373 protein-coding genes, 2 tRNA genes and 1 pseudogene (2 of these 376 running past the window's edge) are annotated in these 461,373 nt (G+C 37.4%); 188 read left to right on the top strand and 188 right to left on the bottom strand.

Translation table 11 applies throughout. From position 1 onward, the window contains the following. The 3 genes from AADJ06_RS00245 to AADJ06_RS00255 form a co-directional block, all read right to left on the bottom strand. Positions 1-120, bottom strand: partial view of a DUF2200 domain-containing protein gene (locus AADJ06_RS00245; protein WP_341224374.1) — the 5' end (the start) only. 249 nt of this gene lie to the left of the window's left edge; the window shows 120 of its 369 coding nt (coding positions 1-120); the start codon lies at positions 118-120; its stop codon lies off the left edge, out of view. Between the two features lie 33 nt (positions 121-153). Beyond that, on the bottom strand, positions 154-1,095 hold the full coding sequence (locus AADJ06_RS00250; protein WP_341224375.1) for a hypothetical protein: 942 nt from the start codon (positions 1,093-1,095) through the stop codon (positions 154-156). A 304-nt stretch (positions 1,096-1,399) separates the two neighbouring features. Continuing rightward, positions 1,400-4,384, bottom strand: a complete 2,985-nt coding sequence (locus AADJ06_RS00255) for a 3-coathanger stack domain-containing protein (RefSeq protein WP_341224376.1) — start codon at positions 4,382-4,384, stop codon at positions 1,400-1,402. 190 nt (positions 4,385-4,574) lie between these two features. Here AADJ06_RS00255 and AADJ06_RS00260 point away from each other — a divergent pair, with 190 nt between their 5' ends. The 3 genes from AADJ06_RS00260 (at position 4,575) to AADJ06_RS00270 (ending at position 6,571) form a co-directional block, all read left to right on the top strand. After that, complete coding sequence (locus AADJ06_RS00260) at positions 4,575-5,138, top strand: TetR/AcrR family transcriptional regulator (protein ID WP_341224377.1); 564 nt, start codon at positions 4,575-4,577, stop codon at positions 5,136-5,138. Between the two features lie 54 nt (positions 5,139-5,192). After that, positions 5,193-5,762 (top strand): redoxin domain-containing protein, encoded by a 570-nt coding sequence (locus tag AADJ06_RS00265; protein ID WP_341224378.1) that lies wholly within the window; start codon positions 5,193-5,195, stop codon positions 5,760-5,762. An 83-nt stretch (positions 5,763-5,845) separates the two neighbouring features. Beyond that, the gene (locus AADJ06_RS00270) at positions 5,846-6,571 is read left to right on the top strand and encodes an SDR family oxidoreductase (protein WP_341224379.1); all 726 of its coding nucleotides are present in this window, start codon (positions 5,846-5,848) and stop codon (positions 6,569-6,571) included. 57 nt (positions 6,572-6,628) lie between these two features. On the opposite strand, the gene AADJ06_RS00275 is transcribed toward AADJ06_RS00270, so the two are convergent. Together AADJ06_RS00275 and AADJ06_RS00280 are read right to left on the bottom strand one after the other, a co-directional pair. Further along, on the bottom strand, positions 6,629-7,579 hold the full coding sequence (locus tag AADJ06_RS00275) for an aldo/keto reductase (RefSeq protein ID WP_341224380.1): 951 nt from the start codon (positions 7,577-7,579) through the stop codon (positions 6,629-6,631). A gap of 167 nt (positions 7,580-7,746) precedes the next feature. Further along, on the bottom strand, positions 7,747-8,880 hold the full coding sequence (locus tag AADJ06_RS00280; RefSeq protein WP_341224381.1) for a PatB family C-S lyase: 1,134 nt from the start codon (positions 8,878-8,880) through the stop codon (positions 7,747-7,749). 168 nt (positions 8,881-9,048) lie between these two features. On the opposite strand from AADJ06_RS00280, the gene AADJ06_RS00285 reads away from it, so the two are divergent. Then, positions 9,049-10,338, top strand: a complete 1,290-nt coding sequence (locus AADJ06_RS00285) for a Gfo/Idh/MocA family oxidoreductase (protein WP_341224382.1) — start codon at positions 9,049-9,051, stop codon at positions 10,336-10,338. A gap of 75 nt (positions 10,339-10,413) precedes the next feature. On the opposite strand, the gene AADJ06_RS00290 is transcribed toward AADJ06_RS00285, so the two are convergent. Continuing rightward, positions 10,414-10,938: an NADPH-dependent FMN reductase gene (locus tag AADJ06_RS00290; RefSeq protein WP_341224383.1), complete on the bottom strand. Its 525-nt coding sequence runs from the start codon at positions 10,936-10,938 to the stop codon at positions 10,414-10,416. Positions 10,939-10,964: 26 nt separating this feature from the next. Then, positions 10,965-12,413: a Mur ligase family protein gene (locus AADJ06_RS00295; RefSeq protein ID WP_341224384.1), complete on the bottom strand. Its 1,449-nt coding sequence runs from the start codon at positions 12,411-12,413 to the stop codon at positions 10,965-10,967. Between the two features lie 154 nt (positions 12,414-12,567). On the opposite strand from AADJ06_RS00295, the gene AADJ06_RS00300 reads away from it, so the two are divergent. Next, complete coding sequence (locus AADJ06_RS00300; RefSeq protein WP_341224385.1) at positions 12,568-14,007, top strand: arginine decarboxylase; 1,440 nt, start codon at positions 12,568-12,570, stop codon at positions 14,005-14,007. Positions 14,008-14,083: 76 nt separating this feature from the next. Then, positions 14,084-14,212, top strand: coding sequence for a hypothetical protein (locus AADJ06_RS00305; protein WP_341224386.1), 129 nt, complete (start codon positions 14,084-14,086; stop codon positions 14,210-14,212). A gap of 48 nt (positions 14,213-14,260) precedes the next feature. Here the strand turns inward: AADJ06_RS00305 and AADJ06_RS00310 are convergent, their stop codons facing one another. Then, positions 14,261-15,247 carry a Gfo/Idh/MocA family oxidoreductase gene (locus tag AADJ06_RS00310; RefSeq protein ID WP_341224387.1) on the bottom strand — a complete coding sequence of 329 codons (987 nt, stop codon included), beginning with the start codon at positions 15,245-15,247 and terminating at the stop codon, positions 14,261-14,263. 59 nt (positions 15,248-15,306) lie between these two features. Then, positions 15,307-16,176 (bottom strand): AraC family transcriptional regulator, encoded by an 870-nt coding sequence (locus AADJ06_RS00315; RefSeq protein WP_341224388.1) that lies wholly within the window; start codon positions 16,174-16,176, stop codon positions 15,307-15,309. Between the two features lie 140 nt (positions 16,177-16,316). Between AADJ06_RS00315 and AADJ06_RS00320 the strand changes: the two genes are divergently transcribed. The 4 genes from AADJ06_RS00320 (at position 16,317) to AADJ06_RS00335 (ending at position 24,418) form a co-directional block, all read left to right on the top strand. Continuing rightward, a complete protein-coding gene (locus AADJ06_RS00320) occupies positions 16,317-17,150 on the top strand; it encodes a sugar phosphate isomerase/epimerase (protein WP_341224389.1) in 834 nt (277 codons plus the stop codon). A gap of 193 nt (positions 17,151-17,343) precedes the next feature. After that, complete coding sequence (locus AADJ06_RS00325) at positions 17,344-18,465, top strand: Gfo/Idh/MocA family oxidoreductase (protein WP_341224390.1); 1,122 nt, start codon at positions 17,344-17,346, stop codon at positions 18,463-18,465. 30 nt (positions 18,466-18,495) lie between these two features. Further along, positions 18,496-22,116 (top strand): PVC-type heme-binding CxxCH protein, encoded by a 3,621-nt coding sequence (locus tag AADJ06_RS00330; RefSeq protein WP_341224391.1) that lies wholly within the window; start codon positions 18,496-18,498, stop codon positions 22,114-22,116. Between the two features lie 166 nt (positions 22,117-22,282). Next, positions 22,283-24,418, top strand: coding sequence for an alpha-galactosidase (locus tag AADJ06_RS00335; protein WP_341224392.1), 2,136 nt, complete (start codon positions 22,283-22,285; stop codon positions 24,416-24,418). A 78-nt stretch (positions 24,419-24,496) separates the two neighbouring features. On the opposite strand, the gene AADJ06_RS00340 is transcribed toward AADJ06_RS00335, so the two are convergent. From AADJ06_RS00340 to AADJ06_RS00350, 3 genes are all read right to left on the bottom strand, one after another. Further along, complete coding sequence (locus AADJ06_RS00340; RefSeq protein WP_341224393.1) at positions 24,497-34,222, bottom strand: 3-coathanger stack domain-containing protein; 9,726 nt, start codon at positions 34,220-34,222, stop codon at positions 24,497-24,499. A 58-nt stretch (positions 34,223-34,280) separates the two neighbouring features. Further along, positions 34,281-34,628, bottom strand: a complete 348-nt coding sequence (locus AADJ06_RS00345) for a LytTR family DNA-binding domain-containing protein (RefSeq protein ID WP_341224394.1) — start codon at positions 34,626-34,628, stop codon at positions 34,281-34,283. A gap of 421 nt (positions 34,629-35,049) precedes the next feature. Beyond that, the gene (locus AADJ06_RS00350; RefSeq protein ID WP_341224395.1) at positions 35,050-37,743 is read right to left on the bottom strand and encodes an ATP-binding protein; all 2,694 of its coding nucleotides are present in this window, start codon (positions 37,741-37,743) and stop codon (positions 35,050-35,052) included. A gap of 205 nt (positions 37,744-37,948) precedes the next feature. Here AADJ06_RS00350 and AADJ06_RS00355 point away from each other — a divergent pair, with 205 nt between their 5' ends. Beyond that, positions 37,949-40,726, top strand: coding sequence for a DUF5689 domain-containing protein (locus tag AADJ06_RS00355; RefSeq protein WP_341224396.1), 2,778 nt, complete (start codon positions 37,949-37,951; stop codon positions 40,724-40,726). A gap of 134 nt (positions 40,727-40,860) precedes the next feature. Next, positions 40,861-42,318, top strand: coding sequence for a Gfo/Idh/MocA family oxidoreductase (locus AADJ06_RS00360; protein WP_341224397.1), 1,458 nt, complete (start codon positions 40,861-40,863; stop codon positions 42,316-42,318). A gap of 260 nt (positions 42,319-42,578) precedes the next feature. On the opposite strand, the gene AADJ06_RS00365 is transcribed toward AADJ06_RS00360, so the two are convergent. Further along, on the bottom strand, positions 42,579-43,220 hold the full coding sequence (locus AADJ06_RS00365; RefSeq protein ID WP_341224398.1) for a response regulator transcription factor: 642 nt from the start codon (positions 43,218-43,220) through the stop codon (positions 42,579-42,581). A gap of 36 nt (positions 43,221-43,256) precedes the next feature. On the opposite strand from AADJ06_RS00365, the gene AADJ06_RS00370 reads away from it, so the two are divergent. The 7 genes from AADJ06_RS00370 (at position 43,257) to AADJ06_RS00400 (ending at position 57,024) form a co-directional block, all read left to right on the top strand. Then, positions 43,257-44,993, top strand: a complete 1,737-nt coding sequence (locus AADJ06_RS00370) for an ATP-binding protein (RefSeq protein ID WP_341224399.1) — start codon at positions 43,257-43,259, stop codon at positions 44,991-44,993. A 180-nt stretch (positions 44,994-45,173) separates the two neighbouring features. Further along, positions 45,174-48,395, top strand: a complete 3,222-nt coding sequence (locus AADJ06_RS00375; protein ID WP_341224400.1) for a TonB-dependent receptor — start codon at positions 45,174-45,176, stop codon at positions 48,393-48,395. Positions 48,396-48,427: 32 nt separating this feature from the next. Then, positions 48,428-50,068, top strand: a complete 1,641-nt coding sequence (locus tag AADJ06_RS00380; RefSeq protein WP_341224401.1) for a RagB/SusD family nutrient uptake outer membrane protein — start codon at positions 48,428-48,430, stop codon at positions 50,066-50,068. Positions 50,069-50,116: 48 nt separating this feature from the next. After that, positions 50,117-51,262 (top strand): cell shape determination protein CcmA, encoded by a 1,146-nt coding sequence (locus AADJ06_RS00385; RefSeq protein ID WP_341224402.1) that lies wholly within the window; start codon positions 50,117-50,119, stop codon positions 51,260-51,262. Between the two features lie 86 nt (positions 51,263-51,348). Beyond that, on the top strand, positions 51,349-54,888 hold the full coding sequence (locus AADJ06_RS00390) for a VCBS repeat-containing protein (protein WP_341224403.1): 3,540 nt from the start codon (positions 51,349-51,351) through the stop codon (positions 54,886-54,888). Between the two features lie 21 nt (positions 54,889-54,909). After that, positions 54,910-56,712: a hypothetical protein gene (locus AADJ06_RS00395; protein ID WP_341224404.1), complete on the top strand. Its 1,803-nt coding sequence runs from the start codon at positions 54,910-54,912 to the stop codon at positions 56,710-56,712. Between the two features lie 135 nt (positions 56,713-56,847). Beyond that, the gene (locus tag AADJ06_RS00400; RefSeq protein WP_341224405.1) at positions 56,848-57,024 is read left to right on the top strand and encodes a hypothetical protein; all 177 of its coding nucleotides are present in this window, start codon (positions 56,848-56,850) and stop codon (positions 57,022-57,024) included. Positions 57,025-57,224: 200 nt separating this feature from the next. On the opposite strand, the gene AADJ06_RS00405 is transcribed toward AADJ06_RS00400, so the two are convergent. Both AADJ06_RS00405 and AADJ06_RS00410 read right to left on the bottom strand, forming a co-directional pair. Further along, positions 57,225-57,767, bottom strand: a complete 543-nt coding sequence (locus AADJ06_RS00405) for a DNA-3-methyladenine glycosylase I (RefSeq protein ID WP_341224406.1) — start codon at positions 57,765-57,767, stop codon at positions 57,225-57,227. Positions 57,768-57,838: 71 nt separating this feature from the next. Further along, positions 57,839-58,513: a cyclase family protein gene (locus tag AADJ06_RS00410; RefSeq protein WP_341224407.1), complete on the bottom strand. Its 675-nt coding sequence runs from the start codon at positions 58,511-58,513 to the stop codon at positions 57,839-57,841. Positions 58,514-58,795: 282 nt separating this feature from the next. Here AADJ06_RS00410 and AADJ06_RS00415 point away from each other — a divergent pair, with 282 nt between their 5' ends. After that, positions 58,796-59,548: an OmpA family protein gene (locus AADJ06_RS00415; RefSeq protein WP_341224408.1), complete on the top strand. Its 753-nt coding sequence runs from the start codon at positions 58,796-58,798 to the stop codon at positions 59,546-59,548. Between the two features lie 43 nt (positions 59,549-59,591). On the opposite strand, the gene AADJ06_RS00420 is transcribed toward AADJ06_RS00415, so the two are convergent. Further along, the gene (locus AADJ06_RS00420; protein WP_341224409.1) at positions 59,592-60,329 is read right to left on the bottom strand and encodes an aspartyl/asparaginyl beta-hydroxylase domain-containing protein; all 738 of its coding nucleotides are present in this window, start codon (positions 60,327-60,329) and stop codon (positions 59,592-59,594) included. Beyond that, on the bottom strand, positions 60,317-62,497 hold the full coding sequence (locus AADJ06_RS00425; RefSeq protein ID WP_341224410.1) for a carbamoyltransferase C-terminal domain-containing protein: 2,181 nt from the start codon (positions 62,495-62,497) through the stop codon (positions 60,317-60,319). The genes AADJ06_RS00420 and AADJ06_RS00425 overlap by 13 nt, the downstream gene beginning before the upstream one ends. Before the next feature lie 489 nt (positions 62,498-62,986). Between AADJ06_RS00425 and AADJ06_RS00430 the strand changes: the two genes are divergently transcribed. Then, complete coding sequence (locus AADJ06_RS00430) at positions 62,987-65,509, top strand: metallophosphoesterase (RefSeq protein ID WP_341224411.1); 2,523 nt, start codon at positions 62,987-62,989, stop codon at positions 65,507-65,509. A 127-nt stretch (positions 65,510-65,636) separates the two neighbouring features. Here AADJ06_RS00430 and AADJ06_RS00435 read toward each other — a convergent pair whose 3' ends face one another. The 7 genes from AADJ06_RS00435 to AADJ06_RS00465 form a co-directional block, all read right to left on the bottom strand. After that, positions 65,637-66,008: a cupredoxin domain-containing protein gene (locus AADJ06_RS00435; RefSeq protein ID WP_341224412.1), complete on the bottom strand. Its 372-nt coding sequence runs from the start codon at positions 66,006-66,008 to the stop codon at positions 65,637-65,639. A gap of 176 nt (positions 66,009-66,184) precedes the next feature. Next, complete coding sequence (locus AADJ06_RS00440; protein ID WP_341224413.1) at positions 66,185-66,733, bottom strand: carboxymuconolactone decarboxylase family protein; 549 nt, start codon at positions 66,731-66,733, stop codon at positions 66,185-66,187. An 85-nt stretch (positions 66,734-66,818) separates the two neighbouring features. Next, positions 66,819-67,664 (bottom strand): helix-turn-helix transcriptional regulator, encoded by an 846-nt coding sequence (locus AADJ06_RS00445; RefSeq protein WP_341224414.1) that lies wholly within the window; start codon positions 67,662-67,664, stop codon positions 66,819-66,821. A gap of 217 nt (positions 67,665-67,881) precedes the next feature. Beyond that, positions 67,882-68,166 (bottom strand): hypothetical protein, encoded by a 285-nt coding sequence (locus AADJ06_RS00450; RefSeq protein ID WP_341224415.1) that lies wholly within the window; start codon positions 68,164-68,166, stop codon positions 67,882-67,884. A 46-nt stretch (positions 68,167-68,212) separates the two neighbouring features. Further along, on the bottom strand, positions 68,213-68,938 hold the full coding sequence (locus AADJ06_RS00455) for a phage Gp37/Gp68 family protein (protein WP_341224416.1): 726 nt from the start codon (positions 68,936-68,938) through the stop codon (positions 68,213-68,215). Then, positions 68,939-70,054, bottom strand: a complete 1,116-nt coding sequence (gene tcmP, locus AADJ06_RS00460) for a three-Cys-motif partner protein TcmP (protein WP_341224417.1) — start codon at positions 70,052-70,054, stop codon at positions 68,939-68,941. 559 nt (positions 70,055-70,613) lie between these two features. Then, entirely contained in the window at positions 70,614-71,339 is a 726-nt protein-coding gene (locus AADJ06_RS00465) for a TMEM175 family protein (RefSeq protein ID WP_341224418.1), read from the bottom strand. Between the two features lie 91 nt (positions 71,340-71,430). Here AADJ06_RS00465 and AADJ06_RS00470 point away from each other — a divergent pair, with 91 nt between their 5' ends. Further along, positions 71,431-71,556, top strand: coding sequence for a hypothetical protein (locus tag AADJ06_RS00470; RefSeq protein ID WP_341224419.1), 126 nt, complete (start codon positions 71,431-71,433; stop codon positions 71,554-71,556). 23 nt (positions 71,557-71,579) lie between these two features. Here the strand turns inward: AADJ06_RS00470 and AADJ06_RS00475 are convergent, their stop codons facing one another. The 4 genes from AADJ06_RS00475 to AADJ06_RS00490 form a co-directional block, all read right to left on the bottom strand. Next, positions 71,580-72,710: a TlpA disulfide reductase family protein gene (locus AADJ06_RS00475; RefSeq protein WP_341224420.1), complete on the bottom strand. Its 1,131-nt coding sequence runs from the start codon at positions 72,708-72,710 to the stop codon at positions 71,580-71,582. Positions 72,711-73,007: 297 nt separating this feature from the next. Then, a complete protein-coding gene (locus AADJ06_RS00480; protein WP_341224421.1) occupies positions 73,008-73,718 on the bottom strand; it encodes a hypothetical protein in 711 nt (236 codons plus the stop codon). A gap of 42 nt (positions 73,719-73,760) precedes the next feature. After that, on the bottom strand, positions 73,761-74,168 hold the full coding sequence (locus tag AADJ06_RS00485) for an OsmC family protein (RefSeq protein ID WP_341224422.1): 408 nt from the start codon (positions 74,166-74,168) through the stop codon (positions 73,761-73,763). 123 nt (positions 74,169-74,291) lie between these two features. After that, positions 74,292-75,158, bottom strand: a complete 867-nt coding sequence (locus tag AADJ06_RS00490; protein ID WP_341224423.1) for a LysR family transcriptional regulator — start codon at positions 75,156-75,158, stop codon at positions 74,292-74,294. 82 nt (positions 75,159-75,240) lie between these two features. On the opposite strand from AADJ06_RS00490, the gene AADJ06_RS00495 reads away from it, so the two are divergent. Further along, the gene (locus AADJ06_RS00495) at positions 75,241-75,855 is read left to right on the top strand and encodes an NAD(P)H-dependent oxidoreductase (RefSeq protein ID WP_341224424.1); all 615 of its coding nucleotides are present in this window, start codon (positions 75,241-75,243) and stop codon (positions 75,853-75,855) included. A 217-nt stretch (positions 75,856-76,072) separates the two neighbouring features. Here the strand turns inward: AADJ06_RS00495 and AADJ06_RS00500 are convergent, their stop codons facing one another. From AADJ06_RS00500 to AADJ06_RS00535, 8 genes are all read right to left on the bottom strand, one after another. After that, positions 76,073-76,615: a dihydrofolate reductase family protein gene (locus AADJ06_RS00500; RefSeq protein WP_341224425.1), complete on the bottom strand. Its 543-nt coding sequence runs from the start codon at positions 76,613-76,615 to the stop codon at positions 76,073-76,075. A 59-nt stretch (positions 76,616-76,674) separates the two neighbouring features. Continuing rightward, entirely contained in the window at positions 76,675-77,331 is a 657-nt protein-coding gene (locus AADJ06_RS00505) for an HAD-IA family hydrolase (RefSeq protein WP_341224426.1), read from the bottom strand. Next, entirely contained in the window at positions 77,328-78,248 is a 921-nt protein-coding gene (locus AADJ06_RS00510) for a 2-dehydropantoate 2-reductase (RefSeq protein ID WP_341224427.1), read from the bottom strand. The genes AADJ06_RS00505 and AADJ06_RS00510 overlap by 4 nt, the downstream gene beginning before the upstream one ends. A gap of 5 nt (positions 78,249-78,253) precedes the next feature. Then, positions 78,254-79,045, bottom strand: a complete 792-nt coding sequence (locus tag AADJ06_RS00515) for an MBL fold metallo-hydrolase (protein ID WP_341224428.1) — start codon at positions 79,043-79,045, stop codon at positions 78,254-78,256. A 48-nt stretch (positions 79,046-79,093) separates the two neighbouring features. After that, positions 79,094-79,957 carry an AraC family transcriptional regulator gene (locus tag AADJ06_RS00520; protein WP_341224429.1) on the bottom strand — a complete coding sequence of 288 codons (864 nt, stop codon included), beginning with the start codon at positions 79,955-79,957 and terminating at the stop codon, positions 79,094-79,096. Positions 79,958-80,064: 107 nt separating this feature from the next. Then, entirely contained in the window at positions 80,065-80,478 is a 414-nt protein-coding gene (locus tag AADJ06_RS00525; protein WP_341224430.1) for a hypothetical protein, read from the bottom strand. A gap of 4 nt (positions 80,479-80,482) precedes the next feature. After that, positions 80,483-81,694: a serine hydrolase domain-containing protein gene (locus AADJ06_RS00530; RefSeq protein WP_341224431.1), complete on the bottom strand. Its 1,212-nt coding sequence runs from the start codon at positions 81,692-81,694 to the stop codon at positions 80,483-80,485. 46 nt (positions 81,695-81,740) lie between these two features. Then, positions 81,741-82,328 (bottom strand): DUF6515 family protein, encoded by a 588-nt coding sequence (locus AADJ06_RS00535; RefSeq protein WP_341224432.1) that lies wholly within the window; start codon positions 82,326-82,328, stop codon positions 81,741-81,743. 558 nt (positions 82,329-82,886) lie between these two features. Here AADJ06_RS00535 and AADJ06_RS00540 point away from each other — a divergent pair. From AADJ06_RS00540 to AADJ06_RS00550, 3 genes are all read left to right on the top strand, one after another. Next, on the top strand, positions 82,887-83,750 hold the full coding sequence (locus AADJ06_RS00540) for a hypothetical protein (RefSeq protein ID WP_341224433.1): 864 nt from the start codon (positions 82,887-82,889) through the stop codon (positions 83,748-83,750). A gap of 768 nt (positions 83,751-84,518) precedes the next feature. Further along, positions 84,519-85,307: a hypothetical protein gene (locus tag AADJ06_RS00545; RefSeq protein WP_341224434.1), complete on the top strand. Its 789-nt coding sequence runs from the start codon at positions 84,519-84,521 to the stop codon at positions 85,305-85,307. Between the two features lie 19 nt (positions 85,308-85,326). Next, positions 85,327-87,339 (top strand): M13 family metallopeptidase, encoded by a 2,013-nt coding sequence (locus AADJ06_RS00550; protein WP_341224435.1) that lies wholly within the window; start codon positions 85,327-85,329, stop codon positions 87,337-87,339. Between the two features lie 120 nt (positions 87,340-87,459). Here AADJ06_RS00550 and AADJ06_RS00555 read toward each other — a convergent pair whose 3' ends face one another. The 5 genes from AADJ06_RS00555 to AADJ06_RS00575 form a co-directional block, all read right to left on the bottom strand. Then, positions 87,460-87,816 carry a DUF1801 domain-containing protein gene (locus AADJ06_RS00555; RefSeq protein WP_341224436.1) on the bottom strand — a complete coding sequence of 119 codons (357 nt, stop codon included), beginning with the start codon at positions 87,814-87,816 and terminating at the stop codon, positions 87,460-87,462. 54 nt (positions 87,817-87,870) lie between these two features. Then, positions 87,871-88,104 carry a DUF1272 domain-containing protein gene (locus AADJ06_RS00560; protein ID WP_341224437.1) on the bottom strand — a complete coding sequence of 78 codons (234 nt, stop codon included), beginning with the start codon at positions 88,102-88,104 and terminating at the stop codon, positions 87,871-87,873. Further along, positions 88,091-88,564 (bottom strand): OsmC family protein, encoded by a 474-nt coding sequence (locus AADJ06_RS00565; protein WP_341224438.1) that lies wholly within the window; start codon positions 88,562-88,564, stop codon positions 88,091-88,093. Before AADJ06_RS00565 ends, AADJ06_RS00560 begins: the two co-directional genes overlap by 14 nt. A gap of 5 nt (positions 88,565-88,569) precedes the next feature. After that, entirely contained in the window at positions 88,570-88,965 is a 396-nt protein-coding gene (locus tag AADJ06_RS00570; RefSeq protein ID WP_341224439.1) for a GNAT family N-acetyltransferase, read from the bottom strand. A gap of 612 nt (positions 88,966-89,577) precedes the next feature. Further along, entirely contained in the window at positions 89,578-90,210 is a 633-nt protein-coding gene (locus AADJ06_RS00575) for a pyridoxamine 5'-phosphate oxidase family protein (RefSeq protein WP_341224440.1), read from the bottom strand. Positions 90,211-90,293: 83 nt separating this feature from the next. On the opposite strand from AADJ06_RS00575, the gene AADJ06_RS00580 reads away from it, so the two are divergent. Beyond that, on the top strand, positions 90,294-91,736 hold the full coding sequence (locus tag AADJ06_RS00580) for a PLP-dependent aminotransferase family protein (protein WP_341224441.1): 1,443 nt from the start codon (positions 90,294-90,296) through the stop codon (positions 91,734-91,736). Here AADJ06_RS00580 and AADJ06_RS00585 read toward each other — a convergent pair. After that, positions 91,725-92,468 (bottom strand): hypothetical protein, encoded by a 744-nt coding sequence (locus tag AADJ06_RS00585; protein WP_341224442.1) that lies wholly within the window; start codon positions 92,466-92,468, stop codon positions 91,725-91,727. The two genes, AADJ06_RS00580 and AADJ06_RS00585, sit on opposite strands and share 12 nt — an antisense overlap. A 192-nt stretch (positions 92,469-92,660) precedes the next feature. On the opposite strand from AADJ06_RS00585, the gene AADJ06_RS00590 reads away from it, so the two are divergent. Then, on the top strand, positions 92,661-93,824 hold the full coding sequence (locus AADJ06_RS00590; RefSeq protein ID WP_341224443.1) for an iron-containing alcohol dehydrogenase: 1,164 nt from the start codon (positions 92,661-92,663) through the stop codon (positions 93,822-93,824). A gap of 91 nt (positions 93,825-93,915) precedes the next feature. Next, positions 93,916-96,165, top strand: a complete 2,250-nt coding sequence (locus AADJ06_RS00595) for a PQQ-dependent sugar dehydrogenase (RefSeq protein WP_341224444.1) — start codon at positions 93,916-93,918, stop codon at positions 96,163-96,165. Here the strand turns inward: AADJ06_RS00595 and AADJ06_RS00600 are convergent. Further along, positions 96,162-96,839, bottom strand: coding sequence for an NUDIX domain-containing protein (locus AADJ06_RS00600; protein ID WP_341224445.1), 678 nt, complete (start codon positions 96,837-96,839; stop codon positions 96,162-96,164). The two genes, AADJ06_RS00595 and AADJ06_RS00600, sit on opposite strands and share 4 nt — an antisense overlap. A gap of 36 nt (positions 96,840-96,875) precedes the next feature. Here AADJ06_RS00600 and AADJ06_RS00605 point away from each other — a divergent pair, with 36 nt between their 5' ends. Both AADJ06_RS00605 and AADJ06_RS00610 read left to right on the top strand, forming a co-directional pair. Further along, positions 96,876-97,925 (top strand): hypothetical protein, encoded by a 1,050-nt coding sequence (locus tag AADJ06_RS00605; RefSeq protein WP_341224446.1) that lies wholly within the window; start codon positions 96,876-96,878, stop codon positions 97,923-97,925. A gap of 121 nt (positions 97,926-98,046) precedes the next feature. Beyond that, on the top strand, positions 98,047-99,378 hold the full coding sequence (locus AADJ06_RS00610; protein WP_341224447.1) for a GntP family permease: 1,332 nt from the start codon (positions 98,047-98,049) through the stop codon (positions 99,376-99,378). A gap of 164 nt (positions 99,379-99,542) precedes the next feature. Here the strand turns inward: AADJ06_RS00610 and AADJ06_RS00615 are convergent, their stop codons facing one another. From AADJ06_RS00615 to AADJ06_RS00635, 5 genes are read right to left on the bottom strand one after another with little or no spacing between them, the layout of a single operon-like run. Next, complete coding sequence (locus AADJ06_RS00615) at positions 99,543-99,743, bottom strand: hypothetical protein (RefSeq protein WP_341224448.1); 201 nt, start codon at positions 99,741-99,743, stop codon at positions 99,543-99,545. Beyond that, positions 99,733-100,839, bottom strand: a complete 1,107-nt coding sequence (locus AADJ06_RS00620) for an acyltransferase (RefSeq protein WP_341224449.1) — start codon at positions 100,837-100,839, stop codon at positions 99,733-99,735. The genes AADJ06_RS00615 and AADJ06_RS00620 overlap by 11 nt, the downstream gene beginning before the upstream one ends. Positions 100,840-100,842: 3 nt before the next feature. Beyond that, on the bottom strand, positions 100,843-102,393 hold the full coding sequence (locus AADJ06_RS00625; RefSeq protein ID WP_341224450.1) for a hypothetical protein: 1,551 nt from the start codon (positions 102,391-102,393) through the stop codon (positions 100,843-100,845). Further along, positions 102,393-104,111: a glycosyltransferase family 39 protein gene (locus tag AADJ06_RS00630; RefSeq protein ID WP_341224451.1), complete on the bottom strand. Its 1,719-nt coding sequence runs from the start codon at positions 104,109-104,111 to the stop codon at positions 102,393-102,395. The genes AADJ06_RS00625 and AADJ06_RS00630 overlap by 1 nt, the downstream gene beginning before the upstream one ends. 46 nt (positions 104,112-104,157) lie before the next feature. Next, positions 104,158-106,041, bottom strand: coding sequence for an OmpA family protein (locus tag AADJ06_RS00635; protein ID WP_341224452.1), 1,884 nt, complete (start codon positions 106,039-106,041; stop codon positions 104,158-104,160). A gap of 380 nt (positions 106,042-106,421) precedes the next feature. Between AADJ06_RS00635 and AADJ06_RS00640 the strand changes: the two genes are divergently transcribed. Further along, positions 106,422-107,495 carry a hypothetical protein gene (locus tag AADJ06_RS00640; RefSeq protein WP_341224453.1) on the top strand — a complete coding sequence of 358 codons (1,074 nt, stop codon included), beginning with the start codon at positions 106,422-106,424 and terminating at the stop codon, positions 107,493-107,495. On the opposite strand, the gene AADJ06_RS00645 is transcribed toward AADJ06_RS00640, so the two are convergent. Beyond that, entirely contained in the window at positions 107,492-108,112 is a 621-nt protein-coding gene (locus AADJ06_RS00645; protein WP_341224454.1) for a polysaccharide deacetylase family protein, read from the bottom strand. The two genes, AADJ06_RS00640 and AADJ06_RS00645, sit on opposite strands and share 4 nt — an antisense overlap. Continuing rightward, positions 108,112-109,236: a glycosyltransferase gene (locus tag AADJ06_RS00650; protein WP_341224455.1), complete on the bottom strand. Its 1,125-nt coding sequence runs from the start codon at positions 109,234-109,236 to the stop codon at positions 108,112-108,114. The genes AADJ06_RS00645 and AADJ06_RS00650 overlap by 1 nt, the downstream gene beginning before the upstream one ends. 68 nt (positions 109,237-109,304) lie before the next feature. On the opposite strand from AADJ06_RS00650, the gene ruvC reads away from it, so the two are divergent. Beyond that, on the top strand, positions 109,305-109,874 hold the full coding sequence (ruvC, locus tag AADJ06_RS00655; RefSeq protein ID WP_341224456.1) for a crossover junction endodeoxyribonuclease RuvC: 570 nt from the start codon (positions 109,305-109,307) through the stop codon (positions 109,872-109,874). Between the two features lie 2 nt (positions 109,875-109,876). On the opposite strand, the gene rpe is transcribed toward ruvC, so the two are convergent. Then, positions 109,877-110,575 carry a ribulose-phosphate 3-epimerase gene (rpe, locus tag AADJ06_RS00660; protein WP_341224457.1) on the bottom strand — a complete coding sequence of 233 codons (699 nt, stop codon included), beginning with the start codon at positions 110,573-110,575 and terminating at the stop codon, positions 109,877-109,879. Between the two features lie 385 nt (positions 110,576-110,960). Here rpe and AADJ06_RS00665 point away from each other — a divergent pair, with 385 nt between their 5' ends. From AADJ06_RS00665 to AADJ06_RS00700, 8 genes are all read left to right on the top strand, one after another. Further along, the gene (locus tag AADJ06_RS00665; RefSeq protein ID WP_341224458.1) at positions 110,961-111,347 is read left to right on the top strand and encodes a LytTR family DNA-binding domain-containing protein; all 387 of its coding nucleotides are present in this window, start codon (positions 110,961-110,963) and stop codon (positions 111,345-111,347) included. A gap of 93 nt (positions 111,348-111,440) precedes the next feature. Further along, positions 111,441-112,514, top strand: coding sequence for a hypothetical protein (locus AADJ06_RS00670; protein ID WP_341224459.1), 1,074 nt, complete (start codon positions 111,441-111,443; stop codon positions 112,512-112,514). A gap of 372 nt (positions 112,515-112,886) precedes the next feature. Beyond that, positions 112,887-113,231, top strand: coding sequence for a LytTR family DNA-binding domain-containing protein (locus AADJ06_RS00675; RefSeq protein WP_341224460.1), 345 nt, complete (start codon positions 112,887-112,889; stop codon positions 113,229-113,231). Positions 113,232-113,306: 75 nt separating this feature from the next. Further along, positions 113,307-115,358 (top strand): NAD-dependent DNA ligase LigA, encoded by a 2,052-nt coding sequence (ligA, locus tag AADJ06_RS00680; protein ID WP_341224461.1) that lies wholly within the window; start codon positions 113,307-113,309, stop codon positions 115,356-115,358. Between the two features lie 153 nt (positions 115,359-115,511). Then, positions 115,512-119,195: a GEVED domain-containing protein gene (locus AADJ06_RS00685; protein ID WP_341224462.1), complete on the top strand. Its 3,684-nt coding sequence runs from the start codon at positions 115,512-115,514 to the stop codon at positions 119,193-119,195. A gap of 127 nt (positions 119,196-119,322) precedes the next feature. After that, entirely contained in the window at positions 119,323-121,074 is a 1,752-nt protein-coding gene (locus AADJ06_RS00690) for a M43 family zinc metalloprotease (RefSeq protein ID WP_341224463.1), read from the top strand. A gap of 111 nt (positions 121,075-121,185) precedes the next feature. Then, entirely contained in the window at positions 121,186-122,070 is an 885-nt protein-coding gene (gene dapA, locus AADJ06_RS00695; protein ID WP_341224464.1) for a 4-hydroxy-tetrahydrodipicolinate synthase, read from the top strand. A gap of 1 nt (position 122,071) precedes the next feature. After that, on the top strand, positions 122,072-122,650 hold the full coding sequence (locus AADJ06_RS00700; RefSeq protein ID WP_341224465.1) for a phosphatase PAP2 family protein: 579 nt from the start codon (positions 122,072-122,074) through the stop codon (positions 122,648-122,650). Between the two features lie 143 nt (positions 122,651-122,793). Here AADJ06_RS00700 and AADJ06_RS00705 read toward each other — a convergent pair whose 3' ends face one another. The 4 genes from AADJ06_RS00705 to thrA are packed head-to-tail and all read right to left on the bottom strand — an operon-like array spanning position 122,794 to position 127,823. Further along, on the bottom strand, positions 122,794-123,897 hold the full coding sequence (locus AADJ06_RS00705) for a Gfo/Idh/MocA family oxidoreductase (protein WP_341224466.1): 1,104 nt from the start codon (positions 123,895-123,897) through the stop codon (positions 122,794-122,796). Next, entirely contained in the window at positions 123,894-124,412 is a 519-nt protein-coding gene (locus AADJ06_RS00710; RefSeq protein WP_341224467.1) for a GNAT family N-acetyltransferase, read from the bottom strand. The genes AADJ06_RS00705 and AADJ06_RS00710 overlap by 4 nt, the downstream gene beginning before the upstream one ends. Positions 124,413-124,418: 6 nt before the next feature. Beyond that, complete coding sequence (locus tag AADJ06_RS00715) at positions 124,419-125,351, bottom strand: homoserine kinase (RefSeq protein WP_341224468.1); 933 nt, start codon at positions 125,349-125,351, stop codon at positions 124,419-124,421. A 12-nt stretch (positions 125,352-125,363) separates the two neighbouring features. Continuing rightward, complete coding sequence (thrA, locus tag AADJ06_RS00720) at positions 125,364-127,823, bottom strand: bifunctional aspartate kinase/homoserine dehydrogenase I (RefSeq protein ID WP_341224469.1); 2,460 nt, start codon at positions 127,821-127,823, stop codon at positions 125,364-125,366. Between the two features lie 221 nt (positions 127,824-128,044). On the opposite strand from thrA, the gene AADJ06_RS00725 reads away from it, so the two are divergent. After that, complete coding sequence (locus tag AADJ06_RS00725) at positions 128,045-128,350, top strand: autorepressor SdpR family transcription factor (protein WP_341224470.1); 306 nt, start codon at positions 128,045-128,047, stop codon at positions 128,348-128,350. On the opposite strand, the gene AADJ06_RS00730 is transcribed toward AADJ06_RS00725, so the two are convergent. Both AADJ06_RS00730 and AADJ06_RS00735 read right to left on the bottom strand, forming a co-directional pair. Then, positions 128,347-129,600 (bottom strand): aminotransferase class V-fold PLP-dependent enzyme, encoded by a 1,254-nt coding sequence (locus AADJ06_RS00730; RefSeq protein ID WP_341224471.1) that lies wholly within the window; start codon positions 129,598-129,600, stop codon positions 128,347-128,349. The two genes, AADJ06_RS00725 and AADJ06_RS00730, sit on opposite strands and share 4 nt — an antisense overlap. A 157-nt stretch (positions 129,601-129,757) precedes the next feature. Next, on the bottom strand, positions 129,758-132,283 hold the full coding sequence (locus tag AADJ06_RS00735; protein WP_341224472.1) for a BamA/TamA family outer membrane protein: 2,526 nt from the start codon (positions 132,281-132,283) through the stop codon (positions 129,758-129,760). An 80-nt stretch (positions 132,284-132,363) separates the two neighbouring features. Here AADJ06_RS00735 and AADJ06_RS00740 point away from each other — a divergent pair, with 80 nt between their 5' ends. Further along, positions 132,364-133,092 (top strand): RNA methyltransferase, encoded by a 729-nt coding sequence (locus AADJ06_RS00740; RefSeq protein ID WP_341224473.1) that lies wholly within the window; start codon positions 132,364-132,366, stop codon positions 133,090-133,092. Between the two features lies 1 nt (position 133,093). Here the strand turns inward: AADJ06_RS00740 and pdxH are convergent, their stop codons facing one another. Next, positions 133,094-133,753: a pyridoxamine 5'-phosphate oxidase gene (pdxH, locus tag AADJ06_RS00745; protein ID WP_341224474.1), complete on the bottom strand. Its 660-nt coding sequence runs from the start codon at positions 133,751-133,753 to the stop codon at positions 133,094-133,096. A gap of 68 nt (positions 133,754-133,821) precedes the next feature. On the opposite strand from pdxH, the gene AADJ06_RS00750 reads away from it, so the two are divergent. The 8 genes from AADJ06_RS00750 (at position 133,822) to AADJ06_RS00785 (ending at position 138,772) form a co-directional block, all read left to right on the top strand. After that, positions 133,822-135,942 carry a DUF349 domain-containing protein gene (locus AADJ06_RS00750; RefSeq protein ID WP_341224475.1) on the top strand — a complete coding sequence of 707 codons (2,121 nt, stop codon included), beginning with the start codon at positions 133,822-133,824 and terminating at the stop codon, positions 135,940-135,942. Between the two features lie 132 nt (positions 135,943-136,074). Further along, positions 136,075-136,147 (top strand) — tRNA-Thr (locus AADJ06_RS00755). Positions 136,148-136,369: 222 nt separating this feature from the next. Continuing rightward, the gene (locus tag AADJ06_RS00760) at positions 136,370-137,053 is read left to right on the top strand and encodes a hypothetical protein (RefSeq protein WP_341224476.1); all 684 of its coding nucleotides are present in this window, start codon (positions 136,370-136,372) and stop codon (positions 137,051-137,053) included. A 47-nt stretch (positions 137,054-137,100) separates the two neighbouring features. Beyond that, positions 137,101-137,415 (top strand): helix-turn-helix domain-containing protein, encoded by a 315-nt coding sequence (locus tag AADJ06_RS00765; RefSeq protein WP_341224477.1) that lies wholly within the window; start codon positions 137,101-137,103, stop codon positions 137,413-137,415. Positions 137,416-137,510: 95 nt separating this feature from the next. After that, a complete protein-coding gene (locus tag AADJ06_RS00770) occupies positions 137,511-137,870 on the top strand; it encodes a hypothetical protein (RefSeq protein WP_341224478.1) in 360 nt (119 codons plus the stop codon). Beyond that, the gene (locus AADJ06_RS00775) at positions 137,863-138,147 is read left to right on the top strand and encodes a hypothetical protein (RefSeq protein WP_341224479.1); all 285 of its coding nucleotides are present in this window, start codon (positions 137,863-137,865) and stop codon (positions 138,145-138,147) included. Before AADJ06_RS00770 ends, AADJ06_RS00775 begins: the two co-directional genes overlap by 8 nt. Before the next feature lie 53 nt (positions 138,148-138,200). Further along, positions 138,201-138,419 (top strand): hypothetical protein, encoded by a 219-nt coding sequence (locus AADJ06_RS00780; RefSeq protein WP_341224480.1) that lies wholly within the window; start codon positions 138,201-138,203, stop codon positions 138,417-138,419. A 20-nt stretch (positions 138,420-138,439) separates the two neighbouring features. Continuing rightward, complete coding sequence (locus AADJ06_RS00785) at positions 138,440-138,772, top strand: hypothetical protein (protein ID WP_341224481.1); 333 nt, start codon at positions 138,440-138,442, stop codon at positions 138,770-138,772. 10 nt (positions 138,773-138,782) lie between these two features. Here AADJ06_RS00785 and AADJ06_RS00790 read toward each other — a convergent pair whose 3' ends face one another. Genes AADJ06_RS00790 through kduI form a run of 3 tightly spaced genes read right to left on the bottom strand, consistent with a single transcriptional unit; the run spans position 138,783 to position 141,633 of the window. Beyond that, positions 138,783-139,961, bottom strand: coding sequence for a DUF4861 family protein (locus AADJ06_RS00790; RefSeq protein ID WP_341224482.1), 1,179 nt, complete (start codon positions 139,959-139,961; stop codon positions 138,783-138,785). Between the two features lie 16 nt (positions 139,962-139,977). Next, complete coding sequence (locus tag AADJ06_RS00795) at positions 139,978-140,769, bottom strand: gluconate 5-dehydrogenase (RefSeq protein ID WP_341224483.1); 792 nt, start codon at positions 140,767-140,769, stop codon at positions 139,978-139,980. A 21-nt stretch (positions 140,770-140,790) separates the two neighbouring features. Then, positions 140,791-141,633 (bottom strand): 5-dehydro-4-deoxy-D-glucuronate isomerase, encoded by an 843-nt coding sequence (gene kduI, locus AADJ06_RS00800; protein WP_341224484.1) that lies wholly within the window; start codon positions 141,631-141,633, stop codon positions 140,791-140,793. A 105-nt stretch (positions 141,634-141,738) separates the two neighbouring features. Between kduI and AADJ06_RS00805 the strand changes: the two genes are divergently transcribed. Continuing rightward, complete coding sequence (locus AADJ06_RS00805) at positions 141,739-142,758, top strand: LacI family DNA-binding transcriptional regulator (RefSeq protein WP_341224485.1); 1,020 nt, start codon at positions 141,739-141,741, stop codon at positions 142,756-142,758. Between the two features lie 93 nt (positions 142,759-142,851). Then, positions 142,852-147,045 (top strand): two-component regulator propeller domain-containing protein, encoded by a 4,194-nt coding sequence (locus AADJ06_RS00810; RefSeq protein ID WP_341224486.1) that lies wholly within the window; start codon positions 142,852-142,854, stop codon positions 147,043-147,045. Positions 147,046-147,058: 13 nt separating this feature from the next. On the opposite strand, the gene AADJ06_RS00815 is transcribed toward AADJ06_RS00810, so the two are convergent. From AADJ06_RS00815 to AADJ06_RS00830, 4 genes are read right to left on the bottom strand one after another with little or no spacing between them, the layout of a single operon-like run. After that, positions 147,059-148,447, bottom strand: coding sequence for a sulfatase (locus tag AADJ06_RS00815; protein ID WP_341224487.1), 1,389 nt, complete (start codon positions 148,445-148,447; stop codon positions 147,059-147,061). Next, on the bottom strand, positions 148,447-149,475 hold the full coding sequence (locus AADJ06_RS00820) for a family 43 glycosylhydrolase (RefSeq protein ID WP_341224488.1): 1,029 nt from the start codon (positions 149,473-149,475) through the stop codon (positions 148,447-148,449). Before AADJ06_RS00820 ends, AADJ06_RS00815 begins: the two co-directional genes overlap by 1 nt. 3 nt (positions 149,476-149,478) lie before the next feature. Then, the gene (locus tag AADJ06_RS00825) at positions 149,479-150,744 is read right to left on the bottom strand and encodes a DUF6786 family protein (RefSeq protein ID WP_341224489.1); all 1,266 of its coding nucleotides are present in this window, start codon (positions 150,742-150,744) and stop codon (positions 149,479-149,481) included. A 2-nt stretch (positions 150,745-150,746) separates the two neighbouring features. Further along, a complete protein-coding gene (locus tag AADJ06_RS00830; protein WP_341224490.1) occupies positions 150,747-152,642 on the bottom strand; it encodes a glycoside hydrolase family 97 catalytic domain-containing protein in 1,896 nt (631 codons plus the stop codon). A 424-nt stretch (positions 152,643-153,066) separates the two neighbouring features. On the opposite strand from AADJ06_RS00830, the pseudogene AADJ06_RS00835 reads away from it, so the two are divergent. From AADJ06_RS00835 to AADJ06_RS00930, 20 genes and pseudogenes are all read left to right on the top strand, one after another. Then, a pseudogene (locus tag AADJ06_RS00835) lies at positions 153,067-154,404 on the top strand (sugar porter family MFS transporter); the annotation flags it as partial. A 76-nt stretch (positions 154,405-154,480) separates the two neighbouring features. Next, positions 154,481-155,941: a sulfatase-like hydrolase/transferase gene (locus AADJ06_RS00840; protein WP_341224491.1), complete on the top strand. Its 1,461-nt coding sequence runs from the start codon at positions 154,481-154,483 to the stop codon at positions 155,939-155,941. A gap of 3 nt (positions 155,942-155,944) precedes the next feature. Then, positions 155,945-158,743, top strand: a complete 2,799-nt coding sequence (locus AADJ06_RS00845) for a heparinase II/III family protein (protein WP_341224492.1) — start codon at positions 155,945-155,947, stop codon at positions 158,741-158,743. After that, positions 158,743-160,725 (top strand): glycoside hydrolase family 97 N-terminal domain-containing protein, encoded by a 1,983-nt coding sequence (locus AADJ06_RS00850; RefSeq protein WP_341224493.1) that lies wholly within the window; start codon positions 158,743-158,745, stop codon positions 160,723-160,725. Before AADJ06_RS00845 ends, AADJ06_RS00850 begins: the two co-directional genes overlap by 1 nt. A 29-nt stretch (positions 160,726-160,754) precedes the next feature. Beyond that, entirely contained in the window at positions 160,755-163,538 is a 2,784-nt protein-coding gene (locus AADJ06_RS00855; RefSeq protein ID WP_341224494.1) for a heparinase II/III family protein, read from the top strand. A gap of 1 nt (position 163,539) precedes the next feature. Then, on the top strand, positions 163,540-164,391 hold the full coding sequence (locus tag AADJ06_RS00860; protein ID WP_341224495.1) for an alpha/beta hydrolase: 852 nt from the start codon (positions 163,540-163,542) through the stop codon (positions 164,389-164,391). Between the two features lie 6 nt (positions 164,392-164,397). Beyond that, entirely contained in the window at positions 164,398-166,764 is a 2,367-nt protein-coding gene (locus AADJ06_RS00865; RefSeq protein ID WP_341224496.1) for a PDZ domain-containing protein, read from the top strand. Positions 166,765-166,770: 6 nt separating this feature from the next. Further along, positions 166,771-168,138 carry an alpha-L-fucosidase gene (locus AADJ06_RS00870; RefSeq protein ID WP_341224497.1) on the top strand — a complete coding sequence of 456 codons (1,368 nt, stop codon included), beginning with the start codon at positions 166,771-166,773 and terminating at the stop codon, positions 168,136-168,138. 192 nt (positions 168,139-168,330) lie between these two features. Then, positions 168,331-170,832 carry a glycoside hydrolase family 95 protein gene (locus tag AADJ06_RS00875; RefSeq protein ID WP_341224498.1) on the top strand — a complete coding sequence of 834 codons (2,502 nt, stop codon included), beginning with the start codon at positions 168,331-168,333 and terminating at the stop codon, positions 170,830-170,832. A 21-nt stretch (positions 170,833-170,853) separates the two neighbouring features. Next, positions 170,854-171,270 carry a hypothetical protein gene (locus AADJ06_RS00880; protein ID WP_341224499.1) on the top strand — a complete coding sequence of 139 codons (417 nt, stop codon included), beginning with the start codon at positions 170,854-170,856 and terminating at the stop codon, positions 171,268-171,270. A gap of 492 nt (positions 171,271-171,762) precedes the next feature. Continuing rightward, positions 171,763-171,885 carry a hypothetical protein gene (locus tag AADJ06_RS00885; RefSeq protein WP_341224500.1) on the top strand — a complete coding sequence of 41 codons (123 nt, stop codon included), beginning with the start codon at positions 171,763-171,765 and terminating at the stop codon, positions 171,883-171,885. A 1,358-nt stretch (positions 171,886-173,243) separates the two neighbouring features. After that, positions 173,244-173,522 carry a hypothetical protein gene (locus AADJ06_RS00890; RefSeq protein WP_341224501.1) on the top strand — a complete coding sequence of 93 codons (279 nt, stop codon included), beginning with the start codon at positions 173,244-173,246 and terminating at the stop codon, positions 173,520-173,522. Positions 173,523-173,696: 174 nt separating this feature from the next. Further along, positions 173,697-175,991 (top strand): heparinase II/III family protein, encoded by a 2,295-nt coding sequence (locus AADJ06_RS00895; RefSeq protein WP_341224502.1) that lies wholly within the window; start codon positions 173,697-173,699, stop codon positions 175,989-175,991. A 19-nt stretch (positions 175,992-176,010) separates the two neighbouring features. After that, positions 176,011-178,134 carry a right-handed parallel beta-helix repeat-containing protein gene (locus AADJ06_RS00900; RefSeq protein ID WP_341224503.1) on the top strand — a complete coding sequence of 708 codons (2,124 nt, stop codon included), beginning with the start codon at positions 176,011-176,013 and terminating at the stop codon, positions 178,132-178,134. 294 nt (positions 178,135-178,428) lie between these two features. Then, the gene (locus tag AADJ06_RS00905) at positions 178,429-180,255 is read left to right on the top strand and encodes an arylsulfatase (RefSeq protein WP_341224504.1); all 1,827 of its coding nucleotides are present in this window, start codon (positions 178,429-178,431) and stop codon (positions 180,253-180,255) included. A gap of 3 nt (positions 180,256-180,258) precedes the next feature. Next, on the top strand, positions 180,259-182,484 hold the full coding sequence (locus AADJ06_RS00910) for a cytochrome C (RefSeq protein ID WP_341224505.1): 2,226 nt from the start codon (positions 180,259-180,261) through the stop codon (positions 182,482-182,484). A gap of 40 nt (positions 182,485-182,524) precedes the next feature. Beyond that, entirely contained in the window at positions 182,525-183,988 is a 1,464-nt protein-coding gene (locus AADJ06_RS00915) for a sulfatase-like hydrolase/transferase (protein WP_341224506.1), read from the top strand. A 4-nt stretch (positions 183,989-183,992) separates the two neighbouring features. Then, on the top strand, positions 183,993-184,733 hold the full coding sequence (locus tag AADJ06_RS00920) for a DUF6250 domain-containing protein (RefSeq protein ID WP_341224507.1): 741 nt from the start codon (positions 183,993-183,995) through the stop codon (positions 184,731-184,733). Positions 184,734-185,045: 312 nt separating this feature from the next. Further along, positions 185,046-185,738, top strand: a complete 693-nt coding sequence (locus AADJ06_RS00925) for a hypothetical protein (protein ID WP_341224508.1) — start codon at positions 185,046-185,048, stop codon at positions 185,736-185,738. A 33-nt stretch (positions 185,739-185,771) separates the two neighbouring features. Next, positions 185,772-186,104 carry a hypothetical protein gene (locus tag AADJ06_RS00930; protein WP_341224509.1) on the top strand — a complete coding sequence of 111 codons (333 nt, stop codon included), beginning with the start codon at positions 185,772-185,774 and terminating at the stop codon, positions 186,102-186,104. Between the two features lie 366 nt (positions 186,105-186,470). On the opposite strand, the gene AADJ06_RS00935 is transcribed toward AADJ06_RS00930, so the two are convergent. After that, on the bottom strand, positions 186,471-188,252 hold the full coding sequence (locus AADJ06_RS00935) for a RagB/SusD family nutrient uptake outer membrane protein (RefSeq protein ID WP_341224510.1): 1,782 nt from the start codon (positions 188,250-188,252) through the stop codon (positions 186,471-186,473). Between the two features lie 32 nt (positions 188,253-188,284). Continuing rightward, positions 188,285-191,500: a TonB-dependent receptor gene (locus tag AADJ06_RS00940; protein WP_341224511.1), complete on the bottom strand. Its 3,216-nt coding sequence runs from the start codon at positions 191,498-191,500 to the stop codon at positions 188,285-188,287. A 639-nt stretch (positions 191,501-192,139) separates the two neighbouring features. Between AADJ06_RS00940 and AADJ06_RS00945 the strand changes: the two genes are divergently transcribed. Both AADJ06_RS00945 and AADJ06_RS00950 read left to right on the top strand, forming a co-directional pair. Next, on the top strand, positions 192,140-193,339 hold the full coding sequence (locus tag AADJ06_RS00945) for a glycoside hydrolase family 88 protein (RefSeq protein ID WP_341224512.1): 1,200 nt from the start codon (positions 192,140-192,142) through the stop codon (positions 193,337-193,339). A 419-nt stretch (positions 193,340-193,758) separates the two neighbouring features. Next, positions 193,759-194,970, top strand: a complete 1,212-nt coding sequence (locus AADJ06_RS00950) for a saccharopine dehydrogenase family protein (RefSeq protein WP_341224513.1) — start codon at positions 193,759-193,761, stop codon at positions 194,968-194,970. A 125-nt stretch (positions 194,971-195,095) separates the two neighbouring features. Here the strand turns inward: AADJ06_RS00950 and AADJ06_RS00955 are convergent, their stop codons facing one another. Continuing rightward, positions 195,096-195,689 carry a DUF6331 family protein gene (locus AADJ06_RS00955; RefSeq protein ID WP_341224514.1) on the bottom strand — a complete coding sequence of 198 codons (594 nt, stop codon included), beginning with the start codon at positions 195,687-195,689 and terminating at the stop codon, positions 195,096-195,098. Positions 195,690-195,805: 116 nt separating this feature from the next. On the opposite strand from AADJ06_RS00955, the gene AADJ06_RS00960 reads away from it, so the two are divergent. Further along, positions 195,806-198,991: an amidohydrolase family protein gene (locus AADJ06_RS00960; RefSeq protein WP_341224515.1), complete on the top strand. Its 3,186-nt coding sequence runs from the start codon at positions 195,806-195,808 to the stop codon at positions 198,989-198,991. A 40-nt stretch (positions 198,992-199,031) separates the two neighbouring features. Here AADJ06_RS00960 and AADJ06_RS00965 read toward each other — a convergent pair whose 3' ends face one another. Continuing rightward, a complete protein-coding gene (locus tag AADJ06_RS00965; RefSeq protein ID WP_341224516.1) occupies positions 199,032-200,891 on the bottom strand; it encodes a tetratricopeptide repeat protein in 1,860 nt (619 codons plus the stop codon). A gap of 176 nt (positions 200,892-201,067) precedes the next feature. On the opposite strand from AADJ06_RS00965, the gene AADJ06_RS00970 reads away from it, so the two are divergent. The 3 genes from AADJ06_RS00970 to AADJ06_RS00980 all read left to right on the top strand — a co-directional run bounded on the left by AADJ06_RS00970 (position 201,068) and on the right by AADJ06_RS00980 (position 203,482). Continuing rightward, positions 201,068-201,697 carry a response regulator transcription factor gene (locus tag AADJ06_RS00970; RefSeq protein ID WP_341224517.1) on the top strand — a complete coding sequence of 210 codons (630 nt, stop codon included), beginning with the start codon at positions 201,068-201,070 and terminating at the stop codon, positions 201,695-201,697. Between the two features lie 207 nt (positions 201,698-201,904). Next, positions 201,905-202,231 carry a LytTR family DNA-binding domain-containing protein gene (locus tag AADJ06_RS00975; protein WP_341224518.1) on the top strand — a complete coding sequence of 109 codons (327 nt, stop codon included), beginning with the start codon at positions 201,905-201,907 and terminating at the stop codon, positions 202,229-202,231. Positions 202,232-202,246: 15 nt separating this feature from the next. Beyond that, a complete protein-coding gene (locus AADJ06_RS00980) occupies positions 202,247-203,482 on the top strand; it encodes a hypothetical protein (RefSeq protein WP_341224519.1) in 1,236 nt (411 codons plus the stop codon). A 137-nt stretch (positions 203,483-203,619) separates the two neighbouring features. Here AADJ06_RS00980 and AADJ06_RS00985 read toward each other — a convergent pair whose 3' ends face one another. Next, complete coding sequence (locus AADJ06_RS00985) at positions 203,620-203,790, bottom strand: hypothetical protein (protein WP_341224520.1); 171 nt, start codon at positions 203,788-203,790, stop codon at positions 203,620-203,622. A 480-nt stretch (positions 203,791-204,270) separates the two neighbouring features. Here AADJ06_RS00985 and AADJ06_RS00990 point away from each other — a divergent pair, with 480 nt between their 5' ends. The 7 genes from AADJ06_RS00990 to AADJ06_RS01020 all read left to right on the top strand — a co-directional run bounded on the left by AADJ06_RS00990 (position 204,271) and on the right by AADJ06_RS01020 (position 213,004). Further along, positions 204,271-205,107, top strand: a complete 837-nt coding sequence (locus AADJ06_RS00990; protein ID WP_341224521.1) for a TonB family protein — start codon at positions 204,271-204,273, stop codon at positions 205,105-205,107. 128 nt (positions 205,108-205,235) lie between these two features. Beyond that, positions 205,236-205,892 (top strand): MCP four helix bundle domain-containing protein, encoded by a 657-nt coding sequence (locus AADJ06_RS00995; protein ID WP_341224522.1) that lies wholly within the window; start codon positions 205,236-205,238, stop codon positions 205,890-205,892. A gap of 39 nt (positions 205,893-205,931) precedes the next feature. Beyond that, entirely contained in the window at positions 205,932-207,065 is a 1,134-nt protein-coding gene (gene nspC, locus AADJ06_RS01000; RefSeq protein WP_341224523.1) for a carboxynorspermidine decarboxylase, read from the top strand. Between the two features lie 100 nt (positions 207,066-207,165). Continuing rightward, positions 207,166-208,005, top strand: a complete 840-nt coding sequence (locus tag AADJ06_RS01005) for a Nif3-like dinuclear metal center hexameric protein (protein ID WP_341224524.1) — start codon at positions 207,166-207,168, stop codon at positions 208,003-208,005. Between the two features lie 146 nt (positions 208,006-208,151). Then, complete coding sequence (locus tag AADJ06_RS01010; protein ID WP_341224525.1) at positions 208,152-210,422, top strand: T9SS type A sorting domain-containing protein; 2,271 nt, start codon at positions 208,152-208,154, stop codon at positions 210,420-210,422. 66 nt (positions 210,423-210,488) lie between these two features. Next, complete coding sequence (locus AADJ06_RS01015; RefSeq protein WP_341224526.1) at positions 210,489-212,321, top strand: sodium:solute symporter family protein; 1,833 nt, start codon at positions 210,489-210,491, stop codon at positions 212,319-212,321. A 68-nt stretch (positions 212,322-212,389) separates the two neighbouring features. Continuing rightward, positions 212,390-213,004: a hypothetical protein gene (locus AADJ06_RS01020; RefSeq protein WP_341224527.1), complete on the top strand. Its 615-nt coding sequence runs from the start codon at positions 212,390-212,392 to the stop codon at positions 213,002-213,004. A 62-nt stretch (positions 213,005-213,066) separates the two neighbouring features. Here the strand turns inward: AADJ06_RS01020 and msrA are convergent, their stop codons facing one another. The 3 genes from msrA to AADJ06_RS01035 are packed head-to-tail and all read right to left on the bottom strand — an operon-like array spanning position 213,067 to position 215,670. Next, positions 213,067-213,702, bottom strand: a complete 636-nt coding sequence (gene msrA / locus AADJ06_RS01025; protein ID WP_341224528.1) for a peptide-methionine (S)-S-oxide reductase MsrA — start codon at positions 213,700-213,702, stop codon at positions 213,067-213,069. A 10-nt stretch (positions 213,703-213,712) separates the two neighbouring features. Continuing rightward, positions 213,713-214,981 carry a kynureninase gene (kynU, locus tag AADJ06_RS01030; protein WP_341224529.1) on the bottom strand — a complete coding sequence of 423 codons (1,269 nt, stop codon included), beginning with the start codon at positions 214,979-214,981 and terminating at the stop codon, positions 213,713-213,715. Then, entirely contained in the window at positions 214,981-215,670 is a 690-nt protein-coding gene (locus tag AADJ06_RS01035; RefSeq protein WP_341224530.1) for an SGNH/GDSL hydrolase family protein, read from the bottom strand. Before AADJ06_RS01035 ends, kynU begins: the two co-directional genes overlap by 1 nt. A gap of 190 nt (positions 215,671-215,860) precedes the next feature. On the opposite strand from AADJ06_RS01035, the gene AADJ06_RS01040 reads away from it, so the two are divergent. Beyond that, complete coding sequence (locus AADJ06_RS01040) at positions 215,861-216,433, top strand: DUF2911 domain-containing protein (protein ID WP_341224531.1); 573 nt, start codon at positions 215,861-215,863, stop codon at positions 216,431-216,433. Between the two features lie 71 nt (positions 216,434-216,504). Here AADJ06_RS01040 and AADJ06_RS01045 read toward each other — a convergent pair whose 3' ends face one another. The 3 genes from AADJ06_RS01045 to AADJ06_RS01055 all read right to left on the bottom strand — a co-directional run bounded on the left by AADJ06_RS01045 (position 216,505) and on the right by AADJ06_RS01055 (position 218,168). Continuing rightward, the gene (locus AADJ06_RS01045) at positions 216,505-216,951 is read right to left on the bottom strand and encodes a hypothetical protein (RefSeq protein ID WP_341224532.1); all 447 of its coding nucleotides are present in this window, start codon (positions 216,949-216,951) and stop codon (positions 216,505-216,507) included. A gap of 79 nt (positions 216,952-217,030) precedes the next feature. After that, positions 217,031-217,693, bottom strand: coding sequence for a hypothetical protein (locus AADJ06_RS01050; protein ID WP_341224533.1), 663 nt, complete (start codon positions 217,691-217,693; stop codon positions 217,031-217,033). Beyond that, complete coding sequence (locus tag AADJ06_RS01055; RefSeq protein WP_341224534.1) at positions 217,677-218,168, bottom strand: sigma-70 family RNA polymerase sigma factor; 492 nt, start codon at positions 218,166-218,168, stop codon at positions 217,677-217,679. The genes AADJ06_RS01050 and AADJ06_RS01055 overlap by 17 nt, the downstream gene beginning before the upstream one ends. 149 nt (positions 218,169-218,317) lie before the next feature. On the opposite strand from AADJ06_RS01055, the gene AADJ06_RS01060 reads away from it, so the two are divergent. Further along, the gene (locus AADJ06_RS01060; protein WP_341224535.1) at positions 218,318-218,893 is read left to right on the top strand and encodes a DUF2911 domain-containing protein; all 576 of its coding nucleotides are present in this window, start codon (positions 218,318-218,320) and stop codon (positions 218,891-218,893) included. Positions 218,894-218,935: 42 nt separating this feature from the next. Here AADJ06_RS01060 and AADJ06_RS01065 read toward each other — a convergent pair whose 3' ends face one another. From AADJ06_RS01065 to AADJ06_RS01080, 4 genes are all read right to left on the bottom strand, one after another. Beyond that, positions 218,936-219,802 carry a bile acid:sodium symporter family protein gene (locus tag AADJ06_RS01065; protein ID WP_341224536.1) on the bottom strand — a complete coding sequence of 289 codons (867 nt, stop codon included), beginning with the start codon at positions 219,800-219,802 and terminating at the stop codon, positions 218,936-218,938. Between the two features lie 97 nt (positions 219,803-219,899). After that, complete coding sequence (locus tag AADJ06_RS01070) at positions 219,900-220,358, bottom strand: hypothetical protein (protein ID WP_341224537.1); 459 nt, start codon at positions 220,356-220,358, stop codon at positions 219,900-219,902. A gap of 46 nt (positions 220,359-220,404) precedes the next feature. After that, positions 220,405-220,971: a Crp/Fnr family transcriptional regulator gene (locus AADJ06_RS01075; protein ID WP_341224538.1), complete on the bottom strand. Its 567-nt coding sequence runs from the start codon at positions 220,969-220,971 to the stop codon at positions 220,405-220,407. Positions 220,972-221,059: 88 nt separating this feature from the next. Next, on the bottom strand, positions 221,060-222,586 hold the full coding sequence (locus tag AADJ06_RS01080; protein WP_341224539.1) for a carbon-nitrogen hydrolase family protein: 1,527 nt from the start codon (positions 222,584-222,586) through the stop codon (positions 221,060-221,062). Positions 222,587-222,936: 350 nt separating this feature from the next. Here AADJ06_RS01080 and AADJ06_RS01085 point away from each other — a divergent pair, with 350 nt between their 5' ends. From AADJ06_RS01085 to AADJ06_RS01105, 5 genes are all read left to right on the top strand, one after another. Continuing rightward, entirely contained in the window at positions 222,937-223,914 is a 978-nt protein-coding gene (locus tag AADJ06_RS01085) for a pectinesterase family protein (protein ID WP_341224540.1), read from the top strand. Positions 223,915-224,094: 180 nt separating this feature from the next. Then, the gene (locus AADJ06_RS01090) at positions 224,095-224,424 is read left to right on the top strand and encodes a hypothetical protein (protein ID WP_341224541.1); all 330 of its coding nucleotides are present in this window, start codon (positions 224,095-224,097) and stop codon (positions 224,422-224,424) included. A gap of 103 nt (positions 224,425-224,527) precedes the next feature. Beyond that, on the top strand, positions 224,528-224,941 hold the full coding sequence (locus AADJ06_RS01095) for a hypothetical protein (RefSeq protein WP_341224542.1): 414 nt from the start codon (positions 224,528-224,530) through the stop codon (positions 224,939-224,941). A gap of 14 nt (positions 224,942-224,955) precedes the next feature. After that, positions 224,956-225,375, top strand: coding sequence for a hypothetical protein (locus tag AADJ06_RS01100; protein ID WP_341224543.1), 420 nt, complete (start codon positions 224,956-224,958; stop codon positions 225,373-225,375). Between the two features lie 139 nt (positions 225,376-225,514). Continuing rightward, a complete protein-coding gene (locus AADJ06_RS01105; RefSeq protein WP_341224544.1) occupies positions 225,515-226,438 on the top strand; it encodes a ThuA domain-containing protein in 924 nt (307 codons plus the stop codon). A 77-nt stretch (positions 226,439-226,515) separates the two neighbouring features. On the opposite strand, the gene AADJ06_RS01110 is transcribed toward AADJ06_RS01105, so the two are convergent. Both AADJ06_RS01110 and AADJ06_RS01115 read right to left on the bottom strand, forming a co-directional pair. Continuing rightward, positions 226,516-227,721 carry a VCBS repeat-containing protein gene (locus AADJ06_RS01110; protein WP_341224545.1) on the bottom strand — a complete coding sequence of 402 codons (1,206 nt, stop codon included), beginning with the start codon at positions 227,719-227,721 and terminating at the stop codon, positions 226,516-226,518. 127 nt (positions 227,722-227,848) lie between these two features. Then, entirely contained in the window at positions 227,849-228,970 is a 1,122-nt protein-coding gene (locus tag AADJ06_RS01115) for a VCBS repeat-containing protein (RefSeq protein WP_341225647.1), read from the bottom strand. A gap of 321 nt (positions 228,971-229,291) precedes the next feature. Here AADJ06_RS01115 and AADJ06_RS01120 point away from each other — a divergent pair, with 321 nt between their 5' ends. After that, a complete protein-coding gene (locus AADJ06_RS01120) occupies positions 229,292-231,928 on the top strand; it encodes a HEAT repeat domain-containing protein (protein WP_341224546.1) in 2,637 nt (878 codons plus the stop codon). Between the two features lie 119 nt (positions 231,929-232,047). Here AADJ06_RS01120 and AADJ06_RS01125 read toward each other — a convergent pair whose 3' ends face one another. The 4 genes from AADJ06_RS01125 to AADJ06_RS01140 all read right to left on the bottom strand — a co-directional run bounded on the left by AADJ06_RS01125 (position 232,048) and on the right by AADJ06_RS01140 (position 237,131). After that, complete coding sequence (locus tag AADJ06_RS01125; RefSeq protein WP_341224547.1) at positions 232,048-232,461, bottom strand: GxxExxY protein; 414 nt, start codon at positions 232,459-232,461, stop codon at positions 232,048-232,050. 39 nt (positions 232,462-232,500) lie between these two features. Further along, a complete protein-coding gene (locus AADJ06_RS01130; protein ID WP_341224548.1) occupies positions 232,501-233,295 on the bottom strand; it encodes a polysaccharide deacetylase family protein in 795 nt (264 codons plus the stop codon). Between the two features lie 46 nt (positions 233,296-233,341). Then, positions 233,342-236,164, bottom strand: a complete 2,823-nt coding sequence (locus tag AADJ06_RS01135) for a PVC-type heme-binding CxxCH protein (protein WP_341224549.1) — start codon at positions 236,162-236,164, stop codon at positions 233,342-233,344. A gap of 346 nt (positions 236,165-236,510) precedes the next feature. After that, positions 236,511-237,131, bottom strand: a complete 621-nt coding sequence (locus AADJ06_RS01140; RefSeq protein ID WP_341224550.1) for a DUF1080 domain-containing protein — start codon at positions 237,129-237,131, stop codon at positions 236,511-236,513. A gap of 125 nt (positions 237,132-237,256) precedes the next feature. Here AADJ06_RS01140 and AADJ06_RS01145 point away from each other — a divergent pair, with 125 nt between their 5' ends. After that, on the top strand, positions 237,257-238,108 hold the full coding sequence (locus AADJ06_RS01145; RefSeq protein WP_341224551.1) for an SPFH domain-containing protein: 852 nt from the start codon (positions 237,257-237,259) through the stop codon (positions 238,106-238,108). Between the two features lie 9 nt (positions 238,109-238,117). Further along, the gene (locus AADJ06_RS01150) at positions 238,118-238,297 is read left to right on the top strand and encodes an Arc family DNA binding domain-containing protein (protein ID WP_341224552.1); all 180 of its coding nucleotides are present in this window, start codon (positions 238,118-238,120) and stop codon (positions 238,295-238,297) included. A gap of 13 nt (positions 238,298-238,310) precedes the next feature. On the opposite strand, the gene AADJ06_RS01155 is transcribed toward AADJ06_RS01150, so the two are convergent. The 11 genes from AADJ06_RS01155 to AADJ06_RS01205 form a co-directional block, all read right to left on the bottom strand. After that, the gene (locus tag AADJ06_RS01155) at positions 238,311-239,627 is read right to left on the bottom strand and encodes a glycosyl hydrolase family 28 protein (RefSeq protein ID WP_341224553.1); all 1,317 of its coding nucleotides are present in this window, start codon (positions 239,625-239,627) and stop codon (positions 238,311-238,313) included. A 128-nt stretch (positions 239,628-239,755) separates the two neighbouring features. Continuing rightward, positions 239,756-241,294 carry an SDR family oxidoreductase gene (locus tag AADJ06_RS01160; RefSeq protein WP_341224554.1) on the bottom strand — a complete coding sequence of 513 codons (1,539 nt, stop codon included), beginning with the start codon at positions 241,292-241,294 and terminating at the stop codon, positions 239,756-239,758. Positions 241,295-241,361: 67 nt separating this feature from the next. Next, positions 241,362-243,065, bottom strand: coding sequence for a hypothetical protein (locus AADJ06_RS01165; RefSeq protein WP_341224555.1), 1,704 nt, complete (start codon positions 243,063-243,065; stop codon positions 241,362-241,364). A gap of 217 nt (positions 243,066-243,282) precedes the next feature. Continuing rightward, the gene (locus AADJ06_RS01170) at positions 243,283-243,867 is read right to left on the bottom strand and encodes a CHRD domain-containing protein (protein ID WP_341224556.1); all 585 of its coding nucleotides are present in this window, start codon (positions 243,865-243,867) and stop codon (positions 243,283-243,285) included. Positions 243,868-244,024: 157 nt separating this feature from the next. Then, on the bottom strand, positions 244,025-245,101 hold the full coding sequence (locus AADJ06_RS01175) for a hypothetical protein (protein ID WP_341224557.1): 1,077 nt from the start codon (positions 245,099-245,101) through the stop codon (positions 244,025-244,027). Between the two features lie 52 nt (positions 245,102-245,153). Beyond that, entirely contained in the window at positions 245,154-245,741 is a 588-nt protein-coding gene (locus AADJ06_RS01180; protein WP_341224558.1) for a hypothetical protein, read from the bottom strand. A 36-nt stretch (positions 245,742-245,777) separates the two neighbouring features. Continuing rightward, the gene (locus AADJ06_RS01185; RefSeq protein ID WP_341224559.1) at positions 245,778-246,803 is read right to left on the bottom strand and encodes a Gfo/Idh/MocA family oxidoreductase; all 1,026 of its coding nucleotides are present in this window, start codon (positions 246,801-246,803) and stop codon (positions 245,778-245,780) included. A gap of 14 nt (positions 246,804-246,817) precedes the next feature. Then, entirely contained in the window at positions 246,818-248,068 is a 1,251-nt protein-coding gene (locus AADJ06_RS01190; protein WP_341224560.1) for an MFS transporter, read from the bottom strand. Between the two features lie 2 nt (positions 248,069-248,070). Beyond that, on the bottom strand, positions 248,071-249,480 hold the full coding sequence (locus AADJ06_RS01195; RefSeq protein WP_341224561.1) for a four-carbon acid sugar kinase family protein: 1,410 nt from the start codon (positions 249,478-249,480) through the stop codon (positions 248,071-248,073). Continuing rightward, complete coding sequence (locus AADJ06_RS01200; RefSeq protein WP_341224562.1) at positions 249,467-250,117, bottom strand: cyclase family protein; 651 nt, start codon at positions 250,115-250,117, stop codon at positions 249,467-249,469. Before AADJ06_RS01200 ends, AADJ06_RS01195 begins: the two co-directional genes overlap by 14 nt. Continuing rightward, positions 250,118-251,176, bottom strand: a complete 1,059-nt coding sequence (locus AADJ06_RS01205; RefSeq protein ID WP_341224563.1) for a tartrate dehydrogenase — start codon at positions 251,174-251,176, stop codon at positions 250,118-250,120. Between the two features lie 153 nt (positions 251,177-251,329). Between AADJ06_RS01205 and AADJ06_RS01210 the strand changes: the two genes are divergently transcribed. Next, complete coding sequence (locus AADJ06_RS01210; RefSeq protein ID WP_341224564.1) at positions 251,330-251,965, top strand: GntR family transcriptional regulator; 636 nt, start codon at positions 251,330-251,332, stop codon at positions 251,963-251,965. A gap of 3 nt (positions 251,966-251,968) precedes the next feature. On the opposite strand, the gene AADJ06_RS01215 is transcribed toward AADJ06_RS01210, so the two are convergent. The 4 genes from AADJ06_RS01215 to alaS all read right to left on the bottom strand — a co-directional run bounded on the left by AADJ06_RS01215 (position 251,969) and on the right by alaS (position 256,466). After that, complete coding sequence (locus AADJ06_RS01215) at positions 251,969-252,379, bottom strand: PH domain-containing protein (protein WP_341224565.1); 411 nt, start codon at positions 252,377-252,379, stop codon at positions 251,969-251,971. A gap of 127 nt (positions 252,380-252,506) precedes the next feature. Continuing rightward, positions 252,507-253,310 carry a pyrroline-5-carboxylate reductase gene (gene proC, locus AADJ06_RS01220; protein ID WP_341224566.1) on the bottom strand — a complete coding sequence of 268 codons (804 nt, stop codon included), beginning with the start codon at positions 253,308-253,310 and terminating at the stop codon, positions 252,507-252,509. Positions 253,311-253,322: 12 nt separating this feature from the next. Next, positions 253,323-253,787: a GNAT family N-acetyltransferase gene (locus AADJ06_RS01225; RefSeq protein WP_341224567.1), complete on the bottom strand. Its 465-nt coding sequence runs from the start codon at positions 253,785-253,787 to the stop codon at positions 253,323-253,325. Positions 253,788-253,793: 6 nt separating this feature from the next. Continuing rightward, a complete protein-coding gene (gene alaS, locus AADJ06_RS01230) occupies positions 253,794-256,466 on the bottom strand; it encodes an alanine--tRNA ligase (protein WP_341224568.1) in 2,673 nt (890 codons plus the stop codon). A 226-nt stretch (positions 256,467-256,692) separates the two neighbouring features. On the opposite strand from alaS, the gene AADJ06_RS01235 reads away from it, so the two are divergent. The 3 genes from AADJ06_RS01235 (at position 256,693) to dprA (ending at position 259,587) form a co-directional block, all read left to right on the top strand. Further along, a complete protein-coding gene (locus tag AADJ06_RS01235; RefSeq protein ID WP_341224569.1) occupies positions 256,693-258,090 on the top strand; it encodes a hypothetical protein in 1,398 nt (465 codons plus the stop codon). A 75-nt stretch (positions 258,091-258,165) separates the two neighbouring features. After that, positions 258,166-258,474: a MerR family transcriptional regulator gene (locus AADJ06_RS01240; RefSeq protein WP_341224570.1), complete on the top strand. Its 309-nt coding sequence runs from the start codon at positions 258,166-258,168 to the stop codon at positions 258,472-258,474. A 3-nt stretch (positions 258,475-258,477) separates the two neighbouring features. Continuing rightward, positions 258,478-259,587 carry a DNA-processing protein DprA gene (dprA, locus tag AADJ06_RS01245; RefSeq protein ID WP_341224571.1) on the top strand — a complete coding sequence of 370 codons (1,110 nt, stop codon included), beginning with the start codon at positions 258,478-258,480 and terminating at the stop codon, positions 259,585-259,587. 1 nt (position 259,588) lies between these two features. On the opposite strand, the gene AADJ06_RS01250 is transcribed toward dprA, so the two are convergent. Then, complete coding sequence (locus AADJ06_RS01250) at positions 259,589-260,449, bottom strand: hypothetical protein (RefSeq protein WP_341224572.1); 861 nt, start codon at positions 260,447-260,449, stop codon at positions 259,589-259,591. A gap of 10 nt (positions 260,450-260,459) precedes the next feature. Then, on the bottom strand, positions 260,460-261,647 hold the full coding sequence (locus AADJ06_RS01255; RefSeq protein WP_341224573.1) for a hypothetical protein: 1,188 nt from the start codon (positions 261,645-261,647) through the stop codon (positions 260,460-260,462). A 23-nt stretch (positions 261,648-261,670) separates the two neighbouring features. On the opposite strand from AADJ06_RS01255, the gene AADJ06_RS01260 reads away from it, so the two are divergent. From AADJ06_RS01260 to AADJ06_RS01320, 13 genes are all read left to right on the top strand, one after another. Beyond that, positions 261,671-262,021: a hypothetical protein gene (locus tag AADJ06_RS01260; protein ID WP_341224574.1), complete on the top strand. Its 351-nt coding sequence runs from the start codon at positions 261,671-261,673 to the stop codon at positions 262,019-262,021. 80 nt (positions 262,022-262,101) lie between these two features. Further along, a complete protein-coding gene (locus AADJ06_RS01265; RefSeq protein ID WP_341224575.1) occupies positions 262,102-263,670 on the top strand; it encodes a solute carrier family 23 protein in 1,569 nt (522 codons plus the stop codon). A 25-nt stretch (positions 263,671-263,695) separates the two neighbouring features. Further along, positions 263,696-264,331, top strand: coding sequence for a carbonic anhydrase (locus tag AADJ06_RS01270; protein WP_341224576.1), 636 nt, complete (start codon positions 263,696-263,698; stop codon positions 264,329-264,331). Positions 264,332-265,059: 728 nt separating this feature from the next. Next, positions 265,060-268,050, top strand: coding sequence for a TonB-dependent receptor (locus AADJ06_RS01275; protein ID WP_341224577.1), 2,991 nt, complete (start codon positions 265,060-265,062; stop codon positions 268,048-268,050). An 84-nt stretch (positions 268,051-268,134) separates the two neighbouring features. Further along, positions 268,135-269,880: a RagB/SusD family nutrient uptake outer membrane protein gene (locus AADJ06_RS01280; RefSeq protein WP_341224578.1), complete on the top strand. Its 1,746-nt coding sequence runs from the start codon at positions 268,135-268,137 to the stop codon at positions 269,878-269,880. A gap of 196 nt (positions 269,881-270,076) precedes the next feature. Beyond that, positions 270,077-270,340, top strand: coding sequence for a DUF4212 domain-containing protein (locus AADJ06_RS01285; RefSeq protein ID WP_341224579.1), 264 nt, complete (start codon positions 270,077-270,079; stop codon positions 270,338-270,340). Between the two features lie 3 nt (positions 270,341-270,343). Then, positions 270,344-272,041, top strand: coding sequence for a sodium:solute symporter family protein (locus tag AADJ06_RS01290; protein ID WP_341224580.1), 1,698 nt, complete (start codon positions 270,344-270,346; stop codon positions 272,039-272,041). 342 nt (positions 272,042-272,383) lie between these two features. Beyond that, positions 272,384-275,131, top strand: coding sequence for a hypothetical protein (locus tag AADJ06_RS01295; RefSeq protein ID WP_341224581.1), 2,748 nt, complete (start codon positions 272,384-272,386; stop codon positions 275,129-275,131). A gap of 159 nt (positions 275,132-275,290) precedes the next feature. Then, positions 275,291-276,643, top strand: coding sequence for an ADP-ribosylglycohydrolase family protein (locus tag AADJ06_RS01300; protein WP_341224582.1), 1,353 nt, complete (start codon positions 275,291-275,293; stop codon positions 276,641-276,643). Positions 276,644-276,805: 162 nt separating this feature from the next. Beyond that, entirely contained in the window at positions 276,806-278,707 is a 1,902-nt protein-coding gene (gene acs / locus AADJ06_RS01305; protein ID WP_341224583.1) for an acetate--CoA ligase, read from the top strand. Positions 278,708-278,817: 110 nt separating this feature from the next. Further along, positions 278,818-279,561 (top strand): LytTR family DNA-binding domain-containing protein, encoded by a 744-nt coding sequence (locus AADJ06_RS01310; protein WP_341224584.1) that lies wholly within the window; start codon positions 278,818-278,820, stop codon positions 279,559-279,561. Continuing rightward, the gene (locus AADJ06_RS01315) at positions 279,561-281,498 is read left to right on the top strand and encodes a tetratricopeptide repeat protein (RefSeq protein ID WP_341224585.1); all 1,938 of its coding nucleotides are present in this window, start codon (positions 279,561-279,563) and stop codon (positions 281,496-281,498) included. Before AADJ06_RS01310 ends, AADJ06_RS01315 begins: the two co-directional genes overlap by 1 nt. Beyond that, the gene (locus AADJ06_RS01320; protein WP_341224586.1) at positions 281,495-281,926 is read left to right on the top strand and encodes a DUF6265 family protein; all 432 of its coding nucleotides are present in this window, start codon (positions 281,495-281,497) and stop codon (positions 281,924-281,926) included. The genes AADJ06_RS01315 and AADJ06_RS01320 overlap by 4 nt, the downstream gene beginning before the upstream one ends. A 4-nt stretch (positions 281,927-281,930) precedes the next feature. Here the strand turns inward: AADJ06_RS01320 and AADJ06_RS01325 are convergent, their stop codons facing one another. Beyond that, entirely contained in the window at positions 281,931-283,283 is a 1,353-nt protein-coding gene (locus AADJ06_RS01325) for a neutral/alkaline non-lysosomal ceramidase N-terminal domain-containing protein (RefSeq protein WP_341224587.1), read from the bottom strand. Between the two features lie 78 nt (positions 283,284-283,361). On the opposite strand from AADJ06_RS01325, the gene AADJ06_RS01330 reads away from it, so the two are divergent. After that, positions 283,362-284,183 (top strand): mechanosensitive ion channel, encoded by an 822-nt coding sequence (locus AADJ06_RS01330; RefSeq protein WP_341224588.1) that lies wholly within the window; start codon positions 283,362-283,364, stop codon positions 284,181-284,183. Here the strand turns inward: AADJ06_RS01330 and AADJ06_RS01335 are convergent. From AADJ06_RS01335 to AADJ06_RS01345, 3 genes are all read right to left on the bottom strand, one after another. Beyond that, a complete protein-coding gene (locus tag AADJ06_RS01335) occupies positions 284,180-286,798 on the bottom strand; it encodes a T9SS type A sorting domain-containing protein (RefSeq protein ID WP_341224589.1) in 2,619 nt (872 codons plus the stop codon). The two genes, AADJ06_RS01330 and AADJ06_RS01335, sit on opposite strands and share 4 nt — an antisense overlap. 407 nt (positions 286,799-287,205) lie before the next feature. After that, a complete protein-coding gene (locus AADJ06_RS01340; RefSeq protein WP_341224590.1) occupies positions 287,206-287,442 on the bottom strand; it encodes a DUF3850 domain-containing protein in 237 nt (78 codons plus the stop codon). A 214-nt stretch (positions 287,443-287,656) separates the two neighbouring features. Further along, positions 287,657-289,288 (bottom strand): CTP synthase, encoded by a 1,632-nt coding sequence (locus AADJ06_RS01345; RefSeq protein ID WP_341224591.1) that lies wholly within the window; start codon positions 289,286-289,288, stop codon positions 287,657-287,659. 974 nt (positions 289,289-290,262) lie between these two features. Between AADJ06_RS01345 and AADJ06_RS01350 the strand changes: the two genes are divergently transcribed. Next, entirely contained in the window at positions 290,263-291,723 is a 1,461-nt protein-coding gene (locus AADJ06_RS01350; protein ID WP_341224592.1) for a hypothetical protein, read from the top strand. Positions 291,724-291,809: 86 nt separating this feature from the next. After that, positions 291,810-294,713, top strand: a complete 2,904-nt coding sequence (locus tag AADJ06_RS01355) for a TonB-dependent receptor (RefSeq protein ID WP_341224593.1) — start codon at positions 291,810-291,812, stop codon at positions 294,711-294,713. A 400-nt stretch (positions 294,714-295,113) separates the two neighbouring features. Here AADJ06_RS01355 and AADJ06_RS01360 read toward each other — a convergent pair whose 3' ends face one another. From AADJ06_RS01360 to AADJ06_RS01375, 4 genes are all read right to left on the bottom strand, one after another. Then, entirely contained in the window at positions 295,114-296,217 is a 1,104-nt protein-coding gene (locus AADJ06_RS01360) for a glycosyltransferase family protein (protein ID WP_341224594.1), read from the bottom strand. 1 nt (position 296,218) lies between these two features. Next, positions 296,219-297,070: a UDP-2,3-diacylglucosamine diphosphatase gene (locus AADJ06_RS01365; RefSeq protein ID WP_341224595.1), complete on the bottom strand. Its 852-nt coding sequence runs from the start codon at positions 297,068-297,070 to the stop codon at positions 296,219-296,221. A 141-nt stretch (positions 297,071-297,211) separates the two neighbouring features. Further along, on the bottom strand, positions 297,212-297,832 hold the full coding sequence (locus AADJ06_RS01370; RefSeq protein WP_341224596.1) for a 50S ribosomal protein L25/general stress protein Ctc: 621 nt from the start codon (positions 297,830-297,832) through the stop codon (positions 297,212-297,214). 3 nt (positions 297,833-297,835) lie between these two features. Continuing rightward, positions 297,836-298,786, bottom strand: a complete 951-nt coding sequence (locus AADJ06_RS01375; protein ID WP_341224597.1) for a ribose-phosphate pyrophosphokinase — start codon at positions 298,784-298,786, stop codon at positions 297,836-297,838. A gap of 136 nt (positions 298,787-298,922) precedes the next feature. On the opposite strand from AADJ06_RS01375, the gene AADJ06_RS01380 reads away from it, so the two are divergent. The 4 genes from AADJ06_RS01380 to AADJ06_RS01395 all read left to right on the top strand — a co-directional run bounded on the left by AADJ06_RS01380 (position 298,923) and on the right by AADJ06_RS01395 (position 303,159). After that, positions 298,923-299,270, top strand: a complete 348-nt coding sequence (locus AADJ06_RS01380) for a hypothetical protein (protein WP_341224598.1) — start codon at positions 298,923-298,925, stop codon at positions 299,268-299,270. A 299-nt stretch (positions 299,271-299,569) separates the two neighbouring features. Beyond that, positions 299,570-302,047 carry a type I DNA topoisomerase gene (gene topA / locus AADJ06_RS01385; RefSeq protein ID WP_341224599.1) on the top strand — a complete coding sequence of 826 codons (2,478 nt, stop codon included), beginning with the start codon at positions 299,570-299,572 and terminating at the stop codon, positions 302,045-302,047. Further along, on the top strand, positions 302,048-302,446 hold the full coding sequence (locus tag AADJ06_RS01390; RefSeq protein WP_341224600.1) for an ACT domain-containing protein: 399 nt from the start codon (positions 302,048-302,050) through the stop codon (positions 302,444-302,446). Between the two features lie 14 nt (positions 302,447-302,460). Further along, positions 302,461-303,159 (top strand): NAD-dependent deacylase, encoded by a 699-nt coding sequence (locus AADJ06_RS01395; protein WP_341224601.1) that lies wholly within the window; start codon positions 302,461-302,463, stop codon positions 303,157-303,159. 43 nt (positions 303,160-303,202) lie between these two features. Here AADJ06_RS01395 and AADJ06_RS01400 read toward each other — a convergent pair whose 3' ends face one another. Further along, positions 303,203-303,439, bottom strand: coding sequence for a hypothetical protein (locus AADJ06_RS01400; protein WP_111370722.1), 237 nt, complete (start codon positions 303,437-303,439; stop codon positions 303,203-303,205). Positions 303,440-303,647: 208 nt separating this feature from the next. On the opposite strand from AADJ06_RS01400, the gene AADJ06_RS01405 reads away from it, so the two are divergent. Further along, positions 303,648-304,352, top strand: a complete 705-nt coding sequence (locus AADJ06_RS01405; RefSeq protein ID WP_341224602.1) for a hypothetical protein — start codon at positions 303,648-303,650, stop codon at positions 304,350-304,352. Between the two features lies 1 nt (position 304,353). On the opposite strand, the gene AADJ06_RS01410 is transcribed toward AADJ06_RS01405, so the two are convergent. Further along, on the bottom strand, positions 304,354-305,022 hold the full coding sequence (locus AADJ06_RS01410; RefSeq protein WP_341224603.1) for a DUF2461 domain-containing protein: 669 nt from the start codon (positions 305,020-305,022) through the stop codon (positions 304,354-304,356). Between the two features lie 52 nt (positions 305,023-305,074). Here AADJ06_RS01410 and trpS point away from each other — a divergent pair, with 52 nt between their 5' ends. Genes trpS through AADJ06_RS01425 form a run of 3 tightly spaced genes read left to right on the top strand, consistent with a single transcriptional unit; the run spans position 305,075 to position 307,075 of the window. Beyond that, on the top strand, positions 305,075-306,052 hold the full coding sequence (gene trpS, locus AADJ06_RS01415) for a tryptophan--tRNA ligase (protein WP_341224604.1): 978 nt from the start codon (positions 305,075-305,077) through the stop codon (positions 306,050-306,052). Between the two features lie 17 nt (positions 306,053-306,069). Then, positions 306,070-306,672: a phosphatase PAP2 family protein gene (locus AADJ06_RS01420; protein ID WP_341224605.1), complete on the top strand. Its 603-nt coding sequence runs from the start codon at positions 306,070-306,072 to the stop codon at positions 306,670-306,672. Next, a complete protein-coding gene (locus AADJ06_RS01425) occupies positions 306,647-307,075 on the top strand; it encodes a DUF2147 domain-containing protein (protein WP_341224606.1) in 429 nt (142 codons plus the stop codon). Before AADJ06_RS01420 ends, AADJ06_RS01425 begins: the two co-directional genes overlap by 26 nt. Positions 307,076-307,129: 54 nt before the next feature. On the opposite strand, the gene AADJ06_RS01430 is transcribed toward AADJ06_RS01425, so the two are convergent. The 4 genes from AADJ06_RS01430 to AADJ06_RS01445 form a co-directional block, all read right to left on the bottom strand. Further along, a complete protein-coding gene (locus AADJ06_RS01430) occupies positions 307,130-307,687 on the bottom strand; it encodes a DinB family protein (protein ID WP_341224607.1) in 558 nt (185 codons plus the stop codon). A 13-nt stretch (positions 307,688-307,700) separates the two neighbouring features. Beyond that, on the bottom strand, positions 307,701-308,162 hold the full coding sequence (locus AADJ06_RS01435) for a DinB family protein (RefSeq protein ID WP_341224608.1): 462 nt from the start codon (positions 308,160-308,162) through the stop codon (positions 307,701-307,703). Between the two features lie 120 nt (positions 308,163-308,282). Then, on the bottom strand, positions 308,283-309,353 hold the full coding sequence (locus AADJ06_RS01440; RefSeq protein ID WP_341224609.1) for a Gfo/Idh/MocA family oxidoreductase: 1,071 nt from the start codon (positions 309,351-309,353) through the stop codon (positions 308,283-308,285). A 110-nt stretch (positions 309,354-309,463) separates the two neighbouring features. Next, positions 309,464-310,447 carry a pyruvate dehydrogenase complex E1 component subunit beta gene (locus tag AADJ06_RS01445; RefSeq protein WP_341224610.1) on the bottom strand — a complete coding sequence of 328 codons (984 nt, stop codon included), beginning with the start codon at positions 310,445-310,447 and terminating at the stop codon, positions 309,464-309,466. A 171-nt stretch (positions 310,448-310,618) separates the two neighbouring features. Here AADJ06_RS01445 and AADJ06_RS01450 point away from each other — a divergent pair, with 171 nt between their 5' ends. The 5 genes from AADJ06_RS01450 to AADJ06_RS01470 are packed head-to-tail and all read left to right on the top strand — an operon-like array spanning position 310,619 to position 314,699. Then, positions 310,619-311,164, top strand: a complete 546-nt coding sequence (locus AADJ06_RS01450; RefSeq protein ID WP_341224611.1) for a sigma-70 family RNA polymerase sigma factor — start codon at positions 310,619-310,621, stop codon at positions 311,162-311,164. Further along, entirely contained in the window at positions 311,136-311,921 is a 786-nt protein-coding gene (locus AADJ06_RS01455) for a hypothetical protein (protein ID WP_341224612.1), read from the top strand. The genes AADJ06_RS01450 and AADJ06_RS01455 overlap by 29 nt, the downstream gene beginning before the upstream one ends. A 2-nt stretch (positions 311,922-311,923) precedes the next feature. Beyond that, entirely contained in the window at positions 311,924-313,036 is a 1,113-nt protein-coding gene (locus AADJ06_RS01460) for a hypothetical protein (protein ID WP_341224613.1), read from the top strand. 39 nt (positions 313,037-313,075) lie between these two features. Beyond that, positions 313,076-313,867 (top strand): MOSC N-terminal beta barrel domain-containing protein, encoded by a 792-nt coding sequence (locus AADJ06_RS01465; RefSeq protein ID WP_341224614.1) that lies wholly within the window; start codon positions 313,076-313,078, stop codon positions 313,865-313,867. A gap of 4 nt (positions 313,868-313,871) precedes the next feature. Then, positions 313,872-314,699: a hypothetical protein gene (locus AADJ06_RS01470; protein ID WP_341224615.1), complete on the top strand. Its 828-nt coding sequence runs from the start codon at positions 313,872-313,874 to the stop codon at positions 314,697-314,699. A gap of 5 nt (positions 314,700-314,704) precedes the next feature. Here the strand turns inward: AADJ06_RS01470 and AADJ06_RS01475 are convergent, their stop codons facing one another. After that, positions 314,705-314,965 carry a hypothetical protein gene (locus AADJ06_RS01475; protein WP_341224616.1) on the bottom strand — a complete coding sequence of 87 codons (261 nt, stop codon included), beginning with the start codon at positions 314,963-314,965 and terminating at the stop codon, positions 314,705-314,707. A gap of 13 nt (positions 314,966-314,978) precedes the next feature. Then, positions 314,979-315,218: a cytochrome b5 domain-containing protein gene (locus AADJ06_RS01480; protein ID WP_341224617.1), complete on the bottom strand. Its 240-nt coding sequence runs from the start codon at positions 315,216-315,218 to the stop codon at positions 314,979-314,981. 136 nt (positions 315,219-315,354) lie between these two features. Here AADJ06_RS01480 and AADJ06_RS01485 point away from each other — a divergent pair, with 136 nt between their 5' ends. The 5 genes from AADJ06_RS01485 (at position 315,355) to AADJ06_RS01505 (ending at position 322,456) form a co-directional block, all read left to right on the top strand. Then, positions 315,355-315,804: a hypothetical protein gene (locus tag AADJ06_RS01485; RefSeq protein ID WP_341224618.1), complete on the top strand. Its 450-nt coding sequence runs from the start codon at positions 315,355-315,357 to the stop codon at positions 315,802-315,804. A 64-nt stretch (positions 315,805-315,868) separates the two neighbouring features. Beyond that, the gene (thiL, locus tag AADJ06_RS01490) at positions 315,869-316,900 is read left to right on the top strand and encodes a thiamine-phosphate kinase (RefSeq protein ID WP_341224619.1); all 1,032 of its coding nucleotides are present in this window, start codon (positions 315,869-315,871) and stop codon (positions 316,898-316,900) included. Between the two features lie 92 nt (positions 316,901-316,992). Then, positions 316,993-318,015, top strand: coding sequence for a C40 family peptidase (locus AADJ06_RS01495; RefSeq protein WP_341224620.1), 1,023 nt, complete (start codon positions 316,993-316,995; stop codon positions 318,013-318,015). 1 nt (position 318,016) lies between these two features. Continuing rightward, on the top strand, positions 318,017-321,025 hold the full coding sequence (locus AADJ06_RS01500; RefSeq protein WP_341224621.1) for a PVC-type heme-binding CxxCH protein: 3,009 nt from the start codon (positions 318,017-318,019) through the stop codon (positions 321,023-321,025). Between the two features lie 27 nt (positions 321,026-321,052). Continuing rightward, on the top strand, positions 321,053-322,456 hold the full coding sequence (locus AADJ06_RS01505; protein WP_341224622.1) for a chloride channel protein: 1,404 nt from the start codon (positions 321,053-321,055) through the stop codon (positions 322,454-322,456). On the opposite strand, the gene AADJ06_RS01510 is transcribed toward AADJ06_RS01505, so the two are convergent. Beyond that, positions 322,445-323,818, bottom strand: a complete 1,374-nt coding sequence (locus AADJ06_RS01510; protein ID WP_341224623.1) for a cytochrome c peroxidase — start codon at positions 323,816-323,818, stop codon at positions 322,445-322,447. The two genes, AADJ06_RS01505 and AADJ06_RS01510, sit on opposite strands and share 12 nt — an antisense overlap. A 260-nt stretch (positions 323,819-324,078) precedes the next feature. Between AADJ06_RS01510 and AADJ06_RS01515 the strand changes: the two genes are divergently transcribed. From AADJ06_RS01515 to AADJ06_RS01530, 4 genes are all read left to right on the top strand, one after another. Further along, complete coding sequence (locus AADJ06_RS01515; protein ID WP_341224624.1) at positions 324,079-324,645, top strand: hypothetical protein; 567 nt, start codon at positions 324,079-324,081, stop codon at positions 324,643-324,645. Between the two features lie 75 nt (positions 324,646-324,720). Then, complete coding sequence (locus AADJ06_RS01520; protein ID WP_341224625.1) at positions 324,721-325,827, top strand: hypothetical protein; 1,107 nt, start codon at positions 324,721-324,723, stop codon at positions 325,825-325,827. An 18-nt stretch (positions 325,828-325,845) separates the two neighbouring features. After that, the gene (locus AADJ06_RS01525) at positions 325,846-328,257 is read left to right on the top strand and encodes a TonB-dependent receptor (protein ID WP_341224626.1); all 2,412 of its coding nucleotides are present in this window, start codon (positions 325,846-325,848) and stop codon (positions 328,255-328,257) included. A gap of 112 nt (positions 328,258-328,369) precedes the next feature. Further along, positions 328,370-328,846 (top strand): hypothetical protein, encoded by a 477-nt coding sequence (locus tag AADJ06_RS01530; protein ID WP_341224627.1) that lies wholly within the window; start codon positions 328,370-328,372, stop codon positions 328,844-328,846. Here AADJ06_RS01530 and AADJ06_RS01535 read toward each other — a convergent pair. Further along, positions 328,843-330,105, bottom strand: coding sequence for an asparagine synthetase B (locus tag AADJ06_RS01535; RefSeq protein ID WP_341224628.1), 1,263 nt, complete (start codon positions 330,103-330,105; stop codon positions 328,843-328,845). The two genes, AADJ06_RS01530 and AADJ06_RS01535, sit on opposite strands and share 4 nt — an antisense overlap. 104 nt (positions 330,106-330,209) lie before the next feature. On the opposite strand from AADJ06_RS01535, the gene AADJ06_RS01540 reads away from it, so the two are divergent. The 5 genes from AADJ06_RS01540 (at position 330,210) to AADJ06_RS01560 (ending at position 335,382) form a co-directional block, all read left to right on the top strand. Then, positions 330,210-331,448 (top strand): ABC transporter permease, encoded by a 1,239-nt coding sequence (locus AADJ06_RS01540; RefSeq protein ID WP_341224629.1) that lies wholly within the window; start codon positions 330,210-330,212, stop codon positions 331,446-331,448. A gap of 90 nt (positions 331,449-331,538) precedes the next feature. Further along, positions 331,539-331,622: transfer RNA gene (locus AADJ06_RS01545), tRNA-Leu, on the top strand. Positions 331,623-331,847: 225 nt separating this feature from the next. Continuing rightward, the gene (locus AADJ06_RS01550) at positions 331,848-331,994 is read left to right on the top strand and encodes a hypothetical protein (RefSeq protein WP_341224630.1); all 147 of its coding nucleotides are present in this window, start codon (positions 331,848-331,850) and stop codon (positions 331,992-331,994) included. 14 nt (positions 331,995-332,008) lie between these two features. Further along, positions 332,009-334,204 carry a hypothetical protein gene (locus AADJ06_RS01555; protein ID WP_341224631.1) on the top strand — a complete coding sequence of 732 codons (2,196 nt, stop codon included), beginning with the start codon at positions 332,009-332,011 and terminating at the stop codon, positions 334,202-334,204. A 215-nt stretch (positions 334,205-334,419) separates the two neighbouring features. Further along, entirely contained in the window at positions 334,420-335,382 is a 963-nt protein-coding gene (locus AADJ06_RS01560) for an alpha/beta fold hydrolase (RefSeq protein ID WP_341224632.1), read from the top strand. Between the two features lie 35 nt (positions 335,383-335,417). Here the strand turns inward: AADJ06_RS01560 and AADJ06_RS01565 are convergent, their stop codons facing one another. From AADJ06_RS01565 to AADJ06_RS01615, 11 genes are all read right to left on the bottom strand, one after another. Beyond that, positions 335,418-337,886 carry an outer membrane beta-barrel family protein gene (locus tag AADJ06_RS01565; RefSeq protein ID WP_341224633.1) on the bottom strand — a complete coding sequence of 823 codons (2,469 nt, stop codon included), beginning with the start codon at positions 337,884-337,886 and terminating at the stop codon, positions 335,418-335,420. A 312-nt stretch (positions 337,887-338,198) separates the two neighbouring features. Next, entirely contained in the window at positions 338,199-338,657 is a 459-nt protein-coding gene (locus AADJ06_RS01570) for a nuclear transport factor 2 family protein (RefSeq protein WP_341224634.1), read from the bottom strand. Positions 338,658-338,677: 20 nt separating this feature from the next. Further along, on the bottom strand, positions 338,678-339,151 hold the full coding sequence (locus AADJ06_RS01575; protein ID WP_341224635.1) for a hypothetical protein: 474 nt from the start codon (positions 339,149-339,151) through the stop codon (positions 338,678-338,680). A gap of 17 nt (positions 339,152-339,168) precedes the next feature. Further along, on the bottom strand, positions 339,169-340,080 hold the full coding sequence (locus AADJ06_RS01580) for an LD-carboxypeptidase (protein ID WP_341224636.1): 912 nt from the start codon (positions 340,078-340,080) through the stop codon (positions 339,169-339,171). A 2-nt stretch (positions 340,081-340,082) separates the two neighbouring features. Beyond that, a complete protein-coding gene (locus AADJ06_RS01585) occupies positions 340,083-340,535 on the bottom strand; it encodes a DUF1569 domain-containing protein (protein WP_341224637.1) in 453 nt (150 codons plus the stop codon). A 104-nt stretch (positions 340,536-340,639) separates the two neighbouring features. Next, positions 340,640-342,247: a sulfatase gene (locus AADJ06_RS01590; protein ID WP_341224638.1), complete on the bottom strand. Its 1,608-nt coding sequence runs from the start codon at positions 342,245-342,247 to the stop codon at positions 340,640-340,642. A gap of 2 nt (positions 342,248-342,249) precedes the next feature. Continuing rightward, positions 342,250-343,395 (bottom strand): Gfo/Idh/MocA family oxidoreductase, encoded by a 1,146-nt coding sequence (locus tag AADJ06_RS01595; RefSeq protein ID WP_341224639.1) that lies wholly within the window; start codon positions 343,393-343,395, stop codon positions 342,250-342,252. A 57-nt stretch (positions 343,396-343,452) separates the two neighbouring features. After that, the gene (locus AADJ06_RS01600) at positions 343,453-344,130 is read right to left on the bottom strand and encodes a DUF547 domain-containing protein (protein WP_341224640.1); all 678 of its coding nucleotides are present in this window, start codon (positions 344,128-344,130) and stop codon (positions 343,453-343,455) included. After that, on the bottom strand, positions 344,127-345,524 hold the full coding sequence (locus AADJ06_RS01605; protein WP_341224641.1) for an arylsulfatase: 1,398 nt from the start codon (positions 345,522-345,524) through the stop codon (positions 344,127-344,129). Before AADJ06_RS01605 ends, AADJ06_RS01600 begins: the two co-directional genes overlap by 4 nt. A gap of 119 nt (positions 345,525-345,643) precedes the next feature. Continuing rightward, complete coding sequence (locus AADJ06_RS01610) at positions 345,644-346,156, bottom strand: GNAT family N-acetyltransferase (RefSeq protein WP_341224642.1); 513 nt, start codon at positions 346,154-346,156, stop codon at positions 345,644-345,646. 300 nt (positions 346,157-346,456) lie between these two features. Then, positions 346,457-347,974 carry a peptidase gene (locus AADJ06_RS01615; RefSeq protein WP_341224643.1) on the bottom strand — a complete coding sequence of 506 codons (1,518 nt, stop codon included), beginning with the start codon at positions 347,972-347,974 and terminating at the stop codon, positions 346,457-346,459. 217 nt (positions 347,975-348,191) lie between these two features. Between AADJ06_RS01615 and AADJ06_RS01620 the strand changes: the two genes are divergently transcribed. The 3 genes from AADJ06_RS01620 to AADJ06_RS01630 are packed head-to-tail and all read left to right on the top strand — an operon-like array spanning position 348,192 to position 350,204. After that, the gene (locus AADJ06_RS01620) at positions 348,192-349,451 is read left to right on the top strand and encodes a TlpA disulfide reductase family protein (protein WP_341224644.1); all 1,260 of its coding nucleotides are present in this window, start codon (positions 348,192-348,194) and stop codon (positions 349,449-349,451) included. Positions 349,452-349,505: 54 nt separating this feature from the next. Then, positions 349,506-349,742, top strand: a complete 237-nt coding sequence (locus AADJ06_RS01625) for a DUF4834 domain-containing protein (RefSeq protein WP_341224645.1) — start codon at positions 349,506-349,508, stop codon at positions 349,740-349,742. Between the two features lie 39 nt (positions 349,743-349,781). Continuing rightward, positions 349,782-350,204, top strand: a complete 423-nt coding sequence (locus AADJ06_RS01630) for a DoxX family protein (protein WP_341224646.1) — start codon at positions 349,782-349,784, stop codon at positions 350,202-350,204. A gap of 16 nt (positions 350,205-350,220) precedes the next feature. On the opposite strand, the gene AADJ06_RS01635 is transcribed toward AADJ06_RS01630, so the two are convergent. The 3 genes from AADJ06_RS01635 to recA all read right to left on the bottom strand — a co-directional run bounded on the left by AADJ06_RS01635 (position 350,221) and on the right by recA (position 353,153). Then, positions 350,221-350,976, bottom strand: coding sequence for a DUF3108 domain-containing protein (locus AADJ06_RS01635; protein ID WP_341224647.1), 756 nt, complete (start codon positions 350,974-350,976; stop codon positions 350,221-350,223). A gap of 32 nt (positions 350,977-351,008) precedes the next feature. Continuing rightward, the gene (locus tag AADJ06_RS01640; RefSeq protein WP_341224648.1) at positions 351,009-352,043 is read right to left on the bottom strand and encodes an aminopeptidase; all 1,035 of its coding nucleotides are present in this window, start codon (positions 352,041-352,043) and stop codon (positions 351,009-351,011) included. A gap of 75 nt (positions 352,044-352,118) precedes the next feature. Continuing rightward, positions 352,119-353,153, bottom strand: coding sequence for a recombinase RecA (recA, locus tag AADJ06_RS01645; protein WP_341224649.1), 1,035 nt, complete (start codon positions 353,151-353,153; stop codon positions 352,119-352,121). A gap of 279 nt (positions 353,154-353,432) precedes the next feature. Here recA and AADJ06_RS01650 point away from each other — a divergent pair, with 279 nt between their 5' ends. From AADJ06_RS01650 to AADJ06_RS01680, 7 genes are all read left to right on the top strand, one after another. Continuing rightward, on the top strand, positions 353,433-353,807 hold the full coding sequence (locus AADJ06_RS01650; RefSeq protein ID WP_341224650.1) for a hypothetical protein: 375 nt from the start codon (positions 353,433-353,435) through the stop codon (positions 353,805-353,807). Positions 353,808-353,867: 60 nt separating this feature from the next. Beyond that, positions 353,868-356,291 (top strand): phenylalanine--tRNA ligase subunit beta, encoded by a 2,424-nt coding sequence (gene pheT / locus AADJ06_RS01655; RefSeq protein ID WP_341224651.1) that lies wholly within the window; start codon positions 353,868-353,870, stop codon positions 356,289-356,291. Positions 356,292-356,342: 51 nt separating this feature from the next. After that, complete coding sequence (locus AADJ06_RS01660; protein WP_341224652.1) at positions 356,343-356,726, top strand: hypothetical protein; 384 nt, start codon at positions 356,343-356,345, stop codon at positions 356,724-356,726. A 24-nt stretch (positions 356,727-356,750) separates the two neighbouring features. Next, complete coding sequence (locus AADJ06_RS01665; protein WP_341224653.1) at positions 356,751-357,038, top strand: cell division protein ZapA; 288 nt, start codon at positions 356,751-356,753, stop codon at positions 357,036-357,038. A 66-nt stretch (positions 357,039-357,104) separates the two neighbouring features. Next, positions 357,105-358,703, top strand: a complete 1,599-nt coding sequence (gene rny / locus AADJ06_RS01670) for a ribonuclease Y (RefSeq protein ID WP_341224654.1) — start codon at positions 357,105-357,107, stop codon at positions 358,701-358,703. A gap of 150 nt (positions 358,704-358,853) precedes the next feature. After that, complete coding sequence (locus AADJ06_RS01675; protein WP_341224655.1) at positions 358,854-359,417, top strand: hypothetical protein; 564 nt, start codon at positions 358,854-358,856, stop codon at positions 359,415-359,417. A gap of 102 nt (positions 359,418-359,519) precedes the next feature. Further along, positions 359,520-361,121: a CotH kinase family protein gene (locus tag AADJ06_RS01680; protein WP_341224656.1), complete on the top strand. Its 1,602-nt coding sequence runs from the start codon at positions 359,520-359,522 to the stop codon at positions 361,119-361,121. Between the two features lie 2 nt (positions 361,122-361,123). Here the strand turns inward: AADJ06_RS01680 and AADJ06_RS01685 are convergent, their stop codons facing one another. Genes AADJ06_RS01685 through AADJ06_RS01695 form a run of 3 tightly spaced genes read right to left on the bottom strand, consistent with a single transcriptional unit; the run spans position 361,124 to position 363,452 of the window. Continuing rightward, entirely contained in the window at positions 361,124-361,894 is a 771-nt protein-coding gene (locus tag AADJ06_RS01685; RefSeq protein WP_341224657.1) for a glucose 1-dehydrogenase, read from the bottom strand. Between the two features lie 53 nt (positions 361,895-361,947). After that, positions 361,948-362,691 (bottom strand): SDR family oxidoreductase, encoded by a 744-nt coding sequence (locus AADJ06_RS01690; RefSeq protein WP_341224658.1) that lies wholly within the window; start codon positions 362,689-362,691, stop codon positions 361,948-361,950. Beyond that, positions 362,688-363,452, bottom strand: a complete 765-nt coding sequence (locus AADJ06_RS01695) for a methyltransferase domain-containing protein (protein ID WP_341224659.1) — start codon at positions 363,450-363,452, stop codon at positions 362,688-362,690. Before AADJ06_RS01695 ends, AADJ06_RS01690 begins: the two co-directional genes overlap by 4 nt. A 60-nt stretch (positions 363,453-363,512) precedes the next feature. Here AADJ06_RS01695 and AADJ06_RS01700 point away from each other — a divergent pair, with 60 nt between their 5' ends. Beyond that, entirely contained in the window at positions 363,513-363,881 is a 369-nt protein-coding gene (locus AADJ06_RS01700) for a hypothetical protein (protein ID WP_341224660.1), read from the top strand. 163 nt (positions 363,882-364,044) lie between these two features. Here the strand turns inward: AADJ06_RS01700 and AADJ06_RS01705 are convergent, their stop codons facing one another. Then, positions 364,045-364,188 (bottom strand): hypothetical protein, encoded by a 144-nt coding sequence (locus AADJ06_RS01705; RefSeq protein WP_341224661.1) that lies wholly within the window; start codon positions 364,186-364,188, stop codon positions 364,045-364,047. Between the two features lie 128 nt (positions 364,189-364,316). Here AADJ06_RS01705 and hisS point away from each other — a divergent pair, with 128 nt between their 5' ends. The 9 genes from hisS to AADJ06_RS01750 all read left to right on the top strand — a co-directional run bounded on the left by hisS (position 364,317) and on the right by AADJ06_RS01750 (position 374,481). After that, on the top strand, positions 364,317-365,681 hold the full coding sequence (hisS, locus tag AADJ06_RS01710; protein WP_341224662.1) for a histidine--tRNA ligase: 1,365 nt from the start codon (positions 364,317-364,319) through the stop codon (positions 365,679-365,681). Next, a complete protein-coding gene (mltG, locus tag AADJ06_RS01715; protein ID WP_341224663.1) occupies positions 365,674-366,711 on the top strand; it encodes an endolytic transglycosylase MltG in 1,038 nt (345 codons plus the stop codon). The genes hisS and mltG overlap by 8 nt, the downstream gene beginning before the upstream one ends. After that, positions 366,711-367,124 carry a thioesterase family protein gene (locus AADJ06_RS01720; protein ID WP_341224664.1) on the top strand — a complete coding sequence of 138 codons (414 nt, stop codon included), beginning with the start codon at positions 366,711-366,713 and terminating at the stop codon, positions 367,122-367,124. The genes mltG and AADJ06_RS01720 overlap by 1 nt, the downstream gene beginning before the upstream one ends. Then, positions 367,121-368,038, top strand: a complete 918-nt coding sequence (locus AADJ06_RS01725; protein ID WP_341224665.1) for a YihY/virulence factor BrkB family protein — start codon at positions 367,121-367,123, stop codon at positions 368,036-368,038. Before AADJ06_RS01720 ends, AADJ06_RS01725 begins: the two co-directional genes overlap by 4 nt. Before the next feature lie 244 nt (positions 368,039-368,282). Then, positions 368,283-368,735, top strand: coding sequence for a GNAT family N-acetyltransferase (locus AADJ06_RS01730; protein WP_341224666.1), 453 nt, complete (start codon positions 368,283-368,285; stop codon positions 368,733-368,735). A gap of 58 nt (positions 368,736-368,793) precedes the next feature. After that, positions 368,794-369,651, top strand: coding sequence for a DUF72 domain-containing protein (locus tag AADJ06_RS01735; RefSeq protein ID WP_341224667.1), 858 nt, complete (start codon positions 368,794-368,796; stop codon positions 369,649-369,651). Beyond that, positions 369,651-370,166, top strand: a complete 516-nt coding sequence (locus AADJ06_RS01740) for a DUF1572 family protein (RefSeq protein ID WP_341224668.1) — start codon at positions 369,651-369,653, stop codon at positions 370,164-370,166. The genes AADJ06_RS01735 and AADJ06_RS01740 overlap by 1 nt, the downstream gene beginning before the upstream one ends. Positions 370,167-370,849: 683 nt before the next feature. After that, positions 370,850-372,904 (top strand): hypothetical protein, encoded by a 2,055-nt coding sequence (locus tag AADJ06_RS01745; protein WP_341224669.1) that lies wholly within the window; start codon positions 370,850-370,852, stop codon positions 372,902-372,904. 80 nt (positions 372,905-372,984) lie between these two features. Beyond that, positions 372,985-374,481: a hypothetical protein gene (locus tag AADJ06_RS01750; protein WP_341224670.1), complete on the top strand. Its 1,497-nt coding sequence runs from the start codon at positions 372,985-372,987 to the stop codon at positions 374,479-374,481. 78 nt (positions 374,482-374,559) lie between these two features. Here the strand turns inward: AADJ06_RS01750 and AADJ06_RS01755 are convergent, their stop codons facing one another. The 13 genes from AADJ06_RS01755 to carB form a co-directional block, all read right to left on the bottom strand. Beyond that, on the bottom strand, positions 374,560-375,321 hold the full coding sequence (locus AADJ06_RS01755; protein ID WP_341225648.1) for a glucose 1-dehydrogenase: 762 nt from the start codon (positions 375,319-375,321) through the stop codon (positions 374,560-374,562). A 95-nt stretch (positions 375,322-375,416) separates the two neighbouring features. Further along, positions 375,417-376,487 (bottom strand): TIM barrel protein, encoded by a 1,071-nt coding sequence (locus AADJ06_RS01760; RefSeq protein WP_341224671.1) that lies wholly within the window; start codon positions 376,485-376,487, stop codon positions 375,417-375,419. Positions 376,488-376,512: 25 nt separating this feature from the next. Continuing rightward, positions 376,513-378,960, bottom strand: coding sequence for a c-type cytochrome (locus AADJ06_RS01765; protein ID WP_341224672.1), 2,448 nt, complete (start codon positions 378,958-378,960; stop codon positions 376,513-376,515). An 848-nt stretch (positions 378,961-379,808) separates the two neighbouring features. Beyond that, positions 379,809-380,420, bottom strand: a complete 612-nt coding sequence (locus AADJ06_RS01770) for a flavin reductase (protein WP_341224673.1) — start codon at positions 380,418-380,420, stop codon at positions 379,809-379,811. Continuing rightward, the gene (locus tag AADJ06_RS01775) at positions 380,417-381,727 is read right to left on the bottom strand and encodes an AarF/ABC1/UbiB kinase family protein (RefSeq protein WP_341224674.1); all 1,311 of its coding nucleotides are present in this window, start codon (positions 381,725-381,727) and stop codon (positions 380,417-380,419) included. Before AADJ06_RS01775 ends, AADJ06_RS01770 begins: the two co-directional genes overlap by 4 nt. Position 381,728: 1 nt before the next feature. Further along, positions 381,729-382,367: a TetR family transcriptional regulator C-terminal domain-containing protein gene (locus tag AADJ06_RS01780; RefSeq protein ID WP_341224675.1), complete on the bottom strand. Its 639-nt coding sequence runs from the start codon at positions 382,365-382,367 to the stop codon at positions 381,729-381,731. Positions 382,368-382,459: 92 nt separating this feature from the next. Then, complete coding sequence (locus AADJ06_RS01785) at positions 382,460-383,749, bottom strand: hypothetical protein (protein WP_341224676.1); 1,290 nt, start codon at positions 383,747-383,749, stop codon at positions 382,460-382,462. 84 nt (positions 383,750-383,833) lie between these two features. Then, entirely contained in the window at positions 383,834-385,123 is a 1,290-nt protein-coding gene (locus tag AADJ06_RS01790; RefSeq protein ID WP_341224677.1) for a hypothetical protein, read from the bottom strand. Positions 385,124-385,151: 28 nt separating this feature from the next. Continuing rightward, positions 385,152-385,298 (bottom strand): hypothetical protein, encoded by a 147-nt coding sequence (locus AADJ06_RS01795; RefSeq protein WP_341224678.1) that lies wholly within the window; start codon positions 385,296-385,298, stop codon positions 385,152-385,154. A gap of 133 nt (positions 385,299-385,431) precedes the next feature. Next, complete coding sequence (locus tag AADJ06_RS01800) at positions 385,432-386,199, bottom strand: 3-ketoacyl-ACP reductase (RefSeq protein WP_341224679.1); 768 nt, start codon at positions 386,197-386,199, stop codon at positions 385,432-385,434. A gap of 216 nt (positions 386,200-386,415) precedes the next feature. Then, positions 386,416-387,864, bottom strand: a complete 1,449-nt coding sequence (locus tag AADJ06_RS01805) for an NADH:flavin oxidoreductase (RefSeq protein ID WP_341224680.1) — start codon at positions 387,862-387,864, stop codon at positions 386,416-386,418. Next, on the bottom strand, positions 387,861-389,234 hold the full coding sequence (locus AADJ06_RS01810) for a glycosyl hydrolase (protein ID WP_341224681.1): 1,374 nt from the start codon (positions 389,232-389,234) through the stop codon (positions 387,861-387,863). Before AADJ06_RS01810 ends, AADJ06_RS01805 begins: the two co-directional genes overlap by 4 nt. Before the next feature lie 264 nt (positions 389,235-389,498). Beyond that, positions 389,499-392,342 (bottom strand): carbamoyl-phosphate synthase large subunit, encoded by a 2,844-nt coding sequence (carB, locus tag AADJ06_RS01815; protein ID WP_341224682.1) that lies wholly within the window; start codon positions 392,340-392,342, stop codon positions 389,499-389,501. A gap of 182 nt (positions 392,343-392,524) precedes the next feature. Between carB and AADJ06_RS01820 the strand changes: the two genes are divergently transcribed. Continuing rightward, on the top strand, positions 392,525-392,995 hold the full coding sequence (locus AADJ06_RS01820) for a hypothetical protein (protein ID WP_341224683.1): 471 nt from the start codon (positions 392,525-392,527) through the stop codon (positions 392,993-392,995). Here the strand turns inward: AADJ06_RS01820 and AADJ06_RS01825 are convergent. From AADJ06_RS01825 to AADJ06_RS01850, 6 genes are read right to left on the bottom strand one after another with little or no spacing between them, the layout of a single operon-like run. After that, positions 392,992-394,494 carry an NFACT RNA binding domain-containing protein gene (locus tag AADJ06_RS01825; protein ID WP_341224684.1) on the bottom strand — a complete coding sequence of 501 codons (1,503 nt, stop codon included), beginning with the start codon at positions 394,492-394,494 and terminating at the stop codon, positions 392,992-392,994. The two genes, AADJ06_RS01820 and AADJ06_RS01825, sit on opposite strands and share 4 nt — an antisense overlap. 43 nt (positions 394,495-394,537) lie before the next feature. Beyond that, the gene (locus tag AADJ06_RS01830) at positions 394,538-395,455 is read right to left on the bottom strand and encodes a phosphatase (protein ID WP_341224685.1); all 918 of its coding nucleotides are present in this window, start codon (positions 395,453-395,455) and stop codon (positions 394,538-394,540) included. A gap of 60 nt (positions 395,456-395,515) precedes the next feature. Next, a complete protein-coding gene (locus tag AADJ06_RS01835; RefSeq protein ID WP_341224686.1) occupies positions 395,516-396,808 on the bottom strand; it encodes an aminopeptidase P N-terminal domain-containing protein in 1,293 nt (430 codons plus the stop codon). Positions 396,809-396,825: 17 nt separating this feature from the next. After that, entirely contained in the window at positions 396,826-397,218 is a 393-nt protein-coding gene (locus AADJ06_RS01840) for a type II toxin-antitoxin system VapC family toxin (protein ID WP_341224687.1), read from the bottom strand. Beyond that, a complete protein-coding gene (locus tag AADJ06_RS01845) occupies positions 397,218-397,424 on the bottom strand; it encodes a DUF2281 domain-containing protein (RefSeq protein WP_341224688.1) in 207 nt (68 codons plus the stop codon). The genes AADJ06_RS01840 and AADJ06_RS01845 overlap by 1 nt, the downstream gene beginning before the upstream one ends. Positions 397,425-397,472: 48 nt before the next feature. After that, entirely contained in the window at positions 397,473-398,306 is an 834-nt protein-coding gene (locus AADJ06_RS01850) for an N-acetylmuramoyl-L-alanine amidase-like domain-containing protein (RefSeq protein ID WP_341224689.1), read from the bottom strand. A 254-nt stretch (positions 398,307-398,560) separates the two neighbouring features. Here AADJ06_RS01850 and AADJ06_RS01855 point away from each other — a divergent pair, with 254 nt between their 5' ends. From AADJ06_RS01855 to AADJ06_RS01875, 5 genes are all read left to right on the top strand, one after another. Further along, positions 398,561-398,821 carry a hypothetical protein gene (locus AADJ06_RS01855; RefSeq protein ID WP_341224690.1) on the top strand — a complete coding sequence of 87 codons (261 nt, stop codon included), beginning with the start codon at positions 398,561-398,563 and terminating at the stop codon, positions 398,819-398,821. A gap of 2 nt (positions 398,822-398,823) precedes the next feature. Continuing rightward, the gene (locus AADJ06_RS01860; protein WP_341224691.1) at positions 398,824-400,227 is read left to right on the top strand and encodes an amidase family protein; all 1,404 of its coding nucleotides are present in this window, start codon (positions 398,824-398,826) and stop codon (positions 400,225-400,227) included. 76 nt (positions 400,228-400,303) lie between these two features. Next, positions 400,304-400,672 carry a four helix bundle protein gene (locus AADJ06_RS01865; RefSeq protein ID WP_341224692.1) on the top strand — a complete coding sequence of 123 codons (369 nt, stop codon included), beginning with the start codon at positions 400,304-400,306 and terminating at the stop codon, positions 400,670-400,672. A 73-nt stretch (positions 400,673-400,745) separates the two neighbouring features. Next, complete coding sequence (gene gatB/aspS / locus AADJ06_RS01870) at positions 400,746-404,057, top strand: bifunctional amidotransferase subunit GatB/aspartate--tRNA ligase AspS (protein WP_341224693.1); 3,312 nt, start codon at positions 400,746-400,748, stop codon at positions 404,055-404,057. A 477-nt stretch (positions 404,058-404,534) separates the two neighbouring features. Further along, positions 404,535-405,287, top strand: coding sequence for a class I SAM-dependent methyltransferase (locus AADJ06_RS01875; RefSeq protein WP_341224694.1), 753 nt, complete (start codon positions 404,535-404,537; stop codon positions 405,285-405,287). Between the two features lie 240 nt (positions 405,288-405,527). Here AADJ06_RS01875 and AADJ06_RS01880 read toward each other — a convergent pair whose 3' ends face one another. Both AADJ06_RS01880 and mscL read right to left on the bottom strand, forming a co-directional pair. After that, positions 405,528-406,835, bottom strand: a complete 1,308-nt coding sequence (locus tag AADJ06_RS01880) for a DUF2254 domain-containing protein (protein WP_341224695.1) — start codon at positions 406,833-406,835, stop codon at positions 405,528-405,530. A 38-nt stretch (positions 406,836-406,873) separates the two neighbouring features. Next, positions 406,874-407,320 (bottom strand): large conductance mechanosensitive channel protein MscL, encoded by a 447-nt coding sequence (gene mscL, locus AADJ06_RS01885; protein WP_341224696.1) that lies wholly within the window; start codon positions 407,318-407,320, stop codon positions 406,874-406,876. A 100-nt stretch (positions 407,321-407,420) separates the two neighbouring features. Here mscL and AADJ06_RS01890 point away from each other — a divergent pair, with 100 nt between their 5' ends. Beyond that, positions 407,421-407,915, top strand: a complete 495-nt coding sequence (locus tag AADJ06_RS01890) for a MepB family protein (RefSeq protein ID WP_341224697.1) — start codon at positions 407,421-407,423, stop codon at positions 407,913-407,915. A 32-nt stretch (positions 407,916-407,947) separates the two neighbouring features. Here AADJ06_RS01890 and AADJ06_RS01895 read toward each other — a convergent pair whose 3' ends face one another. The 4 genes from AADJ06_RS01895 to AADJ06_RS01910 all read right to left on the bottom strand — a co-directional run bounded on the left by AADJ06_RS01895 (position 407,948) and on the right by AADJ06_RS01910 (position 411,468). After that, positions 407,948-408,961 (bottom strand): glycoside hydrolase family 43 protein, encoded by a 1,014-nt coding sequence (locus tag AADJ06_RS01895; RefSeq protein WP_341224698.1) that lies wholly within the window; start codon positions 408,959-408,961, stop codon positions 407,948-407,950. A 250-nt stretch (positions 408,962-409,211) separates the two neighbouring features. Then, complete coding sequence (locus tag AADJ06_RS01900; RefSeq protein WP_341224699.1) at positions 409,212-409,712, bottom strand: hypothetical protein; 501 nt, start codon at positions 409,710-409,712, stop codon at positions 409,212-409,214. A gap of 8 nt (positions 409,713-409,720) precedes the next feature. After that, entirely contained in the window at positions 409,721-410,155 is a 435-nt protein-coding gene (locus tag AADJ06_RS01905; protein ID WP_341224700.1) for a hypothetical protein, read from the bottom strand. A 14-nt stretch (positions 410,156-410,169) separates the two neighbouring features. Continuing rightward, positions 410,170-411,468, bottom strand: coding sequence for a C10 family peptidase (locus AADJ06_RS01910; RefSeq protein ID WP_341224701.1), 1,299 nt, complete (start codon positions 411,466-411,468; stop codon positions 410,170-410,172). 723 nt (positions 411,469-412,191) lie between these two features. Between AADJ06_RS01910 and AADJ06_RS01915 the strand changes: the two genes are divergently transcribed. From AADJ06_RS01915 to AADJ06_RS01925, 3 genes are all read left to right on the top strand, one after another. Further along, positions 412,192-412,593 carry a hypothetical protein gene (locus tag AADJ06_RS01915; RefSeq protein ID WP_341224702.1) on the top strand — a complete coding sequence of 134 codons (402 nt, stop codon included), beginning with the start codon at positions 412,192-412,194 and terminating at the stop codon, positions 412,591-412,593. After that, the gene (locus tag AADJ06_RS01920) at positions 412,590-412,817 is read left to right on the top strand and encodes a hypothetical protein (RefSeq protein WP_341224703.1); all 228 of its coding nucleotides are present in this window, start codon (positions 412,590-412,592) and stop codon (positions 412,815-412,817) included. The genes AADJ06_RS01915 and AADJ06_RS01920 overlap by 4 nt, the downstream gene beginning before the upstream one ends. A gap of 94 nt (positions 412,818-412,911) precedes the next feature. Continuing rightward, complete coding sequence (locus AADJ06_RS01925; protein WP_341224704.1) at positions 412,912-413,325, top strand: hypothetical protein; 414 nt, start codon at positions 412,912-412,914, stop codon at positions 413,323-413,325. Between the two features lie 254 nt (positions 413,326-413,579). Here AADJ06_RS01925 and AADJ06_RS01930 read toward each other — a convergent pair whose 3' ends face one another. Both AADJ06_RS01930 and AADJ06_RS01935 read right to left on the bottom strand, forming a co-directional pair. Continuing rightward, positions 413,580-413,978, bottom strand: a complete 399-nt coding sequence (locus tag AADJ06_RS01930; protein WP_341224705.1) for a hypothetical protein — start codon at positions 413,976-413,978, stop codon at positions 413,580-413,582. A 185-nt stretch (positions 413,979-414,163) separates the two neighbouring features. Further along, the gene (locus tag AADJ06_RS01935) at positions 414,164-415,426 is read right to left on the bottom strand and encodes a dienelactone hydrolase family protein (RefSeq protein WP_341224706.1); all 1,263 of its coding nucleotides are present in this window, start codon (positions 415,424-415,426) and stop codon (positions 414,164-414,166) included. Positions 415,427-415,587: 161 nt separating this feature from the next. Here AADJ06_RS01935 and AADJ06_RS01940 point away from each other — a divergent pair, with 161 nt between their 5' ends. The 4 genes from AADJ06_RS01940 to AADJ06_RS01955 all read left to right on the top strand — a co-directional run bounded on the left by AADJ06_RS01940 (position 415,588) and on the right by AADJ06_RS01955 (position 422,003). Next, positions 415,588-416,835 carry a DUF819 family protein gene (locus tag AADJ06_RS01940; RefSeq protein WP_341224707.1) on the top strand — a complete coding sequence of 416 codons (1,248 nt, stop codon included), beginning with the start codon at positions 415,588-415,590 and terminating at the stop codon, positions 416,833-416,835. A 47-nt stretch (positions 416,836-416,882) separates the two neighbouring features. Beyond that, entirely contained in the window at positions 416,883-418,355 is a 1,473-nt protein-coding gene (locus AADJ06_RS01945; protein ID WP_341224708.1) for a capsule assembly Wzi family protein, read from the top strand. 142 nt (positions 418,356-418,497) lie between these two features. After that, positions 418,498-420,285 (top strand): translation elongation factor 4, encoded by a 1,788-nt coding sequence (lepA, locus tag AADJ06_RS01950; protein WP_341224709.1) that lies wholly within the window; start codon positions 418,498-418,500, stop codon positions 420,283-420,285. An 89-nt stretch (positions 420,286-420,374) separates the two neighbouring features. Further along, a complete protein-coding gene (locus tag AADJ06_RS01955) occupies positions 420,375-422,003 on the top strand; it encodes a 2-oxo acid dehydrogenase subunit E2 (protein WP_341224710.1) in 1,629 nt (542 codons plus the stop codon). Positions 422,004-422,149: 146 nt separating this feature from the next. Here the strand turns inward: AADJ06_RS01955 and AADJ06_RS01960 are convergent, their stop codons facing one another. The 5 genes from AADJ06_RS01960 to AADJ06_RS01980 all read right to left on the bottom strand — a co-directional run bounded on the left by AADJ06_RS01960 (position 422,150) and on the right by AADJ06_RS01980 (position 426,968). After that, positions 422,150-422,857, bottom strand: a complete 708-nt coding sequence (locus AADJ06_RS01960) for a hypothetical protein (RefSeq protein WP_341224711.1) — start codon at positions 422,855-422,857, stop codon at positions 422,150-422,152. A 230-nt stretch (positions 422,858-423,087) separates the two neighbouring features. Continuing rightward, the gene (locus AADJ06_RS01965) at positions 423,088-423,867 is read right to left on the bottom strand and encodes a hypothetical protein (protein ID WP_341224712.1); all 780 of its coding nucleotides are present in this window, start codon (positions 423,865-423,867) and stop codon (positions 423,088-423,090) included. A 164-nt stretch (positions 423,868-424,031) separates the two neighbouring features. After that, positions 424,032-424,514, bottom strand: coding sequence for a DDE-type integrase/transposase/recombinase (locus AADJ06_RS01970; RefSeq protein ID WP_341224713.1), 483 nt, complete (start codon positions 424,512-424,514; stop codon positions 424,032-424,034). Positions 424,515-424,837: 323 nt separating this feature from the next. Further along, positions 424,838-426,037 (bottom strand): tryptophan synthase subunit beta, encoded by a 1,200-nt coding sequence (trpB, locus tag AADJ06_RS01975; protein WP_341224714.1) that lies wholly within the window; start codon positions 426,035-426,037, stop codon positions 424,838-424,840. Between the two features lie 319 nt (positions 426,038-426,356). After that, positions 426,357-426,968, bottom strand: a complete 612-nt coding sequence (locus AADJ06_RS01980) for a DUF2306 domain-containing protein (RefSeq protein WP_341224715.1) — start codon at positions 426,966-426,968, stop codon at positions 426,357-426,359. Positions 426,969-427,241: 273 nt separating this feature from the next. On the opposite strand from AADJ06_RS01980, the gene AADJ06_RS01985 reads away from it, so the two are divergent. From AADJ06_RS01985 to AADJ06_RS02000, 4 genes are all read left to right on the top strand, one after another. Beyond that, positions 427,242-427,985, top strand: a complete 744-nt coding sequence (locus tag AADJ06_RS01985) for an alpha/beta hydrolase (RefSeq protein ID WP_341224716.1) — start codon at positions 427,242-427,244, stop codon at positions 427,983-427,985. Between the two features lie 162 nt (positions 427,986-428,147). Then, the gene (locus AADJ06_RS01990) at positions 428,148-429,131 is read left to right on the top strand and encodes an SH3 domain-containing protein (protein WP_341224717.1); all 984 of its coding nucleotides are present in this window, start codon (positions 428,148-428,150) and stop codon (positions 429,129-429,131) included. 151 nt (positions 429,132-429,282) lie between these two features. Further along, the gene (locus AADJ06_RS01995) at positions 429,283-429,747 is read left to right on the top strand and encodes a hypothetical protein (protein ID WP_341224718.1); all 465 of its coding nucleotides are present in this window, start codon (positions 429,283-429,285) and stop codon (positions 429,745-429,747) included. Further along, the gene (locus tag AADJ06_RS02000) at positions 429,744-430,451 is read left to right on the top strand and encodes a hypothetical protein (protein WP_341224719.1); all 708 of its coding nucleotides are present in this window, start codon (positions 429,744-429,746) and stop codon (positions 430,449-430,451) included. Before AADJ06_RS01995 ends, AADJ06_RS02000 begins: the two co-directional genes overlap by 4 nt. A gap of 11 nt (positions 430,452-430,462) precedes the next feature. On the opposite strand, the gene AADJ06_RS02005 is transcribed toward AADJ06_RS02000, so the two are convergent. After that, entirely contained in the window at positions 430,463-430,765 is a 303-nt protein-coding gene (locus AADJ06_RS02005) for an alpha/beta hydrolase (RefSeq protein ID WP_341224720.1), read from the bottom strand. Between AADJ06_RS02005 and AADJ06_RS02010 the strand changes: the two genes are divergently transcribed. Further along, the gene (locus tag AADJ06_RS02010) at positions 430,734-431,186 is read left to right on the top strand and encodes a hypothetical protein (RefSeq protein WP_341224721.1); all 453 of its coding nucleotides are present in this window, start codon (positions 430,734-430,736) and stop codon (positions 431,184-431,186) included. The genes AADJ06_RS02005 and AADJ06_RS02010 overlap by 32 nt on opposite strands. Further along, positions 431,131-431,688 carry a hypothetical protein gene (locus AADJ06_RS02015; protein WP_341224722.1) on the top strand — a complete coding sequence of 186 codons (558 nt, stop codon included), beginning with the start codon at positions 431,131-431,133 and terminating at the stop codon, positions 431,686-431,688. Before AADJ06_RS02010 ends, AADJ06_RS02015 begins: the two co-directional genes overlap by 56 nt. 47 nt (positions 431,689-431,735) lie before the next feature. Here the strand turns inward: AADJ06_RS02015 and AADJ06_RS02020 are convergent, their stop codons facing one another. The 4 genes from AADJ06_RS02020 to AADJ06_RS02035 form a co-directional block, all read right to left on the bottom strand. Next, positions 431,736-432,218, bottom strand: coding sequence for a hypothetical protein (locus AADJ06_RS02020; protein ID WP_341224723.1), 483 nt, complete (start codon positions 432,216-432,218; stop codon positions 431,736-431,738). Between the two features lie 216 nt (positions 432,219-432,434). Further along, positions 432,435-433,622, bottom strand: a complete 1,188-nt coding sequence (fabV, locus tag AADJ06_RS02025) for an enoyl-ACP reductase FabV (RefSeq protein WP_341224724.1) — start codon at positions 433,620-433,622, stop codon at positions 432,435-432,437. Positions 433,623-433,793: 171 nt separating this feature from the next. Next, the gene (locus tag AADJ06_RS02030; protein ID WP_341224725.1) at positions 433,794-436,235 is read right to left on the bottom strand and encodes a glycosyl hydrolase 115 family protein; all 2,442 of its coding nucleotides are present in this window, start codon (positions 436,233-436,235) and stop codon (positions 433,794-433,796) included. A gap of 74 nt (positions 436,236-436,309) precedes the next feature. Continuing rightward, positions 436,310-437,863 (bottom strand): glycosyl hydrolase family 28 protein, encoded by a 1,554-nt coding sequence (locus AADJ06_RS02035; protein WP_341224726.1) that lies wholly within the window; start codon positions 437,861-437,863, stop codon positions 436,310-436,312. Positions 437,864-438,133: 270 nt separating this feature from the next. Here AADJ06_RS02035 and AADJ06_RS02040 point away from each other — a divergent pair, with 270 nt between their 5' ends. Then, entirely contained in the window at positions 438,134-439,231 is a 1,098-nt protein-coding gene (locus tag AADJ06_RS02040; RefSeq protein WP_341224727.1) for a Gfo/Idh/MocA family oxidoreductase, read from the top strand. A 195-nt stretch (positions 439,232-439,426) separates the two neighbouring features. Here the strand turns inward: AADJ06_RS02040 and AADJ06_RS02045 are convergent, their stop codons facing one another. From AADJ06_RS02045 to AADJ06_RS02080, 8 genes are all read right to left on the bottom strand, one after another. Beyond that, complete coding sequence (locus tag AADJ06_RS02045; RefSeq protein WP_341224728.1) at positions 439,427-440,332, bottom strand: hypothetical protein; 906 nt, start codon at positions 440,330-440,332, stop codon at positions 439,427-439,429. Between the two features lie 665 nt (positions 440,333-440,997). Continuing rightward, a complete protein-coding gene (locus tag AADJ06_RS02050) occupies positions 440,998-443,745 on the bottom strand; it encodes a family 78 glycoside hydrolase catalytic domain (RefSeq protein ID WP_341224729.1) in 2,748 nt (915 codons plus the stop codon). Further along, positions 443,738-444,889, bottom strand: coding sequence for a cellulase family glycosylhydrolase (locus tag AADJ06_RS02055; protein ID WP_341224730.1), 1,152 nt, complete (start codon positions 444,887-444,889; stop codon positions 443,738-443,740). The genes AADJ06_RS02050 and AADJ06_RS02055 overlap by 8 nt, the downstream gene beginning before the upstream one ends. Before the next feature lie 292 nt (positions 444,890-445,181). Next, complete coding sequence (locus tag AADJ06_RS02060; protein WP_341224731.1) at positions 445,182-445,685, bottom strand: hypothetical protein; 504 nt, start codon at positions 445,683-445,685, stop codon at positions 445,182-445,184. Between the two features lie 319 nt (positions 445,686-446,004). Beyond that, positions 446,005-446,916: a helix-turn-helix transcriptional regulator gene (locus tag AADJ06_RS02065; RefSeq protein WP_341224732.1), complete on the bottom strand. Its 912-nt coding sequence runs from the start codon at positions 446,914-446,916 to the stop codon at positions 446,005-446,007. Between the two features lie 9 nt (positions 446,917-446,925). Continuing rightward, a complete protein-coding gene (locus AADJ06_RS02070; RefSeq protein ID WP_341224733.1) occupies positions 446,926-447,876 on the bottom strand; it encodes an SDR family oxidoreductase in 951 nt (316 codons plus the stop codon). A gap of 360 nt (positions 447,877-448,236) precedes the next feature. Further along, a complete protein-coding gene (locus tag AADJ06_RS02075; protein WP_341224734.1) occupies positions 448,237-449,115 on the bottom strand; it encodes a DUF5677 domain-containing protein in 879 nt (292 codons plus the stop codon). 191 nt (positions 449,116-449,306) lie between these two features. After that, positions 449,307-450,875 (bottom strand): solute:sodium symporter family transporter, encoded by a 1,569-nt coding sequence (locus tag AADJ06_RS02080; protein WP_341224735.1) that lies wholly within the window; start codon positions 450,873-450,875, stop codon positions 449,307-449,309. A 109-nt stretch (positions 450,876-450,984) separates the two neighbouring features. On the opposite strand from AADJ06_RS02080, the gene AADJ06_RS02085 reads away from it, so the two are divergent. Next, positions 450,985-451,854 carry an inositol oxygenase family protein gene (locus tag AADJ06_RS02085; RefSeq protein ID WP_341224736.1) on the top strand — a complete coding sequence of 290 codons (870 nt, stop codon included), beginning with the start codon at positions 450,985-450,987 and terminating at the stop codon, positions 451,852-451,854. Positions 451,855-451,929: 75 nt separating this feature from the next. Here AADJ06_RS02085 and AADJ06_RS02090 read toward each other — a convergent pair whose 3' ends face one another. After that, positions 451,930-453,639 carry a GMC family oxidoreductase gene (locus tag AADJ06_RS02090; protein WP_341224737.1) on the bottom strand — a complete coding sequence of 570 codons (1,710 nt, stop codon included), beginning with the start codon at positions 453,637-453,639 and terminating at the stop codon, positions 451,930-451,932. A 31-nt stretch (positions 453,640-453,670) separates the two neighbouring features. After that, positions 453,671-454,297, bottom strand: a complete 627-nt coding sequence (locus tag AADJ06_RS02095; RefSeq protein WP_341224738.1) for a gluconate 2-dehydrogenase subunit 3 family protein — start codon at positions 454,295-454,297, stop codon at positions 453,671-453,673. A gap of 442 nt (positions 454,298-454,739) precedes the next feature. Here AADJ06_RS02095 and AADJ06_RS02100 point away from each other — a divergent pair, with 442 nt between their 5' ends. From AADJ06_RS02100 to AADJ06_RS02110, 3 genes are all read left to right on the top strand, one after another. Next, positions 454,740-456,053, top strand: a complete 1,314-nt coding sequence (locus AADJ06_RS02100) for a UDP-glucose/GDP-mannose dehydrogenase family protein (protein WP_341224739.1) — start codon at positions 454,740-454,742, stop codon at positions 456,051-456,053. 9 nt (positions 456,054-456,062) lie between these two features. After that, a complete protein-coding gene (locus AADJ06_RS02105; RefSeq protein WP_341224740.1) occupies positions 456,063-457,034 on the top strand; it encodes a UDP-glucuronic acid decarboxylase family protein in 972 nt (323 codons plus the stop codon). Positions 457,035-457,157: 123 nt separating this feature from the next. Further along, a complete protein-coding gene (locus tag AADJ06_RS02110) occupies positions 457,158-458,495 on the top strand; it encodes a 7TM diverse intracellular signaling domain-containing protein (protein WP_341224741.1) in 1,338 nt (445 codons plus the stop codon). 302 nt (positions 458,496-458,797) lie between these two features. Here the strand turns inward: AADJ06_RS02110 and AADJ06_RS02115 are convergent, their stop codons facing one another. Then, positions 458,798-460,267, bottom strand: a complete 1,470-nt coding sequence (locus AADJ06_RS02115) for an aspartate aminotransferase family protein (RefSeq protein ID WP_341224742.1) — start codon at positions 460,265-460,267, stop codon at positions 458,798-458,800. Positions 460,268-460,433: 166 nt separating this feature from the next. Further along, positions 460,434-461,373, bottom strand: partial view of a sulfatase-like hydrolase/transferase gene (locus AADJ06_RS02120; RefSeq protein WP_341224743.1) — the 3' portion only. Its footprint extends 545 nt past the window's final position; only the last 940 of its 1,485 coding nucleotides appear in the window; its start codon lies beyond the right edge, outside the window; it ends in the stop codon at positions 460,434-460,436.

A 461,373-nucleotide genomic window follows, 5' to 3' on the forward strand; every position in this document is an offset into this window, starting at 1 on the left:
TTCATGTAACTCTCCTATAGTTCTGCCTTTCTTCTCTACTTTGGTTACATAGTGCGGGTAAACAGAGGAAAAGGTCATGGTCGCCATTCTTTCGTCATGTTCGGGTGTTGTATTAGGCATAATTTTTTTTAACGAATTTAAAGAATCATAAGTTTAGAATTTATTTACGAGAATCTTTTTTGAAGAAGTCTTTTCTGTTCCCCAAATATGTAGGTTGCCAGCTTGGTCAATTTGTAAACCAGCCGCTGCTCCAAATTCAAGTCCTTTTGAAGTCTTAAATCTTTTAGTAGATATCTTAAGCATTATAGGGTCGAAGGCATCTAACCTACTTACAAGAATTAAATCTGCCTGATTGTTTCGACCACCGCCATGAAACCCAATGGCATAAATAGCATTATCATCTTTAAGTAGGTTTATGGATTGATAGCCTGCCCAGTCGTCGGGTGCAGTAAATGAATGTAGAAGTTCTTGTTTTTGGCTTATCAAATTAACCCTGTAAAAATCCCAAATACGGCTATCCCAATTACTGACTACCACAAAGGAGTTTGATGAATTTAAAGCCATTATGCCTGTAGCTCCAGCGGTTTTCTCTTCTGGTTCGCCTTCTCTTTCAATGGTAAATCTTGGTAGCGGATTGGTCCGAGTATCGCTTTGGTGATTGTAAAAATTAACCTTTGAGGAGGTTTTGATAATATTATCTTCTATACCTATGGCTAAGTAGTCTTTACTGACCTGAAAACCACCTGCGTGCCTAAATGGGTCGCCCATGAGGTAAATTAGTTTTTCAGTTTTTTGCGAAGCCAAATCTGCCTGCAAAATGTAAGCGAGTTTAGACGAACTACCAGATATTAAAAGTTTCTCACTTCCATTTAGCTCAATGACCTGTACACCTTGAAAATGCCCATTCTTAACAGGAACGTCAATGTCGTTGTCCAAAACAAAAACTTCAGGCATAATATTTAGGTGAGCAAAGGCATCTGGAACGTTCTTTATTTGTTGTGCAAAGCTTGAAATTAGTTTTGATAACAAAAAAATGAATAGACAAAGGAATTTAAATATGGGTGCTGGTTTTGTGAATTTCAATATTTTGGGCATTAGCTAAGATTCTTTCTTTAAATCTAATTGATTTTTGAGAGGTTTGGAAATTATAAAAGATTGACCTTTGTAGCTAACAGCCGGGTAAAAATTTTAATTTGCCTTTGATAGATAAGTAGGGTCTTATATCATATTCAATGTGAAGGCTTGTTTAAGCCAGAGGTTTGATGGCATCACATCTGAACTACAAGCTTCGTTGAGTACAAAATTATAACTCGGGTTTAGCTATTTTTTCAGCGATTCTTCGTTCATTTCAATTGCTGTTAACTCATCTTCTTTTACTTGAGTAGATTCAACCACAATTCTAATCTGTTATACACCCATTTAGCTTTGTTTTGAATATTGCTCCCAAGTCTGTTTCAAAACCAGGATTCAATTCTATTGAATTCCCCGCGTCAAAAATAGCGACTCTATTCATGCTAATTTTACTAGTGGCTGTGATTGAATTTTGGGCGAGGTGTGCTCCATTTCGAATGTCAACAGTTTTTAAGTTTTTTGCTATTTCACAAAAGCTTTTGACATAGTAGTTGAAGCCATTCACTCCGTTGTTGGCAGTAAAATAGACTTTATCGTTATTGAAAAAGAACTGAGATATGTAAGAACGTAAATTGCTAATACCTGTTTGTCTAATGTCCATAGTTTGAAAAGTGCCATCATTCGTGCCATCCGTTTGCCAGAGATCTAAATCTTCCTGGCTGCTTAAAGAGGCTGGGAAATAGATTATGGAATCATTAATTACTATATTAAAATCATTAACAATTAATCCTGAATAGAAAACTGAAGTTCCATGTGATGTTCCATCAGTTTTCCAAAGCTTTGAATTATTAATATTTGTTGCTCTTGAAAAAATGTAATAATAGCCTTGGAGTGGCTCATCAAATATAAAATCTCCGGTGTATCCAGTTTGGTCAGATAAATCAATCAACATTTCAGTTTTTTCTGATGTACCATTTGTTTTCCAAAGAGCATAGCCTGTTACACCATCATTCGCAAGAAAAATAACGGTACTATCATTTATTTTTCTAATATCTCGTGGTATAGAGCCAGCATACTCGTTTGGATTGATGTCTTTTATCATAAATGTCCCTATTTGTGTACCATCACTAATCCACAATTCTTTTCCGGAATTTTGTTCTTCCGCAGAAAAAAATAGTTTGTCTCCTAAAGCAGCATGTTCTTCAGCATGTATTCCACTTCGAACTAAGTGGGTACCCGCTTCTGTTCCATCACTTTGCCACAAGCCTATAAGAGAGTTTTGATAGCTAGTGAAAAATAATTTACCGTTTGCATCGAAAAGGTCTAGAATAATAGTATTAAGCTTTTTTATTTCTCTAGGAGGTTCTGACCCATTATAACTCCAAAGTGTAGCTCCGTCATTCCAAAATAAGGTTTCATTTGAAATGCAAAATTTCCTTATATCAGTAAAGGTTTTCGAAGGACTAATATTTTTAAAAGGAACAATTCCATTACTTTTCCAAGTACCATATCTGTTTAGTAAAAAAATTTGATCCTTATAGGTTATTAAATCACTAATTTCACTATTAGCAGAATGAAAGCTAAACACGTCATTAATCTTTTCTGCAGGGTATGAGTTGGTGTCGAAAAACAGATTGGTACTTTCTTCATTTCCGTTTGTTTTCCATAATGCATTTCCATGCTCATTATCTGGAAAGGTAAAAAAGAACCCTTCTGAGTTACCTGTGGATAATATTGGAAAGAAGATAGACGGTGAACCAAATTCTTCTTTTACCAGATCGCCAAGAAAGCTAACTTGAGTTCCATCTGAAACGAAGAGTTCGTAACCAAATTCATCGTGGTAGGCCACAAAAAACATTTTATTGGAAGTTCCATAAAACGGATACGCATTTGAAAATGGAGCGTTTGACGGTAAATCATTTATGCTAGTCAGTTTGCCTATATTAGAATTATAATAATAAAGTTTACAGTTGTCCAAAGTATCGCCGGCTACAAAATATGGTCCTAAACCAGAATCTGTAATGTATCTATAAATCCCATCTTTACTTCCTTCTCCAAAATCTTTTACTATTTCAGTGCCAAGAGTAGTTCCGTCAGATTTCCAGAGTTCATTCCCGTGTATGCCGTCGTCTGCTATAAAAAGTATTGTATCTTGACTAGCGTAAATTGATATTTCGTTAAGTTGATTAACAAAAGCACTGCCAGTTTTATTTAAATCTACTACTAAATTGGTTCCAATCTTTGTCCCGTCAGTTTTCCATAACTCCTGACCATGAACTCCATCATTGGCCGTGAAAAAAAGTTGGTTGTTTGTTTTGATAAAATTGGAAGGTGAAGCGTTTTCTCCTGGTCTAATATACACTCTATCTGTAGTTCCTGTACTTTCTTGATATATCCAAATATCACCAGAAGCATTGATTATCAGATTGTCATTTAAAATTGCTAGGTCTTTAAAGTATGATGACTTTGAACCATAGCTAATATCCTTAATCAGAACTGTACCTTCCTGTGTTCCATCAGTTTTCCATAATTCCCTCCCTAAATCAGAAATAGCTGAAAAAAAGAGGTTCGATGATGAGCCAATTAAGTTTTCTGGGGAAGAGCTGCTTTGTCCTGAGTAGATATCTGAAACCAGTATAGTTCCAGTGGCAGTTCCGTCAGTTACCCATAACTCCGTACCATTAGCACTTTGGGCTGAGAAGTAAGTTTTACCCTGCCAATTAGTGAAATTGGCAGGGTAGGAGTTTGCAATTCCTGGATTAATGTCTTTTAGTAAGATAGTACCTGTCTCACTTCCATCCGTAACAAAAAGTTCTTTTCCACTGTTTTCAGTTTGGGCTACGAAGTATGCCTTATTTCCTGAAATATGAAAAGCTCTGAGGGTGTTGTTTTTTAGAAAAAGCGAGATTGAGTTTGCCCTTCCTGGTATAAGGTCGATAATTCTGTGCGTTCCATCAGGGCTACCATTCGATATCCAGGGTTCATTGCCATAATCGTATTCGTTTCCAATAAATATTATATTATCTCCAAAATTTTCCGCGTACTGAAGAAGGAAAGAGAAATTACTGCTGCGTTGAGGAAGATTCTTGCCTTTAACTAGGTTTGTGCTTTCTAGTGTTCCATTGGAAGTATAAAGGCCGCCTTGGGATAAATACGGTAAATTTTGTGTGTTAAAAAGAATGCTTCCATTCAACTCTATTGGTTGGCCAGGGTAAGAGCTTGAATTACTTGTAACAATATCTTTTAAAATAGTCTGACCAAAAAGCGAAATAAAGAAATTACAAAATAGAAGACTTAGCCCAACGACTTTCATAGTGGTGAAATTAGAGACTTAGATTATAAATCATACAAGTATAGCTAAAATTAAACTTTTATTCAATTCGCTTTTTAGACCATAATTAAAGGTTAATACTAATTTCAATTAGGAGCTATTCTTTCAATAAAGATATTTTTTTTACAATTACTTTTTTATTTCAAAGCACTTGCTTAGTTTTGTGTCATCAATGGGAAGACAAAAGGCATATTGTGAGGAGGAGGTGATAGAAAAAGCCATGGCGGTTTTCTGGAAAAATGGCTATGAAGCTACTTCTGTGCGTATGTTAGAGAAGGAAATGGGGATAAACCAGTTTTCTATTTATTCCAGTTTTGGCAATAAGCAAGGGGTCTTTTTAGAGAGTGTGAAGTGTTATAAGAAGAAGTTGAGTTGTATTACTGATAAACTAAAAGCTTCTCAAAACGGTATTGCTGGTATCAAAGAATACTTCTATGACTTCCAAGATTTTTCTGAAGCCAGCCATTTGAAAAAGGGCTGTATGGTGGCGAAGACCCTGGGCGAAACTTGCGACAAAACGGATTCAATTATCACGGAGGAATTGATGAAGTTTTCTAATAGTCTGAAGGAGCTTTTTAAAGTGAATTTGGCACAAGAACCAGGAAGAAGTGAAGCTGACATTGAGAAACAAGCCAACTATCTAATGATTTGTCTTCAAGGTTTGTCACAGGCATCAAGAATTTATACACAGGAGCAGCTGGAAGATTTTATTGAAACAACGTTTAAGAACTTATAGATTTTTTTTGAACCAAAACTAAGCAATTGCTTAGTAAATGTAAATAATGAAAAAATGAATGTAGCTAGACTTAAAGTGGGGGATAAAGCTCCCAATTTTACCACTAAAGATATTAGGAATCATAAAGTGACACCATTTCAGGCTAATAAATGGACTTTTATTTCTTTTCATCGTTTTGCGGCTTGCCCTTTTTGTGTTTTAAGAACTAATGAACTCATTCGTCGCTATGATGAGTTTGGCGAGAATGATATTGACATCATCAGTATTTGGCCATCAAGTGCAGAAAAAATGCTTAAAGTGGGTGAGCATGTTAGCACTCCTTTTCCATTGGTATCTGATGAAAAGAAAGTTCTCTTTGAAAAATTTGGGGTAACAGAATCTTCTAAGAGTTCAATGTTAAAGTTGTTTCTTCATCCAAAGCTTGTTTGGGAGGCCAATAAACTTTCTAAAACCTTAAAAGACGAAGAACCAGAATTAGACCATGCTTTACTTCCAGCAGAGTTTTTGGTTAATCCAAAAGGTGAAATAGTGTTCGCTCATTATGCCGAGCATTATGGAGACCATGTTTCTGTGGATAAATTATTGTCATTCAGAAAAGAAGTGCCCACTCTTGAATATGCCTAAAAGCGGGTCTAATTAAGAATTATACATATTTTTTATAACAAATCTAAGCGGTTGCTTAGTAAAATTTAATAACAAACATAATTATGAGCATTTCAATTAGCAATAAGGTAGCATTAGTAACCGGGGCAAATCGAGGAATAGGTAAAGCAATCACGGAATCTTTCCTTAATCATGGAGCCAGAAAAGTTTATTTGGCAGTACGTGATATTAATTCCACTAAGGCTTTAGAAGAAAAGTATGGCAACAAAGTGGTAACACTTCAGGCTGATTTGACTAATCAGGCTTCCATCAATGCATTAGCTGAAGCCGCAAAGGACGTTGAGATTGTGGTAAATAATGCGGGAATAGCAAAAATAGCCTCACCATTAAGCGAAGATGCAGAGGACACTTTAAAGCAAGAATTGGACGTAAATATTTTCGGTTTACTCCGTGTAGCGAATGCATTCGCTGGAACTTTAGAAAGCCACAAGGGAGCACTGGTACAGTTAAACTCTGTGGCTTCTATTAAAAACTTCCCAGATTTGTCGACCTATTCTGCTTCTAAAGCAGCAGCATATTCTTTAACACAAGGTTTGAAAGTGAAGTTGGGAGAGAGAGGTGTTAGTGTGTTGAGCGTTCATCCAGGGCCTATAGCCACAGATATGGGAGCAGCTGCTGGTTTTACTGAAGCGGCAGATGCTTCGGTGGTTTCTGAGGGTATAGTAAATTCACTTCAAGCAGGAGATTTTCATTTATTCCCAGACGAAGTAGCAAAGCAGTTTGAAGGTGTGTACCAGTCGTATTCTGATAACATGATTACAGCTGAATAATTGACATAAAAAAAGCGGCAATTTCTGAGAGTTGCCGCTTTCTTAGTAAAAACAATCCTAGCCCCAAAGGCTATCAAAAGTGTAATCAGAGCCCTCAATGCACCAGAAATCCCCTTTTATGAATCTAAAGTCTTGGTTTAAATCGTTTAAGGCTTTCATTTGAGTATTTGAAAGTTCTATATCGGCAGCTGCTAAATTTTCAGCCAAACGAGATTCATTTACAGATTTTGGTATAACTGTGGTTCCTCTAACCACCGCCCATGCCAGCATTACTTGTGCAGTTGAACAGTCTTTTTCTTTAGCAATCTCTTTTATAACCTCATTTTCAAAAAGCTTAGGTTCATCTGCCGATTTTCTCACCGCAGGTCTATCTGCCGAACCCAAAGGAGCATAAGCTGTTAATATTATATTTTTCTCATCACAATAGCTCTTTAGCTCGTTTTGTTGCAAGAAAAGGTGCATTTCAACCTGGTTTACCTCAGGAGTAACACCGGTTTTTTCAATAATCCCATCCATTTTACTTGGACTAAAATTAGAAACACCTATGTGTTTTGCTAAGCCAGCTTCCTTCATGGCTATCATGCCTTTCCATGTTTCTTCCAGTGGTGTAACCGAAAGGCTCACCATGTCAGCAGCAGTTTCAGGATACATGCTAGTATCTTTCAAAACCACGGGCCAGTGAATAAGGTAAAGGTCTAGGTAGTCTAACTGAAGATTCGCCAAGGTAAGCTTTAATGCAGGTTCTATTTGCTCTGTTCTGTGCGAGTTGTTCCAAAGTTTAGAAGTTATCCAAAGGTCTTCTCTTTTGGCTTCACCCGCTTTAAAAGAATCTGCGAAAGCTTCGCCAATTTCTTTTTCATTACCATAAACATGGGCACAGTCAAAGTGGGTATAACCCAAAGTGATGGCGGTTCTAACAGCCTTGTAAACATCTCCAGGAGCGGCTTTCCATGTTCCTAAGCCCAGAACGGGCATTTTGTCTTTATTTGATAGTTCTAAGTATTTCATGTTTTGTTTTATTGGCCATTAGCATTGGGCTTTTAGCTATCAGCTATTTTAGAAAATGTTTAATGGCTATTCGCTTTGAGCCCGTAGCCATTTGTATAGTATATTAAAAAAAGAACAAATATGAATGAGCAGGCCAGTATCGTAAAGTTAGCACCTAATATCAAAAATTAAGAAAATGCCTTTTTCAATCGCTCCACAGCTACTTCTAAATTTGCTCGCTGTGTTCCAAAATTTACTCTAAAATAACCTTTTCCTTTAAACTGATGTCCTCCAGAAACACCAAGACCGTGTTTGACAAGATAATCCTCCACATTTGGTATGTCTTCTCTGTCGCATTTTACCCATGCTAGGTAAGTAGCTTCTAATGGAGTCATAGTTAGTGAAGGAATTTTATTGATTTCTTCTAGCAGGTAATCGTGATTGCCTTTCAAATACGCAACTAATTCTTTTCGCCAAGGTTCGCCATGCTTATAAGCCGCTAGCATGGTTTGAGCCATGAAATAATTATTATGTGGCATAATTCCGAAGGCTGCATCTTGGAATTTCTTCCTTATTTGTGGGTTCGGGATAATGGCCATTGACCCTCCTAAACCAGCAATGTTAAAAGTCTTAGAAGGAGCTAATAGTGTTACACTATTTTGCTCTGTACGGCTATCCAGTGATGCTACAGATATATGTTTTGCATTGGAGTCTAATATCAAATCGCAGTGGATTTCATCAGATACAAGTACCAAATCATGTTTCTCGCAGAATTGCGTTAATGCTGTCAATTCAGCTTTGTCAAAGGCTCTCCCGTTAGGATTATGAGGATTGCAAAGCATGTACATTTTAGTATTCTCATTGACCTGCTTTTCCATTTCTTGGAAATCCATTTCCCATCTTTCATTTTGCCAAACAAAAGGAATTTCAGCGGTTTTTAAACCTATGGTTTTTCCTGCCAAACTTAAGTGATAGTAAACAGGAGTGGAGGTCATTATTTCTGCAGCAGCATCATTAAAAATACGGGCAGAAGCATGAAGACCAGGTACTAATCCTGGCAATAGCACTATCCAATCTTTTTCTACTTTCCAGTTATGACGGGTGGCCAAACGCCCCATGATAACTTCATAAAGTTCGTCTGAACCCATGGCATAACCATATATCTTATGGTCTACTATTTTCTGAAGGGCTTCTGTAATTTCCGCAGGACTTTCAAAGTCCATGTCGGCTACCCAAAGGGGCAAAACATCATCAGGGAATTTATCCCATTTGATACTTCCTGAGTTTTTTCTGTTGGTTGGTTTATCGAAATTGAATGGCATCGAAGGCGATTTTGGTTATAATTTAAATGATAATTTCTCACGAAAAGTTCGCCGAAAAGAGGTATTCTCAGGAATAGCCAAAACGATGAATCAATTCCTGTTTTGGTCTATTTTATGCTATGATTTAGTTGAAATAGCTTTAATTTTAAGCAACAAATTTCAACCATCATGAATCGAAATACATTTCTAAAAACCTCTGCCTTGGCATCTGCCGGAATACTTTCAAGGCCTTTTATCACTTATGCAAATGCATCAAAGTACCGTGTGGCACTAATAGGCTGCGGCTGGTGGGGTACTAATATTTTGAGAGAAGCCGTAGCTAGCGGTGTTGTAGAAGTGGTGGGACTTTGTGATGTACATGAAGCTCAAGTTACTACCTGTGAAAAAGAATTGAACACTTGGTGTACAGATAAGCCAAAGAAGTTTAAAGACTTTAGGGATTGTATCAAAAATGCAAAACCAGACATTGTTATCAATGCTACGCCAGACCATTGGCATGCTTTAATTGCTATTCATGCTCTAAATAATGGCTGCCATGTTTTTCTTGAAAAACCTATAGGGCATACCGTAAAAGAAGGTACCGCCATTCAAAAAGCCGCCAGAGCCAATAATAGAATATGTATAGTTGATTTCCATAGAAGGTATTCTCCGCATAATGTGAGCGGAATGGAGTTTTTGAAATCAGGGAAAGTGGGTCGAATTCAGGAAGTACGTGCTTTTGTGAATTATGCTGGCGGTGGAGGTAAGCAAAAACCTAGTGAACCTAAACCAGCGGATATGGACTGGGATATGTACTGTGGTCCAGCTAAATTAATAGACTACCATTCTAGTATTCACCCAAAAGCGTGGCGACGCCAAAGAGAGTTTGCTAATGGAACACTTGGCGACTGGGCACCACACTGGTTTGACCAAATTCTTTGGTGGACAGAAGAGAAGGCTCCAAAGAAAATATTCTCTACAAGTACGAAAAAGATACATGACAACATTCAAACGGTGCCAGAAAATCAATTGGTAACTTATGAGTTTGAGGACTTTATTTGTTTCTGGGAACACAGTATCAATAACAAACGCCCAGTACAACAAGGTGAAAATGTAGGAGCGTATTTCCATGGAACGGAGGGTACATTCCACATGGGTTGGCATGGTGGCTGGACGTTTTACCCACATAATAAAAACGCAAGTCAATTGCACGAAGAGCCGCAACTAGACTTACCAGACGGTCAAAATATCAAATTAGTGTGGGCCGATTTCTTAAACTCTATCAAAACGGGAGCATTACCTCATGCAGACATAGAACATGGCAGACAAGCCACCAATATGTCATTGTTAGGTATGCTGTCAAATAATTTAGGCAGAAGCATCATCTGGGACCATGAGAAGGATATGATAAAAGATGACCCTGAAGCTAACAAGCTTCTAAGCAGAGATTATAGAGGGGAGTGGGTTTATCCGAGTTAGAATTAGCAATAAGTGTTTGGACACGGGGAAATTAAAATCCGTGTCCAATCCCAGCCTGTCGGCTGGCGGTCTTGTTTATCCGTGTTCTATTTGAAGTAAAAAAGCGTCCATAAAAACATCTAACTCCTTTTGAAGTTCTCCGCTCATTGCAGGATTAACCTTCCCCTTAATTCCGGAAATTACCAACTGCGTTTCTGCACTAAGTTTGCACTGAATAGTGCTTAAAACCAAAACTAATTGTTCCATCGCTTTTTGACCAGAAGCCGCCCCTACAATTATCCCAACAGATTTATTGGTGAACACTCCAGTAGAAACACACCATTCCAATGCATTTTTAAGTACCGCTGGCATGCTGAAAACATATTCCGGCGTTGAGATTAAAATGGCGTCAGCAGATGCAATCGCTTTTCTAAAATTCATGATAGACTCAGGTAGTTCACCTTTGTCAAGCGTAGGATTAAAATGTGGCAAGCTATCTAAGCTTTGAGACAAAATTATGTTCGCCTCATTTGTGAATTCCTCTTTTAAATAACTCAATAGCTTATTATTGCTAGAGTTGGGTATCAAGCTTCCAGAAATAGCAAGGATATTAGGTTTCATTGAAGAATCATTTATGGCTCGATAATCTACCCCTTCTTCTTAAAAATCCCTTTCCAAGACTTCTTTTTAGGGGCACTCGCTCGTTCTTCTTTTTTAACTGGCAATTTCAGAATAGCTTCACTTAGCGTAGGTATATCTGTGCCGCCAAAAGTGCCTGACGACATCAATAATAGGTTTGACTGGTACCAGTTTATTCCTTTAAGGTAGGCGTCTAGCTCTTCTTTTGTGGTGAAAATTTTTAAGTCTTCTCTGCCAAAAGCTGCTTTGATTTCTTCTGGCGAAATGGATGGCATCTTTTTCATTTCCACCGTATGCGGGCTATAAAAAACCACTGCTTGGTCGGCTGCGTTTAACTTTTCGGCGTAATGCGGTAAGAAGTCTTTATTTAAGCTGCTATAAGTATGTAACTCATAGCAAGCCACTAATTGCCTTTCTGGGTATAGTTCTTTACCTGCAGCCGTGGTAGCACCCACTTTAGAAGGAGCATGAGCAAAGTCTCTATAAATAACCGTATTTTTATTTTCACCTAGCTTTTCTAATCTCTTTGCAGCTCCGCTGAAAGTTTGAATCGCCTCATAAAACATCTCCTCGGTAATGGCTATTTTTTCCAAAATCTCCTTAGCTCCCTGAAGATTTTTCATGTTATGCTCTCCAAATATTTTCAGAGGAACATTACCATTTTTAGTCTTTAAAGAAGTTTTACCATCTTTTACTTCATAAGGGTGAGCAGTATATGGAATTTGATTTACATCTTCTCTTACTTGCTTGCCTATTATGTTGGCTATATCATCTGTTTCGTCCCAAAGTAGCGTGCTTGCTTTAGGCATGCCATCGGCTAATTGTTCAAAAGCCTTTACATAATCCTCAAAAACAGGGAAGACATTAAAATGGTCCCAAGCAATTCCGGAAATTAGCGTAATATGCGGGTGATAGAAAAGGAACTTTGATTTCATCTCTAAGGCAGATGATAAGTATTCGTCAGCTTCAAGAATTATAACAGGAGCGTCATCAGTAAGCTTAACCATAAGGTCAAAACCTTCAATCTGAGCACCTACTAAGTAGTCAAAATTCCTATTATAATATTTCAATACATGTAGTATTATGCTAGTAATAGATGTTTTTCCATGACTTCCAGCTATGGCAATGCGTTGTTTGTTTTTTGTCTGTTCAAAAACATATTCTGGAAAAGAATATACTTTCAAGCCTAATTCTTCCGCCATCTTTAGTTCTGGATTATCTTTTCTGGCGTGCATCCCTAAAATCACCGCATCCAAGTCTTTTGTGATATTGTCTGTGTTCCAACCTATCTTTTCTGGAAGAATGCCAGCCTTTTCTAACCTTGATTTTGCGGGGTCGTAAATTTCATCATCTGAGCCAGTTACGTTGTAACCTTTCTGAAGTAATGCTAAAGCGAGGTTATGCATGATAGCTCCGCCAACAGCTATGAAGTGGATGTTTTTTATCGTTTTTGACATTGAAAAGAGTTTGGCTCTGTTATTAACAAATTATGATTTTGCTATGGAATTAAATTGCAATTTGTGAATTTTATATCACATTTGCACAAGGTTTTGCGGGTCCAGCCCTTTCTGGAATTAAAATTTTACAATACTGTAGGTCGAATAGCTTAGAATGAAAAGATACATTGATTTAATTCAGCAGACTTTTGAATTTCCAACAAGAGAGTTTGGGGTTGATGTGGATAATACCCTTCTTTTTAATAATGTACCCTTGATGGATATCATTGAGAAATACGGTACACCGCTAAAACTGACCTACTTACCTAAGATTTCGGAACATATTGAAAATGCTAGGCTTATTTTCAAAAATGCTATGAAAAAGTACAATTACTCTGGGTCATATACCTACTGTTATTGTACCAAATCCAGTCATTTCAAGTTTGTTCTTGAGGAAGCTTTAAAAAACAATATTCACTTAGAGACATCCTCTGCTTTTGATATGCCTATTATTCAGGCATTAGAAAAAGAAGGTAAAATTTCAAAAAACAATTACATTATATGTAATGGACACAAAAGACCGCAGTATTTAGAGTACATCTCTGAAATGCTTAATGATGGTTACAAAAACCTGATACCGGTTTTAGATAATTTAGATGAGATAGACCATTATTTAGAACATGCGGATAAAGCAAAAGAGGTTCAAATAGGGATAAGAATAGCAACGGACGAAGAGCCAAATTTTGCTTTTTATACGTCACGTTTGGGTATCCGTTATAAAGATGTGGACGAACTTTATTTAGAGAAAATAAAGCCAGACCCTCGCTTTAAGCTTAAAATGCTTCACTTTTTTATAAATTCAGGCATAAAAGATACTGCTTATTATTGGTCTGAACTTACTCGCTTTATGTTTAAATACTGCGAGATGAAAAAGATTTGCCCTGAGTTAGATAGCATTGATATTGGAGGAGGCTTACCTATACAGACTTCCGTGGTGTTTAATTATGATTATCAATCTATGATTGACGAAATTATAGAAAATATTCAGTGGATTTGTAATAAAAATGATGTGCCTGTTCCAAATATCTTCACCGAATTTGGTAGCTATACAGTAGGGGAGAGTGGGGCCACTATTTATAAGGTAATTGACATCAAACAGCAAAACGACCGTGAGTTTTGGTACATGATTGATGGCTCTTTCATTACGCAACTGCCTGATTCTTGGGGTATTGGGCAGAAATACATCATGTTGCCAGTTAATAATTGGGATGCACCATATACCAAGGTGAATTTAGGTGGTTTGACCTGTGATTCGGCAGATTATTATAACACGGAAGCACATTCAGAAGACCTTTATATGCCAATGTTTAATGAGGATAATGAAGAACAGTATATTGGCTTTTTCCATACTGGTGCGTACCAAGAATCACTTGGAGGTTATGGCGGTATTCAGCACTGTTTAATACCCTCTACTAAACACGTTTTGGTGAATTTGGACGAAGAGGGAAACCTGACAACAGAGCTTTTTGCTGAAGAGCAAGACTCAGAGTCTATGATGAAAATATTAGGCTATAGAACCGAAAGAGGCAAGGCTGAAAAGCTTGAGAAATCATAAATTGCCTCGCAAATTCAAATATCTAAGCAAGTGGTTCGTTTTTTGTAAGAATGCTTAGAAAAGACTTAAAAACAAGATGAAATTAAGATTATTTGCTTTTTTAATAATAGGAACATACATATTCTCTTCATGCGTTAAAAAGCAATGCCCGGCTTATGGCCAGGCAGAGCAGCCTGCCGCTGAAGTGGAGGTAGTTAATGTATAGGAATCAATAATTTCCATTATTGACTCCTATTTGGCGTTTCTGTTTTTTTCAATCTATTCTTTTACTGATTTGCTCTAGTGCCCAGTTTGTTCTAGCAGCAGATGTTCCGGTAGAAACACTTTCTCCTTTATTATTTAATTGGTTAACTATGCCTTGTATTAGTGGCTGCTGAATATGCTCGGGCATTTCAAAATTGAAGCTTTGTTTGGCTTTGCCGTCAATAAATAAATCAACGTTTGTTCCTTCAAAGAAAGGAAACGCTATACGTCCCTTAGAGCCATAAATGGTTGTCATTTCTAGTTCTGAGTTTTCAGAAGTTGCAAAACACCAACTTCCCATTCCCATAGCTCCGCTTTCAAAGGAAAAGGTGCCTAATGTGGTATCTTCTGCTTGGTATATTCCTCCAAAGTTTTTCGCTATTCCGGAAGCCTTAGTAATAGGGCCAAGAAGAAAATCTAGATAATCTAATTGGTGTGAAGCTAAATCGTAAAAATATCCCGCACCAGCTATTTCAGGGTTTGTACGCCAATTCTCATGATTGTCAGATTGACCAACAATATCTGGCTCTAATGATTTATGAACTTTCACATCCACAAAACGAATAGTACCAATACTACCTGAATCTACAAGTTCTTTGATTTTTAAGAAGTTTGGTAAAGCTCTTCTGTAATAAGCTACAAAAAGAGGCACGCCTGCCTTTTTACAAGTTTCTATCATGCTTAGGCACTCTGCATGATTTCTGGCCATTGGTTTTTCTACGTAAACGGGTTTTCCTGCAGCTGCAGCCATGGCGGCATAAGGTGCGTGACCATTTGGTGGAGTGGCTACATATATAGCATTGATTTCAGGGTCATTTATAAGTTTTTCGGCATCATCGTACCATTTAGGTACGCCATGTCTTTCGGCAAAGTCTTTTGCCTTGGCTCCTGTACGTCGCATAACTGCTACTAGTTCCGAGCCCTCAGCTTTTTGAAAAGCTGGTCCACTTTTCTTTTCACATACATCACCTACTCCTATAATGCCCCACTTTATCATTTTGTATCTTTTTAAGGTTGATTTTTTCGCAAGTTAATATTTAGAAAATAGTCACAAATCTATTTGCCAACTAATTCTCTTTTAAACTGGCTTGGCGTCTTACTTGTTACTTCTTTAAACTTTTTATTGAAGTTTGATAAGGTATTAAATCCACTTTCGTAGCATACTTCTGCCACACTATGTTTTTCGTTTTCTAGCATTTTACATGCATTTCCTATTCTAATTTCGGAGATAAAATCGGAGAAAGTTTTGTTAGAGCGTTTTTTAAAATACCTGCAAAACGCAGGAACGGTCATGTTTGCAAGATTTGCCACATCTTCTAGCTTTATGGCTTGTTTAAAATGTTTCATGGCATAATCATACACATTATGCATCCTTTCGGTTTCAGATTGTTTGTGAGTGTTGGTATAACCTAAACTCGCTATAAATGCAGTGTCAGAACTTTTTGATAAAGTATTAAGTAAAGACAGCAAAGTTAAAATGGCATCAAAGCCATCGGTTTGTGAAAGGCGTATTAGTTCCTCTTTTATTTTCAATCTAGATTTTCCGGTAAATTCAATTCCCCTGTAACTATCTTGAAGTAACTTATTCATTTTGATAGATTCTGGCAGGCTGCTCAGCGTGTTGTCTAAAAATTCCTGAGTGAAATAAACAACTATTCCCCTGGTTGATAATTCAGAGTTTGGTTCAAAATAGCTCTTGTTATTTCTCCAAAGGTGTGGTAAGTCAGGCCCCAAAAGCACGGTATCTCCTTTTTCAAAGTGCTGTATACTGTCGCCAATTAGCCGAGTTCCTTCACCTTCTAAAACTGTAAATAGTTGGTAATGAGGGTGGAAGTGCCAGTTTGGGTCAAAAAAAGGTTCCCTTAAATCTAAAACGGTAATGGAACTTAAAGGGCTATCAATATTTTTTTCTAATGGTGTTCTCAATCTACTGATTCTTTTATTTTGTCATTAAGTTAACCTATTTTGTAAATATAGGTTAAAAAACAGTCAGTAGTAGCAAATTTATAGGTAGTTAATTGTTATATTCCTTGATAATATTGTAAAATAAAAATGCGTATAGGAAGATGACTAATAAACTAGGAATGAATCTCTTACTCTGGGGAGTGGATATGACAGAGGAAATGTTTCCAACATTGGAACTGATAAAAGAGACTGGTTTTGACACCGTTGAAATTCCAATTATGGATACAAATCCCAAAAAGTGGGAACCATGGAAAACGAAACTAGACGAGCTAGGATTAACTGCGGTAGCAGAAACAATTAATGGTCCTGAGCACAATAGCATAGATAAGAGTGAATTTAAGAGAAAAGAAGCACTAGATTTTAATAAGGCTGTTTTAGACTGTGCGGATGTGCTAGGTGCTGAGCTTTTGATTGGACCTATTCATTCGGCTTTGGGAGTTTTTACGGGTCAACCAGCCACGGAAGAAGAAAAAAAATGGGGTGCTGAGGTACTTCATGACTTATCTGAACATGCTCAGAGGTATAATATCACTTTGGGCTTAGAATATCTGAACAGATTTGAGAGCTATTTAGTCTCCTGTACAGATGAGCTAGTAGAGCTTATGGGGAGAGTTAATCATCCTTCCTGTAAGCTCATGTTTGATACTTTTCATGCAAACATTGAAGAAAAAAGGTTGCCAGATGCCATCAGGAAGATGGGGGAACATTTGGTTCATGTTCAATTATCGGAAAACGATAGAGGAACATTAGGGCATGGCCATGTTAATTTTGAAGAAGTGATAAGCACTTTGAAAGAAATTGATTATAAAGGTGTGATAAGTGTGGAGGCTTTCAGCCAAAAGCTTGTAGCAGCTAATATCTGGAGAAAGCTATTTGAATCTGAGGAGCAACTGACCAAAGACAGTTATAAATATTTGAAGGTTTTGACAAGGTAGAGCTAGGAATGTACAATGCTCTAATGACAAATGATTGAATGCAGCTACCAGCTCAATCGTGTCCTTCTATCGGCGAATAAATTAGCAGAATGGAAGAACAGTCTCACAAGGAGCGAGGACATATCCTCAACTAAAAAAAAGAAATTAAAAAACGCTAATGGCCAAAAGCCTAAAGCTCAAAGCAAAAAAAAACATGAGTAAAAAGATAAACATCGCGATAGTAGGTTTAGGATTTGGAGCCGAATTTATTCCAATTTACCAGCGTCATCCAGATGCTAACATGTATGCTATTTGTCAGCGTAATGTGGAGAAGTTAAATGCCATTGGAGATGCCTTTGGTATTGAAAAAAGATACTCAGATTATGATGAGTTATTGAAAGACCCGGAAATTGACGCAGTACATATTAATTCGCCTATTCCTAATCATGCGGAGCAAACCTTAAAAGGGCTTTATGCAGGTAAAGATGTGGCCTGTACAGTACCTATGGCCACTTCTGTGGAAGACTGCATGAAGATAGTAAAGGCTTGTAAAGAGACAGGGAAGAAATACATGATGATGGAAACCGTGGTGTATGCCCGTGAGTTTCTATATGTAAAAGAGTTACATGAAAAAGGAGAGCTAGGAAAAGTGCAGTTTTTAAAAGCCACACACCAGCAAGACATGGACGGCTGGCCTGACTACTGGCCGGGCTTACCGCCTATGCACTATGCTACGCACTGTGTGGGGCCTGTTACGGGTTTATTAAAATTAGAAGCTGAATATGTGTCTTGTTTTGGTTCAGGAACCATCAGAAAAGAATTGGCAGATATTCATAATTCGCCTTTTGCGGTGGAGTCTGCTCATATTAAGTTTAAAGATTCAGACTTAAGTGCACATGTTTATCGTTCGCTTTTTGATGTAGCTCGTCAGTACCGTGAGAGTTTTGAAGTGTATGGTTCTAAGAAGTCTTTTGAGTGGTCTTTGATAGAAGATGAAGAGCATGTATTGCATACAGCCAAACTTCCAGAACCAGAAATTCCTTCAAAAGTTACTGTGCCAGATTATGCTCACCTTTTACCAGAAGAAATCAGAAGTTTTACTACTGCCGGCGTATATGACGTGGAAGAAAACGAGCATTTGAGTTTTGCTCAAGGTGGCGGTCATGGTGGTTCACATCCACATTTGGCTCATGAGTTTGTGATGGCTCTAAAAGAAGATAGAGAACCTTTTCCTAATGCCGTTCAATCTGCCAATTGGACATCAGTAGGTATTTTGGCACACGAATCAGCCTTAAAAGGAGGAGAGAAAATATACCTGCCAGATTTTAATAAATAAACCGATTGCCGAAAGGCATTGACATATACTATGAAGAAAATTATTGTTTTACTCTTGCTGTTTTCAAATAGCGTCTTGGCTCAAGACGGTAGAAGACTTGAAGTTCTTTTTCTAGGTGATAATGGACATCATAAACCAATAGAACGTATTCCAAGTTTGATGGAAGCCCTTGGTCCAAAAGGTATCAATTTTACCTATACCGATGATGTGGAGGATTTAAACCCAACAACATTGGCTCTTTATGATGCCTTGATGATTTATGCCAATATTGATGAAATAGCTCCTAGCCAAGAAAAAGCTTTATTGGATTTTGTAGCTTCTGGAAAAGGCTTCTTGCCTATTCACTGTGCCTCTTATTGTTTCAGAAATTCTGATGAATACATAAAACTGGTAGGTGGGCAGTTTTGGAGACATACCATGGACTCTATTTCTACCAATACTTTGCAGCCTAATCATCCTATCATGAAAGGGCTAAGTCCGTTTACGGCCTATGATGAAACATATCTTCACAGTCATTTAGGTGAAGATATCAATGTGTTGGCAAGCAGAGAAATCAAGGCTGACCAAGCAAAGGATAAACCAGGCGTAAAAACGGAGCCTTATACTTGGACTAGAACACATGGAAAAGGAAAGGTTTTTTATACAGCCTATGGGCATGATGACAGAACTTGGAGTAAAAAAGGTTTCCAAGACTTGATATATAATGGCATACTTTGGACTGTCAATGATGAGGCTTTGGCCGCCTTTAAGGCTAGAAATGCAGCTCTTTTCAAATATAGAGAGGCAAAACTGCCAAACTACGAGCAGCGTCCTGGTGTTCAGCTACAGCAATTAGCCATGACACCTGAAGAGTCAATGAAGCACATTCAAGTGCCGGTTGATTTTACTTTGGAATTGTTTGCGGCTGAACCAAATGTGATGCATCCTATTGCCATGACTTGGGATGAAAAAGGGAGACTCTTTGTGTTAATCACGAAAGATTACCCTAATGAGCGTAAACCAGAAGGCGGTAGTGATTATATCTTAATGTGTGAAGATACTGATGGCGATGGCAAAGCTGATAAATTTAGTAAATATGCCGATGGTCTAAGCATTCCTACAGGAATGGTTTTCGCTAATGGTGGTTTGGTGGTCACGCAGGCTCCAGATATTATTTATCTGAAAGATACCGATGGAGATGATAAAGCAGATTTCAAGAAAACGATTTACTCTGGTTTTGGCACTTTTGATACACACGCCGGTCCTTCAAACCTACATTATGGTTTTGATAACTGGATTTGGGGCTGTGTAGGTTATTCTGGATATGAAGGCAAAACTGCCGATGGAAAGGACTTAAAATTTGGTCAGGCGTTTTTTAGGTTCAAAGCTGATGGCTCTGACTTACAGTGGATGACTACTACGTCAAATAACACTTGGGGTTTTGCATTCAATGAAACGAACGACGTTTTTGGGTCAACGGCCAATAACTCTCATGGCTGGTACATGGCAATTCCGCATTCTTATTTTAATGCCACTAATCGTGTCAATAACGGAAGTAAAAGCACAGATACCCATAGAGATATGAAGCCTATTACGCCTAAAGTGCGTCAAGTGGATGTATTTGGTGGTTTTACGGCAGCTTCTGGTCATAACTTTTATACGGCCAGAGCTTTTCCAAAGAAGTATTGGAATAATATAGCATTTGTAACAGAGCCTACGGGGCACATTGTTCACCAAAATAACATGGTGAAAAACGGTACAGATTTTACAGACAAAGAGGCTTTTAACTTAATGGCGAGTGCCGATGAGTGGTTCTCACCCGTTTTTGCATCAACGGGTCCTGATGGAGCCGTTTGGGTAGCAGACTGGTATAGTTATATCATTCAGCATAATCCAAGACCTGATGGTTTTGAGATGGGAGAAGGTAATGCTTACGAAACAGATTTAAGAGATTTTACGCATGGTAGAATTTACCGTGTAGCGTATAAAAGAGCTAAAAAATATACGCCATTAAGTCTATCAAAAAGTAAACCTTTGGGTCTTTTGGCTGCTCTTAAAAGTGATAATATGTTCTGGCGTATGCAGGCTCAGCGATTATTAGTAGAGCGTGGCGAAAAAGATGTAGTACCTTCTTTGGTAGAGATTCTTAGAAGCACAGACACTGACGAAATTGGCTTAAATCCTGCGGCTATTCATGCTTTATGGACGCTAGAAGGTTTAGGTGCCATGAATCAGACGATTATTGAAATAGGTTTAGACCATCCAAATGCAGAGGTTAGAAAAAACACCTTAAAAGTGATGCCTTTTACGGCCGCCTCCGTAGATCAGATAGTTTCTAAAAACTTATTAAATGATGAAGAGCCATTAGTGGTTTTAAATTCCCTACTAGTATTTTCTAAATCGCCCTTAAATGCCAAAGCAGAGAAAGCTTTCTTTGATAAACTGACGGCTTCTGAAAAAGTGCAAGACAGGTGGTTGCCTGATGCTTTTGCCGTAGTGCTTACAGCAAATAATGGTAAACTGATGAAAGTGCACATGGCAAATCAGGCTAAAGTATCTTCAAAAGAGAAAAGCATTATGAATCATGACCATCACAAAATGATGGAAAAGACCGAGGAAAAAGAAGTTTCTGTCAAAGGCTTAGATTTAGTGGTAACTGGAATTAATATTTCACCTTCTACTCCTGCCGTGCAAGAGCGAGTAGAAGTGGCCGTAGAAATAAAAAATCAGGGAGACCAAGACTTGGCTGCTGGCACTTTTGTGCCGTTTGAAATAAGATTCCAAGGGAATGACGTGCTAAATGTTCAGACCAGTAGAAATTATTCAGATGGAATTAAGGCTGGAGAAACGGTGTCAATAACCGGAAACTTGAATGGCCCTTGGAAAGGAAATATTGCTTTCAGTACTGATATAGCAGGAGAATATAATGTGGAGGTAGATATTGATAAATATGGTGAACTTACTACAGAAGACGGCTCTAATAACCATAAGACTACAAAATTGACTTTTAGTCCGCCTCAAAATATGAGTGCTTATGTGCTTGAAAGAGCCATTAGGTCACAAACCTCAGTTTCAACGCCATCAGAGGTGGTAGAATTGATTAAATCAGCTCAAGAGTTTGGTGCTGCTGGCAGAAACTCAATTTATAAAGCTATCTCTCAGGGAATAGATTACCGTGCAAAGGATATTGTAATTAGTGATGCCGAGAAAGCTTATTTGATTGGACTTGATGATGCTGGTAATACCTATTTAAGCAAAGTGCTTAAAGCATGGAAGGTGGTAGTAAGAGACCCAAATGTGAAAGTGATTACTATTAAGGCCATAAGAGAGGCCATGAAATATGACCTTACAGAATTTAAAGTGAAAGCAGGAGAAACAGTAGAACTTGTATTTGTCAATCCAGATGCCATGCAGCACAATATTGTTATTACGGATATTGGTGCTAAAGAAAAAGTAGGAGCGGCAGCTGACAAAATGATGATGGATACTGACGCCATGAAGAAAAACTATGTTCCAGATATGCCAGAGGTTTTGTTCGCTAGCCCTCTGGTAAATCCGGAAGAAACTTTCAGCTTAACTTTCAAAGTACCTTCTAAGCCTGGTAAATATCCTTACGTATGTACCTTCCCGGGTCACTGGAGGCTTATGCAAGGGGTGATGATTGTGGAGTAGGTTTGACGTAAGTTATAAGAAAAATAAGAGTACACCGTGAGGTGTACTTTTTACTTATATGACGGTGCGGAATCGAATTGCTCTATTGGTTTTCTTTAAATCGAAGGATTAATTCTATGTTGTTTTTCAATGAATTATTTTAAATTTAAGAAATACAATGAACTCCATGAAATACCTTCTATTAGTATTCTTTCCCTTATTTTCTGTTGCTCAGGATGATGTCGATTGGCTGGTAAGCCCAATTGAAGAAAAAGCCGAAATTCTGGTTAGTAAGAATAATATCATTTTACGTAATGGTTTGCTCTCTCGCACCATAAATGTGGCTAAAAACGTATCGACCACCAGTTTTAAAAACCTTAGAACTGGTGACGAATTTATAAGGTCTCTTAGGCCAGAAGCGAGAATAGAGATAGACGGTGAAACGTATAATATAGGTGGACTTTATGGACAGAAAGAGCATGGCTACTTTTTAGAAGATTGGCTCTCTGGACTGTCGGCCAGTCAAAAGGATTTTCAATATGTCACTTATACCATTGACGATTTAAGTATACCATTTCCTACAAAAAACACCAATTGGACAAGCAGTGAAAACTTACCAAGTGGTAAAGAGTTGACCTTATTTTTTGACGCACCTAAAAGTGAGTTGAAAAATATTAAAGTGGCTATACATTATGCTATATACGATGGTGTTCCATTGATTTCTAAATGGCTGACTTTGGAGAATGTGGGGGAGCGTTCTGTGAAAATTGACCAAGTAGTAAGTGAGATTTTGGCAACTGTAGAAGAGGAATCTGCTGTCGTGGGAACACCAGAGCAAATGAAAACGCCTCAAAAACTCTACATAGAAAACAACTTCGCTTATAATAACGCCATGAAGTATCGCCTGAGCGACCAGGCCACCCATTGGAAGGTAGATTCCTCGTATACTTCTCAGGTAAATTATGCTTTGCAAACACCCTGCGTGGCGGAGGTTTATCCAGATTTGGGCGTTGGAATTAATCTGAAACCTAAGGAAACTTATACCTCTATTCGTTCCTATGAGCTTTTACATGATAATTATGATAAAGAGCGTCAGGGTTTAGCTATTAGGAAAATGTACCGCACCATAGCTCCATGGACTAATCAAAATCCAATTTTTATGCATCTTATCAGCACGGATGATAAGAAGGTTCGGGAGGTGATAGATCAATGTGCAGAAACGGGTTATGAAATGGTGATTCTGAGTTTTGGTAGTGGACTGAATATGGAAGATGCCTCTGACAAGAATATTGCAAAGTTTAAGAAACTAGCAGATTACGCCCACAGCAAAGGGATAAAGTTGGGAGGTTATTCGCTGTTTAGCAGCAGAAGTATTGATGACGAAAACGACGTGATTGACCCTGTGACAGGCTTACCAAATACAGGAGCCTTTTTTGGTCATGCACCTTGTTTAGCAAGTGAGTGGGGTTTGAACTACCTAAAAAGTATTAAAAAGTTTATAGTAGAAACTGGTTTTGACCTTTTAGAGCATGATGGACCATACCCAGGAGATGTTTGTGCATCTACTACGCACCCTGGCCATAAAGGCCTGGAAGATTCGCAATGGGAACAAATGAAACTTCAGAAAGAACTGTATCAATTTCTAAATGCCAGAGGTGTGTATATAAATTCACCAGATTGGTACTTTCTAGATGGTTCACATAAAATAGCTTTGGGTTATAGAGAGGTGAACTTTTCACTGTCCAGAGAGCAGCAAAAGATTCTTAATCGTCAGAATATTTATGACGGAACTTGGGAAAAAACGCCTTCTATGGGTTGGGGTTTTGTGCCATTGACCAAATATCAAGGTGGAGGACCAGAAGCAGTTTTAGAACCTTTGGCGGAGCATTTGACCGACTATAAACAACTGATGATGCAATATTATGGTGCTGGCATTCAGGCTTGTTATAGAGGACCAAGACTTTATGATACTGAAGAGACCAAGCAGGTAGTTAAAGAAACTATTACTTGGTATAAAAACTACCGCGAAATTCTAAATTCAGATATTATTCACCTCAGACGTGCGGACGGACGTGACTGGGATGGCATCATGCATGTCAATTCTCAATTGGCACAAAAGGGTTTGGTTATGCTCTATAATCCATTGCCGCGGGCTATAGAAAAAAACATCAATTTACCGCTGTATTATACGGGTTTGGTAGATAATGCCAAGGTGAAATTAAATGGGGGAGAGGCCACCTTTCATGCACTCAATAGAGATTACTCCATAGATTACAAAGTAACAATTCCTGCTCAGGCCTATGTTTGGTTGGTGATAGAGTAGGTTTAAAATAATAAAGCATGAGCCTCGGCTCATGCTTTGTGTTATGTTGATTTAGTAAATGTTGTAATAGGGGTTTAATTAGTCCACGCAAACATCTTCAATGTTTGCACTAAATACATTGCCAGCTGTAGCACTAAAGCCAGGAGCTAATAAAATGGCATTTCCGGCTGTGTACATTACGTCTGAATTACCATCTATTTTGTTTTCAGCATTGATACTTTGAATGGCCTGCTCTGTTTGTGTTTGGCTCAAAATATCGTTTGTTGGTGATAATAAATTAAGATTTGACGAGGTGATAGCCAAGCTTAAGGAACTCTCTGATGATACCACGGGCGAGCTAGAACGTATTTTTATTTTATAATTATTCCCACCAGCTATATTGTTTGGAATAGTACATGAAATACTTGCTGGGTTTGATGAACTGCCTATAAGTATTTGATTCTCAAAATTGCCATTTACGTCTGAAAGGTAAGCTTGATACATGTTACCCACATTAAAATTAGATACTCCAGAGGTGCTAGCCGAAATACTCAGGTTAGCTCCTGCACAAATCGCATTAGTAGAAAGTATAGGGCTACTGATTTCTCTATCTCCGGACACCACCCAAAAGCGAATTACATCAGGGCCTACCACTAAGCCCTGAGAGTTATCTTGTGCATAACCTCTAGCTATAAAAGTGTAGTAGTTAGTTTCAAATACATCGCCATAAATAGCTCCATTGTTTTCATAAAGTGAGTAAGGTGCCTCATTATCAACATAAAACTGGGTATTACCTGTTCCAGATAGCTGAAGTCTGGCACTTTCTATTAATGGCAATTCACAATTAGGGATAGCAAGTACGGTCATTCTTCTATTAGAAGCTTGTACTTCCATTTCGCTTACTAATGGTGAGAATACCTCAGGCACTGCACCATCACTGTATGCCAAAAAGTAGGACATGCCAGGCGTGCTACAGTTTACTACTACATTGGTGGTAGCGGTACCCGTACATAAACCATTTGTAACCGTAACGGTATAAATACCAGAGTTTGCAGGTGATGCATTTGCTATGCTCGGGTTTACTATGTTGCTAGTGAAACCATCGGGCCCTACCCAAGAATAGCTTGGTCCTCCGGTTGCCATTAAGTTAATGGTTTCTTGCTCTTCATAGGGACCATCATTTGAAGCAGTTACTACCAAATTATTGTCAAAAACAACTTCTGTGGTAGCTGTACTTGTACAGCCATTCGCTGTGGTTACTGTAACAGTGTACGTTCCTGTATTTGAAATAGTAACTGCGGCACTATTTCCTAAACCGTTTGACCATGCATAGCTTAAACCACCTGAAGCAGTTCGGTTTACGGTGTTTTGTGTACAGTTTAGGCTGTCCGTTCCAGTGATGTTTACCGTAGGCGGAGTATTGTCAATAGTGACTGCTGTGGTAGCTGTGGCCGAGCAGCCATTTGCTGCCGTAACAGTTACGGTGTAAGTTCCTGCCGTATTGATATTTGCAATGGCATTAGTTCCTAGTTCATTAGACCATGAATAGCTAGTTCCCCCAGATGCGGTCCTAGATACAGAAGTAATGTCACAGCTGAGATTTTCTGAGCCAGTGATGCTTGCAGTAGGAGGCGTATTGTCAATAGTTACTTCAGTAGTAGCGGTGCTTGAACAGCCATTAGCAGCAGTTACGGTTACGGTATAAGTTCCTGCTGCACTGATAGTGGCTTGTTCCGTAATATCGCCATTAGACCAAGAATAACTGTTTCCAACAGAGGCGGTTCTTGTTACAGAAGTAATGGCACAGCTAAGATTATCTGAACCAGTGATACTGGCCGTGGGAGGAGCGTTACAAAAACTATTACCTAGAATGGCGAAGGTATAAGGGCTCTCGTCAGCATCATCATTGGCAATGCTTATGGTGGCGTTTCTCTCTCCGAAAACTGAAGGGTCAAAAGTAATATCAAAATAAACACTATCTCCTGGAGCTATGGTAGTTTCACTTGGCTGAAGAATGGTAAAGTCAGCCGCATGAGGTCCAGATTTAGTAATAGGATTAGGGCCTAAAGTTAAAGTGGAAGTACCTTCATTTATAATCATAAAGATATTGGAAATAGTTCCAAAGTTTATACCCGCTACACCAAAGTCTGTCAAGTCTGAAACTGATGGGCTCATGTCTCCATTTGCTATGCTTACATAATTACCCCTGACGTCTATTTCTCTAAAGTTATCAAACAGGAATGGTACTACATAACTACATGCTCCGCCGTCAGGCGTTACTTTGGCATAGAGAGTCTGGCTGCCTAAAGGCAATGTATTATTTGGCACAAAAGCATTGGGTGGCATAAATGTACCCGCCAAAACTGTAGCTGCTTCATCTGTATAAACGCCATTTACCGTACCATTATAAGTACCGCCATAGGTGAATAAGGTAGAAGGCGTATTATTGACAATGATGGAAGAATTTGTTGAATTTATGATAGTGTTGCCCGTTTGTACACTATATTTTAATATGCCGTCATTGGTGAATGTGTCGTCATTTTTTAGGGTATCGACAACTAGAATATAGCCTGCATTTGTAATCGTTCCGGTAGCAGCACTAGTTTGATAATTTATCAAATTACCCTTGAAGATCTTAAGTTCAGCACAGGTAGTGTTTATTAAAGAGTTGATGCTACTTAAGCCATTTTCACCGACAGGAGCATTAGCTCCTATTGTAATCTTTCCAGAATTGGCGAAAGCTCCACTGTTTCTTAAGCCCGTCTCAGTGGAATTATCGATATGAATTTCGCCTCCAGTATTGTTGTCAAAAACGTTGCTATTTTGTATTCCATTTTGCCCTACGAGAGCATTAGCTCCTATTGTTATCTTAGCATAATTATTTATAGACCCTGAAGAAATACTTACAAGGCCACTCAGGCTTGACCTGTCAATTGAAATTTCGCCGCCAGTATTGTTATTTAAGCTAGCATTGAAGTTTCTAATTCCATATATTCCCACATTTGTGTTCGCCCCAATGGTTATTTTGGCACTGTTATTTAAAGTTGCACTACTATTTAGTATCCCATTTGAGTTGGTTCTATCTATCACGATGTCGCCACCTGTATTATTATTAAAATTCGATGTATTATAAAGCCCAAAGTTGCCCACGTTGCTACTAGCTCCTATAGTAATTTCTGCGGCATTAGTAAAAATGCCAGTTTCATTATAGAGTGCATAATCAGAAGTACTATCAATGCTTATTTCACCTCCTGTATTATTATTAAAAGCTGATAAATTGTATAAGCCAATCTCACCTATGCTAGCAAGATTACCCATTGTTAGTTTACCATTGTTATTTACAGTACCATCATTATAAAAAGCAATTGTTTTGCTCGCAATAGTCTTAGAATTGTTAATGGTAAGTTCTCCTTCAGTGGCTATGGTAAAGCTTGCTCCACTTCGTACTTCTACAGATTTTGCTACCGCTGTGTTTACACTTAGAGTAGGCTGGTTTGCAGGCCCGGCAGGAATAATTACATCATTGGTTGCAGTAGGAATACCAGCGGGTGCCCAGTTACATGCATTGTTCCATACGGTGTCTACTTCTCCTGTCCATGTGAGTGAGTCTGTGGCGGTGGCTACTACATTATTGTAAAGGAAAGGCACTGTAACTGGCGTGCTACATGAAGAAGATGTTATACTAGCATAAAGGGTTTGTGTACCACCAGGTAAATTGCAGGCTGGTTTAAAATCAACATCTCCATCTATTAGATAAGTCCCTGCGGAAACGGTAGCAGCTTCATTTGTGAAAATACCATTTACAGTACCATTATAAGTGCCTCCATAGTTAAAGATGGTAGAAAGCGTATCATTGATAATGATGGAAGAATCTGTGGCATTTATAATGGCATTGTTGGTTAGTACACCATACTTTAGAACGCCGTTATTGGTGAATGTACCTGCATTATTTATGGTGTCAGACACGTAGACATAGCCGATGTTATTGAGTAATGTCCCGTTATCATTTTTTAATTTACCATGTTCAATTTTAATAATTGCACAAGAGGTATTGTTAAAGCTTGAGAAATTATACAAACCATAATTACCTGTTTCAGCATTAGAGCCTATGGTAATATTAGCATCATTATTTATAGTTCCAATATTTAAAATGGCTGCTTCTGTACTTCTATCAATGATGACTTCGCCTCCCACATTATTGTTAAAGTGAGAATGATTCACCAAACCATAATCGTCAATAAAGTTTTCAATTCCGATAGCTAATGTGCCATGGTTTTCTACAGTGCCGTAATTAATGAAAGTGTGTGATTCAATATTAAAATTAGCTTTTGACCCATAAAGCTCCAGTTTACCGCTAGCTGCTATGGTAAATGTGGCACCAGATTGTACCAAGATACTCCCGGCTTTGGTATTGTCAGTAAAGATGGTAGGCTGGTTTGATAAACCTCCAGGTATCACCACATCATTTGTAGCAGTTGGTGTACCTTTAGGTGCCCAGTTACAGGCTTCATTCCAGTCGGTACTTACTGCACCTGTCCAGGTGAGTAAGTCTGTAGCGGTGGCCGCTGCATTATTGTAAAGAAGAGGTACTATCTGGGGTGTGCTGCAGCTAGAGGAAGTAATACTAGCATAAAGAGTTTGCAAACCCAGTGGTAAATGACATCTAGGAGTAAAACCATTTGGAGCTGTAAAATCACCTGCCGAAACTGAACCAGTCTCATCAGAAAAAATACCATTCACCGTACCATTATAAGTACCGCCATAGCTGAAGAAGTTAGACAGTGTATCATTGACAATGATGGAAGAATCTGTTGAGTTTACGACAGGGTTTCCAGTTTGTACACCATATTTTAAGATGCCATTGTTAGTAAATGTTCCTTCGTTTTCAAGCTCTTCTATTACATGGGTAAAACCTGTATTGGTGTAGGTATGACCAGAACTGTTCAATAGTTTACCCCGTTTCAAGAGTATTTTCCCGCAAGCATTGTTGTTAAATATACTTTTGTTCCAAAGACCTCCATTTCCAATTTCTCCAATAGTAATGGTGGCAGCATTTGTAAACTCACCATTTTGATTTATTATGCCAAACGTAGTTGAGTTGTCAATGTTAATATCTCCGCCCGTGATACTGTTAAATATTGCATCGTTAAATATTCCAAAAGCACCTACACTTGCATTTGACCCAATAGTTATCTTAGCGGCATTTGTAAACGAACCAGCTTGATTTAAAAGTCCAATATTACTTGAGCGGTCAATGCTAATATTCCCACCAGTATTATTATTGAAAGTAGCTTTGTTAAGAATACCGTTATCACCTATGCTGGTATTAGTTCCTATGATGATTTTTGCAGAATTAGTGAAAACACCAAGTTCATTTGTTAAACCGGCTGTATTGGTATTATCAATATTGATTTCACCTCCCGCATTGTTATTAAAAGTTGCAGTGTTTTGTAGACCGGAATTTCCGACAGAAGCAATGGATCCTATGGTAATTTTAGCTTGATTGGTGAAGGTGTTTGTAACATGCCATAAACCAATAGAAGATGTACTATCAATGGTGATTTCTCCGTCAGTATTATTATTAAAAATTCCTTCAGTATATAATCCTATATAGCCCGCAGGTGCATTGGCTCCAATGGTCAGTTTAGCAGAATTATTAACTGTTCCTGAAGTGCTTGAAAAGGCACGAGCACCTGAGTTGTCAATATTGATTTCACCTCCCGAATTGTTGTTGAAAATTGCAATATTAGATATACCATTTAAACCTACCGAAGCATTGGTGCCTATATTGATTTTTGCTGCATTAGTAAAGATGCCGCTTAAGGCTAATCTGTTTACAAGGCCCGTATTAGTAGTGCTGTCAATATTAATTTCTCCGCCAGCATTATTATTGAAAGTGGATTCATTCAGCAGTCCGTACTTACCTACTGATGCACTAGATCCTATGGTAATTTTAGAATAATTATGAAAAGGTTCTAATCCATAATGGAAAAGGCCTGCTTCAGTCGAATTGTCAATATTAATTTCACCTCCCAAATTGTTATTAAAAGCAGCATTATTTCGAATTCCATATTCACCAATACTTGCATTTGCTCCGATGCTTAGCTTAGCTTGATTACTAAAAGTACCAGACACATTAAAAAAGCCAATGCCTGATGAATTATCTATCTTAATATCTCCTCCTGCATTATTACTAAACGTGGCTCTATTAAAAATTCCATTAAATCCAGGGGAGGCTACGCTTCCTAAAGTAATCTTGGCTTCATTGGTAAAAACATCATCATTGATAGTTAAACCATCATCGCTTGCATTATCAATTTTAATATCTCCTCCTGTATTATTGTTGAAAGTAGCGGAACTATACAATCCATACTGGCCCACCGGCCCATTGGCACCTATCGTGATTTTAGCAGCATTTGTAAATATGCCATCTTCGTTAGATAAACCTCTCATCGTTGATTTATCAATATTGATTTCTGCTCCCGTATTGTTATTGAAGGTTGTCAAATTATGAATTCCATAATCTCCTCCTGAAGAATTGGCTCCTATGGTTATTTTATCAACGTTGGTGAAAGTTCCTCTTAGATTATATATACCATAGTTGATTACATTATCAACGCTTATTTCACCACCTGCATTATTGTTAAAAATGCCCTCATTCTTAATCCCATGTGGGCCAGTTGAATGATTTGCACCAATATTGATTTTACCTACATTAGTAAATATACCCACCAAATATTGATATAAGCCAGCATCAGAAGAATAGTCAAGATTGATTTCTCCGCCTGCGTTGTTGTTAAAAGTCGCAAAATTAGCCAGTGCGTTAGAACCTACCGAAGAATTAGCCCCTATGCCTATCTTGGCATCATTGGTAAAGTCTCCAGAACGGTTAAAAATACCCCAATCTGATGTACTATCAATGCTTATTTCTCCTCCGGTATTATTATTAAAAGTTGATAAATTGTATAAGCCAACCTTACCTATTCCAGCGAGGTTACCCATTGTTAGTTTACCATTGTTATTTACAGTACCATCATTATAAAAAGCAATGATTCTGCCCGCAATAGCCTTAGAATTATTAATGGTAAGTTCTCCGCCAACGGCTATCGTAAAGCTTGCTCCACTTCGCACTTCTACAGATTTTGCTACCGCTGTGTTTACGCTTAGCGTAGGTTGGTTTGCAGGTGCAGAAGGAATAATTACATCGTTAGTTGCTGTAGGAATGCCTGCGGGAGACCAGTTACAGGCTTCGTTCCAGGCGGTGCTTACCGCTCCTATCCATGTGAGTGAGTCTGTGGAGATGGCTAGTCCTGAACTAGCACCTTCATAGGCTCCCATGTCTATTCTATTATTTAAGACTCTGTCATTTCCAGCTAAATCCACCAAACCTATATTTAGGCCTGTGGTATCCGTAGTTCCTTTATCTATTGCTGGCGAGCAAGCCATTAATCTAAGGTCACTATTGGCAGCATCCACAAAAAGCGGATCTCCAGTAATACATCCTGTACCGCCAGCGTAGTTTTGTAATGAGGTATATGTAACTACAGGTGTAGATGAATATAAATTTTCTATATCTGCTCCAGCTACGGTAGTGCTTGTAACTTTCTTATTGTTCCAGAAAATACAATTAGTCACAGTTGGGGAAGAAAAATTGTTATACATCCCGCCGCCAACAGAACTCGCTATATTAGACGCAAAGGTAACATTGGTCAATTTTGCTGAAGAAGCAACATTAAATATCCCTCCACCGTAAGTCGCGGTATTGGCGGTGAATGTCAGATTGACCATTGAAGGGGAAGAAGTATTGTTATAAATCCCACCGCCCTCATCCGCCGTATTTGCCGAAAAGGTTACATTGGTCAATTTTAGGGAAGAATAAACATTATACATCCCACCCCCGTAAGTCGCCGTATTGGCAGTGAATGTCACATTGGTCAATTTTGGGGAAGAAGAATAATTATACATCCCACCGCCACTATACTGAAAAAAATGATAAGAACCATAAACTATGTAGCTGCTTCCATTTGCCTCACTAGCTGTGATGGTCACATTGTCTAGCACAGTAGCAAGGGTTAAGCCTGCAGTGATAAATACGTGATACGCACTATCTGTGGCTGTACCTGCTGTTACTAAGTCTCCACTTAGGATGGTGGCTGCTCCTATAGGTGTACCTGCACTAGCACTGTATCCACCGAGTATTACTACATTGCTATCTACCAAATAAAAGGCTCTATCTCTTGCATCTGTAGTAATGCCAACTGGGCTAGAGGTAGGATAGTACGTACCTTCTGCTACTAGTATGGTATCTACACCTGTGCAAGCCATTCGAGCATCTAATGCATCTTGTAGGTCAGTGTAGGCATTTGCCCAAGAAGTACCCGTACCATTGCCCGTGGCAGCTAAATCTACATATACTACTGATGCCGCAAATAAGCACGGATTGTATTCATACGCTCCGATGCTAGGAGGGCTAGGACGTGTATAGCCTGTAATGTCTTCTGACGGTGCTCCAGTAGCTGTTCCGGCACCTTTTAAAATAGAGTTACCTGTAATTATTAACCCATCATCTGCGGTCATCCATACATCATCAGGGCCGTCTAGGTCTGTGCTATCTACGATGATGTCTTTGTAGTATAATCCACTTAAGTCTACTGTTCGTGTGCCTGATATATTTGAGGCATCCGAGGCATTGTTAGAACTTTCAGAGGCAATAGAACTTGAAGATAAGTATACATCTGCTCCACTTGAAGCTGTATTCTTAAAGAATAGGGTATTGATTAACTTCGGACTAGAAGAAAAATTATACATTCCGCCACCGTTAGAGGTAGCCTCATTGGACGAAAACGTTACATTCTGCAATGTAGGACTAGAATAATAACTATTATACACCCCGCCACCGTTAGAAGTAGCCTCATTGGACGAGAAAGTCACATTCTGAAATGCAGGACTAGAAAAATTATTATTATAGACCCCGCCACCGTTAGTAGTAGCCTTATTGGACGTAAACGTTACATTCTGAAATGTAGGACTAGAATAATAACTATTACAGACCCCGCCACCACTATAAGCAGCCTCATTGGAGGTAAACATTACATTCCGAAATGTAGGATTAGAATAATTAAAATTATACACCCCGCCACCATCGCCACCTACGCCACCCGTAGAGGTAGCCTCATTGGACGAGAATATCACATGCTCCAATGTAGGACTAGAATAATAACTATTATACATCCCGCCACCATTAAAAGCCTCATTGGACAATAACGTCACATTCGTAAATGTAGGACTAGAAGAATAGTTATACATCCCGCCACCAGAATATGTATGAAATGATTGAGATGCGTAGGAAATAGTACTACTTCCATTCGCATTTCCATCTTGTACAGTAAAGCCATCAATAACGGCTGCACTGGTCAGGTTAGCTGTAATAAATACGTGGTAGCTATTGTCTGTGTTATTACCTTCGGTGCCTATGTCTCCACTTAGGATGGTAGCATTGTTAGTCCAGTCTCTTTGAGAGAGTGCAGTCTCTGTACCATCAAATCCACCATAAATTTTTATGTCTGTGCCTATGTGAAAACTTTTGTCACGAGGGTCGGTAGATATGTCGTCTGGGGAAGCCGAAGGAAAGTAAGTGCCTGCAGCTACCCAAATTTCTTGGTTTGCAGTAGTTGCGTCTATAGCATCTTGTAAACCTATGTAGGCATTGGTCCAAGAGCTTCCGTTATTGGCTCCACCAGCACTAGCGTCTACATAAATATCTTGTGCCAAACTTACAGAAGAGAAGCACAAAAAGGTAAGGATTAGATATAAAAGTTTTTTCATATTTATTGGTTTAAAAAGACGCAAGCAGTCGTATGCTGCTTCATCTTTTACAGGGGTTTTAATTATTCGGGTTAGTAAAGGCCAAAAAGGGGTTAATTCTACGTCGTGATATTTTTATCAATTGAGACTTGCCCGTTTTTGTAGTTTGCAGTATCAGGTTATTTGGTCCAGACTTAATAATGTGCTTTGTGTTAATGACAGTGGAGCGGTTAACTCTAAAAAAAGCATTGCCTGCTAGTCGTTTTTCTATAGTGCCCAAATTGGTAGAGCTTAATATCTTAGAACCATTTAAAAGAAACACTTCTGTATAGTTCTGGTCTGCTTTTAGCATTAAAATCTGCTGGGGTAGCACCTCTTTTCGTGCACCTATTTTTACGGGAATATGGAATTCAGACGTATTTTTCATAACATTTACTTTAAGCAAGTTTTGATAAGTCTCAAGCAATAAAAATGTGTCCAATAAAATTTTCAAAAAACCGATCTAGGACGAACACCCCTTTTTATTACCCGAAGGGTATGTTTTTCTTATCGAGCAAGTGGTTCGACTTTTAGGGCTATAGCTTTTGTCGGTTTATTTGTCTTCATGGCTATCAGTTGAGAAAGTAAATTATCCTAATGGTGAAGGTTTACACTTGGTGTTACTTATCACACGTTTTGTAAGAATTTTTTCCTGATTACAAAGGTATAAGTGCTTGATAGCGAGTGGTAGGACAAAATGCCCAAATAGTGGGACAAACTGTGTGTTTGACTGTTTTTAGGGAATGATCTTGAGAGAAGTGTTTGTTTTACTGCTTTTGATAGGGAGAATAAGAGCATCTGGTTTTATGCTAAGAACGCCATTCTTGGGGTGTTAAACCAAACTCTTTTTTGAAGATCCTGCTGAAATAGCCAGGGTCGCTAAAACCTGACTTAAAAGCAATTTGACTAATGTTTAATTCAGAATTTTGGAGTAGTTCTTTGCCTCTTTGAAGTTTAATTTGCCTGATTAATTTGTTTGGCGAAATACCCATGAGAGCCATGAGTTTTCGGTGCAGCTGGGAGTGCGATATTCCAATAAACTGACAAAGACTTTCTACATTAAAGGCATGCTGGAGTATGTTTTCTTCTATGATATCTTGAACTTTCGTAATGAACTCATTTTGCGGGTTTTCCTCCTTAATTTGGGTGGAGGTATTGGTGATTTGTGAAAGGTAAAAAGCCTGTAATGCTTTTCTTGATTCTAGTAATTTACTTATGCGTATCATCAGTTCTTCACTATGAAAAGGCTTCGCCAAATAGGCATCTGCTCCTTTATCAAAACCTTCTAGCCTGCTATGTAGGTCGGCTTTGGCAGTAAGTAAGATGATAGGAATATGGCTGGTTTTTACTTCATTTTTTAGTTCATGACATACTTCGTAACCATCTTTTTGGGGCATCATCACATCAGAAATAATTAAATCTGGTATGAACTCCATGGCCATATTAATGCCTTCTTGACCATTATTAGCCAGCCTTATTTCAAATGACTGAGATAGGCAAGAGACTATATAAGTTGCCATGTCTGGGCTATCTTCTACTAGTAGAATTTGTGGTAAGTTTTTTCTTGACCTTACATTTTTTTCAGTGATTTGAAGAACTGGTTTTGCTAAGGATTCTAACTCAGGTTCATGCACAATAGGAGCCTTATTAGTAACAGGGAGTTTTAATTTGATTCGCGTGCCATGGTTCAGTTTACTTTTTACCTGAATGCTTCCATCTATCAGCTGCACGAGCTCATTTACAAGTGCTAGTCCTATACCCGAGCCTCCAATTTTTCTAGTGCTGGAGTCGTCTACTTGATAAAATCTATTGAAAATATGTGGTATGTTTTCTTTTGAAATTCCTATGCCTGAGTCACTTACGCTAATACTAAGCGAGGGCTTTTGTTTAGTAAGTAGCTTGATACTGACTTTTATATTTCCATTTAGAGGTGTGAATTTGATGGCATTTGTAAGTAGATTAATCATAATCTGCTGGATTTTATCTTTATCAAAATCCATGATTATTTGTTCTTCCGTAGATTTGAAGTTTAGTTTAATACTTTTTACTTCTGCCAGAGAATGAATGCTTTCTGTTAGGTATTTTATATAAGAGACTATGTCTGATTGCTGGTTATTGAAGGCCATATTTCCGCTTTCCAGTTTGCTTAAATCTAGCATTTGATTTACCAGTGTTAAGAGGCTATCTGAATTCCTGTTTATCATCGGAATACCTTTCTTTAACCATTTTTTAGGATTAGTAGAAATCTGATTAGCCATACCCGAAATAACGGTCAATGGCGTACGAAACTCATGGGTGATATTGGTATAGAAGCGTGTTTTTACAGCTTCTAGTTCTTTGAGCTTTTGGGTTTGTTGTTCTGCTTTTTGTAAGTCTAAAAAACGGGTAAATAGCTGCTCAAAAACCTTCCCAGAGCGAATTAGTGTTTGTTTGTCAAAATCAGAAAAAGGCTTGCCCACATTATTAAGCATAAATATGCTCGTGTTTTTAGAAATAGTGGCTACTCGGGCATAGGGTCCAGGTAATGCCAGCATTTTTTTCTGTACTTCTTTTGGGCTTTTGTCCCAAGGATGATGCTTAAAAAGGTGTTTGAAAAACGCTATTTTATCTTTATTGCTGATTACTTCATCTATGAAAGGAGTTCTGCTAGTTATGGCCTGATGTAAATTTAAAAATATTGGATTATCCAGGTAGGGCACTGCGGCTTTTTGAACATACTCGGCTGCTCCACCAGAGCCCCATAAAGGCACGTCTTTGCCTATTTCCTGATTTATACAGATAAAAACACCTCCGTTAATATCAATTTGATGCTTTTTCAAATGAAGGGAGACTTCATTTACCAAGTCCTGCAACTCGGTGGTGTCTTTCATGGCCATTCCTTTGACCCGTACATTTTCTAAAGACGCTTCTATTTCAACATTTTTGATAAGCAATTCAGAATTTCTTAGTTCTATCAAGCGGAGGTAGGCGTCATTATAAACTTGACTAAAACGCTGAAGAATATCTGCTTCAAACGAGTTTGGAGAATCACTAAAAATTATGAGCCCTGTTTTTGAGGCAAAACTCATTGAAAGCTGCAAGTTTCTTGCAAGGTTTCGCTCTTGATTTAAATGCTTTGAGAGGCTATCTTTTGGGCTAATGGGTGTTTGCCAAAATGACTCATTCTTTAACCGTTTTTGATGTATAGTGTTAAACCAAATATTATCTTCATAAGATAGGTATACATCATTGACCGTAGGTTTGTCCGCATTTTTATGGACTTCCCAAAAGGATAAGTCCTTGGATTTTGATTCATTGAATTTATAAAAATGAGCCCTTTGGATGTTAGAATCAAAAGTTTGGAGTACCTGAAAAATGCTTAAAAGAACTTCATTAAAAGCAGAACTATGCTTTAAGCTTAAGATTTGTGACTGAACCTTTTCAATGGACTTTTCTAAGGCTAGAGCCTTTTTGAGCTGGTTTAGCTCTGTTTTTGATTCATTGATAATTTCCTGTTTTGCCATTAAAACCTAAATGCCGAATGTGAATATAAGCTTAAATGCACAAATCAGACCAAAGGGTATATAGAAAGGCGTGTTTATTAGTGTTGGCCTCTATTTTACTATTCTTGAAAATAGTATTTCCCAATTACATTATTCCATATTTAATCAGGTTCTTACTTAATATCAATAAATATATTCCCGAACTTTACGACTTAAACTTTATCGCTTGAAATATCTATTTTCTATCCTTTTTATCTTTTCCAGTTTTCTGGGGAAAAGCCAATTATTCACAGAGTCTTTTGCTTATCCTGAAGGCACACCTTTAAGCACTCTTTCATGGGAAGTGCATAGCGGAGGCGATACTAATCCCATTTTGATTTCAGACGGATTAACATTTGGCGGAGCCTCTAAAGATGGTTCTGTGCATTTATCTAACGGAGGTCAGGATATTCATCGCGGTTTTTCTGCTCAAAACTCTGGTGCTGTTTATGCTTCGGTTTTGGTAAATGTGGCAGAGGCCTCTTCTGACGGAGAGTATTTTCTTCACTTAGGGCCGGAGGATTTAGGCACAAATTTTAGAGGAAGGGTATTTGTCAAAGCTCAAGACGGTGGAATAGCTTTTGGCGTGAGCAAATCTTCAAGCTCGGCTAATTATGGAAGTAACACTTTTCAGTTTAATAGAACATATCAGTTAGTTCTTAAATATACTTTTCAAAATGCGAGCAGTTCAGATGATAGCGTAGAACTTTTTGTACTTGAAAATGAGACGAATAATGAGCCTAGTAGTTTAGTTTCTGCTAAAACAGGAGAACATGATTCGAATAATATCGGTAGTGTGGCTTTTCGTCAAGGAAGTGCTAGCAAAGCCGCTACTTTGAGTATAGATGAACTAAGAATAGCCTATAACTGGAAAGATGCAACATCTTTAAAAAGGGAACTCTCGGTAGAGCTAAGCTTGCCAGAAAAGCTCTATGCTTATTCTTCAAAATGTACTGACGAGCCTGTTTTTCCGGTGACTTTAAATGCCTACTGGCCAGAAACAGAACTTAGTGTGTGGTCGCCTTCTGTCAATGTTATGGAGTTTTCACTTGATGGTGAAAATTGGTCTGACCAGCTTACTTTCAGGTCTTCTAATAATGCTTATTATGAGCCTTTCTATGTCAAAATGCTGGCTAAGGAAGGTTTGTCTGAAGGAGAATTATCCATTAGTATTGATAACTATGGGGCGGAGGTTATTGACCATATTTCTGCAACATATCCTATTTTTAGCCTAAGGGATAATTGCAGTTTGACTGTGGCAGACGCCAAAAGAGTACAAGGAGGAGACTCCGTTTTGGTAGCTGGAATAATCACTGGGTCTGCAAATGAATTTGCGGATTTTAATTATATAGAAGATGAAACGAGCGGAATAAGAATTCAGGGCGATTTTGGTTTTGAAATAGGGGATAAGGTTCAGTTTTATGGTATACTTTCTGAGTTAAACCAAGAATTGGTTTTGGAAGAAAATAACCAAAGAGCATCAAGCGTAGCAGGAAGGGAGGCTAAAGAACCTATGCTAGTGGAGCTTTCGGAATTAGAAGATAATGCGGGTAAACTAGTCAAAGTAGAAAATGTTACTCTAAATGACCCAAATTTTGTTTTTCTGCCAAATGTGAATGAAAGCGTAAGTCAAGGAAATAGAGTAAGTCCTGCCAGAATATGGTCAAGTACCAAGATTGATGGGCATTTAAAACCGCAAGGAGAATTTGACATTACGGGTGTGGTGGGTCAATACCGCGACCAATTTCAGATTTACCCAAGAGTATTGTCGGACATTGAAAATTTGGGAGCTATTCCGGTAAGTGAGTTAAACATCTCTAAAGAATATACGTTTGATTTGGCGGCGTGGAATTTGGAATGGTTTGGTAGCGAGGGAAATGGTCCTCGTGATGAGCAGCTACAAATGGCCAATGCAGTACAAACTATGACAGAGATAGATGCGGATGTATTTATCTTAGAGGAAATTACCAGCTTAAACGCTTTTGATGATTTAGTTAGTTCTTTGGAAAACTATGAGGGTATTTGCTCTCCAGCTGTTTCTGGTAGCGGAGACCCAGAATATGCTCAACGAGTATGTTTTGTATATAAATATAACACTGTAGAAATGGTGGAGCTGAAGCCTTTATTGGGCGGTACTCCTAATATATCAGACTATCCTGATAGTTTTGATAAGTTTTGGGCCAGTGGCAGACTCCCAGCACTTTTTGTGTGTGATGTGGAGGTTGATGGTGTGAAAAGACGACTTCATATTATTGGTTTACATGCCAGGGCAAACAGAAATAATCCAGATGAGAGAGAACTGGTTTATAATATGAGGAGGCGTGATTTGGAGGTTTTGAAAGACTCTTTAGACCTACATTTTTCGTTAGCTTCTATAATAATGGCAGGCGATTACAATGACGATGTGGACGAAACCGTGGTAACGGGTTTTAGCGAATCTACTTATAGTCATTTCATGGCAGATGAGGCAAATTATAAGGTTTTAAGCAAGGTGTTAAGTGACAATAAAGAGAAATCTTATATAGGTTATGATAATGTGATTGACCATGTAATGGTTTCTGATGAGCTTTTTGATAGTGCTCTAGAAAACGGTACACAGCTACAATTATCTTTTGCCGATATTGATGGCTATCCTGATAATACATCTGACCATTTGCCCATTTTGAGTAGATTTATGCTGAGACCAGTGGTTACATCTAAAGCATATTCAGAGTTAGACTCAGTTTTGATTTATCCAAACCCTACTGGAGGAAATCTGAGAATAGGATATGAGAATAGCTCTAAAGAGATTTTGAAACTTGAACTTTATAATATAAACGGAGAATTGATTGATAGTTATGAAGATTATTTAAATAGAGTGGAGAGAAAACTGTCAAAGGTTTTGGCGAAGCAATCAAGCGGAGTTTATATCATAAAACTTCTGACAGAGGGAGCGGTCAAATCGTACAAGATTGTTAAGAATTAAGCCCATATTCGCTGTTGTCGAAGAAATTATACTTTAAGTAGGCGTATTTTACTAGCTTATACAGATAAGCTAGTTTAGAAGTTGATATCCTGTGAAAATTGAAATAGTTTTATAAAAAAAGAAAACCTATCCCTATGAAAACAAATACTAGAAGAGATTTTATTAAGAAAGGAGCCTTGGCCGCGGGGTCATTTTATATAGTGCCACGCCATGTCTTAGGCAAAGGCTTCAAAGCTCCAAGTGATAAGCTAAATATAGCGTCAATAGGTGCAGGAGGAAAAGGAAGAAGTGATATTAGCCACGCTTATAATAATGGATCTGAAAATGTAGTGGCACTGTGTGATGTGGACTTAAACGAGGCGGCTAGTTCTATTAAGAAATTTCCTAAAGCCAAGATTTACAGAGACTTTAGAGAAATGTTTGACAAGCAAAAAGACATTGATGCAGTCACTATTTCTACGCCAGACCATAATCATGGGGTAGCGGCTATGATGGCCATGCAAAACGATGTTCATGTATATGTGCAAAAACCACTTACGCATAATATTTATGAGGCCAGAATGCTGACTGAAGCTGCCAGGAAATATAAAATTGTTTCTCAAATGGGTAACCAGGGAGCATCTAATCCAGAGCAGCAGAAAATGATAGAGTGGTTTAAGGCTGGTTTAATAGGCGATGTGGATAAAGTACATATTTGGACCAATAGACCCGTTTGGCCACAAGGAATACCTGTACCATCAGGGAAAATGCCACTGCCAAAAAGTATGTCTGCCGAAGACTGGGACACTTGGATAGGACCTGCCGCTATGGTAGATTACCACCCGCTTTACCACCCATTCAAATGGCGTGGATGGTGGGATTTTGGAACAGGTGCTTTAGGAGACATGGGCTGTCACCTGATAGACCCGGCGTTTAGAGTTTTAGAATTAGGTTATCCTACAGAAGTAGAGTGTAGTGTAGGGCAAATTTTCTTAAAAGACTGGGAGGCGGAATATATTCCTGAGGGATGTCCTCCTTCTTCAAGTGTTCAAGTGAAGTTTCCAGCCACAGCGGCAAATAAGAAAGAAGTAACCATGAGATGGTCAGATGGTGGAATAAGACCTTTTCATCCTAATATTATTCCGGACGACCATAGTGTAGGTGATGAAGATAGTGCCAATGGCGTTATTATGGAAGGAGAAAAAGGAGTGATGGTATGTACATCTTATGGACAAAGAGCCAAGATTTACCTTAACACGGGTGAAATTATAGAAGTGCCAAAGGGTTATGATGCTGGTATGAAAAACGTTGGAATGTCAGAATATGGACACCATACTAGCTGGGTAGAGGCTGTTAAAGCAGGTTTTGGCAGTAAAGAACATAATGAACTGACATCATCTTTCGATTATTCTGGTCCATTAACCGAGACAGTGATTATGGGTAATTTAGCTATTAGAAGTTACCAAGAAAGAACTTCTGGTAAAGGAAGAGGTGCCAAGTTTGAAGGTCGTAAGAAACTGCTTTGGGATGGTGAAAATATGAAAATCACCAATTATGACGAAGCAAATAAATTTGTAGGTCGCAAGTACCGTGATGGCTGGAAATTGATATAAAAAATTTAGCAAAAGCCTCTTTCGAGAGGTTTTTGCTTTTGTCCCTTTAGGGACGACACCTAGGTAAAAAAAGAAAACGTAATTCGTAGAACTTGTGTCATGGTGACAAAACGTGGATAGAAAAAATAAAAGTTTCCAAGAACATATCCCTTTAGGGATTGCAGCTCGGTAGAAAAGGAAATTGAATTCGAAAACATGTCCCTTAGGGACAAAACATTATCGGTCTTTAGAATCTGATTTAGGAAAAATGATGGGCCTCCTTATTTTATATACCCATACTCCATAGCCAGCTTCAGCAGGCTAATCATATTTTTTACTTCAAATTTCGAAAGAAGGTTACTTCGGTGAGTTTCCACTGTTTTGATGCTAATGAAAAGTTCCGAAGCTATTTCTTTGGTGGTTTTACCTTTAGATACCAATTCTAAAACTTCTTTTTCTCTTCTGGTAAATCGTAAATCATATAGATTTTTCTCGGGTGCTTTTTGACGCGAAAGGCTGAGCATGATAATATCTGTCACCTCTTTGCTTTGGTAGTTTTCACCTTTATACACCGTACGCAATGCTTTTAGAAGTTCTTCGCCGCCCGTGTTTTTTAAAATATAGCCAGATGCACCATTTTTCATCATTTTAGTAATGAAGCTCTCATCATTATACATGGACATGGCTAAAACTTTAACCGCAGGGTGCTTTTCTACAATGTGCTTACATACGTTTAGGCCACTATCTTCACCTAGGTTTATGTCGAGCAGTACCACATCAATATCTTTATCTTTGAGCGTAGTTTTTACCTGAGCGGCGTTTTGACACTCGCCTATGACTTCAAAGTCGGGCTCATTATGTAGCAAGGAAGCCACACCTTCTGTGAAAATTTTATGGTCATCTACCAATAATACCCTTATCATTGTACTTTTTTAGTTTGAATCATTAGCGTAACCAATATGAGCAGGTCCTCAAAGATACTTCTACCATTTGTGTTTTTCATTGGTTTCTTTTGGCAGTTAAATGTTGTTGCACAAGATCAATATCCTGATTGGACTTTACTTTTTACTAAGGTACAACTTGATAGCTTGCTGCAAAAGTATGAAACCGAAAAAGATACACTAGGCTTAGCCTACACGTATTGGTCTTATGCTAAATATGAGGAGCATTCAAACATTCCAGACATATCTCCCATGGCTACACTTCATAAAAGTATGGAGTTCTTTCTGGTGGTGGGTGATTCAGTTAATTATTATAATATCCGTGGGGCTATTGGCTCCTATTATATGGATAGAGTTTATATCAAGAAATTTGCAAAAGAGTATATTGAAAGTTCGGTTAACTATTTCAGAATAAATGACTGGCCATCTTTAGAAATAGGTCATTTGGTAAATTTGGCTAATATAGATATTCATGAAAACAAGTTTGAGAATGTTTTAGACCGTCTTGAAAGAGCAGAAATGTTAGATAAAGAAGTGGATGATGAAGCTTTTACAGGTAGAATTCATTCTGCTTATGCTGATTATTATACACGAATTAGAGACTTTGAAAAGTCATTAGAGCATGCTGAAAAGAGTAGGGTGATAGGTGAGAAGCTTAAAATAGGATGGTTAGAGGCATTAGCATATTATTTAAAAGCAGCCAGTTACAGAGAGATGGGTTTTCAAGAAAAACGAATAGAGGCTTTACTGAAAAGCTTAGAAATAATAGAAAGCAATGAGATTCTTTACCAACTAAAAAAAGAGGTTTATGATAATATTCGAGATTACTATTTCTACAAAAAGGATTATCAGAATGCTTATAAATATGCCAACATAACGCTCAGGACAGTAGAGAAAATTTATACATCAAAAATAGAATCAGATTTACGCTCTTTTAGCGATTATAATTTGATAGAAAAACAAAGGATTACAGTAGCAAAGTTGGCTTTGGAGAAAAAGTTGGCAGAAAACGAAATTGAAAGGCTTGAAACCCGTCAACAGATGTATGTGGGTGTATTGTTTCTTACATTATTGATTTTGGTATTATTGGTGATTGCCTTTGTGAATAGACGTGCTATTAATCAACTAGAAATTAATCATGCAAATAAAAACAATCAGATTAACACCTTAAATGCACTAATAGAAGGCCAGGAGAAAGAGCGTGAGCGAATAGCTCAAGAACTACACGATGGTTTAGGTACCATGCTTTCTAGAATTAAAATTTTAATGGGCAGGGGTTTGACACAATCAAATACAGTTCAAATGCTAGATGATGCCTGCACTGAATTAAGAAACATTTCTAGCAATATGCAGCCAAGTAATCTTACCAACTTTGGTTTGGTTAAAGCTCTTCAGGATTTTGTTTTGAAACAGAATAGCAATGAACCAAGCATCATCTTTGAGCATTTTGGCGAAGCACACGATTTAGGGAAGAATAAAAATCTGATGATTTATAGAATTACACAGGAGCTTTTAACCAATTCTTTGAAGTATGCTAAAGCTAAAGAGATTTTAGTGCAAATTATCTTTTCAGACGAAACCGTCAATTTAACCGTAGAAGATGACGGGATTGGTTTTGACGAAACCAAAATTAAAGAAGGTTCCAGCGGCTGGAATAATATCCGTTCTAGGGTAGACTATTTAAAAGGGATGCTAAACCTGCATTCAGACCGTGAAACGGGCACTTCTATTACTATTTCTATTCCTTTGGCTTAGTTTTTTTTAGTATCACTATCAGAAAACAAGGGTTTACCCTTGTTTTTTAAATTGGGGGATTACCATTAATGATTTGGTATAAATAGGAGGTAAATTTGTACTTTCTTGACATGGGAGGAGGTATTTAACTTTCTGTTTTCACAACTGTCAAACCTTAATTTCAACCTTAATTTTAATTATATGCAAAAAAAACTACTGAGAAGTTATTTGCTGCGAGGGTTTAAAACAACCTGTTTATTAGTGATTGCTTCGCTAGTTTATCTTCTTCCAGCGGAGGGCTTTGGCCAAAGTTCCTTAAAAAAGATTTCTGGAAAAGTAACAAGTGAAGATGGAGAGGGTGTTCCGAGCACCAGTGTTTTAGTGAAAGGCACCAGTAGGGGTGCAATAACCAATATTGATGGAAACTTTAGCATAGAGGCAAGCAGTTCTGATGTTTTAGTTTTTACTTCTATTGGTTTTGATAAAGAGGAAGTTACTGTTGGAAATCAAAGTATCATAGATATTACCTTAAGAGAGAGTACCAACTCTTTAGATGAGATTGTGGTGGTAGGTTATGGTTCTTCTAGTAAGCGTTTACTTTCTGGAGCTCAAACTAACATTGGAGAGTCAGAGTTAAAAAAGACGGTAAATACAACTTTAGACCAAGCATTACAAGGAAGAGCACCTAACGTTTTTGTGGCAAGTAACTCTGGTAAGCCAGGTGGAGCTGCTGCAGTTTATATTAGAGGTTTGTCTACCATTAATGGTAATAACCAACCAATGTACGTGATTGATGGTGTTCAGATTATACCACAAGACGGTCCTACACAAGGCATAGGTTCTGACGGTCAGTCAAATATACTATCTACCATAAACCCAGATGATATTGCTTCTATGAACGTTTTGAGTGGTCCTTCTGCTCAATCGATTTATGGTTCTAAAGCATCAAATGGGGTGATTGTGATTACTACTAAGAAAGGTAAAGCTGGTGATGCTAAGGTCAATTTTACCACCATGTATAACTTTCAGACTCTTCCAGACCAACTTCCAATGATGAATTTGCAAGAGTATGCGGTTTATAGTAATGCATGGGCAGATGAGGTAGGCTACGGTCATAACATGGAGTTTGCAGACCCAACTATATTGGGGCAAGGTACTAACTGGCAGTCGGCTTTGTTTAATACAGCCGCCATGAAAAAACAGCAGTTTTCTATGAGTGGTGGTACTAACAAGTTAACGTATTACATTTCTACAGAGCTTATGAACCAAGAGGGTATTGCCCCTAATTCTGGTTTTAATAGAAAGTCTTTTAGAATAAACTTAGAAAGCCAAGCGAGAAAATACCTAAAAATAGGTACTAACCTTTCTCTTTCAGGAACGAACGAAAGTCTTTCTATAAACGAAGATAATGTAATTAGCACGGCTATTCGCCAATCGCCAAACGCACCTGTTTATAATGCTGATGGTACTTTTGGAGGACCTCAAGATGTGATTCCTGGGCAGTATTCTGCTAAGATAACTAATCCAGTAGCATTGGCTTATACGAATACGAATGAGTTTAAGCGTATGACTGCCTTTGGTACTATCTATGCCGATTTGAACTTTTTGAATGACTTCACTTTCCATGCTGAGTTTAATGGGAATTATGGCTCAGACGCTAGAGCAATTTTTAGACCCTCTTATTCTTTTGGTACAAATGAACTGACACAAGGTGCCGTTAATCCTATTTCTACATCAGAAAGATATAGTGGTAATAACTATTTCTGGAGTTCTAACCAAAGAATTCAATATGCCAAAACACTTTTAGAAAAACACAGTGTAAATGTAATAGCAGGTCATGAGGCACAGTACTCTTTTAATGAGCAGCTTTCTGGTAGAGTTACAGGTTTTACTAATAATGCATTATCTGAGTTAAGCCTGGGTGACCCTAAAACTTCTTTAAGTGGAAGTAGAAGAGATGATAACTCTCAGGAGTCATATTTTACAAGGTTAGGTTATGTGTATGACGATAAGTATATACTTCAGGGAACATTCAGAGCGGATGCTTCTTCTTACTTCGGACCAAATAACAGATGGGGTTTCTTCCCTTCAGTATCTGCGGCATGGAGAGTCTCAAAAGAAGGCTTTATGGAAAATGTGGACTTTATTAATGACCTTAAAATGAGGTTTGAGGTGGGTACCACGGGTAATCAGTATTGGGGAAAGAATACCTACGCTCCATTAAGTACTGCGGCCACGCAGTCAGGTCAAGGTTTCTTGGCAGCTAGATTTCCTAATCCAGATATTAAATGGGAAAACACCACTACCTACAATGTTGGTTTTGACATGAATATGTTGAACGACAGAGTTCAAGTAGTTTTTGATGCTTATTTAAGAAGAACTACCGATTTGATTACAGATTTGCCTTTACCAGCTTATGCAGGTACAGTAGGACAGGGTAGTATTGGAGCACCAGTAGTAAATATTGGTGACATGGAAAACAGAGGTTTTGGAATTGCACTGAATACTACTCCAATTAGAGGGCAAAAATCAAGTGACTTAACTTGGAGAAGTGATTTTAATATCTCTTTTGATAGAAATAAGTTATTGAAATTAAATACTGATAGAGCCATTATTGACAGATTCCCATGGTATACTAGAGTGATTTCTCGTTCTATTGTAGGGCAGCCTTTATTCCAGTTTTATGGCTACAGAGCTGATGGCCTAATAGAAGATTATAACGATTTAATTACGGCAGCACTTCCTACCGGAATTCACATTGACCCTGAGCAAGCTTGGGTGGGTGATGTGAAGTATGTAAACCTTGACGAAACGGAATACTACGACCCAGCTTTGGGAGAAAATATTCAGGTGATTGATGATAAAGACAGAACTTTTATTGGTAACCCATGGCCTAAGTTTACGTTCGGTTTTTCTAACTCATTATCTTATAAAGGATTTGAATTGAATGTGTTTACGCAAGGAGTTTACGGAAACCAAGTGTTCAATCAATTGAGATTTGACAACAGTTCTTTCAGAAACTACATACACGGAGCATACCAAGAGGCTGTGACGTTTGCAAGACCAAGCGGAACTGAATTAGACGAAACTTTGACCTTGTTAAATCCAGGAACTCAAGTTCCTAGAATCTCAGGAACTAGTTATGGTAACAGTGGCCGTGCTACAGACAGGTTTGTAGAAGATGGTTCTTATATAAGAATCAAAAACATACAGTTGAGCTATTTTGTGCCAAAGTCAGTAATGAAAAAGGTATTGCCATTTAATGGTGTAAAAGTGACGGCAGGTGTGCAGAATGCGTTTACGTTTACTAAGTACTCTGGTTATGACCCAGAGGTAGGTACTTCTGGTGGCGTTCCAGGTTTTGATAATGGGCGTTACCCATCTTCTAGAATGTACACCATGTCAGCTTCTTTTGATTTTTAATAGTACCATAGATAATTTTTAATATTCAGAAAATGAAAAGATATAATTTATTAAAACTCTTATTTGTTGGTCTAACGGTCTTTGGCTTTACTTCATGTAAAGAGTCGTTTTTAGAAACGCCTCCCTTAGATAATCTTACCGCTCCAGCATTTTTCAATACAGATGCCGAGTTAATGGCGGGTACGGCTGCACTTTATAATAAGGTTTGGTTTGGTTCAAACGGACAGGCTCTCCTTTCTTTTGGCGATGGCCGTGCGGGCAATATGCTTACACCCTATAACTCTAGCTGGGAGCAGTTTTATCAGTTTAATGTGTCAAACACAAACGGCGATTTAAGAAACTCATGGAACTCGTTTTTTACCATTGTGGCTCAGTGTAATGTTTTAATGTATAATGTGGAGACTTACGCAAAACCTGAGGTGAGTCAAGAAGCGAAAGATAGGGCTATTGGCGAAGCAAGGTATATGCGAGGTGTGGCGTATTATTATTTAGTACAAAACTGGGGTCCTGTGCCTATCATTACGGATAACCTTGCACAAGGTGCCGATACTACACTTGCTCGTAACACAGTGGAGAGTGTTTGGGAGTTTGCTATAAGAGATTTACAAGCGGCAGTGGAATTGCTTCCTGCTTCATCTCCATCAGGTAGTGGACGACTGAATTCTTATTCAGCAAAAGGAATGCTAGCAAGGTTTTATTTGACCAGAGCAGGACTAGGTTCTACCAACGGTCAAAGAGACCAAGGGTATTTAGATAAGGCCAAAGAATTAGCAAAAGATGTGATAGAAAACGGTCCTTTTCAGTTGATGGAAAACTATCCGGATTTGTTTTTAACCGCCAATAATAATAATCCTGAGCAGCTTTTTGGGCTGCAATGGGTGAGTAATGGAGGTTATGGTTCTGGAAATCAATTTCAATCTCAGTTTGCGGCCAATAGTCAGCTAACCGGATTCCAGGATGGATGGGGTGGAGGCCACGGAGCTTCTTATGATTACTTGGTAAATGCAGACCCAAAAGACTCTGTAAGAAGAAAAGCTACATTTATGCTTCCGGGAGACCATTATCCAGAATTGATAAAAGCCGATGGCGGATACAGAGTACCAATACCTGCAGATGATGCATGGACTACCTTTGCCAACTTTAAAAAATATGTAGTAGGTACGCCAGATGATAATGGCGGATTAGGACAGCAGCAAAATGCTCCTAATAATACCTACATGCAGCGTTTGGCAGATGTTTACTTTATTTATGCCGAAGCTATTTTAGGAAACAATGCATCTACCAGTGACCCTGAGGCCTTGAAATATTACAATGCCGTAAGAGAAAGAGCAACATTAGAGCCTGTAACATCATTTACATTAGATGACTTGTTACACGAAAGAAGGTATGAGTTTGCTGTAGAAGGTGATGCCTGGTATGATATGGTGAGACTTTATTACTATAACCCGCAGAAGGTGATAGATATGATAGGCAATCAAATACGTGGTATTTACACCATACGCATAGTGGAGGGAACAGGAACACCTCAAAAGAAAAGAGAATTTGAGTTTATAATTCGAAATGAGGAGAGTTTTACTTTAGTGCCTTCTAAGTTTTATCTGCCTATTCCAGATACAGAAACGGCTCAGGCTCCTAACCTTTTAAAAGACCCTGTTCCTTACGAGTTTAACTAAAATTATTTTTCAGAGAAACCCTTGTTTCTCAATATAAAGACAAGAAAAATGAAAAAAGAGAATCAATATTTATATAAGAAAATTTCGGGCATGGCCATATTGGTGATGTTAGCTGGGATTTCGTTTCTTTCCAGTTGCGAAAAAGACGATTCTGGTATACCGGGATTTAGCACGGGTACACCTGTCATAAGCGGTGTGTATCTTTTAGATACCATCAGTAGTTATAGCGATAGCGTCATTTTAGGTGCCGAGCCTTATGACCTTTTGGTAATAAAAGGAAGTAATATTGGTGGAGCCGTTTATGTCTATTTTAATGGATATCAAACGAGCTTTAACCCTACTTATAATACAGATGAAGCCATCATTATAAGACTTCCTGCAGAGGCTCCAACAGACGAAACGGCCACTAATCAAATCAAGATTGTGACTTCTCATGGTGAAGTGGTTCATGACTTTAAGATAATAGCTAAACCAGCTGTTTATTCGGCAGATAAAATCACTTTTGGCGAAGGACGTGGAAATATTACGCTAAAAGGTAAAAACTTTGCCGATGTAAGTTCTGTGGTGTTTACGGGTACAAATGAGGCTGTGGAAATAGTAGGAACCACTAAAGATAAGATTGGTAATGAAACCATGACACTTAAGTTCCCTCAAACTAGCCTTACTCAAGTAAGATTAGATATTACTAACAGCAGTGGAACCATCACTACCACAGGAAATGAGTTTGTAAATGCTGACGAGGCTTTCCAAATTTTCACAGATAGTATTGCAGATGGATTTGATAACGGTTCTTGGGGCGACCCACTTATTGTTAATACTGACGAAGCATTTGCAGGAGAAGCTTCTATGTCAAAAGTTTTTGCAGGCGGAAACTGGCATTTAGCTGCATTAGCTAACTGGTGGCCATCTGTAGAATATGATGCAGATTACAAGTATTTGACTTTTGCTATTAAAGGTGGTTCGGTACCAATGTCTCTTTGGATTCAGTCTGATGCATCTAATATTGGTTTTGGAGAGTTTGCTGACCAAAACAAAATTGATGTAGCTCCAGGCATTTGGAATTACTATAAAATAGCAATTGAAGACCTAGATTTCTGGTATCCAGGAACCACGCTTAAACAAATAGGCTGGAGGATTCAAGGACCAGACGAAAGTGAGACTTTCTATTTTGATGATGTAATGTTATTAAAGTAATGAGATAATTGAGTTTGATTTTAGATAGTAGTCAGCGTTTTGCCTGGCTACTATTTTTTTGCCTTGTTTTGAGAAATTAGTCTAAAATGAAATACATCAAAGCTAAAATTTGGATTGTTTTGATTGCTTTCCTTTCCCTTTCTTGCGGAAAAAAGCAAGAACCTCTTTTTGCTCTACTCTCGGCTGAGCAGTCAGGTATTACCTTTTCAAATGATATTACAGAGACCAACACGCGTAACGTTTTTAGTTTTGAATACCTCTATAATGGCGGCGGTGTAGCCCTCGCCGATTTCAATAACGACGGTCTTACCGATGTTTACTTTACAGGAAATCAGGTGAGTAATAAACTCTATCTTAATAAAGGTGGAGCATCCCTAAGTTTTGAAGATATTACAGAGAAAAGTGGTACAGCAACAGCTGATAAATGGTGCTCAGGAGCCACAGCCGTAGATATTAACAATGACGGCTTCATGGATATTTACGTTTCTGCTACCGTAAATGGGTCTAGAAGCAATGTCTTTTTTATTAACCAAGGACTTGATGAAACAGGAACTCCGGTTTTTAAAGATTTGGCAGAAGAATATGGTGTAGCAGATAACAGCCATACCACCAGTGCAGCCTTTTTTGATTATGACAATGACGGCGATTTAGACCTTTTTCTTTTGGTCAATGAATTGGAAAAACAAGGTTACCCAAATAAGTATGAGACAAAAGTGACCGATGGCTCTTCTAAAAGAACGGATAAGCTTTTCCAAAACGACGGCACTAATGAAAATCCACATTTTACTGACGTTTCAAAGAAAGCAGGAATCCTGAAAGATGGCTATGGATTAGGCATTAACATTACAGACATTAACCAAGATGGATGGAAAGATATTTTTATCACCAACGACTTTCTATCGGACGACATTCTATACATCAATAATCAAAACGGCACCTTTACAGACCAAGCTGCGGCTTATTTTAAGCACACCTCTTACTCTGCCATGGGTAATGATGTGGCCGATTTGAACAATGACGGTTTGGTAGATATAGTGGCATTAGACATGCTTCCGGAAGAAAACTATCGGAAGAAAATGATGGTGCCAGCCAATAATTATTCTACCTATCAGAATAATGAAAAGTATGGTTATAATTATCAATATGCCAGAAATACACTTCAGTTTAACGCTGGTGTCAATCCCTTGACCCAAAAACCGCTTTTTAGTGAAATAGGTCTGATGGCAGGCATAGCTGAAACGGACTGGAGTTGGTGTCCCATGCTTGCAGATTTTGATAATAATGGCTTTAAAGACATTATTATTACCAATGGTTTCCCAAAAGACATAACTGATTTAGACTATGTGGTGTATGGCTTTCAAGCGGCGGTACAAAGAAAAGCTCCTTTAGAAGAATTGTTAGGCCTTTTGCCTTCAAGAAAAGTGGCGAACAAAGCCTTTAGGAATACTGGAAACAAAGAAATACCAGCATTTGATGCTGTAGGCGAAGTATGGGGAATAGCTCAGCCAAGCTTTTCTAATGGAGCAGCCTATGCCGATTTTGATAATGATGGCGACCTAGATTATGTGGTCAACAACATCAATGAACCGGCTTTTGTTTACCTAAATAAAGGACAAGAAAATAGCTCTTTTCTAAGAGTTAAATGTGAAGGATTAGCCGATAATATTAACGGATTAGGAGCAGTTATTCAAATCAAATATGGTGAGAATGAAACTCAGACTTATGAAAATACGCCTTATAGAGGCTATTTGTCAACTGTAGAAAATGTAGCTCATTTTGGTTTAGGAAATATGGAGGAAATTAGGGAGCTGACTGTCATATGGCAGAGCGGAAAGGTTTCTAAATTACAGAATGTCAAAGCAAATCAAATAATAAAGGTTTCGGAAAAAGATGCGGTAAATCTAGAGGAGGTGAAGGTTTCAAGTCAAAGGCTTTTTGAAGAGATTACAGAAGAACTCAATATTGATTACATACATGAAGAAGAAGACTATATAGATTTTGATATTCAAAAACTGATTCCTCATAAGTTTTCACAATATGGACCAGCCTTGGCGGTGGGAGACATTAATGGCGATGACCTAGAAGATGTCTTTATAGCTGGAGCAGCCAATTATTCAGGCACTTTTTTAATTCAAAAAGAAGAAGGTGGTTTTGAAAAGAAAGCCTTTGATGATTCGCATAAAGCTTCAGAAGATGCTGGCGTACTATTTTTTGATGCAGATGGCGACCAAGACCTCGATTTATACATTGTGAGTGGAAGCAATGAATTCAAGTCGACCAGTGCCAATTATGAAGATAGACTCTATGAAAATGATGGGAAAGGAAACTTTACTTATCTGAAAGATGCTTTGCCTAAAAGAAGAAAAAGTGGTTCGGTGGTAAAGGCCGCCGATTTTGATAAAGATGGCGACCTAGACCTTTTTATTGGAACTAGGCATACCGTTAATGCTTACCCAGAAGCTGCTAGCAGCTTTATTTTAAGAAATGACTCTAAAAAGACCATCAAATTTAATGATATCACGGCAGGCTTAGCTCCTGATTTAGTGGATTTTGGTTTGGTTTCTGATGGTATCTGGACTGATTTTGATAATGACGGCTGGCAAGATTTAATAGTAGTGGGTGAAGCAATGCCCATCACTCTTTTCAAAAATGAAAGTGGTAAAAGCTTCAGGAGAGTTCAGAACAAAGTTTTAGAATCTAAATCGGGTTTTTGGAACAGCATAGCGGCAGGTGATTTTGATAATGATGGCGATATAGATTATGTAATAGGTAATCTTGGATGGAATAATAATTTCAAAATTTCAGAAGAAACGCCGCTTACCATTTATGCCAAAGATTTTGATAAAGATGGCGTTTATGATGCCATTCCTACCGTTTATTATTTAGGAAAAGAAAACGAGAAGGAAGAAGTGCCTTTTAATGTCAGAGACGATTTATTCAAGCAAATTAATGCCTTAAGGCAACGATTTGGTTCCTATGAGAAATATGCCAATTCGTCTATCTATGGCGTTTTTGCCAAAGATGATGTCAAAGATGCCTTGGTTTTAAATATCAATACGGTAACCACATCATACTTAGAAAATAAGGGAGATGGCGACTTTGAACTAAAAGCGATGCCTTTATTGGCTCAAACTGCACCCATTTTTGGAATGTTAGTAGAAGATTTTGACCAAGACGGTTTCTTAGATGTTTTGATGACGGGGAATGACTTTGGTAACGAAATTTCTGTAGGGCGTTTAGATGCCCAAAATGGACTTTTACTAAGAGGTGATGGAGAAGGTAGCTTTACGCCGAAAAGCATAAATAGTAGTGGTTTTGTAGCTGTTGGTGATACTAAATCATTAGTGAGGATTCAGAATGCCACTGGCCAAACCATGGTTTTGACCTCACAAAATAGAGGTGGCCTAGGTGCTTTTTTACTTTCTGGAGATAGGAAGAAAACGAAAGCAAAACTCAATGAAATATACGCCATAGAAAGTCTTAAAAATGGACAGGTAAGAAAGATAGAACTGCAGAATGGAAGTGCTTTTACTTCACAATCTTCACGGAGCCTACTGCTTTCAAAGCGAACGCTTTCTGTGCAGTTTTTTGATAAGAAAGGTGCTACACGAGAAATAAAGTATTAAAAGATTTTGACCCTAAATAATATGCTAATAATTAATGCCGTACAGTTTAAAGCTACTGCCCTTTTAAGTATTGTTTTCCTGCTATCGTGCTCTAAGAATTCTGTAGAACCTGCTATTGAAATGCCTGTTGAAATAGTGCCAATAGCACCAGCAGTAGACCCTGAATTGGCCACTTCCATTGGTTTCTTTTTAGATAATTGGCAGCCTAAAACATTTACCGCTCCTGACTTTATAGATGGCACAGCACCTTCTTCTATTACCCATACAGTAAGTATAGATGCTTCAGACATTGTTACCAAAATTCCGAATAAGATTTTTGGGCATAATGCCAATACTTGGATGGGCACTTTTGTGGATGAACCCGGTTTTTTAAAAGATGTGAGTAATCTTAATCCGCAGGTTATCAGATGGCCAGCAGGAAGTGGGAGTAACGTTTACTTCTGGAATACTTTCCCTGTAGACGACCCAAATGTGAGTGGTTTTAAAGAAACCCCACCAGCAGAATACATGGAGAAATGGGGTGTGCCTAGGCAGTTTATGAACGAAGATGGTTCATTTACGGATGCAAGCTTTTTCTATGGACAAACAAACGACAATTGGCGTGCTTCGTTGGAAAATTATTATGCCATGCTTGCCGCTACAGGAAATGAAGGAAGTATATGTGTGAACTATAGTTTTGCTAGATATGGAACCAGCAAAGACCCTGTGGCGATGGCAGCCAAACTAGCTGCAGACTGGGTACGATATGATAATGGACGAACGAAGCTATGGGAAGTAGGAAACGAAAATTATGGTACTTGGGAAAAAGGAAATAGAATAGATGTAAGTAAAAACCAAGATGGACAACCTGAGTTTTTGACTGGAGCACTATATGCCAAACACTTTAAGGTTTTTGCTGATTCTATGCGGAATGCTGCGGCTGAAATAGGCTCTCAAATTAAAATAGGGGCGGTTATGCAAGAGTCTGAAATACAAGACTGGCAATCTAATACCACTAAAACATGGAATGAGGGATTGATAAAGAATATTGATAATGAGGCCGATTTTTACATTGCTCATAATTATATAACACCCTATGATGAAAACTCAGAGGCAGTCAATATATTGAAAGACGCCATAGCTCTACCAGAAAAAATGATGCGTTTTATAAATGGTGAAATAAGTAAAAATGGGGGTCATGAGAAGCCAATAGCTTTCACCGAATGGAATATGTGGGCCAAAGATAGAATGCAGCAGGTTTCAAACACCAGTGGTGCTTTCTCTGTAATAGTGCAGGGAGAATCTATCAAAAATAAGTATGGAATGGCAGCCAGATGGGATTTGTATAACGGCTGGGAAAACGGAAACGACCATGGTCTGTTTAGTGATGGAGGTAGTTCAGAAGACCCAAGAATGAATGCAAGACCATCCTTTTATCACATGTATTATTTCCAGAAAACAATAGGAGATAGGTTAGTGAAATCTGCTGATAAAGCACTAGGAGCAATGCCAACTGCGGTGAAATCTTATGCTTCAACGTATAGTTCTGGAGAAGTGGCTGTGGCAGTAGTAAATACCTCTGGTTCACCACAAAACGTAGAAATAAAGACCACAAATTTTAATGCAGGAGAAAGGTATTATTGGTATAATTTAGCAGGCGGAGCAGATAATGGTGATTTCTCAAGAAAGGTGATAGTGAATGGAAACGCACCTTCAAATGGAGCCGGAGGACCTTCAAATTACGCAGATATAAAGGCAAAATCAGCAAAGACGAGTGGCGGTATTAAGATAACAGTACCTGCCTGGAGTTCTGTTTTTGTAATGATAGATAAGTTGGAGCAATAATGATGTAGATTTCTTTGTCACAATTTTTGAATGAAGGGCAAAAAAAACGCCAAAGAAGGTTTGTGATGTTAAGATGTTCTTTTATTCATCTTAAGCCCTTTCAGGGCTTCTGGAATCAAGAACGTCAGATATTCAATGTCTAACAAGTCCCGTGAGGGACGAAACCTCGGTAGGAAAAAGGAAGACCAAGAAGCTGCATTGTCGCTCTGGGGCCAACACTTCGGTAGAAAGAAGACAGACCAAGAAGCTGCATTGTTCCTTAGGGATAACACCTCGCTAAAAAAAACTAAAGCAATCGAACGTGTCCCTTAGGGACGTAACCTCGGTAGAAAAAAGGAGCAACAACGCCAAACACGTCCCGTGAGAGACGAAACCTCGGTAGAAAAAAAGAAGAAGAGTTTGCATAGTGTCCCGTTAGGGACAAAACCCGGTAGAAAAAAGCAGACCAAGAAGCTGCATTGTCCCTCTGGGGACAAAACATCCGTCGAACAAAACCTCCGACAAAACGAACATCAATATATCCCCATATCTTTCTTAGCCTTCTCTACCTTTTCATAAATAGGGCAGTCAGGGTCATGTGGTGTGGGTAAATAACCGGTACTTTGAAGAAACTCATTGATGATTTCTCCACCGACAAATTTGAAACGCTTTTTAAAAAGCTTGACCCATTCATCTTTGGTCAAAGGGTGATTTAGCTCAATCCACTTTTTAAAGCTTCCATGCTCTTTTTGAAGGTCTAAAATGACGTTGGCATTATGAATGGCAGCGTTGACTTTTAATTTATTTCTAATAATTCCTTTGTCAGAAAGTAGTCTTTCCCTTTCAGCTTCAGGGTAAGATGCTACTGTGGCTATGTCAAAACCATCAAAAGCTTTGAAAAAATTATCTTTTTTGACCAGAATGGTATTCCAAGAAAGCCCAGCTTGATTTATTTCTAAAACTAATCTTTCAAAAAGCTCATTGTCAGTTTCTAATGGGAAGCCATACTGGAAGTCGTGATAATATCTATGGACATTATCTTCAGGTAAGTCTTGACAAAATTTACAATAGGACATCGCTTTTTTGTTTAAAAGTAAGGAATTAGGCCTTAGTAATTTGCTAATAGATTTAGCTTTAGGGCTAGACTTTATTTCATTTTCACAAAAGCCCTCACGGGGAAAGTACCCACGCCTTTGAATTTTGGCGGAACCGCACTAAAAGTGAAGCCAGAGTCGGGAAGTAAATTTAAGTTACAGAGATGCTCCACTATAAGAATTTCCGCTCCCAAAAGAATGGTATGCACTGGTCTGCTTTTTCCTCTGGTGTCGTCTATATTATGAGAGTCTATTCCTACTAGCTTAACAGAGCAGTCTCTAAGGTAGGTGGCAGCCCCTTCGGTCAAATATGGATTGTTTTCAAAATATTGGTCAGTGTTCCAGTGTTTATCCCAGTCGGTTTGTATCAAAACTGCCTTGTTTTCTATTTCATAGTTTTTAAGATGTTCCTCCCTTATCTCAATGGTTTCAGAGAAAGGAACACGTATCACCACAGCATCAATATCCACAAAACGCTCCAATGCTATCTGTGAAAGATCTTTTCCGTCTTCATATCTATGAAAAGGACAATCTATATAAGTGCCGGTATTAGTCACCATTTCTATCTTACCTATTTGAAATTGTGTACCCTTCTCGTAAAATTGTTTGGAGTCATCGCGACTCATGTAGTCGCAAATAATAGGGGCCGGGAGACCTTTGTAGGTAATAAGACCATCTTCTATAGTGTGGCTTAAATCGATTAAGGAAGTGCTGGTCTTGTGTGTCATAGAAAGGATGATTTTTAATTTCTAATATTAAGGTTTCGTCTTAATATGAATGCTAGGTATCATAGTTTTTTCCTGAAATTGACTCTTCATGTGATACTAAATCGTGATTTTGGTCAATTTAGCAATAAGCGAAATGCTCTTAAGTATTGGTTTCGATATACCATGCCTTAGAAACTCCACCCATCGGGGCGACATTTCTACACATTCCGCAAAAGAAACTTCTGAAAAGATAAAGGAATAGCCTTTTTAGAAGATATCGTACAAATCAAAACTAATACAATTATGAAATACGCAAAAATACTTTTAGGCTCAATATTCGTTTCAACTTTCGTTTTCGGGTGTAATGAGAGTTCGGACTCCTCGGAAGATACTGCAATGAATGACTCAGCAGAAATGGAAATGATGGACAATACAGGAGATATGGAAATAGAGGCAGCTCCAGCCACCAATAACGCCATAGCAGAAGCCAATGTGATTTTTACGGATGAGGTTTATAATAATGAGGTTGCCTATAATTTCCCTTTGGCCGACACCATTTCAAAATACAGTACAGAAGGAAGAGCAGGAAGCTTAATGTCAGACTGGATGAAAACTTATGCTAAAGATTTAAATGCCAATTTAAATCAAGAAGCTACCGTGCTTCATTTTGGTGAAGGTGTGATAGTAGCACTAGATAAAGGCGACATGTATGGTGTTGAAGACTTCGTGCTTAACGAAGACGCTAAAGCGGCCTTAAGAAAATTAGCCTTTAACTTACAGCAAGAGCCAGATACATATGTTTTAGTAGCCGGACGTACGGATGCCTCAGGTTCTGCCGAGTTTAATGACAAATTAGCTTTCAGAAGAGCGGCTATTGCAGCTAATTACCTTAAAGGATGTGGAATAGACGAGAGTAGATTTTTTATAGACAGTTTTGGTGAGAAATATCCAGACTATCAGAATAGCTCTAAAATAAACAGAGACAGAAACAGACGAGTAGATTTCTTGATTCTCCCTTCAAACGAAATGAGAGAACAAGCCGCAGAAGCAGCATAGAAACAGGCTCATATTCATAAATGCAAAATGCCCCTTGGTGAAATCACCTTGGGGCATTTTTTATGCTAGATCTAAGCTTTTTTAGATCGACTTCAAGGTTCTTAACGAGTTCAGATTTTTTATCCAGCCCACTTCTTTTTAGCTCTTCTATGGTTCTTATGATTGTGTTTTCTGTCATTTTTGCAGGAGATTTTACAAAACTTTCTTTAGGAGCCTTACTAAAAAATAGTTGGTCAGACCATGCGTTTCTTTCACCGTCTATCACCAAATGTATCCTGGCTATATCGCCTTTGTTGCTTACGGAGTGGGTGTAATTTACATTGGTATACCAGCATTCGCCAGGTAACATGATAAGCCGCTCTCCATTTAAAATGAAACGGACATGTTCATTTGTGATTATTGGTATGTGAATTCTGAAATTATTATCCTCATAACCCAGTTCATGGTCTTGGTGTGGCTTAATATGGACCCCTACGCCTAGTTTAAGAATTCGAGCAGACAGAATCGGGAATTTAAAACTGTTAATCACTTCTTCCAAATACGGGCATTGACTTAAAAGTGGAGTAGGTTTTAAGGATTTGTCATTACCTAATGCAAAGATATTTTTTTGGTCACCATCAGGAGCATAAAGTGGAATAGCCTGCCATTCACCTTCATAATTGTTCTTGTTGAAGTGCGGAATCCAACTGTTTTCTAAGAGCACAGAAAGGTCTTTCTGAAGCTTCTCTTCGTCAAATTTTAAGTCAAATTTTATATGAGAGGTAAGCTTCATCTTTGCCATTTTATCATATTCGGAAACGCAGTTTCGGGTTTACTTTCGTCACAGAAACCCATCCATGAGAAAAGTGGTAGACCCATAAAATTTTTACTTCTAAATTGCTGTATTAGCCACTCGGAATCTCCCTTATAACCATCTTTATGAAAGACTATTTCCGCGTTAATTTGAAGATGTTCAATAGCTGCATAAGACCATAGGATACTAGCTATTTCATCACCATCACTCGGCCATTCTGCTGGCATTTTTTCAGAACCTATGAATGGTCGTAAAGCCTCTTCAGTTACCGCAATATGACCAGCTTCATGTAAAAGGTCTCCCGGATAAATCATTTTAGAAGAGTCCATCAAAATGCTATTTCCTTTAAGGAAAAGGCCGGGGAGGAAACATTGGTAGCCGTCAAGATTTGTCTCTATAACATCTATTCCTTTACTTTCAATGAAATTAATAATCAATGTTTTAGTATTGTCTTCTTGTTTTTCCAAGCTCATGTTTTCTAAAATTAGGATATCAATGGCAGTTTCTTCAAACAAATTTATTGCGTCTTCAGGTGTTTCTACCATGGGTGTACCTTTCCTGTTTAAGCTGGTGTTTAGAAGAATAGGTATTCCACTATGCTTTTCAAACTCTTGAATAAGTTTGGCATATCGAGGGTTCCAACTGGAGTCTACTGTTTGAACTCTGGAGGAGCCATCCTCATGTGTCACATTAAATAGGGTTTGGCGATATGCTGCTTTGGTTTTATCTACCAAAATCATGTAAGGACTAGACAGCCCCATCTCAAAATAATCTGCTACTCTTTCTTTAAGTACTGAGGGAGCAAAAGGGCGGAAGTCTTCTCTAAATTTGATGTTCTTATTGATGAGTTCTTTTAGCCCTTTTTTTCCGGGATGTGCCAAGATGCTTCTTCTGCCAAGTGCCCTTGGTCCAAATTCAGAGCCTCCATGAAACCAACCAACTATTTTACCTGTATTAATTTTTTGAGCTACGTAGTTTAATAGTTCATCTTCATTATTAAATTCGGTCTTTGACCAACTCTTATTTGAATGCTTCTTTATTGCATTTTTTATTCTGAAACCGTTATATGATTTACCAAAGCAGGTACTTTCATTATGCTTTTTCTTTGGCTTTTTTAGATGTGCTAGCCAGCCATAAAAAGCACAACCCAAAGCCAAACCATTATCTCCTGCGGCAGGTTCAAAATATATATTCTGTGCTAAGTTTTCCTTTACAAGTTTAGTATTGGCCACTGCGTTTAAGGCCACACCTCCTGTGTAACACAAGTTTTTGTGAGGGAAATGATTTAATCTTGTTTTTAGGCATGTCATTACAGCTTTTTCAATTTGCTCTTGAGCCCATTTTGCAACGTTGGCGTAGTATTCAAAATGGTCAGAAAAGTATTGATAGGATTTTGACGGCTGTGTTAATAGTTCTTTCCAGTCTTCTTGGAGGTATAAATTATCATTTTTAAACTCAAAAGCTTCCATTTTAAAAATACCTGATTTACCAAATGGAGCTAAACCCATAAGTTTTCCGAGGTCATTCATATCTCCAAAAACGTAAAGACTTATGGCATTATAAAAACCGCCAATAGAATGAAGCGTGGTAGGTAATGAAATGTTGCTCTTCTGATTAGGAGAAGACATAATGCTAAAGTCTTTCCAGATAGTTTTTAGATTTTGACCATCAAAATAGTAAAAACTATCCTTCTCGCATTGCATTTGACTCTCTTCAAGAATAGATGAACATACCAATGGTTTTTGCTCTGGATGTAGACTTAAGAATTGGTCTAAAGGACTACCACAACCATCTATTACCATCACCACAGATTCCTTAAATGGAGATGTGCCAATAGCACTATAAGCATGAGCCAAATGATGAGAAATATTAATAACTTCTAGCTCCGGGTGTTTTGATAAAATACGCTCTCCTTGGTAATACTTTCTGTCTGGAATTTCAAAGTTTGCAGATTGAACCACTAGATCAATATCTTCTAAAGTAATACCTTCTGCATCAAGACAGTACTGAATGGCAAGGTTGTCGTTCCCACCATCATGTTTTACTCGGCTTAGGCGTTCTTTTTCTATCCCAACACATACCTCTCCATTTTTTAACAATACAGCAGAGCCGTTGTGGGAAAGCCCAGTTCCTAGTACATAAATATTTGAAGTCATATTGGGTGTTCAAATATAGGAGAGGCATTAACTAAATCAACTTGTGATTTTATTTCTGATGGTAGCAGTGGCGTTTTTTTCATGGCTCTTTAAAAGTATTGAAGAAAAATAAGAAAAGCATACCGACTAGCACAGAAATGATTTTTTTCCTTTTAAGCGGTTCTTTATCCATTGACTAAATCTTCTGTGAAAAACTATTTTACGGGAAAAAGGAATTTAGTTTTTTGAAATAATCCGAGTTGTCAACTTCAATAGTTTTAAATAAAAATATTACTTGATTATGATACTTGAACAACTTCGGCTTTTGGTTTATTTGCTTAGCGTTCTTATTATAAGTGATTTATGTTGATGTTTGAAAAGCCATTTAATAAGGTTTTAGGGAATTGGATTAATTTTTCAATCATTACTCGTAATATGTATTTAAGAATTATTAGCCCCATAATAATTTTTTATTTTTTACATTTTTATAATTTATAACATGAAACTAATATGAAAAAACCTCCAGTTCGCGTACACCACATTCTGCTGTCTCAATGGCAGTCTAATATTAATGAAAATGCTACCGTTTTTTTTTCTGAAAAACCGGAATTGCTTCAGAAAATATTAGATGCAAATGATGCTTTTGTTCAGCATGCAGAGGAGATTTCGGATTACCCATTTACGAGTAGTCCAATTCTAGCGAAGGATTTTCCTGAATCTGAAATTCCTCTAGAGAAACTTCCTCACAAAGCGTTAAAAGCTCTCCTAGAACATTCCTTTTTAAAAACATATTTTTTCAAAACTAAGCCAGAAGGAGCGGATGATTATATGACACCACAAAGCCAGCAAGGCTCTCAAGGTGGGTCTTATCAAGCTCAGGCTAGCAGTACAGATGGTTATCCTGATAGGCCTTATAGTGATGAAGCCTGGGCAGAGTTTATAGGAAGCACGGTGGCTAATTATGAATATTCGTCTATAGCACATCCTTCTGGGAGAGATTATGCTTCTTGGAAAAACCACTCAATATCTTCTTTCGGAGTTATTCCTTGGCAAATCCCTCAAGGTTCTAAAGTAGCTATAATAGGAGACTGGGGCACGGGTATGGATGACTCCAAGGCAATGCTCAATGACTTGATTGTGAATCATAATCCCGCTGCAATTATTCATTTGGGTGACATTTATTATTCTGGTACAAGCACAGAATGCAGAAATAACTTTACAAATATTATAAATGAGGTATATCAAGCCAACAACGTAAATATTCCTTTTTTTACAATCCCAGGAAATCACGAATATTATAGTTATGGATATCCTTATTTTGAATTGCTACCTGGTTTAAACGCAAGCTTGGGAAGTAGCTACTTACAAGTAGCAAGTTTTTTCTGTTTGAGAGTTCAAAATAGCCAATGGCAATTTTTAGCCATGGATACTGGATATAATGATTTTGACCCTTATAATGCCATAAATACAACGGTCCAAGGCCCCAAATTAAGAAGCAGTGAGATAGAATGGCATAAAGACAAACTGGACAATTTTGACGGAAGCACCATCTTGCTATCTCATCATCAGCTTTTCTCTGCAAATGCTAAGATAAACGGCACACTTTCTTGGGATGGGATTTGGCACACTGAATATAAAAACATGGGACTTCATGATACTTTTCAGCCTTATTTTAAAGATAAGATTGCCGCATGGGTATGGGGTCACGAGCATAATTTTGCCTTATATCAAAATAATCTTGACGGACTAGCTAAAGGCAGATTATTGGGCTGTAGCTCTTATCAGGAGTCGCATGGAGATGATCCTTACAAGGTAAACTGTTCGGACTTCCCTTATTTAGACCCGTCAAGGTATCAGCTTTCTTATGAAAATGGATATTATAATCATGCTTATGGTATTTTAGATTTTTCAGGAGTTAATAATTCTAATGACCCCGTAGCTGCTTCTTATTATGAATTTCCTTCTTGGGGAAGCGATTCTCAGAAACCAGCCAACCCCGAATCAACATTGATTTATAGTGAGACTTATACTCGGCCGCAATCATTGCAGCAGCCTAAAATAGAATATGGAGATGTGGTTAAACTAAAAATAGATAGTAATTTTTTAAGTGGAGTATCTAGTAATGGGAAAGCTAGCTTAGAAAATTATCCTCAAAATTTAGTGTTTTCTGGCCATTCAGGCAGTATGAAAGATAGCGACCAGCTTTATATCCAAAATATATCTCCGCTGCTAGGTTCAAATAATTACCTAAAGGCACACGGTAGCTCATCAGACCTTACTTATGGTTCAAGATCCGATGCAGCTATATGGGTGGTTAAAAAACTTAATGGTAGCAGCGGAGATAACATACGATATGGAGATTCTATTCACTTTAAAAGTGCGGCTTACAATAATTTGGGGATGGATAAAGGGAATACTAATCCATCGCACTTGAACCTTAGTAATAGTAGTAGTACCTATATTTCATTTAATATATATTCTGGTATTTCTGTTCCTAGTTCACAGCCTTTTCCCGACGGCTCTAAGGTAAGATTAGCAGTAGCTTTTGAAGGGAATTGGTTTTACGTAGGCCCTTCGGATTCAACAGGAGCATCGGGGATTTCAATGCATGATATCGTGGCAAATGGCGGTACCGGTGATTATTCTTTAGGTGTACATAATAACACAGGAGGCGTCACATCTATTAGAACTGGGGGGATAACGGTTAATATTCCGAGACTTTTGACAAATAATGATCTGGTTTATTTACAGACTTTAAATGATATTAATGTTGGTTCAGGTTTGTATTTAACTATTAGTGGTACAAATGATTTGACTGCTTCATATAAAAAGGGAATAGAATCGGGATCATATTTTTTTGTTGAAAAATTAGATACAACAAATGGTAATTATGTTTATCAGAATGACTTGATCTATTTAAGATCTGGGGATGGAAATTATCTCGGAATAGTAATCAGCAATGGGAAAGCGTATTTGGCTTCATCAGAGAGTCCTGTTTTATGTAAGTTTGATTATCAAGAAGTAGGTTTTTAATCTATACCTAAATATCATATGATGCTGACAAATCGGAAGTCCGTATTTTATTTTTGACTTGTATTAAAAGAAAAACTGTCCCAGCAATATAGCTGAGGACAGTTTTTTTAACAATTTCCGTATTTCCTTATTTTACTACCAAAGTGTATTTTGGCGTAGGGTTTAGTGGGCAAAAGTACTCATATGTGCCTTTTTCTAGCGTTACCACTTTACTGCTAGAAGTCGCTCCTTTTTTGATAAGTTCGGTCACGTAAGCTTCTTTGATATGGTGAGCTTCACCAGATTTTCCTTGTGGTGCTAGTACAAAACCAAGGTCACGGTCTACACCTACATTGGCTACTTTAAATACATAAGTACCAGGCTCTAGTGTTAGGCTTTTCTGTGTAAACGCACCTTCGGTTTGTTCTAGTTCTACTACTGTGGCATCAGACTGAGCGTAAGTAGTTGTAGAAAACGTAAGAGCGAATGTTGCTACTAATGCAGCTAATAGATTTTTCATTGTATTTATTGTTTTGATTTTTAAGAATATGATTTTCGAATAAGAAATTGAGTGTTTTTAGTCCAAGGGAGCGTTTGTCATGATTTTGGCATTTCGGCCAAAATCACGCCAAACACATTCTATATTTATTCTTAGCTGTTGCTATTAATATATCGCTCCGATGGAGCTAAATAGTTTTAAACTAATTCAGCATTAAGTTCCTGAGCCAATGGGAAATCGATGGCGAAATCTGCTAGGTTATGAATGTAGTTACTGATGGTTTTATCACCGATAATAATCACCACATCTATCATGTTAGCTTCGGTATAGCCAGCTGCAAAGAATGCTTCTACGCTTTCTGCAGATGCTTTTCCTTTATTTGAGGCTGCTGAAAGAGTGAATTTTACTAAGGCGTCTGTTTTAGCATCAAAGCTGGCAGTGCCACCTCTTAGTTCTAAAATTTGCTCTTCAGAAAAACCGTTCATTCCACCTAATACCGTATGTGCACTCTGGCAATATTTACAGCCATTATACTCGCTCACTACTAAGTTTATAACTTCTCTTTCTTTGGCTTTTAGAGTAGACTTGCGATTTTGAAGAGCTAGGTAATCACCTAAGGCCGTTTCGTTTTTTGCGTAGTAAGCATAAAGGTTTGGTACAAAGCCTAAACCTTTTTCAAGGTTGTCGAAAATGGCTTGATTGTTTTCTGATACTTCTTCTCTTGTTGGAACACTAAATGTTGACATCGTATTGTTGTTTTAATTGTTATTATCAAAATGATGTTACAAAGGTGCAGCAATACGAGAAGGCCTAAATAGGCGGAAATTCCTTTTAAGTTGGCAATTTTTCCTTTTGCTCAGAATTCTTGAAGTCGTTGGGCGAAATACCCTCATTATTCTTAAAAAAACGGCTGAAAGCCTGCAAATCGGAGAAGCCAAGATGGAAAGCAATTTCGGAGATACTACGCTCGCTATACTTTAAAAGTCTTCTGGCTTCTAGCAGGCGTCTTTCTTGAATGTATTGAAGGGGCGTTTTACTGCCAATTTTCTTAAAGAGGTTAGAAAGGCTTTTGGGGCTAATGCTGAGTAGCTCGGCATAGTCTGCCACCCTATGTTTTTCTTTAAAGTGTTTTTCTACCAAAAAATTGAAAGTACGAAGGCTGTCAAAATGTTCGCCACCAGACACATCATATTTCAGTTGCTCCTTATATATACGCGTGCAGAGTATCAATATCCTCTTCAGCATCATCTGGAGCATTTCTAGCTGTAGGTTGTCACGAGACTCCATTTCTAGGCATAGCATTTTCCAGACGGTTTCTAGGGTGTCTAGTTCTTTGGCGTTTGGTCTTATGTGAGGTAGGGTGGCTGCACCAAAGTACAGAATCCCTCGGCAGCTAATCTCGCTGTCGTGGTCTAAGATGCAGTAAAAAGGCCTGTTAAATTTCAATAAGCGTAGTTTGTCCACTTTTATGGTTTCCACTTTATGAAACTCCGTAAGGGAAATTAGCTCATTGGTTTTGAAATGATGCTCAAGGCCATCTATTTTAAGAATGTTATGGTCGGAGTCAAACCAGAGTAAAGAAAGCTCAGAGTTTTTGGAGGCTTTTATCAAATGGCAGTTTTCACTGCTGATGTGTACTACTTCAAAATATTCCTCGTTTTGGCCGTCGTATCGCATGTGCTGTGTTAGGTAATGGTTTAGATACGGTGTTTTTTGGGGTGAGGTTTTAGGGCTTATTTGTCACACAAAGCTTTTTTTCGGCTTCTTTGCAGTGCTTATTCTTCTTTAACTGAAATTGTAGTTTTAGTTGAAATCATTTGTTTGCAATTACTGTACTCAAGGTCAAAACTGTGGGTGATGATCTAAAAAATAGAAGAGGACATAGTTTGATTTCTTATAGAATAACAATTGAATTATGATTCGGGACTGTTGCCAAAAAATTGTCATTTAAATTATAATTGTTCTGGATACATTCCCTGAATTGAACTCCAAAGTATATTCTAACACCTCCATTTGGATTATGAGTTCTGTTGATTGTAGAATTAAGAATTGTACCGTTTGGAAGTGTGGTATTCACTGGAGAGCCATGTACACCAAACATATTGTCTACTGCTATGCCAGGATTAATCAAACCTTGTCTGTAAGTAGCTATTCCAATAAATACATTGAATTCGTTCATATTTAATGATTTAGTTTTAAAGCTTAGTTTTTTTTACATCACAGAATTAGACGCTATGCTGTAACTCAATTTCGGGCATTTCGTCGTATGTTCTGCCGTTAAGAGTTCTACCATTTTTCTTTTTGTTTTTTCCGCCCCATTGTTTAAAAAAGAAAGCCACGTCTACTTTTTCACATTGCTCTTGAATATCAAGAACCCAACTTGCTTCCATTGGTCTTGGATTATGACCGCTTTCTCCTCCAACTATTACCCAATCCATATTTTCTAAATCAAGGTTTGGTAACTCTCCGATTAATGGTTCTAGTGAGAGGAATTTGACTCTGGCATTTGTCTTTCTTAAGAAGTCTATTCGGTCTTTTACCTTTTCTTCCTCTACAGAAACTCCCATCCAAATGTTATGGGTCCACTTAAATTCTTTATGAAGCTCAAACAGCCTCTCAGCTCTCTTTGTTAAAACCTGAAAAACGTGTTGCGGATTTTCATTCATAACCTTGAAAACTTTTTTAATGAATTCTAAAGGTATTTGTTCATGAAATAAATCACTCATTGAGTTTACAAAAACAACTTTGGACTTTTTCCAAGTATATGGTGTTTTCAAAGCATCTTCATGAGTTCTTACCTCAAAGTTATCCTTGTACTTCTCAATGCCCATAGCTTGCAGTCTTTTAGACATTATTTCTGCATAACAAAATTTACAGCCTTGGGAGACCTTTGTACAGCCAGTTGTTGGGTTCCAAGTCATTTCAGTCCATTCTATACTTGATTGTGCCATTTACCTGAGTTTAATAGTTACTTTGTCAAAGTAGTCTTTATAATCTTTATAATTAATGTAGAAAGCATTTTTTCTTATAGCGGAATCGTCTTTTTTTGCTAGTTCTAATCTATTTTCTGCTTGCAGTTTTGTTAGAACTTGCTTAGCATGTTTAGGCAAAAAGCCTTTTCTTAGAGTGAATTCAAATATTTCTCCATTTGTCTTCTTACTCTCTAAATAAACTGTCAATAAATCTTCAAGCTTATTAGTTTCTAAATCTGTGAAAAGAGTTATTTGATTAGTATTATACTTCCATCCTCTGCCTTGTTCATTGTCAATATCCCATTTGGTTTCTAACATTTTTTCGTATCCACGAATATGAGAGCTAAAGAAAAATAAACAAAATATGGTATTCTCCTCTTTCTTAAGTGTAAAGCTGTCAACAAAATAATCCGAACCAAGAAAGTTTTCAAAACCTTCTTTTAAAGCTCTAATATATTCCCACTCATTCAGTATATTTTTATTATTTATCCCTAGCTGCTGGTTGAAACTTTGCAAGACTTCAGGTGTTCCAGATTTTGAAAACCTATACATAAACTGAATTGGTAGCCATAGTAATACTTCAGATTTCCGGTTGCAGTTTAATAAATTTAAAATATGCTCAGCTCTTACATCCTTATACCCAAATGGGTCAATGAAAATAAACGCTTTTGAGTTTTTAAATTCCTTAAATTTAAGAGGTAACTCGTTAACGATTTGTGTGTAGTCCTTGTTGATTAAATTTAGCTCACCAAAATTGCTATAATGTAGTTTTTTATCTCTAATATGATTCTCTAACGATTCTAATCTAGCTAGATCTATGTCATTAAAGTGGCAATGTATTTTTGGCGATTTATTGGGACGTTTGTTGATGAATTGATAAAAGGTTTGTTTTATGTTTTTTAAGGCTATAATAGGGCTTCCTTCTCCTCCATTTTCATAAACCCCAGGCCCACAAAACAAGTCAATAATGTGTATCGATTCTGTATAATTATCATTGCATATGATATTGAGATACTTTTGAATATAGTCTCCAAACAATTTAACTTTTGCTTCCGAATGGTTTAATAAGTTTACTTGGGAATGTTTAATACTCATGGGTTATTGATAGTGGATATTGTAATAGTGGCTTTAGAGAATTTTATATCGTTTGTCTTGATCTATTGAACAATATAAGATAAAACCTTTTCAAAATAGGAAACGGGAAAAAAAGCAAGCCTTAAATTTATTATTCGGTAGGTTTTTAAGGATTTCTTAACAACGGCTTTGCGAATTCCCTCATGGCTATTGCACTATTTTTTGCCTCTAGCAGGGATTTGGAGGTCTTAAGGTATCGATGTTAAATCGTTCTTGAAAGACTATTCTCCCAGTCTGCCTATTTATCCGCCGAATGGAGGACAGGCAGGGTCTTCACTCAAACTGACAATTTTCGATTGTTTTTTCTATGTCAGTTCGAGCGATAGCCGAGAACCTCCATGCCCTTGAACCTACTAAACCAGAGCTTTGCTAAGACCCCACTTAAGCTGCGAGCTTCGTTGGACTGAGTTTTTATAGCTGTACTTCAACTATAATACAGGTAAGGGAATTATGCTACTTCCAGTAGATTTAAAGATAGCTTATCCTAAAATTTAGATAAGGCTAAGCAGTAGTTAGGGTTTTAATCAATCTCCAAAATAGTCTGACTTTTACGTTTGAAAAGTTTGCTCCAAAGTGTCATTAAAATGGGGTATAGGCCATAAGACATACCTCCTAATACACTGGCCCATAAAATAGATTTATCTTTTAAAAGAAACGAAATACTTAATGAGATAAAAGGCACCACAGCCATTACCAGCATTCTGTTTCGGTGTGCTTGGCTGTAGAATATTTCATATTTGCTCAGGGCTAATTTAGCTTTTTGTTTAAGTGCAGCCGTATAGAACAGGAAGAGTGTAAAATAGATAGAAAACGATATGACGCCATAGTAAATCATGAGTTCAGGTATTTCCTGAGCTTCTATGCGTAATTCCATGGAGAGTCCAAAGAGCATGTCAGTCAGTAACCTGGTAAGAAATCGTAATGGGTACACATAGAAGATAATGAGCGAGGTGAATATCACATTCAATAGTTGCAAACTAATGCCTTGAATGCCATATAAAACTGCAAAATACACATGTTCTTTCCACATGATATATAGAAAAGCAATGCTTACTAGCAAGGCTGGAAATGACTTTGCAAAGACAAGCAAATCTTTAAAGGAATCGGCATCAGAAACATTAAAAATAAGCAAGGTTAAGGCTATACCGAAGATGGCATCCGTAAGGCTATTTAACCTTGTGTTTGACTCACCTCGGTAGGTGAGGTTTTCGTCTTTGAGAGAGTTTTCAATATATGCGTTTCTCATTTACTTTTTGTGTTTTAAGATATGAAATTTATCTGTTAAACTCAGTCATTAAATAAAAGATGCCGTAAATTTCACCCAAATTAAAGCCTGAATGCCACAAAATAGCTCCACAGATAAACTTACTGCGTTTTCTCATTTGATAGATAACATACAGACTAAAAACATAGAAAGCGTTCAAAGTATGGCGGGAGTCAGTGTTTTTATCCGACCAGAATAGTAAACTATGAGGACTAAGTTACGCTACTCCTCCACGGTCTTTTTTACAATGTTAATTAAGCCTTCACTTTTGCTTTCTTCATAGCCATATTGTGAATATTTAACATAGCCATTTTTATCTATTAGGAATATCTGAGGAATGCCTGTTACATTAAACATGTCTATGATTTCTTGGCTGCCATAAACGTGCTTCCAGTCCATGTTATATTTATCAAGAGCCCTTTGATAGGGCGGATAGGTTTCATCTTTGGTAATTGAAATTATTTCAAGCTGCTCTATGGAAAACATTTCTCTGATTCTTTTCAGGGTAGGTATCTCGGCAATGCACGGGAGACACCAAGAAGCCCAGTAAACCAACAAAATAGATTTACCTCTCAGTTCTACCGAACTTATCTTGGTGGCATTAATGTCATTTACTTCAAAATTTGGGGCCAGCGTATTCTTTAAAATTGGTGTATTTTTTATGAGACTAAGGCTTCTTTCCCGCTCGAATTTATAAGGTGAATCTTTGAATATTTTTTGAGCGTAAGAAATCAGGCTATCTCTTGAGAGAGCAGGCGATACTGCAATGTTTTTATTGAAGTACCAAATTGAAAAATAGTCGGTTGGATTTTTTTCAATGTACTCTATCTGCTTTTTGGACAATGCAGCATACTTTTCATAAAATATCCGAGCCAAGGAGTCATTCTTTTTATAAGCATTTCCGTGCTCTTTAAAGAAGTTTTCATGGTCGGTGCTTTCAGTAGAAGTAAATGCGTCTAAAGCCCTCCCGCCTTCATTTGAAACTTCAAATGCGTTTATAAGTGATTTTGCCACTAATGGCGAATGGAAGGTAGGGTCTGTTTTTTCAATAGAAATGCTTGCTGGCTTTTCGCCAAGCCAAAAAGCTGAGTAATAATGTTTGGTTTCTTTATTGGTAGGATAATACAGCCATATTGTGGCATATTGTGAAGTGAAATTTCCAGTAAAAATGAGTTTGCTACCTTCTATTTCAGGCTTAATTGCTTTATAGGTTTCATTTCCATCATCTAAAGCATACTGTAATTTCGAGATAGAAAATTCATTCGAAAAGTTAAACTCAACGCTGATTTTTTTTTGTGCAATGGCATGAAATGATATTAGAAATAAAACGGACAGAATCAAAGTCTTTTGCATAGAAGGTGGATTAAAGTATTGAAAGAAAACATGGCTCAAAAGAATAATGAAGTTATCACTATTTTATTGTAATTAGATTTTTTCCATTAGAGTCTTTCAATATGCTAACAGGTAGGCTTTAGGAACCTTTAATCTTAAAGAGGCAAATCTTTAAGCCAACAAAAATTTATTATTCGGTCCTTTTTTTATTAGCTATATATTAGAGGAGATTTGACTTCAATTTTTTTAGAAAATGCTCCGGAAGAAAGCTTCTAATTAAACATTTATAGCAAGATGATATATTATTGATGGCGAGTTTTAAAGTCCTTTCCTCGTTCTGTTTTTCAATTTGGAAATTCGGTTTTCGTAATAAGTCTTTAGCTCATTTACAAAACTCAAAGGGTTTTCATTTTCAGTAAAGACTTTATAAAGTTGGTCGTTTTTAGCAAGATTGATAGCCTGCTCTAGCCGTTCTTTTTCTAGTTGAAGGTAGTTTTGGGTATTGGAGACTTTGACATTAACCGATGACTCACTTAGGATTAATTCCGTATTTCCTTCAAAAATGTGGGCGTGAAAGGCTTGTAAAGCCTCTAGGTTTTCATTTTTATAAATTTCTATAAGTTTAGCTGTGAGTTCTGTAGCTATATCCGTTTCGTTTTCTTTCATGAAAAACTTGTCGGGGTGCACATGGAGCATGGCTTCACGGTAAAGCCTTTTTTTCTCCTTTTGCTCTTCTAATGACGTAGCTAATTTTGTCTCTGTTTTTTTTGTGCTTAGTAAGCCATCAGGTTCTTTATAATTCTTACCTCGCTTTTTCTGTGCTAGTCTTTTTTCCTTTTTCTTCTTCTTAATCTCTTTGTATAGCACATAAAGCTCCTGTGCTTCTATTATCAGGTCACTTAAATGCGAACGAAGCGTTGTTTCAAAAGCATAGGTTTCTTTTTCTATAGCCGCTAGTTTAAGCTTGAGCTGTTCTATCTCCGCCTCTAGTTTTTTCTTGTCAATTTGGCTAAGCCTTGTTTCTGACATGGATTATTTTTAATTAAGACTAGCCAAAGTTAAGACAAGTAATCAAACATTTTCTAAGGTATTTACTGTACCTGAAATAGTGCAAGATAGCTTGGCTGTATTGTAAATAGTGCCAAATTTTTCAAGATTCTTCTTTAACAAGACTGGATTAAGGCTTTTGTCATCGCTATAAATAGTCAAACTGTAGTCTATGTTGTCCATTCTTGGCGGATTGGTAAGTCTTTTGGCATTTACCTCAAGGGTAGCTTTGGTGTAGCTGAATTTTAGCATATGCGAAAAACGCTCCACATTTTTCAGCATACAGGCCGCAAAAGAACCCAAGAAGAGTTCAGCAGGATTTGGTAAGCTTTCGGCTGATTTTGGCGTAGTGCCAAAATCAACATTGGACTCCTTTATATGAATGATAGCATCCTGATTTGAGGTGGAAGAAGCTTTGATTTGATAATTCATGATTTACTTTTTAATAGACTAAGCGTTTATTTCTTTGGTATGAAACTACTATAAGATGCTAAAACAAACTATGACCGTAGTCACCTTAATGGATAATTTTTTATGTTGATTACAGGTTAAAACTTAATTCAATTTTAATTCCATTTTCTCCATAAAAACCTTAACTGCTTCGGTATTACTGTTTTTTAGTTTGTAGGCGTAAAAACGCTTTTGCTCTATGGTGGCAGCTGCTTTAAAAGGCTGTTTTATTCCCTGGCATAAATGTTTAGGTGCTATGCTAAAGCCTGTGCTGTGCTTTAAAGCATCAATTATAGCCAAATAAGAAGGCAATATATAACGAGGTACTATTTTAGAGACACTATTAAATTCAGCTTTCCAGTACTTTTTTATGTCGGCTTGCTCATTGTCAAATGCAAACCATGTTTGTTTTTGTAACCATTTGATTCGCTCTTTTTCTTCGTGTAGTAGTTCCACAGGAATGCTTATGTTTTTGGAGCAAATTAAGACCAATTCCTCCTGTTTGAAGAAAGAAAATTCATGCTCATAGATGTGATGCTTTTTTATGCCAATGAGCAGCTGAACTTTGTCTGATTCTAGTGCTTCTACCAATTCTTTTTCGTTTCCAAAATGTGTGACAATGTACATGTCGAAGTGGTAAATCTTATGAATCAGTTCTTTCTTGAAAAAATCTGATGTGCAACCTATGGTAATGGCTAATCGCTCTTTTTTTGTCCTTTGGTTAGTGTAATGTTCTATTTTCTGTAGTACCTGAAGAGGATTATTGATTTGAGCATATAAGAACTTTCCGTATTCGGTAGGGGCCAGTTTACGTGTAGTTCTTTCAAAGAGTTTTTTGCCAATATGACTTTCTAGTGCGGCCAAATGCTTGCTAACACCAGGCTGAGTCATGTTAAGTTTTTTTGATGCTTCTGTAATATTGCGGCATTCATAAATAGAACCAAAAGTTCGGAGCCACTCTAAATTAATCATAACTGTGGTTATTAATAGGTTAATAAATGTAATTAAAATTATCAATAGGTGGTCAGTACTTTTGAGAAAAAAAACGGAAAATATGACGAACACATTAGTAATAAATTACACTGCGAGGCATGGCTCTTATTCTAAAATTCTTTTTGATGAATTTGTGAAACTTGCCGCAGGAAAAACGACACTTACACAGCTTGATTTGTCCGAAAATCCACCGGATTTATTGTTGCCAGAAAACCTTAATCTGGTTATGCAGTGGAATCACGGCAAACGAGATTTCTCCGAAACTGAACTTGCGGTTTTGGCAAACCATCATGCGTACATAGCTCAACTATTAAATGCAGATAACATAGTGTTGGCTTTTCCAATCTATAATTTTAGTATGCCAGCCACAGTAAAAGCCTGGATAGATGCGGTGGTGGTAAGCGATAAAACTTTTTCTTTTAGTCCAGAAACGGGTTTTAGTGGCTTATGTATGGGGAAAAGAGCCATGGCGATTGTAGTTAGCGGCTTTGACTATGATATGTCAAGTAGTGTGAAAGAGTATGCTTCAGCTACTTTAAAACAAAATTTTGATTTTATGGGAATCAAGTCGGAACAGATTTCAGCCTTCGGGCTTGACCAAAATAGAGATAAACTTGATGACATTTTAGACGCTGCCAAATTGGAAATAAAGGATTTAATAGAAAGGTGGTTTTAAGGGCTCTCTTTTCTTAGTGAGCTCTTCTTTTCAGAGCCTCATTTTCTGCTTTACGCAGTCTTTGAGGTTCTGTGGTATTGCACACTAATTGATAACATCTATCTACTTCATAGAACTTACTAAGTAGTAAAATGGCTTTACCTATGCATATAATCCTTCATAAATCTCATCGTTTTTTATGCAGTGCTTTGACTTTAGAGGCTTTGTCAATAAGCACCTATGACCTATCCCTTACAAAACGATTCTGAACCACCGTATCCAGATAGATTTTAGAATCTACACATGCAAAGTTTAATTTCTCTTCTAGCTCACCAAATAAGGAAACGCCACCGCCTAATAGCGTGGGAATTATGGTAATAGTCATTTCGTCTATCAAATCTTCTTTTAAGAAGTTTTGGATAGTGCTGCCACCATCAATGTATAAGCTGTAAAAGCCTTTGGCATGAATTCGTGCTAGAATCTGGTTAAGGGTTCCTTTTGTTAGTATCGCCTTGTCTTCGTATTGTGCTGGGATTTTTGTCAGGGTATTGCTTAGTACAAAAACTGGTTTCTGATAAGGCCAGTCTATGTCAAAACCACATACGGTTTCAAAGGTGGTTCGTCCCATGACTAGAGCATCTATGTTCGACATAAATTCGGTATAGCCCATGTCATTGTTTTCAGGATTAGGAATAGCGTGTAGCCAATCTATTTCTCCATTTATATCTGCAATGTATCCGTCTAAACTAGTGGCTATAAATACGCTGTTTTTCTTGTTCATGATTTTGAAACTGCTATAGTTAGGGTCAATAGAAGAATCTTTTGTGAAGAAAATGATACTTAATTTACTATCGAAAAATCAAATTCATTGTAATGATGGATTTGATGGTCGGCATATTCACTCTTTTTATTTTCAGAGCTTAAAGCTACAGTTTTCAAGCCAGCTCTTTTGGCAGCCATTAGTCCTGAGTTTGAATCTTCAATTGCAATACATTCCTTTGCATCAAGATTTAATTTTCGCAGGGCTGTCTTATAAACAGAGGGGTTTGGCTTTCCCACCAACTCAAATTCTGAAGATGCTATGACATCAAAATAGTTAGAAAGCTCTAACTTCTCTAAAACTACAGGAATCAGTATAGCTGGTGAGTTGGTGGCTAAACCAATTTTAAACCCAGCTAGCTTTATTCTTTTTATGAAATCCTTAACATCTTTAATGGCTTTTCCTTCTTTTTTAATAAGTTCCGATACTCGGTTGACCACACTGTTTTCAGTACTTTTTAAAGTTTTTCCTTCCCAAGGAAACTTCTCAAACCAAAATTTAGTAACCTCTGATGTGGTCATTCTTTCGGTGATTAGACATAGTTCTTCTGTCAGCTGTACGCCCAAAGAAGAGAAAACCTCCTTTTCGGCTTTTTTCCATAGAGGTTCGGAGTCTATAATAATTCCATCCATGTCAAAAATAAAGCCTTTCAAACCTTGATGCATTTTTGGAATCATATTTTTTGATTTATAAGAATCTCAGATTTCAGCTTTATTAATTTGCCCAATAGCGTAGTGGTTTGGACTATTTCGGGTTTTCCTAATTCATCTGCAAGTTTAGAAATTTCAAGATTTAAACTATCTATTTCTGTCCTTCTATTTTTCCTAATGTCTTCATATGTTGAAATAAGTTGCCCTTTTGCTCGATCGCTTATTTGCATTAGTTTTTTCTCAATTCCTTTGGCGTCAGTTTTTATACCATATTCACTAGCCAAATTTGAACACTCTAGAATAACTGTACGGGCTAGTTTTAAAGCTTCATTGTTATTTTTAAAAACACCATTGTCAACCTCAAGTAAAGGGCATATGGAATTAAAAGCACAATTTATTATGACTTTGTCCCAAACGTGTTTTAAAATGTCTGTTTCGGTTTCAAATACAAAATGAGAGGTATTAATTATACTTAGAATACGTCCTAGTGTATTTAAATTGCCATTTATTAGGCCTACTGGAGAAGGAGCCACCGTTTTAAAAGAGACCTCCTGGTTTTCTAAAACTTGGCTGGTGGAAAATAATACGCAACGGTACAGCTCTTTAAAATCACCGAACGGTTTTTCTATGTTTAAACCATTTTGTAATAAAATAATGGAGAAGTTACCTTTTTTCCCTTTGAGTTTATTCGCTATAAATGAGTTAGCAAATGTCTTCGTTGTGATTAACACTATACCATTAATTTCCGCTATTTGACTAAAGGTGGTAGTGCTTATGTTTTGTATAAAAACTTCTCCCTTTTGATTAAATACTTTAATAGTTTCTCTTTCTGTAGGGCAGTGGTCTACACTTCCTCTAATAATACTTACATCTTTATTTTCTTGTTGGAGAAAAACACTTAGAGCCTTTCCTATAGCTCCGGCTCCTACTATGTAAATTTTCATTTTACTTAATTTAGTTTAATGACTTCTCCGTCTTCTGGTACACGGAGTCTTTTCATGTCAATATTGCTAGCCTTAATAAATTCTTTCATTTGTTCTCTAGAGACTGTTTCATGGTCTAAAGCTCCCATATGGACAGTGATAACCGTCGTTTCATCTCTGTAATTCAAGAGCTCTAAAACCTGTTTTTCATCCATGATTACTTTATAAGAACGCTCTATGTCCAAGTAAGTTTTGAAAGGGTTACTCTCTGGGTAGAAACTGTTTCCGCCAGCGTTGCAAATGATAATGTCAGGTTGGAATTTATCTAGGTTATTTTTAACCGAATCACACCAAATAGTGTCTCCAGTGATATAAAGCGTTTGTTCTTGGTCTGCTTCTAGGATATAACCAGAAACATGCCCCATGACTTTTAAAATATCTCCTTCACCATGCTGAGCAGTTACCCTTGAGATTTTAATGGTATCAATAATGATTTCTTGGTCAATGCTTTTCACATTTTCAAAACCGAATGATTTTACCTCTTGAGCGTCGGCCGCTTGAACTATGAACGGTATAGTTTTAGGAATAAGCTCTTTCGCTTTCGAATCAAAATGGTCAGGATGGAGATGCGTTATCAAAACATAATCTACATCTTCTAAAATTTCAGAAATAGTGAAAGGTAAAGGTACTGTGGGGTTGTCAGATTTTCCAGCAAAGGGCGGAAGACTGTTTACATCACCCAAAAATGGGTCAATAAGCCAAGTTTTGTTGCCAAATTTAATTTTAACCGTGGCGTTTCTAATCAATTGAATTTCCATATTTACATTGTTTTTTGACAAATGTAAATTCAACCACGAGGCACAGGGCTATTCAAAATTGCTAATTTCTGTTCGAAACGTTTTAGGTGTTTTTTCTAGTTGTTTTTTGAGGATTGGAAATATTGCAGTGGCTTCTTTAAAGCCCACCAAAAAGGCAACTTCGTTGATAGGTACTGCTGTATCTTTAAGTAATTGCTTCGCCTTTGCTACTCTAACTGCCTTAATATATTGATATGGCGATATTTTATACATTTTGGTAAAAGTTCTTAAAAAATGAAAAGACGACATAGAAACCTCTTCCGCAAGCAATTTGACAGATAAATCGGCATTTGAATAATTACTGTAGATATAGTCTTTTGCTATATACATTCTTCTGGCAAGTTCTTTTTGTGTTGATTTTTTAGCCGCCGGAATTTGAAGTTGCTTTCTTTTTTCCTTTTGGTCTACGTGCAGACTCTTCGTTAATATTTGTGCCAGAAAGACTTCCTCCTCATCTTCATGATAAGACAGTATTATCCTTTTAAAATCAGGGGTTTTGACATGCAATTGATTCGTGAAAACATAGTCGGTGTTGCTATCAAAAGGCTTTTCTAAAAGCTGTTCATTTGAGTTTAGCGAGGCATAGAGAGCCTTGGCGTAAAAATTATAGTTAAGATGAATATTAAAGGTTTCAACAGATTCTTGTGAATCAATTTCATAGTTAAATGACTCGTATGGATTTGAAATATAAAAAGTTTGCTCGCAAATTTTAAGGTCTCTTTTATTGGAGTTTAACCTTAGGCTGCCTTTTTCATTTGTGAATATGCTAAATGAACTTTCATGTATGGCTTTTTCATACTTTGTATTCTTAGCGTTAACCACCGCATTAGGCCATTCTATATCAGTTACTTCAGAATGAACTATGTTCTTCATTCTATCAAGTATTTTCTGCTCAGGAAACTGGAATAGGTGCATTTCTTTTGGAATGTCTAGTAGTATATTTTACAATTATGTAATGCTTTAAGTTCTGGTTTTTGATGTTAATTATCAAACCCTAAACCTTTCGCCACCTTAATTTCAAATGCTGCAATACCCAGAACCACAATAACTTCCAGGATTATATATCCAAACCCAAACGATGTCATGGAGTCGGAATGGTAAACCATGAAACCTAAAGAGAGTACGCAATAGCCTATATTCATAAAAGCTATGGCAAGGAGGTGCTTGGCGGTGTTTTGACTATTTGTGCGGTAGCAATAAACGTCAAAAAGAATAAACAAACATGGGAGGAGAGCGAGAAAATAAAGTGTACCAAGAGGTATACCAAAAAGAGATTCAAATTCCACCAGTACTACGCCTAATAAAAAGGCAGATAGGCATGCCCCCAGTCCGTCAATCAGAAATAGCTTTTTGGGCCGCTGTAAAGCCCATTGTAGCGTTTGTTTTTGAGACATATTTTTAAAAGGATTTAGCATTTAATTTATCTTCAAATGCTATCAATTTATTCCAGATGTCAATGAATTCTTTAATTCCCTCTTTTTCTATGTCGGTATTTACAATCAGGATTTTACCAACTCCCGTTTCGGTATTGAAAAACATGTGGGTAACCACTCCTGGGTCGCCGCCTGTATGCCCCATTTGGCCTTTGGCAGACATGCCCATAAATATGCCCATGTTGTATTCGTCGTTATAGGTACTTTCGTTTCTTTCGTTATTGTTTTTACTGGTGAGTTGCGGTTTGAAAAGCTCTTTGAAACTCTCCTCAGTGAGTATTTTACCTTTTCCTTTAAAACCTGATATTAATTCGCTTAAGTATTTTCCTAAGTCTGCCGATGAGGTAATTAAGCCACCATCTGGATAATTTACCAATTGATAAAGTGCTAACTCGGTGTCTTTATCAGCATATAGTTTTGAGTGTTTTGAAAAGTCAATGTCTTCAAAGGCCCATCCAGAATTGGCCATTTTTAAAGGGTTGAAAATATACTGTTCTGTGAAATCTTTAAAAGACTGGCCTGTGGCGTTTTCTAAAACAAGAGCGGCTAGTCCAGCGGCTATGTTAGAATATTCGAAGGTTTGACCGGGTTGTGCTTTTAAGAAGTTTTTTTTCTTATACCATGCTCCATTTTTAGCTAATATTTTCTCCAAAAATTGGCTTTGAGGCATCATTTTATACGCCGCTTGGAAATTACGGTTTGCTTTCCCTTGCCCGAAGTCATCCTTTAAAACATAACCACTTTTTTCATACCTCGGCGGGTCTTTTATGCTAGATGTGTGTGTAGCTAGCTGCCGAATGGTGATTTGGATTTCAGGAAAATGAGGGTTTATTACCTCAAAAGACAAATATTGATTTATAGGGTCGTCAAGTTTAAGCTCTCCTAGTTCTTGAGCTTTTAAAAGAGCCACACCTATAAATGTTTTAGAAATGGATGCTATGTTTTGAACCGTGTGTTCGGTGTATTTTTTATTGGTCTTTTTATCGGCATAGCCATACCCTTTTTGGAATAGGGTACCATCTTGATTTACAATGCCTACAGAAAACCCTGTTATATGCTCTTGTGTGTAAATCTGTTCTAAATCTTCGCTTAGTTGTATTGAAAAAGAGTCATTTGTTTGACCATAAATTGGGTAAAACAAATGACTCCATAATGCTATAATTAGTAGTTTCTTCATGTAAGAGTTTAAGTACCAAATATAGGCTTTTCCTTTGATGTGGTTATTAGCCTTCTATAAACCCTACTACTTCATAAGCTCTTGTTCCTCTGCTTTCAATTCTTTCATAAAGTACGTTATTTGACTCATACAGAGCTCTGCCGCTTAAACTTACTCTTTCGGCTTCATCGGGAAGCTCATAAACAATGGTTCCTATTTCAGGATTAACTACTTCATAAAAATTATTAACTCTAACAAAGTAGATTCCGTTATGTAAGTAATAGTTTATACCTCTGTGCACAAACTTTTTATAACCGATAGGCAGTGTTCTTATTTGGAAACCAATACTTGGTACAGCGGGAATATATCTACCTCCATTTAGTCTGTAAAATCTACTGTTGTCATAGTAAAGCGAAACGTTGTTATGCCTAACTACAGTTGCTGGTTTAGGCAAGTTACGTACTGCCACCACTTTCTTTCGAGAGGTTTTATATTCCACATTTTTTCTTGGAACTACAGTCTTGGTCACTACTGTCTTTTTGGTAACCACGGTTTTGCTGGAAGCTACTTTCTTGTTATTTCTTTGAGAAAACCCGTTTATGGAGAAGCCAAGTAATAAGGTAAGTGCCAGGGTGATTTTGATTGTGTTTTTCATTTTCTTTTTGGTTTTAAGTTTGAATGCCTTTAAGACTATTTCCAAAAAGAAAGGTTTAAAACACTATGAAAAATTAACAGTATTTAGGAATTGGCTTAGAGTTATGCTTACCAATACTTCTTTCGAAAAGCTCACCTAATGAGTATTTTAATTGGGATATTGAGCCATGGAGGCCGTAAGACCAAAGACGCTTAAAAGTATAGTTAAAACACTGGCTTTTAGATGCTGAGTCATATTAGGTTTCTAGGCCAGCTGAATCTGGCGATAGGGTTGAGGTTAAAACGGATTGCGGTAAACCGACAATTGATAAGCTTAAATATAAAGGTTTGAATGAAATTATAAGGTCTAGAATGACCTTTTTGTCCTAGTATGGGAGCCTGTTTTTTGATGCTTTTTTTTAATCAGGCTTAATCGCTAATTGAATCAATGTTAAAAAGTGGCCTTGTCAATAAAAAGGTTTGACTGGAACGGAAAAGCTGTTAGATTAGTGTGAATATAGGTTGGGGTTTTGCACCTATAGTGTAGATTCTCAATTGTTTTATAGGCAATTAGAAGAAAATGAGTAAAGAAATAATAAAATCTATAGACCTTGATTTAACTGCTGACCTAGCAGATAGCTTGATAAATTGTGTCATCGACGGAGGTGTTTTTGAAGAAATTCCAGTTATTGGATCGGTGCTCAAAATATATAGAAGTGGAAGAACCATAAAAGAAAAAATATTTACTAAACAATTAGTTGCCTTTCTGAATCTTACGAACAACGTTGATAAGGATAAAAGAAAAGATTTTTTCGAGAAAATTAACGAAGAAGAAAAAGAAAAACTAGGTAGTAAAATACTGACTTTGCTTGAAAAGGAAGATGAAATACAGAAGTCGAAATGGTACGCTAACGCATTAAATTTACACATTGAAAATAAGATAGAATACGATGAGTTTTATGACTTACTGTATTCTATTGAAAGAGTCAAAGCTCACTATACAAGACACTTCTACGAATTAATTAAATTTGAATTACCTAATCTCGAAAGAGAAATGGTGGATCATTTTCATATCATAGGATTATTAAAATCAACAGACAAAACTAATAGTCTGCCATTCAGTAATGCTTTGGGGAGTTATGAATTGTCTAGAACTGGTAAATTGTTTTTAGACTTAATATATAGACCAAATAAGGAAGAAATTAAGAAGAGCTTTGTTAAGCGAGTTTTAAATGAAACAAAAGCAAAATCTGAGGACGACAATAGAGAGTTCGTCCTAGTTGAAACGACTGCTAAGGAAGTTCTTAAAAAGTATCTATTAAATCTCGGATTCAAAAAACTTATGGAATTAAAAATCACTGACATTGGAACTCAGATGGATCGATTCCATGAAATGTATATTTTTAGAGTAGATGACGGCTATGCAATTATGAAACGAAAATAAGTAACTTTTCATAAGAATTGGGTCTGCTTCACGAGGCTTTTTTGATCTCATTACAATGTCTTTGGGGCTTAAGACCACTAAAATGTTATGAAGTAAATGGCTACTTGGTTTAGAATAATGGATATTCTTTAATTGCTTTGGTTTTTGTTCCGGTTAAATTAGTGTAATTAATTGCTGCCATCATTTAGAGGACCAAAAGGCGTTTTACTCAAAAATTGATCAAATATGGAAATAGATAACATTTTAAAGCACTTAGATGATTCGATAAATCCCGCTCCGTGAGGCCTTTTTGACCTCGTGGTTATGTCATTCGGTCTTCACCGCTTGACTCTAAATGGTACTCTTGGTCTCTAATAATATATCATTCTTTCCTTTTTGTGTTTTTTGTTTCAGCTAATTTCGCAAAGTTAAATTTTAACTATCGGTCTGAAGACCGAAAGACATTTTACGCAAAGTCAGGCCTGCCTTTCGGCAGACAAGAAGACTTTGCGTAGCAAATAGTATTATAATTGGATTTGAAAATTCCACTGGCTCTGTAAGCTCTGCCTGTCCTCCATAATATTGGATAAATCAGCAAACGAGAAGACTTTGCATAGCTGGTTTTATACTAATGCAAGTGGTCAATTTGCATTCATAAAATACCCATTAAGAAAAAACTTGTTTAACTTGTTCACTATTGCAGCATTCAAGGCATTTCACGATGCGGTTTTTTATGAGCTGATTGTTGCTATCGCTATTGATTTTATTCGTTTTTGTTTATTATGATGCATGAGTTCAATTAACTTTTTAGGTAAGGGGTTTCTAAACTTTAAGGTACTGATAATCTGCTTTTCAGTCATTCAACACTTTAGCTTTGCCCAATCCGCTGAAGACTTAACTTCTCAACAAATCTTTGAAAAGGTTGTTAAATATTACGATGCAGATGGGATTTGGGATATATATTCTGGCAAAATGGATATGACTTCATTAAGGAATGGCATTCTTACTCCTCAAGAAATTTCTATCAATAACGCAACTGATGTGTACGAATGTATCAGAAATAGAGAAGATGGAGTTTTTGTAAAAGGAATAAAAGGGGGGGGATCTTTCTTTTCTATTGATGCTGAGGAATATAGTGCGGAAGAGGTACCAGAGAAGTATCAAAAATACCCTTACAGTCTGTCTGAGCACTATGTACAGACTTATAAAGAGCATCATACATTTCATTTTAGCATTCCATTAGCCTTAAAAAGGGCTGGGGCAAAACCGTTTGAAGGAGTAGCCAAGAAATACTTATTTGGTCGCCAGTGTAATGCCATTACATTTAAGGAATATCCAAACCATTTTGAGGGTGGTTATTATGGAATCCCAATCACTTTATATGTCTTACCTGAAGAGCAATTTAAAATCCATGCAGTACATTTTGATAATGGATGGGGTGAGGCTAAAGAAGGACTAATAGTGTTATTTGATGGAGAAATAAATGTGGAAGGAATAAAAGTACCCGCAAGTAAACTGACTTTTTATGCCGGTAGCCTTAAGTTTTTGATGGTAGATGCATTTCAAAACTCATTTTAAGAATTAACAAAAGTAACCTATGAAAAAACTAATTTATCTAGTTCTAGTATCATTCTTTTTCAATGCGTGTTCACAACCTGAATCTACGAAACAGAATAAATTTGAGTTTGAAGGAATTGATTTAAGCATAAAACCAGGTGATAATTTCTTTGAGCATGTTAATAAGAAATGGTTAGACTCCGCGGTCATCGCAGACGACCAGGTAGGTGTGGGCTCTTACAGGTTTTTGAATATTCCTCAGAAAAAGCTTTTGGAAGATATCTTGACTGAAGTATCATCCGGTAGCCATAAGAAAGGTAGTCCAGAACAGATGGTGGGAGACTTTTATAGTTCAGGGATGGATACAGTACGCATAAATAAAAGGGGTTTTGAACCTGTTGAGCCACTTCTTGAAAAAATTAATAGCATTGGTTCTGTTTCTGATGTGATGCAGTTTGTAATAGATGAATTTAAGTCTGGAAACTGGTCATTGATAGGGATGTGGGTTTCTCCAGATGATGAAAATAGTGATGTGAACATGTTGCATTTTAGTCAAACAGGTTTGGGTTTACCCGATAGAGATTATTATTTCAAAACAGACGAATCGACCCTGGAAATACAAAGTGCTTATAAATCCTATTTAACAAAACTCTTTGAACTAACTGGTTATGAGAATGCTGAAGCGAGTACAATGACCGCTTATGGTATTGAAAAACAGCTAGCTGAAGTTCATAAAACAAGAATTGAACGCCGTGATGTGAAGGCCAACTATAATAAATTGGCAGTGACCAATCTAAATAAGAAACAAGGCAATATCGGATGGGTTAATTTGCTGAAGAGCTTTGGTGCCGACGCAGATTCTGTGGATGTTAGTCAGCCCCTATATTATGAAAAATTAAATGACCTTCTAGGTGCTATTCCTTTAGAAAATTGGAAGACTTACCTACGAGCGAATGTATTGACAAATTATGCTGACATATTAAGTGAGCCATTTGAAACTGCTGCATTTGATTATTCAAAAGTTATATCAGGACAAGCCATTCAGAAATCTAGGGCTCAGCTGATGGTTCAAAAGGTGGATGCACAGTTGGGTTTTTCATTAGGTAAGTTATATGTAAAAAGGCATTTTAATGAAGCCTCCAAGAAGCGAGTATTGGATCTAGTTAATAACCTCCAAAAGGCTTTTGAGCATAGGATAGATAAATTGGACTGGATGAGTGATAGTACTAAACTTAAGGCAAAAGAGAAACTATATACCATTACCAAGAAAATTGGTTACCCAGATGTTTGGAGGGAGTATGGTGAAGTGAGAATTGACAAGGAAAAGTATTTTGAAAATGTGGTGGCGTTAAGGCAAAATGACTTTCAATTTAACCTCAAGAAACTAAATGAGGCACCAGATAAAACCGAGTGGCATACCACGCCTTCTACGGTCACAGCTTACTATAATCCTTCGATGAATGAAATAGTATTCCCGGCAGGAATATTACAGTTTCCTTACTTTGATTTGGATGCTGATGACGCCATAAATTATGGGGGCATTGGCATGGTGATAGGCCATGAATTAACGCATGCCTTTGATGACCAAGGGGCTCAGTTTGATAAAGATGGAAATGTGAAAAACTGGTGGACAGCTGAAGATTACACCAAGTTTAAGGCAAAGACACAGTTGATAATTGATAGATACAGTTCATTTACGGTACTAGACAGTTTGCATTTAAAGGGAGCTTTGACTGTGGGGGAGAATACAGCAGATAATGGCGGGATTTCCATTGCTTATGATGCTTTTAAGATGACTGAGCAGGGGCAAGACACCACAAGGATTAACGGTTATACACCAGACCAGCGTTTCTTTATGTCGATTGCAAGAATTTGGCGTGTAAAAACGAGAGACGAGTATTTACGCAATTATGTAAAAAATGACCCGCATTCTCCTCCGGTTTGGCGTGTAAATGGGCCTTTGATGAATTTTACGCCATTTTATGAATCTTTCAAGGTGCAACCAGGTGATCAAAATTATAAAGCGGAGGAAGATAGAATTAAGATTTGGTAAACAGAAGGGGGCTGTCTCAAAAGGGCAGTCTCTTTTTTACGGAAAATTGCCATCGTTGACGAGCCTCAAAGTCGGCTAATAAGTTAATTTAAACTCTGACTAAAAAACGGAAGACCACACTTATGAAGCCAAAACTTCCTCATACCTAAACTTGGTAATGGCTATTATTAAATCAACAGGAAGTGGCTGGTCTAATGGAAAACGTACAGTTCCTTTGGAAGGATTATAAGGAGCCAGCTCTTTGGCAAAAGCCGCTGTGCCGCTGGAGGTAGGGTAAAAGCCCAAATGCTTTTTGGTGACGGCATAGTAAACCAAAATCTTTTTGAATTTAAGAGCAGGCATATTATAGCTAATCACCTCTTCGGCTTCAGGGATAGTTTTGGCCAAAATAGCACGAATTTGATTTAGAATCGGCTGCAAGCTTTCTTCCTGCATGTCAATATATTCGTCGGTATTTTGATATTTATGTCCTTTCATCTTTTGCTGTTTAATAACAATGAAATTACATATTTATCTGGAATCTGAGCAAGTTTATTTATGAGGCTTATACACCACTTTGGTACTTGCAGGATGTTTTAAGAGCATATTTGCTGGGCGTATAGGTCTTTTTTCAAAACCACCACCACAGTTCGGGCATACAGACTTTAGTACGTTATTTACGCAGTTTGCACAGAAAGTACATTCATAAGTACATATCATGGCCTCTTGGCTATTTGGTGGCAGTGCTTTGTTGCAGTTTTCGCAGCTCGGTCTAAGTTCCAACATCGTATTTGGCTTTATGGTGAACTTTAAAATTTAAGGATTTCGCTATGAAACACATTTCGTTTGCCTTGGCGTGAAGAGTGTCCGCTTTGGCTTTCATGCTTTGGTTTTCTAAGGTGATACTTGGCTGCAATGTTATTTCCGTAAACTGGCCTGAGCCGTCTGGGTTTTCTAGCATGGTGCCTTTAGGCTCATCAGTATATGCTAAAACGTTGATTTTGTTTACCGTGCATAAATGCAAATACCATAACATGTGACATGAAGAAACAGACGCCAAGAGCAAGTCTTCAGGGTTATGTTTGCTTTGGTCACCTCTAAATGCGGGGTCGGAAGAACAGGCTAAATTAGCCTTGTTTTTCACTTTGACCTCATGACTTCTTTCGTAAGATTTATAGTCTTTCGTGCCTGAACCTGTATTTCCTGTCCAGGTTATTTCTAAGGTGTAATGATGCTCTTTAGCCATTTTTATTATGATTTTCTGTGTTTGATATAGCCTGCGGCAATTTTCTCAAAACCAATTTTCGGATAATAATCCACCGCACTTGGTGCTGCAATAAGTATTAAAGTCACCTTTTCTCCTAATTCTGTTTGGGTTACGTCTATCAGTTTCTTTCCAATTCCCTGATGTTGATAATCTTTTCTAATAGCTAAATCTGCCAAATAACAGCAATAGCTAAAGTCTGTTAAAGAGCGTGAAAGACCCACTAATTTATCACCATCCCAAGCGGAGGTTATCAAGTTGGAGTTGGCATACATTGCCGTAATTCTTTCAGCGTCATGGGTAGGTCTGTTAATGCCAGAGCTATCATACACGGCTATGATGTCTTCTGTTTTTGGTGTGATGTCTGTTTTATATGTTATCATATTTAGAGCTCCAACGGAGCGGAATATTTATAGGGAGGGGTAAAACCCCTTCCTAATGAGAGGTGATTTTATTTATTGGCGTTATGGAAGTCATGACAAATATTTGATTCTTATGTAATGTCTTCCGACCTTAAAAGGAGTTACCAAAAACTATTAACAACACTTTTGACTCCCTTTGAAAAAAAACACTTTTCTTCTGCTGGCTTTCCACCTGCCTGTCGGCAGACAGGGCCGGGAGTCCATTTTTGCGAGTCGTCGCACCGTTCAAAAAAAATAGACAAAAAAAACAGCCCGGCAGCGGCCGACCGCCTGTAAACTCGTACACTCAAAATTTTAATAATCAACTATATGTATTTCTAGCTATCAAACTAGAATCTGACCGTTCTCAGACAGCATAGGGCGATATTGGGAATTAATTTCGTTTATATTTTTTCTCGTATTACTGGAGGAACAAAAACTCGACAGTTTTTTATGTTATCATATTTTAAAGCTCCATAGGAGCGAAATACTAATAGGGAGAGGTGAAACCCCTCCACAAAAAGGATAATTTTAAATTCGTTTGGCGTGATTTTTTTCGTAAAAATCATGACAAACATAATCTTCTAACCCACATCATTTCAAATGTTCTGGCAAATCAATTTTGGCACCATGGCTATCAGGCACTGGCTTTTGACGGAGCGGTTTTATGGGAATTAAACCGGTCCAAATTGGCAAATCCATTTCGTGTTCTTCATGACTTGGGTCGCCTTGACGGATTTTGGCGGAAGCCTCTTCTAAAGAAAACCTGATGCCGGTGGTTTTATCTACTTCTTTTTTGCTCATCGGTTTTAGGTAATCCCAGCTGTTAGGTACCATTTTCTCTGTGAGAGCCTTAAAAGCATCATATTTATCCTCCTGAGATTCAAGTAATTCGCCTTTAGCAAAAATCACTACGGACCTATAATTTACAGAATGGTGGAAAGCTGTTTTGGCTATCACCAGTTCGTCGGCCAGCATTACTGTAATGCAAACAGACCTGCCGTCAGATAGCATTCGCATCAAATGGCTGCCCACCGAGCCATGTAAATAGACATGATTTTCCATCCTGACAAAAGACTGCGGAATGCTGAAAGGTTCATTGTTTTCGGCATAGCTAATGGTACAAAAGAGAGCTTCATCCAGAATGTCGTATATCTGTTGGTCGTCATAGTGTGCTCTTTGATTTGCCATTCTACTTGGCGTAGTTCTTTTGGTTTTTCTTTCCATATTCTTTGTAATTGGTATGACAAAACTAGACTTTTACTGGGTGGTGTAAATAGTCCAGAAGTTAGAAAGTAAATAGTCCGATTATGGTGGAGCTTATCAAAATTGACAAGGAAAACGAGAAGCCAGTTTTTAGGCAAATAGCCGACCAATTGATAGAAAACGTACAAGGTGGCACTATTAGGGCAGGGGCAAGGCTTCCTGGAAGCAGGAAACTTGCAGAACTTTGGGGTGTACACCGTAAAACTGTATTAGCTGCTTTAGAAGAGTTGATAAACCAGGGCTGGTTAGAAACCAAGCCGGGAAGCGGTACTTTCATTGCTACTAAGATTGAGGCTGATTCGCCACAAGAATTGGGTGTTACTGAAACTGAAAAGACGAGTGCCACTCAAATAGCTGTACCACAAATCTTAAAAAGAGATTTGCACCTCACGAAAGAAACCTATCATTTAGACGATGGACTTCCAGACCCAAGGTTGGCACCTGTGGCCGAATTAAGTAGAGCATATAAAACGGCTTTGACAGCAGGTAATCTTTATACCAAATATACTTATGCTGATACTAAAGGGCATTTGTACTTGAGAGAAGTATTGGCGGAATATTTATTGAAAACAAGGGCTTTGGATGTAAGTCCTGAGCAAATCATGATAACCAGAGGCGTTACACAGGCCTTTTATTTAGCCATTCAAACTTTTGTTTCAAGAGGTGATACTGTGGCTATGGCTGAATTGAATTGGTCTTCAGCAGAGATTAATTTCAAATACCATGGAGCCAATGTGGTCAATGTGCGAGTGGATAAAGAAGGTTTAGATGTGGAGCATTTGGAGGAACTTTGTCAAGTGCATGATTTCAAAATGCTTTATGTAACGCCGCATCATCAATACCCTACTACGGTTATCATGCCGGCATATAGGCGTGTCAAATTAGTACAGCTAGCCAGAAAGTACGGTTTCTACATTTTTGAGGACGATTACGACTATGACTTTCATTATACCAGTCATCCGATAATGCCGCTGGGGTCTACTAATCACGGCGATTTTGTTCTTTATACGGGTTCGTTTACCAAGTCTATCTCTCCAGTTTTTCGCTTAGGTTATTTGGTGGCTCATAAAGAGCAGATTGACCTTTTTTCTAGAATTAGGCGTTTAGTTGACCGTCAGGGAGATACACTCTTGGAATTGGCGGTAGCCGAATTATTAAAACTAGGCACAGTACAGCGATATTTGAGAAAGAACAAGAAGACTTATGAGCAAAGAAGAGACTACTTTGCCGACATACTTAAAGAAGAATTAGATACTTACCTAAATTTCGAAAAGCCTATGGGCGGCATGTCCATCTGGACCAAGTTTAATGATGATATTGATTTGATAAAGTTAGCTGAAAGAGCTTTAAAAAACGACTTATATTTCTCTGACGGAAACCAGCATTGCGGTAACTACCCAGGTTTAAATAGTACACGCTTAGGGTTTGCATCTTCTACGGAAGAAGAACTAGAAGAATCCGTCAAAATTATAAAGTCACTTATTTGAGAGGTGTGCTAGCAACATTTCAACGCTTTCTTGTTCTTTGAAATCGATGTTTTTTTCTTCCTTAAAGGTCTTTATTGCCTTTTTTGAGAAGCCAAATTGTTTATAGAAATAGTTTTTATCTTCTACTTTAAAGGCTTCACCGTCTTTAAAAATAAAGTACTCAGGCTTATCAATATACTCCGCTATATACTGTTTTGAGGTGATATTGTATGGGTCTAAAATGTCTTTATTAATGTCATTGGATTGAACCTTTCTGTTATCGCACAGTAAGTTAAATTGCCCTGCTTTTTCATAGGTGAAATATGCAAAAGCCATAAGACTAACGTCAGGGAAACTGGTGTAGGTGACATCGTTAATTATGAAAAATTCAGGCTCTACCAAAATTCTTTGATTGCTAAATGAATTTGGTTTAAAGTGCACACGCTGATGTACCATATTATAACTTAAATAACCCTCCACCACATCTTGACCAGGTAATTTTAAGCTCCCTTTGTGCCATTCTTGGTCATAGAGATAAGGAGTGCCAAGTGCATATTCTGTTTTCTCTATGGTACTTCCTTGGAAAAAGTATTTTGTGAAATGTAGAATTTCTGGTTTTGCGGTATCCCTTTTTATGATTTCATAGTATTCTTCTAAAATATAAGATGGATTTTCAGCCATTTCTCTGGGTAGGTTGTAGGCTTGACCTACACTAAGAAAGGGTAATATAAAAAGGACGATGATTTTTTTCATTGAGTAGAAATTGATACTTGAAGTTAATAAAAAACGGTTAATTACCAATTGTTTATAGCAAAGTTTGTGACTTTGGTCCGTCTTGATTTTTCGAATTTCTAAAACTTTGATTTGAGCAAACTTTATACACCCTTAATCTGTTAAGCTATCAAGAAAAGAAGACCTTATATTCATCAATAAAAAGAAAAAATTATGTTCAATAATTTTACACTTCATAACCCCGTAAAAATCATTTTTGGTAAAGGAACTATAGCTCAGTTGCCTAAAAATATTCCAGCAAATGCCAAAGTAATGCTGACTTACGGCGGGGGTAGTATTTTTTCAAATGGCGTGCATGAGCAGGTTATAAATGCTTTGACAGGTTACGATATCATTGAATTTGGAGGAATAGAGGCTAACCCTACTTTTGAAACCTTAATGGCGGGGGTAGAGGTTGCTCGAAAAGAAAACGTTAATTTTCTACTAGCTGTAGGCGGAGGTTCTGTTTTGGACGGGACTAAATTTATGGCAGCCGCCATTCCTTTTGAAGGTGGTGATGAATGGAACAATATTGTAAGAAAGCGGTCACAATTTTCAGCGGCATTGCCAATAGGTTCTGTTATGACCTTACCTGCCACGGGTTCTGAGATGAACTCCATTGCGGTTATCAGTAAAAAAGAAACCGACGAGAAATTTGGTATGGGCAATTCCTTCTTGTATCCTCAGTTTTCGGTTTTAGACCCTGAAACTACCTATTCTTTACCTAAAAGGCAGGTAGCTAATGGCGTGGCAGATGCTTTTACACATGTGATGGAGCAGTATTTGACCTACCCAGTAGGTGGCGAAATTCAAGATAGGTTTGCGGAAGGAATTCTTCAAACATTGGTTTCTGTGGGGCAAAGGACTATTGCAAATCCTGAGGACTATGAAGCTAGAGCTAATTTGGTTTGGGCGGCTACTGTTGCTCTTAATGGTTGGATAAAGGTAGGTGTGCCGCAAGATTGGGCAACACACCAAATAGGGCATGAATTAACAGCTTTACACGGAATAGATCATGCAAGGACTTTGGCTATTGTAATGCCTTATTTAATGCGATATAAGATGGAAGCCAAAAAAGATAAAATGATTCAATATGCTATGCGTGTATGGGAGCTTTCTGGAACCGACGAAGAATTAGTGGAAGGAGCTATTCAAAAGACCATTGATTTTTATGAGTCTCTTGGTATTCCTACTAGTGGAACTGCTTATGGTATTGGTGAGGCCACTATTACAGAAATTGCTAGGCGTTTTGAAGAGCGAGGAAACGCATTTGGAGAACATGCTGATATTGATGCAAAAGCAGCAAGTGATATTTTAGAAATGAGCATTGCAGAATAATTGTTTCGGGCAGGTGTTTAAAAATATTCCCCCGAAAACCAAACACCAAGAAAAGACTTACGTTCCTAATAAAGTACCCAAATCATACACAATGAAAAAACTCCTATTCCTTCTTCTTTGTAGCTTCTCTTTGTCGGCTCAGCCACCTGGTTTTGTGGATGAATTAGTTTCAGAAGATTATGTTTCTCCCACTGGTTTGACCTTTGATAAAAGTGGGCAAATGTATGCTTGGGAAAAGGGAGGGAATGTATTCAAAGTAGATAAAAATACAGGTGCTAAAACATTACTTTTAGATATTTCTGCAGAGGTTTATGATTATTTAGACCATGGGTTAAATGGGTTGGCTTTGCATCCAAACTTTCTAGAAAACGGCTATTTCTATCTCCTATATGCGGTTGATAGAAATTATCTTTATTATAAAGATTCTACTTTCTACAGTAGGGCAAATGACGATAACTTTTCAGCTTCTATAGGCAGAGTAACGCGTTATACGATCAATCGAGATTCTTTAAATAATAGTACGGTAGATTTAGATTCTAGAAAGGTTTTAATTGGCGAAACGCACACTACTGGTATCCCCGTTTTAATGGATAATCACGGCATGGGTTCCTTAGTTTTTGGAGCTGATACTAGCTTAATGGTGACCTCAGGAGATGCGGCCATAGCCAGAGACCCGCCTTTTCAAAACGGCGATGCTTTTTACTATGAGTTGGTTACGCTACCGCTAGAAGAAGGTATTATTACAGAAGACCAAAATATTGGACCTTATAGGGCTCAAAATCTCAATTCATTAAATGGGAAAATGCTGAGGATAAATCCTGAAAATGGAGATGGATATCCCTCAAATCCTTTTTATCAAACAGATGAACCACGCTCTGCGGAGTCAAGAATTTGGGCTTTTGGTCTCCGAAATCCTTTTAGGTTTAGTTTGAAACCAGAAACCGGAAGTACAGATGCGACATTGGGAGACCCAGGTACGTTTTATGTAGGTGATGTAGGTTGGGAAAATAGGGAAGAGGTAAATGTGATAGATTCGGGTGGGGGAAATTTCGGATGGCCATATTTTGAAGGTATTAGTTATCGGAATAATTTATTTAGCGACCCAAAGTACTTTCCGGAAAACGCCATTGCTCCTATTTTAGAATGGCGTGGCGATTTTGCTCAAGCTTTTGTAGATGGAGAAGCTTATGGCGTAGGTTCACCAGAGTTTTTAGGAGAGCCCTTTACTGGGAATTCTTCTATAGGCGGCTTGTGGCTAAGTACGGGCCATTTTAAGGGCTTTAAGGGAACTTACATTCAAGGAGATTATGAAGGATGGATTAAAATATTCAAGTTTGATTTTAGAGGAAATCCTTTTGAAGTATTAAGTATTTCTGAAAATGTGCATCCAGTTTGTTTTGCGGAAGACCCTACGGACGGTAGTATTTATTACATGAATTTCTTTTTTCCTGATACGCATGAAATCAGAAGAATTTATAACGAGCCTAATCCGAATTTTCCTCCAGTAACCGAAGCTTTTATTGACCCTATTTATGGTGCAGCTCCGCTCAATGTTAGGTTTGACGCCAGCAGTTCTTATGACCCTGAAGGTCAAAATTTGACTTACCTATGGGATTTTGGCAATGGCTTTACTTCTAATAATCAAATAACGGATTTTAGATATACAGACAGTGATGAAAAATTGCACAGACCTAGCCTTACTATCACAGATGAGGCAGGAAAATCAACGGTGAAGCAGTTTAAGGTGCATGTCAATAATTACCCACCAGAGATTATTTCAACTTCCGTACAAGATGTAGAGAAGTTTAAAAATGAGGATGGATTGACTTTGGATTTAAGTGCGGTAGTCCAGAACCACAATCCTCTTGAAGAGTTGTACTACACTTGGTCCGTTATCTTACACCATGAAGACCATTCACATCTTATTAGATCTTATAAATCTAAAGAAGCCACTACTTCGCTGGCTCCTATTCCATGCGATGAGCAAGAATATAGCTATGAGATAAAACTTTTTGTGCATGATAATACGGGCTTAGGACCTACCATTTCTAAATTTATAAAGCCTGTTTGTCCAGGAGATGAGGTGATTCTTGGTTTGGAGTTAAGCCCAAATCCGGTTGACTTAAAGATAAACCTTAGGGGAATTGATAGTTTAGATGAGATGGACTTGAACTACCATGTTTTCAATAATCATGGTCAACTGCTGAGAACGGACGCAGGAAAATGGAAAAATCTAAAAAGAAACTTGAATAAAGAGGTAGCTAAATATTCGCCAGGGATATATATTTTGAGAGTGAATATTGATGGTAGAAGCCAGTCGTTTAGGTTTGTTAAAATCTAGAGGCTTTTTAAAAGTTCAAAGTCTTGGACATGTTTCAGATATAAAAAATTAAGGAGCATTCCGTTGGTATTACTTATCAGCGAGTGCCCTTCTGAAAATGGGAAGATATGGGTAGTAATGCGTTCAAACTCATAGTCTGTTCCCATTTCTTTGTTTTCATAGGATTCAATTTGACTTTTACTCATTCTTAATTCTGCCGCAAAGAGGTACATAGATTCATCACTAGTACCAGTGCTAGGGAAAAGGCGTTTATCTGGCGAAAGGTTGATAAGCTGTTCTTCGGTTATTTTAATACCTGTTTCTTCTTTCACTTCCTGTATAGAAATAGCTTCTGGTGTTTGTGTGCCATCTACCATTCCTGCTGGATGCTCATAAGTGTAACCACCTTCAGCTATACGTCTTTGCTTTACTAGAATGAGGTATTTTTCTTCTGTTTCTTCATCAATCAAACAAATCAAGACACAAACCACTTCCCCTTTCAAAAAGCAAATAGGCGGAATTTTATCGCCTTCTGGTGTGCTGGCATCTAGCATCAAAGTAGAGAAAAGGACTTCGCCGTTATAACGTCTTTTGGTGTAAACTTCTTCCACGTCGTGAATTGTGAGCCCATTTTCTAATAAGTGACTTTTCCAAAGTTTAAACTTATGTGCGTCTTCCAGTTTTTCTTCTTGCATCTTATTTCTCTAACTTGTGTCTTCTATTAAAACATTATGAAAACAAAACTATTGACTTCTGGCTTTTTTGTACTGTTAGCAGCAGGATATTTTATGTTTCTTGAGACAGAAAAAGCCCCTTTTGTATTTAAAGGAGAAAAGATGAAGGGCTTATCCTTTGTGGCTCCTAATAAACCAATAGATTCTTCGCACTTTGAATCTACTGAACGTGTACATGCAGATTGGGCAGCACTTATGCCTTATGGTTTTGTGAAAGAAGGAGAGGCTACTTTTAGATATGCAAAAGTTACAGATGCCCCAAAAGAAGGACATCAATGGTGGGGAGAGCAGCCATCTGGTGTTATCAAATGCATAAGTTTAGCTCATGAAAATGGACAAAAAGTAATGCTAAAGCCACATATGTGGTACGGAAGGGGAAATTATACAGGAGAATTTACTTTAGATTCAGAAGAACAGTGGAAGGAATTTGAAGAGAGTTTTGGTGGATATATTCTTCAATACGCCAAAATAGCGGAGGAAAATGATGTAGAACTTTTTTGTATAGCTACCGAAATGGAAACCATGGTGGCAGAACGCCCGGCTTTTTGGTTAAAGCTTATTGCCGATATTCGTAAAGTATATAGTGGAGAATTAACGTATGCAGAAAACTGGGATTGTTATGATGATGTGCCATTTTGGGACAAATTGGATTATATCGGCGTTGACGGTTATTTCCCTTTGGCAAAAGAGAGAAGCCCGGATTTAGCAACCTTGAAATCTGGCTGGAAAAAGCATTTAAAGAAAATGAATAAAATAGCCTCAAAACATCAAAAGCCTATTCTGTTTACCGAATATGGATATAGGAGCTGTGATTTTTCCGCTGATAAACCATGGGAAACGGATTATTCTTTGCCTGATAACGAAGGATTACAAGCAAGAGCCTATCAATCCCTTTTTGATGAAGTTTGGAGGCAAGAATGGTTTGCAGGCGGTTTTGCTTGGAAATGGTTTCCTTTCAAAGACCCAAATAAAGCATCAAGAGATAAGTTTTGCCCACAGCATAAGGAAGCCGAGGCAGTATTAAAAGCTTTTTATAAGGAAGCTTGATATTACCTTTTTTCGATTGATTTAAAGCCTAAAGTAGGATGTTTTGTAGATTATATGGGAAGCGTTTTATTTAGCTGTGATTATTTGCTTATTTTCACAGCTTCAACCCTATATAAAATACATGTTAATTATTCTCCTTATCCTAGCTGTGGCCTTGATTGTCATTAGCACTACCAAATTTAAATTACATCCATTTCTAGCATTACTTTTTGTAGCTCTGCTCTTTGGGCTTACGGCAGGTGTTCCGCTACCTAAACTCATAGAGTCTATTAATGAGGGCTTTGGTAAAACACTCGGAAGCATTGGATTGGTGATTATTATTGGTGTAATGATTGGTGCATTTCTAGAAAACACCGGCGGAGCTGTAAGGCTTGCCAATGGCGTTTTAAAGCTAATCGGTAAGAAAAGAGTGCCAGAGGCCATGTCATTAGTAGGTTGGCTTATTTCTATCCCAGTTTTTGGAGATAGTGGTTTCGTTATTCTAAACTCACTCAATAAGGCATTGACAAAAAAGGCAGGGCTCTCTTTAACGGTTACCACTGTTTGTTTAGCCACTGGTCTTATGGCTACACATACCATGGTGCCTCCAACCCCAGGCCCTATTGCCACGGCGGCCATTGTAGGAGCAGACTTAGGTTTGGTGATAGCTTTTGGTGCAGTAATTAGTTTGATAGCTCTTATCCCACCAATAATCTTTGCAAAAACATATGCCTCAAAAACATGGCTAGACCCGGCTCCAGATTTAGGAGAAGGAGAATTTGATAAAAAACTGGCAGTTGCTCCAGGCTTTTTTCATTCTATCATTCCTGTGTTAATTCCTTTGCTTTTGATTGTTCTAAAATCCTTTAACGATTTGTATTCTATTATTGGAGAAGGAGGACTAAAAAGCGGTTTAGACTTTGTCGGAACTCCAATAATCGCTCTTATAATAGGTTTGTTAATAGCCTTTACTTTACCAAAAAAACTGGAACGCGATATGCTTTCAACCCAAGGTTGGGTAGGAAAAGCTCTTCTGGATTCTGCTTCCATAGTGATGATTACGGGTGCAGGTGGTGTTTTTGGTAAGGTGCTTCAAAACGCAGGTTTGGGGGATATGATTGCTCCTTTATTGGCAGATTATCCAATGGGTATCTTTTTACCTTTCCTAATATCTGCCGCCTTAAAAACTGCTCAAGGTTCATCCACAGTAGCTATGATTACTACGGCTTCCATTATTACGCCCTTGATTCCAGAGTTAGGCTTAGACACAGAAGTGTCAAAAGCTTTAGCTGTTTTGGCTATTGGAGCGGGTTCTGCCGTGGTCTCTCATGTAAGTGATAGCTTCTTTTGGTTGGTTACGCAAATGACAGGTATGACGATAAGTATGGGCTATAGAATTCACGCAGTAGCTACTGGTATTTTAGGCGTGTCATGTTTTATCCTGATATATATTGCTCAGATGATTTGGGGGTAAAGTTTTAATGAAATAAAACTAGTTTTTGTTGTCGAAAAGCCCCAGAGGGGCGTAATATTAATAGCGAGGGATGAAATCCCTCGTTAAAATATATGATTTGTTATTCGTTTGGCGGGATTTTGATCCAAAATCATGACAAACGCTTGCCTCAATTTGTAGTTAATTTAACCCTCCGTCAATAAATACTTTCTACGAATAGGATTCAGCAAAAACTTCTTTTGAGCCGTAAAACTATCAGGATGTACTTTTTTGAACATCGCCTCCCATTCAGCAAACATAGCGGGCTCTTCTTTTTGAAAGAGTGCAATGTCAATTTTCTTTGAAATTAGATAGTCATTAAAGCTTAATGTTATATCAGTAGCCATATTTATGCTTTAGTTTATTTATGGGCTTCTCTATCAAATACCAAGAGACCGTTGATATCAATATTACAGCGATATAAAGAAATAAAATCTTTACGGAAGTACCAGCAAAGCCATCACTTAAGACCGAAGTTATTTTGTTAGCAACTCTTACAAATGGGTTGTTTGGAGAGCTATGATAAGCATTATAAATGAAATTATGATAGATGTAAATTCCATAACTAATCTGCCCTATATATACCAAGGGCTGCCATTCAAAAATGCTGTGAAGTATACCTCTGGAGGTGTTGCTTCTGCATACTAGGTACCCAACTATGGCCACAGAAATAATGGATTCCGAAAGCCTAAGAAAAATGATAGAAACATAATTATGCCCTTCAGAAACGGCCTGGAGCCATAATACTGTCACCACATAAATAGCAGTACCAATAAGCAAGGTGGAAGTCTTTGAAAAGAAATTGACAAGTTTTTCTTTCTGATAATAAACGCCATAGCCTAAAAGGCCACCAAGTCCAAAGGCATCTAAACAGGTTGGCATAAGTACATAAGGCCTAATCCAAGAGGCACCAGACAGATAAAAATAGGCCCTCAGTAATACAGAAAGAACTATCAGGACTAACAGGGATTTTTGAATGTTTTTTAAAGGCAAGAATAATATAAGAAAAGGGAAGAAAAGGTAAAATTGTTCTTCTACCGCAAGCGACCAAAGATGGTCTACTGAGCCTAACCAATTATCTGTAATGGCTATATAATTATTACTCATATATGAGGCTAGCCAGCCTATTTTACTTCTAACTGGCTCCACATTCAAAATAAAGAGTATGGCAAGTGTTAGATAGTAAATAGGGAAAATTCGGATAGTTCTTCTGATATAAAATCGCTTTAAAGAAAACCCGTGACCTCTGTTGAGGTTAGTGTCTTTTTCTTTGGCTGCAAGCAAAATTCTGGTAATCAAGAAACCACTCAAAACAAAGAACATACAAACACCCAGATATGAAGCTGGGAAACCTAATCTGTCACCAGACCAATGGTCAAAAAGCACCATGCTTACCGCCAAAAAGCGAATTCCGTCCAGTGATTTAATGTAGTTAGTTTTCAATACTTACCAGTTTTTAGGTGCTTCGGTAAAAGGGATACCCTCTATTTTTAACGTTTTTACGGCGTCATACAGTGCAGTTTCATTTTCAGAAATCTCTAAGAGATAGGTTTGATAAAAATCCGTTTTGAAATTTCTTCTGTCTAAATAGGCAATGCCTTCTACAGTTCCAAAAAGAGAGCCTTTGACCAGTCTTAAAGGTAATAAATACTGGGAATCTTTACTTTTGAGCCAAATATAGTTTTCATGGAATTTATGAAGATTGTTTTCAAAGAAAAGTAAATCATTTCCGGAAAAAGCAATGCTGTCAATTTTGCTCGGGTCTACTTCTTTTTTTTCTGCTTGCAGGCTTTTTTCAAAATCAAATGTAGGCGGATTATAAGAGGTGTTATTGAAATCTGTTTCTGTGCTTTTTAGATTGATAACATCTGCTATGCGTTCCATGTGGGTACTTCTTATCAAACCAAGGTAAGACACCTCAGCATTCACAAAAAGGAAAAGAGCTACTGCCGTAAAAATGTATTTCCACTTCGGAGTTATTAGAAACTGTAAACAAAAAAGGATGTTTGTTCCAAAAATTAGAAAGGAATAAATCTTGTATTTACTGCTTAAAAGGGTAACTACCTGGTAATCGTTTCGGCCAATGGCTACCAGAGCCAATGTTCCTAAAAAGAAAGCCTGAATGGCTAAGAAATTAAGTGTTTTCTCATTGGTGTCTTTAGAAAAGAACAATCTAAATATAACCCAAAGGCCAAAAAGAATATTAAAAAAGCCGAGTATGTAGGCTAGTTTGGTGCTAAATACTGTATCCAAAATAGGATAGAAATGTGAGCCATTCAGTGCCAAAAAGTTTAGGAAGAAATCTTCAATATGAGGCCTTTCCGATACACTCTTTTCAAAACCTATAAAGTAGATAGCGAAAACTAAAGCATGTATTCCTAGCCAAATTAACATTTGTCTTTTGCGTCCTAAGAAAAACAAAATAGCCAAACCAATAGGGGCTATTAAAACGGCATTTCCAGAAGTGAGTAATGCCAATATAGAAAAAACTATGGCTCCAATAAATGAGACTTTTTCACTGAAATAAGAGGTAGATAATAAGCTAAGAGAACCTACAGCAAAAAAAAGGATACAGTGGTTTTGAATAGCGGCCATACCCCATAAACTGTTTTCAACTGTTGAGAAGTTGAAGATAAAAAGAGCTATAAATAAAAGGCCAAGACTATTTAACTTTAAGTGACGAACTAGAAGAATGTATAAAACCATCAGTCCGACTAAACCGAATTGACCAAAATACATCATGAATTTAAAATCGGTCTGGCCACTTATGCTTTTATAAATCAAAGTGACGGTTCTAGTAAGCCAGATGCGGTGTTCGTTATGAAACTTAAAAAGTCCACCTAATTTGTTCCAAGAAAAATTATCAATCAAAACACGAATTGCGTGGTCGTCCCAGTGTGGTACATTCACGCCAAACCGAACCACCATCCAAACGGACCCTAAAATAAGAAGGGCAATTATGGCATAAATCGCTCTATTTTTTGCGGTTTCGTTCATTAGTACCTTAGTTTTTTACCTTGGAAGTCAAATAATACTTTTCGCTCTCCATTTCCCTTTTTCAAAACCAAAAGATTCGGTTCCGTTACATCAATCTTTTCTATATAGTTAGCCTCTTTTGGTAAGTAAAGATTCAAATATTGAGCATCTAAAATATTCTTACTTTGTTTATCTCTAAACTCAGAATAAACATTCTCGCTATAAGAAGGAATGAAAAGCGTGTCTCCTTCACTGTAATTTTCTATGACCAATAGACTAGCTGCTCGGTATGGGTTTTCCTCTCTAGCCTCATTTCTGAAAGAATAGCGGGCTGAGTTGTCTTCTAAAATTGATTTGATTTCAGAACCAACAAAAAACAGTTGATACGCCAAAGGGATAATAGCTAAATACTTTAAGTTGTTCTTTTGATGGAATAGCCGGTAAAGACCAACGGCGTAAATAATTCCTAGAAAAGGTACACAAACACCGATGTATCTATGAGCTAGTGAAGTGGTATGTCCTGTTTTGAAAGCATCAAATATGACATAAAACAAAGGCAATAGCCCAGTTAAAAGAAGAATTAGCCGAAGTTCCTTTTCTACAGGATGCTTAAACCAATGATATAAAACCAGAAGCACAAATGCAGCTGAAATAAAAGCTAGTTTATAATGAGAAGAGAGCAGCACTAGACCTAAAATGAGCATAGCTGCAAGGAAGCCTAGCAGTAGTTTCTGCTTGTCAATTTTGGTAAACTTATAAGTTAAACCGAAAAGTATTGAAGCAAATATAAATAAAGCCAAGTTTAGAATGCCATGCAAAGAATGGTAAAGGTCAAAGCTTACCAAATTGCTATCAAAGAAAATATTAATTGCTTTTTGACTGACATTTTTTGCACTACTCGGGTCCACATTTCCGCTCATTGGATTTTGGTCGGCAGGCAAATTTGCCATCTTTAGATGAAGAGCATTCTTATCCTTAAGAAATTCCATAGACCATTGACCACCGCCGGCTGTCATCCAATAGCCCATAACCAGTAGTGTGAATGCACCGGCAGCCATTAATACAAGCCACTTTCGTTGACTTCTCAAATAAATGGCCGCTGTAATTACATGAGCCAGAAAAACAATGAAGTTCAGGTAATGGTTTAATAAGGCTGCCGCAGCTATTATTCCATAATAAATGCCAAGTTTTATAGTTTCTTTCTTATTCTCTGACTTTAATATTTTGTAAAAAAGAAAGGTGCCTAATACCACCAAAAGAAAGGACAAAGTATAACTTCTAGCAAAATGGCTCTGTGATATAAAAAGGGGGTCTAGAGCTAATATTGACATAGCAATTAGCCCAATATAGGTCGATTTTAAAAATGCTTTGCAAAGCCAAAAGACGAGGACTAAGGTCAATAGATTGAACAAAACGCTCAAGGTTCTCACCATGCCGTCTTTTAAACCAAATGCTTTTATCCAATACTTCAGAAACACATTATAAGTAAAATGTGTACCAAAGTCAGAACGGGCTATGGCCTGGTAATGGTCGTTTAAATCACGGTCTTTCCAGAATTCTTTTGGCGTGAAAGTATCCTTATCGGTAAGTTCGGGTTGATTATAACCTCCTACACATATTCCATGAACATTTAGTAAGGTGAATTTTTCATCTGTATATGGGCTATATGAGCCAATATGGTTAAATCTTAAAAATCCAGCGAAGCCTAAAATGATAAGAACCAGGATACGAGATGGCATGAAAAAATATCTTATTGGGAAGTCTTTCACAAAGAAACAAAAGTAATCACATTTTGAGGATTGTAAACTCCACACGACGGTTTTTCTTGCGGGTTTCTGGTGTAGAATTACTAGAAATTGGTTTAATAGGCCCCCATGATTTTGTGTCAATTCTAGAACCTGATATTTTACCTTTTTTTACAAGGTAGTTTCTAACTTCGTCCACTCGGTCTTTTGCTAGTTTTACGTTAAGTGTAAAATCTCCTTGGTTATCCGTGTGACCCTCCAGTAAAATCCTCATTTTAGGGTACTCCTTCATTATTTTGACCAGTTTTTCCAGTTCGTCATAAGAAGATGTTTCTATCTCATATTTACCTTGAGCAAATATCAAATTCTCCAAAACCATCTTGGAGCCCTCTCTAATAGGAGATAGGTGAAAGTTTTTTGTGATTTCTCGGTAGTTACCCTCACGGGTCAAATCAAGCGAATCTTGTAAACTCAAATAACCTTTCTCGTTTATGTCAAAATAGTATTTAAAACCTACGGGTAATATTACTTTGTAGGCTTTAGTATCTGGATTGATTTCAATATTAAATCCTTTTAGGTTTAGACTGTCACTATTTGATTTTAAGCCTAAAGGAGTATCAATAATGGTATTTACATCTTTTTCCATGATAGAACCATCTAAAATGGCCACTGCATCAGGTTTGATGGATTTGAAGAGGTTTATTCTGAAAATGTCTTCCCCTCCTAAAGAATTATTGTCTGAGCTTAAATAAGCAAATTCTCCTGAGGCAGGAATGGTGAAAAAAGCATCCCATCTTTCCGTGTTTATTTTTGGACCAAGATTAAGAGGTTCAGACCAGTTCGTCCAAGTTTCATCTAAACGTTTAGTCATGAAAATATCAGAGTCTCCAAAGCCAGGATGTCCCTTCGAATTAAAATAGAGCGTCTTATTGTCGGCAGAAAGAAAAGGAGAACCTTCATTGTCGGCCGTGTTTAGAATAGAACCCATGTTTTTAGGTCTAGAATAGGAGCCGTCTGCTTCTTTGAAAGAAACGTAGAGGTCATTGTTTCCAAAACTTGGTAAGCGATTAAGAGCCATTACCAGTATGTTTTCGTCATGGCTTATGGCGTATTCTGTGTTTGCCGCTTTGTCTTTTTCTGTTTTCTTAGCTTGAAAATCAGTAATTCTCACTTCTTCAGGGTAGCTCCATTTACCATCACTAAAGGTAGTTCTTGAAAGGCCTATTTCTTGTCTTCCGCCAGGTTTGTAAAGGTTTAAAACAAATAAACCCGAACCCGATGCAGAAGCGGTAGCTGCGGCATTTAAATTGGCATCATTTACAGGAGGCCCCAAATTTTCTGGTGGCATCCATACGCCAGCAATATTTCTTTTAGAAAACCAGATATCCTGTTTTATTTCGGCATCCTTATCATTTTCATCTCTAATATTGTCAGGATGGTTTAATCTTGTGAAATAAAGTGTATTACCGTCAGGAGTTATAATAGGAGCCACCTCGCCATATGGGGAATTCACTGTCGGACCTAAGTTTTCTTTTTGTAAGTCGTCTGGAATATCCTTTGCCACATTAATATTGAACTCAATAAAGTTTTGCGAATCAGAAATCGCAATGGCATCGTATTGTTTTCGTCCTTTTGATATTCTATGATTCACCACAATTTTTATGGCATTAATAGGCTGCTTCATAGGTTTAACAAATACCCTCCAAAAACGACTTTTTACAGTTGTTTTCTGTCCTGTGTTTTGATAAAGAAGATATTCTGTGCCAGCTTCATCATACCCAAAAATACGTGCAATTGCACCAGGATTTAGATTTTCAATTATCGCTATTTGTTGAACATCAATTGCTTTTGTGAAGCCCACTTTCACGTAATCTTCCCCATATTGAGAGCCATTAGGTTCCCATGCACAAGGAGAATCAGCCATTTGAGGGTATACACTGGGTGTTCCGAGTATTTGGACCGACCTATATTTAGGTGAATTAAAGACGTCTGATTTTTCTGAAGAATAACTAAGAACCTCTGAGGCCCATAATACCTCTTGACCTACCGTTTTTTGGAAACTTAGAATGAGAAAAAAAAGTGTAAAAATCCTTAGGGGCATTTTCCTGAATAAAGAGTACTGGTTTCAAACGAAATTACCTCATATTTATTGGTTTTCAATAAAATCAGACTGGATACTATACATTTCTGAGGTTTTCTGCTAAGAATATAGAAAATTTAGAAGAGCTCTACTGTTAATAGCTCGTTAACATCATTTCTTAGTCCAAATATCAGTTTATCTTTAGATTTTCGTTAAAACTTCTGATGTTAAGAAAAAGCCACTATTTATTTATTCTTTTGCTGCTTTCATGCATAGGGCTGAAAGCTCAAATGACGCTAAGTCTTAAAACAAAGGATTATGGTTTCGGAGAAAATGGCTATTACTATGGAGAGGTAATAGATAAGCGAGCCTCAAAATACTTTCTAGGAAAATTATATACGAGAAACGGTACCAAATCAGACTTAGAAATAAGAAGTGGTACAGAAAGAGCCTTCCTAAATCAAACAGAGGATAATTTCCAGAAACGTTCAAATGGGGTTGTTTTGATAGCGGAAATTACAGATTTGGCTTTTACAGAGACGAGAAATAATTCTGGTTTAATAAATGGAAGAGCCAACATGAATCTGAATATTTACTCGGTTCATGAAGGAGATACCTCATTACTTTGCAAGCCTTATAGCTCGTCAAGATATCAGCGTACGCTCAATAATTTAAAGGAAGAGTCTTTTGAACCCATTCTAAATCAAATGTGGTTTTCATGCCTAGAATTTGCAGACAATTATATCAAACTAAATAAAAGTAGGATAGAAGCTTTTAACGAAGGAGTTGATATTATAATCAAGCCTTACGAAACACGGAATAATAGAGATACGGTTCATTATAATTCTAGAAAAGTGACTTGGAATGATTTTAAAGCTCCTCCTAGAATGGGTTCTAGATACGCCGCTGCTATATTTCCTACTATAGCCTTAGGAAGTAAACTAACCATTAGGAATGGCCGACTTACGGCCATCATTAGTCCGCAGGTTTTTATGATTCAGAGTCAGTCTTGGGCAAAAGGAGAGGCAAAAAATAAAGAGTCTTTAGAGCATGAGCAAATTCATTTTGACATTACAAAAGTGGTAATGGATAGGCTTATAATGAAGCTCAGGAATATACAAGCCACCACCATGGATGACCTCAATAGTTACATTCAATACGAGTACTTGGAGGCTTTTAGAGAAATGAATAAGTTACAAGAAGCATATGATGCCGAGTCAAATCATAATCTGAATAAAGTAAAACAAGCCGAATGGGCTAGGAGAGTGAGCGGCTGGCTGTCAGAGCGTAACTTCTAAAGAGCCTTGAAATCATAGTCGGCAAAGGTTTCTAAGAATCTTGGCAAAGCATATCGCATGTTTTTCTCTGCTTTCAGGCTGTCGTGAAAAAGGATAATAGAACCCGTCTCTGTGGCCTGAATCGTATTCTTTAGACAATTTTCTGGAGAAATGTCGGCTCTATAATCTTGGCTTAAAGCTGTCCACATGATAATTTCATAGTCTTGACTTAGTTGCTTTATTTGACTACGTTTTATTCTGCCATAGGGCGGACGGAAAAGTCTTTTGCGGTTTCCTTTATAATTCTTCGCTATTTCCTCCTGACAGAGAGAGGTGTTTTCTAAGTAGGTACTAGTTTCTGTTTGCCAACCTTTTAAATGGTGCATAGTATGATTTCCGATAGCGTGCCCAGCTTCTACTATTTTTTGAAAAATGTTAGGATGTTTTATTATGTTATCACCAATACAAAAGAAACTAGCTTTAGCATTAAATATATCAAGTGTATCAAGAACAAATTCTGTCACTTCAGGAATAGGACCATCATCAAAAGTTAGATAGAGCTCTTTTTTCGTACTGTCTCGCTGCCAAGTAAGACTAGGGTAAAGGGCTTTTAATAATTTGGGTGTACGGTAAAACATTAGCTGAGTTTTCTATCTTTCCAAGTATAAGGTTTTTTCTTTAGCGACACCAATCCAAAAAGTAAGACGTAAAGTGGATAGATGATTTGAACAAGTGGGATGAAAATTAGTAAGAAAGGTCTTTTGAAGAAGACTAAAAGGCTGCCAAGAAATAGGAACTCGGGTACTATTTTGAGAGCTATGCTTGGAAGGTCAATACTTATCAATGTGTAAAGAAAAGCGGCATTCGCACTAAAAATAAAGATCGCCACAATTTTAGGACTCAAAAGTGTGTATTTGCTCCACTTTCCTGCCCAGCGTTTTCTTTGATTATAAAAACTTTGAAGGTCGTGTAAAGCTTCCGTTTTGACAATAGCGTCTTTCGACTTTAAATAATGCACCTTTTTAGGGAATGCTTTTGACATTTTATGCATCAAAAACTCATCGTCTCCACTTGCTACGTCTTCATTTCCTTCAAAGCCATGTACTTCTAAAAAAGCACTTTTAAGGTAAGCGATATTGGCTCCGCTACACATATTAGGGAAGTTCATTTTTATAGAAACCGCTCCAGAAACTATCAAACTAGCAAACTCAATCTGCTGAATTTTAGTCCAAATCCTTTGAATAATATTGGAGGAAACACTATCCAAAAAGAAAACAGGAGCACTTAAAAATACCACGTCTTTTTCTTCAAAATAATCTTTTATGCTGCTTAACCATTTGTCAGAAACGGTACAGTCACCATCTGTACATACTATAAGCGAGCCCGAAGCTTCTTCAATACAGTGTGTTATTGCCCTTTTTTTAGGCGAAGTATTAACCGCCTTGGGAGGCAAATTGACCAGTTTTAGGTCAAGTGTATTATGATTTTTAAAAGTCTTAACTAATTCTGAGGTATTATCTGTACTGTCGTCGTTTGCTATAATTACTTCAAAATACTTCTTGTCTAATGTTTGATTTTGTAGGTCTGTTAGAAGTCTTAGTATATTTTCAGCTTCGTTTCTAACAGGGATTATGAGGCTAATTTTATGAAAATGCCTTTTGGTTCCAGAAGGGCTATAGTTCTTCCAGGCCAACCAAGTGCCGAGCAACAGCAAACAAAATATGCCGTAAGTAAAGACCAGAACAGTGGCGATAATACTCAATAAACTGATTTCAATTTCTCAAAGATAAGCAAGTATGGGAGTATCAAAAAGCCTTACCTTTATGCCTGATGACTAAATCAGAGAAAATAATTTTAGGCGTAGACCCCGGCACTAATGTGATGGGTTATGGCTTGATAGAGGTGAAAGGCAGTAAGCTTAAGATTATACAGTATGGCGTACTCAGATTAGAGAAATTAGGCTCTCACGAGTTAAAATTGAAGAAGATTTTTGAACGCATGACGGGGATTATTGAAGAGTATTTGCCTGACGAAATGGCGATTGAAGCTCCTTTTTATGCAAAAAACGTTCAATCTATGCTTAAACTAGGCAGAGCTCAGGGTGTGGCCATGGCAGCGGCATTAGCAAAAGATATTAGTTTGGTAGAGTATCTTCCGAAGGTGGTTAAAAAAAGTGTGACAGGAAACGGGAATGCCAGCAAAGAACAGGTGGCTTTTATGCTTGAAAATCTCTTTGCTCAGAAACTAGAAACTAAGTTTTTAGATGCTACAGATGCTTTAGCTGTAGCGGTTTGTCATCACATGAATGCCAAAACTAAAGCGTTAACAGGCAATGCCTCAGGTAAAAAAGGCTGGGGTGCTTTTGTAAGTGAAAATAAAGGAAGAGTAAGCGGAGGCTGAAACTAAAGCTGCTTTAGTTTAGCTATAGTGGCCTTCGGGTCTTCGTTGCCAAAAACAAAACTTCCTGCTACTAAGGCATCTGCTCCTGCGTCTACAAGTAGTTTTCCTGTTTCAAGATTTACACCACCGTCTATTTCTATCATGGTGTCTAAGCCTTGCTCTTGAATCATAGCTTTAAGTTTCTTGACTTTGTCAATAGTCTTATAGATGAATTTTTGTCCGCCGTAACCTGGGTTTACAGACATGAGTAATACCATATCACAATCAATCAAAATATCTTCCAAAACTGAAACAGGTGTAGCAGGGTTTAAAACTACTCCAGCTTTGCAGCCCGCTTCTTTTATTTGAGCCAAAGTTCTGTGAAGATGTGTGCATGCCTCATGGTGCACTGTAATTATGTCAGCCCCTATTTTGGCAAATGTCTCAATGTACCTTTCAGGCTGTACTATCATCAAATGTACATCCATGGTCTTTTTTGCATGCTTTTTAATGGCTTGGATCACAGGCATACCGAATGAGATATTTGGTACAAAAACACCATCCATAACATCAATGTGAAACCAATCAGCTTGAGAAGCATTGACCATCTCAATGTCTCTTTGGAGGTTAGCGAAATCTGATGCAAGTAAAGAAGGAGCTATGATAGGCATTTGAAAGTATTTTTTTGCAAAAGTAAGAATTGCAGGGGAGGATAAAGACATACTGTCTTGATTTCTATCTATTGGAATTATAATAAAAGACCACCTTAATTAGATAGTTGAAGAATTACAATTGATACAGGATTTAGCACCAACTGCACTTAATAATTGTCTATCTGTACACAAAAAAAGTTTTATAGAATCTTAAATTTAAGGTTTAAATGTCATGTTATAAGTGCTTAATGGGTGCTTTTTTTAACTGAATTAATTATTGTAGTTTATACAAAGAATCGGCTGTTTTATTTAGAAAACTCTACCATCCATACAAAATAGGTAATTCCCTTTTATTTATTCTATACGTTTGATAATGAGTGACCTAATTGAGTTTGAACGATTGCGAAATCATTTTTCACTCATCTTATTAAAAAGTAGAACAAAAAAAACAGCCATGAAAATTTTCATTACAAAAACAGGAGTGCCATGTATTCTTTTGAATCATGGTAAACGGATGATTCACACACCTTCAATTAAGTATATTGAAGGAGATGGAAACTATAGCAATATAAATGTAGCCAATGGTGAGTCTTTAATCTCATCTTTCACACTTCGATTGTTTTCCGACCAACTTAAAGCTAATTCAAATTTTTTCTCACCAAGAAAGGGGCTTTTGGTCAATCTTAAATTTGTAAAAGAGGTTTTGACTAAGTCAGGAGCGTTGTTTGCCAGATTAGAAACAGGCGAAACTCTTCCACTTTCAAGAAGAAAAGGACGTGCTTTAATAGAATATATAAATGACAATGAGCTAAGTATTGAAATAAGAGAAGCCATAAAATAAAACCCTGAACCATTAGATAAAAACTTTCAAATTTTATTGAGTGGTCATTATAAATTTAGAAATCTTTTAAGCAAAACTCTAAATTAATCAATCATGAAAAAAATTATACTACTCTTATTGTTATCCTCTATTGTAAAAGTATCACTTGGGCAGTCCATAGTATTGGATCCTAGTTCAACGTCATTGATTCAAGGAACAAACACAAGTTCCTTTGTTAATCTTTATTCAACTTCGGCTTCTAGTCTAGCGGGGTTAAGGTTTTACGAAAATAATAGCTTTAGGGGAGCGTTATTTTACGATGAGATAAAGGACGGTTTTAATCTTTCACACAGCAGTCTTTCGGCAGGTTATTTTTGGGCTAGAAACGGCAGAGGGGGGATTGGGACTTTTGAACCAGAAGGCAAATTGCATATATATACTAATGGTACTACGGCCGTTCCTCAGTTAAGGCTTACTGAAAATAACAATGGTGACGGGGCTAGGATAACGTTTTCAAATTTCAGTTCTTCAAATGATTGGACACTATATGGTAAGACAAATGATGTTGCATCAAACGCCTATTTTAATATATTTAACTCTAGTGCAAGTGGTAATATCTTAACCGTTAGAGGTGATGGTAAAGTGGGTATCTTAAACAGTGATCCAACGCTTCCTTTTCATGTAAATTCGGGCATAGCATCAACAAGTTCTAGTACTGGTGCAGCTGCAATTGGTACTTTAACAGGTCTTCACTTAATATTTGATAATAATGAGATTAATGCTTACAATAATACTGCTGGAGCAACATTGATTTTGAATGATGAGTCAAATGGATTAGTAGTGGTAGGTGGTTCTGGGGCTAATGAATCTGACTTTAGAGTAGAAGGTTTTACTGAGTTGGGTGGAAGTGGGGCCCCCAGCATTAAAATGAAAAAACTTTCAGGTATTATCCCTTTATCAGCAACTAGCCACAGCGTGGCTCATGGCTTAACCAAAACCAAAATTTTAGGAGTACAATGTCTTGTAGAAAGTTCAGTGACCGGTAATAGGTACTTACCTAATGATGGTGCGGTAGGAAGTACGGTTCACTATGAAGTGCAAATTGATAATAGTAATATTGTTTTTCAAAGTATTGGATCGAATATGGATGGCGAGCCATTCTCCGTACTTATCACTTACGAAGAGTAGTATAGTTTTTTTACTTTTTTTAAGCCATATTTCAGTTTCTGGGATATGGCTTTTCTATATCCAAATATAATGCAAGGTTGTGATGAAAAGACCACACGCATTATTTTTTACGGTAAACCTTAGCAGGAGTATGACTCAAGTTGCCTTATTAAACGGGTACATAAAGAAATTTGCCAGTTATTTAGAAAAACCTACCATCTATACATAAAAGCCATCTGCTGTCTTTCTGCTTTATAAGTTTGAATCATAGAAAGCTCGTTTAAGCGATTTATGCTTAGGCTTTGTCCTTTATAGCCGTGATTGTCAGGCTTGAATTTGTCAGGACGCTAATTTGGAAATGGAAACTTTTAAATAACAAAAATTGACTTTGCCATGAAAACTTCAACATTAACCAGTAACTCTATTATTTTTGATTACGGAAAAAAGACGGTTCCTTTTGAAAGTATTACTCACTTTAAAAGTGAGTTTGGAAACTATACCAAGGTTTTTTTAAAGGAGCAAGCTAACTTTTTAACTGCGTTTACATTAAAGCACTATTCAGAAAAACTAAATGATAATGCTAGTTTCATAATTCCACGAAAAGGAGTGATGGTAAATAAAAGGCATGTGAAGTCTGTACTTAATCAAGAGCAGGAAGTTTATGTGGTATTAAACTCAGGAGAAAAGTTTAAAGTAAGTAGGCGAAGACGTGAGCAAATCTTACGTTCATTTATCTAATACATTAATTCTAGGCTGCAATTGTTTTGAAATTGACTCAGTTTGGTGAAATTTGTTACAAACAAATCTCTTTAAATGGAGCCTTTAGATAAAATTAACGCCCTCACCGACAAGCTAAACCATTACAACCTCAAATATTACCAAGAGGCTACTTCTGAAATTTCTGATCAGGAATTTGATTTGTTACTAAAAGAGCTTGAAAGTTTAGAACAAGCTCACCCTGAATTTGTAAGGGAAGATTCTCCTACCCACCGTGTAGGTGGTACTATTACTAAAGATTTTGAGACTGTTAAGCATAAATACCCAATGCTTTCGCTGTCAAATACATACAATGAGCAAGAGCTTATTGAGTGGGACGAAAGAATAAAAAAGACGCTCGGAGATGCACCTTACGAGTACATTTGCGAAATAAAATTTGATGGTATATCACTTTCCGTAACCTACGAAAATGGTATTTTAAAACAAGCCCTTACACGTGGAGATGGTACACAGGGAGATAATATTACTACCAATGTCAAAACTTTAAAGTCTTTGCCACTTCAAATTGGTGATTTCCAAAATAGAGAAACATTCGAAATTAGAGGAGAGGGCTTTATGCCAAATACTGAGTTTCATAGAATTAATGAAGAATTAGTAGCAGAAGGGAAAAATCCATTGGCTAATCCACGAAATTCTGCTGCAGGTACCTTTAAAATGCAGGATTCTGCGGTGGTAGCATCTCGTAATTTAGACTGTTATGTTTATCAATTTTTAAGCGACAATGATAGTTTTAAAACCCACGAGGAAAGTTTAGTTTCTTTAAAGAAAGTTGGATTTAATGTTTCTGATTCATGGCAAAAGGTGGCGAATATTCAAGAAGCTATAGCTTATGTGCATGCGTGGTCTGATAAAAGGCATAAGTTAGCATGTGCTACAGACGGCATTGTTATCAAAATAAATTCATACGCTCAGCGGGAAGATTTAGGCTTTACAGCCAAAAGTCCACGATGGGCCATTGCCTATAAATATAAGGCCGAGTCAAAATCAACACTTTTAAAAGGCGTTACCTACCAGGTAGGCAGAACCGGAGCAGTTACGCCTGTGGCCGAATTAGAGCCTGTAGAGCTTTCGATGACTACCGTAAGAAGAGCTACGCTACATAATGCAGACGAAATAGAACGTTTGGGCATTTGTCTGGGCGACTATGTTTTTGTAGAAAAAGCAGGTGAAATTATTCCTAAAATAACTGGAGTAGATAGCTCAAGGCCTAATGCTGATTTGTTCAAACCTAAAGTAGAGTTTATTAAAAACTGCCCTGCTTGCGGAACTGAATTAGTTAGAAATGAAGGGGAAGCCGCCTATTACTGTACCAATGAAAAAGCATGCCCGCCGCAGGTCAAAGGCAGAATAGAACATTTTATTCAAAGAAAAGCCTTAGATATTGACAGTTTAGGGGAAGGGAAAATTGAGATATTGATTGAAAACGGCCTCTTAAAAGATGCCTCTGATTTATATGCACTAAGTCATGACCAAATCTTAGGTTTAGAAAAAGTTCATACAGATGAATTAACGGGTAAGTCCAGAAGAGTTTCTTTCAAAGAAAAGACGGTTGAAAATATTTTAAATGGGGTAGAGGCCTCAAAAAAACAGCCCTTTGCAAAAGTATTGTTTGGTTTAGGAATAAGATTTGTAGGGCAAACAACTGCCGAAAAACTAGCCGATTATTTTAAGACAATTGAAGCTTTGGAAGAGGCAACGTTGGAAGAACTTTTAAATGTGCCAGATGTGGGAGAGAAAGTAGCATTGAGTATAAAAGACTATTTCTTTGATGAAGAGAATAGACTATTTATTCAAAAATTAAAAGATGTAGGTCTTCAGTTTGAAGCGGAGAATGTAGTATCAGAAATGGAAAGCATGGCTCTAGAAGGGATGGTTTTGCTTTACACAGGTACTTTTAAAAATTATTCAAGAGCAGAAATTGAACAGAAAATAGAAGCTAATGGTGGTAAATTAGTTAGTGGGGTTTCTAAGAAATTAACTTATCTAATTGTAGGCGAAGCAGCAGGTCCTTCAAAACTAGCCAAAGCTGAAAAACTAGGCGTTCCAATGATTTCTGAGGCGGAATTTCAAGCTTTTTTTGAGAAATAGAATAAATTAGCACTGTTAATTCATTGATAGATGTATGACTAATAAGCGTTTTCGTACATAACTGGATTCAGGGGCATTGTTTTTGTAGTTAATATTTTAGGTGTTGAAATCTATAAATTAAACGACAAATTTATTTGCAGACCCCCTTCTGATATGAATCTATTTTCTAAGAGTTTACTAATAGTTTGTTACGTTTTTTTTATTTCCAAGGTTTCATTTGGACAACAGTTAGCCCCACGAGAAGGAAAGATTATTGATTTCGATATTAAGGCATTAAATGTTTCGCTGATAAGTAATCCCTTAACTCCTCAATTAAAATTACCACTATATGATGGTGGGGTAGAGGTGGTTAATCTAAACTTTATAAAACTAGCCAACGGTTTTCAGCCAACTGACGTTCAGACTTTTGGAGGTGTTACAGAAAACAAGCAGTTTCCCATAAAATTGACAATAACGCCTTCAGGATTATCTGGTGTTTATAAGGCTTATGGAAAGTATGTGTTTTTTGAATCTTTAGATAAAACCAACGAAAAACTTCATTTATATACAATAAGCGATGTTGGAGGCTTAGGAGAAGCCGTTTGTAATGTATTAGAAGAGGGCGGTGTTGACATAAAGAATTTTCGGACTGCCTCAGAAGCCCCTTTTCCGGTAGGAACTAGTTTAAGAACCTATAGAATGGCTGCAGCTGCACCGGCAGAGATGTTTGGGGCACTAGGTACAAAAGCGGAGGTTAGAGACAAAATTGTGTCTATTGTAAATGCTGCCAATTTGATTTTTGAGATAGAAACAGCTATTAGTTTTCAATTAATTTCGGAGTCTATCACCACCATGACAATCATTTTTGATGATGTGAACATGGACCCGTATGATAATCCAGAGACATTTGCTAGTGCAATTAAATCTCAAACAGCTTTTAATGACATGGCCACAAATGGTTTGTTGGCAAAATCTAAATACGATGTCGGGCACACTTTTAATATAGTTCAGTCAGCATGTTATATCTGCGGACAGGCAGGTCCAGACCCTTGTTCAGATGCTTCTAAAGCAAGAGGTATGACACAGTTTATGGAAAGTGCCCCTGTTGGTTCTATTGCTGGTCTTTATGTACATGAAGTAGGTCATCAGTTTAGGGCATGGCACACTTTTAATGCCATGGGTGGCAGTACAGGCAGTCCGACTTTCTGTACCAGTGGTTGGAGCAATACCGCTGCAGTAGAGCCAGGGAGTGGAACTACTTTGATGGGTTATGGGAATAATTGTTCGTCCCCTACTAACTATGTGATTTCGGGGAATAATGAAGATGAGTATTTCCATGTTAAAAGCTTAGAACAGATTTTTAATAATATTTCAGGTGCCGCAGGAACATGTATAAGTTCGAGTGCTACCGGAAATACACCTCCTGTGGCAAGTGCAGGTTCGGATTATGTAATTCCTAAGGGTACACCATTTGAACTAACAGGAACAGCCACTGATGCAAATACACCTTACGGGAATCTTACATTTGTTTGGGAACAATTTGATGTAGCTAGCTCTAATGACCAAGGGGCATTGGGGAGTTCTATTCAAGGAGTAGGAGGTTATTCGGCCGTTAATAGTACCACAGCTCCTTTATTTAGGAGTAAACTCCCTTCTGTACATGAGAGCAGAACATTTCCGGATGTTTCTTATATTCTGGGTTCATCAAATAACCCTGACGACAATGTAGGTGAAGACTTAGCTCAAGTAGCAAGAGACATTAATTTCAGATTTACAGTAAGAGATAATGAGAGTGGTGGTGGTGGTATAGACTCTGATGGAATGGTGCTTACCGTTGCAGACTCAGGTCCGTTTCAGGTAAGCATAGGGAATACTCCCACTTTATGGTTTCAGGGGGAGACCAAAACCATAACTTGGGATGTGAATGGGACGGATGGAACTCCGGTTAATTGTAGTAATGTCAATATCTTAATAAGTACTGACGGAGGGATAAACTTCAGTTCTTTAGTAGCCAATACAGCAAATGATGGCTCTGAAAGTATTACTGTTCCTAGTATTGTTTCGTCTGAGGTTCGTTTTAAAGTAGAAGCTGTCAACAATATATTCTTTGATATTAATGACCAAAATATATCAATATCTGATGGCTCCTGTAACACTGCATCTAGCACTATTACACCTGATAATGTTGAGACTCATGTAGAAGGCTCTTCAAACTTAAACTTTGATTTAGCTGCTTATGGAAATGCTATTTCAGCATTTAGTGGAGTTTTAGAAAGTACAGACTCGCCATCCAACTTGTCATATAAAGATTCAGATGGGAGCTGTTCAGGACCATCAAACGCAAATTATTATGACGTTTATACTTTTTATGTTGAGCAGGCTGGTGATTATGAATTTACAATGGACGGAGATTTTGGTTTGTTAATGAACCTCTACAGCGGTTCGTTTAACGCATCGAGTGTTTGTTCAAATTGGTTGGCATCATCTGCCCAAGAGAACGCTAGTAATGGTTTGGTTGATCTAACTAGTACCATTTCAATAAATTTGGCTGTTGGAATCTATCAACTTACTCTTTCTAATTTCGGTAATAATTATCCAAACACTCCCACCTTACCTGCGGCTTATACTATAGATGTTACCCAAGGTACAGTTTATGCTCCAATTCCAGAGGCTGGTTCTCCTTATGATTATACCTATTTAGCTTATGATACAGGTAGTGGATTAATTAAAAGGTTTTCTGACGAAAGCGATTTTAGGAGTTTGTCTGTAGGAGACTTTAAGATTTATGGATTATACTTTGCTGGCGGTTCAGATTTGTCTATTTATTTGGAAGGAGCTTTTACTAGCCTTCAAAGTGATATTAGCAATGATATTTTGTGTGGAGAATTAAGTTTAAATAGTAAAGACCTAGGAATTACAAGTTGTGTTAATATTCCGGATGCTCCTACGGTGGCAGATATTACTATAGAGTATGGTGAAACTGGTACTTTAACTGCAAGTGGATGCTCTGGCACCGTGAATTGGTTTGAAGAAGAAATGGGTGGGAGTTCAATAGCTACTGGGAACAGTTTTACAAGTCCTGCTTTGACAGAGTCAAGAACTTATTACGTTAGCTGTACAGAAACCTGTGAGAGTATTAATAGAAGTGGTGCAGCTATAACTGTGAACCCATCTCCTTATTGCGATGTCTCTGGTTTAGACTGTAAATTTGGCGATGTGATAAATAATGTTTCTTTAAGTACAGTGACAGAAGAATTGTTAAATCAAACATCTGGCTGCAGTTCAAACGGTTTTACACTATATAATTCAGGACTAAGTTTAATAAGAGGGCAAACGTATACTTTATCTATCTCAAAAGGAATACTTTATGCTGACGCTCTTTCTGTATGGTTAGATTTTAACGCAAATGGTATTTTTGAGACTGATGAAAAGGTTTGGCAGGTTGCTGCAAATCAAATAGAAACTCAGTCAGAAGATATATTGATACCTGAGAATGCCACTTTAGGTTCTATTAGAATGCGTGTTAGATTAGAGGATAATTCTAATGAGTTAACAGCTTGCCATAGTGCAACTACAAGTCCTTATGGCGAAGTAGAAGACTACATTTTTACAATTATAGAAGATGAACCAGTAAGCCCATGTGAGTCAAATGTAACTTTGGTTAATCCTGATGATAATTTTACTTCAGGAGCGTCTCTCATTCAAACCTCCGATATAATCACTGGGACTAATCATATTTCTGGTGGTAATATTACCTATGATGCTGGTAATTCTGTGGTGCTTTTACCAGGATTTGTGATTAATCCAAGTCTAGAAGACGCAGCAGTCTTTCTAGCGAAAATTGGTGGATGCGAATAGTAAAGTCTTTTAATGAGAACTAATGCGTAATTGATATTTGTCAATAAAGTATTGATTGATAACGGTTTGTTGAGATTTACGGTTACTTTTGTGAAAACTGATAAAACTTAAGCTAACCGTTTACTCCATGAAGACATATTGGATTAGTGCCTTTATGGTGCTAATGGCTTCATATATTGATTCTTATTCCCAATCTCAGCCTTGTGCTACTGATTTTAAGCATATGGACTTGCTTAAAAGTTCAGTGTCTTATCGATCTAGCTTTGAATTAAATGAAATTCAAATAGACAACTTTATTCAAACTCAAAAAGGAGTCCGAGTTTCTTCTACTCCTGAAGTTACGTATAAAATTCCCCTAGTAGTACATGTATTAGAACCTGATGTTTCTGCATCCATCATGACTGATAAGGAAATTGAGGGGATGATTTCAAGACTAAATAATCAGTTAAGAGCGGGTGAAGGATACGGAGATAGTCAAAATATTAATATTGAGTTTGATCTAGTTCAAAGAGGTCCTGACTGTGAAGCCACCACAGGAATTGTTAGGGTTGATATGAGTACGGAGACATCGTATGTTGAGCATGGTGTAGCTTCTGCTACGGCAAATGGAATACCTGAATTGGTTGCAAAATCTAAATCTAACTGGGGAAATGTTAATTATTATAATCTTTGGATAGTAAATGAAATAGATAGTCAAAAAGGAAATGGTGTGATTGGTTTTGCATATTTTCCGGGTGCTGGAGCTGAGTTGGATGGAGCTCTTATGATAGCGGACCGATTAAAAAGTGAGAATAGTACACTGCTTGCTCATGAAATTGGCCATGCATTAGGTGTTTATCATACTTTTAATGGCTCTGGCGGTTCAGAGGAAGAGGGTTTTTCATGTACTTCTAACGCCAGCCCTACTATCCAAGGAGATAGATGTGCCGATACTGAACCAATGCATTATGGAGGTACCTATATCAGTAACGGGCTTTTTGATTGCACTAAAGGCTCTGACGAAATAAATCCTTGTACAGGAAATCCTTATGGAGATTTGTTTAGAAATATCATGAACTATGTTCCTGATGAGTGTGCAGTACTTTTCACGGCAGACCAAAAAGATAGAATGCGAGGGACTTTAATAAAAGCACGTAGTTCTTTGCTTAGGTCAAATGCACTGAAAGAGGCTCCAGTGGTAGCCATGGCAAAGGCTTGTTATCCAACAGTAGGAAATAAGGCTGACCGTTATTTCGGCATTACCTCGTTTGATTTTGATGAACAAATAGTTTCAGAGAGTGGCAGCGTTTCACAAGATGGCTATTTTAGCATAGATAATAGCTGCTATAAACAGGCGGAGGTTAGTCCAGATATTACTTATCCGGTGGTTATAAAGACTAAGAATTCTAATTACGTCAAGGTTTATATCGACTATAATAATGATGGCGACTTTGAAGATGTGGGAGAAGAAATAGGCAGTGGCTATAGTTATCCTAACAAAACCTTCGCGTTTGATTATACGGTGCCAGTTACCGGCGTTTTAACAAATCAAGAATTAAGAATGCGGGTAGTTTGTGACCCTTCGTCGCAATTAAGTGCTTGTAATTTGCCTGGAAATAGCCATAATGGTTCGGGTCAATCTGAAGATTATGGTATTAAGATAAATTACTCCGCAGCACGTACAGAACCTTGTCCAGCCAATATTAGCTTAAATGGGCCCGTAGATAACTTAAACTCAGGAACAAAATTATTTCAAAGTTCAGTCAGTATTACCGCTGTTAATAGAATTACAGGAGGGCGAACCATACTGGATGGTGGAGCTATGGTAGTTTTAAAACCAGGCTTTGAAGTAAGCGGAGGTGCAGTTTTTACGGCCCAAATTGAGGGTTGTGTGAATTAATTTGTTCTTGCACCTGTCAAAGCTGAACTTTTTTAAAAGCGTTTTCCTCTTTATTAAGTGCAATTAATTGACGTATTTTGCGGCTTCTAATTTTATAGGATTCGCAATTTTATGAGTAATAGTTTGAGAGGTGTTGGAGCTGCCCTAATCACTCCGTTTAAAGAAGATTTAAGCATTGATTTTGAATCTTATAAAAAATTGATAGCCTATGTTTCAGAGGAAGGTTGTGATTACCTAGTGGTAAATGGTACTACTGGCGAATCTGCAACTACTACACTTTCTGAAAAAACAGAACTATTAGCCTTTTCTAAGGCAAATAACCCTAATAACTTACCTATAGTATACGGTTTGGGTGGTAATAATACTGCTCAAGTTTTAGAAAACATATCAAAGACAAATTTTGATGATGTTGACGCTATTTTGTCGGTATGCCCATATTATAATAAACCTTCTCAGGCAGGTATTATAGCTCACTTTAAAGCCATTGCTGACGCTTGTCCTGTCCCTGTTATTCTATATAACGTGCCAGGTAGAACTGTTACGGCTATTGATGTAGATACTACTATTGCTTTAGCAGCTCATCCTAATATTATTGCTCTTAAAGATGCGTCTACTTCTATGGACCAAGCCATAGATTTAAGCAAAAGAGTACCAGCTGATTTCCTTCTTTTATCTGGAGATGATAATTTGGTTACACCACAAGTTTCTTTAGGCTACCAAGGTGTTATTTCTGTAATAGCAAATGGCTTTCCAAAAGAGTTTCATGAAATGACTTGGGCTGCTTTAAATAATAATTTTGAGGCTTCTGCGGCTTTACAAAGACGCTTTCATATTTTCGATGACTTACTTTATAGAGAGTCAAATCCCGTAGGAATAAAGAAAGTATGTGAGATAAGAGGCATTTCTCATGCTCGTGTAAGACTCCCTTTAGTAGAAGCGAGTGAAGGTTTAGGACAGCTTTTAGAAAAAGCAATGAAGTCTGAAGGATTTCTTTAAGATGAAATGGATTGCTTTTTCCTTTTTTCTTCTTTTCAATTTGAATGCTTTTGGGCAAAATATTGAAGAAAAGTGGGTGTTGAAATGGAATCAAGAACGAAATATAAGCAATGACGATTTTTTCTTAGGCCTATCGCAATCTGCAGATTATGTGGCTATTGCTACACCGATAAGTATTTTAACCGCAGGCTTTATTAAGCAAGATGATTATTTAAAACAAAAGGGTTTGCAGTCTGGGATTGCAGTACTGGGTACTTATGGAATAGGCTACATTCTAAAGAAAACTATCAAAAGAGAACGTCCTTTTAGTCAATTAGAAGGAATAAATCCTATTCAATACAAAGATGGTTTTTCTATGCCTTCAGGGAGCACTTCAGTTGCTTTTGCATCGGCTACTTCTCTTACGGTCACTTTTCCTAAATGGTATGTGGCTGTTCCTGCTTTTGGCTATGCTGGTGCCGTGGGTTATGCCAGAATTCGTTCGGGCGAACATTATCCTTCCGACGTTTTACTTGGAGCTGTTTTGGGAGCAGGTTCTGTATGGGTCTCAGGTAAGCTAATGAAGCTTATTAATAAATAAACTACCAACAATAATTCAGTATTGATACCCTGAAGGGGTATAAAATGAATAGAATTCATTGATAAGATTATTCAAGTAAATCTATTTGGCGGGGTTTTGGCCTAGAAAAGCCAAAATCATGACAAATGTTTAAATGACTCTCCCTACAGCTCAGAAAGTAAAATAGTCCTTCCTTCTTTAGCCGAAATCATAGCGGCTTGCAATATTTCCATCACAGTCATATTATTATCCAAACTTGATAAGTCCGACTTTGACATTTTTGCTTCATTCCTAATTACGGCGATCATATACGCGAAAGGGTCATTAAAAGGAGCTTTTCTTTCTTCTAGCATATATTCCTTTGAGCCGTCTTTCTCGTTCTTCATTATCTCTAGGTCATGCCTATTGTTAGCTTTTAAAAAGCCTTTTTCGGTATAAACTTCCATGTCTTTTCTGTTATAGTTCCAGTTCCAGCTCGCCTGAATAATACTTTGCGAATTAGGATAAGTAACTATAATGGTAGCTTCATCATCTACTAAAGGATAAATATGTGGTTTAAGCTGCTGAGTTACAGCGGTAACGCTAATTGGTTTTTCATTTGGGTGTAACCAAGTAGAAAGGTTTGCTCCGTAACAGCCAAAGTCTGTCAATGCTCCAGCACCATTATAGTAAGGGTCTGTTAACCATGCTAAAAACTCTATATTACATCCGATTTCCTGAGGACCAGGATGCCCGTCATGAATTACCATTTTTCTAATTTGACCGAAAATTTCTTTTTCATCAGTCAAAATTTCTTTGATTTTATGATTACTAGGATACCATGTAGTCTCATAATTTGTCAAAAGCTTAATTTGATACTGCTTAGCTAAAGCTTCCATTTTTCTGGCGTGGTCTAAATTCACTGCCAAAGGCTTTTCCACCATAACATGTATTCCTTTTGGGGCTGCTTTTTCTACCACTTCCAAATGCCCTCTAATGGTATTAAAAGCACAAATAGCTTCGGGGTTTGTGTTTTCCAGCATTGTGTCAATATCATCAAAAAGTATATCTAGCGGTAGATTATGCTGTTTGAAAAACCTTTCAGCGAGTTCTTTGTTTGGCTCGGCTACGCCAACTAAGTCAAAGTCACCGTCACTAGCTCTTTGCAATACCCAATGAACATGTGTATGCGTCAAACCTACTACGGCTATTTTCATTGGTTCTTTTTGAGCTATTGCCGTATTGAAACATACCGTTAGGAGTAGGAGGGCTATTACTTTATTTATCATAGGGTAGGTCTTTTATTCCAAGAAATTCTTTGTACTAAAATACTGTTTCCTTTCGGGAATTCCTCCATGTATTCTTCTTGAAAACTGCCACCTATTTTATAGTAGAAGCTCTTGGCTGGCTCATTTTTAGAAAGCACAGTTAGATAAAGTTGGTCTTCAGGAGTCATTTCAAATACCCAATCAAAAGACTTTTGCATTAATATCAGGCCTATTCCTTTTCCTTGGTGAGAACTTAATACATGTAAATTATCTAATAAAGCCCCATATCCTGATGAGTGATGAAGATAAATGCATGAAAATCCAATGATTTTATTTTGGTCAAGGGCGAGTATAATTCGCTGATTAGCATTACTTTTTTTTAACCTTTCTTTCCAAATCGCTAAACGGTCAATGTCAAGCTTCTCCGTCAATAAGTAATCGGGTACTATTCCCTTATAATGCTTTTTCCAGCTTGAAGCATGTATTCTGGCTATTTCTTTATAGTCATTTTTGGATGCTTCGCGGTATGTAATCATGAGATTTTAGTCCAGTATTTTAGGACCATTTTGGTTGACACCTGAGACAAATAGGTTGGTGTGTATTCCGGCAGCCGCAAATACAGCTTTCATAGCTTCCCCCACTTTATCTGCCATTTCTTTGCCTTGGCTAAAAGCAAAAATAGAAGGCCCAGCTCCAGAAATACTAGCCCCTAAGGCACCTGTTTCTAAAGCAGCTTGTTTTACCTCATTAAAGTAAGGTATAAGTATGGCTCTGTTGGGTTCCACCAAATAATCAGTCATAGAGCGACCTATCAGCCCATAATTAGAACTCATAAGTCCAGCCACCATTCCAGCCACATTTCCTGTTTGAGCTATTATCTTTTTCAAAATAGCTTCTTGCCTAAGAATAATACGAGCATCTTTAGTATTCACCTCCAAATCTGGATGAACGATACTGACGTAAAGCTCATCTGGCGTGTTGATTTTGATAAAATCTAAAGGCTCATAGCTTCTAATGATAACAAAACCACCTAATAGGGCAGGTGCTACATTATCGGCATGTGCCGCTCCACAAGCCACACGTTCACCTTCCATGCTAAATGGAAGTAAATCGCTTATGTTTAAAGGCTTATTTAATAATTCATTTGCCGCAAATACACCAGCCACAGAGCTGGCAGAGCTACTGCCTAAACCACTGCCCAGAGGCATTTTTTTATTCAAAACAATGTCAAAACCGGTCTTGTTTTGAATCTTATCTAAATATCTAAGTATAGGTACGGAAACAGTGTTTTTTTCTGGGTCGTACGTTAGTTTTCCTTCGTCACCAGTGATTTCTTGAATCACTATTTTGTCGTCACTCCTTTTGGTAAGAATAACTTCGTCGCCAGGATTGTCCACAGCTAATCCGAAAATATCGAAGCCACACGATACATTGGCCACAGTGGCAGGAGCGAATATTTTGATACTTTCTGACAAGGGATTATTGACTTAATTTAATGAAGAACTTAAACTGATAATATCGGCAAAAACACCCATGGCAGTTACCTCAGCACCTGCTCCGGGGCCTTTTACTACTAGCGGGTTGGTTTTGTACCTACTGGTGGTAAAGCTAATAATGTTTTCTGAGCCAGCTAAATTATAAAATGGGTGGTTTTTGTCCACCGTTTCTAAAGCTATAGAGGCTTTGCCATTTTTAAGTTTGGCGATGTACCTTAATACCTCTCCTTTGGCTTTGGCGTCATTAATAAGCTTTTCAAAAGTGGCATTTTCTTTATCTAACTCTACATAGAAGTCTTCCACAGAAGATGCTGCCATACAGTTTTCGCTTAAAAGTGGGGTTAGTTCTACATCACTTGGCTCTAATTGTAAACCTGACTCACGAGCTAGAATTAATATTTTTCTGGCTACGTCCATTCCGCTAAGGTCTTCGCGTGGGTCTGGCTCGGTATAACCCATTTCTTTGGCCTCTTTTACCACGTCTACAAATTTCTTGTCAACGTCAAAATTGTTAAAGATATAAGCCAACGTTCCAGACAAAACTGCTTCAATTTGGTGAATTTCATCACCGCTGTTAATTAGACCTTGAAGCGTATTAATGATTGGCAAACCAGCACCTACGTTTGTCTCATAAAGAAACTGCACGTTTCTGGTATTGGCTATTTTCTGAAGTCTATCATAATCAATTTGAGAACCAGAGTTGGCTACTTTATTAGGAGTGATGATAGAAATATTGTTCTCTAAAATTCCAGCGTAATGCTGAACAATGTCCTTATTGGCAGTAGAGTCAACAAAAACAGTATTTGGTAAGTTTAAGTCTTTAACGTCAGAGATAAACTCGCTCAAATTGGCCTTTTCGCCATTCTCATTCAAGTTCTCTTCCCAATTTTCTAATGCTAAGCCTTCTGAGTCAATCATCATTTTGCGGCTATTTACTAGACCTACAATTTTGATGTTGGTGTTCTTGTGCTTCTTTAAGTAAGCAGCTTGGTTCTCAATTTGACTCAAAAGTGTTTTTCCGATAAGCCCAGTAGGCCCCACCAAAAATACATTTAAAGTGAAACCGTCAATTTCAAAGAAACGCTCATGAATAGCGTTTAATGCTTTACTAATGTCTTTTCTGTTTATCACAATAGAAATATTAAGCTCGGACGACCCCTGTGCTATTCCTACCACATTGATACCATTTTGACCTAAAACAGAGAATAATTTCCCTGATGTTCCGGAGCTTGACTTCATACCTTCACCTACCACTGCAAGGATAGATAAATTAGGCTGTACATTTATTTTGTCAATATCACCACTTTCAATTTCAGACTGAAAACCTGCGTTTATTAGGGTTTCCACTTGGCTAGCATCAGATGGGTTAATTGCAAAACAAATGGAATGCTCTGAAGAGGCCTGCGAAATAAAGATAACAGAAATGTTATGGTCTGCTAAAATGCCAAAGACTTTGGCCGAAGTTCCGGCTACGCCAATCATGCCATTTCCTTCTAGATTAACTAAGGCAATCTCATCAATTGAAGAAATTCCGGTAATAGAGTAAGGCGTACTTCTGCTCACCTTAGAAACCGTGGTTCCAGGATGCTCAGCATTGAAAGTATTTAAGACTTTAACGGGAATTTGCTTCAGGAAGGCAGGCGTTAAGCTAGGTGGGTAAATCACCTTTGCACCAAAGTGCGATAATTCCATAGCCTCTGCATAAGAAATATCAGGAATAGTGAATGCGTTTTTAACCTTTCTAGGGTCAGCAGTCATCATTCCGTTTACGTCAGTCCATATTTCTATAACTTCCGCATCTAAAGCCGCTCCAAAAATAGAAGCTGTATAATCAGAACCACCCCTACCTAAAGTTGTGGTTACTCCTTTATCATTTGAAGCTACAAACCCCGTTACGCATAAAACGCCACTGTTTTCAGCCGCAAATTCTTGAATGTTCTTATTGGTAAGTTCTGTTTGAACAGAAGCGTTATTGAAATTACTATCTGTTTTTATCAATTTTCTAGCATCAACAAAAGTGGCGTCAATCCCTCTTTTATTAAGTGTGGTAGAAATTATGGTGGTAGATAGTCTTTCTCCAAAGCTCAAAAGTAAGTCCATGGTACGGGGTGAAATATCTTGTATTAAAGATATGCCACGAAGGAGGTCTTCAATTTCATTGAAAATTACCTTGACCTTAGCTATAAGTTCACTTTGTTGTTTAACATCTATCAGCCTTCTAATGGCATTAAAATGTCTTTCTTCTACCGAGTGAAGGTGCTCCATGTATTCCGTTTCATCTTGGGCGGCCATCTTGCCTATTTCTATGAAACGATTGGTAACACCACCCATGGCAGAAAAAACCACGGCTACTTTATTACCTTTTGATACATTATTTTCAATAATTGCTAGAACCTTAGCGATACTCTCTACTGTACCTACCGATGTTCCTCCAAATTTTAAAACCTTCATTCTACCTTAATTCGAAATGTTGAAACTGATTTTTCAGTTTTTCTTTATTTATATAAAGGAAAGCTAAACGGCTGCAAATATAATGATAATGCTTTCTTTGAAGCTATGCTTTGGCTTGCCTTTTTCTATTGATTTCAAGCTTCGTTCTAAAGCTTTTTTGTTTTTTAATGAATTAATTCGATATTTGGCTAATTGTTTCTAACGCTTTCCTAAAAAAAATAATGATTACCACTACATTCAAAGCCTTGAATGACGAGACCCGTAGGTCAATTCTTGAAATCTTAAAAGATGGAGAAAAGTCAGCAGGTCAAATTTCAAACGAATTTAATATTTCAAAGCCAAGTATATCTCATCACTTGGATTTACTAAAGCAAGCTAGCCTTATTAAGGCTAAGAAAAGAGGGCAGTTTATTTATTACTCGCTCCAAACCAGGTCTTTAGAGGAGGTGTTTAAATGGTTTGTTCAGTTTAAACCTGACCAAGCAAGACATTTAAACAAACCGAAAATTCGCTTAGGCGTGGCCTAAGTGGTTAAAGCCTCTTTAGTGAATTTTAAGAAATCGTCTAACTGCGTTTTTGAGTTATAAATATGGGTAGATATTCTGATGGCATCTAGTTTGCTTTCAGGTACTACCCTTATTCTAAAACCAGCTTTTGATGCCTTTTTAGAGAATTCCCTGTATTCTAAGTTTTTAGGTTTAAATGTTACCATGCATATTCTTGACTCAGGTTCTTTTGGTGTTAAGATATCTAGGTAGCCGTTTAATTCTTCTAAACCAGCATATAGATATTGAGATAATTCTCTAACTCGCTTTTCAACTTTGTTTTTTCCTAAAGCCATATGGTATTCGGCAGAGGCTGCTGCTCCTGCATAAAGCGGAGTACTTTGTGAACCGTAGTCATATCTATGAGCTGTAGGGTTATAAGCAGGGAAGGAGGGAGGTGTGCTGTATAAATCCCAGCCATTATCAGAGTAGGCTCCCACTTGAATGGCCTGAATTCTGTCCAAATGTTCTTTTTTTAAGTATAGAAATCCCGAACCATTTGGGCCAAGCATCCATTTATGACAACTAGTAGCGTAGCTGTCACAGCCTAATTCTTTATAGTTAATGTCAAAAGTTCCTGTGCCGTGTGCACCGTCTATGGCAGTGAAAATTCCTTTTGGTCTGGCAAAGTCTGCTATTTCTTTGACAGGGTAAACCTGACCTAAGGTACAGCTAATATGCGGTACGGTGATAACTTTGGTTTTGGAACTTACTAAGTTCTTTATTCTTTCTAAAGTTTCATCTGCTGTGGCCGCAGGCTCAAAAGTTTTAAGTTTTATACCATGAAGTTTTGCCCTATTTAACCATGGTAATGCATTGCCTACGTGCTCATGTAAGCTAATAATTACTTCATCATCTTCTTTTAGGTCTAATCCCCAACATACAATATTAATACCTTCTGTAGTATTATGTGTCAAACTGATTTCTTCTTCACTTACACCCACAAATTCGGCTAAGACTTTACGGTATTTGTCGGTATGGCCATATTCTCCAGAGGTGTTTGTTTTGTCTAAAGAGGTTTTAATAGCATCAAGAACAGTACTAGGTGAGGGACCAAATGTGCCATTATTTAGGTAAACACGATTGTCCGTCAATGGGAAACCCTTTCGTACATTATCCCAGAAAGTTTCTTCTGATGTAATATTTGATGGCTTAATAGTTTGACCTGTTGCTTCTATGGCTGCTAGTCCAAGGCCTAATTGACCAAGGAAAACTCTTCTGTTTGATTTCATAGCCAAAAAGTAAGGAATGAATGCCTATTTAAAAAACGCTTCGTCTACTTGATTCGAATTATCCGAATTTTGTACAATTATATAAGGCAAATGAGCAAGCTGTTGTTTGAATCTGTTGTTATTTACTTTTGATTCCGAATAATTAATGGGTTTTCCCTTAGAAAGGGTATCCTATACCAAGGTTGAAGTTAAGTCCGTAGCTGCTATTTCTTTTGAGTGTAAACTCATCGAGTACAAATCGGTCGCCTTGGTCTCTAGATGGGTCCATAACTTTTATACCCCAGTCAAATCTAAATTGGAAATAGGAGAGGTCATACCTTAATCCAAAACCTGTGCCTACGGCAAATTCCTTGTAAAATCGATTGAAATCGAAATTAGCTTTGTCTTTCTTCGCTTCTGTTTCTATTTGATGCCATTTCCAAATATTACCAAAATCTAGAAAAGCAGCTAGCTGAATATCTCCAAAGAATCGGGCTACCTTCTTTCTTATTTCTATGCTTCCCTCCAGCAGTATGTCGCCAGTTTGAGGGATTATGTTTCCACTGGCTGTATCAGGTAAAGCAGAACCTACCCCCAAGGCACGTGGAGACCAGGCTCTAACAGAGTTACTACCACCTATAAAGAAGTTCTTTTCGTATGGTAAGGACTTATTTCCATAAGGATTTGCCACCCCTACATTTAATCTGTATGCTAAACTGGCTGATGGTGCCAGATTGACGTAGCGTCTGTAATCTACATTTATTTTTATAAACCTAAAGTACTTTCTCACTGTGTCAGGCGAATTGAAATCTTGACGTAATGGAAGTAGTTTTTCTATAAAACCGATACGGTCTTTATCTTTTTGGAGGTTGAGTAAAGTTCCTCCAGACTCTACAAATACTCTCAGAAACTTAGAACTTGCGTAAGGCTCTTGTAAGTTTTGGTCGTTATAAACGTAGGAGGCGTTTAGACTACTCACAAACTGTGGGTCAAACGTCGTCTTTAAGTTGTTTCCTAAAGCTTCCTGCTCCAGCAGGCTATTATAAAAACTTAGACCAGCTTCATCATTTAAGTTGTAGTTGGTATTGATAAGGTTGGCGTCTAAAAGCGATAAGAAAACAGTGGTAAATCGGGTTGGCTGCCAGCGGTAATTGCTATTTAGTCTAAAATTTAGTCTGTTTCCCCAGAAAGGTTCGGAGTAGTTAAATCCAGCACCAAGCTGCGTTCTTGGGTTTTTTAATCGCAAGCGTTCAATGTCTTTCCCTAAAACAGTAATGTTTGGAAAGGTCATACTGACATTAGTGCCTATTTCCCAGCTACCACGCACATCCGTAGTGCCAAGGGGCGATGGCTGCCCTTCTCTAAAAACACGTCCAGAAGCCTCAAAAATCTCTAGCTTTTTGATAAGATTCCTGGCGGTCAAGGTTACGGGTACACCAAAACCTAAGAAGCCAGAACTACCATTATAAACATGATTAAGCCCTGGGCCGGTACTAATGGAGTATTTCTGTAATTGCGGAGCAAAGTACTCTAAACTTACTTCTTCATTATTAATAGGATTAATTTGAGAACTAGCAAACGAAAATTGATTTAAAAGACCAATTTGTCTTTGAGTTTCAGAAACTTCATCAATGTTATAGACAGTCCCAGGCCTTGAGATAACCTTCTTGTCTAAGATTTTCTCAGGAATGCCGCTATTAAGGGTGATGTACTTTACTTCGTTAATTAAAACGGTATCTGCTTTGTTTGAAATGTTGACAGCATACGGGTCAAATCCTTTGAAAACTACCTCTTTTATAGCATAACTTTTATGAGCGTCAGCGTTTGGAGGGTTTAAAACGGTGAATCTAAGGTTTCCTCTTTTTTTAGCGTAAAACTCTTCTTCAGAATAGTTGGCATTGATGGCCTCGTGTACTATAAACTGATTTAGGAAGTTGTAGTAGCCCTTTTGCTTCGCCAATAATTCTATTCTAGCTTTCTCGGCTTCTACTTTTTGTATGTCAAACAAATCGCCGACTTTAATAAGTTGCTCACTTTCGTGGGCAAAAATCAAGCTATCTAGTTTTGGGTCAAGAACTTCATAAAAAACAGTGTCAATAACGTAACCCTTACCTTCTTTAACTAGGTAAGTTAGTTTTGTCATGTCAGACCCTAGAGGTTTGTCCATGGCGTAAGACACTTCTGCATCTTTATAACCACGGTCTTTTAGGTATTTTTCTAAAATCTTAGATGTGTTTTCAGCTTTTGAACTACTGGTAATGGCCTGCGGCTCGCCAATGTTTCTCCATAGCCATGAGTTTTCAGAAGCAAGATTTTCCTCTGTCTTTCTTATTTTCCTTCTAAAGCGTTGTTTAATACGTTCGGTTTTGGCGTCCGCAGTGAATTCTTCAGGGTAGTTTTTTAATTGACCTTCGTATTTTTCAAGTTTTCTTTTTTGTTTAACTGGATTAAACTGATTTAAGCCAAAATTATAAAACCAGACTCTCGGTGTAAACTGAATCCAAGGGATATTAAGCGGTTTATTATTAGGTCTTTGGTTAAGCGGAATCAATGTGGCTAGCTCTTCGCTATGCACTTTGGTATTGCCTTTGAAATCTTGCTCTCCTAGCAAAACTTCATTCTCTTTTAGCTGAACTTTATGGCTGCAAGACAGCAAAAAGCTAGAAAAGAGTGTGAGCAATATGAATTTAAAAAATGTTTTCAATACCTTTCGAATGCCGATTCTTTTAATAATCGGGGAGGACTTTATTAATTTAGGTTTAGAACGAACTACGGCTCAGAAAAGTGAATGGACTAAGTAAACAAAAGCAAAAATACATTCAATCGCTACATATTAAAAAATACCGACAGCAATTCGGTCATTTTATAGTGGAGGGACAAAAGTCTTTGGAAGAGCTGGCTAAGTCTGATTTTGATGTAAAAGAGGTATACCTTACAGAAAAAGGAAGTGAGCTACGTATAACTAATGCCGAAATAAACCTCTGTTCTGAAAAGGATATAGAGAAGGTTTCCTCCTTTAGAAGTAATAATTATGGGGTAGCTGTGGTGGCTTGTAAGCCGAATTTAAAGCCTACTGTTAAGAAGGAGTGGGTACTAGCTTTGGATGAAATACGCGACCCAGGGAATTTGGGTACTATAATAAGAATAGCAGATTGGTACGGAATTAATAAGATTATATGCTCAGAAAATACTGTGGAGCTTTATAATCCAAAAGTGATTAGTTCTACCATGGGCTCTTTTGGCAGGGTTAATTGTTTTTATACCAACCTTTCGGAGTATTTGACAGAGCTAAATTTACCTGTTTATGGAGCGTACCTGAACGGTCAGAATATACATCAACTAAGTTTTCCTGAAAGTGGTGTATTATTAATGGGTTCAGAATCACATGGTATTTCAGCTGAATTAAAGGAAACGGTAAGTAACAAAATTACAATTCCAGCTTTCGGGAAAGCAGAATCATTAAATGCTGGTGTAGCTACAGCGGTAATACTAGATAATATAAGGCGGTCTTAAATCAAGGACTTAGTCTTTCGCTTTGCCAATTATTCTCTTTTTTACTAAATAGAATGCGATCATGCAACCTGTTTTGACGGCCTTGCCAAAATTCTATATGAGTAGGCTTTAACCTGTAGCCACCCCAATGTGGGGGCCTTGGGATTGGGTTTACGTTTTTGTATTTCTCTTCTAATTGAGCATTTTTTTCTTCTAGCACAGTTCGGTCTTTTATAACGGTACTTTGATTACTTACCCAAGCACCTATTTGACTAAGAATTGGTCTAGAATGATAATATTCGTCAGACTCTTCTTCTGAGACTTTTTCAATAACACCTTCAATTCTTACCTGACGCTGTAGTGCATCCCAAAAAAAAGTCATGGCTGCATTTGGGTTATTTTCTAGTTCTGTACCCTTGTGACTTTGATAATTTGTAAAAAAAACGAAGCCATTTTCGTCAAAACCTTTGAGTAGAACCACCCTTGCAGTAGGTTTTTCATTACGAATGGTCGACAAAACCATGGCGTTGGGTTCCTTAATTTCGCCAGATTTGGCCGCTTCCATCCAATCAAAGAAGAGAGAAAAGGGCTCAGAGCCAATGTTTTGCTCCAAAAGCTCGTCTCTATTGTAATTTACACGTAAACCCGATAGATTATTCTGTTTAGTCGACTTTCCAACCATTTTCTTCTTATTGGTGTATTATTAATAAATTGCAGTCGCAAATATATAGAATCATTTTACCTTAAAACATGATGTCTGACAACAACACTCCTTTAGATAACGGAAGTGCCGAGAAAGATTTTTCGGATGAAAACAAAAAAGATATGAATACGAAAGAAGAGAACGCTGGGGAAGAAGTAGAAAACAAAGGATTAGAAACTACACCTGAAGAGAAAGTGGTAGAAGAGGTTTCTGCAGAAGTAGTGGCGGAGCCTGAAATAGTAAAAGAACCAGAAGTAGTAACTGAGCCGGAAGTGGTAGTGGTAGAGACACCAGTAGTTTCTGAAACAGTAGCTGAAGAGTCAAGCCCGGCGGAGAGCCCTAAAGCATCTGAGGAAGACATTGAAGAAATAGAAGACGATGAAGCCGAACATTTCAGTTCTGACGATATCGATGTTGACAAGTTTGACAAAAAGGACTTCGTGGATTTAGCTGAAAAAATGCTAGAAGCGATTTCTAAAAGTTCTGTCAATGTAAATGATGTGAGAAATGTTGACTCCGTTTATAAAGAAATAAGAGCGGCTTATGACGAGATTCATGGAGCAGAGGTAGACGAAGCCAAAGCGGCATATGTAGCTAGCAATGGCAATGATGAAGGTTTTGCTTTTAAGAATGATAATTACGATATAAGATTTGAATCTTTAATGATTCAGATTAGAGATTCTAAAAATGCATTTTTTAGAAATCTTGATGCTTTGAAAGAAGACTATTTTGAAAGGAAAACTAACCTCCTCCAGAAGTTAAGAGAGGTAGTGGATGAAGAAGAGAAAGGTGGGTCAAAAGAAAACTGGGAAGCTTTTAAGGCTGTTCAAAATGCATGGCGTGATGCAGGAAATGTAAACTCACCACATAATGGAAGTTTATGGTCGGCTTATAATGCTTTGCTTGATAGATATTTTGATATCAGAAGTATCCAAAATGAGTTAAAAGAACTTGATCGTAAAAAGAATCTCGAAATAAGAGAGGAATTTGTCGTTAAAATAGAGGAGATAGCTGCTAGCCTTAAAGACCAAGAGCTAACCAGTAGTTTACTTAAAAAGGCGAATGAGTACCTTAATGAGTATAAGCAAACTGGTCCTGGTCCAAGAAAAGAGCAAGAGGTTCTTTGGGAACGTATGAAAGCTGCTTTTGATATCATTTATGATAAAAGAAGAGGGCAGAATGAGGAGAATGAACAATTGATGGGTGAGGTTTTTGCGGCCAAGTCTTCTTTGGTTGAAAAATTAAAGCCTTATGCCAATTTTGATAGTGATAGAATAAACGATTGGAACGCAAAGACAAAAGAAGTTCAAGAGATTCAGGAGCAATGGACCAAATTAAAGGGGCCAATGCCGAGAGATAAAGCTAGAGACACGAGTAAGCTTTTCTGGAAACTTTTGAAAGATTTCTTTAAAGCAAAGTCTGCTTTCTTTAATAAATTAGAAGCAGAGCGTAAAGTGAACCTAGATGCTAAAGAAGGCTTATGTAAGCAAGTGGAGGCTTTAGTAGAAGCTGGTGACGTTTCTGCAGATAATACCAACACAGTCATTAATCTTCAGAAAGATTGGAAAAACTACGGTCACGTACCTCAGAAATTTAAAGATTCTATTTATAAGCGTTTCAAAAAAGCTTGTGATGCATTCTTTGATTTGAAAAGAGCGGAAGGCAGTGAGAAAGAGAAAGAGTATGTGGCTAACCTTAAAGCAAAAGAGGAGCTATGTGCGGTGATAGAAGGCGAGATAAAAGACAAGAAGACAGATCTTACAAAACTGGCGGCTTACAAGAAGCAATATGGTGAACTGGGCTTTGTGCCTAGGAAAAGTATGGATAGCATTCAGAAGCGATTTGTGGAGGCGATAAACGCCTATGTGCTTAGCTCCTCAGATATAGACAAGGATGAGAAAGATAAGCTGATGCTAAAAAACGAAGTGGAGGTTACGCTGAAAACTGGCGGCAACCCTCGTGCTTTAGAGCGTCAAGAAAATGATCTAGTTAGAAAGCTTAGAACTTTTGAAGATGAGGTGACTCAATTAAAAACAAATATCGAATTTTTTGGTAGGTCTAAAGGAGCAGAGAAAATCAAGGCTGAATATCAAAAGAAGATAGAAAAGGCTGAAAATGAAGCCAGTAAAATAAAGGAAAAGCTGAACCTAATAAGAGAGGTTTCTTAAGAGGAAAAAAAGTAAAAGAAAATGATGTTTTTTTTGCCAGAAAGCTTGCAGGTTAAAAATGTCAATACTACTTTTGCATCACTTTAACGGAAACACAAAGATTCTTTCTTTAAAATTCCTTTAAAAAGAGAGGCCTCTTTAGCTCAGCTGGTAGAGCAACTGACTTGTAATCAGTAGGTCATTGGTTCGATCCCGATAAGAGGCTCAGTTATAAAGACTTCATAATCAATAGATTGTGGAGTCTTTTTGTTTATATGCCTTTTTGCTTTTTTTGGGCAGGTTGCAGAACAAGTTGCAATACAAATCCGCCGACTCCTCCCTTTCCTTTTATCATTTCGCTGCAGTTTTGGTTTAATTGATTTCCTAAACTTACGATAATTTATTTGTTATTATTTGTTATTATGATAATAACATTTATATTTGTGGTATGAAATCACACAAGTTTACAATCTTCCCATTCTTAAATACCAACATCGCAGCTGCGTCAAATGGTGACTTATTCCCTTTGTATTATAGGTTAACATATATGCGTAAGAATACTATGCTCCGAAGTTTTAGTAAGGGAGTTTATGCCGATTTAGAGGGTCAAGAAATTGAGACTGTTATTGAGACAGAAAGTCAAGATATTAGGGCTTTGATGGCTTTACTTACGGAGATGTTTACTGAGCCTTATGATCTGCCAGGAATCAGGGTTAAATATGAGGTGGCACAAACGTCTGTTTTGGAAACTATAGACCAAAATATTAGAGATGTCATATCTGAAAATCTTAAAAGTGTTCAAAGTGAATTTGGCGTAGCTGTTCATGTAGGTGCCTACACTGATGATTATCCTCTCTATGTTTTAATGAATGCCATTGAGAAATTGATGCCAAAGGAGGTTGAACATGTTTTTGGCGGTTCGGAATCTTATCTAAACTATCTAGAGGACTGGTTAGAAGTTTACCCCTTGGGCGTACAACAGCCTAGGATAATTGATTGGCTTGATATCTCACAAATCGATAAGCAATTTTTAAAATATCTAAGCGGGAGATATGATTCAGAGGAGAAGGTAAAGGAGATTATGGAAGGTATTTTCAATTTAATAATTACTAAAATTAATATGCCTATGTAGACACACCCAATGTTTTTTTTTACACATACACTTAACACCACGCACTTATGAAAGCATTAGTTTTAAATGGGGTCGAAGTTGATGACCTCTTAGCGGAAATCCGTCACATTGTTCAACAGGAAATGCTTCAGAGCAGTAGTTCAGAGCAGCAAGAGGAAGTAGAATGGCTTGACATCAAGCAAGCTTCTACTTTCATTAAGAAAGCCACGCAAACTGTTTATCAGTATTGCTCCAAGGACTCTAAGTCAAGTATTCCGCATTATAGGAAATACGGAAAGCTTTATTTTAAAAAGGCAGAATTAGAAGACTGGTTAATGCAAGGGAAACGAGGAGGAAATTCGCAAGATAACTCCTGGAAGTAAACCTTTCGTGATTTCGGTTTCTAAAAACTAACGGATTTAAATCGTTTTAAAACGATTTGAATCCGTTAGAACCGCTAAAAATAAAGCAACATACAATGAAAAATATAACATGCAAAACATGTCATCAGGTAGTATATGGACGTAATAACCAAATTTACTGTTCACAAAAATGTAAGAATGCATTTCATAATGATAATTACAGGAAGAGGCATAGGAAAGCCCTAAATGCATTGAAGCAAATAATGGCTAATGCTAAGAAAATAGAAAGCCTTTACAGGCGGCATGGTAGTATAGTCTTAAAGAGTAAGTCTTTTGTCGAAAAAGGTTTAGACCCCGCTTTTACCAATTCGAATAGGAGGGATGGAGTTTTTGAATTTGATGACTGGCTACTAAAGGAAATAGGAGAAGATGCGTATATGATAATACCACCAATAACTTTTAATGAAAATGAATGACAATCTTATTAGTTTTCAGAATTTGAATGAGTCTTATAAGATAAGACAAAGCCTCTATGGCGTATGGTCATCAGAAAGTAAACTTAAAGCGAAAACAGGCGGCAACTCTTTTTGGACTGTTTTTGGAGTAGTTCTATTAATGTTTGGAGCTTTTTTGATAGGTTTATTTTGGAAGGAATTCTTTGACTCAGATGAAGACATTTCTGTAGAAGAGAAGGATGCTGAAAAGAAGCTTAAGAATGGTGGAAATAGCTCCGTAGTAGAAATGAATTATTAGCTTATCTTTGATATTTGAGAACCCAGATTTTATATAAGCCAAGAAGACCCTAGATGAACAAGAAGTCCCTCACCGAAAGAGACATCTGTACTAAGTTTATAAACCCTGCCATAAAGAAAGCAGGCTGGGATATGATGCGGCAGGTTAGGGAAGAGTATTTCTTTACGGACGGCCGTGTGATAGTGCAGGGTAAGCTTAGCACTCGTGGACAACGAAAAAGAGCGGACTCTATCTGCTATTTCATAAATCAAATAACCCTATTGCGGTTATAGAGGCCAAAGGCAATAATAAGTTGGTAGGTGCTGGGATGCAGCAGGCTTTGGATTATGCCGATATTCTTTATGTTCCTTTCGTGTTTACGAGCAATGGAGATTCCTTTGTTTTTCACGATAAAACATTGACCGAAGGTGAAGTAGAAAAGGAAATAAGTCTGGACGATTTTCCTTCGCCTGATGAACTTTGGGATAAGTACAACAACTTCAAAGGTTTGGCGGCTGAGCCTATGCGTAAATTAGTGAAGCAAGACTATTTTGTAGATGGTAGCGGCATGTCGCCCCGATATTACCAACAAAACGCCGTAAACAGAACCGTAGAAGCCATTACCAAAGAACAAGACCGGATTTAATTCGTCATGCTTACTTTAGCAGAACCTTAACCACTAAAGGGGTATTTACTTGATTTGAAAAGGCTTCTAAATAGCTTTCCCACTCTTTTTGGTTTTTGAACTGCCCACTTTCTTCCCACGTAAAGCCAGCATAATAAACCACTTTATTATTATCAACTTTCATATGAGCATAAGCGTTGCTTAAGTCGGCTGTCTCAACATCATACTTTTCAAATCCTAAAAAGGTATTTTGAGGAACCACAATGGCCGTTGCTAGCTCAGAATCAGCATGTGGTTGCCAATAGCTCACCCAGGCGTTATCATTATTTTCCTTTAACTCACCATCTTTTTCGTGCAGTGTCAATCCTGCCGAAAGTGTGTCTGTTCCAGATATAGTTACCTCAAACTTTGATAAGTTACTACCAAGGTCAAGGCTTATAATTTTCGATTCTTTAATTGGGTTTCCATCTACATCCCAATCGCCTATTTCTAAGTAGAAACTAGTACGTATAGGACCTGTAGTAATGGTTCTCCATTTGGTGTAGTTTTTTGAAAAATAGTATGAATTACCTTTTTTAATAGCTACTCCACCTACACCTCTACTCTGACCTACATGAAAATTATCCAAACCTTCGCCCGAATCTAAATGATAGGCACCTTGGTTCTCCATCTCTTTTTTATACCAATTGTTGATGATAGAATATTCTACTTTTTTAAGCCAAGCATCCACTCCACTAGAAAGTGTACCACCTGGGATATTTTCTTCAATCATCTGCTGAGCACGTGGCCCATACATTCTGAACGCAACCTTATTATTTTCCCAGGTATAATCGTCCGTTCTTTCTGGTACAAACCTAGAATAACACAACTCTTCTGCTTTTGGCCTTTCAGCATCTGTTACATTAACTAGCTCATAAACTTTCTCAGAATTGCCTGCAATTTTTGGCTGAAATAAGATGTCGTCTATAATTGCGTCGCCATCATTATCCACCAATTGCGTTTGCTGAAGCTCTCCTGTTTCTTTATCCTTAATTCCAACGGTAGAAAGGTCTTCCATATTCAGGTCTGATTTACTTAAAACTACTGTCTCAAAAGTCCTTTCAAAACCAAGCTCATTTTTAATTTTAACTGTGGTGACTTTTTCTTTTAGAACACAAGAGTCGAGTAATAATACGCCTAATACAAATACGGTGAAGTTGATAGATTTCATTCTAATGTCTTTATAATTATTCATTGGCTGGTTTTCCAATAGTTGCCAGAATTCCGCCATCTACATAAACCACATGACCATTTACAAAATCGCTTGCTTTAGAACTTAAAAATATGGCTGCACCTTGTAAATCCTCTGGGTCGCCCCAACGTGAAGCCGGTGTTCTTTTGATGATAAACTCATTAAAAGGGTGTCCGTCATCTCTTATTGGTGCTGTTTGACTTGTAGCAAAATAACCTGGTCCAATTCCGTTGGTTTGGATGTTAAATTTCGCCCACTCCGTCGCCATACTTTGCGTCAGCATCTTTAATCCACCTTTTGCGGCAGCATAAGCACTTACGGTATCTCTTCCTAATTCGCTCATCATAGAGCAGATATTGATAATTTTTCCGCCGCCTCTGCTAATCATGCCTTTTACCACATGTTTAGAAACTATAAAAGGCCCTACCAAATCCACATCTATTACTGCTTTAAAGTCAGCCACTTCCATATCAACTATTGGCGTTCTTTTAATAATTCCGGCATTGTTGACCAATATATCTATTGGCCCTACTTCCGTTTCAATTTTAGCCAAAGCGGCTTTTACAGCATTTTCATCTGTTACATCAAATAGGCTTCCGTAAGCATCAATACCCTCTTTTTTGTATTCCAGCACGGCGTCATCTAGTTTCTGCTGTGATGAACTTCCGTTTACTATAATTTTGGCACCTGCATTCCCTAATCCTTTGGCCATGGCCATACCCAAGCCGTGAGTGGCACCAGTTACCAAAGTTATTTTACCTGTTAAATCGAATAGTTTTATTGACATGATATTTCCTTTAAAAGCTTATTACTTCAATTCATTTATTTTGCAATGATCCATGTCAGCATAGTCCAAATTTTCACCTGCCATTCCCCAAATAAAACTGTAGCTACTAGTACCTGAACCTGAATGAATAGACCATGGCGGCGATATTACTGCCTGATTATTTCCTATCCAGATATGTCTAGTTTGCTGTGGCTGACCCATAAAATGACATACAGCTTGGTCTTCTGCTACTTCAAAATAGAAGTAAACCTCCATTCTTCTATCATGCACGTGAGCAGGCATTGTGTTCCAAGAACTTCCTGATTTCAGGGTGGTCATTCCCATTTGTAATTGACAAACATCCACCACACTGTTAACTATATACTTTCTTAAAGTACGTGCATTTGCTGTCTCGGGAGAACCCAATTGGATAACCTCAACGTCATCTTGACCAATTTTCTTTATCGGAAATGATTTATGAGCAGGCGTAGAATTCAAATAATACATAGCAGGTTCTGTTGCCGAATCACTCGAGAACACTACTTCTTTATTTCCTTGGCCTACATATAAGGCTTCTTTGTTTTTCAATTTATAAGAAGTACCATCCACACTTACTGTTCCAGCACCACCTACATTTATAATTCCAAGCTCTCTTCTTTCAAGAAAATAATCTGCCTTTAAGGCATCAATACTCTCCAGCTTTAAGGCTGAAGTAGTAGGAACTGCACTTCCAGTTATAAATCTATCAAAATGAGAATAGATCAAGTTTATCTTATCCTCTTCCATTAAATTATCAATTAAGAATTCATCTCTTAATTTATCGGTATCATAACTCTTAACATCTTGTGGAGAAGCGGCGTACCTAGCTGTATAATGTGTTTTCATCCTTTTGTTTTTTGTAATTGATGCGTAAAGGTATAAAAATGTTTCAAAATACAATCGATTGGCTTTTATAGTTTACTGTATATTTGTTGCACATTTAAAAGGCGAATGGATACAGGTAAGGTAACGATACATGACATAGCAAGACGATTAAACATTGACAGCTCAACGGTTTCGCGAGCTTTAAATGACAGTCCTAGAGTGAGTCAAAAAACCAAGGATAAAATCTCGGAAATGGCTCAAAGTATGGGTTATCAGCGTAATCTGATGGCGTCTAATCTGCGTAAAAATGTCTCCAATAGCATTGGTGTGGTGGTACCTCGAATTTCAAGACATTTCTTTTCTTCTGTTATTCAGGGCATTGAAGAAACAGCTTATAATACGGGGTACAGTGTTTTCATCTGTCAATCTTTAGAAGAACTAGAAAGGGAACGAAACATTATAAAAACATTGGTAGCGAATAGAGTGGATGGTGTTTTGATTTCGATATCTATGGAAACTTCAAATTATGACCATTTTCAACTCTTAAATAAGCAAGGCGTGCCCTACGTTTTTTTCGACAGGCATTGTGATATTGTAGGCAATAATAACGTCATTATAAACGATTTTAAAGGAGGCTATGATGCCACGAAACATTTAATATCAAAAGGCTGTAAAAGCATTATTCATTTTTCTGGCCCGGGACATTTAGAGATTTACAAGAATCGTTTAGGTGGTTATAAAGAGGCTTTAATAGACAGTGGTTTTCCATTTAAAGAGGAACATGTTATCAGTTCTAAATTAATGGAAAGTGACGGCATAGGCATTATAAAGAGCTTATTAGAGAAGGGTGTTGAGTTTGACGGTATTTTTTGTGCCAATGATCACGTGGCCATTGGAGCTATAAAATTTATGAATAATTTGGGAATAAAAATTCCTGAGGAGGTAGCCATAGTGGGGTTTAACAACGAACCTGTTTCTAATGTAATTACCCCTTCTTTAACTACTATTCACCAGCCTGGTTTTGAAATGGGAATTAAGGCTGCCGAATTGCTAATTAAGAATATGAAAAATCAAAATGGTATATTCACTTCTGAAACCATTATGATGGATACCAACCTTATTGAACGTAATTCATCACGGAGATGATTTAAGCTCAATGTCTCTTACAAAACACCCGGCAACTTTCATAAGAAAATATGTTAAAACCGAATAGTTTAAGATTACTGAAGTAAGATTAGAATGATTTTTAAGAAGAACATTTTTATTGTCTTTTATTTATTTGCCAGTACTTGTATTGGCCAATTCAATAATTTAAAATTTGAAAATTTAGACACTTATAATGGTCTTTCAAGCAGTACTTGTTTCGAGATTTTTCAGGACCAGGAAGGTTTTTTATGGTTTGGGACTATAGACGGATTGAACAAATACAATGGCCATGAATTTGAGATTTTCAGGTCTGAATTAAACAATTCCAATTCTTTAAGCAATAATAGAATCAACGCGATAGTAGAAGATAGCCAAGGCAATATATGGATAGGAACTAACAACGGATTAAATCTATATAACAAACAAACCAATGCTTTCACTAGAATAAATCTTTATCGCCAAATTTCATTGGCAAACAGCTCTCAAAAAATCATAAATGACTTACTATTTGATGATACCACTAAAAAACTATGGGTAGCTACCAATAATGGTCTTATTAAGATAGCCCTAGGAGATCATAGTGTCAATGCAAAAAACTATGAATACTCTTACTATTTAAAAGACCAAACTGACTTAAACTCTTTAGATGACAACATAGCGAACGTTATTCTAAAAGACCGAGACAACAAAATCTGGATTGGAACCAACGGTCAAAACTTAAATAGATATAACCCAACAAAAAACAACTTTGATAGAATACCAATACAAAACGAAAAACCCTACGAGCTAAACCATAAGCCAAAAAAAGTATTTTTAGATGCTGATGGAGATTTTTGGATAGGCAATGACTTATCAAACCTTATTTTATGGAAAAGAAAAGAAAACAAATTTCAACATGTTTCTCTAGTAAATAAGACCATTCCTATTCATGATTTTTACCAGGATAGAAACGGGCTTTACTGGGTGTCCTCCGATGCCTTTGGACTATATTTATTTTCGAAAGCAAAGGGAAAAATAAAGCTAGAAAGGCATATCGAAAGTAATATCTCAGACCCTTTTTCACTACCGAACAACAAACCCGCAAAAATATTTGAAGATAAAAAAGGTATATACTGGATAGGTAGTTATGACAAAGGAGTGAGTAAGCTAGACCCCACTAATTATTCTTTCGGCCATTACTATTTTCAAGCAAATAACCCAAATGGTTTAAATGAGAAAATCGTGCAGTCTGTTTTAGAAGATTCTAAAGGTAGAATTTGGATTAGTGCCTATAACGGTGGACTCAACCTTTTTGACGAGAAAACAAAGTCTTTTAAACATTACAGTAGCAGACAAAGCGGCTTAAGTTCCGACAGGATTCTATACACTTTTGAAAGCAGTGATGGAAGTATTTGGGTATGTACATTAGACGGAGGGCTAAACAAGTTTAACCCGGAAAATAATAGTTTCCAGACTTTCCTCCATAAAGAAAGTAATCCAAACTCTATTGGTCAAAGCTCCGTATGGACGGGAACTGAAGATAAACTAAAAAGGATATGGTTTGGGTTAAGAACGGAAGGAATAAGCCTGTATGACCCTAAAACCAATCATTTTTCCAATTATAAAAACACAAACACTAAAGAGAACAGCCTGGTAAGCAACTCCGTGATCTGTTCTTTTATTGATTCTAAAAACCGCCTTTTTATAGGTACTTCTCTCGGTTTAAATTATGTAGAACTAGAACAACTAAACGACTACATTCCAAAAGATATTTCATTTAATCTTATTAAAGAAGACAATTTGGAAGGAGCTGGAATTAACTATGTGACAGAAGACCATTTAGGAAATATTTGGATAGGGTCTGACTATGGGGTTTATAAGCTAAATCCAAATTTGAAACTTGATAAATCATACTCCTCAAATAACGGTTTGCCCAATAATCTGGTAATAGGAATTAAAGAAGATGACAACAACAAAATATGGATTACCACAAAAGGCGGCCTATCTCAACTGGACCCTGAAACAGATAGCTTCAAAAACTATAATGTACATGATGGGATACAAGGCCCTGAGTTTCAAAGCAAATCCATTGAAAAAACGAAAAACGGACGTATAATAGTTGGTGGCATTAATGGTTTTAACATCTTTCATCCAAAAGATATTAAAAGCTCGGTTACAGACTCTCTTCACCCGTTAATAACCAAGTTTAAGCTAAATAATAAGATAGTTTTTGCAGGAGATACTATAAACGGACGTGTACTTTTAAATAAAGGGATTTCAAAAACCAAAGACCTGAGTCTGAAGTATAATGAAAATTATATCTCTTTTGAGATAGTGGCTCTTCATTTTGACAATTCTGAACAAGTCAAGTACGCATACAGAATGAAAGGACTTGATAATGAATTTATTAACTTAGGTTCTAACAGAGTGGTCAACCTCTCAAACTTAGAGTTTGGTACGTATATTTTTGAAGTAAAAGCTTCGCTAACTGGTGACTGGGATTCGGCCGAAACTAGATATCTAAACATTGAAATCACTCCCCCTCTTTGGAGAACTTGGTGGGCGTACCTGATTTACTTCATTATAGGTTCACTTATATTATGGGCTATTGTGCACTTCTATACTCTTAAAATCCGAGAAGACCAACAGCATGAACTCGACCAAAAGCAACTTGAGTTTTTCATGAATGTGTCTCATGAGTTTAGAACGCCATTAACACTAATTCTGAACCCAGTAAATAAGATATTAGCCAATTTTGGAAATGACCCTCAAGTGATAAAAACATCGGCCACCTCTATACAGCGAAGTGCCAGACGTTTAATGCATTTAGTAAACCAACTATTGGATTACCGAAAAATGGATGTTGGCATGTATCCTATGCAATTAGAAAAAGGTGATATAGTGCACTTTAGCAAGGAGATATTTTCATTGTTTAAAGACTTGGCCCTTAAAAAGGACATCCATTATACATTTAAAAGTAAAGCTGAGAGCATAAACTGTCTGTTTGACTTTGATAAAGTTGAAAAAATCATAACCAACTTAATTTCCAATGCCATAAAATTCACGAATAGTGAGGGAATAATATCAGTATCGGTAGAAAAACAAAAGTTACCAAACAGCAGCTCCAAACTCCTTTCATTTAAGCCAAAGGAAATGACAGAGTACATTCTTATAACCGTGGAAGACACAGGCATAGGCTTAGACGCAGACCAACAGAAAAACATCTTTTCACGTTTTTACAGCATTGACAAAACTAAATCTGGAACGGGTATTGGCCTCAATTTTACCAAAGGACTAGTAGAACTTCATGGTGGAGAAATATCAATAGATACTAAACGTACAAAAGGCACAAAGTTCACTGTTAAACTACCTTATGACATTAAGTCCAAACCCAAGAATGTAGAAAATGTCAAAAACGAGTACCTCATAAACTCCATGAGAGCCGTGGAATATGATATGTTGATATCTAACGACACCACCTCTGTAAACAATGAAGAAAAGAAAGCTAAGCTAATTGGTCGTGAGAAACTGCCAATACTGCTCATAGTAGAAGATAACAAAGAACTCAGGGTACACCTTACAAATGACCTCAAAGATTTCTACCAAGTTAGGGAGGCTGTAAACGGAGAAGAGGGGCTTAAAATGATTGAAAAATACCACCCAGATGTGGTTATCTCAGATGTGATGATGCCCAAAATGGACGGTTTTGAGATGTGTAGATTGATGAAAACGGATTTAGAAACTTCTCACATTCCTATCATATTATTAACAGCTCGAACATTAGAAGAAGACCGAATAGAAGGGTATGAAAACGGAGCAGATGGTTATTTATCTAAACCTTTTTCTATTGATGTACTTAAGTCGAGAATAAGCAACCTTTTAGCTGCGAAAAACAGACTACGCCAGCGATTCTCTGAGATTGGTGGACTTTTCCCATCAAGAGAAGTCACTACCAACAACATAGACGAGGCATTTTTAGATAAGGCCACCAGAATAGTAATGAAAAACATTAGTGACCTTGACTTTAAGCAGGAAGACTTACTTAAAGACATGAACCTAGGAAGGTCGCAGTTTTACAGAAAAATTAACGCTTTAACAGGAAATAACCCTAGCCATTTTATCAGAACTATCCGCCTCAGATACGCATCTGACTTACTACTAAAAAACGAGTATTCCATAAAGGAAATCACCTATATGGCGGGCTTTAATTCTACTGCATATTTCAGTAAAACCTTCCGTGAATTATTTGACGTAACCCCTAGTCAATACATTGAACAAGCAGGTTCTGAGGTAAAGGCTGACTCCTAAATTCTATATAACATCACTGATTCAATTCAGGCATCTCGGCATCCACCTGAATTTGCCATTGCTTTAAATCAGCCGCTAATTCTTGTGCTATCTCAGGATATTTTTCAATCAAATTAGTGTGCTCTCCCAGGTCTTCCCTCAGGTTATAAACAAACTCCTTTTCTGTTTCAAATTCATAAATGTATTTCCAGTCGCCTTTTCTTATAGCTGTTCCCATAGATAAGCCCTCCTTTCTATGATGTGGAAAATGCCAATATAGTGACCTTTCAGGAAGCGTTTTTTGACCCTGAAATAATGGCAAAAGGCTTTTTCCTTCTAACTGAGCATAATCCGCAACTGAACCTCCACCCAACTCCAATAGTGTAGGAAAAAGGTCTACGCTGGTAACAGGATTTTCACAAATACTGGCCTCCTCTACTTTTCCAGACCAATTCACAATCATAGGCACACGAATGCCGCCTTCATGCAGCGTTCCTTTCTTTCCTTTCAGCGGTGTGTTTCCCCAAAGACCTCCATTGTCAGAATAAAAAATAACAACCGTGTTTTCAAGTAAACTTAGCTCTGTTAATTTATCCATTACCTTGCCCACGTTCTGGTCAAGCTTTTCTATCATCGCGAAATACTTATTGCCACCAAATTTCTCTAATGTTTCTTTTGGAGCCGCTAATGGCGTATGAACCGTGTATGTCGCAAAATTCAGAAAGAAGGTTTTGTTTTTATGGTCTTCAATAAAGTTCACCGCTTCATCGCCAAGCCTATCTGTCAAATATTCACCCTCTGGACCGTCTTTAATAGTCCCATTTTTATAAGGGGAAAAGTAACTTGAGGGCTGTCCATAGGCACAGCCACCTATGTTTACATCAAAACCATGGGCCGTAGGCAAGTAATTAGGATTGACAATACCGTCGTCGGTATAAATAGAGCCCTCACCCCCTAAATGCCATTTACCAATATAACCCGTAGTATAACCTTGCTTTTTCAGAGCTTCGCCAATGGTCAATTCCTCATGTGCCAAATGGCCTTTAAAGTAAGCCTCTTTTAACTTGTTCCCTTTATTCAGTTTGGTCAAATATTTTTTCATCCCCATGCCCGGAATGTGGCACGTTAATTTTAAAGCAGCTGGTGACTTACCAGTCAAAATGCTAGCCCGTGTAGGCGAACAAACGGGTGCGGCAGCATAAGCATCAGTAAACAGCATTCCGTTTTTTACCAGCTTATCAATATTAGGAGTTTCAATTCCGTCCTTTTGCTTCATAAAACCCACATCAGAATAGCCCAAATCGTCCACCACTATGAGGACAATATTCGGCTTAGCTTCATCTAACTTACTGTCAAGTCCAACGAAAGAAAACGGTACAAATAAGAGTATTAAAGCACCAAGGCTCAATTTGATATTTTTCATTAATCTATTTTCATTTCAAACCTCACTAAATAGGTCTGTCTGTTTTTTTGAACCATAGCTACTCCCCAGTTTTCAGCATCGCTTTTAGAGCTATTCGTTAAACTTGGCCTGTATAAACCCGGTGCCTTCGGAATGTTCTCTAAATTCTGGTAAAGTGGGCTAAAATTAAGCCCTTCAGCAGCTGAATAAATGCTTTGACTAAATGATGCTAGTGAAGATACTCCACCATCTTCTGCCCAAATCAAAACTTCATGGCTTTTATCTAAAATCGGTTCTGAGTTTTTCACAAATGGGCCTTCTGGTTTATCCGCGGTAGCCACTCCCATCTGAGTCAACTTTGGCCCCTCCTTTCCATGACTCATAGACCGCCCTTTGTAATAAAACCAAACCTTACCCTCTTTATGAAGCAAACTGGCATCATCAACTCTATAGCTGTCAAAGTCTTCAGCTCTCTCCGAAATACTCAAAACTGGATTATCCTTCACACGAACAAATGGTCCATTGGGACCATCAGCAACAGCCAAGCCTATGGCAGTAAAGTCATTTGTAGAATTTCCTTCAAACTCATTATTGACATTTCCCTCGGTAGGTTTTACACCAGTGTAGTAGAGATAATACTTGCCATTTTTCACCAGTATGTTTGGCGTAAAAACGGAATGGCTGTCAAAAGCTCCTTTTTCGCCTAAATCCAAAGCCATTCCTTGTTCCTTCCAAGTGAAGCCTTCATCCGTAGAAGTGGCATACCAAATAGTACCCCAATAACCTGAAGTCACAGGGCTATCCATTCTAGTGTACCAAACGTAATAAGTATTGCCAACTTTTATGATATCGCTGTTGTCTCTACGATTATACAGACTATCTAGGCCAATTCCTGTTATGGTTTGATAGGCAAAGCTTAGACTTTGAACGGCAGGTTTCTGCTTCGCAACTTTCTTATCTACTTGTTTATTTAACTTACAGCCCAAAGAAAACAATAGTAAGAAAACTAGCAGTGTCAAGCCCGAATTAGCTCTATTTAGTTTTGCCATGAGTTATTTGTTAAACGCCGTTTTTACGTCTTCCACGGAAACCCCAAAAACTTGTTTCAAAATAGGCTCAAGGGATTCTATATCGCCTTCCAAATGACATGTTAATTGTTTGTGTGTTCCACTCTCACCCGATTTTAAAGCCAAAGCCGGTGAAGATGTTTCGAGTTCGTAAAAAGGGCCTAAAGGTTTCTCTCCTGGGCTAGGCTCTCCGTCGTTATAGGCATTGATTACGTCACCAGCAAAAGGCTCCTCCTGAATCTCCCACATAGAGTTTACATAGTCCGTAACACCTTCAGGTTTGTTGTATTTAATGATGGTTAATACCCCGTTTTCAGCATCGTAAGAACCAGCTATATCCTTAGCTCTCCTAGGCGAAACCCCTATTTTACTACGATATTGACCATCTCCACTAAAATAAATTATGTTGTCTTTGACAATCAATCGCTCCGCTGGTACTTTACCGAAATAAGTATCATTTACAGGAATACCCCAATCGGCTTCATCTCCTGAAACATAAGGAATCATTATGGTGGTATTGGCTGAATGATTATACATGCCTAAGAGCCAAATAGAGAGTAAACCAGTTTCTTTTTTCCAGTCAGAACCACCAGTGTTGGTAAGCGTATTGGTCGTTTGATATGCCACAATTTTAATGGCATCATCAATAGTACTCAAACCTAATTTCTGCTGAACTTCACTTTTGGAAAGTACCGCAATTTCACGCTCTATGCCCAAATCAAACTGAAAGCCTGAATAGTTTTTTAATAATGCATTCTTGGTAAAAACAGCTTTACTGCCAGATTGACTTTTAACTTCATAAGCATCTAAATCAATAAGACTGGGTGTGTACCAGTCATCCAAAGTAAATTCAGCACCTTTTTCAAAAAAGATAGAATATTGCCCCCCTTCTGGCCCTAGCCAAAAACGTTCTTCTCCACCAAAAGTATTCATGTGCTCTAAGGTTTCTTTTGACTCAAAGAGTTCTCTGTTAATCCAGCCGTAACTTCTTCCTTCATCACCAAATGCACTACTGCTCATCACTCTACCCTGAAGTGCCGCAGAAAGGGCTACTTTAGATTTTCCTGACTCGTCAGATAATTGAATTATATCGATATAGTTTTCAAGAAAAGCTACATCATCCGCATAAGTAGTCATATTTTGGTTTGGGTTATTAAGTGATTTAGATTCTTCAGATTCATTATCAGACGCACATGATGCTACCAATAAAGTGGCGAAAGCCATGATTGCTAGGGATAGTTTTTGTTTCATTATCAATTATTTGGTCTAATCCATAAACAGTGTCCTCCTCCAGCTACCATTTTGGCCTTTATTATATCTCCTTTCTTCACTAGTCCTTTCTTAATTTGATAAACCTCAGGATTCGTTTTGCTGTCAGTTTCTTCAGTATCTTCATAATAGGTCACTTCGTATTCTTTGCCATCTTTCAGAAAGTCTAAATTGATATCTAAATTCCCTCCTTTACTATGTACAGAGCCTATAAACCATTCGTCGCCGTGTCTTCTGGCTGTAGAAATATAATCATCCATTTTGGCGTGTAACACTATGGTTTCGTCCCATTTCCCTACAGGCATTTTCTTGATAAATTCAAACAAATCTAACTTAGCGGCATAGGCCTCAGGAGCATCTGGAATACAAACTAAACCACTAAAAATAATAAGTGTTCTAGCTACCTCAGCTGTGACTGTAGTTTTTAAAGAGTTTAACTTCTTCGGCCCTTTTTGCCTTTTACCTGAATTAACTCCTGTAATATCAAAAATGCCATTATTCATATCTAAGGGCCCTTGCAAAGCATTTATCAAAGCCATTCTAATAAAAGCTTCGGGCGTGAAAGCCCTTCTTGAATCTTGCTGAGCATGACAATACTCCCTTGAGATGGCATTAGGATAGGTTCTGCTCATGCCCGTAAAAGGTACTGGATTATCATGAAAGTCAATCAAGAGTTTGCTTTCAGCACTTAAGCGGATAGCATCTCGAGAAAACGACACATTTCTTCCCATAAAACCATACTTAACGCCGCTCATGCCCAAAGACCTGTAATACGGAAAAAGCTCCTCATCCCCATAAATTCCTTTGTGCCTATCGTAGTATAAAATCAAGTCCACTCCTTTCTCTTTTGCATAATCCGATACCTTTTGCAAGTCCAATTTGTCAGACATTTCTATATGACCTTTTTTTACATCGGTGTACCAAGAGTCATCTATTAAGAAGTACTCAATGTCGTTTTCAGCCGCAAAATCTATAAAACGATAATAACTCTCGTTATCAATTCCATATGTGAAGCCATCTGCTGCCTGATAACTATGTACCCGCCAATCCCACAGCGTTTTACCAGGATTTATCCAAGAAGGATCTTCTATTTCATTTGGTGCAGCCACATTTAGTGGGATGGTATTTGTTACTAAATCACCTATATTTTCCTCAATCAAAATAAGTCGCCAAGGAGTCACTAAACCTTCACCGCTCTTTTCAAACTGATTCCTCCCTACTAGCTTATTCTCAAACTTAAAATCAATCACATTAAAACCTGCAGCACTGGCTAAATCAGACTCTAGCAGTGCGACAAAGTGCTTGTCTTTAGCTTCCACCATTAGAGGGGTTAATAGCTTCTGCTTGTTTGCAGCATCAGAAAGGTAGTCCAAGCCAAATGGCCCCTTAGGCTTGCTCTCTCCTGCAGGGGTGTAAAGATTACTAGTTTCCGATAATCCATATTCCATTAAAAACTGAGGACTTAACTCCTGTGGAATATCTTCAGCCTTATACCTAAAGGCTACACCGCCATCATAGGCCCTGATATAAAGTTTAACCGGCGTTCGCTCATATAAAAGTGAAACTTCAAGCTCATTATAACGGTTTTCAATCTCACTAAACTGCCCCCAAACAGGACTCCATTTTTCTTTAAAACTATTTAAATTAGTCTCAACAATCTTAACCTTAGAATCTGGAAAAATTGACATGCTAGACTTTGACATCAATTCTTCTCTTTCCACATTTATAGCGTATTGAAAAGCGTCATTCTCATTGTAAATATTTACAGAAATTTGACCATTGGGTGACTGCAAATTCATCAAAACAGGTACTATGTTTTTTGAAAACGCAGTTATTTTTAAGCTTAATAAAAGGAATAAGAGTGTAGCCTTTATTTTCATTTTTTCATCGGGTTGATTTTCATTACAAGAATAGCAACTATTGTCAAAAGCCATTTTAAATTATGATGCGATAATCATAATTCAATGCTCATTCTGCATCCAATTTAGCTTTTCGTTCAGCATCCATCGCGATTGACCGCTTTCTTTCTATCAATTTAATCGACCAAAAAGGGGCTTCTATAAGCTCAGCCTTGCAAAAGACCTATATTTTATATCCTTTGGTTCATGGTTTATACAAGCCCGTATCAATTGTATTTATAATTGTAGAATATAATTATTTCAAAAAAGCTTAACATATTTTAAAGGTTGTCATCAAGGTATCTCCTCAAAACTTTAGCGAAAAAAGTAACTTTTATGATAAAGTGGAGGCCATATAGTAGCCGTATATTGGAGTCAGTCCTGAAATAAATTATTAACCCTTAGCTTATCATTTAAAATGAATAAAAAAATATTATTGTGGTCTATCACCGCTGCCCTTGCAGGTTTCCTATTTGGCTTTGATGTAGTCGTTATTTCTGGAGCGGATAAAAAACTACAAAGCTTGTGGCAATCATCAGATGCTTTCCATGGTTTAGTAGTGATGGGAATGGCTCTTTGGGGCACTGTGGTAGGAGCCATTTTCGGTGGAATTCCTACGAATAAATATGGTAGAAAAAGCACATTGATTGTCATTGGTGTTTTGTTTGCCGTTTCTGCTATTGCCTCTGCATTTTCAAATGACCCATACGTTTTTGCTTTTGCACGTTTTATAGGTGGCCTAGGAGTAGGTGCTTCTACCATTGCTGCTCCAGCCTACATTTCCGAAATAGCTCCGGCCAAAGATAGAGGTCGTTTGGTGGCCATGTACCAGTTCAATATCGTATTCGGAATCATGATTGCCTTTTTATCAAACTACCTACTGAGCAACATTGGCGAAAATGCATGGAGATGGATGCTAGGCGTAGAAGCCATTCCAGCTATATTATATGTACTATTTACACTGAAAGTGCCAAAAAGCCCAAGATGGCTATTATCACAAGGAAGAGAAACTGAAGCTAGAGAGGTTTTACAATTAATTGAGCCTACAGCTGATGTTGACAAACTGATAAAAGAGTTAAATACACATTCAGATAAAAGCGACCATACAGAAAACATTTTCCTGAAGAAATACAGATTCCCTTTAACGCTGGCCTTTCTCATCGCTTTTTTCAATCAACTATCTGGAATAAATGCATTTCTTTATTATGCCCCAAGAATTTTCGAAGAAGCCGGTTTAGGTGAGAGCACGGCACTTTTAAGCAGTGTTGGAATTGGAATAACCAATTTAATCTTTACACTTTTAGGCGTTTTCTTAATTGACAAATTAGGTAGAAAAACGCTCATGTACATTGGCTCAGCAGGATACATCATTTCCTTAAGTCTAGTTTCTGCAGCCTTCTTTTTGGGCTGGACAGGTATGGCAGTTCCCGTATTCTTGTTTCTGTTCATTGCTGCTCATGCGGTAGGCCAAGGAGCTGTAATTTGGGTATTTATTTCAGAAATTTTCCCAAACCACCTGAGAGCTTCAGGGCAAGCTTTCGGAAGCTCTACGCACTGGATATTGGCAGCTATCATACCTTCTTCTATTCCATTTTTGTTTAATCACCCAAGCATAGGTGCAGGTGTGGTTTTCTTGGTTTTTGCAGGTACAATGGTCTTGCAGCTACTTTTTGTGGCCTTTATGATGCCAGAGACCAAAGGAAAAACATTAGAAGAGCTTGAGTCTATAGTTTTAAAGAAATAATACATTTCACTTGGCTGCCTCTCTAAAAGTGAGAGCCAGCCTTAGTGTAAAGAACCCAATCAGAAATCAAAAAAAAATGAAAGTAAGCGTTATAAAATATTTCCTAGTAATAGGTATTCTAGTAAGCTTCTCTTTTAGTTCTTCAGAAACTAAATCAAGCGAAAAACAAGTAAATGATAAACCAAACATCATAGTGCTGCTATGCGATGATTTGGGCTATGGTGATTTGTCCTCTTTTGGGCATCCGTTTATAGAAACACCAAATCTAGATAAGTTAGGTGCTACAGGAATTAAGCTTACTAATTTTTATTCGGCAGCACCAGTTTGTTCGCCTTCTCGTGTTGGACTTTTGACCGGACGAAGCCCAAACCGTGCTGGGATTTATGATTTTATTCCGTCTCCAAAGAAAAGCGAAGACATTCGTGATTTGGTACACCTTCAAGCTCATGAGCAAACCATTCCAGCTTTGCTTAAAACCGTTGGTTATTCCACTTGTTTAGTAGGTAAATGGCATGGCAGTTCTAAGTTTAATTCTGATGAACAGCCAAAACCTGACCATTTTGGTTTTGACCACTGGATGGCTACGCATAATAACGCAGGCCCAAGTCATCAAAACCCTAAAAACTTTGTAAGGAATGGAGAGAAAGTGGGTGAAATTATTGGTTTCAGTAGCCAAATAATTGTTTCAGAGGCTATTGATTGGTTAGAAAAGAAAGAAAATGACAACCCTTTTTTCCTAGAAGTGGCTTTTCATGAGCCACATGAGCCCATCATGTCACCAGAAAACTTGGTTCAGAAATACCTTAAATATACTGACATTAGAGAAGAAGCAGAATACTTCGCCAATGTTGAAAATGTAGATATTGCGGTGGGTCGCTTACTAGCCTATTTAGAAGAAAAAAATATCGATAATACCTTAATAGTATTCAGCTCTGACAATGGGCCTGAAACGCTGCACAGGTATCCAGGAGCAAAAAAGAACTACGGAATTACTGCTGGACTTAAAGGCAGAAAATTATGGACAAGCGAAGCTGGGATTAGAGTACCCGCCGTAATGAAATGGATTGGCAAAGAGACTTATACCGGCACTTCAGATGCTGTGGTTTCTTCTTTAGACTTTTTACCTACTTTTTGTGAATTGACTGGTGCAAAACTACCAGAGAACGAATTAGACGGTGAGTCTTTTAAGTCTCTTTTAGACAAAGGAAAGTTTGAAAGAAGCAGTCCACTAATTTGGGCCTTTTATGATGCCATAAACGAGCATAGAGTAGCCATGAGAACTGGCGACTACAAAATAATGGCTCGTTTAGTGGCAGAAAATGAAGAACTGCCCCATATCCATAATTTGTACGACGGCAATATTGACTTTGTAAAAGGTGCCAAGTTAACTGATTTTGTCCTGTTTGATTTGACAAAAGACTTTGCAGAGTCGGAAGACTTATCTGCGGTGGAACCAAAGATTTTTAAGAAAGTAAAGAAGGAATTTGAAGCGGAATATAAAGACTTACTGGCTGGCAGTCATGTTTGGACACGTTAAAAGATGAGGTTACTATTATTTGTGCTTATCAGTTTGTTTTTAAAACAAGCGGCTCTCGCTCAATTTGTTTTCCCTCAAACCATTGAGAGGAATCACCCTAGGCTTATTTCGCCAAAAGTAAGCAAGGAAACTATTCGTAAAAAACTAGAAAGCTCACAAGAGGTTAGAGAGGATTATGAAGCCATAAAAAGCAAAATATCAAAGTACGTAGTTCAATTTAAGTCAGACCCAGAATGGTTATCTTCTCGCTTACAAATGCATTGGAAAACTCATGCCACGGAGGTCTATGTGGATGGTGTTTTCTATTCACATTCTGAGGGAACTGCTCCGGTACCTACCGTGAGGTTTACAGGACAGCGTGACTATGTTACAGATTATAAAATGCCATCGTTTGAAGAAATGAAGCCATACCTTGAGGATGAGCGAGGTCTATATCTTCAGCATAAAGAAACTGGTGAATGGGCTTGGATAGATGTCACTAAAACAGGCCGTATCATTGAAAACACCAATGAACGGATTTTAAGAGTCGCTAGAAATGCCTCTTTGGTTTATTATATCGAAGGAGATGAGGATTATGCCAAGTTAGCTGCTCATCTTTTTGATGTCTATATGCAAGGTTTGTATTATAGAAATGAACCCATTGATCTAAAAAAACAGGTGCAACATGTAATAGGCCTCACATCATTTCAGGTGATTAAAGAAAACATTGTGGATGAATTGGCTGAAACTTATGATTTCCTTTACGATTACCTTAAAAAAAATAAGAAAGAACAAGTTCCTGTTTATACGGCTTCGCTAAAAAAGTTGGCCGAAATTATCATAAAGAATGGTGTCCCTGATAACAACTGGAATCTCCATCAGGCTAATTATGTCATTCAAATAGCTTTGGTTCTTGATGATGACAATGCTTATGCCGATGGCAAGGGTTGTCAATATTACCTGAATCGAGTCTTTAATGAATCTGAAGCCAGGCAGTGGTCTGTTAAAGATGTTTTAGCCTCTGGTTATGACCAAGAAAATGGTGTATGGAATGAAAGTGCAGGCTATGCTCTTAGTGTAGCAAAGGGCTATTCGCACTTGGTTAAGACTATTCAAGAGGCACTTAATATTAATATTTTGCCTGATATGCCCATTTTGCCAAAAGCAGTAGCCATCATGCCCCAATATTTGTATCCTAATAAATCAATCGTGGCCTTTGGTGACTCACATTACGGACCTCTTGAAACAGAAGTATTTTTAGATTTAGTCAGTAATGCTCAGCAGTTCAAAAACCGTGAGCAAGAAGAAGAGTTTACTTCCCTGATTTATATGTTGGAAGGAAAGGGTGAAAAACATGGCTTTCGTAAAAACGCCTTTAATGAGTTTTTATATAATACTAAAGTAGAGCTAGACCACAGTATTTTACCAGCAAATCCTGACGACTATATCACCAGTACATTTTACGCCCCTAATGTAAGTTGGGTAGCCATGCGAAATGGGTTTGACAGAAAACATGGACTAATGGTATCGCAATTTGGCTCCTTAGGAAATCACGCCCATTCTAATGGAATAGCCATGGAACTCTATGGCAAAGGATTCATTTTAGGACCAGAAGGTGGTAGAGGTTCTAGCTATTTGCAGGCAGATTATAGAGAATACTATTCTCAATTCCCTGCCCATAATACAGTGTCTGTCAATGGAAAATCGCAGTATAATAAGATGCGGAGTTACTATGCTTTTGAAGTAAATTCACTTTACCCCGCCTCAGAAAGAAAGACCGGTTTTTATCCAAATATTAACTTCTCAGACCTCTATTTCAATGAGCCGAGTACCAATGCCGACCAAAACCGCGTCATGAGCATCATAAGAACTGGTGAAACCACAGGTTACTACGTTGATATTTTTAGGTCGAAACAGAAAGATGGAGCTGATAAGTACCATGATTACTTTTACCATAACCTAGGTCAAAAGTTAGCATTCACCACCATTGGTAATCAGAACATAGTTTTAGAACCTAGTTCAAAATTGACCTCAAAAGCAGGAAACATTAAAGCTTATGATTACCTCAAAGATGAGCACTCTGCTAAAATTGAAAAGCCTTTCAAAGCTAGATATAGCTTAAAGCTAAAAGGACAAGAAGAAGTCAATATGAATATTTGGGTTCAAGGAAATGAGAACCGTGAAGTATTCAAAGTATCAACACCGCCATCAGAGGCATTCAGGCATAAGGTAATTCCTGACGAAATAGTAAAAGATTCGCTTTTGACCACAGTGGTAAGACAATATGGCGAAGCATGGACAAAGCCTTTTGTAACTGTTTACGAGCCATCTTCTGAAACTGAACCAGCTAGTATAAAAAGTATTGAAAGCTTTAAGTCAGGTGATAATGAAAGCTCATTTGTCGGTTTAAAAATAGAGAGTTTAGCAAACAGAACTGATTACATTTTCTCTTCTGACCATCATAACGCTTATGAATTCGGAGGAATCTCCTTTGAAGGAACTTACACAGTAGTTAGCACTGAAAATGAAACCTCCACCCTATTTCTAGGTGCTGGAAAATCAATCTCAAAAGACGGATATTCTATAGAAATCCTCGGGAAGAAGTCAGGCTCTGCGGCTCTGGTAACTGGAAAAAAAATGATGCTTAGCTGCGATGATGCTATTTTATTAACCTTTCCAGATACCCTGTCAGAAGGTAAACCGGAGTTAAATATTGGTTTAAAAGTTCTTTATGGGAAAAGAGTTGTAAAAGATGGAAAATCCTCATTGATATTTAAAGTACCATCCACTGAATATCAAGAAATTACATTAGGAATAAAATAATGCAAAATACAGTTAAAACTTACCTTATTGGAATAGCCTCAATGCTCTTTATGTTCTCAGGGATTCAAAAACCTAAGGAAATTGAGCTAAAATCTCCTGATGGAAGCAATACTTTCCTACTAGAAAACTCTAAAGATGAAAGTGAAATCCGCTTTTCAGTCCTACATAATAATCAAGAACTAATTCTTCCTTCTAGCTTAAAACTCATTTCTGAAGAATTGAATTTCTCAGGAAAGCTATCTATTCTAAAAACAGAAAAGACTAAAATTCGTCAAGAATGGAATTCTGACTTTTCCGAATTAAGTACCATACCCGACAACTATAATCAGATAAAGATTTATCTAAAAAAAGGTGATGCTTATGTTAGCCTTATTTGTCGAGCTTATAATGAAGGTATCGCTTTCTCTTATGAGATACCCGAGCAAAGTGGTGCTTTAGAAGTAGGACTTGAAGAAAACATATCCTACAATTTCAAAGAAGATTATAAGCTTTGGTCTACTCCAAAACGTGAGAAAGGTGTGCTTACAGCACAAGGCGAGATTAAGAAAATACCTTTGAGCCAGCTAAAATTAGGTTGCGAACGCCCACTTTTAATAGACATGGGTGAAGGCTCAAAAATAGCATTGGCAGAAGCCAAACTAGTGGATTACGCTCGCTTAAGTTATAGTAAAGGAAGCAGCTCTGCATACAGCATACTATCTACACTTGATGGCGAAATGGGTACTCCAAAGCAAGACACTATAACAGGAGCCATTATTTCTGAAGGTTCATTTAGCGGACCTAAGGTTTATAAAAAATTACCTTTTCAGTCGCCGTGGCGTGTCGTTATGATAGGAAAAACGGAAAGTGAGTTATTAGAAAATAACTATATCATCCAAAACCTTAACGACCCATCAGAAATTAAAAATGAATCATGGATAAAGCCTGGGAAAGTATTGAGAGAAACTACTTTGACCACGGATGGAGCTTATTCTGCCATAAACTTTGTAGCCGAGCATAACATGCAATACGTTTTGTTTGATGCTGGTTGGTATGGAAATGAAATGTCAAATAATTCAGACGCCACCACCATCACGCCAGACCCTAAACGCTCAAAAGGCCCGTTTGAAATTGAATCTATTTGTAAATATGCCGACGATAAATGCGTAAAAGTGATTCTCTATGTAAACCGTAGAGCCCTTGAAAAACAATTAGACGAAGTATTACCTCTTTTTAAAAAATGGGGCGTATCTGGAATAAAATTCGGTTTTGTAAGAGTGGGTGACCAAGATGCCACCAATTGGCTACATGAAGCCATAAAAAAAGCAGCCGCCTATGAAATGATTGTAGATGTGCACGACGAATACAGACCTACAGGTTTTTCACGAACTTACCCTAATTTATTAACCCAAGAAGGGATAGCTGGCGATGAAACGAGTGTGAGCAATGAACACACCTTAATCACCATGTTTACTCGAATGCTGGCTGGAGCAGCTGATAACACCGTTTGTTACTACAATGGACGAGTAGACAAAATGGGCTCGAGAGCATCTCAATTAGCAAAAACGGTGTGCCTTTTTAGCCCTCTGCAATTTTTATACTGGTACGACAAACCTGCCAGTTCTCCTGAAAAACTTGATGGTTTATGGGGAGACACCAAACATATTGGTTCAGAACCTGAATTAGCCTTTTTTGATGGAGTGCCTACCACTTGGGATGAGACTAAAGTACTCATAGGAGAAATAGGAAGGCTTGGAGTTATCGCACGAAGAAAGGGCAAGCAATGGTTTATTGGCGGTATTAATGGTACAGAAGAGCGAAACGTGACGCTAGACTTCTCATTTCTAGACGAGAACAAGCAATACACAGCAACCGTCTACACCGATGATAAAACTGTAAAAACTAGAACACATGTAAAAATAGAAGAAGTAAAAATCACCAGTGATTCAACATTAGAATTGAAAGTGCTTAGCAATAACGGTTTTGCAATTCAGATAGACTGAAACACATATAGACCCAAGAAAAATACGACATGACAAAAAGGTATTTAATAATCATTTTAACTGTTCTCTTTAATGTTTCGGTAGCATTTTTACAAAGCACCGAGCACCCAAGAATTTATACCAACAATGCCTCTAAAGCAGATTTCCTTAAAACGCTGGAGCAGGTTGAATGGAAAAATGAATTGGTTGAAAAGAAAAAGAAGAACCTAAACAAATACCTAAGTTTAGTGCAAAAAGACCCTCAATGGTTGGTTTCTCGCTTACAAATGAACTGGAAAACCAAACACAACAAGGTCTATTTAAAAGAAGGTAACTTCTCTCATTCTGAAGGTACTGCACCTGTGCCTACAGTACGATATTCAGGCACTAGAGACTGGGCTACAGATTATAAAAAGCCAAAGCTAGAAGATGTCATTCCTTATTTAGATGACCCTAGAGGCCTTTATCTGGCACATAAAAAAACTAATAAGTTTGAATGGATTCATCCATCAAAAGCTGGTTTTGCCATTGAAAAAATCAATGAACAGATAATGGGCATTGCTGAAGATGCGGCCTTCTTGTACTGGTTAACTAATGATGAAAAGTATGCTGAATTGGCGGCTCCCATTTTCTTAACTTATATGGACGGCATGCATTACAGAGATGCCCCCATAGATTTAGCAAACTCTAATCAAGCTAACATTTCGGGTCTGGCTACATTTGAGGTAATTCATGAAGGTATTGTGGTTTCTTTGGTAACGGCTTACGATTTCATGCATGATTATTTGATTAAAAAGAACACCAATTTGGCTAACCCTATTGCGGTTTTTCAAAAATGGGGAGACCAGATTATAGAAAAAGGAATACCCGACAACAACTGGAATCTTTTCCAGGCTCGCTTTTTAACTTATATCGGTTTAGTGCTAGAAGATGATAAAACCTACCAAAACGATAAGGGAAGAGAGTACTTCCTAGACCACACTTTCAAAACCTCCACAGACAGACAACTTTCTATAGAAGAGTCGCTGTTGGTATATGATTTTGAAACGGGCATATGGCCAGAATCACCTTCCTACTCCGTGCATGTCATCACCACTTTATTACGAATTTTGACACTTTTAGATAATGCCACAAACCAAAACGAATTTCTGAATTATCCTATCATAGAAAAGGCTGCTTTAGCTTCTTTTCAATATCTATTCCCGTCAGGTTATACTTTAGGTTTTGGTGACTCTAACCATAAAATACTGCCTCCTGAGAATTTCGAGTTGCTAATCGCAAACTATCAAAAATACAACAATACCGAGAAGGAAGTTTTGATATCAAGCTTGCTAGACAAAATGATTTCGGACGACTTATATACACGGAAAGCCAGAGACTACTTTCAATTATTCTTTTACGTAGACAAGATTAATGCTGCTTCTTCAAAAGAACTTCCGAGCTTAAACTCTCCTACTTTTTATGCTCCAAATGTCAGTATGTTTAACCAAAGAATGGGTTCTGGAGATGATGCCGTTATGATTTCTACGGTTGGTTCTTTTGGTAATCACGCCCATGCAAACGGCATTTCTTTAGAGTTATTTGCCAATAATTACGCTTTAGGACCAGACTTTGGAAAAGGACCAAGCTATTGGCATGAAGACCATAGAAACTTTTATTCAAGGTTTCCTGCTCATAATACAGTGGTGGTAGACGGAAAATCTGACTATGCCGCCATGCGGACATATAATCCTTATACTTTAGACAATTTCTATCCGCAGGTTGGAGAAACACCTTCTTTTGATAAATTGACATTTTCAAAGGTTTCGTTCTTTGAACCAGAAACGGTTGCTGACCAACAACGATTTACCGCCATTGTCAAATCAAATGCTACCAAACCTTATATAGTCGATGTATTTCGTTCAAAGAAACAAAACGAGGGTACACAAAAGCATGAGTACATCTATCATAATCTAGGGCAATCGCTGGAAATATATGGGGATAAAAGTCAGCCTTTAAACCTTGAATCCACAGATGATTTGAGTTCTAAAAAGGGCGATTTAAAAGGATACGACTATTTCACAGAAAAGAAAAAGGTAATTTCCTCGGAAGACATTCAAGCTCTCTTTCGCTTAAAAAGCAAAGACAGTCCAGACAATCTCATGAAACTGTGGGTCAAAGGCAGTCCTAACCAAACGATTTATAATGTACTTTCTCCAAAGTCAAATGCCCTAAGTCCTGGCACTGCTCCTGCAGAAATAGTTGACGAACCTATACCAACCTTTATCCTAAAAAGAGAAGAAGCCGCTTGGTCAAATCCGTTTGCGGTAGTCTTTAATCCATATTTTGAAAATGGTGAGAACTCAATCGAAAATGTTACTTATTCTCCTCTAGAAAAATATCCTAATACTCAAATAATTGAAGTCTTACTTAATGATAAAAAGACGGTTGACAGATTAGTTTTAAATGCTTCTGAAAACTCCGTAGCTGCCGAAAAAGCCTTTTTCCAAAGAGGTCTGTTTTCAATCACTCGTCAATCCAACCATGATAATAAACTAGGTTTCTTGTTCTTATCTGGCATGGAAAAGTATGAAAACATGGGTTGGGATATTGTCTCTTCTGGTGAGCCTTTTACATTAACACTTGAAAGCATGGAAGGAGGCTTTTCCCTGTCAACCGACAATCCAATTACCATAAACATGCCTTTAGCGAAAGGGAAAGATGCATACATCAAATTTTACGATGATGCCGATAAGCTAATAACCACGAGAAAAGGCACCACCAATAGAAATGATGACTCGCAGGTAGTATTTAAGATTGAAAAAGCTTTTAAAAAGATGGAAATAACATATTAATATGAAAAAGAAAATCACACTAACTTTAGTAGTTCTGCTCTTCATAGGCAAGCTCTTTGGGCAAGGTACATCAGCGAGTGACATCACCTATAAAATAGTAGATGGAGATACGTTAAAGCTTAGGTTGATTTATCCTGAGAACTATAAGAAAAACAAGAAATACCCTACCATCGTATTCTTTTTTGGCGGCGGATGGAACGGGGGAACTATCCTTCAGTTTGAAGACCAAGCCAAGTACTTTGCCACAAGAGGAGTTCTTTCTGCACTGGTAGATTACCGCGTAAAATCTAGGCATAAAACCACGCCTTACGAGTCTGTGAAAGATGCTAAATCTGCCATGCGATTTTTAAGAAGCAATGCCAAAACCTTCGGAATCAATAGAAAGAAAATGATAGCCGCTGGCGGTTCTGCTGGAGGACATTTGGCGGCAGCCGTTAGCATGCTTCCTGGCGTAAACGAACCTACCGATGATTTATCTGTAAGTTCTAAAGCTGTAGCCTCCATTTTATACAATGCCGTCATTGATAACGGCCCTACTGGCTTTGAACATAAAAGAATGGGCGAACGCTATTTAGAGATTTCACCCATGCATAACATCACCAAAGGTGCTCCTCCTACTATCTTCTTTTTGGGCGACAAAGACAAATTAATTCCGGTAGCAACGGCTTATGAATTTAAAGCTAAAATGGAAGCTGTAGGTAGCAGGTGTGATGTATTTATTTACAAAGACCAACCTCATGGTTTTTTCAACAAAGGCAAACAAGAAAACGACAGATGCTACATAGAAACCACACGTGAAGCAGATATTTTTTTACAATCAATTGGCATTTTAAAAGGAAAAGCAAGCATCTAATCAAATATGAAAAAAGTAGTTTTATTTATTTTAACCATAAGCTTTATCAGCTCTTGTGCTCTCAAAAAGGATACAGTAAGCCTTTTTGTAGCATCTAATGGTGAAATCACAAACGATGGCTCCGAAGAAAAGCCTTTTGGGAGTTTAGATGATGCCGTTAAGCGAGCCAGTGAAATAAAAGCGAGAAAGCCAGAAGCTGAAATCAATATTAATATTTCAAAGGGCGATTATTATTTAAACAGTCCTATTATCATTCCGCCAAACTTAAGCGGACTAAGCATCAAAGGAACTGATGCCTCGGAAGTGAAAATAAAGGGCTCTAAAGTGTTAAATGCTGATTGGCAAAAACACACAGACGATATATATGTAACAGCTGTGCCTGAATCTTTAGATTTTGACCAATTCGTAATTAATGACAAAGCACAAATTTTGGCTCGTTATCCAAACTATGACGAAAGTGCTGCATGCTGGCTGGGATTTGCGGAAGATGCCATTTCTAAAGAACGTTTGGCCACTTGGAAGAACCCAGAAGGAGCTTTCTTTAGTGCTTTACGTAATGGAAAATGGGGTGGTTTTCATTTTAAAATTACGGGCGTAAATAAAGATGGCACTGCGATTCTAGAAGGGGGACAGCAAAACAACAGATACTCCAAACCACACCCTGAATTTAGGATGGTGGAAAATGTATTTGAGGAGCTTGATAGTCCTGGCGAATGGTACTTAGACATAGCAGCGAGTAAACTGTACTTCTGGCCTGAAAAAGAACTAGACCTTAAAACTGCCCAAATAGAAGTCTCACAGCTAAAAGACCTTATTAAAATAGTTGGTACACTTGACAATCCAGTGAAAAATGTAAGCATCAGTGGTATTAGTTTTGATAATACTAGACGAACTTTCTTGGAGGATTTTGAACCTCTATTACGAAGCGACTGGACCATTTACAGAGGAAGCGTACTCTTTCTTGAAGGAACTGAAAACTGCGAAATTCTGGATAACGAATTCACTAACCTTGGTGGTAATGTTATCATGGCCAGTAAATACAATGATGCCTTGGTAATTAAGGGTAACCATATTCATGAATGTGGAGCCAGTGCCATATCGTTTATTGGTGACCCCTCTACTGTTCGGTCGCCGTCTTTTACTTATAAGGAGTTTGTACCCATTGAAGAGATGGACACTGTTTCTGGTCCGCAAAACGAACTTTATCCAAGAAACTGCCTTGTTGAAGATAACCTCATTTACAGAATTGGTAGAATAGAGAAACAAACTGCGGGCGTTCAAATTTCTATGGCCATGGACATCACTGTTAAAAATAACAGCATTTATGATGTCCCAAGAGCAGGTATAAATATTGGCGACGGCACTTGGGGTGGTCATATTTTAGAGTTTAATGATGTTTTCAACACTGTTCTTGAAACCAGCGACCACGGTTCGTTTAATTCTTGGGGAAGAGACCGCTTTTGGCATCCTAATCGAAATGTGATGGATAGCATTACCACAGCAAACCCTAATATGTATAAATGGGATGCCATAAAAACTACCATTATTAGAAATAACCGCTTCAGGTGTGACCATGGCTGGGATATTGATTTGGACGACGGTTCTTCCAACTATCACATTTACAGCAACCTGCTATTGCACAATGGCTTAAAACTCCGTGAAGGATTTAACAGAGTCGTAGAAAATAACATCATAGTCAACAACTCGCTGCACCCTCATGTTTGGTTTGAAAAAAGCGAAGACGTTTTCAAGCATAATATAGTAAGTGATGCTTATCAAGACGTTAGACTATCTGGCTGGGGAAAAGAGTTAGACTATAACCTATTCCCAAATGAATTAACGCTTATGAAATCTCAACTTTATGACAGGGATGAACACAGCATCTATGGCGACCCATTGTATAAAGACCCAAGAAACTTAGATTTCACGGTGGCTAGCAACTCCCCTGCCATGGAAATAGGTTTTGAGAACTTCCCTATGCACCAATTTGGCGTACAAAAACCTGAATTAAAAGCCATTGCCAAAACGCCAGAAGGTATTGAATTGTCAAACGCTTCTGAAATTACTAAGGAAACGACTCCTGTAGTGGCATGGCTACGAAACGACATCAAAAGTGTGGAATCGGAGCAAGAACAATCTGCCTATGGCTTAAGTAAGCCTGAAGGTGTCATACTTCTAAAGGTATGGAGTGGAAGCCCTGCAGTACAAAATGATGGTCTAAAAAGAGGTGATGTTATCCTAGAAGCAGCGGGCAAAGAAGTCAAAACGGTCAAAGACTTTTTCCAGATTAACCTAGAAAACAAAGGCAACACGTTGGACTTAAAAATAATGCGTAATCAGTCAGAAAAGAATATAACTATTAACACTAAATAAATGAATATGAAATACTTACAAAAAATAGCACTACTACTATTGGTGGTCTTTGGTACCAATGTTGCGTATGCACAAAGCAATGCCAACACTAAAAAATTGAATGACGATGAGCGTATGGAATGGTGGCGAGATTCCAAGTTCGGCATGTTTATTCACTGGGGAGCCTATTCAATTATAGGAGGAGAAAGAGGAACAAATATTGCCGGTGGTGGTGCCGAATGGGCCATGGACAAACTTGACTACACTGTAGAGGATTATGAAAAATTTCCTGAGATGTTTAATCCCGTAATGTTTGATGCAGACTCATGGGTAAGTATGGCGAAAGACGCCGGGATGAAATACATTGTCATCACTTCAAAACATCATGAAGGCTTTGGATTATGGGATTCTAAAGTTTCAGATTATGACATCATGGATACCTCTCCTTTTAAGCGAGACATTATAAAAGAGTTATCAGAAGCTTGTAAAAAACAAGGTATCATATTTTGCTTTTACTATTCTATTGTAGACTGGCACCATCCACAAGCACAAGGCAATCTATACCCAAATTACAACATTGCACAGCATGACGACCCTTCCGTAGTAAATCCAGAATTTCCTGAATACTATAAAAACTACATGAAGCCTCAGGTAAAAGAACTATTGACCAATTATGGTGACATTGGCGTGGTGTGGTTTGATGGCGATTGGATTTCAGATTATACCACAGAAATGGGCAAAGACCTTTATAAGTATATCCGTGAGATTCAGCCTAATACAATTGTCAATAATAGAGTAGACAAAGGTAGAAACGGCATGGAAGGTATGGATATGGAAGGCGAATTTGCAGGAGATTTTGGTACACCAGAGCAAGAAATTCCGGATACAGGGATTGACTCTGACTGGGAAGCCTGCATGACCATGAATGGCTCTTGGGGCTACAAACCATCAGATAATAAGTGGAAAAGCAGCGAAGAACTTATCCAAAAACTAGTAGATATCGTTTCAAAAGGCGGTAACTTTTTATTGAATATTGGACCTGATGGTTTCGGAAGATTCCCAGCAGAAAGTATTAGACGTTTAAAAGCTATGGGCGAATGGACTTCAAAGAACGGAGAAGCCGTATATGGTGCTTCTGCTAGTCCTTATGAAAAACCAAAATGGGGACGCTATACAGAAAAGGATGGTGTTATTTATGCTCATGTTTTTGATTGGCCTAAAACCGGAACATTAAAGCTACACAAAGACATTAAAGTTAAAAGAGCGACCGTATTGACTGACCCTGATACAGCTTTGGAATCTCTTGGAACATCGCGTGAGGTATTAGTCTCTGTCCCTTTATTGGCTCCAGACGCTACAGTTTCTGTTATTAAAATAGAATTAGCGGGGAAGTAATTTTAGACATTGGTTTGATGTAGTAGTAACCTACACCGTTTCGTTTTTTGGAAATTCCCTATTAGAAGCACTTTGTCTTGACGAGTGGAAAGAATAGTTTCTCGAATATTTAGCCTCGAGAACCATAATAAAATGGCATTATAAACTTTGAGTGACAATAAATTGATATCAAACATTACCAACAAAAACAGCATGAAAATCAAATATCTTATAAGTTTTTTAGTTTGTGCAGTTCTGTACTCCTGTGACAAAAAGGAGGTTCAAAACTTAAAACTCTGGTATGACGCCCCTGCCGCCGACTGGAACGAAGCCCTTCCATTAGGAAACGGACGTCTTGGTGCTATGGTTTTTGGAAATCCTGCTAAGGAAAACATCCAGTTAAACGAAGCTACGCTTTGGGCTGGCGGTCCTCACAGAAATGATAATCCTAAAGCTAAAAGTGTTCTTTCGAACGTTAGGAAGTTGATTTTTGAGGAGAAATATAGTGAAGCTCATGCCATTGCAAATGATGCCTTTGTTTCCAAAACTTCTCATGGAATGCCTTATGAAACAGTAGGAAACCTAAGATTAAACTTTGCCAATCACGATAATTATTCTGAGTACAACAGGGAATTAGATATTAAAAAGGCATTAAATACCACCACGTATACTGTCGACGGTGTCAAATACAAACGTGAGATATTCACTTCTTTCTCAGACCAGGTGATTGTCATGAGATTGACCGCTGACCAAAACGAGAAAATCAGTTTCACCGCAAGTATGGACCGTCCTGAACCTGCTAAGATTTCCCTATTTATGGAAAACGACAATACTTTGGTGATGACGGGCTTTGGCAGCGACAATAAAAATAAGCGACTAAAAGAGGGCACTCCACCCATAAAAGGGCAAGTGGAGTTTGACTCAAGAGTGAAAATAGTACCAGATGGTGGAAATATAAGCTCTACCGACAGCCAGTTAGTGGTGTCAGATGCCAGCAGTGTAACGCTTTATATTTCGGTAGCCACTAATTTTGTAAACTATAATGACATCAGTGCCGACCCTCATGCCTTAGCTAAAGCTTACATAGCTAAAGCCGAAAAGAAAACCTATAACAGCCTGTTAAAAGACCACTCGACCCTTTATCAAAACTATTTTAATAGAGTGTCTCTTGATTTAGGCAGTACAGAAGCAGCTAAAAAAACAACAGATGTAAGAATCAAGGAATTTAGCAAAAGTGATGACCCTTCTCTGGCTGCCTTATATTTCCAGTATGGCCGTTATCTATTAATTTCTTCTTCACAGCCTGACGGACAAGCATCTAATTTGCAGGGTATCTGGAATAACCAATTAGTGCCACCGTGGAAAAGTGCCTACACGGTCAATATCAACACGCAAATGAACTATTGGCCTGCAGAGGTTACCAATTTATCTGAAATGCATGAGCCTTTGATAGATTTGGTAAAAGAATTATCAGATGCAGGACAAGAAACCGCCCAAGTTATGTATGACGCTGATGGCTGGGTAACGCACCACAACACAGACCTTTGGAGAATAGCCGGACCAGTAGATGGTGCCACATGGGGCATGTGGCCTATGGGCGGCACTTGGCTGAGTCAGCACCTGTGGGAAAAGTATATGTTTAGCGGTGATGTGGATTACCTAAAATCGGTATACCCTGCCATGAAAGGAGCTGCCGAGTTTTGTTTAAGCGTTTTAAGTCCTGAGCCTAAAAATGGTTGGTTGGTAGTTTCTCCTTCCATTTCGCCGGAGCATGGGCCTAAAGACCGTCCTAAAAATGTCTATATAGCGGCAGGAACTACTATGGATAATCAGCTGGTTTTTGATATGCTAAGCAAAACCATAAGTGCTGCCAAAACGCTAAATGTAGATGCCGATTTAGTAACTAAAATGGAAGCCACCTTATTAAAGCTACCGCCAATGCAAGTTGGCCAGCACAATCAGCTGCAAGAATGGATGCAGGACTTAGATGACCCAGAAGACAAGCATCGTCATGTGTCGCATTTGTATGGGTTATATCCTTCTAATCTAATATCGCCATATCAATATCCAGCATTATTCCAAGGAGCTGAAAACACCTTAATTCAAAGAGGTGACCCATCTACAGGATGGTCAATGAACTGGAAAATCAATTTATGGGCTCGTCTTTTAGACGGAAATCATGCGTATAAATTAATGCAGGAGCAAATCAAATTAGTAGGCCGCCCAGACTCCCCAAAAGGAGGAGGAACTTACGCAAACATGCTAGATGCTCACCCACCGTTTCAAATTGACGGTAATTTTGGTTTCACCTCTGGCTTAACAGAAATGTTGCTCCAAAGTCATGACGGAGCCATTCATTTGATTCCTGCATTGCCAGATGCATGGCAAAAAGGCAGCGTTAAAGGCCTTAGAGCAAGAGGTGGTTTTGAAATAACTTCTATGGAATGGGAGCATGGAAAACTGAGTAAGGTGATTATCAAATCAAAACTAGGGGGCAATTGCCGTATTCGTTCTTATGGTGAATTAAGCCTAAGTAAAGGTTACGATTTGAATTTAGCAGAAGCGGGAAATACAAATCCATTTTACCAAACAGCAAATATCAAACAACCTTTAATTTCCGAATCGGCTACGCTAAAAGAATTGACTTTAAAACCATCCTTCTTGTATGATATCAATACGGAGGCAGGGGAAGAGATTGTTTTGCTTGGGAGGTAGCGTTTATATAAAATCATTAAAATGAAAACAGAATTTAAAATAGACAATTCGATTGCCTTGGAGGTAAATGGAATTTATATTGATCTACATAATTTTTATCATTTACACGACTTAAATATTGAAATTCCTTACAATAGAATTACTCTTCGATGGGAAAAGTCTGAGAAATGGATTTCAGAGAAGTCTCCAGAGACTTGTGAAATTGTTTTTAGTTCCGTCTCTTTTTTTCAAATGAGTGAACATTTCTATATGGAGCATCCGACAAACCTAGAAGAGATAGGTTTCAAAGAGCCCGATAACTTCGATCATGATTGGTTAGGAGCTCAAGAACATTCTAATGAAAAAGATCATATTTTTTTCAGATTTAGAGGAGATGAATTTCTCAGAATATATGCAAAAAAAGCTTTTATTGATTTACGGACTTCTGATAAAAAATAACGCTAAAAGGGAAAAGGATATACAGAGTGAATGACAAGCCCCTCAATAAAACCAAGTAACCCTCGTATAAAATCCTCCCCTCTAGGAGCTGCCCCATCTGCCGATTTACCCGCCGAATGGAGGACCGTAAGGCCTAAGAGACTCTGAGCGTTGAATGTAATAAGTTCCCAAAACACCACCTATAGTCGTTGGCAGTTTATTTTTTATAACAGACAGAGATTACTCTGGTGATATGTATATTGCCATTAGTTTGTCCATCTTGGTATCTGGGTAATTTGAAAAAGAAGACGTAGAGACTCACATTTCATGCGGTATTAAGACCGAAAAACATATTCCACAAAGTCGAACCAGTCTGCCGATTTATCCGCCGAATGGAGGACAGGCAGGAAGACTTTACGGAGCAAGGGTAGAGGAAGTTCTCGTAGATAGAGTCATCCCAGGACCTACTCCAGAAGTTATTGAAAAGGGATTGTAAATTTAGGTACAAGGATAATGAAAGGAATTGATGAAGCTGCAAATCAAGGTTATAAACAGTTAGTGGATTTAAATTTAATTACTGTTGAAAGAAGTACGAATGCCGTAATTGAAAAACATGAAAATGGGGCTAGTGAATAATGGGAGTTTTATTAGGGATAGGCTTAATGTTTTCAAGTTTTGTTTATTTGATTTTTATATTTAAAAATCGAAAGACCAAGGATAACTTTTGGGCGTTTAGAGGTTATTTAAGCGGGATTTTGTTGTTTTTAGGCGGTCTTATCAAGACCTTAAAGGATGTGGGGCTTATTTAGAGTGACTTCTATTTTGTGAAATTATGTATTTAAAATGAAAGAATTTATTAGACTTTGTATCCCTCTTTTATTGGTTGCTTTTGGAGTAATAATCAGGAAGTTCGCTCTTCGAAGCTTGTAGCTTCGGAGTGGTATATAAAGGCCTCTGGCCTGAATAATTGTTATTTATTTCTTTAGAATAAGAACAATAGGGTGGCATTGTATTGGTATTAAGACCTAAAAACATATCCACAAAGTCGAACCAGTCTGTCGATTTATCCGCCGAATGGAGGACAGGCAGGAAGACTTTGCGGAGCGAGGTATATATTGGTAAAAGGGTGACAAAGTATTTAATCGGCATAAATGATAAAGTTAAAGGAACTCCTGCGTTTTAATATCCTTTCAATGATTGGGCTTTCGGCAGGATTGGCATCGGGTTATCTGTTGTTTCATGGTGCCATTTTTGTCTTGTGGTTAATTTATTCTATTGTCAACATTTATTTAATAAAAAATATTATTGGAAGGGCAAATACATATTTTATTGGACTAATATATAATTCCACCAATACTCTTATTTTTATTTTAATAATGATAGTAATAAATCGAAATCGGTTATATGATTCACAATTTTGGTTAGATATGTTATACTATTCATGCTATTTTTGGTTTAGCCTAATTGTAATGTATTCAATTGTTTATGGGATTTATGCTCTGTTCAGTAAGGAAATGTGGGAACAATAATCAATTATGTTCCTCCGCTCTTCGAAGCTTGTAGCTTCGGAGAGGTATATAAAGGCCTCTGGCCTGAATAATTGTTATTTGTTTCTTTAGAATAAGAACAATAGGGCGGTATTGTATCGGTCCGAAGACCTAAAAATATATTCCACAAAGTCAAAAAGACTTTGCGGAGCAGGGTTTCTCCGCTGTTACCGTTGCGAAGTCTTGGTATTTGGATAATTTGAAAAGAAGGCTGCAGAGTCCCTTGATGAGACTCTTCAGCGAGTGAAAATGATTGAAAATATTTTGTTTTTATGGAGAAAAGCTCTTGTACTGCTCAAGAGGAATAGAGCATTTTTAGCTTGGGGTGTTGCTGTCATCCTATTCATCTTTTTATCTAACACGATACATAGTTGTCGTGAAGAAGAGTATTTAAGTAAAGGTTCTTTTTATACCAAGTTAGAAGTAACCCGGGCTTACATTAGGAAAATGAAAATAAACATCCATTATGAATATGCATATCAGGGAAGTTTGATAGAATCATCAACGACAGTTGGTGCTCAGCGTTTTTATCAGGGCTTTGGTGCAGATAGAAGTGATATTGAAAGAGTAAAGAAGTTAGATTTACTTGTTGAGTTTTCTTCCATAACACCAGACTATCATAGAATCAGATGGGATTTAGTATGCGAATTAGATAAATGTTTTAGCGATTCCACAGTTAATATTTGGGATAGTATTCCCAAAGGTTGGGTAGAAGGGAAATATTGAACATAGCCAATAATTTCTAGGCTTAAATAAGCACTATTTCACCCAAATAACTCATAATTTATAGTCCATGAAACATGAGTAATACTCAATAGCCTGCAAAAGAAATAATATTGCACTTAGTGAAAAGTGGAAAAATACGCCACTTTTTGAATTATGATACTTTAATCTATAATTATGCTAAGAAGCTTATTCCTCCTTTTGTTTTGTGCTTTTGTACTTTCGGCCAATGCCCAAAACAGGAAATACCTAATCTATACGGATGAAAATATTGCTCGCCTAAAAGAGCAAATAAAGACCAACGAATCTGTAAAAAAGAACTGGGAGAACCAGCATGAGCATGCCTTAGAATTAATTGAGAAAAAAAAGTTACGCTCTTCTGATGGCCTATTACTTGGCTTGGCTTACAGGCTCACCGGCGAAGAAAAATTTGCCAAAAGGTTAAAAGAGCTTCTATTTGACTATGCTTCTAAAAACACTTGGGAAGGAAGAATATTGCTTCAGCGAGACCCGCCGTGGCAAGCAGGTTTAGGAACTTCGCACACCAGCTATGACATAGCCGTGGGTTTTGACAGTATTTATGATTTCCTCACCAAAAGTGAACGTAAAGAATTAGCCCAACGCATAGTGACTCTCGGCATAATACCAGCAAAAGAAGACTGGCTAGACCCTGACAAAAACATGCACACTTTTGACACCATGGGGCATAACTGGTGGAGTGCCTGTGTTTACATGTCGGGTTTTGCGGCCTTAGCCATAAGAGACGAAATACCAGAAGCCAGCAACTGGGCTAAAGAAACAGAAAACTACACCCAAGAATGGATGAACTTCACGGGTAGCGTGCTCCAAAACAAACCTTCAACATTTGATAAAGACGGTGGCTTTTATGAAAGCCTTAACTATGCCGAATACGCCGCTTCGCAATACTTATTATTTCTCTCTGCCTATAAAAACGTGTGGCCTAAAGCCACGTACTATCAGTCCCCCATTCTAGATAATTTGGGGGATTTTTTCATCAATACCACCTACTACACCAATGGTGAAAATGATTTTGCGGTAAACTTTGGCGATGCCAATGTACACGCCACAGGCGAACGAATAATCAAGCTTCTATGGTCTGCCGGCTTTCAAAAAGAGCAGTACGCCTGGTATTTAAATCAAGTAAGTAATGAGGAATCTAGATATTGGAAATCTGCAGAGGCATTAGCACTAATGCCCAATCTACCAACTCTGAGTGATTCTTATGAACCGAGTAGCCATAAATCACACCTTTATGAAGAAATGGGCTGGGCTACCATGAGAAACTCTTGGGATGATAATAAAACCATGTTAGCTGTCAAATCAGGCTTTACATGGAATCACGCTCATGCTGATGCAGGTTCCTATATCTTATTTCATAATGGCAAAAACCTCATCATGGACCCCGGCAGTGCCAGCTATTTGAGTCCGCTTTATACAGAGTATTACTGCCAAAGCGAAGCTCACAACGTTGTCTTTTTTGATGGCAAAGCCCAAAACAGAAACGACCCTTATTTCGGAAATGTTAATTCAGGTTCACTGCATAGCCTTATTGAAGGAAAAGACTTTAAATACTTACTGGCAAATGCTACAGGCCCTTATTCTCAAATTCTTGCCAGAAACTATAGAAACTTCATTTGGGTGGGCGATGTCATCTTAGTTATTGATGATTTATTGGCCTATGAACCGGGCCAATTTGAGTGGTTATTGCACTATAATGGCGAGTCAAACTTAAAAGGTGGTATTGATTTAAAAATTCAGGAAGATGACGCCAAAATAAGAGTGCGTCCTCTATTTCCTGAGACTTTCCCTCCCGGTGGCGAGCGTCCGCATGACTTCCCTGAAAACATGCGATTAACAGAAAAAATGGGTTACGCCGACCATAAACCTGAAATCAGCAAGCCGTATTGGTCTATCAGTCATTTTGAAAAAACTGCACGTACCAAATTTGTCACAGCCGTCATTTTAGAAAATGAAAACGAGCTACCAGTCATTACCCGCGACTACGGCAAAAACTATTTAAAAGTATCTATTACACAAAAAGGAGAAACCACGGTTGTCTACTTTAATTTATTGGCAGACGGTCGTCTAAAACACCGAAATAGCCAAATAAATATAGAAGGATGGGAAACTGATGCCTACTTGACGGTTTTAAAGTTTGACGAAAACGCTGATAAAACGGACATAGATAATATCAACGAAGTGTTCATAGGTCACGGCAGTTATTTGAGAAGAGACTCCCAAACGCTATTGCATTCGCTATCAAAACACTACACACTGGTAGAGAATTTTGGAACAAAGCCAAGCATAACTTTTGATGGACAGGCCAATGCCACACTAACACTATATAATACGGAGAAATCAAAAAGCGTAAGCTTCAATGAAAACACAAAAGCTGTGAATTACGATGCCAACAAGAAAGTAATCCAGCTTCAAATACGAGATAATAAATAACCCTAGAAATACAACAAGCATGAAATTTAAATTACTCTTATTAATTGGAATACTATATGCATCCACTTCTTGTTCAGATACCGCATCAAAAAATGAGATAGCCTTCTTTGTATCTACAGATGGTAGTGATACAGACGACGGAACGAGTGCCAATAAACCCTTTGCCACTTTGGAGAAAGCACGAAATGCCATAAGGGACTTGCAGCCTATTAGTAAGCCCGTGACTGTATACCTGAAAGGTGGAACCTTTCAACTTTCTGAGCCTTTTGTTTTAAAAGCAGAAGATTCTGGAACGGAAGAGTTCCCTGTTACCTACAGTGCGTATGATGACGAAAAACCGATACTTAGTGGCGGTTTGAAAGTAAGCGATTGGGCAGAGACAGAACTTAATGGTCATAAAGTGCTGGTTTCAGATTTGTCAACTTTAGAAAGGTATGCTCCATTTGAGCAGTTATGGGTAAATAGTCATCGTGCTATTCAGGCCAGAACCCCAAATAGTGGTTACTTAAAAGTGCCAATATCTCAAGGGGCAGACACTAAAGACCTAAGAAGAAGCAGTAGTTATGATTTTTCATACAGTCAAAAAGACGAACATTACTTAGAAGGTGCAGAAGATGGCGTGGCAGTTGTCTTCAATAAATGGTTAGAGTATCACATGCCTATTGACAAGATTGACCGTCAAAACAAAAAGGTAATTTCTACCAAAAAAGGTGGTAGGGCTATTGAAGGAGATGATGATTATTACCTAGAAGGTGGCCGTGTTATGCTAGACAAACCCGGTGAGTGGTATTTAGATAGAAAAGACAAAAAACTTTATTATTTCCCGCTAGAAGGCGAAACAGACATAGTAGCCACTATCCCTTCTTTGGTAAATGTGGTTCGTTTAGAAGGTGATCATAGGAACGGTAAGTCTGTTGAACATATTCAATTTAAGGGTTTAACTTTTAGTCATACTACTTGGGTTTTGCCAAGAGCGTCTGAGCAGTCAGGCTATAGCCAAGCAGACATTAGAATGGATGGTTCGGTATATTTAAAAGGGGCTAATAATTGCCTTTTTGAGGCATGTGAAATAACAGCCATAGGAAACTACGGTCTTGAAATGTCATTAGGTTGCTCAAATAATCGTGTTTTGAGATGTGATATTCATGACTTAGGAGCTGGCGGCCTTCTGATTGGTCCTAAAATTCGCCCAAGAGGAAAAATAGGACCTGAAGATATTGGAACGGAGCTACCTCCAGTATTAGAAAATCCAGCTGATGCTAGCAGTAATAATGAAGTAGCCGATTGCCGAATTTATGATGGCGGCAAATATTTCCATTGTGCCGTAGGTATTTGGATAGGGCAAAGCCCAGACAACCAGATTCATCATAATGAAATCTATAACTTTTACTATTCAGGAATTTCCACGGGATGGACATGGGGCTATGGCCCAGCACTGGCTACAGGTAATATATTTGAGTATAATCACATTCACCATATTGGTAAATTAGAAAATGGTGACGGCTCTGTGCTAAGTGATTTGGGTGGTATTTATACCTTAGGAAATCAAACTGGAACCGTTATTAGAAACAATGAATTTCATGATATATGGGCAGGAAAATATGGAGGATGGGCCATCTACTGTGACGAGGGCACCACTAATATATTGATAGAAAACAATCTGGCGTATCGCTGTAGACATGCCATGTTTAATCAGCATTACGGAAAAGACAACCTGATTAAAAACAATATTTTTGCCTTCGCAGACGCCAGTGTGGTGATGATGGCAAAACTACAACCGCATACAGCCTTCATATTAAAGAATAATATTTTGCTCAGTGATGAGACTCCAATTTATGCAGGAGGTTATGAATATAATGTGGAACAAAAAGACGGTTTTGTAGCGGATAGCAATTTGGTTTGGTCTACTGCTGGTGAAGTTTTAGGAGGTCAAAATCGCTTCCCAAGCAGAATTTACGAATCTAATGAAGCTCTCATGAGCTGGTCAGACTGGCAGTCGCTCGGAAACGATAAGCCTTCAATAATTGCAGACCCAGGCTTTACAGACCCAACGAACGGTGATTTTACTTTATCAGAAGATAGTCCAGCATTACAAATCGGTTTTAAGCCTTTCCCATTAGGTCAGGCCGGACCACGAGAGTAGATGTCAAGTTTTAGTTATTCGAGTAAAAGGAATAATTGTAATAAATCCTTATATCGCCCTGTACTGTTTGAACACGGTCAAAATCATTAAAGTAAGAACATTTCACAACTACCTTATATTAAATATTTTGAGTGTGTGAGTTTACAGGGTGTTGCTTTTTTTGTTTCGTTTTTTTACAATAAAAAAATGAAATCCCTACCGGAAGGTAAGCGAAAGAACAGCAGTTTTTTTTAGAATAAGAAAAGTGCCATTTACTCCTCTTTAGAGACTGTTTTGAATTAAAAATATATTAAAATGACAATGAACTTGAGTCAAACAAAATACATTTCACTGCTTTTTTCAGTACTCCTGTTTGCTTCCTGCACATCGCAAGAAGAGCAAAAAGGAAAACCAAACGTAATCCTAATCATGGTGGATGACCAAGGTTATGGCGACCTTTCGAGTTTGGGAAATGAGTATATCAAAACACCCAATATGGACTACCTCCATGATAACAGTGCCAGGTTTACACAGTACCACGTTTCGCCTACTTGTGCTCCCACGCGTGCCGCTATCATGACAGGCCATCATTCTAACAGAACAGGGGTTTGGCATACGGTGAATGGCCGTTCGCTGATATTAGAAAGAGAGACTACCATGGCTCAAATTTTCAAAGAAAATGGTTACAGCACAGGTATTTTTGGTAAATGGCATTTAGGAGATAATTACCCTTTCAGACCAGAGGACAAAGGTTTTGACGAAGTGCTGGTACATGGTGGTGGCGGAATAGAACAAACCATGGATTATTGGGATAATGACTATTTTGATGACACCTATATTCACAATGGAAAACTTGAGAAGTTTGATGGTTTTTGCACAGACATTTGGTTTGAAAACGCTAAAAAGTACATAGGCGAAAACAAAGACAAGCCTTTCTTCTGTTACCTATCTACCAATGCGGCACACTCCCCGTATTTTGTAGATGATAAATATTCTGACCCATACAAAGACAATGAAAACATACCGAATGCAGCCTTTTATGGCCTGATAGCAAATGTTGATGAAAATGTAGGTAAGCTGGTAGAGTATCTAAAATCCATAGAATTAATGGATAATACCATCATCATTTTCACTACGGATAATGGCACCGCAGCCGGAGCCAAAATGGCCAAAGGAGAAGATAGACTGGATGGTTTTGTTGGCAAAGGTTTTAATGCTGGAATGCGTGGTGTTAAAGCTAGTATGTATGAAGGTGGCCACCGGGTTCCGCTTTTTATTCACTGGAAAGATGGCGGTATTTCTACCGGAAAAGACATTGACGAGTTAACTGCTCACTATGATATCCTTCCTACCTTAATTGACCTTTGTGAACTACAGGCTAGCACTGAACTCAACTTTGACGGAAAAAGCCTGACGCCTTTAATGGCTGGCAATACAGAAGGTTTTGAAGATAGAATAATTATTACCAATTCACAGCGAATTGAAAATCCAGAACCATGGAGAAGGACTGCTTTAATGCAGTCAAATTGGCGATTAATTAATGGGGAAGAACTTTACGACTTAAACACTGACCCAGAGCAGCGTGTTAATATTGCGGAGCAACATCCTGAAAAATTGGATGAATTTAAAACAGCTTATGACGCTTGGTGGGCGGAAATTTCTCCTTCATACCAAGACCAACCATATATCTATGTTGGCCATGAGGCGGAAAACCCAGTAAAACTCTACTCGCATGACTGGCATACAGATGCCGTAGCAAGCCCGTGGCATCAAAGGCATATCAGAAGTGGCTACAGAGATAATGGCTACTGGTTACTAAAAGTGGCAGAAAGCGGCAAATACGCCGTTAAACTACGCCGTTGGCCTATGGAAACTAAATTAGCTCTGAATGCGGAAGCCCCCATTCGACCTGCAAAGGAAGGAACGAGTGTAAGAGCAAGTAAAAAAGGGAAGGCTTTGAACATTACCGCTGCCAGATTAGCGATACAAGACCTCGCTTTGTCTAAAGAAGTTGATTCTGATTCAGAATATGTCGAATTTGAAATCGAACTAGAAAAAGGCCAAACGCAACTAAAAACATGGTTTACTTTAGATAATGAAGAAGAACTAGGAGCTTACTTTGTGATAGTTGAGAAATTATAAAAAATGAAATTGAAAAATAAATACGCTTTTGTTATTGGAATATTTGCTCTAAGCAGCTGTAAGGAGAAAACATATTCTGACGAAATATACCAAAAACCAGAAATGGTTAGCGAAGCACCATCCACTTTCCTTTCTCCTGAAGAAAGCATGGAGACTTTTTATTTACCTGCTGGATACAAAGTAGAATTAGTAGCCAGTGAACCCATGGTGGATGAACCCGTGGCTATAGCTTGGGATGGCGATGGCAAAATGTACGTGGCCGAAATGAACACCTACATGCAAGATGTGGACGGCTCTGGCACCAATAATTCCATTAGCAAAATAAAGCTACTCATAGATACTGACGGTGACGGAAAAATGGACAAAAGCACTGTGTTTATAGATAGCCTGATGCTGCCTAGAATGATTTTACCACTAAAAGACGAGCTGATAGTAAACGAAACTTATTCGTATGATTTATGGAGTTACAAAGACACCGATAATGACGGCGTAGCCGACAAAAAGGAACGTGTTTATTATAATCCCAAACGGAGAGGAGGAAACCTAGAGCATCAGCAAAGTGGACTGGTTTGGAACTTGGACAACTGGGTGTACACCACTTATAATCCTATGCGTTTCAAATTTCAGGCTGGCGGAATTCAAGTAGATACGCTTGATAATATGCCAAGTGGCCAATGGGGACTTACACAAGACGAAATGGGGATTAACTATTACTCTTCTGCCGGAAGTGAAAACCCAGCTTATGGATTTCAACAGCCTCCAGCTTATGGAGATTATAACCCTGAAGGTAGATTGTCAGAAGGGTTTATGGAACCATGGCCTATAGTAGGCACGCCAGATGTGCAAGGTGGGCCAAAAAGACTGCGTGAAGACAATACACTAAACCATTTTACAGGTGTGGCCGGTCAGGAGATATTTCTAGGCCACAAACTACCTCCTTCTACCTACGGAGATTTGTTTATTCCTGAGCCAGTAGGTCGCCTTATAAGACGAGCAAAAGTAAAAACAGAGAATGGTAAGAAAGTACTTTATAACGCCTATGATGAAGCAGAGTTCATGGCATCTACTGACCTAAACTTTAGACCAGTGCAGGCCAAAACGGGCCCTGATGGAGCTTTATACATAGTAGATATGTACAGAGGAATTATTCAAGAGAGTAATTGGACTAGAGAAGGAAGCTCGCTGAGACCTGTTATAATTCGCAAAGAGCTAGATAAGAATATAGGGAGAGGACGAATCTATAGAATAGTACATGAAGACATTACTCCTGATGTAAAACCAAATCTTTCCAGTAAATCTGCCGAAGAGTTAATTCCATATTTGGGACACTCGAATGGTTGGTATAGAAATACTGCTCAAAAGCTGTTGATTCTAAATGATGACAAGTCTGTGGTGGAAGAATTAAAGGATATTGCTGAAAGCAATGTCTCGTTTTTTGATAAATTATTTAACAGCGACATAGACTTTGGAATAGAAAGAGTTCATGCATTATGGACGCTAGAAGGAATGGGTGTAATTGACAAAGAATTGATTACAGAAAAGTTAAAAGACGCAGAGCCAAGAGTTAGGATAACGGCCATAAGATTAAGTGAACGCCTTTTAGGCGATGGCGATGTAGACATAATTTCTAGTCTAAAGAACCTTGCACAAGATTCAGATATTGAGGTAGTCAATCAACTCGCATTAAGCTTGCGGTTTTCTAAAGACCAAAAAGCTACCGACATTTTGAATGAAATGGCCGATAAGTATTTTGAAAATGAGATAGTATCGCACTCGGTAAGCGAAAGCCTCAAAAAAGATGACTCTCAGCTGACACAATTAAAAGAGATGATTGCCGAAAGAAGTCTTGGTGAAAAACAAAGTATCTTAAGAGGCTATGACTCTTATAAACAGCTTTGTACTACTTGTCATGGTCCAGATTTAAAAGGCCTTGGCACAGAAGACGGTACATTGATTGCCCCTCCGCTTATAGGCAGTAAACGTGTAATTGGCGACAAAACAATACTAAGTAAAATACTATTGAATGGACTGATTGGCCCGATAGAGGGTAAAGAATATGGTATCATGATGGCTTTAAAAAGTAATAGTGACGACTGGATTGCAGATGTATTAACCTATGTAAGAGCCATGAATAATGAGGGTGGTGTCCATAAAAGAGTGGTAAGAAATGCCAGAGCTAAAACCGCCGATAGAGAAGACTATTGGACTTTAGAAGAATTGAGCAAATAGCCCTTAAATTATAAACACCCTATAGAACAAAACTTATAAAATGAAAAACTACGCTATTCTACTTGTGATTTTGGGAACCTTGTTTTCTTGCACTTCAGCGAACAATGAGGAGTCAAAAGAGCAGAAAAGACCCAATTTACTTTTTGTGTTGGCAGACGATCAATCTCCTTTTGACTTACAAACCTATGACCCAAACTCCATTCTAGAAACGCCTAACATTAGCAAATTAGCTAAAGAGGGAATTGTGATAGAGTCGGCCAGACACATGGGCTCTATGAATGGGGCTGTTTGTACGCCATCAAGACACATGACCATGTCTGGTAGAACGCTTTGGCATCTTCCAAACAGTGCCAAGGTTCAAAAGGACACCAGCTATAACATGATAGACGACCAAACCATAGGGGCAATCTTTAACAGAGCAGGTTACAAAACCATGAGAACCTGTAAAAAAGGAAACTCATACCCTAATGCCAATAAGCAGTTTACGGTAGTTCGTGACGCTACTAAACGAGGCGGAACAGAAGAAAGTGGTAGTGCATGGCACTCAAAACAAGTCTTGGAATATCTTGATGATAGAGAAGCCACCAAAGAGCAAGACCCGTTTTTTGTTTACTTAGGGTTCTCTCACCCTCACGACACCCGAAACGGAACACCTGAATTATTAGAAAAATATGGTGCAACAAACCATACGGACAAAAACAGCTTGCCATTGGCTAATCCCAAGCAGCCTATTCTACAAGATAATTATTTAGAAGCCCACCCCTTCTTTCATGGGCATCCAGAATTAAGAGATGAAGAGCGAGTAAGTGGTGTATGGAAAAACAGAGACGAAAACACCATTAGAAATGAACTTGGAAGAGAATACGCTTGCTCTGAAAATATTGATATTCAACTAGGTAAGGTACTTAAAAGATTAGAAGAACTTGGCGAATTAGACAATACCTATATCATTTATACTGCCGACCACGGCATGGCCATAGGAAGACACGGTTTGCAGGGGAAACAAAACCTTTATGAGCATACATGGCGTGTTCCTTTTATCATAAAAGGACCTGGTTTAGCTGCAAATAAGCGTGCCGAAGGCAACATTTATCAGCTAGACCTATTGCCAACTTTATGTGAATTAGCAGGCATAGAAATCCCAGAAACGGTAGAAGGGAAAAGTTTTGTGTCTGTATTAAATGGTGAAAAAGATGTCATTAGAGATGTGATGTATGGCGTTTATGCAGGCGGAACAAAGCCAGGCATGCGTACTGTCAAAAGCGGCGACTGGAAACTCATAAAATATGATGTGATGGATGGAGCAGTAAGAGAAACCCAGCTGTTTAATTTGGCTGAAAACCCAAACGAGTATTTACCAGAGCATAAAAAATCAGGTGAAATGGAAACCGACCTTGCGGAAAACCCAAAATATGCCGCTAAGCTAGCGGAAATGGAAGCCTTGTTATTAGAACAAATGGAACAGCACGACGACCCATACAGACTTTGGAATCAAACGAAATAAAATTATGAAAATTAAGTGGCTACTTTCAGCATCAAGCATTGCACTTTTTACGGTTGCGGTGTCATGTAATGTCAATACTAAGCAGGTTATCATTAAAGACAAAAGCTATAAGAGCAAGTTGATTTTTGAGGATGATTTTGACAAAGGTTTAGAAAACTGGAAAGTAGAGCAAATGCCCAAGGGAAATACCTTTGTTAGTAATAGCAAACTAGAAATAGATGATGTTTCTGGCTGCACGGTTTGGCTTAATAAAAAGCTAGAAGGGGCTATTAGCATAGAATACGACGTTTTTATTATTCAAGATGGAGGTGCTAACGACCGCGTGTCAGACCTTAACTGTTTCTGGATGGCCAATGACCCAGAGAATCCTGAAAACCTATTTGCGGCATCAGAAAAACGTGGTGGTAAATTCTCAAATTATGATTCGCTGAGACTATATTATATGGGTGTGGGTGGAAACGACAACGGCACCACCAGATTTAGAAGATACATAGGAAATGGCGAAAGACCCCTCCTACCCGAGCACGACTTAAAAGACGCCGAATACATGCTTGAACCTAACAAAACCTACCACATTAAGATTATAGCAAAAAACAATACGGTGCAGTATTATAAAGATGATGTTTTGTTTGTAGACTTCACTGACGAAAACCCTTATACGTCAGGCCATTTTGGCTTTAGAACTGTTAAAAATCACATGACCGTAGACAACTTTAAGGTGTATCAGATTGAAGCTGAACAATAAGCGTTTATCTGGAGACTTAACACCTACTATTATTTAGCAGCATTAAAGACTAAATTTTGCTAAAAACCATTGCTTCGGCAATATGCTTGAAGAAGGAACTAATATTAATTACAATCAAATGTTGCTGTGTCACCATAGTACTAAAACAACAGAAACCTCTCCGACTGCAGGCGGGGGTACACGCATGTAGTAGCATTGAATACTTTTTCGGTAATTAAAAACCTCCTAGATTAGATAAAATATTTGCGATATATCGGACATATGTCCTGATATATCGCTGTTGGGAAGCATTGAAAACGACCGCAGTACTTAATGAGGCAGATTAAAACATTTAGCGATTCTAGACTTGATACACAGTGTGCATATTGTGGTGCATATCCTGAGAATAGAGACCATGTTCCTTCAAAGATTCTTCTTGACAAACCTTATCCTGAGAATCTTCCTGTTGTTCCTTCCTGTGTTGATTGTAATAGTGGATTCTCAATTGATGAAGAATATTTTGCTTGTGCTATTGAATGTGCTTCATGTGGTACTACTGATATTGATAAATTATCGAGAGAATCTATTAAAAGGACTCTAACTCGAAACAACAAACTTCATGACAGACTTAAACTCGCATTGAATACCGATAAAGATGGTGGATTAAACATTGAGATAGAAAGATTTGAGAAGGTCTTGTTAAAATGTGCTCATGGACATTTAAAGTTTGAAAATAGTGAAACAGAATTTTCTAGACCAGACCAAGTTTGGTTTAAACCAATTCATTCATTGACTGAGGAGGAAGAATGTATTTTCTTTTCTGTATCTGAAATGATAAAAGCTCCAGAAATAGGTAGTCGGGCTATGCACAGATTGTATATAAATGAAGATGGGAAACCAATGGAGCATTGGATTAATGTACAAGATAATGTTTATTGCTATTTTGTATCAACATCAGTGGATGTAAAGATTGTTAGAATGATAATACGAAATTATTTAGCTTGCGAAATTGCGTGGCACAGATAAATGTTTTGATTCATAAATATTTGACAATAAAATATGAAGAAAATTAAATTAACTCCATTACAAGATATCGACCCAAATCAAGAATTTTGGCCCGGCACTAAATTGAGAGAGTTAAATGTTGGAATGAATGTGGAAGATAAGAGTGAGGATTTTTACGACTACATTTTAGCTTATGCAAATTGGGATAGTGGTTCAATGATGATTGTGAATATTACAGAAAATAACTCAAAAGCTGGCTCTGTTTATAGTGGGGTAATTCCTATTAGAACAGATTTAGGAAAAGCTATTGTGACTAAGGCAGGATTTCAACATACACTTGGAAAAGAATTATACGATTGGTATTTGATATTAGAAGAATATGAATAACAACGACTTGCCAATCGAGTAGACGGTCGGAGGCCGTAAAGCGTACGGTACGCCTCTGGTTCGCCAGCCCGGTCACACCACAATTCCATTGCGGCCTTCGTACGGTACTAGGCGTCCCCGTTTGAATCTCGGGTTGTAGGCGTTGATAGTAATCCAGCATACTTTCGTAACCTTAAATTTCAAGTGTGATAGTTGTATTTAATTCCGACTGCTATCGATAGAGCATTGAGCTGCTTCCTGGCAGACCTAATGCAAAAAAGCACTCCACATTCTTTAGACATTGACCCAAAGAAAAACGACTACAGACAATTGTCCGTAGCCGTTCCGAAACCTCTTTAACTATTGTTTTCTTTATTACTAACCAATTTAGTATCCTGGGTTTTGTCTTAAGCTGCTATTTAAACCCGTCTGAGATGTAGGTAATGGGAATAAATAATCATCTTTAGTAAAGTTACGTATTGTAGATGGCTGTACTATAAGACACCTTCTTTCACCTACTCCAGTCATAGTGCTTTCTTCTCCGTAACCATATTTAGAAGGATCATATAAGTCAATATTATCTTCATAAACAGTACCTTCTATCACCGCACCATAGATAGTTTCACCTAACTCTTGCTCTGCAATTCCCCAACGCTTTAGATCATTAAACCTTGTACCACCTTCAGCAAACAGCTCAATAGTACGCTCTCTTCTAATTTCAGTTTTTAAGTCCATGTTATTAGCAGACAAAAACGCGTTAGTTATTCCAGGTAAACCTGCTCTAGCTTTCACCAAGTTAATAGACTCAGCCATTTGAGCATCAGTCAAACTACCATTAAGTTCATATAAAGCCTCCGCATACGTTAAGTATACTTCTGCCAAACGTATAAATGGCATATCATAGGCTTCCGTTGTAGTAGCTCTATAAGCTTGGTCTGTTCCCCATTTCCAGCTCATAAACTTAGAGTTGAAGTAACCGAAGTTATTTGTACCACTTAAAAGCACATCGCCATTTTGAGGTATCTCACCAAGGTTTTTATGGTATGTGAAATATGCTCTCATTCTATAGTCCCTGTTCTGGAACTCATCAGGCGTATTTTCATAGCCCTGGAACTTAGGAGATTGGTCTATTGGTAAACCGTCGTCGCATAAAAACATATCTACCATTTTTCTGCTCGGTTTTACTCTACCTTCAAATACATGACTTACTAATGTTCCAGCTTGTCTGAAAGTGAAATCGTATTTATTATAGAAAATAAATTCCTTATTTGTCGCCTTATCTAATCCAGCTGGATTAGAACCACCATCTTCTAGGTTAAACAAGAAGTTTGAGCTCAACTTGTCAAGGTCATCATTGTGATCCCAAAGTTCATAACCACCGTTATCCATTACCGTTTTAGATAAAGTAGCTGCTTCTTGAAGGTAAGTATTAATATTAGCTTCAGAAAAACCTGCACTACCAGCTCCTGTAGAAGAACCGTCTCCGTCGGTGCTAGTACCTACATACTTCATCCAAGTAGCCTCATGCAAAAGCACTTCTGCTTTAAATGCCATGGCTGCCCATTTGCTAATTTTTCCTTTATCACCACCCGGAATATCTTGCTCTGTTGGTAAACCAGCAATAGCATCATCTAAGTCAGCCAAAATTTGGGCAACTACTTCATACCTGCTATTACGAGCACCAAAAAGCTCTTCTGAATCAACGTCTAAAGGCTCTGTAACGATAGGAACACCTCCAAAGCGTTGCACTAAAAAGAAATACTGCCACGCTCTATGAAATTTAGTAGCAGCTACGTACTCACCAATATCATTTCCTTCATAAGCCTCCGCTCTTGCCAATAAAAGATTCATATCTCTAATGGCAGTATAAGGGCCAGAATAATAAGCATCTTCTGCCGGAGCCTGCGTATCTCCTCTACTGTATTCTTGCATACCACCATCTTCGGTATAACCAACTAAGTCAGAACCATGGTCTGCATATATGCCTTGGTCATTCCATCTAATGAGGTTTGTATAAAATCTATTAGAACCTGTTAAAAAATGCTCAGCTTCTGTATAGTAAACGTCATCCGTTATTGAGGCAGGAGGTGTTAAGTCTATAAACTTATCTTCACAAGATGTAAAGAGCACCATCATGCAGGGTACTATTATGTGTATTATTTTTTTCATTCTTCTGTAATATTTTTTTGTTAAAACTTAGCTTAAAGAGATAATTTTAAGCCCACCGCCCAGGTACGCATGAATGGATAAACGCTTTCGTTTGTACTTGCTCTAAATTCTGGGTCATAACCGTCTTTCACACTTGTAAATTCGAACAAATCATTTCCTGATAAATAAATTCTGATGTTATCAATTGCAGAATTACCCACCTTAACATTTTTAATGTTGTAACCTAGAATTAAAGATTTCAACCTTAAATATCTATTGTTCTGTAATATGTGATCCTTACTTCTGTAATTCCAGCTAGATAATCCACGTTGCGTAGTTAATCTAGGGAACTCTGCATCTGTGTTATCTTCTGTCCATGTTCTTCCTAACCAAGTGTTAGATTGATTCTGCCATTCTGCCTGAAAAGGCTGAGCGAAATAACCTGTTCTGTAAATTTGCTGATTAATAACTCCCTGAAAGAATGAACTTAGGTCAAAATTCTTATACTTGATGTCAAAATTCAAACCGTATACATAGTGAGTAGCATTGTCTCCGTGATAAGTTAAATCATCTGTATTAATGGTTCCATCTCCATTAGAATCAACTACTCTCATATCTCCAGGACGTAAGGCATCATTTGAAGTCTGTGATGGTAATATCCCACCAGCGTTAAGGCTGTTGTAATAAGCATCCACTTCTTCTTGAGAACCGAAATATCCGTCAGTTTCCCACAGGTAGAAAGAGTTAATTGGTTTACCCAAAATATTTCTCCCTGCATCCGCAGCATTTAAATTCTCTACAATAGACTGTGCTCCATCATATTTAGTAATCTCATTTCTGGTATCACTCATGTTAGCACTTACAGTAAAGCTTAAATCCTTACCTATTTTATCTCTATATCCTATCATGGCTTCCCAACCGTTTGTCTCTAAAGTACCGATGTTAGTATATGGAGCCGCAGTTCCCAGCGTTTGAGGTAGAATACCTCTAACTAGCATACCAATATTCTTTTTCTGGAAAAGGTCAAATGAACCAAACACTTTATCTTGTAACAGACCAAAGTCTACACCGATTTCTGTAGTTGCAATACGCTCCCAGGTAGTAGTACTACTAAATAAACTACTGGCACTTGAAGTAGCTTGCTGAGCAGCATTGGTTTGACCAAAAACGGTAGTACCAAAACCTACAGTTGATAAATATCCAAAATTACCTATACCTGAAGTACTTCCTAATTCACCATAACCACCTCTTATTTTTAAGAAGGAAATCAAATCGCTGTCTACTAAGAAATCTTCTCTAGATAATATCCAACCAGCAGATACACTACCGTAGTTAGACCATTTACTACCTTCTGCAAATCTCGAAGAGCCATCACGTCTACCTTGTAATTCGAATAAGTATTTACCCTTGTAATCATAATTCAAACGTCCGATGTAACCGAAAAAGCCCCAAGTATTACCACCACCTGATGTTGTAACCAATTGGTCTGTAGCTCCAATGTTTAAATCATAAACTCCGTAATCCACAAAGCCATTTCTTCTCATATAGTACTCGTCAATCACACTTTTCTCAGCTTCTATACCTACCATACCAGATACATTATGGTCACCAAAGCTATTCGTGTAGTTTAAGAATCCTTTATAATTATTGTACGTTATGTTACCGTCTACGCCATTAGGACCTGTTCCTTCTTCTATAAAAGTGGTATTATTTATATTATTTGAGAACCCTCCTTGCCAGCTATATAGTGGTACCGTTACTGCATACCTTTGCCAAACACTGTTTTGTTTACTTAAAGCATAAGAACCTGTAACACTTAAATGGTCTGTAATATCATATGTAGCCTGTGTTGAGATTTTAAACTGCTCTCTTTTCAGATTTTCACGGCCAGCGTCTTTAACTTGTGCTATTGCATTTCTATCTCCAGTAATGTTGACTCCACCAAAATTGGCATAATACTGTCCGTCGTCATTATAAGTAGGAAATAAAGGAGCATCCCATGTAGCAGCTTCTCTAGCTAAACCAGCAGCTGGTCCAGAAAAACTATTATGAAAATAAGTAATATTGGTATTAAGATTTAATCTATCAGTAATGTCAATACCATAATTTGCAGAGAAGTTATATTTATCAGCAGTGTCGTCAGCAACTTTTAAACCACCAACATTTTTATCATAACCTGCCGACACACGATAATTACTCTTGGCTGTTCCACCAGAAACACTAATGTTTTGCTGAGTTGAAGTAGAGTTACCAAACATTTCATCAAATTTGGCAGAGTTACCTAACCATATATTCCCATTAATAGGCAAATCATAATACCCTTCATATCCAGAAGCTATCTTTTCTACTGTAGAGCGGTCGCTCCAAAAGAAATACCTTGGAGGCTTATTAGAGGCTAAGTCTTCGTCAACAGCCGCTAAGTAAAGCTGTCCATATTCTGACATTGTAGGTGATGGTGGGCGAATCCCCACAGTACCCATACGATAAACAGAACTTATTTCAACTTTAACATCGCCACTCCCTTTTTTAGTGGTTACTAATATAACACCACCCGCAGCACGAGAACCATATACAGAAGCTGACCCACCTTTTAAGACACTGATACTCTCAATATCATTTGGGTTCATATTATTAAAAGTAGATGAGTTTATAGAAGGTATACCATCTATAACTATAAGCGGGTCAATACCATTAATAGAAGAAGCTCCTCTAATTTGGAAATTAACGCCTTCATCACCCGGTCTAGAAGAAGTACGAGAAACTACTAAACCAGGAGTTCTACCTTGAAGAGCCAAAGCAGGACTACCTACCGCTAAATCTTCAAATGCCTCTGATGAAACTTGTTCTACAGAACCTGTTAACGTTTCCTTTTTTGCTGTACCATAACCTACCACGATAACCTCATCAAGCAACCGCTCATCGTCTGCCAAAGTAACGTTAATAATAGTTTGAGTACCTACTTGAATTTCTTGGCTTTGGAAACCAATAAAACTAAATACTAATATGGCATTGGCATCTACATTATCTATAGCATAATTTCCGTCGCTATCTGTAAATGTACCTTTTTGACTTCCTTTCACTAATACATTTACGCCAGGCATTCCCTTATTATCACTTGACGCCACTACTTTTCCAGTTATTCTTGCAGCAGCCTTTGATGCTTCAGCTGCACCTGCTGTTCCAATTGCTCCAGCAGTAATAAAGCCTATTATCCAAAATAGACTTAAAAAGCGGTTCAGATTTCTCCGATAATGTTGAAATTTTATCATATAAATTTTTCAGTTAAGGTTATAAAATGATTTTTGATTTTGATTCAATAAATTGCTTGAACAATATTAGAGACTATCGAGAAAAGGGAGTGTAAATTATTAGCCAAAAGCTATAACACATCGTCCATTTAGGGTGAGTAACTATAAATATTTAACTAGATGAGTGTACTATTTCACGTTTTAAGGTGCTTTTTGTTCTTTTTTTGAGATTTTCTTGCACTTCTGTTTTCGGAGAATTTGTATTTCTTAATTATAAAAAAAAGGCAAATGAATACACGAAGTTTTATATGTATTAAAGCCATTTTATTCTTGCTCCAGACGCTCTCTAATTCATTATAATGTTTGAAAATTCACTGAGATGTGATTTGGTAAGGCAAAAGCAGACAATGTTAAGCGAATGATATTGCATTATTTTTTAAAAACTCACACATTCGAAGAATTCTGAATTCGAAATTCTTCATTTGAGTATCAAAGGTTATTTAGAGAAATAGCAAGCCTCCTGAGGTTTTGAAGATGAATCTAACACGATAATGAGTGATATTTTATAGCCTTTGGTTCATAGTTTATCCAACCAACCTCCTAGAATATTTAAAATTGCAATTCAAGAAAAGAACAATTTTCTCACTTAATTTCAAATAAATGAAAACCCTAAAAGCCTTGTCTTGGCTAGCTGTTTTTTCAGTACTAGCGTGTACTTCATCAGAAGATAATGGACAATCCGACAGCTCTACTGCAGAATATAAAGTTTTGAGCGACTTAGCAGAGAAAACTAAAATTACGGCTAGTGCTCTCACAAAAGTGGATAGTTTCCCTAGAAATATCTCAGAAGGTAAAACCAATTGGAATTTGGTAGATGTTAAAGACTGGTGTAGTGGTTTTTGGCCAGGGGTCTTATGGTATGCTTATGAAGCTTCGGGTGATGAAGCGTTAATGAAAGATGCAATCCGTTTTACCTTACCTTTAAAAGAAATAGCATATAAACCAGCCGAGAATCATGATGTAGGGTTTATGGTGAACTCTAGTTACGGTAATGCATATAGGTTAACTGGAGACGAGGAGTATAAAGAAGTTTTGATAGCTGCCGCCAATAATCTAGTTACACTCTATGACCCTAAAGTAGGCACCATATTATCTTGGCCTAGCCAAATGGAAAATTACCAATACAATACCATAATTGACAATATGATGAACCTAGAACTACTTTTTTGGGCATCAAAAAACGGTGGAGGTCAAAATTTGTATGACGTAGCAATGAGTCATGCTGAAAAAACCATGGAGCATTTAGTACGCTCCGACAGTGCTCTTTACCATGTTGGCTCTTTTGACCAAAAAACTGGAAAATTCTTAAGAGGATATACACATCAAGGTTATGCCACAGAATCTATGTGGGCAAGAGGGCAATCTTGGGGTATTTACGGTTTTTCTGTTGCTTACAGAGAAACTGGCGACGAAGAGTTCTTGAAAACCGCTATAAGATTAACTGAGCATTATATTGACCGCTTGCCGGAAGACGGTATTCCTTTCTGGGATTTTGATGACCCTGCCATACCTAATGCCCCAAAAGATGCGTCTGCAGCAGCTGTGGCGGCCTGCGGAATGTTAGAGCTAGCTGGTTTAGTAGAAGAACCTGCACTTAAAGAAAAATATGAAAAGGCTGCTGAAAGTTACATTAGTAAATTATCAAGTAGTGAATACCTAAGTGGAGACACTAACGAAGCTTTATTGCTACACTCTACTGGGCATTATCCGCATGATTCTGAAATAGATATGCCTATTATTTATGCTGACTATTATTATATGGAGGCCCTTTTAAGATTAAAAAGGTTGAAAAACCCGTAATTAATAAGAGATATCGAATAGGATGAACAAATTTGCAAATGAAACTCATCTCGTTTTGTGAATTTTTAGGGTCAAGAACAAAAGTTGGGGAATTAATTTTCTAAGCATAAATTTGACAAAGTCTAAAAAGGAAGAATTCAATACTTCTACTAAACCTATTTGGGAAGTTTTGATTAAGTCAAAATATATTTCAGTTGTAATCTGAATTTTAATAAAGTCTCAAAAGAACATCAACGCATTGTTAAGAAATTTGATTTTTAATGCAAGGTCTTTATTTAAATAGCTAGAAATCGCAATTTTAATTTCCAAGAATACCAACATTCCCAAAATTCCTTTTTCTTTGCAGAAGAAATTGTTGCCATTAAGGTATCAAATATCAACCTCCTACAGAAGGAGGAAATTAACATCAAAAAACAAACATGTCAAAAGTAATCATCATAGGTGCAGGCGGTGTAGGAACGGTAGTTGCTCATAAATGTGCCATGAATAATTCAGTTTTTACGGATATTATGTTGGCAAGTCGTACAAAGTCAAAGTGCGATAAAATAGCTGCTGACATCAAAGAAATGCACGATGTTAGTATTTCTACTGCCGGTGTTGATGCCGATAATGTACCTGAATTGGTGGCTTTGATTAAGTCATTCGGGCCTAAAATGGTTATCAATGTGGCATTGCCATATCAAGATTTAACTATCATGGATGCCTGCCTAGAAACGGGCGTGCACTATATGGATACAGCCAATTATGAACCTAAAGATGTTGCCAAGTTTGAATACAGCTGGCAGTGGGCGTATCAAGAACGTTTCAAAGAAGCAGGACTGATGGCACTTCTAGGTTGTGGTTTTGACCCAGGCGTTACGCAGGTGTTTACGGCTTATGCCAACAAGCACTATTTTGACGAAATGCACTACCTAGACATCATCGATTGTAACGCTGGTGACCATGGAAAAGCTTTTGCTACCAATTTTAATCCTGAGATAAACATCAGAGAGATTACGCAGCCAGGTAGATATTGGGAAAATGGCGAGTGGAAAGAAATAGAGGCTATGAGCATTCATAAGCCTATAGATTACCCAAATATAGGTGAGAAAGAATCTTATGTTCTTTACCATGAAGAGTTGGAGTCTTTGGTTAAAAACTTCCCAACACTTAAGAGAGCACGCTTCTGGATGACTTTTGGTCAAGCCTATATCACACACTTACAAGTTTTAGAAAATGTAGGTATGACGAGCATAGCTCCAATCAAATTTCAAGGACAGGAGATAGTGCCTTTAGAGTTTTTAAAAGCTGTACTTCCGCCACCAGAATCTTTAGGGGAGAACTATACAGGTCAAACCTCAATCGGTTGTCAAATAAAAGGTATCAAAGATGGCAAAGATAGAACATACTATATCTGGAATAATAGCGACCATGCATTGGCTTACAAAGAAGTGCGTTCGCAAGCGGTTTCTTATACCACAGGTGTGCCAGCCATGATAGGAGCAATGTTAATGCTTACAAACGCAGAGTGGATGAAACCTGGCGTTTATAACTGCGAAGAGCTAAACCCAGACCCATTCATGGAGCAGCTAAACATACACGGTTTGCCATGGAATGAGAAGGTGGATATTGAATTGCCTCATGAGTATTAATAGAAACTCTTAGTTTTGAATAGAAATGACGCTTCTGAATTTGGGGCGTCATTTTTTCATCAATGACCTTTTTTTGAAATTGAGAGTGCATTATTTCTTGAGCAACAAGGATGTTTTAAGGTCCTTTAAGACAAATTGCTCTTCAAATGATTTAGTAATTTCAAGAATACAGTTTTTTCAAAAGATTGGTTTAGTATACTACTGCTGACAGCCAGCTCATTAATTTCTTCAACTTCTTGAATTACCCTGTTCAATTCACTTTTTAAGAACTCGTAATCAAGGTTTTTTAATTGTTTGATATTCTCAATTGTAAAGTCAAAGGCATGTATTCCACAACACATTCTCATGCAAATAGACTCCAAGCCATTAAATATTGGCGTAATTGGTTGTATTAGTTTGTCAATATTTAACCTTGGTTCTGATGCCCAATCGACATCCTTCCAAATAATATAATTTTCGTTTCCTAAATGAATATTATCCAAATTAGTTTTGTCAACCCATTGCTCTTCAGATTTGATGATATCATTTAGATTTCCTCCATTAAAATTCATTGGAAATTCTAAATGAAATATTTTGTTCTTCTTCAAATCAGCAATATTATGTTTAATTTTAAAATCTTCGCCTTCAATCATATGCTGTGATTTTAAAGATTGGAATAAATCAATAATGTCTATTTCATGTATATCTGAAACTATATTTAAATACTCTCCCTCTTTCATTTTTTTCGTTTATAGATTTCTTAAAAGTAACTTTTCGTTATCCTAATATCAAAAGAAACTCGTCTTTAAAAACTAATTTTGGAAAGTAAACTTCAAACTATTACAAACCTTAAACCATGAAAAACAAACTACTCTTAGCTCTATCATTCTGTACGGTCTTAAGCACTACAGCCCAAGAAAAACCAAAATGGGATGTCAGCGAACCTGCACTTCCTTATTCTGAAGTTAAAATAGAAACAGATGAGGGCACTTGGATGAATGTGGATGTAAGTCCAGATGGTGAACAACTAGTCTTTGACCTCCTTGGAGATATTTACACCATGCCTATTTCCGGCGGAAAGGCAAAACTGATAAGCGGTGGGCACACTTTTGAGGTGCAACCTCGCTTTAGCCCTGACGGTAAGAAAATAAGTTTCACGAGCGATAGAGACGGTGCGGATAATATCTGGATGATGAATACCGATGGCTCAGATGCAGAGCAAATTACCAAAGAAGATTTTAGATTGGTTAATAATGCGGTTTGGAGTTTAGATGGCGACTATATCATTTGTAAAAAACATTTTACTTCTGGACGTTCTCTAGGAGCGGGGGAAATTTGGATGTACCATACTTCAGGTGGGAAAGGAATTCAATTGACAAAGAGAAAAAACGACCAACAAGACGTAGGTGAGCCTTGGCTGTCACCTGATGGGAAATACGTTTATTTCAGTGAAGACATGTATCCTGGCGGAGCTTTTCAATATAATAAAGACCCTAACAGCCAGATTTATGTTATTAAACGCTATGGCTTAGAGGATGGTAAAACAGAAACCGTTACGGGTGGTTCTGGCGGAGCTATCCGTCCAGTCATTTCACATAATGGGGAGTTGATGGCCTTTGTGAGACGAATCAGAGAGAAATCTGTTTTGTTTTTACATGACCTTAAAACGGGTAGAGAATGGCCTATTTATAAAGACCTCAGCCAAGATCAACAAGAAACGTGGGCCGTTTTTGGAGCGTTTACAGGTTTCAACTGGACTCCAGACGATAAACATATCATAGTTTGGGCTCAAGGGAAGATTAGAAAAATTGAAGTAGGTTCTGGTGACGCCTCTATTATACCTTTTCAGGCAAGTGCCAATCATAAAATAGTGAACGCTTTACGTTTTAAAAATGACGTGGCACCAGACCAATTCACCGCTAAAGCCATACGCCATGCAGTTACTTCACCAGATGGCAAACTTTTAGTTTTTAATGCGGCGGGCTATTTATGGAAGAAACAATTGCCAGATGGTAAACCAGAAAGATTAACTGATGGCGAAGATTTAGCGTATGACCCTTCTTTTTCAAAAGATGGTTCTAAGCTACTTTATGTAAGTTGGAATGATGTGGAAATGGGTGCGATACATATGCTAGATTTATCAAATTCAGAATCCCAAAAGATAAGCACAGAAAAAGGCATTTATCGAATGCCAGTTTTTTCGCCAATTGATAATGATTTGATAGTCTTCAAAAAGGAAGGTGGCAGTTCAGAATTAGGTTATGAATATACCAAAGAGCCAGGGATTTATATTTTAAACCGTGAGTCTAAGGAGGTCGAAAAAGTAGTCGATGGGGGTGATTTTCCAAGCTTTAATAAAGATGGAAAACGAATCTATTATCAATCGGGCGGTTTGACTAAAACGCTGTATTCTGTGAATTTGGCAGGTGAGGACAAAAGGGAACTTGTTAAATCTAAATACACCAATCGACTGCTGCCAAGCCCAGATGAGAAATGGGTGGCCTTTACCAATTATTTTAAAGTCTATATAGCTGCCATGCCGCTAACAGGACAGACACTTGAAATTGATAATAATACCAAAAGTTTACCCATAGCCCAGTTGGCTAAAGATGCAGGAATTAATATTCATTGGTCAGCGGATAGTAAAAAACTGCATTGGACTATGGGCGAGGAGTATTTCAGTAAAGAAATAAATGAGCGATTTGCATTTTTACCTGGTGCTCCTGACTCACTTACTGGTCCAGATTCCACGGGCCTAAAAATAGGCTTGGTTCTAAAAGCTGATAAGCCGGAAGGAAAAATAGCTTTTACCAATGCTCGAATTATCACTATGAAAAATGATAAGGTGATAGAAAAGGGGACGGTGCTTATTGATGGAAATAAGATATTGGCCGTTGGTAGAGTTTCTATACCTAAAGATGCCAAAGTTATTGATGCCTCTGGCAAAACCATTATGCCTGGTCTTATTGACTCACATGCCCATTTAGGGCAATTTGGAACAGGGCTTAGCCCACAAAAACATTGGCAATATTATGCAAATTTGGCTTATGGAGTCACCACTGCTCATGACCCATCATCTAGTTCAGAACTGGCCTTTTCGCAATCTGAAATGGTGAAAACAGGCACAATGGTAGGGCCAAGACTCTTCACTACCGGAACTATTTTATATGGTGCAGATGCCCTTTTTAAAGCTAATATCAATGATTTAGAAGATGCCAAGTCGGCCGTTTATAGGACTAAGGCTTTTGGGGCATTTACAGTGAAGAGTTATAATCAACCTCGACGAAATCAACGCCAGCAGGTGATTAAAGCTGCTCATGATTTAAAAGTGGCTGTGGTGCCGGAAGGTGGTTCTACTTTCTTTCATAACCTGACCATGGTGCTAGATGGCCATTCCAGTATAGAACATAATATTCCAGTGGCTCCATTATATAATGATGTTATCAAGCTGTGGGGGGCTAGCGGAACATCATATACGCCTACCTTAATCGTTAATTATGGAGCCGTGAATGGGGAGTATTATTGGTATCAAAACACCAATGTTTGGGAAGATAAAAAGCTCTTGACTTTTACCCCAAGAGAAATAATTGATAGCAGGGCTAGGCACAGAACCATGATACCGATGGAAGAATATGAAAACGGTTATATCAAAGTTTCAAAAAGTGCCAAAAAACTAAGTGATGCAGGTGTAAGAGTTAATTTAGGAGCTCATGGGCAACTTCAAGGATTAGGCGTTCACTGGGAGTTATGGATGCTTTCACAAGGAGGAATGACTAATATGGAAGCCCTTAAAACGGCAACAACTAATGGGGCAATGTTGCTGGGAATGGAAGAGGAAATAGGCTCTTTGGAAAAAGGGAAACTGGCAGATTTAATAGTGCTAGATAAGAATCCTTTAGAGAATATCCGTAACTCTAATTCGGTTATCTGGACTATGGTAAACGGCAGGCTTTATGAGTCCAATACCCTTAACGAAAAGGGTAATTATGACAAGTCAAAAGGAGTGTTCTTTTGGGAAGAAGGGAATGCCGTTTTGGATTGAAATTCTCCGAAATTAAACTAAAGCCCTTAGACATCCGATTTTATGATAAAGGTATTTTTATCTTAATGTCACTCCCTTTACTGTTATCTATTGATAGTTTACCATTAAGTTCTTCCACCCTGGTTAAGATACTGCTTATACCCAGGCCTTTTGATTTGATATTGGTAAAACCTATGCCATCATCTGAAACTCTGAGGCTAACATTTTGAGCATCGTCTGATAAAATTATTAAGGCATTTTGAGCATCGGCATGTCTAAGTACATTATTTGTTAATTCTAAAACAATGGCATAGATATTAACATTGGTACGTTGCGGCAATCTTTGATTAAGGCTATGATTAAAGGTGAAATTTGTCTTTTTGGCTGCATTTAATTTTTTGATAAGCCTTTCTATCGCCATTTTAAGACCACCTTTTTTATCCAGCTCCTTCGGTGAAAGATTGTGAGAGATAAGCCTTATATCATTATAGGCATCTGAAGTCATGGTTTTTATATTAGCATAAAGACGCTGTTCTCTTTCATTTAAGGCCTTTGGGTCTAAGGCTTCTAAATTCATGCTTATGGCCGAAAGTACAGAGCCAAGATTATCATGCAAGTCAGAGGCAAGGCGTTTTCTTTCCTTCTGCTGCCCTTTAGAGGTAGCCACCTTTATTTCTTCTAAAGCGGAGAAAAGTTCAGAAGTACGAGTTTGTACTTTCTTTTCAAGCGAGGTGTTTAGAAGTTCAATGTCATTTTTTTGAGCCTCTATAAGCACGTTTTTTCTTTCATTCTTTCTCCATGCAAAAAACGCGAGTAAAACCAAGACAGCCAGAAAGCCTAGGCCACCAGCCAGAGCATATTGGCGGGTTTTTTGAATATTTAATTCCTGATTTAAGAGTTTGTTTTCAGTTTCGCGTTCTTCTGCGTTAAACGTCTCTCTTAGCTGACTCACTCTAGCATTGGTTTGCTCATTTAGGTAAGATTCTGATAACTCTCGAGCTTTTTTATGGGCTTCAAAAGCTTTTTTAAACTGCCCGGCTTCCGTATAGTTCTGGGCCATTATATCTAATGTTTGTAGCTGAAAAGTTTTAGATTCTATTTCGTTGGCAACAGAGAGAGCTTCATTCAATAGTGCTATGGATTTATTCAGCTCACCATTTTTGAGTAAAACAACCGCCATTCCACTCAAATTATGCCATAGGTCTCCTTTATTTTGAAGTTTTCGAGCCATAGCGATATTCTCTTTGAAAATATTTTTTGCTTTACTAAAGTTACCCATGTCTCCGTGTAAAACAGCTAGGTTTACCATGACGGATAATGTTCCCAACGTATCAAATGCAATTGCTTTTAATTCCAAGGACTTTTCATACATCATTAAAGCACTGTCAAGTTTGTTCTCCCTTTTATAAGCTACCCCAAGGTTGGTGAAAAAAGCTGAAGCTGTTTTTGGATTTGACTTTATGAGGGCTTCATTTCTAGTCGGTACTAAGTATATTTCTTTAGCTTCCTGATATCGCTTCATATCCATATAGATAAAGCCCATATCTCCATAAGCTTTTAATTCCTCCTCGGGACGATTAAATTTTTTCGTTAAATCCAGGAAAATAAATTCTTCTTTAAGCGATTCTTCATACATACCACGCCATGCCAATGATAAGCCACAGAACCTGTGGCCATAAATTTGACCAATTTCATTATTTTTTTCATGGCCAAGCTTTTTCATTTGTGTAGCTACTATGAATAGTGAATCCCTTTTTGACTCGTCATAAGTAAATCTAAAAGCTAACTTATTTAAACGGTCAATTTCGGCGTCTCCAGAGGGCGGTTGAGAAAAACTTACAAGGCTGTTCAAAATGCATGGAATCATAAAGAAAATCACTTTGAGAGATTCTTGAAAATATTTGCTGTGTGGTAGCTTCATGAATTACTTTTTTTGAGTTCCTGATTTGTTCGAATTACAAGTAAATGAATAAATGGTGATTAGAAAGGCAAAAGCCTAAGTAATGTACAGAATGTCACCTGATATAGTGACAAAAAATCATGCACTTCTTGTATTGAATTGTTAATTTGCCCTACAGACCTTTGTAAACAAAAGCCATGACTATTAAAGTTTTTATTACTGACGACCATTTATTGATATTGGAGGGACTATCCGCAATATTTGAAACAATAGAATGTATAGAGGTAGTTGGCATAGCTCAATCTGCACAGGAAACACTTCAAAAAATTGCTGTATTGAAGCCTGACTTATTAATAACTGATTATCACATGCCAAAAATGGATGGTCAGGAATTGCTAAGAGAAGTAAAGAAAAGCTTTCCTGAAATAAAAGTTCTCATATTAAGCATGCATGAAGAGATACCAGACATCATAAAGTTATTAAAAGACAAGGCGGATGGTTATATCTTGAAAAATTCAGGAAAAGAAGAGTTTATAGTAGCTATTCAAAAAGTATTTAATGGAGAAAAATACTTTTCATCCTCCATAGTGCAGGATTTAATCTCAGGTTTAGAAAATCCACTACTAGATACCCGCTCACTTTCTAAGCAAGAACTTAAAATTGCGAAAGCATTGACCTGTGGTCTTTCAGGTCCTGAAATAGCTAAAGAATATTTTATCTCCATCAACACTGTCAATACACATAGAAGACGAATCTATTGCAAATTAGGCATCAATAGTTTACAAGAATTGGTTCGTTTAGGTGTTCAAAAAGGCTGGTTAAAATAGCCGTAATCTACTTTGTTTCTACAATTTCTTACCCTGCAAAACTATCAAAAGGACAGAACACTGTGAACGCAGTGTTTTTCTGATCAAACTAAACCAAGTTGATTTGTCAATTTGTAATCAGATCGGGTGACAAAATATCACATGATTATAGAATTGTACTCGGTTGTATTGGTTTCCAACTTTGTGTAAACAAAATGAGCCAAGAAAATGAGTTACAACTTTAATGAGGTACGTGCTATACAAAAAGCACAAATTATTCCGCCAGACATAATAAGGATAGAGGCTGACATTAACTACAGCATTGTTCATCTCACGAGTGGTAAAAAAATAATTCTTGCCAAGACGCTGAAACAATTTCAAGAGATGCTGGATCCTCAAAATTTTGTAAGACCGTGCAGGTCACATCTTATCAATACCAGATTTATTAAAAAAGCAAGCGAAACTAAGGTGATACTTAAAAATGGCTTCCAGTTGCCCGTTTCCAGGAGAAGAAGAATTGGTCTGATGACCATAATTAATATAACCAATAACTAAACATTTATTTAAGCAATGAGAAAAATTATACTACTTTCAAGTGCCTTCTTGTTAAGCATAGGCCTTGGTTTTGGGCAGAGCATAGAGCTAACACCCGATGGATACGATGGAAACCATAGCACAGGGAACCAAATAGAAATAAAAACGAACGCAATTCCCATAGTTAATATGTTTCGTCATAGTGGAACTATCAGTTCACCTGGAGCAACTCCTGCGAATTTCACAATAGGTAGATTTTGGGGTGGGGGCCACTCTGGAGAAGGTTTTGTAGAAGGAACTTCTAGAATAGACTTTAGAACTACTGGCTCTGCTTTCACATCAAAAAACTTCGGTTCATTTATGCGGTTTTATACAACTGCTGAAGGTACGACAACCGCATCGGAACGTATGAGAATAACTGACATTGGCGATGTAGGTATAGGTACAGCGGCTCCAGAAGAGAAACTTCATGTTAAAGGTGGTGACTTCCTTCTTGAAGACACAACGCCTTTCTTTGAACTTAGAAACACTGGAGATGCTGGTGCAAATGGAATTACTTTCGCAAATTCAACTGGTCAGACCAGAGCTCAAATAAAGTATACACCCCTAGATTCGCAAAAGGGAGTAATTCAGATGCTTGAGGGCTCGGGTTCAAATAACGGTTTATTTTTTATTGATGGTCCTGGTACGGCGAATAGCGGAAATAATCTTGGTATTAATGAAGATGAGCCTAGAGCAAGATTACACATTCGTTCTAATAGTCAGCCAACAAACCCTAGTTTGTTAATTGAGGAAAATAATAATGGTTCTGTAGATGCTATAACATTTGAAAATTTTTCCTCTTCAGAAAAATGGCATATAAAATACCAATCTAACGATACTGATGCTAATGCTAACTTTAGAATTAATGCGAGTAATACAGGAGATGTAGCCACTTTTACTGGAGATGGGAACACCAAGTTACACGGTTATACGCAACTCGGAGACTCAGCTCCAAAAATAAAAATGAAAAGGCTTACTGGTACAACTGCTAGCACAGAAGGTACAACATCTTATATCGCTCATGGTTTAGGTGCAAATAGAATTTTAGCGGTAGATGTTCATGTTAATTACGCTACTAATACCTATGTGCCAGAAAATCATCTTGAGCACAGTAATTATCAATTTAGCTATATTCACGATAATGTAAACATAAGAATCTATACAAAAGCTGGTAATAGTGCCAACATATTGAGCAAACCAGTTGTGGTCTTGGTTACCTACGAAGAATAAACAATAAGCGATATACGAAAAGCCATCTTATACTAAAAAATGAGATGGCTTTTTTTCATTGTTAGCCGATACACTTTTTCTGAGAGATTAAACTAACTCAAAACTTAGTCTAAGCCTACTTTCATGGTAGAAATGGCCTACTTTTTACGCATCTTAATTCCGAAATATAGTAGGAGACCTATAACGATAAGCACAAGTATAATTCCAAAATTCATACCTGCTTTAAAGATGCCAGCTATGGCAGCACAGCCAGTTAAAAGGGTGGAAAGGGGTAATAAAAGAGCGGCTACAAATATTGACTTTTTCATGGTGTTCTTTTTTGAGTTTTAATTAAAGCGTTCTTAGTTTTTACTTATTCTTAAAACAATATTCCACATAGCTTTTATGTCCAAAAGCTCTTTTGGGCTACTTTAGATAATAGTTGTAATAAACTATGATTGTGGAATGTGTATTTTAGTTCCCAAGTACTTTACAGCTTAAATCCACACTTACGGGAAGAAAGGATTTAAGAGAGTTTATCCACGCAAAGAAGATGAAACAGGACTTACGCTCAAACTGACATTATCCTTTCGGAATTGAAAATATCCCTTCATAAATGTCTCAAATACACTTTATGCTTCCTGAAAGCTTATAACTAATTTTTTAGTTATAAGCTTTGTTTCTTGAAATATTCCTTATACATTGAGCATAAGAAGGGCCGGCTTCCTGTATCATACTAGTTAATTTCTTATTAAATATTCCAGAATTTCTGGCAGGGGATTTCTTTGACCAAAAAACGAATTTCAATAATGGAAAACGAGAAAGATTTTAAAACACTAGACGACATGCTTTTTGAAAACAGAAATAAAGAGTATGGTGCTTATGACCTCCGAAAAAAGTACAGTTCACATTTGACAAGAGCCTTTGTGCTTGGCGTTTCAGGAGTAGTCTTTATTTCACTTAGTAGTTTTTTTGTAGTAAAATCAAAAACGATAGAAGTGGTGCCACAAGCCAATCCTTACACAGTTCATGATTTGGAAAAGTGGTTTGAACCACCAGTGGATTTGCCAAAAGAAAAAGAGCCGATTCCACCTGTAAAACAAGAAGTTTTTGAGCAGGTTGTGATTCCAGAATTTGTAGAGCCTGTGGCAGATACAAAAGAGATTGTAGAAGCGGATGTTCCTACTGATGAGCAAGTAGAAATAGCAGTTATAAGTACTATCAAACAGGAAGGAAAACCCTCAACGGATATCTTCGAGAATTCTGGACCCAAAATACTAGATGGCTTAGCCATAAAAGCACCAGAACCACCAGTGGAGCCTAAAGTAGAAAAGGAGTTTTTAAGCTCTGAGATTATGCCCGAGTTTGAAGGTGGACTAAAGAAAATGTATAAATGGCTAGGTCGAAACCTCAATTACCCAAGAAATGCCACGGTAAATGGTGTGGAGGGTAAGGTTATAGTGACTTTTATTGTTGAGAAAGATGGAAGCATCTCTGATGTCAAAGTGCTGAAAGGAATAGGTTTTGGCTGCGATGAAGAAGCGGAACGTGTCATTAAAAAAATGCCTAAGTGGAAAGCAGGAATACAAAATGGAAAACCCGTTAGAGTCAGATATACCATTCCTTTGAGTTTTCAAATTAACTAGAACTTAAGAGTGTCTCATTTTTGAGGAGTGTGACACTCTTTTTTAAAACATGTGTTGTTCAAAATGCTAGGAAATACGTATGAATAATTGTATAATTGATGGAAATATTTCAATAAATATATTTGGATATGAGTTTAAAAAAGTGGGCATACGGAATTAAGGGTAAAGTGAAAATAGCAGCAGTGCTTGGTGGCGTACTTTCTCTTTTACTTTGGAGCAATTTGATGGACAGAAAGCGTGTAACACAGCTTCAGACGTCGTTTTCGGCCATATATGAAGATAGACTCATGGTAGAAGGTTTCATTTTTGATTTGTCTTCTATCCTTCATGAGCGAGAGCAGCTAGTAATTAGTAGCTTAAACTCTCATCAACTTAATGCCGCTACCTCAGCTCATTTAAAGGCTTTAGATGTTAAAATGTCTTCTCTGGTAGAAGATTATGCTTCTACTCAATTTACAGATTTAGAGAAAAGAGTTTTCTTAGAATTTAAAGAATTAGTGCCTTCTATCTCTCAAATAGGATATGATTTGAAGGATAATTCTCTTGCTGAAACCAACAAAACGCTCACGCACAAAGGTTTAGCTAAACTTACTGTACTCTCAAATATTCAAACTTCGGAAGGGCAACGACTTTGGGAGGAGACCAATGGTATCATGCTCCAAAAACAATCTTCTTCACAGTTTGAAATCATTTCATTGATAGCTTTAGCCATCATGATTCAGGTTCTTTTGTTTTCTTCCACATCTGTTTTCAAAAAAATCCAGCAGAAACCGCATTTGAACTAAGGGAAATTGCAACTTTTGTAAAAAAAAGAAACCGTTGTAATGGATATTTCATCAATACCCTCTCCTTGTTACGTTTTAGAAGAAGCCAAGTTAGTAGATAATTTAAGGTTAATAAACTCTGTTCAGGAGCAAAGTGGAGGTCATATTATTTTGGCTTTGAAAGGATTTTCCATGTACAAAATGTTTCCGCTGGTTAAGCAATATTTGAGCGGAGCTACGGCCAGTAGTCTAAATGAGGCACGTCTTATTTTTGAGGAAATGAAATGCTTAGCTCATACTTATGCCCCTGTTTATAAACAGGAGGAGTTTGAGGAGTTAATGAGTTATAGTTCACATATTACCTTTAATTCTTTAAACCAATACGAAACCTATAAAGAGCAGGTAAAGAATTACTCTTGCCCTATATCTATGGGTTTAAGAATTAATCCACAATATGCCGAGGTAGAAACCGATATGTATAACCCCTGCATAGTAGGAAGCAGGTTAGGGATTACCAGAGAGGCTTTAGGAAAAGAACTACCAGAAGGTATTGAAGGACTTCACTTTCACTCTTTATGTGAAAATGATTCTTTTGTTTTAGAGCGTACACTTGTTCATGTAGAAGAAAAGTTTGGAGACTTACTGCATCAAGTGAAATGGTTAAATATGGGCGGCGGTCACCTTATGACACGTTCTGGTTATAATATTGGCCATGTTGCCAAGCAAATTGAAAGACTAAGAAAAACGTACAATATTGAAGTGATATTAGAGCCTGGTTCTGCTATAGCTTGGGAAACTGGCGTTTTAGTGTCGACCGTACAAGACATTGTAGATGCTCAGGGGGTTAATGTTGCCATATTAGACGTTAGTTTTGCAGCCCACATGCCAGATACTTTAGAGATGCCTTACAAACCACGTATTTTAGGAGCATATCAGACAGAACTTCCGGGAAAACATAACTATAGAATGGGTGGAACCACATGTTTAGCTGGTGATTTTATGGGAGACTACGCCTTTGACGAGCCTCTAAAGATTGGAGATAAGGTGGTTTTTGATGATATGATTCACTATACCATGGTGAAAACTACCACTTTTAATGGCGTTGGTTTGCCTTCTATTGGTGTTCTTAAATCAGACGGTAGTTTTGAATTGCATAAGAGCTTTGGCTACCAGACCTTCAAAGAGAAACTATAAAGGCTTCTTTACCTGAAAATTAGAAGTATGGAGGATTTATCTAATGGTAAGGTTTGAGTAGGAATTATCCATTATTTTTGTTCAACCATAAGAACCCAAAATGAAAAAGATAATCTTAGTGCTTCTTGCTTTTTGCACTTCGCCCAGTTTTGGGCAGCTTACAGCAAATGATGTAATCAATAAAATTAAGGCTGCGGTAAACTGTGAATGGTCTGCTGAAACTGTGGATAACGTAAAGGCTGGTGACCCTAATACGGAAGTAAAAGGAATAGCTACCACTTTTATGGCTACGCTAGAGGTGCTCCGAAAGGCAAATGCCACGGGCTTGAATTTTGTAATTACGCATGAGCCTACTTTTTACTCGCATACAGATGACTTAAGTACACACGCCGACTCTCCAATTCAGCAAGCTAAACTGAAGTTTATAGAAGATAATAATATGGTGGTTTGGCGTTTTCATGACCACATTCACAAGAACAATCCTGACATGATTTATGAAGGCGTGATTGATGTTTTTGACTGGAAACAGTACAGAAAGGACGGTGTGTTTTTTGAGATTCCAGAAATGACCTTAGCAGAGATAGTAGCCGATATTGAAACTAAGTTTGGAGCTAAAACACTTAGAACTGTAGGTGACCCAGAAGAGAAATTTACTAATGTAGGCATGGCTTTAGGTGCTTCGGGCTCTGGAAGTCATTTTAATAGATTAGCTAATCCAGCCACAGAGCTTTTAATAGTAGGGGAGACCAATGAATGGGAAACGGTACCTTATGTACAAGATGCCATTTCGCTAGGTTACAAGAAGGCTTTAATAGTGATGGGTCATGCGGATTCTGAAGAGGCGGGTATGGCTTACTTTGCCAAATGGTTACAAGAACTTTATGAGGAAGTGCCTATTAAATTTATAGAAGCTAAAAATCCATATTGGCGTTCTAAATAGGTTTTTAATCAATCTGAATTATAATAGTTGACGTGTCAATCCGTTCATTTTGAAACTTTTAATATCTTCACAAGCCAAAATAACCCATTGATTTGAAAAGCCTTTATTTGATCCCGTTCACAAAAATCCCATACTTTATCTTTATAATGTTTGTTGGCTTTTCAGCCAGTAGTCAAATAAGTATTCAGTTCCCTACAGAAAGAGCAGTTTTTCAAAGAAACTTGACTAATGAAGGCGATATATACATTAGCGGTACTGTAGCACAGCGAGTAGACCAAATTCAGGCTCGTCTTTTAGAATATCGCGACGGAAGTTTAACTGAGTTTCTAGATTGGACGGCGATTGAAAATAATTCAAACATTGGAAGTTTTAAAGGGAAATTGACCGTTAAAGGTGGTTGGTATCAACTTCAAATTAGAGGCTTGTTAGGAGAAGAGGAAGTTGGAATAGCTACGCTAAATAAAGTTGGAGTAGGAGAGGTGTTTATAATTTCTGGTCAGTCAAATGCACAAGGTGTTCCAGGTTACGGAGGTACAGGAGCAAAGGACGATAGAGTGAATACGGCAGATTTTTTGAATGAAAATTTTAGTAAAGAACCCAATACAGAACTCGTTTTTAGCCAATTAAACGACAATGCTAATATTGGGCCCATTGGACTAACGCCATGGTGTTGGGGTCAAATAGGCGATAGCCTAGCTAAGAGATTAGATGTGCCAATCATGTTTTTTAATACAGCCTTGACCCGAACTCTTAGTAGTAATTGGTATCAAAGTTCCATTGGTCAACCTACTAAAGATGCTATTTTTCAGGGTTTCTTTCAGCCAGGTTTTCCGTATCAATACTTAAAAACTGCGATGAAGCACTATGCTTCACTTTTTGGTATTCGGGCGGTTTTATGGCATCAGGGAGAAACAGATACATATCCGGGAGTACCGGTAGAAGACGAGATTTTCGGCTATTATAAAGGTATTATTGAAAATATCAGGTCAGATTTTGGGCATAACATGGCTTGGATGTTTTCGCGTGTCTCTTATAGTGATGGAAGAACCTCCCAAGTGGTTCTGAACTCGCACGATAGAATTATTAATGAGCCTGGGTTTAACATTTACGAGGGACCGTCTACAGATGCTCTTATGATACCAAGGTATGACGGTGTGCATTTTGGTAATACTGCGGAGGTTAAAGGGCTAGAGCAGTTGGCGGAGGCTTGGTTAGAAAAATTGAATAACAGCTTTTTTGATGCTTGTGAGCCCGTTTTATTAAATCCATTGGTTGATTTGACAGTGGAGTGTTTTGAAAATAACCAGGCGAGAGTAAGTGTTCCTGAAAATTATAGTATTTACCGATGGTCTGATGGCGGCGGTGGAAATGAACGTTTTATGCCTGCTGGCGTAGTTTCTGCCGATTTAACAAACCGTTTAGGGAATTTCAAAATAGGAACGGCAGTCAATATAGATGCGGTAGTTTTTGACCAACCAACTGTTTTTTCAAGTAAGACCTTTATCTGTGATGAAGAAACTTTAGTACTTTCTAGTGACGCTAGGTTTACGGATATTATTTGGAGTAATGATGCCGAAACGCCAGCCATAGAAATTCTAAGGGGGGGGGCTTTTTCTTATCAAGCAAAAAATGCCATTGGTTGTGAGTACAGTGCTGAAAACTTAGTTATTGAAGATATTCCTCTTCCTACTTTTGCTAAAAGTGTTGGTATAACTATTAATAGCACTGTAGCTTTGGCTGATACCACCGTAGGCTTTTGTGATGGAACTAGCCTTTCGGTAGAAGCAAATGCTGGTTTTGATACCTACTTTTGGTCTGATGGAGTTGAACTGCAAAATCGACTTATTGATGATATAGCCACTGTTTCTTATTATGGAAGTTATGCTCCTGGTTGTATTTCAAAAACATCACCACTTTTATCGGCTGTAAAATACGAGAATCCAGTAAAGCCAGTCATATCTTCAGAAGCTATATTTGACGTGAAGATTGATAATGAAACCGATTACGATGGCTTTCAGTGGGAGAAAGATGGTCTTGTGATATCTCAAACGAGTTCTAATATCAAAGTTTTGGAAAGTGGCGAATTTACGGTGAGTGGCTTTAAGACTTATGAGAATGGCGTGCTTTGTTATTCAGAAATGTCAGAAGCTTTACAAAAAGATATAGTAAGTGTTGACATGAACGTGGCTTACCCCAACCCTGCGGAGAATTTTGTTTATTTAGAGTCACCAGAAATACAAACTAATGTTAAGATTAGCCTTTATGATGAAAAGGGGAAAAGAGTTCTTCCATTAATTCCAAGAGCTACTTGGGAAACAAGAATTTCTATTCCAGTTAGTAAATTGTCAGGTGGAGTCTATATTTTAGTGATGGAAAGTGACCAAAGTCTATTGAGAAAGAAAATAGTGATTCCTTAAACTTCTTGCTTAGATTTTGTAGCATTGTAAGCTTTTCTTTGAATCTCAAAGTTCTGCCTTATTTAAATGAAGTTATACCTTATAGATTTTTTGATAATTCTGCTCTATTTGGTCGCTACGGTGGCCATAGGCCTTGTTTTAAAGAAAAGGGCGGAGCGTTCTAAAGCCGACTATCTCTTAGGTGGCAACAAAATTCCTTGGTATTATCTAGGACTTTCTAATGCCTCTGGCATGTTTGATATTTCCGGCACCATGTGGCTGGTTACTTTGCTTTTTGTTTATGGTTTAAAATCTGCTTGGATTCCATTTCTTTGGCCGGTTTTTAATCAGATATTTCTCATGGTTTTCCTTTCCATATGGCTCAGGAAATCTAATGTAACCACGGGAGCAGAATGGATTAATACGCGTTTTAGCGGAAAAGGTGCAGCTTTATCTCACAGTATTATTGTAGTTTTTGCCATCATTTTGGGCATGGGTTATTTGGCTTATGGTTTTATAGGTATAGGCAAGTTTGTTGAGATTTTTGTGCCGTGGGAGCTAATCTCTGCCTATGTTCCTTTTGAAATATCTCCCGAGTATGTGCCTCATTTTTACGGGATTATCTTCACATGTTTTGCTGTGTTTTATTCCCTTTTGGGTGGGATGATGAGCATCGTTTGGACAGATATTTTGCAGTATGCTCTTCTTATGATATCCGGAATAGTGATTGGTGTAATAGCCATGAACGCGGTGGCAACGCATGGACTGAATGTGCCAGATGGTTGGATGACACCTTTCTTTGGCAAACGGTTAGACTTAGATTGGACCCATATCATTCCAGAAGTAAATGCTAAAATAGAGAGTGATGGTTACAATCTCTTTTCATTGTTTTTTATGATGATGCTGATGAAAGGGCTTTTGGTGTCTTTTGCAGGTCCTGCACCTACTTATGACATGCAGAAGATTTTGTCGAGCAGGTCGCCACGCGAAGCTGCATTAATTAGTGGGTCTGTAAGTGCTATTTTGATGCCCTTACGCTATTTTATGATTGCAGGATTTGCGGCTTTAGCCCTCATTTTTTATGAAAGATTAGATTTGGTGGTAGGTGGACAGATTGATTTTGAACAAATTTTACCATCTGCTATTCATGAGTTTGTGCCAGTTGGTTTTTTGGGTCTTTTATTAGCAGGGCTTTTGGCGGCTTTTATGTCAACTTTTGCAGGGACACTTAATGCAACTCAAGCTTATTTGGTCAATGATATTTTTCTAAAATATATCAACCCAAAAGCGAGTAATAGAACCATTAAGTACAGCAATTGGCTGGCAGGTATTGCTATGGTTTTAGTTAGTCTTGTGCTTGGCCTTTATGCCAGGGATGTTAATGATATACTTCAATGGATAGTTTCTGGCTTATATGGCTCGTATGTAGTTTCTAATATGCTAAAATGGTACTGGTGGCGATTTAATGGCACTGGTTTTTTCTGGGGAATGGTAGGGGGGCTGGTGCCTGCTTTGTCTTTCAGGTTTATTTTTGAAGGGGTTTTAGATTTGTATACGTTTCCGCTTATGCTTTTCATAGCATTACTAGCAGCTGTGGCCGGAACATACGCTGCTCCTCCTACAGAAGAAAAAACACTTAAAAGTTTTTATAAAAACATTACACCATGGGGCTTCTGGAAACCTATTAGAGAAAAGGTTATGGCGGAAGATCCCACTTGGGAAGGTAATACTTATTTCAAAAGAGATATGTTCAATGTTTTTGTGGGTATTATATGGCAAACGTCTCTCGTTATATTCCCTATGTATTTGGTTTTCTTAGAAGTGGTACCTTTCTTTATCACTTTAGGTGTCACGGTGCTATGTACGCTTATTTTGAAAAAGACGTGGTTTGATACTTTGCCTAAGGATGATGAGTTTTAAATATTGTTTCGAAATGAAATGTCTATTAGCTGATTTGACGAGTTGAGGGATTTTTATTTAATTGTTTTGTGAATTTTATAAAACTATCCATACTCCTTCTTTTGTTTGCCAAATTGGGTTTGGCACAAGAATCTTTTATTAATGGGATAATAGTCACTGTTGGGAATGATACCATTCATTGTAAAGTGCCCAGAACTACCTTCTTTGATAATAGAATTTCAATTATTAAAAGTAATTCAAATAAAAAGGTAAACTTTAAAGCAAGTGAAGTGGCATATTTAGCCACTGAATTTACCGTTTTTCAAAATATACGTTATGTAGAAAATGGTAAAACGGTTCAGAAGCTGATGAATATTATTTCCGTTGGAGCCATTAATCTATATTATGAAGAAAGGCTGATTGAAGCCTCCGCACCAACTAAGTTTGTGACCCGTGAGAGGAATAGGAATCAGATAAGAATTACGACAATTAGACACCCTCCTAAAAGAGAAAAAACTTACGTGGTAGGAAAAAATGGCGAAATGCACTTTATACCAGAAGAAACTTATATAGATGTTTTACTACCTTTAATTGAAGATTACTCATTGCTTAAAAATCAAGTGGCAAAAGGCTTAATTAAATATTCTCAGATTCAGGTTATTGCCGATACATACAATAAATATCATTCGCTCTATAGATACTAAGTGACAGATGGTAAAATTACTTTTCAATCTGTTATAGAGGTGATGCCGAAAGAGTGATATTCTTACTCCCCCTCCTTCAATAACTCAGGAAACTTAGCTTTAAATCTATTTAACCTAGGGATAGAAACCGACCTTACGTAAGGTTGGTTTGGGTTTAGTCTCTCATAGTTTTGATGGTAGTCTTCTGCTTTCCAAAACTTCTCAAAAGGCACTATTTCTGTTACAATTGGCTTTTTGTAGTCTTTTGCTATGGCTGCTTTAGCTGCGTCTGCAATGGCTCTTTCTTCTGCATTTTTATAGAAAATAACAGAACGGTAAGAGTCACCAAAGTCTGGCTGCTGACCTACGGTGGTGGGGTCTTGCGAGCCATAGAATACTTTAACTAATGTAGCGAAACTTATAACTGATGGGTCATAATACACTTCTACAGCTTCTGCATGGCCTGTTCTGTGAGCACCTACTTGCTGGTAGGTTGGGTTTTTCTCTTTACCTCCAGAGTAGCCAGAAACTACTTCTTTAACGCCTTCTAGGCTTTCGTAAATGGCTTCGACACACCAGAAGCATCCTGAAGCAAAATAGGCAGTTTCATATTTGGCTAGTTCTTCACTGGGAATTTCTTCTACAGTGGTGGTTTGATTACCGCTTTCACACTCTTGAAGATTAAAAAGGAGTAAAAGGCTTATTAATAAGGTTTTCATAATCTATGTTTTAAATAACGCCACTTTTTACAGGCGAATGATTTTCAAATTCTTTTGTGTCCACTATTTCTACTAAGCGTATTACAGCCTCGCAGAGTTCCGAAAAACTTAAATATAATGGTGTAAGAGCTATTCTAATAATATCTGGCGGACGGTGGTCGGTGATAATTATCTTTCTATTTATACGAGGATTTATCAAAGAAAGATTTATTCGGTAGGCTTCTTTATGTGTTAAGGCTATGTGAGAGCCTCGTTCTTCAGGGTTTAATGGCGTTGAAATTGAAAATTCTCTTTCTTTCAGAAATAATTGAAACAACTGTAAGAATAATTTAAACAGTAATTCCGATTTGTTTTGGATGTTTTGAATTCCTGCGTTTAAGAAGATGTCAATTCCTGGTTCAATAGCCTTCATTGATAAGACTGGAGGAGTGCCTACAGCAAAATTTTGGATATTTTCAGCCCCTTCAAAGGTTGGACTAAAATCAAAAGGGTTGGCATGCGAAAACCAACCTGCAATTGGGTTTTGAAGCTTGCTTTGCAATTCCTTAGAAACATAAAGAAATGCCGGAGCTCCTGGGCCTCCGTTAAGGTATTTGTAAGTACAGCCCACTGCCATGTCCATTTTTAAAGCTTTAACATCAACGGGCACTGCACCTACAGCATGACTTAAATCCCAAAGGCTTAAAGCATCAGTTTCTCTGACTTTTTCATTGATGCTTTTTACATCATAACGGAAAGCATTTTGAAAGGTAACATGACTTAGACTTACCAAAGAGGTGTCTTCTGTAATCGCATCTAATACGTTGGTATTGGCGTCCTCAAATTTGTCTTGATGAACCACATTCAGCGTTTTGTCAGGAAAAGATTGTTTACATAATTCCTGAAAAATGTATAAGTCGCTTGGGAAATTTAGGCTGTCTGTAAGTATCTCATTTTTGTTAATTTGATATGTTAAACTAGCAAAAGCCAATTTATAAAGATTGACAGAAACACTGTCGGCTATGATGATTTCGTCTGGCTCGGCATTTATGAGTTTTGCTATTTTAGAAGCTATCCGTTCTTTACTTTCTAGCCAGTCTTCGTTCCAGCTTCGAATAAGTCTGTGGCCCCATTGTCTATTTATTGTTTCTTCTAAAACTTGGTTGGTTTTCTTTGGCAGTACACCCAATGAATTACCATCTAAATAGATGGTGGTGGCATCTAAAACAAACTCATTTCTGAATGTTTTTAATGGATCTTCTTGGTCTAGTTGGATTATTTTAGCTTTGATGTCTGTCATTATTTTGCCAAAGTTAAAACGTCATTAAGCATTAATTCAACCCACTGCCCATACATTTTTCCAGACGGATGCAGTCCGTCTCCTGCTACTAATTCAGGGTCTTTTAAACCTTCTCTAGAGATAGGTGTAATGTCAAAAAATGCGATGTTTCTTGAGGTACAAATGTCTTTCTGAACCTGATTATATTCATCTATTTCCTTTGCTATTTTCTCTGGGTTTCTGCCTTGGCCAAAAGGTGTAAAACCGTAATCAGGAATAGAAACTACAAATACCTTCGATTTATTACCTCCAGCAAAAGCTATCGCCCTATCTAAAAGCGGTTCAAATTCTCTTTTAAAGTCTGTTACGGAGCGGCCTCTAAATTGGTTATTTACACCGATAAGTAATGAAACCAAATCAAAGTCGTTTGGAAGCTGAGCACCGTTTAGTGCTTGGTTTAATTCATCGGTAGTCCAGCCCGTTTGGGCTACAATTTGAGGAGAGCTAATTTCTAAACCTTTGTTTTTAAGTTGTTCTGTTAACTGCACAGGCCAGCGTTCTCCTGAGCTTACGCTTTCACCTATGGTGTAAGAATCGCCTAAGGCTAAATACTTTATTGCTGTTTCTGAGGTTTCTGTAGCCGCAGGAACACTTTTTTTGGTGCATTGTGCCATCAAAATGGTGGCGAATATTATTAATATACTTTTCAAAATATGGAAGGTCTTGTTGATGATAATTGATTTAAAATTAAGTGTTCTTTCCCTCTAAAGTTGGCCTTTGAGGACTTGAAAGAAATCTACTGAGGTACGTATTTCTTAGCAATTTTGTCTATTTCATAAGTAGAATTTATTTAAAAGGTTTAATTTCAGACTTTATTAATCAAAATTGACTTTATAGAGGATGAAAAAATTATTTATTGTTTTACTAAGCTTTTTTGCTTTTCAGGTTTCAGCTCAAGATTTTGCTCCATTAGATAAAAGTGTCATGGATATAGCCTACTACCCGAGTGGTGCTCACAGAGCTGGTTTTGCTAAGACAGCAGACGAAAAAGCAGCCCTTATGCCGCGTGTAAGAATTACGTATTCTAGACCATTGGTAAACAACAGAGAGATTTTTGGCAATTTGGTAAAGTATAATGAGCCATGGAGATTGGGTGCTAATGAGTCTACAGAGGTTATTTTTTATTCGCCAGTTAAGATAGGAGAAACCGTATTAGCAGCTGGTCGTTATTCGCTTTACTGCACGCCATCAGAAGATAGCTGGACGCTTAAAGTCCATCCTAATGTAGATGGTTGGGGAAGCTATGGTTATGATGAATCTAAAGATTTAGCTACAGTTTCGGCAGTGCCTACTAGGTCTGAAAAGAACATAGAAGCTTTATCAATTACGATGTATAAAGCTGATTCAGGACAAGTACATATCAAAGTAGGTTGGGCGGATAGTATTGCAGAGTTTCCTATTACGGTGCTTTAATTGAGCTTGACATAATATTTTATAAAGCCACTTGTGAAAATAGGTGGCTTTTTATGTATCCAGGTATTTGACTAAATCACATTCCCTTCCTCTTGAGCTTTGGCATCCATGTTTCTTCCAATAAGTAAACCCACAAACATACCTAAACAGATACCCAAAGAGATTCCCATAGACCTTTCTAAACCCGAAAGGAACACGATGCCAAAAAGCACACCAAAAGACATTCCTAAACCCATAGAAATACCGGTGTAATAGCCTTTTGAGATTAAAGAGAGATTCTCTTTCAGGAAGTTTTCAAAATCTTTTAGTGCTTTTTTTAAAAATTTGATGCTCTTCTCGTTTGTTAAATCCAAACTGGTGAGCTTGCTTTCTACCGATTGAATTTCTTCTTCTGAGAGTTCTCTATTATTTAACTCGGTTAGAATATGTATGAATTTGTTGTAAATCTTTATTTCGGACTTTTTGCTTGATTCGTTTCTTAAGTTTTCGAAAAAACTTTTGGCTTCTTTTAATGTCATGATTGTTTGTCTTTTTTAATGGTTAGTGGCTCATTACTCTAATTATTACACCTGAAGGGAAATTATTTTTTATAATTAGTTATTTTTCATCTCTTAAGCTTTCTAAATCGCCCAATAATTCGTCTAGTTTTTTCATAACTCTGCCGTAAACTATTTTAAAATCCCACTCATAAATTTTGTCGCCCAAATAAGCTAAGATGCCAATGATTAGAAGTATGGCCAGCACAGCCACAACAGGAATACCAAATATTAAAGACAGGTCTGGGAAGTCTGTTAAAATCTTTGATAAAAGTCTCTCTCCTAAGAAAATACCCTCTGCATCTTTAAAATAAAACCCAAGTATCAGAGACAAAAATATAATGGGATAGATAAACCTTGACATTTTTTTGTTGACGGATAATAGCTGTTGTATCCATTCATTGAAAGTTTTTAAATAGTGATAACTGCTCACACCTTTATCAATTTTTTGTAGTCCTTGTAGCAAACCTTTATTCACAAAAGCCATAGCATTAAGTACCACAAAAAAGATAGCACCCATTACTGGTATTCCCACAAAGTATGATAAGCCTAAGAAGATAAAAGAGAAGGCCACTATAGCAATCAAGTTTATCTTAAACATCCTTGTAAACTTGTCAATTATATGGATTGACTTTTGATTGTAAAGGTTATTTACCTTCGGTGCAATCAAGGCGTCGCTTTTCAAAAAGCCTTCTTTCCAAATATTTTCAATTGATTTTTCCATCGAGTAGTTTTTTTAGTCTTGTTTTAATTCTTGCCACGCGTACACCTACATTATTTGGGTTTGTTCCTATAATCTCCGCAATTTCCTGATAAGGTTTTTCTTCTAAGTAGAGCATTATAATAGCTCTATCTACTTCGGAAAGCTTCCGAATGGCAGCATAAAGTAGGTTTAGAGCTTCGTCTGAAAATGCATAATTGTCTTCCGTTTTTTCAGTAGGAAGTGAATCTGATAAAAAGTGTTGAATGTTATTTTTTTTCTTTTTTAGTAAGGTCAAGCATACGTTTAATGACACGCGATAAACCCATGTGCTCCATTCAGACTCTTCTCTGAAGTTGTCTTTGCTTCGCCAAATCTGCAGACATACCTCCTGATAATAATCTTCAAAGTCTTCCTGAGAGTTAGTATATGCTCTACAGAGTTTGATAATAATACCAGAAAAAGGCAGAATAGATATTTTATAAAAATCGCTGCTCAAAAGTACTTTTTTGATTGGTTAGTGGCTATAATCTGAAATCATTACACATTTCTTTGAATTTATTAAAAGAAAAGGTTTTTAGCTTGCTAAACCTGAACTAAATGCAGCCTGTGTACATTATGCTTGCGTAAACAATAAAAAAACATTCAATGAAAAAACTAACCTTTGTGCTTTTAGCACTTATCTCTTTTCAGCTTTCAGCTCAAGATTTCCCAAAGATGGATGCAAGCCCGCTAGACATGGCTTATTTTCCTAGTGCTTCTGCACATGACTTTTTGTTTGCCAAGACGGTAGATGAAAAAGCGGCAGCTATGACTCAAGTTAAAATCATGTATTCTCGTCCACAAGCTAAAGGTCGTGAGATTTTTGGTGGACTTGTGAAATTTGGTGAGCCATGGAGAATTGGAGCCAATGAAACTACAGAAGTGACTTTCTTGAAATCTGTTAAGATAGGCGAGACTGTACTTTTCCCAGGTACATATTCTATGTATATCATTCCAGAGAAAGATAGCTGGACACTCAAATTTCACCCAACGGTTAATGGCTGGGGAACGTATAATTTTGATTATTCAAAGGCTTTGGCAAGTTTGACAAGTAAGGTGTCAAAAACATCTGAAAATGTAGAAGCACTATCTATTGCGATGTACGAGGCTGCATCTGGAGCAGTTCATATTAAAATTGGCTGGGCAGATACCTTCGCTGAATTTCCTATTAATTTATTGTAAGGTATTTAAAAGGCGGCCTGCGTTAATCAGACCGCCTTTTATCTAAGCAGTTTTTCTTTTCCCCAACTTCCACATTAGAATTCCGCCGGTAACAAACATCCAGATGCTGTAAGCACCAGTAGGAATGCCTAATTCTACATTATTTAGAATGGTGGTGGCTATCACGAATGCCAATGTTCCATTTTGAATACCACTTTCTACGGTAATAGAAATAGCACTTTTAAAATCAAGCTTGAAAATTTTGGCGGTCATAAATCCAAAGCCCATAGTAGCTAGATTTAAAAGCAAGGTCACTATTCCCACTCTTTTTAAAGCTTCGCCTAGCAGACTAAAGTTAGCTGCGATAACGGCAATGAAAATTATAATAAAAATGACAGTAGAGGCGGTACGCATAGGTTTTTCCATCCTGTTCGCAAAAGCCTCTTTGTACTTTCTAATAGTCATGCCTATAGAAATAGGGATAACGGTAATCACCATTATTTGAAGTATGGTGTCCATTATGGGTAGTTTGATGGTTTGACCAGTGGAGGAACCAAAGTATTCCAAGGCATTGGAGAGAATAAAAGGTATGGTAAGAATGCTCACAAAACTAGCAATGGCTGTTAGGGTAACAGATAAGGCGATGTTTCCTTTACACACTTGACTTATCAAATTACTAGTAGGGCCGCCAGGAGCTGAAGCCAAAATCATAATACCTACTGCCATGGTAGGGTCGAGGTCAAAAGAAATGGCTAATAAGAAGCCAATGATGGGTAAGAAAATGAGTTGATTGGTAAGACCAATTAAAACAGCTTTTGGGTATTTAACTATTCGTCCGAAATCTGCTGGAATAAGGGTCATGCCCATGCCAAGCATGATTATGGCGAGAGATAATGGCAAAAAGACTTTGCTTAATAGGGTGGCTATCATGTTTTTTATTTAGAGTTTTCATTAGGGTATTAATTTTAAAGATATTGATAAATAGTGAAATAGATCCTATTGCTATTGAGTAATTCTGTCCTTCCCTCTATAGGATATCTTTAACAGCCGAAAAGTAAACCCAGATTATAAATAACATTTGTAGTGGCACTCTAAACCAAAGATAGGAAAGGCCTTTTCCATCAAGTAGTCCTGTCTGGTAGTTTAAACCATCCATAGACGCCTTGATGTTTGCTGGTAGAATTAGTAGGAAAAAAATGATAAGAAGTATTCCAGCTATGTAACTGTACTTTGGTAAGAGCAGAGCTATTGCAAAAGCAATCTCTATTATTCCTGTGGCCTGAACTATTAAGACTTTATATGGAATATTGTCGGGAATCATCCTTGCCATTCCATTTACAAACATAAAATGTCCTAAAGCCGTAAAGAGTAACATGATAGCCATGCTTACTCTGCCAGCCAATTGGTAATTAGTTGAACCATTTATCCAATATAGGATTACATGGCAAAGAATAAAAGAACCTAGTAAGACAATTAGGGGTTTCATTTATGCAAAAGTCCGATATTCACTTAACTAGGGCAATGAACCTAAGTTAAGAAATTCGTTTCCTAATACGACTCAATGCTTGAGGAGTAATGCCTATATATGAGGCTATGTATTGCAGTGGTATTTTTTGAATTAACTCTGGTCGTTCGGTAAATAAATTAAGATAACGTTCTTCAGCACTGTAGTTTAAAAGTGCTAGTTCTCTTTTTGCTTTCTTTAAATATTCTTGCTCACTAGCTTTTCTCCCAATGGTATTGCCAGATTTGGTGTTACTGTAAATATCTTGGAGATCAGAATAGCTTAAACGCCATAGTACGGTCTCAGAGATAGTTTCCACGGCGTACATACAGGGCATCTGAGTTAAAAAAGAGTCATAAGCACAACTGAAAGAATTTTCAAAAACGAAACAGAATGTTTTCTCCATGTCTTGTTTAGGAACAAAGTATCTCATTACTCCGCTTTCTACAAATGACAAGTAGCCTTCAGTTTCTCCAGCCTCTAAAATTTTTGTCTTTTTGGGTATTTCTACACGCTTTAGTTTAGAAGAAAAATAGGCCCAATCTTCATCAGATATATCTGTGATTTGTTTAAAAATGTGATGAATGCGTTCCAAATTTTTAGTTTTCTTGATTTATCAAAAATAAAAAAATAGTCCGCTCAGTATAAACCAAACGGACTAAATATTAGGAACTACGGGAAGTTTAGCTCTTTCTTAGATGATAAACATCTTTTCTTCTGTCTTTTAAGTTTCTTACCGCACCAAATTGATTAAGCTCACGCAGCATATCAATGTCTACATCTGCCAATACTATCATCTCTGTATTTGGTGTAGCCTCTGCCTTAATTCCGTTTGCAGGGAAAGCAAAATCACAAGGCGTAAATACCATAGATTGAGCGTATTGTATATCCATGTTATGTACTTTTGGTAGGTTTCCTACACTACCAGCTATGGCCACGTAGCATTCGTTTTCAATAGCTCTAGCCTGAGAACAATAACGTACTCTGGAGTAACCGTTTTGAGTATCTGTTAAAAACGGAACAAAGAGTATGTCCATGCCGTCGTCAGCAAGAAGTCTGCTTAATTCAGGGAATTCGGAATCATAACAAATCAAAACACCTATTTTGCCACAGTCTGTGTCAAAAGTTTTTAAGCCAGAACCGCCTTGCATACCCCAAACTTTAGCCTCATCTGGCGTAACATGGATTTTCTCATAACGCTCCACAGAACCATCTCTTCGGCATAAATAGCCTACATTAAAAAGCTGCTCACCTTTCATTTCAGGCATGCTACCTGTAATAATGTTAATATTATAAGAGATAGATAGTTCAGAGAACTTTTTTACAATCTCTTCGGTGTATTTAGCAAGTTCCCGAATAGCGTTTGGCTCCGACATATGGTTATTCTTTGCCATTAGCGGAGCATTGAAAAACTCAGGGAATAGTGCGAAGTCGGCTCTATACCCAGATACTGCATCCACAAAGTACTCTACTTGCTCCAGTAACTCATCAAGGTCATTGTATGGCCTCATTTGCCACTGTATAAGACCTATGCGTACCACTTTCTTTTTGGTAGCAGCCTTTCTTGAAGGTTTTTCGTAGTAAATATTATCCCACTCTAAAAGTACAGCAAACTCGTTAGAAGCTTCATCGCCTTCTAAATATCCTCTCAGAATCTTAGCTGCATGAAAATCGTTTGAAATTTGAAAGTTTAAAACGGGGTCATGTATTTCTTTACGCTTTACTTTCTCTATATATTTAAGCGGAGTAAGTTCTGCGGCATATTTGTGATAGTTAGGAATTCTACCACCAAAGGCTATCCCTTTTAAGTTTAACTTTTCACAAAGCTCCTTTCTATAATCATAAAGTCTACGGCCAAGACGCAAACCTCTAAATTCTGGCTTGATGAAAACATCAATTCCGTAAAGCATGTCGCCTTCATCTGTATGGGAATCAAAGGTGTAGTCTTTTGTGATTTCTCGGTAGGTATGATTATCAGAAACTATTTCATAATCTACAATAATGGATAACGCACAACCTGCTAACTGCCCGTTTATTTTCATCACCACTTGCCCTTCAGGAAACTTCGTTATAAGGGACTTTATATGATGCTTTTTCCAATATGCATCAGGCATAGAGTTATATGACGTTATCATGGCAGCTTTAAGCTCCTCATAATCATCAATAGTTAAGTATTTTAACTCTATGTTATCTATTTCTTGTTTGCTCATTATTAATTAGATGGAAGTATGTTTTTTGTTATCACGGCAGCCAAATGTATGCTAATTTCTTAGTTTAAGGTACTTGGCTTTTGCAATTTGGGTTCAAATGTATGCTGATTTCTCATTAGAAAAAGCTGTAAAAGCCAAATTAATTTTGACTCAAAAGGAATTAGTATTTTAAACGTAAATGTTATTGATTCTATTGATTTGTAGTCCTTTAACACTGTTTTTTGTTTTGACAAAGATTAAGTCTTTAGGCAAGTCCTCATTTTAATTCATGAACTCAAGGCATATTTTATATTTTTGAAAGTAGAATAAGCCTTAATAGAACTATAAATGTTCGTCAAACCCTATACATTATGTGTCAAAAAGTATTCAAACTCTTTCTCCTATTTATTTTTAGTACGGCCAGTCTGCAGGCCCAACCCTTAAAAGTGCAGCATGACTTAACCGTGGCAAAAGATGGCTCAGGAGATTTTCAGTACATTCAAGATGCTATAAACGCCGTTCGAGTTTATTTACCAAAACCTATTACTATAAAAATAAAAAATGGTGTTTATATAGAAAAAATAGAGGTGTACAGCACATTGACAAACATTACATTTCTTGGCGAATCCGCCGATAGCACTATTATCAGTTATGATGATTATTCGGGCAAAGGGAAGTTGGAAACCTTTGATTCCTATACGGTCAAAGTAATGGGCAACGATATACGTTTTGAAAATTTAACCATACAAAATACAGCAGGAAGAGTAGGACAGGGCGTGGCTTTGCATGTAGAAGGAGATAGATGTGTTTTTAAGAAATGTAAGCTCCTAGGTAATCAAGACACCATTTTTGCCTCTGGCGAAAACTCAAGACAGTATTTTTCTGAATGCTATATAGAAGGTACTGTAGATTTTATTTTTGGCTCAGCTACGGCATTTTTTGAAAACTGTCGAATCCATTGTAAATCTAACAGTTTTATTACAGCGGCATCTACACCTAGGTGGGTGAAATACGGTTATGTGTTTAAGGATTGTAAAATTACCGCTGCCGAAGGTATTGACAAAGTATATTTAGGAAGGCCATGGCGAGATTATGCTAAAACGGTTTTTATTCATTGTGATTTAAATGCCCCTATATTGGCCAAAGGCTGGGATAACTGGTCAAGACCTGAAGTAGAAAAGACTACGCTTTATGCCGAGTACGGCAATGTAGGGCAAGGTGCAAATACCAAAGGAAGAGTGGCTTGGTCTCATCAGTTAAGTCAGGAACAAGCAAAACTTTATACCAAAGAGAATGTGTTGGCTGGGCAGCTAAATTTAGAAGCTTCTAATTCTTGGTTTGCCAAGTAACTCCTGATTAATTTACCAAGTTGCCGTCTTAGTTCTAGTATTTTTTTTGTAATGTATCTTGTATTTTGACCTATTGGTAGAAGAATTTAGGGCCTTGGTAGAATGCTTATAATCAGTCTTAAACCTTTAGGACTTTTGCATGTCAAAGTAGTAATTCAATAAAAAAAACAAATTACTATTATGAAAAAGTTATTAGCAGCCATTATCGTTCTTTTGGGATTCAGTTTTCAATCAAATGCAGCAGAACATCCTTGGTTAGAAGTTAGACACGTCATTCATACTTACCAAGTAGATGCCGGAAAGTTTCAACAGATTTCTAAGGAAGAGCAGGCCAAGTTTTACTCGGCAGCCAACATGATGAAAGGAGAACTTTCAAAGCACACAGATTTCATTTCTAAAGCTAGAGTTAAAGAAATAGATGCGACCATCAATGTGTTCCGTTTTATTTGGGAAAGTAAGCCTGAGTTTATTGAGATTGACCTGGGCGTAAAAGCTCCTGAACTTATTTAATTGACGTTTTTATTTAGTTAGCCAGTGCAGAAATGTGCTGGCTTTTTTTGTATACAACCATTTCTAGGCTGTCTTCGTTTAAGTAGTAAGATTGAAGAATAATATGAAAACAATACTTATAATGATGATGGCTCTTTTAGGAGCTTGTACTAACAGCGTTGAACCTAAAGAGCTTATTGGTAAATGGGATAACTCTTATGAAATAAGAACAAAAGAGGAATCTGGCGAATGGACAGAATGGACAACAATAAATACCTTTGCTGCCCTTCCATCTTTAGAATTTACCAATAATGGCAAAATACTTTGGGACGGAAAACCTTCAGAGGCCTGCTGCACTTTTAATGCGTTTGAATTGAAAGGAGATACTTTAAAACTAAGTGAACTGGTAGTAAAGGAAGAATGCGAATTAGTCAATTGTGCTCTTTGTGATACTTGGACAATTGTTGCACTTACGGATAAGCAGCTCGAACTAAATATTTGCGACAACTCCATGGTAAGATATAACAAAGCCAAGTGAAACTTTGAATTAAGATGAAAAGCATACTAAGTTTAGTATTAGTCATTCTTTTAGCTGCTTGTGGTGGAAATAACATAAAACCAAAGGCTCTTGTAGGAGAATGGGAGAATGCCTACGAAAAGAGGAGGAAAGACGCAAAAGGGGAATGGTCTGACTGGACTACTGTGACTACCTATATTCTGCTGCCATCTTTAGAGTTTACTAGTGACGGTGATATTTTATGGGGAGGACATACTCCAACTGGCTGCTGCACTTTCACAAAATACAAGGTAAATAAAAAGACCATAAAACTCAGTGTACCACCTGTAAATGCTAGCTGTGCAGCCGTAAATTGTGCTGCCTGCCATGAATGGACCATAGAGAAACTCTCTAATGACATTTTAGAATTAAACAGATGTGATGAGATTATAGAAAGGTATAAACGAGCAAACTAAGATTCTTTAGTAGAAAGACATCAGAAATCGTAAGAAAAGTATCATAGCTTTATGTATCTGGGTTTAAGGCATTAGAATAAACTGAATTTTAGCAAAAGTCTGATTAATTTGCATGCATAAATATTCAACCCTTTCTAAAATGAAAATCAAAATATCATCTTTTCTTGCACTTGTTTTATTGGCATTTTGTGGTGTTTCAAATGCCCAAAGTTTACCAGAAGTACCTCTGACGGACGCTTGGCTTCAAGAAATTAAAAGCAAAGCTCCTAGTAAATTGACTTATCCAACTTCTGAGAAAAGGAAAGTCTTAGTTTTTTCATTGCATACTGGTTTTAAACACTGGGTCATTCCTCATACAGAGGCTATGATTAGAATTTTGAGTGAAAAATCGGGTGGTTTTGAAATGACCTATACTAAAGACATTTTTGCTTTAGAAAAGAAAAACCTAAAGCAATACGATGCCGTGGTGATGAATAACAACTGTAGCATTGGCGACCACCGTGATATGTTTTGGGATGTGCTGAAAAACGAAGCCGGTTTAGACTCAGCTGCTGCCATGAAAAAAGCACATAAAATGGAGAAAGACTTTATTAAATATGTGAAAAAAGGTGGTGGTATAATGGCTCTGCATGGCGGCATAGTGATGCAGAATAAGTCAATGGCTTTCAGCGAAATGATGGGAGGAAGTTTTGATTACCACCCAAAACAACAGACTATTGATGTTGAATTGGTAGATGCTGCTCACCCTTTAGTGGCAGCATTTAATGGCAAAGGTTTCTCGCATAAAGATGAGCCTTACGTTTTTAATAATGCGTATACCAAAAAGAACTTCAAACCACTTCTATATTTTGAAGCTTCTAAAATAGAAGGCTTAAGAAACCCAAATGGTGATGCCATTCGTTATGTTTCTTGGATTAAGAACCATGGAAAAGGACGTGTGTTTTACTCTTCACCATCTCATAATGCCCAAAGTTTTACGCCAGAACTGTTGCAGTTTTTCTTAGATGGTTTGCAGTACACAGTGGGTGACGTAGATTGTGATGCTTCGCCAATGGGGAAGTAATAACAACGATAGATATAAACTAGAAAAGACCTCTTTCGGGAGGTCTTTTGTTGTTTTAATATACTGACTTTGTTGTTCTACATATCATTTTCCAACAAGAAAACGCCATTCTTGTTAGAAATGATGATATCCATTTTTAAGTCATTATTCATGTCAGCCACGGCAATGTTTAACCCCGCACCAGAATCAATGTCAATTAGGTGCTCTTTATAATAGGGTGCAGTATTGTAAGAAAAATCAAACCACATAAGTATAGCTGCATCAGTATCGCCGGGGTCTTTACCATTATGTGCTAGGTATCTTTTTCCAGTAATAAAGTCTTTTTTGTCGTCGCCATTGAGGTCAGCCATGACGGTAGCATGAGTTTGAGAAGTGGTTTCGCTCATTAAATGTTTCCTAAAGTTGCCATCTTCTTGCTGCTCAAACCACCAAACGCCAAGGTTGTGTGCAGATGCGGTTATCACATCGTTTCTCCCATCTTTATTTACATCAAGAACCTGCATTTGAGAACAGTCATCGCCTAAGTTAACTAGATGAAAACGCCAGTCTCCAGATGATTTGTCTGCTTTTCCCTCAAACCAACCCTCTTTAATCACAACGTCTTTTATGCCATCTCCATTAATATCTCCGTAGCCTAAACCATGTGCAAAGCTGTCTGTTCCAAACACATTTTCGGTTGTAAGAGCATGACGTGTCCATGTGGTTTGACCAGGTATAGTAGGGGCTTGCAGCCAAATGACCTGATTGCTGCTAACGTCGCCACAGAGCAAGTCTATTCTGCCATCAGCATCTACATCTACAAAATTTGGAGACTCATTGCCTATCAGCATGTTATCTCCTATGCTATGCTTTAACCAATGACCAGTTCCATTCTTAGGGTTTTCAAACCAATAAGCCGGAGTGCCAGGATGGTCAATGTTTACCACATCATCCCAACCGTCCAAATTTACATCTATGGTATATTTCAAAAATGATTTACTGAACTCTAACTGCGGGTCATAAGCTCTTGAAGGAGATATTTCATGTTTGGTCCAGTTTGGTGCTTCAAACCAGTAATAACCCGCCACTATATCTTTTAAACCATCATTGTTTAAGTCTGCTACGGCTACGCCTTCTGATAAAAAATCGTTGGTAACCACAGTTTTTATAAATGTATCTGGCGGTATTAATTCCGTTTGACAAGCCGATAGAAACATGCAAAAGAATATTATGCAAGTGTTTTTACATCTTCTTCCTATTATGGCATGGCAAAAGGCCTTGAAAGCAGTCTTATTCTTTAACATAAAAAATCACGTAGGTCGTCAGTTCATTTAGCCTAACGCTGGCCAAGAGGGTTTTGATTTATAGCATGACACCTTTTTCTTTAAAAGGATAAACTAAGCCAACTGATTTTTCAAAAAAAAACTGAGATTACAACTTATTCTCTAATAAGAAAACCCCGTTTTTATTAGAAATGATTATATCAAGTTTCCCGTCTTTATTCATATCAAACACATCTAGGTTTAGTCCTGCACCGGAGTCACTGTCAATCAAATGCTCTTTATAGTACGGTGCTTTTTCAGGCGTGAATTCAAAGAACATAATCAGCGGGGCGTCGTCATCGCCTGGGTCATTTCCATTATGAGCTAAGAAACGTTTGCCTGTTATATACTCTTCTTTTCCATCGCCATTTAAATCTGCCATGATGGAAGAGTGCGTTTGAGAAGTGGTTTCACTCATTAAATGTCTTTTGAAATTGATTTTCCCATTTTCTGAAATTTGCTCATACCACCAAACCCCTAATTTGTGAGCAGATGCCGTTACCACATCATTTTTGCCATCAGCGTTTACATCTAAAATTTGCATGTGAGAGCATGGCTCCCCTAAGTCCGCAGCGTGGAAAGTCCAATCGCCAGATGATTTATTTGGTTTTCCCTCATACCAGCCCGTTGTTATTACCACATCTTTTATGCCGTCGTGGTTTATGTCACCATAGCCTATTCCATGTGAGAATCGGTCAGTTCCTGCTACATTTTCAGCACTGATGGCATGTTTTTTCCATTCTGTATCTCCTTTCTTTTGAGGGGCTTGCAGCCAAATAATTTGTTTCTTTTTAACATCAGAGCACAGGATGTCTTTTCTGCCATCTCCATCCATATCTATAAATCCTGGTGATTCGTTTCCTATGCCTACCGAGTCGGCTATAATGTGTTTTTTCCAAGCTCCTTTTTTGTTCTTAGGGTTTTCAAACCAATACCCAGGAGTACCAGGGTAATCAATATTTACCACATCATCCCAGCCATCTTGATTTACATCTAAAGCATAGTTCAAAAAAGACTTGCTGTATTCTTTTCTAGGGTCAAAGGGTCTTGCAGGAGACATTTCATGGCGAACCCATTTAGGAGCCTCAAACCAGTAATAGCCCGCAATTATATCTGTCTTTCCGTCTTTATTAAGGTCTGCTACGGCTACACCTTCAGATAGAAATTCTCTTGAAAGTACTGTTTTTTCAAATCCGTTTGTTTGTGCACAAGAAAGGGTAGATGCCAGCATTGAAGTGGCTATGCCGCATATAATTAGGCTTTTAGGTATCATTTTAATAAGGGTTGAATTATAGAAAGACTAATGTAATTTAATTTTCATACTTAACTGTCCTATATTTTCCAAAGTACTTAAAACATCGACCTAGTGCCTTGCTTTCTGTAGGCAATCGTTTGCACTTGCCTGTATCATGTTGTTTTTTAACTATTTAGTAGATTTTTGGAATGTTAAGGCCTTACTTTTCTTTTCCTATGGCTTTGAACCATTAAAACCTATGCACCAATAGTTTTATCTTTGATTTAAATTAAATGCTTTAGCAAATACCCTCTTACAATGTTTAAAAACTATTTAGCCCTTTTTAGCCTTTTGGCTTTGTTCTCCTGTTCAAAAAATCAAACTGCTGATGTACAGGAACTGACCGAATATTTCACACCAGCCAGTTTTGACCCTAATACTTTTGAGCCTGATAGCACGGCTTTGGTGATGGAAAATATAGCAGGACCAGATGTGGTTCCTAGCCCAGCCTGTTTAGCGGTGCTGCCTACAGGTGAAGTTTTTGTGGGTGTTGATATGATGGGTTCTTTAGGAAAAGAGCCAGGAAAAGGAAGTATCGTAAAACTAATTGATGCTGACAACGACGGCACTTACGAGCAGCATATAGAATTTGCGAAAGCAGATAACCCAAGAGGTATTATGGCCGTGGGAGATGAGGTTTTCGTACTTCATACTGTTTTTGACGAAACTACTGGAGAAGCCGCTAGAATGGATTTAGTAGTTTTTGAAGATAAAGACCAAGATGGCGTAGCCGATGGCCCATCAAAACCTCTCATAAAAAATATTTGTTCGCCAGAATCATTAAGAAGCAGAGGAACAGACCATGCTACCAACGGAATTCGAATGGGAATTGACGGTTGGATTTATGTGGCAGTTGGCGATTTTGGTTTCTACCAAGCAGAAGATGCTACGGGTAAAAAAATGACCATGCTTGGTGGTGGAATAGTGCGTGTAAGACCTGACGGTACAGAAATGGAGGTTTACGCTCACGGAACACGTAATATTTATGATGTGGCTATTGACCCATTTATGAATATTTATACCCGAGGAAATACTAACGATGGCGGTGGCTGGAACATTCGTTTTATTCACTACCTGCAAAGTGCCGAATTTGGTTATCCTACCTTATTCAAAAACTTTACAGACGAGATTATTCCTGCTCTTAAAGATTTAGGAGGAGGGTCTGGTACAGGAAGTTATTTTATGGATGATGACCGGTGGCCAGCAGAATATAATCATGTGCCAATGATGGCAGACTGGGGTAAAAGCCAGCTTTACATTCACAGAGTTACTATGGATGGCCCAACTTTCACACAGGCCGACGAAGAGTTTATTAAGCTTTCGCAAATTTCTGATGTAGACGTGGATGGCTCAGGAAGAATGTTTTTAGCCGCATGGGACGGAGCAGGTTATAAGGGGAATCCTGATATTGGATATGTAGTAAAAGTAGTTCCTAAAGATTGGCAATATGAAGCTTTCCCAGATTTGAAAGCTGCTTCTGTAGCAGAGTTGGCGGAGCTGTTAAAAGCAGGAAACTCCGTAACGCGTTTTCATGCTCAGCAGGCTTTATTAAAAAGACCACTTGCTGAGGCAGCCGCAGCTGCTTTAAAAGTAGCAATTGATAAAACGTTATCCTTACAAGTACGTGTGGCAGGACTTTATACTTATGCTCAGGCTGCTTGTGGTGACGGTGTAGCAGAATTATTGAAATTAAGTGAGGAAGATAAGATGCGTGAGTTTGCTTTACGTGCTTTGGCAGATAGAAAAACCTGTTTGGATGCTGTGCCAGTCAAACCATTTATAGACGCGGTGGAAGACGCAAATCCTCGTGTAAAAGCTACTGCAATTATAGCCTTGGGTAGATTAGGAAAGGAAGAAGCAGCTGAAACCTTATTAGAAATTCAGGTGCCAGCATCTGCTAAAATACCAGAAACAGGTACGGAAGGGCCACATGCTACACCAAATTCGGAGATTGTGCTGCCTCATTTAGCAGTACGAACTTTGGTGAATCTAAATGCCGTTGATGAAACTTTGGAAGCTCTTGATAGCAATCCGAAACTAGCTTTATGGGCTTTGAAATACATGCATGACACCAAAGTTGTAGATGGTTTAATTGCCGCTTATGATGATGCGGAAGATAAAGAGGCCGTGTTAAGCACGCTTGCCAGACTTTATAATATTGAAGCTCCTTATGACGGAAGCTGGTGGTGGAGTACCAGACCAGATACGCACGGGCCATATTATAAAGGCATTACTTGGGAAGGTTCAGAGGCTATAGAAGCCTTCTTATTAAAAGAAATGGAAGCCGCTGGTGAATCAAAAGCAGATTTCTATGCTTGGTTAAACGACCGCAACAGAATGGGCATAGCTGCCTTAGGAACGGCTGTGGTAGAAGAAGCAGAAGAAGTAGTAAACAAAGTAGATTTTAACGCTATCAAAAACAAGAAAGGCCAAGTAGGAGAGGCATCAATAGAAGATGTGATACTGGCCATGGGAGAGATTAAAGGTGACGCGTCAAAAGGGAAAGCATTATTCTTAAGCCAAGGCTGTATAGCTTGCCACAGTGTAGAAAAAGGACAAGTGATGAAAGGACCGTTTATGGGGCAGATAGGCTCTATCATGAATCGTGACCAGATTACAGAGTCCATCTTAAAACCAAATGCGTCTATTTCGCAGGGTTTTGCATCTTTCATGATTGAAACTAAAGATGGCGGCTCTTATATGGGTTTTGTAACGGCAGAATCTGCTGATGAGTTAACCATTAGAGATATAGCCGGAAATGCTACCAAAGTAGCTAAAGACAATATCAAAAGTCGTGAAGAAATGGAAAATTCCATGATGCCAGCTGGCTTAGCGAACTCCCTTTCTTATGAAGAATTAGCTTCTTTAGTGACTTACCTTCAGGGGAATAAGTAGAAGAGCTGAGCTCTGAAGTTTTTAATTGAGCCTCTGATTAATTTCAGAGGCTTTTTTGTTTGTTGGTAAGCAGATTCGCCGAGAATAGTCTTAACCTCTGATTTTTTTGATTATTGGATTTACCTGATTTTTCGTTGTGCCGCTTGTTTGAATTTGGAATTGATTAGTCTTTTGAATTCTAAACTTTTTGTACCAAAGTTTAATGAAAGACCAACTTCCAAAACATAGGCTTCTAAATAGTTTATGGCTTGAGCTAAGTGAACGTCTTCTGTTTTAGTTACAGCTTTAAGTTCAACAGAAATGACATCTTCCACTAAGAAGTCCACTCGCCTAGTTCCAATATGTTGTTGTTTGTAGAAAATAGGCATTTCATGTTCTCGGCTAAAACGGATGCCATTATCCGCAAATTCTATTTGTAAAGCTCTTTGGTAAATCACTTCTTGAAAACCATTTCCCAAGGCACTATGAACACTCATGGCACAGCCAATAATCTTAGATGTTAAATCAGAATATTTATATTTCTCGTTAATCATTTAATCAACTTAATCATAGTGCAGACAGTTGCTTCCCAATCACTCCAACTCCCTATTCCCCCTAACATACTCCGTAATCTCACCTACAGGTGCTACCCATATTTCAGGAGTTTCGTTGAGGTATTGTAGGAGCTTTTCTAGGGTTTTGGTTCTTGTGGTTTGAGGGCCGTCTTTGTTGATTTCGTGACCTGCTAGTACCAACCAAAGTCCATCCATTCTGGCGGTTTCTATCAAGGCTAGTATCTCCTTAAAACTTTTTCCGTCCATTTCTACACCTGTTAGTTGAGCTAGGTCGCAAAAGGCTGGGTCGTTTGCTACTTCATCAAGCCATGTTCTGCCGGATTCGAAATTTCTCGAGATAATGGGTACATAGCTTTCTGTTTCTGTTCCACGATTTATAAATGTTTGACCACAAGGGTATGCGAATTGCGTGGGTGTAACGCCTAACATTTGAAACAGTTTTTCATTGGCAGCTTCTAGTTCTAATTCCATTTTTTCTTCACTATAACCTTCTAAGGCATTTTTACGTGCCCATAAGAAATTACCAGAACAAGGATGGTTATAACTATGGTTTCCTATTTCGTGACCGTCTTTAACTGCTTGTTTCCAGCCGCCTAATTCATCATATACAGGGCCAGGCAAAACATAGAACGTGGCTTTGGTGTCGTACTCATTTAAAATAGCCGTTCCTATTTGCACTTGGCTTGGTCTGGCATCATCCCAAGTAAGGCTAATTGCCATTTGTTTTCCTTCAGGCCATTTAAAGTCTTGCTCTTGTGCAAGAACATTTAAACTTAAAGAACAAAGAAATAGAATGATAAGGCTTTTTGACATTTTGTAATTGGTTTAGAGTATGGCTAACAAGTTAGCCAGTTTTTATTTAATTCAATAGCTCTTTCATCAACATCATCTCAGCATGGTGCTGATGAGAATCAGATTTTGTCCATTTTTCATAAAGGTTTTTAAGAACTTGTTTGGAGGTGGTGCTATTCATAGCAGCCACGCGTTTTATCATATACTTTAGGAGGTTTGGCACTTTGGCTTTTTCGGACAAATCTAATGCTTTACTAGCATCTAATTCTGCCAAAGGTTCTATACAGTACCAGTACATTAAGGGTAGGTTATGGTCGTCGGCATCTTGTTCTTTTTGAATAAGTATTTCCATTGCTTTCCATCTTTCTTCAGGGGCTAGTCGCATCATAGCAGATGTAAGATAAAGTCGTACCAAGGGTGATTCGTCTTTCTTAGCTATATTTTCAAAAAGCTCTAAAGTGGTTACGGAAACTGTTTTTTGCTCTGTTAAGAGCTGGATAGCCCAACTTCTGAGGTTTTCATCTTTGTGCGTTAGCAAAGCATTTAATTCTTCTTCCGAAATTCCATCAGTTACATGAAGCGTCCATAAGGCTCTTAGCTTTCTGCTTATATCAGGATTGGTTTTAAGAATCTCCTTCAAAGCGGCGTGCACCTCCGGGCTTCCGCCTCGCTCTTGTAAAAGCGTACGGGCAGTTCTTACATACCATTCGTTTTCGTGTAATTGATAGTTTACCAGTTCCATGTCGGTAGCTTTAGACAAATCCACTTGCACCCATTGGTCGCCTTCGTAAGCAATTTTGAAAATCCTTCCTAAACTCTTGTCGTGCACATCAGGGTTTGGGCTGTGACATTGGTTTTGGTCGTACCAGTCTATGGCCCAAACAGAGCCGCTGGCATCATACTTAAAATTCAGCCACTGCGACCAAGAATCATTCATGGTGATAAAGTCTTTTTGATGCGAAGCCAAATAGCCAGAGCCATTCCTGCGGAGTTCATCCACATTCATTTTGGCACCATTAATATTATTCATGAAGATGTTATTATGATACTTTTCAGGCCAATTACTGCCGCCTAAATATATCATAGCTCCAGAGTGAGCATGGCCACCACCAGCAGCTGCCGACCTGAAATTACCAGCATGAGGGCCTCTATCACCCAAATAATGCACATGGTCGCCTATGGTTTTGATGTCGTCATAGGTGTAAGGGTTAAAATGAGTGTGAGCCTGTCGCTGATACCTGGCTCCTTGAATAACATGAAACATGTGCGGAATAACACAGACCGTAATAAATGGATGTCCGTAATTATTGAAATCTAATCCCCATGGATTACTAGTGCCATGAGCAAATACCTCAAACTCATGACGCGTAGGATGATACCGCCATACACCTCCGTTAATTTTGATTCGGTCGGCCTTTGGTGTGTTTGGTTTTCCAACTTCAGAATGTGTAAAAAGGCCATGAGTACCATAAAGCCAACCATCTGGTCCCCAATGGAAACTGTTTAGCACTTCATGGGTGTCTTGTGTTCCCCAGCCATCTAATAATACTTGTGGAGGTTCAGTGGGTTTATCTGTTTCAAAATCTACTGGTACAAAAAGAAAATTAGGGGCAGCTCCTAACCAAAGACCTCCCATGCCAATTTCAATACCACTGACCAAGTTTAGACCGTCCATGAAGATTTTCTTTTTATCTAGTGTACCATCGCCATCGGTATCTTCTAATATCAAAATCCTGTCTTTCCCTTCACCTTTTGGGGCGGGAGTAGGGTAGGTGTGAGCTTCCACCACCCATAGTCTTCCTTTAGGGTCAATCGTAAAACAAATAGGTCTGATAACATCTGGCTCTGATGCAGCCAGCTTTATGGCAAAACCTTCCGGAATAGTCATGGCCTTAACAGCTTCCTGTCCTGACAGACCAGAATTAAGGATAGGGTCAAGCGGAGGCATGACTATAATGTCCTCTTGGTTTAGTTCATTCGGGAAGCTTGGTCGCTCTGAATAAAATAGGAAATTGTCAAAGTTGATATGAGCCCATTTGTCTTTTCCTATGTAAGAGATAGGCGATACGCCCGTTTCATTATCAATAATTCTGATAAACATTTCTTCTCTAAAGTAAGACCGTAAATCCACAACCACAGGCTGCAAGTTTGAGCGGCCTTGTCCTGTTGAACTAAAGATTATTTCGTCATTATCTTTCAATACTAGTTCTACCCGTGTGTCTGCCAATGCACCTCCTGAAATGCTAAAAGCAGCATAAGGCTCAGTAATTAGAAATGAGGTAGAAGTTAAAGTGCCTTTTAAATCGTGATGCTTTGAACCACCGCTGCTTATAAAGTATTTGCCTTCGGCACTAAGAGCCTTGTCTTCTTCATAGATTCCTGAAGTGTTTTGAGAGAATATGGGTTCTTTAAAGGCTGCACCTTCCGCTGTCCAATCTTTTAGAGTACCAGTTTCAAAGTTTAGATTCAGCGGTTTCCCATCTTTTGTTGGATAAATTCCTGCGATAATTGCTTGTTTCAGGCTTCCTTCTACTACTTCAAACTTCCCTACCATTCCTGCTGCTTTATGGCCAGGCACTGTACAGAAATAAGTGTCGTTTTCTACTGCCGTGAAAGTGATGCTGGTGCTACTTCCTTTTTCGTTTAAAGTGCTACTTTTAATGCCTAGTTTTTCCATGGCAATGTCATGGGTCATGGTTTCAGCATTGGTGATAGTAATACGTACCACATCTCCTTCGTTTGCTTTTAACGTTGGGTTTCTGGTGCCGTCTTTAGCAAAGTAGCCTAGCATGGAGGCTTCTAAAAAGTAGTCGCGGTCTACTTTGTTTGACTGAGCGTGTAGTTTTGGGATTAGTAGGAAAAGGGAGAATAAGAGGATTAGTTTTTTCATTTTATAGGGTTGAATATATTCTGGCTACTTAATATATAAAGTTTTATTTTCTTTGAATTAGATAGCTTTACGTGTTTTGCAAGCTAAAGAGAATTCTTATTCTTGGCTGTCTTGCCAGACGGGCATTCATCTTTTTTTGAAAAAAGACGAACCAGAAAAAACATCACCCTACAAACTCACATAATCAAAAGACTTAAGCCTTTCCAGTTGTTTTATAATATCATAAATCGAGCCTTTTGACAATGTTCAAACAGTGTAGGGCTTTATACCGAATATTGATTTTTTATGCACATTGTCCTAAACCAAACATCAAGCACCGGACATCTATCACCAGACAGCCAACAAATCAAAGTCTCTCAATATAAATATCCTTAAAAGCGGCTTCTGCTTTTCCTCCTCCGTGAATTTGCAAACCTATTAAGCCGGACTGTGGAATGGTGTCGTCTTCTTCGGTGTAGTCTATCGACTCGTGACCATTAATGTAAAGCCTGATTCGTTTCCCTTCAGCTTTTATTTCATAGTCGTTCCAGTCATTCATTTTTATCCATGAAAGTACTTCTGTGGAGTCTGGAGCTATCAGGGTTACATTTCTTCTAGATTCGTCGTAAAGACTTACCCAGTATTTATCGCCATAGTCGGCTTGGTAGCCAGTCATTTCATAAGCAGGGTCTTGGAGTCTTTTACTTCTGAATTGAATTCCAGAATTGATAAAGCCTTCTTCTCCCGTGAGTTTTATTTTGAGTTTCAAATGGAAATTGTCGTACTCATTTGTGGTACATAAAAACTCATTATTTGGGACGGTTTCATCTAAGCTACCGCCAATAATTGCACCATTCTCTATTCGCCAAGTGTTCAAAGTGTCGCCTTCCCAGCCATCAAAGGTTTTGCCATTAAAAAGTGAGGTTGTAGACTCCTTCTCGCAAGCCATTAGTAAAATTATGCCACACAGGCTAAGTATTGTTTTCATAGGGTATTGTTTGGGTTTGTTAAAGTTAGTAGAAAATCGTTTTAGATACACTTTTACCGTTCATCATTTTTTTCGTTCTATGAAATTATTTTTCACTATCATTGTGATATCAAAATGATATTACAATGACAAAAGAACAAAACTTGAAGCCATTTAATGGCTATGTATTTATCGGTATTCTGTTTGCCCTACTTGTGCTTATTGCTGTGGCGTTTATTTCTTTAAAGCACCCTGCGGTATTGGTGTTGGTAATATTGGTTCCACTAATTATTAAAGGTTTTTTTACGGTCAATCCGAATAGCTCCAAGGTGATGGTGCTATTTGGTGAATATAAAGGCACCGTGAAGGCTAATGGTTTCTTTTGGGCTAATCCATTTTTTACAAGACAAAAAATATCGCTCAGAGCAAGAAACTTTGATAGTGAAAGAGTAAAAGTTAATGACAAGGTCGGAAACCCAATTCTTATCAATGTGATTTTGGTATGGAAGGTAAAAGATACCTATAAGGCCGCTTTTGATGTAGACCATTATGAGGAATTTGTAAGAGTGCAGACTGATGCAGCCGTTAGAAAATTGGCGGGCTCTTTTCCTTATGATAATTTTGAGGCAAATGATGCAGAAATCACTTTACTATCTGGCATGACCGAGGTTAATGACGCCCTAGAAAACGAAATTACTGAAAGGCTAGAAATGGCTGGAATAGAGGTGATGGAGGCAAGAATTGGCTATTTAGCTTACGCACCAGAAATAGCAAGCTCCATGTTAAAAAGACAGCAGGCTGTGGCTATAGTGGCAGCTAGAAAGAAAATAGTGGAAGGTGCTGTAGGTATGGTGGAAGACGCTTTAGAGAAGTTAAGCCATGATGGTATTATAGATTTTGATGATGATAGAAAAGCTACTATGGTGAGTAATTTAATGGTGGTTTTATGTGGAGATAAAGAAGCGACACCGGTGATAAACACGGGCTCCTTGAACTAAGCTAGATGCATGAGTAAGAAAAAGACATTCGTTTTAAGAGTAGAACCAGAAACTTTCAAGCAGATTGAAAGGTGGGCTGATGACGAATTTCGTAGTGTGAACGGACAGCTAGAATGGATAATTAATAAGGCCTTAAAAGATGCTAAAAGATTGAAATCAAAAACCACTCCTCCTAAGCCAGAGGAGTGATTTTTATAGGTTTTTACTTTATGTTTTCTCCATTGACTAAAAGGTTATTGACGGTTAAACCGTCAATAATACTTTGGTCAAAAGAGGCATTCTTAGTTTTGACTTTCATGTTTTCAAAAGTGAAATTTGATAGCTTATCATGTTCTGTGATAGCCACATCAAAGAAAATATCACAATCAAGTTTAATGTTTCTCATGGTGATATGGTCAGAAAAAGAAAGTGGCACTTCGGCTCTGCCTTTCAGGTCAAAAAATTGAGTCCATGGTTTTACATAGATTAGGCTTCTAGCTTGTCCTTTGATGTTTTCTACCGTTATATATTCATAACGCTGTGGGGTATCTGGTCTCATTTTAAGCCAAAGTAATCTTACAGCTTGGTCTACTTTACAGTTTCTCATCACAATATTCCTGTTATGAATAGACTCGCTGCCACAGGTTAAAGCACCATGACAGAAACCAAATTCACAGTCTTCAATAATTATATTGCTATTTCCTCCATTGTTTGGCACCAAGTCTGCCCATGGTCCTTTTCCTCCTTTCAGAGCAATGGCATCATCATTTACCGCCATGTAACAGCCTTTCACGAGCACATTAGAGCAAATATCTAAGTCAATTGCATCTGTACTGGGAGCTTTAACGGGTTCATGCGGTGAAGAAATATGAACATCTAAAACCTTGACATAATTACACTGATAATAGTGACTGCTCCAAAATCCAGCGTTTTGAAGTCGCACATCTTGTACTTGAACATTATCACTGTTCCATACAAAAACTAAGCGTGGCCTTGAGACTTCAAGGTTGGTGCATTGAGGATTTTCTTTTCTTCTTTGCCAAAAAGCCTCCCAAAATTTAAGACCATTTCCGTCTATGGTGCCATGCCCAGAAATAGTAAAGCCATCTACATTATAAGCATTTACTAGAGCCGCAAAATAATCTAGGTTTTGCCCTTCCATTCTAGATGGAATTTTGGGGTAATGGCTAATGTCATCAGAGCCCTTTAGCTTTCCACCTTCTACTACGTGCAGGTGAGTGTTAGCCTTGAAAAATAAAGCTCCACTTAGGTAAGTTCCTTTAGGTATGATGATTACGCCACCACCTTCTTTGTGAGCTTGGTCTATGGTTTTCTGAATAATAGCTGTTTGAAGTTCGGTGCTATCGTTTTTTGCACCAAAATCTGTAATTGTGAAAGTTTTGCCTAAATCGGCTAATTGCACTTTGGAGTAATCATGAAACCAGGCAGGAATTTCTGTACCATCTGGGAAAAGGTCTTGAGCAAAGGAGTTAAAAACAAAACCTAAAATGCTTAAAGCTATCAAGCAGACTTTTTTCATATAAACGGGGTTTGAATAATTTAGCCGCCAATATATGGAATTGTTGTTTTAATCCCGTCCTAGACTTTCTTCTATAAGCAAATGAGACTCCTAAGAAAGAGAGTAAAACTGTTTTTGTAATACTAGTTTTACCAGTCGGTCGGCTTATAGTCTTTCAGAAACTTCCCGCACCAGTGTTTTCCAGTATTTATACCATCAAAGAGTGGGTCTAATACTCTGGCAGCACCATCAACTATATCTAGCGGAGGTTGAAAATCATGTAAGTCTTGCTTTCTCTTGGCTAAGAGTGCAGGGTCTTCGTCAGTTACCCAGCCAGTGTCAACGGCGTTTGTGTAAATACCATATTTAGCAAAATCTGACGAGGAAGTAAGCGTCATCATGTTCAGTGCCGCTTTTGCCATGTTGGTATGTGGATGCCTGTCTTCTTTATGCCATTTGTGAAATTTACCTTCCATGGCAGAGACATTGATAATGTGTTTCATGCCTGTGTTTTCCTTTTTCATGATATTCACCAAACGGTTACATAGGACAAAAGGAGCCACAGAATTCACCAACTGAACCTCCAACATTTCATTGGTGTGAATTTCACCAAGTTTGAGTCGCCAGCTGTTGGTTGTTCTTAAATCCACTTGTTGTAAATCAGCATCTAATTGACCGACAGGAAATACCTCTTCCGTAGGTAAAGTATCATCTATACTGTAGGGAATTTGCGAAAGCTGAGCAGATGCACTCAAACCAATTCCTAATTGTTTTCCATGCCAACTTACGGGTAAGTTCTTTTGCTCTTTATCAGAGAAAGTACTGCTTAACGTTCTCAATTCACTTAAACAATCATTATGGTCTGAAAGTAGTTTTTGAGCTAAAAGCGGGAGTTCAGCAGTAGGCAAGGCTTCGTTTGCCATCATGTGATGGTAAAAGCCTGCTGGTCTTCTGACGGTTTGGGCAGCATTATTTATTAAAATATCTAGTCGCGAATAACGCTGTTCTATGAAATTACAGAATATCTCTACGCTAGGAATATGCCTAAGGTCAAGCCCATGGATTTTCAATCTATCGCCCCATTCAGCAAAATCAGGCTCTTTAGCAAAACGCATAGCGGAGTCCACGGGAAAACGTGTGGTGGCTATTACAGTGGCACCGGCACGAAGCATAATAAGCGTGATATGATAGCCGATTTTTAAGCGAGAACCTGTAACCAGAGCAAACTGTCCTGTAAGGTCCGCTGTTTGAAAACGTTTAGCATAGTTGAAATCACCACAGTCAGGACACATGGTGTCATAAAAATGGTGGAGGGTGTCAAATGACTCTTTGCAGACGTAGCATTGTCTAGGTGTATCCAGTTTTATTTGCTCTGTTTCTTTACCCGTAAGGGCTATCATTTTAGGAGCAATGAAGACACTAGCTTCTCTTGCAGACCGAATTCCAGTCGTTTTTCTGGCTTCTTTGTCTTTCTGTTTTAATCGTTTTTTATAGAGTTTTTTTGCTTCCTTTTTACGCCTAGAAAGTTCTTCCTTATCAGGCAAAGCAAAGAGTCCAGCAGCTTTTATTAGTGCTAGTCGCTTTTCTTCTGGAATGTCAATAATTTGACTGGTATTGGCATTAAGGTTTTGTAAAACTGCCAAACACTCGTCAATTTGCTTTTGACTTAACTTTTCTACTTCGCTCATTCGTTTTTCTATTGAAAGGCGAAATTACGGTTAAAAATTAAGGTTATGGAGGCGACTTTAAATTGATTTACCTTGCTAAAGAAGCTTTTAATTCAACATCCGCCGTAGCCCAAGCCTTCTGAAACTTTTTCTTTGTAGCTAAAGCTGCCTCTTCGTCTTTAAGGTTTTCATAGGCGGAGGTAAGACCATTTAATGCCCAGCCATTTTTTGGTAAACGCTTTAAATCTTCCTTGTAGGTAGCTACGGCTTCATTATACATTCCCGCCTCTATTTGCACAGCTCCCAAATGATGTCTCACAGAGAAAAACCAATCAGGTGGTTCATTATAGTTTAAGTTGTCTTCAATAATGACGGCTTTGCTGAAGTGTTCAATACTCTCTTTAAAATGACCTTGCTTGTTAAGTAACTCACCATGGAGTACATTCTGAGCTACCTTTACTAAATCATATACTGTGTTAATGTCCCAAATGGTGATTTCTTTTAGGCTTTCTAGGCTGGCAATTTTGTTCAAAGCGTTTAGTTCTTCTCTAGCTTTTGAGTTTTTGCCTTTACCTAAATATGCCATTCCTTTGGCATAATGTTCTATTGCTTTAGGGTAGTTTAAACCTTCCGCCTTATTCGTCAATTTTAGTATTTTATCCCATTTTCCAAATTTGACATAAACGTAGTAGGGAATAGTATAATAATGCTGAATGGTTCCCCAGCCCGGTTCTTTCATGAGCAGGAGATTGGCATTTGCTGCCACTGCATCGGCAGCATATATAGCCATTTTACTATTTCCTTCTAAAGTGGCCGTAGCTGCCATGAAGTGTTGATTGTGTGGGAAATAAGAAAGAGGATATGCTCCTTGTGCATGGCAGGCGGTAACATAACTACTGTCTACTGCGATGGCCTGAATATTAGAGAGCGTTCCTTTATGGTAATCGCCAGTTCTAATGTAAATATGAGAAGGCATATGTACCAAATGGCCAGCATTTGGTACCAAACCGTCGTCAAAAAAATTGGCACTTTCAAGGGCGTTTTCTGGATTAGGAGAAGCTTCTAGAGTATGAATATAAAAATGATGTGCTCCAGGGTGTTTTGGGTCAATTTTTAAAGCATTTTTTAAGGCGGCTAAAATATTAATTGTCCATTCTTGTGGGTTTCCAGAAGGAGTCCACAAGTCCCAAGGGTGTAAGTCTAGGACAGATTCAGCATAGAGGCTAGCTATATCGGCATCGTTTGGATATTTAAGGTAGAGAGAATCCATGGCGATAGAATATGCCTTATCAAATTGGCTTCTGTCATCCACAGGAGAGGCTACATATCTTTTGGCAAGAGCATTTATTAGGTCAGTTTCTTTTTGAGGTGTTTGTAGATTTATAAGTGCTTTAGCCTTTTGAATAGCCAAATAAGCTCTTTCATAGTTGTCGGGCTCCATGCCAGCATTATAGTTTGGTCCTAAGACATAAGCAAAACCCCAATGAGTCATGGCCGCCGTGCTATCAAGTTTTGAAGCATAATAGAAGGAGCGAGCAGCTTCGGCATGATTGAAGCCATAGGCAAGTACTAAACCTTGATTGAAATACTGTTGGGCTAGTTCATTGTTCGTAGAAATAGGGAAACTTAAATCACCCATTCCCTCAAAGAGTGGTGCTTTATTATCCGAAGTGTACCAGTCGCTGTCGGTCACTACGGGAGCACACATGGCCACGTTTTTCTGTTTTTCGTTTGTTTCAGTACAGCCGAATAGTATTATTAGTGATAGAAAGGAGAATAAAAATGGTTTCATAGAGGCTATAAGAAGGCTTAATGAATTAATAAATCACTCACAATATGAAGACTTTACTGCAATTTACCTGAAAGGTTTTATAATACGGTGTGGATTATCATCATAAGCGAAATCATGTTTCAGCTTTTGTGATTTTGATATTTGAATAAAAAAAGTGGATTAAATTGAATGATATTTAATCCACTGATTTGGAAAGCTTTTATGTCAATTCCGTTTTTTAAGGACAATCTAATGATGTGGCAATTAGTATTCCTGCATCACTTATTTGTATTCTAAAGCAAGAGCCATTTGGTGATTTTAGTATTACACCTCTTGTGCTATCTTTTACAAAAAAATCGCCAGACGCTACTTCTAGCTCTTTACTGGCAGCAGGAGGAGGTAGCGTTAATGCTAATTGACCTCTAATTTCACCGCCACCATTCGTTGTAGAGTGTAAGTTGATGTATACATTTCCAGCTATAAGGTCTGGTTCATCCATTTCATCTACCGTAAATGTGCCAGAAATAGTTCCTGAGCTGCTTCCTGTGGTAGGAGCAAGATTAATGATAACTGCACCATTTGTACCTGCTGGAGCCTTGTGTAAATGCGAGGCTGTAAGCGTTCCTGTTAAATTTGAGTACGGGACGGTTATTGTAATTTGATTTGTGCTAGAGTCATAAGTCCCTGTCAAAGTACCCGAACCTTCCGTTTCAACCGCCGGAACCTCATTTGCCCCGTTGATAGTAGCGGAAATGTTATAGGTTTGAGCCATGACTACGGTGCTGACAAATATTAGTGTAAATAGTAAAGATATTAATTTCATATTTCTGGTTTAGGTATAAATATTTTAACAATATACGTTCTATCAGGCAAGCTTAGACAATTATAGACTCATAATATAGAAACATGGGAAACGTTTAACACAAAAAAGGCAACCTAGGTAAAACCTAAATCACCTTTTTGAATGCAGAAGAGTGCGTTTACTCCTGCGTAATTTCTTTCATTTTATTGAAGAATGATTTCTTTCTTTCCGATGAAATAGCCCAGTCTACAGGTACACTTTGGAAGCCATTTTCAAAACCTTCGTCTTTCATTCTGAAATCAAAATAACCCCAAGACACGTACTGTTTAGTAGCGGTAACAAAATTGCAGGTGTCAGACTCGAAATTAAAATGGTCGTCTTCGTTTATGACAATAGGCTTAGGCGTTTTAACCACGTCTTTTACCCTTTCAATAAAGCTTAGCATTTTAGTTTGTGTTTTCACACCGTTACCATGAATCAGAATAAAGTCAGACACATCGGCGACTTTTTGACTTGGTACAGTTCCACCGCCAAAACTAGTACTAACTAATAATCTATTTCCGTTTATTTCGGTGTCTTGCACGCGTTTTATAAGTTCATGTACACGTGCCACTTTAAGTATTTCATGGTCGTATTGAATGTTACTCTCATTGTTTAGTTCTACTAGGATGTTTGTGTAACCGTGTTCCAGAATCCATTTGGTAATATTGTCCACAGCGTTTATTACGGCAGCCTCATCATCTAAGAACTGGTCTTGACCAAAGTAGAAATAACCAAGAATTACTACCATATTTAGTTCATCAGCCTTGTTCAGAATACGCTCTAGTCTCGCCATGTAATCTGCTTTTAGTTCACCTTTTGAATCAAAAGTGGTGTTTATCCAACCCTTGTTTCCATATCCTAAGGGGCTTCCTCCCTGAAGATTTAGTGTAAAGGCTGATAAACCATGAGCTTTCCAATCAGACATAGCTGCAATAAACTCATTTGTATTTCTGTCGGCATCCCATGTTTTGGTATCTGGGTAAACAAAATTATCCTGCGTTTCAGGATTGGTATCATCAAAAATCCCCTGCACCATTCTAGAATTAAAGAGTAGTCCTTCTATTTTTTGACCTTCCCACTCCCTGCCTTTATAGGTGAGTTCGTCATTGATTAAAAACTGGTTTCCCGTAATACTAACTTTAGTGCTCTTTTTGCTGTCTGCACAGGAGAAGAAGGCTATTGGAAGAAGAAGTAATAAAAGTAATTTTTTCATCGATTTTTATATTAATTGGGTTGGGAGATAATTGATATTAAAGTTATTTTAATTAGTTCACTGGTTCTTGATATTGGCTTGTTAAAGCAAACTTATCAAAAGCAAAACCATCTTCTCTCATAGAAAATTGGATGGTATGTTTCCCTGGTTTCTTTATATCTAGGAATATTAGTTCAGGTTCGCCGCAGTGGGTTTCTTGTGTTCTTTGTTTGCTGGCCCAGGTCCATTGGTTTTTACCTTCGCACCATTGCATTCTTTTGCCAGTTTCGGGCCATGTGCCGTCTATGCCAACATGGAGCCCATTGTCTTCACTGCCAGACGAATACGCCTTTACCCATACATAATACTTACCCGCTTTTTTGATGTTGACATCATAAGACAAGACGGAAAGGCCTGGCTCTGGACTAAAGTTAACACCATGTATAAGTTTATCATCATGGGTTACTCTAGTATCTGGTAATAACTTCATATAGGCTCCACCACTTGCAGAAAGAGCTATATCGCTTTCATCTTCTATTTTGGTCCACTGACGAAGTTCGTTGTTAGTTTGAGTTTTGAAGTTTTCAGCTTCTACTTCTATGTAATCGGCTTTTTGATTGGCAAATGTGCCAAATAAGAATATTAGATATATTAGTTTCATTTTTAGGGTTCTTTTGATTTGGTTGAATAATTATATTTATAGGTCAATTTCTTTTCTTTTCTCTGCACTTAGATAAATGGCTTCTTGCACTTGAAGGTTTTTCAAATAATCATTGGCATTGGTTTCAAAGTCATTGCCAGATATAAGGCAGTCTATAAAATGCTTTTGAGTAGCGTAAACACAGTCAGAAGAGAAGTTTTTGTCTTCATGTTTATAGGCTATTTGGGTTTCATCTTGCCCTAGCTTTTTTAGGTAAATGGAGCCGTCTAATTCCAGACGAATAGAACCTTCATTCCCGTCAATTAGCATTTCGCCAAAAGTATATCTTGGATTTTCGCTGTTGGATTCATTGTAGCGGTTTCCGTCAAAAACACCTTGGCAGCCATTCTCAAAGTCGAAAAGAATAAGACCGCTGTCTTCCCCAGCAATGTTTTTATTAAGCTTCCTTAGTCTAGAATAAACGCTTTTGATGTCGCCAATTAGAAACCTAAAAACGTCTACAAAGTGAATGCCAGTTTCATGAATTAGTAGCTTTGGCATATTTCTAAAATAAGGCTGTCTTTCCGCATAGGCGTTTTTTGTCCAGCCATCACCCAAACGCATTCTATGATTGATAGAGAAAATCTCGCTCCCAATGGCGTTTTGCTCTAAAAGCTCTTTTATCTTTCTATACCAAGGCTGAAACCTGAAATTTTCATGAATCATGAATTTAGTTTTAGATGCATTCATGGCAGAAATCAGCTGTTCAGATTCTGAAAAACTAGGCGATAAAGGTTTCTGACAGATGATGTGTTTTCCTTTAGCCGAGGCTTCCATACACAGACTTAAATGGGTGGCAGGGGGTGTAATGATATCTAAAATATCAAAGGATATATTCTCATAAAGCTCCGCGGTTGAGGCGAAAACTTGCTTTACATCAAATTGGTCCGCCAAGCTCTGAGCCTTTGAGATGTCTAGGTCACAGATAGCCACAAGTTCTACCTCTGGCATTCTCTTCCATGCCTCTACGTGGTATTTTGAAAAATACCCTGCACCCACACATACTACTTTAAAACGTGTCATTAATCTTAATTACTTTAATAAGCCAAACCTTGGTCAGCTTTGGTTTTTGACCATAAATACATGGCTATTACATTTAAAATGGCTGCTATGTAAAAGAAAGAGTCTGATGAGCCCGTCCATGCTGCCAAATACGGGAATGCAAGAGCAGTAAGAAATGAGCCAATGTTTCCCGCCATATTCATAGTGGCAGATGCCGCTCCTGAGCTTTTTTTGCCAATATCTACACAGAGTGCCCAAGATGGTGAAATGGTCATATCTACACCTAAAATGGCTATACTTAGCATAATTACGGCAGAGAGGGGAGTGGTCATAAAACTACATCCAATAAGGCCGACAGCTGCCATTCCAAAACCGATGATGGCTGGTAGGCTCCGTGATTTATTCCAGTTTCCTTTTGAATAAATTCGGTCAATAGCTGCACCGGCTATCCAGTTGCCAAATGCACCAGCTATAAATGGAGCTATGGCACACCAGCCCGCTTCCATTGTGTTTAGTGAATAGGTTTCTTTTAGATAAGGGAAGAGCCATGTAAGAGCAAAGAAATTAGTGAAGTTGCTACTGAAATACTGCACTATTGCAATTTTCATGTTCTTCGATTTTAATAGCTCTTTTAAAGGTACTTTTGACGATACGCTTTCATCTACTTGCTGGCGTCCCGTTAAAATTTCGGTCTTTTCGGCATCGCTAATTTTTGCATGTTCTTCCGGTAAATCGCGAAAGGCCATCCACCATAAAACAGCCCACGCTATACCCACCACACCTAAAATAACAAATGCGTTTCGCCAGCCGTAAGAGGTAATAAGCCATGCTACTAAAGGCAGGGCAAATGCGGCACCAATTCGTGAGCCTGAGAAATTTAGTCCCAAAACCAAACCTCTTTCTTTTAATGGTATCCAAGAAAAAACCGCTCTAGACATGCTAGGGAATGCACCAGCTTCGCCAGCTCCAAATAAGAACCTTACACTTAATAATGAAACGGCATTCCAAGCCGCACCAGTGAAAGCGGTAAAAATAGACCAAATAGAAACTATACTGGTTAAGACTAATCTAGGGCCATGTCGGTCAGCGAGCCTGCCAGATGGAATTTGGAAAAGAGCATAACCTAGAGCAAAGGAAGATAGTACCCAGCCCATGGTTTTGTCGCTTAAGCCAAGGTCTGTCCCTATGGCGTCTTTTGCCACAGAAATGCATACACGGTCAATGTACAAAAGGAGGGATAAAACAAACATCCCAACCACCACATAATGCCTTCCTTTAAATTTCATGCTTACGCTTTTAATATTTCAATAACTTGACTAAGTCCAGTTTCATCTCCTACGTTTCCTGGGTAAACTATAAATGGCATGTACGGAAACTTGCTTCCCTCAAATGTCTTCCAAACGGGCACTCCTGGAATCATTTGACCCATAACCATTGCTCGTTTTAATCCAAGACTTTTTGTTGCCAAGTCGCTTGAAGTGATTCCACCTTTCCCTATCACGTACTTTGGCGTAACTTTTAGTGCAGCTACTATATCTGTTAAAAAAGTAGATACTATAGAGCCAATATTCAGATTGGCTTCTTTTTCAGTGGAGCTTATTAGTTTACGACTGGTGTATAAAATAACATCTTTACCTACTGAAATAAGATTGTCAATTTGCTCCGCAAAATCTTGAGAACCTTTTCCAGTATTGTTCAATAGAGCTTCAATGTCAATTTCAATTGATTCTATTTTAACGTTTGCCAAAACATGAGCTAGTTGACTTGTTGATTTTGGCACGTAAGAGCCCAAAACAGTTAAACCGCCATTTTTGGATTCTAAAGGCAAGTCTTTATTCGATATTAATTTAGGTTTTTGGCTAGCTAAAGCTGCAATTAACGAGGCCGCAGACCTAAAGAATGGATAAACATTGGATGAAAATATGCAATAGATGGCTTGATTAAGGTCATCATAAGAGGCAGCATTTATAATACAGACATCGCCAGACTGAAATTGATTAATTTTCTTTATGGTTTGGCCGCTTGATACGTTTTGTAATTCATCCAGAGAAATAGTGTGTATTTGCGTGTCTTCTATTTCCGAATTATACTTTTCTTTTATCCAATCTTTAAGGTTGCTAGATTTAAAACCAAAGACTTTGTCTTGAGCAAAAGGCGTATTTGCTGCAGGTATCATTTGCTCGCCTTCACGTACATAATGGACATTGTCAATGGTGTATCTTCCTCCTTCAAAAAACGCAGGAACTATAAAATGAACACCTTTTTCCTTTTGAAATACCTGACTTAAAACGTTTATTTCTAGAGGGTAGTGCCCTCTTAAAGTGCTATCAGAGCGACTGATTACAAGGCAGTTTTTGTTAAGGTCTTCTTGTACATTCTTTATATTTCTAGCTATTTCTAAACCAAGTATTTCAGCCTTTTCAGCATTTAAAGCTCTAGAATTGGTCAGAATGTAGAAAAGCTTTGTGTCGTTTAAAAGTTCGTTTGCTAATAGTGTTTCAGACCATTCTGTCAATACCGGAATGTCATGAACCGTCTGGGTGCCAGTAGGGTCATCGTCTAAAACTATGATAGCATCAAAAGCCTCATGCACTTTTGTACTTAATTCTTCTTTTGAATAAGAAAAATGAGAAGCCTTAAGGCCTTCAGTAAGTTGATGATATGTAAGTACGTTTTGTTCCAATTTATCTTTCTTCAAAAGCGATAACTCTGGCTGGAGCACCGTCTCCGTTTTTGATTTTTAAGGGCAATGCAATTAAAAAAACACTTTCCGATTTGATACTGTCTAACTTATTCAGGCCTTCAATAATGGTGACATAGCCACCTAATAATATTTGATGGATTTTGGTGACTTCGGCAAGGTCTTCCACATCTGCAACAGATAAGGGCTCTACGCCTAGCATTTTTACTTTGTGCTTAACGCACCAATTCGCCAATTCTTCACTTATTCTAGGCAAGTCTGGTTTGAAATTGGAGTCTTCATACATTTTCGACCAATCAGTTCGAATAAGCAAACTATCTCCGTTTTGGAAATTACTTAACTGACTGATGACATCTTCCAAAAGAATTAATTGTTTTGGCTTTGTGACCGAAACATCAATTATCCACGCCTTACCCATAAACTCATCAGGGCTATACTGGTCAATGGTATGTTCGCTCACACCAAAGTGAAAGGGAGCATCCATATGCGTACCAGCATGAGAATAGATGCTAAGGGTTTTTGCATTCCATCCATTAGCAGAGAGGGTGCGAGCAGGTTGGTCTGAATAACCCGCTATTTTCTCATCAAATGTATGCGTGAGGTCATGGATAATATATTTGCTTAGGTCAAACATCTATGCGTTTAAAGCAGCTATGGTGGCTTTTGTCATTTCTTGCGTAGAAGAGTCGCCTCCTAAATCTTTTGTTTTTAAACCAGATGCTGTCATTTTATGTACGGCTTTCATTAAATCTGCTGCGGCCTTGTTTTCTCCTAAATGCTCAAGCATCAAAGCCGCGGACCAAAACTGACCAATTGGGTTAGCAATGTTTTGACCGGCAATATCTGGAGCAGAACCATGAATAGGCTCAAACATAGAAGGGAAATCACCTTCAGGGTTTATGTTTCCCGAGCCACCTAAGCCTAAACTTCCCATAATGGCACCACCCAAGTCAGATAAAATATCCCCGATCATATTGGTGGTAAGTATTACATCAAAGTATTCAGGATGCAGTACAAAACTTGCAGAAGCGTTATCTACATACATTTTTCTGTATTCTACATCAGGGTACTCTTTTGCCACTTCTTCAATAATTCTGTCCCAGTAAGCAAGAGAATTAATCAGCGTATTGGATTTCGTTACATTGGTTAAGTGTTTCCTTCTTTTTTGAGCTAGTTTGAAGGCATAATGTGCTACCCTTGTGGTACCTGCTCTGGTAAACATGCTGGTGTCAGTAGCAAAACCTTCTGGACTATCTGGATACATTTGACGCCCACTTTGTACAAACTCCCCTTCGTTATTCTCACGAATAATTACAAAATCAATATCCTCTTTTCCTTTATTTGCCAAAGGACTGGCAATGCCATCCCAAAGGTGAACGGGTCTTAGATTTACGTATTGTTTGAACTGCGTTCTGATGTAATTAGTAAACAATTTAAAAGGAAGCGTATCGTCAACTTCTGGAAGCCCAACCGCTCCAAAATAAATGGCGTCGTACTTTTTCATGGTCTCTAAACCATCTTCAGGTAAGAAACAACCATGTTTTTGATAGTGCTCTGCCCCAAAGTGATACGTGTCTGAAGTGATGGTAAAACCGTGCTTTTGAGCCACGGCTTGCAATAACTCCATGCCTGCAGGTACTATTTCGTTGCCAATACCGTCACCATTAACAGCTGCTATTTTGTAATTTTTCATTATTTAATTTGACATTAAGAACTTAAGAAGATGCTATCCTTTCGGGATATCATGTGACAAACCTATGTTTTTGCGTTTTGAATTCAAAATACAATTTGATATTTTTTGAAAAGATGTAATTTGCATCCTTAAATAGAAATAGAACCTTTTAGCGTGGAGCACTTAGAACTAGTAGACCGTATATATTCAGAGGTGAAACAGATGATTTTTGACCAAAGGTTAAAACCTGGGGAGAAAATTATTCAAGAGAAAATTTCAGCACAATTAGGAATAAGCAGGAGTCCATTGCTTAAAGTTTTGCAGCGTTTGCAAAATGAAATGCTGGTGGAAAGTATTCCAAGGCGTGGTATGTTTGTCAAATCAATTGACATTGACGAGCTGATTGATATTTTTGAATGTAGAGCGGTATTGGAAGGTTTGTCTGCCAAACTTACGACGGAGCATATTGATGCTTCGCAAATACAGAAACTAAAAGCCTGTTTTGAGCCATTTGTTGGGAATGAAAATATTGATTCTGAAATCTATGCGGAGGCTGATAGGAAGTTTCATGCCTACATTCTAGAATGGAGTGGCAACAAGGTAATAGCACAGTTAGAAATGCTTAGCAATGTACATTTAAAGGCTTTTCAGGCTGGTCTTTTACGCAAGCCAGAACAAACGCTCAAAGAGCATTTGGCTATTATTACGGCCATGGAAGAAAAAGATGCTGAAAAGGCGGAGGTTCATATGCGAAATCACATTCTAAAGTCACTGGAAGCGTTTAGAGCTAAAAATACTGGGAACGATTAACTTTTAAGCCGCTAATGAAATATCAATTTCTGGATTGATTTTCTTAAGTTCTGCTATGAAAGCAGAGCGTTCCTTCGGCGAAATCAAAACAGAATCAAATTTGCCATACGACACCTCTATTCTATCGAGTGAAAGGGCAGGGGAGCTTAATATACTTTTACTTGGTTTAATAGATTTTATGCTGCCAATTGGGATATTGATGTTTACAATAAACCCAGATTTGACAATCAGGTTATTCTCTGTAATTCGGTAAGAAGTGCTTGCGTACAAGTGAAACACAAAGGCACATGTAAGCAGCATGATTAGAATAGTTGGCCAATTTTGACCCATTATAGTCATAATAAGCGAGCCAAGTAAAATGAGGGCAAGAGGAACAGCAAGTGACCAGCTAATTTCAGATTTATAAGTTTTCATATTTGACTACGATTTTCTTATAAATTTACAAAATAAATTAGATAGATTTCGCTCAGAAGGTACAGCATAAAAAAACATGGTCTCCAAAAGGAACCATGTTTTTTCGTTTAAGTCTATAGTCTGAATTCTAAATCTTACTCAGCTCAATAGCCCTATCATAACAAGCGATAGCACCTTTCTTAATACCTTCTCTTACGTTTTCATCATCAAACTTATTCAGAGCTGCACGGGTGGTTCCACCTTTTGATGCTACTCTATCCATCCATTCGGTAGGGGTAAAGTTGCCTTCTTTGTATTGCTGTACAGCACCTTCAAAAGTCTGAGTAACTAAGAGTTTTGCGGTAGCCTCGTCATAACCGTAATGCTCTGCGGCGTCCATCATGGCTTGCATGAAATAGAAAATATAAGCAGGTCCACTTCCGTGAATGGCCGTAGAGGTATTGATATCGTCTTCTTTGTCCAGTTTTAAAGATTTCCCGGTAGAGCCTAATAGTTTTCCCATTAGCTCTTGTTCTGTTTCAGAAACTGCAGTGGCAGCGAAAAAGGTAGTCATACCCAAACCAAGCTGTGCAGGAAGATTTGGCATAGCCCTCACTACTTTTTCTAAACCCAATGCGTTTTGCATACTATCAATGGTCACACCAGCCATTACAGATATAATAAGCGTATCTGATTTGACAAGTGGCTTCATTTCCTCAAAAAGCCCATCTTTATGCTGTGGCTTTACGGCCACCATTATCATTTGAGCTTGTGGAACGCAGTCGGTTAATTCTTCAAAAACTTCAAAAACACCATCGGCTCTTAGCTCAGCCAATTTTTCTGGGCTTTTGTCCAGAATCATGATTTTGTCGTCTCCTAAAATCCCGAAATCGTTAATGGCTTTGGCATAAGTCAAACCCATATTTCCGGCTCCAATTACTAGTAATTTCATATAATATAATTTTTAGTCCAGGCCGAGTCTCATTTCTACAATGAGTTTCTCAAAACCTGCTTTTTCATAGGCTTTTATAGCAGCTTCGTTTTCGGTGTAAACGGTGAGCCTAGTCTCCGTAATACCATGAGCTTTTGCCCAGTTTTTCAACTCCGCTATAATGCCTTTATTAATTCCCCTTCCTCTAAATTCTGGTTTGACAAACATGAAACCGAGGTAGGCATATTTTTCATGTTTGAAGTATGGCTTAGCATCTCTAATGATAACACTCGCCGAGCAAACCACCTCATTGTCAATAGTTCCTACTATCACTTCCGCATCTTCAGCTTTAATTAGCTCACCTAAGTCATAATAGCTAATATCTCCTTCTTTTAGGGTGCTATTAAAAGGTCGCTCTGCCTTGATGATACCTTGTTCAAAACCTTTCAGGGTTTCCAAATCTTCTAAAATGGCTGGTCTGAAAATGACTTCGCTCATAATATTTTAGGCTATAAAACTCTTTGCTTTAGCTATCGCTTTATCAAGTCCAGAGACATCACTACCTCCTGCTGTAGCAAAGTGCGGCTGACCACCACCACCGCCACGCATTTCTTTGGCAGCTTCTTTTACTATTTTGCCTGCATGCAACTCTTTGGCTTTCATCAAAGTTTCGTCAATGATGACTGCCAAAAGAGGCTTTCCATTAATGTCAGCACCTAAAGCAATGAAGGAATTTTCCATTTTAGCTTTTAAGTCATAAGCCAATTTCTTAAGTCCATCTGCATTTGGTACGCTCACTTTCTCTGCAATAACTTGGACGCCATCAATGGTTTCAATTTTCTGAAGCAAGCCAGTCTTAACACCTTGAAGTTTCTCGTTTTCAAGTGCATCCACTTTTTTCTGTAAAGCAGATTTTTCGTCTAACAAGGTTTGAACAGAAGCAACTAGATCCGTAGAGCCTTTCAATAACTCCTTAAGAGAGGTTAAAGCAGTTTCCTGCTCACGCATTTTTTCTAAAGCTTTGATACCCGTAATAGCCTCTACACGTCTTACACCAGCAGAAACAGAACCTTCGGTGGTGAACTTGAACAGACCAATCTGCCCAGTAGAACTTACGTGAGAACCACCACATAGTTCCAAAGAATACTTAGGGTCAAAAATGATAACTCTTACAAAATCGCCGTATTTCTCACCAAAAGTAGCCGTAGCTCCTAATTTCATGGCTTCATCTATTGGCACATTTCTACGCTCGTCTAAGGCTATGTTTTCTCTAATCTTTTCATTGACAATATCCTCTACCTGCTTAAGTTCCTCATCGGTAACTTTAGAAAAGTGTGAGAAGTCAAAACGGGTTAACTCATCATTTTGATAAGAACCACGCTGCACTATATGGTCGCCTAAAACTTGTTTTAATGCAGACAGCATTAAGTGTGTAGCTGTATGATTTTTCTTGATATTGCTGTGTCTTGCACTATCAATTTTGGCTGTAACCTTAGCGGCCTTTAAATCTTCCAAAGAATAATCATCAAAAGGAGCTTTCTTAGCTATATGCACGTGAAGCCCAGCTTCTAATTGACAGTCGCTAATAGCTACGCTGAAAGTACCCTTCGGAGTATCAAAAGTTAGTTCACCGGTATCACCTACCTGACCACCCATTTCGGCGTAGAAAGGTGTTTTTTCTAAAATTATTTGATACTCGCTGCCTTTCTTTGTTTTTACTTTTCTGTATTGAACCAGCCCACTTATAGCTTCCTCATTGTCATAACCTATGTATTCAGGGTTGTCCAACTCATTTACTGCAATCCAGTCTGCAGCTTCTTTGGTAGCATCTTTACGGCTTCTAGCTTTTTGTTTTTCTAGTTCCGCTTTGAAGCCAACTTCGTCAATATCAAAACCTTTTTCTTTTGCTATTAAAGCAGTTAAATCTACCGGAAAACCAAAAGTATCAGAAAGCTCAAATACTGTTTTACCTTCAATTACCTTTTTATCATTATCGGCTTCAAAGATGGTCTCTAGTCTTTTCAGACCTTGCTCTAAAGTTCTAAGGAAAGTTTTTTCTTCTTCTTCGATTACTTTAGTGACAAATGCTTCTTGAGATTTAAGCTCAGGGAATACATCTTCAAATTGTTTAGCCAAAACAGGTACCAACTGGCACATGAAAGGCTCTTTGAAGTTCAAGTAGGAGTAACCGTATCGGATAGCTCTTCTAAGAATTCTTCTGATAACATAACCCGCACCAGTATTAGAAGGTAGCTGCCCATCAGAAATCGCGAATGCTACTGCTCGTATATGGTCGGCCACCACTCGCATGGCTACATCGCTGTAGCTGTCGGCGTTTAAAGTTCCGTTTACCCCGTATTTAAGGCCGCTCATTTCTTCTAAAACCTGAATGGTGTTTTGGAAAAGGTCGGTGTCATAATTTGACTGTTTGCCTTGAATAGCCATACAAAGCCTCTCAAAGCCCATTCCAGTATCAATGCACTTGTTTTCCAGTGGAATTAAAGAACCATCAGCTTTACGCTCAAACTGCATAAATACGTTGTTCCAAATCTCCACTACTTGAGGGTGGTCTGCATTTACCAATTCTTTTCCTGGAGTTTTATCAACCTCAGCCTGTGGTCTAAGGTCAATATGGATTTCAGAACATGGGCCGCAAGGTCCCACATCACCCATTTCCCAAAAATTATCTTTCTTATCTCCGTAAATGATTCGTTCGTCAGAGCCTAAAATGTCTTTCCAGATATCGAATGCTTCTTGGTCAAAAGGAACGCCATCGGCTTTATCACCTTCAAAAACCGAAACGTAGATTCTATCTTTAGGAAGTTTGTAAACTTCGGTCAGTAATTCCCAACTCCAGTTTAAAGACTGCTCTTTAAAATAGTCTCCAAAAGACCAGTTTCCTAGCATCTCAAACATGGTGTGGTGGTAGGTGTCAAAACCCACTTCTTCCAAATCATTATGCTTTCCGCTTACACGGAGGCACTTTTGTGTATCGGTAATTCTTTTAGATGGGGGAGTGGCATTTCCTAAAAAATAGTCTTTAAACTGTGCCATTCCAGAGTTATAAAACATCAAAGTAGGGTCATTCTTAGCCACCAATGGGGCAGAAGGAACCACTAAGTGTTCTCTAGAGCTAAAGAAGTCAAGAAATGCTTTTCTTATTTCGTGCGAGGTCATTCTAAAAGATTTTATTGCCTTAAACAGATATGTTTGAAAAATTCCTGCAAAAGTAGGGTTTATATCATGTTTTTGGAAGGAAAAGGTAAACCTATTTCATTTGGAATTTGAGCCGAAGGCTACGAAAGTCTTTGCTTTTTCAATTAAAAAGTCTGGGCTAAAGAATAAATAAAAATAGTTGAACTAAAATTGCAGTTATGTAACTAAAGTTCTCTTATTTAGTTGTATGAAACATATCCTAACACTTTTACTACTGATTAGTATGCCCAGTTTAGGGCAAATACAAGTACTGTCAGAACTCGATTTTCAGACTAAATATGATAAAAACCTAGCCGAGATGCTCATGAAGGAGGGTGCTAAACCTCATTCTAATGATGGCTCCATAATAGCTAGAAAACAAAGGCTTCAGTATGTGCTAGAGGCTCAAATGAAAGAGAATGGTCTTTTTTTAGCTGATATAAATGGTAATTTAAGTGTGACTTTTGGATTTAGTGAGCAGCAAAATTTAAACTTGGCGACCTTTACAGTTAGGCGATATGGTATTTCTAAAGAAACGGGAAACTTTGAAAGAGTTATTGATACTTTATCTCTTAACTCCATTGCTCCTAGATTGAAGCCTATTGTAGAGAAGTTTTATGTTAGTCATATAGATGAAATGAGAAGTTTAGGTGAAGGACCCAATGGGTTTAGTTTTTTCAATGATGATAAACTAGGAAGTACTAGCTTAGATATTTTAGAAAACAAGGACACGTTAGGCACTTTAAGAAACTTAGATTTATCAAACTTAGGGCTTACTAAAATCCCTAAAGCAGTTTATAAATGTAAGAACTTAGAGAAACTTGACTTATCAAATAATGCCTTGAAGAAGATTCCGAGGAGATTGTGGTCACTTAAAAAATTAAAGACCGTGACTTTGACAAAAAACTTATTGAAGGATAAATCAATAAAAACCAAGCGACAGGATTCCTTGTCATTGTTAAATCTTCAGTTTAATAGAATTACTAAAATGCCCAAGTCATTGAGGAAGTTTGGAGGCTTAAATGATTTATTTCTGGGCAATAACTATTTGTCAAATTTCCATAATCAGAAGTTTAAAAAGCTTCCGCCTATTAAAAATCTGAATTTATATAATGGAGGTTTAAAGGCTTTTCCGAAAAATATAGGGGCATTTATTTATTTGCAGGAGCTAGATGTTTATTATAATGAGTTGCGTGCTTTATCGGACAATATAGGTCAGTTGGGAAATCTTAAAACATTGGCGGTAGCTAATAATGATTTATGGGATTTACCGCAGGAAATAGGTCAATTAAAAAAGCTAGAAACACTTTTTGCTCATCATAATAAACTTGATAAGTTACCCGAACTACCAGTTTCTATAAGATTATTGGATGTAGGATACAATCAGTTTAAGTCTTTTCCTGAGCAAATATTGAACTTAAGTAATTTAAAAGAGTTGGATGTTTCAAATAACTCTTTTGAGAAGTTACCGCAAGGTTTATTAAAACTTCAAAATCTAGGGATGGTTTTTATGGCAAATTGCACGGTTCCACTTAGAGAATCGGAAAAATTGGACTTCGAAAACTTAAAGAAGGAATTAGAAAGCAAGGGCTTACAGGTTCGCTAAAATTTTTAGCTAAATTGCTATTAGCATATTTGATGCTTTTTAGATTGATAAATTGAGCATACTTTTGAACCTACAATGAAAGATATCAAACTGTTTTACAGTACAGAAGAGGTAGCACAACACTTTGAAGTAGCCCCTTCAAAAATTCGTTTTTATGAACGAGAATTCAATCTGAAAATCCAGACAAGAGGAAAAAATAAGGCTTTTACCAAAAAGGATATTGAAAAGCTAAGCGAGATTATCGCTTTGGTAGATGAAGATAATTACACGCTTCAAGGTGTCAAAGATCAACTGAAATCGAAAAAAGTGAAGCGAAATTCTAATCAAGATGTGATTAATAGGCTCACTTATGTAAAAGAGGTTTTGGTTAAAATTAGAGGATAGGCTATGCAGGAAGATTTAGTGTATAAGCTGGCTCTAAAGGAAACAGATGGCATAGGAGGCGTTCTTTTTAGGCACTTAATAAGTTATTTTGGAACGGCACAGGCGGTTTTAGAATCTCCAGAAGGAAAATTGCTGAAAACGCCAGGAATAGGTCCGGGGATTATTTCTGCCATTAAAAAAGCGAGGAAGGGCTTGCAAGCGGCAGAAAAACTCATAGAAGACTCTATTAAAAAGAATTTCCAAATAATAAGTTTTCAAGATGCTAACTACCCACAGCGTTTTAAAGGCCTTTATGATGCTCCGCCAATCATTTTTTGTCAGGGAACAAAAGACCTGAATTATACCAGAACAGTAGGTATAGTAGGCACCCGAAAAGCAACAGATTATGGAAAAGAAGTTACCGAAAACCTTGTAGCGGAACTCGCCGAATATGGTGTGGCCGTAATTAGTGGTTTGGCGTATGGAATAGACATAGCCTCGCATAAAGCGGCTTTGAAGCATAACTTACAAACCGTGGCTGTTATGGCTGGTGGCTTTGATTTTGTTTATCCTGCGGCCCATAAAAAGTATGTGAAAGATATTACTGAAAATGGAGCTTTAGTAACAGAGAATAAAAATGATGTAAAGCCTGTAGGTCCTCAATTTATAGCTAGAAATAGAATAATTGCGGCTTTAAGCGATGCTGTTATTATAGTAGAATCAGCTAGAAGAGGAGGTGGGCTAGTGACGGCGGAATATGGTAATAATTATCACAGAGAAGTATATGCAGTGCCAGGGGCTGTAAATATGACTTATTCTGAAGGACCAAATACTTTAATACGCCTTAATAAGGCCAAGATTTTAACTTCTGCTAAGAACATAATTGGTGACTTAAATTGGACACTAGATGGAGAACCTACTTATGAGCAACCGAGTAATGCTTTGGACTTAACCAAGTTTACTGATGATGAGAGTAAAGTGCTAGCACTTTTCATGCAAAAAGGCGAAATGCAAATTGACGACCTGAGTTTTGAAACAAATATCCCACTAAACAAACTGGCATCACTCTTACTTAATCTTGAATTTCAAGACCTCGTAAAAGCAATGCCAGGAAAGAAGTTTAAACTGAAGTAGCTTAATTCTTCTTTAAGTCTTGAATCACCACTTTTTTACTTTCGAATACTTGTGTAGCTTTTTGAAGTTCTACTCGTGCAGCTAATAATTCGTCTGTCAAACCTTCAAACTGGTCTTCAGCCTTTTTGAGCCTATCCGCATTTTTTTCTTCTAAGTTTCTTGTCTTGATAATTTTCTTTTCCTGCTTAGAAAACTCTTTGTCAAGCTCGTCAGGTTCAGTTTTGGAGCTATCAGTCACGTTTACATCACGCTGAAGAATTTGTTGATAAACTTCATTTTTGTCATGGATAATTTCCGCAAGTTTTTCTGGCGTTTCGGTAAGTTTCTTGCCATATTTTTCTTGAGCTCTAAGGTTAGCAGCTAGGGCTCTTTCTGCCCTAGATTTTGATTTTTCGGCGTTGTCATGAAGTTTCTCCGCTAATTCTAAATCAGTATTGGCCATTCTTAGCTCTTCATTATAATATGCTAGGTCATAAAAATCATAGAGTAATCTTTCTAAAGCCTGAGGGTTGATTTGGTTGACATCTAAAGAGCGATTGTTGTCATCTAATAAAATAACATGTACGGCAGAGAATTCTTTGTGGTCTACTATGTAACTGATAATAGTTTTTAAGTCACGGCTAATATTGCTCGAGTTTACTTTTACAGTTAAAAGGTCTTTGTCTTCAGATACACTCCCAGTTTTTGATAAATAGGTTTTCCAGTCTTTTTCTAAGGTTTTAGCTTCTGAACGGATAAAAATATAGTCGGTAGTGAATACTTCTCCCTCATATAAAGTGGAGCTTTTTAAAATATGCTGACCGAATGTGCTAGAAGTAGCTGTTAGGCATATAAGCAGTAAAAATGCTATTATTTTTTTCATAATTTTTTGGTTAAAAAGTGCGAGTGCAAGATAAAATTATCTTTTCGTTTTTATGATTTTGGGTAAAGATTAAATAGGCCTCTCCTCCTGTATTAAGATGGTGTTTCTTGCAAATGGTCACAGGATTTAAAGGAAAATTTCTCGCCAAAACATTAAACTTTTGTTTTGCCATAGGTTTTAAGGCCTTTGAACTGTAAGACAACACTTTTTCTATAGTAAATGTTCTGCCAGGGAAATCTTCAATTAAAGTTTCGGAGGTATAATAGTGACTATGCTGTGCTAGTTTAGCTATCTCATATTTAACAGCTACACTTTTAAAAGCTCCCGCCTTCATAATGGCCGCATTAGGTTCATATAAATATTTCTGAGGTTCTTGAAATACTGAAAAGGCTTCGTTTTCATCTTCAATAGTATGGATAAAAGTTTCGGTTTTGTCTTTCTTAATGTTGGTAGATATGATTTTGACAGGCGTTTGCTCCTCCGGAGCTGTAATAGTAAGTAGAAGTTCTTTTACTTCATTTTGAACAGCCACTACCTCTACTTTTTTGATATTACTCAGTGTTTTCAGTACCAGCTGAATATCTAAAAGAGGAGAGTATTTAACAATGATGGTTGAACTTAGCTCTAAAAGGCGAGGGAGTATTTCTACTAAATTTGGACTACAGTCCTCCAATAAAACGAGTTTCTTGTTGTTTTCACCTCGCCTGTCTGGATCTAGGTAAATCAAGTCAAACTTTTTAGTGCAACTCTCTATGTAATCTTCCGCTTTTTGATTGACAAAGTCAACATTAGAAACGCCAAGCTTATCAAAGTTATATTTGACAATATTCTGTAAAGACAATATTGCTTCGCAAGAAACTAGTGCGTCAAACTTTTTAGATAAGAAGTAAGAGTCAACGCCAAAACCACCAGTTAGGTCTAGAGCATACTGTCCTGCGTAATTGTCAAACTTATGCAGTCCTGTTTCTTCGGAAGAGCATTGCTCAATGTTTATCATCTCAGCACCAATAAGCCCATTATTATCAGACCAGGTCGGTATTTTATTTTCGAGTTTTTTTAAAAATTGATATTGTTTAAGAACTGCCCTAAGAAATTCAGAACTCCATTTGTTTGGGTTTTGTAATGCATAAGCCGTGATATCTATTTTTCCAAGGCTTATTGCCTGATTATGAGCTTCTATTTGCTGGTTTAATGACATTGATTGAAATTTTCTTTCGTTTGATGAAACTTTTTAGTCCGTTTTTTGATTCTAATACGTTGATTATGATGTTTAAGAAACTGTGCAAAAATATTGCTCTGCTTTTATTCTTGCTAACCTTTTTAGGTGGGCAAGTGTATGTGCTACGCGTAATTTCTGAAGTTAACATCAGTACACTGCTTCAAAGTAATGAAGAACATGACAATGAAGACGACTCTCGTGACGAATTAGATGCAAAAAAATTAGCAAACGTCAGTTTAACCGAAGAGTTTTTCTCTTTCATTGGCCTAAGTTCCTTTTATACTACAGAAAGCCCATCATACTATGATGGTGATTTCTCTTCTATTTTTGGGCCACCGCCCGACTGCATATAATTATAATTTACCGTTTGGTTAGAACTGTCTTGTAAAGAGACCGGTCTTTTCTTTTTTAATTTTCAATCAATTATTTTTTTATGAAAAACGAATTTTCGTTTAAGAATGTCGGTGGCGATCTGTCGGCGGGTTTGGTGGTGTTTTTGGTAGCACTTCCGTTATGTTTAGGTATTTCTTTAGCTTCTGAGGCTCCTCTTTTCTCTGGTATTATTGCTGGTATAATAGGTGGTGTGGTAGTTGGAGCTATTAGTGGTTCCAAGTTAGGAGTTAGTGGTCCAGCAGCTGGTTTGGCAGTTATTGTAGCTTCTGCCATTAATGAGTTTGAGATATATGAGATTTTCTTGGCCAGTGTGGTGATAGGAGGTTTTATTCAGTTAATCTTAGGTTTTGTAGGTGCAGGTAAAATTGCCTTTTACTTCCCTTCATCTGTAATTAAAGGAATGCTTGCGGCTATTGGTATTACCATTGTTTTAAAGCAAATCCCTCATGCTTTTGGAATTGATACAGATCCTGAAGGGGATTCTAGCTTTATACAAAGTGATGGAGAAAATACTATTTCTGAGTTATTTAACCTAGGAAATTTTAATACCGGTGCACTGGTTATTGGTATAGTGTGTTTAGCTATTCTTATTCTTTGGGATAAAAAATGGGTTAAAGAAAACAAAGTCTTAGGAATTATTCCCGGACCTTTATTGGCAGTATTTGCAGGTATATTTATCAATTACTTTTATCCAGAGAATCTTTCTTTAGCATCGGAACACATGGTGCAACTTCCTGAAACAGAATCTGCAGCCGGTTTTTTAGAACTTTTGAGGTTTCCTCAATGGTCGGCTTTTACAAACTTTAATGTAATTAAAACAGGTTTCTTGATTGCTATTATTGCCAGTTTAGAAACATTGCTTTGTGTGGAGGCTACAGATAGGTTAGACCCTAGAAAAAATGTTACTCCTACTAATAGAGAGTTGGTAGCTCAGGGTGCTGGTAATATGTTGTCAGGTTTAATTGGGGGTATTCCAGTTACGCAGGTTATTGTAAGAAGTTCTGCAAATATTCAGGCTGGTGGTAAAACTAAAATGTCAGCTGTTTTTCATGGTATCCTATTATTGGTTTGTGTGATGTTTATTCCTAACCTTTTAAATATGATTCCTCTTTCAGCCTTGGCTGCTGTTTTAATCATTGTAGGTTATAAGCTTGCTAATCCAGCAATGTTTAAAAGAATGTATGCTGAAGGGCATGACCAATTTATTCCTTTTATTGTAACCATAGTTGCAGTATTGTTTACTGACCTTTTAGTGGGGATTTTAATAGGTTTAATGGTAGGTATTGGTTACGTACTTTATACTAACTTCAAGTCGGTAATTAAACCTTCAAAAACTGGCAATCATACTATTATTGATTTCCAAAAGGATGTTTTCTTCTATAACCGTGCTGAGTTGGTTAAAAACCTAAGTAAATTAGAAGAAGGAGACGAGTTAACATTGGACGGTAGAAATATTGATTTTATAGACCATGATATCTTCTTAACCATCGAAGATTTTGTTAAAGATGCGGCCAAAAAGAATATAAAAGTTAATGTTTTGGACATAACCAGAACCAAGCTTAAGTTTGGTAAAGGAGATGAGAAAATAGGTTTAGAAGAGAAAATTTAATTTTTAAACAAAGTAATGATATATAATGGAGGCATATCATAAATTATTAGAGGATAATAAAGAGTGGGCTAAAGCTCAAAACATAGTTAATCCTACTTTTTTTAATAAAATGGCCGAAGGCCAAAGTCCAGACTTTTTGTGGATTGGCTGTGCAGATAGCCGTGCCCCAGCAGATAGAATTACTAATACACAGCCAGGTCAAATTTTTGTTCATAGAAACGTGGCCAACTTAGTAGTTCATACAGATATTAATATGTTATCTGTACTGCAGTATGCTGTGGAGGTTTTAAAAGTTAAGCATGTAATGATAGTAGGTCATTATGGCTGTGGAGGTGTAAAAGCTGCCATGTCAAATGAGAATATTGGTATCATCAATAAGTGGATAAGACATATTAAAGATGTCTTTGTGAAGAATGATGCAGAGTTAGCGGCTATTGAAGATAAAGACGCCAAATTTGATAGATTATGTGAGCTTAACGCCATAGAGCAAGCTAAAAACTTGATTAAAACATCTGTAATCCAAAAAGCATGGAAAAATGGTGATGGTCCTCATGTTCATGCTTGGATATTAGAATTGAAGACAGGTTTGATAAAAGAGCTTTTTGAAGCTCAAGCTGGCGATACTTCTTCTATTGAAGATATTTATAAATACGATTTTTAAAAAGGTAGTTTACTTATTTTAAGAAAAGGGAAGACGGTGAAATTAGGAAACTATATCCTTGTTCATTTGTCTTCCTTTTTTTGTGCATACTGTTTGGCTAACAGACCATTGTCTTTCTTCTTTTTTTCGCTTTTATGGGAATATTTTAGACTCATAAAGCTAAGCGTATAAGATTTTTTTCAATTGAATTATCGAAAAGGTGTCATCTGGGAATTAGATTCAATCTTTGAATATTACTATTTTTAATTTATTGAAATTCTGTAATTTGAAACTTAAGCATGGGTTAATATTGTGCTATTCTGTTTGGTGCTAATATGTCTAACTTTTACTCTACTTAAATGTAGTTTTTATGGGTGTGAATTTTCTCTTAAGGTTTAATCAGAGTCTTGCTGAAATGTTTAATCGATTCAGCTAATTGCCCTTTATTAACTAACTGTTATCATTTTTGTTTGGTGTTTTTCCTATCTCAGTTAGTCTTTACTTTTACGTTTTAACATTGAAGTATATGCTTTCTCACGGCTATCCACTAAATCTAAATGTCATTGTTATATGACAAATTTAATTTGATTGAGGTCAAAATAGCATTAGAAATAGGCAGAGTAAAAAAAGTTATTTAATTATAGCAATTCATGAAATATTACCAATATTGCAAATGTTCTAAGACTAGAGAACTTAATTATTTAATATTAAAAGGATATACTTTAAACTAAACTCAAAATTTAATTACTATGAAAAAACTCTATTTTAAGCTCACTTTATATCTAGGGATATGTTCCTTGCTCATGTCAAGTGTGAGTTACGCAGCTCCTTTGGTTATAAAAGTTAGCGGGCAGGTAAAAGACGCTACCGACGGAACAGAAATGATAGGATGCTCTATCAGTGAAAAAGGTACTACAAACGGAGTACTTAGCGACGCTAGTGGTAACTTTAGTATCGATGTTAAAGACCAGAATTCTATCCTAGTATTTGATTTTATAGGATATGCTACACAAGAGGTTATCGTAGGAAGTCAAACTACTATCAATATCCAGCTTGTGCAGGAGGCAAATCAATTAGATGATATTGTGGTATTAGGATATGGTACTCAAAAGAAATCTGATGTAACGGGCTCTGTAGGAACTATAAAAAGTGAAGACTTTAATAAAGGGGTGGTTTCTAACCCAGGTCAATTACTTCAAGGGAAAATTGCTGGGGTAAATGTTACATCTGTAAGTGGAGAGCCAGGAGCTTCTCAGGATGTTGTAATTCGTGGTGTAGGAAGTTTACGTTCTGGTACTACTCCGCTTTACGTAATTGATGGTTTTGTACTTGATAACTCTTCAAATGGTTTTGCAAGTAACCCTCTTAACTTTATTAATCCTCAGGATATTGAGTCTATAAACGTATTGAAGGATGCCTCTGCTGCCGCTATTTACGGAGCAAGAGCTGCAAACGGTGTAATTGTAATTACTACAAAGAAAGGGAAAGAAGGTAAGTCAGAAGTTAATTTATCTGTATCCACTGCTACTTCTTCTTTAGCAAATAAGATTGATGTTTTTAGTGCTGCAGATTTTCGTAAAAATGTAGTTGCAGCTGGTGGTACTTTATTTGATGCTGGTGGAGATACAGATTGGCAAGATGAATTAACTAGAACAGCTCGTTCTACAGCTACTAACCTATCTATGAGTGGTGCTGCAAGTGAGAAGTTCTCCTATTTTGCTTCTCTTGGTTTAGATAATCAAGAAGGTATTTTAAATAATAGTAGCCTGAAACGTTATTCTGGGAGGCTTAACTTAAACCAAACGGCTTTAAATGGTAAGTTAAAAGTTGCTTATAACTTCATAGGAGCTCAAACAGAGAATTCAAGACCAGACGGAACGAGTATGGTAACGGATATGCTAAGGTTAAACCCTACCATTCCTGCACTGACTAACGGAGAGCCTACACTATTAGATGATATTTTGAGTCCAATAGCCAGACAGCAGCTTTATTCTGATGATGCGGTGAACAGTCGTTTAATTGCAAACATTTCTCCAAGTTTAGAATTGTACAAAGGCCTTACTTATAAGCTTAACCTTGGTGTTGATTTCTCATCAACAGAAAGAGCCATTCAAACGGTACCTTATGCTTTACTAGAAGGTCTAGATTTAGGTTCTTTGAACTCTATTTATGCTAAAAACAGTAATAGTCTTATTGAGAATACATTAAACTATGTGTTTACAAAAGAAAAGCACAGCATGAACTTCTTGGCAGGTCACTCTTATCAAAAGTTTTTTGACAATCAAACTTCTTTTGAGCGTACTGGTTTTGCAAATAATGATATCGAGCCTCGTTATCAAGACCAATTAAGTACTACAGAGCAGCCTACTGTTGTCAATACATACGCTACTAGAAACGAGCTTCAGTCTTTCTTTGGTAGAGTGAATTACGGTTTTGCAGATAAGTACATGGTAACTGCCACTTTTAGAGCAGATGGGTCTTCTAAATTTGGAGCAAATAACAAGTATGGTTATTTCCCGTCTTTTGCTGCTGGTTGGAACATCACTAATGAAGACTTTATGTCGGGTTCTACCTTTACTAACTTAAAGCTTCGTGCCAGCTGGGGCCAAACAGGAAATCAAGAGATTCCATCAAAAATTACACAGGCAAATTTCAATGATAGCCGTGATGAGAATGACACGTATCCTTTGGATCCTAACTCTACTACCTTAGATGACTACCCTTATGGTACTATTTATACCAGATTAGCAAATCCTAACATTCAGTGGGAGGTTTCTACGCAAAGTAACATTGGTTTAGATTTTGGTTTGTTCAGTAATAAATTGACTGGTACAGTAGATTATTTTAACAAAGCATCTACTAACATTCTATTGGAGGCTGTTCCTGCCGACCCAATACAGCCAACACCTACTTTCTGGACTAATATTCCAAATATGGAAATCAGAAACTCAGGACTTGAACTAGCTCTTGACTTTCAAAATGGCAGTCAAAATGGCTTTTATTACAATATTGGAGGTAACGTAACATTTATCAATAATAAAGTTGTTGACTCTCCTTACGCAGTTTTAACCACTGGTGCAGCACAGGGTGCGGGACAAACTGGAGCTACCATTAATGGTTATATCAATGGAGAAGCTATTGGTTCTTATTTCATGAAAGAATTTATTGGAATAGGTGATGATGGACTTAACCTATTTAAAGACCAAAACGGAGATGGCCAGGTGATTGAGAATGACAGGATAGTTGTTGGTTCGGCTCTGCCGAGTACGCTATATGCCTTCTATACCAATTTTGGATATAAGAATTTCGACCTAAGTCTTAATTTTAACGGCGTATCTGGTAATAAGATTTATAACCATACAGCTATGTCAATCTTCAATAAAGGAAACTTAGCCTCTTCTTTCAATACTACAGATTTCGCTATTCAATATCCAGAAGAAGGAATCACTAACTCTAATGAGGTTTCTACAAGATACTTAGAAGATGGTTCTTATTTAAGAATGAATAATGCAACCTTGGCTTATAAGCTAAGTCCTCAGGCATTGGGTATTGATAAGTGGGTAAATAATATTCGTTTTTCTGTGACAGGACAAAACCTATTTGTTCTCACTAAATACACGGGATATGACCCAGAAATTAACTCTGGTGATTCTATTGGCGGAGTTAAGACTTTCGGTATTGACCGCTTTACATATCCTAAGCCTCGTACATTGCTACTTGGGTTAAATGTTACATTCTAAATACAAAAATGAAATCTAGCTGGTTTGTAAAGCCTTAAAGGTGAATGAGCCAGAGGAGTTAATAATATTAAAATATAAATTCAAATGAAAAGAAATATCTTACTTGCATTTGCAATAGGTGTGCTCACAGTGGTAGACTGGAGTTGTACCGATTTAAAAGAAGAAGTACTAGATGAATCCTTGTTTGGTCAAGGTCAGTCAGAGGTTATTAGTGGAGCCATAGCTCCAGCTTACGGTCAGGTATCATGGACATGGAGGCATACTAATTACTATGGTTTACAGCTCATCGCAGGTGATGATGCCATTTTACCATACCGAGGAGGTACGGACTGGTTTGATGGTGGAAAGTTTTTAGATACACATAGGCACACCATTACTCCAGGTAATGATTTAGTAGGAAGTTCATGGAATGAACTTACGCTTAACATCTCAAGAACCCTATCGGCTATTGAGGTACTTCGTCCGCTTGTGGATGCTGGAAATACTGCAGCACAAGGTCCTTTAGATGAGATGGTGGCTTTACGAGCCTATCTAAATATGATCATGCTGGATGGTTGGGGCTTAGTTTTTAGAAAAGAGTCTTCAAGCGAAACCTCAGAGATATTAAGAGGAGAAGTTGCTGTTGATTATATCCAAAGTGAACTAGAATCTGTGGTGGATCGTATTGGAAATACAGGAAGTCCAGGAAGAATTACCCAAAGTGCCGTATACGGTTTCTTGGCTAGACTGCACCTTAATATGGCTGTGTACAAAGACCCATATGGTACACCAGATTTTGCACAAGAAGACATGGACAAGGTGATAGAGTACACCGATAAAATTATAAACTCAGCCAAGTTTGCTTTATCTCCTGAATACTTCGAATTATTTAACGATGAGAATAATTCAAATGCGGAGTTAATTTTTGCCCTTGATCAAAGAGGTGTTTTGAGAAGAGAGCATAGCCGTTGGGCATATTGGTCTATAGCAGGTTCTCAATGGGGAAGGTTGGAGTATCCAAGTTCAGATGGAACAGATGGTCCTGCCATTACTTCAGACTTTTATCAAACGTGGGTAGATAGTTATGGAGATGTAGACCCTGCAGCTGATGCTAGATTTTACCAGCATAATGTTGAGGTTTCGGAAGAACTTGCAAACTTAGAAGGTAAATCGCCTTTAAATGATGAAGATAATTTCGTTTGTATGACTCCTGAGGAGTTTGAAATGAACCGTGGAATTATCAGAGGTACTCCTTGGGGACCTCGAAAAGATTCTGACGGACAATTTATTACTTGTGAAGGTGGTTTCAGAATTTACCCTGTTAAACAAATTAAGGGTAACGGACCAGATAAAAATGTAGGCTATGTAGATCATACCTTACAAGTTGACTTTACAAATGAAGGAAGACTTCATAGAGCTGGGTACCGTGTGGCTAAGTATCAGTTTAGCCGTACATCTCCTAACGCTAACAACTTTAGTAGCGTAGATTTAGTTTTGATGAGACTAGGAGAAATATACCTTATGCGTGCAGAAGCAAAACTTAGAAACGGTGATAATGCAGGGGCACTTGCAGATGTGAATACATTAAGAGCTTCTAGAACGGCTCGTCCTGCTCAAACTCCGCCAGCATTGGAGTCTATTAATTTAGAGAGTTTACTTGCTGAAAGAGGTTTTGAACTTTATTGGGAGGGTTTCCGTCGTACGGATCTAATTCGTTTTGGTAAATACGAGGATTCTTGGACGGAGAAAACAAACTCTGACCCTAAAATGAGATTATTCCCAATACCTCAAAGTGCCATTGATGGTGCTTCTAATATTGAAGGTTACATCGTTCAAAACGACGGGTATTAATATTTAGATATATTTATTAAAGGGTGGGGGAACAGTATTGTTCTTCCACCTTTTTTGTATTGGTCAAGGCATTCAAATCAGGGTTTGCCCTAGTTTGTCTTTCTTTTCGGGAAAAAAGGAATGTCATTCTTCCGTTGAGGGAAATTTATTACTAGTTTGCTTTCTATAGTCAATCTATAATAATCAACCCTATATAATGACACCCAAAAATTTTGATAAAACCGCCTACTGGCGTAAAAATCTCAAATACCTCGCTATTCTTCTTAGTATTTGGTTCTTCGTTTCTTACCTCTGTGGAATTGTCTTTGTAGACCAATTAAATACCATCAGAATGGGTGGTTTTAAATTAGGTTTCTGGTTTGCACAGCAGGGAGCCATCTATGTTTTTGTAATTCTGATTTTCGTCTATGTCAGACTGATGAACAAATTAGACAAGGAATTTAACGTAAACGAAGACTAAGAGATGAGTATAACTATATGGACCTACATTTTAGTAGGCGTAACTTTCGCATTATATATTGGAATCGCAATTTGGTCAAGAGCAGGCTCTACCAAAGACTTTTACGTAGCCGGCGGAGGTGTTTCGCCTTTGGCAAACGGCATGGCGACGGCAGCAGATTGGATGTCGGCGGCTTCGTTTATTTCCATGGCTGGTCTTATCTCTTTTATGGGCTATGATGGCTCCATTTACCTGATGGGATGGACTGGTGGGTATGTTTTACTGGCTTTATTATTAGCACCTTATCTTAGGAAGTTTGGTAAGTTTACAGTGCCTGATTTTATAGGAGATAGGTATTATTCAAACACCGCCAGAACAGTGGCTGTAGTGTGTGCCTTGTTTGTTTCCTTCACCTATGTGGCGGGTCAAATGCGTGGCGTAGGTGTAGTGTTCTCTCGCTTTTTAGAAGTAGATATAAACACGGGTGTAATCATAGGAATGGCCATAGTCTTTTTCTATGCTGTTTTGGGTGGCATGAAAGGAATTACCTATACACAAGTAGCACAGTTTTGTGTCTTGATTTTTGCCTTTATGGTGCCTGCATTCTTTATCTCTATTCAAATGACAGACACCATTTTACCGCAGTTAGGTTTTGGTGCTAAAATGTCTGACGGCGTTTATCTTTTAGATAAATTAGATGGACTTCAAAAAGAGCTAGGCTTTGCCGAGTATACTTCTGGTAGTAAATCAAAGCTTGACGTTTTCTTTATTACGGCTGCCTTAATGGTGGGTACAGCAGGTCTTCCGCACGTTATTGTTAGGTTTTTTACGGTACCCAAAGTAAGCGATGCTCGTAAATCTGCAGGGTACGCTTTAGCATTTATCGCTATTCTATACACCACAGCACCTGCTATTTCTGCCTTTGCAAAAACTAACTTGATAGAAACGGTAAGTAATACTGCCTATTCCGAATTGCCAGATTGGTTCTCAAATTGGGAAAAAACAGGTTTGATTGGTTTTGAAGATAAGAATGGAGATGGTTTGGTACAGTACCTAGCAGATCCTAAGACTAATGAGTTAATGATTGACCAAGATATTATGGTCTTAGCGAATCCTGAGATAGCGAAACTACCAAACTGGGTGATAGCCTTAGTGGCTGCAGGAGGATTAGCGGCGGCATTAAGTACAGCAGCTGGACTGCTTTTGGTTATTTCTAGCTCTGTGTCGCATGATTTATTGAAGAAACAATATATGCCAAATATGAGCGATAAGGCAGAGCTACTAGCAGCTCGTTTATCTTCATTTGTGGCTGTTTGTGTGGCAGGTTATTTTGGTATTTATCCGCCTGGTTTTGTGGCCTCAGTGGTTTCTTTGGCCTTTGGCTTAGCAGCGGCGTCTTTCTTCCCTGCCATTATTCTAGGTATTTTTAATAAACGAATGAACAAAGAAGGAGCTATAGCTGGTATGGTAATTGGCTTGCTTATTACCATGTATTATATAGCCAGATTCAGACTTCATTGGATAGGTGATGATGCCACGGCTACAGAGGCAGACTGGTGGTTTGGTATTTCGCCAGAAGGTTTCGGTACGGTTGGTATGATAGTCAATTTTGTGGTGTCTTTAGTCATCTCAAAATTCACTCCAGCACCACCAGAAGACGTACAAGAAATGGTAGAAACCATCAGAATTCCTAGCGGAGCTGGAGAGGCTACGGGGCATTGAATAAATGAATTTAGAATAAAGTTCGACTGGATTTAAAATGGTTTGGTATTATTAGTTTTATAATTTGCTTATCAACCTCATATTCCAGCTATCATATAAACTGACAAATAGAAAAAGGGGATTGATATTTAATTCAAACAAAGCTTTGATAATTTGGCAGATTGCTAGTTTTAATACCAATACTCTATATTTGAATAAAGATTTTTCAAGGTGCTATGTTATTATACTTGTTGAAATAGGCACTATTTATTTAGGTTTGAGAGCAAGAAAATAAGGTTGAAAAAAGCAATGAATTTTTCTATTGGAACTGTAGCTTTTACATTACTAACTCTACAAAATTCTATGAAATTTGGAACCCTGCTGGTTTTTATTATACTTTCAAATAGTTTGTTCTCCCAGAGCTTTAATATGGTTACTGATATACAGATAGCTGAGAAAGATTCGGAGTATGGCGAGAGTATCGTTTTTCAAGATAATTTATACTTTGTTGGGTATAAAAATGCTGTAGGTTATTGCCTATTCAAAACTGATGGAGAAGCAAGGCCTTCTATGGTATACAATTTTGGGGAAATCAAAATAACAAATCTCGCTCAAAATAGTAACTACTTGGTTTTTCTTAAAGAAGATGAGTTATGGAAGACTGATGGTACAACATTAGGCACTGAAAAAGTTTTGAAATTGTTATTTCCTTTTTCAAATAGGTTCCTTTTTCAAAATGATCAGGCCCTCTTTATTACAAATCTGGCTTCAGGGTTTCAATCTATTAATCGATTAGATCTTACTTCGAATGATACACTGACGCTAAAGTCGACACAGAATTTGAGAAGTGTTAAGGCTATTGGGGAGATAGATGAAAAAACATTCTATGCTGGTTATTTTGGAGACTTTGGATATGAGATATTCTATAATTCTGTTGGTAGTGATTCACTTTTTTTACTAAAGGATATTAGTCCAGGAATTGCAAATGGTTTAGATGGTAACACCCATATGGCTAAGTTCGATAACAAAATTTTCTTCATAGGAAAGAGTATAGAATATGGAAATGAACTTTGGGTAACGAATGGTACTGAAGCAGGAACATACATGTTGAAAGATTTATATTCGGGAGCTGGTAGTTATAATTATATTGGTTCTCAAATGTTTTCAGTCAATAATGGGATTGTTTTTAGAGCTAGTAATTCTATTTTTGGTTCAGACGGAACAGTAGAAGGAACAAAACTTTTGGCTAGTATTAATGTGCCTATTGGTGCTTGGCGTAAGGGAGGAGACAGGATCTTTATAAATACTGGATATAATTCTAACTCCTATGTTTATATTGCCTCCGCGGCAGGAACCTATGGTAAACGAATGGGCAATAGGATAAGCGAAATTACTTTTTTTGAAAATAAGTACATCTATTCTAGCTTAAACGAATCGCCAAAAGGGTCAGAGTTATTCAAATTTGAAGAGGGAACCGTTTCCCTATTGGAAAATATAAATAAGGAACCTAATGGAAGAATTGGGTCGTCCCAAAATTCTTCTTTCCCCAAACAGTTTAGAGAAGTTAATGGTAATTTATTATTTCTAGCGACCGATGGATTTAATGGTACAGAATTATGGAAAACAAAGAATGATTCAACATACTTATTTTTTGAACTAAATAAAGATACAATTCAAACTCCCAGTTCAGAACCTACAGGTTTCTTTGAATTTAATGGCTTTATTTATTTTCAGGCTTTTGAGAAAGAAGGAACCGTGAAATCTCTTTTTAAGACGAATCCTGAAAATTATGAAACTGTAAAAGTATTAGAAACGGCTAACCCAATAGACCAAATTGTTCTTTTAAATAATCGGATTTATATAAACGCATCATATGAAAGACTTATTTCTGATATAGGGGGTGATTCTTTTTCTGCTGTGGATCCAAGCAATGTATTATATGCAGCCTCCAATATTAAGAAAGATTCAGTTTTTTCGACATACAATACTATTTCTAAGATATCTCCTGACTTACAGGTGACTCATTTCACCACATTTGAGGCTGGCAATGAAGTAACAAAAGGTTCTAAATACTTAGTCAATGCTCAAGGCAATTATTTCGTAGCGGCCGAAACGAATGCTTACGGTCGAGAGCTTTATAAGTTAAATCTAGAAACGCTAAGTATTGAGCTTGTTAAAGACATTTCTGCCGGTGGGGCTAATACTAACATAATTGATATTAAAGCATTTAATTCAAACGTTTTGTTTGTTGTTGAATTGGATTATTATACCAGAGAATTATGGTTTTCGGATGGGACTGAATTAGGAACAAATAGAATAGGCACTTATTCTTATGGTTACGGTGCCCCAATTTCGTTAGAGAATAATGCAATCCTTGGTGATTTTTTCTATTTCTCTGCCAATTTTTCAAATATGGGATTTGAGTTGTTAAAAACAGATGGAACATTTGAAAATACAGTATTAGTTAGTGATATGGCCAATGGAGAATGCTCCAGCTCCGACCCTGGTAACTTTTTCTTTAACAATGGAGATTTGTTTTTTGAAGCTAGGGTGGGATGTAATTTTAGACTGTTTAAGATTAATCAAAACTACCCTGAATCTATAATATCTTTATCCGAAAAGCCTTACCTTTCTTTTACATACCTCCCATGGGATGTACGTACAATTGGAAAAATGGACTCCCGGAATGTTATTTTTAACGCCAGTGATGGTAGTCAGGGTGTTTCTGGATATGAGCTTTGGGTTTCGGATGGAACTAAAGAAGGTACAAAGTTATTTTATGATTTAAGAAGCGGACCTGGGAATTCTAACCCATCTGGATTTTTTCGTTTTGAAAATAAAATGTTCTTTAGTGCAAATGCTAATTCAAAGGGCTTTGAGCCTTGGGTTTTGACTTTGCCAAATTGTCCGGATGATTTATTAATTAATTCAAATCTTACAACGGACTTAATTTCGAATTCTAATTATTCCACTGTTATTGAGAGTAAATTAACGGAAAATTTAAGTTCTGAGGTTTTTATCTATTCCAATGGGAGTATTCTTTTGAAACCGGGCTTTGAAACTGAAAATTTTAAAATATTTAAAGCTGCAATTACTTCTTGTCCAAATTAACATTTGATTCGAGTTTATAAAGGGAGGAGCTAATAGTAAAATAAATTGATGTAGCTTTCATTAATAGACAAACTGAACGAATACTGATAAAAATGCTATTGAGCATGTTCATGAAAGTGTGCGGAAAATAATTTAGTTTTATATTTAAACCAGTCATTCATGAGATACTTCTCTTATTCTGTCCTATTAATAGGCTTAGCCCTCAGCTCATGTCAAAAACCAGAGCCAAACACACTTCAAAATCCGGATTTGCTTTATGCCAAATACGAACCCAAAGAATCTGATTTACCAATTTCAAGAGCCGATTATAAAAACAAACTGGAAGGTTTTTGGTTGGGACAGTGCATTGCCAATTGGACTGGTTTAGTGACCGAAATGGACAAAGTTGGTAATATAGGTGAAATAAAAACAGGAGATTTTTATACCAGAGAGGATTGGGGTAAGCCTGATATTCCAAACATCTTTTCAGGCGATAAAATAAGTCAATGGTCGCCCACGCTTGATTTTGTACTAGAAGATGAAGGTGGAGTTTGGGGAGCAGATGATGATACAGACATAGAATATATTTATCAAGAGCTTTTGCTTAAAAACAAAACAAGCCTTTTATCTGGCGAGCAAATAAGAGATGGTTGGTTAAAGCATATCAAAAAAGAGGAGGAAAACTTTTTATGGGTGTCAAATCAAAAGGCACTAGACTTGATGAACGAAGGTTTAGTACCTCCTGCCACGGGTGCCCCTGAAAATAACCCTGAGTATGAGATGATTGATGCTCAGCTTACCACAGAGGTTTTTGGCTTTTATGCTCCTTCCAGGCCAGATGTGGCTATGAAGTTATCACTATTGCCTATTCAGACGGTAGCTAGAGATGATGCTCAGTTAATTTCAGAATTTAATGTTATTATGTATTCTTTGGCGGCAAGTATTGATGAATCAAAACCAATTTCTGAGAATATTAAGTGGATGGCGGAGGAAGCTCGTAAGCACTTGCCAAATGAAACGTATTCGGCTAAGATGTATGATTTTGTCAAATCGCAATATGAGGCTGGAAAAACTTGGGAAGAAGCAAGAGACGCCGTTTATGAAAGATATCAGGTGAATCAGGAAGATGGCTATGATATGACCTCAAGAAATATGTATTGTAATGCCTGCTTTGCGGCAGGAATAAACTTTGCGGCCAGCATTGTTAGCCTTTATTATGGCGAAGGAGACCTTAAAGAAACTATAAAAATTGGTGCTCTTTCTGGCTGGGACTCTGATAACCCTACCGCTACTTGGGGAGGTTTGATAGGTTTTATGATTGGAAAAGAAGGCGTAGAAAAGGCTTTTGGAAGGAAATTTGCCGATAAATTTAATATTCACAGAACACGTGTTGGCTTTCCTAATAATGGGATTGACTCTTTTCCTAACATGGCTAAGAAAGGCATTTATGTGATTGACCGTGTGGTGCAAGAAGAGTTAGGTGGAGGTATTGACCTTCAAAAAGATTTATGGTACATACCTACGCCTAAATAGTGTCCATCTTATTGATTGTCAATTTCAGGAGAACAGTTGTAGGCTTTAACTGCAGTATTGTACATTTGTCTTAATTGTGCCATTTTCCTGTCTTTTTATAGCTTGAAGGCACTTATTCGCTATATTTACAGACCAATTTAATTTTAGAATCGACCCATTGAAATGAGAATTAATACATTCGAAGAATACGAACTAGCCTATAAGAAAAGTGTGGAAGACCCAGAAGGTTTCTGGGGTGAAGTGGCACAAGGATTTGAGTGGAAAAAACCTTGGACTAAGGTGCTCGACTGGAACTTTGAAGAACCAAGTATAAAATGGTTTGTAGGTGGTAAAATGAATATTACCGAAAACCTGCTGGATCGTCATGTTCGTGAAAGACCAAATCAACCGGCTATTATTTGGGAACCGAATGAGAAAGAAGATGAGTCCGTAACGCTCACTTATAAGGTGCTTCATGAGCGTGTAAGCCGTTTTGCAAATGTTTTGAAAAATCATGGAGTAGAGAAAGGAGACCGTATTTGCATTTACATGCCTATGATTCCTGAATTAGCCATAGCTGTTTTGGCTTGTGCTAGAATTGGGGCAATCCATTCGGTAGTTTTTGGTGGTTTTTCGGCGAAATCAATAGCAGATAGAGTTAACGATGCCAACTGTAAAGTAATTATTACAACCGACGGAGCTTTTAGGGGCACCAAAAAAATACCTATGAAAGAAACCGTGGACGATGCTTTGATAGGCTGTCCGATGGTAGAAAAAGTTATTGTAGCTACTCGTACCCGTACACCAGTTTCTATGATTAAGGGGCGTGACTACTGGTGGGAAGAAGAAATAAAGAAAGTAAGTGCGGACTGCCCTGCTACCGTAATGGATTCTGAAGATCCACTATTTATTCTTTATACCTCAGGTTCTACTGGTAAGCCTAAAGGTGTAGTACATACCTGTGGTGGATATATGGTTTACTCTACCTATTCTTTTCAAAACGTATTTCAGTATGACCCGGGAGATGTCTATTTCTGTACGGCAGACATAGGCTGGATTACGGGTCATTCCTATATAATTTATGGTCCGCTGGCAGCAGGGGCAACCTCCTTAATGTTTGAGGGTGTGCCTACATACCCTGATGCTGGACGTTTTTGGGATATAGTAGAGCGTCATAAAGTAAATATTTTTTATACAGCTCCTACGGCCATCCGTTCTTTAATGGGTTTTGGAAAAGAATTTTGGGAAAATAAGGACTTAAGTTCGCTTAAAACTTTAGGCTCTGTGGGCGAACCTATTAATGAGGAGGCATGGCACTGGTATAATGATAATATAGGTAAGGGAAATTGTACCATTTGCGACAGCTGGTGGCAAACCGAAACTGGAGGTATAATGATTTCGCCATTGGCCAATATAACTCCTACTAAACCAACTTTTGCCACTTTACCGTTACCAGGAATTCAGCCAGAATTAGTTGATGAAAAAGGAGAGGTGATAGAAGGAAATGGTGTGAATGGAAATTTAGTAATCAAATTCCCTTGGCCGTCTATTATAAGAACTACTTGGGGAGACCATGACCGCTGTAAGCAAGTTTATTTTTCGACCTATAAAAACAAATACTTTACCGGCGATGGCTGTATGCGTGATGAAGAGGGCTATTATAGAATAACAGGCCGTGTAGATGATGTCATTAACGTATCTGGTCACAGAATAGGTACAGCAGAAGTGGAAGATGCACTTAATTCTCATACGGGTGTGGTGGAATCTGCTGTGGTAGGGTATCCTCACGAAATTAAAGGGCAAGGGATTTTTGCCTACATCATTATGGAGAGCCTTGTTCATGAAGAGGAATTAACAAAACGTGATATATTGGCTACAGTTACACGTATTATTGGGCCTATTGCCAAACCAGACCAAATTCTTTTCGTAAGCGGTGTTCCCAAAACACGTTCAGGTAAAATTATGCGGAGAATTTTAAGGAAAATAGCCGAAGGTGATGTGTCAAATTTAGGAGATATTTCTACATTATTAGACCCCTCAGTGGTTGATGAAATTGTAGAAAAAGCTGGCTTAAAACAGTCATAAGATTTACATGGTAGTGTTTTTTGACCAATTATAAAGAAAATACTACCATGTACACACTTTTTTCATGTAATTAGAAGCTTTCGCGTAAATTGTGGACTTAGCATTCTACCATGATAAAAGTTGTAATTATAGACGATGAGCCAAAGGCTATTGAAGGTCTTAAATGGGAGCTGGAAAATTTCTGCCCTGAGGTGGAGGTTGTAAGCACATTTACTGACCCAAGAAAAGGTTTAATATATTTTGAAGAAGAACAAGATGTTGACTGCGTATTTCTAGATATTGAAATGCCGCAAATGGACGGTTTCCGGTTCTTAGATCAGCTTCCAGAAAGAAATTTTGCGGTAATTATTACTACCGCCTATGATCAGTATGGCATTAATGCCATTAAAGAAAGAGCCTTAGATTATTTGCTGAAACCCATTGATTCTGATGACCTCATGGAAGCCTGTAACAAGGTGAAAGAGTTTCAGAAAGAGCATTCTATCAAAGATAAGTTTGAAGAAACACTGATGACAGTGATGTCAAAATCAAGTAGTGGGAACAATAGGATAGGTATTAATATTGATGGTAAAATAGTTTTCTTAAAACCTGAAGTTATACTCTACTGCGAAGGTGACGGTAACTATACATCTATTTATTTGACGGACGGAGAAAAGCTATTTATTACCCAAACTTTAAAGAAGCTAAGCGAAAAACTAAGCGATATTGAGTTTTTTAGAGTTCACAATTCCTTTATTATCAATCTTTCAAAGGTAAAAGAATATTTAAAAACAGATTCTTATATCATCATGGAGGATGGAAAGCATATACCTGTTTCTAGAAACAGGAAAGCCGAATTTCTTAATAAATTTTAGTGCTTAAAAAATTAAAAATACTAATGGTACTAACCGTCATGATAATGGCGGTATTTCCTTTTGTCTCGCTCGGACAAAAAAAGCTAAATGCAGCGGAGATTATAGAAATAAACTCAAAAGATTATGCGGAGATAGATAGCTTGCTTTTCCCAATACGAAGAGATGAGAGTATCCTTGCAAAATATTTAAGTGAGTTTAAAAAATCAGAATATAATGAAGGCTTAACCTATATCTATATTCAAAAGGGTTTAATGCACAGAAATATATCGGAATATCCAGAGGCCCTGGAAAGTTTAAATCTGGCTATTAACTATGCAAACCTTTGCGAAAATGTAGACTTTAAGGTGATTGCTCTTAACATGATGGGCGTGGTTCATAGGCGAATGGAGGAGGTTAGAGAAGCTTTAGACCTACATAAAAAGGCTTTAGAATTAGCAGAATCAGAGGGGAGTGATAGCAAAACTGGAATGAGGAACATTGCAGTGGCTAGGAATAGCATAGGTAATATTTACATTTCTTTAAGGCAGCCCGAACTGGCCGAAAAGGAATTTGTGGAGTCTACCAAAATAGAAGAAAAGACAGGGAATGACCTAGGCTTAGCTATTAACTATCAAAACCTTGGGAGTATTTATGAAGAACGTGGTAAGCTAGATACTGCTCTGATATTTTACAGGAAGTCTATGGATTATAACGTAAAAATAAACTCTAAGCTGGGTATGGTTATATGTAATAATAGCATAGGTCAAATTTACTTAAAACAGCAACGGTACAAAGAAGCATTAAGTATTATTAAACCCACCATTCAACAAGCAAAGGAAATAGGCGACAAATATTATTTGGCCATGGCAAACTTGAATTATGGCTGGGCTTTAGAAGAAGAAGGAAATATTATAGAAAGTAAAAAATATGTGGAAAGAGCCCTATCTCAATCTAAAGAAAGAAATATGGGCTATTTTGTGGCAGAGTCATATCGTATTTTGGCAGCAATAAGTGAGAAGGAAGGGAACTACAAAGAAGCCCTAAAATTCTCGAAATTATATAGCGAAAATGAAGAGAAATACTTGAACGAGTCTAACCAAAGGTATGTAGCAGACCTTATTCTTAAATATGACTCGGAGCGAAAAAAGAATCAGATTGATATTTTAGAAAAGGAAAATGAAATTGCCAATTTGAAACTGGAAGACAATCAGAAAATATTCATTGTTGCCACTATTTGTTTATCGCTTTTGTGTGGTATTTTCTTTTTTGTTTATCGCCAAAACCGCTTAAGGAGAGAAAAGGAATTCTTAGCACTAGAACAAAAGATGATGCGTTCTCAAATGAATCCTCATTTTATCTTTAACTCATTGAATTCTATTAAGTTATATATCATTAATAATGAGAAAGATAAGGCCGTTTATTATCTGAATAAATTCTCGAAATTGATAAGAACTATTTTAGCAACCTCCAAAGAAAAAGATATTACGCTGCAAGAAGAGCTTGATACTATGGAGCTTTACCTGAACATTGAGAATATCAGATTTTCTAATAAGATTAAGTTTGAAATGAGTGTAGAAGATGGTATTGAAACTACCGGAATTAGGGTGCCTTCTTTAATCTTACAGCCATTTATTGAAAACTCTATTTGGCACGGCCTATCTTCCAAAGAAGGATTGAAAATTATCAAAATGAAGGTAAGTCGTTATTCAAATAAAGAGTTTTTGATAGAAATTGAAGATAATGGCATTGGGCGTCAAAAATCTAGAGAAATAAAAGCAAGTAAAACCCTCAACAATAAATCGATAGGTTTAGATTTAACAAAGCAACGTCTGGATAATTATTTTAAAGATTCAGAGAAAGAACATTCGCTAGAAATTGTAGATTTATCGGATAAAAAAGGTTTAGCCTGTGGAACTAAGATAGTACTTAAAATGCCTCTAAAAAGCCAAACAGCATGAGATTAACCTTAACGTTTTTATTTTTCGTTCTGTTTCTAACTTCTTGCGGAAAAGTGGACAGTTTCGCTTGGTTAGAAGGCAATTGGGTTCGGATAAATGACCAAGAAAATAGAGAAACATTTGAAAATTGGGAGGTTAAAAACGGCGTTTACACCGGTGTGGGTTTTACCATGAGTGATGGAGATACTATTTCTCAAGAACTTATGACTATTCAGCGATCAGAGGAACTTTGGAATTTAAAAGTTAAAGTAGCCAGTGAACCAGAGGTGAAGTTTAATTTGACTAGCCAAACTCCTAATTCATTCACTTTTGAGAATCAGGAAATAGACTTTCCAAAAGTTATAAATTATGTATTAGAAGGAGACACGCTGAAGGCTGTAGTCTCAAATGATGAAATGAGTATTGATTTTATTTTTGTCAGACAGTAATAATTTAATTTTTACTCACTAAATCAATGATGTCTTTAGTGGCTTCAGAAAAGTAATCGCCATTATAAGGCCCAAACCAGCTCATGGTAATGGTTTCATAGGTTTCAGTGTCAAAGTGTTCATCTGCAGTAATGTAACCTGCGTAAGTTCCGTTAAAGCTAGTGATTATAAGGTTTAGACCCTTGGTTTTGGCGTAGTTGTCAAGGCTTTCCATAAGTTCTCCAGAAAAATCACAAGGCATACCTACCATCAAATTATTTCCAATTTTTAGCACTTTTATATAGCTCGGCGAATCTCCAAAGAGCCATTTGAAAACCCATGGTCTCAAAGCTAGATTTGTTGTTAGTCTTGGAGAAGGTTTTCTTAAGGGGAGTGAAATTTGAAAGGACAATACTTCAGGGTTTCCAGAAAGTGATTCAAACTCGTTTTCTGAATTGATTTCATTCATAACACCCAGAGCCTGATTATTTACTTCGTCAAAATCTGTTTCACCATTTTCCATGGGTCCCATACTGCCTACCGCACCTGCCATATACATAGCAAAGTTTACAGAATTCTTCTCTAAAGAATCTACCAAAACACCTGGGTAATCTCTTGAAAGTGCCACCGTACTAGCATTTAAAACGGTAGAGTGAGCGGCGTAAGTAGCTAAAAGTGCAGTTTTGTATTTTGTTTTAAACCTTAATGAGCGAATAAAAGGCTCAATCTTTCCGCCGTCTACAATCCTGTTTCTTATATCATGTGTATCTAAGTTTTTTTCAAAAGTTACGGTAGCGGCAGCCATCTCTTTTTTAGCGGCTAATATAGAATTAACTATCCCGCCTGAAATCATTTGTTCTATTTCAGCATCATACTCACCGGCAAAGAGTGTACCTACCAGGGTGTTATACCAAGCTCCTAAACTGTTATGGCTATGCGTAGCCCCAAAATAAATATGGTCAAAAGTCAAATCTGTACTGCCAAGTTTTTGTTTGACTAGGTCACTCACAGTTGGGGGTACTATCAATAAATCTACCGATATTAAGGCTGTTTTTATACCTTCTTTCTCAAGTAAGATAGTTCTCACAAATACGGAATCATGCACGGTACTATAAGAGGCTCCACGCCTTTTTCCATAACCTGCTAAGGGAATAGGGTCTTTAGGCGTGATATTGATTTTAGCCCAGCCTACTTTTAAAGAATCGTTAGAACTTGTTTGACTAATATCTAAGTCGCTGATATTCTGTTTCCATGCCTTGTAATAGGGCATTTCTTCATAAGGTGTCCGGTCAATATATGTGACCATAGCAAACACCACTATTAGTAAAAATGCAATAAAACCAAGAAGTATTTTGGAAACTGTTTTCAGTATTTTCATAACTAGCTATTAAAATTGTTGAGTTTCTTGACCAACAATTCATTATTTTGAAGTCGGTTACAAAATTACAAAGCAATAATGAGTATTGATATTAAGGAATACCTTTCTATGGCTGTAGATACGGTAATAAAATATGCCCCAAGTTTGATTGGAGCTATACTGGTCTTGTTTGTAGGCTTTTGGATAATTAAAAAAGTTTCTAAAATTGCTAATACCTCTTTAGAGAAATCTACACTTTCACCAGAAATTACCACGTTTTTGATTTCCATGTTTGATATGGTTTTGAAACTGTCGGTTATTCTGTTTGCCGCAGGCATTGCAGGTTTTGACACTTCAGCCTTGGTTGGTATTTTAGCAGCAGCGGGTTTTGCTATTGGCCTAGCTCTTCAGGGAGGGCTGGGTAATTTTGCTTCTGGTATCATCATATTGGTTTTTAAACCCTATAGAGTTGGTGACTGGATTGAACTTGATGGGAAATTTGGGAAAGTAGAAGAAATTCAAATATTTAATACGCTTTTGGGAACACCTGGAAAAAAGACTTTGATTATACCCAACGGTCAAATAACGGAGAACGTGGTTACGAATTTTTCAAAGAAGGGTGCCATCAGGTTAGAGTTAGAAGTTAGCATGCCGTATGAAGAAAGTTTTCCTAAGATAGAGCGAATTATTCAAGCTGTGATGGCTAAAAATGCTAGAATAATGCCTGAACCAGCACCTTTGGTTGGTATTGAAAAGTATGAGTCGCACTTTTTGGTGATAGGGGTAAAGCCCTTCGTTAAGCCTGATGATTTTTGGGAGGTAACCTATGACCTCAACAAAGAGATAAAGAAGGCTTTCAGCGAAAACGACGTAAAAATGGCTTATTCAGAAGGAGTAGAATTAGGGGAAATAGGAAACTAGAAGCCTCTTTTGATAATTTTACGTGTCATAACCTGCTGCCCTGAAACTACGCGTATTAAATAATTTCCTTCTGCCAAACTACTAATATTCATGTCTAGTGTTTTTTCAGAAATAAGCCCAGTTTTAAGCACTTCCCCTTTCATATTGTAAAGGTTTACTATGGGTTGTTTTTCAGGCTTTTGGCTTAGTTCAATGCGTACTTGGTCTCTACTAGGATTAGGGTAAACTAAAAGTCCTTCCATTCTGTTTGCTTCATTTCCTAAAACTAAAACGGTGATAGTGGCGTCACCAAAAGTCTGACCAGACCCACAGGGATTTGAAACTGTTGTTAATCCGTATAAGGTAGTTTCTTGAGGTGTTACTTCCCAGAAGTAAGGAGATTTATTGGCAGTAATGGTTTCACCAACGGTTGTACTTAAAATCCATGGAGCGGAGCCTGTTAAGTTTATTTCTAATTGAGAGGTTTTTCCTATTTGAATGGTTTCTCCACCGCTTATAGTTGCGGTTGGAGTTTCATTACTTAGTTTAATGGTTTTGCTGTTTGAAAAAGTACCACAGCCTTCCTTTTCCATCCATACTCTATAAGAGCCAACTTTATCCGCCAAAATCTCAAAGGCATTTGAAGTAGCATTTAGGCTATCATTAAGCCACTGGTAGGTATCTACTATGGCAGCAGCAGAAATGTGTGCCACACCACCATCTGGGCAAATATTTAAGGTGTCGGCCAGAGGTAACAGGCGTTTGTTTATTTGTAAAAGTTGAACACTAGTTGGTACCGTTTCAATTTCACAAGATTGATATTTTAAAGCTACTTTGTAACTACCAGACTTATTGATGGTTTGACTAGCTTTTGTTCCTAGCAATGTTTCATCTAAATACCATTGGTAAGAAATATCAGAGCTAAAAAGTAAATCGCCTAGGGCATTTTGTGTTCTAACATTATTATCACCTATTTGAAGAGTAAGTTGACTAAGGTTTTCGGCACATAAACCACTTTTTGGTTTTACTATTTTAGCATCTAGAGCGTTTAATGTAACTTTTAGAGCATTTGATTGATAAGTACAGGTATCGTCCACTTCTACAGTAAGACTATAATTACCACTTGATTTTACGATTAAAGCTTTCTGGTTAGAATTTGCAATAACTTGTCCATCTTTTTTCCAGGTGTATATTACGGTAGGTCCGTCAATGCCTGTTAGGTTTAAGTTTTTGCCAATAATGGTGGAGTCTGCACAAGTTTTTATTTCATCAACATTAGCATAGATATCAAACGGAACGGTATTATCAGCAATGTTTACTTCAAGGGTGTCTGAATAGACTATGCAGGTAGCTGGGCCATAATTGCCTTCTACATGATAGCTTCCACTTTCTGAAATAGTTAACACATCAAATAAGAATGGGATATCTTTTAAATAGTTATTGTCTTTATAAAGTTTGAGGTTATAAGAACTTTGACTAATTGTGTTATTTTTTGAGCTTGTGAAAAGACTAACTGTTTTATCTTCACATGTGTTAAGTTCTGTAATACTATTCAAATTTAAACCACGCATCTTTGAGTTATTCTGAAGCTTTAATGGCATAGATAGAGCCTCACAGCTTCCTTGTTTTATAAGGTAACGGTATTCGCCCGGTTCTTTAACAAAAACACTTTTTCCAGAAGCTACTTTAGTCCCGTCTCGTAACCAAGACACAGAAATGTCATTGTTTTGCAGATAATTAGAAATACTAAGATTTGCATTTAAGTCATGACAAACAGTTATTACATCATCAATAGCCGAAATAGGTTGAGGAATGATGCTCCCCGGTTTTAAACCACCTATTCGTACCTTGAAGTTGTCTGAGAGACTTGTGCAGTTACCTTGCGAGAGAGATAGTTGATAGTTTCCTGTTTCTTTTGCTGCAAAATCCTTCGTGTTGGCTCCTTCAATAGGTGAACCATCAAAGTGCCATTGGTAAGTAAGTTGGTCCAGATTGGGAACACTGGCATTTATGTTAACCGAAAAACCGCTACACACTTCTGCCGAATATGCAGAGCTTAAATCAGCTTTTCTAATTTGTCCTATAACCACTTTGGCCCTTCCACCTACTTCATAAGTGCAGTTCCCTCTTTGCACTTTTGCTGTATAGGTGCCAGATTCACTGGCCTTAAATATGTTTGCTTTTGCATTGGCTATAATTTCATTGTCTTTAAGCCAAGTAATATCGTCTCCATTTACTAGACCAGTATAAATTTCCAGAGTGTTAGAAAAACCTTCACAAATGGGCTCTGTACCATACTGCATAAACAAACCTGTAAACTCATCTACATTCAGTCTAATAGTATCTGAAGAAGTAGCAGTTACTGAAGATTGTATAAATACATTAGAAGAAAACGTAGAAGATAGGGCTAAACTGTCTTTCTGCGTTCTTCCTATTTCGGTAATACTTTCATCAAAGTTTAGCCTGTAAAGAATAAATTCTTCGCTTGTATCAAATACTCCAGTGGTATCAAAATGTAAATAAGTCTCCTGACCGTTACATATCGGCGAACTTGGGCTCTGGATGCTGATACTTTGTGAGTATAGCTTAGTATGTGTAAAAACTAAAACACTTAGTATTATTAGGAAATTTTTCATTTGCTAGGATTAAAATTATTAGTGGTCTAAAACATTAAATGCCTATCCGCTAATCGACCCAAATTTTTCTTTTTATGCCAAAAGTCAAAACTTTTAACATAGCACGTTTTTTAGGTAAGTCTATAATTCAATGGGGAATACTCCACATTAAAAAAATCATTCAAATCTATTTTATAAACCTCCTTATCCTAACAATTACAACAAACGATCCAAAAAAAAATAAGTCGTCTTCGTTATGTAGTGATAGGTCGTGAAAATTAAACAAGTGTGCTACATGCTTAAGACTAGCCAAAGTCAAGTGATTAAAATTAATTTCTAATCACTTAGAGCAAACTAATTCAAACTAAATGCTCTAGAGGTTTAAAAGTCATATTATTAGAACCTCAATACTGTAAAAAAAAGTAATACTATTTCATGGCGAGTATTACAAAACCTTCTTTAAGGCCATACTTTTCTACATTTTTCAGGATGTATAATATTGTTCTGCGGCATTCTCGGCCGGTATAGTGCTCATTATCAAATTCAAGCAGTCTGAGGGTATCACCTACTTTATAGTTTTTATTATCTTCCCTTAACTCAAAGGTTTTGTTTCTACGTTTTACTTCTTCAAAGTACTCTGGTAATATTTTAAGTTCGTGCTCCATATTACTTGTTCTAAAGATTTACAATAAAAAACTTAAGTAAGGGCTAAATGGCATAAGGTTAAGCCACAATTCCTTTCCTTTCAAAATTAGAATTTGCACCATTATTGTTTCTAGTACCCTCACCTCACTCAAATTTATTTCAATAATTTGAAGTCCACTTTTATATCGAAGTAATTTTTCAAAGTATATAAGGCAAATTTGAAAAGCTATTCCTTTAATCTTTAGCAGATGAGAAGTCCATTGCGGCCTTCACAAAAGAAATAAATAAAGGATGCGGCTCTAATGCTGTACTTTTTAATTCTGGGTGAAACTGAACACCAATGAAGAATGGATGAGAAGGTAACTCCACTATTTCTACCAAATTATTCTCAGGGTTTATACCAGAAACTACTAGCCCTGCCGCTTCAAAATCTTTAGTAAAGGCCTCGTTGAATTCCCAACGGTGACGGTGCCTTTCAGAGATTTTCTTTTTGCCATAGATACTGCTAGCTAAAGTTCCCTTAGTTAAATCGCAGTTATAAGCTCCCAAACGCATAGTGCCACCTTTATCCTGTACATTTTTTTGATCTATCATCAGGTGAATCACTGGGTGTTCTGTGTGTTCGGCCATTTCTGTAGAATGGGCATCAGCCCAACCTAAGACGTTTCTTGCATATTCTATTACGGCCATTTGCATACCTAAACATATTCCAAAAAATGGTATACCATTTTCTCTTACATATTTAACGGCAGCTATTTTACCTTCAATACCTCTTTCTCCAAAACCTGGAGCTACTAAAACACCGTCAAGATGACCTAACTTTTCTTGGATATTACTTAAAGTAAAACTTTCTGAATGTATCCACTCAATGGTTACTTTACACTCATTAGCAGCACCTGCGTGTATAAATGATTCAATAATAGATTTGTAAGCATCAGGAAGCTCCACGTATTTACCTATCAAACCAATAGTTACCTGAGCTATAGGATTTTTCAAACGACCTAGGAACTTCTTCCACTCCGTCATATTTGGAGCTTTGTCGTTATAAATATCCATCATATAAAGCACTCGTTGGTCTAGTTTTTCCTTTTCCATTAAAAGCGGCACATCATAAATTGTGCTAGCATCTTTCGCTTCAATTACAGATTTTGGATGCACATTACAGAAAAGTGCAATTTTTCTTCTGATATCAGCCGGTAAAGAATGCTCTGTGCGGCACACAATTATGTCTGGCTGAATACCAGACTCTTGTAGTTTTTTTACAGAGTGCTGCGTTGGCTTTGTTTTTAATTCTCCTGCAGACCTTAAGTAAGGAATAAGTGTCAAATGAATGGTGAGCATGTTTTTCTCACCCAAATCCCACTTTAATTGACGAATAGCCTCAATGAAAGGTAAAGATTCAATATCACCAACACAACCACCAATTTCTGTGATAACAATATCATACTTCCCTTCTTCACCTAAGTTTAAGATGTTTCTTTTGATTTCGTCTGTAATATGAGGAATTACCTGAACTGTTTTACCTAGAAAATCACCTTTACGCTCACGGCTAAGCACATTGTTGTATATTCTTCCCGTGGTAACATTGTTTATTTGAGTAGTCCGAACATTCAAAAAACGTTCGTAATGACCTAAGTCAAGATCTGTTTCGGCACCATCTTCAGTTACATAGCACTCGCCGTGCTCATAAGGATTTAAAGTACCTGGGTCAATATTAAGATAAGGATCTAGTTTTTGAATAGTAACTGAAAGACCTCTTGCCTGTAGCAACTTTGCTAAAGATGAAGCTATAATTCCCTTACCGAGTGAAGAAGTAACACCTCCTGTAACGAAGATGTATTTTGGTGTTTTTTTGTGCCCGCTCATTGAAAATGGATAAATTCCTTGCTATGATTACGGGATACAAAAGTAGTGGATTTTGTTGAAAGTGACCTTACTTATTTATGTAAAAAGGAATTTTAAAGTGGACAGCTTTTATTAATCTTACTCAATAAGGTGGATAGTGCTTGAAGTTCAGGATAGTATGGCTTTAGACTTGGAAGAAAATAAATTGAACGTATATAAGGTAGAGAAATTGGTAAAAAACTCTCTTGAGTTAAATATAGTATTAAAGCCTTTAGAATAGTAGACTTCCGAATATTGATGACTCTATTACTTTCTTGAAAAATATAAGAAGAACAGTTTAGCAAGTAAGATTGCTTTTAAGGTATATATGACTATTTAAATTTAAAGGAGATAAGTACTAAACAAAAAAAAAGGACTGGAACAAAATGTTCCAGCCTTTCCCGCTACTAAATCCACACAACTTTTATTTTAAATATTTTTTGTTTCCTGACTTCTTCGTTCTTAATGTTTCAAAGGTAGATTTTCTCATTATACAACGCAAATAAATATTCACTATTTTTATTGGACGGTGCTATCTACGAAAAATATCCTCTCGCTAACATCTATACGCTCTGTAAGTTAGCTAATTTTGATAAATATTTATTTTTTTTCAAAACTCTTAGCTTAACCCTACTCAGATTGTCTACATAATTATATACGTAGCAGAAGCATATTTAGTTTTTGTGTTTGATTTAATTGCTCAATTAGCTATTGCTTTCTCCTTAATCTACTTGTAATAAGTGTTTTATATAATTAACAGCTACATAATCTTGGCTTAACAATTAGTTAATATTGCTATTCTAGCTTTGTGCCAAATTTCAGAGTAGAAGTATACGCTAGTCTGAGAATTTATGAAAGAATCAAATACTATTAAAGTGCCTGAAAAGGTAGAGTTTAAAATCAAGTTTAAAAAAACGAATTCAAAGAATTTTTAAAACTCCAAATTTCCCAAACAAATGAAATTTTCAAAAATGATTTTAGCCGTGTTAGCGGCTTCTTCTTTAGTTTTTTCTTCTTGCGAAGATGACGATGTGCCTGCAGAGGCTGTATATTCTGTACCAACGGTTACCTCTGCTAGCAGTGATGCTACAAATGTAGACGCCGGTACTACTGGTTCTTCTGTTACTTTTAATGTTTCAGTTGATTCAGATTTAACGGCTACTTATGAAGCTACTGGTTCAGGTGTAACTATTAGTAATGCTTCAGGTACTGTTACAGGTAACACTGTTTCTATCACTTTTGATGCTGGGTCTACAGCCGGTGCCGCTTCTATTAATTTAGTAGTAACAGATTCTGAAGGTCAGTCAACTCAAGCTACTGCTGTTATTAACGTTGGAGCAGTTGCCACTGAAGTTACTTTAACCTCTAATATCTCAGCGGATGCTACTTGGACTGCTGATAAGGTTTACATATTAGGTGGAAGAATTACGGTTGAGTCAGGTGCTACTCTTACTATTGAGGCAGGTACTATTATCAAAGGTCAAGCTGGAACTGGTGCTAACGCTACTGCTCTTTTAGTAGCTCGTGGTGGTAAAATAATGGCAGAAGGAACTGCAACTAGCCCAATTATCTTTACATCAGTTGCCGATGAAATTAGCCAAGATGATATCACTGCTGGAAACTTCGCTAGCCCTAATTTAGATCCAGATGTTAACGGATTATGGGGTGGTGTAATTGTATTAGGTAATGCTCCTATTTCTGCATCAAACTCTTCAGGAGATGTTTCTGAAGTTCAAATTGAAGGTATTCCAACTTCTGACCCTAATGGTTTATATGGTGGCTCTGACGCTGCTGATAACTCAGGTGTTTTGAAATATATTTCTATAAGACATGGTGGTGCTAACATTGGTGCAGGTAACGAAATCAACGGTTTAACATTAGGTGGCGTTGGTACTGGTACTGTTATCGAGAATATCGAGGTTGTTGCTAATCAGGATGATGGAATTGAGTGGTTCGGTGGAACAGTAAATGTGTCAAACGTAGTAGTTTGGAATGTTGGTGATGACGGAATTGACACGGATCAGGCTTGGACTGGTACTTTATCAAACTTCGCTGTAATTACGGTTTCAGGTCATTGTTTCGAGCTTGACGGACCAGAAGGTTCGACTACTGGAAGTCATACTATCCAAAACGGGTATATTAATGCAGCTGGTTCAGAAGACCTTATCAATACAGATGAGAATTCTGGTGTAGCACTTAAAAATCTTTACTTCGTAGGAGTTGGAGCTGACCAGAAAATAAATCGTGTGACTGCACCAGCGGTAACATTTGAAGGGATTGAATTAAGTGTGGATGCTTCGGCTCTTGCAAGTCATGTGAATGGTGAGGTTCCTGCAGGAGTTACTGCGGGTACCACTAACTCTGCTGACTTAAGTGTTCTTTCTTGGACTTGGGCTTCTCAGTCAGGAAATCTTTAATTGAGATAATAGAAACCGAGAACACATTGAGCGTTTTCGGTTTCTTCTCTTTTTTGATAGAATTTATTTTAATAACCAATATGAATATGTTTAAAAAATTACTAACACTGGGTTTGCTTTTAATAAGTACCCAAATTATGGCCCAAACGGGTATCCTTCGAGGAAAGGTTACTGAGGCCACTACAGGAGAAGGTGCCATAGGTGCCACTGTTACTTTAGCTGGAACTACTAACGCAGCATTTACTGATATTGATGGAGAGTTTACCCTCACGGTACCTTATGGTAAACATAGTTTAATTATTAGCTATGTCGGTTTTCAGAAAAAAACTATAACTGACGTTCTAATTGACGCTCAGAAAGGAGAGGTGTATCTAGAAAACATAGTGTTAGATACAGACACCAAGACTTTGGATGAAGTGGTAGTTAGGGCAGAGCTTTTACGTACCTCAGAAGCTGCCATTACCATGATAAAACACAATTCCTCCGTGATTTTGGATGGGATTTCTTCTGCTAAAATGAAAATTACAGGTGATGCTACCGCAGTTGAGGCGGCTAAGCGTATCACTGGAGTTTCAATAGAAGGCGGAAAATATGTTTATGTAAGAGGACTTGGTGATAGATATACTAAAACCACACTAAATGGAGTGGATATTCCGGGCCTTGACCCTGATCGAAATTCACTGCAAATGGATATTTTTCCTACAAGTCTTATTGACAATATAATGGTAAGCAAAAACTTTTCTGCTGAAATGCCTGCTGACTTTACTGGAGGTTTAATGAATGTGGAGACAAAAGCTTTTCCTGAGCATAAGGTTTTTAATGTTTCTTTTGGGCTTGGATATAATCCTCAGGCTAACTTAAAGTCTGATTTTTTAACTTATGACGGGGGGAAATATGATTTTTTAGGCTTTGATGACGGCTCTCGTGAATTACCAGAATTGGCAGCTGGAATGAATGTTCCTACTCCTATAAGTGGTCATTCTAAAGAAGAGGTGACTTCGTTTGTGAAAAGTTTTAATCCTGAACTAGCTACTAAAACCAAAAAGAGTCCGCTTAATTATTCAGGCGGAATAACCTTTGGTAATCAACGTTTACTTGGACAAAGTTCTAATAAATTGGGCTATATTTTATCATTAAATTATAAACTTGATTATCAATTTTATGATGATGTGAGCTATGGGGAGTATCAAAGGTATAATGATGCCTCTTTAACAGAAATGAGATATGCTACAGTTCAAAATGGGCAATATACAGATGAGAGTGTACTTCTTGGAGGTTTAGCTGGTTTGGCTTTTAAGAGTAAAAGCTCTAAGATTAGGCTTACTGCCATGAGGCTTCAGAATGGAGAAAAGAGAGCAGGTATTTTTGATATTGATAATGATGGTGCAGCTGTAGGTCAATCAGGGTATATCGCCAAATCAAATAACCTGGAGTATAACCAGCGTTCTCTTAGTAATTTCTTGCTAGCTGGAACACATTTATTAGATCATGATAAATTAGAAATAGACTGGAAGTTAAGTACTACCTACTCTATATCTGAAGATCCAGATATTAGAAAGTCAGCATTTACTTATACCAACAATAATGATATTGTGTTCTCTGCAGGAGCCGGCGGATTACCATCGAGGATTTGGCGTGACTTGGACGAAATAGGTCAGAATGGAAGGGTAGACCTATCTTATGGCTATGCTTTTAAAGGTAATTCAGCTAAAGTTAGAATCGGAGCCAATATCCTTAGAAAAGAAAGGAATTTTGAAATTAAGCAATTTCAGATGGCCTTCTTCGGAGGGAAAGCAGGAGGAACTTGGGCTACTGATGACTTTAGTACAATTCTCAATGATGGAAATATTTTCCCGAACAAGCAGCCAAATAACATTTACTATCAATCAGGTAATAACGACCCTAATCCAAATCAATATAACTCAAGAAGCCTTAATAAAGGATACTATGTGTCCAACGAAATGAGTTTCGGAGATAGAACTAAGGTAATTGCAGGTTTGCGATTGGAAGATTTTAAACAATATCATACTGGAAGGGATCAGAGTTATGCGAGCGGAGATATAGTAAATGGCAGAAATTTAGACGACGAGGTGGTACTTAGCTCTGTAAATTTATTTCCTTCTTTAAACGTGATTTATAAGTTAGGCAAGTTAGCTAATGCTAGATTTGCTTATGCAAAAACAATTGCTAGACCTTCTTTTAAGGAGCTATCATTTGCACAAATTATTGACCCACTTACCAATCGTATTTTTAACGGAAGTTTATTTACCTACTCAGACTGGGATGGAGAACTACTGGAGACTAAGATTGATAATTTTGACTTGAGGTTGGAAAAATATGGTGAGCGAGGTGAGTTGATTTCTTTAAGTGGTTTTTATAAAAAATTCAGAAATCCGATTGAATTAATTCGTATTCCTGAGCAACAAACAAGTACAGAGTACCAGCCAAGAAATGTGGGAGATGGTATGGTGTTAGGGCTAGAGCTAGAGTTAATAAGAAACCTGTCTTTCCTTAGTCAGGCTATGCAAAATTGGCAGTTAAGTCTGAACTTTTCAGCGGTTAAATCACAGATTGACATGTCTGATTCAGAATATAATTCTCGTCTGGAGTATGTTAGAGATGGCGAAACTATAGAGGCGGTTCGTAAAATGGCTGGTCAGGCTCCTTATATTTTTAATGGAGGAATAAGCTATAACAGTTTTGAGAAAGGCTTAGACATGGGGTTATTCTACAATGTAAAAGGTAGTACACTTAATATTGTAGGTATTGGTCTATTTCCTGATGTCTACACTGAGGCATTCCATAGTTTGAATTTCGGATTAAATAAGAAGCTAGGCTCTTCAGAAAAGCTATTTCTTGATGTGAAAGTTTCAAATATTCTAGACGATACGGTAGATGTTGTTTATAAATCATACAAAGCCGAAAATCAGATTTTCAGCAGCCATAACCCTGGTAGATCATTTAGTGTTGGACTAAACTTTAAGCTATAATTGAAGTTCCCATATTATTTTGGATACTTCTTAATTTAAAAGTAAATGTTACCATTTTTCATAATGGTATTCTAAACAGTTTTAAACTTGATTCATATTGGTAATTGCAAAACAGCCCGGATTTTCTGGGCTTTTTTGTTTCTTAATATTGCGATAATAAATAGGAAACTTTAGGACTATATATTTGAAATATCTAAAAAAGAGAAAGATGAAAGATATTTTATCAGAGGTACGTAGTTTTATTGAGCAATATTGGCAGAGTGTCTCTATCCTTTTATTCTTAGTTTGGTATTATAGTTTTCCTATGCCGGTATAAAGAATTTCGAAAAGGGAGGGCATTTGGATTGATGTAGCTAGACGTAAATATATGTTGGCAAAAAATAGCAGCAAGCTCGTTTATCTATGCCTGCTTAAGAGGTAATACTTGCTCAAAAGAATCAAGTTCTGCTATCAGTTTTGACCTGCCTTCAGCTAACCAATTTTTAAACGGAATCATCGGGCTTTGAAAAGTGGAGGTGTATGTAAGAAAATTGTCAAGGTTGAAACTCTCTTGGCTTATGCCTGCCCCATAACGAGAAGCGTCAAGAGCATTACAAGCTTGTTCAAAGTGATTTGGTACTGGGACCATCATTACTGGCTTACCGTAATATATTGCCTCGCAAACCGACTCAAAACCAGCCGTGGTGATTAGCCCTTTGGCATTTGCCATTAGTCTTAAGAACTTCTTAGCATCTAGTTTGTGGATGAAAAGGTTTTTTTGATTTTGTGTGACTTCCTGCTCTTGTTCTGTTTTAAGAAAGCAATGAATTTCAATATCTGTATGTTCTTTGTGCCAGTTGGTCAATTGTTCTAATAGTCCAGCATTGGTCATATAGGCCACATAGTAGGCGTGCTGGGAGGTCGGCTCAGAAAGCACCGATTTTCTTATAAGTGGAGGTATGCTTACAATTTTTTTATGGTTTTTATATGGGGAGAATGATAGAGCTAACATCTTTTTGGCTCTCAAGGCAGTCACTTTACTGTTTAAGTTAACCAATATTCTGTCTACCAACCTTTTCTTTGGAAATACAAATTGCTCATGCAGTAAAAGGTACTGATGCCCAACGCATATCATAGGAGGGGCGGACTGCGAAAATCTTAGTTGATAGATGCCTGCTAAGAAATCATAAAAGTTGATGATTAGGTCTGGCTGGTATTTATCCATCCAGCCTTTCATTTTGTTAAGACTTTGGTTGTGTTCTGGGAGTTTCTTCAGATTTTGAATTATAGTGTTTTTTAAGCTTAGTCCTTTGCCCGCTTGGTTATAAATCAGGTTTGGGCTGCTGAAGTAATGGACTTTAGTATTTATTTCTTGCTCAATAATGGAGCTGAAATCATCTTGTTTTATCATCCCCACTAAACAAGCCACTACTTCATGATTAGAACCTTGAAGCTGTTGAAATAGACTAATGGCTTGTGTTAAGTGCCCTCTGCCTTCCCCTTGAACAATGAAAATTATTTTCATTTCATTTCAATTCAAAAATATGACTATATGATTCTTCAAATTCTCTATCTGGCTCTTCCATATCTACATCGAATTCAATTGGCAATTCATCTAAAGAGTCATTGTTTAAGTGTGAAGCGTCATACACTATTTCCCAGTTTCCGCTGTAATCTTCTACCAGTGCAGATTTGTTTTCTATCCAGTCACCAGAGTTCATGTATTTTATATTGTCAATAGTTTTAATAGCTGGCTGGTGAATGTGACCGCAAATGATGCCGTTGCAGCCTTTTGATTTAGCCATTTCTGAGAGTTGCTCCTCAAAGTCAGAGATATAGTTTACTGCCATTTTTATAGAATTTTTTACTTTTTTTGATAATGAATAATAGGGCTTGCCTTTAAAAACACGGTATTGGTTATACTTCTTATTAAACCATAAAAGAGCTGTGTAGCCTAGGTCGCCAATGTGAGCAAGCCATTTAGCTTTTTTAGTAACTAAATCGAAAACGTCACCATGTGTTACGAAGAATTTATTTTCTCCAGAGTTTAGTACTAACTCCTGAACTATCTTAAAGTTGGAACCAACGGAAAACGGTAAGAATTGGTCTAAAAAATCGTCATGATTGCCTCTGACATAATAAACCTGCGTATCGTCTTTCTCTATAGTTTTAAGAACGGCTCTGATAAAGGCAGTGTGCTTTTTCTTCCAAGCACCATATTTTTTTAATTGCCAACCATCAATAATGTCTCCGTTAAGAATCAACCTTTCGCAGGTATAATCGCGGATAAACTTGGTAGCTTCAATAGCCTTACTTCCGGCTGTTCCTAAATGGACATCGGAAATTACTATAGTTCTGTAGTCATATTTCTTTTGCATGACGCAAGTTGTCAAGCAAATGTTAATTGAAGTTTACCGGAAAGCTATGTTTGTGTTAAATGGAAATGCCTTTTGATGAAAATTAGACACAAAAAAACACTGCCCAAAAAGGCAGTGTTTAATTTGAGAACAGAATAAATCTTATTCTGCAGCTGCTTCAGAAGAATCTTCTTCGCCATCCTCTTCGTCATCGTCACCTTCGTCGCCAGCCATTTTAGCTGCTCTAGGAATAACAATACTCGCAACAGGATTTGATAAAGCATCAAGGATAGATAAACCTGGAAGGTCTATTACCTCAACTTTAACTGAATCACCTAATTTTAATGAAGTCACATCTACGTCAACGTACTCAGGAATAGCTGATGCTGGTCCTTGAAGTCTTAGTTTACGAAGTTTGTGCTGCAATTTACCCCCAGCAGACAAACCTGCAGGAGTACCAACCAATCTAATTGGTACAGAAATTTTAATTACTTTGTCAGCAGTGATTTCTAAGAAATCTGCATGAGTTAAAGTGTCATTCACTGGGTGAAATTGTTTATCTTGAAGAATAGCTTGGTATTCTTTTCCTTCGATATTCAATTTTACTTCGTAGGCATCCGGTGTGTAAATTAACGGACGGAATAAATAAGCAGGTGCATAAAAAGAAACTTGCTCTTTGCCGCCATAAAGTACACATGGTACTTGCCCTTCAGCACGAAGCTGATTAGAAGCTGAACGACCAAGATTCGCTCTATTAAACCCTACAATCTCGGTTTTTTTCATTTTTTAAAATGTTATTTGATGTTGGTAATTTATAAAAAGTGTGCTTATGGATCCGTTATCTCTGATTCTTCCAATGGCTTTTGCAAACAGCTCAGCTACAGAAAGAACTTTGATTTTTTCGTTTTCTTGTTTCAAAGGAATTGAATCGGTTACTATCAATTCTTCCAAAACAGAATTTTCAATATTTTGATGTGCTTTATGTGATAAAACAGGGTGTGTACAAATGGCTCTTACAGAAGCGGCTCCTTTATCCATGATAATTTGAGCTGCTTTACACATGGTTCCACCAGTGTCAATCAAGTCATCTACTAAGATTACATTGGCACCTTCTACTTCCCCAATTAATTGCATAGAAGCAATTTCATTAGCTTTTTTACGGTGCTTATCACATATTACTATATCTGCATTAAAGTGAGTCGCAAATTTCCTTACCCTCGCTACTCCTCCTACATCAGGAGATGCAAATATTAGATTATCTAAGTTTCTTGTTTTTAAATAGGGGACAAAAACCGAAGTACCTTCAAGGTGATCAACTGGGATGTCGAAGAAGCCTTGAATTTGACCAGCATGCAGGTCTAGTGTCATAATTCTATCAGCACCAGCTGCCATTAGCATATTTGCTACTAATTTGGCACCTATAGCTACCCTTGGTCTGTCTTTTCTGTCTTGACGAGCGTATCCGAAATAAGGAATAACCGCCACTACATAATGTGCTGAAGCCCTTCTGGCAGCGTCAATCATCAGGAGCAGCTCCATAAGATTATCGGCATTAGGGAAAGTACTTTGCACTAAAAAGACATCGCAACCACGAACAGTTTCGTCGTAAGCAACTGAGATTTCACTGTCAGCAAATCTCTTTATCGAAGTTTTGCCTAATTCTTTACCGTAATAATCGGCTACCATGCTAGCCAAATACTTTGAATTAGTGCCGGAAAATATCTTAACCTCAGCCATTTAGATGTTTTTTTGGAAACGAGGTGCAAAAGTAGAGAAATTATGCTTCAAAACCCACTGCTCACAGTAAGTTTTAGAATGTTTTGTAAAAAATGCTAAAAATTTTATTTTTGTAGGAAATATATACGGTTAGAATATGCAGTTATCGCTGGTTGATGAAATTCCTGAAGTGAATAAGAGTTTTTTCTTAGATGTTTTTGCAGAAGCTGTTTTGGATGCAAATAATGCATCAATGAGACTAGAGACTATTGATGGTCAGCAGGTTCCTTGTGACTTAAAAGTAAGTGTCCCAAGAAAATTCATTTCAAAGTTTCCAGAAGGAACGATTTATAAACTTGATACCCGGTTGATAAGGAAAAACGGAAGAAAGCCTTACTTTATAGCTGTGAACAGGAAAAATGTAAGAAGAGCCATGGAGTTTTTTGAATATAACCTAAAGGTTCAAAACGGTTTTGACTATATACCCCCTACAAAAAAGCGATAATTGAGTTGCCACTTAGAAGTGCAAGAATAGTCTTTTTTTGAGCAAAGCGTCATCTTTCTCCTATTTATAGGAAAGAACTAATACTTTTATTTTCTTCTTCAAATTCACCTGTGGTCTTCCTTTGGTATCTCATACTGTGTTGGCAGTTAGGGTGTTGTGTTTCGTCTCTTCTTTTTTCGTTTATAGCTATGCTGGTTTATATTCAGGGCTATAATGAATTTATTCTTTCTCTTTCTTTATATATGTACTTAATTTGTCCTTAAATCGAGACTGAAGCTAATACAGCAACAAAAAAATATATGTCGAAGAATTTAGTAATTGTAGAGTCCCCAGCGAAAGCAAAAACCATAGAAGGTTATTTAGGAAAAGATTTTGTGGTCAAGTCTAGTTTTGGTCATATAAGAGATCTTCCTAATAAGAAACTTGGGGTAGATGTTGATAATAACTTTGAGCCTACTTATGAGGTTTCAACTGATAAAAAGAAAGTAGTAACAGAGCTGAAAAAGCTTGCAAAAGGTGCTACCGTATGGCTCGCGACTGATGATGACCGCGAAGGAGAGGCAATTTCATGGCACCTTAAAGAGGCTATGGGTTTGGCTGATGATACCAAAAGAATAGTTTTTAGAGAGATTACAAAAAATGCCATCACTAAGGCCATTGAAAGTCCCAGAGGTATTGACATTGACTTAGTTAATGCTCAGCAAGCTAGGCGAGTTCTAGATAGGTTGGTGGGTTTTCAGCTATCTCCAGTACTTTGGAAAAAGATTAGATTAGGAGGGGCTGATAGAAAAAATCTTTCAGCCGGAAGGGTACAGTCTGTTACTGTAAGAATAGTAGTAGAGCGTGAGCGTGAAATAGAATCTCATAATTCTAAATCTTCATTTAAAGTATCGGCTTTATTTAATATTGAGCCAAATAAGATTCTGAAAGCAGAATTAGGCAAAAACTTTGATGCAGAGGAAGATGCCGTTAAGTTTTTGAATGACTGTATAGGTGCAGACTTTAAGATTAATAACCTAGAAGTAAAACCTACCAAAAGAAAACCAGCACCGCCATTTACTACTTCTACTATTCAGCAAGAAGCTTCTAGGAAATTAAGTTTCTCTGTAGCTCAAACCATGCAAGTGGCTCAGCGACTATATGAAAGTGGTAAAATCACATACATGCGTACAGATTCTACCAATCTTTCACAGGATGCGGTAAACAGTGCCACCGGCCAAATAAAGTCGGCTTACGGCGAGGAATTTGTTCAAGTAAGGAAATTTAAAACAAAAAGTGAGTCGGCTCAAGAAGCTCACGAAGCCATTAGACCAACCGATTTTTCGGTAACAGAAGCCGGAGCAGATAGAAACCAGAAAAGACTTTATGACCTTATCTGGAAACGCTCTATTGCTTCGCAAATGAGTGATGCACAGATAGAAAGAACGATTGCTAAAATTGGCGTTTCTACGCGAGACGAAGAATTGACAGCAACAGGAGAAGTTATCAAGTTTGAAGGTTTCCTGAAAGTTTACTTAGAATCTACCGATGATGAAGACGAAGAAAACAAAGACATGCTTCCTCCATTAAATGTAGGTCAAATGTTAGAGCTTCAAACCCTAAAAACAACAGAACGATTTACAAGACCCCCTGCAAGATATACGGAAGCTAGTTTGGTGAAGAAACTAGAAGAATTAGGTATTGGTAGACCATCTACTTACGCTCCTACCATTTCTACCGTTATTAAGAGAAACTATATCGTAAAAGAGGATAGAGCAGGGGAGAAAAGAGACTATAAAGAGTATGTTTTAGAAGGTGGTGAAATAAAAGAAAACCATGGTGCTGAAACTTTTGGGACAGAGAAGTCAAAGCTGTTTCCAACCAATATTGGGCTCATAGTTAATGATTATTTGGTAGCCAACTTTAATGACATTCTTGATTATAAATTTACTGCAAGTGTAGAAGACGAGTTTGATGATGTGGCGGAAGGTAAAATGCCTTGGCAAAACATGATTAGCAGTTTTTATAAGGAGTTTCATGATAAAATAGAAAAGGCGGAAGCTTCTGATGGTTCTGCAGGTTCTAATGCTCATGAGTTAGGAATGTATCCTGATGAAGATGGTAAAAAGGTTTTTGCTAAGCTGGGTAAATTTGGACCTTATCTTCAAATTGGAGAATCTACTGATGAGGATAAACCAGAATTTATTAGTCTTAAAAAGGGAACTATAATAGCGGAATTTACCATGGAGGAGGCTCTAGAGGTAATCAAAGGACCCAAGTTGCCATTAGAATTAGGGATTTTTGAAGACCACGCTTTAGTGGTTAATGAGGGAAGATACGGTCCTTATATTCTTCATAATGGAAAATATTATAACCTTGAAAAAGGAGAAGATCCTTTTAAAGTAACGATGGAAAGGGCTTTGGAATTAATAGAAATTAAAAGAAAAGACCCTGAAAGTGCTTTGCCAAGAGACATGGCTAATTATAAAGATGAGCCTGTTTTAGTAGGGAAAGGAAGGTTTGGTCCTTATATCAAATACAAAGGCAAGTACATTAGTATTAAAGGGGAAGACCCGCTTACTATTGATGATGCTAAAGTGGCAGAATTGATTGAAGCCAAAGGCCAAGCCGACGCAAAAAAAACTATCAAGGTTTTTGAAGAAAATGATAAGGTACAGGTACTTAATGGAAGATATGGACCTTACATTAAAGTAGGTAAAAGGAATATAAAGATTCCTAAGGATAAAAAACCTGAAGAACTTACACTAGAGGAATGTTTAGAATTAGCAAAAGGATAAATGGCTAAAAATAGCATTGAAAGTCTTATAGAAAACATGTCTCCCGAATACAATTCGGGAGATTTTGTTTTTGTATCTGTTCAAAGTTTGAGCGGAATTGACATTGACGATGTATTGGCTCTTTTCAGGGAATCAGAAGGCATTTCTTTGGTTTTAACGAAAGTCAAAGCGGAAGAACTAAATTTGAATTATGATGGCGTATTCTCCTGGATTACGTTAAAGGTATTTTCTGATTTAAATGATGTAGGTTTTACAGCTGCTTTTTCAAATGCCCTTGCAGGTGAAGGTATTAGCTGTAATGTGATTGCTGGCGTAAATCATGACCATATTTTTGTGTTAAAATATGATACAAACGCTGCCATGAAAATTTTATCAAACTTGTCAGAAAAAGGTATCTAAGCTATATTTAGTTTATGAAAAAGAGCTTGGTAGTTTTGACAGGTGCTGGAATCAGTGCGGAGAGTGGTTTGAAAACTTTTAGAGATGGTAATGGCCTATGGGAAAACCATAAGGTAGAAGATGTGGCAACGCCGGAGGCATTTGCAGCAAACCCTGCCTTGGTTTTGAAGTTTTATAATGAAAGAAGAAAAGCTGCTGCTGAAGCCAAGCCGAATATGGCCCACAAAATACTAGCTGAATTAGAAGAATATTTCGATGTGAAAATTGTTACGCAGAATGTAGATGATTTGCATGAGCGTGGTGGTTCATCTAGTGTACTTCATTTGCATGGAGAGCTCTCTAAAGTCAGAAGCGAAGTAAATCCTAATGAAATAATTGATATCGGCTCAAAACCAATAAATTTAGGGGATAAAGGAAAATGTGGCGGGCAATTACGTCCACATATTGTTTGGTTTGGCGAAGCTGTACCTATGATAGAGCCGTCGGTAGAGCTATGTGAGCAAGCAGATATATTTCTGGTGATAGGTACTAGCCTACAGGTGTATCCGGCCGCAGGTTTGATAAGATATGTGCCAAGAAGTTCTCCGAAATTTATAATTGACAAGGTTTTTCCAGAATCCGCCCAAAGGGATAAAAACATTATTTTTCTGGAAGGTTCAGCAAGTGTGGTGCTACCTGACTTAAAGAAAAAGCTCATTGAAGAGTTTATTTAAAAACTTCAATGAGCTTGCTTGTAAGGATTACTATCTTACTTAACTAGGCAGTTTTCTGGCCTTTATATTTGCCATCTAACCATCTTCCGGCTTTAACTTGCCCTACATAAGCGACAATCTTAATTTTTTCGTATTGCTTAATGGCCATTTCTACCTGCATCATGTTTTCTTTACGAAGTTTGATACCTGAATTGGAGCCTTTGTTTTTAACTTCTATATAGTAACCTTCTTTCAGTCCGACTTTTTTGGTAGGCGGCCTACCTTTTTTACTTTGCGACATCTATGATATTTAGCCTGTTATACAATTTGTTCAATTATACAAAAAAAAAACGAGACTAAAAGTTCCTTTCCAAAGAAAATAATACAGAAAATTGGATTTTTTCTAGAATTCACCCTCAAATTTCATTTCTAGCTAGAAAAATATTTCTATTTTAGAGACATATTCTCCTCCTAATTATAGGAAATTCCATTCATGTTAAGTGAAATAGATGAATTTTAATGCAGCACAAATAAGGCTTCTATCCATTTTTGAAAAGTATGATTTTAAAAGTGCTGTAATCTCAAATTTAAGACATTCTGAGAGTGTTGTTGTCGAAAAATGTAGTAACGGAAGTGTAATATCTGTTTCTTTTCCTGGTTATAAGGCGTATCGCAAACCTTTAGGTGATATTGTTTTTGATTATCGAGTTGATATTTTCAAGAATGGGGTATTGACCTCACTTTCTCATGCCAATTTGATAGTTGACATTTATAACAAAATAAAGTTTGGGCGTATGTTTCCATTAGGGATATGCAATGCCTTAATTCAACTTTCTCAAGAAAACAATATTGATTTAAAACAGTTTAAAGCTGATTTACGCTACACTAAAAAGAAACCAAGTGAAGACCTTCTAAATCTAGTTTCTGAGTGGCACGGGGAGAAGAAATTTAATGGGCTGGGTAATTCTTTTGACCTTACTTTAGAGGAACTTTTTTTGTCTATAAAGTGGATTGTGATTCAAGAGGATATAAATTATCCAATCAGCGATGGTTTTCTAGGACGAAAAATGTGTTTTTCGAGGTACTTGGAAACGGTATTTGCCACGCAACAGAGAGATTATAATTTAGAAGATGTAATTAAAAGAACTTTGAGTCACAGCCGGCCTGAACCATGGCCAGAAATGGATTATAGCTTTTTGGATAATATCCAATGAATTAAAAGTCATCAAAAAACAAAGCATTAAGGTAATCCTGATAAGGTTTTAAAAGTTTGCAGCCTTTAATTATGGTTTGGTCAAAGCTTTTTTGACAAACTTCAGTTTCTTTAAATCTCCTCAAGAAAAAGAGTTCCTTATATTTCAGTAGCTCTATATCAGGGTGGTTTAACTCGTATCCTTTAGGCTTAGTTTTTAACCTTTGACCTTCTATCTCATTAAAGAATTTTCTAAATGCTTTATTTTGAATCAAGCTCTTTAAATCTTGAGGATTATAATCTATTTCTTGTCGAAATTTAGCTAGATTTTCTGCGGTAGGGCTCCACATTCCGGCTCCAAGCATACTTTGGTTATGGGCTTGAATTTGGAAATAGAAGTCAATACGTCCGCTACTTTTGCCGCCAGGCCCAAACCCTGCACCAAAATAGTTTTTATAAGGTCTTTTGTCTTTTGAAAACCTGATATCGCGGTTTATTCTTAGAATACACTTTTTGATATCGGTGTTAATAAGGTCTGGTTGAATTAATTTTAAGCCTTCCAATACTTCTGCACTAAAGTCAATGAAATTGCTTTTGCTGTCATTATACCATTTTCTATGGTCTTGAAACCATTCTTTATTGTTGTTTTTCTCTAGTTCTTTTAAAAATTGAAAAGTATTTGGGTCAATCATGCCCTAAATCTCTAATTTTACATTCTCAATTACAAAACAATTTTAAAATAGAATGGCCAGAATTCTGACAGGTATTCAAGCAACAGGTAAACCACATTTGGGTAATATTTTAGGGGCAATAGTTCCTGCGGTTGAACTTTCAAAAGATCCTAAAAATGAGTCTTTTCTTTTTATTGCCGATTTACATAGCTTAACGTCTATCAAAGACCCAGCAGTATTAAAAGAAAATACACAAGCAGTGGCTGCTGCATGGTTGGCTTGTGGTTTTGATACAGAGAAAAATTTCTTTTATCGTCAGTCTAGGTTAGCTAAGTATCACACGGAGTTAATGTGGTATTTAAATTGTCAAACACCTTATCCTATGTTGGCAAATGCTCATTCATTTAAAGATAAATCTGGAAAACTAGCTGATGTAAATGCTGGCCTTTTCACCTATCCGGTTTTACAAGCTGCAGATATTGTGCTTTATCAGGCAAATTTTGTTCCTGTAGGAAAAGACCAAAAACAGCATTTAGAGATGTCAAAGGATATTGCGTCATCGTTTAACAGAACATACGGCGAGGTGTTTACATTACCTGAGCCAAAGATAGACGAGTCCGTAATGACTATTCCAGGTATTGATGGTCAAAAGATGTCTAAGTCTTACAATAATTACATCGATATATTTTTGCCTGAAAAGGCTCTTTATAAGTCAATTAAGAAAATAGTAACTGATGATAAGGGCCTTGAAGAACCGAAAAATCCAGATACTTGTAATGTGTTTACATTATATAAATTACTGGCCTCAGAAGAACAAATAGTAGAGATGCGAGCTAACTATGAGGGAGGGAATTATGGTTATGGTCATGCAAAAAAGGCTCTACTTGATGTGATTATAGCTCGTTTTTCTAAAGAGAGAGAGCAATTTAACTTTTACATGGAAAATGAGGAAGCTCTTGAAGCCAAATTGATAGAAGGGGAGAAGAAAGCCGAAGTAATAGCAAAACAAACAATGCATGAAGTAAGGAAGGCATTGGGTTTTGAGTCTTAAGTTTTAATGAAACCTTTATGGAAACAGTAGTGGACAGTTTAAGAGGATTAGATGAAGCTTTGTTTATCTTTCTCAATGGTATTCATGCTCCATATTTAGATGGTTTTATGGGTATTATAACAGCCCGCAATACTTGGATTCCATTTTACTTACTTTTGATATTTTATATAGCACGAAGCTTTCCTGTTAAGCAGGCTGTCATCTATGTATTTTATTTGATTGCTGCTGTTGGCTTGGCAGATTTTATAACTTCTGGGCTAATGAAACCTTTTTTTGAAAGACCAAGGCCATGTCATAATGAAGCTTTGGCAAGTGTTGTTCATTTGTTGGAGGGGCATTGTGGAGGTAAATTTGGATTTGCTTCGTCGCATGCAGCTAATTCGTTTGCTCTTTTTGGCGGGTTGTTTTTTATTTTCAGAGAGAAGAAACTGTTTATTAAACTCTTATTGGTTTGGGCAATTTTAGTGTCTTATAGTCGTATTTATGTTGGTGTTCATTATCCAGGAGATGTCTTAGTAGGCTCTTTTATTGGATTTTTTATTAGTTTCACACTTTATACTTTTTTAAAAAAGCACTTTAACAACAAGAAACCTTATGAAAAAAACGATTCTAGTATTTAGCCTTTTGGCTATTTCTTTCCTTGCGAATGCTCAAAAAATCACTGACGGAACTTGGTATAATGAAGAAAGAACCAGTCGTGTTCAGTTTTTTATGAATGGAGACAAGTTATTCTGTAAAATAGTTTGGTTAAAAGAACCTAATGAGAACGGAAAACCAAGGGTAGATTTCAGAAATCCAGACCCAGTTTTAGCTAAGAAACCTGTGATGGGATTAGTTTTTATGAAAGATTTTAAAAAAGAGGACGATAACACTTGGGAAGATGGGACAATTTATGACCCGAGAAATGGTAAACTATATTCTTGTACCATTACAGAAGTGAGTACAGAGAAGGTAGAAGTTAGAGGTTATATAGGATTCTCTCTTTTAGGAAGAACCAGCCATTTGACCAGAGCTACCAGATAATCACTTTAAAGTAAACAAAAAAGGCGATGTGAATTTCACATCGCCTTTTTTGTTTTAAAATGCATCGCCTAAGCCATCGTCAAAATACCTGCTGCTGAGCTCATCGCCATCATTATCTACATAGGCTGCCGACATTTTCTTAAGAATATTGATTTGACCTGAATGGTAAATGTCATGATGTATAATTCCATTTATCAATGTGAAGTAATCATACTCAGAGCCTGTGACAATTTCACTTAAAAAATCATCATTAATCTTATCCATTTCCTTGATAAGTTCATCTTGGCTAAGACTTAATTCCATGATGAGAGTTTCTAACTCAAATTCATCTACTTTAGGAGCCGAACCAAAGTTTTTCTTTTCGTTGTCAATCTGATAATCAGAATCTCCTTGAAGTCTTTTAATAGTGAAAATTCTCCAACTGGTGATATGATATATTAATTCTGCTGCTGTATGAACAGTTGGGGTTTTAAAGCTAGCCTCTTCAGGTGTTATGCTTTTTATTGCTTCCAAAACAGAAGGGCCATGCCATGCACCTCCGTGATATCCTGCATTAAGAAGTGTCTTTAGACGTTCTACCAGTTCTCTGTTTTCTTCCTTAGTTTCTGCCATATACATGTTGTTATTATTCCCAGAGTACCCAAATCATGCCAAGGTGATAGGTGTCATGCTGAATCATACCAGTTAAAAGTTTATAAAAATCGTAGTGTTCACCAGGAACTCTTCTGTTTAGTAATTCGTCATTTTGCTCCTCTAAAAGGTCTACCAGTTTTTTTTGAGTATCCTTAAAGAGTTGAATAAGGTTTTGCCAATTTTCCTGAGAAGTCATTTCAGGTTTTCCCCAATTGTCTTCTTCTGTTTCCAAAGTGTAGTGAATGTTATCAGCTAGCTTTTCAATGATAAACATTCTCCAAGCTACCAAATGATAGATCAATTTGGCAATAGTTCTTTTAGAATAGCCACGTTTTTGGTCAACTACTTTTTCTGGAAGGCTGTTAAGCATTTCCAAAACAGAAGGGCCATGCCAAGCGTCTCCTCTAAAAACGGTTTCTAAGTTGTCTATTATCTTCTCTAGTTCTTTACTCATTCATTGCCTTTAAATTGAGGTTATGACAAAATTGAAAAAAAAAACGGACTGTTGGAAATTCTTTTTGAAACTATCTCAGTCGTCTGTTAATTTCTTTTGAAATTTAGATATTTTGTAAGTTTAAATATCCACCATCTCACCAGTCTTAACAGACTTATCACAAGCAAAAGCTACTTTAAGGCTGTTTACGGCATCGTTAATATGCTCTGTAAGGTCTAAGTCTTCTTGAATGGCTTTTAAGAAATATTGCTGTTCACGGTTACAGAGTTCCTGATGGTCAGGTTCATCATCCAAGATAATCCATTCATCCTCTTTTTTGAAATTGTTTTCTTTGTCAATATCCGCATAGTGCACCTTAAGCGACTGTGTTTTACTATGTGAATCAATATCGTCAGACTTTCCTGATGATTCAGCGTCTTTAGCCACAATAGATACACAACCTTTTGGACCAATCACATCTTTAATAAAGAAGGCGGTTTCGCTCATCATAGGTCCCCAGCCCGCCTCATACCAGCCTACAGAGCCATCTTCAAACCTTATTTGTAGTTGTCCATAATTGTAATTCCAATCTGGGACATCATCTGTAAGTCTTGCACCAATAGCCGAAACTTTCACTGGTTTAGACTGCGTCATCAAGCACATGATGTCAATATAATGCACTGCACAGTCCACTATTGGGCTAAGGCTCTTCATAAGGTTTCTGTGTACATCCCACATATAGCCATGGCTTTGTTGGTTGAGATTCATTCGCATTACCAAAGGTTTACCCATGGTTCTGGAAATGTCAACAAATTTTTCCCAGGAAGGATGTACTCTTAAAATATAGCCTACTACGAGCTTTTTGTTTTTCTTTTTAGCCAAAGCCGCTACTCTTTCAGCACCATCTACGGTGTCTGCAAGAGGTTTTTCTATAAATACATGACAGTCGGCTTCCAAAGCTGCTATGGCATAGGCCTCATGCGTGTCTGGATAGGTTGAAATACTTACTGCATCTGGTTTTGTGCTCTCTAAAGCTTCATAGTAATTTGTAAAAAGTGGATAATCAGTGTCTAAACTTTCGTTTAATTTTTTCTTGCTATCTCCTCTTGAAACTATGCCACATATTTCAAATTCAGGCATGTCATGGTAGGCTTTGGCATGAGAAGCTCCCATGTTTCCTGCTCCTACCACTAATATTTTTATTGTACTCATGTGCTGTTTTGCTATTTAATCAATGTATAATTAGCTAGAATTTTGGCAAAATAAAAGCTCGGAGAAATTTTCTCCGAGCTTAAACGTATTATAGCCTTTAACTTTAATATTTAGGCTTTGTACATAACTTCTTTAACTGCAGCTAGTACTCTTGCTTTATTTGGAAGAGTAGCTTCTATAAGCGTAGGAGCATAATTTAAAGGAATATCCATGCTATTCACTCTAATTACTGGTGCATCTAAATAATCAAATGCATTACGCTGTAAGTGGTAAGAAATTTCAGAAGAAATGGCCGCCAATGGAGGTCCTTCTTCTACTACCACGCATCTATTTGTTTTCTTAACAGATTCTACTATCGTAGCATAATCTATAGGCCTTACCGTTCTTAAATCTATGACCTCGGCGTTAATACCTTCTTCCTTTAAAGCTTCTACAGCAGGTAAAACTACATGAGGAATCATTTTTCCAAAAGAGATGATAGTTACATCATCACCTTTTTGTATAATATTCGCCTTACCAATTGGGATTAAATATTCACCTTCAGGTACCTCACCTTTATCACCATACATTTGCTCAGACTCCATAAAAATAACGGGGTCGTTATCTCTGATGGCAGACTTTAAAAGGCCTTTGGCATCGTAAGGGTTTGAAGGTATAACTACTTTAAGACCTGGCGTATTTGCATACCAGTTTTCAAAGTTAGAAGAGTGCTGAGCACCCAATTGACCTGCACTTCCTGTTGGTCCTCTAAAAACTATAGGACAAGAATATTGACCGCCAGACATCGACATGATTTTTGCGGCAGCATTAATAATTTGGTCAATAGCAACCAGAGAGAAGTTAAAAGTCATAAACTCCACTATTGGTCTTAGTCCGTTAATACCTGCACCTACAGCTATACCAGAAAAACCTAATTCGGCTATAGGGGTGTCTAATACTCTATCAGGGCCAAATTCGTCTAGCATTCCTTGGCTAGCTTTATAGGCACCATTATATTCAGCTACTTCCTCACCAAGAAGAAAAACGTCTTCATCTCTACGCATTTCTTCTGACATGGCCTCTTTTATAGCATCTCTGAATTGAATTTCTCTCATCCTTTTGGCTTAATTCGTTTTATTTGACAGCTTCTCGCTTCTATTTGCAGCTGCGAAATTAGCCAAGGAAAGTTAAAAAACGAAGTATATTTTTATGTAATTCTATTTTGGTGGATACAACCTTTTTTTACTTTTAGGCATTATATAGTCAAATAGAATCGAATATTGATTTTGCTCAAAACAATTGAACTTCTAAAGAGTAATAATCCAAAAGCTCAAAAAGAAGTCTTCGAGAAATATAGTGATGTACTGTTTTCGCTTGCGAAACGGTATATGGGCAACGCCATGGCCGCTGAGGATATGGTGGTAAATGCTTTTATGTCTATATTTAAATCGGCGAGTAAGGGCAATTTTGAGAACGCAAGAAGTTTTGAAGCGTGGATGAAAAGAATAGTGGTAAACGAATGTTTATCAGAAATTAGAAGAAACAATTCCTTTCAAATGCTGCCACAAAGTGTGGCTGAAAATCTAGCATTGGAGCCAGATGTATTAAAACAATTAGCTCATGATGATATTTTAGTGTTGGTGGAGAAATTACCACCGGGTTATAGGACTGTGTTTAATATGTATGTAATGGAGGGATACTCTCACAAAGAAATTGCCAAGGATTTGGGGATTTCGGAAGGTACTTCCAAATCACAATTAAGCCACGCCAAAAAAATGTTAAGAAATAAAATTACAAATATCTATGGAAAGGAAACTAGATTCAGATATTGAAGAAATAAGAGATGTGCTTCTTTCTGGGGCGTCTCAGCCCGTATGGAACAAACAAGATGTTTGGGCTAGAATAGAGCAAAAAGAATCTAAGAAAAGGGTTTGGCCTTTCGCTTTGGCGGCTTGTGTTGCTTTGGTTTCTCTTTTTGTTTTTTGGAAAATTACGCCTGAAGAAACGGCTGTGTCTGATGCTGTAACACCAATGGTTCAAAGTGAGGGGGAAAAGGCGGTAGCTTCAAATAAGGTAGTGACTATTAATCAAGCAGTTGCTTCTAATCAGGTGTTAGCTTCAAATATAGAAATAGCACCTAAAACGAAGATAGTTAGTGTTAAACCACAAATAGTGAGCAGTTTTAAAACGCAAGGTTCAGCTTTGAATGAAAGTATAAATGAAATTCAAGTGAAAGATGTTTCAAGGAATTTAAATGCGTTGTCTCCAATAGAAATATCTCGTATAGAAACAGAAGTTTCATTTAATGATATTGATTTAAAACCTGTAGCAGCAGCTAACCTAATGTTAGCGGGAAATGTTGATATTTTAGAAAAGAAAGAAGCATTAGAAGGGAAAAAAATCACATTGATTATTCCTGAAGAAGATAAAGAAGGGGTAAGGTCAAATGTAAAAGTGGTACGTTTTATCCAAAGGGTAGGAGAGTATAACCGAACTGGAGACTGGGAGCCTGAAAAGAAGAATAAAATAGGAGAGCTTTGGGTTAAATTTTTAGAGTCAACCAAAACCAACGAGAAGTCTAAACTTTAAGCATGAAAAAGATATTTATTGTTATGCTGCTTCTCTTTTCAGATGTGGTGATGGCACAGTCAGACACCTTGCAGGTATTGATAGGGAATAGTTCAGAACTTCTCTTTATAGCCAAAGACCCTAGTGCCTATGAAGATTTAAAGAATTACGACTTCAATAAGATGCTTCTAGAAATGCAGGCAAAGCTAAATAGCAGCCAAACCAGAAAGTCATTTCTTAAAGATAATTCGGGTGAAAAGTACCTAAGAAAAGAGCGTAAGCGTCTTTCAGGCTATTATATGAATTACTATTTGGGCTTTAATTATTCAGAAGGATATGAAATTTTAAACGCTAATTTGGTAGCTAATCTTTTAAGAAATACCACTGGAAATCAATTAGATTCTTACTTTCAAACATCTTATCCCGAGAATACTTATACCGTAAAGGTATTTCAATCGCCTTATTTAGCTGCCAGTGTCAATAGGCACTTAGAACTTTATGGAAATCACAGGGCATCTTTATTACTAAAAGGGGGACTAGAGGCTTTCTTTAGTTTTGAGAAGTTTGGAAAAGAAAAAAACAGTGATGCTAGTTCTGTTTTATTACAATCGAGTAGTCCTGCTGGAATGGAAAACTCCGTATCCTTTTCTCCAGACACACTTGCTTCTGGAGCATTTGATGGGGATTCTGATTATATTTTATGGCGATATGCCGACGAAGATTCTTATTCTAAGTCCTTTACCACTGTGCCTTATAATGTAGTGAAAGCAGGGTTTAATTTTAAGCTTATTCCTACAGTGTCTTTTAATAATCGTTCTGATAAGCGTGTGGTTTCTTTAGGTTTTGGCCCTACTATAGGTGTGAATGTAGTAGGGAACTCTATCACTAAAATTAAAGATAATGTACCTTCGGCTCCTGTGGTAGTAGGCGGTATAAAAGCTACGCCATTTAGATATGGTTTGGTGTGTGAAGTAGGGCTAGGTGGTATTACTTTTTTTGGTCAATATGTTAAGAACAGAGTACGAAACAGAGAGTTAGAACTGATGTCGGTCTCTTCCGGTGTGGCCAATCAGTTTGCAGGTAAAAACGAATACATGACGGAAGTAATGACCTTCGGATTAAAGTTTGGCAAATAATAAAGCCAATTTCTGTAAAAGGAAGTTTAACTTTGCTTCATGCAGATTTCTACACTTTATATATATCCCATAAAGTCTCTTCCTGGAATAGAGCTTTCTGAAACTGATGTCACCAGTAGAGGGCTGGCCTTTGACCGAAGGTGGGTGCTGGTAGATGAGCAAAATTATCATGTTACCCAGCGGGAAATGCCTGAAATGGTACATTTTAAAGTTTCTTTAGCTGCTTCAACTTTAAGGATTACTGATGATAGAAACGGAGAAAGCATTACTTTTTCTATCAAAGAATCGGAGGGAGATAATGAACTTATAAAAGTCTGGGACGATGAGTTTAATGCCATACAGGTGTCATCAAAAGTAAGTCATTGGTTTTCTGAAAAGCTAATGAAGAAAGTCCGTTTAATGTTTCAGCCCGAGAGTTCGAAAAGGCTGATTGACGAGCGATACGCTCAAAATCAAGAAATTGTAAGTAATGCTGATGGTTATCCTATTCTCATGACAAGTGAGGAAAGTTTAGCAGACTTAAATTCTAAACTTACAGAACCAGTAGAAATGTTAAGGTTTAGACCAAACATTGTTATTAAAGGTCTAAAGGCTTTTGGGGAAGATGACTTGGGTCAAATTCAAATTGGCGATACTGAGATTAGTGGTGTGAAAAACTGTGCAAGGTGTATTATGGTGACCAATAAACTTGATGGCTCGCCCAGAGATAAAGAACCTCTAAAAACATTGGCTCAGTATAGAAGAGAAGGTAAGAAAGTGCTATTTGGTAGAAACTTCCTGATAGCCAAAGAAGGCAGAATAAAGGTGGGAATGGATTTAAAACCTTTGTGAAATCTTGAAAAAAATCTTAGAGTACTTTAATCTTTTGAGCCTGAATGTAGTTTTAGGGGCTGTTTTGAGCTCTTACATGTTTTGGCAACTTCCTGACGGGAGCGGAACTCCTGATATTCCTTCTTTAATTCTTTTGGGACTAACTACTTGGATAATTTACATTCTTGATAGATTATTAGATATCAAAGTTTATCCAGAAAATCCTTCCACTCGGCATAAGTTTCATGCAGAGCATCAATATAACCTTTCTGTACTTTTAGTAGTTTTAAGTATCATTGCAGCTGTATTATGCTTTTTTATACCAAGAACAGTTTTTTACTATGGCTGTGTTTTGAGTGTGGGATTAGTGATGTACTTTTTTGTGTTGAATAAGTTTTTGAAAAATACCAAAATGCAATGGCTCAAAGAACCCACTACGGCTATTTGCTATTGTTTAGCTGTTATTGGCATAGCCTATGTGCAGCACTCTTCCATTAACTTGAGCGGCTGGTTTCTGGCGTTTATGTTCTTTATTATTGCTTCGCAAAACCTTTTGGTTTTCTCCTATTTTGAAAGTTTTTCAAAGAAGGCATCAGATAATACAGTTGATTTTTTCGGTCAAAAAACTACCGTAAGAATTATCCGAATCTTGGGTTTTATAGTCTTATTTTTAGCCATTTTCTTTTTCTCTAACGGCTGGGATTATATTCACAAAGCTGGGTTACTATTGGCCATAATGAGCCAAATACTCTCTTTTATGCCAGCCAAACAAGCATTCTTCTTGCAGCAGGACCGCTACCGATGGGTGGGAGATGGTGTTTTTATACTTCCTATAGTTATGCTTTTGTTTTGATTGGATTAGCTCTTTTTCTTCTTTTTTCCGTAGTTCGCTTTTAGTCTCGCTTCCATGCTTTTTTTCGGAGCTTCTTCTTTGGATTTATCGGCATCCATCTTTTTCTGTCCTCTCCTAAATAAATAGGTTAGAAAACCAGCTATGGCAAACATCAGAAAGAAGTAGCAGTCTTTCATGTCTACACCTTTGTAAATAAATTGGTCAACCCAAATAACCAAAAGACCTAAACTTCCGAAAAGCAGAAAAGTGTCAAAGTATTTTTTCATGGCACAAAATTACTCAATCCTCTAAAATTCCCACCTGTTTAAACTTTTCAAAAACACTTTCGGTATGTGGGGCATCAGCAAGCTCATCTGTAAGGTCTTGACCTGCCCAGTGCTCGTAATGTTTGCCGTTTTTCCATAATCTAGAATCAGATACATCATAAATTATTCCGTGAAGAGCCACCCAAATTTCTTCTTTATCTTGTCCATTCCTTAGAGCTAACTGGCTTTTTTTGTATTTCTTTGAAGCATCCATTTGAAAAAAAATGTCGTATTTAAAGAAGTCAACAACTTTAAAACTATTTAGTTTGAAATAATTGGCAAAAAAATTGTGCTTTGCACTATTAAGAAATAATTTCGCATATATTTAATAATCGAAAATAAACGATTGAATGAAAAAAACGAGCGGTCTTTTAGCAGTAGCAGTAATTATGGTGAGCTTCCTTATCTCTTGCGGAGATAAAGTAGACCCAATTTCAGAGCGAGTTGCCAAAGTTTGGATACCGAGACTTGTCCTTGAAAACTCAGCGGTTGTTTATTCTGCAGGTGGGTCTGGCAATGTTAAGCCGGCATATTCTTCATACAGATTAAATTTATCTTCACCGCCACAAGCAAGTCTTACAGATGTGGATGGTCAAACATATTCAGGTACTTATTCGGTAGATGGAGAAACTAAGTTGACTATTTCAGGTTTGACTCCTGAACCTACAGGAACTGGAGGTACTTTAGTTTTTACTATTAATAGTTTGCCTGATGATGCATCAGAATTAGAAATTACTTTAAATGGAGCTTATCCTAAAACAGGGAATACTACTAACAAGTATACATTAATACCGCAATAAGAAACATTACATATATTTAAAGGTGGGCTTAATGCCTGCCTTTTTTTGTTTATTCTATACTAGGATGAAAAGAACAGAATTAGGAGAATTAGGAGAGTTTGGCTTGATAGACAGGCTAAAGGCAAACGTTAAAATTTACCAACCATCTACCGTTTTTGGAATAGGAGATGATGCTGCCGTGATAGACTCAGGTACGCATTATACTTTAGTATCTACAGACATGCTTGTAGAAGGGGTACATTTTGACCTTTCTTATGTTCCTTTAAAGCATTTGGGTTATAAAGCTATTGCGGTTAATATGTCAGACATAGCTGCTATGAATGGTATTCCTAAACAGGTAACGGTAAGTATATCGCTTAGTAACCGTTTTTCAGTAGAAGCCATAGAGGAGATATATGAAGGTATAAATGCTGCTTGTGAAAACTATAAAGTAGACTTAGTAGGAGGCGATACCACATCTACTAGGGCGGGTTTGGCACTGTCTATTACCGCTATTGGTGAGGTTGCTAAGGAAGCCATTTGTTACAGAAATGGAGCTAAAGCAAATGATGTGCTTTGTGCTACAGGTGATTTAGGAGCGGCTTATTTGGGCTTGCAAGTACTAGAAAGAGAAAAGCAAGTGTTTCTAGATAATCCAGAAATGAAGCCAGAGCTTAACGATCATGAGTATTTAGTAGGACGTCAATTGAAGCCAGAAGGTAGGACAGACATCGTTCATGATTTGAAAGAAAAGGGCATTGTTCCTACCAGTATGATTGATATATCAGACGGTTTAGCCTCTGAAATCCTACACATAAGTAAAGCGTCTGGCGTAGGAATGACTGTTTTTGTAGACAATTTGCCTATAGAAAATAAAACCTTAACCACGGCAAATGAATTTAAAGTAAATCCTATTACGGTGGTGATGAATGGTGGAGAAGATTATGAGTTACTTATGACTATTTCTCAGGAAGACTATGAAAAAGTAAAGGCTATTCCGGAAATTACGCCGATAGGTTTCGTTACAGAAGATAAAAATAATATTTTAGTGACTAATTCAGGCGAGAAAGTACAGATTACGGCTCAAGGATGGAATCACCTTCAAGACAAGGAATAGTTTTAATAGTAATAGTTTTATGTTTTTTTTCAGTTTCATGTAGAGACTCGTCAATAAATGAAGGGTTACTAAATTCTTTGGAAACTCTAAAAATGGAATACGCTCCTGATGGGAGAACCTCCGTTTTCAAATATGAACTAGTCAATGATACCCTTAAGGGGCAAATTGATGACGTTCAATTACATCAAAAAGTAAAGAGCTTACTAGTAGGTTTAGACTTGGTAGAAGCCATGCAGCTTTTACCGAGTCAAGACTTAGCAGACACACTGGCTTATATTAATGTGTCCGTAGGTAATATTAGGTCAAAGGCTGCTGAGTCTTCTGAACTTTCTACCCAAGCATTATTAGGAACCCCCTTAAGAGTATTAGAAAAGTCAGGTTCTTGGTTTAGGGTGCAAACACCAGATGCTTATATTGGCTTTATAGAAAATTCTGCCATTGCTTTTGATGATAGTTTTGATTCACAAGCTAACAAAGTCGTTTATAAAGGAGCCTATGGTTTTAGTTATCAAAACCCATTATTAAGTGGCTTAAAAGTATCTGATTTAACTTTTGGTAATATTTTAAGGAAACTAGAAACTGGTTCTAAGAGTACCAAAGTGCAATATCCAGATGAAAGAATAGCCTACATATCAAACGCTGACTTACAATCCGTAGAGGACTTTGTCAATAAGGCAAAACATAATGGTATTATAGCATCAAGTCAAGAGTTTTTGGGTATCCCATATTTATGGGGAGGCACTAGTATGAAAGGTGTAGATTGTAGCGGATTTACACGAACTTCCTTTATGATGAATGGAATATACCTACCAAGAGATGCTTCACAGCAGGCTTTAGTGGGTGATGCTATTGATACCTCTTCAGGGTTTGAGAAGTTGAAAGAAGGCGACTTATTGTTTTTTGGCAGACAGACAGATAAGGGTAACAAAGTGACGCATGTTGCCATATATTTGGGAGAACTAAAATTTATTCATTCATCCGGAATGGTTCGTTACGGGAGTTTTGACCCAGAATCAGCATATTATGATTCGTATAACCTTACTAGGTTTTTGTTCGCTAAAAGAATTATTGAAAGTAATAGCATAAGATATCTTAACCCTCAAAATTTTTATTAAAATGTATAAAATACTGACTTTTCTCTTTGTTGCAGCCTTTTTAATGTCGTGTAACAGTGGCCATCAAGAATTGTCAAAGGCAGAATACGACGCTTTAACAGAAGAGCAAAGAAGAAGTCCAGAATATGCTTTAGAAGGAATAGATTTAGGGGATAAAGATTTAGAGGTGACTCTTTTTGCGTCAGAACCTATGATGCGAAACCCTACTAATATGGATATTGATGCTAGAGGTAGAGTGTGGATTTGCGAAGGCTATAATTACAGAAGTCAGCTGAACCCTAAGAACGGAGTAGAGGAGAAAGGCGACAGGATTTTAATTTTAGAAGATACAGATGGTGATGGCAAAGCAGACAAAACGACTGTATTTTATCAAGGGAATGACATTAACTCTGCTTTAGGAATTGGTGTTTTCGGAAACAGAGTAGTAGTTTCAAGAAGCCCCTATGTATATGTCTTTACTGATGAAGATGGAGATGACGTTCCAGACAAAAAGGAGGTTCTTTTTGAGGGTATTGGTGGCGAAGACCATGACCACGGCATGCATGCTTTTACGTTTGGACCTGACGGTAAGTTTTATTTCAATTACGGAAACGCTGGTAAAGGGCTATTGACCAAAAAAGGCAAACCGCTTTACGATACACAGGGAAGAGTTATAAGAGCAGACGGTAAACCATACCGCGAAGGAATGGTGTACAGGTCTGACTTAAATGGCGACAACGTAGAAATTTTGGCTTGGAATTTTAGAAATAACTATGAAGTGGCAGTAGATTCTTATGGCTTAATGTGGCAGTCTGATAATGATGATGACGGAAATAGAGGTGTAAGAATTAATTATGTGATGGATTATGGAAACTACGGTTTCAAAGATGAAAATACTGGCTCAGACTGGAGAACTCGAAGAGTGAATATGGAAGATTCTATTCCTTTAAGGCATTGGCATCAAAATGACCCTGGTGTGGTTCCTAATTTATTACAAACTTACGCTGGTTCGCCTACAGGAATGGTAGTGTATGAAGGGAAACTTCTTCCTGAGAAGTATCAAAATCAAATGATTCATACCGATGCAGGGCCAAATGTGGTAAGGGCTTATCCTGTTAAAGATGATGGTGCGGGCTACTCCGCTAGCATGTTAAGTATTTTGGATGGTTCTAATAGAGATAAATGGTTTAGACCTTCTGATTTGACGGTAGCTCCTGATGGTTCCTTATTTATTGCTGATTGGTATGACCCTGGAGTGGGTGGGCACGCCATAGGAGATCAAAACCGTGGAAGAATTTATAGAGTGGCTCCTAAAGGGCATAATTACACAGCAACTAAGCCAGATTTTGAATCTATAGATGGAAATATAGCAGCTTTGCAGAGTCCAAACGTGGCCACACGATATATTGCTTGGACTAATTTAAACGAAATGGGTCAAGAGGCCGAAGCCGCTTTAAAGGCTCTTTATGCTAGCAATGATTCCAGAATGAAGGCAAGGGCTTTTTGGCTGTTAAGTAAATTACCTAATGGTAAAGAATACATATTGGATGCAGCTAAATCTGAGGATTCAAATTTAAGGATATCAGCTGTAAGGGCAGCTAGAGAGTTAAAAGGTACCGATTTTTCTGCACTTTATTTAGAGCTAGCAGAGGATGCCTCCCCCTCCCCACAAGTTAAAAGAGAAGTTGCTATTGCTATTCGTGATATAAAAGCTGCTGATATTTGGGTGAAATTAGCTTTATCTTATAATGGTGAAGATAGATGGTATTTAGAAGCCTTAGGGATTTCGGCGGAAGGCCAATGGGATGATTACCTTTCAAAGTATTTAGATCAAGTAGGTACAGAATGGATAGATTCTAAAGCTAGTAAGAACATAGTTTGGCGAAGCAGAAGCTCAAGAACCTTAGACCTGCTTGGACAAATTTTAGCTTCAGAATCCACTGAATCAAAATGGAAATATTATAGAGCCATGGATTTTCAAAAGGCAGGTGATAAGAATAGCATACTCTTAAACTTGCTTGCTAAAACCGCTGATGTAATGGAGAAGTCTGTTATTTTTAGACAATTAGATATTGACGATTTAGCGGCTTATCCAAAATTAAAGGAAGAGGTTTCTAATTTTGTAGGGCAGCTGGGTAATTCTGATTTTCTTGACATTGTAGATAAATTTGAGCTGACAGACCAACGCAAAGGTCTAGTTAGTATTCTAAGAACAGATACAGAGCTTAGTAATATTCAAGATGCTGCTAATACCTTCTATAAGTTTTATGGTATTGAAGAGGTAAAGAAACTTTGTTTAGATACTGATTTAGAAAAAGCTAAGAATGCCACAGAGCGTTTTGGTGCAGTAGATTCTGAATCAATGACTGACTTGTTGATTGATATTTTTCAGGATGAAAGTCTTGATTTAGGTTTGAGGCAGGAGGCTATGAAGGCAATGAACGGTTGGGATAGTGAGTCTAGACTTTGGGAATTAATTAAAGCAGGTAAAGTGCCAGCTGATGTCATGGATATAGCAAAAGAGCACATGATGAGAACTTGGCATCAAGACATAAGAGCGAAGGCCAGTGAATTCTTTGGTGATAATAATGCCGCGGAGATAGATGTGAAGGCTTTATTAGCCAAAACGGGTAAAGTAGTAGAAGGTAAAAAGGTCTTTGATGTATACTGCGTTTCATGCCATTTGGTAAACGGTAAAGGTGTTGATTTTGGGCCTGGATTAGGACAAATAGGTGCTAAACTAACTAAAGAAGGACTTTATAACGCTATACTTAATCCTTCAGAAGGAATGGGTTTTGGCTATGAAACACAAGAGATAGTAATGAAAGATGGCTCTTCTTTCCAAGCTATCATTACCTCTAAAACGGAGGATGATGTGAATATTAAACTATTAGGGCAGTCTGAAACTACCAGATATGCCTTAGGTGATATAAAGTCGATAAAGCAGCTGGATGTTTCTCTAATGCCTAAATATCCTTTTGAAGAAAATCAATTGGTGAACTTAGTAAGCTACTTATCGAGTTTGAAATAAATTTTAATATTAAAGTGTGATTTTTTATTGAGACCGAAATACCACTTAAAACCATGGGAATTAGCCTGGCAGCATAAACTGCGAGACTGGAAAGAGTCACGCTTTGGGCTGAAGCTAATTCAGCGTATTCCAGGGAATTTAAAAAATCAAATACCCTATGAAGCTATCCCTTTTTGGATAGCTTCTGTGTTAGTGGGACTTATTTCTGTGGGCTATGAGAAACTTTTCGAATGGGCAGAAACAGCCAGTATTAAAGTTTTTGAAAGCAATCCTTATTTGATTTTTGTTACAGCTCCTGTTTTTATGTTTTTAAGCTGGTACTTGGTACAGCGTTATGAAAGAAATGCCACAGGTTCAGGTATACCTCAACTTATGGCATCTGTTAGTATGGCTGGAACAAAAAATGGTTTACTGGTAGATAAACTTCTGAACCTGAAAATCATTGTGGTTAAAATACTTAGTAGCTTAGTCATGCTTTTAGGCGGAGGTGCTATAGGACGAGAAGGGCCTATGCTTCAAATTTCGGGTTCTATCTTTGAAACTGTTTATAGACTTGTTCCTGAAAACTGGCCAAAGGTTTCTCAAAAAGTAATGCTTATAACTGGAGGAGCTTCTGGTTTGGCGGCAGCATTTAATACCCCACTAGGTGGAATAGTATATGTGGTAGAAGGCCTTACCAAATCTCATATAGGAAAATTTCGTACGGCAGTTTTTGGGGCGGTTATCATTTCTGGGCTTACCGCTCAGCTATTTCTGGGGTCTTACCTTTTTCTTGGTTTTCCAAAAATAGACAAACTACCATTACTAGGTTTGTTTTGGGTAGCTGGTTTTGCATTTATCTCAGGTTATTTGGGCTCTATCTTTACCAAAGGTATTTCTGAAGTAGCTAAACTTAGGTCAAAGGTTAAAAAAGGAAGTCATAGAATTCTTTTTGTTTTAGGCCTTTCTTTGCTCTTTGCTACCTTGGTCTTTTTTACGGGCAGTTTCACCATGGGTACAGGGAAACATTTAATAAATGAAGTACTATTCACCAGTAAAGATTTGCCTTGGTTTACGTTTCCGGCTAGGGTTTTAGGTAGTTCGTTTTCCTTTTGTATTGGCGGAGCAGGGGGTGTTTTTTCTGCTTGTTTGGCTTCAGGGGCTGCATTGGGACATTTGTTGGTAAATACGCTTGGTCTAGATCAGGATACCCATAATTTAATGGTACTGGTTTGTATGATTGGTTTTCTTACCGGAGTAACCAGAACCCCTTTTACAGCTGCTATTTTAGTACTTGAAATGACAGATAGGCATTCGGCTATTTTCTATTTCCTTTTAGCAGGAATGGTAGCCAATGTAGCCGCTAATTTAATTTCAACACATTCTTTTTATACGCAAAAAGAAACCGAAATTTTAAAAGATTTAGGCGTAAGAGTTAGATCAAAAACCTAGGTCAATTCGGGTTTGCATGTCATTGTTTGGGAAGCCTAAACCAGATGGAAGACTTGAGGGTACATACCTTTCTAGGTTAGGATCATAAAGACCATTCTTGATAAAGGAGGTTAATAAGTCAATCTCTTCACTTGTAAGGTTTAGTGCTGTAAAGGCAGGATCTAATTGACTATTTGAAACTTTAGCGTTCTCTGGAATTGCTTTGTTCTTATATTCTATAACATCTCTTATGGCAGTGAAAGAAGCCCCATGTCCATAAAACGGAGAATCTTTAAGGTTGTACAGTTGAGGAACTTTGAATTTGTATAAATCTTCCGGTCTGTTAGTAAAGCCACCTCTCCCTTTATGCTCTACGTTGGTCTCATCCACATTGTAAACCTGCAGGTTACCATAACTTCCTTTAGTTAAGTCTTTCATGCCAATAGCATGAAAATCCATGTTGGCTAGAGAAGGTCCATTGTGACATGATGCACATTTAGCCTTTCCGAAAAATAAGATTGCACCCTTCTTTTCCTCCTCTAGCATGGCATTATAATCACCTTGAAGCCATAACTGAAAAGGAGATTGATTTGAAAGAAGAGACCTTTCATAAGCTGCAATGGCCAATGCACCATTTGTTTTTAACTCTACTGGGTTATTAAAACTACTTTCGTCAAAGGCATCGGTATACATCTGACGATAATTGCCCACATTACTCATGAAAATTTTATCAATCATCAGTCTATGAACATCTCTACCTGCAATGGCTTGTGTTTCTACGCCTTCAAAGCCTAGTTTATTTGTAGCCTTTGGTGTACCTTCTGTCCATGAAGCTTCAGTTCCAATATTTTGATGAGTTCCTCCAAACTGACCATTCCAAAGGATGATAGTTTGGTAAGCCATATTCATAGCAGACGGAGACCTAATAGGCTGTGTATCTAAGTTTTTTTCTGGGTAGGCTGGGTCTTTAACTCTCGACTCACCAATTTGACCAAATCCAATACCACCTTCGCCAATTCCTTGTGGCATACATGCCTGAAAGCCTGCTTTAGCATGATGACAACTCGCACAAGAATAGGTATTCATACCAATATTCATTGTGGGGATTTGAGCTATTCCTGTTTCGTGAAATAGAAATTTACCCAATTCTACTTTTGCGGCGGTTAAAGGGTTTTTCGGGTCTTGAGGTATTTTCGAAAATTCGTCACTATCTGGCATTCTATAAAATGCTTTGCCCACGTTGTTAGAACTAGCTAATAAGGCGTCTTCCAGAGCAATATCCGTTTCATTAGCTTCTATAGAGAGTACCTCGTCTTTATCGTTACAGGATACTAAAGCGGTAATGCCAATTATAAATAATGCGTAGAGGTAGTTTTTTTTCATGCTCGTATTTTAAGTAGTCCAAATTTTGAGCCGCAAATATCAGTCCATTTAGCTTTGAAAAGTCTATGAAAAATAAGAATTATACCTTGTGGTGTATTCTGTCGATGTTAATTGAGAAGATGTAGCTTTCTAAAATTATATTTTTTGAAAATAAAAGTTTGGCACGATTGAAATGCTTTTAGATACCGATAAATCATTTTTGAAAGTCAATTTATGGTTAAATACTATTTATTACCTACCTTCAATTTTATTTTAAACCATTGAAACAGAAACAAAGTACAAGACTGGGGGCATTGTTATTGGCTATATGCTTTATGGTCAATCTGTTTCTTGTTCCTACTGTGCTGTTAAATCTTCTTCATCAAGAGGGTAGTATAGAAACCTCTTCTTTTTTATCAGACGTTAAAGGTCCTGAGGTCTTAGAGATTAAAATGGCCATGGCTCTTCCTTATGCTTCTGAGTGGGAAAGTCCCAAAAAAGGAAATGGTTTATTCGAGAAAAATGGAGAGTTCTACACCTTGGTAGAAAGAAATTTTGAAAACGATACGCTCTATTTCAAATACATCAAAAATACCAACGCAAGAGAAATTTTTAGTATGTTATCTGATAAAGTAGATAACAATCAAGATTCAGATAAGCAGCAAAACTCAAATAGTAATAGTCTGTTTTCTAACTGGATGCTTCTTAAATTCCAGTCAAGCTCGTCTAATGATTTTGAATACTTAAACCTAGCTTTTTCAGAATTGGCCTTTCATAACTTTAGCTATAAAAACTTGTTTTCTTCTATTTCCTTAGGAATTGACACGCCTCCTCCTAAGTTAGTTTAATGTTTAAATATTGTACTCTAAATCATCGATAAAGCTTTATCGGTGCATTATTATTTACATTAAATTTCATTCAAAATGTTAAGAAAATTACTTGCAACAGTACTGTTGCTCACTGTTCCGTATATATATGTTTCTGCACAAGGGTGTGTAGCTATCAGACACTTTTCTACTTGTTCTGGAAATCCCAATTCTTCGCTTCAAACGGGAAAAGGTTATGCCCTATTCAGTGCTAACTACCGTTATTTTAAATCTTTTAGACACTTTAGAGGAACGCATGAAGAACCAGATAGAGTGTCAAATGGCTCAGAAGTTATTAACTATAGCCATTCATTAGATTTGAATTTTACCTATGGCCTGGGTAATAGAACTTTTTTGACAGCCAATTTACCTATTGTTTATAATGACCGAAGTTCACTTTATGAACATGGCCGTACAGAAAGGCATAATTCTTATTCAAAGGGTTTGGCAGATGCCAGACTTGGGTTTGGTTATTGGCTCAAAGATGTAAGTAAAGCTCATGATGCCAATATGTCTATAAATGTTGGAGTGAAGTTACCTACTGGAGATTATGGAGCTACTAGCACTTTTTATAATGTAGGCATAAATGGTACTGAAGAAGTAAGACCGGTGGACCAATCTATTCAGCCAGGCGATGGTGGTTTTGGTATAACTTTAGGTTTTCAGGGTTTTAAGCAGTTGGGTACTAGATTGAGCGTGTATGGCTCCGGCTTTTATTTGTCAAATCCAAAAGAGACTAACGGAACTAGAACATATAGAGAAACACTTAATCCTATCCTTGAAAATGAGTCTATCATGTCGGTCACAGACCAATATTCCCTTTCTGCTGGTTTAAGCTATTCGTTTTTTCAACCAAGCATAAGCTTGAGTTTGGGAGGAAGGTTTGAAGGAGTGCCGGTCAAAGACGTGATAGGAGGGAGTTTAGGCTTCAGAAGACCAGGAATGGCAGGCTCACTAGACCCAGGAATTATGTTTATGAAAGACCAATTAATGTTTAGCCTGAATGTGCCCGTAGTTTTTTATAGAAATAGGCCACAAAGCTTAACAGATTTGGAAACTGAAAAATTGACAGGTTCACCCAGAGCTGGTGATGCAGCATTTGCTGATTACCTCATAAATTTTGGTTTGACCGTAGGTTTGGGTAATAAAGATAAATCTCATTAGTAAGTAAAAGGTTTAGAGATGAGATGCTTATTATGTATCCTCCTAATTTTAGTATTAGGAGCAGGGGAATTGTACGCCCAGCAAACAGGTAAAATAGAAGGTGAAGTATCGGATGACTTATCACAGCCAATATCAGGAGCTGTGGTTCGTATAGAAGGAACTAATTTGGCGACTTTTTCAGATACTGAAGGAAAATTTAAGTTCAGAAACTTAGCTTACGGTATTTATAAATTAAGGATTTCGTTTATTGGTTATGCCAGTGTAGAGCAATTAGTTGTATTAAATGAGCTAAGCTTAAATGTGTCAAAAATAGCCTTGACAAAAAACTCAGAAGCCTTGAAGGAGGTGGAGGTGAATGCTGAAAGAATTGCAAGAATAGAGCAAATTAAAGAAGAAGAAACTGATGTGTTAATTGGTGGTAAAAAGACAGAGATAATTTCTATGGCCGCTGTTGATGCGGACGTTTCTCAAAAGAATGCCCGACAAATTTTTGCTAAGATTCCAGGTGTTTTTGTTTACGATATGGACGGTTCTGGAAATCAAATCAACATTTCGTCTAGAGGACTTGACCCACATAGAAGTTGGGAGTATAATGTGCGATTAGATAATGTAGTGACAAATTCCGATATGTACGGTTATCCGGCTAGTCATTTTAGTATGCCAATGGAGTCTATTGAAAAGATACAGATGATCAGGGGAACAGGCTCTTTGCAATATGGGGCACAGTTTGGAGGAATGCTTAACTATGTCACCAAAAGTGCCGATAGTACCAAGAAAATAGGTGTAGAAAGCATTAATTCTGTGGGGTCTTATGGTTTGAAAAGTACATATAATGCTTTGGGAGGAACCGTTGGTAAGTTTTCTTACTATGCTTACTTTTCTAAAAGAGTGTCTGACGGCTACCGAGACAATGCAGAGTCAAATTATGAGTCGGAGTACATAAAGATGAACTATCGATTTAACAATACTTGGAATTTGTCGGGTGGTTTGGCTAGATCAGTTTACACGTATCGAATTCCTGGTCCATTGACAGAAGAGCAGTTTGCTAGTAATCCGAGGCAAAGTACGCGGGATAGAAACTATTACTCTCCAGATATTTTTGTGCCTTTCTTAGAGTTAACTTCCAACATTGATGATAAATCAACTTTGAAATTAATGGTATCTGCGGTTTTAGGTGAAAGGAAAAGTGTTCAATTTACTGGCGTGTCAGGTGTGATAGACGAACCTGATTTTAACACAGGTTTAATGCCTGCACGTCAAGTGGATATTGATAATTATCATTCCTACACCACAGAGTTGTCATTTAGTAATGAGCACTCATTGTTTAATAAAAGTGCAAAACTTCATGCCGGTGTTAGGTTAATCCGAAATGACTTACACCGCCGTCAAAAAGGAAGTAGTGATGTGGATGAAGGAGCAATTTATTCCGTAGGTGCTGCAGGTTTTGGAAGAGATATACATTATTATACTGATAATGTGGCTATGTTTTTAGAAGAGAAACTTAATTTGACGAGTAACTTTTCTGTGAATGCGGGTTTACGTTTTGAGAAAGGATTGACCAAAATGCGTGGAAGAATTAATGATTATCCAGAAAACGAAGTACCAACCGATATTAAGCATGAGTTTCCTTTACTAGGCTTAGATTTCAACTTTACACCAAAAGATAATTTGAGGTTTTATGGTGGCTGGTCGCAGGCCTATCGTCCTGTTATTTTTGCGGATATAATTCCTGCTAATTCGTATGAAATAGCAGATGAAAACTTGCATGACGCCTCTGGTTCAAATATGGAGTTGGGTTTACAAGGGAAGAGTTTTGATAGTAAATTGGTTTATAATATTTCTGTATTCAGCCTTTACTATAAAGACAGAATGGGTAAACAGGTTATTAATGATACTAATGGTAACACTTTTGTTTTAAGAACCAATATAGGCAACAGCATAACTTATGGATTAGAATCTTATTTAGACTTTATCATTCATAATAGCCCTAAGTTTAGATGGTCTGTATTTACGGCTAGCTCATTTATGAAGGGTAAATACCTAAACGGCGAAGTGACCAATGGGACAGAAAATGTTTCGGTAGATGGTAATTTGCTGCCTGGAGTACCTCAGGTTATAAGTAGAAACGGTTTCTTATTTAAAACTAAGAAATGGAGTGCTACCTTACAGTATAGCTTTACTTCGTCTTTTTATTCTGACCCATTGAATATTGATTTTGTCGAAAACGGAACGGTAGGGGTAGTGCCTTCTTATGGTATTCTTGATTTCAATACCAGCTTTAGGCTAACTGATTTTTTAGTATTGAAGGGAAGTTTGAGCAACATTGGAAATGTAACTTATTATACCAAAAGACCAACAGGCTATCCAGGACCAGGAATCTGGACATCTGATGGCAGAAGTGCGGTTTTAAGCCTTCAGCTAAAGTTTTAGAAATATATTATTACCATCAAATATACTTTGCATGCTTATTGTGGATGATTTGGCGGTATCATAAGTGTAAGTCAATTTTACTTTGGCTTACACTTTTTAAAGATTTAGAATTATGAAGAGTAAAGATGTTTTTAACGGATATAAAGCTCTCAGAAATGTTGACCTTTTTAGTAGAGTAGCACTGTTTACGGTTTTTTTCTGGTTTGGTTTTTTAAAAGTCATAGGTACTTCGCCTGCTGAAAACTTAGTTCATAAGCTTTTTGATTTAACCTTGGCACCATTCATAGCTATTGATGTATTCATGCCAGTTTTTGGGGCTTTTGAGTGTTTGGTAGGAATAATGTGGCTGTTTCCAAAACTGACTAAGTTAACCTTCTATGTGATGCTAGGTCATATGGCTTGTACTTTTATTCCATTGGTGTTACTTCAGTCTGATACCTGGCAGTCTTATTTTACATTAACCTTAACAGGTCAATATATCATTAAGAACGTGGTTTTAGTAAGTTCAGGATGGTACTTAAATGCAGTGAATACTTATTTGAGAGCAGACAAAGCGATAGAGGAAAAGGAAGAACTAGCTCATGCCTAGGTCTTAAGTTTCTTCTTTTTTGCCGCAGGAAATAATACATTATTTAATATTAAACGATAACCAGCAGAATTTGGATGAAGATTTAAATCTGTTGGTTCTTCGCCTACATAATGTTGATAATCTTCAGGGTCATGGCCACCATAAAATGTCCAGAAGCCTTTGCCAACTGTACCATGAATGTATCGTGCCTCGTTCAGCTCTCTGTTTTCTGCTAAAACTACCACCTCCGGTTTAATCAAGTTTTTCTTGTAAGCTGTGGTTTGTCCCATAAACCCTTTTATTAGGTTACTATGGTTTTGCGTAAGCATGGTAGGAATAGGATCCCACTTAGCAGAAAACTCAAAAAGGTTGAAGTAGTCATTACTTTCATTGACCTGACGCTCTTGGCTAGTATGATCAATGTTTGAAAACTCAACAATGTATGGGTCATATATAAGGGAGAAGTCTTTGAAGGCAAAAGTTTTGCTAAAGTCCAGTTTTGTGTCGGCAGATTGGTCTGCACCATCTCCGTCGTAAGGCGACTCTACTACATCTAGTCCTTCTGCTGCCAAAGCTATATCATAGGTGTCGGTTGCATTACACATAGCAAACATGTAGCCACCACCTAAAACAAAGTTTTTAATTTTATTAACCACAGCTAATTTCGCTTGGCTCACCTTATCATAACCATATTTAGTGGCAATGGCTTCGGCTTCCATCTGCTGCTGCTGATACCATGACTGGCCACGCATTCTAATAAACTTACCAAACTGGCCTGTGAAGTCTTCATGGTGTAGGTGTAACCAATCATACTCAGGAAGTTTACCTTCTAAAACCTCTTCGTCAAAAACTTTGACATATTTGATTTCTGCATAAGTTAAGGCCATGGTAACGGCATCATCCCATGGCTGTGTGCTTTTTGGAGAGTAAACAGCTATTTTGGGTACTTTCTGAAGTTTGACAGCATCCATGTTGGCGTCAGGATTTTTTACAAAAGCTAAAATTTGAGCACCATCGGCTTCTGAGATTACTTCATAACTAATGTTTCTTATTACGCATTCGTTGATAAATTCTTGCGTAGCCGGAAACATAAAACTACCACCGCGGTAATTTAAAAGCCAGTCTACCTCTAGGTCATAACTGTCCAATATCCAATACACCAAACCGTAAGATTTTAGGTGATTAGTTTGACTGTCGTCCATAGGAACTAGGAGCTGATTTGCTCGTAAAGACCCAGAAATGGTCAAAAAAATGATAAGCGGCAATAAGACTCGTTTCACTGGTTTGTTACTTTTGATTACTCTTTCCAATTTTGTAAATATAACCGATTTGGCTACCAAATAGTGTCCGAAACACTACGAATTAGAATAAAATCTAAAGATAAATGAATTTAAAAGAAAACATTGCAGAGGGTTTTAGAGCTATAAAAGCCAATATGCTAAGAGCAGTTCTTACAGCCACTATTATAGCATTTGGTATACTGGCTTTAGTGGGGATTTTGACAGCGGTAGACGGTATTCAAAATAACGTAAATCAAAGTTTATCTGGTTTAGGAGCTAATACCTTCGATATATTGGTGGAACAACGTCAAGGTAGGCGAGGTGGGCTGCGAGATAAAGTACTGCCACCTATAGTATATAGAGAAGCCAAAAAGTTTAAAGAGCTCTTTATGGCGGAGGAAGATGCCGTGGTGAGTGTATATACTGGTGTTACAGGAAGTGCTGAGGTAAAGAATGGCTCTATTAAAACCAACCCTAACACCAGAGTAATTGGTGTAGATGAGCAATTTTTAGGAATTAAGGCTTATAACCTTCAAAATGGCAGAAACCTCAATGAGACCGATATGGAATTGGCGTCAAAAGTTGCCATAATAGGTTTTGAGCTTGCGAAAACACTTTTCCCGAAGGAAGCTCCTTTAGAAAAAGAGATTGCTTTTAAAGGAAATAAGTATAGAGTGATTGGGGTTTTAGACCAAAAAGGAAGTTTATCTGGTGGAGGAGATGATAGGGTGGTATTAATTCCACTTTCATCGGGCAGGCAGTATGATATAAATGGTAACTTTTCTTATGAAATAACCACCTCGGTAGAAAGTGTAGACAATATAGAGGAGGCTATTGGAGAAGCTACAGCTGTGATGCGGAGAGTACGTGGAGATGAAATAGGCTTTGATGATAGCTTTAAAATAGAACGTGCCGATAGTTTAGTGAAACAGACAGAAAGTATTACGGGTGCTATGCAAATGGGTGGGCTTGTTATTTCAATCATAACGCTGTTGGGTGCTTCTATAGCTTTAATGAATATTATGATGGTGTCTGTTACGGAGCGAACACGCGAAATAGGAGTAAGAAAGGCTTTAGGTGCCAGCCCCATAAAAATAAGATTACAGTTTTTGATAGAGGCTATAATTATTTGTCTTTTTGGAGGCTTGGTAGGCGTTTTATTGGGTATTGTAGGTGGAAACCTTGTTTCTTCTTTAATGTTTGACGAATCAGTCTTCTTAGTGCCTTGGGGCTGGATTATAATAGGGCTGGTAGTATGTATAGGGGTAGGTTTACTTTCTGGTTTTTATCCCGCTTACAGAGCATCCAAGTTAGACCCTATAGAGTCTCTTAGGTATGAATAAGACCAAGTAAATTATAATTGAAAAAGTTTGGAGGAAAAGCTTTGTGAATAAATCCTGTTATTCTATTTTTGCACCCCCAAGCCAAAGAATGCCCAGATGGCGGAATTGGTAGACGCGTTGGTCTCAAACACCAATGGTAGCAATATCGTGCCGGTTCGACCCCGGCTCTGGGTACTCAAGAAAGCCTCCTTTTAGGAGGTTTTTTCTTTTTATAACGCTCCATTTTTTTTTGGCACGCTACTAAGGGTTTACCCTGAGTTTAGAAATGCTAACCTGAAAAATTGACAATTGTCAATAATGTCGCCGTTTGGTAAAAAAAAGCTTTCCTATTTCCCAGATGGCACAGTTTTTCAACTATTGTTCAATGTATTCTTAGAATCTCACTAAAAAGGTCAGGAAATGAAAAAATCAACTATTATCAAATTACAAGAGACAGGAAAAAAAAGCTACCAAAAACCATCTTTAAAAAAGTTGGGTTCGGTTTCATCATTAACACTGAAAACAGGGTCTGTATCAGACTTTGGTTCTAATCAGTTCCAACCTTAAACCGATGACTTGTCATGAAAAAACTATTATTACTACTTATAATAATTATAAGTCCTGATTTAGTATTTGGGCAATGTGCGTGCCAACCTACTTGGCCACTGGCGAGTGGTGCAGGTGATTTTACATCAAATGATGGAGGAATATGTGTAAATGATTCGTGGACAGGGTTTATTACTGATAATACTTCGGTAATTGATATTTGTGTTACTTCTGGTGGAAATTGGAGTCCAGCGAGTGGCTCTCTACCCGCTAACGAGTTCATTGGTAATTTTGATTTAGAAATCAATGAGGGCGGAATTGTCAATATCATTGACGGAAATCCTCTTATATCCATAGGAGGCAAGCTGAAAAACCATGGCGGTTCTTTTATAACTAATACCACAGGTTCACTGACTTTCTTAGACTCCGTGATAAACAAGGTAGGTGTTTTGGATACGGGCTTAATAGACTGTACATCAGGAACCTTATTGACAAAGGATATTCTTAATTTGGGTAATCTTAACTTAGATTGCCCTACAGCCTCCTTAGAAGGGAAATTAATAAACAATGGTGGAGGTATAAATTTAAATATATCTGGGGTTCTTACTTTTCTAGATTCAGTTATCAATAATGTCGGTCTTTTAGGGAATGGCTTGTTAGATTGTACCGCAGGGACTGTGGTGAGCGAAGAAATTTTAAATTTATGTGACATAAATTTAGCATGTACTACAGCCACCTTAGGCGGGAAAATATTAAATGATGGGGGTTCGTTTATAGTTAATAGTTCAGGGGCATTGACTTTTTTAGATTCCTTGATTAATAATATTGGGCTTTTAAATAATGGATTAATTGATTTAAGTACGGGTACGCTATTGACTCAAAACTTATTTAACTCAGGAATTCTTAATTTAAGCTGTGACGGTATTGAAATACTTGGGGCTTCCAATATTGGAACCATTAATATTGACCAAGATGAAATAGATGTTACCCTTTTAAGACAAAAAGGAGATGGAAGCAATTATTTGACTTCACCTATTGAAATAGATCTTTTAAATAATTTTGGCACAGTCCAGTTATTGGGAGAAAGAGTTGTTGAGGTTGGTTTAGGGTCGGTTTGGAATAATAATGGTTCTGATGCTGTGTTTGGTTTAGATGTTTTAGGTGATGCTGGACTGTTTCTTAATGGAGGAACATGTAATAATACTGGAGGGGCTAGAATGCTTCTAGGATATTTCCAGAACGCCTTTGGCCACTTTATAAATACGGCTACTTCTACAGTAGTGGTGGAAGCTGGTTTCCTTAACAATGGTGAGTTTACCAATGGTGGCTATATTCATGTGGGCGGTGATTTGCAATTCGGAGTACCAGAAATAGAGCTTCTTCCTTTTGAGAATAATAACCAAATAGTAGTTGATGGAGATATTTATATTTTTGGAAGAGTAGATAACGAAGGCGTTATTTCTACTGAGTTTGGCCTTTTTGAAGAGGGATTTGAAAAAGAAGTTACAAGCTTCATTGGGGGACTTTTAACAACTATATTAGAGCTCTTTGGTGAAGATTTCTTACAAGGAGATGGGATTGTTTGGCTTGGGACGGAACCTGCTAATATCTTTGATATATCTGAAATGGTTACAACGGGTGCTAGTGGTATAGGTGTGGCAAATAACACTTTAGTAGTAGGGCTAGATCCAGAGAGCCCGGCTCTTGGGGTATTTCCAGTTAAGTTAGTTTCCTTAAAGGGAAAGCAGTTAGAGCGTAGAATTAATGTCTCTTGGGAAGCTACTGAATATGAAAACTTTGATAAGTTTCTGCTGGAGAAGAGTAATAATGCTGTAAACTTTGAAGGAATAGCTAGAATAGACAAAAGCTTTGAGACTATTTATAATCATGATGATTATAACCCAAAAGAAGGTGTTAATTATTACAGACTAAAGCTAATTGATTCAAATGGAAAGTATACCTACTCTAAAACAATAGCGGTTAATTATGAAATAGATGGTGATTATTTCACTTTTGAAAACCCTGTGAGAAATCACACTATTCAGATTAGAACCAATATAAAAGACTCGGAGCTTCGTATTTTAGATGTTACGGGTAGGAATATTCCTTATGATATTTATGATACAGCTGAAGGCTATGAAGTAAGACCTCAAAGAACTTCGGAGGGTGTCCTTCTAGTAAGTATGGCTGGTGAGAGGCGTGTATTTACAAAGAAAGCACTGATTCGATAGACGACTTACTGCTTTCTTTTTAAGATAATCATACATAAAAGTGAAATAAGCTATAATCGGAGTTCATCTCGCCGTACTGAAAAGAACGGCGTAGATGGACTTTTCATTTTTAGAGGTAAACTATCAAGGCGTTTTTACTGTTGTTTAGAAGTGGACGAAAGTCTTTAAAGACAATTCGTTATTGATGATATTTTGTTAAAAACAGTCTTATAAAATTGAAAACTTCTTTTTCTCCTCCATTTTGGCAATTTGAAGGCCATCTTCAAACCATTTATCCAAGTTTTTTTAGAAAGGTCGATTTGCCCTATGAAAAAGAACGAATAGAGCTTCCTGATGGTGATTTTCTAGATTTAGAATGGCTTAATAATGACAACGATAAGCTCATATTAGTGACACATGGTTTAGAGGGAGATGCCTCGAGGCATTATGTAACGGGAATGATTCAGAAGTTTCAAGAGCAAGGTTTTGATGGCTTGGGATGGAACTGTCGTAGCTGTAGCGGTGAAATGAATAGGTTACCAAAATTTTATCATCATGGAGATGCGGAGGATTTAAGAGCTGTTTTAGAATATGCTATAAAGGAAAGGGGATATAAAGAAGTGGTATTGGCAGGCTTTAGTATGGGAGGTAGTTTAACACTAAGGTTGGTCGGCGAAAAGCCTGAGCTTTTACCTGCAGAGGTTAAACTGGCGGCAGTAGCCTCTGTACCTTTAGATTTACAGAATTCTGTAGAAGAATTACAAAAGCCTTTGAAACGCTTTTACATGGATCGTTTTTTAAGGAAATTAGAAGTGAAAATTAAACAAAAGTCCTTGCAGTTTCCTGATAATAGTTTCTTTCAAGGTAATACTAAAACCAATGACTTTTTTGAATTTGATAGCCGGTATACGGCTCCTTTACATGGTTATAAAGATGCATTTGACTTTTATGCTCAAGCCTCTGCTAAACCTCTTTTAGGTAGGGTGCAAGTACCAACTTTGATAGTTCAGGCTCTTAATGACCCATTTTTAGGTGACAAATGCTTTGATTTGGGTGAAGCACAAAGTAATGCTAACCTTAATTTAATATTACCCAAAGAAGGGGGGCATGTAGGTTTTATGCAGTCAGGGCAAAAAAGTACATATGTAGAAGACCAAGCTTTGGCCTTTTATCAAAAACTAAAAAAGGCCTCTGAATAAATCAGAGACCTTCTTTAGAAAATTAATAGCTGTTTTTAGTTACCGTTTCCGCCGGCTCTGCTTTTTAAGTCTTCCGTAGCAGTGCTTCTTCTTCTGCTACTTTTTACGTTTTGGTTACCAAATGTGTAGTTAAAACTCAAAGTAACTCTTCTGCTAGTCCATCTGTTATCAATTTGTAAGTCTACGTTTTCATAATCAATAGCACCTGCAAAGAAAGAGGTTAAGAAGATGTCATTTATGTTAAATTTGATACGCCCTTTTTTCTCAAGAATTGTCTTTTGAACGCCGGCATTTACAGAGTATTGAGGTTTTGACTGCTTAATAATTCCCATTATTTGAGGTGAATTAAACCACATGCTAGCTTCTGCAGACCAACCTTTCTTAAAGCTCAAGTTGTTACTAGTATAAAAATTAAATGCCGTTTGGTCTATATTTAAAGTACCACCGCTTAAGTCGCTGTCATAATATTTCACATAATATAAGTTTATGTTATTCTGCATATTCCACCATTTAGTAACTGGAATAGGGAAAGATAAGTTGGCAGAATAGTTTTCTACTTTTTCAAGGTTGGTGGTTGTTTGAAAAGTAACCCTAGTTTCATCATCTTGCTCTATCACCTGCATCATAAAGTCATTAGTATTGGCGTAGCCTAAAGTAAGAGTGATGGCATTATTATAGGTATATGTAAGTTCTAGGTTATCAGTAAATTGTGGTTTTAAATACTCGTTTCCACGCTCAAAAGTATAAGGGTCTAAGAAGAATAAAAATGGGTTAAGTTGTTGATAGTTAGGACGCCCTATTCTTCTGCTATAGGAGTATCTAAGTGAGTTTTTGTCATTTACTTTCTGATTTAAAAATGCTGTTGGGAAAAGGCTTAAGTAGGAGCGAGGTACAGATTGGTCAAGGGTGATAGAGTTACCTTCTGATTTAGTGTGCTCGGCTCTTATTCCAGTTTGGAAGCCTATTTTGTCCCACTGTTTTCCTATGTTAAAGTAAGCTGCATTCACAAATTCGGTATAAACAAAGTGATTTGTTTTGCCTGGGTCAATAGTCCATGCTCCGTCATTTTCTACTTCAAACACAAAGTCATTGTCGGTTTTGACATAGCTAGTTTTGGCTCCAAACTCAATTTTCATTTTGTTGGCTGTTGGTATTACAAAGTCTACTTTGGCAGCATAAATATTAATGTCTGAAGGAGTGCTATTTTGTTGAAGTATTTTTTCAGTCAAGTTTTGATTACTATCAAAATAGTCAGTTTCGAAAGTTTGGAAAGTGTAGTTTCTAAAACCGCTGTAATCAGCATCAAAACTTACTTCTTTTCCTTTATCATCAAAGTTATGCTTTACATTAAAATTGGCAGTGTAGTTCCAGTTATCCATATCCCTATCAGAGATTGGAATTAGTGAGCTCTGGTTAATCACATCACTTTGTCTTTCTATAATTTCTGTTAAGCCAGAAGACTTCATGTTGCCATTCCAGTTATTTACATCAAACATAATTCCTAAGGTAGTTTTATCGGTAGCGAAGTAGTCTGCACCAAGTTTTGCGGAGCTATAAATACCATTACCATTTCTTTGTGATACTTGGTCAAACTCACTTCTCAAGCTTTCAAAGTTTGTGCTTCTCATAAGATGGTTGTCATTATAAAAAGCATTTCTACCTGCATTTGCCGTCCCAAAAACGTTTACTTTCTTGTTTCTGTGGTTTAATGAGATGTTTGTAGATGCTCGGTATAAATCATCTGTTGAGTTAGGCAGGTAAGAATCTCCAACAGCTACGTTTATTGAGCCATTTGTTCCAAAAGCTTTATTTTTCTTCAATTTAATATTGATGATTCCTGAGTTTCCAGAAGCGTCATATTTAGCAGAAGGATTAGAAATGATTTCTATTGAAGTGATTTCGTCAGAGTTCATATTGCTTAGCAATTGCATCAAAGCTTCTTCTGATAAATAACTACGTCTTCCGTCAATTTGTACTAGAACCCCATTTTTATTTTTCAACTTAAGAGCGTTGTTCTGCCTGTCAACTACTACGCCTGGTGCTTTTTCCAGTACTTCTAAAGCGGTATTGCCACTTCCTACTATACTGTTTTCTACGTTTAGCACAGTTCTGTCAATCTGCTGTTCTATGAAAGGTTTTTTCGCCGTTACTGTTACTTCACCCAGTTCGTTTGATGCCACTGTTAGTTTTATTGGCTGAAATTCAAAGTTCGGAGTGGCTTGTCCTAACTTGAAATTAGGAGACACAAATTCGGAATAACCTACCATAGAAATTTTGACAAAATATCCACCTTCGGTTAAATTGTCAAGAATAAAAGCCCCATCTATGTCGGAAGCTACTGCTTTATTTAAAGAGCTGTCTGCTTCATTTAGCAGCAACACATTGGCAAATGGCATGACTTCTGATTTTTCATCAAGAACATTTCCTGTGACCTGGAAATTGGTTTGTGCCCACGAACTCAATGTTACTGTAAGGGCGAAAATTGTAAGTAATAGCTTTTTCATTTTTTGTATTTTTTATGTCGTAATAGCTTTGGCCTTTGGGATATGTTTTCCTAAATGACACTTCAAAGGTATGGGTATTGTGTATAGCAAGGTAATGGTTTATACACAAGTGGTTCATTAAACTAGATGAATGGTTCTTTCATAATTTATACACCAGATGGCATAGAAAGGCCTAAGGTTGCAGTCCTTTGTAAATGAAAGTCGCTAAAAGGTTAAGTGAAGGTAATGTGGCTACGAATCGATTAAAAATGGCGATATGCTTATTTCTGAGCAATAAAACGGCTAAGACTGAAAGGAAATTAGATACTAGGCTTAAAGCTTTTCTTGAAATTTTTTCAAGGTGGAGGTAGTTGTTTGATTAAGTTTTTTCTTAAAAAATTGGGTATTCCCTAATAGAATACCTTTGAAGCCCATGGCTTGTTTAGCCCATGCATAAAGGTTAAAGGTGTCTGTGTGTTCTATTATTTTACCATCTTTGAATTTGAACTTTGCCAAGACAATGTTATGAACCGAACGTCCTGTTTGGCTGAAGGTATATTTGGCTTCCCATTTAACCAAGCCTTTTTCTTCATCGGCTATTGGTTCTGAAAAAGTTATTTCAAGGTCTTTTCCATTTTTGCAAAGCATTCTCCACATGTCGCCTGCATCTTTTCCGTGTAATTTACCAAAAGCTGGGTCTTCAAATACTACATCTTTATGATAGCATGAGGCCATAGTTTCAGCGTCTTGCTTTGAAAAGGCAGTATAGAATTTTTCAAGAAGGTTTTCCATATGATTTTAAATAAACGGTATTAAGCTGTCATCCATTTTTTTAGTTCGGCAGCTTCGTTGTCACTGAGCTCAAGCTGAGAGCTAGCTTTCTTATTTGAAGGAAAAGCAATCAACATAACGACCAAAACAGCTAAAGCAATAAACAGAAACTGTGTTTCGCCAGACATGATGGCTGCAATGGATGCCAAGTAACCAGGTATGGCGAGGCATAAGTTCTTTACAAAAACAGATTTTTTATAATAGTCTAATTTGCTTGACAGGTTTTTAGCTTTTCGTGCTTCTTTAAGGTGCTTATTTCCTAAATAAAAAGATGCAGACAAACCTATAACTATGCTCATAGGTACAGCTTTAAAAAGAATACTCATGTAAGACGAGCCTTTTGAGATATTGCCAGATTGGATCAGATAAAATACAGCTACAGCCAATAATAATAGGCTAAAAGCAATAGCTATATATGTTCTTTGAGTTTTTTTTAGCGTGTTAGTTTGATTCATTTTTTATATACTTACTGTTAAATAGAGCTTAATTTAACCTTGTTTTTTAATACTTCTAGTTTCATTACCTCGCCACATCTTATAGCTAGGTTCTCATCATCATGACCTATTGGGAAATCATATGAGACAGGATATTGAAATGCGGATACATGTTCTTGAATGATTTCATATGCCGTTTTACCAAAGGGAATGGCGTTTTCTTTAGAATCAGAAAACTGTCCGACTATCAAGCCTGCTAAGTTATTAAGTTTACCAGCTCTTTTTAATTGTACCATCATTCTGTCAATATTATAAGAATACTCTCCCACGTCTTCCAGAAATAGGATTTTATTATCAAAACTGATGTCAGAAGAAGAACCAATATTATGAGCCAAGAGACAGAGGTTTCCTCCGATTATTTGTTCAGCACATTCGCCTTCTCTATTAAAATCGTGACCTCTTTCTTTATACTTTAAAACTTTCCCAGTTAATGCCTCTTTTAAGGATCTGGTAGATGCTGTATCATTAGTAAGCGTCACCATCATAGGCCCATGAATAGACTGTATACCTAAACTTTGAAGTTTTTGATGAACTACCGTTAGGTCAGAAAATCCAACAAGCCATTTAGGATTTTGCTTAAACCTATCCCAATTAATTTGGTCAATAATCTTGGACGCACCATATCCACCTCTGCCTGCTATAATCCCTTTGATTTCAGGATTGTCTAGCATCGCCTGAAAGGCTACTATTTTTTCATGGTCTGTGCCGGCGAAATTATGATGAACATTTAATATGTTACTTGAAAAAACGGTTTTGAAACCAAAGCCGTTTTCAATGATTTCTTTACCTTCTAAAAGCCTCTTCTCATCTAAAACAGAAGATAGAGAGACAATTCCGACTTTGTCTCCTTCTTTAAGAGCAGATGGCTTTATGAGTGCTTTTAGCTTCATTCTTAAACAGCAAACTGACTTAAATGGTGGTCTAAATGTTTATAAAACATGATGTTCCACTCACTTTCTGTTAAGTTACCAAAGGAGTTTGAGGTTTTTCCATCAAAGTAAGTTCCTCCCAGTTCCTGTGTTTTATTCAGATAGTCAATCAGCCTTTTCTTTTCCGTTTGAAAGTTTCTTTGGTCTTTGATTACAAAAGCCGGAGCGGTAGGGCTGTTCTTTTTGTAAGGTTTTGGACCTACCACTATATTTTTTACAAAAAGCTTCATTATAAGGGTTTTGAAGAAACCAGCCTTTGGGTGCGTTTCATCATATATCATTTCATACGTTACACAGCAATGAGCCAGCATTTGGGCTACAGACATTTTACCCCATATTGCTTTGCTCTCAGGTGAAAGTTGATTTATTCTACCAATAATTTCATTGGTAACAGAGGCTTCAAAAATATTCTTCATCAAGCTTTATTTTTATTATTTTTTAAATATGCAATTCCTTTTTCTAAACTGGAAAGCTCTAGTGTTTAATTATGAAGCTTTTTGCGTCAAATAACCTTTAAATGTTAAAAGATTACTATTTCGCTCGGTTCGTAGCCTAGCCTCATGGCCATGCATTCGTATGACTCGGAGTTCGTTTCTATTGGTTTGGTATATACTTCCCACCTTTCGGTTCCTCTTTTTCTATATGCTATAGAAGCTCCTGCAGTCATACTAGTAAGTTTGGTTTTCTCACCTATTGGGTAGACGGTAGGCTTGGCTGTATGTGGAGGGGTGTTTTGTCCGTTCCACATTTCGCGGAGCATTTCTTTTTCAGGAATTGCTCCGTAATCACCCGTTTCGGCTACCCAGTTTTCCAAAGCTTCTCTTAGCCTAAGTAAGGTTTCTGCATATTCAGGATTTGCAGCTAAATTGTTTAGCTGATAAGGGTCATTCTGCCAGTCGTAAAGCTCTTCTTCAGGTTTCGTTTCTTGAAACCAAAAAGACTGTTCTTCCGTTAGCTGCCCTTCTTCCTTGAGAGCTAGAATCATATTCATTGTAGGTATGCCCTTACGATAATCTACATCCATATATAGTGGTTTTTCTGGATTATAGTTTTTGATATATTGGTACTGAGGGTCCATGGCGGAACGCACCCGGTCATAATCATTATCAATTCTATCCCTTGCCGCAAAAATATATTCGTGGTCGGACTCCGCTTTATATTTCCCTAAAAATGCTTTTCCATGCATTTGAGAAGGTGTTTCTATTCCTGCTAGAGAAAGCATAGTAGGACCAAGGTCTATGGCGTTTATGAAATTAAGATTTCTAGTTCCTGCATTTGCTTTATTTGGAAATCTAGCTATTAAAGGAATATGAAGGCCTCTTCTATAAACCTCTCTTTTAAAAAATGGAAGTCCGTCACCATGATCACCCCAGAAGAAAATGATGGTATTATCTAATAAACCATCTTCCTCAAGTTTTGCTAATACTTCACCTATTTGGTCATCTAGTTCAGACATGTTACTGTAATGTCTGGCTACATCGGTTCTTGAGGTGATATTGTCAGGGTAATAGGGTGGAAGCTGTACATCTTCTGGCTGAACTCTCAACTCATGGTCTGCTCTTGCCCATATTTGAGATTCATGGGTGGTAGTGAAATTAATAACACTAAAAAAAGGTTGGTCACCATCTCGTCCTCGCCAGTCTGCTGTTTTACTTACTTCGTCCCAAACCGTTGGCGGTGCAGTAAACTGATAATCAGTTTTTAGGTTATTAGTGGTATAATAGCCTTGTGCTCTTAAATATTCTGGAAAGCACTTAACCTCAGGTGGAGGGACGGAGTTATACATTTTAGGTAAACCAAGCTTTTCGGTTTCATGTATACCCATAGTTCGCATGTTATGGCCGCCATTACTAGTTTGGTACCTACCAGTGATAATGGAGTTTCTGGCGGGAGAACATACTCCTGCAGATGTGTATACATGGTCAAAAACTACGCCTTCATTGGCAAGTCTATCTAAGTTTGGAGTGGCTATGGTGGAGTCGCCATAAGCTGCCATTCTAGGACTTAAATCTTCTGCCGAAATCCAGAGAATATTAGGTCGGTTAGGCAATTCTACTTTGACCTTTTTTTTACAAGCGACTAAAATAGTAAGTAGTAGTACAGAGTATAGGGTTATTCTATTTTTCATCGTTATTTGCTCTTTAGGCCTAGTTTTTGTGCTTTTAAGGCTAGTTCCATGGTTAAAAAACAATGTTCTTGAGACATTGCAGTGTTAGTTCTATTCAAAACATCATCTACCATTTGAGGACCAAAAGGTAGTTCAATCTCCTTACAATCCATGTGAATGGTTTCTTTACCATCAGCCATGTAAAGATGGTTTCCACTGTCATGCCTAGCTATGTCAATGTTTTTTCTTATTTCAATAAAGCCTTCGGTACCTAAAACGGTTAATCTTCCGTCTCCCCATGTATTTAGGCCGTCCGGGCTAAACCAGTCTATTCTTACATAACCAGAGCCTCCGTTTCCTTGCACCATTGCATCACCAAAATCTTCAAAACCTGGATACTGGGGATGGTTTACATTTTTAACCTGTGCGGCCAATACTTTTGCCTCGGTGGAATTTGTAAAATGTAAGAATTGGTCAAATTGATGCGAAGCAATATCCGTAATAATACCTCCTACTTGATTCATATCATAAAACCAGTCTGGTCTGGTCTCTGGTCTCATTTTGTGGGGTCCTAAACCAATGGTTTGAATCACCTTGCCTATGGCACCAGCTTTTACTAATTCACTAGCTTTTACGGTAGCTCTGTTTTCAAGACGCTCACTGTAAACAATGGTATAAATTTGCCTAGTTTCTTTTTGGACTTTTCTTACTTGAGCTAATTGTTTTAAGGTAGTAATGCCTGGTTTGTCAGACATATAATCTTTACCGGCTTTCATTACTCTTATTCCTAATGGAGCTCTTTCACAGGGAATTCCAGCACTTAAAACAAGTTTAATGTCTTGATTTTCTAAAATCTCTAGTTCGCTTTTAGCTTGTTTAGCTGTTGGGTGTCTTTTACCAAAAGCTGCATTTAACTCAGCTTCTTTGGCATAGTAAGAAACTAGTTCTCCGCCACCTCTTTTGATGGCCTCTGTCATGCTATAAATGTGACCATGATTCATGCCAATTACAGCAAATTTTAAGCGTGGCTTGTCCCACGTTTTTATTAGGTCTGGTTTGGCTATGATTGATTTATGAGCAGCTACACTGTTTGGGATGGTTCCTAATAAACCTAAACCTGCAGAGTTTAATGCTACGTTTTTAATAAAATTCCTTCTGTTGTTTTTCATTATAAAGAGAGTTGAATATTTGTCAAATATGCGAATAAATAATAATTTGGGTTTAAGCTATTCGAAATTAAGGAGTTGGTCTTCCCAAGAATACGGCTTGTAAATCAATTTAAATCCTGTGGTAGGTATGTTTAGTTTATCTTCCAAGATTTGTTTAATTCCTTTTTTTCCACTAAAATCACCTCTAAACCAGCTCATTAAACTGGTAGTGTGAATTTCCATTTTATCGTAAAATACCTCCGTTTCGGATTCTAAAAAAGATAAAGTGGCTATGTCTAATTGCTGGTCTAGCTTGTTATAGTTGTAAAAAGCTATTGGCGGACAGCTCTTTGCACCACAGTTTAAAGCAAAGTGAATTCGATAATCTACTTTATTTACAGCGAGTGATTTTATTAGAATAGGGGCAAAAATATTAGGTAAATAGCCCAAGGATATCTTGATACGATATTTGCGTAAAATACCATGTTCTATTTCGTCAAGGCTAAAGTTTTCGCCAGCTATTTTAATAAGCTTTTCTGTATAAATTTCAGGGGCCAGTAATTTGGTGTTTTTTCTAAGAATTTGATAATAGGCGTTATAACAGTTTATCCAAAAAGCTTTCTTTTGGCTATCTGTTTTTAATTCTTCTTTTAATTGCCCTAAGGTCAGTATAGCTAATTGTTCCTCTAAATTATCAGTTGATTCTTCTTTTTTTACGTTTAGAAGTAGCTCTTCAGCCAATTTGCTTATAGTCATTCAAATTTAAATTTAAAGTCTGAAGAAAGTGTATGCTCTTGATTCATTATTTGTAAACCTTTTGCTACAAGTTCTGGGTTTACAGAAGCGAGGTCATTTTGCTCTTCAATGTCTTTGGCAATGTTATAAAGTTCAACTTTAGTTTTCGTGCTGTCGTTAACATGAAGTTTTACGCATTTCCAGTTGTCATCAAATAAGACACCTTGCTTGCCGCCTTGTTCATAAAATTCCCAATATAGGAAATCATGTTTAGCTTGTTCTTTTCCTAATAAAGTTGGTAAAAAAGAGATACCATCTGTCTGATGTTTATCATCAATATTGGCTAGTTCTTTTAATGTTTCAAAAAGATCTACAAAGCCAGAAACATGTTCAGACGTGCTTTCAGCTTTGATTTTCCCTGGCCATCTAGCAATGGTTGGTACCCTTATGCCACCTTCATACAGGTCTCTTTTAGTTCCCCTTAAGGGTCCATTGCTGTTGAAAAATTCAGAATCTGCACCACCTTCATTGTGTGGTCCATTATCAGAAGTGAATATTACTAGCGTGTTTTCATCTAATCCTTGGTCTTTTAGTTTTTGCATTACTAGGCCTACTGTTTTGTCTAGTTCGCCTATCATGGCTGCATGCCTTTTTTGGTTTTCTGGCCAATCTTTATCTGCGTAAATTCCTAAGCTCGGTACTTCCATGCCAGATTCATTAAAGTGTTGAGACTCATTGTTGGCATGTGGGACGGTTACAGGTAGATAAAGGAAAAATGGCTTTTCAGTATTTTCCTCAATAAAGGCTAACGATTTCTCAATAAACTTGTCATTGGAGTAAACTTCTTTATTGGTGGAGTGGCCTGCAATACCTGCATTGTTTCCTTTCGTCATGTATTCTACTTCATTACCTAGTTGATCTTTTTCCTCATTTTCGTAGAGGAAAGCTGGATAATGATTGTGAGCGTGGGCCTGATTTAAATAGCCATAGAAATAGTCGAAACCTTGATTGTTCGGAATTCCGGAACTTGATTCCTCGCCCAAACCCCATTTTCCAACTAAACCCGTGGTGTATCCAGCTGTTTTTAAGAGTTCGGCTACAGTATAATCTTCATCTAATAAAGGTACACGGGCATTCCCTCTAACCCTTGCATGACCATTATGCTTACCTGTCATTAAGGTACAGCGTGATGGAGCACAAACGGTATTTCCAGCATAATGCCTTGTGAGCATCATGCCTTCTTTGGCTAGTTTATCAATGTTTGGTGTTTCTATGAGGGATTGACCGAAGGCACCCACATCACCATAGCCAAGGTCGTCGGCCATGATATACACTATATTTGTTTTTTTGTGTTCAGCTTCTTTACAGGAAAAGAAGAGTAGGCATAAGCTTGCTAAAATTGCAGTTTTTTTCATTTTTCAAGGGTTTCAGGCCATGAAGGTAGCAGCAAAAGCTTTCTGTTGCAATTTCAGATTACATAAATACTACTAAAAACTCATTTAGCAGGCAATCACTTATATGTATACGAACTCTTCTAGAGCTCGTATACGAATTTTGAGACCTTATATTCAGTGGCACCGCTATTCCTATAAAAGTCTACAGCGTTGCTCCCTTTTATGTGAGCTCCTACGTAAAGTCTAGAATGGCCCATGTCTTTACTGAATCCCAGAATGGTTTTCATAAGTAGCTTACCAAAGCCCTTTTTTTTATACCCAGGCTTTACCGCTAAATTGTATAAGAAAAACTCTGATTCATCTTTGTAGTAACTTCTTATTTCATAACCTGTTAGTCCACCTATTACTTCATTGTCTATTTTTGCTACAAAACCAACAAAAGTAACATGGCGAAGCATAGTGTTTAGGCTAAATTCGTCTATCTCTTTTTTAGATTGCCCATCAAACGTTTCCTTAAAGATTTCTATGAGTTGTTTAAATAGTATTAAATCTTGAGAACCTAATCGTTGAATTGAAACCTGAGATTTACTTTCTTCTTTTGGTATTTCTCTTTCAAGAGTGATTGTTTCTAGAATATCGGGGTTATATCTCATTTCTTTTATGTTTAAATTCAAAATTTAGCTTAAAGTAAAGCACATAGGCTTTTTAAATAATATTTTCACTTTTTGAATTAGGATTGTTGAACAGTGTGCTGGGTTTAAGTGTTTTTTTCTGACTTGTAAACTAATATAATGATTATATGTTTATTGCAAGAATGGATTGTACTTAATCGATTCATTAAGGGATGAAAGGCTGCAATTTGTATACAAATGTATATTTTAGGATGGTGTAATAGAATGAAAAAAGGCTATCCATTTTAATGAATAGCCTTGTGCCATAATGTTATAAGCCCTTTAGAGGTTCTTACTCCATGCATCAAAAAGCATTAGTTGTTTGTCTGTAGGGTTTACCATTTTTCTAATCTCAATGGTTTTGCCTTCACCAGAGTAATTCAGACCAATTTTTCCTAAATATTCTTTGTTAGGAAGAGGTTCTGCGTTTTCAATGTAGTCGTGAATGAAATCGGCAATTTCTGGGTAAGTCATTTGCACTAAATCATTGAAAAAGTTTTTCTCCGAAATTGGCTTTCCCTTGCCATATTTATCCACTAATTCAAGCATGAGTTCTCTCAGGCCTCTTTTTCCATTAGAAAGTTCTAAAAGCCTTATGTCTAAGTAAGCGGCTACTAATGCACCTTTATAATAAATATTTCCGTATTGCTTTGCTCCATCTTCGTTAAATGATTCTCTAGCAATTCTGGCAAGGCTCCAGCTTTTATCAAAATAGTTTTCGTTGATAAGTATTTTTTGGCGAATGCTGTTTTTGATATATTCGTCAAAGTTAACCACACCACCTCTGTATAAGAGAATATTGGAAGCCCATTCCGTTACACCTTCATACAACCATAGGTGCTGAGAAGGAGTGGGTTCTACAAAATTGAATGATTCTATAATTTCAGAATGAATATTAAGTGGTGTTACTATATGGAAAAACTCATGAGAGGCTATGTCCGTAACCTGCTTCATGTAGGCTTCTGTAGGCTCATTTTCTGTTAAAACATACTCTGAACTGTAAGAATGCTCCCAAGCACCGGTTTGTCCGTCGGGGTTTTGCAAAAAGTAATATAAAAAGGTATAGTTTTCTACAGGTAACTTTATTAAAAACTTATTTGATGCGTCTAGCATATCCTTCATGTTTTCTAATAAGGCTTCCGATGTGAATTTTCCTTTCTCAGAATAAGTGAATATCCTAATCGGAGTGTCTGCTACTTGGGTTTCGGCATATGTTAATATTCCTGTTAAAATAGGGGAATCCACAGCGTGGTCAAAGGAGCTTGCCCAGTAGTATCCGTCTTTCTTTTCTAAAGCTGTTCCTGTTTTCCAACCTTCTCTTTGGTTTACTTTTATTTTCATCGGGTTACTCTGCATACCCTCAAAGTAGCCTAACATTGTATGTGTATTAATAAGAGCATGGTCGTTTTCAATGCTGCTTCCACACATCATATAAACAGGATATGATGCCACTTCGGTATCAAAAGTTTCTGCTACTTTGTATTGAATATTTTGTACTTTATGAGGTTTAGAAATGATATACTGATTAGGAGCGTTATAAACGACTTTTATCTCTTTTCCTTTTTTATTGAAGGCTTTAAAGTCGCTAACAAAGCGTCCTATGTTTTGCGTTTGGTACGTGCCTGGTGCTGTCGCAGAAAACTGGTAAATGTTGTTTTCTTTTGATAAGGCTTTTTCTAAGTCTATTGAAACATAAAAAGTGTCAGTGTTCTTGGTGACATCTATTTCAAAGTTGATAGCAGTTTGTGAAAAAAGAGGGCTAGCAAAAAGTAGAAGTACGAGTGTTTTTAAAAAGTTCATTTATCGAATTATTGTAGTATGTTGATTTTTGAATGTACAAAAGTGATGATTTTTCATAAAAGAATAGCAGGTATGTGCCGAACTATGCCATTATACTTAGCTATTTGCGTTTATTTTATACAATTAAGCGTTTAGCTTCAGAACTTTCATTTTATTGAAACGTTCTTATAAATGAAAAGCGGTTCTTTGATTAAGTTTTTTTTGGAAGAAATATTTTATGAAATACAAGTTTATACTAATAGCTGTGATGTTAAGCTCTATGGCTTTCAGTTTTCCTCAAACTGTGGCTTTTAAAACTTTTACTGCAGAGGAAGGTGATGCTTATTTGAAGGCTAGTTTTTCCCAGGAAGCTCACCTTAAGGAGCTTTTGGATGCTGGAGCAAATGCCTCTTTTACGGCTGCTTTTGAAGAAAAATATAGAGAAGACTTTGATCAAAGTTTACAGTATGAAAATATTAAAATGGTCAATGTTGATGAATGGGAGTTGGCATTGTTTGACAAAAGAAATGCTCAAATGAGTTTCTTGAAAAACCATGAGACGTATGACGAGCTTTCAGAAGAGTTTGTTGATTTAGTACAGGCCAATATTAATTATAACTACTGGCACCTTTTATTAGCATACTCTATCAACAACAGCAATAGCAATACGGGTTTAAAACAAGTGACATCATTGCCACGGATAATGACAGCAAGTTTAGATCCACAAAGAATTAACAATCCTAAACGAATGCTTTCTAAAAGCTATAGAGCTTTCTTGCCCTATTTTGTGACTTATTTTAATTCAGAAGCCAATAACTTTCAAAAGTATGCTGATGGCGTATTGTCAATGAAAGATAAAGCGGAGTATGCCACTAAGTATTTAAAAGGTGATGTATTAGATTATACTTTAACGGAACTTATTGAGACTAGTCATAAAACTTTAAGTACTTCTTCTTTTAGGTATTGGACTAGTCAGATTTACTGTCAAAACCTTCAAGACTATCTTTCAGAAAGCTTTTTTAGCGATGTGGTAGCGGCAGAAGTAAAAAGAGAGGAACAACTGGCCAAAGTAGAAGAGTTAAAAAAGGGAGGGAATCTACCTTCTATAATGGACTTGAACGACAAGGCTTTTACTTTCGAAAAATATAAAGGGAAAGTTATTTATGTTGACTTTTGGGCTAGCTGGTGTGGGCCATGTAGGAAAGAGTTTCCTGCCAGCAGGAGTATGCATGAGAGTCTTACTTCAAAACAAAAGAAAGACATCGTTTTTCTCTACATATCTATTGATGAAGATTTGGAGAAATGGCGTGGTGCAGTTGAAAAACTGGGTTTAGAGGAGTTTGGTGAGAATGGTCATTCTTATGAAGTTTCTGCCAGATATAAGGTTTCAAGCATCCCGAGATATATGATTATCGACAAAAAAGGAAATTTGGTAAACGATAAGGCACCAAGACCAAGTAGTTCTGAAACTTTGCCGGCATTATTGGAGTTACTTTAGTAGTTAAAAATTAAGCTTTTTTCTACTTTTACTATCTAGATAAAGAATTATTATATGTTTAAGATAATTTTAGTTGTTTTCCTGATTATAGCATTTGTACCACCTGTTAGGAGGTTCTTGTTTTGGCTCATTGTGGGTAAGCAAATGGTAAATGAACAAAAAAGAGCTAATAAGAACAGCCAGCCTCAGGAAAAAAAGGAAGGTCAAATAAATGTAGATTACGTACCAAAAGAAAGGCAAGAAAAAGGCTTTAAAGGTGGTCAGTATGTTGACTATGAAGAAGTAGATTAATTTGTTTTGTCCTAAAATTTATAACTGCATCAATCTATAATGTTCAAAAAGTTTTTTAGGGTAACCGCATTACCTCCCTATGTTGATTTAGCTATTTTCATACTTCGTGTAGGTGTGGGCTTTTTAATGATTCCGCATGGTTATTCTAAACTTGGTAGGGTGATAAGTGGAGACTATGGTTTTGGAGACCCAATAGGAATTGGCGAGGTACCTTCTCTTTTACTTACCATTTTTGCTGAGCTTTTCTGTTCTATCTTAGTTTTACTAGGGTTATTTACCAGGCCAGCTTTAGCTATTTTAATATTTACAATGGTAGTAGCCGTTTTTCTAGTTAATTTAAGTAAAGGTTTAAGCGGAATGGAAAAAGGCTTACTTTTCTTAATTCCTTATATCTCTTTATATATCTGGGGTCCAGGGAGATACTCTTTAGATTATTACATTTTCGGTAAAAAGAGGGTGTAAGTATTTCTTATTAAAATTAGCTCCAGATAAATGGGTTTCGTACATTTTTGTAAGCTACTATTTCCATAGAGATAGTTCCAAAAGAGAAGTCAATTTCTAACCTAATAGGAACACGATTTTCATCATCAGAAACTAATATCCTAATAGCGTTATCGCCTTCAAATAACTCATTTTTAGGGAGAATTGGATTTAGTTTCAATACCTTCATTTTACCGAATTTAGTCTTTACTTCGTCCTTTCCGGCGTATTTAACCTGCATGTTGTACAGCTCATCATCAAAAAATAGAGGTGCCTTTACACTCTGCCCTATTTTCATTTTAGAAAAATCTACTGTACGTAAATAATAGTAGCCTGAAATTACATCCTGAACATAATCAGGGATTTTGTATTCCGTAACTTCTTCTTTTTCAAACTTCTTTACTTTATTGCTTTGATGGTCAAACGTAAATGTTTGGTCTCTTGAATAAGTATTTTCCCTCGCACTGTATTCAAACTTATGAGGGATAAAAGCCGTGGTGTCAATGAAAGACCTATACATATTACTCACTTTCCACAAGCTAGCCAAACCTGCTGTTTTACCTATAACGTTTACTCTATAGCAAGGTCTGTTATTAACTGAGAAAATTTTAGAATGTACATCTACTTTAGCCTGACCAATGGTCAGGAAGCCATATTTTACTTTATATGTGTATTTCTCGCCAGCTTGAAAACTATGATTTTCCACTGACCTAAGTACGCCTTTGCCTACAAAAGCATAAAGGGCTATACTCATTAAAATTACAATTAATATGACGGGTCTTTTTATCATCTTCCTAAGCTCTGAAATTTACTTTTTAAATGCGATAAATATTCTTTAAAATTATTGTTAAACTTTGATTTTAATTCATTCTCAAAGTCATTTTGTTTTCCTTGGTAAGTTCTATACGCGGTGAAGTATGCATTGTTTATAGTGCCTCTTCCTCGGTACTTATATTTAGGATTTGAGGAGAGTGAATCAGCCGATAGCATAATCTCATCAATCAAATCATATTTTAAACTATCCTTCTTAATAGACGCCATTTCAGGTGGAAAGGTTTGAAATAGGCTATCAAGTTTTTCTGTTCCATGGGCAATATGTTTTGAAAATTGCTCATAAAATACTTTAGAAGCTTTATACTTTTCTATCTCTTCCGTTCCTTTCCCATATTTACTTTGTAGGAAGAGCAATGCTCCTTGGTCGCCAATAAAATCCGCAAGGTTCTCATTAAACGCTAAATCATTTTTTACAAAAAGTGTTCCATGGGTAAGTTCATGAATAATTAGTGCTGCTAATGAGCCTTCATCCCTTTCTAGCATACTGCTCAAAATTGGATCCGATAGGTAGCCCAGAGTACTCCAAGCCGAAACTTCAGATACTCTTACATCAAACCCTTCTCGTTTTAATTGGGCCACTTCTTTTTGGGTAATTTCTTTCTCAAAGTGTCCTTTGTATGCAAATTCCCCTGCTATAGGAAACTCCCATTTCTTGTTTTCTAAACTATAAGGAGGGCAAGCAGTTATAACCCAGAGAATGGGTTTACCATGTTGCTCATAGTAGTCTAGATAACTTGTGCTTGGTTTTAAGCCTAATGAGTCTACTGTAAATTTTTTAATTTCCTGTATAAGCTCAATTTTGGCTTTTAAGCTATCAGGGAAATTGCTATCTGCAAGCACCTCTTCTATAGGCGTAGTATTTAAAATTATTTTTAACTGGCCTTTGGCTTGTCTCAGAGCATAGTTGATTTCCCCGAAGTAAATGAGGTAAAATATTAGGCAAAATGCCGTTAGTATGAGACCTGTGGTTTTTAGAATTTTTTTCATAAAAAAAGAGCAGGAGAAAATCTCCTACTCTTTAACGCTTTCCTAATAATGATTATTTATTGATTGCTAAATTGTTTATTCAGTAACTGCTTCTTTTCCTAAGACAATTTCATCTTTTCCAGAAATAGCATCTTTAATTTTCTTTTCTAATTCTTCCAAAAGCTCTGGCGTATCTTTGATAAGGTTTTTAACGGAGTCTCTTCCTTGACCTAATCTGTCCTCTTTATAGGAGAACCAAGAACCTGATTTTTTGATAATATCTAAATCAACACCTAAATCTAATATTTCACCAGCTTTGGATACTCCTTCGCCGTACATGATATCAAACTCAACAACCTTAAACGGAGGTGCCATTTTGTTTTTAACCACCTTCACACGGGTTCGGTTACCTACTACTTCGGCATCAGAGTTTTTGATTTGACCTATTCTTCTAATATCTAATCTTACAGAAGAGTAAAATTTCAATGCATTACCACCCGTAGTAGTTTCAGGCGAACCAAACATTACACCAATCTTATCTCTCAACTGGTTAATGAAAATACATGTACAGCCAGTTTTATTTATAGTACCAGTAAGTTTACGAAGAGCCTGAGACATTAATCTTGCCTGCAGTCCCATCTTACTGTCTCCCATGTCACCTTCCAATTCGGCTTTAGGTACCAGTGCCGCCACAGAGTCAATCACACATATATCTATAGCTCCAGAAGAAATCAAGTGTTCTGCAATTTCTAGAGCTTGCTCTCCGTAATCTGGTTGAGATATTAAAAGGTTTGCTGTGTCAATTCCTAATTTCTCTGCATAAAGACGGTCAAAAGCATGCTCGGCATCTACAAAGGCGGCTATCCCGCCGGCTTTCTGAGCTTCGGCTATAGCGTGCATTGCTAAGGTGGTTTTACCAGAAGATTCTGGTCCGTAAATCTCAACAACTCTTCCTCTTGGGAAACCATTAATTCCTAAAGCTAGGTCTAGTCCTAAAGACCCCGTAGCTATAGTAGGCACGTCCAAAACCTTAGTGTCACTAAGTCTCATGACAGTTCCTTTTCCAAAAGCCTTGTCTAATTTGTCTATGGTGGTTTGAAGAATTTTTAAGCGTTCCTTGTTTTCGGACATTGGTAATATATTTAGAGTTCTAGGAATTTCTTTTTGTCTGCCACAAAGATATTGTATCCTTGCACAATTTACTAGCAAAGAATAGCTAATATATTTAGCAATAGATTTACATGGTTGATAGTAAGTGTCTTAATGGATTGTTTTTGGCTAAATATTTTACCAAGACTTGGTTTTTATTTAGGCAAGGCAACTTATGTACGGTATTATTCATCCGATTGAGATTAGGTGCTGAAATAAAACGAGAAATATACGTTTACTATAAAACCATATCTATAACCCATGAAAAACAATCTCTTCTTTTTATTATTAATTGCTCTTATAGGTGTTTTTACAAACCCATCTTTAGAAAAACACCAGGCTGCTGTGGCCGAAAAGGTAAACGAACTAGGTAATATTGATGGAGAGGTAGATGGCGACACCATAAAAAAACTAGGAGCTTTACTAGGAGAGGCTATTGGTTTGAATAGTATGGAGAAGTACCTCAATAATAACGTTAAGGTAGAAGACCTGAAGGTTATCTCTCTTACAAAGCTGAAAATTAATGGCACTTATAAGACTGTGGGCGTGGGAGCTTTCGGCAAGGTCTTCCTTTTTGACGATGTTAAATCTTATGTAGAGGAGAAAGCAGAATCTTTGAAAGAAGAAATCGGGTAGAAATCTTCAAGTACCTTATCCATCTTTTTCTATCTTTGCGGATTGAAAAAATAGAAAAGGATGCTGATATCATATAATACGCTAAAAAAACTTATTGATTTTCCCCAAAATCCAGAAGAGCTTTCTGCTCTTTTGACTTCCACAGGCTTAGAAGTGGAGGGTTTAAATGAGGTTCTTTCTGTTCCTGGTGGGCTGAAAGGTTTGGTTTTGGGAAAGGTGGAGACTTGCGAGCAGCACCCTAACGCGGACAAACTGAAATGTACTACCGTAGATATTGGGCAGGATAACCTTTTAAACATTGTTTGTGGAGCACCAAATGTAGCCGCCGGTCAAACAGTCATAGTGGCAACGGTCGGAACCACGCTTTATCCAGGAGATGGAGAAAGTTTTGTTATAAAGAAATCTAAAATCAGAGGAGAAGTGTCGGAAGGCATGCTTTGTGCGGAAGATGAGATAGGACTGGGAAAAGGACATGATGGTATTTTGGTTGTTAATACCGATTTGCCAGTAGGTACGCCAGCAGCTACTTATTTTAAGCTAGAGTCTGATTATGCCATTGAAATTGGTTTAACACCAAACCGAGCCGATGCGGCTTCTCATTTTGGTACCGCAAGAGATATTAAGGCTGTCACTGGTGCTCCAATAAATTTGCCAGATGTATCTGGTTTTGTTTTAGGCAATGCATCGGCTACTATTGATTTAGTGGTGGAAGATGTTCAAGGTTGTCCAAGGTTTTGTGGTTTAGAGATAAAAAATGTTGAAGTAAAAGAGTCGCCAGATTGGCTCAAAGGTTTCTTAACCACCATTGGTGTCAATAGCATCAATAATTTGGTAGATATTTCAAATTACATTTGCCACTTTTTGGGTCAACCAATGCACATTTATGATGCAGATAAAATTGCTGGCAATAAGATTATAGTAAAGACACCTGAAAAAGGAACAACTGTCACAACATTAGATGGCGTAGTAAGAAAACTTTCTGGAGAAGACTTAGCCATTTGCGATATCGAAGGGCCAATTGGTCTTGCTGGTGTTTTTGGTGGAGATAACTCTGGAGTGTCAAACGGTACGAAGAATGTGTTTTTAGAAGTGGCATACTTCCATCCTGATAGAGTTAGAAAAACAGCCACCACGCACAGTTTAAAAACTGATGCTAGCTTTAGATACGAGCGAGGCACTGACCCAGAAATGCCGGGGTATGCACTTAAATTAGCGGCACTTATGGTTCTAGAACTTTCTGGTGGCGAAGTGGCTAATAAGTCTTTTGACCTTTATCCGGTTAAGGTTCCTAATCATGAGGTGGATGTTAAGTTTAAAAATATTGACCGCCTTTTAGGCAAAACTTTGCCGCAGGGTTTAATCAAAGAAATACTTCAAAAGCTAGATATTAAAATAGTAGAAGAAAATAATCAAGGCATGAGCCTTTCCGTACCAGCCTATAGAGTTGATGTAACTAGAGAAGCTGATGTGGTAGAGGAGATTTTGAGGATTTATGGCTTTGATAACATAGCCTTGTCGGAAAACCTTTCGTCTGATTATCTTTCTGATTTTAGAGAGGTGGTTCCTGAAACGCAAAGCTTAAAGATTTCAGAATTATTGGCGGCAAATGGTTTTTATGAAATTCAAACTTTGTCAATAGTTAAGCCGTCTCAAAATGCCGTTTTAAACGAAGAAGAAGGTTCTCAGGTGACTTTATTAAATCCACTGACAGAAGACCTTTCCGAAATGAGAAATAGTTTGCTTTTCTCTGGATTACAAACCCTAGCCTATAACATCAATAGGAGAAGTAAAGACTTGAAAGTTTTTGAGTTTGGTAGAGTGTATGGTAAAAAAGAAACTGATGGTAATGTCAGTTACTTTGACCAATCAAAGTTGGGACTTTGGGTTACTGGAAACAAATTATCTGAATCTTGGCAACAGAAATCAGAAAAGGTGACATTTTTTGACCTTAAAAACGAGGTTTCAAAAATATTCGCAACCATGAGGTTATCTGGTTTGGGAAGCAAAGAATCAGAATCAGGTCTATTTGATTACGGGATTGACCTTACTTTGAATAATAAGGTAGTGGCTAGTATAGGCCAAGTGAAGGCTTCTCATTTGAAGTTTGCAGACTTGAAACAAGAAGTTTTCTATGCGGAGATTGATTGGGCTTATGTTTTGAAGAAGTATTCTTATAAAGTTACATTTAGCGAAATATCTAAATTCCCAGATGTAAGAAGAGATTTGTCTTTAGTGGTGGATAAAGCTGTGAGCTTTACTCAAATAAAAGATTTGGCTATGAAGTCGGATAAGAAACTGCTGAAAGAAGTAAATGTTTTTGATGTTTATGAAGGTGATAAGCTGGGAGAAGGGAAGAAGTCCTATTCTGTTAGTTTTATCTTACGTGATACGGAAAAAACACTTCAAGATAAGGTGATTGATAAAACTATGAGTAAATTAATATATACCTTCGAAAATCAGCTGGGTGCAGAAATAAGAAGGTGATAAAGCATCCCTTATCTAAGAGGTGTTTTAGAGCTATCAAATTTTATTTAAATGGAATCTGAAAAGCAATATTACCAAGAGAATGCCATGATGTTTGCTCGCCTTGAAGAGTTGGCGGGTAAAGTGGATGGGCGTATTGCTAAGGTCAGAACTTTTGAACAGAAAATTATAGGCTTAGAGTTTGAACTAAAAAAGGTAAAAGAAGAAAGAGACGACCTGAAAAGCAGGCTGGCTTTTGTGAAAAAACATCAAGCGAAAGTGAAAGATGCTCCGGGTGAATTAGAGGGCTTAAGTGCTGAAAATTTTACTATTAGGAATAAAATCGCTAAGATTGTAACGGATATAGAAGGTAAGGAGGTAAGTGAAGAAGGAATTAGAGAATTAATCCAAACTCTAATAAGCGAAATAGACGATTGTATAAGCTTATTGAAGTGATAAATATGTTTTTGCTTACTAATAATGGAGTCGGAAAAGATAAAAGCGAATATTAGAATTAACGGAGAACCTATTCCGTTTTTACTGTCGCCAGAAGAAGAACCCTATTTTAGAGAAGCTGCTATTAAAATAAATGACCGCCTTGCTGTACTTCATAATAAGTACGGTGCAGTGGCAAACTTTGAGGACTTGCTTTCTACCGTGGCGGTAGAGGCCATGGTGGATGCTTTACAGGCTCACAAAAACTATGAGAAACTCCGAAATGAAGTTAATGGTAGACTAGAGCAAATTGATAGCCGTTTAGACGGTTAAATTCTCCCTTTTTTTTGAATTCCTTTCTTTAATATTCATTCAACGAATTATTAAAAAAAAGAATTAATGTCAGAATATTTATTGTTAATCGTAGGCATCATTGGAGGCCTAGTAGCAGGATACTTTATAGGGCAGTCGCTACTAAAAAAGACCACTAAAAATCAAGAAGAAGAAGCTGCAAGAAAGGCCGAGAGCATTCTCAGAGATGCCGAGTCTAATGCCCAGAGTATTAAAAGAGACGCTGAATCGAAAGCTGAAAGTATAAAGCGTGATAGGAAGTTGGAAGCCAAAGAGCATTTCTTGAAATTAAAAGAGGAGTTTGAAGAAACCACGAACAACAAGAAGAATATTATTATTCAGAATGAGCAAAAGGTAAGGACACTTCAGCAGCAGGCGGCTTCTTTAATGGAGAAAAATAAAAGAGAAGAGTCTGAACTTCAAAGTCAAAAAGATAAGGTAGCCAATCAGTTAGAAGTAGCTACAAAAAGACAAGAAGAAGCTGATAAGCAACTGAGTCTTCATGTGCAGCAGCTAGAAAAAATTGCAGGTTTAACTGCAGACCAAGCCAAAGAACAATTAATGGATGCTCTTAAAGCAGAAGCAGAATCTAATGCATCAGCTTATGTGAAACAATCCATAGAAGAGGCAAAGCTTTCAGCTACGAAGGAAGCAAAGAAAATTGTTATTCAAACGATTCAAAGAACGGCCGCCGAGCAGGCAATTGAAAACTGTGTGTCAGTTTTTAATATTGAAAGTGACGAAATCAAAGGAAAGATTATTGGTAGAGAAGGAAGAAATATTAGGGCTTTGGAAGCCGCTACAGGTGCTGAGATTATTGTGGATGACACGCCTGAGGCTATCGTTATTTCTAGTTTTGACCCCGTAAGAAGAGAGGTCACTAGGCTGTCTTTGCATAGATTGGTGACAGATGGTAGAATTCACCCGGCCAGAATTGAAGAAGTGGTGAATAAAACCAGAAAGGAAATTGACAACGAAATTATTGAGATAGGAGAGAAAACGGTGCTAGACCTCGGGATTCACGGCTTGCATCCAGAGCTTATCAAAATGGTAGGCCGAATGAGATTCCGTTCATCTTACGGACAAAACTTACTGCAACACTCTCGAGAAGTGGCTAAGCTATGTGCTACCATGGCAGCCGAAATGGGTATGAAAGTTAAGTTGGCTAAAAGAGCTGGTCTTTTGCATGATATAGGGAAAGTGTACCAAGAAGAGTCAGACTTACCTCACGCTATCTTAGGTATGGAACTTGCCAAAAAGTACAAAGAGAACCCAGAGGTATGCAATGCCATTGGTGCTCACCATGATGAGATAGAGATGACTTCATTAATTTCTCCAGTTATTCAGGTTTGTGATGCCATCAGTGGTTCAAGGCCGGGAGCTAGACGTGAGATGATGGATTCTTATGTTCAGCGTTTAAGAGACCTAGAAGATTTAGCTCTTGATTTCAAAGGAGTAGAAAAATGTTACGCTATTCAGGCCGGTAGAGAATTAAGGGTAATAGTGGATGCAGAAAATGTAAATGACGAAACCGCCAGCATGATGTCGTTTAATATCTCTCAAAAAATAGAGAAAGAAATGCAGTACCCAGGTCAAATCAAAGTAACGGTAATTCGTGAAATGAGAGCCGTGGCTTATGCGAAATAGATAAAACCTTCGTTATTAACAGGTGAACTGTTAATGGAATCTTAAAGCACCTACATTTTAGGTGCTTTTTGTTTGGACGGGCAACCTTTTATTGAATTCCAACATCTAAAAATCATACAAAAAATCAGAAACGTTTAAATTATATAGATTATGAAAAAGCTACTTTTTATCGCATCAGCATTAGTTATTGGTTTTAGCTCTTGCAGAGGCCCTGCAGGATATGATGGACTTGATGGAGCACCTGGGCCAGCCGGTCAAGATGGTGGTTTGGTATATGCCTCAGCCTTTGAGCTTATTTTAGATTTTACGCCGGCTAATGGATTTGAGCACGTGGAGCCTTATGGGTTTGATGTATACCCTGCAGACGTAGTCTTAGTATATATTAAATGGGATGATGATGATGTACTTGGACCTATTTGGAGACCATTGAATCAAACAGCTTATTTAGACCAAGGAATTTTGACTTACGAATATGATTTCGGAACCAATGATAATGACATTACAGAAGGTAATGTAAGGCTTTACCTAGGTGGTAATATTGCCGATTTTTCTACATTAGACGGAGCATATTTGAATGACCAACTCTTCAGGGTGGTGGTAGTACCGGCTGAGTTTTTAGAAACAGCAAGGTTAAAGTCTAAGTCTTATGAGGATGTCACTGCTGCATTCGGTATTGAAGAAGAAGATTTTATAAAACGAGATTTGACACTATAAGTTTGTAATTGATTTTATTTTGAGCCGCCTAATCTAGTGATTGGGCGGCTTTTCTTTTTTCTAATGCACTATTAACTTAGCTTTGATTAAGAATAAAAAAATATGCAAAGAATACTGTTTTTCCTCCTTCTTGGGTTGCCAGCTTTGGCTCAATTTTCGTCTAATTTACCCTTAGTTTATATTGATACCGAAGGTAAACAAATAGTAGATGAGCCAAAGGTAATGGCAAAAATGAAGTTGATTTATAATGGAGAAGGTCAACGGAATACGCCTTATGGTACTACCGTTTATGATGGTAATATAGGCATAGAATACCGAGGCTCTTCTTCGCAGTCATTCCCTAAAAAGCCTTTTGGTTTTGAGACATGGGACGCAACTGGCGAAGATATTAACTTTGGCTTCTTCGGATGGCCGGAAGAAAGTGATTGGATACTTTACCCTTCTTACAATGAGAAAAGTTTGATTCATAATGTACTCACGTTACGCATGGCGGAGCAAATGGGACTTTATGGAAGCAGAACCAAGTATGTAGAACTTTACCTCAATGGAAGCTATGAAGGTGTTTATGTTTTCATGGAGAAGGTGAAAAGAGATAAGGGCAGAGTAGATATTTCAAAGCTAGAGCCAGATGAAGAAACAGGAGAAGATTTGACGGGAGGTTATATTATCAAAATTGATAAAAATACAGGCTCTAACAATGGAAGTTGGACATCGAAATATTCAAATCAACCAGGTGGTGCATTTAAGCCATCTGAGTTTTTTTACGAATACCCAAAAGATATTACTACTATTCAAAGAAATTATATTCAAACCTACGTTGATGATTTTGAAGATGCTTTGCAATCAGAAGAATTTTCTGATTCGGCTACAGGGTATCAGCAGTACATTGATATGGAATCCTTTGTACTGATGACCATTGTAAATGAGGTTGCAAAAAATGTAGATGGCTATCGGATAAGTACATTTTTATACAAAAGCAAGAATGAAAAATTGAAACTAGGCCCGCCATGGGATTACGATATTAGTTACGGAAATGCGGATTATTGTAATGGAGCTTCTTATCAGGGGTTTTCTTATAATTTCAATAGTGTTTGTCCGGATGATACTTGGCAGGTACCTTTTTGGTGGCAAAGATTTTTGAGCGATGTTAATTTTGTGAGAGCTTATAGAAACACCTATGACGAGCTTCGTTCAAATGGGATTTTAGAAGAAAGTAAATTGCTAGGTTTGGTGGATGAACTAGCAGAAGAAATTAATGAAGCACAGGTTAGAAACTTTCAACGCTGGCCTATTCTAGGTCAATACGTTTGGCCGCAGCCTCAGCCTGTTTCTTCTACATGGGAAGGTGAGGTGGATGAGCTCAAATCCTGGATTTCTTTAAGATTAGCCTGGTTAGACCAAAATATACCGAATGAAATGGCGGTTCTTTCCTCAGAAAAGGGTTTAGACTTTAAAGTCAAAGCATATCCTAACCCTTATATTTCGTCAGTTAGCATTGAGGTTATTTCTGAGAAAGGGGCTAAAGCTAGTGTGAGCTTAATAGACCTTTTAGGTAGGGAAATTAAGACACAAGATTTTGATTTGGAAAAAGGTCAAAACCAATTGAATCTTAATTTCCCCGAAAATCATTCTTCTCAAACACTTCAGCTACTAAAAGTTAAAGTAGGAGACAAAGAGGTTGTTCATAGAATGGTTCAGAAATGAGCTTAGATAGTCATTCCTCCATCTGCGGTAAATACTGCTCCCGTAGTGAAAGAAGATGCGTCAGAAGCTAAATAAAGAGCAAGTGCACCTATCTCGTCTACAGTACCTATTCTAGAAATAGGCATGTGCTTGGTAAACCTTTTCATGATGTCTTCGTTTTGCCATAAGGCTTGAGAAAACTTAGTTTTTATTAAACCTGGGCAAATAGTATTTACTCTAATACCATCTGTTCCCCATTCTTTAGCCAGTACTTTCGTTAGCATATTTAATGATGCTTTACTTACCGAGTACATGCCTAAGCCAGGGTCTGGTGTAAGGGCAGCCACGCTGCTCACATTTATGATACTTCCGCCACCAAGGCTTTTCATAGAGGCATAAACCATTTTAGAAAACTCAAAAGGAGCTTTCACATTAACGGCCATTATTTTGTCAAAGGCATCACCATCACAGTCTAATGATGGACCGAAAACTGGGTTAGTAGCAGCATTGTTTACTAAGATATCTACACCGCCAAATTTCTCTATGGTTTGGTCTAAAAGGTTTTGGAGCTGTGTCATATCGCCTGCATGGGCAGCTATAGGCAGTACTTCGGCACCGCTCTCTTTTCTGATGCTCTCGGCTACCTCATCTAGTACATCTTGCTTCCGGCTACTGATAACTACTTTGGCTCCATGAGCCGCAAAAAAACGAGCCATAGACTCGCCAATGCCTTTACTTGCTCCAGTGATGATGGCTACTTTTTCCTTAAGGTCAAATGCGTTTTTGTAATTCATAGGGTATTATATTGTTGATGTAAGTAAAATATATAAGTTCTTTTTTTAGTGTATTACTGCACACTTAGGCCGCCATCTAAAACTACGCCTTGCCCAGTCATAAAGCTAGATTCGTCTGAGGCTAAGAAAAGAATGGCGGTGGCTATTTCTTGAGGTTTTCCAAAACGCTTCATAGGCGTGGCAAAACGAAGCATTTGTTTGTACTCTGGTTCTTCGTTGATGGTGTCTAACATGGAGGTTTCTGTAAAACCAGGGCACACGGCGTTTATTCGTATATTCTGTCTGGCGTACTCTACACCTGCAGATTTTGTCATTCCCAGTACGGCATGTTTACTAGCAGCATAAGCCAAATGACGCGACATACCAATTTTTCCTGCCACAGATGCGGTATTGACAATAACGCCACCGCCTATCGTTTTAAAAATGGCGATAGCTTCTTTCATGCAGTAGAAAACACCTTTTACGTTGACGTCAATTACAAGGTCAAAGTCTTCTTCTGGGTAATGTTCAGTTTTGACCCTTGGGCCAAGAATACCGGCATTATTAATTAGGATGTCAATTTTTTCAACTGTAGCTATGGCTTTTTCAAAAGCGGCTTTGACATTGGCAGATTTTGATACATCACATTGTATATAATGTACATCGCCTTTGATTTTTTCTAGCTCGGCCGATTTTTTCTTCGTTATGTCAAAGACCACCACTTGGGCTCCTTCTGCTATAAATTTAATTGCGGCCTCTAGGCCTATTCCTCCATTTCCACCGGTAATTAAAACTTTTTTGTTTTCGAATCTTTTCATTTTTGACTGAAGTATATTATTTCCTCCATAGGGAGAGCAAATCGTTTTGCTTGCTCTGGAGGTAGTTTGTTGACGAAATTATCCTCGGTTACTTTAAAGCCAGCCTTGGCAAGTTCTTTACCATAATCTCTTCCAAATAATCGGAGATGGTCAGACTGTTTAAAGACACGTTCCCTTTCTCTAGGGTCTGTGATGGTAGGGTCTTCTAAAGTGTGTTCCATCTGCATGTCTTGCGGCGACTGCATAATGGCCCAGCCTCCCGGCTTCAAAACCCTGTATAGTTCGGCAGTAGCTACATCAAAATGCTCTACATGTTCTAGCACGTGATTGCAAAAAATGACATCAAAGGAATTATCTGGGTACTGAATTTTCTCAATATCCATTTTTACCTTGGCTAAAGGCGACTCAATATCTGCAGTAAGGTATTCCAAATTAGGTAGTTCCTCAAAACGGTCAATAAAACAATACTCCGGAGCTATATGAAGTACGCTTAGTTTTTGTTCAAAAAAGTTAGTTTTCTTTCTTAAGTAGAGGTACATAAGCCTGTGTCTTTCTAAAGAGAGACAAGAAGGGCAAAGTGCGTTCTCTCTAGGCTCTAATCTACCATAAGGTAAAAATTTCTTAAATTTGCCATTGCAAACCGTGCATTCCACTGCATCACCTTTCATAAAGCCTGCATATATCTTTAATGGAATATGGCTAAATAATTGTAAGTACTTACGTGGAACGAAACGAATAAGAAAACTAATAATATTTTTCATCTAGATCTTTGACCAGTGCTATTTGTGGTCAAAAATAGAATTAAGTAAACAGCAAAAAAAATGGAAGACAAGAAAGCCGATAATTCTTCAAAAAATAAGCCTTATAAAAGGAATGAAGATAAGAATTGGTATCAGAAACTCTTATTGAGTCAAAAATTTAAAATGAACGTGGTCATCGGTTTTGTGCTGATAGCTGCGGGTGCTTTCGCTTTGGCAATTTCTGGAGCAGAGATGTTACACCACTGGGAGCATCAGTTACATGGAGGTTTAGGTCTTGTGGCTTTATTAGGCGGGCTATGGTTTTTTAGCCGTGGTTTAAGGTACGAATCTCAGCTAGACGCCATCAGGATAGCAAAGCGTAATAGAAACTTTAATGGAGGTGGAAATAGAAAAGGACCAAGAAAGCCTAAACCACAATCCAGAGGTTAGTAAGACCATAATAGATTTTATTTAAGTCCTAATTGCTCCGCGATTAGGACTTTTTTATGGTGCGGATTTGGGATAATAAACCCTACTTGAATAGGTATGAACCAAAAAAGTCTCAACCTTTCTAATAAGATTGAGACCTATGCATTTAGAATGCAAAAAGAAATTATTTCGTGAAAGAAGCTTTAAGCTCTTCTACGTCTACTTTTTCAATTTGAGGCTTTTGCGTAAGACGTTTGATAGTAGCTTGCTTGTTGTTTGCTATAGCTCTGTTTCTTAGTCCTTTTCTCTTTAATCTTGTAACTGCCATTGTATAAATATTTAAATCTAGTTCTTTGCTTATCTCAAACGAGGGTGCAAAGGTAGTTATTCTGTTTATAATTATCAATGAAAAATCTAGAATAAGCTTACTTTTGTGGCAGGAAACATTTAAAATTTATGTCAAAACCAAGTTTAGCTAGAGGTACACGCGATTTTGGGCCTGAAATAATGGCAAAACGTACTTATATACTCGATACCATTAAGCAGGTGTTTAAAAAGTTCGGCTTTCTGTCGCTCGAAACTCCTGCTGTAGAAAATCTATCTGTACTGATGGGTAAGTATGGTGAAGAAGGAGATAAACTTCTTTTTAAGATTTTGAACTCAGGAGATTTTGCTAAAAAACTAAAACAAGAAGATTTTGATAATGGTGCACCAGCCATGCTCTCAAAAGTGGCAGAAAAGGGCTTGAGGTATGATTTGACAGTACCCTTTGCTCGTTTTGTGGCTATGAATCGTCATGATTTGGCCATGCCGTTTAAAAGGTTTCAGGTTCAGCCTGTATGGCGTGCAGACAGACCACAGCGTGGAAGGTATAGAGAGTTTTATCAGTGTGATGCAGATGTGGTGGGTACAGATTCCCTATTATGTGAGGCCGAGATTATTCTAATGCTTAACGAGGCTTTTAAAAAATTAAGGTTACCTGATTTTGCCATTAAAGTAAATAATAGAAAGATTCTTACTGGAATTACGGAAGCCATAGGTGCAGCCGGAAGAGAAGGTGAACTGTGTGTAGCTATTGATAAATTAGATAAAATAGGAAAAGAAAAAGTAGAAGAAGAGCTGGTAGGGCGGGGTTTTTCTGCCGAAAGCATTGCTTCGCTTCAAACGCTTTTTGAACTTCCTGAAGGAAATATGGAGGCTTTAGCCGCTTTGAAAGGTTGGCTTTCTGAAACGGAAATTGGCCTTAAAGGCATTGCCGAGCTAGAAGAAGTTTTAGGTATGGTTAATGATTTTGGTTTGGAAGATAACCATGTTAAGCTTGACTTTACTTTAGCCAGAGGTTTGAGCTATTATACAGGAGCTATTTTTGAAGTGCAAGCCATTGGTGTGAAAATGGGTAGTATTTCAGGTGGTGGAAGGTATGATGATCTAACGGGTACTTTTGGCGTATCTGGTTTATCGGGTGTTGGGATTTCTTTTGGTGTAGATAGAATATACGACGTATTAGACGAGTTAGCATTGTTTCCAGAAGATGCCACAGAGAGCACTAAAGTACTTTTAACTAACTTTGATGAGGAGTCGCAGCGAGCGTGTCTGCCTATTTTAAAGAAGTTGAGAGATGCCGAGATTGCTGCGGAGTTATATCCGACTAGTGCAAAAATGAAAAAACAGTTTGACTATGCTAATAAGAAAGGTATAGCCTACGTATTAGCCATTGGTTCTGAAGAAATAAAGTCTGGAAAATATAGTTTAAAAGATATGGCTTCTGGTGAGCAGAAGAGTCTAGGTATTACTGAAATAATTGAAATATTAAATGTTTAAAAAACAAAAGCTTTTGGCCTATTTACTGGTGATAGTAACCAGTTTGGCGGCTACGTTCTCTTTCTACTTTTGGCAAGTTATTAAGAGTCCAAATCTTAATTTGGATGCTGAAAAAAGTGCGGTTATTTTAATACCCAAAGGTGCCACTTATCAAACTGTTTTGGACAGTTTGAATAAGCAAAACTTAATTCATGACCAGATAAGCTTTGGTTTTTTGAGTAAATTTATGAAATACAGAGACCTAGTAAAGCCTGGGAGGTATGAGATTCCGCCAAATGCTGGGAATAAGACCATACTATCCAAACTAAGGTCTGGCGACCAAGACGAGGTTAAATTAACCTTCAATAACATTCGCTTAAAAAAAGATTTGGCTGAAAGACTGGCTCAAAACTTATCAATAGACAAAGAAGTTTTACTTGCTAAGCTTAATGACCCTGCCGTATGTGAAAAGTACGGCTTCACTACAGATAACATCATGTGTATGTTTTTGCCTGATACATACTTTATGTGGTGGACTCTCAGCGAAGACGAGTTTTTAGACAGAATGAAGTACGAATACAAAACGTTTTGGAATGCTGATAGATTAGCTCAAGCTAAGGTTACCAGTATGTCGCCTATTAAAGTAGGTATCATGGCGAGTATAGTGCAGAGTGAAACCAATAAGTCTGACGAGCAGCCAACGGTAGCAGGTGTTTATGTAAATAGAATTAAGCAGGGGATACCATTGCAGGCTGACCCTACGGTCAAATTTGCGGTAGGTGATTTTGCTTTGAAAAGAATTTTGAATGTTCATCTGAAGGTAGATTCTCCTTATAACACTTATCAGATTCAAGGATTGCCACCAGGGCCAATTGCTTTGCCTGAGAAAAAGGCAATAGACGCTGTATTAAATTATGGTAAGCATAGTTATATATACTTCTGTGCAAAAGAAGACTTTTCTGGCTACCACAATTTTGCTACAACACTTTCTGAGCATAACTCCAATGCCAGAAAATTTCATAATGCTATGAACAAAAGAGGAATTCGTTAATGTTTAGTTTCGATTATAAATATAGAGTACGCTATGCCGATGTAGACCAAATGGGTTACATGTATTATGGGCATTATGCACGGCTCTATGAAATAGGCAGGGTAGAGGCTCTTAGGAGTTTAGGCGTGCGGTATAAAGATTTTGAAGACCAGGGTTTTATAATGCCCGTGTATGAAAACAACTCTAAGTTTATTTCGCCTGCCAAATATGATGAAATGATTACCATTAGGGTAATTTTAAACAAAATACCTAAGGCCAGAATAGTTTTCAATTATGAAATCTACAATGAGCAGGAAGAAAGAATTCATCTGGGTGAAACTACTTTAGTTTTTGTCAATACAGCTACGGATAGGATAATGGCCTGTCCGGAAAATATTGAAATAGCGTTAGCACCTTTCTTTAAAACTGCATGAATAGTTTAAAAGATATAGCCTTAGTTAAGAAACTTCGAAAGTTTTTGAAGAGTATATATCTTTGGAATACCACAGTTTCCCTTTATTTAGTGCTTACTATTCTTTGGCAAAAGATTGTGACATTTGACATTGACCAAAGGGCTGCGGCTGTATCCTTTTCGCTGCTGTTAGCTATTTTCCCTGCCGTTATCTTTTTATTTACGCTCATTCCCTATATCCCAATTGATAATTTAGATGTGCAGATAATGGACTTTTTAGCGAATATTTTGCCTAGAGGGATTTATAGCACTGCCGCAAATACCATTCAAGATATCATTAGTCGTAGGCGTGTAGATGTACTTTCTTTTGGTTTTTTGTTTGCCCTTTATGCGGCCACTAATGGAATGATGGCACTTATTAGGGCCTTTAATATTTCTTTAGAAAAAGATGATAAGAGAAATTTTGTTCAAGGGAGGTTGGTTGCACTTTTTCTTACTTTTTTGTTGGTTTTGGTTATGATATCGGCCATTGTCGTTTTGATTGTTGGTAAGTTTTCAATTGCTTATTTATTTGAAGTAGGTTTCTTAAGTGAAGATTTTACCTACTATATGATTCAGCTATTAAGGTATGTTTCTATTTTTATTATCTTCTTTTTAGGAATAGGTAGTATTTACTATTTTGCCCCAGGGAAAAACAAAAGAATGAGTTTTTTTAATATAGGGGCTATGCTGGCGTCAATACTGTGTATTTTGGCAACTAATGGCTTCTCTTACTACTTAGTTAATTTCAATTCTTATAACAGGCTGTACGGCTCTATAGGTACACTTATCGGGATGATGGTCTGGATATACCTAATTGCTGTAATTCTTATTTTTGGTTTTGAAATTAATTCAAGTCTGAAAGATGCACTAGCTGAAGAAGCTGGTACTGATTAGGCAGGCATAAAAAAAGCCGCAGTAAGTAATCAGTTTACATGCGGCATTTTTTGTAAATTTTAACCATTAGAATAATCAGTTCTAACTTGGTTTATTAAGGGCAATAGCCGTGCCAAAGTGTTTAACTAAGAAAGCTTTTTTTCTCTTTGTTTTTATAGCTATGCTCGCAAGTTAGGAAGAGAATTACGTTTTGTCAAAATGGAGGAAAGATAAAGTTTAGGTGATGAAGAGGAAAAATATTACGATGAACTGGAAGTGCTTGATGTATAGTGAATTAACGCTAGACGAACTTTATGAGATTTTAGCCTTGCGTTCAAAGGTTTTTGTGGTAGAGCAAAATTGCGTTTATCAAGATATAGATTTCAAAGACCAAATGGCTCTTCACATTTTGGGTAAAAATGAGGATGGAAAGCTTTTGGCATATACACGCTTATTTGATTTGAATCAATATTTTGATGGTTTCACGGCCATTGGAAGAGTTATTACACATCCAGAATTTAGGAAATATGGTTTTGGAGGAGATTTGATGCAAAAATCAATTGAAAAATGTCAAGAGATTTATGGTAACTATCCTATTAAAATTGGTGCACAAAAATATTTGACAAAGTTTTATGGAGCTTTAGGTTTTAAGGAAATAGGAGAAGATTATATAGAAGACGGAATTCCGCACTGTATTATGATAAGAGAAAGCGACTAAAGATTTTTTAAGAAGATTTTCAAGTGTTAAATTGAAGCGTACAAATTAGAAGAACATTATGAAATTTGGAGGAGTAAGCAATCCCGAACTAATAGATTTTACATTGCCAGAAGACCACCCAGAAACTTTAAGGGTTTTTAAAAGCGGACAGAAGCCTCTTGAAACTTATGTAGGCTGTGCCAAATGGAATAGGGGAGATTTGAAAGGTTTCTACCCGAGAGGAACGAAAGACGAACTGACCTACTATTCCACCCAGTTTAACTCCATAGAGCTTAACGCCACTTTTTACAATAATTATGCTCCAGCACAAGCCAAAACCTGGTATGATAAAACACCTGAGGGATTTAAGTTTTTCCCGAAAGTACCGCGTTATATTAGTCATATTAAAAGACTGAATGATGTAACTATTCCAGTAGGAGAGTTTGCAGAAACGGCTAGAGCTTTTGAGGATAAACTTGGAATGACTTTTCTTCAAGTACATGATAATTTCAAACCAGCTAATATGGATAGATTGGTGAAGTTTGTGAGTGACTGGTCTGCTGATATTCCTTTAGCTATAGAATTAAGAAATACTGATTGGTTTCAAGATGCTGCTGTGGCCAATGAGGTTTATAGCTTGTTTGAAGAAAATAATGTGACAAATATTTTGACTGATACTGCGGGCAGAAGAGATTTGATGCACATGCGAATGACCACCCCAACGGCTTTTATAAGGTACGTAGGAGCGAATCATGCCTCCGATTATCCAAGACTAGATGATTGGTTAGATAGAATAGGCGAATGGAAAGCTCAAGGTATGGAGCAACTTTACTTCTTTGTTCATCAGAATATAGAGAAGGAGTCGCCGTTATTGTCAAAATACTTTATTGAAAAATTTAACCAGCGATTTAACGCTAATTTGATAGTACCTGCTTAATGGAAATTATAAAGCTTTTTAGAAAACAGTTTGAAAATTATAAAGGACTCGGTGATAGAACCTTTGCCCAAATTTCAGATGAAGATATTTTATGGAAGTATAATGAAGAAAGCAATTCTTTAGCCATTATAGTGAAACACATGCATGGCAATATGCTTTCTCGCTGGACTGATTTTTTAAATACCGATGGTGAGAAAGATTGGCGAGATAGAGATGGCGAGTTTGAGGGTGCTTACGCCAATAAAAAAGAAATGCTCCGTCAGTGGGAGGCCGGTTGGGCTTGTTTATTTAAAGCTCTAGATAGTGTAACAGAAGAGAATATAAATACTCCAATATACATTAGAGGTGAAAAGCACTCAGTGGAAGATGCTTTTATGAGACAGTTAGGGCACTACTCATCTCACGTAGGTCAAATTATGTATATAGGAAGAATGATAAAAGGTCAAGGCTGGAAAGGCCTTTCAGTTCCTAAAGATGGCTCTAAGGCTTTTAACAAGGCTATGTTTTCAAAGTGAGATAGAAAAGCCGCTTTTGAGATACTGTGTTTAAGCGTTTTTTTCTGTAATTTATTGGTGACTACTTCGCAGTAACAACTTAAACGTTGTGACTATAACTTAGAGTTTTATTAAAGAGAAAGTAGTATTATTTATTTTTTTCTTCAAAGTTGATATTTTTTTTAAAATGTCACTTATTAGAAAAATACAATTTGCTCTTTTTTCTTAAAAATCACTTCTTAACGTATTAATACCTAAGGGTGAAATTGAGAGTTCAGGATGAATCGTCGCATTCAAAGTACCATACCCTTTTTCCTAACTATAAGAGGAAATACCTGTTTTTTGAACACTCTTAATGGGGGATTCTAATATCACTTAATAATCTAAATATATCGTTTTATTAGAAGTCTATACGAGTTTCCGTTCATCGAAATCTTCAGAAATCTCTTAGGAAATCTTCTGTCTAATACTTAAGTTTGGTTATGTAATCAATTGATAGTTAAGTTTATCTGTCTTCTTTGTGTTTTTTTATTAATAAAAAATGAAACAAAGTTGAGGGGAAGAAGTATGTCTAATTCTTTAAGGGAATTTATACAAGAAAAGTGTTTAGGTATCTTCTGAATTATTTAAATATGGAGTCCAGAAACCATTTAAACGGGGCGGAACCGAAAAGCCAGATGAGTAGGGATATTAACTTTATTACCATGAAAAAAGAAGAAAAAATTGCCGCATCGGCCCCATTTACCTTCCGAACCCCAGCTGGTATTCAAGATTTTGGAGCAGAGCCAGCTAAGCAAAATGCAATGAATACGCTATGGAGTCAAAATTTAGATGGATTCATTCAACAAGGGATGCAGAGTAATCAGTGGAACACTACAAACACACCCCCTACCACCAATTATTATAATCCTGTTGCAGATAATCCTGCCAGTAGTTTGGCAAATGTACAATGGGGAGCATTTCCTGGAAGACTGGCTTATAATTTTCCAACAGCCTCTCAAAACGATCTTAATAAGATGGCAGATACAGGAGTAATGCCAGGTCAAATTTCAGATGACCCATGTAATCAATCATCTGGTACTTTGGCACCATATTTTCCTTATGGGCCACGCGGCTGGCAAGATGAATATTGCGAATGGGCAATAACGAGAAATGCGGCAGGAAAAATAACAAGAATAGATTTTACCTGCGAAAATCCTGAATACTGGAACAGTCTATGGCTAGTTGACCCAAATAAAGTTTTAGAACTATATCAGTCAATTCTTGATAAACCTCAGATAACACTAGCCGATTTGAGTTTACCCGGAGCTGTCAATCCGCAAACGGGAGGTCCTATTTATAACCCTTTAAATAAATGGAATAGCGGTACAGATTCTAACACTACCAGTGGAGGTGCTATTCACCTTACCAGTACCCCAAATACTATTCAGACAGAGATAGGATTAGCTACTGCGGCCACAGTATTAAGAAATAACCCTGGCGGCGGTACTAGCTGGCAGTCTTCAGAATATAACGAATTACTTTGTGATGCCCAATATGGACAAAAACACCGAAACAGTGACCCAAATATAGGAGGAACTGTTAATAGCTTTGTAAACTCAGGGAACGTAGTAACATTGGCAGATCCTCCAGGTCTATACATTCAAATGCCAGACTTTTCAAATTACGTTACACCTGATAGTACAAATGCAGCTAGTTTTTGGACCATAAAACGTGGTTCTGAAACACTTAAAACTCAAGGAGGGGTGTCTATGCCTGGTAATTTTATTTTACACGCAGTTTTTGAGGTTCCTGCTGGGCTGCCTTATGTGGTAGGAGATATAAAAATAGCTGGGAAGCCAATTAGCTGGGGCTCTCAAGTGGCCGCTACATTTAAAATGCAAATAGTAGCAAGTGCTTATCAAGGTACTGTTCCAAGCGGCTATCCCGCAGTGGGAAGTACATCTCCTGCAAATACACTCGCTCAGCCTGAACAGCTATTTTATAAGGATTATTTTAATGCTATGTATGGCACTTTAGTGCCAAATCCGTCTAACCATCCTATTCCGCTTTTGAGTAATAGTACGTTTATTCCTGCTAAAATAAATGTTGGAACTACTTCGGCACAAATGGTATTGACATGTGCCACATGTACAGCAGTTTCTGGTCAGCCTAATACATACCCTTCTGTGACTTTTGAAGACCCTAATATTACTGCTCAGGTTACTTCAGTGATGGAAAATATATCCTATGCAGTTCCAGGGAATAGTTCTCCTAGTAATAGTACAGCACTCTTTTTAACAGTGAGTGTAGGTCAAAATACGGCTATTGGAATTCATAATCTTTATTTGACAAATGTTGGACAAAGTTTAGGACCGCCTATGAAAGCTCTTTTAAATGTGGCTCCAATTGAAGTGATAGCAAATGTAAAGTGGCAAAAAACAGGCGTTAATATTCAAACAGGTACTCAGGTAACAATAACTTATAAAAGTGGCCTTTGGACAGCAAATCCGAATGTCAATGGTGGTGATTTATATAATGCAGCAGGTAATCCTGCTTTTATTCCTGCAAAAAGTGGATATACCATGCCTGGAGCAGACGAGGGAGCAATGATAGGTAGAGTTGGTAGTTCTGTTTTTCTTGTAGGTATGGGAGTTACAGTGCCAACTAGTTTAAGTGGTGAACTGGAACTCTGTATTAATGACGATTTGAATGGGATTTACGGCGTTGGGTTCGCTGATAATCAAGGAGCCATCATAATGGAGGTTAGCGTTGGATAGGATAATTTAGAGGAGCTTGAGCTTTGAATGTCTATTCTGGCGGCAAGCTCCTTTTTTATTAAAACTTAAAAAAATAAGAAATGAAAAAATATTTCAATAAATCTATGGTCCTTATTTTGGCGGTTGTTTTAGCTTTTTATGCTTGTTCTCCGAATAATAAAAAAGCAGAGACATTGACCGAAAGTAATGTGGCAACTAACACCTATAATTGCTATTCTAGCAGTTCGCTTTATGGAATTACCATAAACTTTGATAACCAAGTGCCTGGAGATTTAGAAGCTTTTAATAACCAATCGCAAGTAGATTGCTTTGCGTGGCAAGAGTTTATTTCTCTAAATTGGCCTACAGTTGGAAATAATTTTGGTACACCCCAAGATAAGTCTTTTGTTCAATGGGAAACTTATATGCCAAAAGATGTTCTTTTTCAGCCAGATGGAGTGGCACCTCCTGCATGGGGTACTTTGGTATCTGAAGCCTATGCCAAAAAGTACGATTCCGAAAGACTTTTAGTTAAAAAGCAAGAAACAAAGTTGTTGACATTTACTAGTAAAATTTCAGGTTCAGATACCTTATTTAATTTTGATTTTCAACAAGCTGCACCGGGTAATGGACCAAATTGGCTTGGAGCACAAAACGGAACCAATGTTTGGTATGAGATTATGCTTAATAAGGACTACTATGATTTTGTGGTGGCCAAGGGCTATTATAATGCAGTAGCTCAGCATGATTCGGCTAAGGCAGGTATACCACTGGTTTTTCCTAAAGGGGTGTATAATGGAGCTACAGGAGCAATAGAATTAAAAGCGGCTTGGATGGAAGTGACTAACCCTACATCTGCTCAATGGAATAGGTATAAACTATCTGATGCAGTAGTGATGGACGCTACTACTGGACAACTCAGAAACACTACCGTGGCATTAGTGGGTCTGCATATATTGCATAAAACTACTAATCAGCCAACTTGGGTTTGGGCCACTTTCGAACAAATTGACAATGTTCCTAGTAGCCTTACACCACCTCATGGGTATAATTTTAATAATCCTAATTGTCAAAGTCAGACTGTAAAATTAAAAGACGGTACTACAGCTGTGGTTCCATGTACCACTAATAGTTCGCCATCTTATTATCTTAAAGATGCGGAACCAGTTCCGCTTCAAATAAGTCGAGTAAACCCAATTGACCCAGTGGATGCCGCTCCCATTAATCAAAAAATGCAGCAAGAAATTCATACTTTATATCCAAATTCTGTCTGGCAATATTATGAGCTGGTGGATGTGATATGGTCTCAAAGTCTTCAGCCCGACCCTACTTCACCAATTCTAGCCCCTAAGAAGCTAAATGTATCCTCTATGCTGAGTGGGGCTCATATTGTGGCAAATACTACGTTGGAAAGCTATGTGCAATCTACCAATACATGCTACAGTTGTCATGTTTATGGTACCATAGCCCCTTTTCCTGGAGATAGTGCCAATGATGACGTATTTGGGGACTTTAGCTTTGTGATAGGTTCTGCCAAGTACAGTCAAAGCCAATTGAATGAAATGACTTCAATGGTGAGTAAACTTAAAAAGGAATAGCTTTTAAATGGGTTTTAGCCTTCTGCTAAAACCCATTTAAATAGATTACGTTGATTGATTTAAAGCGTATATCTATCTTTACCTAGCCACCCAGCCACCATCTACTAATAGGCAAGAGCCCATCATGTAGTTAGATGCATCTGATGCTAAAAACATGGCAACACCCTGAATTTCGGCTAAAATGCCCCAGCGACCTACTGCTGTGGCTCCTACTATAAACTTTTTACCCTCTTCAGTGTTTTTTATTGGCTCATTCATTTCAGTCAAAAATGGTCCTGGACAGATGGCGTTTACATTAATATTTTCGGTAGCCAATTCCAATGCTAAAGCTTTTGTCATGTTTACCACAGCACCTTTTGAGGCTGTATAAGGCGTTCTATTAGCTAAACCTACTAGACCAAGCGTGCTTGCCAAATTAATGATTTTTCCTTTTTTCTGTTTCTTCATTATGGGCGTAACGGCTTTGCTGGCTAGCCAAGTCCCGGTCACGTTTATGTCCATCACCTTGGTAAAATCATCAAGGCTAAGCTCATCAATAGCTCCTCTGATATTAATACCAGCAGAATTTATAAGAATATCGACACTGCCGAACTTTTTTAGACATAGTGCTGCCATGTTTTCCATGTCGGCTTGTTTGGTAACATCAGCGGCAAAGCCTATGGCTCCGGTGCCGTATAGATTTTTAATTTTATCTGCAGCGGCATCACATTCTGCTTGAGTTCTGGATACTAAAAGTACGTTTCCGCCAGCTGCGGCTACACCTTCCGCCATAGCCAAACCTAAGCCCTTAGAGCCACCGGTTATAATGGCGGCTCTGCCAGTTAGGTCAAAAAGTTTCATTCCAGGTAGTTTTTCGCTTGAATTGCTCACAAGTATTTCTGTTTTGAGTGTTATAAAATTTTATTGTTGCCCGATTGTCAGACAGGATTGATTTCTTACATAAGACCTAGCTCTTTTCTGGCAAAGTCTAAACAGGCTATTTGGTTGGCTTCCTCTAAAGCCAACTGTTCATGAAAAGTTTTGTCAGTAGTTCTAGTCAATGGTTTGTCATTATAGTTTTCTCTAAGAAGTTTGATGCTTTTTGCCACATCTTTTGCTCTGGTATTACCAAAGGTAGCCCAATATTGCTCGGTTAAAAAAGGAATTGGCAATGGGTCTCGGGTCATCATTTCTAGATTAAACTTGACACTAGGGTTATGTCTTCTTATGGTCATCGCCATTTTGTTAAGGTCTAAAAAACCTGTACCAAAAGGTACTTCTGAGAGTAAGAAGCCATCTTCATATTCTTCTATGCCCATGTCTTTAAAATGGGTAGTCATGGTATATGGAGCTAGTTTTTCAACAACGGCATAAGGGTCTTCCATAAATGAAATGTTATTACCGGTATCTAGATTACAACCGAGGTATTCACTGTCATAGTCTTTCAGTATTTTGACCAATTCATCTGCAGTCCAGTCTTTATGGTTTTCTATGGCTAGTTTCATTTTATGCCTTCTCATTACTGGCTCCGCTAGCCTAATTGACTTCAAAGAAGCTTTTTTAAAGGCCTTCCAGTCTTCTAAGTTTTTAAAATTGACATACCTTCTTCCGCTTAAACAAGCTACTCTTACTATTTCAATACCAGCTTCTTTTGCTGATTTTACGTTTGTTTCAAAGGCTGCCAAATCACCTTCTGTTTTAGGCATTCTTATTTGCCCTTCTAACCACATGCCAGAAGACTCTTTCAAACCTCTAATTTTCTTGACATAATCTGCATCCCAATTTCTTACGCCTATTTGGCCTCCTCCCACGCCTAATTCGCTAAGGTGTTTAGTCATTGGCAAAGCTCCATTCCAAGTAGGATGAGCAGTACTTCCACCATCTCGAAACCTTAGATGGTAAGATGCTACTGAAATTCCTACAAGATTTGGAGCTACATTAAAGGAGCTAAGGGAGGGTAATGCGGCGGCAGTGGCTGCTATGGCAGTGCTTTTGATAAACGAGCGGCGATTAAGAGATGTCTTCATGTTTGTAATTTAGAGGGTTGAATTTTTAGGGTTTTTTGGCCATTTTAGCATTAAGTTCTTCTGGAGTCCATGGTACCACTTTGCCTTGGCTGGTTAATCTAAGCATACCTACAGTTCTGGGTGATATAGGTTCTGAAGAATGTCCCCATTCGTTTCTAATATAGGTCATGACGTTTGCCATATCTTGCACAGGTAAACTAGCGTGTGAAGGCATTACGGGCAAAATATCTGGGGTGTCATAGACTTTGCCTTTTACTGTAATGGCACCTTCAATACCGTGTAAGAGTATAAGTGCTAATCTGTCCGGATTGCCAGTTACCCACTCTGAGCCCGCTAGTGGTGGAGCAAAACGTTTCATACCGCCACCATCAGAACCATGACAACCAACGCAGTAGGTAAGGAAAGTTTGTCTTCCTGCCACAAACTGTTTCATGCCGTCGGCATCAAGTTTAATGCGGTCGGTTTCTTCTGCTTCAGTAATAATTTTACCGGGCCATTTAAAGCCTCGTTTTAAGTTTTTGATGGTACTTAGTTTATCCTGCTTAAATATTTCAGGCATTTCTTCTAAGCTTATAGGCTTGTTTTCGGTACTGAGGGCTTGTAAAGAAGCACCCATTAGAAAAGCCTCTTTTTGCCAGCCGTCTACACTTTGCATTAGTTCAAAAAAGGCTGCAAGCTCTTTAGAATTCTTTCTTTTGACCAAAATACCAGAAAGTTGTTCTAGTATAATTTGTTTAAAATCTAATACCGCATCCCAGTCAGGATCGCTATTGATATGTTTTATCAGGGCAAATTCTCTATTATTGAGAGCGGTAAGAGCGGCGTCTCTTAAAAGTAAATCTGAGCCGTTTTGAGCCAAAACATGACTAATAGTTTTGATAGCAAAGCTTTCGTCAAAGGAGGTGGAAGAAAGTAATATTTGGAGAGCGAGTATGTTGTTATCAGTATTTATACCATGCAATATATTTTGAACGGAAGCTCTAATTTTTTGATGCTCAAAAGCTGCGGGTTCTAAAAGACGAAGTGCATTAGCTTGAACTTTTGGTTCTTTGTCGGTTAAAAGTGCTAGGCATAAGTCTTTATCTAATATTTTAAGTCCTTCTAAAATCCAGAGAGCGGTAATACGAGCAGAAACCTCTCCTTTTTTAGCTAATTTGACTAGCGACTTTTTAGCATCTGTTCTGTTTTGCTGTAGTAATAATCGCTGACTATTGTCTCTAAACCAGCTTAGTGGATGCTCTAAATAGGCCACTAATTTTTCACTTTTTTGCGTGCTTAAATCTTCAGTAGGCTTACTAGGACTTTTAAAACCATCTGGTGTTATTTTCCATATTCGTCCTAAGTGGATTGATTTTTCTAGTCCTTTGTTGAGTGTTTGCTCACGCAAATAATCCGTCATGTAGGCTTTATGTTGACTAATGCCTCTATACATATCTACCAAGTAAATGGCTCCATCTGGGCCAGAAGCCATATGCGAAGGTCTGAATCTGTCGTCAGAAGAAGCTAAAAAATCTTTTTTATCATACGCTATTTCGGCATCCAGATAATTACCGTTTTCGGTAATGATATTTCTTTTGACAAGGTTTCCTGCAGGTTCGCAAACTAGGACATTGCCATAGAAATCACTTTTATAGTACTTTTTATCTCTACTTACAAAAGGTGCACAGGCAGAGGTGAATTCCATCAATCTTTTTTCTTCGTCAAGTACGCCTGGTATATAACCTCTGTTTACCGCAGGGGTAGGGTGGATGGGATAAATGCTTCTATCCACGGCTAATCCTTGGTCTATTCCTGACGAACTCTCATAGTTTGGGTTTCTATTAAAATAGTTTGGTGGTACTAGGTCGGCATGAAGCTGTGACCAGTTATAGTTATAATATAATTTCCCGAAATCATCTTTTGCGATACCCCATTGACCTCTAAATTCGGTTTCTTCTTTTATCCATTTGTCACCATCTCGCTTATACCTATATTTTGATTTGGCATTGTAAAGCCAATTGTCCAATCCAAGTAAAAGGCCGTTTGCGGAGTGTTCTGGAAGGCCATTGCCACCGTAGGTACTGTCAACCAAAGTTCTTTTATCTCCTTTGCCATCGCCATTGGTGTCTTCGTAAAACCAAAGCGGAATATTTTCAGCTATCAATACCCCGTCTTGATAAAAGTATAGAGCACGGGGCAATACCAAACCATCAGCGTATGTTGTTCTTTTGTCAAATTCTCCATCGCCGTCTACATCTTCTAAATAGGAAACTCTGCCAATTGGCTCCTCTTCTCCTGTTCCGTCAATGTTTGGCATGTAGGCTCGCATCTCCACCACCCACATTCTGCCTTTTTCATCAAAATTTATTAGAACTGGGTCTTCTACCAATGGTTCTGCAGCAGCAAGCTCTATATTAAAGCCTTCGGCCAATTCGAATGAGGCTTTTTCTTCTTCAGGGCTTTTGGGAAGAGAGGGTTCATTCGAGCTTTTCATACTAAAAAGTAGAAATGTTGCCAAAAAGCAGGCAATTAAATCGAGTTTCATAGAGGAATACTGTCTTGTAATAGGTTGATAAACCAATTTACAAGTTGTCTGTCAACAATTAGCTTTTACGAACTTAAAATATTCTTATTCTAATTATTTCTTGGATAAAAACTGCTAATCCGTAGATGTAGGACTAGGAGAAAGCTCTTTCCCGATTAATAGAAAACTCCCTTGACATATTATCAAGAGAGCCCTTGCTGAGTGAAGATTTTTAAAGTGTATGGATTTAATCTCTAATTAAAGAGTGAGCGTAAAGTCTGTTAAATTTAAATGGCGTAATGTATTATAACTTGCTTTGTTACAAAATTTAATCCAAAATAGCTCTAAAATTGATGTTATAACTGTATTTTGGATGTCTTTTGTTTTTAAACGTATACACCTTTGTTTGTTAGGGATGAATGTTGTCTTTTTTTTGGTAGATGTCTAGTTTCTTTGAAGGTTTCATTTTATTGAAAAAAAACACCACCCATTCAGTTGAATAGGGGGTGATTTAAAAGGTGCTTAGTTAGTAGACGTTTATTAAATTTTAACCTGACAAAAAAGCGAAACAATTAAGTTTACTTAAGAATTCTATAAATGTTCGCAACAAATAACTGACCAAAAAATATCAATTACTATTGGCTTAATACATAAAGAAATATTGAATGTGTAAGGATAGAGATTGTCCTTATCAAGCGACGAAATAGGTGATTCTGACTATTTGAATAGTATAAAAGCTACCTTTTTAGCTAATTGATTATTACAGACTTTCTTGTAAGGTGCTTATTTACAGTGTCTAAACTATATAGTAAGGGTGTTTAAGGTCGAGCGTAGTTCTGACGCTGTAAAAGAGATGGCTGACAGTAACCATCCAATCCATTGATAGCTAATACTTCTGCCTTACTCAAATTCAGGAAGCCATCATCTTCTTTGATTTCATCTTCAAAGTAGATGTCAAGGATTTCTCCGATGACCAAAATGGTGCCGTTTCGTTTAATGGGTAGCTCTTCCACAAATTTCATTGCCATTTGTATTGGAGATTCTTTCACAAAAGGAGCGTGAAAACCATTTCTAATAATTGGGTTTAAACCAGTTTCTTTAAACTCAGAAACTCCCTTGGCGTATTTGGCGGAGGTTTGATGGGCCTGCTCTAAAATGGAGGTGCTTACATGGTTTATAGTATAAAAACCTGTCTCCATGATGTTTTCTAAGGTGTTTCTTGGCACCGTGGTAGGTCGCATTATAAAACCTAAAAGAGCTGGGGAAGAGCCTAAATGGGTTACCGAAGAAAAAATGGCAACATTATCAAAACCTTCTAAAGAGCGTGTTGCTATAAGGTTAGCGGACTTAAATCCAGAGCAGGAATTTAGTAAATTGATTTTGTATAGTCGCTCGTACGCTTCAAATTCAGACTTACTTATGTGTTTCATACATGGGCTAGTTTGTAGGTGTTAATTTCTACTTTAGACCCGAGGTCATGTAATAGACTGTAAAGGCCAAAGAAAGTTCTATTAATGTAAAGAAAGTGTTTGCTTCCTCTGTTGCCATTCATTTTTCTTAATTCTGTGCTTTTGGCATATTTCTGTCCTAAATCAGCTATTTGGTCAAAGAATGATTTGTCGGCAAAATCAAAAGATTCTTGGTTGAAAGGTTTTGTAAACAAGCTAAGTAATTCGCCAAAAAGTTCTGAGAAATAGGCGGCTTCTGCCGCTGTATCATCTTCTCTAATAATTTCAAGTTCTTTCAAGCTTTTGTTGAATAGATCTGCATTATTGATGGTCTCTGAATTCGCCAATTCAAAATATGGCGTGTAGAAATCTTCAGGAATAGCTTTCATACAGCCAAAATCAATGGCTATTAACTCACCTCTTTCATTAATTAAGAAGTTTCCTGGGTGTGGGTCGGCATGTACTTTTCTTAATTCATGAATCTGAAACATATAAAAGTCCCATAGAGCTTGGCCTATTTTGTTGGCTAAGTTTTGGTCTTTGTTCGTTTTAGAAAACTCAGATAAATGCACACCATCCATCCAATCCATTGTAAGAATTCTATCTGTCGAAAACTCTTTATAGTACTTCGGGAATATTAAGTTTGGAATATGGCCGCAAGCATTAGCTACTTCTTCACTTTGCTTTAGCTCTAAGAGGTAATCGGTTTCTTCTTCTAGCTTGGTTTCTACTTCTTTAAAATATTTCTCAGAGTCGGCTCCTTTTAAATTAAACATTCTTACCGCTATCGGCTTAACTATGGCCAAATCAGACGATATGCTATCTGCTACACCTGGATATTGGATTTTTACAGCGAGCTTCTGACCGTTTTTAACTGCTTTATGCACTTGACCTATGCTGGCGGCATTCACAGAGTTTTCTGAGAATTTGTCAAATATTTCAGTTGGATTCTTTCCAAAATACTTTCTGAAGGTTTTCCTAACCAAAGGGGCAGAGAGCGGAGGAACACTAAACTGAGATAACGAAAACTTCTCCACATAAGCACTTGGAAGAAGGTTTTTCTCCATGCTCAGCATTTGAGCGGCTTTTAAGGCACTTCCTTTTAAATCCTTTAAACCATCATAAATATCTTCGGCATTGCTAGCATTGAGTGCCTCTTTATCCAATTCAGGGTCTATTAGTTTAGAACCGTAGTATTTGATGTAATTACCACCAACTTTTACACCCGTTTTTACCAATTTGGCTGCACGACTTATTTTTCCTGTAGGAATACTGTCAATTGTTTTCATATTACGAAATGGCTTCTTTGTAAAGAAATTTACCTAAATCAATCACCGACTTTAATGGTGGATTATCCGCCAATTCAAAGGTGGCATTGATGGCTTTTTCTATAAAAATGTCTGTTTTTTCAAAACTTGGAGATTCGTCTTTTGCCCAAAAACGCATAATGAAAAGTAACTGAGCCCATGCCGTTTCTTGAAAAGTTTGAGCCTTTAGCTTTTCTAAGTTTTTAACGTCAGTACTAATGTATTGGGCAAATACTTCTTTGGCGTAAGCTTTAAAGTTAATTCTTAAGTCCTGAAGTTTGCCTAGTTTGTCTAACTCTTTTGGTGTTGACGGTAAAGCTTGCAGCACATAGCTTCTGTTAGCGGTTAAGAGTTCAAAGAACGTAAAATAGAAACTTAATAACTGTTCTTTAGGAGCATAACTTTGATAAGCTTCGTTTGCATGAAGCATTTCTAAGGTTTTTTGAAAAAATGCGGAGAAAACTGCTTTTTCCACAGCTTTGAAAGAGGCGTATTCGGCATAAAAGTCCGATTCCTCCATTTTATTTTCTTTGCAGAAAATGTAGATATTCTCAGGAGCTGAGCCATGCTCAAGCATCCAGTTCATATAAAGGTCAATGATAGATTTTTTAGATTTTGCCATGTTTCTGAGGTTTATTAAAGAAACACCCTAAAAATCTAAATAGTTTAACAAAGTTCGTTTTTATTTAAACAAAATTATAATGAACCACCAAACTACTGCGTATAAGTTATCAATATTTTGAGTGGTTTATCGATGACATTTGCGGAGTTGTTCACCATTGTTTTAATCACCACGTTGGTAGAGTTAAAATAGTAATCATATTCGTAGTTGGGACCACCATGATAGTTAGGAGGGACCCAATTTTGGACACTACTATTTATATAAACTGATACATTGATTATTTTGGTCGCATTTAAACCATGTGGAATACTTTTTGTTCCATTTTGGCTTGCTGGCGAAGTGTCTATTATAGTTTTTAATTTAATGGCGGGGGATTCTTCACCTAGTTGTGTGAAGCCTGCGGTGTTTACATTTTCTGTCACTTCTAGATTGCCATTAACTTTAAGACTATCGTCTTCAAAATTACCATAGATAAGAGGTGTTTGTGAACTTGAGTTTTCTATGTAAAGGCGGTTGCTCCTTGTCTCATTTCCTCCAGCTTCATTCCCTATAAAAACATTTCCTTCTCTAGTTTGGTAAGGCTGGAAAGAATTGTATTGATTTAAAGCCCCAGCTTTATATCCAATGTAAACATTTCTGTTACCCAAAGTGTCCGAAGCCCCGGAATAGGTGCCTAGGAATAAATTATAGCTTCCAGAACGTAGTCTATTTCCGGCTTGATGGCCAATAGCGGAATTATAATTTCCTATTTCGTTTCGTCTTAGAGCTTCAAAGCCAATCGCAGTATTGTTCTGACCGCTAGTGTTCTCCTTTAAAGTATTGTAACCTAAAGCAGAATTTCCTTCTCCAGTGGTGTTATCTGTTAATGCATACGAGCCAACTCCGGTATTTTCGGAAGCGTCTATGTTAGAGAATAAACTATAATTACCAAATGCGGTATTATTTGAGCCTGATAAATTATTACGTAAGGATGAACTGCCTAATGCTGTATTTTTGGGGCCAGTTGTGTTGTATCGAAGTGCATTATAGCCGATCCCTACATTAGAATGTCCCCCATCCGGTACGCTATAGCCAAATCCGCTAGGTGTTAGAAACGAATAATTATTAATTCCTGCATTTTTACCAATGAAGAGGCTATAGTAGCCATGCTCTAAATGAAAAGTACTTGTGTCCATAACTCCAATTTCTTTTCCTTTAATGTGAAATCGGATTTTATCGTTGTCTGGTATTTGTTCCACTTCTACTCTTGTGTCATTATCTGCATCATGCAGTTTATTGGCTTTAACGCCTTCATCAGGAGTTAGAATAACAGACTGGGCAAAGCCAATTTGAATGGTAAATATTAAGAATAAGAATGTCTTTAATAGATGGCTAGTTTTCATATTGCATTTTAAAGCAATTATGAAAAAAACACTATTTAAAACTTAGTGTTTTATTTTACGGCATGGCTTATAAGAATAATGGGCCTATTTTAAATCTACTGGCAATACCTGATTACTTAATAATTCACCAAACAGCTCCCATCTTTTTTGAGGATTGTCGGCCGTTCCTCCTTTGCTTTCTATGTAGTTTTTAACTAAATCTTTACCGTAGTTATAATTGATAACATAGCTTCTATACTTCTTGGTAAAAGCTATTCTTTGTTTTGCCTTCTCTGGGCTGTAAAAACCATATTTGATTAGATAGTCAATTCCTTCTCGGTCTGTCATGGTGCCGTTTAGTACGCCTCTAGCTACCTCATTTCCTGCATAATTTAACTCACCCACTAGTTCTAGGGCATTAAAATATTTTGTTATACCTGTGGTATCTAAGCCTGCTAATGGTAGGAGGACCTCTTTAGCAAATGTGATTTTATCTGTCCCAGGAAAAGCAACGTCAATGCCGTAATTGGCAGAGCCTTCGGCAATGAGCGACTGTGGACTGAAAAGCGGGTAAATGCTGGTTTCAATAAGACCTTGTTTATTATAGAGGTTTTCTTCTAATAACATATTAAAAACATGATGACCAGGGTAAGACTCGTGGCTACCCACGTCAATAACTCGCTCAATAGAAATAGGAAAGTCGGTGTTTATTTGAATCAGAGAAGTGAAATTTCCTTGATACCAGTTATAGCCACTCCAAGCCTTATCGTTCACAAATTCCAAACTGAAATTTTCATTTTCAGGAATAGGGTAGTGCTCGTGCGTTCGTTTTCTGGCTTCGGCAATGGCGGCTTTCATAACCGTATCTAATTTCTCTACTGGAATGACAAATCGGCTAGCCAAGTTTTGAAAACGTTCTTGTAAAGTGCCTTCTCCATGTAAAAAGACCTCAAGTTTTTCAATGGCTTTTTCAAAGTGAGCCGTGTCATAATGAGGAGCTTCCACACCAAATAAAGCCATAGATTCTACATCAAAATCAGAGGTTTCTCCGCCAACTATTCTCACACGCTCGGCATAGGCGTTTAATTGAGCACTGATGTAATTGGCTCTTTTGATGTTGATGCTATCTTTTTCAGAACTTATATAGCCCTCGAAGCTGTTTTGTAGCGAAATAATCTTTTCTAAAAACTCATCTTTAGGAAAAGCTTCATATTCTACAACTTCAGGCTTTAAACTATCGGGGCCATAATATGCATCCACAAAATCTGCATCTTGTTGGCCTATTTCCAAACCTAGCTTTACGTATTCTGTGGCTAGTTTGTCTAGTGCTGGTTTGGTGTTTGGTTGGGTTTGGCAGGCTGTTAGGGCCATTAGGAGAATTAGGATGTTTTTCATCCTGCTAAGTTAGGGAGTATTTAGATTTTTATGAATTTCCAGAGCCTCTCCACCTCCAAAAAGCATACTTCGTCCTGTTCCGATTTTCCTTGTCGCCATAGACTAGAATTTTATCTGCAATGTCATTACCGCCAATTGCGGCCAACTTATCTAAGTTTTCAAAAAGGTTTGGCATGACTGTGGAGGTGGCTTTTATTTCAATGATATTATAGGCGTCTGCATTGCTTTGTAAGAGGTCTACTTACCAATTTGCATAAGGTCAAATAGGAAGAAGTAACTGAAAAAACACGAGGGATGCCCAAGCTAACCTACAACCTCCAAATCCCCATTCCGCCATCAGGAGCTATCATTTGACCCGTGCAATAAGGGATTTGGCCTGTGGCCATAGCGGCGACAAGTGTGCCAATATCTTCTGGTGTACCCATTCTTCTTTCTGGGATGATGCCGTCAGAAGCTAGTTTTTCGTATTTGTCTTTTACCACGGTGGTCATATCTGTAGATATTACGCCGGGCTGTACCTCATAAACAGGTATGCCAAATTCGGCCAGCTTTACAGCAAAAGATGTACTCATTATACTTAAACTAGCTTTTGCCATGCAGTATTCTACTCTGTTTGTAGAGGCTGTTCTGGCAGAGATAGAGGTGATATTTATCATACAAGCCTCAAAGTTAGGGTCTTTCTCTTTTCCCGCTATGAGTTCTTTAACGGCCAGTTGGCTCATGAAAAAAGTACCCTTTTGCACTATGTTCATCATGTAGTCGAAGTTTTCTTCGTCTATCTCGAGCATGTCTTTTCTAACCTTTGGAGCTACTCCTGCATTATTGACCAAAACATTCAATTGCCCGTAATGCTCTTTGATTTTCCTGACAATACTTTCTCTGTCTTCTGCTTTAGAAATATCGCCTTGGCAGTAGATTACATCTTGACCGTAAGCTTTTAATTCATTTAAAACTTCCTTTACGCCACTTTCGTCTCTTACGCCGTTTATGGCTAAGTTATATCCTTTTTCGGCTAATGCTTTGGCTATGCCTAGGCCTATTCCTCGGCTTCCTCCGGTTATTAGTGCTACTTTCATTTTTTTGATTTGAGCCATTAGCTTTTAGCTATGGGCTTTTTTTCTTATGTATTTAATATCCAGTGACAATGCTACAATGTGGAAATGTTTCAATGCTCAAACAGTTGTCTAATTTATCTCTTGTATCATTTACTCCTTAGAGCATTGAAATATTAATTCTAGATTTTTTTCCTGCTATCATCGAATCCTAAGAACAATGAATATTTAAAGGAGGCACTACATCTTACTTCTAATTTCCTTCACCACTTTTGCTTCTGGCATTGCTTTGTAATACGGGTCTAGTGGGAAACAACCTGAGATAAGGCCGTTTCTTGGTCCTGTGGTACAGTCGGAGAAAGTTCTACAGATTTTATTCCTTTTCACTACTTCGCCTTTGATAATATCTGCTGGCATTTCAGGGTAGCTTAGTACCATTCTTCCAAAACCGACCATGTCTGCCTTTTTATCATCTAGCACACTTTGGGCTACGTTCGGCAGCCATTCTTGTAAATAGGAGTAGGCAGAACCAATGATTACCATCTCAGGAAATTGTGCCTTTATTTGTGCAGTTACATTTATTTGACGAGCCACGCCAATAAGTGGGTCTTCAGGTGGTAAATAACCATCAGAAGGAGGGAAAATTGCCGGCCTGGTAAGGTGCGGGTTATAATAAGGGCTTCCGCCAGTTACGCATATTAGCTCTATACCTAAGTCTTGGGCTAGTTTGATAAACTGAAAAGTCTCCTCCAACTCTTCTGAAAGGCCATCTGGAGTGCCAGAGAAAGCATATTTATAGCTTTTCTTATCATTGAATGGTTCTCCAAAACCATCTTCATCTGCTTTAAAAGGAATCCAGTCAAAAGCACTTAGTCTTATGCCCATTTGCAAGCCCGGTGCCGCTGCTTTTATACCAGCCACAATATCTCTTAAGAAACGAGTTCTGTTTTCCATGCTTCCGCCATATTTACCAGGGCGGTCATAAGACGAAAGGAATTCGTGGCCTAAATAACCATGGCAATGTTTGACGTCAACAAAGTCAAAACCTGCTTTTTGTGCTAAAACCGCAGCTTTAACATAGTCTTGAATTAAGCCGTCAATATATTCGTCAGTAAGGATTGGGTAGTCTTCTCCTAAACCTTGTTTTTCATTTAATACAGGATGGTAGTACAAGATTTTAGGCTCCATCTTGTGTTTGTCGTTCGGTTTACAAAACCTACCTGAGTGCGTAAGCTGAAGACCTACCATTAAATCAGAGGTATCTCCAAACGCTGCTTCATGCTCTGTATAAAGCATATTGTGGAGGTCCTTGAAATCGTCAAAGTTGGCTTCGTTAATCATCAACTGATTAGGGTTGGCTCTTCCTTCTGGATTTACCGCTACGGCCTCACAGCCGAAAAGTAATTTTGCACCACTAAGGGCAAAGTTCTTCCATCTTCTTATGGTATGCTCTGTAGGTTTTCCGTCGGTGGTTCCGTCCCAGCCTTCCATGGGAAGTATGCAAAAGCGGTTACCTATTTCAGAACCAGATTTTAGTTTGATTTTTTCTGCAAAAACAGAAGAATCTCCAGAGTCCACGTCATGACTAAATGGTAGGTCTGCTCCAATCTCGTTTAAATGCCCTGTGAATTTTTCGGCTGTTTTAAGCTGAGCTATTTTCGGATATTTCGCTTTGTTCTTCTTACTCATTTGTTTCTAAATTCTTCGATACAGTTAAAAAACGCATAATCTGGCTTGCCTTTAATCATTTTATCAATGTAAATGGCAAGTTCTCTGACGTGGTAGTCGCCCCACATACTTGATTCGTGGCAGGCTATTGTTTGCCCTGCTGGCACATTATCCCAACCATTAGGTTCATGATAAATACTATGTAGCAATATGCCTTGATGGCTTTTTTCTTCAGAAATATAAGGGCTGCTTAAAAGAGCTTTTGAGGAGGTTAGGCCAGCCTTAGTGTATTTGTCGTCATTCAGGATTTTACCTAATCTTAGTAAACCTTGGGCTGCTATGGCCGCTGCGGTACTGTCAATAGGCTCATAAGCATTATATGGGTCAGAGTCTACGGTTTTGTAATCACCAAGCTTATATAGGTTTGGTGCTCCTGTATCCCAATATGGTATGCCATCTTTGGCCGTGTTTTCAATGAAGAAGTCGCAAGTGGCTTTAGCTCCCTTTTCTAAAAGGGCAATCAACTCAGATTTAGGATAGGCTTCTGGAAAAGCACTTTCTGGTATTTTATGAAAGAATTCTAATTCTTCTGCAAAACCACAAACTGCCCAAGATAAACCTCTGGTCCATGTGGTGAATCCACTAAAACCTTGCTGAGCATTTGGTGAACGGAAGTTACCATCATTGACATTGAAAATGCACTCATGTGCCGTGCGTCCCCAATCGTCGTATTTGTCTCTGCCTTCATTATAATAAACATTGTATTTGGCGGTAGCCATAATATGTTTAATGCCTCTTTCTAGAAGACTTATAATTTGGTCATTTTCTCCTTTAAACTGATGTCCCATAAAATGACTCAGCATTAAAATCCTTACCGACCTTATAGTATCCACAAAAAGCGAATGTGGACCATTAAAAGAGTAGATATAGCCGCCGTCTTTTATGTCGGTCCATCTGGCTCCTTGTACAGTTCCACTTACTTTAAGAGCCATTTTATAATATTCGGCCTCCCACTCATTGTATGGGATTAGGCCGTCATTCATGAATCTTAAAAGATTTCCATAGGTAGAAATATTATTAAAACCGTGGTCATGAACACCGATGTGGGTCAAGTGAGAACCCATTTTATTTATGGTGTTGTCTTTTCCAATTTTGAGAAACTGCTCGTCGCCGGTGGCTTCAAACTGAAGTAGGGCAGAGCCGTATTGAAAACCTTCGGTCCATTCTGTCCAGCCTCTTGAAGAGTATTTTCCATTGACCGTGAAAACGGGAGCTCCGTTAGAACTATCGTAGTTTTTTTCAATATCAATTATCTTTTGTCCAGATAATTCCCAGAAGTCGGAGAGTTTAGATTCTAAATCGCTAGGGTTGAGGTTGTAATCAATTTGCATTGATAATGCGTCTTTTATTTAAGTGAAAATTTAGCTTCAAACCACTATGAGTTTCCATGGATAATAAATCCAAGGCTTAATTGACAAGCTAGTCAATGTTAATTTTCTTATAGAGGGTTGAAACAGTGCTCTAAGTAATTAAAAAAATGGCAGACTTCATGGGTTTAAGTATTGAAATGTTTTTTTTCAATAGTCCAAAAAAGAAAAAAGCAACATAGTATTACTATGCTGCTTTTTAGTATTAAGAGTATGAGGTGGTCAAAATTACCTACTCATAAACATATTTCTCTTTTTATAAATATCTAAAAAGAACTCGTCTTTCAGGTCATCAATGAAGAAAATCCCTTCTCCTGTCGACTTCATTTCAGGTCCTAGCTCTTTGTTTACATTAGGAAACTTATGGAAAGAGAAGACTGGTATTTTGATAGCATAACCTTTTTTGACAGGATTGAAATCAATGTCTTTTACTTTCAATTCACCTAGCATAACCTTAGTGGCATAGTTTACATATGGCTCTTGGTACGCTTTGCAAATAAAAGGAACAGTTCTAGACGCTCTAGGATTTGCCTCAATGATATAAACGATTTCATCTTTGATGGCAAATTGAATATTGATTAGACCTTTGGTATCAAGAGCTATCGCAATTCGTTTGGTATATTCCTCTATTTGATTCATCACATTTTCTGACAAATCAAAGGCAGGTAATACCGCATAAGAGTCACCAGAGTGAATTCCGGCAGGCTCAATGTGCTCCATAATACCAATGATGTAGGCATCTTCACCGTCGCAAATGGCGTCGGCTTCGGCTTCTACAGCACCTTCTAAGAAATGGTCAAGAAGGATATTATTATCAGGGATGTCATTCAAAATTTTAACAACATGCTGTTCAAGTTCTTGCTCGTTGATAACAATCTTCATGTTTTGACCTCCTAGTACATAAGAAGGACGAACCAATAAAGGGAAACCAAGCTCCTTAGATACTTCTACTGCTCTATCCGCGGTTCTTACCGTTGTGAATTTTGGATATGGAATATCAAGCTCTACTAATTTTTCAGAGAACCTTCCTCTATCTTCTGCAAGGTCTAGAGCTTCCCAAGATGTACCAATAATTTTGATACCGTATTTGGTCATTTTTTCAGCCATCTTAAGGGCTGTTTGACCGCCTAACTGTACTATAACACCTTCAGGCTTTTCATGCTGAATGATATCATATACATGCTCCCAGAAAACTGGCTCAAAGTACAGTTTATCTGAAATATCAGGGTCGGTAGAAACCGTTTCAGGATTACAGTTAATCATGATGGTTTCATAACCACATTCTTTTGCGGCTAAAACTCCATGAACACATGAGTAATCGAACTCAATTCCTTGACCAATTCTGTTTGGACCAGAACCAATTACTAAGATTTTCTTTTTATCAGAAACTATAGATTCGTTGTCAGGGTTATCCTGCGTTACATTAAACGTACTATAGTAATATGGAGTTTCGGCAGGGAACTCGGCCGAGCAGGTATCTACACACTTATAGGCTCTTTTGATGCCCATTTCTAGCCTTTTGGCAGAAACCTCACTTTCAAGGCAATGTAACAAATGAGCTATTTGCCTGTCGGCATAACCTTTTTGCTTTGCTTCTAGTAAAAGATTAGAAGGTAAATCAGCTAGCTTGAAAACTTCAATTTGTTTTTCTAATTGAATAAGTTCTTCAATTTGATGCAAGAACCACTTGTCAATTTTACTTAATTTCTGAATTGTATTGAAAGATAATCCAGCTTTAAAAGCGTCATAAATATGGAAAAGCCTATCCCAAGAAGGGTGCTCTAAACTTTCTTTAAGAGCCGCTTGGTCTCTTAATTCTTTTCCATCTGCTCCTAATCCGTTTCTTCTAATTTCTAAAGATTGACAGGCTTTTTGTAAGGCTTCTTGGAAGTTACGTCCAATACCCATGGCTTCACCTACGGCCTTCATTTGAAGTCCTAATTTTCTATCTGCTCCTTTGAATTTATCAAAATTCCATCTTGGAACTTTAACAATTACATAGTCTATAGCAGGCTCAAAAAACGCCGAAGTACTCCCAGTAATAGGGTTTGTTAATTCATCTAAATTATATCCAATGGCTAGCTTTGCAGCTATTTTGGCAATTGGGTATCCTGTGGCCTTAGATGCTAGTGCCGATGAACGGCTCACACGTGGGTTAATCTCAATCCCAATTAATTGGTCATCATCTGGGCTCAAAGAGAACTGTACATTACAGCCTCCGGCAAACATCCCTATTCCATTCATCATTTTGATGGCCATGTCTCGCATGTGCTGGTAAACGGTGTCTGGAAGTGTCATGGCAGGAGCTACAGTGATAGAATCACCCGTATGCACGCCCATGGCGTCAAAGTTTTCAATGGTACATATAATGATTATGTTACCAATGTTATCTCTTAGTAGCTCTAGTTCGTATTCTTTCCAACCTAGGATAGATTGCTCCACAAGTACTTCATGTACTGGAGAAGCGTGTAAACCTGCATTAAGGGCTTTGTCAAAATCTTCAGCAGAATTTACAAAACCACCACCATAGCCACCCATGGTAAACGAAGGTCTAATTACTAAAGGGAAACCAATTTCTTGGGCAATTTCTTTTCCTTCTAAGAATGAGCGTGCTGTACGTCCTTTACAAACGTTAACACCTAGTTCATTCATTTTTAAACGGAACTTTTCTCTGTCTTCAGTAGTCTCAATGGCGTCAATATCAACACCAATCATCTCTACATTGTATTTTTCCCAAAGCCCAGCTTCGTCACAATCGATAGCTAAGTTTAGGGCAGTTTGACCACCCATAGTAGGCAAAACAGCATCAATAGGTTTCCCCATTTCTACGTGTTTTTCGAGAATTTCTTTAATGTATTTCTTTTCAAGAGGCTTTAAATAGACATGATCCGCGTTTAATGGATCCGTCATAATGGTAGCAGGATTTGAGTTAATTAGCGAAACTTCAATTCCTTCTTCTCTTAAAGAACGAGCGGCTTGAGAGCCAGAGTAGTCAAATTCACAAGCTTGACCTATAATAATAGGACCAGAGCCGATAATCAAGACTGATTTCAGATTGGGATTTTTTGGCATTTTTTAGAGGAGGTATTTCGATTTATTCATCGAAGCCCAAAGTTAAAGGATGTTTTTGTTTCTTTATAATATTGGTTGGGTTTTTGTATAAATTCATGTAGATGGCGTAAAATTTCCATCCAATAGTTGGACAATTCCAATTTGAATCGTTTCTTTTGCAACATTAATTCTTTAATAAGATAATGCTTCCTATAAAAATCAAAACATCACTTATTATTATAATAAGTTTACTCAGTTCGTATTCGGTATTTGCTCAAGGCGAGGTTTCCATCTTGCCCGTGTATAACCCGTCGCACCTTCAGATAAAAGTTACCGCAAATGGCAAGTCTTTAAACAATGTCAAAACTATTGATATTAGTGATAAGGATATTGAATTTAAAGCATTTTCTGTGGGTAATGATTCTGGCTCAGAATTAGTTATTCCTAAAATAGAAGTTGACCTAGTTAGAGGAGGTAGGCTAATAGCATCCGAAACTATAGGGGAGAAAGGAAATATTAGTTCTATATTAGAAATAGCCCAGAATAACGATGTAATACGGTTTCTAGTAAACGGAATCTATATTAAAAATGCTTTTGAGAAGTTAGAATTGTATTCTATGGGTACGGTGAACTTGATTTATTCAATTGCGGAACAAAGTAAATTAGAGTATTAAAACTTAGACGGGTCAATAGGCTCTACTAAAATTACATCTTCTTTATCTACCATTACTTGACCAGCTAAAGAACCTTTTACTTTTCTTACGAACTTTTTTGGAGTGTAGGCCACGGGCACCATACTGTCATTTTTTCTTTTAGAAAACCATGCAGCTAAACTGGCTGCTTTTTCTATGACGTATACCGGTGTCCTTGTACCTGGATGTTCTTTTATAATCACATGCGAACCTGGTACATCTTTAGCATGAAGCCAAAGGTCATTTTTTGAAGCATACTTTAAAGTGAGGAGGTCGTTATTTTTGGAGTTTTTACCAATTAGTATTTTAAAACCATTTACTTCAAAGTGTTTGAAAAGCTCTTCTACGCCTTTATCTTTTTTCTTCTTTTCTACCAAGTCTTCTTTTTTAGCAAATTTCCTTAGCTCACGAAGTGAAACTTCTTCTTCTAGGCTTTCAAGGTTTGCCTGAAGTTCTTCTAACTCTTTTTCTCTTTTGGCAATATTCTTTTCTAAAAAGTCAATTTCAATTTTCTCTTTCTTAGCTTTTCTGTAATAGTTCTCAGCGTTTTTTTGAGCAGAAAGGTCTTTCTTTAGTTTTATGGTGATAGGCTCATTGTTGACAAAATCCAATAACTCTACCGAAGTAGCCTTAGGCGGAATGGCATGAAGGTTAGCCATCAAAATATGACCAATGTCTTGGTTACTAGTTGCAAGAATTATTTGGTCAAGCCTTTGATTGGCTTGTTTTAGGTATTGCTCACAGCCTTTTATTGATTTTTGAATTTTTCTTTTGAGCTGCGTCTTTTCAGAATCTAGCTGGGTCACCTGCATTTTCTCTACGAAATATGCATTTGCTGCTGCAATAGGGTCATCAAAGGTTTTTAAAACTTCACCTACTTCTAATAAGGAGAGTTGAAGTCGGTCGTTTATTCTAATCAAATAAAACTGACCTATGTTCAGAACACTATTGATGTCTTGAACCAATGCCCAGTCTTGTTCTAAGTCACCGCTACGTTTTTCTTTGAAAACCTTTTGGGGTAATTTCCCCCAAGTAGGGTAGACTTTAAATACATCGCCATCCGCCGCCTCAAAAACCTCAAAAGAAGCGGTATTTTCTTGACTGAAATCTGTAATTTTTAAATCAAAATCCTGTTTGAGCGTATTATTAAAAAGATGGAGTAATTCGTCATTCTGATATGCCAGAATATTACAGCGATTTCCAAACATCTTGAAGACCATTACTTTTTGATTGCTTAAATAAACAGCAAAGGCCCTTTCATTGTCAAAAACTTCAACCTTTTCAACCGTTTCATTCAATAGTTCTTTGAAAAGGTCGATGGAATTTCTTTTAGCCCTATGGAAAACCTCCGTGAAGTATAAACCACTATGGCTTGGTAAAACGGAGCATTTGATGAAAAAGTCTCGTTCAGGATTACCGAAACCTATCACCATCTCATCTTTTTCCTGACTGAAACAAGACAGTAATTCTAGGCCTGCCATTTTTTCATGGAGACTCGGTACTAAATGTTTAAAGAAATGATAATTACAATGCATTGGTTTCTTTTAGAATTCCTTCTTTCATGGCGTATTTTGATATTTTAATAGTATTCATACCAAAATTTTGAATCAAATAACGGATTAAGCAAACCGCCACCACTATCATTTCTACTCGTAGTTCTATCATGCCAGGAATAGCCATTCTCTCTTCTCTGTTAAGAGTCAAGAGTTTCTCATAAATGTCAATAAACTCTTCCATGGGGTAGTCAAATCCTACTTGGTTTTCAGGCGTAGCTTCTCCTGTTTTTTTGAAGTAATACATGTTGTTTAAGGTATCATAACTTCCAGAAGAACCCACCATAATGGCAGGGGAATATTGATGGCAGGCATTCGCCAATGGCAATAATTTTTCTCTAAGGTAATCGTCAAGTTTATTGACCGAAGTATGAGGAATAGGGTCTTTGTCCATGAATAATTCCATCATTCTCTGGCCGCCTATTTCTAAACTCTTTTTCCAAAGAACGCCAGCCTCATTACAAATAATAAATTCTACACTTCCGCCGCCTATGTCTACTATCAAATTATTATCCTTAATAAAGACGGCTTGGCTTACTCCTTTATAAATCAATTCTGCCTCACGGTCTCCTGATATTACCTGAACCTTTATTCCGGTAGCATCTTCAATAGCTTTTAGGACTTCAGCTTGGTTGCTGGCACTTCTAAGGGCGGAGGTGCCAAAAGCGAAGATTTGATTTAAGGGAATATCAGATTCTACAATCTTATCTTTAAACTCAGTCAAAACTGCTACGCCCCTTTCTATGCCGTCTTTAGTGATAATTCCTTGATTAATGCCTCCCATACCTATTTTGGCAGCTTTGGAGGTTTTGAACAAAATGTTGTTTTGCTGGTCTACTATAAGTAAGTGGAACGTGTTGGTTCCTAAATCTATGATTGCTCTTTTCAATGGAATTTCTTTAATGGAACTGCGAATTTAGAGCTAATCCGTTTTACTTTTTAGAAAAGCTTAAGCTTTTGCCATCATCGCTTCAATATCTTCAGTTTCTATGGGGATATCTGCACCTAAGTCGATGTTTCCTTTTTCTGTAATCAGAATATCGTTTTCCAGCCTGATTCCGATTCCTTCTTCCATAATATAGATGCCAGGCTCACAAGTGAAGAGCATGCCAGCTTTAAATTCTGCATCTTTAGGCCCTACATCATGTACATCTAAACCTAAATAGTGCGACACGCCATGCGGGAAGTACTTTCTATATAAAGGTTTTTTCGGGTCTTGGGCCTTTATTTCTTTTTGGGTCAAAAGTCCTAAAGAAATAAGCTTTTTTTCCATGTAACTAATTGTCTCCTTTCTCAGGTTCGCCATGGTGTTTCCTGCTACTATTCTCTCTTTAGAAAACTTAAAAACAGCTAGGACGGCATTGTAAACCTCTTTTTGCCTTTTGGTGAATTTTCCATTGACGGGAAAACACCTTGTAATGTCAGCATTATAATTGCCGTATTCGGCACCAAAATCCAATAAAACTAAGTCGCCATCTTGACAAATTTCATTATTGCTAATATAATGAAGTACGCAGGCATTTTTGCCAGAAGCCACTATCGGTTGAAAAGCATGCCCCCTTGATTTGTTCAGCAAGAATTGATAGGTCAGTTCTGCCTCTAATTTATATTCAGGGATGCCTGGTTTTAGTTTTTCAGCAAAAACTTGCAAGGCTTTTTTACTAATAGAAATAGCCTTTTTGATTTGTGTTAGTTCTTCTGGCTCTTTAATACTCCTGAGTTCCCAAAGAATAGGAGCTAGTTTTTTGGGTTTCTTGACACCAAAGGCCTTACGAATCCATTTGTTGAACTGAATATTTTCAGAAATAAAATCTTCGTTTTTGCCAGTGTGCTCATTTGAGTTTAAGTAAACCTTGCAAGCAAGGTCAATGTTTTCATCAAGGAAGTCGTCAATTTCGTCAGACCATTTGACCGTTTTAATGCCACTTAATTCTTGTGCTTGCTCTTTTGAAAGTTTTTCACCTTCCCAAATTTTAAGATGCTCGTTGGTCTCTCTTATAAAAAGAATTTCCCTGAACTTCTTTTTAGGATGGTCAGGGAAAAGTAGGAGGTAAGTTTCTTCTTGGTCTATACCTGTTAAGTAGAATAAGTCTGAGTTTTGTTTGAAACCCATTATCCCATCTGCATTAGTTGGCAGCACATCATTTGATGTCAATAAAGCTATGCTGTTCTTTTTTAAAGCAGCTTTCAGCTTCTTTCTTTTTTTGATGTAAAGCTCTTTTGGGAGGGGAGTGTAACGCATATTTTGTACTTGAGTTTCTACCAAATTATTTCTACATCCTTATATCTTTTAAAAACCGAGTCTCTTGAAATCAGTTTGATTTTTTCAATCTTTGATTGACATAGGATTATCCGGTCAAAAGGGTCCTTATGGATATTTTCTAATTTATTTAAAGCTAGAATATGTTTGAAAGTAATAGGTAGCGTTTTAATTTGATTAAGATTTAGAACCTCAGCTAGTTCTTCGAATGAGATGCCCAGTTGAAGTTTTCCTAAATTTATTTTAAGCCCAATTTCCCAAATACTAGCTATACTTACATAGCATTCGTTCTCAGTATCTGTAATGATTTTTTGAATCTTCTTGGGCATTTCTTTACTCCCAGAAAGAAACCAAATAAGAGCATGGCTATCTAAAAGGTAGGGGGTATTCATTACATATATTCCTTGAAATCCTCTAATGGCTCATCAAAGTCATTGGTCATGGAAATCTTCCCTTTTAAAACACCAAATTGCCTGTTTTTTGATGACTTCGGCTCTCTATCCATTTTAAACTTTAAAAACTCTATAAAGTCTAAAACTTCTTTTTTTAAATCGCTAGGAAGAGATTCCAATTGAGTATAAAGACTTAAATTTTCCATATTCAAAGTTAGTAAAAAGGAAGGAAGAATCAATTCATTATTTTACGCCTACAAATCACTATCCTCGTTAACTCTCAAAACCATTAAACCAGAATGCTTTTTGATTCTATCTAGGTATGACTGTAATGTTTCATCTGAGATAACAATCTTTTTCTCTTCTGAAGAAGCATGCATGAAATGAAGTTGGTCACCTTTCCAGTAAGCTAGACCTTCATGGTTTACATCAAGTCCGCCAATGTTAGAAGTAAAAGCTAAAATATCTCCATTTTGAATTCCTTCTGCCACATCAGCAAGGTTTTCTTTTTTGATTTCATGGAATTCATATCTGCTTACCGCTTTTTCCATAGTTTTTATCTGATTCCAAACGGCATCGTTTGTCTTGAAAGCAGGATAGTATTGACGGTGGGTGCTCATGAAGTTGATAGGCTTTGGTGCTGCTTCACCTAGTTCAGGTGTTAAATCTGTTACTACGCCGTTCTTTTCAGCCAATTTTGCCCACTCAAAAAAGTAATGTACTCTAGACGCATACCCATTAATCTCACCATCTCTATAGCGTAGGTACTGAATCTCTTCTTTTAAGTTATCTAGACCAGTATCGTCATACTCTGATGTTAGCACCATGGCAAGCATTGTTTCTACAAAAGTGTAACAATCAAAGCCATCAAGTCTACAAATTAAAGCTTCTTTTGGAGCTTCAAGCGTACCACCAATATATGGACGGCCAAGGAATTTCTTCCCGATTTCAATCATCTTATCTCCTCTTGTTTCTGAGGTAAGGTTTGATGTAAAGTCTTTTACTAATTTCTCGTCAGCAGACTGTGAAAGAGCAGTTTGACCTATGAAAAGACATAGGAAAAAAACGAAGGTGTTTGTTGTTTTCAATTGAAACGATTTGTTGTTAATTTATTAAAAGGAAAATCACCGAAATATTGTGCAAATATACTTCAAATATTAGTTGATAATTTCAATTTGGGTTCAGCTTATTTTAGATTTAAAACCATCTCAAAACGGATTTTATATGCTAATTCCCTTGTACTTTTTTACCTTTGTGGCTTGTTTGGAAACCTAGGTTCGAAAACAAGCGTTTAAAGGAAATTTAGAAAGGTAATAAAATTGCCGAAACTGCTTGATTAGCAATGAGTAAAACAATGACACTGGAAGTGCTATCCAGTATAAAAGGTGCCGAGTCTTCGGAAGCCGTAGAGAAACTGTTTGAGGTTATCAAAGGAGCAAATACTACTTTAGATAATGCAAAGGGCGTGTCGGCTGTCAATTTAGACAGTCTTAGGCCTGATACGGTAATTGAAAGTTCTGAGATTGAAAAGAACTTAATCAAGGCTAATTTTCCAATTGAAAAGAATGGTTATTTGGTAGTTTCTAAAGTGATAGAGGAATAATTATGGAGTCAGAGATTTTAAAACTGCACAATGCCCTTTTGAATAAGGAAACTACTTGTGTGTCGCTCGTTCAGGGTAAATTAGATAGTTTGGCTGCCAGCACCAATAATTCAGCAAACTTTGTATTAACGGAAAAGGCTTTGGAAAAAGCGGCTGCTGTTGATGCAAAAATTAAGGAAGGTGAGTCAATCGGTCTTTTAGAAGGTATTCCTTTTGGATTAAAAGATGTTTATCTTTTGCAAGGGGAGCCTGCTTCTGCCAGTTCTGATTTTCTTAAAAAGTATATTTCGCCCTATACGGCTACTGCCATCCAAAAATTGATTGACGCAGGTGCTATTCCTATTGTCAAAGAAAACTGTGACAGTTTCGGGCACGGTAGTAGTACAGAGAATACGGTTTTTGGCTCTGCAAAAAATGCATTGGACGAAAATAAAGTAGCAGGTGGCTCCAGTGGCGGAAGTGCCGTAAATGTGGCTAAGGACTACACTACGTTTTCTATCGGTGGAGATACGGGTGGTTCGGTTCGTCAGCCGGCTGGTTATAATAAGGTTTATGGCTTGAAGCCTACTTATGGTAGAATTTCACGCTATGGCTTAATGGCTTATGCATCTTCTACAGACGTGGTAGGGGCTATTGCTAGGAACTTAGAAGATGTTAGAATAGTATTGAATGTGTTAAGCGGAAAAGATTATCATGACCAAACCACTATTGATTCAAAGCCAGTTTCAAAAGAAGTTTTAGGTAACACAGAAGATGCAAAGACTTTGAAAGTAGGGTACTATAAAAACTTTATAGAAACTGAAGCTATCCACCCAAATATCAAGAAGGACTTTCTGGCTTTGTTAAATAAGTTGAAAAGCGAGGGTGTTTCTGTAGAAGCTCTAGATTTTTACGAAAGTGATACACTGGTTTCTACCTACTATACCTTAGCTATGGCTGAAACAGCCTCAAATTTGGCAAGGTTAGACGGAACGAATTATGGTGATAGAAAAGATGGTAAAAACCTGAAAGAGATATACGCCCAAACGCGTTCTGATAACTTCACGGAAGAAACCAAAAGAAGAATAGTAGGAGGGAATCAAGTACTTTCTACGGGGCATTCAGAAGCTATTTATCTAAAAGCAAGAGCTTTAAGAGATGAGATTTCGGATAAGTTTTCTTCTGATTTTAAACAAGTTGATATCATACTATCGCCCGTTACACCTCAGCCAACACCTATAATTGGGGAAAACCTAAAGGACCCATTGGCCATGTATCTTTCAGATGCTTACACGGTTGGTTTTAGTTTGGGTGGCTTGCCTACACTAACGGTTCCGCAAGGAACTGAGACGGGTATGCAAATTACCGCTGATAAATGTGGAGAAGATAAAGTCTTACAATTCGCTAACTACATAAACAGCATTTAAACTTTGAGACAATGATGTAATGTTTCAATGCACCAATGATAAAATGGTTTAGTAATAAGGTTTAAATAAATATGGCATGAGTGAGAAAAGTGTTTTTATTGAGAAAATGAAGTCAAGAACAAAGAAGTTTGCTGTTGACGTAATTTTCCTTTGTGATACTTTGAAGAAAAATAAAGCCTCTTCGGTCATAACATATCAACTCGTGAAGTCTGCAACTTCAACAGGTGCGAATTATAGAGCAGCTTGTAGAGCAAGGTCAAAAAAAGAGTTTTTTAGTAAGATATGTATTGTAGAAGAAGAAGCGGACGAGTCTGAGTATTGGCTTGAAATTATACAAGACACCAGTATGACAGAAAGTAGTGCGGAATTAAATAGGCTTTTAATAGAAGCGAATGAAATTTCTCGAATCATAACAAAGGCTAAAGATACAACATACAACAGTTAAAGATGAATTATTTGAGCATTGATGCATTAATTCATTGAAGCATTAGAACATTGATGTTACCAAAACATAGATAATGGTACAAGATTTAGAAAAACAATTAGAGCAAGAGGGCCTTGAGGTAGTTATTGGCTTAGAAACTCATATCAGACTTAATACAAAGACTAAGCTTTTTTGTGCCTGCCCTAATACGGAGGCAGAAGAGCCTAATACCAATATTTGCTCTGTTTGTACGGGGCAAATGGGTGTTTTGCCAGCTATAAATAGTGAGGCCATAAGAAAAGCTATCATTTTTGGGAAAGCAGTGAATTCTACTTTTTCAAATGGTGTGATTTGCTGGGATAGAAAGCATTACGAATATCCTGATAATCCTAAGAACTTCCAGCTGACTCAGTTTCAAAAACCTATCATTCCTGATGGAGAAATAAACTGTTATAGAGATAACGGAACTACTTTTTCTGTACAGCTAGAGCAGGTGCACTTAGAAGAAGATGCTGCCAAAATGGTGCATGAGCGTAAGCAAACTTTGGTGGACTTTAACAAAGGCGGTGTGCCGCTTATAGAGGTAGTTACCAAACCTTGCATAAAAACCTTAAAAGACGCTGCGACTTATGCTCAATATGTACAGCGTATAGTGCAAAACCTAGGCATTTCTGAAGCTAACCTGGAAAAAGGAGAGTTTAAATCTGACGTTTCGGTTTCTTTAAGAAAGAAAGGCACCGATGTGCTAAACCCAAGAACAGAGATAAAAAACCTAAACTCCTTTAAGTTTATGGTAGAAGCTCTTAATGAGGAAGTTACAAAACAACTGGCTTATTATAAAGAGCATAAAGAACCAAGGCCCGACCAAACAACGGTACTTTGGGATGCAGATTTGAAGCAAACCAAGGTGATGCGTAAAAAGGAATTTGCTGCAGATTACCGTTACGCTTTAGAGCCAGATATTCCTTTTGTGAACATTGAAACCGAAGTAGCAGAAACGCAAGTTGATGAAAGACTTCTTCCTTTTGCCATAGAGAGCACATTGATAAATGGTGGTGTTAGACCTCAGGATGCGAAATTCTTTACTTCTGATTCGCTAAGGTCAGATATGTTTACGGCTATTAATAAAGAGCTTGATGATACAGCTTTTGTAGCCAAAACGCTTCTGAATAACCTGAAAACGGAAGAGTATTCGGCCATTGAAAATGCTGGTGACTTGGTTAATATTTTTGGTGCATTGCAATCTGGAAGTATTACACAGATTTTGCTTCAAAACGCTATCAAAGAATTGATTCAAAACCCAAGTTTTGATTATCAAACGTATTTCAAAGAGAACAGCATTTCAGACGATGCTTTAGTAGAAACCATTGCAAAGGTAATTACCGAAAATCAAGCTACTGCCGACGAAATTAAAGGTGGAAATCAAGGTAAGGCAGGGATTCTGGTAGGAAAAGTTTTACAAGTGGTTGGAAAAGGAGCGAACGGGAAAGTTGTTCGTGAAATGATTCTGACACAGCTGAATGCTGAAAAAATTGCAAGTGAAACTTCAGCCAAGGAAGCTAAGAGCACGGCTAACCGTCAAAAAGCAACGGACCTTGATGAAGATGTAAGATTTACAGATATAGTAGTAAAAGATAGATACAGAACGCATCAAATATCGCAGGTTTCCGAGCAGGTGCTTGACCAAGAAGTTACGCTTTCTGGCTGGGTAGCTAGTGTGAGAGACCACGGAGAGTTGGTGTTCATTGACCTTAGAGATAACTCCTATGAGGTTATGCAAATCAGGCTCGATAGAGCAAATATTGCTGAGATAGATTTGTTTGCGAAGCTAAAGCCAGAATCTGTTATCATGGTGACAGGTTCTGTTATCAAAAGACAAGAAGACGATTTTAACGCAGGAATTAGAACGGGTACTTTAGAGCTTAATGCTTCTGAATTAGAAGTTATTAATGCCGCTAGTACTTTGCCTTTTGAAATTAAGCGTGCCGCCAAAACTAGTGAAAACGTTCGTTTCAAATATAAATATTTAGACCATAGAAGTGCCGAAGCTCGTCAGGCCATTATTAATCGTCATAAGGTTATAAAGTTGATACGCGATGTGCTGGATACTGAGGAATTCATTGAGGTAGAAACTCCAATATTGACCGCAGGTACTGACGAAGGTGCAAGAGAATTTATAGTGCCTAGCCGGAAGTTTGCTGGTAAGTTTTATACACTTCCGCAGGCTCCACAGCAATTTAAGCAAATGCTGATGGTGGGTGGTTTTGAGAAATATTTCCAAATAGCCAGATGCTTTAGAGATGAAGATTCGCGTGGCGACAGACAGCCTGAGTTTACGCAGTTGGATATTGAGATGGCTTATGTGAGCATGCAAGACGTGATTGACATTAACACCAAACTATTTAATGAGGTGGTCAATAAAGTGTACGGCAAAAAATGGAAGTTGCATCCTTTCAAAGTTTTGACTTACAAAGAGTCGATGGATAAATATGGCTGCGACAGACCAGACCTTAGGTTTGGCCTAGAAATGCAGGATATTACGGATATAGTCAAAGAAACTGAGTTTCAAGTTTTCGCTAAGCCAATAGAAGACGGTGGAATAGTGAAGTGTATCAAAGTAGGTGCAGAATTACAGAAAACCAGACTTTCTAAAGGACAAATAGAGAAACTGACCGCTACCGCTCAAAGTCATGGGCTTGGTGGGTTGGCTTATATTATTGTTAATGAGAATGATTTACAGTCGCCTATTATTAAGTTTTTAGGAGAAGAAGTGGCTGCCAATATTATTAAAGCTACAGATGCCCAAGTAGGGGATATTGTTTTCTTTTCTGCTGCTGATTATAAAACGGCAAATACCGCACTTGATGCTGTCAGACAAGATTTAGGAGCTATTTTGAAACTGGTTAAGCCTAAAGAATTGCATCCAGCTTGGGTGATTGATTTCCCATTCTTTGAAAAAACAGACGAAGGAAGGTGGACGTTTACCCATAACCCATTCTCTATGCCGAAAATAGAAGATGTGGACAAACACATGAGCGGTGAAAATGTAGGTGATATTATAGCTCAGCAGTATGACATGGTACTGAATGGCTACGAAATAGGCGGAGGTTCTGTAAGGGCACATAAAGCCGAAATACTGGAAGCTACCTATAAAAACATGGGTTATGATAAAGAAGATATGATGAAAAGTGTAGGACAGATGTACACCGCTTTTCATTATGGAGCACCGCCACACGGTGGAATAGCGTGGGGAATAGATAGGTTAATGATGATTTTAGAAAAAAGAAACTCGATTAGAGAGGTTATGGCCTTTCCTAAAACGGGTTCTGGAGAAGATTTACTGTTTAATAGCCCTTCTGCTCTGTCAGAAAAGAAGGTTAATGAGCAAAATGTTAAGTCAATTTAACGTACTAGTTTACCATTTAATAATCTTGTTTTGCAATCATTTAGTTTTTCGTCTAAACTTTTATAGATTTGTACCACTAAAAATATTATTTGGTTTTTAGTTTGTTGATGAAGTGTAATTGCGACATGCAGCTCCAGGTTTGGGGCTGCGTGTTCTGTTTTAGGGTAATCCTAAATTTTTGATAGTTCTTCAAAACTTAGCAGAGCGAAGTGTTTGCGAGCCTCCGGCTTGTATAAGAGTAGTATTTAAGTAGACAGAAATTAACTGATATCGGCCAGAGGCTGATTATTACTTTAACTAAACTGGATTTATCCCGCTTTGGAAAAAGTTTAGCCAAACGGATTAACTCATCAGAATAAAGTTATTGACAGAGAGCAATAAAGGAGATTTACTATGGCACGTCATACTTACAAGTCTATTTTTTTTAAGCCCTTCTTCAATCCCAAGAAATATCAATTATCCTAAAAACAGAGGTTAATGTTTATAAAGAAAATAATAGAAAAAATAGGTCCTGCATTTTACTACAATAAAATTAATGGCTATTGCTCCATATGTGAAGAAGCAACTTCATTTGTTTCAATTCATAATTACCTTCGAGACAATCTTACTTGCTCTAAATGTAAAAGCCTGCCGCGTGAGCGTGCAATTATGCAGGTAATCAATGAATATATTCCAAACTGGAAAAGTCTTAAAATACATGAATCTAGTCCGATAGACCGAGGTATCTCACCGAAAATTAAAAAACAGGCAACAGCTTATTCCTCGAGTCAATATTATCCTAATGAGCCATCAGGAGAAGTAATTAACGGTTTTAGAAATGAAAATTTAGAAGAACTGACTTTTAATGATAATTCGTTTGATTTAATAATTACACAAGATGTTTTTGAACACTTATATAATCCAGAAAAGGCATTTAATGAAATATCAAGGGTTTTAAAAAAAGGAGGTTTCCATATTTTTACATTACCCCTAATAAATCATTTCAATAAAACGCAAAAAAATGCTGTAGTAAATGCAAATGGAGAAGTTGAGTTCCTGATTAAAGAAGAATATCATGGAAATCCAGTTGATAAAAAAGGTTCAGCAGTAACTTATCATTGGGGCTCTGATATAATAGACATTATAAGAAATTCTACTAATGGCGATGAAACTACAATTCGCGTAATTGAAGATATGGGGAAAGGAATATCAGGTGAACTTATCGAAGTCTTTGTAACACGAAAAGAATAAATAGAAGGTTTTATTCTTCGAAACTTCCTCTCAATGCGGATAATTTTAGCTTATATGAAGTATTTGCAAGCCTCTGGCTTGTGAAGATCTAATATTTCCTGTAGGTAGTAATTAAGGCATATCTGCCAAAAGCTGATTAACACCTCTGCTAAGCTAGAAGCTTGGTAAAGCGGCCAAACTATGTTAAAAAGTACAAGCACCACGACCACAGGTGTTCAAAGGTTTAGTAATCAAAACCAATCAATCTTCAAAAGTCTGATACCGCTCTTTTAAGTCGTTTAGATCGTTTATCTCCTTGATGCTTTCTTCGCCGAGTCTTTTCACCATGTCGGCATGTGATTTTATGGCTGCATGATGTTCGTCTGTTGTGGCAAAACTCTTTATCGTTTTAAAACCTTCCATTAGTTTAATGAGCACCGAAGGGTTGCCTGCTGCATATTGTCTGATTTGATTAAATGAGGCATCCATTAGCCCTCTGAAATCTAGATTTTTTGCAATAACCCGTACTTGCTCGTCGTCGTCAAATCTATATTTTGAAGGAAACTGTATTTGTGTTAATCGGCACATGGTAGCCGTTAAATTGTCAATACAGGCTATGGCCGTAAATGGGTCATTTACTCCAGGTGATAAGGCTCTGGCGGCTATTTCTACCATTTGTAATATGGAAAACTCAGCGTCTTGGTCGGGCGACCGCTGTTTACCTAAAACCAACATCTTTTGAAGCGAACTAAGCTCATCTGGCTGAATTGGCTTTGATGCGTACAGCATACCCACAGTAAAACCTTTGACCAAGTAACTACCCGGTTTAGAGTCCAGAATAAGCAGTTGATTCTTATCCTTCATTTTATGAATTAAATCTTCTGCATCTATAAACTGTAAATACCCGTTTTTGAGAGCTAGTAAAGGCATTTGATATTCGTAGTTTTTTAAAACTTCCAGCATATCTGGCTCTTTGCGAGTGGGCTCACCTAGTACAATTTCCTCAGGAAAAAGGGTGTTTAAATTATTTGACAAGAGTTCGGATATGTCGGCTATCACAGCATCTGCCTGAATTTTCATGGCAATATGATGAATGAAAATTATGAGCAAAATGATATTTGCAATGGTTACTAAAAATGCCACAAAAACCGATAAGGTAGGAATGAAAGAGATGCTATCGTTATCTCTAACCGCATTAAGAATAATTAGGCAATAAACATAGGTAGAAACATAAGTGCCAAGTACTACTTGGTTAAGCCGCTCATGCATAAAGTTGCGAAGTAGCCGCGGACCAAACTGCGAGGAAGCCAGAGTTAATGCCACCAAAGTTATGGAGAAAACAGTACCTGCCACGGTAATCATAGCACCAGAAATGGCAGACAATACGCTTCTAGCAGCCCCTGCACTACCAGGAAAAATGTACTGCAAAACACCTTTTGGCGTGTAATCAAGGTTATTATCTAGATAGAGTAGCTCAAAGGCTGCAAGTATAGCAATAACGATAATGGCAACAGGAATAAACCAAAACGTAGACTTGAGATTATGCCAAAAGAATAATAGTTTTTTCACGCTTTGTTGTTTTGGTTTGATTGTGTTTTGAGCTTTGGTTATTTCTTGTTTTCAAGCAAGTCTACTTGCTTCTCCATTAAGTCGCTGATTTTAGAAAGCAATTCTATGTCTTTTGGCGTAGCCACCGTACCATCTTTTGGGTCTTCTGCTTTTTTCTTTAAAGAATGTATGACTTTTACCATCAGGAAAACCGTGAATGTTATAATAGCAAAATCAATGGTGGCTTCTAGTAGTTTTCCGTAGCCGATAGCCACCTCTTCTTGTAAAATGGTCTCACCTTTCATAAGAGCTTCACGAAGAATTATCTTATTGTTTTCAAATTTTCCGCCATTGGTCATGAGGCTCAGCGGTGGCATAAGAATCTCCTTCACTATGCTGTCTATTACCTTATTAAATGCCGCACCTATGATTACACCTATCGCTATGTCAATCATGTTGCCTTTTACAGCAAACTCTTTGAATTCTGTAAGAAATTTAAAAGCCATTGTTGTTTAGTTTTTTATTAGATTCGAAATATAGGCCTGTCTGGATTAGAACTGAAATTAAAACCAACTAGCTTAGCAAATAAACGTATAGCAAAAAAGAGTGGATGATAATTTGAGCCAATTAAAGGCATCGGTGTATGATAAGTGTGGATTAGCCATATCTGACTTAGAAACAGAGTCAGAAAGTAAGGAGTATGATGCTTGTAGATTTAGGCTGAATGGTAAATATGTACTTTGCCGAAACGCCAAGATTACTCCAAAGAAGCTTGGACAATTTGTGACGTTTTGGCGGAGAAATCAAAATGGAACCATAGAGCCATTTCATGAGTCAGATGAAATTGACTTTTATGTGGTCAATGTGTCTAAAGAAAACCTGCTAGGTCAGTTCGTTTTCCCGAAATCAATCTTGATTAAAAAAGGAATAATGTCCACAGATAAGAAGGAGGGAAAAAGAGCATTTAGAGTATATCCTATCTGGGATACCACCAATAACAAACAAGCCGAAAGTACCCAAAACTGGCAGTTGGAATATTTTTATGAGCTTAATAATGCTATTGGTTTTGATAGAGTGGTTGGCCTGTATAAAAAGCGTTAAGTTTGTATTAGACAAGCACAGGTGCTGTTTTATCAAGGCAACAAATTAGCCTCAACACCCTCGTTCGTTATTTTAACAGGCTTAATGGTGCCGTCTTCATTGAAATACATTTCATCAATGCATATCACGCGGTGGTCACGGCCTTCATTTGGGATTGGCCTTCGGTGATAAACCATGTAGTATTTGTCGGAATCTTCAGGATGCATGACAGAGTGATGCCCCGCACCTGTGGCTATGGTGGTGTCAGACTCCAAAATAGTTCCGATTTTATTATAAGGTCCGGTCGCTTTATCTGCCATGGCATAAGAAACGTGGTAGGTGTCATTTCCCCAGCCACCTTCAGACCACATAAAGTAATATTTTCCGTTTCTTTTAAACATGAAAGGTCCTTCTACGTAACCTTCTGGTGTAATTTCTTTAAAAAGCGAACCGTCTTCCCAAGGGGTAAATCCTGTGAAGTCGGCGTTTAGTTTTCCAACATTACAATGTCCCCAGCCACCATAAAAAAGATAATGTGTACCATCATCATCTTTATAAACAAACTGGTCTATAGGCTGAGCATCGTTATAAAAATCAGAGATTAGCGGTTCACCGATATAATCCTTAAAAGGGCCTTTTGGTGAGTCTGCCACGGCTATGCCAATTCCACCGAAATGGTTGATGTCGTTATTTGGGTCATAGCCAGCACCTCTACTAGGTCTTTGGACATCGTTGGCAGAAAAGAATAGGTAGTACTTCTTGTCTTTTTCTATGATAGACGGAGCCCAAATGGCTTGTCTGGCCCATTTGATAATGGTGGTATCAATGATTTTTTCGTGTTTAGTCCAGTTTACTAAATCTTTAGAAGAGAAAGCATCAAGGAATAGTTGGTCTTCGTATTTGGCAGAGAAAGTAGGGTATATCCAATATTCATCACCAAAAATAACGCCCTCAGGGTCGGCGTACCAGCCTTCGGCAATAGGATTTCCAGAACGTTCAGTTGTTTTCTCTTCGCTCTTACAGCCAAATAAAACTGCCACTAAAAGCAGGTAAACAAGATTTTTCATATTCATGAACGAAATATAGAAGCAATTTTAAGATTTCAGAAGTTTTGATTTGAAATGTATGAGAGGGAGTAGACGTAGGGTGGATTTGTTAGTAGTTTTATGTCTCCGAGTCTCTGAAAGAGAACTTTGGATTTAAAGTAGCACTGCTTAATACACATACAGGGTCGAAAAGACCCAGCGTAGCAGGTTATTTGGAAAGCTTCGGAGTCCCTAGAGGCCCCCGGAGAAGCGAGAAGGATAAAAAAACTTTTCATTTGAGACGATATCCTAAGCCTATCGTTGGCATAAATAATTTGTTTTTGTTGTAGTTGCTAATTTCGAAGTTCAGACAGAGTTTTTTGTATAGTCTTTGTTTAATGCCTATCTGCTTTCTCATATATTTTACATAATTGACTGCTTCGGTATTGGTTTCTTGATATGTCGAGGTGCTAATGTTTAGACCAATACCCAAGTAAAGTATAAACTTCTCTTTCGATATCAAATCATAATTAGTGAAGACGGAATAAGATTTGTCATATCTAATTGAGCCAAAATAATTATGTTGTTTGAAATTATACATAAAGCCAAGGCAATGTCGGGGTTTACTTTTAAAAGGAATGACTTCGGTGAAAACGTTAATGTTGTAGTACTGAAAACCAGCATCGCTTTTTGTGTCATAAGCTAAAGCTCCAAACCCAACGTAGGATTGGCAAAGAACATCTCCAACTATTAAAGTAAATCCCAAAATCAGAAAAAGTCTAAAAGCCTTCATAGTATCCTTTAATTTTCAATAAGGACATACTCAAAAACTGCGGCATCAGCTTTTTCTTGGTCGTTTGTATAGAAATCAGTTAGGAGAAACGAATTGCCGTCTACATTAGAAAAAGTTCTTCTATCTGCGTTGTCATAAGTGACAATTAGTTTATCTTTTCTACAGAAATCTTCTGTAAGGACCCATTCATTGCGTTCTACTAACACTCCGTTTTCATATATACTTTCAATGGTAACGTTTACAGTTCCATTCCATTTTAATGAAAATTCTATATAATCATCGTCGTCCGTATTGGGAATATTGTTTGATTGGGTTGTAGTTTGAGTTAAAGTATATTTCCCAAGTAATCTTTTCGAAACAGGTAAACAGCTGCAAGAATATCCTCCTAATATAAAAAATAGGAGGATAAAAGGCAAGAATATGGTTCTATTGTAAGTCTTCATGCGTTGCAAATAGGTTATTTTCTAAACCCGTAGGCCATTCTCAAATTACCCGTATAGTTATATGAAGATCCAGAAGGGGAAAAGTTTCCTATTGCATACCAACCGTTAGAAGAGCCATCCCATCCCCAATTCATATAAGCTTGATGATATTCCCAAACGGAACAACCCAAGGTTTCACAATCAAATTCAGAATAAATATGTTTTTTATATCCTTCACACATCCATATGTGCCAATTATTAGCCCATCCAATATTGCTATTTTGATCATAACCATAAAAAATTACTGGATAATTTTGATAGATTTCATTGTAGAGGGTAGATGGATTGAAAGTAGAATGAGTGCCGCCATTGGAAAGACCCATTTGACCCATTGCCTGATTTAGTAAACCGTTGGTTGGGATTGACATAGTGTTACAGGCTCCAAAAAAGTTGTACATAGATTGAATAGCATTTCCAGCATTGAATGTTAAATTAGCCAGAGAAATTTCTCCACTAGTATTAGCGTTACACTGATAATTTGATGTGTTTGGTTGTAATCCAAAATTGTAAATTCCAAAATTACCATGGGTTCTACCTATATGAGTTAGAACTTGAGACATTGCGACAGGACCGCAGCCAGCTGCGTCTTTTGAACATGTGCAGTTACCAGAACCGAGAAACGAACTTGTCACTCCCGATTGTCCATATGTAAGACCGGTTAAGGGGCCAATTGTTGTAAAAGTGCTTTGGCACAAATACTGTCCCCATTGATACCATTCAAGACAATTAGTGTCTCTTAAATTTTTGTCGTTTGGTAGATTTTTTAGATACTTTGACCACTCTTTCGATATTCTTGGGTCAATTGTAGTTTGACTGTTTTTAATCTCTCGAATTTGATTTATAGATTGTTCTATCCAGTAGCTTAGTCCATTTATATTACTAATATTTTCTAGCGGTATATAGTTGTCTTCAGATTCTGCCAATATAGGAATAGTTCTGGCATCGGCAGAAACAATTTTAAACCCACCCTCCTTGAAATTAATTATATGGAACATCTCGATGTCTGAGTTGGAAGGATCTTTAATTGTCTTAGTTTCACTAACTGATTTGGTGTTCATTTTATTTTCACTAAGCCGAAAACTTGAGTGGTCATTATTATAACTTGTAACAAACTCAATGGCCTCATCTATTGTAATCAAGTATCCGTCTTTAATTTTAATTTCATCCGGTGAGGGTTTTGAATCTGGTGCTTCATTCTGACAAGAAATAAACAAAGCAAAAAATGGAATAAGAATTTTCAACGCTTTTGATAAAAAGTGTAGTCTATTTTTCATATGGATTAAAGTTTAAATTGTGTTATTAGAAATTAGTTTAAAAATCAAGAGATTTTGCTTTTCAAACGTACAGAAAATTAAGTTAACTTTCATGTTATAAGTTTTTTATGATTTTCAAGCGAATTTTATATAATCGTATTTCCGATATATATATATATATATTCAAGGTGTTAACGGATCTTTGCTCGATAGTAGTTATTAAACAGAAAACTTATTTAACGGTAACATTTATAAAGTCTCAATTCATTGGACTCTGCAAGCTCTGGTAGATCTTTCTAGCTACCAAATGGAACTCTGTCTAGTCCTGAATAAGCGATACACTTGTTTAGGTTTAAAAATCTAATTTATAGAAACCGCTGTGCAAGGTCTTTTTGACCTTGTACTTGTGTTAGTCGGTCTTTTGACCGACCAATGGAGAATTTTCACCAAAAAGATAGTGTTTTTTGTTAAAATTTGCATTCAAGACGATGATAAATTAAGGGCTAGAAAAAAAGCAATTACGAACTATTTGTTAATTACATAAATGGATCATAGACAAACGAAGGGCGGCTATTTAATAAGAGAACAAGGTGCAGTGTATTTTAAGCTTGCATTTCTTGTCCAAAAAGTATGATACGAGTTTATACTTTATTTTGTAGACTTGTATTTAAAACATGGTAAGCCGCCTGATAAGAAAAGAGTGGTTTGGTATATATCCACTTTGCAGCTTTTTTTGACAGTTACATGAAAAGAAAAATACTCTATTTAGCAATTCTCATCTTACCCTTTCTGGGTATGATAATGCTCAATGAATACGTGAGATTAAACACCAAAGGAAGCGAGCACAAATTTCACGAAGTGCAAACCATAAATCCGACAAGTAGGATTAAAGAAAAGTGTAGCTGGGCTTGCTATTCAGATACCGGATTTTGTAAGACGCATCATGTAAAACTGGTGAAGAGTCATTTTGATAAGATTGACCCGGTATATTTTGGGATGATTGAGCAGCTTCAAGCCACTGGAAATTATGTACTAGGAAATCTCTTTTTCTTGGTTTTACTAATACCTGGGATGATATATTTCTTGCTGATTAAATCGATAAGCATGCAGTTTAAAATTAGGGCGATAAAAAAGCATAAGGCATGATGAAAGATTTAGCGGTAAACTTTTTTGCGTACTGTGTAGATTTTGTGATAAACCTAGCCAACATACTTGGCCTATCTTATTACGAAATCAACATGCTGCTTTTTTGTGTAATATATCCTCTTCTTTTGTTTGGATTAATGGTGATTTATATGATTCAGAAGATTAGGTTAAGGCGTGTAGAAGGGGGTAGTTTAGAGAAAATAAACTCATTGGGAAATGGGTAGAACTTATCCTATCGGTCAGAGACCTATTGGCAATATTACGAGGTTCTGCCTGCCTGTTCGACAGACAGGAAGACTTAGGATATAAGATTTTATCATGAAAAAAGCATTAATTGTACTGATTTTATTGACTTCATGTTCGGATAATTATGACTCGAATGAGCCGCCACCGGAAGAAATAGTTTTTATTAATAATGCGTATAAATATAATTGTGGGAAGTCTAAAATTAATTTAACCGAGGATGAGATTATTAGATTTAACGAATTATGTCAGGAATATGAAAAAATATTTCTGTTTAATGTTAACAGAAATTTATGGATAGTTGATGTTTTTTTCAGGAAAGAGAATTCGAGTGATATAGGGCATATGAATAAGATCTTAATGTTTAATAAGTATAATGGGCTATTATTTCGGGATAATCTTTTCACATACCGGAATGATAGTTTGGCTAAATTTATTTTAGAAAAACTGGATATTAAATGTCTGAATGAAATTGAAGCAGATGTATAATTTACTTTTTTCATACAAAGTCTTCCTGTCTGCCGATAGGCAGGCTGCTAAGCTATGCTCTTTTTCCCTCAACAAAGTCCGCTTTGGCGATATTTTTTTTTGGGATGAAATAAATGAATGGTAAATATTCAGGCCGGAGGCCTTTATTCACCACACCGAAGTTGCAAACTTCGGAGAGCGTGCCTCGAATAGCGGATTTCTCTCTCCCCCTTGCAGAGTCTCAATTTATTGGACTCTGCTGAGTGAAAAGCTAATTACTCACAAATTCCTGCCGAGGAGCATAACCATTTTAATGAATCAGGGCGGACTCTGTCAAATTTTTCAAAGTCAAATTTTGAAATCAACATTTTCGCGTTCTCTGGGTTTTCAGGGTCATAAATGACTGGCAATAATTTACCTTTTAGCATTTCTTGATTTTTAAAAACTTGATACACCGAGTAGTTCGTTCCAGAATAAAAATGGCCATCCACCTCATATTCAAATTTGAAGCTTGTAGAACCCTTAAAAAGTTTAGAAGCCGAAAAACGGCCATATCCAACTTGTCCATTTTCTTTAAGACATATTTCCCCATTCCTAGTTAAAATATTAGCCAGAAAAACTAATACCATAAAGAACAGCAAATGAGGAATATATTTTCGGTACTTTTTTTTCATTTTCAACTGTGCAAAGTCTTCCTGTCTGCCGACAGGCAGGCTGAAAGGCTGTGCGATGGTCTTTTAGACCTCGCATGAATGTTGGTCGGTCTTTTTAAACGACAAATGGAGAATTCTTTAATCAATCGAATATTGTTTTTTTCGAAGCCGTGTCTCTTGAAAAGGACACGGATTCGAAACTTCTATCACTCCCCAGCCTCAGCATGCAAAAGCTGCAACCCAGTAGAAGACCTTGCTTTAAAGCCTTCCCAAGTCGCGTCGTTTGAGTTTGGTTTTAGGTCTAGGTATTTGGCATTATCTTTTTGCTTTAGCTTGGCATCTAAAAACGCTGTTACAAAATGCTGATTGATATTGTTAATGCGTCTTTCGTCCCATGATGGTTCTGCATATCTGTAGTACTCGTCAAATGGTAATCCTGCTGCCAAGGCCTCTGCAGGTGGTGGGTTTGGGGCTACATTATGTCTGGCATTATCGTACGTAAGCATGTAACGTTCCACATTAGTAGCACCTTCATAAATGGCTTTGGTGCCTTTTTCGTATCCAGATACATCGTCTTGGCTTCCTGCCACAAAGAAGGTTGGTATCTTTAAACCTTTCAGTCCTTCGGCATCCCAAATACCTCTGGCCATTCCCCATGGGGCAAAAGCCACTATCGCTTTAATTCTGCTGTCAAAAGCTGCTTCGTATTTTTCGTTTCCAGTAGTTAAAACATCAATGGCCTTACTGCCACCTGTCATACTACCAAAAAACTTGGCTAAGCCCTGCGAGTAACCTGCACCGGCTACATTTAAAGAGCCATAACCTCCCATAGAGTAGCCTATGATACCAATGTTTTCCGTGTCCATTACTTTGCTCGTAAAAGGAAGTTTTGTCATTTCGTTTACCACAAAATGTATGTCTTGTGCTCTGTTTAGTAAAGTGCTGTGAAAAGCATTAGCATCTCTAAAAGTAGATTCCTTATGGTCTATGGCAGCTACTATATAACCTTTAGAAGCTAAGTTTTCCGTCAAATAAGTCATTAAGAAGCGTGAGCCCACATAACCATGCGACACCACAATTAACGGATATTTGCTTTCAGAGCTTTTCAATTTGGCATCTCTACTAGCTCTTCCTTTAAACTGGAAAGGAATCAAAGGGCGTTTCTCGTCATTGGCCGTTCCCATAACCTCGTCGTAAAATATTACTGGGTTTTCGTCTGCTATTTCGGCAGGATACCACATTTCCACTTTCAAGTCTCTGTCATAAAAGGCGTCTATGCCATCTTTGGAGTTTAAAATGTCTACTTGATTTTTGTGTATAAATTCCAAGGTTTTTACACCCACTTTATGAGGGCCTCTTTGTGCTAGTTCGGGGGCATCAGGCAGAGCATCACCATAAATAAATTCGTTTTGAGCGGTAAGGCAAAATGAGCTGAATAGTAAAACTAAACTCAGGTAAGTTTTCTTCATTATTAAATTAGGGTATTGATGAAAGTTCGTTTCTCTCAAAGTTGCGAAAAAGCAGAGTTGAATAATAGCTTTTTCCATTATTTTACGGTGTGTAAAAAAAGTTTCAAAGGTTTCTGTTTTGTCTCATGGAAATTCTCCTTTAAATTTCCTTAGTTTTGAATATGTTCAAAGAAACCCTCATCACCAACGACGCCATAGTTTTAGGCCTCTTGATTTGCCTACTTTATTTTGTTTTTGACCGAAACAAAAACGGTGGCAAGCCATGGCAATCTTTCTTTAAGTTCTTTCCACCCATACTTTTATGTTACTTTTTGCCAGGGGCTTTAAATTCTTTGGGAATTATTTCAGGGGAGGAATCACAAGTTTATCCCGTGGTTAGTAGGTATCTATTGCCACCATGTTTATTACTTTTTACGCTGAGCTTAGATATTCAAATGCTTAAAAAACTAGGTATTAAAGCCGTCTTAGTGTTTTTGGCAGGAACGGCAGGTGTGGTGATAGGTGGACCCATAGCTGTTTTGATAGTGAAAGCCATAAGTCCTGAGACATTTTCCGGGGTTAATTCTGAAACATGGAGAGGTTTATCAACTGTGGCAGGAAGCTGGATAGGAGGCGGAGCAAACCAAACAGCTCTTAAAGAAGTATTTCAGCCTAGCGGAGTTTTATTTTCTCAGTCTGTGGCAGTTGATATTTTGGTGGCAGAAACGTGGTTGGCCGTATTGCTTTTGGGCGTAGCCAATAAAGCCAAGATGAATAAATTCTTTGGTTCAAATTCCGATTTGATTGATGAAATCAAGGATAAACTGGAAGCAGAATCTTTAAAGAAAACTAAGATTCCGGCCTATGAAGATTATATAAAAATATTAGCCGTAGGCTTTGGAGGGACTGCTATAGCCTATTTCTGTGCCGATTTAATTACGCCATTTATCAGTGAAAACTACCCTAGTTTGGCCAAGTTTAGTCTTACCTCTAGTTTTTTCTGGGTGGTGGTTATTGTTACGCTAATTGGTATTGCTCTTTCACAAACTAAAATCAGAGAGATTGAGCATGTGGGTGCTACTAAGCTTGCCACGGTATTCTTATACATTCTTATTGCTTCCATTGGTATGCAAATGAGTTTGGTAGCCATTGCAGACAACCCGATGCTGTTTTTGGTTGGCTTTATATGGATAATTATTCACGCTGCTTTTATTGTTATTGCCGGTAAATTATTGAAGGTACCTTACTTCTTTGTGGCTGTGGGTTCGCAGGCAAATGTGGGTGGAGCGGCGTCTGCATCTGTGGTGGCAGCGGCTTTTCATCCTTCCTTAATTTCTGTGGGTGTTATTTTGTCTGTTTTGGGCTATGCCTTAGGTACTTATGCTGGATATCTCACCACACAATTAATTCGCTTAGCTTCAGGTCAATAGTGGCTTAGTTTTTGCTTATTTTTAAGTACTAACTGATTGCTTACTTAATGCGGCTAACCGCTAAACTACTTCTCTATTTAATGATTGCGTGTGCCTTCTCGGCTCATGCTCAGGTAGATAGTGCTAAGTTTGTGAATAAGTTTAACTATGGTTTTGAGCTCGGCGGATACTTCAGTTCCAACAATAAAATTCCATTTTGGCAAAAAAGCAACAAATTTGGTTCCGTGCCACAAAACGGAAATTCTCTTTATTTTCGTCAGGTATTGATGTCAAAAAAAGATACCACTAAGCGTTTTTTCTCAGCGGACTATTGTATTGACCTTGTAACTATTGTGGGCGAAAAGCCATTGATAATCCTGCCAGAGGCTTTTGTAGGTTTAAATTTTGGAGCTTTAAGGCTTTCAGGAGGGCGTATAAAAAGCATACATGGTTTGGTAGATACTACCTTGAGCAGTGGCTCTGTCACTTGGTCTGGTAATTCATTGCCTTTGCCAGAAGTTCGCCTTTCTATTCCAGAATATAAAAGACTCTTTGCCAACTGGCTCTCCTTTAAAGGGCATTACTCACATGGTTGGTTTGGTGAACAAACGTATGTAAAAGGTTATTTTTTGCATCAAAAATCACTCTATGGAAGAATAGGGACTCCAAACGCAAAAATGCATTTTTATGGAGGTTTACTTCACAGCGTATCTTGGGGTGGTACACCAAAATATGATGCAGAAAGCTTTGAAAAACTAACAGATGGTAAGTTCCCTGCCGATTGGTTTACCTATGGGCAGGTGGTGGTTCCTTATGAAGCTGTGGTAGATACTACTCTGGGTTACGGAGGTTTTGAAACCGAAAACAGATTTGGAAATCATGTAAGTCAAATAGACCTGGGAATGGATTTTTCTGTAAAAAACGGAAAAATCATGCTTTATAAAAACAACATTATAGAAACAGGACGAACGCTTGGTAGTCTATCAAATTTAGATGATGGCCTGTATGGCTTCAGTTTCCATAACTATAAGGAAAAGGCCGTTTTTAAGAAGGTAGTTTTTGAGTACCTATTTTCAATGAACCAAGGAAGTTACAATGCTTTGATAGCTCGTTTACTTAATAAACCTTATAAGGATTATGGAAATAATGGCTTCTATTTTAACCATCAGCAGTATTTAGATGGCTGGTCTTATGAAAAAGAAACTATTGGTTCGCCGTTTTTTGTGCCTGATGATGAATTGAAGCTGGAGAGCTCTAAAGGGATTTTTACTTTCAGTAACTCTAACAGATTAAAGGTGTTTTATTTAGCTACGCAAATGCAGCTTAACTCTATAGGGATAGTGGCCAAAGGCTCTTATAGCCAAAATTTTGGGTCAATATGGTTTCCCGTAGAACCTTTAAATCAACTAAATACTAGTTTTGAGTTTAAGGTGCCTATGAAGGCAAAAAACTCATTTATCAAAGTCGATATCGGTATTGACCATGGTGAACTTATCAAAGATAATTACGGGATAAACTTTGCTTATCAAAGATTTTGGTAGTTATATAGGCTTGCTGATATCAAAAGGCAATCGTCTTGTATTCATTTCAAATAGAATTGTGTAAAGATTTTCGGCATAGCTCATATTTTCAGGGCAATTTGTGGTACTTTTGCAGTTTGATTTAACCTCATAATTTTTCTTAGTGAAGCAAATAAGAAACTTCTGTATTATAGCCCATATTGACCATGGGAAAAGCACTTTGGCCGATAGGCTTTTAGAGTTTACGGGTACGGTTACCAATAGACAAATGCAGGCTCAGGTATTAGACGACATGGACCTGGAAAGAGAGCGTGGCATTACTATTAAGAGTCATGCCATTCAAATGGATTATGAGCTTAATGGAGAAAAATATGTACTAAACCTTATTGACACACCTGGTCATGTAGATTTTAGTTACGAGGTTTCTAGGTCTATTGCGGCCTGTGAGGGTGCTCTACTGATAGTAGATGCAGCACAGGGAATAGAGGCTCAAACCATTTCTAACCTTTTCTTGGCTTTAGAGCATGACTTGGAGATTATCCCAGTAATTAATAAGATTGATTTGCCAGGGGCAATGATTGAAGAGGTCAAAGACCAAGTGGTAGACCTGATTGGTATAGATAGAGATAAAATTGTTTTATCTTCTGCCAAGGAAGGTATAGGTATCACAGATATCTTAGAGGCTATTGTTAGTCGTGTGCCGCATCCAGTGGGTGACCCAGATGCACCCCTTCAAGGTTTAATATTTGACTCTGTTTTTAACTCTTACAGAGGTATAGAGGTTATTTTCCGTGTTAAAAATGGCTCCATCAAAAAAGGAGACAGAGTGCGTTTTATGGCTTCTGGGAAAGAATATGAGGCTCAAGAAATAGGTAGTTTAAGGTTAAAACAACAACCGAGAGATGAAATAAAATGCGGCGACGTAGGTTATCTTATTTCAGGTATTAAAGTGGCCAAAGAGGTTAAAGTAGGTGACACCATTACTTTGGTTAGTAAACCTTCCAAAGAGGCCATTCAAGGTTTTGAAGAGGTGAAACCAATGGTATTTGCCGGTATTTATCCTGTAGATACTACAGATTTTGAAGAGCTTCGCGATTGTATGGATAAGCTACAACTGAACGATGCTTCTTTAGTTTGGGAACCAGAAACATCTGCCGCACTTGGTTTTGGTTTTAGATGTGGTTTCTTGGGAATGCTACACATGGAGATAGTTCAAGAGCGTTTAGAGCGTGAGTTTGACATGACGGTTATTACTACGGTGCCTTCGGTTAAGTTTCATGTTACTAATAATAAGGGAGAAAGAGTTACGGTGTCGGCACCTTCAGAAATGCCAGATACGAACCTTATAAAGAGTTTAGAAGAGCCGTTTATTAATGCACAGATAATTACGGCTTCTGATTATGTAGGGCCTATTATTAGCCTTTGTATGGATAAGCGTGGTATAATAAAAAACCAGGTTTATTTGACTTCAAATAGGGTAGAGCTGACATTTGAAATGCCACTAGCAGAGGTTGTTTTTGATTTCTTTGATAAATTGAAATCAATTTCTAGAGGTTATGCTTCTTTAGATTACAGTTTATCTGGTTATAAGGAATCTCATTTGGTAAAACTGGATATCCTATTAAATGGTGAGCCTGTAGATGCTCTTTCGGCCATTGTTCACAGAGATAAGGCCTATGACTGGGGTAAGAAACTTTGTGAGAAATTGAAAGAATTATTACCACGTCAGCAGTTTGAAATTGCTATTCAGGCGGCTATTGGTGCCAAAATTATTGCAAGAGAGTCTGTTAGGGCTATGCGAAAAGATGTAACGGCAAAATGTTATGGTGGTGATATTTCGCGTAAGCGTAAGCTTCTGGAGAAACAGAAGAAAGGTAAGAAAAGAATGCGTCAGATAGGCTCTGTGGAGGTTCCACAAGAAGCGTTTATGGCGGTGTTGAAAATAAATTAGGCTTTTTTATGAGGCAAATTGCCAGTTTATTGGCTGATGTCTTAATTTTGAAGCATTGTTGAAGAATTTAAAGAAACTACAATAGAAATATGGCGGAGGTAATAAGAATGCCCAAAATGAGCGATACCATGGAAGAAGGGGTAATCGCGGCTTGGAATGTCAAGGTTGGCGATAAAGTAAGCTCAGGGGATATTTTAGCAGAAGTAGAAACAGATAAGGCTACCATGGATATGGAGTCTTATGAAGATGGTACCATTTTGCACATTGGTGTTGAGAAAGGAGACGCGGTGCCTATTAATGCTATAATGGCAGTAATAGGAGAGCCAGGTGAAGACTTTCAGGCACTGTTAGATGCAGAAGCAGGTGGTGCAGCTACTGAAGCTCCAGCCGAAACACCAGCAGCAGAAGAAGCAGCTCCTGCCGCTCCTGCAGCCGAGGCTATTGACACTTCTGGTATTAATGCGGAATTGGTTAAAATGCCACTTCTTAGTGATACCATGACCGAAGGTGTGATTCACACTTGGTTAATGAAAGTGGGAGACACCGTTAAGTCTGGTGATATGCTAGCTGAAATAGAAACTGATAAAGCCACTATGGAACTAGAGGCTTATGACGAAGGTATTTTACTTTATATAGGTGTAAAAGAAGGTGAAGCTGTTCCTGTAAATTCTGTAATTGCGGTTATAGGTGAAAAAGGTGCAGATTATGAAACCTTACTAAAAGCAGAAGAAGCGGCTAACGCAGCACCAGCTCCTAAGGCAGAAGCACCAAAAGCAGCGGCAGCTCCAGCAGCGAAAGCAGAGGCACCAAAGGCAGCAGCTCCTGCTAAAGCGGCAGCACCTAAAACAACTTCAACGGGTAGAATATTAGCTTCTCCGTTAGCTAAGAGATTAGCAGAAGAGAAAGGAATAGATATAGGAACAGTGAGTGGTTCTGGCGAAGGCGGAAGAATCATCAAAGTAGATATTGATAACTATGTAGCACCAGCGGCTCCTGCTCCTGCAGCGGCCGGAAGTAGTGCAGCGTTTGGCGTAGAAAGTTCTGAAGAACTTCCATTATCTCCAATGCGTAAGGCTATCGCTAGAGGATTCTCTGGTGAGATTCCTTCTCCAGAATTCTATGTAACGATGGAAATCTGTATGGATAAAATCATGGAAGCTCGTAAAGAGATGAACGAGTACTCTCCTGTGAAAATATCTTTTAACGATTTAGTAATTAAAGCATGTGCACTGGCACTTACTCAGCACCCTAACGTAAACTCTTCTTGGAGAGGTGACCATATCAAACAGAACAACCATGTACACGTAGCTATGGCTGTGGCAGTACCTGATGGTCTTTTGATGCCTGTGGTACGTTTTGCTAACGCTTTACCTTTATCTGCTCTTGCGGCAGCTACTAAGGAGCTAGGTGCAAAAGCAAAAAACAAACAACTACAACCAGCCGACTGGGAAGGTAACACTTTCACGGTAAGTAACTTGGGTATGTTTGGTGTTGATAGCTTTACGTCTATCATCAATAACAGAAACAACGAAAGCTGTATTTTAGCAGTAGGTGGTATCAAAGAAACAGTAACTGTGAAAAACGGTGAGTTTTATGCCACTAACATCATGAAAGTAACCCTTACTTGCGACCACCGTGTGGTGGATGGAGCAGGTGGAGCGGCTTTTTTAGTAACTGTGAAAGAATTGCTTGAGAATCCTACCAAGATGTTGGTTTAAGGATTAGCACTTAAGATTATACAAAAAACCTTTTCCAGAAATGGGAGAGGTTTTTTTGTGGGTGATGGTGTAGATTCGTCCTTGAACTAAAATCTAAACATGGCTTTACATCTGACGGACTTCCAATCAATTTTGCTTTCGTTATATTAATTGAAATCAGATTCAGTTATATTTTCATTAATTAATAACCTCATAATTTTACCTTTTTGAAAGTTTTTACCGTCTCCAAATTTTATTTCTGTTGCGGATGTTAAATTTTCGAATTTTTTAAATTTTGAATAAAGGAGTACCATGAACGAATCCTTTTCAAGGTTCAATACTTTTTCAGTTTTTATGATATAGAATGTTTTTATGTCAAAGTATACAAATTTCACTAATCCATTAATTAACTCTGCTTTGATTTTATAACATGTTTTAGTTCCAACTTTCACTTTACCAATTAAGTCTAAAGTCCATAATTGGGGATCTAGATAGTCGAGCTCATTAAAAATATTATTTTTGAATATCTTGTCCTTAAATTCATCGTGAGCAGCTTCTTTTTTCTCTCCATTGACTATTTCATAACCACTTATTCCATCAAACCAATTTTGATAGACAATACGGTCTTTATAAACAACTTCAAACGAACCTTTATTCGGTAGCATTTCTTTGGTCACCCAATTTACATCTCTACCTTCCATTTCAGTTTTTATATCAGTATATAAAGTTTTAATACTTTTTAAATATTCCTTTCCTCCGATCGCGATTATTGAATTATTCACAATAGTTTCAGCGGTAATGTTTTTATTGTATTGTGAGAATATTTGATGACTGAAAAGAAGTAAAAAGGTTATTTTTATAATTGTTTTTTTCATATCGCATTATAAAATAGTTTGTTTTTTTATTATGTTTAGGGCATTTGTATTAGCTCTTTGAGGTCTTTTTTACTTCTCCATTATGTACCTCGATCTTCTTACCGAATGTGTGAAGTATACTCTTTTTCAAATCCTACACTTGTCTGCAATTAATTAAATAGTAAAACCATTCTGCAGACCAAAAGCTAAATACCACGAAGTCGAAAAGACCTCTTGCAGGGGTTTAGCTCTTACTCAAAATTATATTTAACATTCGCTGGTAATGGCTCTGTGGCTAATTTTTGCCATTCTCCATTTATCTTAATCACCACAATGTTGTTATCCTTGTCGTAAAAGATAGTGCCATCTTTGGCTTCTTTTAAGGCTTTATAGTTTACATGTTTGGCACTTTCTTTATGATTAGTCTCATCATCGCCTTCAGGAGCATCTTTTCTTGTATTGTCCTTACCAATTCTTCCCAGCGTAAGAGTGTTTGATAACTCTAATGAGCCATAAAATAAAGCTCGGTCTCTGCTGAACATGAATGAATGCTGGCGAACATCAGAGCCTATGCGAAACCAGTTATAAGCTGGCTCGGAGTGGTTATATACTGTGCCAAAGTAATATAATTCAGCTACAGGCTTTTCCTCTTCAATATGCTTATTGACTAACATGGTAATTCTTGATTTGTCGTCTTGTGCATAGCCTTCGAGTACGTGATAGCCCCATCGCTTCTTATTTTTTTCATTCTGGTTTCCACGAACCTGTATCATGTATGGCGTGCTAATAATACCATTTACAGTACTATACATTGGAGTAAGCCTAGTGTCAAATCCATAATTATAGCCTCGGTACTTCCACTTTTCCCATGTGGAATCTACGTCAGAATATATTTCTGTTCGGTATTTGTTAGAGGCCTTAGAGCCTTCAATGAGTTTGAAATGGCTATCAGGAAGTTGGACGTCTTTGTTTTGGCTGTAAGCCGTATTAAAAAACAAAGTGATAATAAGCAGTGTTAAAGCTTTTTTCATTTTAGACTTATAAATTTATAGAAGCTTTGATATGTATTTTGAGTCAAAATACAGTAAAGCTAGGGTTGAAAAATATGGTTTATAAATATACCCTCTTTCCGTAGATTCTTTCATAACTAATCAGGTTTTGTCTAGTCCCGAATAAGCGATACACTTATTTAGATTTAAAAACCTAACTTATAGAATCCAGTTGGCTTTGTTGACTGGATTCTTGTTTTAATACGTTCTAATTTGGACTTCCCTTTGTTATGCATCATTTCAGGTGTTTTCATGTAGCAAGAATAATGTGGTCTTTTGTGATTGTATATTTTGATACTATCACTTATTAAAGCTTTCATTATTGGTAATGCTAAATTGTTGTTATCGTCAATGAATTCCTGTTTCAGTATTCCATTTATTCTCTCGGCTACATCATTAGCATACTGGTTGTAAGACTCCGTCTTGCTACATTTAATGCCATTTTTGTTCAAGACTTCTTGGTAATCATTACTGCAATATTGATATCCTCTATCGAAATGATGAATGAGTATTTCACTTTTATATTTACGATACTCAACTGCCATTTCTAATGCCTTTATCGAACTAGATGTACTTAAACTGTTAGACACATCGTAACCTAGTACATTTTTTAAATATGCATCTGTCACTAGTGCCTAATACAGAGAATTCTTTCTGTTTCCAACATAAGTTATATCTGAAACCCAGACTTCTTCCGGACGTTTTGAAGTCATATTTTCAATTATATTCTTATGTTTTCGGAATCTATGATGCGAATTAGTCGTGATATGATAAATTGTATTTTGATCATTGCTTTTTGGATTGTCAATTTAGTAGTAGAATGACCTAAGATTAGGATTTATTAAGGGCTTTGTAATGGGAGAAATCTCGCGAGAAAAAGTAGCCTACCAAGAAGCATTTCATCGTGAAGTCAGAATGAAATGGTGGTAGGCTACCATCTTAATTCATTTACCTATTTCGGTAAACCGAAAGTTTCAACTACAAAGTCGATATCCTTATCGCCTCTTCCACTTAAATTAACCAATATAGATTTTTGAGGTTGTTTCTTAGCTAGCTTTAAAGCATAAGCCACGGCATGAGAGCTTTCTAGTGCCGGAATAATACCTTCTAAGCGACTTAACTCATAAAATGCGTCAACCGTTTCTTTGTCGTTAATGCTGTCGTAGTTTACTTTATTCATGTCTTTAAGCATGCTATGTTCTGGGCCAACGCCTGGGTAATCTAGCCCACTGGCGATAGAATGAACGGGTGCTGGTTCACCTTTCTCATCTTGTAAAGTATAGCATTTAAAGCCATGAATTATACCTGGGGTTCCTAAGGTCATGGTGGCAGCATGTTCTCCTAATTCCAAGGAGCGTCCTGCTGGCTCTACACCATGCAGCTGGCATTCTTCATCATCTAAAAATCCGGAGAATATGCCCATGGCGTTGCTTCCGCCGCCTACGCATGCCACTACATTGTCAGGTAATTCACCCGTCATTTCCATATATTGTTCACGAGCTTCTATGCCCACCACTCTTTGAAAATCACGCACCATCATGGGGAAAGGGTGTGGACCTACCACAGAGCCAATACAATAGATGGTAGTTTCTGGGTCTTTAAGGTATGCTTCAAATGCAGAGTCTACGGCTTCTTTAAGAGTTTTAAGACCATGAGTTGCAGGAATTACATTTGCTCCTAAAATTTGCATTCGTACCACATTAGGCTGCTGTTTTTTCATGTCAACTTCGCCCATGTAGATATCACACTCCAAACCGAAATAAGCAGCTGCCGTGGCCAGAGCCACTCCATGCTGGCCTGCACCGGTTTCTGCAATGAGTTTCTTTTTGCCTAGGTGTTTCGCGAGTAAGGCTTCGCCCATGCAGTGATTAAGTTTATGAGCACCAGTATGGTTTAAGTCTTCGCGTTTTAAGTAAATGCGTCCTCCGTATTTTTCTGACAATCTCGAGCAATAATAAACTGGTGTTGGTCGGCCTTGGTAGTGTTTCCGTATGCTACGAAGCTCTTGAATGAAATTGTGTGATTTACTTATAGTGTTATAGGCTTCCGTTATTTTTTTCATTTCGGCTTCCAAGAATGGGGGGATAAAAGCACCACCATAATCTTCGAAAAAGCCTTCATTATTTGGATATTCTTTAAAATAATTACTCATGAGTTTTTTATTTGATTGGTATGTAAATATTGTAAAAAAGGACCAATTTTCCACTATTGATATTTCACTAGAATAATACGTGAAAGCTTTTTTTATTAAGGACTAAATTTAGGCCCAATAGTCATGATTTCACTTTTGTGATGTTCTTTTAATAAAATATAAAGTGTACCAAATTCCGTCAACCTGACCAAAATCATGCCTTTCGTTTGAAGGACATATTATAATTTCTAGGCTTCTGTAATTGGAAAATGGGAGAGTTTACCTCAAGACTAAAAAGGGATGTAAAAAGACCTCAAGAAGTGGATGTTTTTGAGTTTTATCAATTTTTCCTTTTAACAATAAAATAAGCCACTAGCATATTTGGCACCCAACAGAGCCAAGCTACTACACGATAGGCAGGAATGAAATCGCCAAGGCTAATGGTGAGTAGTGGTAGCCAGATTCTTAGCATAACCGCAGCAAAACAAGCAGCATAACTGTATATCATAAAGTTTTGATGCTTTGTAATGTTTCCATTCTTAATGGCTTTAAATGCCAAGGCGGTAGTGCTCAGCCATACGAGCCCTAAACTGATAAAGCCTATTTTACTGACAAGCCCTCCTGTAGCGTGAAAGCCTAAATACACGCTACAGAGCCCACTTATTAAAACAGAAATGACGTAAATTATGCCTATTCGTCTGTGCCAAATGATATGTTTGTTTCTTAGTTTTTTACTGAATTGCAGCCAGCCAATGAGTAGTGCTAATCCGCCTAAAACGATGTGCCCATAAAAGGCAATATTCCAGGTAGTATCTGATAGTAAATCAGGTGACTTGGAGCCTAAGAGTCCAAATAGTCTATCGATAAAAAAGTAGAGTAATGGGTAAATTCCAATAATGACGCAAAAGAAACTAAAGACCCACCAAGTGATGTTTTTTGTCAAGCTTTTCATGTAAATTTTCAGGGATAGATGTTTAAAGGTATTGATTCTGAGGTATATATACCACATGTATTAATAGCTTTTCTGACCAATGTTGTCATGAATTATTTTACAAGTTTACAAATCAAAGTATCTTTAGGTAGACTTATTTCTGTTAAAAAGAGTATATAAGTTATACTTCAATACTAGCATTTTATAATCAACATGTTCAAATACCTTAAATTTCTTTTTGTCCCTTTTTTAATTACCAGTTGCACTACCCAAAAAGCAATTGATATTTCATATTTGAAAAGCTCTCAAGCTTTAGTAGAATCGTTTCCTAAGTTAGATGTTTATACTCCTGATAAAGCGGAGAATAGCCCGGTAGTGATTTTTATACATGGTGGAAATTGGAATGCGGGAAACAAAGAAATTTACAGTTTTCTTGGTCGTAACTTTGCCAAGAAAGACATTGTCACTGTGATTTCTGGCTATACTTTAAGCCCCGATGGTAATTATGATACCATGGCAAAGGAGGTGGCAGCAGCCATTAAATGGACGCGTGAAAATATTTCGAAGCATAAGGGGAATCCGAATGAAATATTTTTAATGGGACACTCTGCAGGGGGACATTTGATAGCTTTGGTAGGTACCAATCCTAAGTACCTAGAAAACATAGATTTAGTGAAAGGTATTATCCTTAATGATGCAGCTGGGCTAGATATGTATTCTTATCTAAAAAAGAATCCACCAAATAAAAATGGCCATTATGATGTTACATGGACAGAAAATGAGGAAAACTGGAAAGACGCTTCGCCTATCTACTTTTTGTCAGAAAAAGTTCCACCACTTTACGTTTATACGGGAACCAAAACCTATTCGTCCATTTTAACGGGTAACAAAGAGTTTGTCAAAAAGATGAACCAGTATCAAGCTAATCTAGAGATAAATTATTTGCGGAAGAAGCATGTGCCCATGATGCGTCAGTTTATTTTTCCATGGAATAAGCGGTATAATGAGATTGTGAAGTTTATAGATTCTAATCGATAGACCAGTTATCTTTTGAAGGGTAATAAACTGATGAGTTTTGATATTAAATGAAGTCTGATAGTGATGTCTATCAGTGATATTTAGACCTTGACCGAATAATAAAAAACGTTACCGCAATTTGAATTCCATCTGCCTTAGAGATAGCTTTAATTAAAAAAAGGCATGGAAACGAAATACGGTTTTACAAAAATGGATATTTCCGAATTTGAAAATTGGATTGCCAATTTCAGAGTCGGGCGTACGGTTATTTATTTACAGCAGCACCATACGGTAGCACCAAGTTATCAGCATTTTAATGGCTCAAATCATTTTCAACTTCAAAGAAATATGAGGGACTATCATGTCGGTAGTAATGGTTGGCTAGATATTGGGCAACACTTCTCTATTTTTCCTGATGGCGATATTCTAACGGGAAGGAGTTTGGAGCTTACTCCAGCTTGTATTTACGGAAATAATTCGGGGGCTATTTGTATTGAGAACGTGGGCTTTTTTGATAATGGTGTGGATTCCATGAATCAGGCACAGTCAGAAGCGATAGTTAGAGCCACCGCGGCTATTTGTAAGAAATTTAGTATACCTGCCAGTACAGATAATGTAGTTTATCATCATTGGTTTAATTTATCTACAGGCTCTAGGCATAACGGGGATGGTCTAAATAAATCTTGCCCAGGTACTGCCTTTTTTGGAGGAAATAAAGTGGAAGATTGCGAAAATAACTTTTTACCTCTGGTGAGAAATGCCATGACAGGCGGTGTAATAGCACCTATACCTGTATTGCTGAAATATGCCACGGTAACAGCCAGTGCTTTAAATGTCAGGGTTTTGCCTACTTCATCTTCTTCAAAGGCTAGCGACAGAGAAGCCTTGGTTTTAGGTTCTGTTTTAAGGGTGTATGAAGAGCAAAATAACTGGTATCGTATTTCTTCATCTCAGCAGCATTGGGTTTCTGCAAGGTATACGGATGATGTAGAGAGGGCGGTGGTGAATGCCAGCGTACTAAATGTACGAAGCGGGCCGGGAACATCCTTTGCTAAAGTGGGTTCATTTCTGAAAAATCAGGAGGTTTTTGTGTACGAAAGGAGCAATGGATGGTGCAGGGTTAGTTTGGATATTAAATGGGTGAAAGACAACTTTTTAGATTTTTGAGCCATGTTATTTTGAGTTAGAAGCCCTATTCCGTAGAATAAGTTTACATTAAATTATACTTAAGCTGAAGGAAAAAGTTAGAGCTTTGGATACGGATTTGTAAGAAAAGTCCGTAAGTAAGCAACCATATGATTTTTACAAGATTGAATTTATGATAAACCCAAGGCTTGCCAGCATTTGCTTTATTATTTCAGGATTTTTCCTCTCTTGTGATATAATTCCCGAGCCACAGAAAATTGAGGAAATAGTGTATTATAACTATTCTGGTCGAACTATTGATAAGATTGTTTTAGACATAGTCTCTGAGGATTTAGAGATTTTAGGAAACATAGAGATTTCGAAAGTTCTTCAACCGCAAGATTCACTTGTATTTACATATAACTTAGAGAATTCACCATCTACTCAAATAAATAGGTCATTACGTACGCACGTGTATTTTGGTTTAGAGCCTTATTCCTTTGATGAAATTATTACACCATATGAACATGGCTTTACTGGTAAGTTTGATATTAGAAGGGAATACAAACAGAGGTTATTCATCTCAGATACTAAAATGCTGTATTGCATAAATGATAAGAAGAATATGGAATGTGATTTAAATCAATTATCCCAATGATAAAGCAAGTCTATGTTTTGAGCATTCTTTTAATGCTTACAGGCTTTTCCATTTTCGCACAAAAAGGACATTCCAACTTTTATATATCGGCTTCAGGCGGCTTAAACAAAAGCACCGCAAAGTATAAAAACTCGCAGTGGTTTGAAGAGAACTTAAGTTTAAAGCCTGGTGCAGGCAAAGAGGTACAGTTGGAAATAGGGCAACGTGTGTGTGCTAATTTCTGGCTTGCTGGGGGATATTCCGTCTATTATAATCACTATGCGTTTAATAAGGTAGACCCTTATTTGCCTGAATCGGAAGCGGTTTCTTATATTTCCAAAAAAGCAGGTATAGAATTTCATATCAAAGCAAAATATCTATACCCATTTGAGAAGAACTTTGCCTTTATAAATTATGCACTTATTAGCAATAATGGTATGCACGCACGTACCACGGAATTTGGCAATACCGGAATAATAAGAAGTTTTAGCGAGTATGGCTATTTGTTTGAAGCCACTAGGCTGAGAAATGAAGTGGGTTTAGGTATGGGTCATTACTTCGGCAAAAAGCAACGTTTTGCTCTTCAGCTGGAGGGTACATATTCCTGTTTCTTAGATTATCGTAAGTCTGAAATTATTGATAAAATGAATGTCAAGAGCTTTGCTGCAGGCCTCTCTATACTTTATTTCTTTAAACCCATTGAATTTAGTAAGGGGGAAGGATAATGAGCTTAATTTTAACTCTTTAAGTTGTTCAAGATTACTTTTAAAGCTGCCTTAGCTTCTTTTATTACAGGTAGAAATGGCCAAATATGTGGCATATTTTCACCTATTATTACTTCTATATTGACATTTGCTTTCTTCAACTTTTGAGTAAATAATTTTTGGTCGGGGTAGGTGATATCATTTGTTGCTAAAAACAGAATGGTCTTCGGGAAGTGGTCAAAGCTTCCGTTAATAGGAGAAATCATTTCATGGCTTAAATCATCATTCTTAGCACACATTTTCTTGGCACATTTTACACCAATTTTAGATAACATAGGGTCTGTTTTATCTTTTTCTTATCCTTTCTCGGACCAAGTTCGTTTTAATGCGGCTTGGGGTTCTTATTATAAGTTACCTATTTACACTGTTTTGGGCTTTAAAAACGATGAAGGGGATTTTGCCAACATTGATAATGAATACATAAATACCATTCATTATGCTGCTGGTTTTGAGTACCTACCAAAGGCAGATTTACGTTTTACTGCAGAGGGCTTCTATAAAGATTATTCCAACTATCCTGTCTCTGCTTTTGAAAACATTTCACTGGCTAATTTAGGCGGTGGTTTTGGTGCCATTGGTAATGAGAAAGTGACTTCGGTAGGAGGTAGGAGGTGGGAGAGCTTATGGTTTAGAGTTTTTCATGCAAAAGAAACTAACCAAGAAACAGTTTTTAACTTTTTCATATACCTATGTTAGAAGCCTTTTTGATGGTTTTGAAACAGAGCTTTTCCCGTCGTCATGGGATAACAAACATTTGCTTTCATTCATCTATGGTTTAAAGTTTAAAAATAATTGGGAACTTGGCGTTAAGCATCGTTTTGCTGGTGGTAGCCCATATTCGTCTTTTGATTTAGAAGCTTCGCAAAGAAACTACCTAAGCATCGGAAGTGGAATCTTTGACAATTCACAGTTGAATTCTATTCGATTAAAGGCATTCAACCAAATGGATATTCGAATTGATAAACAATTAAATTTTAAGAATTGGTCTTTAGACCTTTTCTTAGATGTCCAAAATGTTTTTGCAGCCAAAAATCAATCCGTACCTAATTTTACTTTTCAAAGAAATGCGGACAATACAGACTTTGCAACAACAGAGGGTTTGAGCCTGATGCAAGATGGAAGTAATGCCAATCCACTTATTTTGAATGAACCAAGTGGTCAGCCAACTCCAAGTATTGGAATTATAGTGGAGTTTTAAGAGAGTGTAGAGGAGTACGCTAGCATGTAAATAAGCAAGTGGCTATTTTAATTATTATGTAAGGTTTCGAAAGCTATTTTCCATGAATCGTCAGCTTGTCTTCTCCAAGCAATTATATAGGTTCCCACGTTTTTTATAGTGTCATTTGTTTCCTTATTAATGAAAATTTCATTGAAGCTATTATAAGAAATCGCCATGTCTTCAGATTCAATAATGGATGGCTCGCCTCTGTCAATAAGTTTGACGTCATATTTTTTATAAATATTTTCCCATTGCTTTTTTAGGGAGTCTCTTTTTGTCAATTGAATAGGTGTTTCAGGATAAATAGCGGTATACTCATCCTCGTAAAAATCTATCCAATCATACTCAAACTTTTCATAGACTTGATAAAGACTGTCAACATGGTTTCTAATCATGTTTTTGAGTTCTCCGGACGATGTTTTAGAGACTTCTTTTGACTGTTCTTTAATTTGGCATCCAATGGTGAAAGAAAAGGTTATGGCCAGAAGTAGGAGAGGTGTGTGTTTCATGTTTGGTTATCTAAAATAAGCTTAACTAATTGATAAAGAATATGGTATATATATATCTAAATTAAATATTTTTTGATGAAATCGAAAGTTATGCCCCAATAATTTAGACCTGTGATAAAACTTAGACTGCGGTATTTTGTACATAAAAAAAGGCTGTAAGAGGTATTTAACCTGATACAGCCTTAAGCTAGAGATTCATTACATGAATCTCAAATGTTATTGTAATCCTGGAATATCCACCATTTCGTTTGCATCTAACTCATAGTCAACGCCATCGCAATGGAAACCGAAGAGATTGAAAAATTCAGTTTTATAACCTTCTAAATCTCCTATGCTTGGAAGACTTTCCGTGGTAGCTTCTTTCCATAAAGCTGCTACTTTTTCCTGAATGTCATCACGCATTTCCCAATCGTCAATTCGGATTCTACCTTTTGAATCTAAAGGAGTATCATTAAGAAATAATCTCTCAGCATATAAACGGTGAATTTGTTCTATACAACCTTCATGTACATCATTCTCTTTCATTACTTTATAGAGCAAAGAAATGTATAGTGGAATAACCGGAATGGCTGAACTTGACTGTGTTACCAATGCCTTATTTACAGAAACGTAGGCTTTTCCATTAATAGCTTTTAAAGCATCTGTGATACTAAAAGCAGTTTTTTCAAGATGCTCTTTAGCCTGCCCTATAGTACCTTTTCTATATACCGCTTCCGTAAGTTTAGGTCCAATATAAGAGTAAGCTACGGTCTTAAAATCAGAAGAAAGTAAGTTTTCTTTCATCAAAGCGTTTACCCACATTTCCCAATCTTCGCCACCCATAACGGCCACCGTATTTTCTATATCGTCACCAGTAGATGGTTCAATGGTGATTTCTTTTACCTCACCTGTATGAAAGTCTACAGTTTTATTAGTGTAGCTTCCACCTATTGGTTTCAGGGTAGATTTATGTCTAACACCTGTGGTAGGATGCGTTCTTACAGGAGAAGCTAGGCTATAAATCAATAAGTCAATTTGACCAAGGTCTTCTTTTATTAAGTCTATGGTCTGCTGTTTTACTTCATTAGAAAACGCATCACCGTTTATACTCTTAGCATAAATCCCTTCTTTGTGAGCTGCAGTTTCAAGTGCTGCGGTGTTATACCAACCAGAAGATGCTGTTTTACCTTCGGCAGGAGGTTTTTCAAAATATACTCCGATGGTAGAGGCATCTGAGCCAAAGGCACTAGCGATTCTTGAAGCTATACCAAAACCGGTAGATGCTCCAATTACCAATACTTTTTTGGCACCTTCTATTTTGCCTTTTGATTTTATATAATCAATCTGGTCTAATACATTTTTTTCACATCCTTTAGGGTGAGATGTGATGCAGATAAATCCACGGGTTCTAGGTTCTATTATCATTTAAATCGTCTTTTTTATATTGTGTCAATGAGTCGAGTTCGTTTATAGCTCCAAATATCGGTGATTTTAATTTAAATGATTCCCATTTTTAAACCTTAGCCACCTTTTAGGCTCACAGGCTTTAGGTTGTTCTAAAGAAATCAAAATTACTTTTGGGAGCATAGCTATGCTTTATTTAACTATCTCATAGAATTCTTGATGATTTTCTGGGCTTATGGCCAATTGGTCTAATACTATTCCTGGCTGATTGACGGATACCTTTATGGTTTGTTTTCCTGCTTTGTCAATCACAATCGGGTAGGTGATAGAACCAAAATTCCTTAGTACATTTTCTTTCCAAGATTCACTTCTTCCTTTGGTGTTTATTTCATAGGCTTTGGCTTCACTATCATTTACAGATAGCCAAATCTTATGGTCAAAATTGTTAGCATGGGTAGGTAAGAAACGAAGCTCCACCTGATAAGTACCCGTTTTTTCAATGTTGAAATTATAACTCAAAGAAGGCTTTTCAGTATTGAATACGTGATTTTCAAAAGGGAATAAAGTTACACTTGCGTTGCTATAACCTAATCCTTCAATGACCTTCCACTCATAGTTTTCAGCACCTTCGGCTTCTGAAAATTCACTAGCTTGAATGAATTTTGGGCTGTGTAGTTCAGTTTTATTTTCTACGGAGACGGTAGTATCTGCTAAATGATAGTCTGGCATATTGTAAACAGCTAGTTCACGTGGATTCATTGACATCATTCCGTCCCACTTGCCACCACTAATGGTCTTATTATACGTAGCTGTTGAACTCACTATAGCGTCATAGGCTTCTTGCGATTTTTTGGCCAATGCTTTTTTCTCAGTAGCATCTGTGCTCAAAAATGATTGCTGAGCATAAAGAAATTTCTCATTCATGAGAGCCGCACCTTTGATAGGGTATTCTACCAGTTGGAAGAAGGCATCCAAGCGTTCTTTTGAGATGTTAACCTTTATTTCTTCTACTTTTTTCACCAGTTCCGCATAAGCATCTAGTCTTCTTTGAGCTTCTTCTGGGCTAAACTCCGTCATTTTAGTGGAGGTTTTTGGTTCAGTTCTACTCCAACCCATATATTCTGGCTTTCTCAAAAAAGCTAAACGGTAATATTCTTCATACACATCCGCAATCTCCTGAGCTTTATCTTTACCAAACTCTCTGTGATTCCAATCCACTAAATGCTTTTTGATGGAAGATTCATTGATGCTGTTGACATCCCAAGCCAAATCAAGGAAAAACTCCATGTTGTATTCTCCTGGTTTGATGTCGCCTACATTCGCTATCCATATTTTATTAGCTCCATTTTGATAGGCTCTAGACATTTCATACCATGTTAAGCCTGGCTGAGAACTTGAGAGCCACAGATGGTCATGTGGCCTTCCCCAGTAGCTTAGGTGATAATATACACCGCTACCACCTTTTCGCTGTCTTTCATCTTTATTGCTCAATCTTCTGATATAACCGTAATTATCGTCGGTCCAAATTAGCGTAACATCGTCAGGTACTTTCAAACCATTGTTATAAAGGTCTAGTACTTCTTTGTAAATTGTGAAAACCTGTGGTATCTCTTCTATCGGTTTGTCTATAGTTTTGGTGAGCATTTCACGTTGGTCTTGAATGATGTTTTCTAACAGTGCTACCTTTTCTTCTTGTGTCGCATTTCCCTGCATGCCAGAGTCATGAATTCCACGCATTCCCATGCTTATGACATTGTTCCCGTTTTTTGTTTCAAAAATTCGTTTTTGCCAATACTCTTTTACTTTCTCTTTGTTGGTGAAATAATTAAAGTCGCCATAAATTTCGTGGTCCCATTCGTCCACATTGTTTCTTAGCATGGGTTCAGCATGCGAAGTTCCTATAGCTATCTGATATTTTTCTGCCATGGCTCGGTTACCTTCAATGGTAAAAAATGCCTTGGTTGATGGGTGCATGGCAGGCCAAATGGTATTTGCCTTTAGTCGTAACAAGAGTTGAAATATTTTCTCGTAGGTTTTAGGACCTATGTCACCAGTTTCTGGTTCAAACGTTTTAGCTGCCCAAGGTTGCAAAGCCCAATCTTCATCGTTTAAAAAGATACCACGATATTGCACCGAAGGGCTGTCAATAATTCCATTCTCAGGTAGAGCTAATGTTACTGAACCCGTGTTTTCAGGATGAACATCTGCCCACCATTTCCAAGGTGAAATTCCAATTTTTTCAGCTACATCAAACACACCATATACCGTACCTCTAATGTCGCTACCAACTATAAAAAGGTTGTCTTGGTCTTTCTTAATGATGAATTTTTCCCATGCATTGTTTAAATCTGTGTCAAAGTTATCCTCTAAACTCTGTATCAATTCATTATTAAACTGTCCTATGTAAATTCCTTTGTTTTCAGGTAGGATTTTATCAACGTAGTTCACCGGAATTTCTCTACCAATTATTTTTTCTAGGTCTTTGGCAATGTCATTTGCAGCCCATTTTATTAGTTCATCCGCGTTTGAATCAACATAAATATTGGCATTCGATGAATCTTGATTGATGGTAAAGTTTTTCGATTGACATGATGCCAAAAGTGCACTTATCAGCAGTATAAAGTATTTGTTCATTTCTTGTTAAAGTTTATTTAAGGCTCTAGATAAAGTCTTTTAATTGGTTCATACTAGCAATTTGATGGGGAAGCTTAGTCCATCACTCGCACCTGTTTGTTGTTTTCAGCATTGGTTTTAAAGGCAGTAACATCTTTTAAAACAATCTGACGGTGATTCAAACTTTCAGGGAAATTGACATTATCTAAGTCAATGCTTTTTACATCATCAAAAACTAGGGCAGGTCTGAAGTCATAATCGTCTAATTTTAGACCTACGTTTTTCATTTGAATGCCCTTGGCATGGCGAACGTAAAAAGCCCAAGATGGTAATTCTGGAAACATGGTGAATTCCGGATAGCCCCTAATTTCTTCAGGAACGTCTTTTAATCTACTTAGTGGTATATATGCTTGTCCTTTGTTGGCTCTGCCGGGTGAGGTTATTTCAATGTTTTCAAGCACCACGTTTTCTACATTGTGTCCTGGAATTCCCGTGATAGAAGCCGGGTAGGGGTTATGATGCTGACTAGGCTCTCTTGCTCGTATGTCATAGTTGATGTCAGGTCGCCCCAGCGGAACCTGCACTTTAATATTTTTCATGTGCACGTTTCTGATAGTTCCAGGTTGTTTTCCATCACGATGCCCTAATCTGATGAAAATGGAGTTTCCCGTGTTTTTGGCTACTACGTTTGACACTTTAATGTTTTCAATGATTCCTCCATCTACAGATTCAAGAGCGATGGCAGAGCGATATGTATCAAAAACTTGAATGTTTTCTATGGTGACATTTTTGAAGCCTCCGTAAGACGCCGTTCCAAATTTTATGGCACTGGCTCCAGAACGTATGGTGCAGTTGGCAATATAAACTGATTCATTGGCGTAGCCTATGTAATACGATTTAAGGCAAATACCATCATCTGCTGAGTTGACATCACAGTTGGTGATTTTTACATTTTTAGAATCAGTTATATCCATGCCGTCATTATTCCAATAGGCACGGTTATAAATAGTTAAACCGTCTAATTCTAAGTTAGTACAAAGCTCAAATGAAAGTCCCCAACAAGCGGAGTTTCTGAAGTTAGCTTGTGTAAGGCTTACATTTTTACAGGTAGAAAAACGAAGAAGTTTAGGCCTCATTTTTTCGTTCGGTCTGTTTGACCTTGTGGAGTAATCTGGGTCTATTACAATTCCTGCGTGATGAAGACTATCAACATGTAATGCAAGTTCTCTGCCTTGGCCATCTATAGTCCCAGTTCCTGAAATTGAAATGTTACTGGCTTTGTAAGCCACTATAAGGGCTAATTGTGAATTGTCGTCTTTTTTCGGACTCTCTGGTCTGCCTTTCATTTCAAGGCTTCTATAATGCCCAGGAACAGTGCTGCCTAAGATGGTGGCATCTTTTTGAAGGTGAAGATCTACATTGCTTTTAAGCTCAATAGTTCCGGTTAGGTATTTGCCTTTCGGCACAATTAAAATGCCGCCGCCATTTGCAAAGGTAGCGTCAATGGCTTTTTGCAGGGCTTCTGTGTTTAGCGTTTTTCCATCGCCTATGGCACCATAATTAGTGATCAGGTTTTCTTGGGCGTAAGAATTTCGGCTGCTCAAGCCAATTAGTATAAGCGTAGTAAGTAGGAGTAGTTTTTTCTTCAAAATCATTTAAAAATAGATTCTCAATCACACATCATTTGATGCGTAGCAAAAATAGTCCACAAGATATAATCAAAAGTTTGAATAGCCTTAATGGAAGGGTTTAAATCGGTGTTATTCGTGTAAAGTCTGTGAAATTTGTTTGCTATTTGACCGTATGTTAATGGGCTATTGGAATAAATCCCCACTCATCTGCTAAAATATCCCACCTATATAAAGCCCTATCTATTTTTCCTTGTTTTTTCTAAATTGCTTTGGCAAAAACAAAATAATATGACGGAAAACAGACGCTCCTTTGTTAAGAAAATGGCCGTGGGCTCTATGATGGTTCCATTTGGGATTTCTCATAATTTTAAGCCTGAACCTTATAAAAAGTTACGTGTGGCTCTAGTAGGTTTAGGCCGATATGCCAATTATTTGGCTGAAGGAATAGCAGTGTCAAAACATTGTGAAGTGGCTGGAATAGTTACTGGAACGCCGTCCAAGATTCCTGTGTGGCGAAAGAAATACCAAATTTCAGCGGACTCGGTTTATAATTATGAAACCTTTGATAACATCGTGAATAATGAGGGTATTGACGCCATTTATATTGTTTTGCCGAATGGCATGCATAAAGAATATGCTATACGAGCGGCCAAAGCTGGTAAGCATGTGATAGTGGAGAAACCTATGGCTATTACAGCCAAAGAATGCGAAGGAATTATTGCTGCCTGTAAAGAGAATAATGTGGAATTAGCGGTAGGCTATCGCTTGCATTTTGAGCCATATAATATGGAAATGATGCGACTAGGCAAAGAGAAAGTTTATGGTGAGGTTCGTCATGTGCAAGCGGCTCTGGGCTATAATATTAGCAATATAGATTTAAGTGATTGGCATTTAAATGCAAAGCTTTCAGGCGGCGGCTGTCTTCAAAACTTAGGTGTTTATTGTATACAAGGGGCAAGGTATATTATAGGTGAAGAACCTATTTCAGTAACGGCACAGTTTGGCCCTGTTATTCATAAAGATGTCTATAAGGAGGTAGAAGAGTCTATTCATTGGCAAATGGAATTTCCGAGCGGAGCGGTGGCTACCTGCACGGCTAGTTCAGCATCATCTATGGATAGACTTTTGGCTTCGGCAGATAAAGGGATTTTTGAATTAAGTCCGGCTATTAGTTATGGACCTTTTGTTGGCAAGACGAGCGATGGTGTTTTTGAATTTCCGACGACAAATCAGCAGCAAGTTCAAATGGATGAAATGGCTAAGTTTCTTTTAAATAACAAACCATTTCCAGACCATATTAGTGGTTTGGAAGGTCTGAAAGATTTGAAAGTGATAGATGCAGTTTATGAAGCGGCCAAAACCGGAGAAAGAGTTTTGGTGGGCTAAGTTTTTTGAAGTTACTCATCTAGGTTTTCCGCCAAAGGTTGATAAATTCAGTTTTGCAGGAGTGCCTGTCCGCTTTGGGTTGGTTTGTCAGCCGATTGCTAATATCTGAATAGTTGTTAAACCTGCGGTTTACGATAACCACACCGAAGTTACAAGTTTTAGTGTGGGGCTAAATTGTATTTCCAAAGTGGTGACTTAATGTTCTTTAAGCTCGACAATCGGAGCTAATTGTAGATTATTCTTGTACAAATCGATTCTTTCTGGCAAAGCATACATTTTCAAACAAGGCGTTTCTAATTCTTCTTTGTTTAAATGGGATTTTAGAAATTTTAAACTAAAATCATAAAAGTAATCATCGGAAAAAAGTATATAAACAGACTGTTTCTTTTCTTCAATCATTTTATGAAGGATTTTGTCACACTTATCTTCCGATTCTATTAGAACATCTACTTTAAGTCCTGGTAAAATGCTAACGACTTCATTTCTTATTTTTTCAATTTCATTCTCTTCTACCTTCTCAGAGTTCAACAATAATACAGTTAATCGGCAATAATTAAATTTTAGGAAGTTGGCGTATTTCCTGACAAGATATAGGTAATCAAGATGCTTCTTTTCTAGTAAAAACATCATGCGATTGTCTATGTTTTCTTTTCTTTTAGGTGGAACAATAATCACATCTTGATCGACACTGGAATAAACTTTTTCAAAAAAAGCACCCAATTCTTCTCCCTTCCCATTCCCTAGCAAACCTAACTCAACGTAAAAATATTTTTCAGAATTTAGATGCTTGAATAGTTTCTCTTTTTCATCAGGTTTAAAAATTAATAATTCAATATTACCTGAATGATTTACTTGATGTTCTAAGTACTTTTTTAATTGTCCAATTTGCCGAAGCGATTCCTCTTCGTCATCCTCAATTAAATGGATGATATCTATTTTCAATTCATAATTCCAAACGCTGAAAAGGAAACTATCTAGTCCGCTTACAGCATTTGGAGAAAAGTCTGTACAAAAGGCTACTTTATTGGTTTCATACATATTCTTTTTCCTAGTTAATTGTTCTAAGGTTGTCCGAATAGCAGTCCTGTCTTGTGTAATCAAGTGGGTGTGGGGAGTATTATTATGCGGCTAAGTGTTAAAAAGCTAATTTAGTATAAATGTCTTTTAAATTATCTTTTGGAGGCTTTAACCATCTTAATTCAACCATTCCTGAATTTCCTTATCTAAGGTTTCTTCTGAGATAGTATTATCCCTATCTGATTCTTGAATGCGGCCATCTATTTTATCGATAAGCAGAAGTTTTTCTATTAAATATTATATGTTCAGCTTATCAGGTAAGCTTTCAATTTGTTTGTATAGGTCCTCTTTAGTAATCATAAGAGTAAATTAAGACATGAAGATAATGAATTTCTGGGAACTAGTTGGAACTTCGAAAGTTCAAACTGCGAAGAGAGGAAATCATTGGTATGGTCTTTTCCTTCAAGAAGAGTCTCCTTTATGGACTCTTCGGTGTTCAAATATAATTGGTAGTCTAAATCTATTGATTTTTGTCTTTTAAAAGGTTAATTAATTGCAGACAAACCAAACTCAAGTGAGAAGTAAGTCAGAGTAACTATGGAGACTCAGGCAAAGGGAAATATCGGGCTCTTAAATCGACCAAATTTGTCTCGAAAAAGGTTAATTACTTCCTACCATCATTCAATTTAGACGTTAACCAGAGTCTGTGCGGAAACTCTGGCTTAAGGGAAAGGAAATTATATTACTCTTTAATTCCTAGAAAAATCAAAAGAGTAGACACCACTTTGGAGCTTAAAAGAAACATTCTTTTTACCTTTTGATTTCTTTACGCCTTTACTTTTCTTATAGGATTTACCGCCTTCCAGTACTTTAGTAATTTCTGAATATGGAGCATATAAAGTGGCTTCACTTCCTACGGGTACTTCTACGTAAACGCTCAGAATGTCGTTTGAGATTTTCTCCCACCTTATGGCTGCTGCTCCATAGGGCGTTTGTGTGCCGTAATTGGCAAAGTCAAGGTCGTTGTCTAATTCAGGTTTGAAAATAATATGCTTATAACCCGGCTCAGCTTCATCGGTTTGCATACCTGCCAAATTGGTATAAAACCACGCCATACCACCACCAAACATAGGGTGATTATGACTTCCTTTTTCAGACCAATGTTCTCTTGAAGTAGTACTGCCAAGCTCTACCCAGCGGCCAAAACTTGGTTCGGTTCTCTTGTTTAAGGCATCATAGGCCATTTCACTCAAACCATTTTCGCTTAGCACTTCAAAGAAATATCTTGTTCCAAAAATCCCAGTATCAAAATGCCCATCACTCTCTTCTATGTCATTTTTGAAGGTCGCTAGTACATCAGCTTTTAAGTTGGCAGGCAGCCCCATTTTAAGAGCAAAAAGATTTGCTCCATATTTACCGAAAGACTTCGTCTCTGGATTATAAAATTTACTTTGAAAAGCAGCTTTCGCTTCCTCTGCTTGTTTTTGATAGAGCGTAGCATCTGTCGTTTGACCTAAAACTGTTGCGGCTTTTGCCGTTAAGTCATTGCAGAGCCATAAGTAAAATGTATGTACCAGTTCATCAGAAGGAAGGCAGTCTTCGCATACACCAGCCCATTCGCCTAGGTTCCACCATTTGAGTGGTTTTCCATTTGCTCCTTCACGCTGACTAAACATGGTGCCTTCAGGTGTTTTCCATGTTTTCATGTAGCGTATGTAGCCTTTCATGGCTTCATAATTATCTGCCAAGATATCTTTAGAGCCATACTGCTTATAAAATTCCCAAGGAATAATATTGATAGCCGCTCCCCAAGCCACACCGCCACCACAGCCAGGCTGCCAAGGAGCACCGTTTGGCACATAACCCGTTTCTGGAATTTGAGCATCACGCATGTCGCTTACCCATTTTTGGTAAAAGGCCTGTGCATCATAATTATGCATCACGGTGTTACAGGTCACTTGTGCATCGCCCGTGTAGCCAGAGCGTTCTCTATGCGGACAGTCAGACGCTATGCCGCCATGCGTATTATCTAGCTGGCTGCGTTTCCAAATCTTGTGTATTTGATTAAAAAGGTCGTTTGAGGTTTCAAAAGTCGCTTTCTCTTTTAAGTCCGTATTGACCGCTTCGGCTAGTAGATTTTCAGCTTTTAGTTCTCCTGGCCAGTTGGTTATTTCTACCCCAGAAAATACAAACCAGTTAAACCTAGGAGCATATTGTTCTAATCCTTCCCCTTTAAAAATGTAGGTGTTTTCACCAGAATAGAGGTTTCCGTTAAAGGTGATGTGTACCTTTTGACCTGCCGGTCCTGTAACATTCACCAGCTTCAGCCAACCTGAAATTTCCTCAGGGAAATCTACTTTATAATGCCCTTTACCTAGTTTCTCTATTTTGGTAGGAGCGTACTGTTTTGTCACTTTGTCTGTTTCGGCGGTATGTGCCACCATGTCTCCATAAGGTGCTTCTCTCAGGCTTACGTTTTGCCAAGAGCTGTCATTAAAGTTTGCATTCGACCAGTCTGATATTTCTTTTCTGGCGTCATATACCTCACCATCATATACCAAATCAACTAGAATGGGAGACTTTTCGGCCTTCCATGTTTCGTCTGTAGCTATGATTTCTTCTGTACCGTCGGTATAGGTAACATGCAGCTGAGCAATAAATCTTGGGCTGCCATACGAGGCCGTCCAGAATCTAGGAGCATTATAAAAACCGTTTCCTAAAATACCACCGATGGCGTTTTTGCCTTGTTTTAAACTGGAAGTAATGTCATAAGCTAAGTACATGACTTTATAGCGTGCAAACTCATCAGGCACCGCTATGTAGGCATCTGCCAATGCTGGTCTTTTCCCGTAGTTGGTTTGATTGGGTACCAATACGTCGTTGCCTACTTTTTTGCCATTGGCGTACAGTTCAAAATAGCCTAAACCCGTGGTAAAGACTACCGCTTTTGCCACTTCCTTATTGATGTCAAAGCTTTTACGAAGTAGGGGAGCGGGTGGAGGTAATATTTCAGTTTTCTTATCTGGCCCGCCGTTTGGTTTCGGAATGGCTTCTTCGCCCTGCCAGGGGGCACCTATCCATTTAGCTTGCCAGTCTGCTTTATTTAGTAAGCCCATTCGCCAGAAAGCAGGTTTTGACCATTCGCCAGCTACGCCGTCTTTATCCCAAGTTCTGACTTGCCACCAGCACTCCTGACGTGATTTTAAGGCTTTTCCATTATAAACTATTCTGTTATTCTCTTCTGAATTAACCTTTTTAGAATCCCATAAGTCTGGATTTGAAAGACCACCTTGGCTGCTAGCTACTTTTATTTGATAGGCAGTTTGCTTTTGACCTCTTACATTATTTGCCGAAGTGTTTATCCAAGCCAAACGTGGTTTTACTTCGTCAATAACTCTTGGGTTTGCTAGGTATTCACAAGTGAGTTTGTTGACTTCTAGTTGTGCTTGAGCCACAGAAAAAGCGGTAAGAAATAAGAAAATGAGTGTTTTACGCATTTTGCAATAGGGTTAATAGCTTTCTGTCAAGTTTATGGCCGTACCAGTCTTCATAGTCTACATCTTCTCTGCCAGAGTCAAGAATTCCAAACGAGCCTTTGAGTTCCCATAGGGCAAAACCGATATCATTTTCACTCAATATGTCTGTTAGGTCTTTAAACCATGCTAAGAAAATATCATGAGGGGTTTTGTTATAGCAGCCGCACTCCCCACAGTGCACGCCTATGCCTTTGTTTTTAAGCTCTATCCATGGTTTATAAATGTCTTCTAACATTTTTTTGCTTAGGTATTGGTCGCCTACTTGTCCTGGGTATTTTAGCTCTGGTAAGTTGGAAGTATCTTTAAAAACCCACGGAGCAGCGTAATGAGAAATAACACCCGGTGCGTAGCCACGGCAGCTTTGAGCCACTTCAAGGTCTATTAGTTCTGGAGTTACTTTGCTGCCTACTTCGTTTCCATCGGCCACTATGAGTCTTTTCGGGTTTACTTCATGTATGGCTGTTTTGGCGGCCAAAACTAGTTTTCTGTAAACGTCGCCGGGCAGTTTTGTTTTCTTTCCAAACTGGTCGTTCATGTCATCACGCCAGCTGGGTTCGTTTAATAAGTCAAAACTCATTTTTTTGGAGCTGTGCGACTTAAACCTTTCCGCCCAAAACTTCCAATGGTAGCAAAAATCATCTTCTGCTTGTTGGTCTGTCCAGATATTATATGGTTCATGAAAACCGGCATTAATACAGTAGCCAGGTGCTCTGTGAATGTTTAAGCTTACATGATGCCCATATTTCTGAGCCATGTACACAAGATTTTCTATTCTGTCTGTAGCTGCCGTGTCAATGTTTCTAACATCTTCAATGTTGATATCCTTACTTCGGTCAAAATCAATATAGCTTGGGTAAGCCATCGGAATTCTCACAAAGTCAAAACCCCAATCTTGCATCCATTTAAAAAAAATCTCGGGTGTTTGATTTCTTTGATTATTAGGGTCAGGCGAAAAGAAATCTAAAAAGTTAAAGCCCTTCCATTTTGGAATTGCGTTTTTCTTAATCACAGTTTTCTGACTAAAAGCTCTGTCTGTACCCACTAAAATAGCAGCAGTTGAGAGACTTGACTTTTTGATAAATTCTCTTCTTGAGTTTTGTTTCATTGGGTTGTTTTAATGTTCAAGTTTAACACTTTTTTTGTAGAATACTGTCCTAGTTTGTTTGGATAGGTTAGGAGTGCATTAAACTATTTCAATATGGGAATTAAAACTCAAAAAGGAACACTTTTCCTTCACGAAGAGTCTCCAAAGGGACTCTTCGGCGTTCAGTTATTTATTAGTTAGCTTAATCTACAAAAAACGCCTCGTAAAAGGCTAATTGATTTAACAGATTAAATTTAAAAATAGGCCAGAGCCTCCGCGGAGACCCTGGCATAAAGAGGTTCAAGTTCTTAACTTATTGCTTATTCACTAAGTCCAATTGCTCTTTATAGGTTTCTATTCTTGCATGGGCGTTTCCATCTACCAATAAAATAACTATCATCATGGCTATAGTAGTGATGCTAATTGCTCGCCACATAGGGCTGTTTATAAAAAATATAAGCAAGGCCGCCACAATGATTATAATAGGGATAGCTTTGAAAACAACTGTGCTGTATTCTTTTAAGGTGGCTTCGGTTCGTATGATTTCTGATTCTACAAATGCCTCGGAATCTGTGTTATAGGCATTTTTAAATTCTGTTATTCTTGATTTATTGGTGTAAAATAATCCCAGACCAATTATCAGAAGTAACAAACCCGCTACTAGCGTAGGAATGATGTAGGCTTTAGCTATTTCGGTTTTGCCAAGCTGCCAAAATCCAAAACTTGCCGCCATAAATATCACTCCAAAGAGCATGAAAAATGGGGTTGAGAAAAGTTCGGCTTTTGCCCAATCAGTTGCTGTTTTTAATATATCCATAGTTTTAATTTATTATCATCCGACTAAACATCGAATTAATTTAAAAGTAGTATTTAAGATAAGAGGTAATACCTTGTGCTTTTTTATCGGCTTCTTTTCTTTGGCTGGCTTCCCAGCCGGGGTTTCATTTTTTTTCGAAAAAAAACGAACCAAAAAAAACAGCACGGCAGCGGCCGACCGCCTGTAAACTCACACACTCAAAATCCTTGATTTAACAACCAATAATTGTAATATTAAAGTTGGGATTTTGACTGTGTTCAAACAGTACAGGGAGGTATAAAGATTTTTTTATTTATGTTTTTGCTCTAATGATTGTTGTTTAATTCAGTTTATATAATTCTCTGTATTCTGTTGGACTTATACCTTCTTTCTTTTTGAATAATCTTGAAAAATATTGGGGATATTCAAATCCCAAATCATAAGCCACTTCTGATATACTTTTGTTTGGTTTTAACAAGATGTTTTTGGCTTCGTCTATCAAATATAACTGCAAGTGCTCAGTAGTGCTTTTGCCTGTTTCATTTTTCAGTGTGTCACTCAGGTAACGTTGTGAAACCGACATCTCATTTGCTATTTTTTCAAGGCTTGGAATACCGTTTTTGTGTAATTCTCCTGATTCAAAATAGGTTTCTAATTGTTGATTAAATTGCCCTAGTAGGTCATTTGAAAGTTCTTTTCGGTTAAGAAACTGTCTTTCATAAAAACGATTGGCATATTTTAAAAGCGTGCTTAGCTGAGAAATGATAATGTCTTTACTAAACTCATCTTGATTGTTATGATATTCTATTTCAATATTACTCACAATAGATTCTACCTGCTTTTCTTCTTTTGGTGAAAGATGTAAAGCTTCATTTGCTGTGTAGGAGAAAAAGCCAAATTTCTTGATTTGATGAGCAAGCTCTGTTCCTTTCAAAAAGTCCTCATGGAAGTTTATTGAAAAACCCTTTTGCTCAAAAACCACACTCTCATCCCATTGCAAGACTTGTCTTGGTGCTATGAAAATCAAAGCACCGTTGGTGAAATCATATTTAGTACGTCCATAGTTTAAGTTTCCTTTTACAAACTTCTTTAAACTAATAGAGTAACAGTCGTTGGTGATTGGCGGTGAACTTTGTTTCGGACAAGGCAGAAAATCATCGTCTGTAGCATTGAACACACTAAACATAGGGTGCTCTGGTCCAGGTAATTCGAGATATTCTAAGTAAGCCGATAATGTTTTAAAGTGTTCCATTACGCTAATTTAGAAATTCCATTTATAACCTATTGCTTCTTCTGTTACATCCCACAGTTTCTCCATCACAGCTTTATCTTTAGCATGAGGCTCTAATTTGTGTGCTCCAACAGGCCCTCCAAAATGATTTCTTCCCGTTGGTCCATAGAATTCAGTTTGGTCAAGGTTCGCTTCTGTGGCACACATTAACATTGGGTATGCACCTTTTTCAGCTGACTGTACCAGTGGAGTTAACTTCATTAATTGCCATATAAACCTTGTCTTTAAGCTACCGCTGGTTTTGATTAATGAGGTGGAAGAAGCACCTGGATGGCAAGCATAAGATTTGACATCAGTCTTGCCTGCTTTTTTTAGTCTGTCTTGTAATTCATAAACGGTCATGATTTGAGCCAGTTTACTTTGACTATATACCTCATTTGGACCATAGTTGGCATCCCAGTTCATGTCGTCAAACTGTATGGTTTTGATACCTAAATTATAGCCCATACTACCTACAGTCACTATACGTCCTTTAAATTCCTCTATTCGTGGGTAAAGCAGAGCTTGTAACAGAAAGTTTCCATAATGATTTACACCCATTTGACATTCAAAACCATCTACAGTAAATGTTTGTTTTGGCACTTGGGCAATAGCGGCATTACACAGCAATGCGTCTATGTGAGGAACAGTTTTAAGAACTTCTTCTGCTGCTTTTTTCACAGAAGCTTGTTCTGCCAAGTCCATTTGAATATTAGTTACATCTATATTATTACCAATTTCTTGTTTCAAAGTTGCTAAGGTCTCTTCTGATTTTTGTGGGTTACGGTTAAGCATCACTACTTTAGCACCTTTAGCTAGCAATATTTTTGCTGCTTCAAAGCCGGTGCCGCTAGTAGTACCCGTTATCACATAAGTCTTTCCGTTTAAATTTTTTATTCTTTCAGGAGTCCATCCTTTTTTGCCGAATTGATTCGTTTTCATTTTTGCTTATTTCTTTGTTTCAAATTAATAAGACAAAATTAGAGGTGGAGTGAGTCTGACCTCTTATACGGATTTTCAGATGTTGTATACTTTTTGGTTGGCCTTAATTATAGTAGCGACTAGCTATAGTTCGCGTTAACCATTTCCACCTATATGTCTGTTTTTCTGGCTAGCTAACTCTTCTGAATTTGTCTCGTAAAAGACTACTTGAATATTGATGGGTTTAACTTCGAAATACACCAGAGTCCCTGCGGAGACTCGGCCGAAGGAAATATGATTGTGCAACAAGAGCGGTATGAATTGAGAGGTTCACTTACGTTTCTGTGAGAGGTAAGGGATGGGATTTACCATCTTTCTCAACTAAATACTGACTTTTTTTCTGATTTTCTTTTCCTCGAGTCTCTTTATAATCAATTCGGTTAGATTTGTTCCTTCTTTGTAAAAGCCAAATTTTGAAACAAAATTTAAGTATTCTAACTTGTTGACTTTATTTTGAGTAAAGATTTTTTTTGACATTTTTTCATCATAGAATCCAATTTCACAAGTCAAAAAATCACACAATATTATTAAAACATACGGGGAGAAAAAATAAGGATTATGATAGGAATGGTAGGCGTCATAAATATATTTAGAGCTGTCACTATCGCGATAATTACCTGATGAAATCATATTTAAATGAGTTAGTTCACATAGATATGGATAAAGCTCTTTGTGAATTTCTTTTTCCTCTAAAGAGTTTATGCTGTCCGCCATTTTATTAATAGAAATTCCAAAATTACTAATTTCTCCTGTTTCAGGATGTAGAATTTTATTTCTTTGAACTTTATTGTTCTTTGATAATGGGTGCGAATATATCCCAGCAGCAAGTCCGACAGTTTTTCTTAAAAAGAAATCTAACTCTTCGATATTTTTCGAAAGGTGATTTAGTGTCAAGTAATTCTCATAGACTGATCTCAATAAAATTTGAGAATCTTCTGGAAAAACATTTTCGGCTAGCAAAATTGAAGCTCGTAAAGTTTTAGAAGTTTTTGTTAAAACAAAATACACAAAGTCATGATAATAATCTTCTCCTTTAATTCGGTCTTTTTCTTTTGTTAGAACTTTAATATCTGCATTTCTATCAATTAATTCCTCCAATAATTCAACTTGTGAAATTAAATTTTCATTAATTTTTAAGACTTCATTTTTTTTAGGAAGTATAAATTCAGGTATATCTTTTATTAATTTTCGTTCTTTCATTAGTTTGTGTCTTAGGACGAGATAGAGCACAAATTACCCATATCCACCGTATATGATGCACTAATATAATTGAATTTTTAGCCCTTGGAAATAATTAAAAACCTTCATTTACGATTTTAGAAAAAGGCCAAAATTCCCTCAAAGGTATGCCCAAAAAGAAATCAAAACCTTGCCCTAAATACTTGAAGCCTCTACGATAGCATGAAGTATATCAAAACCGTAATTAAAACCAAGACTAAACCCATTGGTTTTGCCCATTTCCATGGTTCTGAAGCATCTTTTACTAGTTCTACCACTACTTTGTCCGTAGGGAATTGTTTTGAAACCAAAATCATGATGACAAAATTAAGCACGAACTCAATGCCCCAAATATGCACGAAGTGAATGCCTGAATCGAAAATAAAAGTGGTTAAAATATAGAAAAGGAATCCAAAGAATAAGCCTGCTTTAGCTCCATTGGCATTGACGGCTTTGGTGAAAAAGCCAGCCATTAAAATGGAGGCGATGGGGATGAAGAAAATACCGTTCAGCTGCTGTAGCATTTGGTAGAGCCCTTCGGGAGCTTTGGCCACCAGAGGAGCGGCTAAAATTGAAAAGGCTGCCAATACCACAGCTACCCATTTACCGGTTTTGACCAGTTTGATTTCAGAGATGTTTTTATTGAAATGCTTTTTGTACAAATCAAAACAGAAGATAGTAGAAGCGGAGTTAAGCACGCTGTTAAATGTACTCAGAACCGCTCCCAAAATTACGGCAGCAAAAAGCCCCGTTAAACTAGCAGGTAAGACCTTTTTGACTAAAAGTGGGTAAATGATATCAGGGTTGTCATAATATTCGGTTTGAAAATAGTAAAAGCCAATTAAGCCTGGTAATACAATGACTAAAGGAATGAAAATTTTCAGCACACCGGTATAAAGTAGCCCTTTTTGAGCTTCGGCTAGGTTTTTAGCCCCTAAAGCACGCTGGATGATGGTTTGGTTCATTCCCCAGAAATAGAGTTGATTAATCATCAATCCTGTAAAAAGGACGGAAAAGGGGAGAACTGAGTCTTCGGCACCAATGATGTTAAACTTTTCAGGGGCAAATTCATAGACTTTGCTTAGGCCGCTCATCATACTGCCATCACCTATTTTCCATAAGGCCAAAACAGGAATGAGCAGTCCACAAAAAAGCAGCCCTATGCCGTTTAAAGTGTCAGAATATGCTACTGCTTTCAAGCCGCCAAAAATGGCGTACGCCGAGCCTATAAGCCCAATGACTATAACGGTGTACCAGAGACCTTCTGTTTGAGAAATTCCCAAGTTCTTAGAGATATCGAAAATACTCTCAAGGTTCAGTGCTCCAGAATATAAAACAATGGGTAGGAGGGTGACCACAAAAGAAACCATCAAAAAGGAAGCAACTAATGTTCTGGTAAGGGAGTCGAATCGGTTTTCTAAATACTCAGGGATGGTGGTTAAACCCATCTTTATATAGCGTGGTAAAAAGTATAATGCGGCTATCACCAAAGCTATGGCGGAGGTCACTTCCCAGGCTATTACTATAATTCCATTTTTATAGGAATTTCCGTTCATTCCTATCAAGTGTTCGGTAGAAATATTGGTCAGTAACATAGAGGCGGCAATGACCGGTCCTGTTAAAGATTTTCCTGCTAAAAAATAGCCTTTTTCGCTGCTAAGATTTTCATTTTTAAGCCTGTACCAGACAAATAAGATTACGAGTAAAGTGAAACCAAAGAAGCCTGTAAGTGTTAATATCATTAAGTTTAAATTAGGGTTGGAGAGCCAAATTAGTTTAAAAATCTTAGCCAGCAAAAATTTTGTAATTCAAAGAAATCATGTAAAATTGAGAAGAAATTAAAACGAAAATATGAAGGAAATATTAACAGAAAAGCAGCTGAATCCATTAGCCAGTATAGAAGATTGGGAAGATGACCTGTTAAAGAGGTATCCGGAAGAAACCAAGGAAAAGGAAGAGTACAGAAATTATGAAGATTCTGAACGGGTAGATACCGTAAAAGAATTTTATAAATTGAATCATACGTACCAAACTTTTGATTTTGTTACTAAAAAAGAAGAGGAATTTTTGAAGTTTGATAAAAGAGAAATGTCTCTTTGGGAAGCTGTTGATTTCTTGAATACTTTGGTAGATGACTCTGACCCAGACACAGCCTTAGACCAATTGCAGCATTTGCTTCAAACTTCGGAGGCTATTCGTGCTGATGGACATCCAGATTGGTTTGTTTTAACTGGTTTTATGCATGACATGGGAAAGGTGTTATGCCTTTTTGGTGAGCCACAGTGGGCCGTGGTAGGAGATACTTTTCCGGTAGGCTGCCAGCATTCTGACAAAATAGTATATCCTGAGTTTTTTAAAGAAAATCCAGATAGTACAGATGAGCGATATAATACCAAATATGGTGTGTATGAGCCTAACTGTGGATTAGACAAAGTGAAAATGAGTTGGGGTCATGACGAGTACCTTTATCAAATGATGAAAGAATACCTTCCTGAGGAGGCTCTTTATATGATTAGGTACCACTCGTTTTATCCACAGCATAAAGAAAATGCTTACGATCATCTTATGACTGAGCATGACCATAGAATGTTTAAGTGGGTTGATAAGTTTAACCCTTATGATTTATACTCAAAAGTACCAACTCCGCCAGATGCTAAGGCTCTAAGACCTTATTATGAGGATTTGGTAGCGAAGTATCTGCCGAGCACTTTGAAGTTTTAAGAAAAAAATAGATGTATATAAGAAATGCCCCTTAGGATATCCTGAGGGGCATTCTTAATTATAGTTTTGAATAGATTACATATTCATTTTCTTCAACTCATTTACCGCAAAGTCAGCAGCACGGGCTGTTAAGGCCATGTAAGTTAAAGATGGGTTTACACAAGAAGAGGAAGTCATAGCGGCTCCGTCAGTAACGAACACGTTTTCCGCTCCCCAAACTTGGTTGTTCTTATTAAGCACAGAAGTTTTCTCTTCTCTACCCATTCTGGCAGTTCCCATTTCATGAATACCAATTCCTGGAGATTTCTCCTCGTCTTTGTAGCCACTAACGTTTTGGAAACCAGCAGATTCAAGCATAGCAATGGCTTCGTCACGCATCGCAACTCTCATTTTTTGTTCATTATCTCCCCACCAAGCATCAAACTCAATTACAGGCAAGCCCCATTGGTCTTTCTCACTGGTAAGGGTCATTAAATTGTTTTCGTCTGGCAGCGTCTCGCCAAAACCGCCAATACCCATTCTCCATTGTCCTGGAATACTTAGCGATTCTTTAAACTCTGCTCCGAAAGTCATATCAGAAGGAATACCTTTACTTCTAGAAGCTCTACCTTGGTATCCAAAACCTCTAACGAAGTCTCTTTTATCATTTCCCCAGTTAGTAAACCTCGGAATATAAATACCGTTTGGCCTGTTACCATAATAGTATTTGTCTTCCCAGCCTTCAATTGAACCATTGGCTCCAGAAGATAAATGGTGGTCCATGATGTTTCTTCCTAGTTGGTCAGAAAGGTTTCCTAAACCATTTGGATGTCTTTTTGATTTTGATTGCATCATAATCCAAGCTGAATTAATGGCAGATGCATTCAAGAAGATAATCTTTGCAAAGTATTCTACTTCTTCTTTGGTGTTTTGGTCAATGGCTTTTACACCTGTAGCCTTACCTAAATCATCATCATAGATTACTTCGTAAACAATCTTGTCGTTTATAAGCGTCAAGTTTTCTGTTTTCTTTGCCGCAGGCAAAGTAGCAGACTGTGTGCTGAAGTATGCACCATAAGGACATCCTCTAATACACTTGTTTCTAAATTGACAACTAGCTCTTCCTAAGGCTGTTTGTTCTTCGGTTGGTTCTGTTAAATGAGCTACACGACCAATAGTTACATGTCTTCCATCAAACTTGCTTTCTAAGTTTTCTCTGAAATGCTGCTCTACACAGTTCATTTCCATTGGCTTTTGAAAATGGCTGTCGGGTAGTACATCCCAGTTTTCTTTTTGACCAGAAATCCCAGCGAATTTTTCTACATAACTATACCATGGAGCTAAATCACCATATCTGATTGGCCAGTCAACCCCATTTCCGTCTTCTAGGTTTGCTGTGAAATCTCTTTCATTCCACCTGTATGATTGACGACCCCACATTAAAGAACGACCTCCGGTGTGATATCCACGAATCCAGTCAAATCTTCTTTTCTCTTTGTAAGGATGGTCTATGTCTTTTTCAAATAACCCTCTATTATCTTCATTGGCTGCATAGCCCGTTCTTTTTACAGCCCAGTACTCTTCTGCAGCAGTTTTATCTACTCTACCTCTGTGAGGGAAATCCCATGATTCTTTCATGGCATCTTCATAACCGCTAACATGAACCACGTCACGGCCTCTTTCTAACATTAATACTTTTAAGCCTTTTTCTGTTAATTCTTTGGCAGCCCATCCTCCAGACACACCAGAACCTACTACTATGGCATCAAAGGTGTTTTGTTCCTTTGCTTTTCCTTGAATATTCATTCTTAAAGTTTCTTTTAAATTTTATTTAGCCTTATAGAGCGTAGGCTTTTTGCCCTTCTTTCAGTGGAATACATCCTTCGTATCTACCAGGTATTGGCACGTAATCCAATTCTTGGGTTGCACCAATTTCAGAAGTAAAGTATCCAAACAAAGTAAGTTCTTTCATGATATTGAAGAAAGGAGTTACTTTTTCCGCTGATTTACCGTCATCTTTAACTTTTCCAGTTTCAGGGTCAATCTCTTTAACTTTTTTGGCTTCTTCTTTTTCAGTGCTAGCGGCAGCTTCCATAGCTTTAAGCACTTCGGTTTTTTGCTCATTACTTAATGACACAAATGAACCTCCAAGCTCTTTTGACTTACTTTCTAAAGCCTCTAAGCCTTTTTTGAAATGTTCTCCCTGAGCATCAGAGTAGCAATCCCTCAGCATTGTTTCTATGAATGGTCCCACACCAGCTTCTTTGGCTCCGGGAGTGTCAGTGGTAGGAATTATAACTTCAGCTATTTCAGCTACAAGACTTTGGTAGTCGGCTGATAGGTTAAATGGGGTGCTGGCCGTGTCTTTAGGAGTACAGCCTTCCATTAATGCCATAATAGTAGGGGCTGAAACAGCTCCTCCCATGAGAATGGCAACGCGATTTAATGCTTCTCTTCTATTCAATTGTCGTCGCTTATTTATAGATTAAAATGAAATATTACTATGAAAGGGTGAATTTAAGGGCAATTAGCCTTTAAGACAAGAATTGGGCGATTTTTCCTCTGATTATTTAACGCAAACGTTTGTACGAAATGATGAAATGCCCTTTTTGGTCTATTTGACCATTTTTTGAAAGTTTAATGCTCTTTTTTAGAGGAATTATAGCCCGAAAGGAGTGTTTCTGTAGAAAAGTAATCTTGAAATAATTTAATCTTTTGTTATTCGTTTAGTTTTTCGAAGTGAACATTTTAGCTTGCCGTGTGCTACTTTTGAAGTATTTTAGGTCTATAAGTCTAGCATGGAGTTGTGTTTTTGTTGACTTTTTTATTTTAAGGTATTAGGAAGCGATAAGAAAAGTACTACTTTTGTCAAGAGATTAATTTTATTAACGAAGTAAAGAATCAAAATGAAAGTTGCAGTAGTTGGAACAGGTTATGTTGGCTTAGTAAGCGGAACATGTTTTGCCGAAACTGGTAATACCGTAATATGTGTGGATAATAACCCTCAAAAGGTAGAAAGCCTGAAAAAAGGGAAAATGACTATTTACGAACCAGGTTTAGATGTACTTTTTGATAGAAATACAAAAGAAGGTCGTTTGACTTTTACTACATCTTTAGAAGAAGGAATAAAGGATGCAGAGGTTATTTTTCTTGCTCTGCCTACACCTCCTGGTGAAGATGGTTCAGCCGACCTGAAATACATATTAGGAGTGGCGGATGATTTGGGTAAAACCATGAAAAAGTATGCTGTAATAGTAGATAAGAGTACGGTACCAGTAGGAACTGCTGAAAAAGTAAGAGAAGCCATAGCAAAAAATGCTACCGTTGATTTTGATGTAGTTTCTAATCCTGAGTTTTTGCGTGAGGGTGTAGCAGTAGATGATTTCATGAAGCCAGACAGAGTAGTGGTAGGAACGGAGTCAGAAAAGGCTCAGGAAATCATGAAGCGTCTTTATGCTCCATTGGTTCGTCAAGGTAATCCTGTCATTTTTATGGATGAGCGTTCTGCCGAAATGACTAAATATGCAGCAAATTCTTTCTTGGCAATGAAAATTACCTTTATGAATGAGATTGCTAACCTTTGTGAGAGAGCAGGAGCAGATGTAGACAATGTAAGAAAAGGTATAGGAACTGATAGCAGAATTGGTAAAAGATTTTTGTTCCCTGGTATTGGTTATGGTGGTAGCTGTTTCCCAAAAGATGTACAAGCTTTAGGTAAAACTGCGGCAGAGTATGATTACGATTTTAAAATTTTAAAATCAGTAATGAAAGTGAATGATAAGCAGAAGACCAAAATGATGCCATTAGTAAAGGATTATTTTGATGGGGATTTGAAAGGTAAAACTATTGCTATTTGGGGGCTTGCATTTAAACCACATACAGATGATATTAGAGAAGCACCAGCTTTGTATAATATTAAGTCTTTAAGAAGAGCGGGAGCGAAAGTGGTTGTTTTTGACCCTGAGGCTATGGATAATATTAGAGGAGAAATAGGACGTAAGGTGAAATATGCCAAGTCTATGTATGAAGCTATTGAAGGGGCGGATGCATTGATGATTATGACCGAATGGCCTGAATTCCGTTCTCCAGATTTTGATAAAATAGGGGATGCTTTAAAAAACAAAGTTATCTTTGACGGTAGAAACCTTTATGACTTAAATAATATGGAGAACAAAGGTTTTACATATTTTTCAATAGGAAGAAAAGTAATAAACGGCTAATTTTAAAAGATGAAGAGGATATTAATTACGGGTGGGGCAGGTTTCTTGGGTTCGCACCTTTGTGATAGATTTATTAAAGAAGGATATCATGTCATAGCGATGGATAACCTTATTACTGGTGACTTAAGAAATATTGAGCACTTATTTAAATTAGAGAATTTTGAGTTTTACCATCATGATGTAAGTAAGTTCATTCATGTACCTGGTGACTTAGATTATATACTTCATTTTGCGTCGCCGGCTTCACCAATTGATTATTTGAAAATCCCTATTCAAACCTTAAAGGTAGGTTCCTTAGGAATTCATAATTGCTTAGGTTTAGCTAGAGTTAAGAATGCTAGAGTTTTAATAGCATCTACTTCGGAAATTTATGGCGACCCTCAGGTTCATCCTCAAACGGAAGACTACTGGGGACATGTAAACACAGTAGGGCCAAGAGGTGTTTATGATGAGGCCAAACGTTTTCAGGAATCTATGACCATGGCTTATCATACTTTTCATGGTGTAGAGACTAGAATTGTAAGGATTTTTAACACTTATGGACCTAGAATGCGACTAAATGACGGTCGTGTTATTCCTGCTTTCATGGGGCAAGCCTTAAGAGGTGAAGATTTGACTGTTTTTGGTGATGGTAGTCAAACCCGTTCTTTTTGCTATGTAGATGATTTAGTAGAAGGTATTTATAGACTGCTTCATTCTGACTATGCTCAGCCTGTAAATATTGGTAATCCTATCGAAATTAGTATTGCTGATTTTGCAGAAGAGATTATCAGATTAACAAATACGGACCAAAAGGTTATTTACAAAGATTTACCTGTAGATGACCCTAAGCAGCGTCAACCAGATATTACCAAAGCAAAAGAGGTTTTAGATTGGGAGCCGAAAGTTGGAAGAGATGAAGGTTTGGCAATAACTTTTGACTATTTCAAGAGTTTCTCTAAAGAGAGACTATACGATGAGGCAAAGCATAAAGAGTTTTAAAAGAGCTTAGTAAGTTTTTAAAGCCCGATTAAGAAAGTAGTCGGGCTTTTATTATGTTAAAAGCTTCTTTCTTGGTAGGTTAAAAATATGTAAACTCGCGAAACTTTAACCATTTATATCAAATTGAAACAAATATTAGGAAGCATCCTACTGTTATTTGTGCTCTTTCCGCTAAGATTAAGTGCCCAGAAACTGTCATTTTACAGGGCTAGTTCTTCTTCTGAAACCTTAGAAGATGTGAGAAATAAAACCTTTGTTGAGTTTGAAGAAAAGGTAAATAAGGGGTTTGAAAATGGGGTATATTGGATTAAGGTTGAAAATACTTCAGAGGCTATCGTATGTGAGTTGACGTCTGCTCATTTAAAAGATGTTCAATGTTATGTTGATGGTCTTGAACATTCTCTGGTTCTAGGTACACTCTTCCCTACGTTTAGCTTAGCAGCCAATAAAACTGCCTTTATGAAGATTAGCTGTGAAATGGAGGCATTTATTCCATTTAAGCTTAGCAAGTCTAACGAGTTTAATAAGGTTGAAAACAGAAGATTACTGTATTCTGGCCTTTATTATGGATTTGCTTTAATGGTCTTAATAATCAATCTTTTTTACTTCTTCAGTTTGAAAGAAAAGAGTTTCCTTTACTATAGCGTCTTTCTATTTTTTATAAGCCTTGCCATGTTTCAGAGAGATGGTTTTGTGGGCCTACTGTTAGGGGAGGATTTTAATTTATCTTATTTTGAAATCCTAACGCATTTTTTAGGAGGGGTAGCAGGAAGCGTATTTGCCATTGATTACCTAAATATGGAGAGCTATTGGAAAAGATATAAAGCAATAGTTTACTCTATTAATGCCTTAGCCTTTATTATTATGGTAGTTTATATGACTACAGGTTTGTTTTTTTGGCTGATGGTGGCGGATTTTGTGGTGATTTCAATTTTGACCTTAATATGGATTTCTGGTGTTATTTTGTTTCGTCAAAACACCTATTCTAAAATCTTTGTAATAGCGTATGTATTCGTTCTTATTATGGCTTTTGATTTTTTTATTTCGCCCTTAATGGGTTGGGCGAACATTGGGATTACTACAAAATACATGAAAATAGCGGGCATTTTAGAAATGTTACTTTTAAGTTATGCAGTAGTTTATAGGATGAAGGTGCTTCATCAAGAATACATATTAAAAGAGCGTCAGCTTTATAATTATACCAAAGAGCTTCATTCATTAGAGGAGGAACTTCAAAAACTGAATGAAGGTAAAGAAAATGATATTACTGCAGATATTTTAAGTGCCCGAGAGGTTCAAATTTTAGAGCTTATAGGAGCAGGTAAAATAAATAAAGAGATAGCGGAGGAATTATACATTTCGGTAAATACAGTCAAATATCACACTAAAAAGTTATATGCTAAGTTGAATATCAAAAGTAGAAATGAAATTCAGCCTGGTTTTGTTGAGTCTTTAAATTGACAAACTTTTATAGTAATTGTAAGAATTTGCCGTTTGGTCGTCAGACTTTCTCTAACTACCCACTAACTACCCTTCGTTTAATTGCGTGATAGGGGCTTTTGACCGAATTTCGCCGCTGAGACTTGTAGCCATGGAAGACTGATTAACTTTCAATATTTAGTCCACTATAAACAGATTGCATCGGAATAGTTATGATTGGCTATTTCCGATGCTTTTTTTGTTAAGGCTAAATTGATAATGTGAATTATAAATTTGACATGGAAGAACAAGCCACTCATGTTTAGAAGTGCTTGCTCTTAAGATTAGGTGTATGCCAGTTTCAAGTGAGCTATTTTTCCTTCTTTCAAGACGATTTCAATGATTTCCTTGATGTCTTTTTCTGATGTTCTAAAGTTGACAATACAGGCTCTCAAACAATACTTTTCTTTCACTAAAGCATTGGATAAAAATAGCTCTCCACCAGCTTGAAGTTGATTGAGAATTTCCTCATTTAGCTTATTTAGGTATTCTTCATTTTGACTATTGTCAGAAGGGGTATACCTGAAAGTGGTAATACTTAGGTTTTGAGAAACGGCTTCTATTTCGTTTTCTTTATTTGCTAAGTCAAAGAGCATTTTAGAAAGTTGAATGTCTTCGCCGATAAGTTTTTGGTAACCACTAAGACCCATCTGCTGTAAGGTCATCCAAACTTTTAATGCTCTAAAGCCTCGCGAGTTTTGAAGTCCATATTCATAGAAATTTTGAGCTATCTCATTTTCTGGATTACTGAAATTATAGTATTCAGGATGTGAGCTGAATGTGTCAATCAAGTGCTGTGGATTTTTTACCAGTGTGCAGCCTGCTTCTAATGGGCTATAAAGCCACTTATGTGGGTCTAAGGCTATGGAGTCGGCCTTAGAGATTCCTTCAAATAAATGCTGCTGCTCTGGAATAATAGCAGCAGGGGCACCATATGCTCCATCTATATGAAACCACAAGTTATGGTTTTTACAAATAACCGCTATTTTATCTAGTTTATCTACCACGCCGGTACTAACGTCGCCGGCTGTTCCTACCACTATAAATGGTTTGTAGTTATTTATGGTATCATTGAGTATAGCAGTTTCTAATGCCTCAGTATCCATTCTATTAGCATGGTCGGTGGAAATCCAACGCACTGCTTTTGAACCTAAACCGAATAAAATTGCAGCTTTCTCAATCCAAGTATGTGTGGCTTCAGAACAATAAATCGTCAGTTTATCGGTAATGCCATCTTCTTTGACGCTTTTAGGAGCTTTAGCAGTTCTAGCGGCTAAAAAAGCTGTAAAGTTTGCCATATTACCGCCACTGACTAAAATGCCACCATAGTTTGGTGAAACGCCAATGAATTCAGCCAGCCATTGAATGGTTTGTTTCTCTATTTCAGTAGCCATAGGACTTAAAATGTGTGCTCCTACGTTAGGATTGACAGCTGCTGCAAGTAAGTCTGCCAATGCCCCAATAGGAGCGGCAGATGAAGTTATGTAGCCCATGAATTTTGGATGACCATTCAGAAGAGAATGGTTGAAAAGTAAATCTGTGGCTTTGCGAATGATGTCATTTACTGGCATGCCGTTTTGGGGTAAACGCGAATTTCCCAATTTGCTTAGTATTTGGCTTGGCTTTTCGTTTGGATTAACTGGTCTTTTGTTTATTCCTTCAATAAAGTCTGAAATTTTATCAATCAATTCATAACCAACCTTCCGAAACTCTTCTTTGTCTATTTCTATTGATGATTTTCTGATTTTTGTCATGGTTCAAATGAGCGTAATGGTGAGCGTTTGATTGAGGATTTATTTTGTTCGATGATTTAAAGCAATAGAATTTACCTTTTACCAAAGCTATAAAAAAAACTCATAAGGCTATTAGGCTTTATGAGTTTTGAAATCAGTGACTTAAATGCTTTTGGATAGATTGAAGCTAGGGTTTCATAAAGGCTAAATCTAGTTCATCATTATAATGTCCTTGTAATTTCTCTAACTCAGCAAATAACTCTTTTACTTTTGTTTGATAGTCTGGATTTTCCGCCAAATCGTTCAGCTCGTTTGGGTCGTTTTTCAAATCAAAAAGTCTGAGTTTTTTCGCTTTTGGATATGCTATTAGTTTAAAGTTGTCTTTTCTTACCATTCTCTGTAAGCCCAAATAACAGCCATAAACGGCATCAAGCCCATTACTTTTTGAAATATTCGTAGCTAAAGGAATTAGACTCTTAAACTCTACAAAGTCTGAGTTTTGTACACCGGCTACTTCTAATGCCGACGGCATGATGTCTTGTAAAAAAACGTCATGGTCCAGTGATACTCCTTTTGGTATTGATGGTCCTTTGACTAATAAAGGCACCCTCATACTATGATCATACATATTTTGTTTCCCCATAAGACCATGGCTTCCTATTGCTAGGCCGTGGTCTGCCGTGAAAAAGACGTAAGTGTTTTCATCCAAGCCTTTGGCTTTTAACTCAGAAAGTATGCCGCCTATTTGCTCATCAAGGTGTGTTATGAGGGCGTAGTACTCTCTTAGATGAGTTTTTACTGCAAGTTCCGTTCTCGGAAATGGAGCTAGAGCTTCGTCTCTTAATTTATAGCCAAGGCCAATCTCCTCATGAAAGTCATAGTCGGTTCTGAAGTTTTTAGGCAGTTCGATATCCTCAACGGGATACATGTCAAGGTATTTTTGCGGCGACTGACGTGGATCGTGCGGAGCATTGAAGGCTAAGTACATAAAGAAAGGCTTGTCTTTCTTAGATGCTTTGTTAATAAAACTCAATGCATCATCTTTTAGTACTTCTGACCAGTGTTTTCCACCTTCCCAAAAACCACTTCTTCCTTTATCTGCTGGGTTCCAAGATGTGTCGGTAGCA

Source organism: uncultured Arcticibacterium sp., assembly GCF_964021845.1.
Taxonomy (GTDB): domain Bacteria; phylum Bacteroidota; class Bacteroidia; order Cytophagales; family Spirosomataceae; genus Arcticibacterium.

Bases quoted from the DNA above. Each gene is read 5' to 3' on its own strand.
- AADJ06_RS00250 (WP_341224375.1), bottom strand. From the start codon at position 1,095: ATGCCCAAAATATTGAAATTCACAAAACCAGCACCCATATTTAAATTC.
- AADJ06_RS00255 (WP_341224376.1), bottom strand. From the start codon at position 4,384: ATGAAAGTCGTTGGGCTAAGTCTTCTATTTTGTAATTTCTTTATTTCG.
- AADJ06_RS00260 (WP_341224377.1), top strand. From the start codon at position 4,575: ATGGGAAGACAAAAGGCATATTGTGAGGAGGAGGTGATAGAAAAAGCC.
- AADJ06_RS00265 (WP_341224378.1), top strand. From the start codon at position 5,193: ATGAATGTAGCTAGACTTAAAGTGGGGGATAAAGCTCCCAATTTTACC.
- AADJ06_RS00270 (WP_341224379.1), top strand. From the start codon at position 5,846: ATGAGCATTTCAATTAGCAATAAGGTAGCATTAGTAACCGGGGCAAAT.
- AADJ06_RS00275 (WP_341224380.1), bottom strand. From the start codon at position 7,579: ATGAAATACTTAGAACTATCAAATAAAGACAAAATGCCCGTTCTGGGC.
- AADJ06_RS00280 (WP_341224381.1), bottom strand. From the start codon at position 8,880: ATGCCATTCAATTTCGATAAACCAACCAACAGAAAAAACTCAGGAAGT.
- AADJ06_RS00285 (WP_341224382.1), top strand. From the start codon at position 9,049: ATGAATCGAAATACATTTCTAAAAACCTCTGCCTTGGCATCTGCCGGA.
- AADJ06_RS00290 (WP_341224383.1), bottom strand. From the start codon at position 10,938: ATGAAACCTAATATCCTTGCTATTTCTGGAAGCTTGATACCCAACTCT.
- AADJ06_RS00295 (WP_341224384.1), bottom strand. From the start codon at position 12,413: ATGTCAAAAACGATAAAAAACATCCACTTCATAGCTGTTGGCGGAGCT.
- AADJ06_RS00300 (WP_341224385.1), top strand. From the start codon at position 12,568: ATGAAAAGATACATTGATTTAATTCAGCAGACTTTTGAATTTCCAACA.
- AADJ06_RS00305 (WP_341224386.1), top strand. From the start codon at position 14,084: ATGAAATTAAGATTATTTGCTTTTTTAATAATAGGAACATACATATTC.
- AADJ06_RS00310 (WP_341224387.1), bottom strand. From the start codon at position 15,247: ATGATAAAGTGGGGCATTATAGGAGTAGGTGATGTATGTGAAAAGAAA.
- AADJ06_RS00320 (WP_341224389.1), top strand. From the start codon at position 16,317: ATGACTAATAAACTAGGAATGAATCTCTTACTCTGGGGAGTGGATATG.
- AADJ06_RS00325 (WP_341224390.1), top strand. From the start codon at position 17,344: ATGAGTAAAAAGATAAACATCGCGATAGTAGGTTTAGGATTTGGAGCC.
- AADJ06_RS00330 (WP_341224391.1), top strand. From the start codon at position 18,496: ATGAAGAAAATTATTGTTTTACTCTTGCTGTTTTCAAATAGCGTCTTG.
- AADJ06_RS00335 (WP_341224392.1), top strand. From the start codon at position 22,283: ATGAAATACCTTCTATTAGTATTCTTTCCCTTATTTTCTGTTGCTCAG.
- AADJ06_RS00340 (WP_341224393.1), bottom strand. From the start codon at position 34,222: ATGAAAAAACTTTTATATCTAATCCTTACCTTTTTGTGCTTCTCTTCT.
- AADJ06_RS00345 (WP_341224394.1), bottom strand. From the start codon at position 34,628: ATGAAAAATACGTCTGAATTCCATATTCCCGTAAAAATAGGTGCACGA.
- AADJ06_RS00350 (WP_341224395.1), bottom strand. From the start codon at position 37,743: ATGGCAAAACAGGAAATTATCAATGAATCAAAAACAGAGCTAAACCAG.
- AADJ06_RS00360 (WP_341224397.1), top strand. From the start codon at position 40,861: ATGAAAACAAATACTAGAAGAGATTTTATTAAGAAAGGAGCCTTGGCC.
- AADJ06_RS00365 (WP_341224398.1), bottom strand. From the start codon at position 43,220: ATGATAAGGGTATTATTGGTAGATGACCATAAAATTTTCACAGAAGGT.
- AADJ06_RS00370 (WP_341224399.1), top strand. From the start codon at position 43,257: ATGAGCAGGTCCTCAAAGATACTTCTACCATTTGTGTTTTTCATTGGT.
- AADJ06_RS00375 (WP_341224400.1), top strand. From the start codon at position 45,174: ATGCAAAAAAAACTACTGAGAAGTTATTTGCTGCGAGGGTTTAAAACA.
- AADJ06_RS00380 (WP_341224401.1), top strand. From the start codon at position 48,428: ATGAAAAGATATAATTTATTAAAACTCTTATTTGTTGGTCTAACGGTC.
- AADJ06_RS00385 (WP_341224402.1), top strand. From the start codon at position 50,117: ATGAAAAAAGAGAATCAATATTTATATAAGAAAATTTCGGGCATGGCC.
- AADJ06_RS00390 (WP_341224403.1), top strand. From the start codon at position 51,349: ATGAAATACATCAAAGCTAAAATTTGGATTGTTTTGATTGCTTTCCTT.
- AADJ06_RS00395 (WP_341224404.1), top strand. From the start codon at position 54,910: ATGCTAATAATTAATGCCGTACAGTTTAAAGCTACTGCCCTTTTAAGT.
- AADJ06_RS00400 (WP_341224405.1), top strand. From the start codon at position 56,848: ATGTCTAACAAGTCCCGTGAGGGACGAAACCTCGGTAGGAAAAAGGAA.
- AADJ06_RS00405 (WP_341224406.1), bottom strand. From the start codon at position 57,767: ATGTCCTATTGTAAATTTTGTCAAGACTTACCTGAAGATAATGTCCAT.
- AADJ06_RS00410 (WP_341224407.1), bottom strand. From the start codon at position 58,513: ATGACACACAAGACCAGCACTTCCTTAATCGATTTAAGCCACACTATA.
- AADJ06_RS00415 (WP_341224408.1), top strand. From the start codon at position 58,796: ATGAAATACGCAAAAATACTTTTAGGCTCAATATTCGTTTCAACTTTC.
- AADJ06_RS00420 (WP_341224409.1), bottom strand. From the start codon at position 60,329: ATGGCAAAGATGAAGCTTACCTCTCATATAAAATTTGACTTAAAATTT.
- AADJ06_RS00425 (WP_341224410.1), bottom strand. From the start codon at position 62,497: ATGACTTCAAATATTTATGTACTAGGAACTGGGCTTTCCCACAACGGC.
- AADJ06_RS00430 (WP_341224411.1), top strand. From the start codon at position 62,987: ATGAAAAAACCTCCAGTTCGCGTACACCACATTCTGCTGTCTCAATGG.
- AADJ06_RS00435 (WP_341224412.1), bottom strand. From the start codon at position 66,008: ATGAAAAATCTATTAGCTGCATTAGTAGCAACATTCGCTCTTACGTTT.
- AADJ06_RS00440 (WP_341224413.1), bottom strand. From the start codon at position 66,733: ATGTCAACATTTAGTGTTCCAACAAGAGAAGAAGTATCAGAAAACAAT.
- AADJ06_RS00445 (WP_341224414.1), bottom strand. From the start codon at position 67,664: ATGCGATACGACGGCCAAAACGAGGAATATTTTGAAGTAGTACACATC.
- AADJ06_RS00450 (WP_341224415.1), bottom strand. From the start codon at position 68,166: ATGAACGAATTCAATGTATTTATTGGAATAGCTACTTACAGACAAGGT.
- AADJ06_RS00455 (WP_341224416.1), bottom strand. From the start codon at position 68,938: ATGGCACAATCAAGTATAGAATGGACTGAAATGACTTGGAACCCAACA.
- tcmP (WP_341224417.1), bottom strand. From the start codon at position 70,054: ATGAGTATTAAACATTCCCAAGTAAACTTATTAAACCATTCGGAAGCA.
- AADJ06_RS00465 (WP_341224418.1), bottom strand. From the start codon at position 71,339: ATGAGAAACGCATATATTGAAAACTCTCTCAAAGACGAAAACCTCACC.
- AADJ06_RS00470 (WP_341224419.1), top strand. From the start codon at position 71,431: ATGCCACAAAATAGCTCCACAGATAAACTTACTGCGTTTTCTCATTTG.
- AADJ06_RS00475 (WP_341224420.1), bottom strand. From the start codon at position 72,710: ATGCAAAAGACTTTGATTCTGTCCGTTTTATTTCTAATATCATTTCAT.
- AADJ06_RS00480 (WP_341224421.1), bottom strand. From the start codon at position 73,718: ATGTCAGAAACAAGGCTTAGCCAAATTGACAAGAAAAAACTAGAGGCG.
- AADJ06_RS00485 (WP_341224422.1), bottom strand. From the start codon at position 74,168: ATGAATTATCAAATCAAAGCTTCTTCCACCTCAAATCAGGATGCTATC.
- AADJ06_RS00490 (WP_341224423.1), bottom strand. From the start codon at position 75,158: ATGATTAATTTAGAGTGGCTCCGAACTTTTGGTTCTATTTATGAATGC.
- AADJ06_RS00495 (WP_341224424.1), top strand. From the start codon at position 75,241: ATGACGAACACATTAGTAATAAATTACACTGCGAGGCATGGCTCTTAT.
- AADJ06_RS00500 (WP_341224425.1), bottom strand. From the start codon at position 76,615: ATGAACAAGAAAAACAGCGTATTTATAGCCACTAGTTTAGACGGATAC.
- AADJ06_RS00505 (WP_341224426.1), bottom strand. From the start codon at position 77,331: ATGATTCCAAAAATGCATCAAGGTTTGAAAGGCTTTATTTTTGACATG.
- AADJ06_RS00510 (WP_341224427.1), bottom strand. From the start codon at position 78,248: ATGAAAATTTACATAGTAGGAGCCGGAGCTATAGGAAAGGCTCTAAGT.
- AADJ06_RS00515 (WP_341224428.1), bottom strand. From the start codon at position 79,045: ATGGAAATTCAATTGATTAGAAACGCCACGGTTAAAATTAAATTTGGC.
- AADJ06_RS00520 (WP_341224429.1), bottom strand. From the start codon at position 79,957: ATGAAGAACATAGTTCATTCTGAAGTAACTGATATAGAATGGCCTAAT.
- AADJ06_RS00525 (WP_341224430.1), bottom strand. From the start codon at position 80,478: ATGTCTCAAAAACAAACGCTACAATGGGCTTTACAGCGGCCCAAAAAG.
- AADJ06_RS00530 (WP_341224431.1), bottom strand. From the start codon at position 81,694: ATGAAGAAACTACTAATTATAGCATTATGGAGTCATTTGTTTTACCCA.
- AADJ06_RS00535 (WP_341224432.1), bottom strand. From the start codon at position 82,328: ATGAAAAACACAATCAAAATCACCCTGGCACTTACCTTATTACTTGGC.
- AADJ06_RS00540 (WP_341224433.1), top strand. From the start codon at position 82,887: ATGAGTAAAGAAATAATAAAATCTATAGACCTTGATTTAACTGCTGAC.
- AADJ06_RS00545 (WP_341224434.1), top strand. From the start codon at position 84,519: ATGAGTTCAATTAACTTTTTAGGTAAGGGGTTTCTAAACTTTAAGGTA.
- AADJ06_RS00550 (WP_341224435.1), top strand. From the start codon at position 85,327: ATGAAAAAACTAATTTATCTAGTTCTAGTATCATTCTTTTTCAATGCG.
- AADJ06_RS00555 (WP_341224436.1), bottom strand. From the start codon at position 87,816: ATGAAAGGACATAAATATCAAAATACCGACGAATATATTGACATGCAG.
- AADJ06_RS00560 (WP_341224437.1), bottom strand. From the start codon at position 88,104: ATGTTGGAACTTAGACCGAGCTGCGAAAACTGCAACAAAGCACTGCCA.
- AADJ06_RS00565 (WP_341224438.1), bottom strand. From the start codon at position 88,564: ATGGCTAAAGAGCATCATTACACCTTAGAAATAACCTGGACAGGAAAT.
- AADJ06_RS00570 (WP_341224439.1), bottom strand. From the start codon at position 88,965: ATGATAACATATAAAACAGACATCACACCAAAAACAGAAGACATCATA.
- AADJ06_RS00575 (WP_341224440.1), bottom strand. From the start codon at position 90,210: ATGGAAAGAAAAACCAAAAGAACTACGCCAAGTAGAATGGCAAATCAA.
- AADJ06_RS00580 (WP_341224441.1), top strand. From the start codon at position 90,294: ATGGTGGAGCTTATCAAAATTGACAAGGAAAACGAGAAGCCAGTTTTT.
- AADJ06_RS00585 (WP_341224442.1), bottom strand. From the start codon at position 92,468: ATGAAAAAAATCATCGTCCTTTTTATATTACCCTTTCTTAGTGTAGGT.
- AADJ06_RS00590 (WP_341224443.1), top strand. From the start codon at position 92,661: ATGTTCAATAATTTTACACTTCATAACCCCGTAAAAATCATTTTTGGT.
- AADJ06_RS00595 (WP_341224444.1), top strand. From the start codon at position 93,916: ATGAAAAAACTCCTATTCCTTCTTCTTTGTAGCTTCTCTTTGTCGGCT.
- AADJ06_RS00600 (WP_341224445.1), bottom strand. From the start codon at position 96,839: ATGCAAGAAGAAAAACTGGAAGACGCACATAAGTTTAAACTTTGGAAA.
- AADJ06_RS00605 (WP_341224446.1), top strand. From the start codon at position 96,876: ATGAAAACAAAACTATTGACTTCTGGCTTTTTTGTACTGTTAGCAGCA.
- AADJ06_RS00610 (WP_341224447.1), top strand. From the start codon at position 98,047: ATGTTAATTATTCTCCTTATCCTAGCTGTGGCCTTGATTGTCATTAGC.
- AADJ06_RS00615 (WP_341224448.1), bottom strand. From the start codon at position 99,743: ATGGCTACTGATATAACATTAAGCTTTAATGACTATCTAATTTCAAAG.
- AADJ06_RS00625 (WP_341224450.1), bottom strand. From the start codon at position 102,393: ATGAACGAAACCGCAAAAAATAGAGCGATTTATGCCATAATTGCCCTT.
- AADJ06_RS00630 (WP_341224451.1), bottom strand. From the start codon at position 104,111: ATGCCATCTCGTATCCTGGTTCTTATCATTTTAGGCTTCGCTGGATTT.
- AADJ06_RS00635 (WP_341224452.1), bottom strand. From the start codon at position 106,041: ATGGCTGATTCTCCTTGTGCATGGGAACCTAATGGCTCTCAATATGGG.
- AADJ06_RS00640 (WP_341224453.1), top strand. From the start codon at position 106,422: ATGTTAAGAAAAAGCCACTATTTATTTATTCTTTTGCTGCTTTCATGC.
- AADJ06_RS00645 (WP_341224454.1), bottom strand. From the start codon at position 108,112: ATGTTTTACCGTACACCCAAATTATTAAAAGCCCTTTACCCTAGTCTT.
- ruvC (WP_341224456.1), top strand. From the start codon at position 109,305: ATGACTAAATCAGAGAAAATAATTTTAGGCGTAGACCCCGGCACTAAT.
- rpe (WP_341224457.1), bottom strand. From the start codon at position 110,575: ATGTCTTTATCCTCCCCTGCAATTCTTACTTTTGCAAAAAAATACTTT.
- AADJ06_RS00665 (WP_341224458.1), top strand. From the start codon at position 110,961: ATGAAAATTTTCATTACAAAAACAGGAGTGCCATGTATTCTTTTGAAT.
- AADJ06_RS00670 (WP_341224459.1), top strand. From the start codon at position 111,441: ATGAAAAAAATTATACTACTCTTATTGTTATCCTCTATTGTAAAAGTA.
- AADJ06_RS00675 (WP_341224460.1), top strand. From the start codon at position 112,887: ATGAAAACTTCAACATTAACCAGTAACTCTATTATTTTTGATTACGGA.
- ligA (WP_341224461.1), top strand. From the start codon at position 113,307: ATGGAGCCTTTAGATAAAATTAACGCCCTCACCGACAAGCTAAACCAT.
- AADJ06_RS00685 (WP_341224462.1), top strand. From the start codon at position 115,512: ATGAATCTATTTTCTAAGAGTTTACTAATAGTTTGTTACGTTTTTTTT.
- AADJ06_RS00690 (WP_341224463.1), top strand. From the start codon at position 119,323: ATGAAGACATATTGGATTAGTGCCTTTATGGTGCTAATGGCTTCATAT.
- dapA (WP_341224464.1), top strand. From the start codon at position 121,186: ATGAGTAATAGTTTGAGAGGTGTTGGAGCTGCCCTAATCACTCCGTTT.
- AADJ06_RS00700 (WP_341224465.1), top strand. From the start codon at position 122,072: ATGAAATGGATTGCTTTTTCCTTTTTTCTTCTTTTCAATTTGAATGCT.
- AADJ06_RS00705 (WP_341224466.1), bottom strand. From the start codon at position 123,897: ATGATAAATAAAGTAATAGCCCTCCTACTCCTAACGGTATGTTTCAAT.
- AADJ06_RS00710 (WP_341224467.1), bottom strand. From the start codon at position 124,412: ATGATTACATACCGCGAAGCATCCAAAAATGACTATAAAGAAATAGCC.
- thrA (WP_341224469.1), bottom strand. From the start codon at position 127,823: ATGAAGGTTTTAAAATTTGGAGGAACATCGGTAGGTACAGTAGAGAGT.
- AADJ06_RS00725 (WP_341224470.1), top strand. From the start codon at position 128,045: ATGATTACCACTACATTCAAAGCCTTGAATGACGAGACCCGTAGGTCA.
- AADJ06_RS00730 (WP_341224471.1), bottom strand. From the start codon at position 129,600: ATGAAATCAAACAGAAGAGTTTTCCTTGGTCAATTAGGCCTTGGACTA.
- pdxH (WP_341224474.1), bottom strand. From the start codon at position 133,753: ATGGTTGGAAAGTCGACTAAACAGAATAATCTATCGGGTTTACGTGTA.
- AADJ06_RS00750 (WP_341224475.1), top strand. From the start codon at position 133,822: ATGATGTCTGACAACAACACTCCTTTAGATAACGGAAGTGCCGAGAAA.
- AADJ06_RS00760 (WP_341224476.1), top strand. From the start codon at position 136,370: ATGAAATCACACAAGTTTACAATCTTCCCATTCTTAAATACCAACATC.
- AADJ06_RS00765 (WP_341224477.1), top strand. From the start codon at position 137,101: ATGAAAGCATTAGTTTTAAATGGGGTCGAAGTTGATGACCTCTTAGCG.
- AADJ06_RS00770 (WP_341224478.1), top strand. From the start codon at position 137,511: ATGAAAAATATAACATGCAAAACATGTCATCAGGTAGTATATGGACGT.
- AADJ06_RS00775 (WP_341224479.1), top strand. From the start codon at position 137,863: ATGAATGACAATCTTATTAGTTTTCAGAATTTGAATGAGTCTTATAAG.
- AADJ06_RS00780 (WP_341224480.1), top strand. From the start codon at position 138,201: ATGAACAAGAAGTCCCTCACCGAAAGAGACATCTGTACTAAGTTTATA.
- AADJ06_RS00790 (WP_341224482.1), bottom strand. From the start codon at position 139,961: ATGAAATCTATCAACTTCACCGTATTTGTATTAGGCGTATTATTACTC.
- AADJ06_RS00795 (WP_341224483.1), bottom strand. From the start codon at position 140,769: ATGTCAATAAAACTATTCGATTTAACAGGTAAAATAACTTTGGTAACT.
- kduI (WP_341224484.1), bottom strand. From the start codon at position 141,633: ATGAAAACACATTATACAGCTAGGTACGCCGCTTCTCCACAAGATGTT.
- AADJ06_RS00805 (WP_341224485.1), top strand. From the start codon at position 141,739: ATGGATACAGGTAAGGTAACGATACATGACATAGCAAGACGATTAAAC.
- AADJ06_RS00810 (WP_341224486.1), top strand. From the start codon at position 142,852: ATGATTTTTAAGAAGAACATTTTTATTGTCTTTTATTTATTTGCCAGT.
- AADJ06_RS00815 (WP_341224487.1), bottom strand. From the start codon at position 148,447: ATGAAAAATATCAAATTGAGCCTTGGTGCTTTAATACTCTTATTTGTA.
- AADJ06_RS00820 (WP_341224488.1), bottom strand. From the start codon at position 149,475: ATGGCAAAACTAAATAGAGCTAATTCGGGCTTGACACTGCTAGTTTTC.
- AADJ06_RS00825 (WP_341224489.1), bottom strand. From the start codon at position 150,744: ATGAAACAAAAACTATCCCTAGCAATCATGGCTTTCGCCACTTTATTG.
- AADJ06_RS00830 (WP_341224490.1), bottom strand. From the start codon at position 152,642: ATGAAAATAAAGGCTACACTCTTATTCCTTTTATTAAGCTTAAAAATA.
- AADJ06_RS00840 (WP_341224491.1), top strand. From the start codon at position 154,481: ATGAAAGTAAGCGTTATAAAATATTTCCTAGTAATAGGTATTCTAGTA.
- AADJ06_RS00845 (WP_341224492.1), top strand. From the start codon at position 155,945: ATGAGGTTACTATTATTTGTGCTTATCAGTTTGTTTTTAAAACAAGCG.
- AADJ06_RS00850 (WP_341224493.1), top strand. From the start codon at position 158,743: ATGCAAAATACAGTTAAAACTTACCTTATTGGAATAGCCTCAATGCTC.
- AADJ06_RS00855 (WP_341224494.1), top strand. From the start codon at position 160,755: ATGACAAAAAGGTATTTAATAATCATTTTAACTGTTCTCTTTAATGTT.
- AADJ06_RS00860 (WP_341224495.1), top strand. From the start codon at position 163,540: ATGAAAAAGAAAATCACACTAACTTTAGTAGTTCTGCTCTTCATAGGC.
- AADJ06_RS00865 (WP_341224496.1), top strand. From the start codon at position 164,398: ATGAAAAAAGTAGTTTTATTTATTTTAACCATAAGCTTTATCAGCTCT.
- AADJ06_RS00870 (WP_341224497.1), top strand. From the start codon at position 166,771: ATGAAATACTTACAAAAAATAGCACTACTACTATTGGTGGTCTTTGGT.
- AADJ06_RS00875 (WP_341224498.1), top strand. From the start codon at position 168,331: ATGAAAATCAAATATCTTATAAGTTTTTTAGTTTGTGCAGTTCTGTAC.
- AADJ06_RS00880 (WP_341224499.1), top strand. From the start codon at position 170,854: ATGAAAACAGAATTTAAAATAGACAATTCGATTGCCTTGGAGGTAAAT.
- AADJ06_RS00885 (WP_341224500.1), top strand. From the start codon at position 171,763: ATGAAAGGAATTGATGAAGCTGCAAATCAAGGTTATAAACAGTTAGTG.
- AADJ06_RS00890 (WP_341224501.1), top strand. From the start codon at position 173,244: ATGAAAATAAACATCCATTATGAATATGCATATCAGGGAAGTTTGATA.
- AADJ06_RS00895 (WP_341224502.1), top strand. From the start codon at position 173,697: ATGCTAAGAAGCTTATTCCTCCTTTTGTTTTGTGCTTTTGTACTTTCG.
- AADJ06_RS00900 (WP_341224503.1), top strand. From the start codon at position 176,011: ATGAAATTTAAATTACTCTTATTAATTGGAATACTATATGCATCCACT.
- AADJ06_RS00905 (WP_341224504.1), top strand. From the start codon at position 178,429: ATGACAATGAACTTGAGTCAAACAAAATACATTTCACTGCTTTTTTCA.
- AADJ06_RS00910 (WP_341224505.1), top strand. From the start codon at position 180,259: ATGAAATTGAAAAATAAATACGCTTTTGTTATTGGAATATTTGCTCTA.
- AADJ06_RS00915 (WP_341224506.1), top strand. From the start codon at position 182,525: ATGAAAAACTACGCTATTCTACTTGTGATTTTGGGAACCTTGTTTTCT.
- AADJ06_RS00920 (WP_341224507.1), top strand. From the start codon at position 183,993: ATGAAAATTAAGTGGCTACTTTCAGCATCAAGCATTGCACTTTTTACG.
- AADJ06_RS00925 (WP_341224508.1), top strand. From the start codon at position 185,046: ATGAGGCAGATTAAAACATTTAGCGATTCTAGACTTGATACACAGTGT.
- AADJ06_RS00930 (WP_341224509.1), top strand. From the start codon at position 185,772: ATGAAGAAAATTAAATTAACTCCATTACAAGATATCGACCCAAATCAA.
- AADJ06_RS00935 (WP_341224510.1), bottom strand. From the start codon at position 188,252: ATGAAAAAAATAATACACATAATAGTACCCTGCATGATGGTGCTCTTT.
- AADJ06_RS00940 (WP_341224511.1), bottom strand. From the start codon at position 191,500: ATGATAAAATTTCAACATTATCGGAGAAATCTGAACCGCTTTTTAAGT.
- AADJ06_RS00945 (WP_341224512.1), top strand. From the start codon at position 192,140: ATGAAAACCCTAAAAGCCTTGTCTTGGCTAGCTGTTTTTTCAGTACTA.
- AADJ06_RS00950 (WP_341224513.1), top strand. From the start codon at position 193,759: ATGTCAAAAGTAATCATCATAGGTGCAGGCGGTGTAGGAACGGTAGTT.
- AADJ06_RS00955 (WP_341224514.1), bottom strand. From the start codon at position 195,689: ATGAAAGAGGGAGAGTATTTAAATATAGTTTCAGATATACATGAAATA.
- AADJ06_RS00960 (WP_341224515.1), top strand. From the start codon at position 195,806: ATGAAAAACAAACTACTCTTAGCTCTATCATTCTGTACGGTCTTAAGC.
- AADJ06_RS00965 (WP_341224516.1), bottom strand. From the start codon at position 200,891: ATGAAGCTACCACACAGCAAATATTTTCAAGAATCTCTCAAAGTGATT.
- AADJ06_RS00970 (WP_341224517.1), top strand. From the start codon at position 201,068: ATGACTATTAAAGTTTTTATTACTGACGACCATTTATTGATATTGGAG.
- AADJ06_RS00975 (WP_341224518.1), top strand. From the start codon at position 201,905: ATGAGTTACAACTTTAATGAGGTACGTGCTATACAAAAAGCACAAATT.
- AADJ06_RS00980 (WP_341224519.1), top strand. From the start codon at position 202,247: ATGAGAAAAATTATACTACTTTCAAGTGCCTTCTTGTTAAGCATAGGC.
- AADJ06_RS00985 (WP_341224520.1), bottom strand. From the start codon at position 203,790: ATGAAAAAGTCAATATTTGTAGCCGCTCTTTTATTACCCCTTTCCACC.
- AADJ06_RS00990 (WP_341224521.1), top strand. From the start codon at position 204,271: ATGGAAAACGAGAAAGATTTTAAAACACTAGACGACATGCTTTTTGAA.
- AADJ06_RS00995 (WP_341224522.1), top strand. From the start codon at position 205,236: ATGAGTTTAAAAAAGTGGGCATACGGAATTAAGGGTAAAGTGAAAATA.
- nspC (WP_341224523.1), top strand. From the start codon at position 205,932: ATGGATATTTCATCAATACCCTCTCCTTGTTACGTTTTAGAAGAAGCC.
- AADJ06_RS01005 (WP_341224524.1), top strand. From the start codon at position 207,166: ATGAAAAAGATAATCTTAGTGCTTCTTGCTTTTTGCACTTCGCCCAGT.
- AADJ06_RS01010 (WP_341224525.1), top strand. From the start codon at position 208,152: ATGTTTGTTGGCTTTTCAGCCAGTAGTCAAATAAGTATTCAGTTCCCT.
- AADJ06_RS01015 (WP_341224526.1), top strand. From the start codon at position 210,489: ATGAAGTTATACCTTATAGATTTTTTGATAATTCTGCTCTATTTGGTC.
- msrA (WP_341224528.1), bottom strand. From the start codon at position 213,702: ATGAAAACCTTATTAATAAGCCTTTTACTCCTTTTTAATCTTCAAGAG.
- kynU (WP_341224529.1), bottom strand. From the start codon at position 214,981: ATGACAGACATCAAAGCTAAAATAATCCAACTAGACCAAGAAGATCCA.
- AADJ06_RS01040 (WP_341224531.1), top strand. From the start codon at position 215,861: ATGAAAAAATTATTTATTGTTTTACTAAGCTTTTTTGCTTTTCAGGTT.
- AADJ06_RS01045 (WP_341224532.1), bottom strand. From the start codon at position 216,951: ATGACATTAAAAGAAGCCAAAAGTTTTTTCGAAAACTTAAGAAACGAA.
- AADJ06_RS01050 (WP_341224533.1), bottom strand. From the start codon at position 217,693: ATGGAAAAATCAATTGAAAATATTTGGAAAGAAGGCTTTTTGAAAAGC.
- AADJ06_RS01060 (WP_341224535.1), top strand. From the start codon at position 218,318: ATGAAAAAACTAACCTTTGTGCTTTTAGCACTTATCTCTTTTCAGCTT.
- AADJ06_RS01065 (WP_341224536.1), bottom strand. From the start codon at position 219,802: ATGATAGCCACCCTATTAAGCAAAGTCTTTTTGCCATTATCTCTCGCC.
- AADJ06_RS01070 (WP_341224537.1), bottom strand. From the start codon at position 220,358: ATGAAACCCCTAATTGTCTTACTAGGTTCTTTTATTCTTTGCCATGTA.
- AADJ06_RS01080 (WP_341224539.1), bottom strand. From the start codon at position 222,586: ATGAGCAAACAAGAAATAGATAACATAGAGTTAAAATACTTAACTATT.
- AADJ06_RS01085 (WP_341224540.1), top strand. From the start codon at position 222,937: ATGTGTCAAAAAGTATTCAAACTCTTTCTCCTATTTATTTTTAGTACG.
- AADJ06_RS01090 (WP_341224541.1), top strand. From the start codon at position 224,095: ATGAAAAAGTTATTAGCAGCCATTATCGTTCTTTTGGGATTCAGTTTT.
- AADJ06_RS01095 (WP_341224542.1), top strand. From the start codon at position 224,528: ATGAAAACAATACTTATAATGATGATGGCTCTTTTAGGAGCTTGTACT.
- AADJ06_RS01100 (WP_341224543.1), top strand. From the start codon at position 224,956: ATGAAAAGCATACTAAGTTTAGTATTAGTCATTCTTTTAGCTGCTTGT.
- AADJ06_RS01105 (WP_341224544.1), top strand. From the start codon at position 225,515: ATGAAAATCAAAATATCATCTTTTCTTGCACTTGTTTTATTGGCATTT.
- AADJ06_RS01110 (WP_341224545.1), bottom strand. From the start codon at position 227,721: ATGTTAAAGAATAAGACTGCTTTCAAGGCCTTTTGCCATGCCATAATA.
- AADJ06_RS01115 (WP_341225647.1), bottom strand. From the start codon at position 228,970: ATGCTGGCATCTACCCTTTCTTGTGCACAAACAAACGGATTTGAAAAA.
- AADJ06_RS01120 (WP_341224546.1), top strand. From the start codon at position 229,292: ATGTTTAAAAACTATTTAGCCCTTTTTAGCCTTTTGGCTTTGTTCTCC.
- AADJ06_RS01125 (WP_341224547.1), bottom strand. From the start codon at position 232,461: ATGATTAACGAGAAATATAAATATTCTGATTTAACATCTAAGATTATT.
- AADJ06_RS01130 (WP_341224548.1), bottom strand. From the start codon at position 233,295: ATGTCAAAAAGCCTTATCATTCTATTTCTTTGTTCTTTAAGTTTAAAT.
- AADJ06_RS01135 (WP_341224549.1), bottom strand. From the start codon at position 236,164: ATGAAAAAACTAATCCTCTTATTCTCCCTTTTCCTACTAATCCCAAAA.
- AADJ06_RS01140 (WP_341224550.1), bottom strand. From the start codon at position 237,131: ATGAAAACAATACTTAGCCTGTGTGGCATAATTTTACTAATGGCTTGC.
- AADJ06_RS01145 (WP_341224551.1), top strand. From the start codon at position 237,257: ATGACAAAAGAACAAAACTTGAAGCCATTTAATGGCTATGTATTTATC.
- AADJ06_RS01150 (WP_341224552.1), top strand. From the start codon at position 238,118: ATGAGTAAGAAAAAGACATTCGTTTTAAGAGTAGAACCAGAAACTTTC.
- AADJ06_RS01155 (WP_341224553.1), bottom strand. From the start codon at position 239,627: ATGAAAAAAGTCTGCTTGATAGCTTTAAGCATTTTAGGTTTTGTTTTT.
- AADJ06_RS01160 (WP_341224554.1), bottom strand. From the start codon at position 241,294: ATGAGCGAAGTAGAAAAGTTAAGTCAAAAGCAAATTGACGAGTGTTTG.
- AADJ06_RS01165 (WP_341224555.1), bottom strand. From the start codon at position 243,065: ATGAAACCATTTTTATTCTCCTTTCTATCACTAATAATACTATTCGGC.
- AADJ06_RS01170 (WP_341224556.1), bottom strand. From the start codon at position 243,867: ATGAAATTAATATCTTTACTATTTACACTAATATTTGTCAGCACCGTA.
- AADJ06_RS01175 (WP_341224557.1), bottom strand. From the start codon at position 245,101: ATGAAAAAATTACTTTTATTACTTCTTCTTCCAATAGCCTTCTTCTCC.
- AADJ06_RS01180 (WP_341224558.1), bottom strand. From the start codon at position 245,741: ATGAAACTAATATATCTAATATTCTTATTTGGCACATTTGCCAATCAA.
- AADJ06_RS01185 (WP_341224559.1), bottom strand. From the start codon at position 246,803: ATGACACGTTTTAAAGTAGTATGTGTGGGTGCAGGGTATTTTTCAAAA.
- AADJ06_RS01190 (WP_341224560.1), bottom strand. From the start codon at position 248,068: ATGAAATTTAAAGGAAGGCATTATGTGGTGGTTGGGATGTTTGTTTTA.
- AADJ06_RS01200 (WP_341224562.1), bottom strand. From the start codon at position 250,117: ATGTTTGACCTAAGCAAATATATTATCCATGACCTCACGCATACATTT.
- AADJ06_RS01205 (WP_341224563.1), bottom strand. From the start codon at position 251,176: ATGAAAAATTACAAAATAGCAGCTGTTAATGGTGACGGTATTGGCAAC.
- AADJ06_RS01215 (WP_341224565.1), bottom strand. From the start codon at position 252,379: ATGAAAACTTATAAATCTGAAATTAGCTGGTCACTTGCTGTTCCTCTT.
- proC (WP_341224566.1), bottom strand. From the start codon at position 253,310: ATGAAATTACTAGTAATTGGAGCCGGAAATATGGGTTTGACTTATGCC.
- AADJ06_RS01225 (WP_341224567.1), bottom strand. From the start codon at position 253,787: ATGAGCGAAGTCATTTTCAGACCAGCCATTTTAGAAGATTTGGAAACC.
- alaS (WP_341224568.1), bottom strand. From the start codon at position 256,466: ATGACCTCGCACGAAATAAGAAAAGCATTTCTTGACTTCTTTAGCTCT.
- AADJ06_RS01235 (WP_341224569.1), top strand. From the start codon at position 256,693: ATGAAACATATCCTAACACTTTTACTACTGATTAGTATGCCCAGTTTA.
- AADJ06_RS01240 (WP_341224570.1), top strand. From the start codon at position 258,166: ATGAAAGATATCAAACTGTTTTACAGTACAGAAGAGGTAGCACAACAC.
- dprA (WP_341224571.1), top strand. From the start codon at position 258,478: ATGCAGGAAGATTTAGTGTATAAGCTGGCTCTAAAGGAAACAGATGGC.
- AADJ06_RS01250 (WP_341224572.1), bottom strand. From the start codon at position 260,449: ATGAAAAAAATAATAGCATTTTTACTGCTTATATGCCTAACAGCTACT.
- AADJ06_RS01255 (WP_341224573.1), bottom strand. From the start codon at position 261,647: ATGTCATTAAACCAGCAAATAGAAGCTCATAATCAGGCAATAAGCCTT.
- AADJ06_RS01260 (WP_341224574.1), top strand. From the start codon at position 261,671: ATGAAACTTTTTAGTCCGTTTTTTGATTCTAATACGTTGATTATGATG.
- AADJ06_RS01265 (WP_341224575.1), top strand. From the start codon at position 262,102: ATGAAAAACGAATTTTCGTTTAAGAATGTCGGTGGCGATCTGTCGGCG.
- AADJ06_RS01270 (WP_341224576.1), top strand. From the start codon at position 263,696: ATGGAGGCATATCATAAATTATTAGAGGATAATAAAGAGTGGGCTAAA.
- AADJ06_RS01275 (WP_341224577.1), top strand. From the start codon at position 265,060: ATGAAAAAACTCTATTTTAAGCTCACTTTATATCTAGGGATATGTTCC.
- AADJ06_RS01280 (WP_341224578.1), top strand. From the start codon at position 268,135: ATGAAAAGAAATATCTTACTTGCATTTGCAATAGGTGTGCTCACAGTG.
- AADJ06_RS01285 (WP_341224579.1), top strand. From the start codon at position 270,077: ATGACACCCAAAAATTTTGATAAAACCGCCTACTGGCGTAAAAATCTC.
- AADJ06_RS01290 (WP_341224580.1), top strand. From the start codon at position 270,344: ATGAGTATAACTATATGGACCTACATTTTAGTAGGCGTAACTTTCGCA.
- AADJ06_RS01295 (WP_341224581.1), top strand. From the start codon at position 272,384: ATGAAATTTGGAACCCTGCTGGTTTTTATTATACTTTCAAATAGTTTG.
- AADJ06_RS01300 (WP_341224582.1), top strand. From the start codon at position 275,291: ATGAGATACTTCTCTTATTCTGTCCTATTAATAGGCTTAGCCCTCAGC.
- acs (WP_341224583.1), top strand. From the start codon at position 276,806: ATGAGAATTAATACATTCGAAGAATACGAACTAGCCTATAAGAAAAGT.
- AADJ06_RS01310 (WP_341224584.1), top strand. From the start codon at position 278,818: ATGATAAAAGTTGTAATTATAGACGATGAGCCAAAGGCTATTGAAGGT.
- AADJ06_RS01320 (WP_341224586.1), top strand. From the start codon at position 281,495: ATGAGATTAACCTTAACGTTTTTATTTTTCGTTCTGTTTCTAACTTCT.
- AADJ06_RS01325 (WP_341224587.1), bottom strand. From the start codon at position 283,283: ATGAAAATACTGAAAACAGTTTCCAAAATACTTCTTGGTTTTATTGCA.
- AADJ06_RS01330 (WP_341224588.1), top strand. From the start codon at position 283,362: ATGAGTATTGATATTAAGGAATACCTTTCTATGGCTGTAGATACGGTA.
- AADJ06_RS01335 (WP_341224589.1), bottom strand. From the start codon at position 286,798: ATGAAAAATTTCCTAATAATACTAAGTGTTTTAGTTTTTACACATACT.
- AADJ06_RS01340 (WP_341224590.1), bottom strand. From the start codon at position 287,442: ATGGAGCACGAACTTAAAATATTACCAGAGTACTTTGAAGAAGTAAAA.
- AADJ06_RS01345 (WP_341224591.1), bottom strand. From the start codon at position 289,288: ATGAGCGGGCACAAAAAAACACCAAAATACATCTTCGTTACAGGAGGT.
- AADJ06_RS01350 (WP_341224592.1), top strand. From the start codon at position 290,263: ATGAAATTTTCAAAAATGATTTTAGCCGTGTTAGCGGCTTCTTCTTTA.
- AADJ06_RS01355 (WP_341224593.1), top strand. From the start codon at position 291,810: ATGTTTAAAAAATTACTAACACTGGGTTTGCTTTTAATAAGTACCCAA.
- AADJ06_RS01360 (WP_341224594.1), bottom strand. From the start codon at position 296,217: ATGAAAATAATTTTCATTGTTCAAGGGGAAGGCAGAGGGCACTTAACA.
- AADJ06_RS01365 (WP_341224595.1), bottom strand. From the start codon at position 297,070: ATGCAAAAGAAATATGACTACAGAACTATAGTAATTTCCGATGTCCAT.
- AADJ06_RS01370 (WP_341224596.1), bottom strand. From the start codon at position 297,832: ATGAAAAAAACCGAGATTGTAGGGTTTAATAGAGCGAATCTTGGTCGT.
- AADJ06_RS01375 (WP_341224597.1), bottom strand. From the start codon at position 298,786: ATGGCTGAGGTTAAGATATTTTCCGGCACTAATTCAAAGTATTTGGCT.
- AADJ06_RS01380 (WP_341224598.1), top strand. From the start codon at position 298,923: ATGCAGTTATCGCTGGTTGATGAAATTCCTGAAGTGAATAAGAGTTTT.
- topA (WP_341224599.1), top strand. From the start codon at position 299,570: ATGTCGAAGAATTTAGTAATTGTAGAGTCCCCAGCGAAAGCAAAAACC.
- AADJ06_RS01390 (WP_341224600.1), top strand. From the start codon at position 302,048: ATGGCTAAAAATAGCATTGAAAGTCTTATAGAAAACATGTCTCCCGAA.
- AADJ06_RS01395 (WP_341224601.1), top strand. From the start codon at position 302,461: ATGAAAAAGAGCTTGGTAGTTTTGACAGGTGCTGGAATCAGTGCGGAG.
- AADJ06_RS01400 (WP_111370722.1), bottom strand. From the start codon at position 303,439: ATGTCGCAAAGTAAAAAAGGTAGGCCGCCTACCAAAAAAGTCGGACTG.
- AADJ06_RS01405 (WP_341224602.1), top strand. From the start codon at position 303,648: ATGAATTTTAATGCAGCACAAATAAGGCTTCTATCCATTTTTGAAAAG.
- AADJ06_RS01410 (WP_341224603.1), bottom strand. From the start codon at position 305,022: ATGATTGACCCAAATACTTTTCAATTTTTAAAAGAACTAGAGAAAAAC.
- trpS (WP_341224604.1), top strand. From the start codon at position 305,075: ATGGCCAGAATTCTGACAGGTATTCAAGCAACAGGTAAACCACATTTG.
- AADJ06_RS01420 (WP_341224605.1), top strand. From the start codon at position 306,070: ATGGAAACAGTAGTGGACAGTTTAAGAGGATTAGATGAAGCTTTGTTT.
- AADJ06_RS01425 (WP_341224606.1), top strand. From the start codon at position 306,647: ATGAAAAAAACGATTCTAGTATTTAGCCTTTTGGCTATTTCTTTCCTT.
- AADJ06_RS01430 (WP_341224607.1), bottom strand. From the start codon at position 307,687: ATGGCAGAAACTAAGGAAGAAAACAGAGAACTGGTAGAACGTCTAAAG.
- AADJ06_RS01435 (WP_341224608.1), bottom strand. From the start codon at position 308,162: ATGAGTAAAGAACTAGAGAAGATAATAGACAACTTAGAAACCGTTTTT.
- AADJ06_RS01440 (WP_341224609.1), bottom strand. From the start codon at position 309,353: ATGAGTACAATAAAAATATTAGTGGTAGGAGCAGGAAACATGGGAGCT.
- AADJ06_RS01445 (WP_341224610.1), bottom strand. From the start codon at position 310,447: ATGAGAGAAATTCAATTCAGAGATGCTATAAAAGAGGCCATGTCAGAA.
- AADJ06_RS01455 (WP_341224612.1), top strand. From the start codon at position 311,136: ATGGAAAGGAAACTAGATTCAGATATTGAAGAAATAAGAGATGTGCTT.
- AADJ06_RS01460 (WP_341224613.1), top strand. From the start codon at position 311,924: ATGAAAAAGATATTTATTGTTATGCTGCTTCTCTTTTCAGATGTGGTG.
- AADJ06_RS01465 (WP_341224614.1), top strand. From the start codon at position 313,076: ATGCAGATTTCTACACTTTATATATATCCCATAAAGTCTCTTCCTGGA.
- AADJ06_RS01475 (WP_341224616.1), bottom strand. From the start codon at position 314,965: ATGAAAAAATACTTTGACACTTTTCTGCTTTTCGGAAGTTTAGGTCTT.
- AADJ06_RS01480 (WP_341224617.1), bottom strand. From the start codon at position 315,218: ATGGATGCTTCAAAGAAATACAAAAAAAGCCAGTTAGCTCTAAGGAAT.
- AADJ06_RS01485 (WP_341224618.1), top strand. From the start codon at position 315,355: ATGAAAAAAACGAGCGGTCTTTTAGCAGTAGCAGTAATTATGGTGAGC.
- thiL (WP_341224619.1), top strand. From the start codon at position 315,869: ATGAAAAGAACAGAATTAGGAGAATTAGGAGAGTTTGGCTTGATAGAC.
- AADJ06_RS01495 (WP_341224620.1), top strand. From the start codon at position 316,993: ATGGAATACGCTCCTGATGGGAGAACCTCCGTTTTCAAATATGAACTA.
- AADJ06_RS01500 (WP_341224621.1), top strand. From the start codon at position 318,017: ATGTATAAAATACTGACTTTTCTCTTTGTTGCAGCCTTTTTAATGTCG.
- AADJ06_RS01510 (WP_341224623.1), bottom strand. From the start codon at position 323,818: ATGAAAAAAAACTACCTCTACGCATTATTTATAATTGGCATTACCGCT.
- AADJ06_RS01520 (WP_341224625.1), top strand. From the start codon at position 324,721: ATGTTAAGAAAATTACTTGCAACAGTACTGTTGCTCACTGTTCCGTAT.
- AADJ06_RS01525 (WP_341224626.1), top strand. From the start codon at position 325,846: ATGAGATGCTTATTATGTATCCTCCTAATTTTAGTATTAGGAGCAGGG.
- AADJ06_RS01530 (WP_341224627.1), top strand. From the start codon at position 328,370: ATGAAGAGTAAAGATGTTTTTAACGGATATAAAGCTCTCAGAAATGTT.
- AADJ06_RS01540 (WP_341224629.1), top strand. From the start codon at position 330,210: ATGAATTTAAAAGAAAACATTGCAGAGGGTTTTAGAGCTATAAAAGCC.
- AADJ06_RS01550 (WP_341224630.1), top strand. From the start codon at position 331,848: ATGAAAAAATCAACTATTATCAAATTACAAGAGACAGGAAAAAAAAGC.
- AADJ06_RS01555 (WP_341224631.1), top strand. From the start codon at position 332,009: ATGAAAAAACTATTATTACTACTTATAATAATTATAAGTCCTGATTTA.
- AADJ06_RS01565 (WP_341224633.1), bottom strand. From the start codon at position 337,886: ATGAAAAAGCTATTACTTACAATTTTCGCCCTTACAGTAACATTGAGT.
- AADJ06_RS01570 (WP_341224634.1), bottom strand. From the start codon at position 338,657: ATGGAAAACCTTCTTGAAAAATTCTATACTGCCTTTTCAAAGCAAGAC.
- AADJ06_RS01575 (WP_341224635.1), bottom strand. From the start codon at position 339,151: ATGAATCAAACTAACACGCTAAAAAAAACTCAAAGAACATATATAGCT.
- AADJ06_RS01580 (WP_341224636.1), bottom strand. From the start codon at position 340,080: ATGAAGCTAAAAGCACTCATAAAGCCATCTGCTCTTAAAGAAGGAGAC.
- AADJ06_RS01585 (WP_341224637.1), bottom strand. From the start codon at position 340,535: ATGAAGAATATTTTTGAAGCCTCTGTTACCAATGAAATTATTGGTAGA.
- AADJ06_RS01590 (WP_341224638.1), bottom strand. From the start codon at position 342,247: ATGAAAAATAGAATAACCCTATACTCTGTACTACTACTTACTATTTTA.
- AADJ06_RS01595 (WP_341224639.1), bottom strand. From the start codon at position 343,395: ATGAAAAACAACAGAAGGAATTTTATTAAAAACGTAGCATTAAACTCT.
- AADJ06_RS01600 (WP_341224640.1), bottom strand. From the start codon at position 344,130: ATGACTATAAGCAAATTGGCTGAAGAGCTACTTCTAAACGTAAAAAAA.
- AADJ06_RS01605 (WP_341224641.1), bottom strand. From the start codon at position 345,524: ATGAAAAAAACTGCAATTTTAGCAAGCTTATGCCTACTCTTCTTTTCC.
- AADJ06_RS01610 (WP_341224642.1), bottom strand. From the start codon at position 346,156: ATGAGATATAACCCCGATATTCTAGAAACAATCACTCTTGAAAGAGAA.
- AADJ06_RS01615 (WP_341224643.1), bottom strand. From the start codon at position 347,974: ATGAACTTTTTAAAAACACTCGTACTTCTACTTTTTGCTAGCCCTCTT.
- AADJ06_RS01620 (WP_341224644.1), top strand. From the start codon at position 348,192: ATGAAATACAAGTTTATACTAATAGCTGTGATGTTAAGCTCTATGGCT.
- AADJ06_RS01625 (WP_341224645.1), top strand. From the start codon at position 349,506: ATGTTTAAGATAATTTTAGTTGTTTTCCTGATTATAGCATTTGTACCA.
- AADJ06_RS01630 (WP_341224646.1), top strand. From the start codon at position 349,782: ATGTTCAAAAAGTTTTTTAGGGTAACCGCATTACCTCCCTATGTTGAT.
- AADJ06_RS01635 (WP_341224647.1), bottom strand. From the start codon at position 350,976: ATGAGTATAGCCCTTTATGCTTTTGTAGGCAAAGGCGTACTTAGGTCA.
- AADJ06_RS01640 (WP_341224648.1), bottom strand. From the start codon at position 352,043: ATGAAAAAAATTCTAAAAACCACAGGTCTCATACTAACGGCATTTTGC.
- recA (WP_341224649.1), bottom strand. From the start codon at position 353,153: ATGTCCGAAAACAAGGAACGCTTAAAAATTCTTCAAACCACCATAGAC.
- AADJ06_RS01650 (WP_341224650.1), top strand. From the start codon at position 353,433: ATGAAAAACAATCTCTTCTTTTTATTATTAATTGCTCTTATAGGTGTT.
- pheT (WP_341224651.1), top strand. From the start codon at position 353,868: ATGCTGATATCATATAATACGCTAAAAAAACTTATTGATTTTCCCCAA.
- AADJ06_RS01660 (WP_341224652.1), top strand. From the start codon at position 356,343: ATGGAATCTGAAAAGCAATATTACCAAGAGAATGCCATGATGTTTGCT.
- AADJ06_RS01665 (WP_341224653.1), top strand. From the start codon at position 356,751: ATGGAGTCGGAAAAGATAAAAGCGAATATTAGAATTAACGGAGAACCT.
- rny (WP_341224654.1), top strand. From the start codon at position 357,105: ATGTCAGAATATTTATTGTTAATCGTAGGCATCATTGGAGGCCTAGTA.
- AADJ06_RS01675 (WP_341224655.1), top strand. From the start codon at position 358,854: ATGAAAAAGCTACTTTTTATCGCATCAGCATTAGTTATTGGTTTTAGC.
- AADJ06_RS01680 (WP_341224656.1), top strand. From the start codon at position 359,520: ATGCAAAGAATACTGTTTTTCCTCCTTCTTGGGTTGCCAGCTTTGGCT.
- AADJ06_RS01685 (WP_341224657.1), bottom strand. From the start codon at position 361,894: ATGAATTACAAAAACGCATTTGACCTTAAGGAAAAAGTAGCCATCATC.
- AADJ06_RS01690 (WP_341224658.1), bottom strand. From the start codon at position 362,691: ATGAAAAGATTCGAAAACAAAAAAGTTTTAATTACCGGTGGAAATGGA.
- AADJ06_RS01695 (WP_341224659.1), bottom strand. From the start codon at position 363,452: ATGAAAAATATTATTAGTTTTCTTATTCGTTTCGTTCCACGTAAGTAC.
- AADJ06_RS01700 (WP_341224660.1), top strand. From the start codon at position 363,513: ATGGAAGACAAGAAAGCCGATAATTCTTCAAAAAATAAGCCTTATAAA.
- AADJ06_RS01705 (WP_341224661.1), bottom strand. From the start codon at position 364,188: ATGGCAGTTACAAGATTAAAGAGAAAAGGACTAAGAAACAGAGCTATA.
- hisS (WP_341224662.1), top strand. From the start codon at position 364,317: ATGTCAAAACCAAGTTTAGCTAGAGGTACACGCGATTTTGGGCCTGAA.
- mltG (WP_341224663.1), top strand. From the start codon at position 365,674: ATGTTTAAAAAACAAAAGCTTTTGGCCTATTTACTGGTGATAGTAACC.
- AADJ06_RS01720 (WP_341224664.1), top strand. From the start codon at position 366,711: ATGTTTAGTTTCGATTATAAATATAGAGTACGCTATGCCGATGTAGAC.
- AADJ06_RS01725 (WP_341224665.1), top strand. From the start codon at position 367,121: ATGAATAGTTTAAAAGATATAGCCTTAGTTAAGAAACTTCGAAAGTTT.
- AADJ06_RS01730 (WP_341224666.1), top strand. From the start codon at position 368,283: ATGAACTGGAAGTGCTTGATGTATAGTGAATTAACGCTAGACGAACTT.
- AADJ06_RS01735 (WP_341224667.1), top strand. From the start codon at position 368,794: ATGAAATTTGGAGGAGTAAGCAATCCCGAACTAATAGATTTTACATTG.
- AADJ06_RS01740 (WP_341224668.1), top strand. From the start codon at position 369,651: ATGGAAATTATAAAGCTTTTTAGAAAACAGTTTGAAAATTATAAAGGA.
- AADJ06_RS01745 (WP_341224669.1), top strand. From the start codon at position 370,850: ATGAAAAAAGAAGAAAAAATTGCCGCATCGGCCCCATTTACCTTCCGA.
- AADJ06_RS01750 (WP_341224670.1), top strand. From the start codon at position 372,985: ATGAAAAAATATTTCAATAAATCTATGGTCCTTATTTTGGCGGTTGTT.
- AADJ06_RS01755 (WP_341225648.1), bottom strand. From the start codon at position 375,321: ATGAAACTTTTTGACCTAACTGGCAGAGCCGCCATTATAACCGGTGGC.
- AADJ06_RS01760 (WP_341224671.1), bottom strand. From the start codon at position 376,487: ATGAAGACATCTCTTAATCGCCGCTCGTTTATCAAAAGCACTGCCATA.
- AADJ06_RS01765 (WP_341224672.1), bottom strand. From the start codon at position 378,960: ATGAAAAGCTCGAATGAACCCTCTCTTCCCAAAAGCCCTGAAGAAGAA.
- AADJ06_RS01770 (WP_341224673.1), bottom strand. From the start codon at position 380,420: ATGAAACACATAAGTAAGTCTGAATTTGAAGCGTACGAGCGACTATAC.
- AADJ06_RS01775 (WP_341224674.1), bottom strand. From the start codon at position 381,727: ATGAAAACAATTGACAGTATTCCTACAGGAAAAATAAGTCGTGCAGCC.
- AADJ06_RS01780 (WP_341224675.1), bottom strand. From the start codon at position 382,367: ATGGCAAAATCTAAAAAATCTATCATTGACCTTTATATGAACTGGATG.
- AADJ06_RS01785 (WP_341224676.1), bottom strand. From the start codon at position 383,749: ATGAAAACTAGCCATCTATTAAAGACATTCTTATTCTTAATATTTACC.
- AADJ06_RS01790 (WP_341224677.1), bottom strand. From the start codon at position 385,123: ATGAAAAACATCCTAATTCTCCTAATGGCCCTAACAGCCTGCCAAACC.
- AADJ06_RS01795 (WP_341224678.1), bottom strand. From the start codon at position 385,298: ATGCCAAACCTTTTTGAAAACTTAGATAAGTTGGCCGCAATTGGCGGT.
- AADJ06_RS01800 (WP_341224679.1), bottom strand. From the start codon at position 386,199: ATGAAAGTAGCACTAATAACCGGAGGAAGCCGAGGAATAGGCCTAGGC.
- AADJ06_RS01805 (WP_341224680.1), bottom strand. From the start codon at position 387,864: ATGAGTAAGAAGAACAAAGCGAAATATCCGAAAATAGCTCAGCTTAAA.
- AADJ06_RS01810 (WP_341224681.1), bottom strand. From the start codon at position 389,234: ATGCAAATTGATTACAACCTCAACCCTAGCGATTTAGAATCTAAACTC.
- carB (WP_341224682.1), bottom strand. From the start codon at position 392,342: ATGCCAAAAAATCCCAATCTGAAATCAGTCTTGATTATCGGCTCTGGT.
- AADJ06_RS01820 (WP_341224683.1), top strand. From the start codon at position 392,525: ATGCTTCCTATAAAAATCAAAACATCACTTATTATTATAATAAGTTTA.
- AADJ06_RS01825 (WP_341224684.1), bottom strand. From the start codon at position 394,494: ATGGCAGGCCTAGAATTACTGTCTTGTTTCAGTCAGGAAAAAGATGAG.
- AADJ06_RS01835 (WP_341224686.1), bottom strand. From the start codon at position 396,808: ATGCGTTACACTCCCCTCCCAAAAGAGCTTTACATCAAAAAAAGAAAG.
- AADJ06_RS01840 (WP_341224687.1), bottom strand. From the start codon at position 397,218: ATGAATACCCCCTACCTTTTAGATAGCCATGCTCTTATTTGGTTTCTT.
- AADJ06_RS01845 (WP_341224688.1), bottom strand. From the start codon at position 397,424: ATGGAAAATTTAAGTCTTTATACTCAATTGGAATCTCTTCCTAGCGAT.
- AADJ06_RS01855 (WP_341224690.1), top strand. From the start codon at position 398,561: ATGAGTAAAACAATGACACTGGAAGTGCTATCCAGTATAAAAGGTGCC.
- AADJ06_RS01860 (WP_341224691.1), top strand. From the start codon at position 398,824: ATGGAGTCAGAGATTTTAAAACTGCACAATGCCCTTTTGAATAAGGAA.
- AADJ06_RS01865 (WP_341224692.1), top strand. From the start codon at position 400,304: ATGAGTGAGAAAAGTGTTTTTATTGAGAAAATGAAGTCAAGAACAAAG.
- gatB/aspS (WP_341224693.1), top strand. From the start codon at position 400,746: ATGGTACAAGATTTAGAAAAACAATTAGAGCAAGAGGGCCTTGAGGTA.
- AADJ06_RS01875 (WP_341224694.1), top strand. From the start codon at position 404,535: ATGTTTATAAAGAAAATAATAGAAAAAATAGGTCCTGCATTTTACTAC.
- mscL (WP_341224696.1), bottom strand. From the start codon at position 407,320: ATGGCTTTTAAATTTCTTACAGAATTCAAAGAGTTTGCTGTAAAAGGC.
- AADJ06_RS01895 (WP_341224698.1), bottom strand. From the start codon at position 408,961: ATGAAAAATCTTGTTTACCTGCTTTTAGTGGCAGTTTTATTTGGCTGT.
- AADJ06_RS01900 (WP_341224699.1), bottom strand. From the start codon at position 409,712: ATGAAGGCTTTTAGACTTTTTCTGATTTTGGGATTTACTTTAATAGTT.
- AADJ06_RS01905 (WP_341224700.1), bottom strand. From the start codon at position 410,155: ATGAAGACTTACAATAGAACCATATTCTTGCCTTTTATCCTCCTATTT.
- AADJ06_RS01910 (WP_341224701.1), bottom strand. From the start codon at position 411,468: ATGAAAAATAGACTACACTTTTTATCAAAAGCGTTGAAAATTCTTATT.
- AADJ06_RS01915 (WP_341224702.1), top strand. From the start codon at position 412,192: ATGAAAAGAAAAATACTCTATTTAGCAATTCTCATCTTACCCTTTCTG.
- AADJ06_RS01920 (WP_341224703.1), top strand. From the start codon at position 412,590: ATGATGAAAGATTTAGCGGTAAACTTTTTTGCGTACTGTGTAGATTTT.
- AADJ06_RS01925 (WP_341224704.1), top strand. From the start codon at position 412,912: ATGAAAAAAGCATTAATTGTACTGATTTTATTGACTTCATGTTCGGAT.
- AADJ06_RS01930 (WP_341224705.1), bottom strand. From the start codon at position 413,978: ATGAAAAAAAAGTACCGAAAATATATTCCTCATTTGCTGTTCTTTATG.
- AADJ06_RS01935 (WP_341224706.1), bottom strand. From the start codon at position 415,426: ATGAAGAAAACTTACCTGAGTTTAGTTTTACTATTCAGCTCATTTTGC.
- AADJ06_RS01940 (WP_341224707.1), top strand. From the start codon at position 415,588: ATGTTCAAAGAAACCCTCATCACCAACGACGCCATAGTTTTAGGCCTC.
- AADJ06_RS01945 (WP_341224708.1), top strand. From the start codon at position 416,883: ATGCGGCTAACCGCTAAACTACTTCTCTATTTAATGATTGCGTGTGCC.
- AADJ06_RS01955 (WP_341224710.1), top strand. From the start codon at position 420,375: ATGGCGGAGGTAATAAGAATGCCCAAAATGAGCGATACCATGGAAGAA.
- AADJ06_RS01960 (WP_341224711.1), bottom strand. From the start codon at position 422,857: ATGAAAAAAACAATTATAAAAATAACCTTTTTACTTCTTTTCAGTCAT.
- AADJ06_RS01965 (WP_341224712.1), bottom strand. From the start codon at position 423,867: ATGAAAAAAGCTTTAACACTGCTTATTATCACTTTGTTTTTTAATACG.
- trpB (WP_341224714.1), bottom strand. From the start codon at position 426,037: ATGAGTAATTATTTTAAAGAATATCCAAATAATGAAGGCTTTTTCGAA.
- AADJ06_RS01980 (WP_341224715.1), bottom strand. From the start codon at position 426,968: ATGAAAAGCTTGACAAAAAACATCACTTGGTGGGTCTTTAGTTTCTTT.
- AADJ06_RS01990 (WP_341224717.1), top strand. From the start codon at position 428,148: ATGGAAACGAAATACGGTTTTACAAAAATGGATATTTCCGAATTTGAA.
- AADJ06_RS01995 (WP_341224718.1), top strand. From the start codon at position 429,283: ATGATAAACCCAAGGCTTGCCAGCATTTGCTTTATTATTTCAGGATTT.
- AADJ06_RS02000 (WP_341224719.1), top strand. From the start codon at position 429,744: ATGATAAAGCAAGTCTATGTTTTGAGCATTCTTTTAATGCTTACAGGC.
- AADJ06_RS02005 (WP_341224720.1), bottom strand. From the start codon at position 430,765: ATGTTATCTAAAATTGGTGTAAAATGTGCCAAGAAAATGTGTGCTAAG.
- AADJ06_RS02015 (WP_341224722.1), top strand. From the start codon at position 431,131: ATGCAAAAGAAACTAACCAAGAAACAGTTTTTAACTTTTTCATATACC.
- AADJ06_RS02020 (WP_341224723.1), bottom strand. From the start codon at position 432,218: ATGAAACACACACCTCTCCTACTTCTGGCCATAACCTTTTCTTTCACC.
- fabV (WP_341224724.1), bottom strand. From the start codon at position 433,622: ATGATAATAGAACCTAGAACCCGTGGATTTATCTGCATCACATCTCAC.
- AADJ06_RS02030 (WP_341224725.1), bottom strand. From the start codon at position 436,235: ATGAACAAATACTTTATACTGCTGATAAGTGCACTTTTGGCATCATGT.
- AADJ06_RS02040 (WP_341224727.1), top strand. From the start codon at position 438,134: ATGACGGAAAACAGACGCTCCTTTGTTAAGAAAATGGCCGTGGGCTCT.
- AADJ06_RS02050 (WP_341224729.1), bottom strand. From the start codon at position 443,745: ATGCGTAAAACACTCATTTTCTTATTTCTTACCGCTTTTTCTGTGGCT.
- AADJ06_RS02055 (WP_341224730.1), bottom strand. From the start codon at position 444,889: ATGAAACAAAACTCAAGAAGAGAATTTATCAAAAAGTCAAGTCTCTCA.
- AADJ06_RS02060 (WP_341224731.1), bottom strand. From the start codon at position 445,685: ATGGATATATTAAAAACAGCAACTGATTGGGCAAAAGCCGAACTTTTC.
- AADJ06_RS02065 (WP_341224732.1), bottom strand. From the start codon at position 446,916: ATGGAACACTTTAAAACATTATCGGCTTACTTAGAATATCTCGAATTA.
- AADJ06_RS02070 (WP_341224733.1), bottom strand. From the start codon at position 447,876: ATGAAAACGAATCAATTCGGCAAAAAAGGATGGACTCCTGAAAGAATA.
- AADJ06_RS02075 (WP_341224734.1), bottom strand. From the start codon at position 449,115: ATGAAAGAACGAAAATTAATAAAAGATATACCTGAATTTATACTTCCT.
- AADJ06_RS02080 (WP_341224735.1), bottom strand. From the start codon at position 450,875: ATGATATTAACACTTACAGGCTTCTTTGGTTTCACTTTACTCGTAATC.
- AADJ06_RS02085 (WP_341224736.1), top strand. From the start codon at position 450,985: ATGAAGGAAATATTAACAGAAAAGCAGCTGAATCCATTAGCCAGTATA.
- AADJ06_RS02090 (WP_341224737.1), bottom strand. From the start codon at position 453,639: ATGAATATTCAAGGAAAAGCAAAGGAACAAAACACCTTTGATGCCATA.
- AADJ06_RS02100 (WP_341224739.1), top strand. From the start codon at position 454,740: ATGAAAGTTGCAGTAGTTGGAACAGGTTATGTTGGCTTAGTAAGCGGA.
- AADJ06_RS02105 (WP_341224740.1), top strand. From the start codon at position 456,063: ATGAAGAGGATATTAATTACGGGTGGGGCAGGTTTCTTGGGTTCGCAC.
- AADJ06_RS02115 (WP_341224742.1), bottom strand. From the start codon at position 460,267: ATGACAAAAATCAGAAAATCATCAATAGAAATAGACAAAGAAGAGTTT.